Below are 461,373 nucleotides of genomic sequence, written 5' to 3' on the forward strand. Positions count from 1 at the left end.
GAATATTTTTTACTTAAATATTCATAATAATCATCCTCAGAATTTTGCTCTGATTGTGTAGGAATAACCCCAGTTAAACTTTCAACTAAAGGACTTATTTCAATTTTCCTTTTTTCTTTAGTAATTAATGAATTCAGATAATTTTCTATAAGTTTTGATAAACTTACCTTATTATCTTTTGCATAATCTTTAGCACTTTCAATAATGCTTTTATTTAGATTTAATGTGAGTTTGGTATTCATATAAAAATATTTACGTGTAAAATTAAATATTATTTACGTGAAATCAAAATTAAATTTGTTGTTGGGTGGTCAAACGTGGTGTCGCATAACGAAAAAGTATTGGCGAAGTGCGGGCTTAATTTGAACGAATGTTCAAGTTCAGACCAAACGAAGCCGATGCTTTTTCAGATAAGCTAATTTAGTGAAAAAGATTATATGAAAAGCAGCGGCGGATAAATATTTCCACTTTTTCTATTTTATATTTAACCCCGCATTTTGCCAATACTATGTTATGGGCAGTACATTTTTATTGATAATTAAGTTGAAATTATTTTTTTCGATAGCTTAATATCTCGAATTCATAATTCTTGAAAATCCAACTATTTGCTAAATCTACAGCAACCTGTTCGCTTATTCTTACTGGAGGTTTTATTTCTTCAATCGCATCAATAGTATGTGCATTAACTCTTAAAGGTTTAGTTTTGTTTTTTATATAGGACGATATTTTTTGGTATAAAGGATATGAGTTTGGTGAATGTAATTGTATATCTTCATATATGAAAAATTTACCTTTATCGTCTTCCTTATCTACACTAACACCTTTTTGTAGTGTTAATTGTATGGCCCAAAAATGAATTCGTACAGCTTCTCTGTAATATGGCCAATGAACCATATTGGCTGGATTTATCATAAAACCAATATTGTTTTCGTAGTTCAAACTACAAACAAAACTGTTTATGTTGATGTAAGAAATGTTACCTTGTGTAGTATAATTTTTAGGAATGTTTTCTGAAATAAGCGAATTATAAAACTTTTGATATTCCTCATAAATATTTTCATTTTTTTGAAGAACAAATTTGATTTTTAATTCTTCGCAGTATTTTACAAAGCTACTAAATTCAATAGGACTTAGAATAAATCCCAATTTCCAAAAACCGTTTTTAATTGTCCCCATATTTTATACTAATTTTTGTGCGGTATTTTGGTTGTATTGCCCATAACGGAAAAAGTATTGGCGAAGTGCGGGCTAAAAATGAACTTTAGTTCAATTTTCGACCAAACGGAGCCGATATTTTTTCCATGAAACGAACTTACAAAAAATTAGTGAAATGGAAAAATAGAGGCGGCTAAAGATGCGGAATTTTTCAATTCATACCTTAACCCCGCATTTTGCCAATACAATGTTAACTGCAGTAAGAATTTTTTCTAATCGTAATGAAACCTACATTTTGCAATTAAAATTTCATTTTCTTGATATTTATAAATTAATCTGTGCTCATCGTCAATTCTACGAGACCAAAATCCAGAATATTTATGTTTTAATGGTTCAGGTTTTCCAATTCCTTCAAATGGATTTCTTGAAATATCTTTTAGAAGATCATTGATTCGTTTCAATTTCTTTTTATCCGTTTTCTGCCAATACAAATAATCTTCCCAAGATTCGTCAACAAAAGTATATTTCATATTACTCTTCAATTAAATCCTTTGAAAATGATTTTCCGTTTTTCAATTTTTCAATTGCTGAATCCAAACGCATTTCGTTTTTTCTCGATGATAATTCATAATTAGTTGCCATCAAAGAATTATATTCCTCTAAAGACATGACAACAATTCCCGAATCTTTTCCGCGATTGATAATTAGAGTTTCAAAATTCTTTGCAACTCTATCTAAATATGATTTTATGTCTTTTCTAAAATCAGAAACACTTGCAATTAGCATAATTTTGTATTTTTATTTGTACAAATATATGTACAAATTTTCTAAATTACAAATTGTGCGAAATTTTGGAATCTTATTGCAGTTAACGGAAAAAGTATTGGCGAAGTGCGGGCTTAATTTGAACGAATGTTCAAGTTCAGACCAAACGGAGCCGATGCTTTTTCAGATTGTCTAAATTAAGAAAAAAAAACAATATGAAAAGCAGCGGCGTGTAAATATTACAAATCTTTCTATTATACATTTAACCCCGCATTTTGCCAATACAATGTTAGCTGCAGTCTTTATTTTAAGCTTCTTTCTAATAAGGAAATCACAATTTTTTCAGTCATTTCATTTTTCTTATCAAGTATTTCAATGTTTTCTGCTAGATTTATCGCTAACATAGTATCTTGAACTTTAATTAATTGAGCAAAAAAGAAATTTACTTGTTCTAGACTTTTCTTATATACAAAAAAATATGCTCCACCAATAAATTCAAGCAATAGTCCAGAAATGCCTGTTAAGAACGATAATTCAATACTAGAAATTTCAAAATAATAAAACCAAATTCCAGTTACTATTGTTACAAAGCCAATAATAATAGAAATTAAACTAATACGAAAACTACTTTTAGCTTGATTTTTATTAATTGTATAATACTCATTTAACTGATTTAGGCTTAATTGAATTGTATTGAAAATGTCATAATCATTGTCTTTTTCTATTTTGTCTGTAATTTCCTTCCTTTCAGATCTTAAATCACTAATTTCTTCTTCATATTTTGCATTGTAAATTTCTTGCATATAAAGCATGTAAAGAAACCCAATTGTTGCTAATGGAATTACAATAAATGGCAGGAAATTCTCGAAAATATATTTTCTCTCATTTTCATCTTTAACAAAAAGAAGAGAATAAAATATTAAACCTATAAGTGCTACCATAAGTACTGAAAATAGTACTGTCATAAAGATTCTTGAAATTTTATTTTCAAAAACAACTTTACTAAGAAATGTGTAAGGTTTAGTTCCGTGCCCAATTAACTTGGCTAAATTTTCAATCATTTGGATTGTGCGATTTTTTTTAAGATTGCAGCTAACGGAAAAAGTATTGGCGAAGTGCGGGCTTTCGAAGAACTAAAAGTTCAAGAACGACCAAACGGAGCCAATATTTTTTCAATGGAACTAAATTAAACAAAAATGTGGAATTGAAAAATATTGGCGGCTAAATATTTCAAATTTTTCAATTATACATTTAATCCCGCATTTTGCCAATACAATGTTAGCCGCAGTTTTTATTTTTCGACTGCTACATCTACGTTTATTGATGGCTCTCCAGCTGAAAATTTTTCCCAACTTCCAAAATAATTTCTATAGTAGGTATTTTTTGAAAAAGCAAAAATATTTCCGCCAATCATTAATCTTCCATTAAATCCCTCACCAACTCGAACGGTAACAAAAAAATCTTCATTTGTCCAGATGTTTTTATCACTAACATCAATTGATACTTTGTTGTTTATGACGTCTTCCTTGTTTATAGTTAGCTTTATTGTTTCATTTGTTAATGATTTTGAATCATCAGGAAAACCATTTGTCGAATTCTGAATATCAAAGATTAGATCAGCTGGAGAATTTAGATTGATACTTACTAAATTTAGATTGATTTTTTTGACTTTTAAACGTTTTTTGTTTTCAATTCTAATAGCATATTCTCTATACACTTTATCTTTTCTTTCAGAATCGTATCCGCAATATGCTCTTTTTGAATTTGAGGTTCCAAAATTTCTCTTAGCGAATTTTTTTTGATCAATCTTTACTTCTTCAATTTTTGTTATCTTTTCTTTTAAAATAATTTCGTGATTTGAATTAATGAAGCTTTTAATATTTGTTTCAAAAGGTAAAAACTCACTAACTAAAACCTTTATTTTTTTTGAGGAGTCAATGTTTGTTAAATCTATTTTGAAATTTCCATTTACATCTGTCAAATCTCCAACAGATTCATTTTCAATTCCAATTCTTGCATTTTCAACAGGTTTATTTTCAGTGTCTACAATTTTTCCTTTAATTTCTTGTGAATAACTAACTATTGAAATAAAAAATAGAAATAGTGTTGTCTTTTTTATCATTTGTGTACTGATTTTGTAAAATTGTGGCTAACGGAAAAAGTATTGGCGAAGTGCGGGCTTGAGTTGAACGAATGTTCAAGTTCAGACCAAGCGGAGCCGATGCTTTTTCAGATTGTCTAAATTAAGGAAAAAAACAATATGAAAAGCAGCGGCGGATAAATATTTCTGCTTTTTCTACTTTACATTTAACCCCGCATTTTGCCAATACAATGTTAGCTGCAGGTCTTTTTAGTTCATTTAATATTCAAATTTTTGTTTGTAAAACGTCGCTTTTTCTTCATTTCCAACTTCCTTGAATAGATTTGAAAGTTCTAAAAAAATATATTCAGAACTCGGCCCTAATTTTTCGCTAATTAAAAAATAATTAATTGCTTCCAAATATTCTCCTTCGTCTCTTAAAATATAACCGAGATCTTCTGTTATTGCTAAAGTTGGATAATTTTCGAATGCTTTTTTCAAAATATTAATTCCAAAAATAGGATTCTGCTTCGAATAGTAAAGCTCATACAATCCTAAACATTCAGAGCCAACAATTGGAATTATTTCAGCATTCAAATCATGAATTAAATTAAAAGAAACTTTTTTATCATTACTTAATACTACATTTTCACTTATTCTTTCAGGTGTAATAATTTCAAGATAACATTCTTCATAATTTTTTTCTGAAATTAGAATTGATGGAACATAAAAAGTACCTTCTAAATCAGGAATTACTTTAAATTTTGTTTCTTCAATTTCCCATTCAAGTTCATCGTCAAAATCATCATTAATAACTTGAAATATATTTGAATTATTTGCTTTGAAAATTTCTTTTAGTTTCATGCGTAATTTTTGCGAAGACTTGCAGCTAACGGAAAAAGTATTGGCGAAGTGCGGGCTTTCGAAGAACTAAAAGTTCAAGAACGACCAAACGGAGCCGATATTTTTTCCATGAAACGAACTTACAAAAAAATAGTGGAATGGAAAAATAGCGGCGGATAAAAATGAGGGATTTTTCAATTCACACTTAACCCCGCATTTTGCCAATACAATGTTAGGCGATGTAATTACTATTCATCAAGATTGGAAAATGGAAATTGAGTAGTATTATTGAAATCCACTAATCCAGTTCCATAAAAAATATTAATATCTTCATTTATAATGTTATTTTGTCGGAACTCTTGAAACTTTTCATTTCCATTATTAGTTTTATTAAATGCTGCGAAAATTCCATATACTTTTTCCTCTCCACTTGTTTGCCTTTCAATTATTTCTTTTATTCTTATCATTTTATTTATGTCATTTTGATAAGAAATTATATCAGTATCATTTATTCCGATTTTGTCTCTACAAAATTTCAATTCTATTAATATCGCTCCACCGGCAATTGTGAAATTTTTCGAAGGATTACTTCTATATTGAGGTATCCCTTTCTTAAATACATATTCGGTTGAATGATAAATACTAATATTTTCTGTGTTTACAATAATTATGTCTGGTACCAAAGTAAGTTTTCCATCTTCATCAAAAAATTTAACTTCAGAATGAACAGCACAACCTGTAATCTCTTCTGAAAAAGTACTATTATCGATAGGAAACAATTCATAAATCAATCTAAATAATTGACATTTTAAATCGCTCTCAGTTAGTATAAGTGCTTTATTAGACTGATAATTTGTTTGAAGTTGATGAAGTTTTTCAATTATAACCTCTACAGATCTCAAATTTATATACATGGGATTGGTTTATTATATCGCCTAACGGAAAAAGTATTGGCGAAGTGCGGGCTTAATTTGAACGAATGTTCAAGTTCAGACCAAACGGAGCCGATGCTTTTTCAGATTGTCTAAATTAAAGAAAAAAACAATATGAAAAGCAGCGGCGTGTAAATATTACAAAATCGTTCTATTATACATTTAACCCCGCATTTTGCCAATACAATGTTGTACGACGTAGCGATTACATTATTTTGTTTCCAAAAATTGAGCAATTGTTACAATATTAGTTTGTTCAAATTTTTCTAAAACTAATAGATCTTTATCTCCAGTAATCAAAAAGTTTGCATTAGAATCTTTGGATAAAGAAAGTAAGAAGTTATCTTTTTCATCTCTACAAACTTCTACTTTACTTGTAACAGTAATAAATTCTGCATATTCTTCAATTGTTTCGATAAGGTTTTCTGTGTCTTCTTGAGAGAAAAAACGTCTTAACTTTGGTCTTTTGATGACTTCCAAAAATTCATTTAAAAGTTCTTCACTAAAAATTAATATACATTTTCTTTCAAAAATGATTTCATCAAGTTGAGAATAATTTTTTGAAATCAAAAAGCTAATCCAAAGATTTGTATCAAGTATAATTCTTTGGTTTTTACTTTTCATATCTTTTTGCTCGAACTTTTGCTACTTCAGTTGTTATTTCATCAAGACTCGGAGCCGACTTCGCATTTGAACGAAGTTTTTTAAGAACATCTGCAAAACCTTTCTTAGATTCTTCTTTAATTGAAATCAAATCTAAATCAGCTAAACTTTTTAGAAGCTTAACGGCTTTCGGGTTTAATATGTCAATTCTAATACTTGTATTCATTGTTTCAAATTTATATCAAATATATGAAAAATTATTGTGTGGGATATTGCTTTTGCTATGTCGTACAACGGAAAAAGTATTGGCGAAGTGCGGGCTTTCGAAGAACTTTAGTTCAAGAACGACCAAACGGAGCCGATGCTTTTTCAGATTGTCTAAATTATGAAAAAAAACAATATGAAAAGCAGCGGCGTGTAAAAAAGTAGAGTAGTTCAATTATACCTAATCCCCGCATTTTGCCAATACAATGTTATGCGACGTTTTTTTTATTCTCAGATTTAAGAAATTGTATTAAAAAACAAATTATTGAAGTATAAATTAATGATAAGAAAAGAATGGAAGTTAAATATAACTCTAATTCAGATTTAATGGGGTTAATTTTGAAAATAAGTTTTAATGGTTCAATAATAAATAGAAAAAAATTCAAAAATTTATTTTCAAAATCAGAATTTTCGTCAAATATTAACAAATACCAAAATTCAATTATAAGTATTATGAAAACAAAAAAATTAATGATAAAAAATTGCGAAACTTCATATTTTTTTCTTTTTTGGAAGTGAAAACAGTAAAATACTTAAAGTAATTAAAACAAAAATAATCCAATTTTTAGCAATTGCATTTTCAGATTTTGCTTCTCTATTTTTTTTCTGAAAATTAATTTCATTAATGGCAATTTTCTTAATTTCTTCAATATTTTTAGAGTTTTCTATTAATTCAATTTTCTCTCTCAAATTTGAATCATTTTTAGTTTTTGCAAAATCAATTTCATTTAAGTTAGATGAAATTAACCAACCAAATAAAAATATCGAAATTATTAAAATGATTGTTCTTAAATAATTCATTTTCAAATTGTAATCTGATTTTTTATAAAATGTCGCATAACGGAAAAAGTATTGGCGAAGTGCGGGCTTAATTTGAACGACTGTTCAAGTTCAGACCAAACGGAGCCAATATTTTTTCAATGGAACTAAATTAATAAAAAATGTGGAATTGAAAAATATTGGCGTATAAATATTTCAAATTTTTCAATTATACATTTAATCCCGCATTTTGCCAATACTATGTTAGCAGAAGTAGTTTTTATTTTTCTAGTTTATCTAATCTGCTTTTAAGTCTATTAATTTTTGTATTAAAATTTATTCGAAAACCATGTACTGGCTCAATAAACGTCAAATCATTATTATAACAATTCCTTATTTCTTTTTCTAAAATTGGATTTTTTGATATTAAAAAAGTCATTCGGTTATATTCTTTGTTTTGTTCTTCTTCTATCAAAAATTTTAATATTCTTATTTCTTCCTTCTTATTTTTCATTTTTCGATATAAGATTATTAGTCGATCTAGAACATCACGATGAAGGTTTACATTAATAATTGATTCATATAATCTAATTGCTTTATTTATATCAATAAGTTCTAAATTCTTAGCTTCTTGATAAATCTTTTGACCATCTTGTTCTCTATTTTTTTCCTTATCAATAACCTTTTTTCTATTCTTGAGTTTTTCAAGAATAGTTAACTCAATGAAGACTTCATTATTGCTGTTCGTATTATTTATGAAATGAATAAATTCGTTGGGTTCTAAGCATACTGAGAATTCTTTTAAAAATTCATCAATATTAAAATTAATCATATTTTCACTCATATCCGCATTTTTGGATACTATTTCTGCTAACGGAAAAAGTATTGGCGAAGTGCGGGCTTAATTTGAACGAATGTTCAAGTTCAGACCAAGCGAAGCCGATGCTTTTTCAGATAAGCTAATTTAGTAAAAAAGATTATATGAAAAGCAGCGGCGGATAAATATTTCCACTTTTTCTATTTTATATTTAACCCCGCATTTTGCCAATACAATGTTATCTGCAGTTATAATTTTTGCGTTCGGAGTTTGTAAATTTCTACCATATTTACTTTAGTTTTCTGAACTTTATTTATATTTTTTCCTTCTTTTGTCCATAAATAAGGATAAAACATAAATGCTTCATTTGTATTCAATGCTTTGAAATCATTTTCCCAATTTTTCCAGCGTAAATCTTTATAAAAATTCTCAATATTTCCATTAAAGCAAAAATCAATGAAATCTGTATAACTTAAATCTAAAGCTTCAGGTTCTAAATTATCGGGTGATAAATAATAAATTTTACCTAAATCATTTCCTAAATCTCCGCCATTTAATAAGAAAAATCCGCCAACTGCATCATCCGCAATAATTAAATGATTTGGTTTTTCTCCATAATTTTGAAAAGTTTTTCCTTTGTTCCATTCAGGTAAATTACGGTTCAGTTTTTCATTTCCAGAACCATAAATTCTAATCCAACCATTATTGATTAAAATTCCACCTGTATGGAAAATTATTGCTCCCATTGGTGAACGTGTTGAAACTTGGGAATTGAACAATGCTTCTTTAGATTTTAACGAATCATTTTCAAGAATTTGAATTTTATTTTTCGCATTATTTTTCCATTCATGTATTAGACTTATTGCATCTTCATTTTTATTTATCAATTCATTTAATTCTCTCATTTTTATTTGTGCAAATGATAAATTAGTAATTAAAAATAGAATTAATATATTGATTTTCAATTTCATACGGTGTTTTGAGATAATTGCAGATAACTATTGTATACATGCAAGATAACATAAAATTTTTAATATTTAGTCATCACTAGAAAAACACTATAACAACCAGATTTATAGAACATTAGTAACAATTAATTGATTACGCATTCTATATATAATTTACTTAATATTAAAAATTTAACTATTAACATATAAAAAATACACATTACCCAAAATAAATAGTTGCTCCTACTCTATTCAATTAATGTAACTGATTAAATTAAAGTATGTCACCTAGCTTTTAAACACAGAATATCAAACTATCATTTAATTCCCAACAATCTCAAAAGCTCTTCTTTTTTGTTGGGCGCAATGCTAATTTGTGTTCCTGTGGTCAGTTCAACAAGGTTGCCGTGGATACTTCGTACCGCTTCAAGATTGATGATAAATGACCTTTGAACTCTAAAAAAAGATTGGAAAACCAAAGTTTCTTCAATCGATTTTAAAGTCGCTTGAGTAGAGTAACTTTGATCTTTTAAAACAAATTTAAGATAATCGCCTTGCGCTTCGATATAGACAATTTCGTGTAACAAAATTTTCACCAATTTACCTTCTGTTTTGATGAAAATTCGATCATCATTAACTTGTTGAATTTCGGAATGTGATTTCAAACCAATGAATTCTTTGGCTTTATTTACAGCTTTTAGAAAACGATCCATGCGAACAGGTTTCACCAAATAATCAAAAACGCCAACTTCAAAACTATCGATTGCAAAATCTCGATACGCCGTAATCATAATAAAAATAGGCGACTTTTCTAAAAATTTGACAATTTCTAAACCATTAATCTGCGGCATTTCGATGTCGCAAAAGACCAAATCGACTTCATTGTTTTGCAGAAACAAAATCGCGTCCAAAGGATGTTGAAAACTCCCAATAATTTCCAAAAAAGGAATTTGTGAAGCAAGATTTTCAATCACTTCAATTGCTAAAGGCTCATCATCAATAATGATCGTTTTTATCGTCTTCATAGGTTATAGCTTGATGTCAAGTTGTACGTTAAACGTGTTTTTATTCTTCGTCACCAAGAGAGTATGTTCCTCTGGATAAATCAATTGAAGTCTCTTTTTAAGGTTTTCTAAACCGATGCCTCCAAAGTTTTTAAGTTCAGTTTTGGGAAGAAAATCATTTTCTAAATTAAATGAAAACTGATGATCTTTAACTTCAATTTTTAAATTAAGAAATGCGTTTTCTTTATTTTTTAAACCATATTTAAAAGCGTTTTCAATAAGTGAAAATGTGAGTAAAGGCGCAATTGTTTTTCCTTTGGTTTCGTTCTCGTTGGGCAAAATTATCGAAATACTTTTCTCTTCACCATGACGCATTTTTTCTAGTTCGACATAGTTTTTAATAAACTCAATTTCCTTTGTTAATGGTACTCTTTCTGCATTCGATTCGTAAAGTGTGTAACTCATCGTGTCAGATAAATTGAGAATCATATCGGACATTTTATCATCTTTTTTAAGACTTAAACTGTATAAATTATTTAAGGTGTTAAATAAGAAATGGGGATTAAGTTGAGATTTTAAAAAGTCTTTTTCAATATTGATATTTTGGATTTGAAGTTGAGAATTTTGTTTCGCCATTTTCAAAGATTTTGAATATAATTTTGAAATTTCAAACAAAATTTTAACAAAGAAAAAAGGCGACAACAGCGAAATAATGATGATAGTTTGCGATATAATTCTAGATACCGAAACCGCTCCCCAAAATGTTTGTTGCGCACTTGCAGTTATCGCTCCTTTTAATTCTCCAAAACCAATTTCGTAGCCCAAATAATGGTATAAAACCGAAAAACCCAAAGTAATCCATAACCAAATGGCTGTCAATAAAGGCAATGTGACACTAAGAATTATCATGGCAATTCCCAATTTTTGATTAAATAATTTGGGAGCAATTACATAAAAAAACAAATAAAATATCGTCATATTACTAACTGCCATTCGGATGGTTAAAATAACACTATTGAATGTTGTTAAATCATAAGCTAATCGGTAACTCAAAAATAAAAGGATTGCAAAACTTAGCCACATAGTGGTGTGAAGTAAGATTCGAGTCTTCCAAGTTATTTCTTTTTCAAAATCGAAATCGGCAATTTTTTCGGACAGTTTACTGGATAAAAAAGATGAATTTTCCATAAAATTTAGTAGAAAACTTTATCGAAAAGAAGCTTTCAATAAAGTTTTCGAAGGTAAAAATATTACAAAATTCTTATAAGAGCATTCATGAGATTAATACAATTGTGCCCAATAATTGGAAAAATGAGATTTCCACTGAATTTTCTGAGTAAACCAACGCTAAATGATGAGATTAAAATGAGATAAATAATGGTTACAAAATCAAATTTCACTTGATAATCTGTCGTTAAAATGGCTCCATGAAGTACACCAAAGAGTATTGTGATGATGACAAATCCCCAACCAAATTGGATTCCTTTGTAATTCCATTTTGGTGGAAAAGCTTTATCTAAAAGCCAAAATCCAATTCCACGAAATGCAAGTTCTTCTGTTAAACCTGGCATTGACGCTTGAAACAAAAAAGTTTCTAAATCGAAAGTCCCTCCTTTTGGGAACAAAATCATTTTGAAAATAAAATCGAATAACAAAAATCCTAGAAACACAAAAACTCCGAATTTTACTTGTCTTTTAGAATTGGTTTTAAAACTGAATCCAGCAGCTTCGCGGTTTTGTTTGTTTAAAGAAAATATAATTCCTAACGAAAGCACTAAACTTAAAATTTTTCCTCCCCAAGCAAAATTTAGTTCTAAAGATTTGAAGTGAAAATAATCTTTTGCCAAACCTTGTATACTGCAATCGACCAAAAAATATAAAAGAAAATAGAGTAGATATTTTAAGTTTGGTTTGTTAGTTTTTACAATTGCTAAAATGATGAATGGAAGCATAATTGCGATCCAAAGAAGTGGTGTTAGTAGTGACATAATGTTTATTTTTTGTCAAAACTAAATCCAACAAACGTTAATTAAAATCTTTACCGATAGAACATAGATTTTTACCGATGAAAATATTTCTTTTGTCATCGTAACAACTAGTCGATGCGAGAATTCATTAACGAATAAGAAAAATACTTATTGAAAAAAGTGTATTTTCGATTCAACAAAAATCTAATAAATTAAATGAAAATATTAACTTTTTTTTTCTCATTACTATCCATATTTGTATGTTCTCAAAATCAAAGATTTGTTTACGAATACAGCTTCAGAATGGATTCTTTAAATCGTGATAACGTAGAAAAAGAACTGATGAATCTTGATGTTAGCAAAGAAGGATCTTACTTTTATAGTGCATTACTTATTGCGCGCGATTCACTTTTTAAAGCTGAATTTGAAAAAGCTAATGCGGCTAAATCTATGGTTTTGGACATGCGAAAAATAAAAAAATCAAAAGTTAATTTCCGAATTTCAAAAACCTATCCAAGCTTTGAGACAGTATATCATTCCATGCTTAATGCAACAAATTTGGCGATCAAAGAAGTGGAAAAAATAAAATGGACAGTTTTATCCGAGACAAAAACAATTGAGAAATTCAAAGCTCAAAAAGCGACGACAACTTTCGGAGGCCGCAACTGGATTGCTTGGTTCACTAATGACATCCAAATCCAAGATGGGCCTTATAAATTTTGTGGTTTACCGGGATTAATCTTAACGATCGAAGATGACAAAGGAGATCATCAATTCAGATTTGTGGGTAATCAAAAAATTAAGCACGAGCAAGGTCTTATGGATTCTAAAATGAAAGACATCTTTGTTACCAAAGAAAAATTTAATTTTTTATGGAATGAATACAAAAAAGATCCCGCAAAAAACATCAAATTAATCCACAGCTCGTCCCAAATGTCGGAGACTTTATTTTACAATGCAAACAATGGAAGTCCTATGTCAAAACAGGATTTAATAAAAGGAAAAGAAGAACGTGCTGCCGAAAGTTTTAAGAAAAATAATAACTTTATCGAAGTTGCGCTTTATAAATAATTATTCTTAAACATAAATCAAAAAACTGATAAAAACCTATATCCATGAGATGTATTTTGTATTTCTTAATAATTTCTAATCTTAGCTTTTCCCAAAAATTAAGTTTTATTTATGAAACAAAATTCAGATATAATTCCGATAAACCAAATGACTATTATGAAAAAAATATGCTTTTGGAAATTGACGACAATAAATCCATTTTTAGAGATATAGATGACAAAAAAATCGATTCGATACGACTTAATAACGGCAGAGGAATGACAAAAATGGGCGTCGAAAATAACTACTATGTTAAAAAAGACTTTCAATCTGATAGCGTCGATAAGATAATCACTTATCTAGGCGTTAATTATCTATTACCAATTGATGAAAAGCTAAATTGGATTATAAAACCTGAAAAAACCAAACTCGGGAAATATACTGTTCAAAAAGCTGAAATTAATTATGGCGGTCGCGATTGGTCGGCTTGGTTTACAACCGATTTGGCATTTAACGATGGTCCTTACATTTTTCATGGTTTACCAGGCTTGATAGTCTCTATCCAAGATTCTAAAAACGATTTTTCGTTCAATTTGATCCAAGTAAAAAAGTATGAAAATCTTTTTGATGCTAGAACCAAAACTGTTACAATTGACTGGAAAAAATATGAATCGCTTGCCAAGTCTTATTATAATGATCCGTATGATTTACTATCTAAAGCGGGACGCAAAGTTACAATGACTGGACCTAACGGCAATGTCATGGATATAAATGAAGTCGCTAAAGAAGTCCAAAACGAAATTCTGCAAGACAATAACCCTATCGAACTTAACCATAAAATCAATTACAAATAAAAGACGTCAAATACTGAATTACCAAAGAATAAACATCCCTTGTTAAAAAATATTATTTCTATAAAAAGTTTAAACATAATTCATTATTATTATTTTGAATTAAGGAATAGATATCAAACATATTATCTCATTTTTAATTTCAATAATGAAATAAACTTTGCGAATGCAGTAGAAAAATACTTTTACAAGAACATAAAAAGGTAAATTAGAAATTATATTCTGAGACTTAAGTTGCTTTTTTAAAGTAAATTTCTTGCATATTCTTTTTACAAACTTAACTTAAGCTAATAATTCCTTATTTTTGCATTAATTATAATTATACTTAATGTCAAACAAAAAACTGATTACGGCGGCGTTGCCTTATGCAAACGGACCGGTTCATATAGGGCATTTGGCGGGAGTTTACATTCCTGCGGATGTTTACGCAAGATTTCAAAGAAGATTAGGACAAGATGTTGCGTTTATTTGCGGATCCGATGAACACGGAATCCCAATCACGATTCGTGCAAAAAAAGAAGGCGTTACACCTCAAGATATCGTTGATAAATACCATGAAATCATTAAAAAATCGTTCTCAGATTTGGGAATTTCTTTTGATGAATATTCAAGAACAACGGACAAAAAGCATTATGAAGTTAGTCAGGATTTCTTCAAAACTTTGTACGAAAACGGAAAGTTTACAGAAGAAGTTTCAGAACAATATTTTGATGAACAAGCGAATGAATTTTTAGCAGACCGTTACATCGTTGGAACTTGCCCGAATTGTGGTAACGACAATGCTTACGGAGATCAATGCGAGAAATGTGGATCGACACTTTCGCCATCAGAATTAATTAATCCAAAATCGATGTTGAGTGGAAATATTCCAGTTTTAAAACCAACAAAAAACTGGTATCTTCCTCTAAATGAATACGAAAATTTTTTGAACGAATGGATTATCGAAGGTCATAAAAACGATTGGAAACCTAATGTTTACGGACAAGTAAAATCTTGGTTAAATGACGGTCTTAAACCTCGTGCGATGACCAGAGATTTGAATTGGGGCGTTCCTGTTCCGCTTCCAGATGCTGATGGAAAGGTACTTTATGTTTGGTTTGATGCGCCAATTGGTTACATTTCGTTCACGCAACAATGGGCGGAGAAAAACGGAAAAAACTGGAAAGATTATTGGCAAAACCCAGAATCAGATTTAATTCACTTTATCGGAAAGGATAATATTGTATTCCATTGTATTATTTTCCCTGCAATGATGAAGGCTCACGGAAATTACGTGATGCCAACAAACGTTCCTGCTTTTGAATTTTTAAATCTTGAAAACGATAAAATTTCAACTTCAAGAAATTGGGCGGTTTGGGCAAATGAATATGTTGAGGAATTCCCAGGTCAGCAAGATGTTTTGCGTTATGCATTACTTTCTTCGGCTCCCGAAACGAAAGATAATAACTTCACTTGGAAGGATTTCCAAACCAAAAACAATTCAGAATTGGTCGGGATTTTCGGGAACTTTATCAATAGAGTTGCGGTTTTAATTCATAAATATTACGATGGCGTTGTTCCAAACGGTAATGTAAACGCTCCTGAATTAAATGAAGTTTCGAAATCTGCGAAAGAAATTCACGAATTTTTAGAAAAATTTGAGTTTAGAAATGCTTTGACAGCTTTAATGAATTTGGCGCGTTTCGGGAACCAATATCTTCAAACCGAAGAGCCTTGGAAAACCATTAAAGATAATCCAGAAAAAGCAGCTCAATCTCTATTTGTGGGCGCTCAAATTGCAGTTGGTTTAGCGCAATTGTGTGAACCGTTTATGCCTTTCAGTTCAGAAAAATTATTGAATATGTTTAATGTTCAAAAAATGAATTGGAACGATGTTGAAAACTCAAAAGTTCTTATCGAAAGCGGTCACAAAATCAACGAAGCTTCTCTTCTTTTCTCAAAAATTGAAGATGATGTCATTGAAGCACAAATCCAAAAATTAGAGAATACAAAACAAAATAATAAAAAAACAAATCCTAACGCAAAACCTATGAAAGAGGAGATTTCTTTTGATGATTTCGGTAAAATAGATTTAAGAATCGGAACTATTTTAGAAGCTGAAAAAGTAGAAAAAGCCGATAAACTTTTAAAATTCAAAGTAGATACGGGAATCGATGTAAGAACTGTGGTTTCAGGGATTGCAGAAAGTTTTTCACCTGAAGAATTAATCGGGAAACAAGTAATGGTTTTGGTGAATTTAGCGCCAAGAAAAATCCGTGGAATTGAATCTCAAGGAATGTTATTATTGACTTCAAAACCTGATGGAAAACTTTCTTTCGTTACGCCAGATGATTCCGTAGAAAACGGGATTGATGTTGGGTAGGATTTAGATACAAAATTCTAGAACCAAGATTTTAGATTATCTTCTTATTAAATATATAAAAGTTCTCAAGACAATTTGTTTTGAGAACTTTTTTTTGCGTTGTTTTCAGAAAATCAAAAAAATTAAAAAAAAATTAAAAAAGCTCAACTGAATAAAATTCACAAATAAAACTATTGCGTAACTTAAAATTATAATTAATTTTACAAACAATTAAAAAAATTCTTATATATGAAAAAAGTTTTACTTTTTAGTTCAATCGCATTAGGTTTAACTGCAAATGCTCAAGTTACTTACTGTGAAGGTGGGGCAGACTCTCCTGAATTTGAAAAAATCAATAACGTTAAATTTTCAAATATTGACAATGCATCAACGGACACTCCAAATTATAGTGACTTCACTTCTAAGATCGCTAATGTTCAACAAAACAAATCATACACCTTAACCGTAAAAGCTAATGATGAGAATTATGGTGGTGATGTACTTTTAGTTTGGATTGACTTTGACCAGAATGGTGTATTCGATGCTGGAGAAAATGTTTTCACAAAAACTGGAACAGGACCATACACAAAAGAGATCTTAATCCCAGCCGATGCAAAGGTTGGACAAACAAGAATGAGAGTAAAGTTATATGATAAATATAACAACCCAGAAAGTACAGGTCCTTGCGGAACTTTTGATTTTGGTGAAGTAGAAGATTACACTGTTGATATTGCAGCAGCAACGATGCAAGTGTCTGATACTAATAAAAATAATATCTCTGTTTATCCAAATCCTTTTGTAGACGTTCTAAAAATATCTGACGTTAAAGGTGTTAAATCTATCATTGTTAATGATGCAACTGGAAGATTAGTAGCAACACTTGCTCCAAGTTCAGAAATTAATCTTTCTAAACTTCAAAAAGGTTTTTATGTGATTAATCTTAAAATGGAAGATGGTAGCGTAAAAACTATTAAGACTATTAAAAAATAATTATTACTTATTTATATTTGACAAAGAAGAGACTGCCTTGGTAGTCTCTTTTTTTGCATTTTAAAATCTAAAAAGTATTACAATATTTTAGTAATTTTATTTATAGAAAAGTGATAACATGAGAACAATCGATCAACTCTTTGCAGAATATGGTGAAAGTCATCAAAACCACACGAACAAAACGATACATTGGATTTGTGTTCCGTTGATATTTTGGAGTATTTTAGGTTTTATTTCTTTAATACCTACGCCACATTTTTGTTTTGCATTTTTTGGATGTATTAGCATCGCAAGCTTTATTGCACTTATTTTGGTGTCGATATTCTATATGAGATTGTCGTGGGTTGTTGCAGTGATAATGTTAATTGTCATGTTGATTATGGAGCATCTTTGCTATGCTGTTAATGTCTATTTTGAATCTAAGTCATGGATTGTTTTTGTTGCTGTTTTTGTGTTATCATGGATTGGGCAATTCTATGGTCATAAAATTGAAGGCAAAAAACCGAGCTTTCTAAAAGATTTACAATTTCTACTGGTTGGTCCAGCTTGGCTTCTGAGTTTTATTCTTAAAAAATTGAATATTCCTTATTAAATTCTTGCCTAATTATTTTTAGCCCCGATAGAAGCGGCATCCTTTGGGGCGGCGTGAGGCGACGGAGCGGCGCACAAAAGATAGAGCGGATAGCGGGAAAAGCTCCTAAAAATAATAGATGTAGTCAAAAAGCTTTCAACAAAAAGTCCTACTACAAAAATTAGATCCAGTTAATTCCAAATAAAAAAGCCCGAGAAGATTCTCAGGCTTTATATCGAGTCTAAAAATCGGTTAAGATTTGAAGGCTTTAAGTTTTTCTACCAAGGCAGGAACGATTTGGAACGCGTCTCCAACTACACCATAATCTGCAGATTTGAAGAACGGCGCCTCTGGATCGTTGTTGATAACTACAATAGTTTTTGAAGAGTTAACACCCGCCAAATGCTGGATAGCTCCAGAAATACCTACTGCGATATATAAGTTAGGCGAAATTGCCTTACCTGTCTGACCAACGTGCTCAGCGTGTGGTCTCCAACCGATGTCAGCAACTGGCTTAGACGATGCTGTTGCAGCGCCAAGGACGTTTGCTAGATCTTCGATCATTCCCCAGTTTTCTGGACCTTTAAGACCACGACCTGCAGAAACAACGATTTCAGCTTCTTTAAGGTCTAACTTACCTGATGATTGCTCGTGGCTAACCACTTTTGTATCTTCGTTAACGATACTAAGATCTTTAACTTCTTCTGAACCTGAAACTGCATTTTCTTTAGCACCGAAAGCATTTTGAGATACTGTCGCGATAACGTTAGCAGCGTCAGCTTTTGCATGCATAAATCCTTTACCTGAGAAAGCTTTTCTTTTCACTTGGAATGGTGAAAGGCTTTCTGGCGCAGCGATAACATTAGTTAACAATGATGCATTCTTTTGGATTGCTAACATTGGTGCGATAGACGACGCGTCTGTCGTGTGAGGGAAAACAACGATGTTGCCATCCGCAACTTGTCCTACTGCATCTGCATAAGCTTTTGCGCTGAAGTTTTTAAGTCCTTCGTCTTTAACGTTAATTACTTTTGATGCTCCATACTTATATAATAAATCTGAAGAATCTGTTGGGTTGATAGAGATAGCTGTTACAGTATCACCAGCTTGGTCTGCAATAGCTTTGGCGTAAGCAACTGCTTCGAAAGCTGCTTTTTTGTAAACACCATTTATATTTTCTGCATATACGAATATTGCCATTTTCTTGAATTTAAAAATTAAAAGATTTAATGATTAAAAGATGTTATTCGAGTAATCTTGTGTCTCGAATCTTGTATCTTTTAGTCTCTAATATTAGATAACTTTAGCTTCTTCGTGAAGTAATCTTACCAATTCGTCTAAGTTGTCAGGAGAAACCAATTTAACAGCTGCTCTTGGCGGAACCGCATCAAAAGAAATAGCGTCAACTTTAACTTCTGTATTGCTAGGTTCTACAACTTGTAAAGGCTTCGTTCTTGCAGACATAATTCCTCTCATGTTCGGGATGATAAGATCTTTTTCTTCAACAATACCTTTTTGACCAGCGATAACTGCAGGTAGTTTAACAGAAATAGTTTCTTTACCTCCTTCAATCTCTCTAACAGCCGTTGCTTCAGCACCGTTGATATCTAGACCAACACAAGCGTTAACGAAAGGTTGGTTAAGCAATGCTGCAACCATACCTGGTACTGCTCCACCGTTATAATCGATAGATTCTTTACCAGCTAATACAACATCGTATCCACCGTCTTGAGCGATTTTAGCAATCTCTTTAGCTACCGAATAACTATCTTTAGCTTCTGAGTTAACTCTAACTGCATCGTTAGCACCAATTGCTAATGCTTTACGGATAACAGCTTCGGTCCCAGCATCACCAACGTTAACCACAGTAACTGTAGCACCTTGGCTTTCTTGTAATTTTATAGCTTTTGTTAAAGCAAATTCGTCCAAAGGATTAATTACCCATTGGATTCCGTTTTTGTCGAAAGCAGATTTGTCTGCTGTAAAGTTAATTTTACTTGTCGTATCAGGCACACTGCTGATGCAAACTAATATTTTCATTTGGATAATTTTTTTTGAAATTAAGCTTTGTAAATATACTAAATAATACTATGCACGCATAATATTTTGTTATTTTATGAATAAGAATCCGTCAACATTTGATTAAAAGGAATATGGCAAGAATCTGCAAAAAGTTTTGAATTAAATTTTAAAACAAATACAAAGTTTTGACAAGAATCATAATTCCCAAAAATCATTTCTAAATCCGAAATCTTATTTCCTTTAATTATTTTTTGATTTGAGAAGCTCTTAATTCAATTTTTGCTGGTAAAACACGAGGATCCATTTTCATCATATTTAAAACCAAATCGCCGACATCTCTCGGTTGTATTTTCCACGATTCTTCTTCTGATGGTTCCGAATTATTAAAATAGGTATTGATCGATCCTGGTAAAATCACAGAACATTTAATATTGTATTTTCTAAGATCCAACATGGCTGCTTGGGTAAATCCAACGACACCAAACTTAGAAGCATTGTAGCCACTTCCCTTTTCGAAAAAATATTCACCAGCCAAACTCGCGATCGAAATAAAGTAACCTTCAGTTTTCTTTAAAGCTTCAATACTCGATTTTAAAGTATAAAAAACACCCGTCAAATTGGTATCAATCATATCTTGCCAATCCTCGATACTCAAATCTTCAATCGGTGCAAAATGTCCCAAACCAGCATTGGCAATCACCAAATCTAATCTCCCGAATTTCTCTACAACTTTAGAAATCGCTTCTTGCTCATCATCAAAACTTTTAACATCGGAAACAATTCCTAATACATTTTCGCCAGAAGCATCCAATTGTTTTGATGCTTTTTCTACATCTTCTGCTTTTCGCCCTGAGAAAGCAATTTTAAAACCATTTTCCAACAGAACCTCTGCAATCCCAAAACCGACACCTTTTGTTCCGCCCGTTATATAAGCAACTTTAATTTGTGACATATTGATTGTTTAGTTTTACAAAAATAAAAAAAACGCCCCTTTCGGAGCGTTTGTAGTATTGTTAAAAATATTATAAACTATTGGATTAGTCTTTAATAATTTTTTGGATATATACTTTACCATCGTTTGCTTTAACTTTCAAGATATAAGCACCTTTTGCAAAACCAGAAACGTTGATGTCATTTGATTTGCTAGACGTTGACTTAACAACTTTACCAGCCATATCATAGATCTCAACACCTTCGGCAGCAACATTATTTCCAAACTTGAATCTAAGAATATCTTTAACTGGATTTCCTAAAATTTGAAGATCTTTAGAGTTAATAATTTCAGTAACACCTAAGTTATTAACACCTGTAATAGTCATTACCCATTTAGCTGAAGCAAAACCTGCCAAAGCACCAGTACCAGTTGCAATTGGCGTACTAAGTCCACATCCCTCTGACATTAAGTAAGATGGCCCTGTTTGTCCTCCTGCATTTGTTCCAAAATAAAATTGCTCTGTGTTAGCTTGTCCATCATGTAATACCTCTAATACAAAAGTAGAACCTGCTGGAATAACTTGTGTATAGCTAGTTCCTGAGTCTGCCATTCCTCCCACTTTACTTGGACTAATCTCAATCATTCCACCACTTAGGTAGCTTGAAGTTCCATTAGGGAAAGTTCCTGTGTAAGTTGACAAACTAAATTCTACAGGATAAGTTTTGTTAGCTGTTTGCACACCGATCGCTACGTTTGTAACTTTATAATCATAGTTGATACCGTAGTCAGCAAGTTTAAACACTCTGTAGTAAGAGTTATCTGATGTATAACCACCAGCCTGACTACCACAAGCAACAGAACCAGTTGCTGATACTGTATTAGGTGTTGCGTTTTGAGTGATTACTTGTGCGTTTGCAGTAATTGCTGTAATAGCAATTGCTAAAGATGTAAAAATTTTATTCATAAAATACTTTTTTAATTCGAAAGCAATTTACAACTTTTTAAAAAATAAAGCAATACTTTTTAAAAAAATATTGCTTTATAATAACTATGTGTAGTAATCTTAACCTTTTGTATAATACTCGAAGAAATATGGGATACTCTCAATTCCCTTGTAATAGTTATACAATCCGTAATGTTCGTTAGGAGAATGTATCGCATCAGAATCTAGACCAAAGCCCATTAACACTGATTTTGCGCCCAATACTTTTTCGAACAAAGAGGTAATCGGAATACTTCCGCCACTTCTATAAGGAAGGACTTCTCTACCGAAAGCTTGTTCCATTGCTTTTTTCGCCGCTTGGAATTCTTTAGTATCGCTTTCCAAAACATAAGGCATTCCGCCGTGGTGCGGCGTCACTTTAACCTTAACACTTTTAGGAGCAATCTTCTCAAAATATTTTGTGAACTTCTCTGTAATTTCTTCAGGTGTTTGATTCGGAACCAAACGCATAGAGATTTTAGCAAAAGCTTTAGAAGCAATAACAGTTTTCGCACCTTCACCCGTGTAACCTCCCCAAATACCATTAACATCCAATGTTGGACGGATAGAAGCTCTTTCTAAAGTTGTGTAGCCTTCTTCGCCTTGAATATCATTTAATCCAATAGACTTTTTGTAAGTTTCTGGATCATCTTTCAGTTTGTTCATTTCTTTACGATCTTCGTCAGAAACAACCAAAACATTATCGTAGAAACCATCGATTGTAATGTGGCCTTTGTCATCGATAAGATCACCAATCATTTTAGCTAAAACATTAATTGGATTAGGAACTGCGCCTCCGTAAAGTCCAGAATGTAAATCTCTGTTAGGACCTTCCACTTCCACTTCTACATAACTAAGACCTCTAAGTCCTGTTGTAACCGTTGGTTGCTCAACCGAATAAATATGTGTATCCGAAATCAAGATAACATCACATTTTAGTTTTTCTTTATTTTCTTCTAAAAAATCAGCTAAACTTGCAGAACCAACTTCTTCTTCTCCTTCGATGATAAATTTAACATTACAAGGTAAAGAATTCGTTTTCATCATGGCTTCAAAAGCTTTAACGTGCATAAAGAATTGACCTTTATCATCCGCAGAACCACGTGCGAAAATTGCACCATCTGGATGTAATTCTGTTTTCTTAACCACTGGCTCGAAAGGATCGCTCGTCCATAATTCTAACGGATCAGCTGGTTGAACATCGTAATGTCCATACACCAAAACCGTTGGCAAAGCTGGATCAATCATCTTTTCGCCATAAGCTACGGGATAACCTTTAGTTTTTAATACTTCTACATTGTCAGCGCCCGCTTTTTTTAAGTGGTCAGCCACCGTATCAGCACATTTCAGAACTTCGTCTTTGTAAGCTGGATCAGCACTAATTGACGCAATTCTTAACACATCAAACAACTCGTCTAAAAAACGTTGTTTGTTTTCCTGAATATAATTTTGAGTTTCGTTCATATCTAAAACTATTTGGAATTAATTGATATAAAAAATGTCTCACGCGAGTAAGACATTATATATTGTGAGAATCTATTATTACTTAACTTTAACAGTATCAACTTTTGCAGCTTCTGTTGGCGTCGCAACCGCAGTCTGTACTGGAGCAGCTTTCGTAGTGTCAACTTTAGCTTCGTAAGTTCCGTGTGGTGCGTTAGGATCGTCATATCTAACAACATCGTCAGTTTTTTTAAGACGACCTTTGTTACCTCCTTCTGGTAAACTACAAGATACTACAAATAAAGCTGAAGCCAATAATAAAAGAGATTTTTTCATTCTTAAAATTTTAAAGTTCAAAATTACTAAAACTCGTTCGTACAACAAAATAATTATCAGAAATTTATTCCGATTCTTGATAATTCTAGTTAATCCAAACTTCGGAGGACCAATTTGGCTTTTTGACTTTGTGTAAAAACTAAATAATCTTGTCCACCGTCTTTTATTTTGTACTTCTTTTTAATCTCGTCTGGCGTCAATGGATGATTTTTAGAAATGATATTAAACTTTTCGTTTTTAATTAACTTCTTAGGATCGATATTTTTAACTTTTAAAATTCTTCCGGCAAAATTATTTAACAATTGCGAAGATGTGTAAAGATGTGTATTGGGATGTAATTTTTTAAGATTAAACAATTTTGAAATACTATTAAATCCACCCGATTTTAGAACCGAATTATTGGGAATATAAAGATAATTTTCAATGTCGCCAAAGTCAGCTTTTATTGATTTTTCATCTTCAAAATAAAACTCAAAAATAGAATCTTGACTTTCCAAATTAATACAAGAAATCAATGGATTACCCGAAATAAAATTCTTTTCTAAAGTTAAAACCAATTCTTTAACGTCATTTCGCCAAGCAATAATTTCGATCTTTGAAAGATGCTTAACCTCCGACACCAAATAACTAATGTCGATTAACGGAGACAATTTAATAATTACTTTATCACCGATTTCTAGTAATTGATCTTGAATTTCTAAAATATTGGGTGATAAATCTTCCAATAAAAATTTCTTCTTTAGATTTTGGTCACGACGCGCTGGATCGAGATATATGACATCGAAATGCTTTTTGTTTTGACTTAAAAAATCTTCTAAATCAAGATTGTGGAAATTAGCTTTTCTGCCATGGATGTTCCAATTATGTTCAACAATTTTAATTAGATCTGGATTTTGCTCAACCAAATCAATTTCATCAAAATTCTTTGAAAGAAAATAAGCATCAATCCCAAAACCACAAGTCAAATCGAGGAAGTTTTTGCCTTTTAAAAATTCAGATTTATAAGCCGCTGTAACTTCGGACGAAGCTTGTTCTAGATTGAGATTTGGCGGAAATATTATGTTGTCTTTTTTCAAAAATGGAAACTTCTTTTCGGCAACTTTTCGACCTTTAATTTGTTGCACAATTTCCTGCATGGAAACGCCATCAAAAGGCGATTTCTTCAATAACAAAGAATGCAAATCTGCGTCGAGATTTGCATTAATATAATTTTGAATTTCTTTATTAAGAAGTTTTTCCATTTTTAAAACATCTGAAAACTACTCAAACATTTCTGCCCAACGAACAGCTTTTATTTCGTTGTCGTTGTAAAGATCAGAAACTTGTTTTGTAACCTCCAATTTTGGATAAAGATTAACACCAATCAATTTGATTTTGCCCTCTTCTACCCAAGTTTGTTCTTTGGTCGCTTGCTCAAAAATCATTTTTTGAATTGCTCCATTTTTAATATTTTCCGCAAATCCTCCTTTATTTTCAAAATCTAAAAATAAAGTCCAAGCTTGCTCTGACAACTGACGCGTCACATCTTCGATCACATAACTTCCTGATGTCGCATCTTCAAAAACATTGATGATACTTTCGTACGCCAAAACAATCATCTGTTTAAAAGACAATTCTTCGGAAAGTTTGGTTTGATTTTTAATTTTGAAATCGTTGGCAAAAACCGCATCAGCGCCACCAATCATCGCTGCAGACAACTCTAAAGTCGAACGAATCAAATTATTCTCTTCGTCGTTGTTGGCTTTATTTCTAAAACTTGTTTCGGCAAAAATATAAGGAAATATATTCAATCCGTATTCTTTAGAAAGCTGATTGAATAAATATTTAAAAGCTCTAATTTTAGCAATTTCTAAAAAATATTGATGTCCAATTGCGAATTTGAAACTTAGTTTTTCTAAAATTTCAGATCCAAATTTCTCCACCAAATCTTTAGTTTTTGCTAAAGCAATCGCCAATTGTTGTACTAAAGAAGCACCAGCATTTTGATAAACCGAAGCATCTACACCAATATTTCTTTTGAAGTTATTCTTAAGTAAAGACTGCACCAAAGCTTCATCAATACTAGCATCTTTAGAAAAAACATCCACCAAACTAACATATTGATTGGTCTCAGCCGTTGTAAGATTCGCTAATTCTAGATTAGAAAAAAACAAAGTTTTCTCCGCAACTTTAACATCTTTATCGATTAAAAAAGCGTAGGCATCTTCCTCCAAAAAGTCGTTGTATTTAGCAACAAGATGTGTACTTTCTTCGATACGTGGAAGCTTTTCAGCTTTCGGTGTACTATTGTCGTAATAAGCTTTTACAACAATATTTTCAAGATTTTCTTTAATTAAAATTGAATCAATATCATCGGTTTTCAATTGTTTTTTCACCAATTGTTCCCAATCTTGAAGACTAACTTTTGGAAATTCCATTTTTACTTTTTATCAATTTTTGTACTATCGGCAACGAGAATAAAGATTTCTTCATTTGGCTTTTTCATGAAGTAATTTTCGCGAGCATATTTTTCTTTCTCGTCTTTATTATTCATTAGCTTTTTGTAGAAAGCATCATTTTTCTCGTATTCGGATTTGTAATAAGCCAACTGATGTTCGTACTTTGTAATGTCACCATTTAACTCATTAACAACTAGAAAAGAGGTGTTATCAAAGAATATCATCCACGCAAAAAACGCCACCAAAGTAATGGTATATTTATTAAGAATGTAGCTGGTAATAAATTTATAACCGCTAGATTTTTTCTTGATATCTTTGATTAGCTCTTTCATTATTTTTTCAATGAATTGTTAATAACTGTGGTCAGAAAATCAATAGCAACGGTATTGTTTTTCATGTTCGGCACGATAAGATCGGCTTCGTTTTTTGATGGTTCGATAAACTCTTGGTGCATCGGTTTAAGCGTCGTTTGGTAACGATGAAGCACTTCTTGCAAATCTCTTCCACGCTCTTGCGTGTCACGACGGATTCTTCGGATTAATCTTTCGTCAGAATCTGTATGTACAAAGACTTTAAGATCATATTCTTTAAGCAATTCTTTGTTTGTTAAAACTAGAATTCCTTCAACTATTAATACATTTTTCGGCTCCACCAAAACATGATCACCCGTTCTCGAATGCGTTACAAACGAATAAACTGGTTGCTCGATCGATTGGTTGTTTTTAAGCGCTTTAACGTGTTGCGTCAACAATTCGAAATCGATAGATTTTGGGTGGTCGTAGTTAAGAGCTTCGCGCTCCGCCAAAGTTAAATTTGGATTATCATGGTAATAATTGTCCTGAGAAAGAACGTTAACACCCTCAACATTAAGTTGTTGGAGAATTTTGTTAACAACAGTGGTTTTTCCTGATCCCGTTCCTCCGGCAATCCCAATTACAAGCATACTTTGATTTTTTACAAATTTAATTTAAAAATAACATTCGGTACAAAAGAATTGATAAGAAATAATGAGATTTGGATATTGTTTTTAAGGATATTAGTTTTTAAAGTTTAAAACAAATCTTATTTAAAAAAAGGATTAATTTTCTTTAGGTGAAATTCCTAAAACATAATAGAACACTGCCAAAACTCTTGCGAAAAATTCGCGCGTATGGTTGCGATAATAACTTTCGTTTTTGGTGACATCTTGTGCATCGAATCCCAACGCATTCATATTATTATTACGAGCAAAAAATAGCGCTCTCAGATTATGAAAACCTTGCGAAACAATGATAACATTGCTCTGTTTATAGACATCTTTGCAACGCAAAATACTTTTGTGCGTGTTAAAACCCTTCGGATCTTCGATGATAATCTCTGGCGGAACACCTTCTGTATAAACCAAAAACTTCTTCATCGCTGCTGGCTCATCATAATTTTTTGATTTTTCGCCACTCACGATTATTTTTTTAATTTTCCCATGATGATATAAAGTCCCTACAGCAGCCATTCTAGAAGTAAAATAAGGATTTGCAAAACCAGATTTCATCTTAGGTGACGTTCCCAAAACCAAGGCGCATTCTCGTGGCGGAACTTTGCTGATTTTGGTGTAAGTCCTCCCACTCGTCAAGGCAAAAACCCAGAAGTTAGCAAGCAGCATCAACAAAAAAATCAATTCAAGGCTGACAAAGATGGTCTTGAAAAAAGATTTTATAAACTTCAACATACAAACAGGTTCGCTTAACTTAATTTTTGAGAGAGTGAATTTAACTATAATTTTTGAAAAAGACGAAAAAATAATTAATCGATTACATCAAAATCTAAAAATAATTCTTGACTCATTGCGATAGCAGAACATGGCAAAATCTTCGATTGTTCCATTTCTTTTTCTGTTAAATATTCGTTTTCTTCCATTTCTACTTCACCTTTTTTAAGTTTACAAATACAGCTTCCGCATACGCCAGATTTGCATGAATAGGGCACATTAATCCCCATTCCTAAAAGTTGTTGCAGGATTTTTCCTTTGTTATTTTTAAGAATGATATCATCGGTCGTTAGATGATTGTATTTAATTTTAAGTTTAATATTTTCGATTAACGGAAAAGCTTTTTCTTGCGGATAAATATCATCATTAAAAGATTCAAACAATTCAAAATGAATATCGCGCTTCGGAATACCGTTGTTGTAACACGCATTGGCAACGGATTTTATCATATCTCCCGGGCCACAAATCAGAACTTTATCCGTCGCATCCCAAATCGTAGATTCTTCGTCTTCTTCATCCAAATGCAAAATCTGATTAATGATCAAATTAACACGTTTCTCATCCAAACGTCCTTCGAAAAGTAAATTATTAATTTTCTGTCTGGAGAAAAAATAATACACAAAAAATCGATCAGAATGTTCCTGTTGAAGCGCGTCTAACTCAGATTCAAAAATGACGTCATCTTTAGTTTTATTACTGTAAAACAAGAAAATTCGGGTTCGTGGTTCTTGGAAAAGAAGATTTTTAATTTGACTAAAAATCGGCGTAATCCCAATACCTGCCGCAAAAGCAAGAATACTGCGCTTCTCATGAGGTTTTATCACCAAACTAAAACGTCCTTGTGGCGCACTGACAGAGACTTCGTCACCAATATTATAATTATCGTAAAGTGCTTTTGCAGAACTTTCTGGAGAACTAATTTTAATAGCAATTTCGAAATTAAATTCATTAGGAGAAGTCGTTATCGAATAATCATTAATTTTTTCTTGTTCATTTTTAATAAACTTTACACTAACATACTGCCCTGATTGATAGCTAAATACAGATTTTAATTCAACTGGAATTTCAAAACCCAATAAGAAACTATCTTTGGTCAAGTCTATTTTTTTAACTAATTTTAACCGATAAAACTGAGGCTGATTACCAACTGATAAAACTTGTTCTGTCATAGCTTCAAAATTAATCAAAAATTATCAAAGTATAATTTCAAGTAAATCAATAATAATCTTAAAAATTCAACTTAAAATAAATGAAAAAATTAGTCTTAAGCCTTGTTTTGGGAGTTTCTTTAATCGCATGTAAAAACGATAAAGAACTAAAATTTGAAGATAAAAATAAAGACGCTGACTCTACGCAAATCGCAACTAATGTTGAAGAAGATTCGCTAAAATCGCATAAAGAATTGTTAGAAGTTAAAGCAGAACAAATGCCTAATTTATTGACTGCAAAGACGAATGACACGCTTTATGTAACCAACTTTTTTGCGACTTGGTGCCAACCTTGTATGGTCGAGATTCCTCATTTTAAAGAAAAAATGGAATCGTTAAAAGGTCAACCTGTAAAATTCACGTTTGTTAGTCTTGACAACAAATCAGATTGGAAAACGGCTGTTAACGATTTCGCTGATGAATACGGACTTCGCAACAATATTGTACTTCTTGATGGGACTACTTTGACACCAGAATTCTTTAGTCAAAATTTTGACACTTGGAATGGTGAAGCTATTCCGTTCACATTAATGCGTCGCGGAAATATGGTCGACGAGTATATGGGATCGATGAAAAAAGAGGAAATTAACAGCAAAATTGACAAAATGATGGCGGCTAATTTTGCGCCGAGCATCGACCAACAAAAAGAAAAAAGTAAGATTACTGGCAAAAAATAATCGAAAAGACATCCAATCGGATGTCTTTTTCTTTATGAATAATTTGTAATTTTGGCGCACAAATAAGACTATGGCTAAAAGCTTCGGAATCCTTGGTATTGTCTTAGGCATCGGTATTCTCATCGCTGTTGCTATCAACCTGAACATAGGTTTTATCCAACTACAATTTCAAGATTTTTATAATGAAAATTCTGTAAATGCTGCGATTGCTGACATTAGAGTCAATCGTGTTCTGGCGATGTTTTTGGCAGGAATTTCGATTCCCAGTAGTGGATTTTTATTACAAGAATATTTTAAAAATCCTTTAGCGGGACCAGATGTTTTGGGAATAACCTCAATCTCGAGTTTGGCGGTTGCTTGTTTTATTTTCTTTTCGCAATCGTGGATTTTGCCCGACTTTTTACAAAATAGTTTTATTAGTTTTTCAGCTATTGGTGGAAGTTTAGCTTTAATGATTGTTTTGATTTTGTTTTCAAAACGCTTTCAAAATTCGTCGTTCATTATTATTTTCGGTTTTTTAATTTCTGCTTTGGCGGGTGCTGTTGTTAGCATTTTGCAATTTTATGTCGAAAGTCAAAGCCTCAAAAATTATATTCTTTGGTCATTTGGCGCAAATAATAATGTAAGTCGAGAGCAACTTTTGATTTTGTTTTTGTTTGTAATTGCAGGACTTTTTTTTAGTTTTAAATCAATAAAACCTTTAATGGGAAGCGCGTTCGGAACTTCTTATGCGCGAAGTATCGGTGTTAATCTTGATACTTTAAAATATTTCGTGATCATCGCAACATCTCTCCTATCAGCTTCTGTCACGGCTTTTTTAGGTCCTATTTTATTCGTCGGAATTGTCGTACCACATTTTTGTCGTTTGTTATTTAATCCTTCCAAACTTTGGCATCAATGGATTCTTAATATGATTTTAGGAATTTTCATTATGTTAAGTTTTTCGATTTTATCAGAGTTAACGCAGTTCCCGATTAATATTATTACGTCAGTTATTGGTATTCCTGTTATACTTTTAATGCTTCTCAAACAATCTAAAAATATATAATTATGAGTACATTTTTAGAATTGAAAAACTTAAGCATTGGCTATAAAAAAACTTTGGTTTCTGAGATTAATACCGAAGCTAGTTTGGGCGAAATTATCCTATTAATGGGAAATAATGGCGTTGGTAAAACAACTTTGATTAAAACTCTTTTAAAACAAAATCAAATTTTAAATGGAGAGGTTTTAATTAGTCAGAAATCATTAAAAACTATTTCGCAGAAAGATATTGCTGAGGATATTGCCATTGTATTTTCTAAAGCAGAAATCCCTACCAATTATACTGTTGAAGAACTTATCAATTTTGGAAAATATATTCATTATCCTTATTATTTTAAAATTGATGAAAAAGATAAAGCTGAGATTTCTGAAATTATTTCTAAATTAAATCTAGAACAATATCGTCACACACAACTCCAACATTTATCTGATGGAAATCTTCAAAAAGCTTTTATTGGTCGAGCCTTAGCACAGAATTCTCCAATCATTATTTTGGACGAACCAACAACACATTTGGATGAAGATAATAAATTAATTATTCTAAACTTACTTCGTTCTCTTGCTAAAACTCAAAACAAATTAATTTTATTTTCGTCACATGATTGGCGTCTCGCTCGTGAATTTGCTGATAAAATTTGGTGGATTCGTGACCAAAAGTTAAATTCAGGAATTACAGAAGAAATTCTGCTAGAACACAAAAACTTCCTCGATCCTCATATTTTTGACATTAATTCTAATTTTGTTTCGCCTAAAATTTTCGCACCACAACTCGAAAAAGAATTGTTATTTTCATTTCTTCAAAAGAATTTCAATGAAGATTTATCCTTGTTTTCAATAACTTACAATGACAATTTGTGGACAATTAGCGAAAATTCTTCAACAAGCTATCACAAAAACCTCTCTGAAATCAAAAATTCGCTACAAACTCGCTTAAAATCTACATTTTAAATAATTTTACTTTCAATTTATTGCGAATAGCATAGCAATTAACCCTCTGATTTTCAATATTTAACATTTATTTAACTTAGATATACTATGCATGCATAATATATTTTCCTACTTTTGAGTAATCACTTTAAAGGTTATTATGGAAAAGAAAAATTCAGATAAAGTTGAAAGTGTAGATTTATTACTTAAATCTGCGTGGTTAGCCGTATCCAAAATGTATTCCGACAAAGCGTCGTTATACAATTCAACAGCGGTACAGGCATTGACATTGCTAAAAATTGACCCCAAAGAAGGCACTCGAAGCACGAATCTTGGTCCTAAAATGGCCATTGAACCAACATCCTTGACTCGAATCATCAAACTTTTAGAAGACAATGGTTATATCTATAAGGAAAAAACGACGACCGACAAACGCGAAGTTATTATTAAACTAACCGATAAAGGCATCGAATCGCGTAACCTATCTAAAAAAGTTGTCCTTGATTTTAATACCAAAGTTGTCGAAACTATTCCTCAAGAAAAGTTTGAAGTTTTTAAGGAAGTGATGACTCAAATTCTAAAAATCGCAAACGATCTTAATAACAAAAAATAACATAATGTTTTTAAAAAGAACATTTTTCAAATAAAATTAAATACAAAATCATAATGAAAAGACGAATCAAACACGTTACAGTATTAGGTTCCGGAATCATGGGAAGCGGTATTGCTGCGCACTTTGCAAACATTGGCGTGGAAGTATTGCTTTTAGACATCGTTCCTTTCGAACTTACTGAGGCTGAACAAAAAAAAGGTTTGACTAAAGAAGACAAAGCGGTTCGTAACAGAATTGCAACCGAAAATTTAGGAAAACTTCAGAAAGCAAGTCCTGCGCTACTCTATTCGCCGAGTTTTGCGAGCAGAATTAAGGTAGGAAACTTCGACGACGATATGAAGAAAATCGCAAATACCGATTGGATTATCGAAGTTGTGGTGGAAAGATTGGACATCAAAAAATCCGTTTACGAAAAAATCGAACAATTCCGCAAGCCTGGAACTTTGGTTTCATCGAACACTTCGGGGATTCCGATTCATCTTTTGACAGAAGGCAGAAGCGATGATTTCAAAGATTATTTCGCAGGAACGCACTTCTTCAACCCTGTTCGTTATTTGCCATTGTTGGAGATTATCCCAACGCCACACACACTTCCAGAAGTAGTAGATTTCTACATGTCTTACGGAGCGAAATTCCTTGGAAAAACGACTGTTTTGGCGAAAGATACGCCGGCGTTTATCGCAAACAGAATAGGCGTTTTCGGAATTATGAACATCTTTAATACGATTCAGAAATTAGGTTTAAATATTTCTGATGTTGATAAATTGACTGGTCCAGTTATCGGTCGTCCAAAATCAGCGACTTTCCGTACGGCGGATGTTGTTGGATTGGATACCTTGGTTCACGTGGCAAACGGCGTTCGCGAAAGCGGTGTTGAGCAAGATATGTTCAAAGATCAGTTCGCAATGCCAAGTTACATCGATTTCTTAACGACGAATAATTTCTTAGGTTCAAAATCGGGTCAAGGTTTCTTCAAAAAGGTGAAAAACGCTGAAGGAAATTCAGAAATTCTAAGATTAAATCTTGATACTTTAGAATACGAAGCGCAAGGAAAAGTAAGTTTCCCAACTTTAGAATTAACGAAAACCATTGAAAAACCTTTGGATCGTTTCAAAGTGTTAATCGGCGGTAAAGATAAAGCGGGTGAATTCTACAGATTGACTTTAGGATCGATGTTTGCGTACGTTTCGCACAAAGTTCCTGAAATTTCTGATGACATCTACAAAATCGACGACGCGATGAAAGCTGGTTTCGGTTGGGAAAATGGACCATTCGAAATTTGGGATGCAGTTGGTGTTCAAAAAGGTGTAGAATTGGCTAAAGAAGCAGGTTACGAAGTTTCGGATTGGGCTAAAGAATTGGCCTCAAAAAATGAAACTTTCTATAAAGTTAATGATGAAGGTCAAAGTATTTTCTATGATAAAAATACGGGTAACTACGATCAAATCCCTGGTCAGGAAGCTTTTATCATCCTTGATAATATAAGAAAAAACAAAACACTTTGGAGCAATTCAGGTGCTTCGATTGAAGATCTAGGCGACGGAATCATCAATTTTGAAATTCATTCAAAAATGAATTCTTTGGGTGGTGAAGTTTTAGACGGATTGAACCGAGCAATTGATCTAGCCGAAAAAGAATACGATGGATTGGTAATTGGTAACCAAGGAGCAAATTTCTCTGTAGGTGCTAATTTAGCAATGATTATGATGATGGCGGTAGATCAAGATTGGGACGATTTGAATATGGCAATTGCGTATTTCCAAAACTCAATGATGAGAATTCGTTATTCATCTATTCCTGTTGTAGTTGCGCCTCACACCATGACTTTAGGTGGTGGTTGCGAAATGACGCTTCACGCCGATAGAGTTGTTGCAGCAGCAGAAACGTATATCGGTTTGGTTGAATTAGGAGTTGGTGTAATTCCTGGTGGTGGTGGAACCAAAGAATTGACATTGAGAACTTGTAAAGATTTCATGAAAGACGATGTTAAAACCAACAGACTTCGTGATGCTTTCATGAATATTGCGATGGCAAAAGTAGCAACTTCTGCTTATGAAGCTTACGATATGGGAATTCTAGAGCATGGAAAAGACATCGTTGTTGTTGATAAAAAACGTCAAATTGCCGAAGCTAAAAAAGTTGCAAAACTATTAGCAGAACAAGGTTACACACAACCAATTGAACAAAAAGTTACCGTTCTTGGAAAAGATGCTTTAGGAATGTTCTACGTAGGAACAGACCAAATGCTTGCAGGAAATTTCATTTCCGAATACGACAAGAAAATTGCAGACAAACTAGCAAACGTAATGGTAGGTGGAAATCTCTCCGAACCAACTGCCGTTTCCGAAAGATATTTATTGAATCTTGAAAGAGAAACCTTCCTTTCCCTTTGTGGAGAAAGAAAAACCCTTGAAAGAATTCAGCATATGTTACAAACTGGGAAACCATTGCGTAATTAGAAGTTAGATGTTAGATATTAGAATTTAGATGAAAGCGCACAGATTACAAGACTTAATGATTTGGAAAAAGTCAATGACTTTGGTAAAAGAGATTTATCTTATCACCGAAGAATTGCCTTCTCAAGAAAAGTTTGGTCTTATTTCTCAATTGAGAAGATATGCAATTTCAATTCCTTCTAATATCGCAGAAGGTGCTGGTAGAAATAATCCGAAAGAATTTTATCAATTTTTAGGAATTGCTTCAGGCTCAACATATGAATTGGAAACACAATTAATTCTTTTAATTGAATTACAATTTATTGAAGAACAAAAAATTACACCTCTGCTAAATGATCTAACTGAAATTCAGAAAATGATTTACAAGTTTAAAACCAATTTAATTAACGGTTAGTCGTCTAACTTCTAACCTCTAAATTCTAACTTCTAAAATGAAAACAGCATACATCATAAAAGGTTACCGTACAGCCGTAGGAAAAGCTCCTAAAGGATCTCTACGCTTTACAAGACCAGACGAATTAGCGGCTACAGTTATTGAAAAATTAATGGCTGAAGTTCCGCAACTAGATAAAGACAGAATCGACGATCTTATCGTTGGAAACGCAATGCCAGAAGCAGAACAAGGTTTAAACGTGGCAAGATTAATCTCTTTAATGGGATTGAATACAGATAAAGTTCCAGGTGTTACCATTAACAGATATTGTGCATCAGGATCTGAAGCTATTGCGATTGCAACTGCAAAAATCCAGTCAGGAATGGCAGATTGTATTATTGCAGGTGGTACAGAATCTATGAGTTATATTCCAATGGGTGGTTACAAACCAGTTCCAGACCCAATTTTAGCAAAATCTAACCCAGATTATTATTGGGGAATGGGCTACACAGCGGAAGCAGTGGCAAAAGAATATAATATTTCCCGTGAAGCTCAAGATCAGTTTGCTTTCAACTCTCATCAAAAAGCATTAAAAGCTATTGCTGAAGGGAGATTCAAAGATCAAATTGTTCCAATTCCAGTTGAATACACTTTCGTGGACGATAAGCAAAAATTACAATCTAAAAAGTTTGATTTTGCAATGGATGAAGGTCCAAGAGCAGACACTTCTTTGGAAGGTTTAGCTAAACTAAGACCTGTTTTCGCACAAGGAGGAAGCGTAACGGCAGGTAACTCTTCTCAAATGTCAGACGGAGCAGCTTTCGTTATCGTAATGTCAGAGGATATGGTGAAAGAATTAGGTCTTGAACCAGAAGCAAGATTGGTTTCTTACGCCGCTGCAGGTCTAGAACCAAGAATCATGGGAATGGGGCCAGTTTATGCGGTGCCAAAAGCTTTAAAACAAGCTGGACTTCAATTAAACGACATTGACTTAATCGAACTTAATGAAGCATTTGCTTCTCAATCGGTTGCCGTAATAAACGAATTAGGAATCAATCCAGAAATCACGAACGTAAACGGAGGTGCAATAGCGCTTGGTCACCCACTTGGATGTACAGGAGCAAAATTGGCGGTTCAGTTATTCGACGAAATGAAAAAACGTGGCAACAAATACGGAATGGTTACCATGTGTGTTGGAACTGGACAAGGAGCTGCGGCGATCTACGAACTTTTATAAAATTATAGATTTTAAATTATAAATTTTAGATGAAATGAGTTTCAAAGAAGATAATTTGATTCAGAAAAAATCTTTTGAATTTGCACTTGAAATAATCAAACTTTATTCAATTTGTAAATCTCAAAACGAATACGTTCTGTCTAAACAAATTCTCCGCTCTGGAACTTCGATTGGTGCAAATGTAGAAGAAGCTATTGCCGCACAATCAAGACGTGATTTTATATCCAAACTTTCAATAGCAAATAAAGAGGCTCGTGAAACCAAATATTGGTTAAAGTTATATCAATCTTCAAATTTAATTCAATTTGATGTAACTCAATATCTCATTGAAATTGAAAGCATTATTAACATTTTAACTAAAATCATAAAAACTTCATCTGAAAATTTATAACCAAGTCTCAATAATTTAAAATCTATAATCCAAAATTTAAAATTAAAAAAATATAATATGGCAAATTTAACTGGCGGCGAGTTCCTAATCAAGGAAATCCCAGCAAACGAAATCTTCTCTTTGGAGGAGCTAAATGAAGAACAAAAAATGCTTCGCGACTCTGCAAAAGAGTTTATCGACAGAGAAGTTGTTCCGAATAGAGAAAAATTCGAACATAATGATTACGCATTCACGGAAGAATGTATGAAAAAATTAGGCGAAATGGGAATGTTGGGAATCACTGTTCCTGAGCAATACGGCGGTATGGGAATGGGCTTCATCAACACGATGTTGGCTTGCGATTACCTTTCTGGTGCTACGGGCTCGTTGGCTACGGCTTTCGGTGCGCACACGGGAATCGGGACGCTTCCTACCCTTTTGTACGGTTCTGAAGCTTTAAAAGCGAAATATCTTCCAGACTTAGCAGCAGGAACAAAATTCGGGGCTTACTGTTTGACAGAGCCGGATGCAGGTTCGGATGCGAATTCTGGGAAAACAAAAGCGGTTCTTTCGGCTGATGGAAAACATTACATCATTAACGGACAAAAAATGTGGATCTCTAACGCAGGTTTTGCAGATACTTTCACGCTTTTCGCAAAAATTGATGATGATAAAAACATCACTGGTTTCGTTATCAATCGTTCTGAATTGGAAGATCCAAATTCTCTAACTTTAGGTGAAGAAGAGCACAAATTAGGAATCCGAGCGTCTTCGACAAGACAAGTTTTCTTCAACGACATGAAAGTTCCAGTGGAAAATATGTTGGGGGAAAGAAATAACGGTTTCAAAATCGCCTTAAATGCATTAAATGTTGGTCGTATCAAGTTAGCAGCGGCTTGTTTGGATGCTCAAAGAAGAATTTTAAATCATTCAATTCAATATTCAAACGAAAGAAAACAGTTTGGCGTTTCGATTTCAACTTTTGGAGCAATCAGAAAGAAATTAGCTGAAATGGCTACAGGAACTTTCGTTTCTGAATCAGGTTCGTACCGTGCTGCAAAAGATGTTCAGGATAAAATCGACGAATTGGTTGCTGGTGGAATGAATCACCAAGAAGCAGAATTGAAAGGTGTTGAAGAATTTGCCGTTGAATGTTCAATTCTAAAAGTTTTCGTTTCAGATTTAGCACAACATACAGCTGATGAAGGTATCCAAATCTACGGTGGAATGGGCTTCTCAGAAGATACACCAATGGAAGCAGCTTGGAGAGATTCAAGAATTTCAAGAATTTATGAAGGAACCAACGAAATTAACAGACTTCTTGCAGTTGGAATGCTAATTAAGCGCGCTATGAAGGGACAATTAGACCTTTTAACTCCTGCAATGGCGATTTCTAAAGAGTTGATGGGAATTCCATCTTTCGAAATTCCAGATTATTCGGCTTACATGAGCGAAGAAAAAGCGATCATCGCAAACTTGAAAAAAGTATTCTTGATGGTTTCAGGCGCAGCGCTTCAAAAATACATGATGGATATCGAAAAGCAACAACATTTATTGCTAAATGCGTCTGAGATTTTGAACCAAATTTACATGGCAGAATCTGCAATCCTAAGAGCTGAAAAACATTTCTCACCAGATTCAGTGGAAGCAGCAATGGCTCAATTGAATCTTTACAAAGCAATCGAGAAAATCATCACAGCGGCTAAGGAAGGTATCGTTTCTTTCGCAGAAGGTGACGAGCAAAGAATGATGTTATCTGGTCTTAGAAGATTCACGAAATACACCAACACTCCAAATGTTGTAGCACTTACAGAGAAAATTGCTGCACATTACGTGGAGAAAGGACATTATTAGACAATAGATTTTGAGAGTGGAGATTTGAGATTTAAATTTTAAATTCAAAAAACCTTAAAACTCAAAACAATAAAAAAACCTCGCGATTGCGAGGTTTTTTGTTTAATTCAAATTCCTAAATTCGTTCGGGCTTATGCCAACTTTTTGCTTGAATAACCTCGTAAAATGCTGCGGATATTTGAAACCTAAATCGTAAGCGACTTCAGAAATCGACTTTTCCAAATCAAAAATCCTTTCCTTACCTATCGAAATTACTTTGTTCTGTATAAATTCTTGAGCCGTTTTTCCTGTTTCTTTTTTAATTAAATCTCCAAAATAATTGGGTGACAAATGCAACTGCTCTGCACAATAAGAAACGGACACCAAGCCCAATTTCATCGGTTTTTCAGATGAATAATAATCGTTCAGTAAATCCTCAAATTTTTCTAGAATACCTCTATTAATATGATCTCGAGTGATAAATTGACGATCATAATATCTAGTACAATAGCCCAACAACAATTCAATATTCGAGCTGATTAAAGTTTTCGAATGTTTATCGATATTTTGGTGCAATTCCGCCTCTATTTTTGAGAAAATTTCGATAATCATCGATTTCTCTTTCTCTGACAAATGTAAAGCTTCGGACGTATTATAGGAAAAAAATCCATAGTCATGAATTTTCTTCGCCAAACTTGTTCCAAATAAAAAATCGGGATGAAAAACCAATGCCATTCCACTCGGTTGATACACATCTTCCACGTTGGATGTTTCCACAATCTGTTCTGGCGCAAAGAAAACCAAAGTCCCTTCCTGATAATCGTAGGTATTGTTTCCATATTTTAGGTCGCCACATTTTGTCTTTTTCAGGATGACACAATACAAATCAAAATGCATCCGATGTTCCTTTCTTGGAGCCGCTTTTGATAAATCAACAATGCCTACCAAAGGATGCAAAGTTGGATTATTATTGAAGTCGTTGTAATCTTTAACGCTTTTAAAATGAATACTTTCAGCCATTTCATCTCGGTTTTGTCACACAAAATTACACAATCTTTAAACTCAAAAACAATGAAGAAACCCCAATCTGTAAAAATGGTAAATAATAAAGTAATTTATCTACAAAAGACTTATCAAAATCTTCGGAATTTTGTCATGTAAAAGAAGAAAATATTAAAAACTTAAAAAATAGAAAACAATGGAAAAAATAATTTTAGGAAAAAATGGACTTGAAGTTTCCGAACTTGGTTTCGGGTGTATGGGATTAACTTTTGGATATGGAAATGCTGTCGAAGAAAATAAAGCCATCGAAATCATCCAAACTGCTTATGAAAAAGGTGTTACTTTCTTTGATACTGCAGAAGCCTACAGTCAAGGTTTGAACGAAAAATATTTAGGAAAAGCCGTAAAATCATTCCGTGACAAGGTTGTTTTGGCAACTAAATTTGGTTTTAAAGAAGGTGGTTCTTCAGTTGGATTAGACAGCCGTCCAGAGCGCATTCGTATTGTTATTGAGAATTCTCTACGTTATTTGCAAACCGATTATATCGACCTTTTCTATCAACACCGCCAAGACCCAGAAGTTCCTGTTGAAGAAGTCGCTGGAACGATGCGCGATTTGGTTAATGAAGGTAAAATATTGCATTGGGGGCTTTCCGAAGCAAGTGCACAAACCATTCGTAGAGCGCATAAGGAATTTCCTGTAACTGCTTTACAAAGTGAATACTCTCTATTTTGGCGCGAACCCGAAAAAGAAATCATTCCCACTTTAGAAGAATTGGAAATTGGTTTTGTGCCTTTCAGCCCTTTAGGAAAAGGCTTTTTGACAGGAGCCATCAATTCGGACACCAAATTCGAAGCCAACGATTTCCGAAATACTGTTCCGAGATTTAATGAAGAAAATAGAAAAAACAATCAAGCTTTGGTGGATATGTTAACCAATTTGGCGGCACAAAAAAATGCAACTCCAGCTCAAATTGCCTTAGCGTGGTTGCTTGCACAAAAACCATGGATTGCTCCAATTCCAGGAACCACAAAAATCCACAGATTAGAAGAAAATATTGGTTCGACAAAAGTAAAACTTACCATAGAAGAACTTCAAAAAATTGAAGAACTATCATCCAAAATAGAACTTGTTGGCGAGCGTTATGCGCCTGCACAACAGAAAATGATAGATAAATAGGATTGGAATTTGATATTCTAACTTTAAACTCGAAAACATAAAACTTGAAACAACAGAAAACCTCGCGATTGCGAGGTTTTTTTGCTTTATATTTCATCTACAGAAGATATGTAATTTTCAAAAGTTTCTTGAAATTGATCTAAACTTTCTGTTCGCGAGTTTATGATTTTCGCAGATTTACAAACATCATATTTTACACTATGTAGACTGTTAGCATTGCTTTGCTATTTTTTACGCCAAACTTTAGTAAAGAGTTTTTATCGTCAATGTTTCTTTCGACAACTTTTTTGCTTGTTTTTTTTTAACTAAATGATTGACAGCATTCATTACGTTAATTGAGACCAGCTACTGTCTAGTTTGTTACTATTATAATTTTTATAAATTTTCCTACTTTCCATATGATTTTTTTACTCATTAAAGGTGTCTTATTTTAAAAGCAATGTTATAAAAATTAATAATAACATTGATAACCAATACTATATTTTACTTTTTTATATTAATAGTAGTTATTTTTTGTAGATTTAACAAAACAAAAAAAAGTCAGCAACTATCAAAATTATTCTTCAGATAAATATGAAAAAATTTTTACTCATTTTACCATATTTTTTTTCAATATTAATATACTCCCAATGTAACACCTTTTCGGATTGTAATCCTAATAGTGGCTTATATTCTGGCAATGATCCTAGCCTAATAGAATATGATAATTTTACAGTTGCTTTTCATACCTCAGTGGTTAAAGATGCTTTTGGTCAATGGAAAATTTGGGGCGCAAATGGAAAATCGGATGGCACCACACCAGCGAGTGTTCCCCAAATAATAAATCAAGAAAACTATCCAAAATTACGTGGTGATATTTTAAAAGTTGCACTAGGCTCCTTTTATGGTAATGGTCAATTAATTGTATTAACAACAGAAGGTTTATTTGCTGGAGGTGCTTCTGGGGCAGTAATCCCGTTAAGTATCAAACCGACTGACGAATTTGATAAAGTGACTGTGGATTCTAAGTCAGATGGTTTGCCAGCTGGGATAACACCACAAGATGTCAAAATGCTTTTCGCTTCCACTTATACATTAATCTTGACAACATGTACCGGCGAGGTATATGTCCTAAGCGAAAACCCAGTAGCTTGGGCTAATGGAAAGCAAGGAAGTGATAATGTGTGGCATCAAGTTATGGAAAATCCTACTACGTCACTTAAAGATGTCATCGTCTGTCGTGGGCAAAGTGCAAAAGGATATGCGTTAAAAAAAGATGGTTCGCTATGGACTTGGGGCGAAAAAGTACAACTAGGAGCCAATCAAATATCACAGACTGTTTCTCTTGATTATGCAACTAAAATGCTTGTGCCAACTGGTATTTCGAAAATAAAAATGATACAGATGGGAACTGGACAATTAGATACTGCATCTTATTTTGTCTTAGATGATCTAGGACAACTTTTTGTACTCGGCCATAATGAATATGGACAGTTAGGAACAGTTCCATACATAAAAAAGATACAAAAGACATGGGCTATTTCAAGATATACAGATGGCAGCCCTGTTAATGACATTGTTTGGGTTTCTTCTGGCGAACATCAAAGTTGGGGAGAGAATACCGGAATAATTACAAAAGATGGAAAATACTACACCGCTGGTAATAATGGATATTACATGATTGGTAGAGAAAAACAAGGAACTTATAATTATTGGGGAGCATCGAATGGCATTTTATCATCAGACATTATAACATTTTGTGAAATAGGTAGCCATTGTAGTGCAGTCATTAAAAAAGGTAGTTCGCATTATGGTTATGCAGGACATCATATTGCTGGCTCCATGGGCGACGGAACAGTAAGTGATGGCGTAGAAATGGCTTACAACTTTGTCATAACACCAGAAGTTTCGGTATGCGGGGTTACTTGTAATGACCCAAGCATTGTAAATAACAGCCCGGTTTGTGATGAAGAAGCCGAAGCTATTTTCACGATACGAAGTACCCCAAATGATAAAGTGGAATATTCGTTAAACAATGGATCAACACAAACAATCACCATTGATAGTACTGGTCGATTTGAAATTAAAATCCCCAATATTACTACCGAACAAGAATTAAAAGTAACTCGCTTTACAAATAATATTTGTGATAAAACCGTTTCTATCGTTTCTAAAATTAAACTAAAACCAAGAACAGATCCTGAATTTTCGAGCTTGAATAAAATCTGTTTTAAGCAAACTAATCCTCCATTGCCAACAACTTCTGACAATGGCATCAAAGGAACTTGGTCACCCGAAATTGACAACCAAAAAGAAATTAAATATACCTTCACACCAGATAAAGGACAATGTGCTAAAATCTTTAGTATCACTATTCCGTTAATTAATAACTCAAACATCAATATTGAAGAATTGGCAAATAATTCTATTAATGTTAATGTAACTGCTGGGACGCCTACGTACGAATATCAACTTCTTGACAGTGAAGAAAACATCATAATACCTTGGCAACCAAACAGTTCTTTCATCAATTTAAAACCAGATTTTTATATTGTGCAAGTAAGAACTTTTGGGACGGACTGTCTATCGCAAGCCGAATATTTGTTTTTAAATATACCTAATGTCATTACACCTAACAACGACGGAAAAAATGATAAATTAAACCTAAAGTATTTAGAAAAGGCGCCAGAAGCTAAACTAACTATTATAGATCGTTTCGGGAAAATAATGGCCGTTTTTAACTCAACCTCAACACATCAGGAATATATAAATTTTAAATCGGGGACCTATTGGTACATCTTCGAAGATGGCAAAGGCAAAACAAAAAATGGTTGGATTTTAGTGAAAAACAATTAGCAGACTCTAATATATTTTAGCAAGTCAAATTTCTCCTTAACTTCGCAACATGTTACAAATTGTATTAGTTGGGATTTTGGTAGTTGCCTGTAATGTATTTATTCAGGCATTGTCGACTCTTTATTTCCTTAAAATATTTATTCCACAATTCAAACGTTGGCGCACAAAAAATGAATTGCTAACTGCATTCGCAATGTTGGTATTTCTCATCATGTTTTTCACACTTTTACACGGTGGGCAATGCACTTTGTGGGCAGCAGTCTATTATTTGAATCCACAAATTTCAAGTTTATCAAGCTTTTCCGAATCTATTTATTTTTCGTTAATTACCTTTACTACCATTGGTTATGGCGATGTCGTCATCGATTCCGAATGGCGGATTCTTGCAGGATTGGAAGCCATTAACGGCATTATGCTTGTTGGATGGTCAACAGCCATGGTTTTTGCATTTTTGCAAGTAATTTATAAAAACGGAAATCATCCTCATTTACATTTTGGCGACGATAAATAATCTTCAAAGCAATGTAAGATTTTGACCATGATTAAGAAAGATTCTCTGGCGCAAAAAAGATTGATTATTTATTTTAAAAGTACTGATGCTACATAACCTCGTGTCATGGCATAGTAATTGAAAAAACTTAACTATTAAATCTAAAATTATGAAATCAAGCCTTAAATTTTTATCAGCTGCTGTATTTTTCATCTCATCTGTGCAATGTAGTGTACAGACGTCGGATAATACAAGTATTAAGACACTTTTTGTAAGTGCAGAACAGAAAGATTGTTCGAACGGAGCTGGGACGCAAAAATGTATGTTAGTCCGAGAGAAACCAACGGACCAGTGGACTTACTTTTATAATCAAATTGATGGATTTACGTATCAACCTGGTTACGACTATGTGTTGACAGTTTCTACAACCAAAATCGCTAATCCACCCGCAGATGCTAGTTCGATTAAATACACATTAATTAAACAAATCTCTAAAAACAAACGTGAACAGTTTTAAAAATTAAAAAATAATCATTTATAAAAGTAAAAGCCGAATCTCGTATTTGGCTTTTGTTGTCTATTTTTTTTAGAAAACAGCAAAATAATTTAGCGCCTTTTTAAGGCTTAAAAACATTTATTGTCCATTTTAAAACAAATTAAAAATCTAATAATCAACATATTACCATTTGCAAAATTCATAAAACACCTATATTTATTATAGAGAATATAAAGTATTTTGCGCAAAAATTAATACTAAAACTTTGCAAATATTTAAACCAAATAACACTCCAGTTCTTTAAATATATTTTTTTAAATATTTGACAGCTCAAGAGTTTAATAAAATAAAAAATGGTCGAAAATACATTCGACCATCTTTATTTTTAAATTATTGATTTTATTATTTCACAAAACGAATAGCAGTTTTTCTATCTGCTTCTCTTTCTTTGTCTGAAGCATCAGCTGGAACTTTTGCAAATTCTGAACCATAACCCTCTGCTTCTTTAACTTGAGCAGAACCTAAAGCAGTTTTAACAGCTGTAGCTCTTTCTTTAGATAATTTTAGGTTAGTTGCAGCATCACCTTTTTTGTCTGTGTAAGCACCAATTTTGATGTTAGCAGCTGGGAACTCAGCAAGAATAGCTTTCAAATTATCTAACTGAACTTGAGATTCTGGTGTTAATTTAGTTGAATTAAACTCGAAATTTAAATTATCAAAATTAAACCATCTGTCTTTAAGTTGTGCTTCTGTTGAGTTCTTATACTCGTCAGATTTTAAGAATGTAACGATTTGATCTTCGATACCTCCTTTGTAAGCATTAATAGTTTTACCACTAGGTAAAGTAACTACCATACTTTCTCTTTGCACCGTTGTACCATTAGCAGTAGAATCTACAGTTGTACTCGATGCAACAGTGTCTGTTACAATTGCAGTACTATCTGTGGTACCAGCAGGTACAGTATCACCTTTTTTGCCACATTGTTTCCATAAGAACCAACCAGCCAATAAAAGAAGTAACAATGGAAGTAACCACTTCAGGATAGAACCTCCTCCTCCATTGTCATTTGGTGGTGGCGTGTGTACATTTCCGCTTTTTGTAACATGAGCGCCAGAGTCAACATACTCTGTCTCTTTGTTAACAACAGGCTTCGGAACTTCCACTGTCGGAGTCGCTGCAGCTGCGGCTCCACCAAGACCTAAACCTGCAAGACTAAGACCCGCTGGTAATAAGCCCGAAACAATGCCTTTTTGATCATTTAACAAATTAGTGAATTGGTTTTGATCTAGATTGTTATCAGTAATATACTTACCTAAAAATCCAAAACTGCTCCCTCCTACTAGATCTAATAATTGGTGACCAGAAGCTGGACTAACACCAGCAAAATTAGATACCGTGTTAACCAAAGTATCTGCCTTTCCTCCAAAAATTAAAGAAATTATTGACTTGATAGTTCCAGCAACGCTGTCAGAACCACTCGTCATCTGAGAAACAAAATCGGAAGACGCAAGACTTTTCAGAGTAGAGAAAAGTGTTGAGTCCCCCGAATTATTTGCCATTCCACCAATAATAGCTGGTAAGAATGCACTAACTGCATTTGACACATTGGAGTTACTTTCTCCTAAATGTGTTGATACTTGTGATACAATTTCTGGACTAAGTTGTCCTTTGATAAGGTCGATTAAGTTAATTGCCATAAGTGTTTATTTTTTTTGATAATACTAAGATAATCAAAAACTACACCATGTGTTAACTTTTTATCAAATAAAACTAAATTTTAATATGCTTTCGCAAATAAAACACGTTGTTTTGATGGTTTTCCTGTAATAAGAGATACGCCTTCTTCCATTTCGTTATCTAAAGGAATACATCTAATTGTGGCTTTTGTTTCATTTTTGATTTGCTCTTCCTCTTCATCTGTACCGTCCCAATGCGCCGAAATAAAACCTCCTTTTTCTTCTAAAACTTTTTTGAACTCCTCATAAGTGTCAACCTTAGTTACGTGAGTATCTCTGTAAGTTTTAGCTTTATTAAATACATCTTGCTGAATTGTTTTTAATAATTCTTCAATATAAGTATCAACATTATCAATTGGTTGCACTTCTTTAGTCAAATTATCTCTTCTCGCGATTTCGACAGTTCCGTTTTCTAAATCTTTAGGACCAATTGCCATTCTTACTGGCACACCTTTTAGTTCGTATTCAGCAAACTTCCAACCCGGTTTGTTCTGTGTATCGTTATCAAATTTAACAGAAATACCTTTCGCTTTTAATTTTGCTTGAATATCCAAAGCTACTTTGCTGATTTGTTCTAATTGTTCTTCTCCTTTAAAAATAGGAACAATAACAACCTGAATTGGAGCCAAACTTGGTGGCAATACCAAACCATGATCATCTGAATGCGTCATAATTAAAGCACCCATTAGTCTAGTTGACGTTCCCCAAGACGTTGCCCAAGCATATTCTATTTTACCTTCTTTATTAGTGAATTTAACATCGAAAGCCTTCGCAAAATTTTGTCCTAAAAAGTGAGAAGTTCCGGCTTGTAAAGCTTTACCGTCTTGCATAAGAGCTTCTATACAATAAGTTTCGTCCGCACCAGCAAATCTCTCAGATGGTGTTTTAATACCTCTAACAACAGGAATTGCCATAAAGTTTTCTGCAAAATCTGCATAAACATCTAACATTTGTTCAGATTCTTCAATCGCTTCTTGACGCGTTGCATGCGCTGTGTGTCCTTCTTGCCAAAGGAATTCGGCTGTTCTAAGGAATAGACGCGTTCTCATCTCCCAACGTACAACATTTGCCCATTGGTTAATCAAGATTGGTAAATCTCTATAAGATTGAATCCAGTTTTTATAAGTACTCCAAATGATCGCCTCAGAAGTTGGACGAACAATAAGTTCTTCCTCTAATTTTGCATTAGGATCAACAATTAATTTTCCTGGATTGTCTGGATCATTTTTAAGACGATAATGCGTAACTACCGCACATTCTTTAGCAAAACCTTCCGCATTCTTCTCTTCCGCTTCGAACAAGCTTTTCGGGACAAACAAGGGGAAATAAGCATTAACGTGTCCTGTTTCTTTGAATTTGCGATCCATCTCGTCACGCATTTTTTCCCAAATTGCATAACCGTAAGGTTTAATCACCATACAACCACGCACACCAGAGTTTTCTGCTAAGTCAGCTTTTACAACCAATTCGTTGTACCATTTGCTGTAATCTTCTGCCCTTGTTGTTAACTTTGCCATAAATTTTTTTGATATTTCTTTTTAACTTTTCTTTATAAAGCCAATCTAAAATAAAAGCAGTAATTTTACCTGCCTATTTATCGTACTTTTTGGTACAAATTTGGTATAAAGAAATGCAAATATAATAAACTTAATACTCTGTTGAAAATGAAAACTTTTAACAATTATAACATTTTTAATCTTGTTAAGTCAAAAGCCTTAATAATGATTTCCAGCAGCTTCCTATTAACGTCTTGTATTGTCTATACAGGAGGTTATTCTGAGACTGATGGTGTATACTATGATCCTAATAGAGATAGCCTTCCAGAAGGTTATTCAGGGAATTATGGTAATCAGGTAGACCAATATTATGACTATGGCGATGTTGGTATCGTTGAACAATCTGTGAAAAACCAACAACTTAGTAACAACCGTTACGGAAGTTATGAGTCTGATTGGGGAAATTATACAGGAACAGAAACTTATTACACCAATAATAATTGGGGTTGGGGATCTGGATATTATGGATACGGTATGCCATATTATGGTTCTCGTTGGGGCTATGGTTGGAATATCGGAATGAATTGGGGTTGGGGAAGCCCTTGGTATTACAACAGTTTCTATGATCCATTCTGGGGTTATGGCTATGGAGGTGGATATTGGGGAAGCTACTATTCGCCATATTACTCACCGTATTATTACGGATATGGTGGCGGATATTATCCTTACTATGGTAACAACTCATACTATATTCCGAGAGGAACAAGAAATACAAACGGAAATAGACTTTCTGGAATGTTAAGAGAAACTAGTGTAAGAAATATTACTACTAATAATTCTGGCGGAAGAAATTCTAATGGTAGCATTCGTAACCAAGGTATGATTAATAACGGAAATAATGGGAATGTAAGAAATCCTAATAATATGGGTGGTTACAGAAATCCTCAATCTTTCCCTAATCAAAATGATAACGGATTTATCCGCCAAAATGGAGGTATGAGAAATGATGGTGGTACTCGTAGTAATAACGGCGGCATTAGAAGTAACGACGGTGGTTTCAGAAATACAACACCAATGCAAAATTCTGGAGGATATCGTAATAGCGGATCTAGCAGCGGAGGATTCAACTCTAGTGGAGGTACAAGATCTGGCGGAAGTATGGGTGGTAGCACCGGTGGTGGCATGCGTTCTGGAGGCGGAGGCGGAATGAGATCTGGCGGACGTTAATCCCATTTAAAAAAATAATTATAAACTTATAAAACAGTCTTTATTTAAGAACTTTAATATGTTAAAAAGAACATTACTGATACTTACTTTACCAGCAGCTTTTTATTTACAAGCTCAGGATATATCAGAAATTAAGAATACAACCGATGTCTATAACAACAATAGCATTAATGGGACCGCAAAATATGTAGGTATGGCGGGGTCAATGGGAGCTTTAGGTGGCGATATCTCTAGCGTTAATGTTAACCCTGCAGGTTTGGGAGTTAATATTGCAAGTGACCTTAGTCTTAGTTTATCAACCTATTCTAACAAGAATACAAGTACATTAGGTAGCGCTTCTGCTTCTAATAAAGTTAATAAAACTGATTTAGGCAACGCCTCTGCAATTATTGCATTTGACTTAAGTAATCTTAATTCTAAATGGAAATTTGTAAACATTGGTGTTAGCTACAATTCAACGTTCTTAAATGATCAAGTTGGAACTCCTGGAAATAGCAATATCAAAATCCAAAAGGATTTAATAGATGAAAATAATAATCCACTTGTTGGTAATTTAAGTTATCAAGGACATGTCTATAGCAGAGATGGCCGTTCCGATAAAACTAACTTTACGATTGGTGCCAATTATGATAACAGAATCTATTTAGGAGCAGGTATTAACATGAGTAGCATTAGTTATACACAGGATGATTATTCATTTTTTCATCTAGATGCAAATAATGTTACCGATTCTTACGAAAAGCAATACACGCCATATTTAGAAGATTCGAGAGGATTCTCAGCTAACTTTGGTATTATTGGTAAAATCAACAATCAATTCCGTTTAGGAGCAGCTATTGAAACGCCAACTTGGTGGAATGTAGACCGAGTGTATAGAGATTATGCAATTGCGAATGATGGTTATACAGATACTGCCGAATTTTCGGAATCTAGAAATCTAAGAACACCTTTCAAAGCAACGGTGAGTGCCGCTTTTGTTCCGAATAAAAATTTCGCTTTTAACGTCGATTATATCCAAGGATTAAGTAAGCCTAAATATACAACGACTTCAGCTGTGAATTCAGATCTTAATGCTTTCTATAATGAGAATTATAAAAACTCATCAGAAGTGAGACTTGGTGCTGAATATCGTTACGAAGGTCTTCGTGTGAGAGCTGGTTATGCATTTGCTAATAATCCATTCAATAACATTATGTTGTCTAGCTACAATAATGATGGATCTATACATGATGTTAACTACTCTAATCTAATGCTTTCTAAAAGAAATACTTTGGGCGTAGGTCTTGGCTATGACTTTAAAGCTTTCTACATCGATGCATCATATCAAAACGTGTCATCAGAATATGACAATCCGTTCTTGTATGGTTCGGCAAATAACGGAACTGGTTATTACAGCAACAATTTTGATATCAACTCTCCTGCTTATGCCGTATCAAAAGTTAAAAATCAAATGAACAATTTAGTATTTACGCTTGGTTGGAAATTCTAAACCAAACTAAAACATAACAAAAAAGCTATTCAGATTTCGAATAGCTTTTTTTATTTTTAAGACTGTTGCAACTCTTTATCAGTTGGCTGTGTTTTCTTTTGAGTAACTTTCTTAACCACATAATCGATAACGATAGGCGCTAAGATTGTCAAAAGTGTTTTAAATAATCTCGATCTCATAATTTGAATATTTAAAAGATTATAAACAAGATTTAAGCCACAATCATTAGCTTGATTATTTTTCTACTAAAGCTTCACCATCGAATTTTACGTCATCCCAACCATACTTCATAAAGTTGCGGATATTTTGATGATCGTCTCCTTCGGGATCTTGCAATACCTCTTTTTTGTAATAATCTCCGAACAAATCTAAAGTCTGCTCTTTACTGAGGTTATTCATTTTAGCAAAATAAAAAATCTTGCAAGAGCCGTTGTTCTGATTGGCAACGTTAATTTGATCACCGTTGGTAAATTTGGTTGGAAAAAAGTCATAATGTTTGTCAATATCAGCGATAACATTATTAAAATCAAAATTAGTTTCTCCGTTTTTTATCTGTTCTAAAATTGTCATTGTTTTAAATTTAAAAATCTTAGTTTCAAAAATACAATAAAAAAACTCCGAAATCAATCGAGTTCGGAGTTTTGTAATATTTAAAGTTTAATAAAATTAATGCGAAATATTGGCTGTATCTTCTGGATTGTGTTTGTGTTTAAAAATGATAGCAAACAATATAGTTACTACCAATGCATAACCAGCAAAAATATACCAAGATGTCTTCCAACCAGCTAATTGATCAACAAGATCAGTTTGACTAAATACAAAATGATTAACAACCTCTTGAGCACCTAACATCCCAATTGTTGCACCAAAACCATTGGTCATCATCATAAATACGCCTTGCGCAGAAGAGCGAATTTCTTTACTTGTCTCATTATCAACATATAGCGAACCCGATACATTGAAAAAGTCAAACGCAATACCATAAACGATCATTGAAATGATAAACATCCATACACCAGATCCCGGATTTCCTAGTCCAAATAATCCAAATCTCAATACCCAAGCAGTCATTGCCATGAGCATTACGGTTTTGATACCAAATCTTTTTAAGAAAAAAGGAATTAAAAGAATACAAAGCGTTTCTGAAACTTGTGATAACGAAATTAAAGCATTTGCATTATGAGCACCCCATGTATTTGCATACTCAGGAATATCTTTAAAAGTCGTAATAAATGGATTTGCATAACCATTTGTAATTTGCAATGAAACCCCAAGTAACATCGAGAAAATAAAGAAAATCGCCATCTTTCTATCTTTAAATAAAGCAAAGGCTTTTAATCCTAGAGCATCGCTCATAGACTTCTTTTCCGTAGACTCATCAACAGGGCAATTAGGTAATGAAAAACTATATAAAAACAATAATATCCCTAAAATTCCTGAAATGTAGAATTGATTATAATCCGACTGAAAACTCTTAAAACTAGCATCTCCGCTGAAGTTAAATCCATAACTTCCATTCTCTATTCCAAAGAAATTAACAAATAACATCGCAACTATAAAGCCAACCGTCCCGAAAGTTCTTATAGGAGGAAAGGCTTTTATTGTGTTGAGATTGTTTTGTTTTAGAATGGTATAAGCCGTCGAGTTCGATAAAGCTATGGTAGGCATAAAGAATGCAACACTTAAAGAATACAATGTAAAAATGGTTGTAAAGTCAACATTAGAGCCAGCAGTCTGTCCGTAATAACCAGCACCAATTATAAAAATTGCAGCTAAAAGATGATTAATACCTAAAAGCTTCTGGACAGGAATCCATCGGTCTGCAATAATCCCCATAATGGCTGGCATAAAGATTGAAACAATCCCTTGCATAGCGTAAAAAAGTCCAATTTTAGGACCCAAACCAACTGACCCCAGATAGTTTCCCATTGAAGTCAAGTAAGCCCCCCATACTGCGAACTCTAAAAAGTTCATGATGGTTAAACGTAATTTTATGTTCATAATTATGAAATGTAAATAGAAATATTATTCAATCTTTCTGTTGCGCTTTTTGATCTCTTCTTGTACCTGTAAAGCGGTGTCAAAATCTTCTTCTTTAACTGCGTCTTCTAAAAGTTGCGCTAATTCTTGTGATGATAAATTGCTAAGGCTGGTTTCTTCTAGTCCTACTATTGGTTGACTTCCTTCAACATCCGCCGACATCTCTTCAGGTTCGTTGATTTCTAAAAGAATTCCGGCTTCGCTAAGGACTTGCTCAGTCGTAAAAATTGGTGCATCAAATCGAACTGCCATTGCAACAGCATCCGACGTGCGTGCATCCAAAATTAATTCTTCATCCGAAATATTGTTTGTAAAAACGAGATTGGAGAAAAATACGCCATCTAAAATTTGATAAATAACAACCGAACTCAATCGGTATTGGGTTGCCTTTACAAAGCTTGAAAAAAGATCGTGCGTCAATGGTCTCGGTGGTTGTATATCCTTTTCGAGGCCGAGTGATATGGATTGTGCTTCGAAATTACCTATAACAACAGGTAGTTTGACACCTGTCTCTTCGTGTTCTAATAATAATGCATAGGCACCAGATTGTGTCTGGCTATAGGAAATTCCTCTTATGATAAGTCTTTTATAATCCATCTAGCAAATATAAAGTTTTTTAGGAATTTGGAGGTCAGTTTTTAAACCAAGTATAATTAATTGATTTGTAAAAGACTATCAGTAAAATATCCTAAATTTTGGATTTTTAAAAATTGCTAATTATCCCTTCTCCGCGCCCCGACTTGAGTGGAACTCTTTTTGTTTGAGTAATAACTTCGACAAAAAAGTAAAAATGAGCCAAACAACAATTATTAAAAAAAATAATATTGTATTGTCACAGTGGTCCAACTTATTTAGTGGTTGAAGTTTTACTAAAACTTTCATAGATTCTTAACAAAATCGAAAGGCTCACAATAATACAACATTTCAATGGATTTTCGTCATGTCAAATCACTAACAATCTAAGGCTTAGTATCTTTCAATTGAAAATTAAATATTCGAGATCTTCCTTATTAAATTCTTGCCTAATTATTTTTAGCCCCGATAGAAGCGGCATCCTTTGGGGCGACGTGAGGCGACGGAGCGTAGCGGAGTCGTCCGAGCGGCGCACAAAAGATAGAGCGGATAGCGGGAAAAGCTCCTAAAAAAAGAAGCCCCAAAATCCAATGGACTTCGGAGCTTCCAAGAAAAACAAGGAATTTTATATATTACTAACACCTCCTACGTCTTTAATAGGATTGATGGTTTCTTTCAGTAATTGTTGTTCTCTTCTTCGGCGTCTTGCGATGTAAGATTTACCTTTCAAAACTCGAATTAAACGAACTTCGGTATGTTTTATTCTTCCAAAATGATGGAAATAAATATAAATAAGAATGAAAAATCCAGCGATACTTACCAAGCCAAGAAGCTTTTTGTTAGCAACAAGAATGGCATTTAACTGGATGGCTTTCAAATTAGCCATTGCTGCTTGCGGATTTAAAATCATGCTGTCCATATGAACCGCCAAATCGCCAACCGCCTGAACCTGAAATTGATATTGAATCCACGAAAACGCTGCTGAAAACAAGCCAATCGTGATAAACGAACGCCAACATAAAACGAATCCGAATGCGGGCAAAAGGTCATTAACATCCAACTTATCCATCGCGTAATACCAAACCCCAATGAAAAGACTACACATACCGTAACCTTTTAAAAACATCGGCAGATACCAACGTTCAAAATTCATTTCAGGAACCATGGAAAAATACAGAATGATGCTAAACATCAGCATCGCGCCAAAGCCTGAAAAAATGTACATTCTAAGATTAAATTCTTTTTTGAACCAATACAAAGCCACAATTGCAGCCGCAATAAGTCCCGGAATCATCAAAAGATTCAATTTCGCATTCGTCATTTGATCGTATTGAAGAACACCCAACGCAAAGGTATTTTGCATCGATCCAAGCGCCATATACATCCCTAAACAAAATAACATGAAAAGCCCGTGCTGAACGTTATTCTTTTTAAAAATATTAAATGATAAAAATGGACGTTTTAGATGGGATTGACGGGCAATTAGCAAAACCAAACTCACGACAAAACCAATGGTATTCCATACGATATACGGCGAATTAAACCAATCTTGTTGTTTCCCGAATGACAGTACATAAGCCAACATAAAAAATGTCGCCACAAACATCAACATACTCATCCAATCGATGTAATACAGCGGCATTTTGAGTGCGAATCTTTTATCATGCATGAAAATCCAACTCATCAGCGCCAAAATCAAACATGTAACCGCCGTTAGGATGTAAAAATATTCCCAATTGTAGAGGATGGAAAATTCTACCACGTAATAATTCGCCAATTGCGATAGTACGAGTACAAAACCGTATAACATGCTGTAAAATGCGCCTCGACTTGGTACCATCATCATAAGTGGTAACATAAATTCCATAACAACAGCCATCTTTAAAAACCCGATTAAAAGGGAATTAATGACGATAATCCACGGATTTTCGGTTGTCCCACTGATGAATAATAAAGCAGCTAAAGCAATTAAAATAAAAGTGACTTTATCTCGAATTTTGAAACGCATTTTTAGTCGAATAGCAATTGGCATCACCGCGCCCATCCCAATGGATGAAACAAAATTCGCCATCATATAATATTCGGTCATGGATCCCGAATCACTCGCCATAAAAGCGATGTTTCCCGAGTAAATCCCGCCCATTGGCATCAGGATACCTGCGAAAAGTATCACCAATAAAAGCTGGACAGGTTTCGGAACCCAATCATTAAATAATCCTTTATTGTACATTTTTGTTTTTTTAGATATTAGATGCTAGACTCAAGATTTCAGATTTATAATTTTTCATATATTTCTTTACGCTTTGTTTCTTTTCTGATGTCTGAAATCTAGCGTCTTAATTCTTCTCTCTACTTTTCCAGCTTCAAAACCATATTCATCCCTGCGCGTAATTGTTTTACTTTCGCAGCATCATTTTTATCTGTAAACTCTATTCGAACCGGAATACGTTGCTGAACTTTTACAAAGTTCCCTGTTGAATTATCCGTTGGTACCGCTGAATATTTAGAACCTGTTGCCGCTGAAATTGCTGTAACAACTCCTTCAAATTTTTCGCCACCCAAAGCGTCAGCCGACATCACGATTTTACTTCCGATCTTGATATTCGGCATTTGACGTTCCAAAAAGTTCGCCGTCACCCATTTGCTTCCTTCCAAAACGATGGTCGCAACTTGTTGACCTGGCTGCATTAGTTGTCCTTCAGAAATCGTTCTTCTTCCCATAATTCCGTCGTAAGGCGCTGTAATAACCGTATACGAACGATTTAATCGCGCCATATCCAAAGCAGATTTGGTTCTTTTAATCTCCGCATCGTTGATTCCGATTTTAGATTTCACTTCTGTAATCGAAAGATTCGCCGATTGTTTTTGATTAATCAAAGTTTCGTAAGACGCTTTCAAGGCATCATATTCCGTTTTCACGGCGTCGTATTGTTGCTTTGTAACTGCTTCCGCAGCCAAAAGATTTTTATATCGATTTAAATTTTGTTCTGCATTCCAAAGTCTTGCTTTAGCGCCAGCAATGTTCGATTCCATCACGTTAACGTTGTTCGAAACCGTATTCACCGAAGATCCTGTTGCATTTTTTTGAGCCAAAGCATTTTGATAAGCCGCTTCCGCTTGTCCAAGTTGCGTTTCGATTTCGCGCTCATCCAAAACAACCAACGTATCGCCTTTTTTCACGGTTTGATGTTCGTTGAATTTTATTTCTTTAATATATCCAGAAACTCTTGTATTAATCGGATTGATGAATTCTTCAACCTGCGCGGCTTCGGTATAATTTTTATCTCCGATGTGGAAATATTGCGTGATCAACCAATAAATTCCAAATCCGATAATCGCTAAAACCAAGACGTTTGAAATCATCGATTTTGCTTTGTTTTTCTTATTCTGTTTTACTTTTTCAGCTGTTGTAGGTCGCGAAACGTGTTGCGTTTTTGGTTCGTTTTCCTGATGCTGAGTTGTATTTTCTTGTTGTGTATCCTTGTTTTCCATTTGTAATTGTCCGTTATTAAAGAGTTCCTGTCGTTTTTAGTAAGTTGTAATATTGATATAGAACGTTGATTTCAGCATTGGCAAAATCCAATTCTGCTTGTAGTTTTTGATTCTGCGCATCAATCATTTCGGCTTGTACCGCTAATTGATTTAGATATTTAGCCTCGGTAATTTTGTAGTTTTCTTCCGCTAGTTTTTTCGAATCGTTGAACAAATCTGCTTGCTGAATCGCTTCCACATATTTCACATAAGCCGCATTAACGCCAACTTCCAACTGTTCTTTGATGAGTGAAGTCGCCTCGTTAGCTTGCTCTTTTTGCAATTGTCCCAACTTCACTTTTTCTTTGGTTTTATATAAATTATCGATATTATAACTCAAAGAAATTCCGCTTTGCCACGAATTCGTGTACATATCCATTGCGGGAACACTCGATGTTATTGGTCTTTGCATATTATAACCGCCGAAAGCCGCAATGGTCGGCATTTTATCGGTGTTGATAATTTCAATATTTTTATCTGCAACTTCCACGTTTTTATAAGCCGACTTCATTGCTGGATGATTTTCGAATGCTAAATTTTGATAGTAATCTCTATCCAAACCTTTTTCCTGAATATCGATACCTTCCGTCGGATTAATTTGCGTATCTGGATTTAGTCCCAAAGCAACGTTTAACTGATAGGTCACAATTTTTCGGTTGTTCTCTAAAATCAAAAGTCCTTGATCCAAATTCTTAATCGCCAACTCCGCACGAATCACTTCATTTCGTGTAATCATGCCTTGCTGATAGAATTTTTGAATGTTTTTTAAACGTTCTTGAGCTAATTTTTTATTGTTCTGATAAACTTCCGTTTGATTGATCAATTTGTAGATGTCCAAATAATTGGAAGTCACCAAAAATTTTACATTCTGTTGATCTTTTTCGACATCTAGCTCTGCTAATTGTTCGCGCAAATCATACATTTCAATCGACTTATTTACCAATCCACCTTTGAAAATAAGTTGCTGCGCTTGTACAGAATATGTGCTTCCGTAATGCGGCATTTCCACTTTGGTCGAATTGGAAAAATCTTTGTCAATAATGAGTGCGTTTCCTAGAAAGAACTGACTTGTAGATGCTGTAATAGAAGGCAACTTCTGAAGTTTTGCAACTTCGGTTTGTTGTTTTGCAATGTCGATATTTTTTGCTGAAACTTTTAGTTGCTGATGGTTTTGTAAAGCCAAATCCATCACTTGATCTACAGATAGATCGCGAGATTCTTGAGCATAAGACAGTCCAAATGTTAGCATACTGAGTGCTAACATCGTTTGTTGTACCTTGTTTTTCATTGTTTTCCTTGTTGTTATTTTGAAGTTTTTTCTACTTCAATTTTCACAGGACAAAGGTAGCGTGCTAAACAAGCGTTTAAAATGATTCAGTTTACGTGTTTTGATGTTCAAAAGTAAGATTGAAATCTAAAATTGATTTCGATATTGAGATGGACTCAAATTTTCATGTTTTTTAAAGAAATGACTGAATGAATATTGATCACTGAATTTCAGTTCATTAGAAATCTCATTAATCGGTTTTAAACTAGAACTAAGTTGTGCCTTGGCTTCGTTCAATACAAATTCGTTAAGAATCTGAATGGCACTTTTCCCAAAAACTTCTTTTAAAACCACCGTTAAATGCCGACTTGAAATCATCAAGCGTTGCGCATAATATTCTACATTCCGTTCAATTTTAAAATTGCCTGTAACCAGTTTTATAAAATCGAACGCAATCTCCTGAGAGCGCGACATTTTTTGTTTGGAAATTTTCCGTTGATGTGCGACAATATTGGCCAATTGATAAACCAAAGCCGCAAATAAAGATTCAATAATTTCGATTTGATACTCCTGCTGATCAATGTTTTCGATATAATATTGGATATTGAGAACATTTTGCCACAAGACAGGAAACTCAGATTCGCTTGCTTGATAACCTTTCTTAAATTCGGCTCTGATACTTCGAAAAGCGTGAAGCCTATTGAGTTTTAAATTAAGTGTATCAAAGAAATTTCGGTTATAAGCAACGATAAGAATATCGATATCTTCACTGTATTCTAGGATTTCGTAAACGGAAGTGCTATCAATAAGAATCACACCGTTTTTATGAAGCGTGTAAACATTAATCTGCTCACGAAGCTTGATAAAACCTTCTTTCAAAAACAAAAAAGCAGGTCTTGCGGGATGATACGGATGACCGACAACCAAATGTTCTTGTAGGTTTCCGTTGCTAAAGACTTTGGCTTCCTCGAAAATCATATTCTTACAATTTGTTCAAAAGTAAGAAAATTAAAATTTATCATGAATCTGGATTTTATACTATAGTAATCTTATTATTATACTAGCCCCGATAGAAGCGGCATCCTTTGAGGCGCCGTGAGGCGGCGGAGCTTCGCGGAGCCGTCCGAGCGGCGCATTAAAGATATAGCGGATAGCGGGAATTGCTCCTAAAAGCAATCGACGTAGTCAAAAAGCTACCAAAAGAAAATAACAAAGAGCTTTTCGATGAAATCAATTGGTCCTATAAGAAACATTTATTTGAATTTAAAAGAATTGCTTCACTAAATCACCTTCTTTAGTAGGAAATTAAAACATCACACACTAAATGCATTTTTACTGAAAATAATACACCAAAATCAATGTTCTGATAAAAAATATAAATTAAACTGATGCAAATTTCATCTTTATAAAAAACACACTTGTTAAAATAGATTTTTCTTTAAGAAATAAACTAAATTTGCGTTTGACTTTATTAAAAACACAATAACAAAGAGCAAATTGTTCTTTACACGAAAAAAATATGACTGCAAGTAAAAAACGTATTTTAGTTCTTGATGGGCTAAGAGGTTTGGCAATTCTGCTGGTACTATTATTCCATGGTTACTCGGTGTGGGACGCATACTATCCTTATAAAAGGCAATTTTCGGAGATTATCTTGTTCAAATATGGAAGTCTCGGCGTTCAATTATTTTTTTTGATATCCGGATTTGTGATTTTGATGTCCGTTGAAAAGACACCAAATTACTGGAAGTTTTTGAAAAATAGATGGATTAGACTTTTTCCGAGTATGTTAATTTGCAGTTTACTCGTGTATTTAACCGCAAGTTTTTTCTATGAAAGGCCTTTCGGAATTCCAGAGTTAAAATCGCTTTTGCCTGGGATTACATTTATTAATAATGGTATTTTGGAAATGATTTTTAAAACAGATTTTCCTGTTTTAGAATTGTCATTTTGGTCGCTATATGTCGAAGTTAAATTCTACATCATTTTTGGTGCGTTATACTTTATGTTTAACAGAAATATAGCGTTATTAGGCATCTTTCTTTTGTATTTGTCAGCTTGCATTTTGCAAATTTTTATCTTCCACAATCTTATCCACGAATCTGGATTATTGAAAACTTATATTGGATCTTTTATACATTTTGGGTGGTTCGTCGCGGGTGCATTAACTTATATGTATTATCAAAAACCTGATAAAAAGACGCTTTTGGCTATCATCTTTACAGTAGTATGTTCGTTATTTTATGCTTATAAATTCCAAGATTTGATATTATTAATCTATTTAATTGCGGTTAATCTGGTGTTTTTTGCAGCATTGTTTTGGGAGAAGTTTGGGGCTATATTTTGTACAAGACTTTTTACATTTATTGGCTTTATAAGTTATCCGTTATATTTGTTGCACGAGAATATGCTAATTGCATCTATCATTAAAATTCATAATTATTTCCCACAAATACCATATTTTTTATTGCCTATTTTGTCGTCAATATTTATTATAATCCTAGCTTATATCGTTGCAAAATATCTCGAACCAGTAGTCCAAAAGCAGTTAAAAAAAATAATTTAACTCAAGCTTCTATTAATTAAATATTAAACGCAATTTATAAAAGGGAACATATAGGATAGTTTTAATTAATTAATAATTCATTTTCTATTAAAATATTTAGAATCTATTAACTTCATTTTTGCAAGAATCTAAATAAAAGTAAAAAATGAAAAAACATTACGTTCTTGCAAAGTTATTAATGACTGCTGTAACGCTTCCCATGATTGGAAAAGCTCAAAATCTTGTTCATTATTGGAATTTTAACAACAACTCAACAGAAGCCACAATAAAAACGCCGACTTATACGGTTGGCGGCGCAACTTTAACCAATGTTAATACAGCCAATAGTTTGATTGATTTTGCTGGGGGAACTGGACAAAATTTCAATACTGAAAATCTAAACGCTAGAAATAACGATCCTTCGGGAACGCATCTTCGTTTTAACAACCCAATTGGTGGTAGTCTGGTATTTGCCTTGCCAACAATTAATTATAAAAACAATGTTGTAAAATTCACGACACGTCGTTCTGGTTCTGGCGCTGGTACGCAAACTTGGTTCTACTCTACTGACGGAACCAATTACACGCAATTCTCGACAGTTGCGCCACAAGATGGAAATCCGCAATTGATTACTTTAGACTTCTCAAACATCCAAGAAGTTAACAACAACCCCAATTTTAAATTAAAAGTTGAATTCGCAAAAGGTCCAGGTGGCGAGGTTGGTAACAACAGATTCGATAACTTTACGTTAGATGCAATAACGATGGGCGGCGCGGACACAACTGCTCCGACAGTTAGTATTCTTCCCGCAAATAATGCGACGAATATTTCTACAAATTTCCAACCTGTAATTTCGTTTAACGAAAATGTTAGAAACATTGACAATTCTCCCATCACTGCTGCTTCCGCTCAAAACCTTGTTGAACTAAAAGAAACGGACGCTTCGGGTGCCGCGATTCCTTTTACGACGACATTCGTTGATAATAAAATAAGCATCATACCAACATCTGCGCTTAAAACAAATCAAAAATATTATGTTGCATTAAAAGCAAATGTAATCGAAGATGAAAGTGACAACGCAGTAACTTCTATTTCGACAACAAGCTTTACAACGGGTTCTAGCAGTATTTCGTTTGATAAAAATTTCCAAAAAGTAAAAGAAGATGAAGGGCAAGTTTCTATTAAATTAAAAGTTACGAATCCTACCACTTCTAGTATTGATTTGGTTTTAAAACCAAACTCATTTAATACAGCTAATCAAAATGATTTCACGTTCCAAAGTCAGCGAGTAGATATCACGCCGAATCAAACCGATTATATCATTAATATTCCGATTATTGACGATAACGAAAAAGAACAAGAAGCAGAATATTTTGTACTCGGACTCGAAAACGCCAATGGCATACAAATAACTGGTGAAGCAACAAATACAGTGTACATCATTGATAACGATAATCCAATTGCACAACCTAACAAACAGATTGAACTTAATTATCTTTTAAGTTTTGATCCTTCGGGAACTAACAATAGTTCGACAGAAATTGTTGTTCATGATAAAGCGACACAACGTTTGTTCACAATTAGCGCATTGTCTGATGTTTTTGATATTATTGATTTTAGTAATCCAACGACGCCAAACGTCATCAAAACAGTTGATATGAAATCCTACGGTGGAATTACCAGTATTGCTGTTAAAAACGGAATATTAGCCGTTGCTTCACCAAACGCAAATCCTCAATTAAACGGAAGTGTCGTATTTTTTGACATCAACGGGAATTTCTTAAAACAAGTTGAAGTTGGCGCTTTACCAGATATGGTGACCTTTACGCATGATGGAACTAAAATCTTGACAGCAAATGAAGGCGAACCGAATAACGACTATAGCGTAGATCCAGAAGGTTCTATAAGTATTATCGACATATCGAACGGTATTGCAAATCTTACTCAAAATCAGGTTAAAACTTTAGGTTTTACACAATATAATAGTCAAGAAACACAACTGTTAGCATCAGGAATTAGAAAAGTAAAATCTACAAGCACACTATCGCAAGATTTTGAACCTGAATATATTAGTATTTCAGAAGATTCTAAAAAAGCTTTTGTTTCACTTCAAGAGAATAATGCCATTGTAGAAGTAGATTTATCAACACTAGAAATTTCGAAACTGTGGCCTCTTGGCAAAAAAGATATGAGTCTTCCAGGAAATGGTTTTGATGCTTCGGACAATAACGGCGAAATACTTATCGCAAATTGGCCTGTGAAAAGTTACTACACGCCAGACGCTATCCAAACTTACAACATCAACGGAACCAATTATATTGTAACAGCTAATGAAGGTGATGAGAGAGATTTATCAGGTTTTAGCGAAAGAACGACGGTTGGCGCAAACAATTATGCTTTGGATACCGATATTTTCCCGAATGCTTCTGTCCTGAAATTATCGCACAACTTAGGTAGATTCCGTACAACCAGCGTTAACGGAAACCTAGATAGCGACGCTGCTTATGAAGAAATCAATTCTATGGGAGCAAGATCTTTCTCAATCTTCAATGCAGATACGCAAAGTTTGGTATTTGACAGTGGCGACCATTTCGAACGTTATACAGCGCAGTACAAACCAGAACTTTTCAATTCTGATAATGAAAGTAACTCGCCAAAGTCGAGAAGTCGCGCAAAAGGTCCAGAACCTGAAGGCGTAACTTTGGCTAAAATTGGAAACGAAACATTTGCATTCATTACTTTAGAAAGAACAGGTGGCGTTATGGTCTATAACATTTCTAATCCTCAAGCGCCACAATTCGTAGATTATAAAAATCCACGTTCTAGTTCTGCTTTCGCAGGTGATAACGGTCCAGAAGGCATCACTTTTATCCCAGCTGAAAATACAACAACTGGAAAAGCTTATGTGATTGTTGCAAACGAAATCAGCGGAACTTTGTCTATCTACGAAGTTCTAAATACTGCAACTTTGGATAACAATGAGATTTCAAAATCGAAAACATTTGTCGCTTTCCCAAATCCCGTAACTAAAGGTCAAACGATGTATTTCAACAGAAAAGCAGATTTCAAAATTTATAATATGTCTGGACAACTTGTTAAAGAAGGACAATCTGCATTAACCGTAGATACAACAAATTTTGCAACTGGCGTTTATGTTTTGAAAACTAACGAAGGCGATGTTACACGTTTTATCGTAAAATAATATTATAAAATTTTAAATAATCAAAGCCCGCCTTTTGGTGGGCTTTTCGTTTTTAAATATGAATATCAAGCGATATCCTTACATCTTAAAGAATAATATTTTTAAGTCAAAAAAATATTAAAGAATATTTTAAAACGATTAATTAAAAAAAGATTTCAAATCATTAATCCATGGATATTTTTGACTTCGGCCATCACAAAAGTACTGTGTGTGCTGCCAATCGAATCCACCGAACCCAGCTTATTAAAAACAAAATCTTGGTAATGCTTCATATCTCTGACTTGGACTTTTAGCAAGAAATCGTAATCACCAGAAATATTATAACATTCGGCGACTTCATCGATTTCTCGTATTTCGTTGACAAAGTCATTTCCGACAGATTTATCATGGATTTTTAGTTTCACTTGACAGAAAACAGTGAAACCTCGATTGAGTTTTTCGGCATCCAAAACCGCTGCATATCGGTTGATAAATCCCTCCTGCTCCAACCTTTTTACTCTTTCGAATACGGGTGAAGCCGAAAGGTTAACTTCCTTAGCAAGCTCTTTTATGGTAAGTTTTGCATCATTTTGTAACAGTCGCAAGATGTTAAAATCCTTGTCATCCAGTTGATCCATAGAATAATATTCTTTTGGTTAATAATTTTAAACAAATATAAAGGATATTAAACTTTAAAAACACACAATAAAAGTTTTATTTTCTTATTTATTATATTTAATGTAATATAAAATTCTGTTTATCTATTTTTACAAAGACTTAAATACTGTTAATAAAAATTGATCAATTTTATCAACCGCATCTAAACAATATCGGTTTTACGTAAAGTAAATTAATAGGGAATCGTGTGCAAATCACGAGCTGTCGCGCAACTGTAAGTAATGCGAACGTTTTGTTAAATAAATCCACTGTTTCTTCAACGAAATGGGAAGGAAAATAAAACGGTTACAAGCCAGGAGACCTGCCTTTATTGCAATGTCAATGCTTTCGCGATTAGAAGCTTTTGATCCTTTAAGATGCAATCTCTCTTGGTTTCTCTACAGAAATCGAATGTTTGATTGTGTTTTGCAATTCAATAGACTCTTCGTGTAGCGTTATTTAAAATTTAAAAATAAATAATTAAAGTTAAATACAATGCAAACACACATCCTTGGCTATCCGCGTATTGGTAGCAAACGTGAACTAAAAAAAGCTTGCGAACAATATTGGTCCGGCAAGATTATTCTTCAGGAACTTCTTAATGTTGGTCGAAAAATATGCAACGACAATTGGAAAATCCAACAGGAAGCAGGCATAGACCTTATTCCATGTAATGATTTTTCGTATTACGATCAAGTTTTGGACATGACTTTGACGCTTGGTGCAGTCCCAAAACGTTATCAAAAAATATTATTAAATAAATCCAATACAGAATTGGATCTTTATTTTGCAATGGCGCGAGGTTACCAAAAAGACGACCTCGACATCACCGCAATGGAAATGACAAAATGGTTTGATACTAACTACCATTATATCGTTCCAGAATTTCATGAAAATCAAAAATTCCAGTTATTTTCTAACAAAATCATAAATGAATTTGCTGGTGCAAAACAAGCTGGAATTAATGCAAAACCTGTAATTATCGGATTGGTCTCTTATCTTTTGTTGGGTAAAGAAAAAGAAGTAGGTTTTGACAAATTGGATTTAGTCCAAAATTTACTTCCTATTTATACAGAAATTTTGTCAAAACTTCAGGAGCAAGGCGCGGAATACATTCAGTTTGATGAAGCTTTCTTGGCTTTGGATTTATCAGAAAAGGCAAAAGCCGCTTTCCAATTGGTTTATGCTGAACTTCGCAAAAAATTCCCAAAACTTAAATTGATTGTCGCTACATATTTTGATGGTTTGAAAGACAATCTTTTGTTGGCTACTTCCCTACCAATCGACGTTTTGCATATTGACCTTGTACGAAACCCCGAGCAATTGGAAGATGTTTTGGAAGTTATTCCAGATTCGCTTCAGCTTTCGTTGGGAATTATCGATGGACGAAATATTTGGAAAAATAATTATGAAACTTCGTTAAGATTGATTGACAAAGCGGTCCAAAAAATCGGTAGCGAAAGAATCTTTTTAGCACCATCTTGCTCATTATTGCATTCGCCATGCGATTTGGATTTTGAAACCGAGTTAAATCCTGAAATCAAAAACTGGATGGCTTTTGCCAAACAAAAGGTTAATGAACTTGCAAGCCTAAAAGCTTTGGCTATTGGAAGTGATGACGAAAAATTGCTTTTAGAATTTAATGAAAATAAAAAAGCAGCCGAACTAAAACGCAGTTCTCGTTTGATTCATGACGAATCAGTAAAACATCGCGTCGGAAATTACACTAAGCAAGATGCCGAAAGAAAAAACAATTTTGACGTTCGTAAACGTGCGCAACAAGACCTTCTAAAGCTTCCGTTATTTCCCACAACAACAATTGGATCGTTTCCGCAAACGACAGAGGTTAGAAATTGGCGTTCGAAATTCAAGAAAAAAGAAATTAGCGAGCAGGAATATGATACTTTATTAAAGGAAGAAACAAAACGTACAATCGAATGGCAAGAAAAAATTGGCATCGATGTTCTTGTTCATGGTGAATACGAAAGAAATGACATGGTCGAATATTTTGGCGAACAATTGAATGGTTTTACGTTTACAAAAAACGCTTGGGTACAAAGCTACGGAAGCCGTTGTGTGAAACCTCCGATTATTTTTGGCGATGTTTCGCGACCGACGCCAATGACGGTTTATTGGTCAAAATATGCACAATCGCAAACCTCAAAATGGGTGAAAGGAATGTTGACAGGTCCGGTAACCATTTTGCAGTGGTCATTTGTACGTGACGACCAACCGAGATCCGAAACTTGCAAGCAAATTGCCTTTGCGATTCGCGATGAAGTTCAGGATTTGGAAGAAGCTGGAATTAAAATTATTCAAATCGACGAACCTGCCATTAGAGAAGGATTACCACTTCGAAAAGAAGATTGGAACCAATATCTGAAGTGGGCAATTGAATGTTTCCGAATTTCGGCAAGTGGCGTTGAAGATTCGACGCAGATTCATACACATATGTGTTATTCCGAGTTTAATGATATTATCCAAAACATTGCTGATATGGACGCAGATGTTATCACCATCGAATGTTCGCGCTCGCAGATGGATTTGCTTGGTGCTTTTGCAGACTTCAAATATCCAAACGAAATTGGTCCTGGTGTTTACGATATCCACTCGCCAAGAGTTCCTTCAAAAGAGGAAATGTTACATTTATTAAAGAAAGCCGAAGCGGTGATTCCGGCAAAGCAATTATGGGTAAATCCCGATTGTGGACTAAAAACCAGACATTGGCCAGAAACAGAAAAAGCTTTGATAGCGATGGTAGAAGCAGCAAAAGAATGTGCTGCAAGTTTCGAAACTGTTAATTAAAAAAATTCCAATATAAAGTCCGTCATTTGGCGGACTTTTTTGTTTTCAAATTTAAACTTCAAACAATATCTTTGCGCTTCGTAAAAATAGAATGGTCAATCGCAAAGTTTTAGAAAAATTATCGAATCAGGAGCTTAACAACTATTTGAAACCAGAAAGTCGTTATGTGGCCGAAGCCATTGAAATGGCTTTCGAAATTCTAAAACAACGCAATGCTACTTTTGACATTTCTGAAACTGAGCGTGTAAAATCTTTAATCAAAAATCGTCGCGAAGAAGAGATTAAAATCCAGGAAGAGAAAGCGCTAGAACACAAAGATTACATCACAGAAAATCCTGATGCTTTTCCGTTGCAAAGCCGTTATTTAGTAACAATGTTTGCTTTGGTATTTGGTGCTTTTTCTGGAAGTATTTTATTAGCTTATAACTGTTTCAAACTCAAGAAAACATCGAGTGTTATTGGCGTTTTAATATTTGGATTGACTTTTAACATCTTGCAAATTTTAGCTTTTCCATATCTAAAACCAATGTCAGATCACAACAATTTTTCCTTACGAAAAAGTCCCGAAATGTTGTTTGCTGCAATTGGTTTCCTTATGTTATTATTTGCTTGGAGCGAAGTTATTCCAAAGAAATTCGAGTACCGCCAAGCCTCGTTTTTAGTTCCATTTTTAGTTGCAGCAATAATGCTTTCACTTATTTTATGGAATTATAACAATTGGTTTTCAAGCTTTTTAATTCATCGATTGTTGCAAGGTTTATTTTAAAACAAATTATACAGATTAGGCTTTTTTTGAGTATTTTTAAATTCACAATTAATTGAATGAAAAAAATACTTCTTAGTCTTGGTGGCATTTTTATTATAGCCATTATTGGATTAATTTATCTTTCGGGTTACAAAATTCCCAATACTAACAAACATCCTGAAATTCCGTATTTTCCAAAAACAACCAACTCAGATCAATTTGTTAACCAACAAGTTGATAGTCTTTATATTAACAACTATTATTTAATTCCGAAGACCGATTATATTTTAATTAATTATAAAAAAAGCGACAACAATAATGACGAAACCAGAATCGCTGTAATTAAAAAAAATCTAAAGCCTATCTACGATTTTTATTCTAAAGGCAGTGTATCTTATGGTTACGACGCACAAAAAAATTGGGTTTATTTTAGTTCTGCATCAAGCGAAAATAAAGATTTGAAGCCTTTCGTCTTAGATATTAATACATTAAAAACTCATGATATATCAGAAACTAAATTTAAAAACAAAAAATTAAGTTTTGACGGAAATCTCATCGCAATAAAAATGGCTGGTGATAATGGCATCAATGTGCATAATATTCAACTTTTTGATAAAGCAGTTACTGGTAACAGTCTTGGTCGAATAAGCTACGGGACACCATCTTCTGGTGTTGAAGGGCGCGGAAAAGTTTACGAAAAAGACAGAGGCATTTTCACACAAAGTCGAGATTATTTCTTTAAAATGAAATTAAAAAATGAAGAAGTCGAGTTCAAAACCAATTTGTTTTACAATTCGGATAATTATTTTGATGAGTTAAATTCACCAAAAACTGACCAAGACACGTTACTATATTATTCGGATAAAAGATTCTATCAATTTTATAAAAAGAAATAGCGTGATGAGTTTTAATTCAATTTATATAACTATCATCATTTTTACGTTATTGGGTTGCAAATCTCCTAACGAAAAAAAGAAGATTGAAAAAGTAGAAGCTTCGAGAACGGAAAATATAAACAACTATAAAAAACAATAGACAGCATCAACCAAAGTTTAGCTTGGACTAAAACCAGTTTTGGACTTTATAAATCTAAAAATGGGGATTTGGCTTTAAAAACCAACGAAGGCACCGAAGAAGGTATTATCATCGAAAAATATATTACTGAAATGGCTGATGGTCAACCACTAAAATCCGTAATCGATTCTGCAACTTTTTCCTATATTGGAAGTTCGTTCTATAAAGACAAAAACCATGTCTACACGCATTATGTGATGGTGGATGGTGGTAATTTTTGGATTGTTGACAATGCTGATGTCAAAACTTTTCAGGTTTTGGGAAATTGCTACGCAAAAGACAAAAACAAAATCTTTACAGAACGAAATATGGACACAGATACTATTTTCGATTATCGAAGCTTCCGAACTTGTGATGATTGCGGTTGTTTTGCAAAAGATAAAAATGGATACTACTTTTGGGATGAAAAAATTGACATCAAAACTATCGATAATAAAGAAACAGAAAGCATTATCAATAGATTAAAAAAATTGTAAATACACCTAATAAAACACAATATGAAACTGACTTGGAAAAAAAATATTGCTAGTGACTATTCAATTTTTAATGATGCGCAAAAAATTGGAAGCTTACGCAAGGAAGATCTATTTACCGATAAAATCATTGGAAAGATAGATACAGAAGAATTTTTATTCTATAAAAAGAGCATTTTTGATAGTTCTGTAAGTTTTAAAAATACGGAGGATTCTAGCCAAATAGGAAACATTAATTTCAATATTTGGAACAACAAAGCGAACATAGAATTTGGAGGTAAACGTTACACTTGGCGATACAACAATTTTCTCAACAATAAATGGATTATTGAAAGTACGACAGGTAACAAAGCCGAGTATACATCGAGATTTAGCAATGGAGAAATCAACATTAAAGAAGATGATCAACTGATGATTCTTTTAGGATTATATGTTAAAAAATATTATCAACGGAATACTTTCATCATATTTTTCGTTCTTTTTTTACCAATAATTTTACGAAGCATTCTTAATAATTAAAAGTAATTTCTGACACAAAAACACAACAATGAAATTAAAAATTACAGCTATTCTTTTACTAATTTTTGTCTCACACAAAAGCTTTGGTCAAGCTTCTGACGAGCAATATCGCAACATTGTATATGACATAAAAGGTGATCTTAACAAAGATGGACTTGCTGACAAAGTTGTAGTTAGAGAAAATGCTGAAGATTCAAAACATCCTTATTTGTTGGAAATCTTTTTTAAAAATGTTGATGGTTCTTATAAAAAAGTTTTGAGATCTACGAAAGCTGTTACGCCAAAATTTCCAGCTGGAGGAGAAATTTCTGATGTTAATTTAGAAAATTTGGAAATAAAAAACGGACTTTTAATTTTCACCAATCAACTTATCAGAGGAAATTACGTACATAAATTTCGGTTTCAGAACGGAAATTTTGAGTTGATCGGCTTTACAGAAAATAATGCTTCTGCGGGTTATATAGAATATGTGGATTACAATCTCTCAACAGGCGTTAAAATCAACAAACACATTGATTATCAAACAGATAAAGTATTAATGTATAAAAAATCGATTGACAAAATGAAGTCACTCCCAAAACTTCAAGATTTCGAAGCTTTAGAATACGTTTATTAAAAAAAATATGTTGAAAAATATTCTACTTTTATTATCGGTAACATTTACGCTTTTCTCTTGCGGGAAAAGCTATCATGTTGAAAAAGATAAATACCCCAACATTCCAAAATTTCCAAAATTTGAAAACAATCAACTAAAGCTCACCAAAATCGATGAAGTTATTTTTGATCTTGAACCCAATCATATGGGAGCATATTTTCAGAAAAGATTTATCATTAAAGATTCCATGCTTGCTGTTGTTATTTTTATTACAGATCAAGGCAACACTCGAGATCCCCAAAAGAATGATCCTTATCTTATCAACCTTAGCGTGATAAATGGTGACAAAATTATAAGTACGCAACGAAGTGATTATGATTTTCGATTAAATTTTAAAATCGATTCTTTAACCAACGACATCATCATCGGAAAAACAAAGTATTTTACGAAATCAAATTATCTAAAAAACGATTCTATTCCGAATCTTAAAAGTGATGATTTCTTCGATCCTTATGGCAAATTTGAGTATGATGACACTGTATTTTACAAAGCTGAACTTCTTGATAAAATCGTCTATGATACCGAAACAAAAATTGATGGCGTACAAAACAGCCCGATTTTTGGTTTAAAAAATGTGCCTTCTTTTCTTTATTATTACAAAATTAAAACGAAAGGCAAGGAAGGTTTAACAAAAATGGACAACAAGCTTTTGCCAGAAATTGTTACGGTTAAAGATAACTTATATTATGTCGAAGATCCCGTTAAACTATCTGACAATCAATATAAAATCAACATTTATAAAATCGAATAACACCAAATTTTTCTAAATATGCGCAATTTATATATTCTATTTGCTCTCATTTTTCTTCTATCTTGTGGACAAAACTCGCACGAAATAACGAGTGCTAATGCTTCCTTGATGGAGGTTATGCCAGAAGCCAAAGCTGTCGATTTCGCGAATAGCAACACATCAACACCTACAGATTCTGTCGCAGTTAGTATTGATAAAAAAATCATCAAAAGTGCAAATCTCGATATCGAAGTTTCGAATCTAGAAAAAGCCAAACAAAACATACAAGAAGGTCTAAAAAAGAACAAAGGCTACATCCAAAACGAAACTTTTAGTTCACAACCTGACCGAGATGTTGTTTCGTTTTTCATAAAAGTTCCGAATGAAAATTTTGATGCGTTGATTAATTCGTTTTCGACAGGTTTGGGAGATTTGATTTCTAAAAATGTAAAATCCGATGACGTCACCGAAGAATATACGGATGTTTCAATTCGATTAAATAATAAATTAGCTTTCCTCGACAAGTATCGTGATCTTCTAAAACAAACCAATTCTACAAAAGATATTCTCGAAATTCAGGAGAAAATAAGAGCTTTGGAAGAGGAAATTGACTCAGCGAAAGGCCGACTAAAATTCATTGATGATCGTGTTAAATACAGTACAATCGACATGACAATTGCGAAAATAAAACCTCAAAACTCGGTAACTTCCAAAATAGGATTCGGAACTAAATTCGTGGATTCTATATCTCAAGGTTGGAATAATTTTGTTGATTTCGTTTTAGGATTGGTTTCATTCTGGCCATTTTTATTGATTATTCCTGTATTAATATTTCTTTGGAAAAAATGGAAAGCAAGGAGAAAGAAATAACAATGATCAAGTTATAATTGTCAAGTTTTTAAAAGTAAACTGAACGAATTAACCACAAAAGGAAAACCTGAAATAAAAGGAAATCCTTTTGCTATTTTGTCGTTCAATAATTCAAAATGTCCTTTTTATGGCTTGATTAACGAAGGTGAATTTAGAATAACTAGAAACTCAAACTATTTTTCTATTCCATTTTTAATTGAGGGAAACTTTTCTGAGAACAAATACAATACAGATGTTAATTATCAAGTAAAACCGATAGCTTTCGGATATTATTGGCTGAGAATTTTTCCAGCTTTAATCAACTTTGTTTTAATTATTTCATTCATTATCAATGACAAACAACTTGAAATAGATTCATTTAACCCGTATAAAATAATAGTTGCCATTTTATTGTTTGAAATTTTCATCTTCGCCCCATTATTTTTTTCTGAATTAGGAAAAAGAAGATTTGAAACGAAATTTTTAGAGGAATTAAAAATCTTAAATAAAAACAACTAGTAGTCACTAGCCCCGATAGGAACGGCATCCTTTTGTGGTGGCGTGAGGCGACGGAGCGTAGCGGAGTCGTCCGAGCGACACTACAAAAGATATAGTGGATAGCGGGAAAAAGCTTCAAAAAAAAATCCTAACTAAAATTTTAGTTAGGATTTTTATTATGTTTTTTAAAATTCTAAAATTGTCCGCCACCAAGTGCACGATAGAATTCGGTCATGGCTTGCAATTGTTGCAACTTGTCATTAACTGCAGATAATTGTGCCTGTAACAAGGCTTGTTCTGCCGTCAAAACATTAACGTAATTAACTTTGGATGAGTAAGTTAACAACTCATTACTAAAATCAACCGTCTTTTGTAAAGATTCGATTTGTAGTTGACGCGTTGTCTCTTTGGATTTTGCTTTTTCGTAAGTTACCAAAGCATCCGAAACCTCTGCACCAGCTGTTAACAAAGTCTTTTCAAAATTGAGATAAGCTTGTTCTTTACGAGCTTCCGTTATTTTGACTTGCGCCTTGCGATTGCCTTGTTGGAAGATATTTTGGGTTAAAGTTCCGCCAACGGTATAGAATAATGACTCTTTGAAAAAGTCTTTAATATTCTTCGACGAAAGACCTAATGCTGCCGTAATATTAAGTGATGGATAAACCTGCGCCAAAGCTACATTTTTGTTTTCGAAAGCTTGACGAAATGCCATCTCAGCCGACAAAACATCTGGACGATTCTGCAACAACGATGCTGGAAGTCCAGTTCTGAAATCTGACGAAACAACTTGCGAGTCAATGCTATTTCTTTCAATATCTTTTGGTGCTTCACCCATTAAAAGATTAAGTGCATTTTCGGTTTGTTGAATTTGAATTTCCAAATCTGGAATCATCAACTGCGCCGAATATAAATTGGCTTTACTTTGCTCAACATCCGCACCCGTCAAATAGGCTGCATCCATCAACAACTGCACAGCTTCAACATTTTTGGTACGAAGATCGACCGTTTGCTTTGTAATTGCTAACTGTTTGTCCAAAGACAACAACTGATAATACAAACTTGCAGCTTGCGCCACCAATTGTGTTTGTACCGCTCTTCTAGCCGCTTCAGTTTGTAAAAAGCCAGCGTAAGCAGAACGCTTCATTGCAGCCATTTTTCCCCAGATATCAACTTCCCAACCTGCAGAAACGCCCAATTGGAAGTTCATGATGTCTGGCATTCTAAAATTACTACCTTGCGCCGCCGCACTATTTTTGGTGTCTTTTATAGAAGCAATTCCGTCAAGAGTTGGCAAATTGTTGAGTTGCGATTGTTTGAAAACCGCATCCGCTTCATTAATTCTCGTTACAGCGATTTTTAAATCATAATTATTCTCAATCGTTTTTTTGATAACACTTTGTAGTTTGTCATCCGCAAAAATTTGATTCCAAGCGACTTTCGCCATAGACAACGAATCGGCGTTGGTTTGCTTTCTAAACAACGACTTATCCCAATCGGCTTTTACACTTGGTTTTTGATAGGTTTCCGTGACTTTACAAGACTGCATTAATCCCGCTAAAGCTATTGTGGAAACTATATGTGAAGTTTTAATTTTCATTGTAATAGATTTTCTTGTGAGATTATTCGCTAAGTCTGTTTCCATAATCTTCTTCGAAAACTTTCTTGTTAGACACACGTTCTTGTAAATATTGGAAGATTGCAAACAATGCTGGAATAAATAATACCCCAAATATTGTCCCAACCAACATACCGCCAATCGCACCAATACCAATCGATTGGTTACCAATCGCACCAGCGCCACTTGCAGACGCTAACGGAATTAATCCAAATATAAATGCAAACGAGGTCATCAAAATCGGACGAATCCTTTGTTTAGCTCCAGAAATAGCAGCTCTACCAATACTGTAACCCATTTTACGCGCATCCAAAGCAAATTCAACAATAAGAATTGCATTTTTTGCCAAGAGTCCAATCAACATAATCAAGGAAATCTGCGTGTAAATATTGTTTGACTTACCAATCCAGCTTGAGAACATCATCGCTCCAGCCAAACCAACTGGCAATGACAACATTACAGCAAATGGAAGTAAATAACTTTCGTATTGCGCTGCCAACAAGAAATAAACGAATACACAACAAAGCATAAAGATAAATACGGTCTGACTTCCAGAGTTAACCTCTTCTCTTGTTAAACCAGAAAATTCGTACCCATAACCTGTTGGAAGTGTTTCTGCCGCAACTTGTTTTACAACTTCAATCGCGTCACCAGAACTGTAACCCGCATTTGGCGTACCATTAACTGACACAGAAGTAAAGAGATTAAAACGTCCAATTGCTTGCGGACCATATACCTTTTTAGTGGTTACAAAACGGCTAACTGGTGCCATAACCCCAGCACTATTTCTCACCATCATCGAGTTCAGATTTTCTAAACTTTGACGTTGATCTGCTGGTGCTTGGTAGATGACACGATATTGTTTTCCAAACAAATTAACATTGGAAGAATATACTCCACCAAAATAACCTTGCATCACCGATAAGATATCATTAACTGTAAAACCAGCAGCTTTAGCCGTCGGCACATCAATATCAATCATATATTGCGGATAGTTTGGATTAAATGACGTAAATGCATTTTGTACTTCTGGACGCTCTTTCAATGCGTTTATAAAGTCGTTACTTACCTTCGTTAAATCTTCAATACTCCCACCTTTTTGATCCTGAACTTGAAATTCGAAACCAGCCGCATTACCAAAACCTTGAAGCGTTGGTCGACCAAAGAATACCAATTTTGCATCTTTAATACCTGCAGTTTTTTGGTATAACCTTGCTAAAAGTGCTTGTGTACTTTCTTCTTTACTTTTACGTTCAGACCAAGGTTTTAATTTCAGAATTAACATACCATTGTTACTTCCCGATCCCGACATCATACCACGACCAGACACTTTAAGAATGTGCGCCACTTCTGGCTCTTGTTTAACAATAGCTTCTACTTCATCAAGAACAGCCTGTGTTCTAACTTCATTTGCACCCAACGGCAACGAAATATCAGCCATTACACCACCCATATCTTCTGACGGAACAAAAGACTTAGGCGTTGTATTCATCAACCAAATAAATATTCCTGTAAAAGCAACAAGTCCTAAACCTGCAACCCATTTTTTTCTTAATAAAAATAATACCCAAGTTGAATAACGTTTAACAAATGCATCAAAAATGGTATTAAAATACATGAAAAATCGTTGCATCACATTCATTTTCTTAGCTTCATGCGAATGTGGTTTTAGGAAAATCGCACACAAAGCCGGACTCAATGTCAAAGCGTTAACCGCCGAAAGTGCAATCGAAATTGCTAAAGTTAAACCAAATTGCTTATAAAATACACCCGCCGAACCTGTAATAAAACTTACGGGTACGAATACAGCGGACATAACTAACGTAATACTGATAATCGCTCCACTAATCTCGCCCATCGCATTAACCGATGCACGAAGTGGCGATTTTTCACCTTGTTCCAATTTACTATGGACCGCTTCAACAACAACAATAGCGTCATCCACAACAATACCAACTGCGAGAATCAAAGCGAAAAGCGTTAGTAAGTTGATTGTAAATCCGAAAATATTTAGGAAAAAGAATGTACCAATAATCGCAACAGGAACCGCAATTGCAGGAATTAATGTTGAACGCCAATCTTGTAAGAACAAAAATACCACCAAGAAAACCAAGATAAATGCCTCAATCAAAGTATGCACAACCTTCTCAATAGAAGCATCTAGGAAGTCATTCGCGTTAACGAGTGTTGTCCATTTAATACCATTTGGGAAACCTTTTTCGGCATTGGTTAATACTGCTAAAGTTTGATCAATAACATCTTGCGCGTTAGATCCAGCCGTTTGCGAAATCGCAATACCAATACTCGGATTACCATCTGTAAAACTCTTCCCAGTGTAATCTTGCGCACCTAATTCTATTTTAGCAACATCTTTCAGACGAAGAATTTGTCCGTTTTCAGTTCCTTTCAAAACGATTTCTTCGAACTGAGGAATCTCTGTTAAACGACCTTTGTATTTTAAAGTATATCTAAAACTTGTATTAGCCTCGTCACCAACACTTCCTGGCGCAGCTTCAATATTTTGTTCTGCTAAAACGGCATTAATATCCGAAGGAACTAAGCCATAAGCCGCCATCTTTTGCGGATCCAACCAAATCCTAACCGAATAATCTTTAGTACCGAAAACCGTGGCATCACCAACACCTGCTACCCTTTTAATCTGTGGAATAATGTTGATGTTCGCGTAGTTTTGGATAAAAGTTTGATCAAATTGCGGGTTTTCACTATACAATGAAAATATTAAAACATTGGAACTCTGACGTTTAACAACCGTAACCCCAGCTTGTGTCACCTCACGAGGTAACAAACTGTTGGCTCTAGAAACTCTGTTCTGTACGTTAACCGCTGCAATATCAGGATTTATCCCTTGTTTGAAATAGACTGTAACCGATCCAGATCCATCATTGGTTGCTGATGATGTCATGTACGTCATACCTTCCACCCCGTTGATTTGCTCTTCCAGAGGGACAATGACACTTTTTAAGATAACATCAGCATTGGCTCCCATATAGTTGGCATTAACTACAACTGTCGGTGGCGCAATATCTGGATACTGCGCTACGGGAAGCGTAAAGATGCCCAAGACTCCCAAAATGACGATAATGATGGAAATTACCGTCGAAAGTACTGGACGTTCTATAAATTTTTTAAACATAAATCTTATTTAAAATTCAGAAAATTCTCAAATAATTAGTTCTTCAAAGTTGCTTGAAGAGTGGTTTCTTTAGGTACAATTTCGGTGTCATCTTTTAGTAAACCAACACCTTGCACGACAATTTTATCACCAGCTTTTAGACCAGAATCTACGGCGTAAGTTATACCATCTGGAAGCTCTGTGATTTTGATTTCTTGAGATTTTACTTTATTGTTAGCTCCTACAACATATACAAAAACCTTCCCTTGAAGTTCGTAAGTTGCTTTTTGTGGAATAACAATGATATTTTCTAAATTGTTCGGTAGTAAAATCGTTGCGCTATAACCACTTCTCAACAAGCCTTGAGGATTAGTAAATGCTGCACGCATACTAAAAGATCCTGTACTTGGATCTACCAAACCACTTATAGATTCTAGCTTTCCTTTTTCGTTATACATTGTTCCGTCAGAAAGACGAAGACTTATCAAAGGTGTATTTTTAATTTTTTCTTGAATTGAAGCGCCAGGAGAATGTTTCAAAAAGTTAAGCTGATCTTTTTCATTAATAGAAAAATATGCAAATATTTTTGAGATATTTGAAACTGTTGTCAAAGCCTGTGAAGTACTGGCACTCACATAACTACCAGCCTTTAACGGAAGTGTTCCTACAACTCCAGACACAGGACTTGTAATTACCGTGTACCCTTGGTTAACTTTCGCATTAGTCAATTGCGCTTGTTGTTCAGCGAGGCTTGCTTGTGCCGCTTTTAGATTAAGTTGTGCTGCTTGCAATTCGTAAGCAGAAATAATCTTGCGATCAACCAAAGGTTTGGTTTTAGTTACTTGCATTTGCGCTGTTGCAACCGCAGCTTGTGCACTGTTAACAGAAGCTTGTGCCACACGAACCATTTGTTCATATTGAGGATTACGAATTCGGAACATAGACTGTCCTCTGCTTACCATTTGTCCCTCATCCACATAAAGATTCTCGATAAAGCCATCAATCTTCGGTCGTATTTCTACATTTTCCACACCTTCTAATCTTGCTGGATATTCGGTATGATTATCTGCTGCTCCGGCTTTCGCAACGATATATTCATAAGGTTGCGGTTTGGCATCCTTCTGCGCATCAGGCTTCTTATCTTGTGAACAAGAGACTGCAATAAGCGCTGAAGCCGCCATCAGTATCGATATTCTTCTCATAAATATTAAAAAAATTAAATGATTTGCTAAAATAAAGTTTTAAAATCAAACAATCGATTGATTTACATCAATAAAAACGATTAAAGATAATAGATAATATGTATCGAAGAGCATTGTCACACTATGTTTAACGTTTACTTAACAAAAAAATCCGAAAGCTATAACTTTCGGATTATCGGTAATATTTCATTTTTTTGAAGAGCAAAACGTTTTTGATCGTTTTCTGAAAAATTTTGTGAATAATAATTAATATCAACCTCAAAACCAACACTTTTTAATCGATCAAAATAATCCATCCCATACCATCTCACATGGTCGTACTGTCCAAAATGCTTCTGCCTCTCTTTAGGATCAGTAATGCTAAAATCTTCATAAGTCTCGGCTAAACTATTTTTCATTGGGACTTGCACAATTCCCCATCCGTCTTTTCTCATCACACGATACAATTCAGACATGGCTTTTCTATCATCCACAATATGTTCTAAAACATGATTACAAATAATAACATCAAAACTTGCATCCTCAAACGGCAAATCCAAAATATCGGCTTTAACATCAACAATCGGCGAATACAAATCCGCAGAAGTATAGTCAAGATTTTTCATCTTTTTGAAACGACGAAGAAACTCTTGTTCGGGCGCAATATGAAGTACTTTAATATTCTTTGAAAAAAAATCTGTTTCATTCTTAAGATACAACCACATTTGACGGTGTCTCTCCAAAGATAAAGTTCCTGGTGACAATGCATTTTCGCGTTGTTTACCATAACCATACGGAAGAAATTTCCTATAAGATTTACCATCAATAGGATCCGTAAATCGGTCACCCTTAAAGATTTGATAAATCACAGGACGCGCCAAAATACTTAATTGGATAAGCATTGGTCTTGACACTTTATTAAGAAGAAATTTTGCTATTTTTTTCAAATGAAATAAATTATATTCTACTTTAAATAAAATTTACAACAATTTAAATATTAAAAGGTTATAAACTTTAATTAAAGTTATTTTTACAAAATTAAAAATCTAACTGAAATGCTTTTTCTTCATCCGAAACAATTCCTAAAGCATCATAAATATATTGGTAAGTTGATAGTAAAACCGGCTTACCTTTGATGATACAAACATCATGTTCAAAGTGTGCAGAAGGAAGCATGTCCAAAGTTGTAACCGTCCAACCATCATTATGGAATTTCACTTTTTCTGTTCCCATATTTGTCATTGGTTCGATGGCTAAAGCAATACCATCTTTTAAGACCTTACCACTTCCTTTTTTACCATAATTGGGCACTTGCGGATCTTCATGCATTTTGCGTCCCAAACCATGCCCTACAAGCTCTCTAACAACGCCATAACCTTCCTTCTCACAATGTACTTGGATTGCATTTGCAATATCTCCAACACGTTTACCACGAATACATTGTTCAATACCTTTATAAAGCGATTCTTTGGTCACACGAAGCAGTTTTTTAACTTCTGGCGTCACTTCTCCAACTTCAAAAGTATAGGCGTGATCACCATAAAAGTCGTTCATATAAACGCCACAATCTACGGACAAAATATCACCTTCCTTCAAAGGTTCATCATTCGGAATCCCATGCACAACTTGCTCGTTGGGAGAAATACAAAGATTTTTCGGGAAATCGTACATTCCTAAAAATGCTGGATAACCGCCATGATCACGAATAAATTCGCCACCCAATTTATCTAAATAGTTAGTTGTAACACCAGGTTTAATTTCCTTCGCAAGCATACCCAAAGTTTTAGAAACCAATTGAGCGCTTTCTTTCATCAAGCGAAGTTCTTCTATTGTTTTTAACTGTATCATTGTATTAAAAAATTAAAATGCTGATTAAAAAACCAGCATTAAAAATGTTTGTCTAAATATTTTACCAAAAAAGACCTCTCTTTTTTTCCTTTTTCATTTTTGAATAAGCGTGTACTTCTCCTCCAGCAACCTGAAACTCGATACGCTCTTTTACGATTTGATAAACTTCGCCCCAACCTGGGAAACCTCCTAGATTACGATCGTCAATGAATAGATCGGCATCAATTTTACGACTTTGCGTTTCATTATCAAAAACTTCACCTTCAAAACTTGAATTAACAGCGTAAAATTCTAACCCATTTTTGCGACAAAACTCAACAGCATCGTTAAGTTCTTTACCATGACGGTATGTCCATAAAATTAGTCTGTAACCTTCTGACTGTAACTTCTTTAAGGTATCAAAAGCGAAAATTTTAGCCTTTCCAATTCCTGGGTAAGCATCATCTACAATTGTACCATCAAAATCAATAGCCAATTTTTTGTTGTTGATCATCATTATTTTAAAGCTTAAAAAGTATGCAAATATACGAAAAATAAAAGACTCGATAGTTTAATCCAAAAACAAAATCCAACACGTTATCATGCTGGATTTGTAATATTTAAACGTTATGAATTAAAATCTAACTTTTAACCCATTTGAAGTTGTATTCTCTATCTGGCGTCGCTAGACGATCTGTAATACGCTGTAATCTAGAAGGTAATTTCATTAGATAATCTCTAGCTTTTTCTGCAGACTCGTTAAGTCCACCGATGTTATCAATCTTCCAATCTACCAAAAGATCTTTTAAGATATCAATATAATCTTGCGCTGTATACACCATGCAACGTTGTGCAGCATCTGAGAAATGTTCCCAAAGTTCGCCCGCCTTTTGACCAGATTCTCTCATCAAATGCGCTGGCATAACGATTTTTTTACGCATCATATCTTCGAAAGCCAACATCATTTCGCTTGGATCCAATTCGAAAATCTTTTCCACGAAATGCTTGTAAGCCTTAGCATGTCTCGCTTCATCCGCAGCAATAACACCACACATTTTAGCCAATTTGGTATTCCCCGTTTGTTTAGCTAAAGTCCCAACACGACGGTGCGAAATATTAGTCGCTGTCTCTTGGAAACTCGTATATACGAAGTTTTTATAAGGATCCATACTTGTTTGCAAATCAAAACCATCATTAATTAAATAATGGGTTGTAATTTCCATTTCGCGCATGTTAACACGTCCGCATAGATAAAGATATTTACCCAACAAATCGCCATGACGGTTTTCTTCAGCTGTCCAAGCTCTCACCCATTCTGCCCAACCAACTCGTTCTTCTTGGTTGATGCCATCGATCCCCATGATCCACGATTCGTAGCTAGGAAGTGCTTCTTCTGTAATACAATCGCCAATTAAAGTTACAAAAAGATCATAAGGCATCTCGTGCGCAAATGTCTGTAACTCATCCAATTGATCTTTAAAATCGGCACTAGATGTATCTGGCAAAAAGTCCGAGGGTTGCCATATCTTTTCAATAGGTGTGAGAAACTTCGATATGAAACTTGACATTTCAGTTTCTAAATTTTTCATCACCTCCTTCCTTACCAGTTTGTTATACATCAATATTTAATTTTAAGTTTTTGCAAAGTTAATAATATTATGCGTAGGATAGCATCTAATTTTGTATTTTATAACGAAATTAAGTTAAAGATACTAAACTCTCACCAGTCATAATTTCTGGTTTAGCAACGTTCATCACACTTAATATTGTTGGTGCAACATCTCCCAATTTACCAGGCTTTAATGTCCAAGTATGATCTTTGTCCATTACAATAAACGGAACTAAGTTGGTTGTATGTTGCGTATTAGGCGATCCGTCTTCGTTTTTCATAATATCAGAATTACCATGATCCGCCAAAATAAATACAGCATAGCCATGTTCGTAAGCCATTGTAGCAACTTTTTCGATGCAAGAATCCACAACTTCCGCAGCTTTAACTGCTGCATCAAAAACACCTGTGTGCCCCACCATATCTGTGTTAGCAAAATTTAAACATACAAAATCTGCAGTCTCAAGCTCCAGCTCTGGAAGTATCGCATTAGTAATATCATAAGCCGACATTTCTGGTTTTAAATCATAAGTTGCCACATCTTTTGGACTTGGACAAAGCAAACGTTTTTCACCATTAAATTCCGCTTCGCGACCACCAGAAAAGAAGAATGTAACGTGTGGATATTTCTCTGTTTCTGCAATTCTAATTTGGGATTTTCCGTTTCTTTCTAAAACTTCGCCCATTGTATTTTCTAGAACATTTTCGTCAAAAACAACCTCAACATTTTGGAAAGTTTTATCATAATTGGTCAACGTGATATATTTAAGATTCAACTTATGCATATCGTAATCTGGGAAATCTTGTTGAGAAAGAACCTCTGTAATTTCGCGACCTCTATCTGTCCTGAAATTAAAACAAATCACAACATCTTCTTCCTCTATAATAGCGATTGGCAGACCATTTTGGATACAAACAATCGGTTTGATAAACTCATCCGAAACATCATTTTGATATGATTTTTCAATAGCTTCCAAAGGATTTTTGGTTTCTTGTCCCTTTCCTTTCACCAATAGATCGTAAGCTAATTTGACACGTTCCCAACGCTTGTCACGATCCATCGCGTAATAACGACCAATAATGGAAGCCAAACGTCCTGTCGACTGCTTCATATGATCCAAAAGTTCTTCAATAAAGCCTAATCCAGAGTGTGGATCGCAATCGCGTCCATCGGTAAAAGCATGTACAAATACATTTTTTTCTAAACCAAAATCGTGCGCAGCAGTTAACAAAGCTTTAAGGTGATTGATATGCGAATGCACGCCTCCGTTAGAAACTAGACCAATAAAATGAACTTTTTTATGGTTTAATTTTGCATATTCGAAGGCATCTTGAATTTCTTTTTGACTTCCCAAAGTGCCATTTTCGGCTGCCATATTTAGTTTAACAAGGTTTTGATACACCACACGTCCCGCACCAAGATTCATATGTCCGACTTCTGAATTCCCCATCTGTCCCGCAGGCAAACCAACAGCTAAACCACTAGCTTCCAATGTTGTATTAGGAAAATTTTTGAGACAACTATCTATAAAAGGTGTATTGGCTTTTGCAAGTGCAGAAACTTCTGGATTAGTACCCAAACCCCAACCATCTAAGATGGCTAGTATCGCTTTTTTTGACATGATTTTGGAAATTTTTCTTCTACAAATTTAAAAAATAAGGCTTAAGAATTCTAGTAAAATTAATGTTTTTAGTTTCGATATTTTATTTATCTTTAAATTCTTTTTCAAAACATAAAAAATACAATGGACTTAAGAGACCAATTGAAAAACCTTTTCCCCGATCATGAAGAGCAAGATTTTGAAATGCCCGAGGAAAAGTTTCAACAAAAAGAAGCGCTCGTGTGCAAATTCGAAAAGAAAGGTCGCAACGGAAAACCCGTTACTTTAATAGAAGGTTTCGAAGGTAGCGAAGATGAGCTAAAAGCGATTTCTAAAAAGATAAAAACAACGCTAGGCATCGGTGGATCCGAGAAAGATGGCGTTATCGTCATCCAAGGTGACAACCGTGATAAGATTATGACTATTCTGAAAGATATGGGTTATAAAACCAAACGTGTCGGCGGATAATTAAAAATATATTTGTGTTTGAGGCATTGAAGATTTAAGATTTTCAATGCTTTTTTTATCAATTGGATTTCCTGTTAGGATTAAAGTTTTTAAATTTTTAAGCGAACTAATCTCTGCAGGAATCAGACTTAACTTATTGTTAGCCAAATTGATACTTTCAACATTTTCTAGTTGACGTATGTAAGATGGTAAGCTTTCGATATTGTTGTTACTAAGATTAAGAAATTCTAATTTTTTTAGCTTTAATAAGCTTTTAGGAAGGTTGATAATGGTGTTTTCTTGAAGTTCTACATATTTCAGTTTCTTAGGAAAGTTGACGTTTTCTAAATCATTAATCTGATTCATGGATAAATTCAAGTATTTCAACTCTTTTATTTTGTCAAGATTTTCAGGAATAAAACTAATCTGGTTGCCTTGCAAATTGATTTCCTTCAGATTTTTAATCTCGATTAAAGCTTCTGGAAAAACCGACAAATTGTTAGCATCGAGATGTATAACTTCCAAGTTTTGAAGTTTTGAAAGATTAGGATTAACTTCTGTTAAAGCATTTAGGTTCATAAAAAACTCCTTCAACTGTGTCAATTCTGCAATATTATCGGGTATATATTTAATTCCATTTTTATTCAAATAAAGATACTCGAGTTTTTTAAGACTGAATATTTTTTCATCCATTTTCTCTAAATTATTTCCCATAAAATTTAGAAAAAACACCTCTTGAAAATTAGTGATTTCAGGCGGAACATTAAAGAGTCCTTTTTCGCGAAAACTTAAACTAAATATTTTTTCTTTCGCCTTTTTTGCATCTTCAACAGATGTGTAAGTCGGAAATTTGATAGGATCTATCTGCGCATTAAAAGCATGAAAACTTAAAACAAAAAGGAAAAGTTGAATCTTTTTCATAAAAAATAAAAGCTCCTGATAACAAAGTATCAGGAGCTAAATTGCATTAATAATTATTTTTTCAAAAGTTTAACCGTTTTTTGGAAAGCTTCAGCTTCGATGTTAAGAATTAAAGATTTTGAAGCATCTAAAGCTTTTGTTAAATCTAATTCTACATTCTTCTGTACACCCGAAATTTGTTTTGTGTAAACAATTTTTCCGTCGATGCTATAAGCAGTTAAGTTGATATCTTTAAGACCTTTATCCGAGGTAATCTTCACCAAACCTGACGTAGGATTTGGAGAAACTGTAATGTTATTATCAACATTTTGAGTTCCTAAACTTCCTGACGATCCCAAATTATCTTTAAGCGCAATAACGATTGTTGCAGATTTCCCTCTATAGTCAATTGTATTACCAGTCGCATCAACATCTGTAGAAATTGATGAATCTGGATGCTGAATCGAGAAGAAGCCAAACTTGTGATCTGGTGTAAAAGTAAGTCCTGTAGGCTCCGATCCTGAAGGCATCGACGCAAACAATCTTACTTTCGGGTTAGCTTGTGTATGATCTGGTGCAATTACCCAAATGTAATTTTTACCACCATCTTGTAATACCCAAAGATTTCCTAACTCATCAAATGTTAAATTATCGTTACCATCTCCCCATTTTTCTGACATTGTCCCGTTTGCAGTTTCGAAAGAGTACATCGTGTTAAGACCTCCAACAAAAGTTTCTAGCTCAGAAGCTGTTGTACCATCATCTTTGAAACGATAGACTTTGTTAAGTCCTTTTGCTGTAAAATAGATTTTACCATCCAATGGATTAATTTCTGCATCTTCGATCCCGTTGAATGCTGTACCACCTAGCGATTTTGCAAGATTCTGTGTATTATTTTGATCTGCTTTCGTTTTGTTAGGCACTTGGATCCATTGCGCAGTTGTAACCACCGGATCGCCATTGCTAAGACCTTGATCAGCTTTTAAAACAAATAAATCTCCAGAAGACAGGTCATTAGGTGTATCCATCACAAACTTATAGAATAGATTAGTTCCACCATCTTCACCGTAATAAGCTATTGTCCCAGCATTATTAATTACCACATTTTCGTGATTCATAATACCCATTTGCCAAAGCTTACCTTGAGAACCATCTTGGTTTTTAGAAATAACTTGTGCTGTTGCAGGATCAATCTCTACTAACCAACCATAATCTTTGTAACCATCACCATTGGTATCATTAGATGTTACAGATTCTTCAGCCGTTACTATTGTTCCCCATGGTGTAACACCACCAGAACAGTTTCGGATTGTTTGTACTAGACTTGGAGTAGAAAAATTAACACCTCTAGATTTTGTAAGCTCCCACAACTTCTTTGTCGCATTGTAGTTAATCTCAGCCATTGTAACTCCTCCTGGATTAGTCTCATGGTTAACTGAAAGATAACCATCAACGCTACTTCCATTTTTTGCAACATAACCTGTAAAGTCGTTTTGACCACCAACTTTACCACCACCTTCGGTATAGTTATCACCTTCTTTAAGGATGAGCTGATACTTGTGTTCTGCTGGGATAATAAGTTTTCCAGTTTGTGAAGTTGGCGCGATGGACTTAAAGCAACTAATGTGCGTTCCTGTGCAAGAAGACTGGGCATTCGCCAATTGAGACATCATCAATGCTAAAGCAGCAACTGATAGTAATTTTGTTTTCATTTTTAACTTTTATTTTATTTCGAAACAAAATTATTTCTTCTGCTAAAGCTTTCTGTTACGAGGATTTTAAGAATCTGAAACTAAATTTTACTAAATCTAAAACTCAATGTTAACGTATGAATTTAACATTAATTCTTGTTTTTACTAATATCCGTAAGACTTTTCAGGAAAATGACAAGTTGCTTTTTTTCAGCATCATTTAGGTTTAATTTATCAGAAGGAAGCGTTTGATTATTAACCTTAAGACCAAGTCCTTCGCCTCCACCTTCGTTATAAAAATCGACAACTTCTTCCAAAGTATTGAAAGCACCATTATGAAAATAAGGTTTTGTCAATTCGATATTACGAACTGTAGTTGTCTTAAAAGAGTTTTCGTAGATCCAAGAACTTTCTTTTTTAACAATACTATTTGCTCTTCCCTTGTCTGTATCCAGTTCTAATGGTTTTTTATTAATAGGAGCTTTTGTAACACCTAAAATTTCGGATTCATTTTCATTAAAAAATGGTGGAACTAATCCTGAAAAATGTGGCACAAAATGGCAAGTCGCACAATTGGCTTTCCCCATAAAAAGATTAAAGCCTTTTTTAGCATCATCAGAAATGTCTTTTTCATTCCTCATAAAACGGTCAAAATCGCTATCGAAAGAGTAAAGTGATGCCACATAAGAACTCAAAGCTTTAGAAAAATTCATCTTATCAACTTTCCCATTTTTAAAAGCCTTTCTAAAAGCTTGTTTGTATTTAGAATCGGATTTCAGTTTCTTCAAAATACTTTCGTAGCTTGTATTAAATTCTTGTTCGTTATAAATAACATGCTCTACTTGTTGCTCCAAATAAAAAGCTCGCATGTCATAGAAAAATCGTTTTGCAAAAACAGCATTATAAAGTGACGGCGAATTCCTCAAAACCGTTTTGCCTTCTACATTACTTGGCGACTTGGCTTTAAGATCTGTGAATGCATTCTCGGGAAGATGACAAGTAGCGCAACTCATTCTTCCGTTGTCGCTAAGATTTTGATCATAGAAAATAGCTTTCCCAAGACTTCGCAAATCCTTATTATCTTCAGATTCTTTTAATAATGTAAAAAAATACGGGTTAAGAAAATCGCTACTAAAAAAGTTTTTGTTACCAACATTCCAACCAGAAAATTCTTTTAGATCGTCAGGATTTCCATCCCAACCTTCCAATTCTTCATACAAAGGCTGAACTATTTTTTTATAAAATTCGATTCGGTCAAAGCTTTCAAAATCGGTATTTTTAGAAAGATAAACATCAGCCAAATCAAAAAATTCATTGGCTTTTTTAACATCAAAATTTTTGAAATAAGCATCATCATTCACGTATTTTTTCATTCCTAAAAAAGCATGACGCGCTTCTTCTGCTATATTCAAAGAGCCTGGCGTATCAAATCCTGTAACACCAAGACTGTAGATTCTTATCAGTTCTATCCTCAAAGGTAAGGTTTTGTTAGCGCCTTTGCTGATGCCATTAGTAGTGGCACTTAGATAAAAATTATTGTACTTATTAAACAACAAACCTGTTATTTCTTTGATTTGCTCTTTATTGTCTCTAATTTCATCTGAAAAAATAAGCTCATCCAAAACCTGCAATCCTTCTGGTGGCAATGTATAAGACGTTGTACCAGCGCCTTCTAGACGATACAATGGCGCACTATTAATATTGGTTTTTACAAATTCGGGATAATGGTATGCGATATAGAATTCAATTTCTTTAAAACTATTTCTTGTGTTTTTTAAAGATTGTTGAAGTGCTTCAGTAGAGATTTTATCTTCACCAAATAACTGAACATCTGTTTTTAATTTCTCTAAAGCTTTTTTAAAATTGGAAAGTCCAATATTAATTGAGTTATTTTCTGCTTTTTTGCCATTATAACTCTTATCAAACGACATTGCAGAAAATCCAATAACAATCACCAAAACATAGATAAAATACTTCATGAAAAATTTTTCCTACAAAACTATTGTTACCATATTATCTAGAGCTTAATCTTATGTTATGATATGTTTACGTTTTTTTGATTAAATCAAGAAATTCTAAATATGACAAACGCAAGATTAATATATTAGTGAATATGTGAGAATATTTACTAAATTAGCACCTCTAAAAATTTTTAGACTTAAAAATTACCGAACGAATGCTGACTTCAATCCGTTCCAAAAGCTTCTAAAACAGAGGTTTTTCATTAATTAAAAAAACAATAAAATATGCTTAATAAACTTGCAGCTTCGGAGCTGGTTCTTAACGACGACGGAAGTGTTTATCACCTTAACCTTTTACCAGAAGATATTGCTGACAAAATCTTGTTAGTTGGCGATCCTGACCGTGTACCACGTGTTTCAAAATATTTTGACACCGTAGAAATAAAGAAAAACAAACGCGAATTCTATACGCATACTGGGACACTTCGTGGCGAAAGAATTACTGTGATGTCAACAGGTATCGGTACCGAAAATATCGATATCGTAATGAACGAATTGGATGCGTTGGTGAACATCGATCTTAAGAATAAAGAGTTCAAAACAGAACATAAGTCTTTGGATCTTTTCCGTATGGGGACTTGTGGCAGCGTTAATCCTGACATCCAAGTTGACAATCTTTTGGTGAGCGAAAATGTTGTTGGTCTTGACGGACTAATGCATTTCTATAGCGATTATAAATTTGAAAACGAATTCAGTAAGTCATTTTTAGACAACTTCCCTTACGCTAACATTAAGCCAATGTTGTACTTTTCGGATTGTGCGCCAGAATTGCTAGATCTTTACAAGGATGCAAAATACCACGGTAATACGGCGACCTTCCCTGGATTCTATGCGCCGCAAGGACGTCAATTGAGACTAAAAGCTTTGGATGATCAATTCTTAGAAAAACTAAATGATTTAGGGATTTCAAACTTCGAAATGGAAACTTCGGCAATCTATGGACTTTCAAAATTATTAGGACACAAAGCTATTACTGTTAACTGCGTTATCGCGAACAGAAGACGTGGCGAATTTGCTGCAGATCACCATGCTTCAGAAAAAATGATGATCGAATGGGTGCTAGAACGTGTTATTAAATAAGTTCGAAACTCTCATTTAATCCAAATAAAAAAGCCTAGATTTATGTCTAGGCTTTCTTTTTTTTCGGTTTTAAAATAAAAACTATCTCGCATGACAATCCAAAATATGGTCATTAACCATACCTGTCGCTTGCATGTGCGCATAGACAACCGTCGATCCAAGAAATTTAAATCCTCTTTTTTTCAAATCTTTTGCTAAAGCATCAGAAATATCAGTGGTTGCAGGTACGTCTTTCAGAGTTGAAGGTTGATTAATAATGGGTTGATTATCGACAAATCCCCAAATATATTTTGAAAAACTTCCAAATTCTTTTTGGACTTCCATAAAGCGTTTAGCATTATTTATCGTTGCTAAAACTTTTAATCGATTTCTAACAATACCAGTATCAGCCATCAACTCTTCCACTTTCGCATCATTATATTCAGCTATAATTTTATAATTAAAATTGTCAAAAGCTTTTCTAAAATTTTCTCTTTTTCTTAAAATCGTAATCCAACTAAGTCCAGCTTGGAAGCTTTCTAAAACCAAAAACTCAAAAAGTATCTCGTCATCATAGACTGGTTTTCCCCATTCGTTATCGTGATAGTCCATGTAAAGCTCGTCTTTACCACACCAACCACATCTTATTTTTTCCATTTTTGTCAAATTTTAGTTAAGAAAAGTTTGTGAAAAAATAAGAAATATTTTAACATCCATTATAACTATGATGGAATATATTTTGAAAATACTATTAACATCAAACATTAAATATTTAAAACAATGGACAATCAAGATTATAACAAAGCAAAAGAAGTTGTTAACGATGCAAAAGAATCTCTTAATAGCTTTGCAAACAACTCTCAAGAGAAAATTACAGAATTAGCGAATAAAGCTAAAAACTATATTGACGAGCAAAAGAGAAATAACCAAGAACCTAGCAAAGAAGGCTTTTTTGATCAAATAAAAAACTCGGTTGCTAATGCTTGGGACGATACCAAAGATTTCGCAGAAGAAGCTTGGCAAACGACAAAAAATACAACATCAGAACTTTACGAAAAAGCGGCTGATAAAACTGAAGAAATTAAAGATAATATCGCTGACAAGCTAGATTCTAATAAAGAAGAATAAGCTAAAAGCGCTTTCATATTAACGCACTATCATTTACTTAAGAGGAATTTATAATTCCTCTTTTTTATGTTTAAGAATAAAATTATCTTTGGAAACCTAAACTTTTAAAATGACACTAAAATCTTCTTTGTTAATCGCTGCCACTTTTATAACCAATTTGTACTTTAGTCAAACTGCAAATCCTTATTATGCGTCGATTAGTAATCAAGTGACACAAAGTAATATTACAACCAATCTTCAAGAATTTGAAAATATTGGTATCAAAACTACTGGAAGTACAAAATTGACAGAAGCATTAACTTGGCTTAAAACTAAATACACAGGCTTTGGTTACAGTGCTTCAGAAATGCAAGAACATAGTTTTAATTACCAAGGTACAACCTCCAAAAATTTAATCATAACAAAAACTGGGACTAAATATCCTGATACTTTTGTGATTATCTGCGGGCATTATGACACGATTAACGGTCCTGGGACTAATGACAACGGAAGTGGTGTTTCTGTGATTTTGGAAGTAGCTCGACTTTTAAAAAATATCGAAACCGAATATTCTATCAAATTCATCAATTTTGCAGGTGAAGAACAAGGTCTTATCGGAAGTTCGGCTTATGTCAATAATGTTGTTAATGGCACAAATCCAAAAATGAATATTAAACTGGTTTTTAATATTGATGAAGTTGGCGGCGTAGCTGGTAAAGTCAACAACCAAATCATGTGTGAGCGTGATGAGAGTAACTATGTTAGTTCTAACAATGCAGCATCCAATACGGTTACGCAGCAGTTGATGTCTTATGTAAGTCTATATTCGCCATTGCAACCAAAGTTGTCTCACGCTTACAATTCCGATTATATGCCGTTTGAAAATAATGGTGAAGTGATTACTGGTTTCTACGAAGCTAATGAAAGCGATCAACCGCACTCTTCTGGCGATACATTCGCAAAGTTAGATCCTGTATATATTTTTAATGTTGCTAAAGCTGCAACTGGCGCAATGATGCACTTTGCTGGTGCAAAAAACCAAACGATGGCAGTTTGTACACCCGAAGATCAAGTCAAAAGTCTAAAGATTTCTCCAAATCCCGCTAACGATTATATTACTTTAGAATTTTTAAATAAAAAACTTAAAGAATATAATTTTAGTATCGTTGATGCTTTGGGAAAAACAGTTTTAAATATTAAAAATGAAGACCGCATTAACATTCAATCCTTAAGAAAAGGAGTCTATTTTGGGACTTTATCGATAGACGGAATTTCTCACACCAAAAAAATATTGGTAGATTAAGAGAACATTTCATAATTAAATGATTAATTAATAATTAGTACAATTTTTGTTACCTTTGCCCTATGCAAAAAATTCTTATTGTAGAAGACGAAAAAGCCATTTCAGGCGTTCTTCATAGTATTTTATCAGAAGAGCTTACAGATTACGAATTCGAAATCGCTAACGACGGGCTCGAAGCCTTAAAAATTCTTGAAAAAGAAGATTTCTCGTTGGTTATTTCTGATATCAAAATGCCAAAACTTTCTGGTACCGAATTACTAAAAGAAACCATGCAAATAAAACCAGAAACTACTTTTGTAATGATTTCTGGTCATGCCGATATCGACACAGCTGTTAATTGTCTTAAAGATGGCGCTTATGATTTCATATCAAAACCTATCGACATTAACAGATTGATTACCAGCGTTAAAAATGCTTTAGACAAAGGTAATCTACAGAAAGATAATAAAAGTTTAAAATCAGAAAACAACCAACTTAAAAAGAAAGTCAACAAAAAATATCAAATGATTGGTAATTCTCCAGCTTTGAAGATGATCCAAGATATGATAGAAAAAGTGGCAGCTTCTGACGCTAGAGTTTTGATTACAGGTCCTAACGGTGCTGGTAAAGAATTGGTTGCGCACGCGATCCACGCACAAAGTGAAAGATCGAAAGGTCCAATGGTTGAAGTTAACTGTGCGGCAATCCCGTCAGAACTTATTGAAAGTGAATTATTTGGACACGTTAAAGGTTCTTTCACAGGAGCTATTAAAGATAAATCTGGAAAATTTGAACAAGCTAATGGCGGAACAATTTTCTTGGATGAAATAGGTGATATGAGTTTGGTAGCACAAGCTAAAGTGCTTCGTGCTTTACAAGAAAGCAAAGTATCTCCTGTTGGTAGCGATAAAGAAATAAAAGTTGACGTTAGAGTTGTAGCAGCGACTAACAAAGATTTGCATAAAGAAATTGCGGACGGAAAATTCCGTGAAGACTTGTTCCACAGACTTTCTGTTATCGAAATCCATGTTCCGGCTTTGGATGATCGTAAAGATGACATTCCTCTTTTGGTGGAGCATTTTGCAAAAAACATCGCTGATGAGCAAGGAAATGCTGCGAAAAAATTTGATGATAAAGCCATTGCGGCTCTTAAACAATTCAGTTGGACTGGTAACATCCGTGAGCTTAGAAACGTTGTAGAACGTTTGGTTATTTTGGGTGCAAATCCTGTTTCGGCGGAAGATGTTGCTAATTTTGTGAGAAAGTAAACGATTTTAATATTCTATGGAAACCGCAGAACTTTAAAATCTGCGGTTTTTTGTTTTAAAAATTTAATAATATATGAAGTTTCTTGACTTAAAATATACTCGCGAATCTCTAACCTTAGCATTGCCAGTAATGTTGACGCAAGTTGGACAAGTTTCCGTTAACTTGTTCGACAACATTATTGTCGGCAAGTTGCTTGGCTCGCAAGCTCTAGCTTCGGTGTCATTGGGAAATGCAGTGTTCTTTTCGATTTTTGTTTTAGCATTAGGATTTTCTTTTGCAATTCCGCCTTTGGTTTCGGAAGCGAAAACTCAAGAAAAACATTCGATTATTAATAATGTTTTTCGTCACGGTTTCGTCATTAATATGACCGTTGGGATTATACTGATGTTAGCTTTAATGTTAGCACTTCCACTACTCTATCATATGGATCAACCAAAGGAAATTATCCCCGATACCATTGACTTTTTGCACATTATGGCGATTAGTATGATACCTTTTATGATGTTCCAAACTTTGCGCGAGGTTTCGGAAGGTCTTAGCTATACAATTGGTGTAACAAAAGCAACAATTCTTGCCAATATCATTAATGTAGTTCTCAATTATATTTTCATAAAAGGTATGTTTGGACTTCCAGCAATGGGCGTACAAGGATCGGCTTTAGCCACTTTAATTGCGAGAATTTTCATGGTAGTTTTCCTTTATTTTGTGATGGTTAAGGAGCCAAAAACAAAACGTTATATTAAAGAATTTAGTCTTAAAATATCGGAGTTTAGCAAGTCAATGTTTAATAAAATGATTAAACTTGGGCTTCCAACAGCTTTACAGATGTTTTTTGAAGTAACGGCTTTTGCTGGTGCGGCTTTTATTTGCGGATTAATAAGTGCAAAAGACATTGCATCACACCAAATCGCTTTGTCCATGGCATCGTTTACTTTTAATCTTTGTATTGGTTTTAGCGTTGCATCAACAGTTATGATTGGTAATCGACTCGGAAATCATGATTTTATAGGTTTAAGAAAAGTCGGAATCAACAATCTTAAAATGGCATTTCTATTTATGATATTTTGTGGTTTAATCTTTATTACATTTAGAGATATTTTACCACATTTCTTCACGAAAGAAAGCGATGTTGAAGTCATTACTTTAGCATCAAAATTATTGATAATCGCAGCACTTTTCCAATTGTCAGATGGCATACAAGTAGCAGCATTAGGCGCATTGAGAGGCATACAAGATGTTAAAATCCCAAGTATTATTACCTTTATTGCGTACTGGATTTTCACAATTCCACTGGGTTATTATTTATGTTATATTCAGAAAATGGGCGCACTCGGTATGTGGATTGCATTAGGAATTGGACTGACGATCTCAGCTGTACTTTTGGTGACAAGATTTTTAAAACTTTCGTCAAGATTAATTCATTCAAAATCAAACATTTAAAAACACAATATGCAAGTAGATATTAGAAAACTTTCGATAGACGATTACGACGAACTGGCAACAGCCATGCAAAATGCTTATCCCGATATTGAAGATAATGTTTGGGCAAAACGAAATATTCAAAAATTAACTTCTATTTTTCCTGAAGGTCAGTTGTGTATTACAGTTGACGGAAAATTGGTTGCTGCAGCACTTTCGATCGTTGTACAGTACGAAATATTTGGAGATCAACATACTTACGACGAAATTACAGGACAAGAGAGCTTTAACACGCACAGTAATATCGGTAATACACTTTATGGCATCGAGGTTTTTGTCGATCCAGAATATCGTACGTTAAGACTGGGACGAAGATTATACGATGCGCGTAAAGAATTATGCGAAATTAAAAATCTAAAATCCATCATCATAGGTGGAAGAATCCCAAATTATCACCTGTATAGCAATGAGTTAACTCCTCGAGAATACATCAAAAAAGTTAGATTAAAAGAAATCTACGATCCAGTTCTTAGTTTCCAATTATCGAATAACTTTTCTCCTCTAAAAATATTAAAAGGTTATCTAAAAGGCGATGTGGAATCCGAAGAATACGCAGTTCTTCTACAATGGAATAACATCTACTATACCTCCAAAAAGAATACGATGCAAGACAGCGTCATCAGACTTGGTTTGGTACAATGGCAAATGCGTCACTTCAAAGATATTGACGCTTTTTATCAACAAGTTGAATTCTTTGTTGATGTTTTAGGAAGTTATGAATCCGATTTCTGTGTATTCCCAGAATTGTTTAACACGCCTTTGTTGGCGCAGTTTAATCACATGCACGAGCGCGAAGCGATGGAAAAGCTTGCCGAAATGACGGAAAAAATTCGAAATAAAATTTCGGAATATGCTGTTAGCTACAACGTGAATATTATTTCGGGCAGTATGCCGATCATGGAAGATGGCAAAATGTTTAATGCTAGTTATCTTTGCCACCGCGATGGGAAAATCGACGAATATCGAAAAATCCATATTACACCTAACGAAAGACGTTATTACGGGATGCAAGGTGGTAACGACATCAAAGTTATTGACACCGATTGCGGAAAAATTGGTATTGTAATTTGTTATGATGTCGAGTTCCCAGAATTACCTAGAATCTTAGCAGATCAAGGCATGAAGATTTTGTTTGTTCCTTACTTGACGGACACACAAAACGCATACACAAGAGTTAGAAATTGTGCAGCTGCGCGCGCCATCGAAAACGAATGTTATGTTGCTATAACGGGTTGCGTTGGTAACTTGCCAGGTGTTAGCAATATGGATATACAGTTTGGACAAGCGGCAGTTTTCACGCCGTCAGACTTTGCGTTTCCGTCCAATGCTACAAAAGGTGAAGCGACGCCAAATACCGAAATGACTTTAATCGTCGATGTAGATCTTAATCTTTTAAAAGAATTACATTACAATGGCGCAGTACAAGTCATGAACGATCGTCGAAAAGACCTTTATGAAACCGTTAATCTATTAAATAAGTAAATAGGTTTTAGGTTTTAGGTTTTAGCAAAATTAATTCATAATTCATAACTCATAACTCATAACTCATAATTCATAATTAACAATTAAGAAAAATGTCTATTAAAGAACAATATCAACATATTAAATCTCAACTTCCAGAGGATGTAACTTTGGTTGCAGTTTCTAAAAATCACCCGATTGAAAAAATTCAAGAAGTTTATAATTTCGGACAACGCATTTTTGGAGAAAATAAAGTCCAAGAAATGATGGAGAAACAACCCAATCTTCCGTCGGATATCGAGTGGCATTTGATTGGGCATTTACAAACCAACAAGGTGAAATATATTGCACCTTTCGTAGCGATGATACAAAGTGTTGACAGCGAAAAATTACTTAGTGAAATCAACAAACAAGCTGAGAAAAACGAACGCACAATAAAAGTTCTTCTTCAAGTTAAAATCGCTGAAGAAGACACCAAAACAGGTCTTGAAGTTTCAGAAGCTAAAGAATTATTTCTAAAATATCTTCAAGGTGAATTTCCAAATATTGAAATTGTAGGCTTGATGGGAATGGCAAGTTTTGTCGATGATAAAGTACAAGTCAAAAGAGAATTTTCGTTCTTGAAAAGATTGTTTGACCAATTGTCGATGCAGAAAAAATTAGACGTTTTGTCAATGGGAATGAGTGATGACTTCCATCTCGCCATCGAATGTGGCGCCAATTCTGTTCGTGTTGGTTCTGCGATATTTGGACAACGGGTTTATTAGAATTTTGTAAAATATAAAAACGCTTTGGCATTACAAGATACTAAGCCGTTTTTTTTATTTTAGTTTTAAAAAAAACGCATTTATTACAAATTCCAGTAATTATAAATTTTATTAAAACTCATTTTTAAATCCTCAAAATTTTCTCCATTTATAATGTATAAATCCGAATAATAATATTTTGGAACATCTTTTTCTGTTTCAATTTTAAGGCTCAAAATGTAGACAAAGTCCTTTGTCTTCCATAGAAAATATTCTTTCTCAGCAAAATTATCAGAATCTATTTTTTGAGGATTTCCAAACTTCTTGACTAGAATATTTTTTAGATGTTCATAATTCTTCTTATTATCTTTATAAGAAAATGATACAGCTCGTAAAGACTGAAACTCATTTTTTTGATTGCTAATCATTTCAAGTTTTTGAAACTTCACATTTCCAAAAAAAGCCAAAGTATCTTTTGTATTAATGCTTTTCATCTCATATAACAGCAACTTTTTGGTATCAGAAACGTCAATTGTTTTAATGCCTTCAACAAATTTATATTGTTTCAAAAGCTTGTCATAAGCAGGTGTGTCCATTTTGTCTTGTTCAAGAAGTTCAGTCGTTTTTTTATTTAATTCTAACTGTTTTTTGTAAAAACTATTGACATCAAAAGGCATTTTGAAGTTTTCCAAGTTTATCTTATCCTTTCCCAATTCCAAATGCTGGGCAGAAAACATCACCGAAGCAAAAACTACAATAATCCGAATTATGTTTTTCATAACATTATTATTTATAAGAAAATATTATTCTTCAGCATATTCCGGATTTAGAAATGTTAAATTTTGAGGCACTTTTATTTCAACAAATTTTTCTACATCAAAATCGATTTTCCAAATTTTGTAAATCCTTGTAATACTTTCTTTTCCGCTATCCTCATACTCTGCCAAATACACTTTTTCGGAACCGTCTAATGTCAAGTGAACAGCATTAAAATAAGTTTTGGGATGATTAGTTATTACATTTAGTTCATCAACAATTTTAAAATTAGCTTTACCATTATCATAGTAATTCATAAATTTTTCGAAAAGAATTTTGTTCTTTCCTTTGAAGCAATCGTCTACAACATTTGAATATTTTGCTATTGCAAATTTTTGTTCATTATCTTCAAGCAACATCCCAAAACATTCATGAATATTTAATTTATTGATTTCGATAGTTGTTTTCCCAATAAAAGAGGTATCCAAAATATCATGAGGATCTTGAGGTATTTCTTTTAATTCTATTGGTTGAGCCAATGTATCTTTTACAATATTTTTTGAAATTGTTGTTGAATCTGAATTCTGAAGATTCGAAACCGACTCTTCTTTTTTACAAGAAGTAAAAGCTAACAGAATAGAGAGAATTATAATATTTTTTGTCATTTTGCTTAAGAACTTAGATTGAAAGTAAAATTTCATTTCTTTAAAACTAAAATACGGAAATTATTAATTTTAAAAACAAAAGCAGCCAAAATTGACTGCTTTTTTGTATATCTAAAAATAGTTTATTTTGTTCTTACCTCACCAAAATCAAATGCTTTAGTAAATATTAAATCTTTAGTCTCTGGTAGATATATTGTAAGGTCTATACCTGGAGGACAAGTGGCATCGTCCAATATAATATCATTAGGACGATATTCCCAGGATAACTGATTAGCATTAAGCTTTTTTAGTATTACAACACCCCAACCAACTGAACAGTTAGTGCCAGAGTACAATAATGTTACCTCATTTTGAGCAGCTCGGGTAGCTATACTATAGAGTTGATTATTATTACTTGTAATATTTTTTGTATCCTGAAGAACGCTATCTGATGCATTTTTAACAACATACTTAACGACAAGTGCATCCATAAAATAAGTCTTATTAATACTTTTTTCAATTTTATTTTCTTGCTTTGTAAGATATAATGTTATCTTTTTATTCTCAAAGCTTGCTTCATAGACACCTGTATAAGCTTTTAACTCATTATCTAAATCTTTAACATACGCATTATTAGGAATATCGTCTAAGTAAGTATTAAGAGGAAGTGTTTGTGCTGTACATGATACAGAAGCTATAAATAAGCTAAATAAAACTGCAGTTTTCTTCATTATAAATATTGTCATATGATCCAAAAGCAGCCAAAATTGACTGCTTTTTTGTATATCTAAAAATAGTTTATTTTGTTCTTACCTCACCAAAATCAAATGCTTTAGTAAATATTAAATCTTTAGTTTTGGGAAGATATACTTTAATATCTGTACCTGGAGGACAAGTTTTATCTGTTAATATCGTAACCCCTGATACATACTCCCATGATAGTTGTGTTGCATTAAGCTTCGTTAGATTGACTATCCCGTTGCCAACGCCACAATTAGTCCCACCATAGGTTGCGAATAGCTTTTGTCCATTATCATCTACCCAATGACTAATAATAAAGTCTTTAGTAAGATTTGAGTTGAAAGTAATACTCCTACTATCTATTAATATATTCCCATTATAATCTTTTATCAAATAATTTACAATTAAGATATCTTTATAAAAAAGATTTATTCTATCAAGTAGCTTTTTATTATGTTTTGTAATAAATAATGTAATGCTTTTACCTTCATAATTAGCAGTATAAGTCCCTGTAAAACCAGAAAGCTCATTATTAGTATCTTTTAGATACACATAGTTGGGTAATTCTGTATAGAGCGTTTTAAGCGGATATACATCTTGTGCTTTACATGATATTGCAAAAATTACAATAAATAATAATAGTATTTTTTTCATATTGTCATAATATAAAAACAGCCAAAATTGGCTGTTTCATTTATTTTACTTAACAAGGATAATCTCTTTGTGCGACTTTTCTCTTTCGGAATATCGTTCGCCATAAAGTTTAATAAAATTATTGACAGCTCCTTCGTTAATCTGTTGATTGACAATGAAATTATTCTTAACAATCGTTTGGGCAATGGATTTTTTTAAATTAAGCCAAGTAGCATCCATCTCTGCAGCTTTGTCCAAATCCGAAAAAACAAATCGTAAATAAAGTTCTATTGAAGGTTTTCCATCTGCATCTTTTTTCAAAGGATTAACACTTTCTAAAAGAGCGATTGACATCAATGGCTTATCATCCAAACTGCTTATATGATACACGCAATTACTTGAAAACACACCGCAACCTTCTGCTTCTACTTTTGCTATTTCTTTTTTTCCATTATATAACATGTTATTTTTCATACTCTGCGATATCGCAAAACTAGAAAACAAAACACAAAAACCTATAAAATATTTTTTTTTCATATTATGTTGAATAAATTTGTTCATACACACGAATCAAATTTTGTGCTATCAACTTATCATTAAATTTTAATTGAGCAAACTCGTAAGATTTTTCGGCGCGGCGTTGTCTTTCGGATTCGTTGTCCCAAAGGAAACTTATTTTAGCCTTAACATCCTTAACATTAAGTGGATTAACATAGACCGCATCTTTTCCGCCAGCCTCGGGCAGACAACTTAGGTTACTGGTGATAACAGCAGTTTTAGAAAAATGAGCTTCGATAACGGGAATCCCAAAACCTTCGAACAAGCTTGGATACACAAAAATATCTGCCATTTGATAGATACAGGCCAATTCCTCCATCGATACGCCTTCCAAAAACTGAACTTGCGCTTCCAATTTTTCTTTTTTAATAAAGCTTAAAATCTGATCGGCGTATTTGGTTTTTCGACCAACCACAACCAACGGAATATCAGTATTTTGCAAAGCTTTAATCACCGTAAAAAGATTTTTGCGCTCTTCTATTGTACCAACATTTAACACAAATCGTTCTGGTAAATTATATTTTGATTTGACTGTATTAAGCTCTTCTTGTGACTTTTCGGTTTTGAAAGCCGCATGACAACCTTGGTACACAACAACCACTTTTTCGGCTGGGACTTTTAGCATTTCGATGACATCCTTTTTTGTTTGTTCCGAAATGGCGATAATTTTGTCAGCAGAATGTGCTGCTTTCTTAAATTTCCAAAAGTGAATTTTACGATCAAAAAATGAATAGAATTTAGGATAATGAACAAAAATCAAATCATGAATGGTTACAATTTTTTTGATTGTTTTTTTATTCCATTTTAAAGGTAATTCGCCCGATAATCCATGAAAAATATCCGCATCGAGATTCTGCGCATCCTTCCCCATTTTGAATTGTCGCGCCATATTTCCTTTCGAAATTGGACTAAAACTTACCGATGGATTTTCAAGAATCGTTTTACCACGTTCGTTTTCACGTTTTGCAAGAAGCATGTATTTGTTTTCAGGAAAAAACTCTGACAACATCCTCACAAGATCGCGCGAGTAATTGCCCAATCCCGAAGTGTTATTAAAAAAACGTTTGGCGTCGTATGCGATTTTCAAAATCTGATTAATTTATAATATCAACAAAATCCTTTATTGTACAGTATTTTCGCTTGTTTTTGTCAAGCCAAGTGAGAAAAGAATCAAACTTTTCGATCATTGCTTTTCCTGTATCTTTTGTCGTAAAGTTAGGCAATTTAAATTCAGGATTCTTGATATCCGCAAATTCCCAAGGATGAAAATAAATATTGAGATAGCCATTATCCTTCCAACTTCTCTTAGCTAAATAACGGTAGATAAACTCTGGAAAATTATGAAAACTCAACCAAAACAAAGGCACTCGAAAATTGGGAGACACCGAAGCAGGCAGTTGTACAACACCTTTTTTAGTAAAATAACGTTTGCTAATGCCAAGATTATTGTAACGTCCTGGCAAATAGGTCGGATTAATCGACGAGTTGTAAGTATAACCCGCCGCACGCACTTCCTCTTCGTCAACTGGACTCATGCGTGGCATACGAAGACCAACAACCTCGGTATTGAAAAGCTCTAACAGTCGTTCTCGAGAACTTTTAAGATGTTCATTTTTATAATCGGAATGGTACCAAGTGTGGCTCGCCAACTCGTGTCCCTCATCCAAAAGTCGTTTGATAAGATCTTGATTATTCTCTGCAAAAACAACCGTCGAGAAAAAGGTTGCTTTGGCATTATGTTTTTTTAATAGATCCAAAATGGCGATAGTACCACCTCTGGAAATTTGAATTTGTTGTTCGAATGAAATTTCACCTTTATACTCTAAAGGCATGTCGAACTCTTCAATATCGAAACTAAGTAAAACCATGGTTAAAAGTTTTTTGACCGAATAATATAGGTCGGTCTATGTTTTAGTTGTTTGAACATCTTACCGAGATAGCTCCCGATGATGCCAAGGATAATAAGCTGTACACCACCGAAAAACACGATGGTCATAATGAGCGATGCCCAACCAGAGATTTCGGTTTTTGCAATAAAAGCATAAATGACATACGGAATATAAAGCAAAGAAATTCCTGAGAAGAAAAATCCAAGATAAGCCGCCATGTATAAAGGTTTTACACTAAAAGATGTTATCCCTGTAAATGCAAATTTTAGCATTTTATTAAGGTCGTACTTACTGCTACCAGAAAAGCGTTGATCCGCCTCGAAGTGGATAGCATATTGTCGAAAGCCCATCCATTTGACCATCCCACGAAGAAAAACATCGGATTCGCTCATGGTTTTCATATTGTCAACCACTTTGCGGTCCATCAATCGAAAATCCGAACTTCCTTTTTCTAGTTCGACGTCCGATAAAGAGCTTAAAATTTTATAGAAAAAATTAGAAGTTTTCTTTTTAAAAAATGAAATTTCTTTGGGATATTTTCTAATTGTATACACCAAGTCATAACCTTCTTCCCATTTTTTAATCATTTCAGGAATGAGTCTTGGCGGATGTTGTAGGTCAGCATCCATAGAAATCACCAATTGTCCTTCGGCTTCATCTAGTCCAGCTTTAACAGCAAACTGATGTCCAAAATTTCGAGAAAATTCGATGTATTTGACCTCAGCATGTTTGGATGCTAAATCTTCTAAAACGGCTTGCGTATTATCACGACTTCCGTCATTTACAAAGACAATTTCGAAGTTATAATCTTCTAAGTTGTTAAAAACCAAATCAATTTCATGGAAAATCTTTTCGAGATTTCCTTCTTCATTATAGGCGGGTATTACGATGCTAACCTGCTTCATGATGTTACTTTATAATCGGTTTCAAAATTTTTGGTCATCAACTCGTAAATAATTCTCAGCCAAACAACGGTACACGGTAAAGCCTTTAAAGAATATTTAAAAATATAATTCTCTTTTATAAACTTTGGAAACAAATCTGAATTTGAAAAACACGTCAATAACAAAACAAAAACGAGCAATGCAATATCAATCGGCTTTTTCTCTTTCTGAATTAAAAACCAAATCATAACACCTGGAACTGCAATAATGTAAGTCGGCGACTCTGATCCCGAACTAAATAACACCGTAAACAAAAGTGTTGAAGCTAAAATTAAAAGTTTAAAAGCAAGATGCTGATATTGTTTAATTCTGATATAAGGCAGCGCAAACAACGGCAAACCTACCGCCATAAATGTTAGGTTAGAGATGCTAGCATCTTGTAAAAGTCTGCGCACCAATCCCATAACAGAAATATCTTGATAACTGTCAAGGACTTGGTTATGACCATTTTTAAGTTTAAGCTCTGTAAACCAATCTATGTAAGCTTGCACCCCAAAATGTGGTGACGAATATACCATCGGAATCAGAAAAAATAAAATACAAAACACCGCCAAAGCGACAATGAATTTCACTTTGTTTTTAATAAAGAAAAAAGCGGAAAGTCCCACAATACCATATATTTTAACAAAGATACCAAGCGCAATTGCTAAAGCAGATTTCACTTCTTTTTCTTTATAAATATAGGTTGCAGAAAGTATCAAAAGTCCTGTCAATGCAACATTAAACTGCAAACTAACCGAAGCTGTAATAAATTCTTGTAAACAAAGCCACAGAAAAAAAGCTTTATTTTTTGAAGCAAATGGTAAGCTTTTGACAGCAAAAAGAAAGACCAAAGTATTGGCGACATTCCACAAGGTGATGCCCATCCAATCTGGCATAATTGCAAAAGGCGCAATCAACGCACTAAAAATAATCCCATAATGATTGCAATCAAAATACAAGTCGGGATAATGGGCATAAAGATTTCGCTCTTTTAACGTATTGAAAAACACGTTTTTAAAAATCAAATAGTTATTGTAAGCGCCAGGTCCTCTTTTGTATTTTGACAAAGCAGACGCAGCACTTACAATAATATAGATAATCCCAATATACTTAGGATTTGAGATAAAATTTAGGAATTTGGTTTTCAAGATTTGGTTATTAGTTTTTCAAAAAAATCAAATTCTAAACAGCGACATTGTTCTCACGCAATGCATCGTTAAGAGACGTCTTCTTATCTGTCGACTCTTTTCTTTGACCGATGATTAATGCGCAAGGCACTTGATATTCTCCTGCTGGATATTGCTTTGTATAACTTCCAGGAATCACCACCGAACGTGCAGGCACACGACCTTTTATTTCGATTGGTTCTGGACCAGTCACATCAATAATTTTAGTAGAAGCCGTTAATACAACATTTGCTCCCAAAACCGCTTCCTTCTCCACATGTACACCTTCTACTACAATACATCTAGAACCGATAAAACAATCGTCCTCGATGATAACTGGTGCAGCTTGCAAAGGTTCTAGAACGCCACCAATACCAACACCACCAGAAAGGTGAACATTCTTACCAATTTGCGCACAACTACCAACTGTAGCCCAAGTGTCCACCATCGTTCCGCTATCTACATAAGCGCCGATGTTAACGTAAGACGGCATCATAATAACGCCACTCGCCACAAAACTTCCGTGTCTTGCAATCGCGTGAGGTACTACTCTAACACCTTTTTCAGCGTAATTTTTCTTTAAAGGGATTTTATCATGGAATTCGAATGGTCCAACCTCGATGGTTTCCATCGTTTGGATTGGGAAATAAAGCACCACTGCTTTTTTCACCCATTCGTTAACTTGCCATCCGTTGTCAGTCGGTTCTGCAACACGAAGCTCGCCTAAGTCTAGTTTTTCAACAACATTTCTAATCGCATCGGTGTATTGAGACTCTTTTAGAAGTTCTCTATTTTCCCATACTTTTTCAATCGTTTCTTTTAATTCCTGTAAAGACATAGTTTTATATTTACTTTATTTAATACAATTTTGGGCGTGCCCCTATGTTTTTGCCAACAGCAAATGCAATCGCCAAAAAACAAGCGGGTCGGTCTACGCACAGTCGCTTTTCTTGTGCTAGCTTCGGCTTCGCTCAGCCACCACAAGAAAGAGCTCCGACAATGTGCTTCGCCCTCACGCTAAGATAATCGCAAAAATAGTAAATTTAAAGTACGCTACGCGCAAAAAGAAAAGCTTTATTCCAATAAGCTTCATTAAGGGACGAAATTATCACACCTTTACTTGTAGAAGCATGAATAAACTTAATTTCGCCACTGTTTTCGATATTATTGACAATCCCAACATGCGAAACATTTCTGCCACCTGCGGTTGCAAAAAACAGCAAATCTCCAGGTTTAACTTCCTCCACACGAATCGAAGATCCAGTGTCAGCTTGGTCAGAAGAACGACGTGGTAATTTGTAACTATTATCTTCAAAAACTTTAGTTACAAGTCCAGAACAATCGAAACCAGTTTTGGTATTACCGCCATATTTATAAGGCACTCCAAGATATTGTTGTGCATCTTTAACAACATCATTACGGTCACCAGAGACTTTAGAAGTATTGTTAGAGGTATATTTTTTTAGATTAACATTAGACTTGGAAGAAGCAGACGATTTGTATTTGGATCGACTTACATTTTTCGAAGTCGAACAAGAATACAAAGTCACAGAAGCAATAAAAATATAGACTAACCTTTTCATTAAAAATCTTTTACACATCCCAAATATAACGAAAAAAGCTTATGTTTAGTTTGTTGAGCCCACTTTTTTATGTTAATCTTGTGAAAAATTCGACGTTAATTTAAATTTACATTTAAGCATTATGCAATTCAAAAAAATTACACCAATATTAATTATATTTTTAATTATTTCTTGTCAAAGTAAAAAAGTAGTAATTAATGAAGATAATAGAATTAAAACTGGACATCTGAAAAATAATCTAAAACAAGGAAAATGGAAAATCTATAAAGACAAGCATCTATTGGCAGTAGGAAAATTTTCAGATAATAAAATGACTGGTATTTGGAAACATTATCATGCAAATGGAAAACTTCATCAGATTGGAGAATTTAAAGATGATAAACAAAATGGTGTTTGGAAATTTTATTATGATACAGGAGAATTTATGGGAACTGGAGCTTTGGAAAATGATAAAATGATTGGATTATGGAAATGGTATCATAAAAATGCTAGTCTCTATACCGAGAGATTATATGAAAATGGAAAACTAATGAATATACAATCATGTTTTGACAAAAATAATTTACCACAAAATTGTGGCGAAATAATAAAAGGTAATGGCTATTTATTAAATCATGATTTGTATAACGAAACTGATAAAGTAGAAAAACACGAGTACAAAGAGGGTTTATTTATAAAAGCCATTCAGTAAAATTGAACTGGAAATCGTTCAGCTGTATATTAATCAAAAATTGCTTACTTTAGCGTCCAATATTTTCAACTTGGGGGATTGGCGCAGTTGGCTAGCGCGTTTGACTGGCAGTCAAAAGGTCACGGGTTCGAATCCCGTATTCTCCACAAAAAAATCCCTAAACATTTTAGTTTAGGGATTTTTATTTAAGGTTTAATAATTCACTATTCGCTATGTTTTACCATTATCCAACCTTTCAATTCGTTACCATCGGGTAATTTCATAATGAACCAATAGGTTGTTGACGGCACAGGTCTACCATTGGTGCGGCCATCCCAGATTAAGGTATCAGTACTAGATTTCTCAAAAACAATTTTATTAAATCTATCAAATATCTGGACAGTAGTTGGTTTTCCTTCGTAAAAATCTAAGTCTGTAACTTTCCAAACATCGTTAACGCCATCACCATTCGGAGTAATTACATTGCTAATACTTAGGATATAAGCTTCCTTAGGTGTCGATGTACAACCATTTTCTACACCATTATCTGCATATCTAACGACAAAACTTCTGACGCCTTTTGGTACATTAAAGAAAACATTACTTGCTTGCCAAGATCCCAAACCATCATAACTATATTCAATAGGACGATTTGGACTTTTAGAAATGGTGTTAATCATTACTCTATCGCTTTCCACGATGATGCTCGTTATTTGTGGCACATCGAACTGTCTCAAGACAACTGGTGCTGCTGTGTAAGAACATGCGTTATCCGCCGTTATTGTTACTGTATACTCTCCTGGAATGTTAGTCGTATAAATAGTTTTCCCTGCATAAGCTCCAGTTTCTACAAAGGCATTTGGTCCTTTTATAGTATAAGAAACAGGTTTCAAGCCTAAGCTAATAATGTTGGAAGGATCAATATTAATATCAACTTTTTGTGAAATTTCACAAAAGTCAATAAGATTAGTTTCCATTGTAAATTCAGGAACGAGCTTAGGATGTAGACTAATTATGCCTTTTCTAGGACATGCTGTTCCTGGGAAAATAATTTTTACGTAAACTTCTGTTAAGGCGCCTGCATCGAATTGCGTTTCGTTGGTTATTTGTCCCGAACCGGCGATTAAGTCCGCATCACTTCTGTAGAACTTTAGTTCTGTGGCACCAGCAATTCTCGGATCAGATTTTATTTGCGTTAAATCCACCGTTTCGTTAGCACAAAAATCGCCAATGTTGAAATTTAGAACTGATATATCTCCAAAATCAAAAGTCAACTTCATAATAGCATTACAATCTCCTCCAGCAGATGCTTTGATCCATACAAAATTCTGAGACACTGGATCGGGATGAAAATTCTTTTCTTCTTGGCTTGTTAAGTCAGTGCCTCCGGAACTTAATTGAAAACTGTAATCTGCACCAAGTGTATTTTCGTAATCATTTAAGAAACTACTTCCTGGTACACTACTATCTATTTTTGCATTAACCCAAGCACGAAGATCAAAGGTGTATTTACCATCCAAATTGTCATCACAAATGATTATTGGAGGTTCTGGTTGATTAGTAAATTTGATATCCGCTGGATTAATAACCTTAATCGTGAAGACTTCTATAGATTTGCAACCTGTTTTCGACTCAAAACGCACCCAAATTTGCTTTCTACTTTCTGTTACAGGAATGGAATAGTTATCTGGATTAGGGATTCTATTTTTATCATTTTTAGCATCAACTTCATCTACATAAAAATAGACATTATCAACTAAGCTTGAATACTCAGGATTAGATGGATCATAAATTCTAGAGATAATGTCATTAAGATTAAAAATTGCACTTTGTCCAACAATATTACATCTTAACAAAAAACGATTTGATCTTAGTTTTATCGGCGTATTTGTTATGTTAACATTAATAATAATCTTAGCCATTGCGGTACAAGTTGATCCTGTCTGGCTAAATCTTATATAGATGATTTGTTGTCCAGATGAAACAGTCTCAAAATTTTCAAGCTCTGCAGCTGGTATTGGGTTTGTAAAAGAACCATTTGCTGGATTGTAATTTCTATAATATTGTTTTATCAAACTTGGATCAGAAGCAAACTCTGTTTCGTATTTTTTTAGATTAACATATATCTTACCATCCGCGTCATCATCACAAGTAATATTAAGTGTGACCTCATTTTTTAGAAGTTCTATGCCTTTTAGCACAAATTTATACTCAATCAAATCTGATATACAGCTAGGATTATAGCCTGAGGTTATTCTAACATAGACAGATTTGCTAGGTGTTGTGGCATCCAAGTCCAAAGTTGTTATTTCTGTAGTGCCACCTGGGTCGAGATAAAACTTAACCTCTGGTTTTGGATTTTGTGATTGCATACCCGCAAGAATCCTATTTATATAATCTGACAATTTAATCGTGATCAATTGATTGTTAGGACTACAAACTTGGAAAGGTGCTGCATTGCTCAAGACTTGGAAGTTCTCTACATTATAAACAAACTGCTTGATAACATAGCAATGATTAGCATTAGGTGTCGGATCTACTCCAAGACTGTATTTAACAAAATAAGTTTTTATTTTGTCTGTTGACAATAATACCTCATGGGGTAATGACGACTCTAGAATTGGTATTGCCAATGAGTCAGTAGCATCTTTCAATGTTCTGTAAAAATATCGATAAATCCCTGCTCCAGCTGTTGGTTTCGTAATCTGTACAAAGCTATTAAAATCTGTTCCTGGATCTATCGTACGGTCAACTGTTGATTTACAAAGATAGAGGTTGACATCTTCCACATCAAATACTTCTGGATCATCAGGTTTTGCATCTTTATCTGCGTCATCAACATTAATAATAATTTTACTAAATTCTACTCTTACTGTAATTTCTGTTGACGAGGAACATTCGTTCTTACATAGAGTAGGATCAACTGTACTAGGCGTTACACGGACACCAAGAGTATAAGTATAGTCCTTACTTGGCAACGGTGACCCTTCGTCGATATAGTTCATTGCATTTTTGCCATCAGCTGCTAATTCTTTAGTTGGATGTACTGTGATAATAGCATCAGGATCATTGCTAAAAACAATACCATTCTTTTTAAAATACTTCTGCCAGTCAAAATCTGTTTCTTTCAGCGGTGGATTTTTCCCTGGTATAACAATATCGCAAAGGTTAATATTAATAGGATTAGGTACTGGTAAAAGTGGTGCACCAGTTGTTATATTAATCGTAATAGGTCCATAAATAATCTCCCCGCACGAAGTCGTCGCATATACATAGATTTTGGAAGCTGCTGTAAGATTAGCTGTTGTCACAAATGGACCACTTGTATTATCAATTTTATATTTAATGCTTGTAGGTTTGAAGCTTGCGTCAAAAAGTTGACATCTCAATTTACTAAGTGTAATACCAACCAAATTATCACTACATATATCAACAACATTGGCAAGCAAGACATTATTAACATCTTCAATTTTAAAAGCAATAACTGTAAAACAAGTAGTAGGATTACTTTTGTTTTCAACCCTTACATAGTAGATTTTATTATTTTGCAATGCTAGTGCAGGATCAATAGGGGCAGTGGCTCCTGATTGCGCAAGCGGCCTTGTATCATAAAATTTAAAATTAAAATTAGAGACCGATCTAGGTCCATAAGGATTACTTGGCGTTGTTGGACTAAGTATTTTACTATAATAATTACTTTGATAATAGACTCCAGTTGAGCCACTACAAATGATATCAGTCACATCTGTTGCAATCGGAAAATCACCAGAAAAAAAATAATTAATCTCTTTTTCAGCTTTGATCACATCACCATTGGCTAATGTATATACAGCAATCGCTTTATACTGCTCGACATCTAGTTTGGGACATACATTAATCCTTAACTTATTATTATAAGCTGCCGCCATCCTAACGCCATTGTTATACCATTGGATTTCTCTAGTCATATTCGGACCATTTGGAGAAAAATGCCAGCCTTCATTACTAGCTGACCAAATACCAGTATTTCTTGTAGCTGGCGCAACGCCATCGCCCGTATTATCGCTAACACCAATTACCGACGACTTTCTTCTAGCCGAGTTATCAGGCAAAGGTTTATCTTTAACATAAACATAGATATCACCAGTCAGCTCTTCTAATACAATTTGTGAAGTTGTGTATTGATTAGTACCAACAATTCTAGCTCTATAAAAATTAACCACAAGTTTTCTACAAGGATAAGCACCTTCAACTTTTATAGAAATTGTACTTTCTCCTTTCACAAATTCTACATCTTGATAGACACCAAAAACTGACAATGTTGGTACCATTGTAGTGGGAATTGTCTGACCACCAAAATCACTAGAACTGAAATCGCCTTCTGCAATATCACTTCTAAAGCTAATAAATCCGTTACTACTTATAATAAACGAATCATACTTTTTTCCGTAAAATGAAAACTCAAAACTTTTTGAACTAAAAAAACTCGGGTTATTAAAACTAATCCTTTTAAGATAGTCTTCATCTCTAACCGGCTCAACAGGATATATATCGAGCTGTGTCCCGTCATTATAATCGCCGTAAGGCGTGTACGGCGTGGAAGATACAGCATAACTATCAGTACTTGCTAAAGTAGGAAAGCTTGCTATTAGGTCTATACAATTAGTCCCACTCAGATAGCCACAATCTACCTTCACATTGCCTTCACCATTTTTCTGATCTACAAGACTTGGGCAGACTTGGGCATACATGAGGCATTGTATACCAAAAATGGTATAAATTAAAAAGCTGTAAAAATTTCTCACCTTGTTGTATTTTTAACAAATTTAAGAAATATTAATAAATCAATTCTCGCTTTTAGTATTAATATAAACAGTCACTTTTTTTTCAAAAAATGATTATACAGTTATTTGTTTAATTTTCTTGGCATTAGACTTACGACAATCAAGATTACAATTTGCATAACAATCACAAACATAGCGAAAACTTGCTTTTCAAAAGTGTGTGCTGCAACTTCTCTTCTTAAAGCTCTGCCAGCATCTATTTGGTTTATTAAAACAGTTTTTTCACACTTATCAATATCTGTTCGTTCATTAATTTCCCATTTTTGTTGTGCGGCATACTGATCATTTTTATTCGATGGAATGTCCAAAGATCCCATTTGGTTAACTACAAACCAACCTGAGATAATAATTGTTATCAAACAAAAAATAATAGCAATCCATTTTTTCATAACAGAAATTTTTAATTATATTATGAATTTGACTAAATTTACAAATCTTTTTATAAAAATTCTCATGAAAATTAATTTTTCCATATTATCGCTTTTGTTTTGTTTTTTTATCAGTTTTAATAACATTAAAGCACAAACTGGTGATGCAATACCTCAACATGATAGCTTGCGAATCAATTCAAAAATCCTTAACGAAAGTCGTCGCATCAACGTTTGGATTCCTGAAGAGTATCGCAATTCAACTAAAGCACTTCCTGTACTTTATATGCCCGATGGTGGTCTTAAAGAAGATTTTCCACATATCGCAAATACACTATCTAAACTTATTTCTGATAAAAAAGTTCCTGCATATATATTAGTTGGGATAGAAAACACGCAACGTCGACGAGATTTGACACCTCCTACGCAAGTGAAATCGGATATGAAAATCGCATCTATTGTTGGTGGTGCCGAAAATTTTCAGAAATTTATTAATGATGAATTATTTTCTGTTATCAATAAAAAATATCCAACGACAAGCTACAAAGCCATTATTGGAGAATCTGCTGCCGGACTTTTTATTGTTGAAACTTTAATGAAAAAGCCTGACATGTTTGATGCTTATATTGCCATTGATCCGTCGATATGGTGGAATAACCAATCTTTAACCAAGAATACTCCTGAATTTTTAAAAAATATAAAAACCTCTAAAAAGCTTTGGATGGCTAGTTCTTCGGATACTTTGAAAGAAGTTAATAAACTCGATAAACAAATAAAATCTGCCAATCAAACACTGCTAAAATATTTCTATAATGAGCAACCGAAAGAACAACATAATACAATCTATCGTGCTGTTAAAGAAGATGCTATGATCTGGGCATTGAATTAAAGAATTATATTTTAGAAACAAAAAAAAACTTCCCAATCCGAGGAAGTTTTTTTATTTAAAAATTAATCAAAAAAAATCGAGACCCATAAAGGACCTCGATTTCTGTAAAACGTAAAATTTAAAATATGAAATTATTTTTGGTTCTCTTGTAAATAAGCATCAATTATTTCGAAAGCTTTGGGTTCTTCTCTCAGATCCACTTTCAACATCATATTGGTTGCAGTTGGTGTACTCATAAAAGACAAATAACTGTTATCAACCTCACTCTCTATACCAGCAGCTTCTAGTTTGGATTTTATTAGCTGTATCTCCTGCTGATTACTACTTTCGAATACCGACACTTTTGTTATAACATTCATAAAATGTAATTTTTATTCAACTTCATTTAATTTTCTGTTCTTAAAATTACAAAATTAGAGACAAAACAACAAATATTTTACAATTATTTTTTTGTTAAAATTTTCTCAATTTTATCTAAAACAATTTGTAACTCCTCTACTTTAACGTTAAGATGCGGTCTAAAGCGCAAAGATTGATCGCCACAAGTTAAGATAATTACACCTTCATCATAAAGTTTTGACTGTAACCAACTTCTCGTTTCACCATCTTTAAGATCGAATGCACACATTAATCCTTTACCTCTTGCTGCAAAAACGTCTTCTGGGAATTTTTGTTCCAAAGCTTTAAGGCCATTTAATAAATAATCTCCAGCTTTCTTAGAATACTCGATCAAATTTTCTTGCTCAATAACTTCCAAAACCAATTGGAAACGTAGCATATCAATAAAGTTACCGCCAAAAGTTGAATTAATACGGGAGCTTTCTGTAAAAACATTGTGCTCTACCATATTCATTTTGTCCTTATTAGCAAGGATTCCGCAAACTTGCGTTTTCTTCCCGAACGTGATAATATCTGGATTGATGCTAGATTGTTGGAAAGCCCACATTGTCCCCGTCATTCCGATACCAGTTTGCACTTCATCAAAAATTAAAAGAATGTCATTATCATCACAGATTCTTCTTAATTCAATAAAGAACTCATCACGGAAATGGTTGTCGCCGCCTTCCGCTTGGATTGGTTCAATAATGATACAAGCCACTTTATCAGGATTTGTTAAAATCGCTTCTTCAATATTTAACAATGCTAAACTTTCGTTTCTCATTGTCTCCTCCATGCCTTCGTCAGTTATCGGATAATTGATTTTCGGATTGATTATTCTTGGCCACTCAAACTTCGGGAAATATTGATATTTACGTGGATCCGACGTATTTGTCAAACATAACGTATAACCACTTCTACCGTGAAAAGCTTGTTTGAAATGGATTGCAATACTTCCTTCTGTCTTAATATCTTTTTGCCAGTTACGTCTCGTTTTCCAGTCAAAAGCCGCTTTAAGGGCATTTTCAACAGCCAAAGCGCCACCTTCGATGAAGAAACAATATTCTAACTCTTTCGGAATGGCAACACGCTCAAAAACCTCCATAAAGTCAGCATATTCTTGCAAATACACGTCACTAAGTGTTGGTTTGTAAACAGCCATTTTTCCCAACCATTCTGCTCTTTGCAAAACATAAGGATGGTTGTATCCGATAGACGCCGAAGCAAACATCGAAAACATATCGAGATACTCTTTTCCTGTCAAACGGTCAACAATCCAAGAGCCATGAGATTTTTCGTAATCCATTACAAAATCGAAGCCGTCAGCCAAAATATGCCTTCCCAAAACTTCTTTCACTTCGTTAGCTGTAATTGTACTCATATTAATTTTTGTATTTTGATTTGGTAATATTTTTAAGTTTAGGTGTGGTGTTTTTACAAGTCGAATTTAATGCCTTGCGCTAATGGAAGACCTGTAGAATAGTTGATGGTATTCGTTTGGCGTCTCATATAATACTTCCAAGCGTCAGAACCACTTTCGCGTCCGCCACCAGTTTCTTTTTCGCCACCGAAAGCACCACCGATTTCTGCTCCAGAAGTTCCGATATTAACGTTTGCAATACCACAGTCAGATCCCGCTTGTGACAAGAATAATTCGGACTCACGAAGACTTTGCGTCATAATCGCAGAACTCAATCCTTGCGGAACATCATTTTGAAGTGCAATCGCTTCTTCTAAAGTTTTGTATTTAATTAAATAAAGAATCGGCGCAAAAGTCTCATGCTGAACGATTTTATAAGAATTTTGAACCTCAGCAATACAAGGTTTCACATAACAACCACTTTCATAGTCCGCTCCTTCTAATACGCCACCTTCAACAACAAAGTTGCCGCCTTCAGCTTTACATTTTTCAATCGATTCTAAATATTGATTAACCGCATGCTTGTCAATAAGTGGTCCAACGTGATTATGTTGATCCAATGGATTTCCGATTTTTAATTGTCCATAAGCTTTTACCAATCTGTCTTTAACCGCATCATAAACATCTTCGTGAATAATCAAACGACGTGTCGATGTACAACGTTGTCCAGCGGTACCAACAGCACCAAATACAGCACCAATAATGCTCATATCCAAATCAGCTTTATCCGAAATGATAATTGCGTTATTTCCCCCTAGTTCTAAAATGCTTTTTCCGAAACGCGCCGCAACATTTTTGTTAACTTCACGACCAACTCTCGTCGAACCTGTGAAAGAAATAAGCGCCACTTTTTTATCATTTACCATTTTGTCCCCGATAACGTGATCCGCAACTAAAAGGTTAGAAATACCTTCTGGTAAATTATTTTCTTTGATAACTTCTGCAATAATATTTTGACAAGCAATTGCACACAAAGGTGTCTTCTCAGACGGTTTCCAAATACAAACATTACCAGCAATCCATGCTAGTGTTACATTCCAGCTCCAAACGGCTACTGGAAAATTAAAAGCTGAGATAACACCAACAATTCCTAATGGATGATATTGCTCGTACATACGATGACCAGGTCTTTCTGAGTGCATCGTAAAACCATGAAGTTGTCTCGAAAGTCCTACTGCAAAGTCGCAGATGTCAATCATCTCTTGTACTTCGCCCAAACCTTCTTGTAAAGATTTACCCATTTCGTAAGAAACAAGTTTTCCTAAATCGTCTTTGTAATGTCTTAGTTTTTCTCCAAATTGACGAACAATCTCGCCTCTTTTAGGAGCAGGAATCATTCTAAATTCTAAAAATGCCTTCTCTGCTTTTTCGATAACTTTATTATAATCTGCTTCAGAACTTGTTGTGATACTCGCAATCTCTTGACCATCTGTCGGCGATTGACTTTTAATAACTTCTCCTGTTGCAAAAAAATCAACACCTGTAGAACTTCCTAAGTTAGTAGCATTGATTCCTAAATTTTCCAATGATTTCTGAATTGAAAATTGGTCTCTTGTATTCATTATATATTTTGATTTGTCTGATGCTAAAGATAGACAATAATTTTCAAATCCTAACAAATATCATGTTTGGAAAGACTGAAATTAAATTTAAAAATGTTCAAAAACTCAATAATGATGGGATTAAACCTAAACTAACAAGCGTTTGTTAAATTATTTATAATAAATCTAAATAATATTGTTTAAATGAAAATCATCTTATAAATTTGCAGAAATTAATGTGATGGAAAACGAGAACAAAAATTCTAAACTAAAACTTTGGTTCAAAAGAGTTGGTATTGGTGGTTTGATATTTTTTACAGCGAAAGGTCTCGTTTGGCTAGCCGTTTTCTATTATGGCGCCGATGCTGTTTTTGGAAGTTGTGCCCAAAAATAAAAAATTCGTTACCTGATTAGTAACGAATTTCTTTTTTTGTAAATAATTCATCTATTGAGAACTTGCCTGGTCCTATGAGAAGGATGACAAGAAACATAACCAAATAAAGTACCGCCATTTCTTTAACAGCGTACGGATCGGCACCATGTGCCACAAAGATTGCAACTAGCATTGTAACTATTAATATAAGACTAGCAGCTCTTGTTAAAAGCCCCAGAATTAGCAAAACAGAACATATAACTTCTGCAAATACTACTAGCACCAAAGTTATGATTGGACCAAGTCCCAAAAAATCCATAAACTGAATGTCAGCATTAGACATCAGTTTTTCTAATTTTGGATAACCATGCGACAACATCGAAGCTCCTGCAAAAACACGCAAAATTAATGCTGCTATATTTATTAAGCTTGGATTATTTTCGGAAGAAATCAGTTTCATTAGTATGTGTTTAGTTCAAATCTACAAAATAAGTTTCAAAAAGCCTATCTATAACCGAAATTTTTGAGATCGCGTTCGTTTTTGCGCCAATCTTTTTTAACTTTTACAAAAAGATTAAGATGGATTTTTTTACCGAAAAACTTCTCCAAATCAACACGTGCTTCTGTCCCAACTTTCTTTATTGCATCACCTTTGTGACCAATGATAATACCTTTTTGAGAATCACGCTCAACATAGATTATTGAATCGATCAAGATAACACCTTCTTTTTCTTTAAAAATCTCAGTCACCACTTCCACAGAATATGGAATTTCTTTATCGTAGTTCAAAAGGATTTTTTCACGGATACATTCATTAACGAAAAAACGCTCCGATTTATCTGTAAATTGATCTTTATAGTAATACGGTGGATTTTCTGGTAAAAGCGATTTTAATTTAGGAAGAATATATTCCGTATTATAAGCTTTAAGCGCTGACACTGGCAAAATCTCCGCTTTCGGGATTTTATTATGCCAATATTCTACTTTTGCTTCCAATTCGGCTTGGTTACTAAGGTCAACTTTATTTAACAATAATAAAACAGGAACCGGAATTTTATTTAATTTATCAATCAAAAATTCTGATGGTTCTTCTTTATCCATCGCATCTACAATGAAAAGGAAAACATCGGCATCTTGAAGACTTTCTTTTACAAAATCCATCATCTTCTCCTGAAGCCCATATTTAGGATCAAGAACACCTGGCGTGTCCGAGAAAACGATTTGCAAATCGTCTTCATTATAAATTCCGAAAATTCTATGTCTGGTGGTTTGCGCCTTTTGCGTTACAATCGCCAACTTCTCTCCCATCAATTGATTAAGAAGTGTAGATTTACCAGCATTTGGCTTACCAACTATATTTACAAAACCTGCTCTATGCATTTATTTAATTCTTTAAAGATTTGCAAAGTTAAGGATATTAAAATGTAAATTCTAATTTTAAATTCTAAACCAATCTGACTTCTGACATCCCATCAAATTTCCTTACATTTGAGCCTTCAAAAAAATAGAATTTTAAAACATGTTTAGTCCTCAAGAACTTTCTGAAATCACAAAACTATTAACACCAGACCACAACATCGTTATCACGACGCATCATAATCCTGACGGCGACGCGGTGGGTTCTAGCCTTGGACTTTATCATTTTTTAAAAACTAAAGGTATCGAAGCAACGGTTCTTACACCCAACGATTTTCCAAAATTCCTAAAATGGATGCCCGACGCAAAGAAAATTGTTATCAGCGAGTATAAGCGAAAAATAGCTGGAGAAGCTCTGTACAACGCAGATGTTGTATTTTGTCTTGATTATAATGCTACTGCGCGAGCTGGCGTTATTGGAGAATGGGTAAGAAAATCACACGCTAAAAAAATCCTTATCGATCATCATCAAATGCCAGAGAATTTTGATTATGTATATTCTGATACTAGCGTCCCTGCAACTTGCCAGATGGTTTATCATTTCATCGAAGCTTTAGGAGAAGAAAATGCCGTTAATCAAGATATCGCGGAATGTCTTTACACAGGAATTATGACAGACACTGGCGGTTTTAGATTCCGATCTACAAGTGCTACGACACACCGAATTGTTGCCAACCTCATCGAAAAAGGTGCAGATCCTGCAAAAATTACGAGTAACACTTGGGACAACAATACCATTTCGAGGCTTAATCTTTTGTCTCTAGTTTTGGGACGCATCGAAGTTGTAAAAGATGGCAAAGTTGCAATACTTTGGCTAAAACGCGAAGAGTTAAAATCTCTAGGTTTCGAAAAAGGCGATACAGAAGGTTTCGTTAATTATGGTTTAAGCATCGCTGGAACCAAAATGGCGGCTTTCTTTATGGAAGATTTGTATGAAGATTTTATTAAAATTTCGTTCCGTTCTAAAGATGATGTTGACACCAATCAGTTTGCTAGAAAGTATTTTAATGGTGGTGGTCACATTAACGCATCAGGCGGCAAGTATCTCAAAAATATTGAAGACACAATCGAAGATTTTAAAAACATAATAGAAAAAGAGGATTTTTAGTCCTCTTTTTTATTGCCTAGTTTTAAAAAAAAATTCAATAACGAAATGCTGTAAAAAATTCGATAAAAAGTCAATCTAATTTTTAAAACATTTAATTTTATAAAAAATATTAAAGATGGAAAACCAGATTAAAACCACGACTTTAAATTTTCTTTCAAAGCTTGAAATCAATAACAACCGCGATTGGTTTAATGAAAATAAAAATTTGTACGTTGAAGCGCAACAGAATTTCATTACAGTTGTTGATGATATTATTCAAGGGATTTCAAATTTTGACAGTAGCGTTCAAAAATTGGAAGCTAAAAGTTGTGTTTTCAGAATATACAAAGACACGCGATTTTCGAAAGATAAAACACCTTACAAAACCAATATGGGCGCTTCTTTAGCAGAAAAAGGAACTAAAACGCTGAGTCACGCTGGTTATTATATCCATCTACAACCTGGTCAATCTTTTTTAGCTGGCGGCGTTTACATGACCGAAACGGCTAATCTTAAATTACTTAGACAAAAAATAAGTGGCGAATCCGAGGAATTTTTGAATATTTTAAATAACAAAAGCTTTAAGAAAAATCTAGAACTTCGTGGTGATCGATTGGTTAAGGCTCCACAAGGATTTGACAAAGAAGATCCGATGGCGGATTATCTTAAATACAAGCAGTTCACGGTTTTTCATCAATTGACGGATGAAGAAGTTTTAGATAAAAATTTTGTTGGGAAAGCTGTTAAGATTTTTAAAGAAATTTATCCATTTAATCAGTTTTTGAATGAGGCTTTGGCTTAAAATTAAACTTCATTTTCCTCTTCCATATTTTCCCAATATTTAGGATTTGAAAGGATAAAACTAATAATATCGCCGACAACTTTCATTACCAAAATATAACCAGACAACATTGCGAACAACGGAATATAAAACTTAAAAAACGGTATTGCAATAAGATCTGAAGCGCTTGCATTAGAATATGTTAAGCGTTTTTTGTTGTTTTGATAATACAAAATTCCGTTTGCGATTGCCCAAAATGAAGACAATAAATCGGACCATTGAAAAACAAACTCCCCTTCATTTTTCCAAAGATTAAATGCATAAAAAATGGCTAACATGAAAACACTGACAAAGCATCCCATTATTAAAAAAATTGCAGCAAAAATCGAATCTCCCGTTTCGTCTTTGTCGATGTAAGATCCAAATTCTTTTCTGTTCTTGTCAGTTTTCTTACGGGTTCTGTTGAGTCTGTATTTCTTTTTGAGATACTTAATCGGTGTATTTCGGATTAAAAAATAATGCGCAACAATCAAACAAAAAGTTTGGATAATCTGAATAACAACAAGATTGTACAGAAACTCAATATTACTTCCATAACGAAAAACGACGAAAAGATTCAATAGTAAAATGCTCCAAAATAGTGGATCTTTTAGGAGCTTATCAAGTGAAAAATTTCGTTTTAGCATTTATTACAATAATTGATTTTAAAGATAATATTTAATCATAAAAAAACAGCAGCAAAACTAAATTTGCTGCTGTTAATATCTAAATTTTTCGTTGAGAAAAATTAATTACATATAAGCTTCGATTGGCTCACAAGTACAAACTAAATTTCTGTCTCCGTAAGCTTCATCAATTCTAGAAACTGTTGCGAAGAATTTGTGATCGCGTACCCAATCTAATGGATAAGCTGCTTTTTCTCTTCCGTAAGGTTTGTCCCAAGCGTCAGAAATAATCACTTGCTCTGTGTGAGGCGCATTTTTCAACACGTTATTTTCTTTATCAGCTTCACCATTTGCAATCTCGTCAATCTCTTGTTTAATAGAGATTAAAGCTTCGGCAAATCTGTCAATTTCCGACTTAGATTCAGATTCTGTTGGTTCGATCATCAAAGTTCCAGCAACTGGGAAACTCACTGTTGGCGCGTGGAATCCGTAATCCATCAATCGTTTTGCAACATCTGCCACTTCAATTCCTAAAGCTTTGAACTGACGGAAATCTACGATACACTCATGCGCTACTCTTCCGTGCTCATTTGAATATAAAATTGGGAAGTGATCTGCAAGAATTTCTTTAAGATAATTAGCGTTAAGAATCGCGTGTTCAGTCGCTTTCATAAGCCCTGAAGTTCCTAACAATTTGATGTAAGCATACGAAATGTTTAGGATTAAACCTGATCCGTAAGGTGCTGCAGAAATTGCGTCAATAGCCTCTTTACCACCAGTTTGGATGTTCGCATTGCTTGGCAAGAATCGTACTAAATGCTCAGCAACACAGATTGGACCAACACCAGGACCACCACCACCGTGAGGAATAGCGAAAGTCTTGTGCAAGTTAAGGTGGCAAACGTCAGCACCAATATTACCTGGACTTGTGTAGCCAACTTGCGCATTCATGTTTGCACCATCCATATAGACTTGTCCACCGTGTTGGTGAATAAGATCTGTAATTTCTTTTACGTTTTTATCAAAGAAACCATAAGTCGATGGATACGTAATCATAATCGCAGAAAGGTTTTCTGAATGTTGCTCTACTTTAGCTTTTAGATCTTCGAAATCGATTTCTCCGTTTTCTAAATTTTTAACAACAACGATTTTCATTCCTGCCATTGCAGCCGATGCTGGGTTAGTACCGTGTGCAGATTGAGGGATAACCACAACATTTCTGTGAAGTTCACCTCTAGATTTATGATATTCGCGAATTACCATTAATCCTGCATATTCACCTTGCGCACCAGAGTTTGGTTGAAGAGAAGTTCCTGCAAAACCTGTAATTTCTGCTAAATCTTTTTCTAATTCTTTAATTAATTTTTGATAACCTCCAGCTTGCTCTCTTGGTACAAATGGATGAACACTTCCCCATTCTCCCCAAGATAAAGGAATCATTTGCGTCGCTGCATTTAACTTCATTGTACAAGAACCTAAAGAAATCATCGAATGCGTCAATGATAAATCTTTACGCTCTAGACGCTTAATGTAACGCATCAATTCTGTCTCTGTATGATATTTATTGAAAACCTCTTCTTTAAGGATTTCATCATTTCTAAGCATATCAGCAGGAATCGTGATTTCCTCTTTTAATTCTAATTGGTAAGCTTGTTTACCTTTAAAACTAGCAAAAGCTTCTACCAATTTTTGAAGTTTATCAATTGTAGAAGTTTCGTTGATTGAAATACTGATGAAACCTTGTGTAAAGTAGTTAAGGTTAATTTTTTGATCAAGCATTAACATCTTTAAAGATGCTTTCTCTTCCTCATGAATTCTAAATTTAACCGTATCAAATACTGGTTCAGCAACAACATCATAACCTAAAACTTTAAGCGCATCGCGAAGAGCATTTGCTTTGTAATGAATTTGATTTGCGATAAAATCTAAACCTTTTGGACCATGATACACAGCGTACATACCAGCCATAACCGCTAGCAATACTTGTGCTGTACAAATGTTAGATGTTGCTTTTTCTCTTTTAATATGTTGCTCTCTCGTTTGTAAAGCCATACGAAGCGCACGTCTTCCGTACATATCTTGAGAAACCCCAATAATACGTCCAGGAATATCTCTTTTATAATCTTCTTTACAAGCAAAGAAAGCGGCGTGTGGACCACCATAACCCATCGGAATTCCGAAACGTTGTGTCGTACCAACCGCACAATCTGCGCCCATAGAAGCAGGAGATTTTAGTTTCACCAAAGCCATTGGATCACAAGCAACAACCACTTGAAGATCTAAGTTTTTGTATTCAGCAATTTTTTCTGTGTAATCGATAACAACTCCATTTTTTCCTGGATATTGTAAAAGCACACCGTAATAAGAGTCGTTAAGTTGGTGCTCTTCAAAATTACCAACGATAAGCTCAATTTCTAAACCTTCTGCTTTAGTTTTAAGAACCGAGATCGTTTGTGGTAACACCAAATCCGAAACAAAAAACTTGTTAGCATTGGCTTTCTTTTGATCTTTAGTTCTGTTGTTATAGAACATGTGCATCGCTTCAGCAGCGGCAGTTGACTCATCCAATAATGATGCATTTGCCAATTGGAACCCTGTTAAATCGCAAACAACCGTTTGGAAATTAAGCAAAGCTTCTAGACGTCCTTGTGCGATCTCAGCTTGGTATGGCGTGTAAGCTGTGTACCAAGACGGATTTTCCAAAATGTTTCTTTGGATAGCCGATGGCAAAATTGTATTAAAATATCCAAATCCAATGTAATTGTCAAACATTGTATTTTGAGATGCCAAATCTTTAGAATGCAATAACATTTCGTACTCCGAAAGTGGCGCCGAAATATCAAGGTCTTTTTCTAGTCTAATAGCATCTGGAATGGTTTGCGAAATAAGTTGTTCTACAGAATCAACGCCTATTCTTTTTAACATTGCCGCTTTATCAGCGTCGTTCAGGCTTATGTGACGGTTCACAAACTGCTGTGTATTCATTTATACTTTTTATTAGGAATTATCAAATATTAATGAGCGTAAATTTACGATAAATAACAGAAATTACAAAGCCTATTATTCATGACATATTAGCAATCGCAACAATTGATAAAACTTATAAAATATTCAAATCCGAAAGACTAATTTAGAATTATTAAAAATATTGTTTGTAATTATTCTAAATTAATTTATATTTGCAGTATGAATCAGCCAATTATTGCTTTTAAAATTCCAGCTTTGACGCCAGCATTTTCTAACAATACCGAATTGTATTGCGAAAAAAAGAATTGTTGCAAAAAATTTAAAAAAGGGAAACGTTGCAAAAAATGCCCTGGTAGAGCCAAAATGGCTTAGAACAAAGCAAAAACTTTTTTTAGTACCAACAGAATAAAAGCAATTAACAGAACAATTGTTACAACTTTAATTCTATAAGCTAAAAACCGCTTATCTCTTCTAAATAACGGAGAACTCGTTGGTCTAGGATGATGTTCTTCTCTCCTATTATTAAGACGTTCTTTAACCTGAGGTTCTTCATCAAGCTCTCCAACTTCTAATTGTGTAATAGTAATGGCTTGCACAACAGTTTTATGAATCGCCGTATTGGTCGCATGTAACAACAACTGGAACTTTCCTTGGCTATCAAATTGTGTAATCTTAAAACGTCTTTCTCCATTAACTTTTTCTAGTCCAAATGGAATAATCTTCACCAAGTCAGCATCGTAAGTCTGCCAATATAATCTAATCTCATCACCAACACGCGCACGAATTTTATCTGAATGAAACTTCTGAATCTTCGGAGGTAGCGTCGACTTTATATTTCTTTGAACTGAATTAAATTGGTTGTCGTAAGATTTGCGTCTATCCACATCAATCAAAACTTCGTAAGCTTCCTGAACTTCGCGAAAACGCAATTCAAAAAACTCATCATTATCATTTTTATCAGGATGATACTTCATCGACAATTTTCGATAAGCCTTTTTAATGTCCTCTGCGGAAGCATCTTCGCTAACACCTAAAAAATAATAATAGTTCTTCATTTTAATTCTAGTACAAAAATAAAAAAACGAAGAGAGATTTCCCTTCGTTTCTAGATATTTTTAATTTTTGTAATGTTACTTCAAAGAATGAAGTCCCACCATATTTCCTTCTGTATCGGTAATCAAAGACATAAATCCGAATTCACCGATTCCCATTTTTGGTTTAAAAACTTTTCCTCCTGCAGCTTCTACTCTACTTTCTTCCATACTGCAATCTTAACAAGTAAAATATACAATTGTGCTATTTCCGCCGCTTGGCACGCCTTGCATTTGGACTAAAGCGCCAGAACAACCAGGAAGCAACTCATCGTTATCGCCTTCCATTGGGAAGCCAACCATATTCATACTTTCGTCTGTAGGATCTGTCATTTGCATCATTTTCTTTTGCAAAATTTCCTCATAAAATTTTTGAGCTCTGCTCATATCTTGAACATAAATCTCGAACCAGCATACTGGATTTGTTTTTATAATTTCCATATTAAAATTTATTTTAGGTTTTCGTCATTATAATTTATCATCCAACCGATTCCGAATTTATCTTGGAAACATCCAAAATAATCGCCCCAGAATTGGTCTTCCAATGGCATTTCTATTGTTCCGCCAGCTGAAAGTCCTTTGAAAAGGCGATCTGCATCTTCTCGAGAATCTGGGAAAATAGAAATATAATTGTTATTTCCCTTCGCTAACGTTTGTCCGAATTCTGGAATAATATCCGAACCCATCAAAAGGTCGCCACCAATCGGCAACGCAATGTGCATCACACGTTTTTTAGAATCTTCTGATAAATTTTCTGTTCCTGGAGCGTTTCCCATTCTGTGAATTTCACCTGCGAACTCTCCTCCGAAAACTGATTTATAAAAATTGAATGCTTCTTCAGCTTGACCATCAAAATTGAGGTATGAATTTAATTTTGGCATAATTGATTTTGTTTTTGGTGTTTTGTTTTTTTGTTTCTTTTGTTTTTTGTTGAAAGTTTGAGGTTTAAAGTTAAAATCTTGGTTCTTTCTCCTTTTTACTTGTCTCTTTTTTCTTTTTCCTTGGTTCTTGATTCTTGGCTCTCGAATCTAACTTCTAATTTCTAACTTCTAATACCTAATATTTTCATCAACATCGTACTTCATTCCTTCGTAGCCAAGAAGTTTTCGCATTAATCCCATTTGTCCGCAGAGATAATCTTCTCTACCGATGCACATTCCGATGAAATTGAGTTTGTTTTCTGTGATGAACGGTATTTTCATTCCGATTTCAAAAATTTCGTCTAATTCTTCGTCTGAAGCCTCTAGCAATTTATTGTACAACAAAGGCGAAATATGATGGAAATTCTTTTTTAATTCTTCTAATGTTGGGTATTTTGCTTCTGGATTCAAAGCTTTTCCTTGAAAAAACAAATCGCTGTTCGGATCTTCTTCTCTAATTCCAAGAACCCAAGCGGTGCTGTATCTCATGTTTACGAAATTACCTGCCATCCAAATAAAATGGTTTGTTTTATCATCGATTCTCTTCAAAGCATCTTCTTCAGAAATTCCGTCTAGAAGATTCAAAAAACTTTGAGAATGCATTCTGTAAGCAGGAATAATGATATCTAATTTTCTTGATTTTGGTGTATCCATAATTTTATTTTTCTGATAGTTCTTTTACTTTATTTAAGCCTTTTTCAAAACCTTGATTCATAAAATCTACATAATCTTCACTGGTTTGGGTTTCAACATTTAGTTGAGTTTTACCGTTATTTTCAATCAACTCATATCGCTCTGTAATTCCTGCCCAATCTTTAACTTCATCAGATTTAGTATCAATAATTCCGTCCTTTATCATTCCAAGATGAACGAAATTCACCAATTCATTTTCTTGTAATTCTTTGATAGAGCTATACATTCCGTTACCGCTATTCATATCAACAAATCTTGTTTCGCCACCAACTTTCCAATCTGTTTTAAACGACGACGTTGGCGAGAAGAAAGTTGTCCATTGGTTGTAGGTTTCGGGATTCCAAAGGACATCCCAAACTTTTTCTTTTGGCGCATCAATCGTGATACTGTATTTTAAATCTTCCATAATTTTTTGTTTTAAAAATTAACTTAAAAGATATTTTATCTTTTCTTTATTATCAATTAAAATCCAAATTTCTATCAAGAAAAGAATCCCAGAAATCACCAAACCTTCAGGCATGAATGTAGCGTTGTGTGCGAGAATGCCGATTAAAACAGGAAAAATCATCAATGCGCCCAAAGTTCTTGTTCTTGGAAATAAGATGAGAATTCCCGAAATCAATTCAATAAAACCTGTTAGTGGAATAATCCATTTTACAGTACCTATTGCCTCTCCTACTTTTTGTAATTCTGCGCTCATTGGCGGAATTGGCATGTAATGCAAAAATTTATCAAGTCCCGCATTTATAAACATTAATGCAAACAGGACGAATACAATTGTTTTAAAGATTTTCATTATTCTATTTTTTTATTTTATTGCGCCCTCCTTCCCTAATAATCGGCGTAAAGTTCCTATTTGTCCGCTATGATAAATTTCGTGAAGCATTAATCCAGCAAGATCTTGGATACTTGCATGATTGCTATTTTCAGGTTTTGCCACAACTCGTTGCAACTCATTTTGAGAATCTTTATAATAGGAACGTAAAGTTTCAAAACCAATGAATTTATCTTTATGTTCTAATGGCTTCTCTCCTCTGTTATAAAAGAAAAAATCTTTGTCTTCCCATACGGCATTACCTCCCAAAACTTTAATCAAAGAATTTCTAATAAAAATAAGATGACCAAGAACCCAATTCGCGCAGTTCACATTTCCGTTGGGAAAAATTAAAGCTTCTTCATTACTGACTTCCTCAAGATTTTTATTTAGAACATTATCATTAAAAGCAAGTTGAATTTTTAAAAATTCTAGTGCTGTATTTTCCATGTTTAATCTTTTGAATAAAATTATGTCTTCTCAAATCAAAATCACTTTTCCTATGACAAGATTTTTAGCGTTAAAAAAAAATATTACTGCGGAAACTTTGATGGATCTGAAAAAACTACATTCCAACCATGTCCGTTGATATCCCAAAACGAGTTTTGATACATCCAACCATGATCCTGAGCTTCTTCATGTTGATGCGCGCCGTTAGCAAGTGCGGCATTTACGACTTTATCCACTTCTTCGCGACTGTTAAGACTAATTGCGACCAAAACTTGGGTTGTATCACCCTTGGGAACTGGTCTTTCGGAAAATGTTTCGAAAAACTCTTCGGTTAAAAACATAACATTAATAAGTTCTTCTTTAAGAATCACACAAACCGCCTTTTCATCAGTTACGTGAGGATTAATTTCAAAGCCTAAAGCTTTCCAAAAAGCCTTTGTTTTCTCAACATCTTTTATTGGGAGATTGATGTAAATTTCGTTGATATTCATAATGTGATATTGTGATTAGTGATTAGTGGTTAGTGGTTAGTGGTTAGTGGTTAGTGAAAATAATTCATAATTCATAATTCATAATTCATAATTCATAATTCAAAAATATTTTCAAGAATTATAAGCTGTTTCCAAATCAGCAACGATAATCTTCTTCATCTTTAGCATCGCTTCAACTACTTTTTGCGCTTTTTCATGATTAGGATCGCTCATCAATTCAATCAATCGATGTGGCACAATTTGCCAGCTTACACCATATTTATCTTTCAACCAACCGCATTGACTTTCTTGACCACCATTTTCTGTAAAAGCATTCCAATATTTATCGGTTTCTGTTTGGTCATTCGTCATAACGACCATAGAAACGCCTTCGGTGAAATTGAAGTCATGCGTCGTGCCACCATCCATCGCATACAAAGCATAATTGTCGATTGTAAATTGCGCATGTGCCACCATTCCTGCTAAATCTCCAGAATTTTGAGGATGTTCCATTATTCCATTGATTTCAGAATTTGGAAAATTTGATACATAAAAATTCATTGCTTCGCGACATTTCCCATTATTTTGTTGAATAAACATAAAGGTTGGGATATACTTTTGTTCCATTTTATCACCTTTGTAGAACTGCCAACTTACACCGAATTTATCGTTAATCCACGCATATTTTTCACTCCACGGATAAGAATTTAATTCCATTAAAACCTTACCATCAGACGATAATTTATTGTAGTAATTCTCGACTTCTTCGTCCGTTTCGCACATCACCATAATCGAAATACTAGGATTTGGCTGAAACATCGGTCCACCATTTAATAACATTAATTTTTGACCATTTAAATCAACATTAACAACCATTGGCGAATCTACACTAACATGCGAATTTGGAAAAACTTCTGCATATATTTTTGCTGCTTCACTTGCATTGCCGTTGAACCAAAAACAAGGAAAAATATTTGGATTAGTCATAAGTTTAGATTTTAGATTTAGTTATAGTTTTGTCTCTGCATAATTTTTAAAACTGTTAAGAATCGCCTGCCAGCCTTGCAATTGCATATCTTCTGGATTTTGAGTTTCTGGATCAAATTTCACCAAGATTTCTGTTTTATTAAGACTCAAAGCTTTAAAATTTGTTTCCACTTCGCGACCGTCTTCCATGTGGTATTTTATTAATTCTAAAGGTCTAACATCGTCATAGACGCCTTCAAAATCAAATCCAAAACTTCCATCTTTGGCTTCCATTCTGTTTTTGAATTTTCCACCAACTTTTAAATCGTTTTCGGAACTTGGACAAGACCAAGATTCGTGTGCAAAATTCCAATTCACGATATCTTTTGGATCGTTATAAGCTTCCCAAACTTGGTCAACCGGCTTATTGATTTCTGCTGATATTGTTAGTTTTCCCATTTTTAAAAGTTTAATTATTATTTGAAATTATTAAATCAAATTTAGTCTTTTAGAATATTCGATGCACTTGTCATAAGACAATTTAATCATCTTTTAACAAAATTTATTAGTGTTAAAAATGAAAAATGATTTGTAACTTTATCCTGTCTTTGGGACAATTTATTTTTTAAAACTATGAAGAAAGTCACGCTATTATTAAGTTTTGTATCGTTAAGTCTTACTGCTCAAACTTTTACAAAACAAGATACCTTAAAAGGTTCTGATACCGAATTCCGAAATTTTTGGGACGTAAAAAAATATGACATTAATCTAGAAGCAAATTTTGAAAATAGAAGTATCGCAGGAACTAACAAAATCTCTTTTGAAATTACAAAAGATGTAGTTAATCCAACCTTCCAAATCGATTTGCAAAAGCCAATGAAAGTCGCAAAACTTGTTGCTAGCTTCGACAAAAAAGCAAAATATCAACAAGAAGACGATTTCATTTTTATTAAAACGAATAGAAAATTTAAGAAAGGTGAAAAGCTAAATTTCGTTGTCACTTTTGAAGGAAATCCTGTTGTTGCCAAAAAAGCACCTTGGGATGGCGGTTGGGTTTTTGAAAAAGATAAAAACGGAAATCCTTGGATGACTGCTGCCGATGAAGGTATTGGTGCAAGTATCTGGTTGCCATGTAAGGACATCTGGAGCGACGAACCTGACAATGGTATTAGTTTTAAAATCACTACACCGAAAGATTTAGTTGGCGTTGCCAACGGCCGATTAGTTGAGACTAAAACACTTGGTAACAAAAAGTCTTATCTGTGGGAAGTCAAAAATCCGATTAACGCTTATTCTATCATTCCGTCGATTGGAAAATACGTCAATTTTAAAGAAACTTTTGATGGCGAAAAGGGAAAATTAGACCTTGATTATTGGGTTTTGGATTACAATCTTGACAAAGCTAAAAAGCAATTTGCACAAGTTAAACCGATGATGAAGTCCTTTGAATATTGGTTTGGCGCTTATCCTTTCTACGAAGATTCTTACAAATTGGTTGAATCGCCGCATCTTGGGATGGAACATCAAAGTAACGTCGCTTATGGTAATAAATTTGAAAACGGTTATCTAGGTCGCGATCTTTCGGGCTCTGGTGTTGGACTTAAGTGGGATTTTATCATCATTCACGAAACTGGACACGAATGGTTCGCAAACAATATTACGGCAAAAGATCAAGCGGATATGTGGATTCATGAGGCTTTTACAAGTTACTCAGAAACCTTGTACACAGAAAGCCTTTTTGGAAAAGAAGATGCCAATAAATATGTGACTGGAACTCGAAAAAATATCCATAATGACACTCCTATTATTGGAACTTATGGCGTTAGAAATGAAGGCAGCGGCGATATGTATTATAAAGGTGCAAACATGTTACATACGATTCGTCAAGTGATAAATAATGATGAAAAATTTCGTCAAATTTTGAGAGGACTTAACAAAGATTTTTATCATCAAACAGTTACAGGAAAGCAAGTTGAAGATTATTTTAGTCAAAAATCAGGGATGGATTTATCAACGATTTTTGACCAATATTTAAGAACAACTTATATCCCAACTTTGGAATATAAACAAGAAAATAATAAATTAAGTTACCGTTGGACACATACGGTTAAAGATTTTAAAATGCCTCTAAGATTAGCTTCTGGCGAAATAATTACACCAACGTACAAATGGCAAACCACAGATTTGAAATCGAATAATACCGGGGAATTTAATAACAATTATTACATTCTTTATAGTAAGCAATAAATTTTAGGTTTGGTCAAAATCAAACTTTTTAGAAAAAATTAAGCTATCAGAAATGATGGCTTTTTTTGTTGATAAATTTTCGAAAAAAATCTTTGTCGCGACATTCATTTTTTTAAATTTACTTTTTAAAACCGAACGTGATGAAAACGATTCTAACTTTTATATTTATAGGAATAGGCGTAACAATTGCTGCACAAGAAACACCAAAAAAAGATTCTGTAAAGATTTTGGAAGCGAAACCTTTTACTAAATCTCCGAAATTGTCCAATAGTAATCCTTTTTATAAAAACATAGATTCTGCAAAAGCATCGCAATACAAAATGTTAAATAAGAAACCTAAATCTGAAAATTATTCAAGTTTAAAAAAACAAAAACAAATCGAGTTAACAACTCCCAACTTGAACATAAAAGATTTAAAAGAAAAATCCGACAAATAGTCAAAAATCCCAAATGGCAGATATTCAATTATTATATAAAGCGATTAAAATCGCACAAAAAGCGCACAAAAAACAAACCGACAAATACGATGCGCCTTATCTAGGACACGTTTTCCGCGTTATGGAAGCAGGAAAAACTATCGACGAAAAAATTGTTGGCGCATTACACGACGTTGTGGAAGATCATCCAGAATTTTCGTTCGAATATCTTTTGGAACAAGGATTTCCACAATATATTATCGATGCCGTAGAATGCCTTACCAAGCGCGAATCCGAAGATCCAGAACTTAATGAACCTTATGAAGATTTTGTTAAAAGAATAGAGCAAAATCCACTTGCGGTTAAAGTAAAAATCAATGATCTTAAAGATAATATGGATTTGAGACGTTTCACTCGTCCTATCGAAGCGAAAGATCTAAAACGTCTTAACAAATATTTGAAAGCTTATCAATATTTAACAAGTACCTATTAATCGGCCATTGGGATATGGATGTCTTTTTCGTCATCCGATGGATCGATGGTAAAGTTGAGTGCAAAATATAAGAAATGTAGGTTGGTGTTTCCTTTAGAAGCAAATTCTCTCTGGAACATATAACCTGCGGTAGCATTCATATTATCATTAAACTGATAACCAATTCCGCCGAAAGTACGACTACGCTTGAAGAATTTATCTTCGGGACCGACAAAAACTTCTTCGAAAGCGTTGGCAAAAACGGTTCCTGACTGTACTTTAGTATTATTTAATGGTAAAGTCCCACTTAGACGATAACGAAAACGTTGCGTATTGGTGTTGACATCTGTAATCGAATTATGAAAAAAACGTTGCTCAGCTCTTAATCTGTGATCAAGTTTTAAACTTTTGATACGATTAGTTAGTGTATATTGTAACCAAACGCGATGCTCTTCTTGAGAAATTTTGTGATTTTTGTAAGTTCCGTATCGACCAACGCCTATGAAAGCTTGGTTATTTTTATTAATATTATAGCCAACTCCTCCTTTAGCTTCGTAGTAATCGATATAAGTGTAATCTTCTATTGATCGCGTTTGAAATTCAGCGTAAGCCATCCATTCTGGTGCAAACTTATAAGTGAAAGACACCATGTTAAAACCAGAAAGATTCTCTTTGTCTTGCGCTTTTCCAAAAACACTGATTAATACAACTAATGGGAGCAGGAATTTTTTCATTTTGCAAAGATATTCTTTTTCTAAAATCTAAAAAAAAATCCTCCCGAAATTCAGGAGGATTTATATCATAAAGATTTAGAAATCTACATTTTAACCTAATAAAAGAGAAAGTGGATTTTCTAAATACAATCTTAAAGTTTGTAAGAACTCAGCACCAGTTGCACCGTCCACTACTCTGTGGTCACATGCAAGCGATAACTTCATCGTGTTACCAACAACGATTTGTCCGTCTTTAACAATTGGTTTTTCGATAATCGCACCAACAGAAAGAATAGCTGAATTTGGTTGGTTAATAATTGACGTAAATGTCTCAATACCAAACATTCCAAGGTTAGAAACTGAGAAAGTAGAACCTTCCATTTCGTTAGCTTTAAGACCTTTACTTTTCGCTCTAGAAGCCATATCTTTAACCGAAGCAGAGATTTGATTATAATTCATATAATCTGCATTCTTAAGAACCGGAACAACCAATCCGTCAGGAATTGCAACCGCAACACCAACGTTGATATTACCGTGGTGGATAATCTTATCACCAGCCCAAGATGAGTTAACTTGCGGATGCTTTCTAAGTGCCATCGCAGTCGCTTTGATAATCATATCATTGAAAGATACTTTCGTATCTGGAATGCTGTTGATTTCTTTACGCGCTTGGATCGCTTTATCCATATTAATCTCAACCATTAGATAATAATGCGGCGCCGTGAATTTACTTTCAGCAAGGCGTTTTGCAATAATATTTCTAACTTGAGAATTTACAGTTTCTGTATCTTCACCTGGAGTGAAATTAAGCGCTGGTGCAGCAACAACTTTCGGAGCATCTGCAGTGGTAGCAGCTTGCGCCGGTGCTTGATAGTTTTCAATATCTTTCTTAACAATACGACCACCTTCACCAGAACCTTGTACTGATTGAAGATCTATACCTTTATCCTCAGCCATTTTTTTAGCTAAAGGCGAGATATGAACACGCTCTCCATTAGCAGCAGCTTGTACTGGAGCAACTTCTGTTGATGTTGTTGAAGCTGGAGTTGTTGAAGCTTGTGCTTGCGTCGTTTGCGCTGGCGCAGCAGCAGGCTTTCCACCTCCTGCAACAACTGCAGAAACATCAGTTCCCACAGGTCCGATAATTGCTAAAATCTTATCAACTTCCGCAGCGTCACCTTCGGCAACACCTTGGTATAATAAAGTTCCGTTGAACTCAGATTCAAAATCTTGAACCGCTTTATCTGTTTCGATTTCTGCAAGGATATCACCTTCTTTAACAGCATCACCAACAGCTTTTTGCCATTTAGCAACTTTACCTTCTGTCATTGTATCAGAAAGTCTTGGCATTGTGATAACTTCTACACCTTCTGGCATTGCAGCCTCAACAACTGGTGCATTCTCAACTGGTGTTGACTCATTTTGAGTTTTACTTTCTTCCTCAACTTTAACTTCTGCAGCCACCGCTGATGATCCACCACCAATAAGACTAGAAATATCTTCTCCTTGGTTACCGATAATTGCTAAAACATTGTCAACTGGCGCTTGTGCACCTTCTTCAACACCGATATATAATAAAGTTCCGTTAAATTCAGATTCAAAATCCTGAACGGCTTTATCAGTTTCAATTTCTGCTAAGATATCGCCTTCTTTAACTGCGTCTCCAACTTTCTTGTGCCATTTGGAAACTTTTCCTTCTGTCATCGTATCCGACAGACGAGGCATTGTGATTACTTCAGCCATATATTTTTATTGATTTGAGATTCGAGATTCGAGATTTGAAATTCATGGAAAGTCAAACATCAAATCCCAAATTAATAATTTTAGTTATTTTCTAATTTATCTAAGAATGGATAATCCGGCGTCGCATATACGAAATCGTAAACTTGTGACAAATCTGGATACGGAGAATTCTCCATGAACTCAACACATTCATCAACAAAAGCTCTAGATTTTTCGTCAATAGTTTCCAACTCTGCTTCTGTAGCCCAATTGTTTTCTAAAAGTCTGTGTTTTACAATCTCGATTGGATCATCTTTTTTGTGTTCTGCAACTTCGTCTTTACTTCTGTAAGGCTCAGCATCAGACATAGAGTGACCTCTGTAACGGTAAGTTCTAGCTTCGATAAAAGTTGGTCCATCGCCACGTCTTGCTCTTTCAATCGCTTCAAAAGCAGCTTCTGCAACTTTCTCAGGATCCATCGCATCAATCGGCAAACAAGGCATTTCGTAACCTAAACCTAATTTGTAAATATCTTCGTGGTTAGCTGTTCTTTTAACAGACGTACCCATTGCGTATTGGTTGTTTTCACAAACGAAAACTACAGGAAGTTTCCAGTTCATTGCCATATTGAAAGTCTCATGCAAAGCACCTTGACGTACTGCACCATCTCCCATAAAACAAATGTTAACAGCTTTTCTGTCAAAATATTTATCTGCAAAAGCGATACCTGCTCCCAAAGGAATTTGTCCACCTACAATACCGTGACCTCCATAAAAACGATGTTCTTTGCTGAAAATATGCATCGATCCACCCATACCTTTTGACGTACCAGTAGCTTTACCACAAAGTTCGGCAAGGATTCTTTTAGGATCAACGCCCATTGCCATTGGATGAATATGACAACGATAAGCTGTTATCATACTATCTTTTGATAAATCCATAGCATGAGTAAAACCTGCAGGAATTGCCTCTTGTCCGTTATATAAATGTAAAAAACCTCTGATTTTTTGTTTTAAGTAAAGAGAACGGCATTTGTCTTCAAACCTTCTCCACATCGTCATATCCTCGTACCATTTAAGGTAAATCTCTTTGGAAAATTCTTTCATATGATTTCGAAATATTTAGCAAAAATAAGAAAATATCTTTAGTTATTAATAGTGTTATGCTTAAATTAATATCTAGCCGCTATCGATAAAATTTATTAACTAAAAGATGATTTATTTTAAATTTCTAAAATGTAAATTGCAACATAATCTTTATTTTAAAAAATGACAGACAACCCAACTTCGGATTCGCTTTTAATAAAAATTTCAAAAGTTATATCGAATTTTTTCAATCCGATTGTATCGTTAATCATCTATTATATTGTTCTCACCTATACGCCACATGCGAGTAATCTCGACGTCACCAATTTCTTCCCTATTCTTTTTATCCTCGTTATACCAGTTGTAATTTGGATAGTTTGGAACGTCAAAAAAGGACATTACACCAACATGGATGTATCTAACAGAAAGCAGCGAAACAGCCTGTACATCGTCATTGTCATCCTTTGCGCGATTTATCTAGCCTACGAATTTTTTAGAAACGGAAACAAAGACACGACTGTTTTTTTTCTTTTGATATTGTTGATTTTGATGCAGATTAGCAACTTCTTTATTAAAAGCTCAATGCACACTTCTCTGAATCTTTTTGTTGCATTTTTATTTTTAAAATTCAGCTTGCCTTGGGGAATATTTTGGATAATTTTATCAATTATCATCGGCATTACAAGAATTATATTAAAAAGACATACCTTAGCAGAAGTCATTTCTGGAGCGGTATTGGGAAGCTTGGTAGGATTGGCTTATTATTTTGTAATCTAAAAATAGAAATATGAAAATTCTTAGTTTGACAAGTTCGGAAGAACAACTCATGTTAGTGATTTGGAATTTAGAAGCAGCCTTTATGAAAGACATTATGACGGCTTATCCAGAACCGAAACCGCATCAAAATACAGTTTCGACATTTTTGAAAATTTTAGTTGAAAAAAATTATTTAAAAATTGAAAAGAAAGGTCGCATTTTTAAATATATTCCTAAAATAAACTTTGAGGATTATCGAAAATTCCAGTTAGAAAATTTATTAGAAATATTTTATCATAATGATGTTGATCTTCTTCTTAAAGACTTAAAAGTCCCTGAAAAAGCAACAGAAATTGAAGAAAAAAGCATCGCAAAAATCATCGAAGAAACGACGCAATCCAATGATGAAGCTTTACAAAAAGACATCGAAATATTAGATGCACAAGTCCTTACACTAGACACGCCATCCGAAAAATCTGGTAAAAAGAAGAAAGACAAAAAGGACAAGGAGAAAAAAGAAAAGAAGAAAAACAAGCATAAAAAAAGCGATTCCTAAGAATCGCTTTTTTATCTTTTAATGATATTTTACCAACGGTTACCACCACGGTTTCCACCGTTGTTACCATAACCACCACCTCTATTATTATCAAATGATCTTCTTGGTTTTTCTTCTCTTGGTCTAGCTTCGCTAACGTTAAGAGTTTTACCGTTAAAATCTTGTTGGTTAAGCGCTTCAATAGCTTGCTTAGCCTCAGCGTCGTTTGGCATTTCTACGAAACCGAATCCTTTAGATCTTCCAGTTTCACGATCCATAATGATCTTTGCAGAAGTAACTTCTCCTTGATTTTGGAATAATTCTAACAACTGCTCTTCTTTAGTTGCGTAATTGATGTTTGAAACAAAAATGTTCATTGTATAAAAAAATTAAATTGGTATAAAAAATTTGTTGTTATAAGGAGAAAACAACAACTGACTGAACACTTGGATTTCGACTATAAAAACATTGCAATTTACACTTTATTTTCAATTCACCTACTATTTTAAAAAAAATTATTAATTAATTAATTCTTTTATAAATTTGATTTAAAATTTAGTTATGAAAAAGACCTTTACACTTTTCGCTGCAGTAGCCTATTTTGGGCTTAATGCGCAATTTACAAGTCCTAATACTGGGGTAACTTATAATTTAACAAGCTTAGCACAAGCTGCTTCAGGAACTGTTACTAACAATGGTGATCATTTTTTAATCTCTCAAAATGTAACGATTTCTGCCAATGACAAGCTTATAATTGACGAAAATACAACCGTAAAACTTAGTAAAGACGTCATGCTTTTCGTTTTTGGACAATATCAAACCAATGCAACACAACTAATTTATACCACAAATATTGCTGGTGAACCTTATAAAGGTATACGTTTCGAAGACACTTCTAATGTTAGTCTAAAAAATACGACCATCGAAAATGGCGGCGGACTTCGTGTCAACACATCTAACTTTGTAATGGACAATTGTATTGTTAAAAATAACCAAACTGTTACTGGCGGTGCAGCTTCTAGCGCAGCAATACAGTTTGGCGGCACTACTGGAATTTCGATTACAAACTCGCAATTTTTAGAAAATGTTGGATCAGCGATAGGTTCTGGCGCTAACATCAGCGTATCCGGAATTATCGATAACAACTATTTTTACGGAAATAATACGAGTAATCAAAACCGTCCGCAAATTAATATGGGACCTGGTGGAAGTGCTGGAATTATCATCACAAACAACCAAATTATTGGTAACCGAAATCTCCCTATGACAGGCGGAATCTCGGCTTCAGCACTTGTGGGTGGCGCTAACAATGTTAAAATCGAAAACAACACCATTCGTGATAATCGCTACGGAATTACAGTTGCTGGGAACTCTTCATACGGAACCGTTGCTAAAAACATTATCGAAAATAATAATACCCAAAACGACCCAATGCTTGGCGGAAGCGGCATCAACTTTATTGGAAGTGGTACCGCAGTGATGGATGTTAAAGTCAGCGAAAACCAACTTCGTGGAAATCTTTGGGGTGTAACTTTACAAGGAACAGCACAAGCTAACTTTGGAAGCGACATGCCTGGTAAAGAAAATATCGGTAAAAATATTTTTAAAGATAATATTAATAACGGGGTGACTTATGCGCTTTTTAACAATACACCAAATAATTTGGAGGCAAAATTCAATTGTTGGAGAGAAGGCGAATTATCAAATGACACCATGGTTGAAGATGTTGTAACGCATCAGGTTGATGACACCAAATATGGTTTGGTTAATTTTAAACCTTATGACTGCGCTGCAACACAGGCTGTTAATGATGTTAATAAATTAAAACTGCAAGTATATCCGAATCCAAGTCAGGGTGATTTTAGTTTTAAGTCAGAAACTTCTGGAAATATTGTTGTAACGGATCTTTCAGGAAAGTTAATCCATTCTGCAATTGTTGTAAAAGGAGAAAATAAAATTTCTTTAAAAGCTTCAGCTGGGGTTTATATTCTTAATTTCAACAACGGAACTTCGAAAGCCTCAAGTAAAATTGTGATTAAGTAATAAAAAAAGGCTAGTGTAATCTTTACTCTAGCCTTTTTTTATTTATTAAAAATCTAAAAATTTAGAAAAGATTATAGCTTAAAATTAAAGAAAAGCTTTTATAATTTGCTTCCCAAAGTAGATAATCCCCTAGTAAATCCCGATTTGTGAAGAATCTAGCTTCAATCGTATACTTACTTTTATAATTATATCCTGCACCTAGGGCAAAATTAGGTCTTGTTTTGACCGGAATTGAATTATACACACTTCCATCTTCTCTAGTAAGTTCGACTTTAGAATTCATATGTAAATCTAAAACATATTGCGCATTGACAAATATTTTTGACTTGTCATCAATAAACATATAATATCTTATTCCAACTGGAACTTCGATCGATTTGTAATCAACAGATGCTTCAAGTTTTTGCCCAACAACATAGCTTGCAGCAAACTCTTTATTAGATTTGTAACTTTGGTATGTAGGCTCCAAAATTATTGACCATTTATTCTTGTTGAATGGAAGAACATATTCAGCCTCAACACCAAAGCCAAAACTAGTTTTACTTCCCATATTAATACTTTCTTTGGTCGAGTAGTTGGTCACATCAGCCGAAACAAAATTAACTCTTGGGCGTAAATTCAAATTGAATTTCCCTTCATTAGATTGGCGTGTTTTAGTTTCGTAAGAATCATTGCTACAATGATAATATTTAACAAACAAATCTGTGATGTAAGATTCTTTATATTGCAGTTTGTCAATATCCTTTGATGTAATTGACGAACAAACTAAAAGATCTGAAAGTTGAGTTTTGTAGTCTTCATTATATCGTAACTTGATATCCTCTACCTTATATGGTTTGTACACTAAAGGCTCGATTGCATTATTACTTCCAACTTGATAATAAAAATACTTAGTCGCACCATCATAATAACTGTACAAACTAATATCACCTGCCTCCAATTGTTTCAAAAATAGTTCCTCATCTTTATATTCGGGCTCTTTTTTTGTACTAAGCGAACTAAGATCTACACTAGATTGATCAACTTTTACTGTAGAACGTACAAATTTAATTTGATTATAAATCTCGAAAGCCTTTACGTCTTTTATTGTATTTGTTTTTACAACATCATTTTCAGTTACTTTATATTCGAAAGATGTTGGATTACTTTTCCATCCTACATTACGAATTAGACATTCTACCTTAGTATCAGAATTAGTAATAAAATAAGCTTTTTCATATTTAATTTGCGAAAAAGCCATAATGCCTATAAGTGGCATTAAAATAGATAAACTTTTCTTCATATTTTTATTCAATTATTTTACAATATTAACACAATTTTACAGAATATTTACATTCAAAACAGCATTTTTTTATTAAAAAAAACTTTTTTTCTTTAAAAAACTCCAAAAGTATCTAGATTTTGGAAAAAACAACAATAAAATGCTTTCCAAATAGTAATTAATACGCATATAACAACAAAGCCAATTTCTTATATTTACGTATTAAACGAAAAATGTAGATGAAGACACTTAAAGCAAACATTCCATCCATCAAAACTTTTACAGTCAATGAAAACGGAGAAATCTTTAATTATCTTGGCAAAAAATTAAACGGTAAAAAGAATCCATCCTTTCCTTATCTCCGAAGTTTGGATTTCCTAAATCTTGACAAAAAAAGACAAGTCATGACTTTCGGAAAAATCGTTTGGAATACTTTCTATCCAGAAAATATGGCGCAAGCTGACGAAATTGTACAAGTTATCGATCGTGAAGCTGAACATGTTTTCGCTCTTAAAAACCTACGTAAAATAACAAAAACTGAAAAGGTTAAAGAACTTAATGAAATAAGATTTTCAAAATTAAAATCAAAACGAGATAATAAAAATGCTTGATTTTCGACTAAAAGTATTTTCAACAGTTGCAAAACGACTTAGTTTTACAAAAGCTTCACAAGAATTATACATATCGCAACCCGCTGTTACAAAGCACATTCAGGAATTAGAACAACAACTTAGCACCAAACTTTTTACTCGAAATGGTACAAGCATCGAGTTAACCTCAAGCGGAAAAATTCTTTTAGAAAAAGCCAATCAGATTTTTGAAATCTATCGCGAAACCGAATTCGAAATTAATAAACTCAATAACAAACTAAAAGGCAATCTAAAAATCGGCGCTAGCACAACAATTGCTCAATATATTTTGCCAGAAATATTGGTGAAATTTCATTCTTATTACGAAGATATCCATATTGATCTGACTTCTCAAAACACCGAAAAAGTTTCAGATTTATTAAAGAAAAATAAAATAGATATTGGTATTATCGAAGGTCCTTTTCAATCGGCACAATTCGATTATATTCCGTTTATGTTAGACGAAATTGTGTTGGTTGCGCGAGTTGGCCATCCTTTATCTAACAAAACTATTTCTGTTAAAGATCTTGCAGAACTTGATTTTGTTAGCCGCGAAAAAGGATCGGGCACGCAAGATTTTATCGATTCCGAACTTCAGAACAGCAAACTTCTAGCCTCAAAACTTAATGTCATCATGAATCTTGACAGTACAGAAAGCATCAAAAACTATTTGGCGCAATCGGATGCGATGGCTTTTTTGTCAGTTAGTAGCATCACAAACGAGCTGAAATACAACAAATTAAACATCATCGACATCAAACATTTTGAAATTAAAAGACAATTTCAGTTCATTGTTTTAAAAGGCGAACAGTCTGAGTTGGTTCGGCTTTTTATGAAAACTTGTGGCATTATGAAAAAATAAAAAAAATCCGAGCGTTATAACACTCGGATTTTTAAATATTTTAAATTTCGAAATCTTAACCGAAGTTGATGATTTCTTCCATTTTAGCATTTTCTTCGTTTACCAATTCGTCGTCAACAAGGATTTTACCACTGTTTTCGTCGATGATAATTTTCTTTCTTTGAGCAATTTCCATTTGTTTTTGTGGTGGAATTGTAAAGAAAGATCCTTTTGGCGCACCTCTTTCTAGACCAACAACTGCAAGTCCGTTGATAGATCCTTTACGGATTCTTTGGTATGAGCTTAGCAATCTAGAGTCAATTTTTTCTGAGAATTCTTCAGATTTTGCTAACAAGAATTCCTCTTCTTTTTGAGTTTCTGCAATTAGCTCATCCAACTCATTCTTCTTGTGTGTTAGGTGATTACGAAGATCTTCAATCTTAGTTGTCAACTCACTTAGCATTTCGTTTTTGTGAGAAATTTTAGAACCAAATTCTTTAATTCTTTTCTCAGCCAACTCAATTTCTAAAGTTTGATATTCAATTTCTTTATCTAAAGATTCGTACTCTTTGTTATTTCTAACATTATCTTGTTGCGACTTATATTTAGAAATAAGTGTTTGAGCTTGTGCAATCAACTCTTTTTTAGCGTTAATCTCAGCATTTTGCTCTTTTATTTCAGCATCGAATTTGCTAGCTCTTTTATCTAAGCCTTCGATTTCGATTTCTAAATCTTCAACTTCGATAGGCAACTCTCCTCTCGTATTGCGAATTTCGTCTAATCTAGAGTCAATGATTTGTAGGTCGTAAAGTGCTCTTAGTTTCTCTTCAACCGAGATATCGTTTGCTTTTTTAGCCATATCTTAAATAAAATAATTTACAGGGTTGTTTTTTTTGCTCGTTTTAGCGATTGCAAAGTTAGTAAAATTTTCGGACAATATTTCATATAATTGTTGAGTAACAAATTGTTCGCTCTCAAAATGTCCAATATCTGCAATTAATAATTTGTTTTCTCCCGAAAAGAAGTCGTGGTATTTGACATCGCCCGTTAGATAAGCGTCGCAACCAACCGCCATTGCAGACTTTATACCGCTAGCACCACTTCCGCCAAGCACGCCTACTCTTTTTATCGTTTTTTTGTTCGTATTACTGTATCTAATTATTTCTAAATTAAAACTATTCTTTACAAATTTTAAAAATTCATCCAAAGGCATTTCTGTTTCCAAATCGCCATAACGTCCAAGTCCAGCATACTGATTATCATTTTCGAGACCAATAATATTGTAGGCAACTTCTTCGTATGGATGCGCAGCGAACATTGATTTTAAAATATCATTTTGTCTAAAATTTTCAAAAATAAAAGACAATAGATTTTCTTTTACAACTTCACGTTCATTAATCTTTCCTAAAAAAGGATTCGCGCCTTCTTTCGCTCGAAAACTTCCAGTCCCTTCAACCGCAAAGCTACATTCGTCATAGAAGCCAATACTTCCCGCTCCTGCTTCCAAAATTGCATTTTTAACTTGTTCAGCATGATCATTGGGAACAAAGACTTCAAGCTTTTTGAAATTCTTCGATTTCGGCATTAAGATTTTTTGATTTTTTAAACCTAAAACCTCACAAATTTTATAATTAACGCCAAAATAATCATTATCAAATGCTGTGTGCATCGCATAGATTGCAATTTTGTTTTCGATGGCTTTCAGAACTGCTTTCTCAACATAATTTTTTCCTGTCAAGGATTTTAAACCCGAAAAAATAATAGGATGAAAAGCAACAATCATGTTAAATCCTCTTTCAATGGCTTCTTCCACAACATCTTCTAAGGCATCGTGTGTCACCAAAATCCCCGTTACTTCGCGATCAGGATTTCCGCATAACAAACCAACATTGTCAAAATCTTCGGCTTGTCGAATTTTAAAAATTTTATCTAACTGACTACAAACTTCTTTTAGTGTTTTTGCGCTCATATTTTTACAGGAACTTTTTCTCATTTAAAAACTAAGTGTAAATTTACATTTATTTTAAAAAATATGAGACGAATAATAAAACCTGAGTTCGACTTGATACCCGCAGATGGATGGCTCAGAAAAGTTTATAACGTTATCTACCTTGACAACACACGTCAAGGGAAAATTTTTGATGTTAGTCTTCTTATATTAATATTGATAAGTGTGGGCTTACTAATGGTGGAAACAATCCCATTGGTTAATCTTAAATATCATAATCTTTTTTACACTGCGGAGTTCATTATTACAATGATTTTCACAGTGGAATATATTCTGAGAATTGCTTGTATCAAGGATAAAAAAGAATATATTTTTAGTCCAATCGGTATTATAGATTTCTTGTCTATTATCCCTTTTTATCTAAGTTTATTCTTCCCAATTATCCATTACATCGGTATTTTGAGAATGTTGCGAATGCTAAGAATTTTTAGAATTTTCAACCTTGCCGATTATATGCACGATGGTCGATATATTGTAACTGCTCTTAACCATAGTTCTAGAAAAATTTATATTTTCCTTTTGTTTATGGTGATTTTTATTGTGATTATTGGCTCGATGATGTATCTGATAGAAGGTGGAAAAAATGGTTTTACGAGTATTCCTCAAAGTATATATTGGGCAGTTGTGACCATTACAACTGTTGGTTATGGTGACATCTCGCCAGCAACACCGGTCGGGAAATTCTTGTCTATTATTGTAATGCTTTGCGGTTATAGCATCATTGCAGTACCAACTGGGATTGTAACTTCTGAGTTCAGAAAAGGAAAACGTTATCACTTTATGTGTGGTCGTTGCGGTAATGATGACAACGACAACGATGCTAGATATTGTAAACAATGCGGTGAAAAATTCGCTTAAATCAAATTTAAAACAATCAATGAAAAAACTCTTCTTCTCCATAGCTATTTCAGCAAGTTTTTTTGCTTTTTCGCAGACTAAACAAGATTCGATTCAGTTTAGATCAATTTCAAATTTAATTATGAAAGATGGTCAAGCCTACGATCAACTTTATGATTTAACGAAAAATATCGGTCATCGATTAAGCGGATCTGAAGCTAATGCGAAAGCTGTAAAATGGGCTGAGCAAAAACTAAAAGAAGCTGGCGCAGATAAAGTTTGGTTAGAAGAAGTAATGGTTCCCAATTGGTATCGCGGTCAAGAATCTTTGAACATTAAAACCGCTAACGGATCTTGGAAGAAAATAAAAATGCTTTCTCTTGGTAATTCTGAAGGAACAAAAGGAAAAGATTTGGTTGGCGACTTGCTTGTTTTTAACAGTTTAGAAGATTTTAATAAAGTACCAGCGGAAGAAATTAAAGGGAAAATTGTCCTTTTTAATAATGAATTTCCTCAAGAATTTATTAAAACAATGCATGCGTATGGAAAAGCAGGTACCGTGAGACGTGTTGCAGCTGCAGAAGTTGCAAAAAAAGGAGGCAAAGCGGTTATTATTCGGTCGATAAGTTCAGCTTATGATGATGTTCCGCACACAGGCGCGATGAAGTATGAGGATGGCGTTGAGAAAATTCCAGCTATTGCCATCGGTCCAAAATCGGCTATAGACTTAGCGAATCTTGCTAAAACAAATAAACTTTCGGCGAAGATTAATTCTAATTGCACGATGAAAGCTGATGTTAAATCTTACAATGTCATCGGCGAAATCACAGGTAAGGAATCCAAAAACGTGATTGTTGTTGGTGGACATCTCGACTCTTGGGATGTTGGTGAAGGTGCACACGATGATGGCGCCGGAATTGTACAATCTATCGAGGCTTTGAGAACTTTTAAAAAATTAAATTTACCTAATAAAAATACGATCCGAGTAGTTTGCTTTGCTAACGAAGAAAATGGTGTTAAAGGTGGAATCACCTACGCAAAAGCCATCGCGAGCAAAGGTGAAAAAAATATTTTCGGAATCGAAAGTGACAGCGGCGGTTTTTCACCAAGAGGTTTTGGACTCGATATGTCTGAGGACAAGCGTAATATTATTAAATCTTGGAAAGATCTATTCCTTCCGTATGGCATCTACGACTTTACGGAAACCTACGCTGGGACGGATATTGGTCCTATGAAAGCCACAGGAACTGATCTTGCAGGTCTTGTACCAGATTCGCAACGTTATTTTGACATTCACCATACCGAAGAAGATACTTTTGAAAAAGTTAACCGCCGCGAGCTTCTTTTAGGCGCAACAGTTATGACGCAGTTAATCTACATGGTCGATCAATATTGGAAGTAAGCAGAATAAAATTTAAAAAAAATGAAAAAGCTAATCGTATTATCATTACTTGGACTTGGCGCATTGACTATTTCATGTGAAAACCATCCAAAAAATCTAGCTAGTATATCTCAAAATAATTTTAATTTTAAAAGTATCAGCTTTCCTTCAAAAGACGGGAAAATAAGAGTTTATGCAGATTATTACGATGCAAATTCTAAAAACGCACCACTTATTTTAGCTTTTCATCAAGCAGGTTCTAGTCGTGGTGTTTATCGCGATATTGCGCCAAGATTGGTAGCTTTAGGTTTTAATGTTTTGGCTGTAGATCTACGTTCTGGTTACAAATTTGGAAATGTGCTTAATGAAAGTTTTTCGGAAGCAAATTCTAAAAATCTGCCAACGCAATTCGAAAATAGTGTTCCTGATATTGAAGCGGCATACGACTATGCAAAAAAGAATCTAAATGCTAAAAAAGTCATCTATTTTGGGAGTTCCTACTCTGCTTCTTTAGGCTTTTATAGTGTTAGCAAGCATCCTCAAGATTATGCAGCTTTGGTGACTTTTTCGCCTGGAGAATATTTTAAAATAGAAAACAAAACAATTTCTGATTTTGCAAAAGACGTTAACATCCCAACTTTTGTGTCATCTGCAAAAGATGAAAAGTCGCACTGGATTGAAATTTACAACAATGTAAAATCGACTAAAAAACAAGATTTTTTACCAACAAATTGGGAAGGTTATCACGGCGAAGTTACGTTAAGTAGCAACTTTCCTGATGCCGAAGAATATTGGAAGCCTTTGACTAAGTTTTTAAAAACAGTGAAGTAAAATCTTCTTCCTGATCGTAAAAACTTTTTTTGGCACTTTCGTAACCGATGTCAAAAATCTCTTCAAGTCGAGAAGGTTTACGCTCAAAAGTGCCGTACTGTGCTAGCTTTTTTGAAGTTATAAACCAGTCGCAATACGCAAATTTGTGGATTTCTGTTCGGTGAGAAAGCAGATCATAAGCTCTTGTCGTAATAGCTCGGATCGAGTTAAGATCGCTCATTTTGACATCCTGAATTGGCGTTACATAGATACCAATCATATTTTTGCATTCGCTAAGGATAATATCTGCAGGAAAATTATTGAGAACACCACCATCGCTATACATGGCATCACCAACTATATAAGGTGTGGCGATGCCAGGAATAGACGAGGATGCAATAATCGCATCAACTACTTTTGTTTCTTTATCAAAAATCTTTTGTTCGCCGCTGATAAGGTCAGTAGCAATAATTCGGATTTCTTTTTTGAGGTCGCCAATTTTGGAATCTCCAAAAATCGGATCGAGATAATGCGTGAACAATTGTGATGATACAAAACCCGGTTTGTTAAAGGTAAAATGTTTCCAATTGAAAAAATATACCGACTTAAAAAAATCTAAAATCTCATCAGGATTTCGTCCAGCTGCATACAAACTTCCAACTATAGAACCTGCGCTACAGCACGCCAAAATATCAACATCAATTCCAATTTCGTTTAGAAACTTTATAGCTCCTGCGTGTGCAAGACCTCTTGTTCCGCCACCTGAAAGCACCAAACCCGTTTTGTATTTCGACATATTTTCTACCGCATTATTTTAATTAAAACCTAAAATTAATCCGCACTGTCATAAGCTGCCTCAGCAGTTGCACTTGCATATTCTTCTTGGTAGTAAGTTCTGTATTTTTGGTTATTTTTATCGTACAAAATTACCAATTTAGCATTTTCACTATTTAGCAAAACCCCATCAATAGGCGAAGGAGTAAGGTTGTCAGTATTCATATAAATTAATGCTTTCTTTTTGAAAGAGCTTAATCTCATCTTATCAGAATAATTTTCCGCGTAAGCCAAATATGGTTCTTTAGAATTCTGGTTAGTACAGATAATCAATAATCTTGAGCTTTGCTTCTCGTTATTGTCCAAGATAACCGCAACATCTGCTTGTCCATCACCATCGAAATCACCGTACGAAACAGTATTCTTCGCACGATCAGCATTCTGAGTTACGCTGTATGTTGTCCCATCATTGTATTTATTATCCAAAATAAGTCGCTTAACACGAGCTTCTAACTCTGAAAACTTTCCTAAAGAAAATGCTTGTTTGAAATCATCAAAATTATAATATTCAACCACATTAGATTTCAACATATAATAAGGTTGAGATACTACATTTTTAACAGGTTTTTCCATATAAACTTTGGCGAAGCTTGGGTTTTCGTATTGATTGTCAACAAAAAGTTTTTGTCCAAATTTTAGATTACCAGCAATATTTGAGGTTTGTGCATTAGGTGCATCACGAAGATTAGCATCTTTTGCAATCACGTAATTCTCAGTATATGGCTCATACTCGCCTTCTTCACCTTCGTAACCTTCTGGTGAGCCAGCCGTAGTTCTCGCAGAATCTACTTTAGCACTATCCGCAGGCATTTTGACACCAGCGTTAACAACTTCAGGTTTTTTAGAATCTTTTTTACTTACAAAAAAGTAAACTAATCCAGCAAGTAAAAGAACTGCAAGACCTCCAATAATGTAGTAAAGTTGTTTGTTCTTCTTTTGCAAATCTTCTTGTTGATTTGGCGGATTAGAAGGTGTTTGTGGTTGTACTGGTTGAGATGGTTGGTTAGTTTCGTTAGAGTTTTGTGTGTTTTGTTCTTCCATTAATTTTTATTTATAGTTTTGTGTGTCATTTAATTCGTTTAGCAAAATGTAGGCCTTATCTTTATCTTTTATCAATTTTACAAATTCTAAAAAATAATCTTTATAAGCCGAATTCTTTTTAATTGCTCTAATCATCTCATAACTAGAATGTAACGGAAAGTTAGAATCAAATTCATAACCTGTATTATTTGCTAACTCTTCGAAAAGTTCTTTTAGTAAAGCATTTTCTTTCGGTTGAGAAGTTGCTGCTTCGTCTGCTAATTTTCCCATCAAAGCAAAAAAGTAGGATCTTTTTTCTGATAAAACATTGAATGTCATTTTATCATTATCATCAAAATTTTTAAAAAAAATTTCGAAATGCTTAATGCTATTTTCGTAATCATTTTTTTTGGAATAAACTCTGGCGTACAAATCTTCCATAGAATTTGTTCTAAATTCTCCTGCATTATCCAAAATAGAAAGCGCTTCGTCAAGTCTTTCGACATTATTAGCATTGGATGCTGCATTAAAAACTGTTAATGCAGACTTCCCATAACGCAAAGCTTTGACTGAGGTTTCGTATGCCTTTTCGTTTTCGTTGAGATTGTTATAAGCCGCACTTAGATTAGACCAAATTGTTGCATCTTTCTCAGAAAACAAAGTTGCCATTGCAAAATTTTGTTTTGCCTTTGCGTAATTTCCTAATCGAAAATAGGCTAATCCTCTCCCATTAAGATAACTTGCATTATTCTCATCATCTTTTAAAAGGATATTATAATTAGTTAAAGATTTTTGATATTCGCCGTCGTCAAATTGTTGTCGCGCCAAGTTTTCACGATCATCTTTTGACATTTTTTCTTGAGCAGACACATTCTGAATACAGAATAAGCCAATTGCTGAAATCAATAGAATTTTTTTCATCAGTACTAAAATAAAAAAATGCTGCATCTTATACAAGATACAGCATCAATATTTCTAAATCTTAAGATTAAATATGAATAACCTCGCCGTAAGCAGCAGCTACAGCTTCCATTACCGCTTCCGATAATGTTGGGTGTGGGTGGATAGATTTAAGAACCTCATGACCTGTCGTCTCAAGATTACGAGCAACAACTGCCTCAGCAATCATTTCTGTAACACCTGTACCAATCATGTGGCAACCTAACCATTCGCCATATTTAGCATCAAAAATTACTTTTACAAATCCGTCTGTATCGCCATTAGCAGTCGCTTTTCCACTTGCTGAGAACGGGAATTTACCAACCTTAAGTTCGTAACCTTTTTCTTTAGCTTGTTTTTCTGTCAAACCAACAGAAGCAATTTCTGGTAAACAATATGTACATCCAGGGATGTTGCCATAGTTGATTTTCTCAACGTGAAGACCTTTAATTTTTTCAACACAAGTAATACCTTCCGCAGAAGCAACGTGCGCCAAAGCCTGAGTTGGGATAATATCACCAATTGCGTAATATCCAGGCACTGAAGTTTGGTACCATTCGTTAACCAAAACTCTACCTTTATCTGTTTGGATACCAACTTCTTCTAGACCGATATTCTCGATGTTTGCAGCAATACCAACAGCAGAAAGAAGAACGTCAGCTTCTAATGTAATATTTCCGTTTGCCGTTTTTACGTTAGCTTTAACACCAGCGCCAGAAGTATCAACAGATTCAACAGAAGCGTTTGTCATCACTTCGATACCAGCTTTCTTCAAAGATTTTTCTAAATGTTTAGAAACTTCTTCGTCTTCAACAGGAACGATGTTTGGCATAAATTCTACAACCGTAACTTTAGTACCCATTGTTGCATAGAAGTAAGCGAACTCTACTCCAATAGCACCAGATCCAACAACAATCATAGATTTTGGTTGTTCTGGAAGCGCCAAAGCTTGTCTGTAACCGATCACTTTAACGCCATCTTGTGGAAGATTAGGAAGTTCTCTAGATCTTGCACCAGTCGCTAGGATAATGTTATCAGCGCTATATTCTGTAACTTTTCCGTCTTTATCTGTAACGTCGATTTTGCGATCTTTCTTCACTTTAGCAGCGCCCATGATCACATCGATTTTATTTTTACGCATCAAGAACTCGATACCTTTGCTCATTTTTTCAGCAACACCACGACTTCTTTTTACTACGTTCGGGAATTCGAAAGTAGCATCAACTTTATTAAGTCCGTACTCTTCTGCATGGTTGATATATTTGAAAACTTGTGCAGATTTCAACAATGCTTTTGTTGGGATACATCCCCAGTTAAGGCAGATACCTCCAAGATTTTCTTTCTCAACAATTGCTGTTTTGAAACCTAATTGTGCAGCTCTAATCGCTGTAACATATCCTCCAGGTCCACTACCGATGACAATAATATCGTATTTCATTAGATCTAAAAATTTTTATCAAAAATAAGGATTTTTTTCTTTTTGTGTTCAAATTAATTTTAATGTACTTTTTTTATTAATTTTTCACTGATATCATAATTTAATAAAACTCAACAAAAGTCTTTATTAAAAGCACTTTAGCTTAAAAACCTAAAAATTTAAGCTTTAACTGAATTGCAAAATTTTCACTGAATTTGTTGGTTGAATAATGTCCAACTCTGTAAAATAAACCTAAATTAAATCCTGTACTCAAAAAATTATTATACTCCAATCCAACTTCTTGGTATAAATGATCTAGTTTATTATAATTAAATTGATGCTGTCCCATATTCTTCATATCGCCGATCGTCCCTTTGTACACCAAATCAAAACTCGACGTATTTCTTCCAAAGCTTTTAAAATACCAAGGAATACGATGTGTAAAGTAATATCCCATGAATTTATCATTAAAATATTTGCCCGCTTCCATCGTTGCAAACCCCAAATAAGTTGTCAAATTGAAATGCGAGAAAAAGCTATCGTTGTTAGAAGAATCCAAACCTCCCATTTGGAAATGATGCCAAATCGGAGCATCGCCCGTCATCAATCCGCCGTATAATCTAACGCCAGTTCGACCCAATTTAGTAGAGAATTGATGCGTCAACAGGACATCCACACGAGAATAGTTAAATTCGCCGCCCAAAGTTTTCATACCTTGTTCAAAATTAAAATATATCTCAGGGAACTTTTGATCATAAGTCAACTTACCCGACGGCGTCATGATATTTTGAGAATTTGGTGAATATTTTAAAGTTAACATCGTTGAAAAATTCTTGAACAAACGATTTTCATTATTGTAGAAATAATCAAATTTCGCTTCTTCATTTTGACGTTTTGCAGAAAGTCGCATCGTCAACGCATTATTAAGATCGACTTCGTAACTAAGTTTTCCACCTTGGAAACGATAGAATTTATCATTTTGTAAATCCACGCCAGAATTCATAAACTGCATTTTAAAACTCCAAAGATTCTGACTAAAACGCCCCGAAGATTCTACATCATCATAATATTCTGCACGGAAAAATGAATTGTAATCCAATGTCGTTTTAACATCGACACCAACACCATATTTAAATTTTGAATCTTTGAAACCATAAGCAACATAAGCATCTGGCGAAATGTATTTGTTAAAATTTTCGTTTAACTTACCGCGAATAGCCAGTCTAATACCTTCGTAACGGTTATAATTGCTACCAAAAGGATCGACATCGACCATCCCAAGACGAATTCTGCCACGCATAAGGTTACTAACAAGACTTGCTTTTTTGTCAACATTGTACTTTTGTCCAAGACTGTCAACTTTAACATAAGTCAGCTTTTCACGCATTGTTAAACTATCTGTACGATACTTATCAAGAAGACTTCCATCTGTATTTTTCACCGTCATTGTATAACCTTTGAAATCTTTAGCTGTGAAATCTACAGGCGTTTCGAAATCGAAATAATCAACTTTCATATAGACATAATTTCCGAAACGTGTCATCAGCTTTCGTCTTTCTGCACGCTTTTCTTCCGCCGTCATGTCGTCTTTAATGTCAGGCTTTTTATCCGTATTATCGAATGACTGACTTCCCGCTCTTAACTTTAGATTTTCCTTTTGTAGAAACCATTTGTTATTAATAGGAGTCCAAACAGACGTTACGCTGCCATCGTTTCTATTTTTACTATTACTTTCGATTTTTTTGACCGCAAAACTTTGTTGATCAATATAGAGATAACCATTGTATTTTCGGCGGTTAGGTTGCGTTTTGGTGCCAACTTCTCGGAAGCGAATCACGTAATTCTCACGTCCATCAATTTCGATTGAATCCGTCAAATAATATCTGTAAAGATTTCGATTTTCAGGAAGAATTTCTTTTGGGATTTTATTTCGGTTAGATCGCATGACTAAAAGCTGATAAATAGGCTCTTTAAGTCCAGAAATACGATTGTCCAAAACATTGATTTTCTCCCCGAATTTTTCAGAATATAAGTATTGATTAGCTCGTTCCCAAAGGAAAAGTTTGCTGTCAATCATCACATTTTCAAAATCTTTATCCATTAAAGAATCCTTCTTTTCCTTTTTGGTTTGTTTCAATTCTTTAACAGGAAGGGCGTTCAACGAATCTTTTCGTTTAGCCATATAATTTTGGTAGATTTTAACGGAATCTTCATCAAAATCAAAAGACATTTTTTCGTAAGATTTAAACTCGTAGGATTCTAAACTCTTCGGTGAATTATTTTTAAAATTGCTATTGACTTTATCCAAAATTGCAAGTGCTCTAGCATCGCTTTTATCGTTAACAACAACACCCTCTATCTTGTTGACATTAGATTCTTCTTTCTCTAGTGAGACTTCCATAATTTTGTCAACAACCACATCAGCATCTTCGTAATCTTGATGTTTAACAGTGACTTTATCACATTTAGTTTTAAAATTTAAACTTCCGTGTATATCAGTAATTCCCAACAATTTGTTATTACAATAGACCGAAGCTTGTGCTAACGGAGCGGTTTTGCCAGCGGTAGTCACCTTAATTGTCGATTGCGAAAATGCGAATACTGCAAAGCAAATAAGGAATAAAGCGTATATTTTTTTAATCATATTCTTGCGTTAAGCTGTTGCGAAAATAAATATATATATCGAAATCTACACTACTTCTTTAGTTAATGAAGTTATAAAGTCAAGTTTTTAACAATGTTCAAAATTCTAAATGCTTAAATTTGTAAAAATTTATAAAATGGGAATTGCTGATTTATTATCAAAAAAGAAAAAAGCTTTAGCAGAAAAAAACCTAAAAGAAGGTAAAGCTTTCCAAGAAGAATTCGGGAAAGAAGAAGGTGTTATCACTTTAGAAAGTGGCTTGCAATACCAAATTATGACCGAATCTGAAGGTAGAAGTCCTGAAGCTCGCGATACGGTTATTTGCCATTATCATGGCACAACAATAACTGGCGAAGTATTTGACAGTTCTGTACAAAGAAATAAACCTGCAAGTTTTCCGCTTAACCGCGTGATTTCTGGTTGGACAGAAGGTCTACAATTAATGTCGACTGGTAGCAAATGGAAATTCGTTATTCCACCGCATTTAGCTTACGGCGATCAACAAATTTCAAAAGAAATTGGACCAAACTCAACCTTAATTTTCGAAGTTGAATTAATTGGGATTAAATAAATTAATCTTCATACAAATAAAAAAGCCTGCAGTTGCAGGCTTTTTCTATTTAAGCGAGTAAGAAACAAGTCTATCTTCAAAATTGTAAGTTCCGGATTCCGAATGACAATAAGTATTAACTAATCCGATCCCGAATGCATAATTGTTTTTCACAATTTTGTCAGGATCAGCCGTTGTCGAGCCATCTTTATAGTATCTACCATTGTACGGATTAACTTCATAAGATTTGCCATCGACTACCACATTCTCTTTAGGCGCTAGCTTGTAGACCATTTTACTGTTTGGAGGAAAAGGCAATTCAACTTGAAAATTTGCATCAGTATTTGGATGTTTTACACTCTCAAAAGCCTCACCATATTTACCGTTATCAAAGTAGTAACTGTTCAAAGATACCAAATAACCTTTATCATTAATTCTTTGATAACTAAAAGATGTACGATGAGAATTCTGCTTAAGATTCCATGATGTCTGTTTCACTTTTGCATACTTGTAACCGCCAGCTTCTACAAGACTTTCAACTTTAATAGTATCAATATTGTTAGTGTATTTAAAATCGGAGGTGTAATCGAATCTTTCATAATTCTTATACACCCAAAAACTTCCAGGATTAAGGTTAAATTTAGCTTCGACAATAGGATCTGTTACAACCAATTCGTCATCTGACTTGTTAGAGCAAGATGTTAGCGCAATTGCAGATATTGCAAAAACTGCAAGTTTAATGATTCTCATATAGTTTAATTTTTCTAAAATAACGCTAGTATTTACAAAATAGTATTCTGTTTTATAAAAATAATAAAAAAAACCTGAACAAAGGTTCAGGTTTTATATTGATAACAAAAATGATTAATTATTTTACTTGATCTACAACAGCTTTGAAAGCTTCTGGATAATTCATTGCTAAGTCAGCAAGAACTTTTCTGTTAAGCTCGATGTTGTTTTTCTTAAGAGCTCCCATAAACTGAGAGTAAGACATCCCGTGCTCTCTAGCACCCGCGTTGATACGAGTAATCCAAAGTGCTCTGAAGTTTCTTTTCTTCTCTTTTCTACCGCGGTAAGCATATTGCATTGCTTTTTCCACGGCGTTTTTAGCTACAGTCCAAACATTTTTTCTTCTACCGAAAAAACCTTTAGCCTGCTTCATTACTTTTTTTCTGCGCGCTCTAGACGCTACAGCGTTAACTGATCTTGGCATAATGTAAATTGTTTTTTTGAAAAGGGCGGCAATGTTATTGCTCTTATGTGCACCGTTTCAGGGTTAAATTTTTTGAATTTGTTGAATTCTTAAAAACCGAATATTGGTTAATAAAAACTACTTAATAGCTAATTGACGTAAAACACTCTTAGTGTCCACAGCTGCAACGTAAGAAGTTTGCGTAAGATTTCTCTTTTGCTTAGTTTCTTTCTTTGTTAAGATGTGGCTTTTGAAAGCATTTTTTCTTTTGATCTTACCAGTACCAGTAAGAGCAAAACGCTTTTTAGCACCTGATTTAGTTTTTAATTTTGGCATTGTTCTGCTTTTTATATTTTGTTATCAATATCATTTCAAGTTTGCAAATATACAAAAAACATATGAGTTATAAAGGATAGTGGGAGAAGTTTTTTGTAAAGAATAATACAAAATTACACTCCTATTTTTTCAAGATTTTTTCCCTTCTATAGAATCCGTCTTCGCTCCATTTTATAATATACAAACCTGACGGCAACATCGAAAGATTGACTTTATTATCATAAGATTCTACTTTTGTTTTCTGCCCCGAAACCGAAATAATTTCTACATCTTCAATATTTTTATTTGTTCTAAAAGTGAGGAAATCTTGTACAGGATTAGGGTAAACTAAAGTTTTTTCAAGTTGGGCATCATTTAAAGACAATTTTCTTAGGCAAGGTTCCGAGGAAGTAACTACACTATATCCACTTGGAGTATTACTTTCAATAATTATTTTCCCCGAATTCACCAGGCTATTAAACTGCTCTACATCATCTACTATAAATTTAGAAATTTTACTTTCTGAAAAGGTAAATTGCTCAATACTATTTGATATACTTTGTACGTTCCGCAGATCGACTTCAGTAATATTACTTTTTGCAACATCCATCCAAGCTAGCTTTGGATTTTGACAAAGATTTAATTTTCCTTCAAGATTTCCTGTGGTATTATAAGCATCAAAAGAAAGCATTTCCAAATCAGGATTGTTCATGAAGCGATTAGTAATATCACCCGCTAAGGTATGCATTGACCAAAACTGTTGTAGATTAGGCCAATTTGTAAAATATCCTTCCGGAAGTAGAAGTTTTGTATTATTTACGGATCCGGAAATACCAAAATCTACTACTTTCAAAGTATGTATATTACCTAAAGAAACAGGTAATGCAGTAACATTTCCATCATTATATACCTGTAAACGTTCAAGTTTTTGTAAATTTCCGACGTTTTCCGAAACATTCTGATTGGTATGAAGTAAAAGTAGTTTTAAATTTGGAATCGTATATATCACTTCGGAAATTGGAGCTTTGGAAGAGTAGACATATAGTTCCTTTAAATTTGTTAATTGTGATATTTCATTAGGAAAATAAATAGGATAAGGCATAGTAGTACTTACAGACAATACTTTTAATTGTTGAAGTTGTGCAATAGAACTACTTATTATATTATTAGTAGTTGAAGATTTTAGATAAAGCTTTTCTAAATTAACTAAACTTCCAATAACGGATCGATTAAGATTAAGACCCTCAACCGACAATGTTTTAAGCTTATTAGAATAGTTACCAATATTATCAGACAAAGAATATGAATTTGAAGTAAGATATAAAGATTCTAAGTTCGGAATATTATAAAACCCATCCGGCAAACTTCCGAATTTTCCGTTCAACGTTAGTGATTTTAGTTGATTCAAATTACTAATTGCATTTGCAGATTCCTGAACGTAATAAATATTATTTTTAATTGTAAGATTTTCTAGTAATGAAAGTTGAAAAATTTCAGGAGTATAGGTATCATCCAATATATTATCATAGTACAAAATTTTCAATTTTGCTAAAGCGGAAATTGAACTAGGAATTTTAAAATTCGCATCTTGAAACTTTATTATCAATTTTTCCAAGTTCGTTAATTGCGAAATTTTATCCACATTTAATAGTTTATCCTTTGGATTATGATCATCAAAAGTCGTCGATAGATTAAAAGTTTTAAGCCGGCTCAACTCAATTAAATGATTAAAATCAAAATTGAAAGTAATATTAGATGAGGAAGGAAAGTTATACCTAATGCTTGCATCCTCCAAGTACAAAAGATTATGAATTTGGTTAGAGAAATTAATATCGTAATTACTCCCATTTGCATTAATTGGTAAAAACAAACCTGTAACGTGGTCATTACCATTAATTTTATTAATTGTTATACCTGCCCACTGTTCAATAGGAGTTTGTTCATTCCAATTATAACTATAGTGGATGCTTTCCGCAATCGCATATAAAGCTTGTTTTTCCGATTGCGGAACTTCCGCAAAAGAAAAAATCCAAGATAATATCAAAACTAAAGAGAGTAATTTTTTTTTCATAATTGTGTTCAGTTTAATTGCTTTCAAATGTATAAAAATCCTAACAATAAAAAAGAGATTTTCAAAAGGTAAATTCTACTATTAAAATCTTAAGATTTTATCCTTATTAAACAAAAAAATAATTTTTTAGATGATGTAGTGTACTTAATATTTATTATAAAATAAGGCTAGATTATTAAAATCCAGCCTTACAATTTAGCTCAAAAATATATAAGAAATTATCTGTATTCTCTTTTTACATCTTTATATTGGTTAACAATTTCTACTTGAGTATTATCTTTAATACGTCTTACTGTGTAAGAAATTGGTGCCGAAGAAGAAATTAAAGAGTTAGCAGAGTTTTCCAATTTTAGATAATTCATAAAACTATCGTAATCCGTAATAATGGTATTGGCACTACCTCCAAGAATCGACACTTTAATCTTATTAGATGTGAAAAGATTTTTAAATTCTGTATTATAAGAAGTGTTTGCACTACCTCCAATTTTTCCAATTCCAAATTCTATGGAAGCTTTTACCATCTTGGTCACTTCGTCACTTTGCTTTTCTGTTTCTATTAGGATATAAGCCATACGACCATAATCAACACTACTTATGTATAACGGCTCATATTTACCAACTTGACTCGCTTGGATATCGCCGTCAATCCAATCTGCCTGATATTTTGGATCGATACCAGCAGAATAGACATTTTGCGAAAGCTTTACCATTACAAATTTCTTATTGTTAACGGTTGTTTGGCTATTGGTATAATCAAATGAGGCAGAAACAATTTTAGCAAAATTCGCCTTTGCGTGTACCTCTGTTGCTTTTGTAAAACTTTCTTCGTTGTTAATCTCTGTACTTTCGAATGTATAATTTGCTGGTACATATTCTAATGGAAAATAACTTGCATTTCCGATTCTTAAATCTGATAGTGCTTGGAAGATTGTACTACCTTTTGGCATTACAGATTTTACCGCAACATTACTTGATCCCTTGATTGTTAAAAAAAGATCAACTGGTTTGAAGGGATTACTAAGTACTAATGGATCATAACCACCAGTCATAAAACTTTCTCCCTGAAGGATACTTCCTGGATAAAGCATGGTAGTCTCAATTGGAGATTCACGGATCAAAGCTGGCTTCATAACAGCATCTGATTTCTCTGTGGTAACGAGGTATTCTTTCTTTGGCACACCATTTATGACTGCTGTATTCCCTGTAAGCTCAGCAGAAATTTCATTATCTGGTTTTGTCGAAAACTTTACCGATTGTACATTATTTAAGTTTCCATTGCTACCACCAGCATCGTCGCGATTACAAGAAATTAGTCCTATTGCAATAACCGCCACCGAAATTGGCATTCTAAAAAAATTCGCATTCATCATTTTTCTACTTTATTTTTATATGTTTATTAATATTCTACCAATTATTTTTACCTTCATCGCCCCACGCATCTTGTTGCCCTTGATACACTACAGGAATGTTATTATATTCCACAGTAACCATTTGATTATTTATTTGTTTCTTAAAAGTTAGTTTGTCAATTTGGTCTGGTTTAACAGATGCACTGCTACCTCCTTTATAATGTTGTACATCATAAAAGTCAAGACTTTGTTTTTGTTTAAGTCCTTGAAAAGCATTCTCTACGAAACTAAACTTAGCAGAAAAAGGAACATTATTTAGGTAATTATCATTCTCTTGATTCCCAGTATCAATGTATAATTTATTATAATAATTCCATTCAGAATGATGAAATGTACCATCATCTCTTGTCTTTCTTGTGTAACTATAAGCATTAATTTTAACAGCATTGAACAATATTTCACCATCATTGGTTCCAACAACATCAATCGTATTATCTTTAATACTTTTTATAGAAAACTTATTTTGAAAGTTACCAGGTCTCTTGATATACATTTTGAATTCGCCCTCCTGTTTTGGAGTTGTTATCTCAGAATATTTTGTTTTTTCAAAATACAATTCGAAATCATCATTAATTCTTTGGTGCTTGGCTGCATCTGAGGTCTGTGGTGTGATGTAATAATAGGGCGCTGTAAAATTAGAAGCAATCTTATACTTAATAAGGTATCGCCAACTTGTACATTGGTCAAATCCGAAGCTGTTGAACTGCCAACAAAATCAATTTTGATGCTGAGATCATTTTTTTGATTGTTAGGAGATGTAGAGTCATCATTATTGTTACTACTACACGACATTGTTAAAAGCAACAATGTTGCTGAAACAAAAATATTTTTTCTATTCATTATTTATTTTTAGCAAAAAAATAAATCCAAAAAGTGTTCTATTTAAGAAAATAACTTCTAAATAAAGCACTAAACAAGAATGTTATTCTCTCAATTAAAACAAATAACGAATACTTTTACTTTTTATTATTCAACACATATTAAAATTCAATAACAGAGACTGATAACATAAAAATAAACTACTGCAAATCAATAAACAAGAAAAAAAATCTATAAAAAATAATTTATGATGATAAGTATTATACAAAGATCCGATCTATTTTGCTTTATAAATAATCCGTGTAATTATATAATACCTAGTTTTATCATATAAATAAAACATGATTAAAACAAAAAATCCAACTATACAGTTGGATTTATAATATATTTATAACTTACTAAACTAAAAATTGCTTAGCTATTATATTAATTGAAATCGATACATGATAAATCGATTTCAGAACTTTTGACAGAAAATTACTTAGCTGGCTTTTTAGGGCTCATCATCATAATCATTCTTTTACCTTCTAACTTAGGTAATTGATCTACTTTACCAACGTGCTCTAATTCTTGAGCCAATTTTAAAAGTAAAATCTCACCTTGGTCTTTAAAAATAATTGAACGTCCTTTGAAGAACACATAAGTTTTCAATTTAGAACCTTCTTCTAAGAATTTTTCAGCGTGTTTTTTCTTGAATTCGTAATCGTGCTCATCGGTTTGAGGACCAAAACGAATTTCTTTAACAACAACTTTAACTTGCTTAGCTTTAAGTTCTTTTTGTTTTTTCTTTTGTTCGTAAAGGAATTTTTTATACTCCAGAACTCTTGCAATATAAGGTTCTGACTTGTCTGAGATTACAACAAGATCTAATTCTTGATCGTCTGCAATCTGTTGGGCTTTAGCTAAAGGATATACGCCGGGCTCCACATTATCGCCAACTAGACGAACTTCTTTTGCTCGGATTTTACCATTAATCTGATGCAAGTCCTCCTGTACTGGACGACGCATCGGGCCTCTACTGTTGTTTCTTCTTAGTGCTATTGTCTTAAAATTTTATGTTAATATTATTTATTTTTTAATCTTTTGAATTTTTAAAATTAATCAAAAGACTTAATACCTTTTTGGCTTTCAGTTTTAAAATAACTGATAAAATCATCAATCTTCATTTCGCCAAGGTCGCCCTCGCCTCTTCTTCTCACCGAAACTGTGTTATTTCCAGCTTCGTTTTCACCAACGACAAGCATGAAAGGAATCTTGTTTAATTCGGCATCACGAATCTTTTTACCAGTCTTTTCGTTTCTTTCGTCAATTAGACCGCTAATATCGTGATTTTCTAACAATTGTGAAACTTTTTTAGCATAGTCTACATATTTTTCACTAATTGGAAGAATGATGAATTGATCTGGCGCCAACCACAATGGGAAATCTCCAGCCGTATTCTCCAACAAAATTGCGATAAAACGTTCCATAGAACCAAATGGCGCTCTGTGGATCATCACAGGTCTGTGTTTTTCGTTATCGCTACCTGTATACCAAAGATCGAATCTTTCTGGAAGGTTATAATCTACTTGAATTGTACCTAACTGCCAGCTTCTACCCAAAGCATCTTTCACCATAAAATCAAGCTTCGGACCATAGAAAGCCGCTTCACCATATTCAGTTACAGTTTTAAGACCTTTAGCTTTAGCTGCATTGATAATGGCGCTTTCAGCTTTGTCCCAATTCTCATCACTACCGATATATTTTTGCTTGTTCTCTGGATCTCTTAATGAAATCTGAGCTGTAAAATCTTCAAATCCTAAAGAACCGAAAACATACAATACTAAATCGATTACTTTCTCGAATTCCTCATTCAATTGGTCGGGCATACAGAACAAATGCGCATCATCTTGAGTAAATCCACGAACCCTCGTCAAGCCATGAAGCTCACCAGATTGCTCGTAACGATATACCGTACCAAACTCTGCGTAACGCTTCGGAAGATCTCTATAAGACCATTGTTGCGCTTTGTAAATCTCACAATGGTGAGGGCAGTTCATTGGTTTTAATAAAAACTCTTCACCTTCGTTTGGTGTTTTGATTGGTTGGAAACTGTCTGCACCATACTTTTCGTAATGTCCAGAAGTTACATATAAATCTTTGTGTCCAATATGTGGCGAAATTACAAATTCGTAACCTTGTTTTTTCTGTGCAACTGATAAGAAATGTTCTAATTTCTTCCTAAGCATCGCTCCTTTTGGTAACCAAAGTGGAAGACCTGCTCCAACTTTTTCTGAGAATGTAAAAATCCCCATTTCTTTACCCAATTTTCTGTGGTCACGACGTTTTGCTTCTTCTAATCTTTCTAGATATTCTGTAAGCTCTTTTTGCTTCGGAAACGAAATCCCATAGACTCTTGTCAACTGCTTGTTCTTCTCATCACCTCTCCAGTATGCACCAGCAGCATTAAGAATTTTTACAGCTTTTACAATTCCTGTTGACGGAATGTGTCCACCACGACAAAGGTCTGTAAAGTTATCATGCGTCACAAAAGTGATTTCGCCATCTTGTAAGTTTTCAATCAACTCAGTTTTGAAAGGATTGTCCGCATATTCTTTAAGCGCATCTGCTTTTGAAACTTCTCTTAAATTAAAAGTCGAATTCTTTTTAGCGTTTTCTAAAATCTTTTTTTCAAGTCTTTCGAAATCTTTTTCAGAAAGTGGATGATCACCGAAATCTACGTCATAATAGAATCCGTTAGCAATCGCAGGACCAATTGTCAGCTTTGCATCTGGATAATATTCCATAATCGCTTGTGCCAAAAGGTGCGCTGATGAATGCCAAAAAGCTTTCTTTCCCATATCATCATTCCACGTCAACAATTGCACGGTAGAATCCTCGGTTATAGGCGTGTCGACTTCTGTCTGTTTGCCATTAACGACCGCAGAGATGGTATTTCTAGCTAACCCATCACTGATACTTTGTGCAACTTGAAGTGGAGATACTGCTCCTTCAAATTCTCTGATGCTGCCATCAGGAAGCGTAATTTTAAGCATAATGATATAAAAAATTAAAGTACAAATTTAGTGTTTTTTTCAGTTATTTAACAAGGGAATTGCCAAGTAGATTGAGATTTAACGCAAAGTTTTTAAAATTGAATAAAAATAAAAACGTCTAATAAATTCAGAATTCATCGAAATCGATTAGACGGGTTATGATTAAATTATTTAAAATTAGTATAAAAAAAACGACAATCTGCGTAGATTTTGGAAAAATCATGTTAAGAAATTTTAATTCTTGACTTATCAATATACTTCACTATGCTCGGTTACTCGAAGCTAGGCTTTGAAAGAAAAACCATCAATCTGCCCAAAGACTTCCATCAAAAATAATAGCAAAAAAAAGCTTCCCAATTTCTTGGAAAGCTTTTTTAATATCTTTAAAAATTATTCTTATTCTGCTAAGATAATTCCTTTATCGTTATTGAATTCTAGAACACCACTTCTAATTGCGAACGAGTATGCAGATTTCGCTTCGTTCTCCTTAGTGAAATATTTAGAATATTTTTCTGGAACACTGTCAGTGTAGATTTTAACTTGACCATTAACTAAAGCCGAAACAATAGCCGCGTGGTTTTTGAAAATCTGAAACTCACCTTGTTTACCTGGTAATAAAATTGAGTCAACTTGACCTTCAAATACTACATATTCTGGAGTTATAATTTTAATTGTCATTTTTAATTTAGATTTAAAGATTTCAGATTTCAGATTACAGACAAACTAAGTCTTGTGTCTTGTATCTGAGATCTTGTGTCTAATTATTTATTCTCAGCTAACATTTTCTCACCAGCTTCGATAGCCTCTTCGATAGAACCTTTAAGGTTGAAAGCCGCTTCTGGTAGGTGATCTAACTCACCATCGATAATCATGTTAAATCCTTTGATTGTATTTTTGATATCTACTAATACACCTGGGATACCTGTAAACTGCTCTGCAACGTGGAAAGGCTGAGATAAGAATCTTTGCACTTTTCTAGCACGGTATACTGATAGTTTATCTTCTTCAGAAAGTTCTTCCATACCAAGAATCGCGATGATATCTTGTAATGCTTTATATCTTTGTAAGATTTCTTTTACTCTTTGTGCACAGTTGTAATGCTCGTCACCAATAATTTCTGGCGCCAAGATTCTTGAAGTAGAAGCCAATGGATCTACCGCTGGGTAAATACCTAATGAAGCAATTTTTCTATCTAGTACTGTTGTTGCATCTAAGTGAGCGAAGGTTGTAGCCGGAGCCGGGTCAGTTAAGTCATCCGCAGGTACGTAAACCGCCTGTACAGATGTAATAGATCCGTTTTTAGTTGAAGTAATTCTCTCCTGCATCGCACCCATTTCAGATGCCAAAGTTGGTTGATAACCTACCGCAGATGGCATACGACCAAGAAGTGCAGACACCTCTGAACCAGCCTGTGTAAAACGGAAGATATTATCTACGAAGAACAATACATCTCTACCTTGTCCTGTTTCTCCACCATCTCTATAATATTCTGCTAATGTAAGACCAGAAAGTGCTACTCTAGCTCTTGCTCCTGGCGGCTCGTTCATCTGTCCAAATACGAAAGCAGCTTTAGAATCTTTCATTAATTCTGTATCTACTTTTGACAAATCCCATCCTCCATTTTCCATAGAATGCATGAACTCGTCACCATATTTAATAATACCAGACTCAAGCATCTCACGTACAAGGTCATTACCTTCTCTTGTTCTCTCTCCTACTCCTGCGAATACAGAAAGACCACCGTGTCCTTTAGCGATATTGTTAATTAATTCCTGAATCAATACAGTTTTACCTACACCAGCACCACCGAATAATCCAATTTTACCTCCTTTTGCATAAGGCTCGATAAGGTCGATTACTTTGATACCTGTAAATAAAACTTCTGATGAAGTTGATAATTGATCAAACTTCGGAGCTTCTCTGTGAATTGGCAATCCACCATCTTTAGAAAGATTAGAAAGACCATCGATAGCATCTCCTACTACGTTGAATACTCTACCGTTAACTGCATCACCAATTGGCATAGTGATTTGTTTTCCTGTACCTACTACATCTTGTCCTCTTTGTAGACCATCTGTTGCGTCCATCGCAATACATCTTACAGTATCTTCTCCGATGTGTTGCTCAACTTCGAGTACTAGGTTAGGTCCATCAGTTTTAACAACTTCTAGAGCGTCATATATTCTTGGTAATTCTTCAGCATCATTAAAAACCACGTCGATAACTGGTCCAATAATTTGTGAAATCTTTCCTTTAATTTGGTTTGCCATTACTAAATTTTTTCTTGCGCACAAAGATAATAAAACTTTGTATATCTGCATTGTCACAAATAAAGATTTTTATCATATTTGCAAAAAATAAGATTGACTTCTTAAAATTCTATTTTTGAAAGTCCAAAAAATTAACTTCGTCGAAGTTTTAATTAAAAGTCTTATCCAAAATTTTTTAGTTTTGAAAATCAACCAAGATTTAGATCATTATAATAGTAATACACCTCTAGCACTATCGTTAGGAATGTTCGATGGTGTGCATCGTGGGCATTTTTCTATCATCGAAAAACTTAATAAAATTGCTTCTGAAAAAAATCTAGAATCAGGAATTCTTACTTTTTGGCCGCATCCTCGCAAAGTGATCAATCCGCAAGATGAAGTGTTATTATTAAATACTTTGGATGAAAAGATTGAACTTCTAAATCAAGCAGGCATTCAAAATTTGTTTTTAAAAACTTTTGATGAAGATTTCCGAAATCTGACAGGCGAAGATTTCTGTCGAGAAATTTTAATTAAAAAACTAAACGTCAAGCACTTAATCATTGGTTACGATCATACGTTTGGTAAAAATAAAAGCGGAAATTTTGATTTATTAAAACAACTTTCCACCGAACTAGATTTTGAAGTTGAACAACTTGGGCCAGTTGATTTTCACCACCAACATATTAGTTCCACCAAAATAAGAACGGCTTTAGCAGAAGCCAACATTATAGAAGCTAACGAAATGCTTGGCTATCCTTATATGTTATCTGGAAAAGTGATTCACGGTAAAAAAATTGGTAGAACAATTGGTTATCCAACCGCAAATATTGAAGTTGCGGAAGGTAAACTTCTTCCTAAAAAAGGCGCTTACATCGTTGAAGTCTATGTTGACGGACAATTCTTTAAAGGAATGTTAAGTATCGGTACAAATCCCACTGTTAATGGTGATAAACTGAGTACCGAAGTTTACATTCTCGATTTTGATAAATATATTTACGACGAAATAATTACAGTTAAATTCCGTGATTTTTTACACGACGAAATTAAATTCGAAGGTTTAGAAAAATTAATCGAAAAGCTTGATTTGGATAAAAAACTGACGCAGGAGTTTCAGTTTTAAATTTTAATAAAGCCATTTAATTTCAAATGTTTTTATTTGTAATAAAAAACATGAAAATCAATAAAATCTTTTTTCTTTTAATTATAATTTTTGCTGGAAGTTTTTGCAAAGCGCAAGGTTTCGCCCTTAACGTCGGTTACAATTATATTGGTAAAAATGCAGGATTTGCAGGCGTCGACTACAGAATTTCTGACACGCAAAAACCCGCAATTAATGTTGGTGCAGGGACTTATTTAACTTCTGTTAATCACAAATTTGGAGTTGTTCCCGAAATTCATTTTAACCAAGTTTTAGGTAGAGATTCAGCGTTCATGTATCAAGTTTCTGTTAGTTCAAAAAACTTAAGACCGAGTCTTGGCATCAATATTCTAAATATTTTACACTTGGATTTGGGATATAGTTTTGGGTTTAATAAAAGTAAAGACTTTCAAGGTTTTGCGCTGGGACTTAATATTCTTTTGGGACAAGATGATTTTTATGATCCTTTCAAAGGTTTTTAAAGTAAAATTTCTTCGCGTACTTTTTTAGTTAAAGACGCAAATATCAAATCATAAGAATGGTCAATTAATTTTTTGATTAAATCTGACTTTAGACCGTCAACATTTACCGTATTCCAATGGACTTTGTTCATGTGATAACCTGGAACAATTTGCGAATATTCCTCACGAAGCTCAAGACTCCAATCAGGATCGGCCTTTAGGTTAACGCTTGTCGGCTGACGTTCCAAAGACATAAGCGCAAACATTTTATTTCCAACCTTAAAAACCAAAGTCTCTTTGTCAAAAGGGAAACTTTCTTCAACGCCTTTCTTTAATAAACAATAATCTCTTACTTCTTCGGAATTCATAATTTTAAATTTTCGTTTTCAAAAATCTAAATTAATAAAAAGCCCTCAATATTTTACTTCCTAATTTCCCCTCATCCGTTATCAACAAATAGTGATATTCAGGGAATTTTCGGACTAAATTCAATCCTTCTTTTTCACCCAAAACCATAATGGAAGTGCTTAGCGCATTGCAAAATTCAGATGAAGGACCATAAATTGTCACACTCGTAAGTCCCGTTGCGGGAAATCCCGTTTTTGGATTGATGATATGGGAATAACGTACACCATCGATTTCGGCGTATTTTTCATAGCTTCCAGAAGTGGCTACGGCGGAGTTTTTAAGTTTTAAAATTTTAGCAACTTTTTGACGTTTAAAAGGATTTCGAATACCGATTGCCCAAGGTTTCCCGTTCAGCTGTGTTCCCCAAGTCGCAATATCGCCAGAAGCGTTGACAATTCCTGCTTTGATGCCTTTCTTTTGCATTAATTCTCGACCTTTGTCCGCAGCATAACCCTTTCCTATCGAGCCAAAACCGATTTTCATTCCTTTATTTTTTAGGAAAATAGTTGAGTTTATGGAATCCAAAATAATATTGCGATAATCAACATTTGAAATTGATTTTTTGATAGATTCCTGACTTGGCATTTCGGTCATAGAACCATCAAAACGCCAAATTTTATCCATCGAAACTGCTGAAATATCAAATGCGCCATTCGACATTTTAGAATAATCGATAGCACGCTTTGTAAGATCAAAAACCTCTTTATCTACTTTCACTGGCTGTATTCCTGCATTTTGATTGACTTGTGAAATCTGCGTATGCGGTTGCCATTCCGAAATTAAATTTTCGATTCGAGAAATTTCTTCAATGGTTAAATCGATGTTTTTATTCGCACTTATAGAATCTTTATCAACCAACGTAATATTGAAAACCGAACCCATCAAAGTGACTTGACGTTCGACTACAACAGGTTTTTGAGCGAAAACAAAGCTGCATGAAAAAACCAAAAACAGAAACGTAAAAACGATTCTGTTGTGGCACATATTATATTTTTGATTTAATAACAATCTGTTAGAATTTGATTTTCATACGAGCTTAGCGGCTGTTGATGGTATTTTAAAGTGATTTCTTCTAAAGCTTTTTCAACGTCGCGTTGCATTTTTAACGCACCACAAATCATGATTATTCCGCCATTTTTTAATAAATCTGCGAAATAAACTTCATCATTTTTGATTAAATCCATCACATATTGCTTATTTTCTTCACGAGAAAAAGCCAAGTGTAAACTTTCTAAATGACCTTTCGATTGCTGTTCTTGACCGAATTTTTGATATTCTTTGGCTTGAGAATTATCAAATCTAAAACCAGAATACAAGCGAATATTTTTCTTGCTCGAATTTTCGTCGATCATTCCTAAAAATGGAGCGATTCCCGTTCCATTCGCAATCATTGCTACATTTTGAGCATCATTCGGTAAATGGAATTTTGCATTTTCCATGATTCGTCCATTAATTTTGGAACCGATTTTTAATTGATTCAAATATTCGGAACCTAAACCACCAGGAAATAATTTAACCAACAATTGAATGTTTTGTCCCACTTTTCCAACCGAATAAAAACGCTCTTTATTATTGTTTTCAGGATAAATCGCAAGCAAATCTCCCGATTCAAAAATTTGTTTATTGGTTGGTTTTAAAATGATTTTAAAAGTTGAATTCTCTTCCGTTGGAATTGATTTCTCAACAACTTCAAATTCTTTGAGATTTGGAATTTTAGATTCGTAAACTGTTGGCGCTGTTGCCAAAGCCAACAAACTTTTCTCGCTCCAAAGTTGCGCCCAATGCACAAATTCCTGTGTTGAACGATCGTTTACAGTACATAAATTCACCAATTCGGTTGCCCAAGATTGTTCATTTAAAATTTGATTCACCGAAACTGCAAATTCACAATAATCAGCGTAAGATTTAGATCCAAAACCAACCACCGAAAACGAAATAGGATGATCTTGAGGTGTTTTTTTAACCAAATTTTCAAAACGATTGGCATTAGTTGGCGCTTCTCCAAGTCCGTAGGTTGACGTAAAAATCACCAATTGTTGCGCATTTGGATAAGCTTCATATTGATTCATTTGAGCCAAAAAGGACTTCTTCCCTTGTCCCAACAATTGTTTATGAATATTATCGGCAAAAGTTAAGGTTGTTCCGTTCTCAGAGCCGACCAACAAAACGATTTCGGCATCTTTGCTTTTGTATTGATTTTTAATTTTAGTTCGAGTTCTGCGGAACATAATCACGAAACCTGTGTAAATAAAAAATACAATATTCAACGAAGCTAAACCTAAGATAAACGCCCAAACACGGCTTGTTTTCCCTGTATGAAGATCGAGGTTTATCTTTTCTAAAACTGCGGAATACGGATATTTGGTTTCGGAAATAATTTCGCCTGTAACTTGATTTACCGATACCGAACGATCTTTTAAATGAACGATAAACGGTTCGGCTTCATCATCGGGAACGAAAGGAAATTCGATTCGCTCAACATCGTCCAAAGTGGTATTTTTAAAGAAAGGAATATCTTTTAAATCCTTGGCTTCACCCGCTTTCGCGGTATGTTTTATTTCTTGACTTTCACCTTTAAAAAAATCCAATCGAACCATGAAAATAATGGTTCCCGTTAAGGCAACAATCAAAATCGGAATCAACAATAATCGTCCCGAAACCACATGAAAATATTGCGAGAAAAAGTCTTTCCGAATTCGTGTAAAGAAATGTTTAATCCCTTGCTGACGCTTTAAAATAAGGACAAAACCACTAATGGAAATCAAAAATAAAATGAAGGAAACCACGCCAACAATCGCTCTTCCGGTTTCTTTTAAAAACAGAGAACGGTGCAATGCAGTCGTCCAATTAATGAAGTCGCTTTTGGGTTTTATGTCACCAATTTTCTTTCCAGAATTGGGATCAATATAGGATTTTACTGGATTTCCGTTTTCGTCCAAAGCGTCGATGGTCACGAAATCGTTGTGATCCACCTTCACTTCTATCACTTCAAAATACGAGTCTCGAAGTGTGGGCAAAACCTGTCCCAGATTGAGTTCTTGAAAATTTTCTACACGGTACGCCGGAGCTTTTTCATCTATCGCATCGTACGCCAAAATAACGCCCGTAACCGACAGAATCAAAAGGAAAGCGGACGAAATAATCGCCAACGCCAAATGAGCATACCGCCAAATAGATACGGTCATTTTTTACTGAACTTTTAAAAATCGAATCGCTTTGATGTAACCGCCGCCAGTAACGCTCGCTTTATTGTCTAAAACCGCCGATGATAAAGCAACTTCCGCATCTTTTGCGTAGTATTTTTGAGTTTCAACGGCAGATTCGAAACGGATTTTGTAACCTTTATCCAATTTTGTCGTGTCAAATTCAATTAAACGTGTTGCTCTCGCACCACCAGCAACCGAAGCTCCTGTGATTCCGTTTAATTTTTGCTTTTTAACTTTTTGAAATTTGTCCCATTCTTTCAGCGTGTTGTACCACTCGTTATCGGTTCCTAAAACGCCCAAAGTCTGCTCGTACTGCCCTTTCGGATTGATTAGCGAAATCACCACATAGGCTTCTTTCCCCGAATAAGCATTCATCTGAATCATCGTTTTGTACTTCGTTGTTTGAGCGAAAACTGAATTGGACAAAACCAATGCAAACATGCTCAAAACCATAACTTTCCAGTTCTTTTTCATAATCTTTTATTTCAAAAAGTCGATTGACACTTTATTTTTTGTTAAGAATTCGTTTTCCTTAGCCAAATCGTATGCCGTTTCTTCGAATTCTGTTTTTAAATCTTTTTTAACGCCTAAATCCACCAAAGTTTTTAGCATTTTATCGTCTTTAGAAACCAAAGCCGCCTTGTGTAAAGCTGAGTTTCCATCGGCATCTTGAGCATTGACATCAACTCCTAATTCCGCTGCTTTTTTTACTAAATCGATTTCGCCTTTGTCAACCGCCAATAGCAATAACGAATTTCCGTTTTTTGGAGTCGATTTAAAATCAACACCTGCTGTTTGCAATAAAGCTTGTTTCGCCGTGAAATCCGCGATTGCTTCTGGATTTGATTTATACGAATTGAACCAATAATAGGCTAAAGAATTTCCAGCTTTATCAGTTGCTTTTGCGTTGGCTCCGTTTTTAATTAATACAGTTGCAACATCAGCAGAGCCGCTTTCAATAGCCTTCATTAAAGCAGTTTCGCCTTTTGCATTGGCTGCGTTTACGTTTTTAGATTTTTCTAAAAGTGTTTCAATAACTTTCGCATCTTTTCCTTGCGCAGCAACCATTAACGCCGTATTTCCTTCTTTGTCCGCAACACTTGCATCAACACCTTTATTTAAAAAATATTGAATAATTTCAAGATTTGGTCTTCTCATCAAAGAATTTAAAATTGTTGCTCCACCAGGATTTAAAGTCTTTGGATTCAACTTATATTTTTCTACTAAAGTTTGGAAAACGTCCAATCCATTCGCTTTTGCACGCGAACCTTGCGTCGCAAAAAACAAAGCTTGATCGGTTGGTTTTACACCTTTCGCAACTAATTGATCTAAAATTTTGAAATTCCCCAACTTCATCGCATAATCTGCAACCGTTCTTCCCGCGGCATCTTTATCTTGAAGCGACAAACCTTTAGAAACGAAATAATTCGCCAACTTCAAATCATCATCATTCGCAATGCTCATCATGATTAATGTTGAACCATCTTCATGCTTCAATTTTGGATTGGCTCCAGCTTTAATTAAAGCATCAAAAACTGCTGTATTTTGATTTCCAGCTTCGGCTGCATACTCGATCACCGACGAACCGTGGCTGTCCTTATAATGTACATCTGAACCTTTCGCCAAAAGATAATTTACCAATTCTAGATTTCCAGAAGCCGCTGCCCACTGCAAATACGTTCTAGAATGGTGTGTTTTTTTATCAATCGAATTCCCTTCTTGCTCCACCATAAATTGGATAACAGGCGTTGAAACCTTATTGTTAATCGCCATTACAACGGGATCAAAGAATCCTCCATTCTGTTGCGACGGACTATTTCCTTTTGCGATTTCTGCTTTTACAGTCTCTAAAGTTGGGTTATTCTTCCAAAAAGCACCATCTAATAAAGTGTTTTTCTGAGCTTTCCCGAAAGCAACAGCTACTAAAAAAACAGCAGCAAAAAAGATCTTTTTCATAAGGTATATGGTATGATTGATTCGTTAATTTTATTTATAATAATTATAAATAACAAAATTAAGAATAAAAATAATACCTCCAAAAGAAATATTAAAAAAGTGATAAAATGCAGGTTTAAGTATTCTGTGACAGATTATTACTTATCTATTTTAAAACTCAAACATGACAAATTTTAAAAATGACATACTCAACTCTTTGCAATCGAGAATCTATTACTATTTAAAATTTGACAAAGAAACGTTTTATTTGACTTTTTTCCACCACTGTTGAAAAGTTTGATTAGTACTGTTAAGAATCACTTTTTCACCAATTATAGGCGTCGCTAGTCGATAAGGTTTAGCTTTTGAAAATTTAGTAATTTCTTCCAGAGGTTCATCCCAAGGGTGTTTTCCTAAGGTAAATTTAGAATGGTGAACAGGAATCATATTCGTGGCGCGTAATTCGGTTGTAGCCAAAGCGACCTCCTCCGGAAGCTCATGCACCGACTGCCAAGCCTTATCGTATTGTCCACATTCCATAATTGCCCAGTCAATTTTAGGATATTTTTTAGCAATATTTTTGAAACGTTCATCATAACCACCGTCGCCACTATAATAAACATTTATCTCTGGTGATTCTATAAAAAAAGAAAGCCAAAGACTTTGTGCACTTGTGAATCCCCTACCAGACTCATGATGCGTTGATTCGGTTGAAATTTTGAAACCGTTTTTGACCTCAAAACTTTCACCCCAATCTTTTTCAATAATCTGTTCTTTCTGGTATCCCCATTTTTCATAATGGGCACCTGCACCGAGACCACAAACCACATACTTAACTTTTGATTGCAATTGACTGACTGTTTGGTAATCTAAATGATCATAATGGTCATGTGATAACAACATATAATCTATCTTTGGCATATCTTTTACCGAGTAAATGTCTGTGCCTTTATAAGCTTTTACACTATTTGGAAGGGGCGATGCATTGCCAGAAAAAACAGGATCTACAAGAATTTTGACACCATCAATTTGCAGAAAAAAGACGAATGCCCAAACCAAATCATTACATTTTCTTTGGGATGCAAAGTTTTAAGATCGGTTTTAATAGAGGGAATAATTCCTACCGGTTCCTTCATAGGAATATTTTTAAACATGGTATTCCAGATTTCTTCCAACATGGAATAGCCATCAGAAATAGTTGGTTTTTCTATTAAATTTCTGAACTTTCCGTCTTTATAGTTTGGAGACTTTTTTATCAATTCTAATCTTTTCCCTGTAGGTAGAGCGCCAAACTGAGGCTGCTTCATGTAAAAATAGATTGTAACTCCTGTAATAAAAATTAGAATTAAAAAAATATACATGACAATTTTTAAGACTTTTTTCAAATTCTTCATTTAGCTAAAAGTCGAATGTCATTAATTTCTAAAATATTTTTAACATTATCTCTCTGGACAGCATGTATCATTGCTTTTCCAACTTCTGAAAGATGCAATATTCTAGATGGAATAATATATTTTAAAATACCTACAATAATAATGTAAGATTTTTTTGCATAGCGTTGATTTTTGACAGCTAACATACCTCCTGGACGAAAATTAACTTCTCTTTTAAAACCTAATTTAGCCAAATCATTCTCAGTTTTTCCTTTAACACGCGCCCACATGACACGCCCTTTTTCAGTAGAATCTGTACTTGCCCCACTTACATAGATAAAAGTCATATTGCTATTGACCTCTAGTAAGGCTTTTGCAAAAGCTAAGGTCGTATCGTAAGTAATCTGTGTAAATTTTTCTTCCGACATCCCAACAGAGCTTATCCCTGCACAGAAAAAACAAGCATCATAACCTGAAATTTCTGCTTTAAAATTTGATAATTTTGTAAAATCAGGAACTAAAAGCTCCTTTAGTTTTGGATTAGAAATTCCGCAAGGTTTTCTAGAAATACTTAGAATTTCTGTAACATCATTACTTTTGAGACACTCCAGTAGGACACCTTCGCCAACCATACCAGTTGCACCAGTTACAATAATTTTCATCAAGTTGTTTTTAAAATACAAAATTAATCAAAATCTTATTTCGGCAACGGAATTTGTAAGCCTGTCTTTACTGTATGCATATTAACAAAGGTTTTAAATCTGCGAATATTAGAATTACTAAAAAACAATTTTCGTGTCAAAGACTCATATTCTTGCATACTTTTAACGACCATAACTAGTATAAAATCGACTTCACCTGTCACATAATAACATTGTTGGATTTGTGGAACTTTATTAAAAGTAGATTTTATTTCATCGATAAATTCAATTTTATCAGTATCTAATTCAATTTCAACAAAAAGTAAAATTTGAGAAACTACTTCTTCTGGATCTATTACAGAAATGTCAGCCAAAATCACTTTTTCCTCGCGCATTTTTTTTATACGCCGTTGTACAGCTGCGGCAGAAAGTCCGATTTTTTCACCGATATCACGTTGAGAAGTCAAATTATCTTTCTGTAAAATATCGAGTATTTCTATGTCAAATTTATCCAAATTCATAAAAAACCATCTTGAGATGAAACAAAATTGCAAAATAGCGCATAAAAATAAAGATTTTAACCTTTGTATTTCATTTATTTTTGCGTTTTAATTAAGTATTAAAGGCATTTACTAATGAAAAACGAAACTTTTAAAGGTTTTTTGTTTGCAATTATTGCAGCATCACTTTGGGGAATCTCTGGCACATTTGGACAATTTTTGTTTCAACAACGTGGCATCAATGTAGAATGGATGATCACTGTAAGAATGTTGATTTCGGGCTTTCTCTTGCTAATCTATGCAGCAAGTCAAAAAGAAAATAAGATTTTTGAAATCTGTAACAACAAAAAGGATTTCAATAGACTTTTACTTTTTTCAATAACAGGAATGTTGATGGTACAATATACCTACTTTGCAGCAATAAAACATTCCAATGCGGCTACAGCAACCATTTTGCAGTATGCTGGACCAGTACTTATCACTATTTATCTCGCTTTTAAGAATAAAAAAATCCCGCGTTTCATTGATTTTATTGCTATTTCATTTGCGGTTTTGGGTACATTTTTATTGGTAACACATGGCAAATTAGATTCGCTTAATATCTCAACAACAGCATTGTTTCTTGGCTTAGGATCAGCTGTTGCATTAGCAATCTACACGTTGCAACCCATAGCCTTGTTACAAAAATATAACTCTGCAACCGTTATTGGCTGGGGAATGCTGATCGGTGGCTTGGCATTTTCTTTCATTAAGGCGCCTTGGTCTATTGAGGGACTTTGGGATGATACAACCTATTTGTACACTGCATTTATTGTTGTATTTGGTACTTTAATTCCATTTTACTTATACCTAACAGCGGTGCAAATTATCGGAGGTCAAAAAAGCAGTCTACTCGCTTCCGCAGAGCCTTTTTCGGCAACAATTATTGCTATACTTTGGCTGAATGTATCTTTCGGAATGATAGATTGGATTGGTAGTTTACTAATTATTTCTACTATTTTCTTATTAAGCTATGAGAAGAAACCAAAACCAGAAAATGTGGAATCATAGATCTATAAGACTTCCTTTAACCTAGATTAATATTCGTTTCGCTTAAAATATTATTTTTTTGAAAATAACTTTGTAAGTTTTTAAGCCCAAAATCAAATGAAAAATTCTTTTTAGATTATTGACTTAGCTATTTTTTGTAGATATATTTCCTATTTTCTTTTCAAAAAAATTATGGTCGCAAATTTAATTTATTAAAACGCAGAACCGTATTTACAGAAGTGATTATTTCTTTTTATCCGTATTATTAAAAGGCATCTCTCCTGCTCCAAAACTGCCTTCAATAACAGCTTTTTCCAAATCTAAAATTCCTTTTAAAGAAGTAAAATCAATCTTATCTGGATCATCGGTTGGCGTATGATAGTCTGGATGCCCATTGGTATGGAAGAATAGTACAGGAACATCTTTTTCATAAAATGATGTTTGGTCAGAGCCTCCTCTTCCCTCATAATTGGTATAAAATTTTACAAAATTATCACGATCAATCTTATTAAAAATAGTTTCAAAAGCAGGCGAAGTACCGTAGCCAATAATGGAAACGCCTGTTTCTTTGTTCAGTCGGCCAATCATATCCATATTCAGCATCCACAGGACTTTTGACAAATCATAAGTTGGATTCTTAACAAAATATCTAGAACCAACCAGTCCCAACTCTTCTGCACCAAAAGCAATAAATAAAAAATTAACAGGCTCTATAATTTTATTTTGAGAATAAATGCGCGCCAATTCTAATAAGCCTGCAACACCAGAAGCATTGTCATCTGCTCCATTATGAATAATCCCATAACTATCTTTTGCTAAAGAACTCCCCTGTTTCCCTTCTCCAATATGGTCATAATGAGCCCCGATAACCACCGTTTTATCAGCGTTATTATCCAAAAAAGCAATGACATTTTTTGCTCTTCGAATACTGTCACGAACTTTTACCTTTTTAATTTTCGCTTCAAAATTTTGATAAAACCCATCTGTTCCTAAGGCTTGCAAATCATATTTTTTAAATTGTTTCTGTATATATTTTGCCGCTCTCAGATTTTCTTTACTACCCGTTCCGCGTCCTTTCATCTTGTCTGAAGCCAAATAATAGACATGCTTTTCCAAATTTTTAATTTCAATTTCTTGCGAAAAAGTAAACATACTAAAGCTTAAAAACATCATTATAAAAAACAATCTCATATACTTCTTAGATTTAAGCAAAAGTAATTAAATTCTTTCAGTGAAATTGACACCACATTTCGAAAACTTTAATAAACTTCTAAACCTTCTTTTAATAATTAAAATTTATCCACAACAAGAGATAAAGCTTTATGACCTGATATTTCAAATTTAAAAAGCCGTAAATTTGCAGCATGAATCAGGATACTATCTGTGCATTGGCAACAGCAAACGGCGTTGGTGCGATTGGAATTATTAGAGTTTCGGGCGAAAAATCTTTTGAAATTGTGAATAAAGTTTTTGAAGGGAAAAACCTTGAGAAAACAAAATCGCATACGGTGCATTATGGGTTTATTGTGGATGGGAAGACGCGAGATGTGAGACCTGAGACTGAGAGAAAAGAGGAAAGAGAAAAGAAACAAGCGTTAAGTGAGGATGCTTCGACTCCGCTCAGCATGACAGCTGACAACCGACAACTAGCAACCGATACCAAAGAAATTATTGACGAGGTGATGGTTTCGGTGTTTCATGCGCCTAAGACCTTTACGACAGAGAATTCGGTGGAGATTTCGTTTCACGGTTCGCCACATATTGGTGCTAAGATTCTCGAAGTTTTAATTAAGAACGGTGCTCGAATGGCGAAAGCGGGGGAATTTACGATGCGTGCTTTTATGAATGGACGTATTGATCTTTCGCAAGCCGAATCTATTGCCGACCTGATTGCTGCCGAAAATGAAGCTTCCCGAAAAGTAGCTTTGAACCAACTGAAAGGTGGTATCTCGCAAGAGATTTCGGTGTTGCGAGGTGATTTATTGAATTTTACTTCACTCATTGAATTGGAATTGGATTTTGCTGAGGAGGATGTGGAGTTTGCTGATAGAACTGCTTTAGTAGCCCTAATTAAGCGCATTCAAACAAAATTAAAATCATTAATCGACAGTTTCCAGTATGGGAATGCCATTAAGAACGGCACTGCTGTGGCGATTATTGGGAAACCCAACGCCGGGAAATCGACTTTACTGAATACGTTACTGAAAGAAGAGCGCGCGATTGTGAGTAATATCGCAGGAACGACGCGTGATACGATCGAAGAAATCCTTCATATTAAAGGCCATGCCTTTCGTTTGATAGATACTGCAGGATTGCGCGATACAGAAGATGAAATTGAAGCGATAGGTGTTCAAAAAGCGCGCGAAAAGGTTAGTCAGGCTGAGATTTTGGTGTATTTAGCTGCCGCTAATTCAGGCGATTTTACAGAAGATATTCGCATGATTCAGTCGTTGGTTCGAGAGGATTTGGAATTGATAATCTGCTTAACAAAGATCGATGAAGTCGTTCCAACCACCTTTGATGTTATCGAAAATCAGTTCCGTGATGCTTTGGATACACCGTTTGATTTTATTAAGATTTCGGCTATAGAGAATCGTAATATTCAGGAATTAAAGAACGAGCTTTCTTCGTACGTTGAAAACTTAAAAGCTCAAGAAGGTGGCGTGGTGATTACCAACCAAAGACATTATGAGGCTTTGCAGAAGTCGTTATATTCGGTAACACAGGTTGAAGAGGCGGTTTCGCATAACATCACCACGGAACTTTTAGCTTATGAACTTCGAAATGCTTTGGAACATCTTGGGGAGATATCTGGGGAGTTCACGAACGACGAGGTTTTGGGGAATATCTTCTCGAAATTTTGCATTGGCAAATAATTTGGGTTTCTTTTAGTTTCTTTTTTGTTCTTTTGTTTGATTATCAGTATTTTATATAATTTATTTTTTCTGATGTTAACCTTTTTTTTCTATATTTGTACCAGCGTAGTACTACATGAAATCAAAACGTAGTACATTCGTACTACATTATGAAAATCTCACTATATAAAAGAAATATACAAGGTGGTAAAGTTAGTTTGTTTGTAGAGTACTATAAAGGTTCAGAAACTTCTGCGGACGGAAAAAGAAGACATATAAGGGATTTCGAGAATCTTAAGATTTATATTTACAAGAGCCCCAAAACTGCAGAAGAAAAAAGGCATAACAAAGAAACCCTCGCATTGGCAGAAAGCATTCTAGCAATTAGACAATCGGAATATGTGCAAGGTAGATTTGATATTAAGAATAAATCTAAATCTAAAAGAACATTTTTAAATTACTTTGGTGAAATGACTGAAGAGAAAATGAAAGCAGACAGTTCCAATAATTATGGAAACTGGTTTTCTGCTTTTCAACATCTAAAAAAGTTTGTTTCTCCTAATCTAACTTTTGACGATATAGATGAAGATTTTGTAAAGCGTGTCAAAAACTATTTTGAAAATGAAGCGAAAACTAAAAGCAATTTGGATCTCTCACAAAATTCAAAATATTCCTATTTTAATAAAGTAAAAGCAGCTCTCAGAAGTGCTTTTGATGAAGGGTATATTTCCATTAATTACGGAAGCAAAGTAAAATCGTTTGATCAAGCAGAAAGTCAGCGAGAATACTTAACTTTTAGTGAAGTAGAAAGCCTTGCAAAAGCATATTGCAAATATGATGTGTTAAAAAGGGCATTTTTATTTTCATGCTTAAGTGGATTACGATGGAGTGATATCAATACATTAACTTGGTCTGAAGTGAGAGATGAAGAAGACGGTTTTAAAGTTAATTTTAGACAGGAAAAAACGGACGGTGTTGAGTATTTATATATTTCAGAACAAGCAAGAGAATTACTCGGTAAACGTGGAGAACCAAAAGAAAGAGTTTTTATTGGATTGAAGTATGGAGCAGTATTTAACCACGAAATTGTAAGATGGAGCGTTCGTGCAGGTTTAACCAAACACATCACTTTTCACAGTGCTCGTCATACCAATGCGGTTCTGTTGCTTGAAAATGGGGCGGATATTTATACCGTTTCAAAACGGTTAGGACATAGAGAAATCAGAACTACGGCAATTTATGCTAAGATTGTAGATAAGAAAAATAAAGAAGCTGCGGAACTCATTCCAAAATTGAAACTTGAAATATAGTGTAGTTTTTTGTTTGTCATTTCAATCAAAATATTGAATTTATCTTAATCCATTTGCTTCGTTTTGTACTATTTTGGTCTTAATCATCTAAACTAATCTAAATTATTCTTATTTAGACTTTTCACATTCCAAACTCATCTAATTTATTCTTTTTTAGCCCACAACCCATTGACTGTATTGTAATTATAGTTTTCTATATAGACCTTTGCTTCATAAAATTAAACAAAATATAAGCAATGGAAAACGAAATTATTTTACAAAAACTCAGTCGGATAGAAAAGCACATTTTCGGTTTAAAACCAATTCTTAATGTCGAGGAATTGTCAGATTATACTGGATTCAAAAAATCGTATATCTATAAACTCGTACACAGCAATCTTATCCCATTTTCAAAACCGAATGGTAAAGTTCTATTTTTTGAACGCCAAAAGATAGACGAATGGTTATTGTCTAATAGCGAAAAATCCACTGATGAAATCCAAGCTGAAGCAATAGAATTTGCTTTCAAAAAGAAGAAAGCATAACCCGCCAGTTATGCCCTCAATTTTTGTTTCACCTTGAAACTGATGCAAATATACTAAAATATTTGCTCGGTTTCAGTATATCCTAAACTTTATGGAGACCGAAAAACAGTTGTATCAAGTGGATACAGCTACCAATACGATATTCGATCGTATCAGAAAATACCTTGCAAAGAACTATCAACTCCGCTTCAACGAAATCGCCTTGGAATTCGAGATAAAAACAGAAAACGGCGATTGGACTGAGTTGAACTTAAACTCTCTGTACATCGAACTCACTCAGGCGGGAATCAACATCGCATTCAACAAACTTGAAATACTGATGCGAAGCCATTTGATTACGGTATTCAATCCATTTCAGAACTATTTTCAAAACCTTGAAAAATGGGATGGTGAAAACCATATCCAAAGATTGACAAGTTTTGTCAAGACCACTGATGCAGAACCTTTCCAAATCCATTTTGAAAAATGGTTGACAAGATCTGTCTTGTGTGCATTGAAAAAAGGATACATCAACAAACAATGCTTCGTGTTCTACAATACCAAGCAAAACAGTGGAAAAACAAGTTTTTTAAGATTCCTGATTCCGCCAAGTTTGGAGAAATATTACACCGAAGATATTGGTGTGGATAAAGACGGACTCATTGCGCTCTGCAAAAACTTCATCATCAATATCGATGAACTTTCGGTGATGTCCAAAACGGACGTCAATATTTTGAAGGCATTTATTTCCAAAAACACGGTAAATGCAAGATTGCCTTACGACAGAAAATCGTCATTGATGTACAGAACCTCGTCATTCTGTGGTTCTACAAACCGCTCCGATTTCTTGACCGATGAAACAGGAAGCGTGAGATGGATCATTTTTGAGGTATTGGAAATTGATTTTGGATACTCAAAGAAAATCAACATCAACCAAGTTTGGGCTCAAGCGTATCACAATGCTTTTGAAAGGAAAAATTACAATCCCGAACTCACTGCAGAAGACCTTGTCGAAAATGAAAAACGAAACGAGAAATTCAAGCAAATCACACTTGAGCAGGAAATCCTCATTTCCCATTTTGAAAAATCGGAAAACAAAAACGACTTTCTCACCGCAACGGAGATTATGCTCGCAATGAGTAATGCTTTGGGAGTGAGAATGAACAATGTGAAAATTGGGAAAGCATTAACCGCCTTAAACTTTGAAAGGATAAAGCATTCCAAAAAGCAGGTTTATGGCTATTTAATCAAAAGAAAAATTGAGGACGAAAAAAATGAATAAAAAATAATTAAAAATCCTCCTACCTAATTACCTGCTTACCAAAAATCCCTTGAAACCATTATGAATAGACATTTTTATAAGAGGTAAGAATAGATGTTTAGACTTACCTAAAGTTACCTATTAATAGAATTTAGAAATAAAAAATACAGGTAGAAAGGTAAGTCAAGGTAAGTCAACCAAATCACTCTTAACACTTTCTGCAAAAGGCTTAGGTAAGAAGGTCGGTAAAAACACCAAAAAACTTTATAAAACAAAACACAAAACGCACAACACAAAAACCCAAAATTATGAATTGTAAACAGGCAAACGAAAATATCAGCATCAGGGAAATCTTGGAGAGCTTTTCTCTTTTCCCGAGCAAAGACAACCGAAGAACCGCTTTTTATCTTGCCTTTGACCGAGAAGAAAAAACGCCAAGTCTTTCGGTGAATTATGAAAAGAACACTGCTTTCGATTTTGGGACAGGAATGAAATACGATAATGTTTCCTTGGTTCAAGGAATTAAGAAATGCTCAGTTTCCGAAGCATTGGAATATCTGAAAAGATTTGATTATTCAATTCCGAATAAGCAGATAATTGAAACTGATAATTTCAAACCAAAATCAGTTTACGAGATTTTAGAAATCAAGGAAGTAGAACATCCAAGTTTGATTGAATATCTAAAATCCCGAAAACTCAATTCCCTGAAATCCGAACTCAAAGAAATTCATTACGAACTCAACGGAAAAAAGTATTTCGGTTTGGGATTCAAAAATGATTCTGACGGATATGAAATCAGGAATCCATACATCAAACTTTGTTTGGGTAAAAAAGACCTCACTTCGATAAAAAATCACTCCAAAATTTTAAGAATTTTTGAAGGATTTGCAGATTATATATCGTTCAAAATTTTGGAAAAATCACTCGAAAAAGAACCTTCGGATTACATCATTTTAAATTCGGTTTCGATGATTTCAAAAGTCAAGAATCAACTTGAAAATTATCAAAGTGTTGAACTGTTTTTGGACAATGACAGGACAGGAGATTCTGTCACCAAAATTCTCAAAAAGCAAAACTCCAATGTTTTAGATGAGCGGATTTTATTCAAAAACCACAAAGACTTAAATGAGTTTTTAATCAATGGGAACCTGCGTAAAACAGATACAGGTACCATGCTCAATATCGATACAGGTATAAAAGAAACAGACCTGCGTAAAATAGATACAGATATCGAAAGTGAAGACCTGGGTAAAATAACTCCACGCAAAATCGGCAGATAGTTAGTGCAAAAAGTACCCAATGTTTACAATAAGCGCATCCGCTCATCGTAAAATTGGAACATTTTGGTTTTCTCCTATCGTCGAAAACTATAAAACAGAACGCTGATTTAGGAAAAAAAATCAGACAAAATTCAGAGAAAAATTCAGAGGAAAATGCAGTAAATATTTAAAGAAAATGCATCTAAAATCCGAAGAAAATTTCTGTCGAAAATCAAACAGAGTTCAAAAAATATTAATGGCAAAAAATGGAAATTTTTGCTTCAGAAAAGAAAAAAAAATTCAAATGGAAAATAATCAATTAAGACAATTTGCGGAACAAATTTTCAACGAACAGGAAAAGAAAATTGCACAAGAAAAACGAAGAAATTACTTCAAAGAAATCGGCAGAAAAGGAGGTTTAAAAAAGAAGACTTCCAATCAATTTACGAAAGTGATTTCTACGAGATTGACGCAGAAAGAATTTGATGAGGCTTCACAACAAGCGAAACGGTACAATATCAAATTTTCAAAATTTACCCGATTAAAAATTACAGATGGAGAACTCAGAATTAATGAATTTAAAGAACATGAAACTTTGCTCGAATATGGAAATAACTTCATCAGAATAAAAAATATGTTTCGGCGCAGTGAGTTTTCACAATTGGATCACACCAAAGTGATTCTAAGAGAAGTTGAAATTGTTACGAAACTGATTTACGATTATCTCTACAATAAAATGAACGCAAGAACGGAAGCGGAATTTCAAGAAGATGAATAACAGTGCAACCACAAGACGAATTTCCAAAATCGCTGTGGAATACAACGGAAACGACAAAGGAACTGCGGAGATGGTTTACGGCAATAATCTTTTGAGCGAGGATCCCGAAATACAATTCAAGGAAATGAAAGCAGTCGCCAACAGAAATAAAAATGTAAAAAATTGGGCATTAACAGGATATATCTCTCCGGAGAAATCTATTGGCGATAAGCTGACAAATGAAGAACTGACTGATTTAGCCTTGAGAGCATTAAAAAAAGTCGGAGTTACGGATGATAATCAAATTCGTTTGGATATTCATTCTTCCACGAAGCAAAAGCACATTCACTTCATTGTAAACCGAGTGAACACTTTTGGCGAGAACACGATTACCGCACACAAAATCGGAGAAAACTTTGGTAAAGCAGTCCGAGAAGTTTGTCAGAAACTGAATCTGAAAACAGATATCGAGATTGGAAAAGAGAAGAAACAGATGATGTATTATGCTTTGACAAACTCTTTGAAATACGCTAAAAACTTCGATGATCTTGTAATGAAAATGCATCTAAAAGGTTATCGAGTAACTCTTTCACAAAATGTGAAAGACGGAATTTCGGGAATGCGGATTGTGCGATATGAAGACATCAACCATCAAACTGAGCGACAATATAAATCGGGCTATAAACTTTCAGAAATTACCAACAAACTGAAAATTGCAGATATCAAGACAACTTTGAATTCCAACTTCGAGAGGGCTGAACATATTCAAACCTTGCTTGAGCAAATGCGAGAAAATGAAGAAACGGAAATTTCAAGAACCAATATCTCCAAAGAGATTGGAAAAACGGTTGATGAGTTTTTAAAACCAACGTACACCGCTCCCGACGATGAATTATTAAAACGAAAAAAACGAAAATTTAGATAAAATGGAACATCAAAACACAGCACCAAACGAACCACAAAACGATATTTATGAACTGCTGAGAAAGGTGGTTGAAACGAATGAAGAAAACATAAAATCCACGAAACAAACTGAATCCGTTCATTTAGAAGCACGTAATTTTTATCAATCTGCACAGAATGCGATTATTGGTTCGACCAATATGATGCAAAAAGCGATGCAGCTTGTTAGAACAGAACTTGAATCTATCATAGGTTTCAAATCCTCAATTCCTGAAAGCATTCCTGCGCATTTGTCGGAAACCACGCTCAGCTTTTTTGAAAAAATTGAAAAACACATCAAATTTATTTTTCCAGGAAGCATCGGTATTTTGTCTTTGGCAGCGATAATCTTGTTCGGGACTGGACATTTTGCTTTCAAATGGTACTCCGAAAGCATCCGCGCCAAAAGTGAAATTCGGCAAGATATTTTGGATGAAATCAAGAGAGATGGAAAAGCGATTTTCGAAATTAAAGACTACGACCAATTGAAGTACAATACAGATTTAATGAACAAATGGATGAAGAAGAATCCGAAAGATGGCGAACGGTTTATGAAATTTAAGGAGGGGTTTGAAAGTAAGTAACTTCGCCAAAGTTTTACTATCTTTACAAAACATTGAGGCGCTGGTAATCTGGCTAAGGATATTGAATGAGGACAAAAGTTCTCATTCTTTTTTATTTTTAACACAAATATTTAATATTCATGCTTCTTTTTTAAATATCTTTACACAAAATGTATATTTCTATGCAGGAAATTCCAATTAATAGACTTAAAGCAGTACTTGCTGAAAAACAAAAAACAGGTAAATGGCTTGCTGATCAATTAAATAAATCAGAAACAACTGTTTCCAGATGGTGTCGAAATGAAATACAACCTTCTATGGAAACCTTGCTTGAAATAGCAAAATTGTTAGATATTGATATTAAAAACCTTTTGAATTCAAGCAAATAATATGAGTTCTAAATTTTTTACAAATAAAGAAAGCAATAGTCTTTTCGAGAAATTCAAAGGTATTTTTGAATATCAAAATGTATCTTGTTTTGATGCTTTGGTAGGTTATTTTAGAGCTTCAGGGTATTTTAAACTAAGACCATTTTTGGAAAAAGTTCCAGAAATTAGAATCTTGGTTGGAATTAATGCAGACTCATTAATAGCTGAAGCAAAGAGAAAAGGACAATTATATTTAGAAAATCCTGAAAAGACTAAAGAAGAATACCTCAATTTTGTTGCGAAAGATATTGAGAGCGCATCTTATGATTCTGAAACTGAAAAAAGCATATTGCAATTCATTGGCGATATCATTTCTGGTAAAGTTCAAATTAGAGCTTACGGACAAAAAAATCTACACGCAAAAATTTACATTTTCAGACCAAAACCATTTAATCAACACACTTTAGCTAGCGTAATTACTGGCTCGTCTAACTTGACTGATTCAGGATTGGGAACTTATGATAATGCCAATTATGAATTTAATGTTCAATTAAATGATTTCCAAGATGTCAAGTTTGCAACCGATGAATTTGAAGATTTGTGGAAAGATGCCACTGATTTAATTCCGGCAGATATTTCAAAACTTAAATCAAAAACTTATTTAGGAGATGAGAAAATAACTCCGCACGATTTATTTTTAAAAATGCTAGTTGAGTACTTTGGCGATTCAGCTATTCGGGATAAAGTTGGTAGCATTTCTTTACCAGATGGTTATACAAATTTGCAATATCAAGCCGATGCAGTAACAGAAGGTTTTCACAAATTATTGAAGCATAACGGCTTTATTCTGGCAGATGTTGTTGGACTAGGAAAAACAATCATTGCTACCAGAATTATCAAAAAATATATTGATAAGAACGGTTACAATACAAAAGTATTGGTTGTTTATCCAAATGCTTTAGAAACAAACTGGAAAACTACAGTTCGTGATTTTGGAATTTCTAATTATGTAGATTTTGTTTCTAATGGAAGTTTGCACAAAATAATTGAAGGTAACAGTATTAATTATCAAAAGCCTGAAGATTATGACTTGATTATTGTCGACGAAGCACATAAATTTAGAACATCAAGTACTACAATGTATGGATTGTTGGAATTAATTTGTAAAACTCCGAGAGCAACTGTTGGTAATGATGTGGATAGAAAAAAGAAAGTTATTCTAATTACTGCAACACCTTTAAATAATAAACCGGAAGACATTGCAAATCAAATTTATTTATTTCAAGATTCGCGTAAATCAACTTTAGAAGGAGTTCCAAACCTGCAAAGCTTTTTCGCGGATAAAATTGAAAAATACAAGAAACTCTATTTGATAAAGGATCACGCAGAACTTGTTAGCAAAGTGCGTGAAATTTATGAACCGATTCGAGAAAAAATATTTTCTGAATTGGTGATTAGGAGAACTAGAGCTGACATTAGAAAAATCGCTCGTTATTATGAAGATGTTATTTCGCAAGGAATGACATTCCCAGATGTTGTTGGACCCAATAAAATTGAATATCAATTTTCCCCTGAACAGGAATTGACATTTTATGACACAATTAATGCAGTTATCGATCAATTAGGTTATTATCGCTATCGTGCTATTGAATTTTTGAATCCAGAACACGCAGAAATTTATGATAATGCACAACTAATTTCATTGCAACTTTCAACCATTATGAAAACCCAATTGGTTAAAAGGTTGGAAAGTAGTTTCAGGGCGTTCAAGAAATCTTTGTATCGATTCTATATTTCAAATCAAAGAATGATTGAAATGTTTGAAAATGATAAAGTTTTTATCGCGCCTGATATTGATGTAAATAAATTTTTGGATGAGGGAAGAGAAGATGAATTGGAAGCAAAGATTGAAGAACTTAATGCTGAATCTCCTAATAATCAAATTTTTAAGGCATCAGATTTCTCTGAAGAATATATTAAGGGTTTATTGAAAGATCAAGAGGTTTTGCTTGAAATTTATGAGCGTTGGGAAAATATTGGAGAAGACCCTAAAACCAAAAAATTTATTGCCGAAATCAAAAAATCTTTTTTTGATAAAAAGAATATCGAAAAGAAATTGGTGATATTTTCTGAAAGTAAAGAAACCGTAGAATACATAGCTGAAGAACTCAAAAACATTGGTAGAGAAGATGTTTTGGCAATTAGTGCATCCAATAGCAAACAAAGATTCGCCACAATCAGAAAAAACTTCGACGCCAATTATCCGGAGAAGCAGGAAGATCAATATAACATCATCATTACAACCGAAGTTTTGGCAGAAGGGATTAACTTACATCGATCTAACATTATTTTGAACTACGATATTCCTTGGAATGCTACCAAACTAATGCAAAGAATTGGTCGTGTAAACAGAATCGGAACCAAAGCCGACAAAATTTATGTGTACAACTTTTTTCCGACTTCTCAATCTAATGATTTGATTAAATTGAATGAAAAAGCATTAAAGAAACTACAAGGTTTCCATTCTGCATTCAGTGAGGATAGTAAAGTTTATAGTGAAGAAGAGCAATTGATTGAAAACACTTTAGGCAATTTACAACCGCAGGAAGAAGTTGATGAAAGATTACAATATCTTGAAATTGTTCGCGAACTTTTTGAAAAAGATTTCCAACAATATCAACGAATTAAGAAATTACCACTCAAAAGCAGGGTTGGTCGATTTGCCAAAATTAAAAGTGATGTAGCCAAAGAAATTATAAGTCAATCACTAGAAAATACTGTGCTTTGCTATTTACGAAACAAGATAAAAGAAGGATTTTATGTCGCCAATGATAAAAACTGCGTTGAAGTTACTTTTTATCAGGCAGTAAAACTTTTTGAAGCCACCAAAATAGAAAAATCAACTGCTGTCTTTGAAAATCATTTTGATGCAGTAAACAATGCTGTGAACCAATTCAAAAAAGTTTACAATACCATTTATACTGTAGAAGATTATGATACTTCCAATCTTTCAGTGTCGGAAAGAAATGCAGTTTTATTTTTAAACAGTTTAAAAGATTTGAAGCGATCTTTCCCTGCTGAATTGTCAGATGAGTTTATTGAAATGATTGATGCATCGCTTCGCATCATTTATATGGGAGTTTTTCGAAAATTCCGAAATGAAATTTCAAATTTAGCTTCAAAACAAAAAAAGAAAAAAATGCCTTTGGAAAAAGTTATTTCAGAAGTCAATCAGATAATGAATCGTTATCCAATTGCTAATATTGCGAGATTAGATGCGTTGAGAGCGGAAGAAGAAAATCAGCCAAAAGTATTTGAAGAACCAAAAATTGTAATCACTGAAACCTTTGCTTAAAAAATGAATAGAGCAGAACTTAAAAATATATTGCAGGAACATTACGATAGAGTTAGATGGAACAAAACCTTGCACTTTCTTTCCGGAAACAGAAATCTATTGCAGTTGTCTTTAGAACCAAAACTTATTGAAATTAATACGACGGAAGCGGATAGAATTGTGAAAACATTTTATCAAGTAGGAACACTAAAAACTTCAGATGGTGTTACACTTCCTGTTTTCGAGATTATTTTGGAAGATAATATCCGTATTGAATATAACAAAGCCGGAGTTAATGATTTTATCAAGAAATACATTATTAAAGATGCAGTAAAAGGAGCATTGGCAACTTTTGCGTATGAAACCGACGAAAGAAAAGAATGGCGTTTTTCATTTATAAGCAAAAATTCTGCGAGTGACTTCTTTGCGGAAGCAGAAGCAGAAGAAACCAACCCTAAAAAATACACCTATATTTTTGGGACACAGGACGAACACAGAACTGCAATTGAAAGACTGTACAATCTGGAACAATCGCGTTTCAGATTGGAAGATTTTTTTGAAGCATTTAATGTTGAACCTGTTTCAAAGAAATTCTTCGATGAGTACAAAAAACTTTATCAGGATTTTTCAGATTATTTGTTAGATGAAAATCGTGGATACATATCCATTTTTGAAAACCAAAAAGATCCGGAGCATAAAACCGAAAAAGAAGCAAGAAACTTTGTTTCCAGATTAATGGGGCGTATTGTTTTTTTATACTTTTTGCAAAAGAAACATTGGTTAGGAGCTTCAAATACAGAATACAAAGACGGAAATCCACATTTTATAAGTGACTTGTTTTTCAATGATGTTGCTAATCAAAATGATTTTTATGAAAAATATCTGTGTCCAATTTTCTTTAATGCTTTAAACACACCCGACAGAAAAAACGATGAGTTTAAATTGGAGAACGGACAGACTGTAAGCATTCCTTTTTTGAATGGTGGTTTGTTTGAAGAAGAACAAGAACCAAATGGACATCGGAATATTCAGTTCAGAAAAGACCTTTTCGAATCCCTTTTTAATTTCTTTAATGGATATAATTTCACGATTTACGAAAACAGTCCAGAAGAACATACGGTTGCGGTAGATCCTGAAATGCTTGGACATATTTTCGAAAACTTAATTGATTATAACAAGGACACAGGAACATTCTATACGCCAAAGGAGATTGTTCAGTATATGACGCAGGAAAGTCTTATCGAGTATCTGAACACGCACTTGGAAAACGAAAGAAAAGAAATTGAAAACTTAGTAAAAAACCAAAGCAGACCATCATTCTCCGATAAGGAATTAGAAAAAATTGAAAATTTGTTGGATGCTGTTAAGATTTGTGATCCCGCAGTTGGTTCTGGTGCTTTTCCGATGGGAATGTTACAGGAAATTTTTAATCTAAAAGCTTTAATCGCTTATGAATTAAAAAAAGAATGGAATCCTGCTGAAGTAAAACAAGAGATTATACAAAGCTCAATTTATGGTGTTGATTTGGATGAAGGTGCAGTAGAAATCGCGCGATTGCGTTTTTGGTTATCATTGGTGGTAGATGAAGGAAAACCCAAACCCTTGCCTAATTTATCCTATAAGATTTTAGTTGGAAATAGTATTGTCGATAAATTTGAACAATTAGCTATAGAAATTGATTGGAGTCTTGATAGTACAAAGAAAGGCCTATTTGCACAAGATATTATAGAAGAAAAAATTAGTTTGCTAAAAGAAATCTCAACAAAACAAAAAGAGTATTTTTTTTCAACAGGAAAAACTAAACATGAAATTCATCAACAAATTTCAGATTTAAAGTTGGAAATTCTTTCAAAGGAATTACAAATAATGATTACTTCGAAAGGAACTGAATATAAGTCGCTGACAAGAAACTCAAAGAAGCAAAATGAATTGTTTGAACAAACTTTAAGATGGAAAGCGGTGTTAGAAAAAATAAATATTTTAAAAAATAATAAAGAAAGTGATTTCTTTCATTTTGATTGGTGTTTAGATTTTCCTGAAGTTTTGAATCCTATACTGGTAGATGAGAGCAAAAGGGGATTTGATATTGTGATTGGAAATCCACCATATATAGAGTTTAAAAATCTTGATAAGAAAATTAAGGCTGAAATTGAAAATAAAGAAATTGGGAAATATGTTACACTTAAAGGAAAGTATGATATCTATATTGCTTTTTACGAATTAGCTTATCGATTAATAAAGAAAAATGCACTATTAACTTATATAACTCCAACCAGATTCTTGAATCGCGATTATGGTAGGGAACTAAGAAATTTCCTACGTCAAAATATGAAGTTTATCGAAATTACAGATTTTGGAGATAAACAAAATTTTGAATCAGCAATTACTTACACTGGTATTTTTATATTAAAAAAGACAGAAGAAAAAGAATATGTTTTCTCGGTACAAAACAGTTTAGATTCAAGTAAAAAATTAAAATTTGATAATGAATATTTGAATGGAAATTCTTGGTATTTCAATGATGAAAAAGTATCAGATATTTTAGATTTAATAAGGAAAGATACTATTCCATTAAAAACATTACTTGATGGTATCTTTCAGGGTGTTGCAACCGGAAAAGATAATGTTTTCATTCTAAACAAGTCTTTCGTAGAAGAACACAAAATAGAGACAGATTATTTAGTTAAATTTCTGAAAGGTAAAGATATATCGCCTTACAAAATTGAATGGAAAGATAATTATTGCATTTACCCTTATGACGATGATGGAAAAGTAATTAGTGAAACTGATTTATCTAAAAATTCTCCAAATCTATACGAATATTTAGTTGAATCTAAGAATCTGTTAAAAGGACGCGGTTATTTTGATAAATCAAATAAATTATGGTTTGAACTGTGGAATCAAAGAAATAAGAAAAAATTTCAGACTTGCAAAATCATTACTTTAGATAATGCTTCGAGAAACTCATTTGCATTCGACGATAAAGGTTTTATGGGAACAACAACAACTTATTCATTAGTTCCCATTATCAATAACACAAAAATAATTCAAGTTCTTCTGGCGATACTAAACTCAAAAGTTCTAGATTATTATCATAAAAAAAATACTATTCCGCAAGCTGGCGGATTTTATAGATATCAAGCTAGTTTTATTGAAAGTTTGCCAATTATTATTGGATTGGAAAAGTATAAGTATATAGGTTATATGGCAGAAATAATCACCGCCTTAAAATCATATTTAAACAATATAAAAATAGGTGAAAATTATAATAATAATCAAATCAGTGACTTTTTCCAAGATGTAATTGACGGATGTGTATTTGACATTTATTTTGACCAAGAAACAACTTCAAATAATATTAGAATTACAGATGCTGTAAATGCCTCAATTGAAAAATATAATATTCATGGAAACTTCAACGATTTAGATGAGATCCAAAAGAAAAATATTATCGTAAAACTATATGAAGAATGGTCAACTGGAATTGTCCAAATAAAGATGGCTGATTACATTACAAAAAGTCCTGATATCCTAAAACCAATCTTACAAAGTTGAAATGGCTAATATCGATAAAATAAGACTTCATAATTTCAAAGCTTTTTACACAGGAAGTGAACCTCAAGAAATATCTTTAAAGGGTAAGAACTTGTTATTGTATGGAGAAAACGGAAGTGGTAAATCTTCTATTTATTGGGCTTTGTACACCCTTTTCCAATCAGAGACCAAAACGCAAGCCGAAATTAGTAAATATTTTTCGCCGATACACGAAGAACAGCTAATTAATTATCATTACTTAAACTCAAGACCAGATTTTACTGTTGATGAAAATGGAAATATTACAAACCCTAATGATATAGGGAAAAATGCTGAAGTAACAGTTGAACTTGAAGATGGTGTCGAAGTAAGGATAGATAAAGATGGCAATTCTGAATCAGTTGCGAATAAAATACAAGATTTACATCGACATAGTGATTTTATAACGCATCGTTTGCTCGTCAATTTTTACAATTTTAGAAACTCAAAGGGGATAAATCTTTGGGAAGTTTTTGTGCGAGATTTTTTTCCATTCCTTATTGAAGATAGAGGGCGTGGACAGAAAACACTATGGCAAAATCTAAAATCTATTGAAGAAAATTTACCATTTAATTTAGATACAGCATCCAAAACTTTTAAAAGATCACGAAGTAAAGTTTGGCAGAGAAATTTTAACGATACAATTCGAAAATTTAATAGTGATGTTGAACATTATATTACAAGGATTAATCTATTATCAAATGATGTTTATAAAGATGTTTTAAAGAATAATGATAATATTGAAATTTTTTTGAAGTATAATCAGCCTTTAAAATATGATCATTATGCAGATAATGTGTACACCAAAGATGGTGTTGATTATACACAAGGTACAGGATATGCAAAACTTAATAATCCTTTCATAAGTTTAGTTATTCGAAGAGTCAATGATGATGGATCATTTTCGGTTGTACATCGTCCTCAAGCTTATTTGAATGAGGCAAAAATTACAATGATTGCATTGTCAATAAGATTCAGTTTACTTCACGATTCAATAAAGCCACCTTATGCAGGACAATTTCTTGCACTTGATGATTTGTTGATAAGTTTGGATATGAGCAATCGTGAAAAGGTTTTGGAAGCAATATTGAATGTTTATGCAAAAAAATATAAAATTTATTTATTTACACACGAAAGAAGTTTCTTTAATCTTGTTAAGAGAAGAATAGATTATGGTGGAAACATTTCGGAATGGGAAATAAGAGAAATTTATCAAATAACAAAAGATGATGGAATTCCCTCGCCAGAAGATTATCCATCCAAAGGTTTTTTTTCTCTCGCATTGCAGCACAAAAATAATAGACCTCCAGATTATCCTGCTTCTATGAACTATCTTAGGAAAGAGCTAGAAGAAATTTTGGTGACTAATCTACCAAAGGAAATTTTTAAAAATGATGATGGAACCAATAAGGATAAATTAAATGATAAGATTATTGCAACAAAAAAGCTTTTTGAAAAATTAAACATAGATCAAAAAGTTGTTAATGAGATTGATGATTTTATTTTTCTCCTTCTTAATCCAATGTCACACAGTGATTTGGAAAGCGAAATATATAAGACAGATATTGAGAAGGTTTTAACTTTAGTTGCTAATTTTAGAAAAGAATGCGAGACTTTAAAGCCACTAATAAAAAGAATTTTGCCCAGAAGCAATAAAATAATAATGGTTATAAACAAGGATATAAATACTGTCAATGAATATGTGGTTACTGTTTCAGAAGATGTTTTTGTTTATCTGAATCCTGATGGTTCAAGAGTATCCTCTCATTCGGAACTAGAGAAAGACTTGATATGTTATGAAGTCAAAAATTCAATTAAAGGAAAAGAGAATAAAATTAGTATAAATGCTAAACAAAAAGAAAATTTGCAAAAGTTTTATGAATATTGCTGTAATAAAGAAAGCGTTGCAATTGATCCAGACTTTCTAAATTTTTATTTTTTGTCAGATAAATCTAAAAATATTAGTCAAATAATAGCCGATTTATAATAATTAAAATAAGTAACTATGGCATACGAAGCACCAATTACCATAAAAAAAGCAATAGAAAATATTCGGAAAAAGCATTATGTTTTGCCGTCAATTCAGCGTGAGTTTGTTTGGGATTCAGAACAAATAGAGCGTCTTTTCGATTCTTTGATGCGGGATTATCCAATAAGCACTTTTCTTTTTTGGAAGGTGGATAAAAACAAAATAAAAGATTTTCAATTCTATGAATTTCTTAAAAATTATCACGAAAAAGATAATAAACACAACCAGAAAGCAGATTTGGTAGGCGATGAAGATGTAATTTCTATTTTGGATGGACAACAAAGAATGACCTCGCTTTATTTAGCACTAAATGGTTCTTATGCGAAGAAAATTCCATATTACAGATGGGACAGTCCACACGCTTTTCCGAAAAAGAAACTTTATCTGAATATTCTGAAGAAATCAGACGATATAGAATTGGAATATGATTTCAGATTTTTAAGCGACAATGAAGCAAAAAATGATGAAAATAATTTTTGGTTTCCTGTATCAAAAGTAATGGATTTTACAGATTCGCCTCAAGTAATGAATTATGTTATTGAGAATGAATTGATGAACACCTCAAAATATACTTCAGAGCAATCATACTTTGCAACAAGCTCTCTAAGTAAACTTCAAAATGCGATTCACCAAAAAGGAAACATCAGTTTTTTCCTTGAAGAAGGCGAAGAATTGGATAAAGTTCTGCAAATTTTTATCAGGATTAATAGTGGCGGAACCAAGCTTAGTTATTCAGATTTATTGCTTTCAATTGCAACTGCACAATGGAAAGAAAAAGATGCAAGAGAAGTGATACACGAATTTGTGGATGAAATAAATGCAATCGGTGAAGGTTTCGCCTTTAATAAAGACTTTGTGCTGAAATCTTGTTTGGTTTTGGCAGATTTCAACGATATCAAATTTAAGGTAGACAATTTCACTAAAGAAAATATGGTTGCCATTGAAAAAAATTGGGACAACATTTCTGAATCTGTGAAAAAGGCAATTGAACTTCTTGCAAAATATGGCTATAACCGAGATAACTTAATCTCATTGAATGCGGTAATACCAATTGCATATTTTATACAGAAGAATAATTTCAACGATTCAATACTTCATTCTTCAGCAAGGGAAAATGACCGAAGAGCAATAAAAGAATGGTTGGCAAGAGTATTATTAAAAGGAACTTTTGGTGGAACTCCTGATGCAATTTATCCTGTAATGAGAAATCTCGTTAATGAGAATTTAGGGAGATTTCCGATCAAAGAAGTTATTGATTATTATCGTGGCAAAAGAAAGTCAATCAGTTTCACGAATGACGATATCGAAAATATTCTCAATTACGATTATGGTTCGGCAAGAACTTACTGTGCATTAACTCTATTATATCCTGCGTTGAACTATTCCTTTAAATATCATCAAGACCATATTCATCCAAAATCTTTCTTTAGTAAAAGGAATCTACAAAATCGAGGAATAGTGGATCCAGATTTATTTATTTTGAAATACAATAAACTTCCGAATCTGCAACTATTACAAACAAATCTGAATCTTGAGAAAAACAGCAAGGAATTTAAAGATTGGCTAAGTTCGGTTTATCCAAACTCTACAGATCAATCGACATATCTATTGCAGAATCATATCGATACCGAAGTTTCTTTGGACTTTGTTGATTTCCATGATTTTTTCGAAAAAAGGAAAACCAAGTTAAAATCGTTACTGAAAGGGGTTTTGAATGTGACGAATGAGGAAGTGGAAGCAATTTCAGAAGAGTGATTTTATCAGCGAATGGATTTTCGAAAAAGATTTAGTCATATAAGAGAAGCACACAAGAGAAGATATAAACAAAATTAAATAAAATGAAAGCAATTTTGTTGATAAGTTTTAGGGTAAAATTATCAACAATTAATATTGGGGTATTGTGAGAATAAAAAATATCACATATTTTTGTAAATATTAATTTGAATGACAATGAAATTCAGGGTTATAAAACCAAAAGACCCACCTGCAATTGCAAAGATAACAGTGCAACGTACGGGAAAAATTGGGTTTTCTAAAGGCGCAATGGATTTGTTGGATTTAGAAACAAACAAATTTGCAAAATTTGCTTTTGACGATAGTGATGATTTTTACATCCTAATGTTTGAGGAATCCGATGAGGAAACTTTTAATGTAGCAAAAGCTGGGGAGTATAACTATATTAATGCAAAATCTTTATTAGAGGATTTGGATATAGATTATACATCTGAAGACACAACGATTTTTGATATCAGAAAAACTGATGACAAGAATGTTTATAAATTAAACAAGAGAGTAATTAAGAAATAAAAAAAGAAGTCCGAAACTTTACGAGGGTTGCCGAGACTTCTTTAGTTAGCCAAAGAGATAATCAGGTATCTTGAAGATATAGCTGTTATCCTGCTTTGTTCTGCAAAGATATTAAAAAATGTTAAAGAGTAAATTTTAAAAGACATTTTAACATTTCCATTTTTCTATTTTTCTTGCAAAGTATGTCACAAATCTTCACTGTTTATAAGGCTTACAGTACTAAAGCCTTGTAATTAAAAATGTATTACAGTGACTAAAAAAGCAACATCACCCAAAGTTGCTAAAATTGCTTCTAAAATTCTAAGAGACGGAAGAACTTCTAAGGCGTCTAAATCAGTCGCCGGAAGTGCCCTGGGTCAAAGAGAAAAAGGTAAGAAGTAATTTTAGAAAAAGGTTTTAAGTGCTTCCTTATAAAAAGCACTTTTTATTTAGTATTAATTTAAAAATAGAAAAATGGAAATTTTTGAAAAAGAATTTGTTCAGGTTACTGTTCCGCCATTTGAAAAACAGAATTCACAAAATGCAATTAAGGCTACAAAGCTGTTGGATTTAATTATTGATGATGGATTTAGAGAAAGAATCATTAAGCATTATGGCTTAGAATCTTTAGACTTTTATATTTCAATTGGGAATGTAGATTTGGCATTTCAATATGTCAATTTTATTACGAAAAAGTATGAATATATTAACCTTTGGAGTTCTAATAATAATGTGGTCACTAAAGTTGAGAGCACCGAAGAAAACACCGAAAAAACAGATTTGTATTTTGATTTTGCATTCCTCAATGATGATGATGGAGTGATTATTAGTGGATTAAAGGCAAAATCAATTTATGATTCTTCTTCAATGTTTTATAACGATCGAGAATTGTCAAAATATATTAATTTTCTGAAATCTAAAAACACAAAAGTTTTAGCAAAACTTTCAGATCGAAATAAGTTAATCGCAGATGTAAATGATTCTTGGAAATTACAATATGAAAGAAATCCAAGTTCAATACAACAAAGAAAATTTCGTTTTTTGAAGGACAAGAAAGAAAGGTACTATCTAAGAAGCATAACTTCTGAAAGATATGAGGAATATGGAGTAGCTTTTAGTTTTGTAATTTCGATCTTATCATTGCATAAAATCATGCAGTCAGATAAGGGCTTGAATTTGAAAATTAATTCATTATCAATAAATGAATCAAAAATCGACATGGTAGTTTCAACTGGAAACCCTGTATATGTGGAAGAAATTGATAGATTCATTTCATCATCGATTCTCATAAAAAATAATGATTTGGGTGACAGGTCGCTTTCTTTTACACATACCTTGAAACTGAATCCGAAACAGGACGAAGAACGAAAAATTTATTTATTTCCAAAATTAAAGGAGCAAGAAATAAATTATAAAATGTCTATTAGCCATACTGCAGGTATAGAAAAGGTATTGAGTACATTTGACAATTTAGGTTCCGTAATTTATTCCATGGATGAATACATAAAAGATTTTAAAGGTATTGCCAATACAAATACACCTGATGAACTTCGTGCTAAAATTGAAGAAAAAATTATTTCAAACAACAGTCCATTCAAAGAAGTAAAGGAATTGAAGAGTCTTTTTACAAGAAGCACTTCACAACATATTGATAATTTAGCTAAATTGCTTGAAGTTTGTCAGAAAGCCGAAATGATAAATATGGATTATGACATAAAATTCAAATTGAGGTATTTGATTTCGAATGTCTTACTTTACGGGAAGAATAGTTATTAATGTTTCTGACTACCAACAAAATTTTGTGATTAATTCGAATTTTATTTAATAAATTTATCAAATGACTGAAACTACATTTTTTAATACTCAAACTATTTCCTCGCGTGTAAAGGCGGGAATAGTTTCGGAGTATTTTCCAAGCTACAGTAAAATTATTATCAAAAAATTTATCCCTAAAGCGGTAAGATTTATTGATTTGTTTTCAGGTCCAGGAAAATATGAAGATGGAAATGAGTCAACACCATTACTGCTTGCACGTAAGTGTCACGGAGATCCAATTTTGAAAGATTTGGTAAAGTTTATTTTTAATGATAATGTATTTTCATCTGAATTAGAGAAGAATTTTTTAAATGAATTTCCGGATAATTCTTTCAAATATAAACCTCACTTTGGAAAAGGTACCGTTGGTGAAAATGTGGCAATTGACACATTTTTAAAAACATCAACACATATGGACAAAAGGAATCAATATCCTTCAGTCTTATTTATTGATCCATTTGGTTATAAAGGTATAAAAACTGAAGTTCTTGCAAAATTTTTAGAAAACTGGGGGAATGAAGTTTTTATATTTGTAAATACAAAAAGGATACAAGCAGCACTAGAGAATGATAAATTTGAAGGTTTAATGAGAGATTTATTTCCAAAGAGTTTTGAAAAAGTGAGAGTAGATCGAAGATTTAGGACTAGTGTTTCCGAAAGATTGGCATTTATTATTGATTCTCTTGCTGCTGAGTTCAAGATTTTATTGAATGGCACTGTTTACCATACTGCTTTCAAATTTCAAGAAGAGGATGTTGAAACTACAAGCCATTACATTTTACATATTACAAAGGGCGTAAAAGGTTTTGAATTGATAAAAACGGTTTATAATGATTTTGCAAATGTTGGAACTATCTTTGACGGTATAAATACATATACCTTTGATCCTAAAAGACTTGACTCTAAGGAATCGGAACTTTTCGATATTTCGTCCCTAAACATAGATAATCTTAAGCAGCTTCTAAAGCAGCAGTATAAGGGTATTACAATTTCTTCACAAAAATTGTATGAAAATCACCATCCAAATACAACTTATGCAAGATCTCACTATACGGAGGCTCTTTGTGGATTAGTAGACGATGGTGTCCTGAATGCTAAATTTAATGATAATATTAATCATAAAAAGAATGTTATTATTACAGATAAATGTATATTGAAATTTAAAAATGAGTAAATCCTCAATTGAATGGACTGAGATGACGTGGAATCCAACAACAGGATGCACAAAAATTTCAGCAGGTTGCAAAAATTGTTATGCGGAAATTATGACTCGTCGTTTAAAAGCAATGGGTCAAGAAAAATATAAAGATGGATTTAAGGTTGTCAAAGTTCATCCAGACTCATTAAAGGTTCCATATACATGGAAAAGTCCAAAAGTCGTTTTTGTAAATTCGATGAGTGACTTATTTCATGAAAAAATCCCAGTCGAATTTATTAAGGATGTTTTTAAAGTGATGAATGACAATCCGCAACATATTTTTCAATTATTAACAAAAAGAGCAGAACGCCTTTTAGAATTATCAAGTGAATTTTATTGGTCGGAAAATATTTGGATGGGGGTTTCTGTTGAAAATGCGAAAGTGATTGATAGAATAGATTTTTTAAGAAAGACGGAGTCTAAAATAAAGTTTCTTTCATTAGAACCACTTATAGGCCCATTAACTAATTTAGATTTAGAAAACATAGATTGGGTGATTGTAGGTGGTGAGAGCGGACACAAAGCAAGACCAATGAAAGAGAAGTGGGTTTTTGAAATAAGAGAAAATTGCATCAGGAATAACGTTCCATTTTTCTTTAAGCAGTGGGGAGGTAAGAACAAGAAAAAAGCGGGAAGAATATTAGATGGTAAGACTTATGACGAAATGCCTGTAAAAGAATCGAGTTTATAGTTTTGTTTTTTCTCGAAAATGCTCTTAAACAAATTATTAAATATTCAAGCTTGTATTAAATTTTTCGTATATTTGTAATACAATAGTAATAGTTACTATTAATTATTGCAAATAAGTATTCTTATAATGTTATTTAAATCCCTTTCAAAAGCCCAAAAAACCTTAGTTCAAAATGTTCGTGAAAGAAGATTGCAAATGGATCTTACCCAAGAAGGTTTAGCGGAAAGATCCGGCGTTGCATTATCAACTTTGAGAAAGTTTGAGCAGACCGGAATGATTTCTTTAGAATCTTTCTTAAAAATTCTTTCTATTGTTGGAGGATTAGAAGAGATGATTGAAGGATTAAAGCCAAATACACCTGCTTTTAAATCGATTGACGAAGTCATAAAGATTGACGAAAAAGCCATTAAAAAAAGAGGAAGTAAAAAATGAGAACATCAATCAAAGAATTAAAAGTAGGATTGAATTTTGGATCAGAAATTCAACCGGTAGGACGATTAGCGATTCGTGATGGAATCATTTATTTTGAATATGACAATGCTTTTCTTGAAACTAATTTAGAAATTTCGCCATTAAAATTTCCACTACAACGTGGAGTAATAGAACTTCCTAGAACACCTTTTGAAGGATTGGCAGGAGTTTTCAATGACAGTTTGCCCGACGGTTGGGGAAGATTACTTTTTGACAGGATGTTGAGAGCTGAAGGGATTTTACCGAATGAAGTTACAGCTTTAGATCGCTTAGCGTACGTTGGATTAAATGGAATGGGAGCGTTGGTGTATGAACCAGATGAAAGTCCTAAACATTATGATGAAAAAATTAACCTTGATGTTTTGGCTTCGCAAACTGAACAGGTTTTGGAAGGCGAATCTGGAGAAGTCATCAATGAACTTTTGGCATTGAACGGATCTTCTGCCGGAGCGAGACCAAAAGCAATGATTGGTCTTGATTCTCAAAGAAAGAACATTTCTCACGGTACAGGTGATTTGAAAGATGGATTTGAACATTGGATTGTGAAATTTCCAAATACGCAAGATGGTAACGATTCAGGAGCTATTGAATATATTTACTCGATAATGGCAGAAAATGCAGGTTTAGAAATGCCTGCAACACACTTATTTCCTTCACAAAAAGGGAGTGGATATTTTGCCGTAAAAAGATTTGACAGAGATAAAAATAAGCGCTTCCACATGCACACTGTAAGCGGATTGATCCATAGTAATTACAGGTTTCCATCTCATGATTATGAAGATTTATTGGCTTTAACTAGTGCGATTACCAAAGATATTCGAGAGGTTGAAAAAATGTTTCGATTGGCTGTTTTCAATGTAATGGCACACAATCGTGACGATCACGCTAAAAACTTCAGCTTCCTAATGAATGAGTTTGGCGAGTGGAATTTGTCGCCAGGCTATGATCTCACATTTTCTAATGGACCTGGCGGAGAACAAAGCACAATGGTGATGGGAGAAGGACGAAATATTTCAAGAAAGCACCTAGTAAAGCTAGGTTTAGAAGCAAAACTGTCAAAAGCATTTATAGTGGAAGTTATTCGCCAGACGAGCTTGGCATTGGAGAATTGGAAAAACTTGGCGAAGGAATATGATGTTAACAAAGAAAACATAGAAATGATTGAGAAACGTATTTCGAAGTTTTAAGGATTTCATAATCTTTAAAGAGGAAAAATTGCTAATTTTGGAACTAATTCGTCGGGAAGTATTAATTTCAAAAAGCCCGTCGGGAAGTATTATCTGATTGACTATTAATGAAATACATTGTTTTCTCGGTACAAAAGTAGTACAAAAGCGTTAAAATTTTCAATTATTTCACTACTTCAAAAATGAAAAAACCTTTGTTAATGGTGCTTTGCAAAGACGAAAATGTTGACGGTATCTACACCCAAAAGATGTTGCAGCACCTTGGAACTGTACTACTTTAGTACTACATGATTTAACGTAAAAGCTTATTAATAAAGGAAAGTTAAGATTCTGTATCGGCAAATAGAGATTAGAAGTAAGATTTAGAGAATCGAGACAACTCTTTAAAACCAACAACCAAGATTTCATATACTTAAAGTTCGAACAGGTTTTCTTGGCCACATTGCGAATGTATAAACTATTTTTTGCAACTAAAATACGCTGAAATACTTATTTTTTTGATAATCGTTTAGCCATTTTTAGCCAAAAACAATCGTTATATTTGTATAAGCACATTCCGAAAAATGCTACAAGATCAATTTGGACGTGAGATAAATTATCTAAGACTGGCCGTTGTCGACCGGTGCAATCTCCGTTGTACCTATTGCATGCCCGAAAATGGTTTGCAGTGGATCAAACAAAACGACTTGATGACGGACGAAGAAATGATTAGGATCTGTAGTATTTTCACAGATTTAGGCGTTTCCAAAATCCGAATTACAGGAGGTGAGCCTTTTGTACGAAAGAATTGTATTCAGCTGATGGAAAGTATTTCCAAGCTTTTAGGTTTGCTAGATTTGACTTTGACCACCAATGGTTTGCTTACGACCGACTATATTCCGCGGTTAAAGGCGATGGGCGTCAAGTCTGTCAATCTTAGTCTCGATACTTTGGATTCCGAACGTTTCTATAAAATTACACGCCGCAAAAGTTTTGACAAAGTAATGAAGACTTTAGAGTCTTTGTTGAAGCATGATCTAAAGGTTAAAATAAACGCGGTGGTGATGGAAGACGAAAATATCGAGGATATTATTCCGTTGGTGAAACTTGCTAAAGAAAATCCTATCGATGTTCGTTTTATAGAGGAAATGCCTTTTAATGGTGGGAATACTCCCGTTTCGTTAAAGTGGAATTATGAACGGATATTAGAGCATATTCAATCCGAGTTTCCGATTTTGGAAAAGATGGAAGATCCTAAAAGTTCTACAGCTTATAATTACAAGATTCCAGGTTTTAAAGGTGATATCGGGATTATTGCAGCCTATACACGCTCTTTTTGCGGCGATTGCAACCGAATCAGGATAACACCGAATGGTGAGCTCAGAACTTGCTTGTATGAGGAACACGGCATTAATCTAAAAGATGAATTACGACTTGGGAAAACCGATGATGAACTGAAATCAATAATTATCAATACTATAAAACATAAACCAAAAGATGGTTGGGATGCGGAGAAGCAAAATGCTAGCTCAGCGGAGTCTCATCAATCAATGGCAACAATTGGCGGCTAAAATGGAAATGATCAGCGTACAACAAGCGGAAGAATTGATTCTATCTCAAATACAAGATTTTGGGACGGAAGAAGTGCGTTATACAGATGCTTTGGGACGAGTATTAGCCGAAGATATTCTTGCTGATCGGGATTTGCCACCATTTGAGCGACCAACCGTGGACGGAATTGCGATTCGATTTTCGGGTTATGAAAAAGGACTTCATACTTTTAAAATTTCTGGAGTTCAATCGGCGGGAGAAGCTTCTATCGAAGTAAATTCTGATCATGATTGTATCGAAATTATGACGGGCGCTGCTTTGCACAACTCTTTGAATTGTGTTATTCGGTACGAAGATATTTCTATTGAAAACGGCGTTGCAACTATAAACATCAATCCTAAAAAAGGACAGAATATTCACTTAAAAGGAAAAGATAAAAAAGCAGATGATGTTTTGGTTACAGCCAATCAAGTGATAACGCCAGCGATTATAGGCATTGCAGCGTCGGTTGGTAAGACGAATCTTTTGGTGAAAAAACTTCCAAAAATTATTGTGATTTCAACTGGTGATGAAATGGTAAGTCCTGATGTTATTCCTTCGGACTTTCAGTTGAGACAATCCAATGGAATTACGATAAAATCGGTTTTGCAGAAGTATCAAATCAAAGCTGATTTGTTGCATTTAAAAGACGACTACGATTTGATTAAAAAAGAATTGACGCGTTGTCTTTCGCAATACGATGTGCTTTTGATGAGTGGCGGCGTATCTATGGGAAAATTTGATTTTCTTCCTCAAGTTTGTGAAGAACTCGGTGTTGAAAAGCTTTTTCATAAAATCAAACAAAGACCTGGGAAACCTTTCTGGTTCGGTAAAAACGAAGCACAGAAACTAGTTTTTGCATTTCCCGGAAATCCAGTTTCTGTGTTTATGTGCCTGCATCGCTATTTTGTTCCGTGGTTGAAAAATTGTTTAGGTTTTGAATCGAATACGCCATTAAATGCGGTTTTGGATAGTGATCTCAACTTCGAACCTCCATTGCAATATTTTGCTCAGGTCAAACTGCAAGTGAATTCTTCGGGACAATTGTTAGCAAAAGTTATTGATACCAATGGTTCTGGAGATTTTTCGCATCTTGCAGAAACCAACGCATTTATCGAATTACCTTTAGAAAAAACACATTTTGCAAAAGGTGAAGTGTATAAAGTTTGGCCTTATAATTTATAAATAAAATGACAGATTTTTCACATCTCAATAAAGATTTAGAACCCAGTATTGTTAATATTGGTCCGAAAAAAATAACACACAGAAGGGCTGTTGCACGCGCAATTGTTAGTTTGCCGGATCATGTTTTGAAAAAACTAAAAGAAGGTGATTTCAAAACACCAAAAGGTTCGGTTTTTCAAACCGCGATCATTGCAGGGATTATGGCGGCAAAAAAAACGGGCGAGTTGATTCCGCTTTGTCATCCAATCGGGATGGAAAACTGTGAATTGAAAATTGATTTGACAGATGCCGATGAAATAGAGATTTACTGCACCGCAGAAGTCGAAGCCAAAACAGGCATCGAAATGGAAGCGCTGACTGGTGCATCTATCGCGGCACTTACGATATACGATATGTGCAAAGCTTTGAGCCATGATATTTGCATCAAGGAAATTAAATTAATGGAAAAAACGGGTGGAAAAAATGATTTCAAAAGAGCAAAATAACATTCCAAAAATCAACGGTTTGGTCTTGGCGGGCGGAAAAAGCGTCCGAATGGGAACGCCAAAAGACGCCTTGCAATGGCATGGAAAAGAGCAACGTTATTTTGCCGCGGATTTGTTGAAAGCCTTTTGTGATGAGGTTTTTATCTCGTGTCGTCAAGATCAGTTGACCGATTTCGATTCCAATTATCAAGCGCTTACCGATACTTTTTTGCAGATGGGACCTTTTGGCGGAATTCTATCGGCGTTGCGTACGCAAAGAGACAAGGCTTGGTTGGTAGTCGCTTGCGATCTTCCTTTGTTGGACAACGATTCGCTGCAGTTTTTGATTGAATCTCGTGATCCTGAGAAAGCTGCGACAACTTATGAAAGTCCTTTCGATGGATTGCCAGAGCCGTTAATTACGATTTGGGAACCCAAAAGTTATCTACTTTTACTTCATTTTTTAGGGCTTGGAAATACGTGTCCGCGCAAAGTATTGATCAACAGTGATACTTTGATACTAAAACCTCAAAATCCCGATGCTTTGATGAATGTCAATACACCAGAAGATGCTCAAAAAGCACAAAATTTTTTGAATCGTAAAAAGTCCTAAGATGGAAGAGCAGTTCAGTCGTTATCAATGTCAGATGGCTTTACCAGGTTTTGGAATCGAAGCGCAGAAGCGTTTACAAAATGCCAAAGTACTCGTCGTAGGAATCGGTGGTTTAGGTTGTCCATCTTCGCAATATTTGGCGGCTTCTGGGATCGGAACTCTTGCGATTGTTGATGATGACGTCGTTTCTTTATCCAATCTTCATCGTCAAATTTTGTACACGCCAGAAGACGTTGGTAAACCCAAAGTTGAAGTTGCCGCGAAGCGTCTTCAAGCCCAAAATCCTTCCATCACGATAATTCCGATTAATCAGCGAGTGACTTCGGATAATGTCATGGATTTGATTGCCGATTATGATTTGGTAATCGAAGGAACGGATAATTTCGAAACGAAATACTTATTAAATGACGCTTGTGTTTTGGCTGGAAAAGCTTTGGTTTACGGAGCGATTTATCAATACGAAGGGCAAGTTAGCATTTGGAATGTTCAGCAAGCTGATGGAAGTTTTTCGGCTAATTATCGCGATGTTTTCCCTGATGTGGAAGCAGTGCAAGTTCCAAATTGTGCAGAAGGTGGCGTGATTCCAAGTCTTGCAGGGATTGTCGGTTGCATGCAGGCTAACGAAGCGATTAAATATTTAACCCAATCAAAAGATCTATTGGCAGATAAACTTTGGATGGTTAATATGTTAATGGGCAAAACGCAAATTATCAAATTACGAAAGTCTAATGCTATCGAAATTAAAGCTTTGGTAGAAACCATTCCTATCATGAGTTTCAACGAGTTTAATACAAAGAAAGATCAATTAGAAATCATCGATGTCCGCGAAATTTCGGAACACGAAGCTTCCAATCTTGGTGGAAAAAATATTCCGTTATCCGAACTTGAAAATCGTCTATCAGAAATTACTCCCGACAAAACAATTCTTTGTTATTGTGCGTCGGGTAAACGAAGTACAGTCGCAGTAGGCATACTCAAAAAACATTTTCCAAATATTTCTATTTTTTCTTTAAAGAATGGGATGAGTGCTTATTAGTATTTACTCTTTAGCAGAAGTAACAACTAATTCTGTCACCTGAAAACTACTACGTGCAGGTCTTTTCTCACCTTCAACAACTAATCGCAAAGGACCTTTTTTAGCATCCAAAGCTTTTCCATCCATTTTATCCGCCAAGATGATTTTCTTGTCATTCAGGCTGCTGTCGATTTCTGCTAAAGAAAACACGACTTCATAGTTGTCAGCCGACTTTACCAAAAGATATTTTAGCAGATTTTCGCCATGTATTTCCTTTCCTGCGGGAGCGTCTGCTTTTGCGAGCAATTCGCTTAGTTGTACACCGCTGTACGTGTGTACTTTTCCATCTTTGTCATTCAATACAGCCGTTGCTTGTGGCATTTTGGCTAAATCTGCTAACGTTATAGAATAAGGTGTTTTGACTTCGCCCTTTATTTTTAATTCAAATTTGTTTTGCGCTGAAACAAAAATGATGGAGCACAAAAACAGGAATAGAAAAATGGATTTTTTCATATATTTTTCAGTGTTAAATTCTAAGCGTGATCTGCTCGATAAGCCACCACTAAAGTTTGGTCTACTTTTTTGAAGATTTCAGGCGTATGTTTTTTAATTTTTATCCTAACATATTTTGAAGCCGGCATATTGGCGCCTTTTACCACATTGTTCACAGAAACTAATACGTTGGTTTCAGGGAAATAAGTCATCGTACTTTTCTCGGGAATCGGATAGGCAACGATAATAAAAAGCGGTGCAATACGTTCGATACCGTCATCATAGTTGAATAGATCGACTTTGTCACCCGCCTTGAATCCCGCTTTGTCAATATCATTCTGATTCATCATAATGACACGTCTCTCATTGAAGATGCCTCGATAACGGTCGTTAAGTCCGTATACTACAGTGTTAAACTGGTCATGGGTTCTGGTTGTTCCCATCAAAAACTCATCATCTGCCAAGCGATTATCGGTCATCGGTGTGATGAAAAATGTTGCTTTATTGGGGTCATTTTCACTGCTGAAATGACCATCACGAGGTCCGTTTGGCAAGTAGAAACCTCCTTTTTGTACCACTCTTTTATTATAGTCATCAAAACCTGGAATGCATTGCTCGATATCATCTCGCACAGCATCATAACTATTGATGTACTTGTCCCAATCTACGACCGAACGATTGCCTAATACGGCTTTTGCCATACGACAAGCGACGTGAGTTTCGTTAATTAAATGTTCACTCAACGGATCCAAAACACCTCTGGACCATTCAATAACACCCATGGAATTTTCGGTACTGACATGTTGAAGTTCGCCATTGACGATATCTTTTTCACTTCGTGAAATAACTGGTAAAATCAAGGCTTCTTGGCCGTGGATAAGGTGTCCGCGATTTGGCTTAATAGAAACCGAAACTGACATTTCTAAATTGCGTAATGCATTAGCGGTGTAGGTGGTGTCGGGTGCTGCCGAAAGAAAATTGCCACCCATGCAAAACATGAATTTTACTTTCTTCTCATGCATCGCATGAATAGCGCTAACAACATCCAAACCGTGATCTCTTGGAGGATTGAAGCCATAATGTTCCTGCAATTTGTCCAATTGCTCTTTGGTAGGGTGGTGGTTAATCAGTAGCGTACGATTACCTTGCACATTACTGTGCCCACGAACAGGGCAAACTCCGCCGCCTTGAACTCCGATACTTCCGCGCATTAAAAGTAGACTTACAATATCGTGAATCATCTCCACGCCGTTGTGTTGCTGCGTGATTCCCATTCCCCAACAAACAATGATTCGCTTGTTAGTGGCAATCATGTGCGCCGCTTCTTGCAACTGTTGAAGGCTGATGCCCGATTCAGCAGCGAGAGCATTGATATCATATTGTTTTAGGTCTTCGACAAGTTCATCGAAGCCTGTAGTTTTTTCCTCAATAAATTTTCGGTCAATTACTTTTCCTGGATTTTTTGTTTCTTCTTCCAAAACAAGCTTCATCAAAGCTTTTAGCAAAGAAATATCGCCATTGATTTTTACGGGAAGATAAAGATCACAAAGTTTGAAAGGTTCGCCGAAAAGTGCACGCACTTGTTGTGGATTGCGGAAACCCATTAAACCAGCTTCTGGAAGTGGATTGATCGCCATGATTTTGGCGCCATTTCGTTTTCCTTTTTCCAATGCAGAGAGCATTCTTGGGGAATTAGTTCCAGGATTTTGTCCCATGATAATGATCAAATCAGTATCATAAAAATCTTCCAATTTTACAGTTCCTTTTCCGATGCCTATCGAACGTAAAAGCGCATAACCAGAAGTCTCATGACACATATTGGAGCAATCGGGGAAATTGTTAGTCCCAAATTCTCTTGCGAAAAGTTGATAGACCCAGGTGGCTTCATTGCTGGTACGACCAGAAGTGTAGAAAATAGCTTCGTTAGGCGAATCCAAAGAATTCAGTTTCTCAGCGATTTTCTTGAAGGCTTCATCCCAACTAATAGGTTGATAATGTGTACCACCTTTTGGGATATACATTGGCTCGGTAATTCGACCAAACTGACTTATTTCGTAATCCGAAAGTTTGGACAATTCATAGACAGAATTTTTACTAAAAAACTCAGCGTCCACTTTTCTCGAAGTCGCTTCTTCCGCCAAAGCTTTTGCTCCATTTTCGCAATATTCGCCCAAACGAGAACGCTCGTCATCCGGATCTGGCCAAGCGCAACTTGGACAGTCAAAACCATCAAATTGATTCATCGAAAATAATGCCCTACCACCACGAAGCACCGATGCATTGAGCACCAATTGGTCTAAAGAGTGCATCACCGCAGGAACTCCAGCTGCCCAATGTTTAGGCGGCTTTTGTTCCAGCTTCAATAATTTGTAAGGTGGAATAGCAGAAGGAAGTTTGCTTAAAATTTCTTCCGCATTTTTGTCAATATTATTTTCCATGACGAAGCATTTTTTGAGGTTAAAAGTCCAATTTAACAAGTCATATTGGGGTTCGGAAAATTGTCGCTTTGATCTTCTACACTATTGTCTAAGCAAACAAAATCCTTTTCTATTAATAATTTTACAACGCCAGCCTCACCATCAAAACCGACGCGATCGGTATTTACAAGTTCCTGTACCATTTTTTCGGGCATTTGCATGACGATTTTATTTTCTACAAAGCTTGCGGTAAGTGTTTCGCCATTTGTTTTTTCAACAATATAGATAAATGGTCGATCCGTAAACTCGGTAAAACTGGTGATAATCCCATGTCCCCCAAGATCTCGAACTTCCGATTGTGTAAGACGAAACCTAACCGAATTATCTTTAATTCTTATTTTCATACTGCATTTTCAATTTTAAAATTTTCACCTAAATGGTAAATGTTAAAGCGGTTTTCTCGTAAAAAACCTAATAAAGTGATATCAAATTCTTTTGCTAAATCCACTGCTAAGCTGGAAGGTGCACCAATTGCAACGACAAAAGAAATCCCTGCCATAGCTGCTTTTTGTATCAGTTCGAAACTTGCACGGCCGCTAAGCAGCAATATTTTATCCTGAAGCGGAAGTTGATCTGTGAACAAAGCGTGCCCAATCAGTTTGTCTAACGCGTTGTGTCTGCCGACATCTTCTCGAAGTGCAAGCAAATCACCTTCAAGACTAAACAAACCCGACGCGTGAATTCCGCCTGTTGAAGAAAAATTACTTTGGAAAGACCTTAGTTTTTCGGGTAAAGAATAGAGTGTTTCCACTGAAATATTCTGTTGCGTTCTTGTAATATTTTGGAACGGACTAACCGTTCTGATAGATTCTATCGAGCCTTTACCACAAACGCCACAACTGGAAGTCGTGTAGAAGTTGCGATCGGTATTAGCAAGTTTTGGAATAAAATCTTCAATTAAATCCGCAATAATAATGTTCTCCTGATTGCGAGAACATTCGGCTTGCTGATGACCGACATTCTGAATTTGATTGTTACTGGAAATAATTCCTTCGGTAAAAAGAAAACCTGCAGCAAGCTCCGCATCATTGCCAGGCGTCCGCATCGTTACCGAAATATTTTTTGTGTTTTTGTCGCCGTTTGTATGGTACGAAACCCTAATCTCTAAAGGTTCTTCTACGGCAATATCATCTGTAAAGTTAAAAGCCGACTGCCCTTTAACCTTGATAATTTCGATTTTTTGTACGGAATTGTTTTCCAAAATCGGAGTTTTCATATCTCACAGAATTTATAGAATAAATATACAATTTTTGATCCGAAAATGTATCAAGGATGTGCAGAAATCCACTCTTCGCCATCCTCGAAAACTTCTTTTTTCCAAATTGGAACGGTTTGTTTGATGGTGTCAATTACATATTTGCACGCCTCGAATACGGCATCGCGATGACCATCCGAAACCACAATAATAATGGCTTCATCGCCTGGAAACAAAGTACCAATACGGTGATGAACAACAATATTTCGAACCGAAAATTGAGCAATTGCTTGATCAATTATTTTACGGATTTCCTTTATTGCCATAGGTTCATAACATTCGTATTCTAAACGAATAACCGATTTGCCTTTGGTTTGGTTTCGGACAGTTCCTAAAAAGGTCGCAATTCCGCCGCTTCCCAAATCCTGAGCAATTTCTAAACATTGATTAATATCTAGTTTCTGATCTGTAATTTTAATATCTATCATCGTTTTATCCGCCACTTACGGGTGGGATTATTGCAATTTCGTTGTTGGGATGTAGTTGTAAATCATCTTCTGCATATTCCTCATTCACTGCGATAAAATAAGATTTTAAGCGCTTCAAAGCTTCGTATTTTTCTTCGAGTTCGTTTTTTAAATCTTTGACATTTGCGGTTTCTGGCATTTGTAGTTCGATTTCAGAATTACCGAAAATATCTTTAACAATACCAAATGCCAATATTTTGAGTTTCATTATTACCAGTATTTAATTAAAACATTGATTCCTGCTACAAAAATAAGAATTGCAGTTATTCTTTTTATCACGATTGGATTCCATTTTAAGGACATTCGAGAACCAATTTGACCACCAATAAAAACCGATAAACAAAGGATTCCGATTCGCGTATAATCGATGTGTTCAGGCATTTTGGTAAGTTGTCCAAAAATTCCTGAAATAGAATTAAATAAAATGAAAATACTGGATGTTGCAGCAATGCGTCGCGCGGTATCCCATTTCATTAGGTTGAGTAAAGGTGAAAGAAATATTCCGCCGCCGATGCCTACCATTCCTGATAAAAATCCAATTCCGCCGCCAAGAAAACTATTTTTTAACAGGGCTTTTTTGTTATTGTCAAATGAATCTTCTGTAACTGTATTTTCCGTTTTTATCCATAATAAAATAGCCGCGACAATTAACGTGATCCCCAAAATCAGAAAGAACGTCTCTTGACTAATCTTTGCAATGGCGCCTAAATACGCCATGGGAACACTGACCAACGTAATGGGGAGGATCTTGCGCCAATTGACTTGTTTGTTTTTGATGTAGAGGTAAACGCCGCCTGTGACTACAATAATGTTGCAAATTAACGCCGTTAAACGCATTTCTTGAAACGGTAAGTTATACATCGCCAAAACCGCCAAGTAACTGGATCCGCCGCCAAATCCTACCGATGAATAAACAAATGCAATGATTAAAAAGAGTAAAACGATTTGCCAATAATCCATAAATGCCTCTATTTTCTGTAAAACAATATTAGTGAATTATTGGTGAAAATGGGACGCGCTTTTCCTTTCATTCAATAACAACTAAAATTTTTAAAGAATTAAAGCGCAAAAAATATTTCAGAAAATTGAAGCTATTGCCTTGTCAGTGGAAAGTCTAAGATACTTAAAACGCTTAAAATTTAATCAAATGATTAAATAAATTGTTTAAAAAATGTTTTTTATGTACCTTTGCCCACGAAATCTACTTTTTCATCTACTATGGCTAAAAAAGAAATTAAAAATAGAGACGTTTCTACGGAAGAAAAAATTAAGGATGCTGCAAAGTTGGTATTTCACAAAAAAGGCTATGCCGCAACGCGTACCCGAGATATTGCCGAAGAAGCGGGCATCAATTTAGCGCTCTTGAACTACTATTTCCGAAGTAAGGAAAAACTATTTCAGCTGATTATGGCAGAAACACTTTCGGGGTTTATTTTGCAGCTGAGTTCGGTTTTGAACAATAAAAAAACTTCTTTAGAAGAAAAAGTAGAGCAAATTGCAAATAATTACATCACTTTTTTGTCCAAGGAACCTGAAATTCCGATTTTTATCTTGAGTGAAGTTCGTAATAATTCAAAGGTATTTATGGATAAAATTCCTTTGAGGGAAGTTGTCCTAAATTCGGAATTCATCCACCAATACGAAGAAGTAGTTCACAAAGGAAATGTTTCCGAACCAAACCCTTTGCATTTTCTTATGAATGTTTTAGGGCTAGTTGTTTTTCCATTTATCGCACAACCTATGTTGACGCAGCTCGGAAAATTAGATCAACAGCAATTTAATCAATTAATGGAGGAGCGAAAAAAGCGTATTCCTTCTTGGATAAAAATGATGCTAAAGGCGTAGTATATTTTTTTGACCTAATATTAATCAAATGATTAAAACTAAAAATTAAATGTAATGATTAAAAAAGTAATTGTAACAATCGGCGTACTGCTTCTAAGTTTTGGCGTTACCAAAGCGCAATCTTATACTTTAGAAGATTGCTACGTTTTAGCTAAGGAGAATTATCCTGCAATTCGTAAGCTCGATTTGGTTGCGAAGTCAGCAGATTATACCATTAAAAATGCGAATAAAAGATTTTTACCTCAGTTTAATGTAACGGGACAAGCAACTTATCAATCTCAGGTGGTGGATTATGGTGCTCTGCTTGGTGACAAAGCGTCGGCAATGGGCTTCACTCCGCCAGAATTCAGCAAAGATCAATACCGGATTTCGGGTGAGATAGAGCAGTTGATTTTCGATGGTGGAAATACAAAATATCAAAATGACATTACGAAAGCCAGCAGCCAACTTCAAGCCCAAAATGTAGAAGTTGAATTATACAGCATTAAAGACCGCATTAACACGATTTTTTTCTCTGTTTTCTTGTTGGATGCTCAAGAAGACCTCAACAATATAAAAATCGCTAATCTGAATACGCAGTTATCAAAAGCAGAAGCCGCTTATAAATACGGAACTGCCTATGCAAGCGATGTTAACGAGTTGAAGGCAGAAATAGAAACCGCGAAGACAGTTAACATAGATTACGACCGAAATCGTGCTGCTTTTCTGAAAATGCTTTCCATTTTTACAGGAAAAGAAATTACTTCTTCTTTTGAACTAGTAAAGCCAGAACCAGTGCTTATTTCAACTGAAATTAAAAGACCCGAACTTCAATTATTTGACTATCAAAAAAATATTTATGAAGCGCAAACAAAACAATTGAAATCCAGCTATATGCCTACCTTCAAAGCTTTTTTTCAAGGGGCTTATGGACGACCAACACTTAACCCAATTTCAAATGATTTTGGAGCATGGTACATTACGGGAATCCGTCTCAATTGGTCTTTAGGGAATTTGTACACCTTAAAAAATCAGCAAGAAATATATAGCATAAATAGTCAAACTGCCGATGCAGAAAAGGAAACTTTTTTGAGAAATGTAGAAATGGATCTCGCTCAACAAAAGGAAAATGTGCAAAAATATTCTGAAATGATTGATCAAGATTATAAAACGATTACGTTGCGCGAACAAGTTACAAAATCAGCTTCTGCACAGCTTGCCAATGGTGTAATAACCACGCACGAATACATCCAAAAGATGAATAACGAAAATGCAGCCAAGCAAAATTTAATCCTACATCAAACGCAGTTATTGCAAGCTCAGTATAATTTAAAATTCAAATCAGGCAATTAATAATCAACGAAGAAAATGAAAAAAATTATAACACTAATTTCCACGGCATTATTTCTAAATGCTTGTACCGAAAAAATGGATTATGACGCTTCTGGAAATTTCGAAGCCGATGAAGTGATCGTCTCTGCCCAGCAAAACGGAATTTTGTTGACCTATAAAATTAAGGAAGGCGAACAACTGAAAACAGGCGACCAAGTTGGGCAAATTGATGTAAAATTAGTAGAGTTACAAAAACAGCAAGCCGAAGCCAGCATAGAAGCGTTAAGCCAAAAAACAGTTACTTCTACAGATCAAACAGAATTGGTTCGCAGACAGTTAGAAGTTCAGAAATCGCAATTGGCGCAGCAATTAAGAGAGAGAAAACGTACTGAAAACTTAGTGAAAGCCGACGCTGCAACCCGCAAACAATTGGATGATATTAACGCATCCATCGATCAAATACGGAAGCAAATAGCCGTAACAGAGCAGCAAGTTAAACTCAACACTTACAATACCAACAATCAAAATCGAAACATTTTGAGCGAAAAAGCACCCATGGAAAAAGTTGCCGCGCAATTTCAGGAACAAATAAATAAAGGGCAAATCATTAACCCAATCAACGGAACGGTGTTGACCAATTTTGCTTTGCAAGGCGAAATGCAGGTGGTGGGAAAACCGCTTTATAAAATTGCAAATACCAATACACTTAACTTGAAGGCCTATGTTACGGGAACGCAATTGCCACAGATAAAACTTGGACAACAAGTGAAAGTTCGCATTGACGACGGAAAAGAAGGTTATAAAGAATATCCGGGAACAATTAATTGGATTTCGTCAAAATCTGAATTCACGCCCAAAACCATTCAAACCAAAGATGAAAGAGCCAATTTAGTTTACGCTATTAAAATAAATGTAAAGAACGACGGCTTTTTGAAGATTGGGATGTACGGCGAAGTGCTTTTTAAATAGTTGAATCCCACAAAATTGAGACGGGAGATTAAACTTTCTGTTTCTCATCAACTTTAATGCAATAAAATATGATTTCTGTCGAAGTAAAAAATATAGTTAAAACCTACAACAAAGGCGAAGTAAAAGCAGTTAACGATGTTTCTTTTGATGTAAACAAAGGAGAAATATTTGGCTTAATTGGACCCGATGGTGCTGGGAAAACTTCCCTTTTTCGCATTCTTACCACTTTGTTGCTTGCCGATAGAGGAATGGCTACCGTTGAAAATTTTGATGTGGTAAAAAACTACAAAGAAATACGAAATATTGTGGGTTATATGCCTGGGAAATTTTCTTTGTATCAGGATCTTACGGTTGAAGAAAATCTTACTTTTTTTGCAACGGTTTTTGGAACCACGATTGAAGAAAATTATGATTTAATCAAGGATATTTACGAGCAAATAAAACCATTTAGTGATCGACGAGCGGGTAAATTATCTGGTGGAATGAAACAGAAATTGGCGCTTTGTTGCGCATTAATCCACAAACCAACTGTTTTATTTTTGGACGAACCTACAACGGGCGTTGATGTGGTTTCTCGAAAAGAATTTTGGGATATGCTCGGTAAACTAAAAAAGCTCGGAATTACCATTGTGGTTTCTACGCCGTATATGGACGAAGCCACGCTTTGCGACCGCATCGCTTTGATGCAGAACGGCAGCATCATGTCTATCGACACGCCAGACAATATTATCAAGCATTTTCCTAAAACTTTATTTGCCTTAAAAGCTAAGAATATTTATAAACTTTTACAGGATTTAAGAACGAATGATGAGGTTGAAAACTGTTATGCATCGGGAGAATTCATGCGCTTAACCATGAAAAATAATGATGCAACACTAGAAGCTGTAACCCGAATTGCAGAAGAAACCCATGCAGAAGATTTAGAAATTAAAGTGGTAAAACCAAGCATTGAAGACAGTTTTATCCGGTTGATGAATGAAAATTATAGCGAAACAAACTCAACAAAAAATGATGGAAAATAAAGCAATAGTATGCAAAGATCTTACAAAGCAATTTGGAGATTTTAAGGCGGTAGATTCTATTTCTTTTGATGTAGAACAAGGCGAAATTTTCGGATTTCTTGGTGCTAATGGTGCAGGGAAAACAACCGCTATGCGCATTCTTTGTGGTTTGTCTTTTCCAACATCGGGAAGTGCGACGGTTGCCGGTTTTGATGTTTACAAACAACAAGAAAGCATTAAAAAAAATATTGGCTATATGAGTCAAAAATTTTCGTTGTATGACAATCTCACGATTTTAGAAAATATTGAGTTTTATGGAGGTGTTTATGGCGTTTCTAAACCTGAAATTAAAACCAGAAGCAGCCAACTTATCAGCACTTTGGGTTTAGAAAATGAAGCTAAAAAATTGGTAGGAGAACTTCCTTTGGGTTGGAAACAAAAGCTCGCATTTTCGGTTGCTATTTTTCATAATCCAAAAATTGTTTTTCTGGATGAACCAACTGGAGGTGTAGATCCCGTTACCAGAAGACAGTTTTGGGACATGATTTACGATGCTTCTGCAAAAGGAATTACCGTTTTTGTAACCACCCATTATATGGATGAAGCCGAATATTGTAACCGCATTAGCGTTATGGTGGACGGTAGAATTGAGGCTTTGGATACGCCAACGAATCTGAAAAATAAATTCAACACAGATACCATGGATGATGTTTTCTTCCAATTGGCAAGAACAGCAAAAAGAAAATCTGATTAAAAATGAAACAACTTTTAGCTTTTATACGTAAGGAATTTTACCATGTATTCCGAGATAAACGTACATTGTTAATCCTTTTTGGTTTACCCATTGTGCAAATTACTTTGTTTGGTTTTGCATTGAGCAGCGAGGTTAAAAATATAGGAATCTCTGTGCTGGACAATGCTCGCGACGTGCAATCTCAACAAATTGTAAATAAAATACAGTCGAGTTCTTATTTTCATGTAAAAAAAGCCGCGCTTAACTACGATGAAATAGAGCAAAAATTCAGAACGGGCGAAATAAAATGCGCCATATTATTTCCTGCCAATTTTGGTTCGGATATTTTCCGTCCCGAAGGTGCTAAAATACAAGTGATTGCCGATGCTTCTGATCCAAATACGGCAACCATAGTTACCAATTATATTAATGCGATTGTCACAAATTATCAAAAAGAATTAAATCCTAATCTAAAATTATCGTATCAGATTATACCTGAAATGCGTCAACTCTACAACGAAGAGCAAAACGGCTCTCTAAACTTTATTCCAGGAGTTATCGCCTTAATTTTTATGATTGTAAGTACGGCATTAACCTCGGTAGCGGTGGTGCGAGAAAAGGAATTAGGCACGATGGAAATCTTATTGGTTTCGCCTTTTAAACCCATCATGGTTTTGGTTGCGAAAGCCGTTCCTTACCTTGTTTTATCGCTCATCGACTTTATTATTATTTTATTGCTTTCGGTATTTTTCTTAGATGTCGAAATTAAAGGAAGTTTGGTGCTGATTTTTGCTGAAAGTATTTTGTTCATCATCACTTGTCTTTCTCTTGGATTGCTTATTTCTAACGTGACAGACTCTCAGCAAACCGCCATGCTCATTTCGATGATGGGAATGATGATGCCTACCATGTTGCTAACAGGTTTTATGTTTCCTATTGAGAATATGCCGCTTGTTTTTCAGTGGATCTCGCATATTTTGCCGTCGCGCTATTATTACAGTATCATTAAAGCCGTTATGTTGAAAGGTTTGGGTTTCAGTTATGTTTGGAAAGAAACTTTAATATTATTTTTAATGGCTTCAGGATTATTATTTGTTGCATTAAAGAATTTTAAAACAAGGTTATCATGAAGGTTTTAGCATTTATTTTACAGAAAGAGTTTCGACAAATTTTGCGTGACAAAACCATACTATCGATGATGTTTTTTGCACCAATTATGCAGCTTATCATTTTACCATTGGCGGCAAATTTCGAAGTTAAAAACGTAAATGTAGCTTATGTAGATAACGACCACAGCAGCTATTCGCGGCAGTTGGGCAATAAAATTGCGTCTTCGGGATACTTTAAAATGGTGGGCAATCCAAAATCCTTTAAAGAAGGTTTGGAAATGATAGAATATGGTACTGCAGATTTAATTCTGGAAATCCCAACCGGTTTTGAAAAAAATATCGTGCGCGAAGGCAGTCAGAAAGTCAATTTATCGGCAGATGCCATCAATGGGACAAAAGCGTCATTGGGGGCAGCTTATCTTGTGCAGGTTTTAGCAGATTTCAATAGTAATTTGGATATTAACATCAAAGCGCCAAACGGTTCTGTAATGGCGCATATAGCAAAAATAAGCCTAGAAAATACCAATTGGTACAACCCAAGAGCAGAGTATAAATATTATATGGTTCCTGGTATTCTTGTTTTGCTTTTAACGATGATTGGTGGCTTTATTACCGCACTTAATATTGTTAAAGAAAAAGAAGTGGGTACCATTGAGCAAATTAATGTAACCCCAATTAAAAAATGGCAATTTATCCTCGGAAAGTTGATTCCGTTTTGGATTATTGGCTTACTTGTTTTTACACTCGGTTTGGTGGTGATGTACCTATTTTATGGTATTTTCCCGAAAGGTAGTTTGCTGGTGCTCTATCTTTTTGCAGCGGTATATTTAGTTGCTTTATTGGGGTTTGGATTGTTGATTTCAACCTTTGCAGATACACAGTTGCAAGCCATGTTTATCGCATTTTTCTTTATGATGATTTTTATGTTGATGAGTGGTTTTTTCACGAGTATCGACAGTATGCCCGATTGGGCGATTACGGTATCTAATTTCACGCCTGTAACTCATTTTATAAAAGTGGTGCGACTTATTGTGCTAAAAGGATCGGGACTTTCCGATGTTGCGATGGAACTTTTCTACATCTCTTTATTCGCGGTAGGACTGAATGCATTTGCAATTTGGAACTACAAAAAAACTTCGTAAACATTAAATTTGATACTGATTAAGGTCTGTAATAATCTTTTCGAGTTCAGAAAATTTTCTCCAATAAAATTATTATTTTTTTAACATTAATTTTTAAAATCAGGTTCAAAATTTCTTGTAACTTGCTATTAAATAAGGTCATGAATTGCTGTGTTTAGCATTCATTTTCATGCTTTTAGCGCGCAATTTTCGCCTTCATTTTCATAATTTTCTAAACAGAATTTGTCTAACTAAAAAAATTAAATGATGAGCTTATTTGAAAATCTTAAACTAACAGCCGAACTTATTAAAGCTAATTTTTCCGAAGGTATTGATGATGGTTACGACCACTCAACCACTTCAGCAGGTAAGAAAGGACTTCGTTCTGGAAGAGTTTCCGAACTTACCGCACTTGCCAATCTAAAACCTGGCGGCGGAGAAAATCTTAAAAAAATCATGGAAATCGCCAACGGAAATCTAAAAGGTGCCACCAAAGTAGGTACTTTGCACGATTTGCGTATTGTTTTACTAGAGAACGATACCAAAATTCTTTTCTGTACAGCCTACGATGGCGATTGGGATGCCTATATTGATGATTTCGCTACTAAAATTCCACAATTAATGGACATTATTTTTGGAAATGTAGAAGGTTGGCCGGGCATCAAAGATCCTAGTGTAAAACAATTTATTCTCGATCATCAAGTTACCGCAACGGGTTGGTACGTGGGTGTTCCGCACCTTACAGTTAACGACATTCGTAGGAATGACAAAATTATTACGGGTCTAAATAAAGCCATAGACGAAGCCAATCAAATAGAAAAATAATCCATTAAAAAAGTACATTATGGCATTAGAATTTCTAAAAAGAATTTTCAATCCCGATAAAGTTAGTATAGAACTAGAGGAAATCCAAGCTTTGGTTTTACGAAGCAGACCCATCCCTTACTACGGTACAGTCGCGCTTTTAGAAATAAAAGATGCAACGCAAGCCAAGCAGATGCTTAAAGATTTACTTCCATTAATCAATTCTGCGAAAGACTGGCATCAAAACGATGGATCGTCCGTTTTTATCACTTTTACTTATAATGGTTTAGAAAAAATTGGCGTTCCGCAAGATTCTTTGGATTCTTTTCCAGAATCTTTCAAGGAAGGAATGGCAAAAAGAGCCACTTTTCTAAACGATGTTGGCGTGAATGATCCTAAGAACTGGGAAAAAGATTTTAAAAATAAAAACATTCATATTGCAGCGGCTGTCATTGCCAATTCGGTGGAAGATTGGAAGAAAAAATTGGAAGAATTTAGAACCAAATTAGACCAAAATAAAGGTGTCGAATTATTAATCAGTCAAGATTTTGGAGCAACAGAAGAGGTGAAAAATGTCTTTGGTTACCGTGATGGCATCAGCAATCCAGAAATTGAAGGTAGTGGAATTGATGTTCCAGAAGGTTTTGATAGTCCTTTGAAAGCTGGCGAATTTGTTTTGGGTTATCCTGGCGAAGGAGATATTACAAAGCCGTATCCACAACCAGAAATTCTTGGTAAGAATGGCTCTTTTATGATTTTCAGGAAATACCAAAGTCAGGTTGCCGATTTTAATAAATATCTAAAAGACAATACCAATTCTCCTGAAGAAGCCGAATTGTTAGGCGCTAAAATGGTTGGCCGTTGGAAGAGTGGCGCACCATTAATTCTTGCTCCCGAAAAAGATGATGAAAAGATTGGTGGCGACGCCGATAAAAATAACGCTTTTTCCTTTAAAGATGACGAATTTGGGAAGAAATGACCGTTCAGTTCTCATATTCGCAGGATGAATCCGCGCGATTCTAAAACCTTTGTTTTGGAGGATGAACGATTGCATCGCATTATCCGAAGAAGTGTAACTTTTGGCGACATTGTTCCTTCGGACGTGACCAAAGACGATGGGAAAGAACGCGGACAATACTTCATGGGCATCAGTGCAAATGCAATGGGCACTTTGGAGTTTTTGTTGAAACAATGGGCTAATGACGGCAATTCTCAGAATTTAGGTACAGAAAAAGATCCCTTAATTGGAGTTCAGGACAAAGACGGTCTGTTTACAATGCCTGCCGATCCTTTGGTGAAACGCTACCGTGGTCTTTCTACTTTTAATATTGTAAAAGGTGGCGAATATTGCTTTATACCAAGTTTGTCTGCACTACAATGGATTAGCGATTTGTAAAATTAAAATCAGAAAAACATGAACGAATACATTAAATATAGCTACGATTTGGAAGAAATTCCAGAACATTTTGACGACTATATCGCAAAAATAAATAAGGATATTGTAGATTACATCCGCAATACACCAGAATTAAGCAATATAAAATACCATACCCGAGATGCCCATGCCAACGGTTATGCGGCTCTAAAAGCTGAAGTAGAAATTCTGGATAATTTACCTCCCGAACTTGCACAAGGTATCTATGCAAAACCTGGAAAATATGAAGCTGTTGTGCGTTTTTCTAACGGTTCGTCGCGAGTTTTACCCGATAAATTGAGCGGAAATGCACAAGGATTTGCATTAAAAATTTTTAGTATCGATGGCAAAAAGTTGGCTCCCGGAGAAGAAGATTCGACCAATGTAGATTATAATATGATCAACAATCCTGTATTTTTCTGTAATACGGCTGAGCATTATGTTTTTATTTCAAAATTGTTTCTTAAACTAACGGATTTCTTCGAAAAAGGAGCTTTAGGAAAATTGGAATTTGCCGCTTTGTGGGTAACTGAAAACAAAAAAGCATTCCCAAATTTTGAAGCTTTAAAAGAATTGGGTGCTTTAAAAACCTTTGAAAAAATCCCTTCCATCAATAGTTTTCTGTACGAATTTTATAGCATGGGCGCAGTACGACATGGCGATTATGTAGCAAAAGTACGTATTGCACCCACCGACCCAACTAAAAATGCCATCACCGATAAAGAAATTGATATCGAAAGTGCAGATTGGCCATATAGAAAAGGGATTATCAAGGAAATTGCAAAAAACGATTTAACTTTTGAATTGCAAGTTCAGCTTTGTAAAGATTTAAAGAAAATGCCGATTAACGACCTTACCGAAGAATGGCCTCAAGAATTATCTCCGTTCCAAACTGTTGCAAAAATTACGATTCCAAAGCAAGAAGTTCCTGACGATGGTAATTTTGAGATTATGGAAAATCTTTCTTTCACGCCGTTCCGCACGTTGGAAGAAAATTCACCCATAGGAAATCTTCAAAGAGCAAGACAATCGGCTTATGTAACTTCATCAACAACTCGACACGACCTAAATCATAAAAAAAGAAAGGAACCTAGCAATCTAAAAGAAGCTTTTGATCCTCAGTTTTACAAATTATAAAGAATTAAAAAAATGAATGCAATAAAAAAAGTAACCGTTGCTGGAAGTGGTGTGTTGGGTTTTCAGATTGCCTTCCAAACTGCATTTCACGGTTTTGATGTTACGATTTACGATATTAAAGACGAATTTTTGGAAAAAGCAAAAGACAAATTTGATGCACTTGCCGAAAATTATAAAAAAGATCTGAAAGCAACCGATGACCAAATTACATCTACAAAGGAAAAATTGCAGTACACTTCCCATCTTGAAGAAGCGTTAAAGGACGCTGATCTTTTGATAGAAGCCATTCCCGAAGATATCGCGATAAAGACAGATTTCTATCAACAAGCTGCAAAATTAGCACCTGAGAAAACTATTTTCGTAAGCAATTCTTCAACGTTGTTGCCGAGCAAATTTGCTGCTGCAACAGGCCGTCCAGAGCAATTTTTGAATTTGCATTTTGCCAATCAAATTTGGATTAGAAATACGGCGGAAATCATGCCACATCCCAATACAGATCCCAAGGTGAAGGAAGAAATTATAGATTTTGCCAAAAATATTGGCATGGTTCCCATTGTTTTGAACAAAGAAGTCCCGGGTTATGTTCTCAATTCTTTGCTAAATCCTTTCCTAAACGCTGCAATGCAGCTGTGGGTTGGTGATTTTGCTAGTCCACAAACCATTGATCAGACGTGGATGCTTGGCACAGGTTCGCCTTATGGCCCCATGGCACTTTATGATATTGTAGGACTTACAACTCCTTATAATATTTATAAAATCCAAGTTGCAAACGGTAAAAAAGAAGATCAGGTGATTTTGGATAAGTTAAAAACCGAATTTATAGACCAAAATAAATTAGGGGTTTCCACTGGAGAAGGATTTTATAAATATCCGAATCCTGCATGGCAAAGTCCAGATTTTTTAAAAGCTCCGAAAGCAGATTTAGACAAGGTTAAAATTAAAAATGTTGTCGTTGCAGGAAGCGGTGTCCTTGGCTATCAAATTGCTGTTCAGGCTGCTTTTTTCGGTTTTAAAACCACAGTCTATGATATTAATGATGAAGCTTTAGAAAAGGCAAAATCAAGACTGGGCACTTTGACAGAAGAATACAAACAGAATCTAAAAGCCACTGATCATCAAATTGAAAATATGAAGGCAAATCTTTCGTATTCCCCCGATTTGAATGAAGCTTTAAAAGATGCCGATCTCTTAATAGAAGCAGTTCCCGAAAGTTTAGATATCAAAAAAGAATTCTGGGAAAAGGCCGATAAAGCCGCTGGAAAAGAGATGATATTCGCCAGCAATTCCTCTACTTTACTTCCTAGTCAGCTGAACCAATTTGTGAGTGATCCTAGGCGATTTTTGAATTTGCATTTTGCGAATCATATTATGGTGCGCAATACCGCTGAGATTATGGGTTCGGAAGATACCAAACCTGCCATTTTTTCTGAAATTGTGGAATTTGCAAAAGCGATTGGAATGCTTCCGATTGAACTTAAAAAAGAGCGTTCTGGCTATGTTTTAGATAGTTTGTTGATTCCACTTTTAATATCAGGTCTTGCACTGTGGGCGAACGATATTGCCGATCCTGCAACCATCGACAAGACGTGGATGATTGCCACAGGAGCGCCTTTTGGTCCCATGGCGATTTTGGATATCAACGGGATGAACACCAATTATAATGTAGTAAAAAATATACCAGGCGATCTAACGCAAAATATCGCAAAAAAAATGAAATCTGAATTAATAGATCAAGGCAAATTAGGACAGCAATCAGGCGAAGGATTTTATAAATATCCTAATCCAGAATGGCAAAATCCAAATTTTTTAAAACAGTCATAAAAACCGTACTGAAGTAATGTTGGGTAGATTATTCTTCATCCAGCAACTCAGCATTAATTATTTCGGCACAAATACTTGGTTTTTCCCATTGTCCATTGTGTCCGCAATCAAGCAAATAAGCTTTAATGTTATCACGTTCTGGCAGTTCGGTAATGGTTTTAACAGCGTTAACAGCATTATCGAATCTGCCTTCTATTAAAAGGATTGTTCCATCAAACTTGTCTAAAACCGACTTTCTGTTTGGGCGATCTTTCATACCTTTTTGTGAAGACAAAACGCCATCAACATTGGCAGTGTAAGCAATTTCCTTAGCTAATTGTATTTTATTTTTTAAAGTGCGACGTGCTTCGGGACCAAAGAAGTTTGGTATTCCTGCATTGGCGTAAGCTTTGTAATTTTCTTCTATTAGTCGTAAGCTTTTTTCGCGGATATTTTTCTTCTCATCATCATCTTCAAAATAAGTCGAAAAAAACAAAGTAAAACTCTTCAAAAGCTCAGGATATTTTTCAGCAAAAGCCAAACTAATGTAACCTCCCATCGAATGTCCTAACAAATGAAATTTATTTATTTCTAAATGGTCTGTCAAATTTTTAATTTCATCAGCAAACAATTCCATAGTTTGGATTTCTGCAATTGGAGCCGATTTTCCAAAGCCAGCAAGATCAACTTTCACCAACTGAAAATCATCTGATAAATGTGGAATCATATCATCCCAAATCTCAAGATTCTCCATAAAACCGTGCAACAAGACCAACGTCTCTCTTCCCTTTCCTGAAATTTCGTAATGTAACATATTTTGTTTTTTCCAAATTTAAACATAATCTCCTAAACAAAAAACCTTGAGAAATTCTCAAGGCTATTTTAATTTGTCATCATAGATTTTGGTTTCCCAATCTCGCATATCTGCAATACCGTAATGTTGACTTTTCGTAAGCGCCATCTCATCCAGCGCATCCACAAAGTTTTTATAATTAGCATCGTCGGTTGGCTTAATAATCACTGTAAAAATACTTGGATTTTTAGCAGCTTTTTTTGCACGTTCAATAAGGTTTGTAAGTCCAAATTTATCAAAAGACACTTCTTTTAATAGATCTGAAGTTAATGATTTTTGATCCAATTGATGATAAAAAACGCGATTATTTTCGCCTAAAATAAGGGTAATCGAATTACTAAGATCAATTTCGTTGCCTAGTGATTCTGTCGTTGCCGGAAGACTTAGGTCGACAACATTGGGTTTATTAAAATTAGTCGTAAACATAAAAAAGGAAATCAATAGAAAACCCAAATCGACCATGGGTGTCATATCCATTTTCACTAGATTTTTTCGACTTCTAACTTTAGAATCCGTCTTTACATTGGGTTGAAAATCTGCCATAGCTGTAATTTTTAAGATTAAACGATAATTTGATTGAGTCTTGACAAAGGATTTTGTCTTGAAAATCAAAATACAAATTTCGTACCCAATATTAAAATTCGTTAATCACTACATAATAAATTAATATTTAATTCAATTTATTAACAGTTTTAAAACAAATAATAAAAATACTTAAATTTTTAAAAATCGACGATCTTGTCGAAGCGGAAATACACCAAGAATTTGATTATTAGAATCTACTAAAACACGAACAGCAGAACGTTCTACAACATTTAGTTTTTCGTCTTTTATAAATTTCGACACTTTCTTTTTACCATTAAAATCTTTTGGTAAGAAAATATCGCCAGTTTCCATTTGTCGCAATTGCAAAGGAAGTTTTATCAAATTAGCATCAAATTCCCATTCTGAAAACTTAGAAGTTTCAGGCATTTTTAGAATAACAGAATCAGCTGTTTTAATAATATTTAATTCAAATTCTTCGGATTTTATTTCTTTTTCTAAACTTTGAATTAAAAGCTCTTCTCGACCAATTTTAATATGATGAGAATTGGTTGTAAAAAACTTTCCATTTTCGGCTTCAAAGATTTTCTCAATTTCAGTTCTATTATTAAATCCAAATCGGCTCAAAATCTCATATTTAACAAAATCAGATTGAGCAGCTAATTTAATTTTATCTAAAATTAAAAAGTCAGAATTCTCTTTTACTAAATTATTAAAAATAAAATCGATTTGCGAATCTATAAAGTCTTTTGACTCTTTAATAATAGAAATTGATGTTTTAAAATTTTCTAGAAAATCTTTGTTAATCTCATTTAACAAAGGCGTTATTTGATTTCTAATTTTATTTCTGACAAAAATATTCTCAGCATTGGTATAATCTTCGCGATATTCTACATGATTTTGCTTAGCATAAACTTCAATCTCATCGCGTGAAAATTCTAGCAAAGGGCGGATGATGATTTCTGTCTTTTCAGGAATTCCTTTTAAACCTTTAAGACCAGCAGCTTTAGAAAGATTGATCACAAAAGTCTCCAATTGGTCATTGAGATGATGCGCTGTAACTAAAAAATCGAGATTGTTTTTTATTAAAATTTCCTTAAAAAATTTATATCTAATTTCGCGCGCCCAATTCTCAATAGAGTTTTCGGGTTGCTGATCTTTTTCAGAAACATCATAAAGGTGAAATTTTATTTTATTTTTTTCACACCAAGATTCGACCAAAGTTTGATCCAAGTTAGAATCCTCATTTCTAAGATGATAGTTAACATGAGCGACTTCAAAATCAAGTTGCCATTGGTGGCACAAATCCAGCAAAACCATAGAGTCAACTCCTCCGCTAACTGCTAAAAGGAATGTTTTTTGATGCGCTTGTGGAAGTAACTTCTCTAGAGAGGCGCCAAAAGTAAAGGAACTAAGCAAATTTATTACTAAGTTTTACGTTATAATTATAGCAAAGATAAGCCTTTATTTAAAAGCATTTTGTAAATTTGAAAAAATCTAAAATCATACAGTATGAGATTAATTAAAATTCTAGGTATCGCTGCAATGGCAATTACAGCAACCTCGTGTGTTAGTAAAAAACAATTCGACGCACTGAATCTTAACTATCAGCAATGTATCAACGACGCAGCCGACAGACAAAGACAAATCCAAGATTTGAATAGCAAAAACTCTGGTCTTCAAAGTCAAAATGACTTGCTAATGGGACAAAACAATGCGCTGAAAAGCTCTTTGGATGCTTGTCTTAGCAACTCTGGAAAAAGCTCGACTAACATTGATAAATTGGTTGGCGAGATTAACGCTTCTAACAAATACATTAAGCAATTAATTTCGACAAACTCTAAAAACGATAGTTTGAACTTGGCTTTATCTAACAAGCTAAAACGATCTTTAGACAATATCGCAGATCAAGATGTTGATGTTAAAGTACTTAAAGGTGTGGTAATGATTTCGTTATCAGACAAAATGCTTTACCAAACTGGTAAATTCGAAGTTCTTCCTGCAGCTCAAGAAGTTCTAGGAAAAGTAGCAAAAGTTATCAACGATTACGATACTTACAGCGTTCTTATCGAAGGTAACACAGATAACGCAACACTTAACAGCACATCTGTACCGAGAGACAACTGGGATCTATCAGCACTTCGTGGTACTGCGGTTGCAAAAGTTCTTCAGACGCAATTCGGCGTTAATCCTAACAGAATCACAGCTGGTGGACGTTCGGAGTACAATCCTAAAACAACTAACGCTTCTGTATCTGGACGTGCTGAGAACCGTAGAACGGAAATCATCATTATGCCTAAGCTAGACGAGTTTATGAAACTTATGGACATCGCACCGAAGAAATAAGCTTACTACAAAGCAATACTAACAAAATCCTACAGAATTTCTGTAGGATTTTTATTTTCCGTAATTTTGAATAAGAATCTAGAAGAATGAGCTATTTCGAAGAGTTAGACTTACCAATGGATCGCTATCTAGAAGCCAATGCTTCCAGCGAACCCGAAATCCTAAAAAAACTACGCAAAGAGACTTACCAAAAAACAACGCAACCGCACATGATTTCTGGTTACTTGCAAGGTCGTTTGTTAAGTATTATTTCTAAAATGATGTCACCCAACAATATCTTAGAAATCGGAACTTTTACGGGATATGCGACTTTATGTTTGGCGGAAGGACTTCCTAAAGATGGCAAAATCTATACTTTAGACAAAAACGAAGATCTCGCTTACATTCCTAAAAAGTATTTTGCGGAAAGCGAATTTTCTAATCAAATAGAATTTATTCTTGGTGATGCTCGACATGAGATTAAAAACCTAGACGTTACTTGGGATTTGGTGTTTATCGATGCAGATAAAGAAAGTTATCTCGAATATCTCGACTTGATAAAACCAAAACTAAGATCTGGCGGTGTCATCTTAATAGACAATGTCCTTTGGTATGGCAAGGTTTTGGAAGAAAATCCTAGCAACAAAGCCACACAGCAGATAAAATTAGTTAATAAAATTGTCGCAGAAGACCCAGATTTCGAAAACCTAATCTTACCTTTGCGAGACGGTATTCATTTAATCCGAAAAAAATAATGGAACAAGGAGTTTGTAACGTATCAATAGCACCAATAAGAGCCGAAAATAGTGACCGAAGCGAAATGGTCACGCAGATGCTTTTTGGCGAATCTGCCGACATTTTGGAAGTCAGAAATAACTTCACCAAAATCAAAATGCACTACGATGGCTACGAAGGTTGGATGGATACCAAACAAATTACGCCCGTTTCGCCTGAGTTTATCAACAATCGCAAAACTAATTACATCAAAGAAACTTTCGATGCTGCGGCGACCGAAAGTGGCAATATTCTTTTGTCGCTAGGTTCGGAGGTCACCTACAAAACGCCCGAAGTTGTGCGTAGTCACGACAAGCGTGAAAGCATCGTTATTTGCGCTAAAGAATTCTTGAATGTGCCGTATTTGTGGGGCGGAAAAAGTTTTTTTGGTTTAGATTGTAGTGGATTCACGCAGATGATTTACAAAATCCACGGTATCAAAATCCTTCGTGACGCCTCTCAACAAGCCGAAAGTGGCGAGCCTCTAACCTTTCTGGAAGAAGCTCAGCCAGGCGATCTTGCGTTTTTCGACAACTCGGAAGGGAAAGTTGTCCACGTTGGTATCATTCTCGAAAATCAAAAAATCATCCATGCACACGGCAAAGTCAGAATCGACGATCTGGACTCGATGGGGATTTTCAATAAAGATCAAAACAAGCACACGCACAAACTACGTTTTATAAAATCTTATTTTTAAAATTATTTGGGCGCGCCCCTCACCTCGCCTTTCCCAATGCTCTGGTCAGGCTATTCGCTGCAATCTTTTTGTTCCGAACATTTTCCCTAGCTTACAAAAAGGATTTCCGCTGCTATCCTTCGCGCAACTTGGTTGTTAGTTGATGGTTCTTGATTCTTGATTCTTGATTCTTGATTCTTGATTCTTGATTCTCGATTCTCGATTCGTAATTCTTGGCTCTTGGTTCTCGACTCTTGTCTCTTGTCTCTTGTCTTTTAGTCTCTTGTCTCTTAGTCTCTTGTCTCTTGTCTCTTGTCTCTTGTCTCTTAGTCTCTTGTCTCTTAGTCTCTTGTCTCTTGTCTCTTGTCTCTTGTCTCTTGTCTCTTGTCTCTTGTTTCTTGTCTTTTAGTCAAAACTAATTCATAATTCATAATTCATAATTCATAATTCATAATTCATAATTCATAATTCATAAATAAAAGTGCGTGAGCGGTAGAAAGGGCGCGCTTGCAAAGCGCGGTGCACAGCACCGAAACGAAGTGGAGTCCTGCATGACGCGACCTTTTGCCGATACGGATTTAACAATATTTAACCTCGTCTTCTGGCAAAAGGGCACGCCCAAAAGAATATAATTCCGTAAATTTATAGCACTAAAAAATAATATTTACGATGTTAAATTTCGAGTTTAAAAATCCTACAAAAATTATATTTGGAAAGGGGAAAATTGAAAAATTATCTCGCGAAATTCCTAAAGACGCTAACATTTTGATGATTTACGGTGGTGGAAGCATCAAGAAAAATGGCGTATACGAACAAGTTATCGCTGCGCTTGATGGCTATAAATTAACTGAATTTGGTGGTGTTCCTGCCAATCCAGAATACGAAGTTTTGCTAGAAGCTTTACAAGTTATTAAAGACAAAAACATCGATTATTTGCTTGCTGTTGGTGGCGGATCGGTTATTGACGGCGTTAAATTTCTTTCGGCGGCAGCTAATTATGATGGCGAACCTTGGGAAATCCTTTCAAATCGTGTTGTAACCAAAGAAGGAAAAGGCATGCCTTTCGCAACAGTTTTGACCTTGCCAGCAACCGCTTCGGAAATGAACTCTGGCGCTGTAATCTCTCGCCGCGGAACTGGCGAAAAGTTAGCAATGGGAGGACCAGGATTGTTTCCTCAGTTTTCAATTTTGGATCCTGAAGTGATTAAATCGATTCCGAAAAACCAAATCGCCAACGGTATTACAGACGCTTATACGCACGTTCTTGAACAATATATGACTTATCCAACTGGTGCGAGTTTGCAAGATCGTTTTGCAGAAAGCATTTTACTGAGTTTACAAGAAGTTGCGCCAAAAGTGATGGCAGAAGCTTTCGATTACGACGCTGCCGCTAACTTTATGTGGAGTTGTACGATGGCACTTAACGGTCTTATCGGGAAAGGTGTTCCGCAAGATTGGGCTGTCCACAGCATGGGACACGAATTGACAGCGCAATATGGCATCGACCACGCAAGAACTTTAGCAATTGTAGCACCACAACATTATCACTATTATTTTGATAAAAAGAAAGATAAATTGGCACAATATGCAGAACGTGTTTGGAACATTACTGAAGGTGCGGTAGACGAAAAAGCTAAAAAAGGAATCGAAGCGATGGAGCAATTTTTCCATTCTTTAGATATCAAAACAAAGCTTTCGGAATATACAGATTCTTATAACGGAACGGCTGAAAAAGTACAAGCGGCTTTTGAATCAAGAGGTTGGCTTCTTGGTGAAAACCAAATGGTAACGCCTGAAGACGCTAAGAAAATCGTTGAAATGACGTACTAATTTTTAGTTTAGAATAACATAAACGCCCGAAAATTTCGGGCGTTTTATTTTATTTTTTCTTGCGAGATTTTTGCTTTTGTTGACCGCGATTGGCAGGTTTAGTTTTTGGTGGTTTACGCTTAGTTGGTCCACCCCAATTGACTTTTTTGTTTTTGTCTTTTTTCTCATGGAAAGCACCTCCGCCTTCATTAAGTTTCACCACCACAGGGTTTTTCATCACGACAACCTCTTTCTCTGCTTCGATTTTTACATCAGAAATTTTGACTTCGCTAGAGAAAGCTTCTTTACGGATTTCTTTATCCATCAAAACTTCGATATCTAAAATCGCAGCTTCTTCCTTCGGTGTATAAAAACTAATCGCAATACCATTTTTGTCCGCACGACCTGTACGACCAATTCTATGGATATATTGTTCTGGAATTTCTGGAATTTCGAAATTGAAAACATGCGACACATCCGGAATATCGAGACCTCTAGCCATAATATCCGTTGTGATAATCCCACGAAGTTCATTATTGCTAAATTCCTCCATCACACGCAGACGGAAATTCTGAGATTTGTTAGAGTGGATTACACCAAATTGCTCAGGAAATTCTTCATCAATTTTATTAAAAATTAAATCCGCATGTTTTTTATTATTGGCAAAAATTAAGATCTTTTCAAAATCATTTTCAGTTTTTAAAAGATGAATTAAAAGATTTAATTTCGTATTAAAATTAACAACAGGAATCACCGACTGATCAATCTTTTCCAAAGGTGTCCCCGATCTTGCCAACGAAATTTCTAATGGATTTTTGAAATATTCATTCAACATCGCATCAACCTGATCTGTCATCGTTGCAGAAAACAAAATGTTTTGGCGCTTCTCACTCATCATCGTGAAAATATTCGTCAACTGTGCTTTGAAACCCAAACTTAACATTTCATCAAACTCATCAACAACAAGTTTCTTTAGATCTTTGAATTGGATAACATTATCAATACCCAAATCCATAACACGACCTGGTGTACCAACCAAAATATCTACGCCATTTTCATAAATGTTTTTTCTTTGTGTATTGATGTTTACACCACCATAAACGCCCATTACACGAACATTGATAAACTCTGTCAATTGCATAAGAACTTCTGTAACCTGCACCACCAACTCTCTCGTAGGCACCAAAATTAAAATTTTTGGTTGGTGAGTTTTAGAATATTTATACTCTTTAAGAATCGGTAAAAGATAGGCTAAAGTCTTACCAGTACCCGTTTGGGCAATTCCCATAATATCGCGACCGGACATTATCGGAGAAAAACTTTTATATTGAATAGGCGTTGGCTCAGAGATGTTAAGTTTCTCCAAAGCTTCATTGAGTGCTTTAGGCAACTCAAATTCTGCAAAACTTGGTTTCATGCTGCGAAGATACGGATTTTGAAAAAACTCAAACTTGCAATTTAAAAATTCGCAAATATTTATTTATTTTTTATGAAATTTAAATTTTAGGAACACAATTTGAATAAGTATGAAAAAAAATACGTTATGATAAACAAAAATACAATTAAGAATTTAGGCTTTTCTGCATTTGCAATAGCAATGTTAAGTCTTTCATCATGTTCGACAACTCCTAAATCTAGCTTACCAGATGGTCATACAGCAAAAACTTCGCTAGATTATCCTGGCGTATATCTTGGTGTTTTGCCATGTGCGGATTGTAGTGGTATAAAGACAAGAATCTACCTAAACAAAGACAATACCTATATTTTGCAACAAGATTATCTTGGTAAAAATGGCACAAGCATTCTAGAAAATGGTACATATTCTTTTGACGAATCAGGGAATGTTGTTAATCTAAAACCAAAAACCAAAAATGGCCAAAGTTTAAAATTATTTGTTGGAGAAGATAATATAAGTATGCTAAATCAAGACGGAACAAAAATTACCACTTCTCTAAAAGATCACTATGTTTTAACAAAAGACTACAATGAGCTTTTGAATAAAAAATGGTATCTGAAAGAAATGTATGGTAAAGCATTTGATGCTCAAAAAACAAGTAAAAAAGAAGGCTACCTTAGTCTTGATGAAAAGACATCTAGATATAGTAGCAATGCTGGTTGCAACCAAATGAATGGTGCTTTTACAATAGAACCAGGCAACAAAATTAACTTCAACCAGGGTATGTCAACAATGATGGCTTGTCAAGATATGGAAGCCGAAACTACTTTTGGAAAAGTTTTGAAAGAAACCAAATATTTTGATGTACAATTGGATAAATTGTTATTATTAAATAGCAAGCATGAAACAATTGCTACTTTCAAAGTGCCAGTGAGTAAATTGTAACCTCATCGTATAAATGAAAAATCAAATTCCACAAAGCTACGCTTTGTGGAATTTTTATATTTTGGCGAGCGCAATAATTTTTGTAAGATAAACCACAGCCTCTACACAACATCTATCATTCTTAATTCATAAACACTTAATCTTAAAAACCTTCAATATAAAACTGAATTTAAACAAATTCAGAAGTAAAAAATTGTGCTTAATTCCTATATAAAATTACAAGTGCATAAGGTTCAGCTATTTTTATTTGACTGCTTTGCATTTCAAAATAAATCCTTAAAAAAAAAGTCATAAGTTTTTAATTATTATATGAAAGCCTCGATTTTCGAGGCTTTTTTTATTATTTTCGAGGATTAAATTTTTTAAAATATGTTTAAAAGGAATTTTAGCTTATTCAAACTATGTTCTTTATTGGTTTTAGCGATAATGTTGGTGTACAGTTGCGGCTCTCAACCCAAAAAGACTGTACCTCCCAAAAAACCAGTACCAACCAAACCTACAACACCAAAACCAACAACGCCTGTTAAAAGTACGGATTACAAAGTTGATCTTCCAGCTTTAAATCGGGAGTTTCGTGGTGCTTGGATTGCGTCGGTTGCTAATATCAATTGGCCTTCAAAAAATAATTTATCGACAGATCAACAAAAAGCTGATGCTATCGAATTACTGGAGATGTTGAAAAACAATAATTTCAATGCGGTAATTTTGCAGGTTAGACCTTCTGGTGATGCTTTATACGAAAGTCCGCATGAACCTTGGTCATATTTTTTAACTGGAGAAACGGGCAAAAAGCCAAATCCATATTACGATCCTTTAACTTTTTGGGTAGAAGAAGCTCACAAAAGAGGCATGGAGCTTCATGTTTGGCTAAATCCTTATCGAGCGCATCATTCTAATGGTGGAAAAGTAAACGGAAGTTCTCTCGTTAACAAATTTTCAGAATATACGTATCGTTTAAGAAATGGAATGTATTGGTTTGATCCTGCAAGTAAAGATATTCAGGATCATGTTTCTAATGTGGTGAAAGATTTAGTAAAACGTTACGAAATAGATGGTGTTCATTTCGATGATTATTTCTATCCTTATGCAACTTACAATGGTGGCGTAGATTTTCCAGATTCTAAAACATGGAATGCTTATCAAGCTTCTGGCGGAAATTTGTCAAGAGCAGATTGGAGAAGAGATAACGTGAACAAATTTGTAGAACGTGTTTACAAAGAAATAAAATCAGAAAAAAACTATGTTAAATTTGGGATCAGTCCATTCGGGATTTGGAAGCCTGGTTATCCTGCAGGTATCAAAGGTTCTTCGCAATATGATGAGCTTTATGCTGACGCCAAATTATGGTTAAATAAAGGTTGGGTCGATTATTTTGCGCCACAATTGTATTGGCCGATTAATTCTTCTGGGCAAAGCTTTCCAAAACTTTTAGAATGGTGGGAAAGTGAAAATATCATGAAAAGACATCTTTGGCCTGGACTTAACACTGTTGAAGTTAAAGCGTCTGACAAGCCAACAGAAATTGTTAACCAAGTAGAAGTGAGTCGTAATATTCTTAAAAATAGTCCTGGAGAAATCCATTGGAGTATAGCTGGTTTAACAAAAAGTTGGGCGATGCAAAATGCTTTAAAAACTAAAGTTTATCAAGAGAAAGCTTTAATTCCGCAAAGTCCTTGGTTAAAAATTAATCCAATTTCTAAACCGACTTTAGGATACAAACAAGATAACGGAAATACAAGTGTTTTTTGGTCTGTTGAAGATAAAATGAATGTCTTCCAATGGGTTCTTTACGCAAAATATGGAGATACTTGGAAAACCGAAATCCTAACTTCAGATATTACGTCTTTGGTTATTCCGACTGCTAATAATGGTAAATCTCTAAATACTGTTGCGATCCAAGCGATTGATAAGCTAAGCAATCCGAGTGAGTATAAGGCACTGAAAGTCAATTAAATTTCGACTTAAATATAATTGCATACATTTCCTTCCTAATGAAAATGGGAAGGAAATGCTTCTTTAGGACTTTGGCGTAGAATATTTAGTTTGATCCAAGATTTTAAAAAACCATAGCCGTAAGAGAACATTTGGACATAAGTCGCAATAATCGCCATCGCTGCAATATTGACGTTTTTTGTCACGATTAAAGCATGAAAAAAGACAATAAAGGTATACAAGCCATACAAGGCTAAAAGATGTCCGTAACCCCATACAAAATAATGGAAAACGCCCATAACATAACCTAAGAGGAATAAACTTGGGAACCAAAATGTCGGCTTCACATAGTTTGGATGTCTTTGGTTAAGAATTGGTCGTGCACAACCAAATTGATACACTTGTTTTGAAAACTTTCCAAGGTCAGTTCTTCGTTTGTGATAAACACCAATGTTATCAAAGAAAGCTGTCGTGTAACCATTTTCCCAAAGTGTCATCGACAAGTCTGGATCTTCCCCAATTCGCATTTCAGAAAAGCCGCCGACTTTCAAAAAAACTTCTTTGTTGACGCCCATATTAAAACTTCTAGGCTGGAATTTACTCACCGCTTTTTTATTTCCTCTAATACCACCTGTTGTAAAAACCGACGTCATCGAATAGGAAATTGCTTTCTGCATAATGTTAAAACCTTTGTGCGCTTTGTCTGCACCTCCGAAAGCATCACATGGGATTTCGATTAAATCTTTCTTGATGTTTTCGATGTAGTTTTCTTCAACAATAACGTCTGAATCAACAAAGACTAACCAATCGTTTTTAGCACGTTTTGCACCATAATTCCTTGTAAGTCCTGGACCTGAATTAGTTTTTTGATCAAAGTGTATATCTAACTGATTTTCAAAAAGTTTTATAGTTGGACTTAAATCTATTTTTGAACCATCGTCAACGACAATAATTTCAAAATCTTTATCTGTTTGGCGGAGTAAAGAATTCAATAATTCGAAGAGTTCGTCGCGGCGATTGTATATGGCTATGATGATGGAAATAGAATTCAAAGTTTTGATCTTTTATTGAAATTAAATTTTAGTTTTGGTTGTCAAATTTTGCTTTTTTCGTGCCTTCATACATTTCGTATTGTAAGAAACGCGTCTCCAATTTACCATTAAAAAGCTTGACTCTTCGAGATGGTCTTAAGCCAATTTTTTTGTTAGCTTCGAGATCGGACGTAATCAACCAAGCTAAAGTATTTGGATAATTTTGTTTGAAAGTGTCACCGATTTTTTTGTAAAAATCTTCAACTTCAATAGAGATTCTTTCGTTGTAAGGCGGGTTAAACACAACTAAGAGCGGGAATAATTCTTTCTTAGATTCGAAGAAGTTTTGTTTTTTAACTTCAATAACGTCTTCTAATTCCGCAGCTTCTATGTTAGTTCTTGCGACATTAAGTGCTTTTAAATCAATATCGTAACCAACTATTTTACCAGTAAATTCTTTTACACGATTGATTCTGAATTCCTTAATCGTTGTGAACAATTCTGCATCGTAATTTTTCCAGTTTTGAAAAGCGAATTTCTTTCTGAAAATCTGCGCTGGCAAATCCATTGCAATCATCGCAGCTTCGACTAGCAGAGTTCCACTTCCGCACATTGGATCTAGAAAATTACCTTTGCCATCCCAACCTGCAATTTGCAAAAGCCCGGAAGCCAAGACTTCGTTAATCGGTGCTTCAGTTTGCATTTGACGATAACCTCTTTTGAAAAGTGGGTCGCCCGAGCTGTCAAGACTTATGCTAACTAATTCTCTATCAATGTGTAAATGGAATTTGATGTCTGGGTTTTTGCTGTCAACATTTGGTCTGTCTCGGTATTTCATTTTGAAGAAATCAACAATTGCGTCTTTCATTTTCAAAGTCATGAATTGCGAATGACTAAAACGTTCAGAATTTATCGTGGCATCAATGGCAAAACTTTGGTCAATCGACATATATTCATCCCATTGAACATCAAATAATCTGTCATAAAAACGATCGGCATCAAAGGCTTTAAAACTTTTAATTGGCACTAAAATTTTAAGCGCAGTACGGCAAGAATAATTGATTTTGTATAAAAAACCAAGATCGCCTTCGCAATTAACTGCTCTGTTTTTGATTTCAACTTTACGGCCTCCTAGCTTCTTAACTTCCTCTGCTAGAATCTCTTCCAGTCCAAAAAAAGTCTTTATTTGTATTTGCAGATTATCTGTATTCATGTTGCAAAATTAAGCATATTATGTTTAGGAATTGAATGCAATGTTATCTCTGTTTTAATAATAGATGTTTTGTATCGAATTTTAAACAATTATTAAGATTCACTATCGTATAAATGTCGTATTTTTGCACCTATGCAATGGTTTGAATCTTGGTTTAATACACCATATTATCATATTCTCTACAAGGATAGAGATTACAACGAAGCGGAACATTTTATCAATCTTTTAGTTAAGGATTTAGAATTGCCTCCACATGCAAGAATCGTAGATTTGGCTTGTGGCAAAGGACGTCATTCTTTGTTTCTTAATCAGTTAGGTTACAATGTTTTAGGGCTTGATTTGTCGGAGCAAAGTATCCAACACAATAAGCAATTTGAGAACCCAAGTTTGCATTTTGCGATTCATGACATGCGCGATCCAATGCATGTTGCAGAGCCTGTTGATGCGGTTTTCAATCTTTTTACAAGTTTTGGTTATTTCGAAAATGCTGACGATGATCTTAAAGTTTTTCAATCGGTTTATGATTCGATGAAGTCGGGCGCATATTTCGTTTTAGATTTTTTGAATGAAACTTATGTTAGAAATACTTTGGTTCCGGAAGCTTTGGTTGAAAAGGAAGGAATTAAGTTTAATATTTCTAAAAGAATAGAAAACAATTTTGTTGTAAAAGATATTCAGTTTCATGATGAGGGCACAGATTTTCATTTTTTTGAAAAAGTGAAATTGTCAACACCTGCTCAAATTGAAACTTATGCAAAACAAGTTGGTTTTGAACGTGTTAAGGTTTGGGGAAATTACGAATTGAGCGATTTCGATCCTGAAACATCACCGCGTTGCATTAATTTATTTATTAAAAAATAATTTCCAAATGATTGTTATTGCTCTGATATTAAGCGTTTTAGTAGGCGTTTTTCTAGGTAAGTATTTCGGTGGTCAACAGAAGTTCGCAAAGAATCTTTTGGTGATGAGCGCTGGATTTTTAATAACAATCTGTATTAACGAAGTTTTTCCCGAAATCTACGGAAGTGGCGAGCATAACGTTGGCATTTTTGTCATTGCTGGCGTTTTGCTACAAATGCTTTTGGAAAGTTTAACCAAAGGATTTGAACACGGCCATTTTCATCATCATGCTGAAGACGAGCATATTCTACCACTTGCTTTAATTGTTGGTTTATTTGTCCACGCTTTTATAGAAGGGATTCCGTTAGCTCAGGAGAAAGAAGTTTTTTCACCTTATTTAACAGGAATTTTGTTTCATAATCTGCCGATTTCATTTGTATTGGGCAGTTTCTTGGCAAGAAGTAAAACCTTCTCTCCCAAATTTTGGTTGGTGGTTTTAATATTCGCTTTGGCTTCTCCACTAGGCATGTGGATTGGGCATTATTTTAACCCTGAACACAAAATTTATTTCTTAGCGGTGGTTGCTGGGATTTTCCTACATATTTCGTCTGTTATCATTTTTGAAAGCAACAAAAATCACAAAATGGATTGGTCAAAAATTATTTTTGTGGTTTTAGGTATTGCTTTGGCGATGTTAGGGCACTTAACCCACGATCACCACCATTAATTCTCTATTTTATTCTTGTAAAATTCTTGTAAATTAAGATTTAATAATTGATAATCAGTCGGTTGTCATTACAATTGTTTTGCTGAAGATTTACAATTTATTTCTTTTAAAAGACCTTAGTTTTATCTCATAAATTTTTTGAATATGAAAAAAATTATTGTTGGCATTATCCTGCTTAATACATTAGTGATGTGTCAAAAATCAGAAGTAAAACAACTACAAGATCATATAAAATCGGCGGATAGTCTTATCAGCAACGTTAATGACAATCTCAAAAATATTGACTCGCTTTCTATTAACTTAGATTCTGTGAGCGTTCCACAAATCATAAAAGAGAAAGAAAAACTGGAAAAAGTTTTTAATGATTCTAAAAAGTCAATTGACTCTCTCGGTTCTAGCATTGATAATTTTAAGAAAACTGTAGATTCTAAGGAAATCCAGAAGAAAATCGACTCTGTCAGTTCTAAAATTAAAAGTCTTGATGATCTTAAAAAATTAAAAGAACAAGTTAAAGTTGTTTATAAAGATCGTCCTCAACAACAACAACAACAACAACAACAACAACAACAACAACAACAACAACCAAAGTTGGATATTTTGACAAAATCTGCCAAGATTGAGCTTGGTGTTGATAATTTGACGATGGCTCGTCAGCAATTAAGTCAAGATTTGACAAGATTCGGTGGAAAAATAGAAACTGAAAATGTTGTGAGTAACAATGAGCTGCAAACGATGTATTTGTCTGCGACAATTCCGTTATCGCAATTTGATTATTTTGTAGAATCTGTGAGCAACAATCTTGGAAGTATAAAGTCTAAAAACATTGAAGTTAAAGGACGAGATTATACCGAAAATCAAATGTGCAATATTGAATTAACATTGTTAGAAAATCAAAATCTAGCCAAAAAAGAAAATAACGAAAACCAAACTTTCTCTCAAAAAGCTGGCGATGCTTTCGGAAGTGGTGGAAAAGTTTTGGGTGATATCATTTTGTTTTTATTACCGTTTTGGCCACTTTTTTTAATCGTTCTTATAGGGATATTTATTTATACAAAGAAATTTGGCAAGAAGAAAGATGATAGAGAAACAAATGAAAAAACTTCTAGAAATTAAGATGAAACCAATTGATAAATTTTAATAATATCATTAATAGAAGTCAACATCGTGATAATATGCAATAAAAAAAACGAAAGTAACTACATTAAAAACTCTTTTTCTTGCTGAATTTCAGCACCCAAAAATAACTGAAATATGTGATTGCATGGTTAATGAAATTCGCATTAAATTTAGGTTGCAAATAAAAATTTTGTAATTGAAAGAGTTATTTAGGTGTTTTCGTTGTAAGTTAATAAGATTTTACCCAATAAGTAAAAAGCCTACAATTAACACACGGTTTCCCATGATGTAGTTTTATTTGGTTTTTAGTGTTTACATATGAGACTGATTTGGTTATTGTCAGTCTCATTTATTTTTCTACGTCTTTTGCGTTTCAACCAAAACTTAGATTTGATTAATACTTACAAATCCTATATTAACTTACCCTGAATTTCATAATTTTTGATTTAAATTTTGTTGGAATTGTATTGTTTAGTTGTGACAGAATTACAATCGTATTACGTTATTTTGCTTTCAAAAGCATAACTTTATTTATTGAAAATTTCCAATTATGTGGTGGATTTATGCTTTACTATCAGCTTTGTTTGCAGCACTGACAGCCATTTTTGCTAAGATAGGTGTCGAAAATGTTAATTCTAATTTGGCGACGGCAATTAGGACAATTGTGGTTTTAATAATGATTTGGCTCATCGTAATTGTTAAAAATGAAGTACGAGGAATTACAGAACTTGGCACGCGCAATTGGGTTTTCCTAATTATTTCTGGACTAGCAACGGGTATTTCGTGGATTTTTTATTTTAAGGCTTTGCAAATGGGAGAAGTCTCTAAAGTTGCTGGGATTGATAAATTGAGTCTAGCTTTAACCATCATTTTTGCAATTATTTTCTTGAATGAAGAATTAACTTGGAAAACCGCTGTCGGCGCAAGTTTAATAATCGCGGGTACTTTATTTCTAATTTGGAAATGACTGTTTTTTTTAACGAAATAATAATTTAGTGACTTGTTTTCCTCTCCTTTTTTGGAGCTAAAATTTTCATGACAATCGGAATGGTGAACAGCAACATACGTCCATATAATGGAGTTATAATTGTTAAAGCTAGCGATGCTAAAAAGATTGCAGGTATTGCTAATGCTCGATATAATGCTGATTTTTGATTTTCTCTAGAAGGTAGTTCTGTAGCAACTGCGTTTTTAGGATCATAAATATATTTTAACAACAAAAACTGCATAATACCTGTAAAGCTAATATTAGCGGCATATAACGCATAAGGTCCTATCAGATGAATATGTTCCTCCGTCGAATAATCGCTATATACCGAGGTCGTAAAAGGCATCAATACAATAGAGAATAAAAAAAATAGGTTTAACCAAATTAATTTAGAGGTGTAGTTAATGACGTAACCAAACATTTTGTGATGCAAAAACCAATACAAACCGATTATAAAAAAACTTACAATAAAACCACAAACTTTTGGCAACTCAAGCATTAGCGCATTTGCGAAGTCTTCTTCCGTTCCGTTTTTAGAAATAATTGGGACTTTTATATCAATAACCAAAAGCGTTATCGCAATAGCAAATACTGCATCAGTAAACAAAATCATTCTATCTATCTGAAAATTTTTGCGCTCGGGATGATGATGGTTTTCCATTTTTTTAAAGTCTAATTTAGAATTTTTTAAACAAAAAAGAGGCTCATATAAAACGAACCTCTTTAATTTTTATTTTTCTAATTTCCAATTTTTTGAGTAAAGCATAATCACCAAACCAGCAATCATAAAAGGAATACTTAAAACTTGTCCCGTATTCAAACCAGCGAATTGGATAAACTCATCGCCTTGTGGTTCTTTCAAGAATTCTACAAAGAATCTGATTGCCCAAAGAATGATGAAGAACAATCCGAAAAGCCAACCTTGTTGATATTTTTTATCTGTTTTTCTGTATAAAAACCAAAGCAGAATAAATAATAATACATAACCAACAGCTTCGAAAAGTTGTGTCGGATAACGTGGGATTGTCACACCATATTCTGAGCTTTGTTGCGGAAATAACAAAGCAAAAGGTGATTTTGGATCAACTGGTTTTCCGATAATTTCAGAATTAAAAAAGTTACCCATTCTAACAAAAGCGCCACCAAGAGCAACTACAATTCCTAGTCTATCATATACCCAAAACGGATTTTTCTTAATTATTTTAAAGCTATAATAAAGTGTTGTAAAGATTAAAGCAATGGTTGCGCCATGACTTGCAAGCCCCGAAAATCCTGTGAAATGTAATCCTCCTTTTGTCGAAATCGGTAAGAAAACACTTAAGAAATCTTCTTTGAAAAGTTCTGGTTGATAAAAAATAACGTGCCCCAAACGCGCACCCAAAATGGTCCCAACTAAAGTCCATGTGAATAATGGATCCAAAAACTTTTCGTCAACATTATCGATTTTGAAGATTTTTTTCATTAAAATATAACCGAATCCAAACGCGAAAACGAACATCAAACTATAAAAATGTAGCGTACCAAAACCTAAGTTGATTCCATTGGCTGGATCCCAAATTTTAAAATCTGTTTTTAAGGATACTGTATCATTAGATTTAATCATATCACCTTGATTAACTGGATGATACATGTATTTTACATTTTGAATGTCATTAATATTAACCGCATTATCTATCAATTTGAAATCCTTAGTTAAAAATTGATAATTGTGATTTTTATAATTAGCAAATGTAGAAAGTATGAATGCTTCGTAATCAGCATTTATCGGCTCTTTATTATCTTTATTAACAATAATTAAAGAATTTTTCGCTGGTGTTTCGTTCGAATAGGCACTGAAAGTATTACCATTAACGGTTGCAAAAATCTCAACAGGAACATTTTTCCCTTGGATGTCAAGTTGTGCAGAGGTGGTTTTGATGTCAGAAGTTTGAGCTATTAATAATTGGAAAAAACCAACTACTAAAGTGAAGTACAAGCTAAATAATTTTTGTTGCATTTAGTATATTTTAATGTTCATGTTTTGGCGGTACAGGATCATAACCTTCGCCGCCCCAAGGATGGCAAGACAAGATTCGCTTTATCGACAACCAACTACCTTTGAAGATCCCGTGGACTTGCAAAGCTTCGACAGTATAGTGCGAACAAGTTGGCTCGTAACGACAATTTTTACCCAACCAAGGCGATATTGCAAGTTGATAAAACTTGATCAACGCTACCAACGGAAAAGTAATAATCTTGTTAAACATCCTTTTGTTAAAGCTACAAAAATAAAGGATTTTTATTTTAAAATAGATTTTTTGCTGTTAAAGATTAGCTAACATATGATTGCCACAACTAAAGACATTACAAAAACTTAATTTTTCGGGTTGAAGCTATTAAATGCTGAAATAGAAAAATCAGCTTGCTTTATTTTAAGAAAAATTATTCAACCACAAAAGTGGGGAAATTTTAAAAGACAAATTAGTAATGAAAAAAGACCAAAAAAGCAGGCGTCATCTTTTGTGTACTTTTTTAGTATTAGTTATTGTAGTAATTTTATTTTGTGGTTAATTTATAGGAGATTATCCGTTTTTTGCTGTTAAAGATTAGCTAACATAACTTCTAAAAGTTAAGTTAACTCGTGGCGCAAATATTTTTTTGGTCGGTGGAAGACGATGTAGCCAATGTTGTTGGGTTTCATCTTTCATAATGAGAAGACTTCCAGATTCTAAAGTTAAAGAAACAACCTCGCCAGAAGCCTTATGTTTAAAAGAAAATTTTCGTTCTGCTCCAAAACTTATCGATGCAATCGCACCATTTTTTTTCAAAGCTTTTTCAGAGTCGCTGTGCCAAGCCATGCCTTCGTTGCCATCATGATAAAGATTGAGAAGGCAAGAATTAAAATTTTCGGAGGTCAAATTTTCAATTTTCTTTTTGATATCTAAAAGTTCTGGCGTCCAAGATTTAGCAATTTTTGTCCTTTTAGAATAGGTGTAAGCGTAGTCGCCGTCACCGTACCAAGCTACTTTCCGTTTGGTGGTGATGAGTTTTCCGTAGATTAAAGCCTCATCATTTTGCCAGTCGATGTTATTAAATAAATTTGAATAATAAAATTCAGTTTCTTCGTTGCTAAACACTTTTCCAAAATAAAGCACCGTTCCGTCAAAAGGCAAAAGATTTTTAGTGGAATCAAATTCGTCAGGGAAAAGTGATAACATGTTTTAGAATTTAGTTTAAAAACGAAAAAAATAAGAAATTTAGTTTTAAAAAATTAATGTTTCTCGTAATCTTCAATAACTTTTAACGCAGTATTTTCGTTCTGGATAATATCGTTAAGTATCATTTTAAAAGTGATTTTTGTATTCTTCTCTGTTGAATTAATATTGTTGTATGCATAACTCATGAGAAAATCATTTTTTTCTTTTAGAATGTCCTTGATTTCTTCAATTTTCGAAAGCGAATTAATCTTCTTGTAGTCCACCAAATCAATTTTGGTGGTTGATGCTGTTTTCCAAGCATTGGTTTTAAGTTGCGGTGAATAAAAACCGCCTGCTTTTATCACGATATTAAGGATGTTGACATCTTTACGATCGGCGTAATATTGTAAAGTATCCATTAATTTCTGCTGCCTAGGAATGGTTGTTATAATATTGTCTTTAGAATCTTTAAGTTCTTTATTAACCGTCACGAAAACCTGATCAATATAGGCTTTGTCTTTACGTTCAGAATTCCAATTTTCAATAAAAAGCGCAATTAAAATACCTGCAATAACAGGAATAATTTCTTTAATAAATTGAATGCTATACTTTTTAAAATTTTCCTTCATTGGGTTAAGATTTAGCAAGATTTTAAGTCAAAATAAAAAATTAAAATTTAATCAAACACCAAATTATTTTGGATGGCTAAAGATTTTAATTCCGTTTCTGTCCATTCTTTTTTAGGATCGCTTTTCTCTGTAATCCCGCCGCCAACGTACAAAATAGCATAACTTTTAAAAAATTCTGCGCATCTCAAATTCACGAAATAATAGATTTCTTCCTCGGTTTCAACTTTAATAAAACCAGAATAAAACTCACGACTATTAAACTCAATTATTTTGATGCCTTGCATGCAAACATCTTTTGGAAAGCCACAAACGGCGGGCGTTGGATGTAATTCTTTTATTAAATTTTCTAAATCTTGAGGATAAACTGTCGCTTTGAAATCCGTTCTCAAATGCTTGATATTCCCAGAAATATGATCCTGAACTTTGGAAACGCTGATGTCGACTGCAAAACGTTTTAACACCGAATGAACATAGTCTGTAACAGGTTTTTGCTCCTCAATTTCTTTGTCTGTCCAAGCTTCGTCGAGAGGAAGCGTTGCTGCAAGACTCATGGTTTCGAATGCGTTGGTCTTCTTATTATATTTGCCCAAAACCTCCGAAAAACCACCCATCCAACATTGTCCATCTTTCTCAAAAAGATAACAAAAAGCCGTTGGATAGTTGTCGCAAAATTGTAGAAAACTCTTTCCTAAAGCCAGTTTTTTGTCATGCGAAATATCTGTGTACATCAAGATTTTTCCACGAGAGATCACTAACTTTTTTAGTTGATTGGCTTTGATGTAGTCAATCGCTTGTAGAACTTTGCGAGAGTAGGTGTCTTCGGTATCTTTATAAAGTTCGATACGCTCTTTTTTTGACTTCGGGACATAATCTTCTTCGGCTATTTCTTCTGCAGAAATTTCGATAAGATTTCCTTTAAAATCAATTTCTTTTTTTCGGTCAAAACTTACAAAATTGACATTGACTTCCGATGCATCATCATCGGTTGTATAAAACTTTTCTCCCTCAGGAAATCGAAAGTACAACATAATTATTTGCGGATTACGATGTTAGTCATCGTGGTATGGTTAAGAAGTTCACCTTTTTCGTTACGGATTTCGATTTCGGAATAATGCAAAGTTGCACCTTTTCTGATGAATCTTGCAGTACCCGTTACGATGCCTTTTGTAGCACTTTTTAGGTGGTTAGAGTTGATGCTAGTCCCAACAGCATAATATTTGTCCAAATCCAAAGCCGTAACAGAAAGCGTCGAACCTAGACTTTCTGCCAATACACAACTTGCGCCGCCGTGCATAAGTCCCATCGGTTGATGTACCTTCCAAGTTACTGGCATTGTTGCAGTAAGACTGTCTTCAGTAATATCAATAAATTTAATGTCTAGAACTTCTAATATTGTATGTTTGCACCATTCGTTAAGATGCTTCAGTTTTGCTTCTTTCGTCGCTTGATCCATTTTAATAAAACTTAAATTAATAGATTTGAGGATTCCAATTTTCTGGAACTTTTGGTGTAACTTTTTTAAGGTAGTTTTGGATTTCCTCCATCACATCTTCATAAGAACGTGACACCAAATCTTCGTAACTAATCTTGTAACCCAAATACATGGTATTGTTTGCAAAATCTCCTGCAGCCATCACCAATGGTACTTTGGCTTCTAATGCCATATGATAAAAACCTTTGCGCCATTTTTCAACACGAGATCTTGTGCCTTCTGGCGTAATCACCAAACTGAAATTCTCTTTTTTGAATTGGTCAGCAACAAATTGCACCAAATTATTTTTTTGTGATCTATCGATACCTATACCGCCGAGCCATTTTACAACGAAACCATACCAAGCTTTGGTATGCGCATCTTTGATGATAATTTTAAGAGGTTTTTGTAATTTCCAATATGCTAGATTCCCAAGAATAAATTCCATATTATGGGTATGAGGCGCAACCACTAAAATACAACGGTCGAGATTGTCAACGTCGCCGTCTAATACAATTTTCCAACCCATTAATTTTAGCATCAAGCTTCCTATCAGTTTTTTCATAAGTAATTATTTATGACAAAAAAAAGCATAACCAATATGGCTATACTTTACAAAGCTACATAAAAATTAGCGTTATATTTTGATAAAATATTTATTTTATTTCCGTATATTCTTGATGAGAATATTTACGGAATGACCTTCTGTTTCTGCTATTTTTTAGAATAAGTTAGATACGAAATCTACAACTTTGATAGCGAATTCTATGACGATCTGGATCATGAGATTTGGTTTTTATAGTTAACAAAATTAGTGTTTATTTTTCATATTAATATTTCTTTTTAGTTAAAATATTTTAAAGTTATAACTAAAAAGTAGATTTCATTATTTAGTTGCTTTTATTGTCACTTCTTTTTTGCCATCTTTAATATTAATGTCAAGATCGTTAAGTTCTGTTTTATCAATATTAAGTTTGTCTAAAACTGCGTCAGCACTGTCGATATGGTATCTTTTTCCGTTGATTCTTACATGGTCGTCATCATTAGAATTGTACTCAATCGTGTTTCCGTTAATTTTGATTTTATTCTTCTCAATGCTAATTCCGTTATTGTTATTATTCCCGTTTGAGTAGTTGTCGTAATCAAAATCTTGGCTGTCGCTGCTGTCTGGATTGTTGTCATCATCAATGTCTCCGCGGAAACTAACGTCGTTACCATGCTCTTTGATGATTTTCATACTTTTAGGAACAACCAATTCGTAATCCACTCTATAACTTCTGAATCTGTAATCATACGGATAAGAGAAATAATTAGGTAACAAAATTCTATTGCCAACAACTTCTACCGGAACTGACATCCTAAGCGGCGTGTTATAACCTTCACCATCTTTTTTAATGATAAGATATGGCGTTGTTACGTTGTCTTTTCTAATAACTTCAACACTTGGATAATCTTGCTTGTAGATAACTTTTTTGTCAGAGTAGATTCTTCCCCAATAACCTTTGAATTGTTGTGGAATTGTCACATTTTTACTTCCTACAAAAAGACTGTCAGATTTTGAATTAATCGATACATTCTCAGTCTCTTCATTATGACCTTCAAATTGATTTTCTACAGAAATTGCACTGTATGCAAAAACTCCAACTACACCTAACCAAATAAGTCCTAAAATCGCCATGAAAGTCCCAACATAATTGAATTTTGATTTCGGAGAAAAAATCTTAATCGCCAATAACAAAAAGCAAATACCACACATTAAAACTGGGATCCCAGCCAAAGCCAACATTAGGTAAGACATATTGTTTTCTTGTAGATAGAAAGACAAGTTATCACCAACGTTAAAACTTCCAGTATTAAAAGCTGCGAAAATCGCAAACAATCCAATGAAAGATCCAGCCGTACAAAGTATTGCGAAAACGCCTACAACATATTTAAGAACATTCCAGATGCTGCTTCCAGCATTGTTAATGCTTTGTTTGTTGTTGTCGTAGATTTCGCCAACGCGTTGTGTTGACTCGTTCGCGAACTGTACAATCTTACCAGACTCTTCTTTTAAGTTGTCAAAATTAAGTGGTTTCCCTTTTAGCTTTAGATAATCTGAAGCCGATTCTGCTTTTGGAAGCACCATCCAAAGGATTCCGTATAATAATACAACCAAAAGAGAAGATCCTGGCGCTACCCAAAGTAGGATAAAAGCACCAACCCAGATTAGTCGCATCCATGTAACGTCTAGTCCAAAATATTCTGCTAAACCAGCACAAACACCAGCTATTTTTTGTTGACCTGGATCACGGAAAAGCTGTCTTTGTCCGTTAACATTTCTACTAAAGTTAGATCTAGATTTTTGATTATTTTGTTTACTTTCAGAAAAGTAAGCTTCTTCTTGCTCGTCGATTTGTTCTGGTGTGCCGATTTGGGCAATCACTTTTTCAACATCGATATCGTTAATAACTTCTCTTTTGCCAAGGCTTTCTTTGAAGATTTCGACCATACGGATCTCGATGTCATGCATCACTTCGTCCGCTTCGGTTGCATCTAGAGAACTACGCAACGCATTAAGATAGTCGCTAAGTTTTATATAAGCATGCTCATCAATGATGAAGGAAAATCCTGCGAGTGCTATTGATAATGTCTTGTTCATAGTTTTAGTGTTATTGTGGTTTTGTAATTTGGTTAACCGACTCTGTCAGTTCGTTCCAAGTATTTTGTAATTCTTTCAAGAAAAGACTACCTTTTTCGGTAATTTGATAATACTTTCTTGGTGGTCCGCTTGTAGATTCTTCCCAACGGTAGTTAAGGAATTCTCCATTTTTCAATCTGGTTAGTAACGGGTAGAGCGTGCCTTCTACCACATCCAGTTTTCCTTTTTTGAGTTCGTCAATCAGATCCGAGACATACATTTCTCGACTCTGAATAAGGCTCAAAATACAGAACTCCAGAATGCCTTTACGCATTTGCGCTTTTGTATTTTCTGTATTCATAGTGTTTTATGATTATTAATGATCGTTATTCTCGAAAAGCGACTTAGCTTTTCTACGCAGTTTAAGTAATATTACATAGCAAAGATATGTATTAAGTTTGGTATTATGCAATACAAAGTAGTAAAATATTTTTAGCAGCATATTTAACTCCTTGATTTTCAGCATTAAAATTTTTAGAAGCCGAGAACCTGCTTTCGCTACTCGCTGTTACAAAGCCAAGTTTTTGGCCATATTTTTTGTAACGAGCTCACACATGCCGCTCAATCAGGGCTAGGGATTTGTGGGTTTTGTTTTGGACTTTGGATTTATAATTTGAGAATTAGGATTTGTTCTTATGTAGCTATTACCTTATTGTGGATAGATTTCAATTTAACTAAATCTACCTCCTTAAGCCCTTCAAACTTCCCAAATTTTGAATGTCTTTTTAAAACAATCTTATCAACTATGTTTAATACAAGGAAGGATTTCTTTTAAGATTAGCTAACGGAAGAACTTAGCTAAAATAAATAACACGAATTTCATTAAGCCTTTCAGGGTTTGAAACCCTGAAAGGCTTTCTTGTCTAAATATTTTATGAATTATAAATTCATAATTCATAATTCATAATTCATTACTTAAATTTTAAAAATTATCCGTTGTCCGCGTCCCAGATGGAACGGCATGTTGGAGCTCGCGCCGCAGGTATGGGCAAGAGTTTTGGCGCGACGCAGCGACTAGTGACAGCTGGTTAAGACGCCCTTAGAGCCTGTTTAAAAATTTTGCCGAAAGATTTTTTTTAAATATTCACACCTTCTTTACTAAATTTTGATGCCACTTTGAACCTATTTTTCACTTCATACTTTTGATTTATCCCGATAAAGCTTCAAATATGAAGCAAAAAATCCGTCCCAAATTATCTATAAAAATTTTAGTAATAAAATTTAAACAGGCTCTTAAAAAATAATAATTAATAGTTAAAGTAAATTGTTTGTAACCTTTTGGCAAACTTCTTCGTATAATATAATAGAACTCTACATTGAGTGATTTTATAATGAGACAGTTAAAAATTACAAAACAGGTTACCAACAGGGAAACCGCTTCGCTAGACAAATATCTACAGGAAATTGGTAAAGTAGAATTGATCACGGCTGACGAAGAAGTAGATTTGGCACAACGTATCCGCGCCGGCGATAGAGCTGCATTGGAAAAACTTATTAAAGCCAACCTTCGTTTCGTAGTATCCGTATCTAAGCAATACCAAAACCAAGGTCTTTCTCTTCCGGATCTTATCAATGAGGGCAACTTGGGCTTAATGAAAGCTGCTAAACGTTATGACGAAACTAGAGGTTTCAAATTTATCTCTTATGCGGTATGGTGGATTAGACAATCTATCTTGCAAGCTTTGGCTGAGCAATCGAGAATTGTAAGACTTCCGTTGAACAAAATCGGTTCTATCAACAAAATTAACAAAGCCTACGCGCACCTAGAGCAAGAGAACGAAAGACCACCTTCTCCTGAAGAATTGGCTGAAGTGCTTGACATGAGCGAGGACGATATTAAAGAGTCTATGAAGAACTCTGGTCGTCACCTATCGATGGATGCTCCGCTTGTTGAGGGTGAAGACTCTAACCTATACGACGTTTTGCGTTCTGGAGAATCTCCTAGTCCTGATAAAGACCTAATGCTAGAATCTTTGCAGATTGAGATCGAAAGAGCTCTTAATACTTTGACGCCTAGAGAAGCTGATTTGGTGAGATTGTATTTTGGACTGGGTGGTAAGCATCCTATGACTTTGGAAGAAATCGGGGAAACATTCGATCTTACAAGAGAGCGTGTTCGTCAGATTAAAGAAAAAGCCATCAAGCGTCTGAAACATAATTCGCGAAGCAAAATCCTAAAATCATATTTGGGTAAATAATTTTAACGATTTTAATATCTAAGCCTCAACTTTGTTGAGGCTTTTTTTGTAATTAGCATTTTTCTTCGTGTAGCTCAATACCACTTAATGTTTTTTCCAAAGACAACTTTTGAGCCTTAGATAGCTGACCGATTTTGTACTGAAGCTTCTTCTTACCATGAGAGGTTGATAACGTTATCGACAAATAATTGGATAATAAAAAAGAGCTCAAATCGTATGATGAAACATTAGCGAAAGGAACATCCAAAACAGGAAAATTCGGTCCTTTTTTAAGTGGATGTCGATATTTAACAGTCAGCACAAAAGTGCTGACTTCCACGATGAGATATTTCAGTTTGATAAGTTTCAACAAGTTTATAAAAAATAATCCGAAAGCGATACAAACTACAAAAATGCTCTTCTCAAAAAAGTAAGCAAAACATGTAATCAAGAATAATACACTTGTGATAATTGCGACTATGTAGAATGTTAAGGATACTTGTTTATAATTAGTAAATTTCGTTTTCATAACTCTTAATAAAAAAATTTGAGGCTTTCGCTAATTCAAGTCAAAACGGAAAGCAGATAAATATTGGAGAAACTTTGTGTATTAAAAATTCCGCCTCAGAGTTCTTAGACTTTTAACATAAAGATGTTTGATCAAACAAAAAGACATTTAGCAAAATATTTAAAATTCAATAATTGAAGTAAATAAGTATTCATTATTATAAATTATATAATCATAAACATTTATTACAAACTATAAATCAAAATTAAACATATTTAATGTCAAAATAAAAACAAATAAGCCAAAACTGAGATGTATCATTTTAACAAAAAGTCAAAATGAAAATATTGAAATTTCAAATATGAAAGCCATAAGTCAACTGCCACAACAATCGTCAAATTATACTAACTTTCTATCCTGAAAATTCATAAATAATAATTTACTTTTAATGAAATAACAATATTTTAAAAATGGAAATCTGGTATCAGCAGTGCATATATTTTGAGTAAATAATTTAACATATTTTACAATCTTAATAAAACTATGCTAAAATACGAATTAAAACAAGAAAATAAACCTTTAAACGAGATATTAATACTAAATTTATTAACCTAATCTCAAAAGAAAAATCAAATGCTAATAAAAGCAAACTATGTCATCATTTTCTACATCATTAATATTCTAGTTGGTGTATTTGGTATTCTATTACATTACGAAGATCATCCGATTTTTGGAATTATCTTTTCCCTGCTTCAAATGTTATTTCTTGCATTTGGAGGTTTTCTCAATGCAAAAAAGCAGAAAAAAATATTATCCATCTTTTGGATTGGTATTTTTAATTTGATTCTCGGTTTGGCGAGCATTTTTGCCATTGAAGTTTTAGGAGCACGTTTTAGTATTTTCGGCGGAAGTACGGATTCGGTTTTGGTTGTTTTATTCCAATATACAATCAATTCCTACCTCTACCCTTTTCTAACTCGTATCGAAGCTATCAACGAATCACTTGCAATCATATTTATTATTTTTTGCTCGTTTATTATTCCATTCGTAGGTTTTGTTATTGGAAGAAAAATGTATTCGAACAAAGTTGAACAACATTAATTATGAAAATAAGTACAACAAGAAAATTAAAACTTTTCCGAATTTTTAAAACGCACATCTATAAAAATTTTAATCCTAAAGCTTCCTGATAGGTCTTTGCTTGTTATAAAAATCTATTCTGAAAATATAGCTTTTCTTGGTTTCTTCATTAATGATTTCAATCCAGTCTGATCCTTCCATGAAGTAAACATTTATATTATATTTACCTTTTATACTAAAACTTTCTGACGACGAAATGCTTGTAATTATCGTAACATCATCTTTTGATTCTGTTGAAAATTCACGCGGTACAACCATAGTTGCCATATTGCTCTCAGCCTTCATCTCGACAAAATTTGGTGCTATAACTTCCTTAACTTTAGATTCATTATTTACTTTTTTCGGATAAGTTTTTAGAAGATTAAATTTTGAATCATACACAAGTATCTTATCAAGACCATAAAAAGCGCTTACTTCTTCGGTCTTTTTTATGGCTTTATTCAACATTTTTGAAGTCAAAACATTTGTTGCCGCAATATTTTTCAGTTTTGGTGTTTGGAAATCAGGATTGATATAAACATCAAAATGATTAGAATCTCCAAGTATCACAGCATCTTCAACGCCAATCGCACTTGTGTACTTTTTTTTAAAAACCAATTTCTTAGATGTATCGAGTGGAATTAAAACAGTTTTTCCTTCTTTTTCAAAAGCTTGGTAATAAATTTTGTTACAGTACAAAGCATTATTTAAGTCAACATAATCTTCTGTTGCGCCTGTTTTCTTATCAACAAACTTATACTTATTGTCATTGAATAAAACCAAATCCGAAAAAACCTTTATCATACTTTTTTCATAAGTTGGCGCAATATATTCGGAGAAATTACTCGTATCCACAACGCCGTATCCGATTGAAATTTTAAACGATTTCGAAAATTTTAATTTTCAAGTTAAAGATTTCAAATTTACTGGATTCGACTTGGATGCGTTTGAATTGGAGAATGCAGAAAGTTTCATGGACGAAGATTTATCCAATTTTGACATTGTAAAACGACAAGATTATTTTGAGTTAACTAATTATCAACTTGACTTAAAGATTCAGCAACGACTTATTGACATGCTCTCCAAGGAAGAAATCGAAGTCGATTTGGATTTTCATTTTGAATTGAGCGAAAAGCATGAAGAAGCCAAAATTGGATTTAAAATAAATGACAATTACTTCGAAGCTAAAAACGGATTCATGGAATTAATTTTTGACAACTTACAAAAACAATTTGACGGAAAATACCGTTTCAAAAATTGCTATGGATGTTTGTACGGTGATTATTCGGTTTATGGACAAGGTTTTATGGGGCCAGTTTTATGCTTTAAAAATCAAAAAGAAGCCTATCTTAGAGTTCAAAACAAAGGTGAATATATGGATTTAGATCCTCAAGAATCCACACAACAAGAGATATTTTGCTGTGACGAATACGAAATCCGTGATAAATCGGTTGGTTATAGAGGAACTGTGATTTAAGTTTGATATTCATTAACGGACTTCGACTAAATCTACATAACAAATATTACATGAAAAAAATTTTATATCTAACATTAATCCTTAGCGCATTTACGACTCACGCCCAAGATAAAATCCAAAGAATTTTGCCCAAGCAACCCATTTACATCGATCTTTTGGATGATTTAGGAAATCCATTGAAGGGCGATCCAGTCTTAGTTCTCAATTACTTTGCAGAAAAAGAAGGAAGCTATTTATTTTATTTTAATGAAGCTAAATCTAAAGGCGAATCTTATTTAACAGAAAATCCAAAAGATCTGTATGCAGGACTTTACATTGAAGATCACGGCGGAATTTTGGAGCTTATCACTTTTAAAGATTTTGCAGGTCCACTTTCAGAACCTTCTTATTTACTGGATTATTGCGTTGCTGAAGATGTAGACAAAAACAAAAGTCCTGAGTTTTATTTAACCTATTTCGAAACTTCGGATGGATTGGACGCCAAACCTTTAAAAATTATCGTTTATTCAAAAAATGATAAAAATTTTGTAAAATCAAAAATCACAGCTTGGATTCCATATCAACCAGAAGACAAATATAAAGTTGAGAAAGATGAGAACTATAAAAAGTTACCAAAAAGCATTCAAGCAAAAGCAGAAAATATATTAAAAAAAGCGCAACTATCATTACAACAAGAGAAAAAAAGCTTAATGAATAAAGAAAAGAATTCTGCAATTCAGAATCGAGCTGCGACAGCTTACTCTAAATACCAAAAAATATCTTTAAAGTCGGCTAAAAATCTTCTCGTCTCTGGTTGGTAATTTTAAAAAAAACACTTAAAAACTAAATGAAAAAAATTAATCTATTTTCGCTAATCTTTGCATTAATCTTTTCGTTACAATCTTGTGCGCAAGAGTCCAAAACCTATTGGAAAATTAAAGACATATACAGGGAAGACAAACAGGAATTCCTTGGTCTAAATGGAATCTACATGAAAGAAATTCTCAAACAAAATTTCCATTTTATCAGAGAAAACAATACTCTATCATTTGACCTTCCATCAAAATTTGAACTCGATTTAAAAAACTTTAAAAATTTAAACCAAATCAAAATTACGGATCAAGAATATTATGAAATGTATGATCAAAAATTTAGTGGAAATACATTTCTTGTCAAATTTAAGGATGAAATGACGACGTCCGATTCTAAAAACACAATCATCGAATTTGAAAAAAGAAGCAAGGAAGATTACGATAAAGACCTTGCAAAAGCCGCTGCTGAACGAAAAGAAATTGCACAAAAAATGACTACTCTTAAAGAAGAACTAAAGAAAAATCCACCTATACATCTAGAACCAACCAAAAAATTTCCGCAAAAAGAAGTTTCAATTCTTATCGACAAATCAGAAAAAATTGAACTTCTTATTCCTGATCAAATCGAATTGCGAGAAAGCGGCGACATAAAAAATGAAAAATTCAATGATATCAAAATTGGGACTTTCAGAAAAGATTCTAAAATCTATGACATCGAGCATTCTGGAGAAGATTATGGACTAGATCAACTTACGATTTGGGTGTCTACAGATCCCGCGAATTTTGACATTGAAAAATACATCAAAGACAATCCCAATATGTTTTTAGTAAAACAAGAAAACAATAATATTTTGGGCTATATTCTGCGATATGACGACGAAAACAAAGAAGCCGTTATCCAATCTTTTTTCAGTCTAAAATATCTTAAAATAGGAAAATCTCAAATTTTTATTTACTCAGATGTTAACCGTTCTCAAATTAAAAACTATCCAAATTCTGAAAAAATGAACAAAATTATAAATTTCAATTACTCAATTTCTGAGAATATTAGTTTAGTAAAAAAATAAGCTTGCACAATATTTTAATTAAATATATTTTAGCAAGAATCAAAAATCATAAATATTTTTACATGAAAAAAATTTCTCTTCTTGCTTTAGGCTTGTTCGCAAGTCTTAACTACGCACAAAGTCAGTTTTCGGTTGGAGCGCATATTGGGATTCCAATGATGGATGTTTCTGATGTGTCATCTTTAAACCTAGGTGCTAATATCTCGTATTTACACACACTATCTCCTAGTTTCAAAATCGGAGCAGCGTCTGGATATAGCCATTTTTTCGTAAAGAAATTTGGGACTGATGCTGGTTATATTCCGATTGCAGCAAAAGGACAATATATCATCCCGAAATCCAAATTCTTTATTGATCTCGATCTTGGATATGCTATTTCGATAAGAAATGAAGGCAAAGGAGGTTTTTACACTTATCCAAAAGTGGGTTATCAATTAGGTTCAGGAGAATTGTATTTAGGTTTACAAACTTTCTCTAATAAAGCCAATTATTATTACACCGACCATAACGGAAACGAAGCTATATCAAAACAAAACTTTACTGCAGGATCTATTAACTTAGGCTATAATTTTATTTTTAAATAAACTCTTTTTTAAATAGATATAGAATAGCAAAACGCACTAACTTTTCTTTTGGTGCGTTTTGTTTTGTATACATTACTAGCTTTACGACAAATCAATCTTACCTTAGCTAAAATAAAACATCATTATGTTATCATCTGCAAACATAGACATCGAAGGTGCGTTAATCCTATTAGCCTTACTAATCTTCTTTTGCTCGGGATTTATCGCCCTTATCATAGTTTTTATCATCAACAAAGTTCAAAAGAAAACTAAAAGTGGACTTTATTATTTTCTTAGCTTTGTTCTTTCTGGCATTGCTGTTCTTACATTAGCAACGATAATATTTTTTGCAATTTTCTTTTCAAATATGTGATGACTACAAATCCATTTATCAACGACAAAAACTTTATTTTTAAAAGTTTTCTATGAATAACGAACTTGTTGAAAAAATTAAACTAGCTTTTGCCGATGTAAAACTCGAAGATGGCATTGGATTATGGGAAGCGCAAGGCATCGACAATTATGCAGACGAAAAACAAATTTTGGATCTTCGTAATAAAGATGAACGCGAAAATTGGCATCAGATTCCGTATCGAGACATTGCATTAGCCGGCACTTCTTTGTCCTTTGTAGATGCAAAAGGAATGCGATTTTTACTAGCGCAATTTCTAATTTTTGATGTGTTGGAAAAGGACATTTGCAAAGAAGAATTATTTGATGCTCCTGATGTTGTATTTATATTAACTAACGATCTACAAAGTGAGTATAAAGAAATTCAATTTCAACTTTTAAATAGTCTCCAAATAAAAACGATTATCGATTTTTTAAGTTATAAACTTGAGCAAAACCTTAATGATTACGAAGTTTCAGAAATAAAAAAAGCCCTCAAACACTGGCAACAAAAAGTTTAGAATAGATTAAATAAATATTTAGTGTGAAAACTTAGAACATTTCTACCATTTATTTGTCATATTTTCAAATATAGAAAATAAAATCACAAAGAGTATAAAAACAATAAAAACCGCCATAGTAGCGGTTTTATAAGCAGAAGAGAAGGGATTCGAACCCTCGATAGAGTTACCCCTATACCAACTTTCCAGGCTGGCTCCTTCAACCACTCGGACACCCTTCTGTAATAGTTTGCAAATATAGTTAAATATTTGATTTCACCTAATATTAGTGGAAATCTTTCGTGACTTCGCCACAAATATCCTCATCAAATAATTCTGCAAAATTAGTTTTGTATCGAGGATTATTTAGCAAGTGCATGGACTTTGTAATCGCAGCTTCAGCGGTCATATCTTTTCCATTAATTGCGCCAACTTGGCTAAAAATATTGCTATTGCTATACTTCCCAAAACTAATCCCGCCCGACACGCATTGGCTGATGACAATAATCTCAACTTTACGTTGACGAAGCTCTCTTAAAACACGTTCTGTTTTTTCGTTATTAAAAATAGTTCCTGACCCAAAAACTTGAAGAATAATAACCTTAACGGAAGTTACTTCTAACAAAAAATCGAAGTTCATTCCTGGGAAAATTCTCCAAAACAAAACATTTTCATCAAGATGTAGATCGATTTCAAAATTGGTAGATTTTGGTTTGAGAAGACTATCTTTATCAATATTTAGATGAACACCAGATTGCCCAAGAATAGAATAATTTGGACTTTGATAAGCATCAAAATATTCTGCCGAGAATTTTAAACTTCGATTGCCACGCAACAATTTGTATTCAAAATACAAAGTCACTTCTTGTATCACCGCTTCGTCGTTTTCGTAAAGACTCGCGTAGTAAAGACTTGTCAAAAGGTTTTCTTTAGCATCTGTCCTTAGATCACCAATTGGTAATTGAGAACCCGTTAGCACAACAGGTTTCCCAAGATTTTTAAGCATAAAACTAAGTGCAGAAGCCGTATACGACATCGTATCTGTCCCATGAAGAATCACAAATCCATCAAAAGCTTCATAATTTTCTTGAACAATTTTTGCGATGCCTTGCCATTGTTTTGGTCCCATATCCGAAGAGTCTACAGGGTAGTCAAAAGACTTTACCGAAACCTCACATTCCATAAGGTTCATTTCGGGCATACGTTTAAAAATATTTGAAAAATCAAAAGGAACAAGACTTCCCGTCGCATAATCTTTCTCCATCCCAATCGTTCCACCTGTGTAGATGATTAAAACCTTTCTTTTCATGCCTCAAAAATAAGGAATTATCCCATTCTGCAAAAAGAAAAACTCAGCCGAAATAACTGAGTTTTCATAATGTTATTTAGCATGAAAAATACTATCTATTTGTTCTGCGAGGCTTGTCCCTATCCTATCCTGCGCTTCCTCTGTAGATGCGCCAGTATGCGGCGTTAGCGATATTTTTGGATGTTGCAAAACTTTTTCTGAAGGCGTTGGTTCATTTTCAAAAACGTCAAGTCCAGCAAAAGATAACTTCCCTGCGTCTAATGCTTCCAACAAAGCTTCCTCATCAACAACGCCACCACGAGCACAATTAACAATTGCAGCATCTGTTTTCATCATATCGATTTCACGCTTGCCAATAATAGCGCCATCTTGCGCTGGGACGTGCAGTGTGATAAAATCAGCGTGAGAAATTAATTGATCCAATGGTTCGGTTTCGATCTCGACATTTATAAATTGTTTGTTGTAAAAATCAACACGAACGCTTGCTTTTCCGATTCTAGTATCCGACGCAATAACCTTCATACCAAGACCAAGCGCAATTCTCGCTACCTCTTGCCCAATACGTCCAATCCCGACAATACCAATGGTTTTACCGCGAAGTTCAACACCTTTTTCGTAGGCTTTTTTCAACGCATTAAAATTCGTTTGACCTTCCGTTGGCATCGCACGATTCGAAACTTGCAAAAATCGACATCCTGCAAAAAGATGTGCAAACACCAATTCGGCAACAGACTCAGACGAAGCCGCAGGCGTATTAATCACATGTACACCTTTCTCGCGTGCATATTCGACATCGATATTATCCATACCAACGCCACCACGACCTATAATTTCCAAATTGGGACAAGCGTCAATCAAATCTTTTCGAACCTTTGTTGCGCTACGCACCAAAAGCACTTTCACGTTTTCACGATTGATAAAATCCGCCAAATCCTCTTGATTCACTTTTGTTGTAATCACTTCATAAGACTTCGCTGTCAGCGCGTCAATCCCACTTTGTGTCAAACCATCGTTTGCTAATACTTTCATTTATTTTTATTGATTTATTATTTAAAATTGATAATTATTTTTAGGAGCTAATCCCGCTCTCAGCTCTATCTTTAGTGCGAGTCTCGGACGGCTCCGCTACGCTCCGCCGCCTCACCTCGCCCCAAAGGATGCCGCTTCCATCGGGGCTAGAGATACTACTTCGTTGATTATTTAAGTTTAATCTTTAAAAACCTGAATGCTCACATTTTTCTCTACAAGATCTGTAAATTTCCCTTTGTAGCGCGTTGCTTTCACAAGATGATTATCAATCCAGTGGTAATTTCCACCACGCGGTTTCCCGCACAGAATACTGTGATATTTAAAACCATGACGATTAAGCCATTCTTCTGTTATCGCTTTCAGATCTTCCGTTCTGGACGTGAAAAAGCAAATTTGGTGACCTTCGTCGTACCATTTGTTGATGGTTTCCAAAGCGTCAAGGAAAGGCAAACAAGTTGACATTCTTTCGGGTTCCTCGTTTGGGATATCATCTGTTATCGTTCCGTCGATATCGATTAAATAATTTTTAATGCCATCTTTCAGGATGGGACTTTCGTGGTTTTTGTATTCTAACTCCATGATTATTGTCTTATCTCCCTCAAATTTAGGATTTATCGTTCAGTAGAACATTACGAAATCTTTAAAATATTGAACACTTCTACAAAATTCATTATTAACAACATAAGATATTTTCGCTTATAAAAAAGATAAACTTTCTATTAGTTCATTAGTTTTTATGTAGACTTTTATATATTTGATTCAAATAAAACTATGGAAAAGAAACTAAAACTTTGGGACGCCACCATGATTGTCATGGGATCTATGATCGGGAGCGGCATCTTCATTGTAAGCTCCGATATCATGCGGAATCTCGGTTCGGGTTATTGGCTAATTGTCGTTTGGTTGTTGACCGCCCTTATGACAATTGCTGCAGCAATCAGCTACGGCGAATTGTCAGCCATGTTTCCGAAAGCTGGAGGACAATACACTTACATCACCGAGATTTTCGGAAAAATGATGGGTTTTCTTTATGGTTGGGGATTGTTTACAGTTATCCAAACCGGAACAATCGCCGCTGTTGCTGTCGCTTTTGGAAAATTCACAGCCTATCTCATCCCAAGTCTTAATGATGCCACACCACTTTTCCAAAGCGGAAGTTTCAAAATTACGTGGATACAAATTCTTGCAATCGCAATTATACTTTTACTAAGTTTTATCAATACTAGAGGCGTACAAAGCGGAAAAATGCTTCAAAATATTTTCACGTCTTCCAAAATTATTGCGCTTTTAGGATTGATTGCTTTAGGATTTATTTTGGTTGAACATTCTCAATTGATGAGTAACTTTCAATTTGGGTGGGAAGCTTTTCAAAATTTCGGAACTGAAATTAATGGTCACAAAGAATCAGCTAGCTGGCTTCCAATCTCTGGAACCACAGTTCTTGGCGGCATTGCAGCGGCAATGGTAGGATCTGTATTTAGTTCTGTCGCTTGGGAAAACGTAACTTTTGTCTCTGGTGAAATAGAAAATCCGCGCAAAAATGTTGTTCGTGCCATGATTATTGGGACGACATCTGTTATGATTTTGTATCTTTTAGTCAATCTCGTTTATCTCAACACATTAACCCGTGACGAAATCGCTTTTGCAGCCAACGATCGTGTTGCTGTCGCTTCAGCAGAAAAAATCTTCGGAAATGCAGGGACAATTATTATGGCTGTTTTGGTGATGATTTCGACTTTTGGATGTGTTAACGGAATTATCCTCGCTGGTGCGCGTGTTTTCCAAACCATGGCAAAAGATGGTTTATTTTTAAAAGCAGCTATCAAAAATAATCGTTTTAATGTTCCCGCCAATTCGCTATGGATGCAAGGTATTTGGGCAAGTTTGCTTTGTCTTAGCGGTCAATACGGCGATTTGCTAGATATGATTTCGTTTGTAATTGTTTTATTTTACATGCTAACCGTTTTTGGTGTTATCTATCTCAGAATTAAAAAACCGAATCTAGAACGCGGCTACAAAACTTGGCTCTACCCTATTACACCGGCCATTTATTTAATAATCGGCATTTCGTTTTGTGTACTTTTGTTTATTTATAAACCGCAATACACTTGGCCTGGATTAGGTTTGATATTGATAGGATTACCCGTATATTTACTCATCAATAAAAAGTCTTCTTAAAAATTTGACCAATTGAGTAACATCAAATCCTTATTATCAGATATTCAACATCGTCCATATCCTTTGCCACAAGGGGAATTTCAGTATTATCAAGAATGGAATCGCGCAGTTTTTCTGCATTGGAAAGTCGATTATGAAAGCTTGAGAAAATTGGTACCAGAGGTTTTTAATTTAGACCAAATTGATGGTGATTATTACATTTCTATTGTTGCTTTCACCATGGAAAAAATCCGTCCAAGATTGTTGCCATCGCTTTCTTTTTTATCAAATTTTGATGAAGTTAATACTCGAACTTATATCGAAAACGATGGCAAAAAAGGCGTTTTCTTCATTAATATCGAAGGGCAAAAACTATTGTCTTGTTTGGTAGCGAAAGAACTTTCGGGGCTTCCCTATCAAAAAGCAAATATGAGAAGAAGTTATGGACAATATGATTCTCAACTCGATTCAAAAAATCTAAAACTCCACATCGACTACGAAATAGGAAATCCTTTAAAACAAAAAACGAATCTCGATCTTTGGCTTACAGAGCGATATTGTCTGTATTTGCAACATAAAGGACAAAATATCCGTTACGACATTCATCATAAAGAATGGGAAATTAATGATGTCAAAATTGAAAATTTAGAAACAAAATATAAATTTGGAACCATTGACTTTACCAACCGACAACCAGATTTGACTCACTATTCAAAAGGTGTAGAAGTCATTTCTTGGAAGAAAGTCATTTTATAAACAAAAAAAATCCGTAGCAAAAAACTACGGATTTCTTATTTTTTATGTTTTAAAAATTAATCTTTCGAGAATAAAGCGCCGAAAACTGCTGTTACAATCGACAATAGAATACTGAAGATAAACGCCCAGCCAAAGCCATCAACCGTCATACTGTCCATAAAATGGTCACAAAGCAAAATCATAACGGCATTGATAACCAACGAGAAAAGTCCTAAAGTTAAGATCGTAATTGGTAACGACAAAATCGCTAAAATTGGACGAACCAACATATTAAGAATCCCTAAAACTACAGCAAAAATAATCGTCGATGTGAAATCCTGAAAATGTACGCCCGACAAAATTTTGCTTAACAAAAACGCTGATACAGCGGTAATAAGTAAATTGATAATTAATCGCATAGTTTATAATATTTTAAGTTAAAAAATCTTTTTTAGGACGTTGCAAATTTCGTGCAGTTTCGATTATAATGGCAATCTTTTGAAAGCGTCAACTTTAATAATATTAGAATCTGTCTCGTTTTTGCTCTTGTCTTGAATTAAAATTCCTGATAAATGATCGATCTCGTGTTGGAAAATAACCGCTGTGAAGCCTTCGACAATTTCGGTGGTTTTCTTACCCGACAAATCCCAATATTCTAACTGAATGACTTGGCTTCTATAAAACATATCTCTAAAATCCGGAATCGACAAATCGCCTTCTGGACCGAAGTTAAGAATAGCAGATTTCCAAAGAATCTTAGGATTCAGAAAATACTCTAGTGGATTTCCTTCTTTATCAAAACGTTGCACCCAAATCACATTTCGGTTAACACCAACTTGTGGCGCAGCAATCCCAACACCGCCGTCTGTCGCCAATAACGCCAACTTCATACGATTGACCAAAGTCGCCGTATGCGGATCTTTTGGATTAACATGTTTTGACATCGATAATAAAACCGAATGTTGATGTTCATCGGTTGTTTGATAAATTGGAAGCGCCGAATTTTTATCGTTGGAATTGATTAATTTAATTTCGGACGCTGTGTATTTTTGTCCAAAAACCCAACAATTAAGAGAAACCGCAACAAGTAGTAAAAGTGTTTTCATAGTTTTTTGAAGATAAATTTAATAAGTTTTTGTCATATCGGATGGCAAAATCAAATTAAATTCTGTCGGGACAACATCTTTTTTAGGAAAACTTAAATCTTTGGATTCGCTTTCGACAACGCTTATAACCGCAACTTTAAGACTCGGATTTGCTTTCTTCAAATACCAAAAAATTCCGCCATATTCTTTACTATGATAATTTCCGTTGTAATGCAGAAAAAGCTTTCCAGACGTCCAAGATTTAAGAATAGATTCTGCCATTGTTGCGTCTTTCACCGCTTGTGCAGCTACAAAATTCATGACTTTCATTTCATCAGCGTGATCGCCCATCATGGCTTTCATTTCGGGATAACCCGGCGTGTCCAAAGTCACATTAATAGGAAGTTTTGCAATGTTAATTTTGTCAGAATCTGGAAGTTGATTTAGAGATTCCAAACCTTGTTTTGAAACCTGAGAAGCAAATTTTCGAGGAATATTTGTAGCGATAAATTCTAGCTTTTTTGATTTAGCAAAATCTAAAAGCGGTTGATAATCGGTGGTGAAATTATTCCAAAGTCGAACAGAATCTTTCAACTTTTTTGAATCTAATTTCCCTGCCAAATATTGATTAAGTCCCGATTGATTATCGCGCTCAAACATCTCTGCACCGAGAATTAAATTTTTATTTTTTTCAAACAAAGCTTCTGTCAAACGCAATTGCAACCAATGATTAATGGAATTATTATGAAACTCTCCAAACAAAATGATATCGTAATCCAAAAGGGATTTTATCATTTTTTCAGTTTTAATTTCTTTTCCTGATTTATCATAAAACTGAAAAGCTTTAAAATCCTGAGCTTTAAAACCAATCGCCAAAAACGTTACAAAAACTAAAACTATTTTTCTCATGTTATAAAAATACAAATTAAAAAGACCGTTTTGAAATTAGAAAAAACAAAACGGTCTAACGTCAATAAAAGTAATATTAAAAAGTAAAATCAGATAAAATCTAATTTAAGTTATTCGCAAGATTGCGCCATTCTTCCAACTCAGGAATACCTGGTTTTCTTTTTCCAAAAAATTGAACAATAAAATCACCATCTTCGTTGAAAACTTCGATAGCATGCACCAATCCGTCTTCTGTCGGTTTTTTAACCAACCAAACATCAGCAATTTTGGAGGTGTCAAGATGTAAGTTAAAATCTGGATCCATCACATTAATCCAGCTTCCTTGCCAAAAAATCTTATTAACTTCTCCCGTATGGATTTGGATAATTCCGCGATTTCCCACAAAAACCATAATTGGTAATTTTTCGTCTGAAGCTTTATTTAATAGAGTTTCAACAGCCGAAGTTTCAAGTTTTGTTACAAATTCTGGTGAAGCCAAACGCAAAGCTTGCGTTCTCGAAACGCCAAATTTTCTCGTCATTGAGAAGAAGTCATGCGTGTCTTTCAGCTCTGACCAAGCTTTTTGGAAAGCCTCAACATCGATTTCGGAATCTGGCTTTTCATCAGCTTTTGCAGGAATCGCTTCAAAAAGAATCGTTGAAGTTTGATCTTCTGCTTTGTATTTTTCTACCAAAGCATCAAAAGCAGCATCGTTACTGTCTTTTGTTAAATAAATCTTGTGAAGCGCCAAACCATCTTTCCCAAAAAATTGCAAACTTTTTTTGTCGCCATCAACTACCGCAAACGCGTGCTTCCAAGAGTTAAGGAAAATCCTTAGATCGATATCTTCACCAACAAACAACTGTGCATGCGGACTCGAAAAATCTCCATTTTTGTAAATTCCTTTTCTTTCGTGGACGCATTCTTCATTTCGTGTCAAAGCCATCACTTTTCCTAGAACCTCAACATCTGTCAAAATCCCCGCAAAATCTGGTGTCAAAAGAGTTACCGTTTCGCCCAAATCTGTCATCAACAATTCGGCTTCGCTAACGCCCAATTCTTCGGCAGCATTTCTTATTCTTAGTCTTGGATTTTCAGTTTTTAACTGATTCCATTTTTCTTTTAAAGTTTGATTAATTGTACTCATTTTTAAAAAGTATTAAATGTTAAAAAAAATTAAGTTCCGAAAATGATCATCGGATTTTTATTAATCGGATTTTCGCAAATCTGACAAGGGAAACTATAAGTTTCAGAAATTTTTTCAGGAGTAAAAACATCGTTCGGTTTTCCCGAAGCCACAACCTTCCCGGCTTTCATCAACAAAATTTTATCTGCAAATTGCGCTGCCAAATTAAGATCGTGCAAAACGACAATCGCAGAATTTGCCTTTGCAGTAAAGTTTTTAATTAATTGTAATGTTTTGTACTGATGTTTAATATCCAAATTGTTAAGCGGTTCATCCAAAAAAATCAATTTGTGAGCGACATCATTCTGAAGTTGTGCCAAGACTCTTGATAAATGGACGCGCTGTTTTTCGCCACCAGAAAGCGAATTGTAATCTCGATTTTGAAGATGCAAAATATCAGTTTCAATCATCACAAAATTAACCGCTTCGTAATCTTCATTTTTAGCTTCATTATCAAAATATGGATAACGTCCCATCATCACAACATCCTTTACCAGCAACGGAATATCGTTACTATGATGTTGAGAAAATTTTGCTTTATGATGTGACAAATCAATGATTTTCCAATCTTTTATTTTTTTGTTTTTAAATAAAATTTGTTGGTCGGTATTTTCTTTAATTTCATTGGCTAAGATGCTCAACAAACTTGATTTACCAGCACCATTCGGACCGACAATTGCGAGAAATTCACCATATTCCACAGACACATCAACCGCATCTAGGATATGAAAATTTTTATGTTTATAATTGATTTGATGCGCCTCTATCATCGGATTGATTTTTTCTGTTTTAATAAAATAATAATGAAGATTGGTCCGCCCAACAAGGCTGTCAAAATCCCAATTGGTAACTCGGTTGGCGCAACAATACTGCGACTAATTGTATCCGCAATTAATAATAAAACTGCACCAAAAATAGCCGACAATGGTAGAATCATGACATAATTTGATTTAAAAATCAGTCTTAAAATATAAGGAACGATAAGTCCTACAAAACCAATTGTCCCTGAAAATGCCACGCAAGTCCCCACCATTAAAGCTGTGATCACGACGATTTGTTTTTTGAGTTTTTCTACATTGATTCCTAAATGTTCTGCATCTTTCTCTCCCAACATCATCGCATTAAGTGCTTTTCCTTTTGGTAATAAAAAACTGTAACTGATAATTAATACTACAAAAAGCACCAAATTTTTAGTCCAAGTTGCAGCTGCCAAACTTCCCATATTCCAAAATGTTAAATCACGAAGCTGGTCGTCTTTAGCCAAATAAATTAAAAATCCTGTTATCGAAAAACCGATGGCTGTAATCGCAACGCCCGTCAATAACATGATGACAACATTGGTTTTGCCTTGGCTTGTTGAGATTTTATAAACTAAAATCATCGCCAAGAGCGCACCAACAAATGCGGAAAGTCCAACCAAAGGAAGCTGCAAAAAGTCGGGTAAATATTCTCTAAAATGTCCGCCCAACACAATACTAATTGCTGCTAATAAAGTTGCGCCAGCTGTTAAACCAATTAAATCGCTGGTTGCTAAAGGATTTTTGAATAGACCTTGCAACGCCGTCCCAGAAACCGCCAACATACTTCCGATAAGAATCGCCATAACAATTCGCGCTAACCTGACGTCCCAAATCACATATTTGTCACTTAATAACAAGGCCGAATCTCCACTTGCAACTTGCCACAAAACAAAGAATGGCGATTTTCCATTAAAGTCGAAAACTCCAATATTAAGGGAAGTTGCTGCCAGCAGAACCAGCAACAAACCTCCCACTAACATGAATAGAAAAAGTTTATTTTGTGTTTTCAATTAGAAGTTTGTTAAGATCCAAAGCTGCTTCACCAAGTCGAGGTCCAAAGCTCGACACCAATCCACCATCCATTGCTATCACTTTTTTGTTCTTCCCAGCGTTAGTTTGTCCAACACCAGCCATTTTAAGAACAGCGTCGGTACCGCCGGCACCTTGTAATCCGCTATTGAACAAGAAAAGAATATCAGGATTAGCTTTAATCACCGCTTCTGGCGTTAATGGTTTGAAATCTTCGAAATCGTTGAAAGCATTTTCTCCGCCAGCCAATTCGATAAGCTTAGACATTGCTGTATTTTTTCCAGAAACCATCAAGTTGTTACCACGCGCATAGATGAAAAGCACTTTTGGCTTTTTCGCAAGTGGCTGAATTTGTTTGATATCATAATCAATTTTGTCATTTAATTTTTGATAATCGGTGTTACCAACAGCTTTTGCAACTTCTTCAATTAATTTTTTAGTTCCATCAACAGAAAATTCTTGTTTGAATAATTCTGTTTTGATGCCCGAAGATTTCATTTTTGCTAAAAGATCAGGATTGATGTCTTTTTCAGATGCCATAATCAAAGTTGGACTAATTGCCATAATAGGCTCAATCGTCATACTTCTAACGTGTCCCAAATCTTTAGCTGTAGCTTTTAGACTTTCAGGAAAAGTGCTCGTCACGTCTGTCCCAACAATCTCAGACTCGTGACCAAGTGCACTTAGGATTTCTGTAATTCCGCCTGATAAACTAACGATTTTGTTTGCAGATTTTGGCGCTTCCGAAGATTGTTGCGTTTCTGTTGTGTTTTTAGAATCGTCTTTTTTGCAAGAGTAAAGTGCAAGCGCAAATGTCGCTGCTAATAATACTTTCTTCATAGATATTGTTATTTAGAATTTTGATTAAATTTTATAATGGATCGTACTCAAAAGTTGTGTGTCCACGTTCGCCTTTGTCATTGGTCATCCTGTTAAATCTTAATTTAAAATAGAAACCGTCAGCACTTTTAATAATGAAGAAGCGGTTAGAATAGACTTGTGCACCGTTGCTACCAGTGGTAATTCGCCACTTGTCACCAATGGCTCGTTGATCGTTAAAAATAAATTTGGAAGCGTCGATATCTTTCAGTTTGAAAGCATTGTAGGCAGCGTCCAATGTCTGTCCAGTTGCAACATTAACCTGATATGCGCCAACACCATCAACAAGATTTGATACTACAAAATCTGCAAAAACATAGCTTCCAGCCGCTTGACCTTCGGCGGTGTAGACTTCATTGGTGAAAACGGTGAAGCCTAAATCCCACATTTTTTTCTTAGGGTGAATGACAACTTCACGTTTTTGATTTAGGTTTAAAAATTTAAAATTATAGTCAGAATCTTTACTCACGACATATTCTTGATGTGAACTCTCTTCTAGCTTAGCATATTTTATTTTGTAAGCAGTAGCGGTTTTTAAAATTTGAATCTTCATCCAACCACGATGTTCTCCACCTGTAATCACAGAGCCAGTCGTAATTGTACCATCATAAATGTCGCGTCCCATGTTAAGGAGATAAATTGAGTTATCGGAATCTGTATCTTTAATTTCTCCTATTCCGCTGGTTTGGTTTCGAAAATCACCATTTGGGTTATCAATATATTTAAGATTGTTGGCATCGAAAGTTCCGATTTGAATTTGATCCTGAAGTGCTTCAACATCTTTTGCAGTGATTTTATCGATATCTGTCGCATTGGGAATTTTACCAACCGCCGAAATAATTGAAGAATTAATCAACACTCGAAATTGTTCTCCCGTATAGAAAGCCAAATCCCAATCCGTTCTTTTATTAGTCGTCATTTCGCCAGTCGAAAGATGCACCCAAACTTGATTAGGTTGTGCGGCTCCACCAATATTTGGAGTAAGATTTTTTCCAGAAATTGGCGCTAACTTCACTGGATCTTCGTCAGCAGACAAACAAGATTGTGCAAGTATTGTCAACACAGAAAAGCCTAATATTTTTAATAATTTCATTTTTTAAAAGAGTTTAAAATTGATAAGATAATCTTGCGAAATAACTTCTTCCATAGAACAAATTGAGATTCCCCGAAGATTCGTTATGACCACTAGCAGCAACCGTTGTATTTTTAATAGTTGTAACATCAAAAAGGTTTTTAACACCTGCAGAAACTTCAAATCTATTCTTCCAAAAAGATTGATTCACCATAAAATCTAACATCGAAAATGCGCCAATTTCGCCCAGCTCGTATTTAGAATTTCGGTACACATAACGCTGTTCTCTACCATTGTATTTATAAAAAGCAGAAATTGAAGTTCCTAATTTTTCGAATTTATAAGTTGCCGAAGCACCCAATTGTAATTGATAATTGTAGTCATCTGGCGCGGTAACATTCGCTTCTTCCAAACCTCGTTTAATGGCATTAACAGAAGCTTTGAATCCAAATAAAAATTGATCTTTTTTGACATCAAAATTTCCTGAATACAAAATCGAACTAAAATTATTAATATTTAAAAATTTGTAAGTTGACGGCTCTTTAATCATCACCATTTCGATTTTATCTTTTAAATCAAGGTATAAAAAGTTGAGTCCGTAATTGATTCGCCAATCATTTTGAGTTTTAAAATTTTGATCCCAAAATGCACCAATCGAATATCCAACTTCAGGATTTAAATCTGGATTACCTTGCAAATCATGATTGGTGTTGACAAAATAAGTGAACAATTCATCGTAGGTCGGCAACTTGTTCGCACTACCTAAAACAGCACGCAGGTATGAATTTTCGGAAGTTTTTAGCTTGGCTGACAATGAATAATTGAATTGATTTTTGAACTGATTACTAACAGTCAATCTCGCGCCTGGACGAATTGAAAACTTGTCGCTAACATTCCATTCGGCGGATAAAAAATTGGCGTAAGTAAAGATTTTTCTTGAAACATTGTCGCCAAAAAAGTCACCAGCAATTAATGCGGCGTAACCATCTGTGTGATCCAACTCGTAACCTAATTGAAAATCGAAAACTTTACTATTTAAGAAATTACTTAAAATCGCTCTCGAATAAAAAACATCAGTTTTGAAGTAGGATTTACTAGCTTCAGTTGATTTGACTTCTCTATTTGGGATGTCATAAAGTTTATCCTGATATTCTCGATTTTGAGATTGGTAAGAAACATCCGCATCAAATTTAACATGACCAAACTGGCTTTGTACATTCAGTTGATGAATCCATCGTTTTGTATTGTAATCGCGATCTATCGCTGTGTAAGTTATGCCACCAAGCCCATCGTTAAGAGATTCTCTCGACACCAACGGATTGTAATAATTGAATTTTTCTCTAAGAAATGACGCCTTATAAAAAATACTCATGTTTTTATTCTGATATTTCAAAACAGCATTGGCATCGTATTGATCTTTTGGATTCCAGTCGTAGCCTCGTAGATTATCTTGTTCAAAATACTTGTAACCCTGCAAATTCCCTTTGAAACCCATAAACTGATTATGATTAACCGAAACACTTGCAAACCAATTCTTGTCAATATTATAATTTAGGTTTACATTTTGAATGTGTCTTCCGTTACCTTTTTTGCGAATATCATAATTATCTCGTACAGTTTCTTCTTGTAAAGTCAAACGTCCAGACAGGGTTTTACTACTCGATTTTTTTGTAATAATGTTAATAACACCAGATAAGGCGCCATTGCCGTACTCTACACCCATGCTACCTTTCACTACTTCGATTCGCTCAATATTGTTAACACTCAACTTCGTCAAATCAATATTGCTACCAAGTCCAGTATCACCAACAACAGGAATATTATCAATTAAAATTTTAACATAATCGCCACCCAATCCCAAAATATTTGCAGTAGAATTTCCAGATTTAGAATCCGATAAGACTAACATATTCAGGCTCTGGTTAAGGACTTCTGACACATTGTTAGCAGCCATCGCTCGAATTTGAGTTTCATTAATAACCTCAACTTTATAGATTGATTTGTCGATAGTTTGAGCTTTGTATTGTGCAGTCATCACAACAACTTCATCAATCTTTTTGGTTTGGATTGAATCTAATTTTTGTGCTTTAACTGCAATTGAAAGTCCTAGAACTACGATTGGCATTAGCTTCCTTTTCATGAACTAAAAAATTTTGACAAATATATAATTTTATTTAGAACAATTAAAAATAATTATATAGTTTTGTAGAATAATTCTAAATAACAATTTTAAACTTTACATTTTTCTCTATGAAAACAAAATTATTTTTAGCGTCAATGTTAGCCTTAATGGTTCAGACTCAAGTTGTAGCACAGACAGACGAATTAGGCTACAAGACGGTAAATCTCTCAATGGGACCATCTTATCAGAATCAAGTATTCTTCAACTTGACTAATGAAAACACAAAATCGCAATTGGCGAATCAATGGGATATTGCGTTTTATCGAAATTCTAACATGGATATGGGGATTAAGGTTAACGATGCTAAAGACATCAAAGTCTATCAAGTTTCGGCGACGCCATCAGCTTATGACGCTGTAGATTTATCGCAAAAATCAACTTGGGGCGAATCTCTTTATAACCCAGATTTAACAAATAGAATTCAAGAAGGTGCCTTTGACAAAGCCACTTTATTACCACAAGGGCAGTTCAATTTTGGTTGGGGTTCATACGACATGGTAACTCATAAGATTACAGGAAAAGTCACTTTTGTGTTGGAATATGGTGATGGATCGTATTACAAATTCTTCATTAATGAATTTTATGGCGGCTATACTTTCAAATATGCAAAATGGAACGGGTCGTCTTGGGAAGCTACACAAACTAAAACTGTTGCAAACGGTTCTGATGATGCATTTTTTAACTATTTTTCATTTGATAGTGGTGAAAAAGTTAACAATATCGAACCAACAAAAAATGATTGGAATTTTATGCTAACAAGATATTATACATTTTACAATAATATCATGATGTATCGTATGTCAGGAATTGTCCAAAATCCAAACATTAAAGTAGCGAAAAAACAGCCCGAAACACAAGCTAGTTCGACCTATTCAACGCCAGAACAATCCGATTATTCGGATATCATTACAAGTATTGGTCATAGTTGGAAACCTACAAGTGGTGTACATCCAGATGTTGTATATTACGTAAAAGACGCTAGCAATTATTACAGATTATATTTTACAGAAAATGGTGGCACAACGACTGGGAATGTAAGTTTTAAATACAAAAACATCACCTCAGAACTTGGTGTTACTGACCTTGGCAAAAAAGCAAGTTTCGGTGTTTATCCTAATCCTATTTCGAATAAAAAAGCAACCATTCTTTTCGATGTTAAAGAAAATTCTAGCAACAACGGAAGTGCAGAAATCTACGATTTTTCTGGTAAAAAAGTTTTTGAAACTAAGCTTAGTAAGCAAAACGGTCTTCAACAACAAGACCTGAATCTTTCTAATTTAAATACAGGAACTTATCTTTTAAAAATCACTTACGGAGGTATTTCTGAAACTAAAAAAATTATTATTAAATAAGAAATCCATATCAATTTCAGATCATCTTTTATTAGATGGAAAGCTCATCAAATTTGGTGGGCTTTTTCATTTTAATATCGACAAAAATAAATGTAAATTTGTGTGAATAATTTTTCTACAATTATGAATCATAAACTAAATAAAATAGTAAAATTTGAAGATCTTGGGACTCGCGATTATATGCCGACTTGGGATTATCAAGAAGCTTTGATGAAAGAAAACCTAGACATCAAAGTAAAAAATCGCGATACTGAGCCAGAGGAACAAGAAATAACGAATAATCATTTGTTATTTGTGGAGCATCCACATGTTTATACTTTAGGAAAAAGCGGACACGAGGATAATATGCTCGCCAATGCTGATAAACTAAAGGAAATCGAAGCAACTTATGTTAAAGTAAATCGCGGTGGCGACATTACTTATCACGGATTTGGGCAGATTGTTGGCTATCCGATTTTGGATTTGGAAAACTTCTACACGGACATCCACCGTTATATGCGCGATTTGGAAGAAGTTATCATCCGTACCATTGCAGAATATGGTCTAAAAGGTGAACGTTCTCCAGGCGAAACTGGCGTTTGGTTAGACGTTGGAAAACCTTATGCTAGAAAAATTTGTGCAATGGGCGTTAAGGCTTCTCGTTGGGTAACCATCCACGGTTTTGCATTAAATGTGAATACCAATATGAAGTATTTTGATTACATTGTACCTTGCGGAATTACCGATAAACAGGTAGCTTCTCTTAAAAATGAACTAGAACACGAAGTTGATGTTGAAGAAGTAAAACAAAAAATAAAGAAACATTTCGTGGACGTTTTTGAGTGCGAATTGGTTTAAAACAAAAAAGCGATTTCAAAATTGAAATCGCTTTTTTATGTTTTTAAACCGTCATTCCGATTTCGATACCTTTTATTTTTCTATAAAGATCGGTCGCATAATTGTCCGTCATACCAGAAACAAAATCCAAAACGCCCAAAACTTTGTCATAGACACTTCCCTCTTCATAAACAAACTGTTTTGGGATAAGCTTTAGAGCCATTTTATCATAATTTTTTCGCTCCGATTTTTCTAAAATAATGGATGGAATAAAATGATCTAGCAATTCGTACATAACATTGTAGCCAGCATTTTCGATTTCGATGACTGCTTTATGATTGTAGATTTTCTCAATAGAAAAACGTTCGATTTCCGTTAACGACGAGCTTTCTTGTTTAAAAATATCCAACAAAGCTTTATCCATTGTACCATCAATAATTTTATCAAAATTAGCTTGATATGTCGAAATCGATTTATTAATCAACGAGTTAATAACTTTCGCTCGCAAATAAGAAATTCGCTCATTAGGATTTTTAATAATATTGAGTTTATCATTAACACGTTTGATGTCATCAGGATTCACAGATTTAATTAAATCAATAAACAAATCTTCGCAATCTCGAGAATTAACAATGCCCAAACGGTGCGCGTCTTCCATATCGATGATGCTGTAACAGATATCGTCCGCCGCCTCTACCAACCAAACAAAAGGATGTCTTTTATGGATAATTGGTTCGTCGCTTTCACGCTGCATGCCTGTTGCATTAGCAATTTCTAAAAATGTAGATTTCGAATTCTGAAAAAAACCAAACTTCTTGCGATGGATAATACCTTTTTGCTTTGCAATCGCTTCACAAGGATATTTCGCGATACTCGCCAAAGTCGAAAACGTTAGTTGTGTTCCACCTTCGTCTTTACCTTGTTGCTGATGCGTCAACACTCGAATCGCATTAGCATTTCCTTCAAAATTAACAAGATCCGCCCATTCTTTCTCGTTAAAAAGAGGTTTAAGATCTTTTTCATTTTGTTCAAAATAACTAGCAATCGCGTCTTCGCCAGAATGTCCAAAAGCTGGATTTCCGATGTCATGACAAAGACAAGCTGCTGCAATCACATCACTTAACTGATATTGGTAAAAATTATTAGAAGTTTCGTTAAGATCGTTTTTATAATTTTTTGAAACAAAATCTCCGATTAAACTTCCCAAACTACGACCAACAGACGCAACTTCTAGAGAATGCGTCAAACGATTGTGTACGAAAACACTTCCCGGCAAAGGAAAAACTTGTGTTTTATTTTGCAATCTTCGAAAAGCCGACGAAAAAATAATTCGGTCAAAATCTCTCTGAAAATCTGTTCTAGACACAAAAGTTGGTTGATGATTTCCGGTGCGTTGGTTGGTAAAAAGCTCGTTAAGATTCATAACACAAAAATACAGAATCCGATTTCAAAAGCCTAACAAAGACTTGGATTTTCATCTATTAAAAAATAAATCAGTATTATTGTAGCCCTAAAAAAAATTTATGAAGAAGTTTTATGTATTAGCAGCACTTTCTGTTGCTAGTTTAGCATTTTCGCAAAATGCAATTTCATTCGAAGCCTCAGAAGGTTTTACACTTGGTGACATCAATGGTCAAAACGGTTGGGAAGTAACTGAAAGTAGCGACGGACCTTTAACTAACCAGATTATCACAAACGAAAAAGCAAGCAATGGAAATTTTTCTTTTAAAAATGCACACGTTGATGAGTACCAAGACCAATGGTTCCCGATAATGGGTGTAGAAAAAACCTTTGCAACGCCTTTAGATTTTAATGACACAACTATTTCTTACGATTTTAATGGTTCTACAAAAGGAGGTTCAGATTTTGAATTTGCAGTCTATGCAATAAATGAAGCAACTGAAGAGTTTGACACTTTATTGGCTACAGGTTTTGAAAATCGCGGTATGATATATATTTGGAACGAAAATTTTTCAGAAATTGGATACGCAAATAAAACGTGGGAACCGAATAAGTGGTACAATATGAAAGTCCACATTACGGCTGAAAAAATCACATATTATCTAGATGATGTTCAAATTTTTGAAAATCCTAATAATTCAAAAGTAAATATATTAGGAATGAATTTTTTACATAATAACTATGGCGGAAATGCATATTATGACAACATCAAAATAAATAATGTTGACCTTGCAACTTACGAAGCGCAACATTCCACAGGCTTAAAAATCTATCCAAATCCAGCAAAAGATATCGTAAAAGTCGATAGCAAAGATACGGTTGAAACCTACAACATCTTTAATATGGCGGGACAAAAAGTGCTTTCTGGAAGCAATGCTAAAGAAATTAACATTCAATCTTTAGCAAAAGGAAATTATATCCTTCAAGTTAAAACTAAAGACAACAAAACGCAATCAACTAAGTTGGTTAAGAACTAAAATTGAATCCTGCTTCGGCAGGATTTTTTTTTGATTAAAAGTCAATAAATTTTCTAATTTTATTAAATGAAAAACTTTCTAATTCTTTTTCTTATGATGCTGTTTGGATTCACTGAGGCGCAAATTACAATTTTGGTGGAGAAATTACCCACCAATACAAGTCCTGAAACTCGTCTGTATTTGGCATCTTCACTTAATAATTGGAATCCAAAAGATGTAAATTTTGAATTAAAAAAGAATGCAGAAAATCAGTTTCAAATACAAATAAATGCAGATAAAGATTTTGATTTTAAGATCACACAAGGCAGTTGGGATTCCTCTGAAGCTAATAAGGATGGAAGTCCAATTGACAATCATAAAGTCAATATAAATACTGTTTCTTCTTTAAAAATCAATATCAAAAATTGGACTAGGCCACAAGAAAAACAACATAGTACAACTTCGAATGTTAAAATTTTGAGTGAAAATTTCAATATACCTCAACTTAAAACGACTCGTAGAATCTGGATTTATTTGCCTCCCAATTATGATTCGACATCAAAAAAATATCCTGTTATCTATATGCACGACGGACAAAATCTATTTGATAATGCCACAAGCTTTTCTGGAGAATGGGGCGTTGACGAAACAATGAATCAAATTTCTGAAAACCATCAACTCGACGCAATTATTATCGGGATCGATAATGGTGGCGACGCACGCTTAGACGAATATTCGCCTTGGAAAAACACCAAATACCAAAAAGGTGGTGAAGGAAATCAATACATCGATTTTATTACACAAACGCTAAAACCTTATATTGATAAACGTTATAGAACACTGCCGCAACCTAAAAATACAGCATTAATTGGAAGTTCGATGGGCGGATTAATTTCGCTTTATGGCGGCGTAAAATATCCAAAAATCTTTGGACGAATTGGGATTTTCAGCCCAGCTTTTTGGTTTGTAAGTAAAGATTTAAATTATTTTGTCAACAAAAATCGAAACAATTTGCGCCAATCAAAATTTTATTTTATTGCAGGACAAAATGAAGACGCGGGAATGCCTCAAGAAATCGAAAATATCAAAGATTTATTACTTCAAAAGAAAGTACCAGAACGAAACATTTCTGTAAAAATTGATGCCGACGGTACACATTCCGAAACCTATTGGCGCCGCGAATTTGGGAACGCCGTATTGTGGTTGTTGCGAAGATAAAATTCAAAAGCACAAACAACTCAATTACAACAACTTACAATTTAATTTAAAAATAATTACCTTTTTGATGTAACAGAAAATCCTTCTGCTTTGTTATACCTATAAAATTAGTGTTATGAAAAAAGCAAGTTTCTTGTTAATCAATTTATTCGGTATTTTAACTTTTGGACAAAAAATAGAAGGCAAAATAACTGATACCAATAATACCAATCTTTCGTACGTTGAAATTGTGGCAACACAAAAGGATAAAAAATACTCGAGCATAAGTACTGAAAATGGAAATTTTGTACTTCAACTTCCCGAAAACGGAACTTACAAACTAGAAATTTTTAAAGACCAAAAAAGTATTTTTAATGAAGAAATCCAAGTGCAAGGGACACTTCTTAAAAATATACAAACAACATCGCAACCCACAGCAGAAAAGCAAATCGAAGGCGTAACTGTTGTTGCATCTAGCAAAAAATTGGTAGAGCGAAAAGTTGATCGCTTGGTTTTTAATGTTGAAAATTCTGTAGCGTCGCAAGGTGTTGACGCTGTCGAAGCTTTGTCCAAAACGCCAATGTTGCGCACAACCGACGACGCCATAAGCATTGCGGGAAAAAGCAGCGTTGCAATTATGGTCAACGACCGCCTTCTGAATTTGTCAGGTGAAGAATTGATCAATTATCTTAAAAATCTACGTTCTGATGACATTGCAAAAATCGAAGTGATAACAACGCCACCTGCAAAATATGCTGCGGAAGGCAAAAGTGGACTCATCAATATTATTCTGAAAAAGAATACAAACATCGGCTGGAATGCCTCTTTGCAAACTTCTGGTAACGTGAGTTCTGTCACAAGTTGGCGCGATGGTGCAACTTTTAATTATCAAGGAAAAAAACTTTCGGTGTCAACGTCTGGAAGTATGGGCGAAAATATTTGGAAGCAAAAAAACTATAATTATAGCATTGGTGAAGATCAATATTGGAATTCCGATGGAACCTATTGGGGAAATTATCGCTACAAAAATGCCAACATAAAAACGGAATACAAACTTAATGACAAAAATTTAATTGGTTTTAATTATAACTATTCATTTTCAAATCCTTACAACATTAGCAGAAATAATGTCAGAACTTTACAAAATGGAATTTCGACAGAATTTGCATCGCAAAATGTCAATCACAATCACAACAATAATCATTACGCAACAGCTTTCTACGACATCAAATTGGACAGCTTAGGTAGTAAATTAAGTTTTTCTGGAAATTTAATTTCTAATAAATTAGCGTTGATTAACAATGTTTCAACCTTTCAAAACACAGAAAAAGAAGGAGTTAACTACAACGATAACTTGTACAATGTTTACTCGGGACAAGTCGATCTCGAAAAGAATTTTTCAAAAATAAAAACCGAGTCAGGTCTTAAATATACCATGTTTAAAAATGAATCTACTGCTCAATTTTTTGATATTGAAAATGATGAAACTCTGTTAAATCCACAGCGAAGCAACGCCTTTATTTATCATGAAAAAAATTATGCAGCTTATATGTCATCAAGTTTTAAAATCGCTGAAAAATGGGATGCAAAATTAGGACTTAGATACGAATATACAGAGTTAGATGGCACTGCAAAATCTGACGGCGCAATGGTTAAATCGTCTTATGGAAAATTCTTCCCAACGGTTTATTTTAGCTACAAAGCGGACGATAACAACACGATGTCGCTTAACTATTCACGCAGAATTCGTCGTCCGTATTTTGGAAATCTTAATCCTTCAAAAGTCTACACTTCGGACTATGAATATTATGTAGGAAATCAGTTTTTGAAACCTTCTTTTTCGGATAATGTAGAATTGAGTTATGTTTTTAAAAACAACTTTACGACAACACTTTACTTTACGCATACATCCGATTCTTGGGATAGAATTCAGAAGATTGAAAACGGAAACAAATTCACGACCACAGAGAATTTCTTCACCGAAAATCAAACTGGGATGAGCCTTAACTACAGCTATAATCAATTACGATGGTTGGAGTCAAATATATTCTTAACGGGCTTCTACAACCAATCTACGAGTACCAGATCCGATGTCAATATTTTCCCAGCAAGTTTTGGCGCCAACCTTAATATCAACAATAGTTTTTATTTAAGAAAGGATAAAAACCTTGCATTTACGCTTGGTTATTGGATGGATTTGCCGAGTAAACAAGGCAATTCGGATATTGACTTTAGTAACAATTTATATGCAGGTTTAAAACTAAATTTACTACAAAAGAATCTTATGATCAACTTGAGTGTTAATGATATTTTTAACACACAAGCTTACAAAGGCCGCGAAACGTACTCGAATTTCACATCGAATTTTAAATACAAAGGTCTTTCTCAAAGCGCCAACCTTTCGGTGACTTACAAGTTCGGAAATAACAACATAAAAGGCGCAACCAAACAAACCAAATTTGAGGAACAAAGTCGCGTTGGCGGTTAAGAATTCATTTAATATTTACTCAAAAAAAATCGGCAGTGTTATTAGGAACTGTCGATTTTTGATTTTTTTAAATTTTGATAATTCTAACCTTTTTAACGGTATAATCTTATTTTATTTAACTCATTAGAACAATTTTTATTTACTTCTACATAAAACATTGTATCTTTTTTCAATACGAACCTTGTATCGATAAAAGCTTTGTACAAATTAGAAATAGTTTGTGGTTCGCAATCATCAAAAGTTGTATTGATTTTATCTTCAATTACAATATCAGCATGTTCGCAATATGTTCCAAAATTGACAACATACAAACATTCCTTGGGAGTTATCGAATTTAAAACCAAAGTATCTTTTACGACTTTCCATTTTCCTATCGAGAAAGACTCATTAAGATGACTTACTCCTTTATAATAAAACGTATTATCACCATTAATTTCTAAATACTCTTTGTTATATTCATTATTTTTAATCTTCCAATTTCCGATTATTTTATCTTGAATAATTGAATCAATTTCTTTTTTCTTACAACTATTAAAGGCAAAGATTAGCAAAAAACAATATGTTAGAGTTTTGTTTGACACGTATTATTTAATTGATTTGTTATTTACAACTCACTCATTTTAATTTTACGTCTTCTTCATCTTTTTTACGATTGTTTGAATTAAAGTAATTACCACAACCATCGCAGTTCCGACGATAATACCAAGTCCAGCTTCATTTATAATATCCGGAATATGTGGAAGATAATCGTGAAGATGATCTATATTATGCATAAAAATACCGCCCGAAACCAACAACAATGCAATCGTACCAACAACGCCCAAAACTTTAATAACAATCGGAAGAAGTTTCACCAAGAAATGTCCAATTTTTGAGAAAATTCCGCGGTCGTTAGATTTATCAATCAATCTAAAACCAGCGTCATCCATCCTAACAATTAGCGCAACAATCCCATAAACACCAACAGTTGCTAAAACTGATACTATACAAACTGTGATAATTTGGATATTAAGTGGTTGTTTAAGAACCGTACCCAAAGCAATAATCACAATCTCAATGGACAAAATAAAATCCGTTGTAATAGCAGCTTTTACTTTTGCTTTTTCCTGTTGTTCAGGAAGTTGATGCTCAAGAACTTCAGTAATATTATTACCCGTTTGTTCAATTTCTTTTTTATGAAACAAAAAATGGAAAATCTTTTCCATGCCTTCGAAGGCTAAATAACAACCGCCAGCAATCAAAACATATTTAATAACAACTGGGAAAAACGCGTTTAGCAAAAGTGCAACTGGCACAATCATTAATTTATTAAGAAAAGAACCTTTCGTAATCGCCCACAAAACTGGAATCTCGCGCGAAGACTGAAATCCTGTTGCTTTTTCGGCATTTACCGCAAGGTCGTCGCCCAAAATACCAGCGGTTTTTTGAGTTGCGACTTTACTCGCCACTGCGACATCGTCCATTAACGCTGCCAAATCATCTAAAATTGCAAAAATGCCTGAAGCCATAAATTGTTGTAAATTTTGTTGAACAAAAATATCAAAAGCTTAGAAAATATTAAACTTTGATTTGTATTTTTTTCTAAAAATTAATTCAAATTGTGGATGGCTGCAACAAATTCTTCAACTGCTTCGTCCGTCGTTGCCCATGAACAAATCAAACGTATCGCTGCGAAGTCCGAATCTATTTCTTTCCAAACATAAAAATCAAATTGGGTTTGTAAAACCTCAATATGTTCTTTTTTAAGAATCGGAAACATCTGATTACTAACTGAATCGGTCAAAAATCTAGTATTAATTTCGTCAAAAGCATTTTTAAGTTTTTGAGTTTGACGATTGGCGTGTTCTCCCAATTTCAAGTACAAATCGTCTTTCAATAATTCTAAAAACTGAATTCCCAACAATCGTCCCTTTGCCAACATCGCGCCTTTTTGTTTGATGAAATAAGGAAAATCTTCGCACAATTTTTCATTATTAAAAATAATAGCTTCACCGATTAAAGCACCGTTTTTTGTTCCACCAAAATAAAAAACATCACAATTTTTAGCAATAACTTCTAAACTTAAATCCGCTTCTGGAATCGCAATAGCTTGTGACAATCTTGCACCATCAATGAAAAACAAGAGATTTTTTGACTGACAAAATTGATACAAGTCTTCCAATTCAGATTTAGAATAATGTGTCCCAACTTCTGTCGTATTCGAGATATAAACCAATTTTGGTCTGACTTGATGCGGAATATTGAGATGCGTGTCTAATATTTTTTGAATGCCTTCTGTCGTTATTTTCCCATTGTCGGTCGGTATCAAATTAATCTTGTGACCAACCGCTTCGATAGCGCCAGTTTCGTTAGATTCGATGTGTCCAGTTTGCGCCGCGATAACGCTTTCAAAAGGTTTTAACAAAGAAGAAATCACCAACAAATTGGCTTGGGTACCGCCACTTACAAAGAAAATGCCTGCTTTTTCATTTTTAATTTTTGATCTTAAAATATCTTCAGCTTGCTTGCAATAATCGTCATGTCCGTAACCCAATTGCTGCACCGAATTGGTATCCACCAAAGCTTGCAAAATATTAGGATGACAAGCTTCGGAGTAATCGTTTTTAAAAAAATATTTCATTTAGAATCAATCAATTATAATTTATTTCGAGACCATTCGCTCCAAGAACCAACATACAAATTCGGAATTTCATAACCAGCTTCGCTCATCGCCAACAAAGTGTGACAAGCCGTTACACCAGAACCGCAATGCACAATAATTTGATTTTTAGAATGTTGATTAAAAATTTCTTCGTATTTTTTGTGAAGATCTTCCGACGTTTTGAAGTTTCCGTTATCGTCAAGATTCTCAGCAAACGGAATATTAATCGCATTCGGGATATGGCCAGCAACCAAATCGATTGGTTCTGTAATGCCCGAATATCTTTGGTTTTCGCGAACATCAATAATCACAAAATCTTTGTTTTGCGTTGCCTTTTCAACTTCATCAATTTTCATTGTTGGCAAAATCCAATCAGAACTTGGATAATCTGCTTTTTCATATTTAAAATCACCAGATTCCATTTCAATATTGTTGGCTTTTGCAGATTGAAGTCCGCCATCCAAAACTTGTACTTTCTCGTGACCAAGCGCTTTTAACATCCACCAAAATCTCGCCGCAGCATTGCCTCCGTTTTTATCATCATAAATCACAATATGCGAATTGAGATTTATTCCTAGATTCCCTAAAGTTTCGGCAAACTTTTCAGCACTTGGCAATGGATGTCTGCCACCAATTTTGAAATCGCCAATCTCCGCCAAATCATTATCCAAACTTACATAAGCGGCATTTTTCAGATGTTCATTTTTATAATTTTCAACCGCATTTGGCCCAGTTCTTACATCATAAATTCGGGTTTCGGGATTATCTTTTATTTTAATAAAATCTTGAAGTCTTAGGATAGGTTTCATTTCTTAAATTTTAATGAAACTAAGGTACTTAATAATTCTTGGGAATCGAAAATTTATCATCATAAAATCGTGGATAATTTCGATTAAAAATTTCGGTGAGCAGTTATTTTTTTTTAGTTTTGTATAACATAAAAAGTAATTATGAGTAGCCCTACAGAACGCATTCTTGTGACTGGTGCTTTGGGACAAATCGGCACCGAATTAACATTAAAATTAGTAGAACTTTACGGTAAAGAAAATGTGTTTGCATCTGGCCTTGACAAGTGGAAAGAAGGCATTACAGAAGCTGGACATTACGAAAGATTGGACGTTAGCAATTTTGATGCAATGACCAATTTTATCAAAGAACATAATATAACAACTGTTTATCATTTGGCTTCCCTACTTTCTGGGACGTCGGAAAAGCAACCTCTTTTCGCTTGGAAACTTAATCTAGAACCTCTTCTTCATCTTTGTGAGTTGGCAAAACAAGGCGTAATTAGCAAAATATTTTGGCCAAGTTCTATCGCTGTTTTTGGGAAAGGACTTCCTAAAGAAAATGTTGGGCAAGAAGTTGTGCTTAACCCGTCAACAGTCTATGGAATCTCAAAAATGGCTGGTGAAAAATGGTGCGAATATTATTTTGATAAATATGGTGTGGATGTGAGAAGTATCCGTTATCCCGGTCTTATCTCTTGGAAAGCGCCTGCTGGTGGAGGAACAACCGATTACGCGGTAGAAATTTTTTATGAAGCTGTAGAAAACGGAAACTACACAAGCTTCATCAAAGAAGATACAAAAATGCCAATGTTGTACATGGATGACGCCATTAATGCAACGATTAAATTGATGACTGCTCCAAAAGAAGATGTGAAAGTGAGAACGTCTTACAATCTTGGAGGCATGAGTTTTAATCCTAAAGAATTGGCTGAAGAAATCACAAAAATCATCCCAGATTTCACGATTAAATATGAGCCAGATTTCCGTCAAGCGATTGCGGACTCTTGGCCAGCAAGCATCGACGATTCTGTTGCAAAACAAGATTGGGGACTTAGCTACGATTTTGATATCAAAAAAATGTCGGAAGACATGATCAAAAATTTAAAAGTAAAATTGGCTAAATAGTCATAAAAATATGTTCTGAAGATGCTATTATTGAGTTTCAATCTTACAATTCCTTTTGGAGAAGATCGCGCCAATCCAAATTTGGACGACGAAACTTTGATAGCATCTTTGGAACAAAACCTTGAGATTATTCTTCAAAATCTTGAGATCTACTCCACTTTAGTGACTTTTTTTGTTGAAGTTAAAATTGCGGAACGACTTTCTAAAACTTTAAAAAAGCTAGCTTCTGCTGGACACGAAGTCGCCTTGTATAACATTTCGTCGTCAGTTGCAGATATCGAAATTGTCAAAAATAATCTCGAAGATCAGCTTCAAAAAAGTGTCCGTGGCCTTCGTCAAAAAATATTACGACTTCCAAATAAAGATATTAAAAACCTAGGTTTTTCGTACGTTTCGGATATTGAGCATTCTAATATTGGTTTCGTTTTTCGTCGTTTAAAAAAGGAAAAAACGCAGCTTTATTACGATGATAATCTTGTGATTGTCCCAGAAAGTTTGTCGCCTTATTCGCAATTGCCTTTCAACGATTATGTTTTCCAGATGACGCCTTTGCAGTTTTATGAAAATATGATTTTGGAAACGCTTCAAAACGAAGATTACGTCCAAATTTACATGAATGCTTGGCAGTTTTATGAAAAGGAAGATTTGCCTTACAAGTTTCCGTTTTATAAAAAATATAATCTTGGAAAAAAATTTGAGGACAAACTTATCGCTTTCTTAGAATTTGTCAACGAAAAAGAAATCGCAACGTCGAGAATGAAGGATTATTTGTTTTAAAATTTTGATTAATTAGAATAAAAAAGCCTTTCAGAGTTTGAAACTCTGAAAGGCTTCTATATATTTTAATAAGTTTTAACTCAACTCAAATAAGGTAATTTCTGGTAAAATCCCTACTCTTCCCGAATAGCCAATTACGCCAAAACCTCGATTAACATAGAGATATCGATCGTTGCTTTCATAAAGATCCATCCATTTTTTGTACTTATATTCGACTGGCGACCATTTAACATTTTTGAGATCAACACCGAATTGCATCCCATGCGTATGTCCTGACAATGTCAAATGCACAAAATTAGGATGATTTTTAACCGCATAATCAAAATGCGTTGGATCGTGCGACATCAAAATTTTAACAGAATCTTCTGGCACATTTTGCAAAGCTTTATCCAGATCTCCGTACTGTGGAAAAGGTTTTTCTCCCCAGTTTTCGACACCGAGAAGATAGATTTTTTCACCATTTTTATCGATGCTAAGATTTTCGTTTCGCAACATTCTAAAGCCAGCTTCTTTTTGAAATTTAATTAGATTCGGTACATTTTGACGCTCTTCTTCTTTAGAATTAAATTTTCCGTACATGCCGTAATCATGATTCCCAAGCACCGAAAACTTACCATCTTTAGCCTGAATAGATTTAAACAAATTAATAAACGGCTGAAATTCTTCCGCATAATTATTCACCATATCGCCCGTAAACAGGACTAAATCTGGTTTTTGCTGATTAATTAAATCAATCGCATGTTGCAATTTTGCAGGCTCTTGGAAAGTTCCGCTGTGGACATCTGAGATTTGTACAATTTTGTAACCTTTGAAGCTTTCGGGAAGACCTTTCAATTTTAATTTCACTTTACGAACGCGATGACGGTATTTTCCGAAAATCATCCCATCCAAAAATGCATAAGACATCAATCCTGCAGCGCCCAAACCTACCAAACTTACAAACTTCCTCCTGCTCGGCATTTGTGCAGAACTTGTCGAAGAAAGCGCCTGAAATCCATACCTTGACAATCTAACGATATCTTCTATTAATAAGAAAACAAAGGTTAAAAGTTTAGGCATAACAAACACCAAAATGAGTCCCATAATAATGTTGACTTGCATTGGGTTGCGATCTGTACGATCAAACTGGGTAACCAAATATATCAAAATTGCGTAGATAGCAACGGTGATAACCCAATATGCGCCACGCGCCCAAGGCTGACTAACGACAGTGCGAACAGCTTGGTAAATATAAAATTCGATGAGAATAAAGAAAACTATTATTCCCAAAATATTTTTCATCATTTAAAAACAATTTAAAAAAATGTGCAAAAAGAAAAAGCACAAAGTAAACCAAATTGTTACTTTGTGCCTTTTTGACTTATTTTTATTTAAATAAACTAAATTTTATCAGCTGGAAAACGATATACCACGCAATTGATGTTCATACCAGCGCCAACAGAAGTAAAAATAATATGACTTCCAGGCTTAAAGCTTTGTCCTTCCATTTTGCCTTTTCTGATTAAATCAAACATTGTCGGAACTGTTGCTACAGAAGAATTTCCGAACTTCTGAATCGTCATCGGCGAAATCGCATGATCATAATCTTTAATCCCATAAAGCTTGAACAATCTCGAAATCATTGCATAATCCATTTTAGCATTCGCTTGGTGAATTAAGATTTTATCAATGTCCGAAATATCTAAGTTAGCTTTATCGATTGTTTCTTTTATCGCATCAGGAACATTTTTAAGAGCATATTCGTAAATTTTACGACCACGCATTCTGATGTATAAGCGAGGCTCTTTATCTTCTAAATTTAATGATGGTCCATTTTCTAGATAGCATAATTCTTCGCCATTATCACAAATTGTAGAATCTGCGATGATACCAACATTTTCTTCGTCTGTTGTTGTTACTACGACTGCACCAGCGCCATCTGCAAAGATTAATTTGTTTCGGTCATAGTTATCTGTAACGCGGCTCAAAGTTTCGCCACCAACAACAAGTATATTTTTTGCACGACCAGATTTTAGTAAAACATCAGCCAAAATCAAAGCTTCTACCCAACCTGGACAACCGAAAATCATATCATAATTGATACATTTTCTGTTTTTGATGCCCAATTTATTTTTTAATCTAGCTGCTAAAGAAGGCATAAAATTCGGGATTCCTCTTTCGTCAACTTCACCAAAATTAGTTGCGTAGATAATGTAATCAATTTCTTCTTTATCAATACCCGCATCATCAATCGCTTGTAAAGAAGCGCGAAGTCCCAAATCCGAGTTATAATCACCTGCACTGATGTAACGTCTTTCTTCAATTTCTGTAATTTCTACAAATTTTTGAATGATTTCATCATTTGGTTTATCAATTTTTTCGTTGTTTTCGTCAAAAAAAACTGAGTCCATGAAGTGAGAACCGGTGATAACATTCTCTGGGATATAACATCCAGAGCCTATAATAACTGTATTTGGCATTGAAGATTTTTGAATAATTAAAAGAACAAAATTACATATTTTTTTGAATAAGAAGTCGAGATTTGTTAGAAAAGCTATGCACAATCACAGAGAAGTATCTACAACTATAAGTAATACGAAATTTATCATCTAAATTTCTTACAAATTATTACTAAATTTGCGCATTGTCTTTTTGAAAACTAATCAACAAGATAAATCTTAAAATGTTAAAGAACAACCCATCGCTAAAGGGGCTTTTGTTTGCTATTTTGGCAACAATTGCAGCTTTTGCAATTTATTTTATATTTCTAGCAAAACCAAATTATTATTTGGTGGACAATCCAACGCCCGACACATACTTCTTTAGTGTTAATAATGGAGAACAAAAGATTTTGTCATCTGGACAATACTTAAAAGTTGACCTTAATAAAGGGAAAAATAGCATTAAAGTTTTTGACCAAAACAAAAAAATGCTGTATGATTCTGCTTTTGATGTAAAGAACCAACGAGGATTAATCAATATTGCGCATAAGGATTATTATGTTTTCAAGCAGTTTTATGGTTACTTCCGCGACAAAGATTCTTTAATTATGGCGCAAGGAAGCATGAATATTGACGGTAAACCTTTTCTTGGTAACATCAAGAAAGAGAACAAATTGTATAGCGAAGATTTCTATTTTAATATCGATGAAGATTATAACAAAGTCATCAAAAATATTGACAAGGTAGAAAGCCGCACCAAAATCTTTAGAAAACAAGATTTTATTAATTATTACAACGAAAACTATAAGTTTTAATCAAATTTCACGTTTAATTATATATTTTTATTTTGGATCATAATAAAGTAACACCATATAACAGCGATAACAGCAAAAAAAGTCAAGTCGAAGACATGTTCGACAACATTGCACCAAAATATGACCTTCTTAATCATGTTTTATCAATGAAGATTGATGTGCTTTGGAGAAATACTTTGGTTAAATGGTTAAATAAAGACCAACCAAAAAGTGTTTTGGATGTTGCAACAGGAACGGGAGATCTTGCCATTGCAGTACAAAAAGGTACACAAGCGCAAGTGACAGGACTTGACCTTTCTCAACAAATGTTGAATGTTGGTATCGAAAAGGTGAAAAAGCAAAACCTGTCAGACAAAATAACGATGATAAAAGGCGATGCAGAACATCTACCTTTTGAGGACAATCATTTTGATGCGGTGACAGTAGCTTTTGGTGTTCGTAATTTTGAAAATCTTGAAAAAGGTTTAGCCCAATTAAAAAGAGTTGTGAAAAATAACAAAAGTGTTTATATATTAGAGTTTTCAAAAGTTGAAGGACTTATGGGACCACTTTATATGTTTTATTTTAAAAACATTTTGCCAGCCATTGGGAAGTTGGTGTCCAAAGATAACAGAGCTTACACCTATTTGCCAGACTCGGTTAATGCCTTCCCTTTTGGTGAAAAAATGAAAAATATATTGTTGCAAACAGGCTTTTCTAATGTAGAATATAAAAAACTAAGCTTAGGTATTGCAACTATTTATAAAGCCACAAAATAGTAAGATGATAAAACTGAAACTTAAACATCTTGTAGCCTTCGGACTCTTGTGCAGCTTCTCAGCTAATGCACAATTGACGGACATTTTCAGGAAAAAAGATAGATTAGATAACCTAGAAGATTTTGACACACAAAAATTCAGTTGGGGATTTTATCTTGCCGCGAATAATTTTGATTCAAAACTAGTTTTGGATCCGCATTACGGGATGAATGGTCAGCAAAGTCTTATCACCTCAAAACCTGGCTATAGCTTTGGTGCAGGACTTATTGGGAAGATGCGTCTTAACGAATATTTAGATCTTCGTATGGAACCTGGACTTCATTTTACTGAGAGAGAATATACTTTTAACACGCAAAGTAATGATCAATATTCAGGTGGCACAACACAATTTCCAGCTTTTACGCCAATCGGTCTAACAGATGTTGACAAGGTAAAAAGAGTAAAATCGACCTACCTTGACATTCCTATTATGTTAGAAATCCACGGTGACAGATGGTACAATACGCGTCCTTACGCTGCTGGAGGTGTCAATTATTTAATGAATTTACAATCCAACGAAACCAGTACAGAAGACAACTCTCGAAATATTTTCCGTTCTACAACGCATAATTTTGGTTGGACTGCGGAGATTGGGATGCAGATCTATTTCAGTCGTTTCAAACTGACGCCAGCTATACGTGGTACTTTCTTTATGAACAACGAAATTGTCGCAGATAATCCAGAAACGCCACCATATTGGGCGGCTGGCATTTCGACCATGCAAACACATGCTTTTATGTTTGTTCTTAAATTTGAATAAAAAATTTCTTAAAAACTATTGTTTTATTAAAAAACATTTTTACATTTGCCTTATGAATTTATCATTAAACAAAAACTGGTGGTGGTCTTCAAAATCTTGGTCAAGGTCTTGAAGCCATTCGGCTTTTTGTATAGTGTAGAAATAAAATATTAAATCACAAAGACTTTGACGAATCCGTTAAAGTCTTTTTTTGTGGGATTTTGCGGCTTGGTCAAATTAAAAACAATATCAAAAATGAACATCAAACGCAATATCCAAATCAAAACATCGGTTAAATCTCAACTAGCTGATTTGTTTACGCCAATCGGAATTTATCTAAGACTTCGAGATCAATTTCGTGATACTATTCTATTAGAAAGTGCTGGCAATCAAAACAATGACAAAAACTATTCTTTCATTTGCATTAATGCTATCGCTGGTATAGAAATCCGAAATTATAATGAAGCGGAACTAAAATTCCCTTTGGAAAATCCTTTCAAAGTACAGCTAACAAATGAAAAACTAACTAAAATACTTCAAGACTTTTCTCAAAGTTTTAACTGTGAAAAGCCAAATTTAGAAATTGGAACACAAGCCCAAGGACTTTTCGGATATACAAGTTATGATGCGATTCCGTTCTTTGAAAATATTAAGTTTAAAGAAAAAAGTGACGAAACTAAAATCCCACTTCTTCGTTACAGATTGTACCAATATGTCATCGCAATCAACCACCACAACGACGAAATGTACGTCATCGAAAATAAAATCGACGGTTTAAAATCCGAAATTTCTTTAGTCGAAAATATCATCAATCAGAAAAATGCACCAATTTTTCCTTTCGAAAAAATAGGTAAAGAAACTTCAAATCTTATCGATCAAGATTATCTAGACTTGGTGGAACTTGCTAAAAAACACTGTTTCCGTGGCGATGTTTTTCAATTGGTGTTAAGCAGAAGATTCGAGCAGCAATTTCGCGGTGACGAATTCAATGTTTATCGAGCTTTGCGGAATATTAATCCGTCGCCTTACTTATTTTTCTTCGACTATGGCGATTACAAATTAATGGGATCAAGCCCAGAAAGTCAATTGATCATCAAAGATGGAAAAGCCATTATTCATCCTATTGCTGGGACTTTCAAGCGAACAGGAAATGTAGAAACAGATCTACAATCGGCGGAAGAACTCAAAAAAGACCCGAAAGAAAATGCAGAACACACGATGTTGGTAGATTTGGCGCGCAATGATTTGAGTATTCATGGGAAAAACACAACAGTTTCAAAACTTAAAGAAATTCACTTCTTTTCGCATGTTATTCACATGGTTTCGGAAGTTGTTGCTGATGTTACAGAAAATCAAAATCCTTACGAAATGATTGCAACAACCTTTCCACAAGGCACTTTGAGTGGCGCACCCAAATATCGCGCGATGCAGTTGATTGACGATTACGAAAAAACCTCGCGTAGTTTTTATGCAGGTTGCATTGGTTTTGTTGGCTTCGACGGTAGTTGCAATCAAGCGATTATGATTCGTACTTTTTTGAGCAAAGACAACCGACTGTATTATCAAGCTGGCGCTGGTTTGGTGGCAAAATCAGTTCCAGAAAATGAACTCCAAGAAGTCAATAATAAACTAGGAGCACTCAAAAAAGCGATTTCAAAAGCAGAAAAAATGCATTAATTTTTGGGCAGCATTTCCGCCTTCCGCTCCCACTCTTTTTGCCAAAGCTTTTGCAATTCAAAAAAGGAGTTCCGCTCAAGTCGGGCTGCAATTCATGGATAATAATAAATCATCAAAATCGATATGTAGCAAATCGTAAAGCGAGGATTTGACAAAAACCAAAAGTCCCAACGGGACGACTTAACAAAGAATAGGATGAAATCCTATTTATAAAGAAAAGGATTATAAACAAAATAGAACAAAAACCAATTAAATTGGACATAAAATAAAAAAAGTCCCAAAGGGACGGCATAACAAAGAATAGGATGCAATCCTATTAAAATTAATTGAATTGAAAATTCAAAAAAGTAAAAACATGAAAAACAAAATATTAGTCTTCGACAACTACGACAGTTTTACATACAACCTTGTGCAGATCATTGAGCAAATCACAGGTCACGAAGTAGACGTTTTTAGAAACGATGAAATTACTATTGAAGAAATTCAGAAGTATGATAAAATCATCCTCTCTCCTGGCCCTGGAATTCCATCTGAGGCAGGCATACTTCTAGAAGTCATCAAAACCTATGCGCCCACAAAATCCATTTTCGGCGTTTGTCTCGGTCAGCAAGCGATTGCAGAAGCTTTTGGAGGAAGTTTAATCAACCTTTCCGAGATTTATCATGGTGTTGCAACCACGGCAAATCAAACTAAAGAACATTCGATTTTCAAGAATTTACCAGAAAATTTAGAAGTAGGAAGATACCATTCTTGGGCAGTTAATCCTCAAGATTTTCCAGAAGAATTGGAGATCACTTCGGTTGATGAAAAAGGTATGATTATGAGTCTTAAACACAAAACTTATAACGTCCATGCCGTACAATATCATCCCGAAAGTATTTTAACACCGCACGGAAAACAAATCCTCGAAAATTTTTTAAATTTTTAGTTTTTAAAACCCAAGAACCGCAAACTGACAACCGACAACCGACAACTAAAAACCAAACCAGATTATGAAACAAATATTAGAATATCTTTTCAATCATCAGACGCTTTCAAAATCCGAAGCCAAAGCTATTTTGACAGAAATTTCGATGAACAAATTCAATGACAGCGAAGTCACAGCTTTCATCACGGTTTTCATGATGCGAAGCATTACGCTGGACGAATTTGATGGTTTCCGAGAAGCTTTGTTGCAATTGGCAAACAAAATTGATTTGGGAACTGACGATGTTGTTGACATTGTCGGAACAGGCGGCGACGGAAAAGACACATTTAATATTTCGACTTTAGCAAGTTTTGTAGTCGCAGGAACTGGTCAAAAAGTAGCTAAACATGGCAATTATGCGGCATCTTCAGTGAGTGGTTCTTCCACGGTTTTAGAGGAATTGGGTTATCGTTTTAAAGCAAATCAAGACGATCTCAGACAAGAATTAGAAACAGCAAATATTTGCTTTTTGCACGCGCCTTTGTTTCATCCCGCTTTAAAGACCGTTGCGCCACTTCGCAAACAATTAGGTCTAAAAACCTTCTTTAATATTATGGGACCTTTGGTGAATCCTGCGCAACCAAAATATTCGATGATTGGTGTCGCAAATCTGGAGATTGCAAGGATTTATCAATATTTACTTCAAAAAGAAAATAAAAATTTCATGTTAGTTAATGCGTTGGACGGCTATGATGAAATCTCACTAACTGCTGATTCCAAGATATTTACACAACAAGGCGAAAAGATTTTTTCGGCACAAGATTTAGGTTTCGAAAATCTAAAACCAAGAGAAATTTTCGGTGGAAAAACTAAAGCTGAAGCAGCCAAAATCTTCATGTCAGTTTTACAAGGCGAAGCGACGGAAGCTCAAAATAAAGTCGTTTGCGTCAATGCTGCTATGGCTTTGTTGAACACCGAAAAGTATGGTAATTATTCGGATTGTTTGGCTTTAGCAAGCGAAAGTTTAACCTCAAAAAAGGCGCTTAAAGCCTTTCAAAATTTAATTTAATATTTGGGCGTCTTTTCCGCCTTCCGTTCCCACTCTTTTTTGCCAAAGCTTTTGCCATGCAAAAAAAGGAGTTCCACTTAAGTCGGGACGCAGATTCTACAACAATAGAAAATTAAGTAACAAAATGACAATTTTAGATAAAATCATAGAACGTAAAAAGCAAGAACTGGAAGTTTCAAAAACGAAAGTCAGCCTTCAACAATTAAAAGACTCCGAGTTTTTTAACAGAGAAACTATTTCCTTAAAAAACACTTTAAAATCCAAATCTGGCATCATTGCTGAGTTCAAAAGACAATCACCAAGCAAAGGCATTATCAACAATCAATTTTCGTCTTTGGAAGTTGTTACAGCTTATGAAAAATTTGGAGCGAGCGCGGTTTCCATTTTGACAGATTCTGATTTTTTCGGCGGAAATTTTGAGGATATTACATCAGTTCGAAATCATATTAACATTCCGATTTTGCGCAAGGATTTTATGATAGATACTTATCAGTTTTGTGAAGCCAAATCAATGGGAGCTGATGTCGTTTTGTTGATTGCAGCTTGCCTTTCTCCAACTCAAGTTTCAGAATTTACAGATTTAGCGCACCAACTTAATCTTGAAGTTTTATTAGAAATTCATTCAGAAAAAGAACTAAAACACATTAACAACAACATCGACTTTGTAGGCATCAACAACCGAAATCTCAAAGATTTCAAAGTCGATTTACAACATTCGGTTAATCTCAAAAATCAATTACCGAAAGATATTTTATCCATTGCAGAAAGCGGAATTTACAATGAAGAAGATTTTAGATTTTTAAAAGAAAAGGGCTTTGATGGATTTTTGATGGGCGAATATTTTATGAAATCTGACAATCCGGGAAACAAATTTGAAGAATTTGTAACTAATGTATCAAAATAGAAATTTACCTTTCAAAAATGCAATCTAAAATCTCAAATCTCGAATCTCAAATCCAATTGAAAGTTTGCGGATTGATAAAGCTTAACCAAATCCAAGAATTAGTTGCGATGGATGTTGATTTTTTGGGATTTATCTTTTACGAAAAATCGCCAAGATTTGTGTTAAATCATTTAGCTTTAGAACAAATTGCAGAAGTCAATCATCAAGGAAAAGTCGGTGTATTTGTAAACGAAACAATAGAAGATATTATAAAAATAACTGGAAACGCAAAACTTAATTATATTCAATTGCATGGTGACGAAGACGAAAATTTTATTTCTGAATTAAAACAAAAACTTCCAGACCTTGTAAAAATCATCAAAGTAATTCGAGTTGGAAATGACATTTCGGAAGTCAAAAAAAAGTTAGCCGAAATCTCAAACCTCGAATATCAAATTTCAAATTTATTATTTGATACCGATTCCAAAGCTTTTGGCGGGACAGGAAAATCATTTGATTGGTCAATGTTGAACGAATTAGAAATTCCTTTGCCTTATTTTTTGAGTGGCGGCATTTCAGAAGATAATTTCCAACAATTAACAAGTTTAAAACAAAAACCTATTGCCTTGGACATCAATTCAAAATTCGAAATCGAAGCTGGCAATAAAGATTTAGAAAAAATAAAAAACTTTATAACGCAAATAAAAAGTCCCTAAGGGACGACTTAAATCAGAATCAGATAAAATCCGATTTATAGAATTCAATTTTTCGAAAAAAATAAAACACAAATCATGTCACAGTCATTAGTCAAAAATTATGTTCACATCATTTTTAGCACAAAGAATCGTGTGGATTTTATTGACGAAACAATAGAAAATGAATTGTTTTCGTATATAGCCAGCCTTTGCAAAGATTTCGAAAGTCAGGCCTTACAAATTGGTGGCACAGACAATCATATTCATATTTTATGTTTATTATCAAGAAAAATTGCATTGATGAAGCTTGTTCAAGAAGTAAAAGCGCATTCATCTAAATGGATAAAAACGAAAGCCGAAAAATATGAAAACTTCTTTTGGCAAGATGGTTACGCCGCATTTTCAGTAAGTCCAACTAATGTAAATACAGTCATCAATTATATTAAAAACCAACGAGAGCATCATAAAGAATTTGGATTCAAAACCGAAATCCTAAATTATTATAAAAAATATCAAATCGAATACGACGAAAAATACCTTTGGGATTAAACATTAATAGGAATATCTTCCTATCCTTTGTTAAATCGTTCCTTCGGAACTCTTTTAAATAAAAAAAATTATAAAATGAACTACAAAAACCCAGATAACAACGGCTATTACGGCGAATTCGGAGGTGCGTTTATCCCGGAAATGTTGTACCCGAATGTCAAAGAATTGCAAGAACAATATTTAGAAATCATAGAATCCGAAGATTTCCAAAACGAATATCAGGAGCTTCTTAAAAATTATGTTGGACGTGCGACACCGCTTTATTTTTCGAGAAATTTAAGCGAGAAATATCAGACCAACATTTATCTAAAACGCGAAGATCTCAACCATACTGGTGCGCATAAAATCAACAATGCACTTGGCCAAGCTTTGCTAGCAAAAAAGCTAGGTAAGCACCGCATTATTGCAGAAACTGGTGCAGGTCAACATGGCGTGGCAACCGCGACTGCTTGCGCGCTTCTTGGCCTCGAATGCATCGTGTACATGGGCGAAATCGACATCCAACGTCAAGCGCCCAACGTTGCCAGAATGAAAATGCTCGGTGCAAAAGTTGTGCCCGCAACTTCGGGTTCCAAAACTCTTAAAGACGCTGTCAATGAGGCTTTGCGAGATTGGATCAACCATCCAACAACCACGCATTACATCATTGGCAGCGTTGTCGGACCGCATCCTTTTCCCGATTTGGTAGCGCGATTCCAAAGTGTGATTTCAAAAGAAATTAAAGAGCAACTTCACGAACAAATCGGTCGCAAAAATCCAGATTATGTTATCGCTTGCGTCGGCGGCGGAAGCAATGCAGCAGGGACTTTTTATCATTTTGTAAATGAACCCGAAGTCAAAATTATCGCAGCCGAAGCTGGCGGTTTGGGCGTCGATTCGGGTAAGTCGGCGGCGACCACTTTTCTTGGGACTTTGGGCGTTTTACATGGTAGCCAAAGTTTGGTGATGCAGACTGAAGATGGCCAAGTTATCGAGCCACACTCGATTTCAGCGGGTTTGGATTATCCCGGAATTGGACCGATGCACGCCAATCTTTTCAAAGAAAAACGTGCAGAATTTTTCAGTATCAATGATGATGAAGCTCTGAAATCAGCTTTCGATTTGACCAAGCTCGACGGCATTATTCCAGCGCTCGAAAGTGCCCATGCTTTGGCGGTTTTGGATAAGAAAAAGTTCGAAAAAGATGATGTAGTCGTGATCTGTTTGTCGGGACGTGGTGATAAAGACATGGAAACCTACCTTTCTGTACTAAGTACGATGTAAAATGTACATAATATTAAACTAAAAAAATGATACAATTTACTTTGTACTTTGTACTTTTTACAGATAAAATATGAAACAACTCAAAATAACAAAAGAAGAAATCCTCAACATCTTCGAATGGATTTCAGTAATTATTGTAGCGATTTACATGATTGGTTATGGCGTTGGAAAACCTTTACAATTTGGTGACATTTCTAGTTATACAAAACCAGTTAATAAGCTAGATCCTATGACGTTGATGTGGGCTTTTTATTCCTATTCAAAACCTTATGTTATAATAATTGGCTTCTTCGAAATTTTGGGTGCGCTTCTTTTAGTAATCCCAAGAACACGACTAATTGGTGGTTTTTTGTTGACAGCTATTTTGACAAACATCATTTTGCAAGATTACTTTTTCGGAGTTCTCCAAGGCGCTTTAGCCAACGCTATTTTTTATCAATTGGTTATTTTATTTGTTTTTTATAGACATAGACACAAAATTATTAAAGCTTACATAGCCTTGGAAGGCAGATTCACTTTCAAATTTAGATGGATTTATATTCCTGTTGCGGTCGTTGTCGCACTGAGTAACGAAGTCATTATGTACGCAATTAATCAACTATTAACACTTATTTTATAATGAAAAAATTAAACATATACTTTACAGCAGGCGTTCCTAATCTTAATGATACTGGAAAAGTTGCTCAACTTATCCAAGATTCTGGAGCAGACATGATGGAAATCGGTATTCCTTATTCCGATCCTGTTGCTGATGGATCGGTTATCCAAGATGCTCACATTTTGGCTTTAAAAAACGGAATGACCATCGCAAAATTGTTCGAACAACTTTTAGAAATAAAAGATTCTGTCACGATTCCAAAAGTTTTGATGGGCTACATTAATCCAGTTTTGCAATTTGGTTTTGAAAATTTTTGCAAAAAATGTCAGGAAGTTGGCGTTTCGGGCTTGATAATTCCAGATTTGCCAGCTTTCGAATTTGAGAAACAATACGGCGAAATTTTAAAAAAGTACAATATTAATTTTAGCTTTTTGGTGACACCCGAAACTTCAGAAGAGCGCATTAAATATTTGGATTCGTTGAGTTCTGGATTTTTGTACGCTGTAAGTTCGTCTTCGACAACGGGAAATGCCAATGCAACTTTAAAGAATGATGATTATCTGAGTCGACTTGCTTCGCTTAATCTTAAAAATCCTGTATATGTAGGATTCGGAATTAAAAACAAACAGGATTTTGATTCGGTGACAGAAAAATTGCAAGGTGGCATCATCGGAACTGCTTTTGTGAAAATCCTCCTCGAAAATAAAAATTGGGAATCTGAAGCTTCCAACTTTGTGAAGTCTGTCATAGCCTGAGTTTAAGATTAGAAAATTAACCTCAGTTAGAATAGATAAAAAAATCGTATTGAGATCTTTAGTCAAAAACGCTGCGCTACTCGAACCGACGCCTTGTTAAAGAAAATATACTATCCTGAAACGATGTTACAATAGAACGACAAATCCCCTAGCCCTGATTGACACGGCATCCTTTTGGGTTGGCGTGAGGCGGCGGAGCGGAGCGGAGCCGTCCGAGCACCAACACAAAAGATATAGTGGAAAGCAGGTTCTCGGCTCCTAAGAATTATCAACGCTTTTATTAGGCGTGGGAGAAAGCAATTGCTTAACTTTGCAAATTAAATTTTAACCGAATGAATGCATTTATTGAAGAACTAAAATGGCGCGGGCTTTTTGCCGACATGACGCCTGGGATTGAGGAGCAACTTGAAAAAGAGATGACCACAGCCTATATTGGTTTTGACCCAACTGCAGATTCGTTACACATCGGAAGTTTGATTCCAATTAAAATTTTGGCTCATTTTCAACGTCATGGACACAAACCAGTTGCTCTGGTTGGTGGTGCGACGGGGATGATTGGTGACCCATCTGGAAAATCCGCAGAACGAAATCTGTTAGATGAGGCTACCCTTTTGTATTACGTTGATTGTCTTAAAGGTCAATTGTCACGATTCCTAAACTTTGATGGTAACGAACCTAACAAAGCAGAATTGGTGAACAACTATGACTGGATGAAGGATATTTCGTTTTTGGATTTTGCTAAAAATATCGGAAAGCACATCACCGTTAATTATATGATGGCGAAAGATTCTGTTAAAAAACGTTTCTCTGGCGAAGATGGCGCGGATGGAATGAGCTTTACAGAATTCACTTACCAATTGATGCAAGGTTATGATTACCTACACCTATACCAAACTATGGGTATGAAGTTGCAAATGGGTGGATCTGACCAATGGGGAAACATCACGACTGGGACTGAACTAATCCGTCGTAAAGCCCAAGGTGAAGCTTTTGCATTGACGACTAAATTGATTACTAAAGCGGATGGTTCAAAATTCGGAAAGTCTGAAAGTGGTGAAAACTACTGGTTGGATGCGAAAAGAACGTCGCCTTACCAATTCTACCAATTTTGGTTAAATGCGACAGACGACGATGCTGAGCGCTTTATTAAATATTATACTTTTATCGACAAGCCAGAAATTGAAGCTTTGATCGAGGAACACAAAACGGCGCCACACGAGCGTAAACTCCAAAAGCGTCTAGCGGAAGAAGTAACGATTTGGGTCCATGGAAAAGAAGAGTTCGAAAAAGCTTTGAAAGCTTCGGAAATTCTTTTTGGACGTTCGACTGCGGAAGATTTGCAAAGTCTTGATGAGGATTTGTTTTTACAAATTTTTGATGGCGTTCCGCAAAAGGAAATCGCAAAATCGGAAGTTATCGGTGCCAACATCGTGGATTTGGTTTCGGAGAAATCTGGTTTCTTAAAATCTAAATCTGAGGCTACGCGCGAACTAAAAGGGAATTCAATTTCTGTAAATAAAGACAAAGTTGATGATACTTTTACGGCTTCGGAAAGTGACCTTATCGATGGTAAGTTTTTACTTCTACAAAAAGGTAAAAAGTCTTACTTTATCGTAAAAGCTGTTTAAGTTTTTATTTAAAACAAGATAAACTAAGCTTCCTCAAATTGGGGAAGCTTTTTTTGTTTCAAAAATATTTATATTCGTTGGACAAACACAATTATGCATCCATTTTCGGTTTCTTTTGAAGTTATTGACAATATTTTCATACAGATTCTTACAATCCTCGCGGCTTTATTTATTGCTTGGACTTGGTTTTATTATCAAAATCATCGACCAATGTTTCAATGTATTGGTGGGGCTATAATTGGTGGGATTATTTCATATTTTGTTGCTTTGTTGTTCTTCGGAATTATAGGAAGTTTTTATACCATAATTAAAGACGAACTAAATCCTAATAAACAAACCGCAACTATTGTTAATTACGACACTTTTACAAGTACTTCGCAAGACTCAAATCGAAGAACGATTAGCAGAAGAACGCGAACTAATACTTACTACAAACCGACTTTAGAATATCGCGATAAAAACGGAAATATTAGACAAGTCAAAGGAGATGTTTCTTTCAGTAAAAGTAATCAGAAACCAGTCGGGAGCGTCGTAAAAGTTATTGTTGAAGATAATAAAGTTAGGATGCAAGAAACACCTATCAAAACATTTGCTTTTGTCATGAACATTATAGTTTTGGCCTTCATGTTTATGTTTTACTTTATCTTTTACACTTTTGCAAAAACTGGAGGTTTTGAAGATTCTTCCAATATATTGCTTTTAATTTTCGCTTACGTTGTTTTTCCTATTGCATTTTTTGTTTTAATCTATCTATTCCTAAATATTGGTTACGATTATTTTATCCTCAGCGAAAGGTACACGAGCTTTGGCGGTGCTATAATTTGCACAGGTTTAGGATTTTTTCTCGTGCTATGTATTTACGGTTTTATTAAATATAAAATAGAATATGCTGCGAAAAAAAAGAAAAAAGCTTTGAAAAAACTCGAAAAGAAAGCGAAAAAAGAAAGAGAGAAAGCCAATGCTATTCAACATTAATTATTTATAAGACAATTCGTCATTTAGGATTTTGCTTCTTTAAAAACTAAAAAAGTATCTTTGCTTTATGGATTTAAAATACCTCCTTAGAGAACCCGAAAATATTACTTCTTCTACGCCACTTTTAGTTTTAATACATGGCTATGGAAGCAACGAAGAAGATCTTTTTAGCTTTGTACCAACGCTTCCCAAAGATTGGTTAGTTGTAAGCTTTCGAGCGCCAAAAGACACGCCTTATGGTGGTTACGCTTGGTATGATATCGATTTGACAAATCCTGAAAAATATGTGGATGTAGAACAAGCGGAAGCTGCAATTTCTGGAATAATGGAAGCTATCATGAAGATCAGCAACCAATACGGCTTGGTCGATAACCCGACGCATCTTTGTGGCTTCAGTCAAGGCGGAATTTTGAGTTACGCGATGGCATTACGTTTTCCTCAATTATTTAATAAAATTGCGTGTCTTAGCAGTTATCCAGAAGAAAAGCTTTTAACAAACATTGTAAAAGACAAGAAAAAACTAGAGCAATTAAGATTTTTTGTTTCTCATGGGACAGATGACGCTGTTATTCCAATGGATTGGGGACGAAAAGCTGCAGAATTGTTATACGATTTAAGTTGCTACTTCAGTTTTAGAGAATATATGAGTGGACATGGTGTTAATCAAAAAAATTATATGGATTTGATGACATTCTTCGAATCTTAATAAATTTCAATTTATTTGTGTGGCATAGCATTTGCAAGCTTTTCTACGAACACAAATAATGGAGAACAATAAAATAAAAAAGCTATTCATAACAGAATAGCTTTTTGTTTATAATCGATTATTATTGAATTATTTGTAATTCACTTTTCCGCCGATAACTTTTTTCTCGTTTCGATTTTCTGGATTACCATAAACATTGATAATTCCCCCTGCACGAGTCGTTGTCGTAACATCTTGACTTGCAAAAACATTAGCTTCACCTCCAGCATTAACAGTCACCGAAGTATTTTCGGACTTCAATTCTGCACCTTCATATTTTCCGCCAGCGTTAACAACAACATCTTGTGTAGTCGTTTCACCAGCAATTTTTATTAAACCTCCAGTGTTCACTTTAGAAGAAATAGCTGTCGAGTTCGCAACAACATCAATCACCGAACCTTCATTTGATATTAAACTTAGATTAGAAGACGTAATTGGAGAAGTCGATGAAATAATAGAGCCTTGGCTCGCTTGGATGCTTCCAAGGTTTTTGTAATACAAAATAATTTTTGTGGCATCACCTTGCATCACTTTAGAAGTCACCATTCTAACTTTTAACTCATTGCCGCTATTTACAAACTCGACATTTCCAGCATTTTTTCCAGAAATATCGGCTTTATACTCGTCTCCAGGGATTAGTTCTACATTAATCTGATCAAAAACTTTAAGTTTTGTAAAGCTTCCTACATTTTTCATTTGTGCAAACGCAAGTGTCGTACCTGCTGCAATCATCATTGTGGTCAAAATTTGTTTAATCATAATTTTGGTTCTTATTTAGCTTTTTTAGTCATGACAAAATCAATACCATAATAGGTTGGCAAGATAATTTAATTTTAATTAATTATCATTCATAAATAGTTTTTAAAAACTTTTCAATAAAAACATTACATTTGATTTCGGAAAGATTTATATTCGATGGCAAGACTTTATTTATTCGTTTTTTGTTTTTTAATAATAGATTGTCAATCTGTTAAAAAAGCTAATGCCGAATTCGAAAAAAAAATTCCTATCCAGCAACTACAAGACGATATTGACCAAACCTATATTTCTCTTAAACGATTTCACCCCGAACTTTATTGGTACATTTCTGAAAAAGAGTTAGAAAAGAAATTTGACAGTCTCAAAAGCACGATTTCGGAACCGTTAAACAAGCAAGAATTTTATTTTAAACTCGCGCCAGTTATCGCCCAAATCCGAGAAGGTCATCTCCGACTTCGCATTCCACAAAAACAATATACAAAGGCAGAAACAAAAGTGTTTGATAAAAAAACGCCACTTTTCGGACAATATACCTATCGCATTTCGGATGAAAAAATGATCGTTTATAAACCAACGGTTGATTCTGAAAAGAAGCTTCTTCCTGGCACCGAAATTTTAGAAATAAATGGTGTAAAAGTTATTGATTTAATCAAAAAATATCGAAGTGTTATGACTTCGGACGCTTACAACCAAACCTATTACAAATATGCGTTGAGCGAGGCTTTTTTTAATTATTACACTGCAGAATTTGGTCTTTTGAGTGAAGCTAATTTAAAGATAAAATTCAAAAATCAGATTAGCGATTTTGTCTTAAAAAGAGTTGATAAAGAGGAAATTAAAAAACAAAAATATACGCCTAGTAAAGAGATAAAAAAAATCTATGATTTTGATGCGAGAACCAATTCTTTCAACCGAAGTATGCGTTTTGCAGTCGCAGATAGCTCTGTCGCTTACATGAAAATAAAAACTTTCTCGGATACAGGTTCTTCCAAATTTTATAAAAAAACCTTTAAAAAAATCAAAGAAGCCAAATCAAAATACTTAATTCTTGACATTAGAAATAATCTTGGTGGCTCTTTGGACGAAATCAACAATCTGTATTCTTACCTTACAACTGAGAATTATACTTTGGTAAAAATGCCAGAGATGACTTTTGAAAATGCTGCGATACATCGTAATTTTTTTTACAATTTACCAACAACCAGCAAAATAATTTCAGCGCCCGCTTATCCGTTTTTTATCGCTGGCAATCGTTTTTTATCAGGAAAAAATAAAGAAGGTAAAGCTATTTTTAAAGAATCTGCTGCTAAGGAAAGTAAGTCCAAAAAAGATGCTTTCCAAGGGAAAATTTATGTCTTAGTAAATGGTTCAAGCTTTTCTGCATCTTCTGTTATTTCAGCAAAATTAAAACACGACAAACGCGCCATTATCGTTGGCGAAGAGACTGGCGGCGCTAATGATGGTACAGTCGCAGGTTTTAATAATACGATTGAACTAACCAATTCTAAACTTAATCTACCAATTGGTTTACTTTTCATCCAACCTAACATCGAACCTCTTGGGCAAAAACGTGGTGTAATGCCCGATGTGGAAGTTGATGCCGATTTCTATAATGTCAGCCAAGGCAAAGATCTTCAACTCGAATGGATTCTTAACGATATCAAAAAAAAATCGGACTAAATGTCTAAAATTCCGTTTTGGCAGTTTCTTTGTGTAATCTGACAAAGAAATACATAACATTATGGAAGATAACAAAGATATACACGAGGAAAACGAACATTTAACGACTGACGAACAAACCAACACAGAAGAAAACACGACTGACAATGTGACAGCAGAAAAGACTTCTGAGGAATTATTGGCAGAAGAAAAAGACCGTTACCTTCGTCTTTATGCAGAATTTGAAAATTACAAAAGAAGAACTGCAAAAGAAAAGAACGAATTCTTTATGTATGCTAACCAAGACATTATGATCTCGATGTTAGCAATCCTTGACGACTTCGAAAGAGCACTTAAAGAAATTGCTAAAACTGGCAACGAAGACGATATTAAAGGCGTAGAATTGATTTATCAAAAATTCAAAGGAAAATTAATGGAAAAAGGTCTTAAACCAATTGAAGTTAATCCTGGCGACGACTTTAACGTAGATTTTCATGAAGCAATTACGCAAATCCCAGCACCAACACCTGAATTAAAAGGAAAAATTGTTGACGTCATCGAGAAAGGTTACCAACTTCATGACAAAGTTATTCGTTTCACAAAAGTGGTAACAGGAGCTTAAAATCGCTTAATACATAAAGCATTTTAGAATTTAAGACAATGGCAAAAAGAGACTATTACGAGATATTAGAAGTTACGAAAACTGCAACTTCCGAAGAAATTAAGAAAGCTTATCGTAAACAAGCGATCAAATATCACCCTGATAAAAACCCTGGCAACGCAGAAGCTGAGGAGAAATTCAAAGAAGCTGCGGAAGCTTATGAAGTGTTGAGCGATGACAACAAGCGTGCACGTTATGACCAATATGGTCACGCAGGTCTTGGTGGCGCTGCTGGAGGCGGATTTGGCGGTGGCTTCGGTGGCGGTATGAACATGGAAGATATTTTCAGCCAATTTGGAGATATTTTTGGTGGGCATTTCGGCGGTGGCTTCGGTGGCGGGCGTCAACAACAATCGAGAGGAACTAACCTTAGAATCCGTATCAAACTTAACCTAGAAGAAATGGTGAATGGTACGCAGAAGACGGTTAAGGTTAAAAAAATGAAGTTGGCAGAAGGTGTAACTTCTAAAACTTGTCCTACTTGTCAAGGTTCTGGTGTGCAGATTAAAGTGATGAACACGATGTTCGGACAAATGCAAACGCAAGCTAATTGTGGAACTTGTAATGGTATCGGAAAAGTTGCTGACAAAATTCCTGCTGGTGCTAATGCACAAGGTTTGGTTAAAACTGAGGAAGAAATCACAATCAACATCCCAGCTGGAGCTAGAGACGGCATTCAACTTAATGTAAGAGGAAAAGGTAACGACGCGCCTTTTGGTGGTGCAGCGGGCGACCTGTATGTTGTGGTTGAGGAAGAAGTTGACAAATTGATCAAACGCGAAGGCGACAATCTTCACCAAGAATTGTTTATTTCTTTTGCTGAAGCGGCTTTAGGAACTTCTAAAGAAATCAATGTCGTTGGTGGAAAAGTAAAAATCAAAGTTGAAGAAGGCACACAGTCTGGAAAAATTTTGAGACTTGCTGGTAAAGGTCTTCCAAATATCGAAGGCTACGGTGGCAAAGGCGATATGTTTGTACACATCAATGTATGGACGCCTCAAAAGCTTACTAAAGAACAAAAAGCATTTTTCCAAAGTCAAATCGATAATAACGAAATGGCTGCAGAACCAACTGGAAAAGAAAAATCTTTCTTTGAAAAAGTTAAAGATTTATTTGATTAAATAGTTGCAAAATATATCTAAAACCTACTTTCTGAGTAGGTTTTTTTATTTAAAAATATCAGCAACGTTTTTCACAATGGCATAATGAATCGTCGTAGCAATAAGATTTTCATCTGTTGAAAAAGCAAAATCCATAATGTTGTACACATCGGTATCTTCAAGGTCAAAATTGGAATTTTCTGTAATTTTTTCAAAACCTTTTCCCCAAATTTTTTGAACACCAAAAACCATGGCATAAGGAAGATATTTTTCGAAAATTTCGGGTGTTTTTTTAGGAGCGTTTAAGAATTGTAATTGCTTTTCTTCGGCTGCACTTAGATACATTTTAAAACCTTCGATCTCGTTTAATAATGATTGATATTCTTTCGACACTTTATTAAAAACATCTTGAATAAAGAATAACACTAAAAAATTAATCAACAAAAAGCATCTCACACGCAAGAAGTTGACAATATCTGGATTAAGATAATACAACTTCAAAAATTGAAATGCGATTAAACAACCGACCACAATTAGAAGAATTGTTTTTAAACGTTTGGAAGATCGTCGATTCGGTCTTAAAAGCAAAAATACAACAAGCCAAAATATAAAAAAACCAATATTATGAACCAGGTCAAGAACTTCCCAATAACTGCCTTTGACGTAAGAGTAAATCGTCAATCCGAAATACAAAAAGCTAATAATCGACGCGCTAAACATCAAAAATAATCGTCCACGAAAACCTCTTCGAATGGTCTTTCGATACTGACTTCGTAGAGAATTTGATAGATTATCACAAGCCGAATTGATGTTTTCATTTTTATCACCATTAATGATAATCTTAGAATCTTCAGCAAATAAATTTCTCATAAGTTGAGCTTCGTCAAGAGACAAATTATTGTCAGGTTCTTTCAAAACTTCTAATTGATATGTGATATTAACTTTTGATTTTCGAATTTTAATATATTTTTTAACCGCCAAATTAATGATCAAAGTTGACAACATTCCGGTTCTGAAATCGCCATAAATTAAAAAAGCCATTTCAGCAGGCGACATATTTTTAGGCGGAGAAAACTGTGGAATGATGATATCTTTTTTCCATTTTCTAGTTATTAAAAAACAGAATAAAAAATAGACGATCATAATAGCAAAAGCTATCATCACCCAATGTGTATTGTCGTACACAACTCTTTCTACATAAATAACATTGGGCTCGTTTTGCATTTTTAGGAATATTTTTTTTGATTATTTCGATTTTAAAATACAAATTTTAATCAAAAAAACCAATTTTAATTAAAAGACAAAAGTATTAGACAAAAAAAGCCTTTTAAAATTTAAAAGGCTTATCATTATTTATTTTACTAAAAGTTTTTCGCAAACCAACTTACTAAAAACCTCCTGTTTACCATCAATTTCGATGAGCATCGATTGGTCAAAATTTTCGATACTTATAACTTTCATTTCGGTTCCTAATTGGATATTTCTCTTGTTAAGATAACTAAGAAAATCGTCGGAAGATGTTGTAACAGAAGCAAAAACAACATTTTCATTCTCTTTGCATTGACTTAATTTTTTAAGCTCTGGTTGTACGACAACACCATCTTTATCAGGAATTGGTTCGCCATGTGGATCAACTTTTGGGTGATTTAGGATTTCATCCATTTTATCAAAAAAAGCATCAGAATGTATATGTTCTAGTTGCTCCGCAATTTCGTGGACGTTTTCCCAACCAAATCCCATTTTCTCCACCAAAAACATTTCTGTTAGACGATGCTTTCTCACGATGAGTGCAGCCTCTTTCCTACCCGATTCGGTGACACGGATTGGTTTGTAAGATTCGTAAATCACCCAATTTTTCTCTGCAAATTTTTTAATCATACTGTTCACAGATGGCATTTTAATTTGCAGACGTTTGCTAAGATCATTTACAGAAACCTCGTGTTCATCATTCATTAGATGATATAAGGCTTTTAAATAATTTTCTTCTGTTAAGGAATTCATACATCAAAGATACAAAATGTTAGATTAACTTAATTTTAAAACTAACTTTTAATAATTTCGCCATTTTTATTGAATTAAAAACGATTAAAACCATATTATTATTTGTAATTTTGAAAGGAATTTTAAATTTAATACCGAAAATAAAAATAGAACATGACTACAAAATACGACAGAATTCCTAATACCTTGTTCATCAAAAATCGTAAAAAATTTGTCTCTCAAATGAAGCCAAATTCGATAGCGATTTTTAATTCTAACGACATTTATCCTATCAGCGCAGACTCTACACTAGCTTTTCAGCAACACCGCGACATTTTTTATCTTTCGGGTGTTGACCAAGAAGAAAGCATTTTGTTAATTTTCCCGAATGCTTACAAAGAAGAGTATCGCGAAATTCTATTTGTTAGAGAAACCAACGATCATATTGCCGTTTGGGAAGGTGAAAAATTGAGCAAAGAAGATGCAACGGAAGTTTCTGGAATTAAAACCGTGATGTGGTTGTCAGAATTCGAAAAAGTATTTTACGATTTGATGGCGGAAGCAGAAAATATTTATTTAAATAAAAACGAACATTATCGCGCGGCTGTTGAGACACAAACGCGTGAAGATCGCTTCATCGAATTTGTAAAAAAACAATATCCGCTTCATACAATTTTGCGCAGCAATCCTATTTTGCAACGTTTAAGAAGTATCAAAGAACCTGAGGAAATTGCTTTGATTCAACATGCTTGTGACATTACAGAAAAAGGAATTCGCAGACTTCTTGGCTTTGTAAAACCTGGCATTTGGGAATATGAAATCGAAGCTGAATTGGCGCACGAATTTATAAAAAATAGAAGTCGTGGATTTGCCTACACACCAATTATCGCAAGCGGAAACAATGCGAATGTTTTGCATTATATTTCTAACAATATGCAACTGAAAGACGGTGATCTTATTCTATTAGATGTCGGCGCAGAATACGCGAACTATTCATCGGATTTAACGCGTACAATTCCCGCAAATGGAAAATATACGCCTCGCCAAAAACAAATCTACAATGCCGTTCTTAATTGTAAAAAAGAGGCTGAAGATCGCTTGATTGCTGGAAATAATTGGCATAAATTCCATAAAGAAATGGGCGAAGTCTATACTTCTGCTTTGTTAGATTTGGGATTAATTGATAAAGCGGATGTCCAAAATGAGGATCCAAAATGGCCAGTTTACAAAAAATACATGATGCACGGGACATCGCACCACATGGGACTTGACACGCACGACTATGGACTTTTGTCAGATGATTTCGTGGCAGGAATGGTCTTTACCAACGAACCTGGATTCTATATTCCAGAGGAAGATTTTGGTGTGCGACTTGAAGACGATTACGAGATCCAAGCTTCAGGAAATCCGAAAAATTTTATGAAAAACATTCCTATCGAAGCCGACGAAATCGAGTCTTTGATGAATTCTTAGATTAAAAAACAACAAAAAAGGCTCTCAAATTTGAGAGCCTTTTTATTATTTCTATTTTGAATTATCTTCTATAACATAAGCCAAAGCACCAGAAGGGCAAGCATTAATTTGTGCAATTAATTCTTCCTTTGTCGCATTTTCTGGTTTAATCCAAGGTTTGGCTTTGGGATCATAAACTTGGGGAAGTGACTTTACACAAACTCCTGCATGTTTACATTTACTTGGCGTCCATAACACCGTAATATCTTTGTTGTTAGTATATCTTTTAGTTTCCATATCAATTTTATTTATTATTTAAAGTTATGCAAATTTGAGATAACCGAACTTTTTTAAAATTACTTTTTTTAAACCTAAATTACTTCTACTTCAAAAGATCTTTCAGAGCATCTTCTAATTTTGGAAACTTAAATTGAAATCTTTGTTTTAAAATCTTTTCCGATGAAACGCGACTTCCTTTTAAGATTAAATTCGCCATTTCGCCAAACATTATTTTTAATCCAAAAGCTGGCACATTCGGGAACCAAAGTTTCTTTTTAAGTTGTTTCGCAACAGCTTTCGTTAAATCTTTATTGGTGATATGCTCAGGCGTCGCCGCATTGTAAGCGCCAGACATTGTATTATCCTCGATCGCTTGCAAATACATCTCACACATATCATCGATATGAATCCATGGTACATATTGTTTTCCACTTCCTAAAGGCGACCCCGAATTCTTTGCAATCGGTTCTTTTAATTCCGCCAAAAGTCCACCTTTATCGGACAAAACGCCAGAAGTTCGCAACATGACCACTCTATCTGCAACATTCTTAAAATCCTGAGCTTTTTTCTCCCAAGCCTGACAAACTTTACCTAGAAAATCATCGGCAGGCGAATCTGTTTCAACAAAGATTTTATCAGAGGTTATTGCACCATAATAGCCAACCGCCGAAGCAGAAATAAAAGCTTTAAGTCTAATATTTTGCTTTTCTATTTCAGCTTGGATAATGTCCGCAGAAATTACACGACTATCTATAACTAATTTTTTGTAAAACTTTGTCCAACGCATCGCAATAGGTGCACCCGCAAGATGTACAACATACTCAACGCCATCCAAAGCACCATCTTCGATAGAATTATTATCGTAATCTAACTTAAAAGCTTTGTAAGGACTTTGTTGTTTTTCGTCATCGAATCTTACCAAAACATGAACGTCATAGCCTTTAGAAACGAGCAATTCGCACAATGCAGAACCTATTAAACCTGTTGCACCAGTGACAAGAACTTTAGATTTCATCATCAATTATAGTAATCGGATTTTATCATCTTCGATTTCGATTATTTTGTCTTTATAAAGACCGCCAATCGCCTTCTTGAAATTCTTTTTACTCATCTGCAATTCGTCTTTTATCTCTTCTGGAGAAGATTTATCCGACAAATAAATCAAACCGTAATTGTCATTTAGTTTATCAATAATTTTTTGTTTGAACTCATCAATATTTTCAAAACCTTCCGGTTGTAAAGACACATCAATCTTACCATCTTCACGAATCGCTTTAATATAACCTTGCTCCGTAGAAAGTGGATATAACTTTTTATAAACGTCAGAAGCGTAGATTAATGCAATATATTTTTTATCGATGATAACATTCCAACCCAATTCGGATTCACCAATCATTAATAAATCGACTTTATCACCTTTTTTAAATGGTAAATCTGTGTATTGCGGATTACGTTTAAACTTGGTTGTACCCGTAATTCTACCACTTTCTTCATCGATATAGACGTAAACGATATAACGTTTGCTTTCAAGAATTTTCCCTTTCTGTTGTTTGTAAGGCACGAACAAATCTTTGATAATTCCCCAGTCCATAAAAGCACCACTTGGCAAACTCTGCACACAAGTCATCACGGCAAATTCGTCCACTTCGCATAAAGGCGTTTCGGTTGTCGCTTTTAGTTTGTCATCATCTTGATACACAAAAACGTCAACATCTTGATCAACTTCTAAAGTCGAATTAACTAGAATCTTAGATAAAAAAGCTTTCTCACCTAATTCATCTATCAAAATGTAACCTGAATTATTAACTTCTGAAACCTTTAGCGTCTGGAATTTTCCTACTTGCATTGTAAATATTTGTTGCAAAATTAAGTAAAATAAAAACATCCGCCTTAATGACGGATGTTGTGTTTCTAAAACTTATTTTTAAACGTAAATCCTAGCATAAACCAACGACCTGGCATTGGCACAAGGCTCGTTTCGGAATATTCAGCATTCGTAATATTGTTGACTAAAAGATAAATATTAAGCTTATCAGTCTGATAATTTAACTTCGCATCTAGAAGATTATAACTTCCCAAAGCGATTCTCTCATTGTAACGATAGACAACTTCTGTCCCGAATCGCCAATATTTTGCTTGTAATTTTGCATTGAATTGATGACGAAGATTATCTAAAACATATTTGGAAAAGGCTTGATCTTCACGATTAATTTTGTTATCCAAATACGTATAACCAACTGATACATTGTTAACAATCCAATTAAATTTTTGAGCAACTTCGGTTTCAAAACCTAGTGTTTTTACATTGCTAATATTTTCGGCGCGCCAAATAGCAGCCAACGAATCCTTCGTCCAGTCAATGGCGTTATCCGTATTTCTACCGAAACCGCTTACTTTCAATAGAGAATTTGCACGTTGATATTGATAGCCAATTTCATAATTCCATGCATTTTCTGGTTTCAAGTTAGGATTACCAGTTTCGGTTTTACTAACATAATAAAGATCTGTGTAAGTAGGGATACGATTGGTTTTAGCTACATTTCCGTAGATTTTGTTGTGGTCATCAAGATTATATCCAACATCTAAACCTGGATAAAAAAAGTTACCAGTCCCTGGATAATTCGCCCAACTTACACCTGGGATAATGTTAAGTTTTTGATTTAACAAACTAATGTGATGTTCAAAAAAAACTTGCGTGATAAAACGCTCTCTTTCGCCTAGATTATTACTGCGAAGCGCTTCGTTACGGAACTCGACGCCCAAACCAGATTTCCCCAAACTTGACACGTAAGACGTATTCAACTCACCACCAATATTGTTACCAATATGCATGTTACGATAGATTTCGGGCTTAACACGGTTAAACAAATACATATCTTGTCCTCTTCTCCAATACACATTGGCGTTGACTCCAAAATTTCCAAAAGACTGATCGTAAGACGCACTCACCAAAGATGTTTGTGTCTCTTCGTATTGATCCTTGGCTAATGGTGACGAATAAAATCCATTTGCACCAAATTTTTTCTCTGTAAAACCAGCTTGCATTTTGAAGTTTGCATCTTTAATTTTAAACTGATTTTGATACCAAACATTTTGTACATCGGAATCTGTGTTAACACGATAACCTGCAGATTCTGCTTTACCAACTTGAATAAAATTTCCGAAATTTTCGTTTCCAAAATCGGCAGAAGCGCCAAGAGACCAAGTTTTGAAATCGCCACCTGCAGCATTTATTTGATAAGCATTGTCTTTACCAACATTGGTGATAATATTAATGACACCTCCGTAAGCATTTTGTCCAAAACGTCGTGCTGCAGGACCTTTTATAATCTCAACACGATCGATACTCGCCATATCAAAAGGAAGATTAAACGTGTTATGTCCAGTTTGCGCATCATTCATTTTGATACCATTTATCAGAACCAAAACCTGCTCGAAAGAGCTACCACGAATACTAAGATCTGTTTGTACATCATTCATCCCACGGCGACGCATATCCATCCCAGTGAAATATTGTAGCAAATCAGCAACGCTTCGTGCTGGTGATTCTTGAATTTGTTTTTTAGAAATAACCGTAATATTTTCCGCAACTTTAGTAATTGGAGTTGAAAAAAATTTTCCTTTTACGACGACTTCTTCTATGTCTTGCTGTTGTGCCGAAAAAAATGCACAAGACAACGCAAAACCCGATAACAAAAGCTTTTTCATAGTTTTTTACAATTTTACGGAGGCAAAGCTATGCAATAAATAAAAAAATCAGCAACAAAAAATAATTTATTTTAAAATTAAGTTAAATTTTTCCTTTAAAACACTATTTTAAATAAAAAAAATATTACTTTTACATTTCAAAACAAAACAATATTAACACACAACATTATCCTTTGTTAATATGTTAACAGAAAAACGAAACAATTTTCTTCATAAGAAATTGCTATATTTTAAGTTATCACTTGAGCAGTAATTTATTTTACTGCTCTTTTTACTTTAATAAGCTGTTTATAAATTAAGGCTAAAATTTTCAAACGATTTCTAAATAAACATTAACAAAATATCTAGCTGAAAAAAACGCATTTTTTCGTAATTTTGTGGGTCTTAATTTTGATATGGCTACAACTGCAGAAATCGATATAAAAAAACAACTTTTTGTTAAAAACGCACATCTTAACAATCTGAAACACATTGATGTTTTAATACCAAAAAACAAACTCATTGTGATAACAGGTGTTTCGGGAAGCGGAAAATCTTCGCTAGCTTTCGACACGATCTACGCGGAAGGTCAACGCCGTTATGTTGAAAGTTTGAGTTCTTATGCGCGACAATTTTTAGGAAAATTAGAAAAACCAAAAGTTGACGATATTAAAGGTCTTGCGCCATCTATCGCGATTCAGCAGAAAGTTATTTCGTCAAATCCGCGTTCTACAGTTGGTACATCGACGGAAATCTATGATTATCTAAAGTTGTTGTACGCCAGAATTGGCCATACTTTTTCACCAATTTCTGGTGAAGAGGTCAAAAAAGATTCTGTTACCGATGTTATCGATTTTATTAAGGCTTCAAAAAAAGACACAAGTTTTATCTTGATGGCGCCTTTGCAATATGAAGTTGACAACTTTACCGAACAATTAAAAACTTTGAAAGTTTCTGGTTTTACACGTTTGGAAGTTGGCGGAAACCTTGCCAGTATTGAAGATTTAGAAAGTTTTGGTTTTGTACCAGAAGCGGATACGGAGATATTTTTGGTCATCGACCGTTTCAGTTACGAAGAGGACGAAAACTTCTTGCAACGTTTGGCGGATTCTATCCAAATGGCGTTCTATGAAGGTCACGGACGTTGTCTCTTGAAAAATACAGAGAATAACGAAGTTCGAGATTTCTCTAATAAATTTGAGCTAGATGGCATCGATTTTAACGAACCGAATGTTCATTATTTTAGCTTTAACAATCCTTATGGCGCTTGTCCAACTTGCGAAGGTTACGGTAAAATAATTGGCATTGACGAAGATCTTGTCATTCCAAATAAAAATCTTTCGGTTTTCGAAGATGCTGTTGCGCCTTGGAAGGGCGAAACGATGAGCGAATGGAAACGTTCTTTCATTAAAAAAGCAAAAGACTTCCCTATTCATAAGCCTTATCATCAACTCACAAAAGAGCAAAAACAATATTTGTGGCGTGGTGACAAGTCTGCAAGTTTCCCGAGTATTGATAACTTCTTCAAAATGTTGGAGGAGAATCTTTATAAAATCCAATACCGTGTGATGTTGTCGCGTTATCGTGGTAAAACGACTTGTCCGACTTGCGAAGGTCTTAGATTGCGTGAAGAAACGTCTTGGGTAAAAATCGATGGACACAATATTCAGTCTTTGATAGAATTGCCTTTGGATGAGCTTTCACCAATTATTGAAAGTTTTAAATTATCAAAATATGACGCCGAAGTCGCAAAACGTCTTCTATATGAAATAAAATCTCGAATCGGATTTTTATTAAAAGTTGGTTTGGGTTATCTTAACCTTAACAGAACGTCCAACACGCTTTCTGGTGGCGAAAGTCAACGTATTAATTTGGCGACAAGTTTGGGAAGTTCGTTGGTTGGATCCATTTATATTTTGGATGAACCGAGTATCGGTCTTCACTCTCGTGACACCGAAAATCTCATTGAAGTTCTAAAAAATCTTCGCGATATTGGCAACACGGTTATCGTTGTAGAGCACGATGAAGACGTAATGCACGCTGCGGATTACATTATCGACATTGGTCCAGAAGCTGGTTATCTTGGTGGCGATTTGGTATTTGCTGGAAATTATAAAGATTTGAAAAAAGCTGATACTTTAACGTCTAAATACCTTAATCACGAACTAAATATTGAAGTCCCGAAAAAGCGTCGTGTTCCAAAAGAGTTTATCAAAATAAAAGGTGCGCGTCAAAACAATCTTAAAAATATTGATGTTGATGTTCCGTTAGAAGTTTTAACCGTTGTAACGGGCGTTTCCGGAAGTGGAAAATCAACTTTGATGAAGGAAATCCTAACCAACGCTGTGCAAATTCAGTTGGGAATGGGCGGCAAAAAAGCCGATTACGACAGCGTTGAGTTTCCAAAAAAGTTGATTAAAAACATTGAGTTAATCGACCAAAATCCGATCGGAAAGTCTTCACGTTCTAATCCCGTAACTTATCTAAAAGCTTATGACGACATTCGTGATTTATTTTCGAAACAAAAATCGGCGTCGTTAATGGGATTAAAACCTAAGCATTTCTCCTTTAATGTGGATGGCGGACGTTGCGACGAATGTAAAGGCGAAGGTGTGATTACAGTGTCCATGCAATTTATGGCGGACATCGAATTGGAGTGCGAACATTGTCACGGCACACGTTTTAAAAGTGAAATTCTTGAAGTTAAAGTTGACGAGAAAAGTATTTCGGATATTTTAAAAATGACGGTTGACGAAGCTATTAACTTCTTCACAGAATTGCAAGAATCTAAAATTGTACAAAAGCTAAAACCATTACAAGAAGTTGGACTTGGTTATTTGCAACTGGGACAGTCCTCTTCTACCCTTTCTGGTGGTGAAGCGCAACGTGTAAAACTTGCGTCTTTCCTAGTAAAAGGTGTTACGACGGACAAAACTTTATTTGTTTTTGACGAACCGTCGACGGGATTACATTTCCATGATATTAATAAATTGATGAAATCTCTGCAAGCTTTGATCGAGCTTGGACATTCGGTGATTGTGATTGAACATCAACCAGACATTATAAAATGTGCTGATTATATTATCGACATCGGTCCAAATGCTGGAAAACACGGTGGCGAAGTAGTTTTCACCGGAACGCCTGAAGATTTAACCAAGAATAAAATATCGGCAACCGCAAAGTACATCGCTGAAAAACTTTAAGTTTTCATGAAGTTTTAAAAATAATAAAGGCTTTCAGAGTTTTGAACTCTGAAAGCCTTTTTATTGATAAATAGTCTTATTTTTACGCTAAAACGTCTTGCAATTCTGTATGTTTCTTGAACATTGCACTTGCAAAAGGACAAAGCGGAATCACTTTTTTGTTTTCTTTTCTTGCGAAATCTACGACTGCATTTAGAAGATTCATCCCGACACCTAGACCGTTGTAAGCTTCTTCTACACCTGTATGATCGATGATAAATTTATCTTCTCCTGCCCAAGTGTAAGTCATTTCGCCCGCATGTTTGCCATCGATAAAAGCTTCGAACATTCCGTTTTTTTCGTTGTTTTGTTGTTTGATTTCCATTTTTATATTTTTTATTTGAATTCTGAATTTATTGTAATTGAACCTTCCAAAATCTTGTGAACTGGACAAGCATTCGCAATATGCTGAAAACGCTTCATCTGATCTTCCGGAATATCAGTTTTCGAAAATCGAATACTTCTATTAAGTGTCGTTTTCGTTTTGTCATCGCTATCAACTAAAGTCACATCAACAAAAATTTCGCCAACGTCCCAAGTTTTTCTCTCAGCATACATTTTCAGCGTAATGGCTGTGCAACTCGCCAAAGACGCTGCAAGAAGTTCTGTTGGTTTTGGTGCTAAATCTTTTCCTCCTTTGTCAATTGGCTCATCAACGATAATCTCATGATTTCCCGTTGTGACTTTGGTTAAATAAAGTTCGGTTCCTATTGTTGCAGTTACATTAACATCCATGTTGTTTTATTTTTTACAATATTAAGATTATGATTCCACATCCCAATTGATGTGAGATAAGAATTAGCTTTTCCGTTCCAAAACAAAAGCGAGACTATTTTTAAAGTTTACTCTTTGCAAAAAATATTGAAAGTCTATATTTAAAACAAAAAACAGTTATCGAAAATCTCGATAACTGTTTCTGTATTTTAAAAAAGATAATTTTACAAAGCCTTTTTGTAAGCTTCCCAACCTGCCATTTTGTATTTAACAGCTTCTTGTTCTGGATTTTCAGCTTTATAAATACCACGTCCAACGATGATAAAATCCGTATGGTAATTATTAATCACTTTTTCTGGTGTGTTATATTGTTGGCCTTTGCTATCGCCAGCATCAGAAAGATTAACGCCTGGCGTCATCAAAATCAAATCGTCTGGGATTTCGTTTTGTGCAACACAAGCCATAACATTGGATTGATTTTCGATAATCTTCATCGCTTCTTCACGATAATGCGCATCTGTCAAAGTACCTTTAGAAGACATCCCCAAAATCGCTACGACGCCAACATTATGGAAGCCATCGAGACTTGCACTTCCACCAATTACTTGCGCCGTAACAAGATCTGCCCAGTTAGAAATCTTGTACATTCCGTATGAAAATTGCAATTCTTGCGTGTTACCAATATCCGCAAATTTGCGATCTTCCATTATTAAGAAATTATGTTTTTGCGCTAAATCTTTTAATGGTAAAATCGTAGAATCTGCATCAAAATCTGTCAAAATATCGATATGCGTTTTAAGCGCAACAATGTGCGGACCAACCATATCAGCAAAATCTAATAATTCGCGTGTTGACAAAATATCAGCCGAAGCGATAAGGTTAGAATTCTTTTCGATAGCGATTTCCAAAAGGCGTTTCGCCATTGGATGCTCTACTTTTTCTAATTTATTCTCGTAAGAAATTTTCTTTTTTTCTTGAAACTGAACTTGGTTTCCGTTTAAGAAATCATTGATTCTAGCGACTTCCTCATCAGTAAGACATTCAATTTCCTTCAAAATCTTTACAACTTCCGAAATCGTAAACAGCGTATGAACTTTGTAACCTTTGGCTTCTAATTTCTCTTTTCCACCTTGTTCTCTGTCTAATACTACAACAATATCGGCAACTTTTAAACCTTCATTTTCAACTTCTTCGATAGTTTCGACAAGCGATTTTCCTGATGTAATCACATCTTCCACCAAAAGACAGTTATCACCTTTTTTGTAAATTCCTTCAAGAAGTTTTTTAGTCCCGTAAGTTTTAGCTTCTTTTCTTTTGATAATCAACGGAATGTAACTTTCCAAAGACATCGCTGTCGCCATCGGAAGCGCTGCGTAAGGCACACCGCAAATCACATCAAAATTATCTAATGGCAACATATCCAAAAGATAGTTGGCAAGATTTTTTAAGATTTTTGGTTCCGATGCCAAAGGACGTAAGTCAACATAAAAAGGGCTTTCGATACCGCTTTTTAATGTAAATCTTCCGAATTTGATAATGCCTAATTTGTAGCATTCTAAAAAGAATTCTCTTTTACTTTCCATTTTTACTTTTCACTTTCTACAAAGTTAAAATTTAATTTTCAATATTGTAATTTTGCACGGTCAGAAATTGAATTTTTAAACATAAAATTTCTCACAAGGCTTTCAGAGTTTAAAACTCTGAAAGCCTTAATAAAAGCAATATCTCATAGTACAGTCTCTGACAAAAAATTTAATATAAATTAAAAAATGCTTCAACAAGACATCATCGATCTTCTTAACGAAAAAGCTGACTTTTATAATAATACATCATTCATTGAGAATGATCCCATCCAAATCCCACATCGTTTTGACAACAAGCAAGACATAGAAATTGCTGGTTTTCTTTCGGCAAGTATTGCTTGGGGAAATAGAAAAGCGATTATCAAAAATGCAGATTTGATGATGGAACTTACGGAAAATTCACCGTATGATTTTGTTTTAAATTTTAAAAATTCAGATTTAGAGAAGTTTCCAGACAAAGCGGCGCATCGTACTTTTCACATGGAAGATTTTAAATATTTCCTGAAACAATTCCAAAGAATTTATCGAGAACACGAAAGTTTGGAAGATTTATTTCTTTTAAAAAATGATGAAACCAACTTCTATCACAGCATTGAACGTTTTAGGAAAGAATTTTTAAAAGAAGAACATCGTGCTCACAAACATGTAAGTTCGCCTTACAAAAACTCTGCATCAAAAAGGATTATGATGTTTTTGCGTTGGATGGTTCGCGAAGATAATCGTGGTGTCGATTTCGGAATTTGGAAGAATATTGACCAAGCTTATCTTTCGATTCCGTTGGATGTTCACACCGCTAACATTTCGAGAAAACTAAATCTTGTCACGCGAAAACAAAACGACTGGAAAACTTTAGAAGAATTGGATTTGGTTTTGAGACAACTTAATGCAAAAGACCCAGCAATTTATGACTACGCTTTATTCGGACTTGGCATCAGCAAAGAGTTTGAATAAAAAAAGAAGTGATTCTTTAGAAACCACTTCAATAGAAAGACATCTCATTTTGTTTTAGTTAGTACCTATAAAAAAAAGAGACGGCTACCCAGCCATCTCAAAATGTATCAAATTAAGTTTAGTAATATCGAAAATATGTCTTGCCAAACGTATCATTTCCATTATTTCTAGACTAAAGATATAAAATAATTCAATAAACAAGATGAATTAAATGTTAAAAAATAAAAAAACTCAGTTCACACTGAGTTTTTTATGTTATTTAGCGATTTTTCTTTCCAAAACCTCATCGACCATTCCGAAGCCTTTAGCTTCTTCCGACGTCATCCAATAGTCTCTGTCAGAGGCTTTTTCTACCCAATCGTAAGTTTGACCAGAGTGTTGAGAAATAATATCGTAAAGTTCTTTCTTCAACTTCAACATCTCTCTAAGGTTAATCTCCATATCCGAAGCTACACCTTGTGCACCGCCACTCGGTTGGTGAATCATCACGCGAGAATGCTTAAGTGCAGAACGTTTTCCTTTTTCACCTGCAACTAATAATACTGCACCCATCGATGCCGCAATACCTGTACAGATTGTAGCAACATCTGGCTTGATAATTTGCATCGTGTCGTAGATTCCTAAACCTGCATAAACACTACCTCCTGGCGAGTTGATGTAAATCTGAATATCCTTAGATGGGTCAGAACTTTCTAAGAATAACAACTGAGCCGTCACAATATTCGCAACTTGGTCGTCAATTCCTGTTCCCAAAAAGATGATTCTGTCCATCATTAATCTTGAGAAAACGTCCATCTGTGCCACATTCATACGACGCTCTTCCATAATGTACGGTGTCAAATTAGTAGGATTGAACATTCCCATATATTGGTCGGTTGCAAGGCCATTGATACCTTGATGCTTCACCGCATAATCTCTAAATTCTTTTTTTAAGTCCATATAAATTGGTATTTTTTTCGAGTTTGTATTTGCAATTTCTGTTCCTTTGCTAAAGTACGCCATTCTGTCATAAAATCCTATACAACATGGCGTCTAAGTGGTTGCGAAGTTGAGAAAGTTTCACGATTTTAAAATAAATTTCTTCCTTTTCGTCTTCAGTTTCTAAAGCTTTTTTAAGATCCTCAATAATCTTCATGACATATTCTCGTTTGTAACGCAAAATTGTGTCACTAACCATTTTGGGAACAACTTCTTCTTCGCTGCTAAAATAAATATTAAACTTCGCCCAGTTGCTAGTTTCGTAAGGATTAATCAGCGTATCCGCCATTTTACCAGAAATATCTTCGTCCATTAATTTAAAGAAAAACGAACTCGATCGTAATTCATCTTCTTGAAGTCCAGCTTTTATTTCGTCAACGATTTTTTGATTGATTTCGGTTTGCAATTGACAATCATCTTCTTCTAAATGTTGAATAATCTCTTCAATCACCGATATTTTGTAAGTTTCGCCTTCTGCATCTTTTCGTTCGATAACAACATCCCCAAACTTCATCATCAACTCAATTAGTTTTTCTTCTAAAACAAAAAGCGGACTGATTTTGCTATCAATATTAGCAACAATCTCTAACTTTTGTTCAGGTTGCGCAATTTGAGGTCGTGGACGATGTTCCTTATCTTTATAATCTTTTTGAAGTTGTAATTCGTTAAACAAATTCTGTTCGCTTAACTTAAATTTGTTCGCAACTTCTTTTAAATAAATTTCTTGTTTAAGACCATTAGTCACAAAAGCTACAGATTTTACAATCTCACGAATTGCTTCTGCTTTTTTAATTGGGTCGTTATCGGTATTTTGGAAAAGTATTTCTGCTTTAAAATCGATAAAATCCTGTGCATGTTTGTGAATAAAATCTTCAACATAATCTTGTGGATGTTTTCTCGAAAAACTGTCTGGATCATCACCATCAGGGAATAACAAAACGCGAATATTCATCCCTTCCGACAACAACATATCAATACTTCGAAAACTCGCTTTAATCCCCGCAGCATCACCATCAAACAAAATCGTCACATTCTCCGTAAGACGTTTAATTAACTTGATTTGCTCGACTGTTAACGCCGTTCCACTACTTGCAACAACATGCTCAATTCCGGCTTGATGAAGCGCAATAACGTCCATATAGCCTTCCACCAAAAGACAAAGATTCTGCTTAGAAATCGCTTGCTTGGATTGGAAAAGTCCGTAAAGAACATTGGATTTATGGTAAATTTCGGTTTCTGGCGAGTTGAGATACTTTGCTGTTTTGATGGTATTGTTAAGAATTCTACCTCCAAATCCTAAAACTCTTCCCGAAAAACTATGAATCGGAAACATCACACGTTCACGAAAACGATCAACACCTTTTGGTGCGTTTTCAGGAAAAACTGAAAGCCCTGATTTTTCGAGAATATCTTTGTCATAACCTTTGGCTAAAGCATATTCTGTAAAGGCATCTTTCTTCTCTGGCGAATAACCAAGCTGAAATTTTTTAATGATATCCTGACGAAGTTCGCGCTCTCTAAAGTACGAAAGTCCAATCTGTTGACCTTCTTCGGCATCCCAAAGTTGCTCAATAAAAAAGTCATTGGCAACTTCATGAATTTTATAGATTAAATCTTTTTGATCGCGTTGTTGCTTTTGCTCAGGCGACATTTCGACAATATCTTCCTCAACAGGAATGCCATATTTTTTCGCTAAATGTCGTAAAGCTTCGGGATAAGAAAAACCTTCTAATTCTTTTAGAAATGTGATAACACCACCACCTTTTCCCGACGAAAAATCCTTGAAAATTTGCTTACTTGGTGATACGATAAAACTTGGCGACTTCTCATCAACAAAGGGACTCAGACCTTTTAGGTTAGAGCCAGCGCGTTTTAGTTGTACATATTCGCCGATGATTTCTTCAATGCGGGCCGCAGAGAAAATTTTATCTATAGTTTCTTTAGTAATCAAATCCTATGAGTCATATTTATATAGATTAATCTATACGTTTAAGATGCAAATTTACGCTTTGAATTGAGATAAAAGTAAAGGATTTAAAATAAATGCATTTTTAAGCTTCCATAAAATCTATATAATTTTTTATATATAAAAAGTAGGTGTAATTTTACAAAAATTTTTGAAAGATGGAATTCAAGATTCGAAGTATCGAAGAATGGCAAGAAGTTGTTGATTATGTAAAATCCAAATTGGACAGACCAATCCTTTTATTAAAGGGAAATTTGGGTGCTGGTAAGACAACTTTCTCGCAACAATTGGTTTATGCTTTAGGCAGTGACGACGAAGTAAGCTCGCCGACCTACTCTATTGTTAACGAATATAATTCTCCGAACGGAAAAATATTTCATTTTGATCTTTATCGATTAAAAAACATTGAAGAAGCTTATGATTTTGGCATCGAAGAATATCTTGATAACGCTTATCTCTGCATTATTGAGTGGCCAGAAATCTACGAAAGCGAGCTTCTACCTGAAGAATTCCACGAAATGCAAATTACCAACACGGACGAAGAAAGGATTATTAATTTCAATTAATGATATAATAAGCAAGTTGATTATATTTGTATCTTTAATCTAATAAAAATTGCAGACTGCATGAGTCACACTTCTACCATATTTACGCCCTTTAAAGAGGAAGAACTTATCCCAAAAGAGGAAAAGCTTGAGGTTGTACGCAAAGGAAAAATGCATAGCATTGGTATCCCAAAAGAAATTAGCCTTTCCGAAAAGAGATTATGTTTAATCCCTGATGCAGTGCAAGTCCTTGTGCAAGCGGGACACAAAGTTGTCATCGAAAAAGGTGCTGGCGAAGGTGCGCATTACACAGATTTGCAATATGCAGAAGCAGGTGCTTTAATAGTTGATAATCCGCAAGAGGCTTTTATACAAGATATTATTCTTAAAATAAATCCTCCAACATGCCAGGAAATTGATTATCTAAAACCGAATACTTATCTTATTTCGGCTTTGCAGCTTAATCTTCGAGACAAAGATTATTTTGTAAAATTATCTGAGAAAAAAATAAATGCTATCGCTTTCGAATTTATCACCGACGAATATGAGCAACTATCGCTTGTTAGACTAATTGGTGAGATTGCAGGAAGCGTTTCTATTTTATATGCGTCAGAACTTTTGGCTCTGTCAAGTGGTTTGATGTTAGGCGGAATCACAGGCGTTCGTCCAACCGAAGTTGTCATTATCGGTGCTGGTATCGTTGGCGAATTTGCGACTAAAGCTGCAATCGGATTAGGCGCTAATGTTCGAGTTTTTGATAATTCTTTATCGAAACTTAGACGACTACATTCTATTGTTGATCATCGTGTACCAACTTCTATTATTGATCCTCGCGAATTAACAAAAGCGGTACGTCGTGCTGATGTTGTGATTGGCGCGTTACCAAGACTTAACCTTCCACCAGTTGTGACAGAAGATATGGTTTTAAAAATGAAAAAAGGTAGCGTGATCATCGATATTACTGTGGACAACGGAAAAGCCATTGAAACTTCTGAATTGACGAGTCTTGAAAATCCTTTCATTATAAAACATGACGTTGTACATTGCGGACTTCCGAATCTAACAGCGAGAATGCCAAGAAGTACGACCAAAGCAATTAGCAACTTCTTCCTAAGTTACATCCTTGGTTACGACGAAGACGGCGGTTACGAGAATATGCTACTTAGCAAAAAAGAGGTTAAACAAAGCCTTTACATGTACAAAGGTCGCCACACAAAATTGGTGATTTGCAAAAAATTCGATTTACCATATCACGACATTAACTTGTTGATTTTCTAAAAATAAATAATGCTCAAAAAACTTAAATTCTATCTTATTGGATTTCTTCCAGGACTTATTATTGTCTTTTTCATTTTAAATAAAAAAGGGGCGAGTTGCTCTTACTTCCCTAACGACAGGGTTATTGGAGAAAGTATGACCAAAGAAGTATCCATCCCAACTGCTTTGAAAGCGCAACTTGCGTCACAAAATATCGATACTAAATATCTGAAAGATTCCATTATTGCAAAAGGAACAATTGACTTTGACAAAAGCCAAGCGCAAAAGCAACCTTTCCCAGAATATTATATGACGTCGCCCGAAAAGAATCCAAAATACGAATTGACTTACGAAAAGACAAAAGATTCTGTGGTGATAAAAACTTTTAAAAAATTAAACTAAAATTTGAAAGTCTTTTCATAGCTTTGCAACAATGTTTAACCAAGCAACATATTATTACGAATTAACAACCTAGCCTAGGATGGAGATTTCGTATGCAATATAATAACCTCGTCCTAGGACGGGGTTTTTTGTTTTTAAAATTAAAATTATGACAATAGGACTTATTGGTGTCGGACTTATCGGCGGATCAATGGCTTTAAAATTAAAAGAAAAAAACTTTGCACAAAAAATCATAGGCTTTGATAAAAGTGAAGTCCATCTTTTGATGGCGAAAGACCTTAATATTATTGATGAAATCACGACTTTTGAAAATCTTGTTCAGGATTCGGATTTAATAATCATCGCTTTACCCGTTGAAGCTACAAAAGTTGTTCTGCCAGAAGTTTTGGATAGGATTTCGGATAAAACCGTCGTGATGGACGTTGGATCTACGAAACAAGAAATAACTAACATCGTCGAACAACATCCGAATCGTAAAAACTTTGTGGCAAGTCATCCCATGTGGGGAACCGAAAACAGCGGTCCAAAAGCAGCAACTTCCGAAGCTTTTAGCAATCGTGCCGCTGTTATTTGTAATCATGAAGATTCTTACGATTTCGCGGTGGAATTGGTGAAGCAAGTTTATGAAAATTTAGAAATGAACATCCTTTACATGGACGCTGACAAACACGATGTTCACACCGCATACATTTCGCACATTTCGCATATTACGTCTTATGCTTTAGCAAATACCGTTTTGGAAAAAGAACGTGAAGAAGATACTATTTTCCAGTTGGCAAGTTCTGGATTTTCGAGCACGGTTCGTCTTGCAAAATCGCATCCAGAAATGTGGGTTCCGATTTTTAAACAAAACAAAGAAAATGTTTTGGATGTTCTTAATGAGCATATTTCCCAATTAAAAAAATTCAAATCCGCTTTAGAAAAAGAGAACTTCGACTTTTTGGAAGAACTTATTGTTAATGCTAATAGAATACGAGGCATTTTGGATAAATAAAAAAACCGCAAATTCGATTTTATAAACATTAATCAAATTTGCGGCTTCTGTATTTTTTATTTTAACATTCTGGCACGTTAACTGCGACCGCTAAACCACCTTCAGAGGTTTCTTTGTATTTAGAATTCATGTCCAAAGCTGTTTCCCACATCGATTTGATCACGTGATCTAACGAAACTCTGGCTTTGCTAGGATCACCTTCCAAAGCCAAATTAGAAGCGGTAATGGCTTTAATAGCGCCCATCGAATTACGTTCAATACAAGGAATTTGCACGAGACCGCCAATCGGATCACAAGTCAAACCAAGATGATGTTCCATGGCAATTTCTGCAGCCATCAAAACTTGTCCCGGCGTACCACCAGAAATTTCTGTTAAAGCCGCAGCAGCCATCGCAGACGACACGCCAACTTCTGCCTGACAACCGCCCATCGCAGCAGAAATGGTTGCGTTCTTTTTAAATAAAGTTCCGATTTCGCCAGCCGTTAAAATAAATCTGATAATATCTTCTTCTTTATTAAATTCTGTAAAGGTCTGTGCATACATCAAAACTGCAGGAATAACACCACTTGCACCATTGGTTGGTGCGGTGATAATTCTACCAAAAGCAGCATTTTCTTCGTTAACAGCTAATGCGAAACAACTAATCCATTTGGTTATCGAATTGAAAGTCTTCTCCTCCTCGCAAACCATCTGGAACCATTGGTCCATATTTTTATAGATTTTGGAACCGAGAAGTTTTTCATTCATTTCGGAAGCGCGACGCGTTACATTAAGACCACCAGGAAGAATTCCTTTTTTGTTAACGCCTTTGTAGACGCACTCTTTAATATTCTTCCAAATTTCTAAAGCTTGTTGATTGGTCTCTTCACGACTTCTCCAAGATTCTTCATTTAGATAAATTAAATCTGAAACTCTAGTTAAATTTAGTTGCTCAATATATTTAAGAATATCACTTCCGTGATGGCAAGGATACAACGTACGAACACACATTTCGCTGTAAGTGTTGTCTTCTTTAGTCCCAACAAAACCGCCACCAAGCGAATAATAATCCTGACTTAACTCTTCTCCATCGTTGAAAACCACTTTGAAAATCATTCCGTTTGGATGAAAGTCAAGCGTTTTTTCTTTATTTAAAATTAAATGATGTCCGTAGATAAAGGTTAATGGATGTTCGCCACCAAGATTAAGAATTTGCGTTTCCTTAATATGCGCAATTTTTTCATCAATTTTTGTTGTATCGATGGTTTTAAAATCTTCACCAGAAAGTCCCAACATCCCAGCAATGTCTGTTCCGTGGCCAATTCCCGTTTTTGCAAGCGAACCAAAGAATTCTACAAAAACTTCTTTAACATCAGAAAGTTTTCTGTCTTTTTTAATAAGGTTCAAAAACATCTCTGCCGCGTTCCAAGGTCCCATTGTATGCGAGCTTGACGGGCCAATTCCAACTTTTATAATTTCAAAAACACTGATCGATTCCATTCAATAAAATTAGGGCTCTAAAGATACTATCAATTTACAAATTAAAAAGTCAATATTCAAATTTTGTTAAGATTTGAAGACTTCCAGCAAAATTGCTGATACTTCTTTTGGTTTTGTCGCTGGGAATAAATGGGTTGCATTTTTAATAACGAAATCGGGTTTCGAATTTTTAATCGGAAAAACAATGTCTTTATCTGCCATGACTTGGATAATGTTGGGTATTTTTTGGAATTTCCACTCCGAAATTTTCTCGATTGACCATTTGAGATAATAAGGATGTCGCACTCGGAAATAGTTATTAATACGAGGATTTTTGGGATCGAATAACTTTCTTAAAAAAGAATAAACCACCGCCGAGTTTTCATTAAAAAAACGTTCGGGCACCAATCTTGGGATTTTAGTAAAACCTCCCAATTTTATAAGTGGTGACTTTTCTTCATCGCTGCGAATACTTCCGAGAATTACAACTTTTTTGGCAGGTTTAAGATGATGAATTTCTTGTACCATAATCCCACCAAAAGAATATCCCAAAAGATAAAAATCTTCTGCATCGTCGATTCTGTCCGCCATTCTTTTAACATAATGCGAAAACTCTTCTTGATTTTCGGGAATTAACCAATCTAGAAATTCGACTTCGATATCGTGGTCAAAAGTCAATTTTTCTAAAACGGTAAAATCGGCACCAAGGCCACTCACAACATATAACTTCATAATCAAAACTACTATCAAAAGTAGGAAACAAAAAAAGAACAGACAAGCTGTTCTTTTTTAAATATTCTTAAAGTTTTAGCAAATTATTTTGCAGTTACTTTAACTTTCATGTCGATATCGTCTTTAACCAAAACGTCAGCCATAGATGATTTGTAAGCTACATCAAATTTTTGACGATCAAAGCTAAATTTATCAGTAACGATAGATGCTACACCTTTGCTAACACCAACTTTTGCTGGGAAGCTGATGGCGTTAGTTTTTCCTTTTACAGTTAAGTTACCAGTGATTGTAGAATTCCAAAGTTTATCAGAATTTGGTTTAACCGCAGTAATTGTAAATTCAGCTGTTGGGAATTTTTCTACCTCGAAGAAGTCACCATTCTTAAGGTGGCCATCCAACTTAGCTTTTGTTTCTGCATCTTTAACATCTGTCGCGCTAATGGTCGTCATATCTAATACGAAAGTACCACCAACAACTTTATTATCTTTAACAACGATGTTACCAGATTTCACATTAACCGTCCCATCATGAGATGATGCTTGAGATTTTGCGATTTTGTAACCCCACCAATGTACATCAGATGCTACTACTTTTTTAGTTTGTCCAAATGCTAAACCTCCAATCATTAAAGCAACTAAAGCTAATTTTTTCATTTTTTTAATTATTTAAAATTTTATAGTGCAAACTTAGCCATAATCATTCTAAATAAAAATTGATTTATGGTAAGAAAAACACAATTACAAGAAAAAGCCCATCCGAAGACAGGCTTAATAAGATTATAATAGATTGATTAGTTCCCTAACGGAATATTGTACGATACACCTACACCTACAGAACCAGCATTAAATTTTTGATCTGCAACTTGTCCTTTATCACCTGTAAATACTTTTGTATAATGTGCAAAGAAGTTCCAGTCTTTGTTATGGTAACCGATTTCTGGTTTTAAATAAAATCCACCATCAGGTCTTTTTGCATTGTACGCAGCATTGTCAGTAACATTATCATCGCCAACAATGAAACCGTAACCTAAGTCAGCACCTAGATAAAATCCATATTGCTGAGGATAAATTCTAAATAATGCTGCTACAGGAACTACCCCGAAGTCATTATTATCAACTTTAACATTGTTAATAGTCGCAGACTTTCCGAAGAAGTGGTTATAACCTGTCGCGATACCCAAACCAAATCCTGGCGTTACTAAATTTTGATAAGAAACATCTAATCCTACATTAGCGGACGTGTTACCTCCAGTAGAAACACCACCGTTAACACCGACTTTAAGCATGTTATTCATATCTGAATTTTGTGCGAATGTCATACCTCCTGCTAATACACCTATTGCTAATATTGCTTGTTTTAAAGATTTCATAATTCAAATTTTTTCGTTTTACGAGAAACAGACTTGAAAAATCTATGCCAAAATAATTTTAAAGCTCGCAAACACCCATCAAATATAAGATTTTCAATACTTTACAAAAACAAAAAAAGCACCCGAAAAGACGCTTTTTTATTGATATTTTTAAAATTTTAGTATTCGAAAAGGACACTTCCCCACGTAAATCCGCTTCCGAAAGCTGACATACATACCAAATCGCCACGCTTCATACGACCTTCTTGGATCGCCTCACTCAACGCAATTGGGATAGAAGCTGCCGTTGTATTACCGTATTTTTGAATATTGATAAACACCTTCTCGTCTGGCAAATGCAATAATTGTTGAACATATTGTGCAATACGAATATTCGCTTGATGTGGAATTAAAAGATCAAGATCTTCAATCGTTTTACCAGCTTTAGTTAAAGCTTCCATAATACTTTCTGGGAAACGCGTCACCGCATGTTTGAACACGAAATTACCATTCATAACAGGATAAATATCTTCTGGCGTTATCGCTTCTGGCTCTGTTAACAGACGATCTGCCCAACCAAATTTTGATCCTGGGAATTTCACTGCAAGCTCTTCCGCATATTTACCTTCAGAATGCATATTAACAGATAAAATACCCTTCGTATTTTCGTCTTCTGTCGCTGACAAAACTACCGCACCAGCACCGTCTCCGAAGATAACAGAAACACCACGACCTCTGTCGGTAAAGTCCAATCCAAAAGAATGAATCTCTGCACCAACCACCAAAATATTTTTATAAGTCCCAGAAACAATCAGCGCATTCGCAATACTCATCGCATATACAAATCCAGAACATTGGTTTCTAACATCTAGCGCACCAATTGTATCGCAACCAAGCATCTCTTGTAGCAAAACACCGTTACCAGGGAAGAAATAATCTGGCGACAACGTTGCAAACACAATATAATCGATATCTTTACCCGTAAGATTTGCATTTTTAAGCGCCATTTCCGAAGCTTTAAAGCCTAAGAAAGCACTTGTCTCTTCGCTGTCATTTCTGTCTTTACGATGACGTCTTTCTTTAATACCTGTTCTTTCGGTAATCCATTCGTCATTGGTATTCATCAATTTTGACAAGTCATCGTTTGTCACTATATTTTCAGGAACGTAATGTCCTACACCTGTAATTTTACTTTTATACATTTTCTAAATTTGTAAATCGCTTTGCAAAAATAATATTTTATTCATTACATAGAACTTTATTTAAGATATTATAACATTATTTCGAAAACATTAATAAATAAAGCGTTTTTAAATTAATTTAATATTAAAAACAAAAGTGATTAAAGCTTTTATTAAACTATTACAAAGTCATATTTTTAGCATAAAATACAAATAATTCCAAAAAATATTTAGCTTTGCGCTATGGCAATTGAAAGCATATTAAAAAACGAACATTGCGAGTGGTTAGACGTCGAAATGGCGACAGAAGATGACCTTGCTTTTTTACATAATCGTTATCATATTAACAACCTCCTTTTGGAAGATACTATTGACCCCAACCACTTACCGAAATATGAAGAAGTGGACGAGGTCAAATTTTTTCTGATGCGAGAAAACACTGATCTGGAGCGCCAAACACTTAACACGATAAGTGATGTTAGTACAAAATTGAGTCTTTTTGTATTGCCAAACCTCATCATTACAATTCATCGGATGAAAAGTAAAAGCATCCGCGAAGTGAATGAAGACATTGAAAAGCAACCTCAACTAAAAGAGATATTATCATCTGATCAATTAGCCTTAAAACTTGCGCTTCAAGTGATGAAAACTTATGACAATGAAAGTCAGCATCTAATGGAAGTTTTGGATAATATGGAGAACGAAATTTTCTTAAAAAACACCAACCAAACTAACCAAATCAGACGTCTTTATAAACTGAAACGAAAATCTGGACTTAACACCAGAATCCTAAATATCTCGTCGGATTGGATTAATAAATTCCATACTTTAAAGTTGGAAGATGTTGAAGTCATGGATTTAATCGACAAACAAAAAGACGTTATCGCGGATTTTGATCACCTTAATGCGCAAACAACCAACTTAATATCGATGTTTCTGGCTTTATCCGATCAAAAGGCTAATCAAGTTATGAAGCTTTTAGCGATGTTTTCGGTTTATTTTTTACCGCTAACCTTTATTGCAGGAGTTTACGGTATGAATTTCGACAACATGCCCGAACTAAAATATCCATATGGCTACTACGGAACACTAAGTTTTATGGCGCTTATCGTCATTGTGACCTTTATTTATTTCAGAAGAAAAAAATGGTAGTCATCAATAATTATCTATTTTAAATTAAAAAAATAAAATTATAATTCATTTTTCTAGAATTAATGCAGACTTGATAAAGAATTTCGAAAGTTTTTTTGCTAAATTTGAGTATTGCAAATATTTGATGAAGAAATTATTTTTTGGTAGCTTGTTTTTGATGCAGGGGATTTGGTGTTTTGGACAACAAGATAGCATTCGGATTTCGGCAAAATTGTCTGCTGATGCGCAAAACTTAATCGTTGAGCAGCAGATTGTATATCATAATCCTCATGAGGTTTCGATTGATAAAATCAAACTTCTCAATTGGGTTGCAGCTTACCAAAATCGAAATACGCCACTTCTTAAACGCAAACTTAAAGACCGAAAAAAGGATTTGTATTTTGCAAAACCGACAGAACTTGGCGCACTCAACAATCTTCATGTCGAATTTGATGGAAAAACAAAAGACATTGAGAAACTTCAAGAAGAATTTTTGTATTTAGATTTAGATCAAAAACTAGAACCACAATCTTCAAAAACCATCAAATTACGTTACGAAGTCAAACTGCCAAATGCAAAATTTACTGGTTATGGTATCGATAAAACCGACATTAATCTCAAATATTTTTTCATAGTTCCTGATAGTTTTGAAAATCAAGATCAATATCCCAAACATTTTTTAGATACCGAACAAAACTTAAATAGCGCTTCATATTGGGATGTTAATTTTGATATTCACGAGGCTTTTAAAGTTGAATCTAATCTTCATCATACTGGGATTTTAAAAAATGAATTTGCTGGTGTTTCTATCAACGATCCAGAGTTTTTTATTTCATTAAATAATATTGATAAAATCTCTGTCAATGTTGATGAACAAAAGATTGATGTTGTTTTTGGTTATCCGATTACACAAGACGATCGGGCGAGTCTAGAGTTTTATTTGCCGTTACATCTTAAGTTTTTAAAAAAGCGTTTAGGTCACCTTCCTGACAAAATATTTATTAGTGAAAAATTCCGTTCGGCGGAGAAGTTTGTGGGAATTGACGACATCAAGTTTTGGAAATTTCATTACAAATTGTTTGCAGATCCAGAGAAAATAGATTTGCATTATTTTGGGATTGTGTCCAAGCAAGTCATTAATAATCTTTTTGTTAACGAAAAAAATATTGATCATTGGTTAAAAAATGGATTACAGACTTATTGCGAATTTCAATATTTAAAAGAGTTTTATCCAGAACATAAGCTTTTGGGAGATCTTCCTAATCAAGCAAAAATTCTTGGGATGAAACCTTTGAAGATTTTCCATGCGTCGGATCTTAAGTTGACAGAACGTTATCCATTGGCGTATCAATATATTTTGACACAAAACCTCGATCAAAAAATCGACGAAAATTATGAAGATCTAAGTAAGTTTAACGCTTTTGCAATCAGCCATTTTGAAACGGGAATTCTGTTTTATTTTGTTGCTGATCAAATGGGTTTTGCAAAATTTAATTCATTTTTAAATTCGTATTTCTCAGATCATTTTCAGAAACCAGTTGTTGCAAGTGATTTTTTGTCAAAACTTGAGTGGGAAAGTGGCGGAAATTCTCGTTTTTTATCATCTTTAATTGAAGAAAAAAATCGTGTCAATTTTAATCTTAAAAAATTTGTACGAAAAGATGAGGCTTTCGATGTTAAAATAAATAAACTCGGGAAGTATAATCTACCATTTAAACTGCAAGCGGAAACCGAATCTGGACAAAAAGAAACGCAATGGCAGTACGCAGATTCTGAATCTAAAGTCTATCAAGTAAAAGCCAACGATGCAGAAAAGATTATTGTGAATGACGATTTTTCTTTTCCTGAAACCAATTTCAGAGACAATTATTTGTATACCAAAGGTCTTTTTTCGAATATGAAAAGACTTAAATTAAAACTGATAAAAGATATTCCAAATCCTGAATTTAATGAGCTTTACATTTCGCCGCGACTAAGTTTTAATGCTTATGATAAAGTGATGTTAGGTTTTAATCTTGTTAATAAAGGCGTTTTTGATCAAAAATTTGTCTATTCTGTTTCGCCCTATTACAGTACCGGAACTGGACAATTGACTGGTAAAGCTGGCGTTTCTTACAACATTATGCCAGCGGACAGCTTTTTTAGAAGTTGGCAAATTGGTGGTTCGGCGTCGTATTTCCATTACGATTATGATTTGGCTTATCAGACTTACAGCTTTTTTACTAATTTTTCATTTAATAAAAATCCTAGAAGTGCGATTGGTAGAAACTTATATTTCAGTTATGGACATTTCCAAAAAGATTTGGACGCGAAACGTATTTTAGCAAAAGAATATGGGAAATATAACTTATGGAATGTTGGTTACTCATATAGCGACAATGCTTTAATCCACGAAAAATACATTAATGCAGGTTTCCAATGGATGGAAGATTTTCAGAAATTATCGACTGAGGCTTTTTACCGTTGGGAATATATGAAGGATCGAAAAATAAGTTTTAGATTTTTTGGAGGTGTTTTCATCAATAACAATACGCAAAATAATACGTTCGATTACGGGATTTCTAAAGTGTCAAACTATGCTTTTTCTTACGGTTTGTTAGGACAAAGTGCAACAACGGGAATTTTGTCTCAGCAATATATTTTGGCGGAAGGCGGTTTCAAATCTGATTTTAAAACCAAAGCTAACCAATGGATTACAAGTGTTAATGTCGATTCTCACGTTTGGAAGATGTTTAACTTGTATGCAGATTTTGGACTTTACAAAAGCAAAGGACAAGGCGCAGACTTTATTTGGGATTCTGGTGTTAAACTAAAAATTATTCCAGACTTTTTAGAAGTTTATTTCCCAGTACAATCTTCTCTTGGTTTCGAACCTGCGATGAAGGATTATGGTTACAGAATACGATACACGCTTATCCTTAATCTTGGCTCGCTGTTGAGTAATCTTCGCCGAGGCGTTTATTAAGATATTTTTTAAAACAAAAAAAAGACCGCTCATAAGAACGGTCTTCATTATTTATTGAAGATTAATTCAATTATTTTTTGATAACTTTTTGAGAAACCGCTTGACCATTAACAGTCGCAGTTACAACATAAGTACCTTTTGCTAAGTTAGAAACATCCAATTTAGTGTTTTCTTTAACTTCAGCAGTTTTAACAACTTGACCAGCCATGTTGATTACAGATACGTTAGCAGCTTGACCGAAGATTAATTCGTTAGCAACTACTGTATTTTTTACTAAGTTAACTTTAGAAGCGTTAACATCACCAACAGCTAAGTTATCAGTATAAGTAATGTTAATTGACTTAATTCTGATTTGAGCAGATGTTCCTGTTTGACCATTCTTGATTACAACTGTAGAAGCAGGAGTAGATGGTGTAACTAAATAAGTTGCATTAGTAGTATCAGCTGGGTCATATACTGTAGGTACAACAACGCCATCAACTGTTACAACTGCTGTAGATGGTGCATAGTTGTCAGAACCAACAGTACCAGAAGTTACGATTTTCACTACATTTAATTTAATACCTGTTGCAGCTTTTACTGCGTAAGAGTTACCGTCTCCTGTTGCATTAGAAGAGTAAAGTCTAACAGTTCCTCCACCTGCAGTGTAGAAAGATGGTGCATTGCTAGCTCCGTTTTTTTGTGCATCGTAAGTAATTTTTCCTGCTACGATATCACCAGTAGAAAGAGCTTGAGCGTTAGAAAATCCTTGATTGTTTAGAATATAATCAAAAGTTGATTGAGCTGACACTAAAGATACTGCAGCAACAGCTAAAATTGTAAAGATTTTTTTCATAATATAAAAAATTTAAGTTTTGTTAAAAATTGGACTGCTAATTTACAAATTATTTGAATTTAAAAACAAATGAATTAAAATTTAACAATTTTTTAATGTTGAAATTTAAATTGTCATTTTAATATTAGCCTTTTATTCAACCAAAATATCCTAGCAGCAGAAATAGTTTAGCAATTATTTCTTGTACAAAATTACGTCTTATTCCTTTTATAAAAACATGATTCATATTATGTTTTTATTAATAAAAAAGCCTCCAAAATTGGAGGCTCAACTATTTATTTAAAATAATAATTATTTTTTGATAACTTTTTGAGAAACCGCTTTACCATTAACTGTAGCAGTTACAATATAAGTTCCTTTTGCTAAGTTAGAAACATCTAATCTAGAGTTATCTTTAACCTCAGCAGTTTTTACAACTTGACCAGCCATGTTAATAACTGATACCTGTGCCTCTTGGCCGAAGATGATTTCGTTTGCAACAACTGTGTTTTTTACTAAGTTAACTTTAGTTGCATTAGTATCGGTAACAGCTTGTGTAGGAACAGTTACTCTAATGTCATCGATGAAAAATCTAGAATTAGAAGCTTTTTGTCCTTCGAATTTAATCTTAACTGCCTTATTAGCACCAGTTATATTAACTGTATAGGTCGTAAAACTACCTTTTACTAAAGTAACAGTAGCTTGATCCAAAGTCGCACCTGTTGCAGAAATTTTTAAAGTTGTACTTTCATTAGTACTATCCCAAGCTCCTGCTCTGAAAGTTAAAGTTGCTACGCCTTCAGCTACGATTGTGGGAGTAGTAATCGAACCTAAGTTTGATCCTGATCCTAATTTAACAGCATTATTTCCGCTATATGCATTTGCCAATGTCCATGAACCTCCTGTCTCATAGCTTGATAATGAATTGTTTGCAATTTGTCCACTCCATTTTCCATCATTACCACCAGTACCTGTAATGTCGTCAAATGTCGCTTCGAAAACAGTTTGTTGTGCACTAACAGTCATTGAGATAGCAGCAACTGCTAATAAAGAATAAAATTTTTTCATAATGATAAAATATTTAAGTTAAGTTTATTTTTCTGGTGCAAATTTACTTTTGTAAATTCCCTTTCAAAAGTTTTATGGGTTAAATAATCTTTAATAAAAATTAATCTAAAAAAAACTAACGAAAGGGCATCAAAGATAAACTTTTATTTTAAATACAAAATTTTTGTTAAAGATTCTCGTTAATCACTTGTAAATCTTTTATTCATCTGTATTATTCGTAGATTTACGGCTGGAAAAATTTTGAAATTGTATCGACAGATTTTTACTATTTTGTTGTTTTGTTTGGCTTGTTTTACAACACAGGCTCAAATTTTCACGTGGAAAAATCCAAATCTCCCCAATGACTCTATCAAAAAAGATAGCCTAATTTCGGCGAAACTTAGCAAGGATTTCTTTGTTAAAGATACATTAGACTTTATTAAAAAATCGCCGCAGCTTGTTTATGATGAAGAGGTTTTAGTAAAAAACACAAAATCTCGTATTCTCGGCGATCTTAATACAAAAGGTTCCATTGTAAGAGGGATAACATTCGGTAACAACCAAGGTTCTTCGGTGCAAAGCTCGATGGATATGCAGATTTCGGGGAAGTTGAGCGACGATGTTTCGGTATTGGCATCTATTTCGGATCACAATTTACCAATTCAGGCTGATGGTTATACACAGACTTTACAAGAGTTTGATAAGATTTATGTTCAATTAAATATTAAAAAACATAGCATTATCCGAGCGGGACATCTCGATTTAGATGATAATCAAACTTTTTTTGGACGTTACCAACGCCGAAGTATGGGCTTACAATTCCAAACCAATTGGGAGCAAAATGGCAATAAAACTTTTCTAGATATTTCGGGAGGTATTGCGAGAAGTGAGTTCAACCGAATGCGCTTTCAAGGTATCGAAGGCAACCAAGGTCCTTATCGACTTTTAGGGAAAAACGGCGAGCAATTTATCACCATTATTTCGGGTTCGGAACAAGTCTACATCGATGGCGTTTTGATGAAGCGTGGCGAAAACCTCGATTATATTATTAATTACAATACGGGCGAAATCACATTTACGAGTTTTAGACCAATTTATAAACAGAATTTCATTACCATAACTTACAATTATACGAACCGAAATTACACCCGATTTTTAGTAACAGGAAATCTCCAACATCAGCGAGAACGTCTCAAAGTTGGGCTTTCTTGGTTTATGGAAAATGATAATAAAAATGCGCCACTTGCGCTTAATCTTAGTGACGAAGACAAACAATATCTTATTAATGCTGGTAATAATGGCGACATGATGTATGCGCCTTCTGGTGTTAAAACCGAATACGACGTTAACAAAATTCTCTACAAAAAAATCTTTGACGGCTCGGCTTATCATTACGAATTCTCAACCAACAAAGATGATGAGTTGTATCAAGTAAGCTTTACGTTTTTTGGAACGGCTAAAGGTGATTACAGAATACAACAAACGACTAACAATGGTCGCGTTTTCGAATTTGTAGGACAAGGTTTGGGCGATTATCAGGCGGTTCGACGATTGCCAGCTCCTGAAAAGACGCAAGTATTTTCAACCAATGCAGAATATGCTTTAGAAAATGGTGTAATTGGCGTTGATGCTTCGATTAGTAATAACGATCTTAACCTTTTTTCATCAAAAGATAATAATGAAAATATTGGTTATGCCGCTCGCGTCTATGCTAACAAAAGTTTTATTAAAAACAATTGGAAAGGCACGCCGATGTTTGAGTATCAATACATTCAAAAGAATTTTAAAGTCTTGGACAGAATTAACAATGTTGATTTTTGGCGAGATTTTAATTTAACGGAAGAATTTAGTCACATTACTCAAAACAGATTTGTGTTTGGTTTTGACAACCTTTGGAATAATGCTACTTTTTTAAATTATAAATTCAATTATCTTGACGAAAAAGCAACTTACAAAGGCATTAAAAACGATTTAGGTTTCGGTTGGAAAAACGATAAATGGATAACCCAAGCCAGCGCGTCTTATTTGGATACCAAATCCACTTTGGTTAACTCGCAGTTTATCCGAGCCAATGCTACTGCCGAATTACTAGGTACAAAAGGAAGTTGGTCTGTTGGTGGCGCGATGGAGCATAACCTTAAAAAATATAACGACACACAACTTTACGATGTCACGAGTTTTAGCTGGAAAGAAATTTTCTTGCAAAAGAAAATCGCCGATAGCACACGTACAAAATTTTTGATGAAAGTCTATCTTAGAGATAACGACTCTATTCGAGATAATCGTTTACAAAAGATGAACAACATTCTTGGGATTATGGCGGAAAGTCAAATCATTAAAACCGAAAAAACACAGTTGTCAGCTTTGCTGCATTATCGTAAGTTTTTCTATAAAGATCAAACTTTAGCCAATGATCAAAACCAAGATTTTGTGGTTGGTAACTTAATGTACAACCAACAACTTTTCCGAAATGGTATGCGTTTGCAAGCTTTTTATGAATTGGGAAATGGCCAAGAAGCGCAAAGAGAGTTTCAATATATTAAAGTGACCGATGGGCAAGGCGTTTACAAATGGACGGATTATAATGGCGATGGTATTCAGCAATTGGACGAGTTCGAGGTTGCAGAATATATGGATCAGGCGCAATACATTCGCGTCTACACCAATACGGTCAAGTATTTAGCATCCAACAAAAACAAATTGCAATTGGCTTTGTTTGTAAATCCAGCAGTTATTTTTAGTTCCGAAAATGCTTTTCTAAAAAGATGGAATTTCAATGTGTCGTTGTTGTCGCAAAACGCTTTTATGAAAGGCGATCGCGTCGTTGTTCTCAATCCTTTTGCTAAAGAAAGTGATCAAATTATGAAAACCCAAAACATCTTATTTTCGGCTCTGTTTAATTCTACAGATAAATCTAAATGGAATGCCAATTATCGCTTCACTGCAAACGATAATTTACTCAACGCCAATTACAGTGTGGAAGAGCGTTCCCAAGATTCGCACTTCTTTAATTTGGGATATTGGTTTAACAAAAACTTCCGCACCGATTGGGAGAATCAACTTCAGAATGTCACCAATCATTCGCAGATGTTTAGCACCCGCAATTATCTTCTTCAAAACTGGGAAACCAAGCCCAAAGCCACTTATCGTTTAACAGAAAGTCTTCAAGCTGAACTCTTCGGAGCGCTTCGTCAAAAGAAAAGAACCGACGGCGACGAAAAACTAAAAGCTTACGAATTGTCAGGAACTTTGCAATGGGATCACAAGAAAACCTCCGTCAGAGCCAATTTCTCATTTATCAACAACGATTTTACAGGTAACAGTTTTAGCATTGTCGGTAACCAAATGTTGGAAGGTCTCAAAGCTGGAAAAAACCAAGTCTGGAGTGTCTATTGGCAACAAAGCCTCAACTCGTTTTTACAACTTAACATCAACTACGAAGGTCGTAATTCTGGCGAACGTACGATCCACACGGGCAGTATGCAGATTCGTGCGAGTTTTTAATGACTTAGAAATGAGTTTCGTCGAGATACTCTTTGCCCATTAAAAGTCTATGCATTTCAGCTTGCAAAAAAAACGGAAAGCCTAAATAAAGCTTTCCGATATACTATAGAAAATGAATATTAGTACTATTTCACTTTTTTTAAATCTAAATCTCCAAAGTCAAAACTGAAATCCGTAACATCAGAAATCGGTTTCATAGTTGCAGATTTCGCTTTCGCATTTTCATCAAAATCGACAACAAAAAATGCGTCTGCATCATAACTTCTGTCATCCCATTTAACAACAAAAGTATTGTTGTTATAAGGTAAAAGATCACCTTTTAATCTTGGTGAAGTTTTGCAATACAATCTATACTTTTTTCCTTCTTGTTTAATTTCAACATCACCAAACCAAGCATCATTATAAGTTCCTACAAATTGTTCAGGCTTTAGACTAAATGTTTTTTCAGCAGTTTTAACTTGGTCATAGACATCTTTCTTTTGTTTGTTAAAACGCTCTTCGTTTTTAGTCATTCTTTCCGAATAAGTTTTTAACCAATTGCGATCTTCAATGCCCAAATAACTATCTTTAATGGCGTTAGTCACCGTTGTGAAAGCTGCACCAGATTGTTGATTCGTCAAAGCTACAATCCCTAATTTCAACTCAGGAATCATTGTAAACAAAGTCACTGTTCCGATTAATCCTCCACTATGTTGAACTTGTAATTTCCCTTTAATATCGGTCAAAAACCAACCTAAACCATATCCATAAAAATGAGAATCATAAGGGTTTTTTGGCGCCACTTTATCTGAAATTTGTAACGACCAAAGCTCGTGTGCATTCTTTTCAGAAACCAAACGCTTGCCTTCTTTATTAACGAAATTATTCATTAAGAAAGTTGCCCAAGTCGTCATGTCTTCAACATTACTCATAATTCCGCCGGCAGCGTTCGCTGTCTCGTTCCAATCATGAGGAACAGCAATCGCTTTTCCATCAACAGGTGCATGTGCATCGATAATATTTGATGAAGATTTAGCACGGTTATAAGAACCAAAACTTGCCGTCATACCAACAGGTTTTAGGATTCTTTGCTCGATAAAATCAGCCCACGACAATCCACTAATTCTTGTAATAACTTCACCTGCAACGATGAACATAATGTTGTTGTATTCCAACTTTGTACGGAACGAATGATCAGGCTTTAGATAACGAACATTATGTACAATATCTTTAATCGTTTGCGTTCCACCTTCTGGGAAAAACATCAAATCACCTTGTCCCAAACCAAGTCCAGCACGATGCGTAATCAAATCACGAACCGTCACTTCTTTAGAAACATAAGGATCGTACATTTGGAATTCTGGGATAAATTTTGACACTTTATCGTCCCAATTTAACTTACCGTCATCCACCAACATCGCCAAAGCTGTTGCCGTAAAACCTTTAGAATTGGAAGCAATCCCGACTAAAGTTTTGCTGTCCATTGGAAGATTATTCTTCAATGATCGAACACCGAATCCTTTAGAATAAACCATTTGACCATCTTTAACAATACCTACTGACATCCCTGGTACGTCAAAAGTTTTGATGGTATTTTTGATGAGTTCGTCTAGCTTCGCTTCTGGCATTTGCGCCCAAAAAGTCGAAGTTGCTAAGACCAACGTCAACATTAATCTTTTCTTCATAGTTAACTTATTATGAAGCCAAAGATATTGAATAAATAAGGGAAAACTAAATAATTATCTTTTTAAAATACCGAATTTCTAAAGCTTAATACATTCTAAAGCCTTTGGTAGATAAGAATTTGGGAATGTTTGTCTCGCTTCGTTGGTCATCACTGTCAAATCATCATAACGATTAGAGAAATGCCCCATGATCAATTTACCAACTTCAGCTTTCTTTGCAATAGTTGCAGCTTCTTGCGCTGTCGTGTGCCCTGTATAATCCGCCATTTCTTTCAGTTCGTGTAAAAAAGTCGACTCGTGATACAATACGTCTACATTTTTTATTAAAGGAATAATATCTTCTTTGTAACGTGTGTCACTACAAAAAGCATAAGAAACCGAAGGTTTTGGATCTGTTGTTAATTCCGCATTTGGGATTGTTGTTCCGTCTTCACAAACGAAATCTTTTCCATTTCTAAGATTTTGATAATCGCAAATTTCGATTTCAGGATATTCAGAAATTGCCGCCATATTAAGATGACGCTCTTTCGGTTTTTCTTTAAATAAATAACCGTTGCAATATATCCTATGATCCAAAGGAATTGTAAAGACTTCTAGCCTTTTGTCCTCATAGATTTTTTCCGAAACTTTTTTATCCAACTCGTGATACACGATTTCGAAACCACGATGTGTTTCAGTAATTGTAAAAATTGTTTCAAGCATTTTCTTAATACCTTTCGGACCGTAGACATGCAAAGGTGTCGTCCTACCCAAAAGTCTGAAAGATGCGATTAAACCAGGCAATCCAAAACAATGATCGCCATGAAGATGCGAAATAAAAATATGATTAAGTTTAGAAAACCTCGCTTTTGCTTTCCGTAACTGAACTTGAGTTCCTTCGCCACAATCGATCAAAAACATACGTTCTTCCATCTCCAAAAGCTGTGCTGTTGGCGACGAATTAATAGTCGGAATTGCGGAATTAAAACCTAATATGGTCAGATATGTACTCACAAATTTATTTTACAAAGGATTTACTGAAAGATAGTCTAAAAATGTTTTAAGTGCTTTACTTCTGTGCGAAATTTTATTTTTTTCTGAAACTGGCATTTCTGCAAAAGTTGTATTATGATCGTCTGGCATAAAAATCGGATCGTAACCGAAACCGCCTTCACCAAAGACTTCTTTAGTTAAATTACCATAAACACGTCCTTCAAAATAATGTTCTCCAGAAGCATCAACCAAACATAAAACTGTGATAAAATAAGCACGACGATTGGTCTCGTCTTTCATTTCGTCAAGAACTTTTTCGATATTCTTTTTGAAATCGTGATCGCCAGCATAACGTGCAGAATAAATGCCTGGACGACCATCCAAAGCTTCTACAACCAATCCGCTATCATCACCAAGACTTGGTTTTCCTGTTTTTTCGAAACAATATTTAGCCTTTATTAAAGCATTTTCTGCGAAAGAATGTCCATCTTCAACAATTTCTTCGTTTAAGTCATAATCTGTTAAACTTAAAACAAAATAATCGGAACCTAAAATCTGTTGAATTTCTTCTTTTTTGTGAAGATTGTGTGTCGCAACCAATATTTCCATCGAGCATAATTTATCCTTCAAAGATACTAGCTTTTCTTCGAAAATAGAAAGTAAACGCCAACATAAATATGTTAAAAATCCCTACACCAATCAAAAAACTGTAGATTGGCTCAATCGGAAGAATACCTTGTGTTGTATCTGGACCATACTTCATCATGATTAAAGCCGAAATCAAATTATTGAAAGCGTGTAAAAGTATTGGTAACACGAGAGATTTTGTCTTTTCGTAAACGATTCCTAAAACTATACCCAACAAAAAAGCCCCAACAAACTGCCATGGATAGACGTGAAAAGCTCCAAAAATAAAAGCGGAAATAAGAATGCTTATTTTAGGATTTAATCCTGTTTTAATAATCGATTTTTGAATTAATCCTCGGAATAAAAACTCTTCTAAAAGTGGCGCCAAAATTACTGTCAACAAAATCATTGTCACATTATCCACCGCTAAGGCTGACATTTGATTGGTGAAACTTTTGTACAAATTACCGAAGAAATAACCACTGGTTGGGACCAAAGTCACCAAATATTCGGCAATCAACATCATCCCAAACATCAACGGAAACGCTAATATATAAGTGACGAATGTATTTTTTTTAAAATCAAATTTTAAATCGAGACCTTTGGGTTTTAAAACAAAAAATTGATAAAAAATAAGTGGCAAAACCATACTTAACATATAGCCAATCAGCATAAACCACGATGACGACGCATAATCGATATGAAAAACGTAAATGCATAAAGCGGCCGCAAATGCAATAATTGTTTGCCCAGCCATAAGACCGAGAAACAGCATAACTGCCGAGAAAAAATTAAGCGGTTGAACTGTAGATTTCATCATTATTTCAATTCTTTAAGATAATAAAGATTCTCTTTCGGAAATAATTCTGGATGGAAAATTTTAATATAATCTTTCAAAACCAAATCCGCACGTACAGCACCACTTTGGAAATAATCGTTTGCCATCCCAACTTCGCGGTTGTTAATCATATACAATTTTCCATTTTGGAAAACCTTCATTTTCGAATAATTAGGATTGATGTTTAACATCGCTTGTCTGGTTTGATAAGCACCGATATTCACCCAATATTTTGCATTTTCAGATTTTTTGTAAACTTCTTCAAAACTAAGTGGAATTGCATTAATTTCCGCATTTTCTGCTAAAATATAGTTTGCATTAGCATCTCGAAAATAATTAGCTGCTGCAGATTTTCCGCCTGGTAAAAACCATTGACTTCCGTACATTTCGTTACACAGAACTACAGGTTTTTCGGCACTTTTTGATGCTAACTGTTTCAGATATTGATATCCTGTTTCAATAGATTTGTATTTCTGTTCCGCCAAATCTTTAACACCGAATAATTCACCAAACAACAACAAATATTTTGACTTGTTAAGTGGCGTCGTCTCTAAATATTCGTCAAGGAAAATAATTTGAATATTGGCTTTTCTAAGAATCTCATAAGTATTTTCGAAGCTCGGAACATAGTTTGTAAAAATCGCATCTGGTTTTAAAGAAAGAATTCTTTCGACATCATATTTTTGTTCGTTACCGATATTTGCGATTTTGTTAGAAGCAACTGCTTTTCTAATATTTTCGTCAAAAACATACTCTGGACTAGAAAGTCCAACAATTCTGTCCACCAAATTAAGCTCTGTAAAGAAGCCTAACAACGAAGAATTGAGCAAAACCACTTTTTTGAAGCCTAATTTTGAGGAATTAAAAGAATTTTCGAATTTCCCTGACTTCAGGACAAACTGCTTTCCGTCATTTTTATAACTTAAACGTTCTGAAATAATTACAGCGTTTTCGGCAGTCGGAATTTCTTTTTTCTTACATGATGTTAAACAGAAAAATGAAAATAAAATAAAAAAAAGTGCTTTCATATTTCAAAGAAAAGAAAAAAGTGTTATATTTGCAAACCCTTACGAAACAAGGTAACAACGGCCTCGTGGCGCAACTGAATAGCGCATCTGATTACGGCTCAGAAGGTTATAGGTTTGAATCCTATCGAGGTCACAAGACCGACATTTGTAGATTTTTTTCTCTTATGTCGGTTTTTTTTATTTCCTAATCCGTTGTTATACTGATAGATACATTGAGCGACAATATTCATTTTAGGTGTTTGAAAACTTTTTCCGTCAAATTCGACTTTTTGAGGAAATATCAAACACCCTATCGTTCTTTTTGTCTGTAAATCGCCCTGTTGATAGAGGTTTGCAAGGTTTTCCATTGAGTCGAGAGCATTTTCTATTTTGGTTTTTATATCAAGTTCTTTACTCTCTGAAACAATATGCTGGATCTCTTGTTCCAAGTGTTCAATTTGTTCTTTTGTTATTTTTTTTACCTCTTTGTAATCTACTTCATCTAATTTATCTGCAAGATATTTATCTCTTGCTTTAGCAACCTTCTCATTAAGCTCATTAATCTCTTTTGATATGGACTTCCTTTTTGCATCTATATCAAAGGTGAACTGTTTGTAGTTATCTAAAAGTATATCTCTCATCAAATCTTTGATGATAGGATTGTATTCCAATTTCGAAATTTCCAATTCGAATAATTCATTTAATCGATCTGAATCAAAACGAAATCCGCATTTATAATGGCAATGATAATAGTAATACGTTTTAGACTTTCCTTTAGCCCCACTTGCCGTAAGATTTTTGCCACATCTAGGACAACGTAAAAGTCCACGTAATGGAAAACGTTCATTACCTAATACTCTTCCGCCAGGCCCTTCGACCTTCCTTTTTTTGTCCATAATCTGCTGCACCTGATTAAACAGTCTTTCGCTGATCAGTGGCTCATGTTTTCCATCAATGTAATAGGCCTCTTCCTGTTTATATTCCTCAATATATATTTTACCACAGTAAACCGGATTTCTCATAGCTTTTGCAAATGCACTTCTTGACATTGAAGCACCCTCTCTTTTGTTCATCTGCAATCGAACATGATCTGCGGGAATATGTCCTTTTGCAACCTCGTTAAATGCCCAGGCTATATTAGATCCTTCTGGCTCTTTGATGGCAATATACTTTTTGCCATCTTCATGGCTTCTATTGATATATCCATATGGAGCAATTCCCATCAATCTACCTTCTTTTTTTGCTCTCCGCATACCGTGAAAAGTGTTGAGTGCCCTTCTGTCATTTTCTACCTCGGGTGTGGATAGATAAATCGCAAGCATAAGCTTGTTTTCGGGAACAGACATATCCAATGGCTGTTCAATAGATTGAGGAATAATGTGATTTTTATGAAGTAAACTTATCATTTGATAAGCATCTGCAGTATTACGACTGAATCTGTCCCACTTGGTAAATAGGACTAGATTGCTTTTGTGACTTTTCTTTCTTATTTCAAGAAGATATTTTTTCCACTCAGGGCGATTAAAGCTTTTTGCTGAATGATCTTCAAATATCACTCTATTAATAGCTATATTGTTATTAGCACAATATTTTCTTAACCTTTCTTCCTGATCTCTTTGTGAATAACCTTTTTCAGCCTGTTCATCGGTAGATACTCTTATATACAGATCTGCAATAACCATTCTTGTAGTATTTCGTTAAAATTTAGTTTTAGATTCGCATCAAAGAAAATGATGCAGTAGAAATTCATCTTTCCGATATACCGCTAAGGTACAAATTATCAATCAGATGTAAAAAATTCTTTTAAAGTAAGTTTTACTATAATGTATAGAAATTCCATAATCTCTTCTGACTGTTCTTCGTTTACATCATGACCTGCTTTCCTTAATATCTGTAGCGCCGTTTCGGGAGGAATTTTTTTTAAAGGTATTGTTGGAATATATTTTTTAATTTCGGGTTGCTGGGATTCATTTTTTGATTTTGCTTTCTTCATAACAGTATGATTGAAGATTTGTTCTCAAACATTGTAATTTAATTAGGTAGGATATTATTGACCAAGCTACTGTCGTAAAAGTCCTTTTTTGGCTGTTGGTTGCAAGCTAAATTTTAACTAAAAAATTTCTTACCTTCCCGTTATGAATATAACTGGTGACTAAAGCGGTGGGTATCCGCATAGTACCTATGAACATTCATCTGCACAAATCAATTGCGGGTTTATCAGTATTTGAGATAATAATTTCCCGCAAATTAAAATAAAATATATTCTAAGCTTAATCCGGTAACTGAACGACACCATTGGCTGTAAGACTCATATGGCCTCTACTAACATCTATAATATTTTCTAAATTTTTCCAGCTTCTTGTTCTGATAGCACAGAATATCTTAATCTCTTTGTCCGGATAAATCTTTTAAAGCTCAAGAGCAACAGCCATAGATGTTCGACCTAATGTCAGAATATCATCAACCACAATAATCGTTGGTTCGGTTATAATAATAGGTTTTATGATTAAGCTATCTTGATGAGTTTGAACTGTATTTCTTGTGTCTGCATAAAACTGCCCGCTTGATTTAGGAATGGCATATGCACGATCAACACAAACAGTAACACTTTCACCTAATCCTTTTTTGACCTGTGTTTCACAAATTACTTGTGCTCGAAAAACAGCTCCGTCCATAAGTGGAGTACTTCTTGGGACAGGGATTAAAGATGAGTTTGCAAATTATTCTGATAAATCTGCTTCTTCTATTCTTTGGCTTAATCTTGTACTGAAAGTAACATCTCCATTTTTGCAAGAACCGGCAACCGTCCGTGAATTAATTTCAATATCAGTCTTACCTCTCGGAGAATAGGCCAGAAAGGTAAGAAACTCAAAAGACATACTCCTTTTTTGTGGTTAAAAAAGGAATGCTCTCAATTAGAAATTCAAAGTTGTCGTTGGTCAATACCTGTGCACCATAAATTAGCATTTCTTCTGCCCATGCAACTTTTTGATTGAGAACATTTTCCATAGTAAGAAGCTGCCTTTCCAATCTTAGAGCTTCCCATCCCTGATGTTTTGTACCGTTTTTTTCACTGGCCTCCTCAATGATTGTAGCATCACTTATCAATGCCATGGTTCTATTTCTGATCGGAAAGCTTTTCGGAGTTACTGGATAATTTTCAGGAAACTGAGAAATCAGCAAATGATTTTCAGCAATAAAATCCTGCAATTGCTTGTTCTCAGCCAGAAAATTTTTATCAATAGGAGTTCCTATAACACCAATCGTTTGACCTTAGGATTCAATTGCCGTTTTATGAGCTATTGTAGCAATACCTTCAGCTAAACCGCTTACTACTGTTATATCATTTTGCACTAATAATTGAGCAATCTTTCTAGCTCTTCTAACACCAAGATCTGAAACCTTACGAGAACCAACAACTGCTACTCTCCTACCATTTTCCAACAAAGAAAAGTCCCCCTTATAAAATATTTCTTTGGGACTGTTTTTTTTCTCAATAGTGGTCAGCTTATCATAGTAATCGTTAAAAGAACCGATCTGCATAAGCATTAAGGTTTAAATGAACATTGTAAATGTAGTGTATTTACAGTGTATTTTCAAAGTAATAGTAGTAAATAATATAGATTAATTTACGGTTGGTTTATTAAAAATTTTCCATAACAAACCGGTAAAAAGGCAGCTAAGGTATTGTTGTCAGCCGAAGGCTTTTCCCACCAAAAGACTACGGCATAAACGGTTTCCTCCCTAAAGGTCCCCTCCAATTATTCCGTTTCCTTTTGGCTTTTTCTCTTTGTCAACAATTCATATCTGCTTTCTTTTTTCCGGTTTTTCTTTTGAAAAATATTCAGCGAAGCCAACAAGGCTTTGTAAGAAAGGACGGAGAAGAGATTGAAAACAAATCAAAATGTACAATCTTAAAACAAACAGTTATGAACATTATCGGAAGACTGACAAGAGATGCGCAAGTACGCACCCTGTCAAATGAAAAACAAGTAGTTAATTTCTCAATTGCTACCAATGACAATTATCGCAACAAACAAGGCGAAAAAATCGAACAAACTACCTATTTCGACTGCTCATATTGGATTTCTCCGAAAGTGGCTGAAATTCTTACTAAGGGGGCATTAGTCGAATTAAATGGCAGAGCCTATACTTCTGCATGGATAGGCAAAGATGGAGAAGCGCACGCAGGACTGAATTTCCTTACATCACAGATTAAACTCCACAGTAGCAGTAAAAAGGATAGTAATAGTACAACATCTAAAAACAAAGGAGAAAATGCAAAATCAAAATCAGCAGAAAACGACAAAGACGACGATTTACCATTTTAAAATCAATCACAATTATTAACATTTAAAATCATTATCATGGCACATAATTTAAATTTCAACAACAGAACAGGGAAATACTCATTTTTTACTGTTAAAGAAAAAGCATGGCACAACTTAGGACAGCTTGTGCAGGAACACCCAACGAGTGAGGAAGCAATTAAGTTTGCAGGACTTGACTATGATGTAGAGAAATCTCCCTTATTTACCAAAGGTTCAGGAATTATTGACAATGACAACGGAATTGAAATGATTGATTCTGAATTTGAAGTTCCTAACTACTACGCCAATATTCGTACAGATAATAATACCGTTTTAGGGGTAGTGGGAAAAGATTACCATATCGTACAAAACCGTGAAGCCTTTTCTTTTTTTGATTCTATCGTAGGCGGTGGAAACGGTATTTTATACGAAACCGCAGGAGCTTTAGGAAATGGCGAAAGAATTTTTATCACGGCTAAACTCCCCGACTATATCCGTGTAGGAAATGGTGACGACATAACAGAAAAATATATTTTCCTCACCACCTCGCATGATGGAAGCGGAAGTATTACCGCTGCATTTACACCCATCCGTATCGTTTGCCAAAATACTTTAAACGCATCTCTCAAAAACATGAGCAATGTTATACGCATAAGACATACCGCAGGAGCAAAACAACGATTGGAGGATGCTCATAAAGTAATGGGATTAGCAAATAAATTGAGCAATGAATTGGAAAACACCTTTAATCATTGGTCAAAAATAACAGTCGGAGACGCTGAAATGAAAAAGTTAATTCAATTAGCACTATGTCCAAACAAAGAAACTCTAAGTCATTTGCAAAAGGAAAATTTTGACGAACTGTCAAGTGTCTTTAAAAATACTGTAGATGATGCTTTTGCTTACGCTATGATGAGCGATGCGCAACAGATGGAGACCACTAAAGGGACTCTATTCGGTGCTTACAATGCTGTTACTGGTTTTTACCAAAATGTCAAGACCTACAAAGATGATGAAGCCAAATTACAATCTATTGTTATGGGCGGAACTGCACAAATCAAGTCACAAAAAGCATTTGAATTATGTGAGATATTTGCCAAAAGTGGCGCAGATTCTTTACTGATGAACTAATTATCCCTGTTAATTTTCTACGCACGGTAAATCCAAGTCTCCACCGTGCAGGAGCACTAATATGAATTACAGAATTGTGAACGAAATAAAAATAACATACACCCGAAAAGGCAACAGTGAAAAGAAGATCACCAACTCAAACGATGCGGTAAGTGTTTTCCGTCAGCATTTCGACAGTGAGGAAATCGATTACAGAGAATCTTTCTATGCCCTTTATCTGAATCAGGCCAACAACGTTTTGGGAATAAAGAAAATTTCTGAATGTGGCATTTCCTCAACGATGGTTGATGTAAGAATTATTATGCAGGCTGCTCTGCTCTGCAATGCTACTGCAATCATTATAGCACACAACCACCCCTCCGGAAACCTGAAACCTTCAGGAGAAGACCTCAAGATAACACAAAATATAAAGAAAGCATCAGAATTTCTCAACATCAGATTATTGGATCACTGTATCTTAACAGCAAGTCACCACTGCTCATTTGCAGATGAGGGTTATTTATCCATTTAAATTCTTGAAAAAAACAAAACGGCAATTAAATTTGCCGTTTTTTAAAATTTGGGCGAAAAGGACAATTCCTTCCGATGGTCGGAAATGTCTTTTCGCCGTCTTAATGGAAATCAACTCATTTGAAGTGCCTTGCTTAATCCTTAACATTTCAAAACAGTTGATCGATTGAAAGTCATTTAGTGCTATCAAATTCAAAATCTATTCGTTTCTCATTACCAAAACTATCCTTAATCCAAATACTGAATTGGTGAGATTCTGATGACTGAGAAGTGTAATAAAGTCTAAATTGTTTCTCGGGCAATATATATTCATCATTAGGAAGATACGGTTCATCGCTATAACGTTGAAGTTTTCCATTTCCCTCAAATTGAAAATAGCGTATGCTATATTTTGTCTCGCTAAAATTACCTGCCGTTTCCAATATTATTCTAATCTCGACGATTTCACCTTCTTTGATCTTACTTGGAATAGGCATAACCTTAATATCGAACGGAAAGTTTTGCTTCATTTCCAAATCATTGTCCTGACATGAATTAAAAATTATACCCAATAAAACCAGAATAAATGAATACTTTAAAAGATTTATTATTTTATAATTAGTTGCATTTTTCATATTAGATATTTTAAAAATTATACCGTAGTCCTACTCCCATCAAAGAATGTAAAGTTCCACGCTGACTGTTTTGTAAAACGCTTAACTGGCCATCAACGATAAAAACTATGTGTTCAGTCAGATAACTTTCTAAAGATAACTTACCAGAAACTCCGTATACAAAGCTTTCTGTAGTGTTCAATAAGGAACCGTCGTAAAGTATTGGTTCATTTCTGTTAACCACTTCATAGCCAGCAAGAGCACCGAGTCCAAAATTCAAATTTACATTTCTCATGGAATCACCTATCAAATAGAAACTGTAACCAGCATGTAATAGAAAGGTATCAATCGGTATGTCGTAATTTCTGTATTCATAAAATTTCCTGCTGTATTCAGCCCTTCCAAAAAAATATCTACCGTTCTTAGCATAAGAAATAAGACCAGCCGCAAATACATAATTCTGCTTTTCGGGAGATTTAGGAAATACTGAATAGGATATTTCAAATCCTTTTTGCTTTGGAATCATCTGCTGTGCAAATGATTGTACATTCAGTGTGAAAATGAAAAGCATTGTTATCAATAATTTTTTCATATCAATTGGTTTTGAAATTTAAACTATTGATCAGTTTCGCATTGATCAGCTCGGTATTCTCAAGCTGAACTTTTTGATGTCGTCCACCATTCTTTTCTAGAATCTCGATTTCTAAGACCTGGTCCTTTAATAAGGTAAATTGCTCCAATAAGTAAACACCCTTTATATTAGAATGGTGCATAGCGGTCATCACCGGAAAATAAACTCTAATCGGCTCTAACTGCTTATCCTGAACAACTGTTCTTTTTAAATTCTTCTTATCTACAATTTTAAAGTTGATCAGTTCAATGTCATAAGCGACATTGCTACTGTTATCAACTTCGATGGTAAAATAGAATTTATTTTCATTGACGTGCAATGCTCTGACTGAAAACTGAATACCGAAGCTTTTGGATGCGATATGCTTTACGGTCTTGCGACTTTTTCTGTACAGATTTTCCATAATCAATTCTGTCAGAGATGAAGAACTTCCTTTGAGATCTTCAAAAAGTACATCGTTTGAATATTGCCATTCATTGCTTCTCTGCATTTTTAACAGATCGTAGCTGAGCACATCAGGATAAGCGCTGTAAAAAACATCAAAACTGTAAAACTTACCATCTTCCGTAATCACCGAAAAATTGGTTTCTTCCTCGAAATCTCTGACTGCGGATTTTATCCTAAGAACGTTGCCTATCGGCTCTGCTTTGCTAGCAACCAACAATTCACTACCGAGATCTACATAACGTATCGGTGAAGGAAATATCAAATGACTGGTTTTGCTGTAAGTGACCTGCATCCTGAAAGGATTCAGCTTCGCTTCTTCCAAGGAAACATGGGTTCTAAGGGAATCATAATCCTGAGCAAAAGCCCTTCCTGCAAAGAGCAGGAGTAGAATTATTATATTGCTGTAAATCTTATGTACATTCATTTTTTAAAATTTTAATTAATTATTTTTAGGTACCAGTATGACCTGTTGCCCTGCCTTCACTGTAACTTTCAATTGTCTTACCCTCTTTTGAAAATAGCCTGACAAACCCTGCACGACTCCTCTGCTTAAATCTGCGGCAACCTGCTGTCCTGCAGACTGGGTCATCATAATATTGGTTCCCGAAGTCTGACCGATATTAGCTACAATATCGCTTACGGCAGTTTGTTCTGGTGAGTAAGGAACATATAAACCGGATTGACCGTCATTGTCGTGAACATTGATTTCTACAGGATAAACATTCCCTTGGTATTGAATGGAAGCAATCTTTAACTGAAGCCTTCCGCCCTGAAATTTACATATAGCAGTCAGTAAACTTCCCGAAGGAATTTCTATACGCCCCAGCTTCATTCCTTCTGAAAGTCTGATGGATAATGTGCTTTCATTAATTACGGTTTTGGTTTCATAAACCACACCTTTTAGTGCATTTTTAGATTGAACTGGATAATTTGAATTATTTTGTATCTCGTAAAATCTGTTCTGATTTAAACTTGCAATAAAACCACTGTCAGAGGTCTTTCTGTATAATGAAGAAACAATATTCGAATGGGATGGTTTTGCCGGTGTCAGCTTAATCTTCTTTTCTGTTGGCTTTTCATCTTCTTCTTTTGGTGCCGGTTCTTCCTGCTTAGTAGTGGTTGGAAGATATTTAGCTGCCATCTGATAGGACTTTTCCATAAGTTCTAGCTGGTCGTTCATTCCAAGTCCTGCAGGAGCAGCATTATTCTGCATCGCTTCATTCTTTAATCTTGAAATTTCTTTCCTTAGATTATTAACTTCCTGATCATCCCGACCATAAAATGAGCTCAAAGTCTGCTGTGCATTACGATAGCTGTTCACAGCATACTGATCGGACTGTTGAAGTTCAATACCACCAGTTGCACTTGATGAATTAGTATTAGAATTTAAATTGCTTTGGTCATTCCAATAGTCCGATAATGTAGTGACTGCATTCCTTTTTTCTTCATTTTTTTGCTCCAGCAACTGCTGCTCATAAGCCTTTTGCTTATCTGATTGTAACTGACCTTCCTTTGCCTGCGGGATAGCTGCATTAAAACCAGCCTCTTCAACCAGAGTATTATTAGCTTTTGGCTTAAAGATGAGGTAAAAACAAGATGCGCACACGACAGCCATCAAAAAATAGATGATAGGCTTTTTAAGTTTTTCCCATTGAGCCTTTGGATCTTCATTCACTCCGTTAGAACTTTGAGGGAGATCATTTTCTGTCAATTTAATTTTCTCTGAATCTTTCATATGCTATTTTTTAATGGGTGATTCTATAAGATCGTTCTGTTCAGAAGCTTTTTCAACCGACTTTTTAGAAACACCGTCAATATGATCAATAGATATGGTGTTGCTTCTTTGACCCGTTGAAACAATAACATGGATCAGGACGATAACCGTCAGCAAACAATAGCCACCAAAGAAAACCTTAGTCAGTAACCTTTGTTTAGCTACAGAAAGACTTTTCCAATGATTCTCTGTCGTCAAAACAAAATGTTCAATTTTATCTCTTAACCTTTTCATTTCATTCGATTTAACGTTCAACGGTTTCAACATCTCTATTTTCAATCACATTGAATTTTTCAATCGTAAATCCCTGCGGATTACTGTCAGACCTTACTGAATTAACCAGGGAACAGTCTGTTACTAAATTCCTGATGGTAAGATTACTGGATCGGATAATAAATTGTCTAGCATAAGTCTTTACGCCATAGGGATAGCTGTTGAAATTAGCCACAACACTGTCGACCTCTATCCTCTGTTGAATATTACCGGAGATAATTCGGTTGTAGTAGCCTTTTTCCTGAAGGTCTTTATAGTAATTGAATGCTGATTGATCTGCCAGATTAAAGGCTCTTTTCACATTACTCTCGATGGCATTTTTATCAGGTGCTACTGTGAAGAACAATTCATGAAATCGTCTCACATGCTCTCTTGCTTCAACGGGTCTGTTGATCGACATATCCTGCGATAAAGCCACCATTAAAGATTTGCCGTTGTCCAAGACATATATTTTTTGACGCTGTTCTTCCGCAAACTGATAGGATTTGAATACAACTATGCCCACGACTCCAAAACACAACACCGCAAAAACAAATGTAAACAAGCGGATCTGTTTAAAGCTACTCTCGATATTTCTTAAAGTTTTAAATTCCATAGAACTGTATTTTTTATTTTAATAATCTTCCCGAAATATTTCCTGTTGCTGAACCAACCGCAGCTCCTGCAACATTGCCCGACTTAGTAGCAGTCTGGTTCACATTGCGCATGAAATTGCCTGCGCCTCCTGCCTGAATGACCCAGCCTGTAACCGTCGGTACTGTAAAGTAGCCGATGATGCCAATCACCATATAAATGATATAAACCGTATTGGAAGTATCAGGAATAAAAGTCGGATCAGCGAGCATTTCGATATCCCGTTCTAAGATTAAAGTCTGTATTTTAGCAAGAATGGCACTGAAAATATCTGCAACTGGCAGCCATAAATAGACACTGATGTATCTTGTTAACCACTGACTCAACGTGGTCTGAAAACCATCCCATACTGAAATGGCAAATGCAATCGGTCCTAAAATGGAAAGCACAATCAGAAAAAAAGTTCTGATGGTATCAATTACCAAAGCTGCGGATTGAAAGAGGATTTCAAGAAATTCACGGAAACCGTCCCTAATATCTTTCTTAATTGCAAACATCTCTCTTTCGATATACATACCTGACATCGTGACCAGATCTGAAGGTGACCAACCTAATTCTTCCAGCTTTTTGTCAAATTCCTCATTTGAGATAAGGTAAGCCATCTCCGGATTTCTAAGCATCGCTTCACGCTCCAAAAGATCTTTTTTTTGTTGCAGTTCATTCATATCCAAAACCTGATCTTCGAGCATTGAGTGACTCCCTTGAACGATCGGGCTCATCACGCCATTCAGACTGCCCAAAACCAATGTCGAGAAAAACATAATGCAGATACCAATGGCAAAGGGTCTCAACATTGGAAACAGATCAATCGGTTCAGCACGGCTCAGTGATTGCCAGACTTTCAACGCCACATAGAACAATGCTCCCAAACCGGCAACGCCCTTTGCTACAGCCGCCATATCAGCGCACATCGGCATCATTTCTTCGTAAACGGAACGCAGGACTTCATGTAAGTTGTTCGCTTCCATCTTACCAATATTTTTGATTGGCGGTTCCGTAAAGATTCAGCACTCTTTGTGTGTTATTCTTTTTCTTGGCTCTCAGATAACTGACCGAAATATTTTTGTTGGTATAGTATCTTACCAGATTGTGATAAGCTTTTACCTCTTTATACACTCGGTCAACCACATCCATCCTTTCTTTGTCATTGAGAGAAAGACCATTAGATGTAATAATCTCTTTCAGTTCTTTCAAGAGTTCTGTACTCTCGATAAGAAGCGCAGAATAACCATTGGCAATTGATGCCAATTCCTGCGCATTGAAGTTGGGGTCATTCAGCATCTTGCCAAAATTGCTCACATACATTTCAGAAACATCACCCACCAAAAGAACCGTCTGCTGTACTTTTCTGGCATCTTTGACCAGATTGTTGACCGCTTTAAGTTTATCGTAATATTCCTTACCCTGTTCATAGACTTTCTTAACTTCATTGAAGTTCTTAATAACGTTTGATACTGTCGATGAGGTCTGTACAATTTCATTGGCAGAGTTGAGTATCCCCGATGCCAGGTTCGCGGGGTCTGTTACGACAAATTGTGCTTTGGCAAATGTTACGGTAGCGAAGAATGCCACCATCATTGTTTTCTGGATTAAATTTTTCATTGTTTTAAAATTTTAGATGATTTAATGGTCTTTTGTATTCGATTTGATTCTCTTAAGAGAAATCCGCTTGATGGCATGTTCTACATTACCGTCAAGTTCAGATGCAAGATTCATCACTTCCATCTTTTCTGTTTCTTCAGTGGTATAGGCCAAATATTCTTCAGTAGAAACTTCAGTGGCGTAGACTGCTGAATGCGTTCCGCCCAGTCCAATCCATACTTCTTTATACAGTCTTCTTGGATCGTTGTTCATATTAATTGAAAGCACCTGAGATTTTTCCTTGTCGGTCAATCCCAGCATCGCCTGAATATCATCGAACTTGTTCATATATTTTCGCTGGTCAAGAAGAATTTTACAGTCTGAATTATTAATAATACTTTCCTTCACAATCGGTGATTGGATAATGTCATCTACTTCCTGAGTTACCACAATGGCTTCTCCGAAGAATTTTCTTACCGTCTTAAAAAGATATTTGATGTACTCTGCCATACCCTCTTTAGCTATGGCTTTCCAGGCTTCTTCAATGAGGATAAGCTTTCTGATTCCTTTAAGTCTTCGCATCTTATTGATGAAGACTTCCATAATGATTATAGTCACTATGGGAAATAGAATCTTATGATCTTTAATGGCATCAATCTCGAAAACGATAAAGCGTTTGGATAACAAGTCCAGCTGCTTTTCTGAATTGAGCAGATAGTCATATTCACCTCCTCTGTAGTAAGGTTCCAGCACGTTAAGAAAGTTGGCAATATCAAAGTCTTTTTCTCTGACTTTCTTCTGCTCCAAGACTTTCTGATAATCATCTTTCACATAATCATAAAAGCCATTGAAAGAAGGATGCTGGGCATTGGATTTTATTTTTTCAATGTATCCGCTGACGGCATTGGACAATGCTACTTCCTCGGAACGGGTTGGTGGTTCGTCATCTCTTTTCCAAAGGGTTAGAATCAAGGTTTTGATACTCTCCCTTTTTTCAATGTCAAAGACTCCATCATCGGTGTAGAATGGATTGAAAGCAATAGGATTGTCTTCGGTATAGGTAAAAGAAACCCCATCCTCCCCTTTTGTCTTTCCTTTAATCAGTTCACACAATCCCTGATAGGAATTTCCGGTATCAACCAAAAGTACGTGAGCGCCCTGTTCATAATACTGCCGTACCATATGATTGGTGAAGAAGGATTTACCGCTTCCTGAAGGTCCGAGGATAAACTTATTTCTGTTGGTGATAATCCCCTGTTTCATCGGCAGGTCGGAGATATCCAGATGAATTGGTTTTCCAGTGAGACGGTCAGCCATCTTGATCCCAAATGGTGACGGTGAATCCTGATAGTTGGTTTCTTCCGTAAAAAAACACAATGCCGGTTCTATGAATGTGTAGAAGCTTTCTTCACTTGGAAAATCACCGGCATTACCCGGAATTCCTGCCCAGTATAAGGTGGCTGTATCCGTCGTATTATGACGGGGTTTACATTCCATTAAGGCTAAAGCACTACCTGTATCATTCTTTAACTGCTTCAATTCAGCAGGATTATCAGACCAGGACATCACATTGAAATGCGCACGAATGGATTGTAACCCGAAAGAATGAGCTTCATTCAGATACTTTTCAATCCACTCCTTATTGATCTGATTGGCTCTGCTGTATCTCGCCAGTGAATGCATATTCCTTGCAGATTTTTCAAACTGTCGAAGGTTTTCATCACTGTTATCAATAAACAGATACTGATTGTAAATATGGTTACAGCTGAGCAAAAGCCCCACAGGAGAAGCAAATGACAAAAGACAGTCGCTCCGGTCTGTGCTTAACTTTTCATAACGGCTGTGCGATGAGACGGTACCCGGCAAATCCTCCGTATCCGAGATCGTATACAATAAAATCACCTTTATCATTCAGAAATTTGTAAACCGGAAGTTGAATCCCCACATCCGGTACATATTCCCACTGCTTTTCCTTAACATTGTAGATGCCCAAATATCGATTTAAACTCTTATTCATGCTGTTTTTATCAGAGTATGTGATCTTTAACTCTGAATCTACCTTATCAGTGACATTGCTTTTTAAGTACATTGGAAGCAGGAAATGCTCATCTTCTCTTATCTCAAAAAAACCACCTAAGGTCGGTACAAATTCAAAACCTTCCGGACTTTTGATGAGCCTTTGAGTCAGTTTATTGAATGACCTATCCACACGGTAAAGCGTTATCACTGATCTTTGGATATCTGCACAGTGAATATCATTCCCTTTACTCGATATCCACTGAACGTCGTTATCGAGTCTAATAGATCTCAACTTCTGATCTTTTAGATCTATGATGCCCAATTGATGATCCGAGATATAGATCAATTGACCGGATTGATCATTCAACTGATATTTGCTGATACCCTCTTCCTTCCATAATATTTTTGCGTCTTTAGAAATGGTCATCAGGATTTTCGAATCCCTGTCATATAACACCACTTTTTGATAAGGCTTAGAGACAGTTGCAATAAAATGACCGTTTACATCTTTATACTGACCGGTCTTAACATTTAAAAAGCGACACTGATCCTTATTTTTCATGAAAAGTATATTATTATCAAGAAATTGATAGAGATCGTGCCTCTTCAATGGTGTAATCTTATTGCTTTTTAGATCAATGAGTTCATCTTTATCTTTACCATACGTATTGTGATGGTTTAAAACGACATAGCGTCCATCGGAACTGGCTTTCAAAAGCTTGGTCTCGTAATACGTCCTGTACACATTCTGCAGGCTGTCAATATTCTGAGAAAATAGATGCACACTGAGCAGCAAAAATCCTGCAATATAAATTTTAATAGCCTTCATTTTGTGGATTTAAATTGGGATTGAGAAGCAATTCTTTTTCAGGTAACGGCAGTAGTCTGAAATACGGTTTCCAGTTTGTCTTTTTTGTGATCATTACCTGATCTAATACATTATGCTGGCGCAGGTCATAAAAGCGGTGTCCAAATTCAGTAAAGAGTTCGGATCTGCGTTCTTTTATGACAGCATTGTTCAGAAAGCTTTGATCCGTAGTGTTCGCTAACGGTGGCAAACCGGCTCTGCTTCTTATTTTGTTAAGGTCATTGACTGCTAAATCATTTTGATTCTTTTGAATGTACGCTTCTGCCCTGATCAGATAGAGCTCCTCTACTCTGAGCACTACAGAATATTCCGTTGAACTGGTACTTGTCGTGTATTGTTTGTATTTGTAGGGATAGTAATAAATTTTGCCTTGCGAATCGCTTTTTTGGCCAATCCATGCCGCCTTACGTCCGTCCCCGGTCTCAAATTCACCCATAAAATCTTGGCGCAGGGCTACGTTGGTCGGTGGTGCGGTAGTCAAGATAAAAGCATTTCCCTGAGAAGTACTTGAAGTTGAATTGAAGGGTAAAAGCTGAAGGATGCTTCCAGTGCCGTCTTTTAAAAATACTTTATTTAAATCCGTTTCCATTTTGTATAATGTATTGCCAATGACCATTGAGGAATACTGGACGGCATCTTCCCAATTTTTTTCATAGTATGCAATACGCGCCAATACCGTGTACGCAGCCATCTTCGTCGGATAGATCCTGTTGCCCGCAGATAATGTAGCAGGCAGCAGGTTGAGCGCTGCCTGCAAATCTGCCTTGCACAGGCTATAAACCGAACTGATACTGCTTTTACTAATGCTTTGATTGACTTCGTAGCTGGTGGTATTCACATAGGGAACAGACCCATAGCTCTGAACCAGGTACAGATGCAGGAGGGCGCGCATGAAAAGAGCTTCTCCTTTTAAACGGTTTTTTACCTCCATGCTTAGATTTTCAGAATTTTCCACCCCTTCGATAATTGAATTGATATTGTAAAGCTGACTGTACGTGGTTGTCCACAAACTGTTGATTTTAGTGGTATTGGCCAGATGACTTAACTGATAAAAAATGGTGGCATCGCTGGTTGCACTGGCATAGGATTGCAACTCATCTGCATAGGTACCAAAGAGTATTTGCGCTCCCGATGGTCCGCCCGCTATAAATCCTGTTTCGTAAACTGATCGGTAAACAGCCGCCATAGCTGATTTTGCCAGCTCATCGTCTTTAAACACCAGATCTCTCGTGATCTGGCTCTTTGGTAAGCCAACATCCGTAAAGCGGTCACAGCTAATCAACATCAGAAACGTCGACATAATGATGTTTACCAAAATGGTATTTTTTTTATACTTAATTTGCATGATAATATTTCTTAATAGGTTAATGAAAATCCGAAACTGATAACGCGCAACGGGCTGCTGTAGCCGGCTACCGTAAATTCGGGATTACCCTCCTTATAGTCGGAGAATACAAACAGATTCTGTCCGCTCATAAATACTTTGGCTCTCATCCGCGTTTTTTCATTGGCAGGAATGGAATAAGTCAATGTTGCATTTTTTACTCGTACCGTCAACATATCAGAAACCGTTGCATCACTGCTGTTAAATAGTGAACTCGCTGTAGCAGCAGCCGGATTGAATCCGGCGCTTGGCGTTTGAAATTGCGCATCAGGGTTGTCAGGGGTCCAGTAATCGGTAAATACCGCAGGCATATTCGACATATAGCCAATATTACCGTAGACTGAGTTGATATTGTACTGACTCTGCTTGACAAATTGAAGAAGAAGGTCAAGACCCCAGTTTTTATACTGGATGCTGTTCTGCAAGCCTCCATACCAATATTCCCTGATTTCTTTACTGATGATACGGTCTGCACTGTTGAATATACCGTCACCGTTGACATCAGAGAAAGTGTATAATCCTGTTACCGGATTGATGCCTGTATACTGGTAGAGTTTGACCATAGAAGTCGACTTGCCTATTGCGAACCGGCTGGCATAGGTGGATTTTTCAAGATTCGGAAACTCAAGCAGCTTATTTTCGGGGACTGTGATATTGAAGTTTGTGCCCCATTTCCACTCCTTGTTTTGAATATTGACCGTTTGTATGGATACTTCAAGCCCCCTGTTTCTTACCGTAGCATCCAGATTGGCCTGGATCGTAGTAAATCCGACTGTTCCCGGCATCGGAATCCCGATAAGTTGGTTGGAACTGATATTGTGGTAATACCCCACATTTAAATTCAGCCGCTCCTTAAACAGCCCCAACTCCAATGCCGCTTCAAACTTTCTGGTAAGCTCCCAGCCAAAATTTCTGTTGTAAAGACGCTGGGGTACGATGCCTGAAGAACCGCCGTAAGAACCGCCGGTGGACTGGTAGGTATCATAATACTGATAGTCACCGATCTGGTCATTCCCGGCAACCCCATAACTGGTTCTAAGTTTTCCGAAACTTAGCCATGATCTGTTTTTTAAGAAACGTTCTTCGGAGAATAGCCATGCGGCACCAACCGCTCCAAAGTTGGCATATCTTCTGTCGGAGCCGAACCGGCTTGAGCCGTCTCGCCTTCCGGTCAGGTTCACAAAGTACTTTTTGTTGTAGCCATAATTAAACCGGGCATAAATCGCCTGATAACGGTATAATGATTCACTGGTGCTTGGAATTGTTATGGTAGCGGCCGCACCGATATTGGTCAGCATATCGTCGGAAGGAAAACCTCTTCCTAGTAATACTAGGTTATCAGATTTCTGCTCCTGTAATGACGCCCCCAGCAATGCTGAAAACTGATGTTTTTCCAATTTTTTTTCGTAGTTCAGCTGAGGTTCCAGTATCCAGCTCTGATTCAGTCGCTGACCTTTTCTTATGGAAGAGTTGCTGCTGCCGATATTGCTGGATGGATTATAGGTCGTCTTGGGAAAAATCTTCTGGTCATTGGTATTATATGTACTGTACCCACTATTTACGTTGACGGTAAACCCTCTTCCAATATTATAGCTCGTATTAATATTCGCATTTAAAGTTTTTGTGCTGACCGAATAGGTCTGCGTAGCGGGACCCATCGGATTGGTAAAGGTGTTGTTTTCCCAGTTGATCATCCCATTTGAAAGGTATAAATCAGGAGCATTGGGCGCCAGGGCAGCATAGACCAGGTTAAAATCCGTAGGCGGCAGGATATTGCTTTGCAATGAACCTGTGCCGTTGAAAGCAATCTGGAATTTACGGTCTGCACTGGTGTGATTAAGACTTACCGCCAGATTGTTCCTTTTGTAGCGGTAACTGCCGGGGAACACAGTCGTCTCTTCATTGTGACCGCCGGTCACGGAAAACTGTGTACTGCCGCTTCCACCCGATACGCCGACCTGTACGTCTGAATACTCAGCCCGGTTTCCGACAAAGTATTTCTGCCAGTCTGTATATTGACTGGGATTCCATACGCCATTAATATCGTAGGCATTGGCAGGAACGGCTACGCCATCGTTTTTGAAAGCAAGTTTCCGCATGGTGGTATATTCGTCAAGATTCATCATCTTAGGCAAGTTGGTCATTTCGCCAATTCCATAACTGGTTCTGAGATTGACTTCCGTTCTTTCTCTTTTGCCTTTTTTGGTGGTGATCAGGATCACGCCGTTGGCTCCTTTGCTGCCGTAGATGGCCGTGGCATCGGCATCTTTCAAAACCTCCAACGATTCTATGTCATCGGGATTGATGGAATTTAAAGGACTGGTTTCACTGAATGGGAGTATGGTGCTTGACATCCCTGTATTAAAATCATTGATTTGGGGCAAGGGCACACCATCGACAATATACAAGGGCTTGTTGCCGTCAGTGCCCGTGGTGGCATAACTTCTTAAACTGTTTCTTCCCCTGATCTGCACATCAAAGCCTCCTCCGGGAACGCTTGAATTTTGAGTAATGCTAACCCCGGGCATTCTGCCTTGTAGAGCTGAAAGGACATTGTTGACAGGCTGATTTTCGATGTCTTTTGCTGAAACTTTGGCGATACTACCGGTTCTTTCTCTGTCTTTAACCTTGTAGTAGCCTGCGTTGAGAATAACTTCTTCGATTCCCTTTACTTTTTGTTCTAAGCTGATATTAACGACGGTCTGATTAGTGAGTGTGACTTTTTCTTCTGCATAATCAGGGTGTCTGAACAATAGGATGGGATTTTCTGCTGAAACCTTTAGGGTGTAGGTTCCGTTATTAGCGGTCATGGTTACCTGATCACTGCCCTCTTGCGAGATGATGACTCCGGACAATGGTTTATTAGATGAGGTAACAGTACCGGAAATGGTGCGTGATTGGGCTTTTGATTGAGTGCTGACAGCGGTCAGCATAAGGCCCAAGAAAATACCTCCTATATGGTAATAGGAATTTTTCATAGATTTGTAAAGGTTTTTAATTTTCTAAATGATTAATTACTGAACTACGCTCTTTCCCGTTGGTCTGCAAACTTTATGGGAAAGGGCTTTTTACATTCTTCTGTTTTTAAGTTGAGTAGTTTTTTTGATTCTTTTTTAATAAAACTTTCCTGATGCCCCTTGGTATGAAAAAGGACTGGTGAGGTTCTGTAAGCAGTGACCGCAAGGCACCGGAAAGAATTTAATATGAATGAATCTGTGTCCCGTGAAAGCTATTTAAAGCCGCAATAGGTTGTACCCTCCTATTGTATCGTGTCTGATACTATTTTTAGGAAGCGGGCTTAGATTGTAATGTAGAGATAAAGCGAACTGCATTGGAAAAAAACGGCGTGGTACTCTACAATATCGGATTGGGGCACTGGTATACCTGACAACGATAAGAGAGCCCACGCCTAGGTCGTGAGCTTACTGCTTATCATCTCGTTGTCTAAAAATTACCAGTTTTCAATCCGAGAATCTAAGCGAAGCTTCTATATTTCTTTGAAGTATCGCAAAGTTACTTTTATTATAACTTATTTTACAAATATAATAATATTTTTTCATAACGCAATATAATTATTCATGAAAAACATTTTTAATCCCAATTTTTACTAAATGTTTAAATGGGATTTTGAAGAGTTAAAGGTTCAAATTGGACTATATATTAGGAAATACCGCTTAGTAAGTTCCTTATCTCAGTTTCAATTAGCTATTGAGATAGGACTTTCTAAAGATTATATTGGTTTGATTGAACGAGGAAAGACAAATCCAACTCTTGAAATTCTTGTCGATATAAGTAATTATATTAATTTAGATCTCAGTTTTGCAATTTTAAAGAAGAGTGAGTCAGAACTTAACTCTCTTAAAATTGAAATTAAAGAACTAGAAAAAAAGTTCAAAAATCAAAATAAAAGAAAATCTTGACAGCGTCACGATTTTTTTGTTTCGCATTTTGTATAGATTAGAAATATAATTAGTAGTTTGTAAATGTTTACAAACGTTTAAAAATGATATAATGTTTTGATATATAGTGTTTTATAATAATATTAAATCTTATTGAGATTAGGAGATAATTGCGTATATTTGAGAGTTATCTGCAATTATTCACAAAATTTACGTTTACATCAAATGATAGAGAAAATTTGGAAAGATCCTGTTTGGAGCAAAGTTATTTCGGTAATTATTGTTGCAATTGGAGGTTTAATTTTGGCAAAAGCAAAAAGTTATTATGACTCTCAAACTTTTAAAGAAGCATTTAATGATATAATAAACTATCAATTGAAAATAATTTATATTTTTTTTGGCATTATAATTTTTTGGATATTAAGATGGATTTACAAAATTAGTTTAGGCTCAAATAGAAATAAGACAAATTCAAAATTTGAAAAGAATAAAACTTTGCTGAGAAAAGTTGACAAGATTATTGATAAAAAAGAAGGAGTAATGATGAAATGGAATGTCCATTTCTCCACAGCTAATAAACCTTTTGTTTCAGATGTAAATTGTTTTTGTTTACTTCATGGAGATTTACCAATTAAATTTCTGTGGAACAGATGTCCTCACCAAGATTGCAAAAATTCCCAAAAACAAATAGATGATTATTCGCTAGAGAATTTAGCTGAATCAATAGTTTTAGATGAATGGGACAAAATAAATGGAAATAAAATAATATAACTGCAGATAACATTGTATTGGCAAAATGCGGGGTTAAAGTCTAAGTTGAACTACTTGTAATATTTAGCCGCCAATATTTTCCAATTCCACATTTTTGTTTAACTTAGTTCCATTGAAAAAATATTGGCTACGATTGGTCTGAACTTGAACTTAAGTTCAAATTAAGCCCGCACTTCGCCAATACTTTTTCCGTTAGGCGACATTTTACCAAAACTCACCCAAAAACAAAGATTTGAAAAAAAACGATTTAAAAAGACATCTTAGTATATATTCAATTTTCAAAAAAAGAAATACTACTATCAATCATGCCTTTGCTTCTGCAATTTCTTATTATGATGATTATGATGAATCATTGATAAACAAAGCTTTAAAGTTTTTAAATCAAAATCCTAATAATGATTTGAAATGTGTTTATTGTAATAAAAAAGGTGAAACCTGGGATCATTTAGAAGCATTAGTTAACTCAGGTACATTTACTGGGTTTGGACACGAATTAGGAAACTTAGTGCCCTGTTGTAAGAAATGTAATTCGAGTAAAGGACGAAAAAATTATGTAAACTACATAACTGGTTTAAAAATTGAAGAGTCCGAAAAAGAGAATTTAATTTCTAAACTAACTGATTACAAAAATACTTTCATCGCTAATAAAATTGACATCAATTCAAAAGAGTACAATAAATTAACTCAAAAATATTACGCTATAAAAAATGAAATTTTTGAATTAATGAAACAAGCTGATATTGAAGCGGAAATCATTAGAAATAAATTGAAAAAATAAAAACGTCGCCTAACATTGTATTGGCAAAATGCGGGATTAAATGTATAATAGAAAGATTTGTAATATTTATCCGCCGCTGCTTTTCATATTGTTTTTTTTCTTAATTTAGACAATCTGAAAAAGCATCGGCTACGCTTGGTCTAAAATTGAACATTCGTTCAAATTAAGCCCGCACTTCGCCAATACTTTTTCCGTTATCTGTCATTCTTAAAAAAACCGTCATAATAAATTTACTATATTTGAATTCTAATTACCATAATAGAATTATGACCGAAGAGAAAAGAATAGAAATTTTAAATAACGCCAAAGAATTTTTCCGAAAAGAAATAGTAGGTAGCCATATAGAAGGTTCTTGTAAAAGAGCAAGTAAATTGTCAGAATATAATGTAAATCCATTTTTATTTAAATATTTAGCAAATTTCTTAACTGGAAATGACAACGCTGAAAGTATTGCTAAAGCATTAGTATATCCAAGAATTCTTGGCTCATCAATTAACACTTCTTTTGGAATGAAGGTACAAAAATTGATTGGTGAATTATTTCAAGGATTTGGCTCAACAACTTCAGGTATTGATATAGAATTTATTGACGCAATTGATGGCAGAAGAAAATATTGTCAACTAAAAGCTGGACCAAATACTATTAATCGTGATGACGTCACAACAGTTATTAACCACTTTAATGGAGTAAGAAACTTGGCTCGAACTAATAATTTAAATGTCGGAATTAATGATATGATTGTAGGTGTAGTTTACGGCGAAGATTCGGAATTAAGCTCACACTATAAAAAAATATCTGAGTCTTTTCCTGTAATAATTGGTAAAGAATTTTGGTATCGCTTAACAGGAAAAGAAGATTTTTATTACGAATTAATAGATGCCGTGGGTGAAGTAGCCTTAGAAGTTGATGGAAGTCAAATTGTTGAAGATACAATCTCCAAACTTGCAATTGAAATTCAACAAAAATATATAGATTAAGAAAGAAACTTAATGTTTCTTTCTTAATCTATAAAAATTATTCAAAAATTTAATAATCGAATATCCAACTTCACGTCCTAAATTTACAGGGACTGCATTACCAATTTGTTTATATTGTTGAGCCATTGGCCCAGCAAATTCCCAATCATCTGGAAACGTTTGTATTCTTGCATATTCTCGAACTGTAAATGGACGAGTTTCATCAGGATGACATCTTTCTGTCTGTTTTTGAGCTGGACTACAAGTTAAAGTTAAACAAGGTTCATCCCAACCAATTCGTCTCGCCATACCAGTTTTTCCACCGCCTAAATAAAAACTCGCTCCCATAAATTCTTTTTGAATTTCAATAGGCAAGTCTCTCCAATAACCTTTAGGCGGAACTAAATCCAATACATTTTTTTTACTTTCTGGGTATTTTGCTCCAGGAGATTTAGGAACATTAGTTTCAAATAATTCTCCTTTCTTTAAAGCATCTTTAAGATTATAAATCTTCTTGTAAGGCATTGGATATTCATATTTCAAATCAATATCCTTTCTAATTCCTACCAAAATTAATCTTTCTCTCTTTTGAGGAACTTTATAATTGATAGCTTTTAAAACTTCAACAGGAACAACATTATAACCAATTTCATCTAAAATTGAAATCATCCCTTTTATTGTATTTCCATTATCGTGACTTAAAAGACCTTTAACATTTTCTCCAATACAAATCGGAGGATTTACTTCTTTCACAACTCGAGCAAATTCGTAGAACAAAGTACCTCTTGCATCTTCAAAACCTAAACGTTTTCCAGCATAACTAAATGCTTGACAAGGAAATCCACCAGTTACAACATCAACCTTATTATAATATTCTGAAAAATCAAAATTCTTAATATCACCTTCTAAAACATTCCAATTTGGACGATTTTTGCGTAAAGTTTCACAAGCGTGTTTATCAATTTCATTTAAAGCAACACATTTTAATCCTGCTTTTTCCATTCCAACAGCTAAACCTCCTGCTCCAGCAAACAATTCTAAAACTTTGTACTCATTTTCAGGTTCTACATAATTTGAAACTTCATCTTGATTATTAATATTTAAAAAATCAGCAAACAGTGTTTCAACTTCTGATTTTTTATAAACTCTATAGTTGCTTATCGGTTCACGAACTGCCGACAACTTTCCTTCTTCATCCCAACGACGTAGCGTTTTAGTACTTTTATTAAGTAATTTCGCTGTTTCTGAAATAGTTAAATATTCACTCATAACCAAATTATACAACATTAGACATTGGTTACAAATTTAATGGAAAAATTTCTTTCCTACCAAATAAAAATTAAAAAAAGAACGACAGATAACATTGTATTGGCAAAATGCGGGGTTAAATGTATAATAGAAAAAGTGGAAATATTTAGCCGCCGCTACTTTTCATATTGTTTTTTTCTTTAATTTAGACAATCTGAAAAAGCATCGGCTCCGTTTGGTCTGAACTTGAACATTCGTTCAAATTAAGCCCGCACTTCGCCAATACTTTTTCCGTTACCTGCAATTTCATCAAAAAAGCGTCTATGAAAGAAATTTTCAGAATTTTAATAACATCATTTTTTTTAATTTCTTGTGCTTCAAGTTGTAAAGTTGAGAATGGAAACTACACGGAAAAAATTGACAACTTAAATATCAATTATACAGTAAGAGGAAAAGGTCCAATTATGCTTATTGGACATCCAAGTTCGGGAAAAATCGGTTACGAAATGACTTTAAAACCACTTGAAGAAAAATTCACAATGGTTTATTATGATTCTCGTGGAACAGGAAAATCTGAAACACCAAAAAAAATTGAAGATTACACTCCTGCAAATTCCGTAAAAGAAATTGAATTGTTAAGAGAAAAACTTGGTGCAAAAAAGATTTGGTTATTTGGACATTCAGACCAAAGTGCAATTGCTTTGCAATACACAGTAGAATACCCCAATAATATTTCGGGAATTATTTTATCAGGAACAAGTTATACAGGAAGTCAAAACGAATCAATTGAAAGAAGAAGAGTTTCTGAAAACAAAAGAATAAAAGAATCTACATGGTTTGCCAAAGTTATTGAGGATTGGGATTACATGAATGCAAACAATACAACTTTTGACAAAAATGGGAATGATATTTCTACTGCAAGAACAAAATGGTGGACTTATAATGAAGAAAGCGCTCAAAAAGTTATTCCAATTGTGAAAGAAATTACAAAAGCAGGACGAAGAAAACCAATCGGAAATAATTATTATCAAGAAACACCCGAAGAACGCCAAAAATATTTGGAATTTCAGAAAAAATTTAAGGATTTAAAAACAAAAATATTGATAGTTAACGGAAAATATGACACAAACAATTTGCCTGAATTTGCAACAGAATTGCACTTCAGTTTACCAAACTCAAAATTGGTTATTATTGACAAAGCAGGTCATTTTCCTTGGATTGAACAAAGCGAACAAACTTTTAACGAAATAAATAAATGGCTTCGTGAATAAAGAAACTGCAGGTAACATTGTATTGGCAAAATGCGGGGGAAAGTGCAAAATTGAAAAGCAGAAAAAATAATCCGCTCATGCTTTTCAATTCTGCATTTTTTTGTAAGTTAGCAGTATTGAAAAAGCATTCGCTACGTTTTGGATTTCTTGAACTTTTAGTTCTTCGAAAACCCGCACTTCGCCAATACTTTTTCCGTTAGCCGTAATTATTTTTGGAACATAATCATAAATATTATTATTTTGTTAAAAATTGTACTTATGAATTTTTTTACAAAATTGTTTGGCCTACATCAAGGTGAAGAAAAACCAGAAAAAGTAAGAGAAAGTATAATATCTAATATTTCATTTCGAGGTGCAAATCTTTGGATTTTGGCATGTGCAATTTTAGTTGCATCGGTTGGTCTTAATGTTAATTCAACTGCTGTAATCATTGGTGCCATGCTTATTTCTCCACTTATGGGACCTATTGTTGGAAGCGGATTTGCATTGGCCACTTATGATTTCGATTTACTGAAAAGATCAATTAAGAATCTTTTTATTGCAACTCTGGTTGGTTTTATTGTATCTGCAACATACTTTTATCTAAGTCCTTTTAAAGAGGCTCAATCGGAATTATTAGCGAGAACTTCACCCACTATTTACGATGTTTTAATTGCTTTTTTTGGAGGAATTGTAGGTGCAATTTCCATAACACGTATCGACAAAGGAAATCCAATTCCTGGTGTTGCAATTGCCACGGCTCTTATGCCGCCACTCTGTACAGCCGGTTTTGGATTAGCGACTTTAAATTTTAAATATATTGCAGGAGCATTATATTTATATTCGATCAACTGTTTTTTTATAGGAATTTCTACTTTCCTCATAATTAAATATTTAAAATACGAACCAATAAAAACAGAAAATAAAAACTTCGACAAAAAAGTTAAAACAACAATTTATCTTTTAATGGCTCTAATGATCATTCCAAGTTTCTATCTTGCATATACTTTGTTACAAGAAAAAAAATATTCCCAAAGCACAGAAAATTTTATAAATAATGAGTTTTATAACAAAGGATATACAATCATTTATAAAAATATAGATTATAACTCTAATCCTAAAAAAATACAATTAGCTTTATTAAGTAAAAAATTCGATAGCACAGAAATAATAATTCTTAATCAAAAATTATTGAATTATAATTTAACAAATACTAAGTTAGAAATTAAACAAAACACTTCTGATCTAAGAAAAGATATATTGGCGGAAATAAAGAAGAATACAAATAACATCTCTGAGAAAGATTTACAAATCAACAATTTATCTAATGAAATAAATTCTTACAAAGTAGGAAATAACGAAATTAACAAGGAAGTTAAAATACTTTTTCCTGAAATTAATGAAATATATTTTGGAAAAATACATAATTATAAAAAGCCTGATTCGATAACTACAAGAACTGCAATTATCTATAAAAGTGAAAAAAATATAGACGAATCAAAATTTAAAAGCTGGCTCATCACAAGGTTTAATGACAAAAAAATAATGGTTATTAATGAAAAATAATATAACTACGGCTAACATGGTATTGGCAAAATGCGGGGTTAAATGTAAAATTGAAAAATTTGAAATATTTAGCCGCCAATATTTTTCAATTCCACATTTTTGTTTAATTTAGTTCCATTGAAAAAATATTGGCTCCGTTTGGTCGAAAATTGAACTAAAGTTCATTTTTAGCCCGCACTTCGCCAATACTTTTTCCGTTAGCTGACAGGCTATGAAAAAACAGAACTCTACAAATTCTATTAATGAAGAAATCTTACAAAGTTTTTGTAAAACTCACACGATATTATCCCAAATAACAGGAAGATGGAAAGTTTCAATTATTTTTTCACTCAAAGAAAACACAAAAAATTATTCTGAACTGAGACTAGAAATACCTAATCTGACAGATAGAGTTTTAGCCAAACAGCTAAAAGAGCTTTTGTCAGATGAAATAGTTGAAAATAAAAAAACTAAAACAAAATCCGAATATAATTTATCCAAGAAAGGACAAAAAATCTTACAACTCCTTGAATATGTAAAGAAATTGGAGTTATGATAACTTAAAATTTCACCTCCTCCAAAAATTCAATAACCTCACCATTTGGACTATAAACAAGACTATTGCGCACTTTTACTGACCTATTTTCGTTACTTAATTCTAGCTCTAAAACATCTTCACTTAAATCAAAAGCCCCATTTTCAATAGCTTTTTTTCTAGCTAAATCAGCATCTTTAACAACAAAACAAATGTGTAAAATTGCATTTTCAACATACTCATCCTCTATTTTCCTTATTCTTCCTTGCGTTGGAATAGCTGCATCTCTATCGAAAAGTTCGATATAACAATTTATTCTTTGATTAAATATCATCATTCCTTTTTTCAATTGAAAAGAAGGCAAAGACCACGAATGTACTTCTTCAAAACCTAATGACTCATAGAACTTAAGAGTTTTTTCAAAATCATTAACTTTTAGAGAATAATGATGAAATCCAATAATATTTTCAGACAAATCCATATCAAAATTTTGGTGCAAAATTATTGTGATAAACTTCTGTGAACAAGAACTTACAAAATTGTTAGTTAAAAAGCCCGATCAGCTAACATCGCATTGGCAAAATGGCGGGTGAACTGCAAAATTGAAAGTTTCTGCATATTTAGCCGCCGAATGTGTTCCACATTCAGCTTTTTTTAATAATTTAGCTTCTGTGGAAACACATAGGGGCATGATATCATAAAGTACAATACATCATAAACAAAAAAAGCCCAAAAAAGCCCTATTAATAGGGTGTACAAGAAAAAAAAGCCAAAAACTGGGGGTCAACAAAAAGTGCAAAAAACTACCATTTACTACTGTTTATCTACCATAGATTGATCCATTAAATACCAACGTTTAAGACTTATTTACCATTATAACGTATAAAACGCCAAAAACTACTACTACAGCGGTTTTTGGCGTTTTTTTTGGTATTTAAAAGACTGTTTAAAGACCATTTTAGAGCTATAAAACACTATTGGAAGCAATATCTACGAAAAAGCCGTTTTGGTGGTTAGCGGTTACGTTAGGGGTTACATTAGGGGTTACAAAAAAGCGAAAAAAAGAGCGTGAGTTTTACAATATTTACACGTAATTACAACGTAAAGGCACTAAAAAGCTTCGAGTTATGGGGGGTGTGATAGTTAAAAACAACAGAGTTTTAAAATTAAAATACTGAAAATCAATCTATTGCAACAATAACGCAAAAAAAAGACTATTCTAATCGTATTACACCTACAACTAAGGCTATTCCTGTTATATCTTCTTTAGGAACCTCAAACGCATCATAGTCTTTGTTATCAGAGATCATACAGAGTTTATCTTCAATGCTTCCTTTTTTTATTCTTTTAATGATGATACCTTGTTCTTTTGTGGCGATCACGTGGGTTTTGTTCCATTGGATAAAAGAATTTTCATTAATTACGGTGCAGGCAACCACATCGCCACTGTTATATTTTGGGTACATAGAAGATCCTTCTACTTCTATCATAAAATCTACCTTCTTATGTTTGAATTTTGGAATGATATAATAGTCTTTAACGTCTCTTTCTTCGATTGCAAATGAATTGTTACCAAATCCACCAACAGCAGTAACAGAAACCAATGGAATAGGCTTTAAATTTCCATAATTGGCCTTGCTTTCTTTTACAATGACTGCTTGGTCTTTTTTTAGCATTTCGCCCTGGCCAGTTATTAACCAATTTGGATTTACATCAGGAATTAGCGACAATATATTTTCTATCGCAGTTGAATTCAAAGGCGTTTCTTTGGCTTTTCCTCTAAAACTAGCGGAAGTCATTCCAATTTTTATATAAAATTCTTCTTTCGGAAGCTTCTTATTTTCAATTAATTGTATAATTCTTTCCTTTATCATTGTAAATTTATTTGCGTTTTATTTGTTTTATCGAAAATATATTTTCTATATTTGCTTCAAGATTGAAACAAAAAAGACAATGGACAAACCTACAAAAAAAAGACAAAGCTACAATACAGCAGTAGTAAATATAATTTCGGAAGAGTTTGGAGTATCAACTCAATTTGTTCGACAATGCATTAGAAAAGAAAAGCACAGTTTAACAGCTGAAACAATTAGGAATAAATATCACGAGTTAGCAAATCCCTCTATAAAAGCTATTGAAAACTTTAAAAATCAACCAATATGAAAAAATTAATCCACAAAATTTTAAAATTCAAACGATACACTTCGTTTGTGTTTGCCGACAAGAAGATCAAAGAGGAATGGACGCTTTTCAGCACATTCAAATTTTCAATTTATAAAACTGCTTAAAATGAAATTCGAAAATATTATTCCACCTATTGTTTTTACACTCCTCAGTATAATGGCAATTGTATCATTTATGATGTTAATAATCTCTCAGTATTATAGTCTGAAAACGCAAAGCGTTCAACTAAAAAATGAGCAATTGGAAACTAAAACTATTGAACTTGAATATCAAGCTGTAAAACTTAAGTATAAAGAATACTTAAACAATAACTAATCCCAAACGGTTCTTCAGAGGTTCGATTCCTCTGTTGGGAACAATTAAAACCATTTAAACCCCGTTTAAATAATGTTTGAATACTATAATAACACGCTTTGCGTTAAAGGAAATTCATTGGCTGAACTTGGAGTTGTAACTCTTAGCAGTTTGAAAGTTCTTACGCATCGAGGCAAAATAAAAAAAGCACGTTCGGCACGAGGTCTCGGCAGTTGCGCTTTGTATGTTTACGCTTCTCTTCCAGATCGTTTTAAGAATATTATCGAGCATGAGCTTGGTATTAATCCTTACGAGGAATCTAGCGTAATAAAATTTTCTGATTATCTGAAAGCAGATGAAACCGCTCTAGCTTATTTCTCTAATTATGAACTTGAGGATGGACGTTATCTTTCAGAAGCCAATTCAGAAGCTGTTGAAGAATATACAGCCAATGCTTGCGTATTAAATGCAATTCATAGCGTAATTGAGAAAATATTCAAAGCTAATCCAAGAATAAACAAAGCAGAATTGTGGGAGAAACTTGCAAAGTCTGTTGAAAATATTGATGCAGATTTAAGAAGCTACTACCCTTTTAATCTTCCAACCAATCCAAGAGCATTAAGAGCAAAATATGAAGCTTGTATTTTGGAAGTTCCCAACGAAAGATATAAAAGACCTGGTCTCGAAGGATTAATCCACGACAATTGGTGTAATAAGCACTCACAAGTGATCACAGAAACAATTGGTAAGTGGTTAATTGTACAGTATGGCATGCCTGTTAAGAGAAGTATTCCAGAAATACACCAAATTTATGAGAATAGCAGGTCGTTAACTGGCTTTCCTCGTCTTTCGGAGAGTTCTATCTATAATTTCCTAATGAAGCCCGAAAATGAGCGTATTTGGAAGGAGCAGCGTGAAGGTAAAGATGAATACGAAAAACGATTCGGTCATACTATTAAGAAAAATAAAGATGTTTTATTCCCCAATGCTCATTGGGCGATTGACGGAACTAAACTAGATGCGGTTTACCAAGATGAAAACGGTAAAATGGTTGCAGATAGAAATATAGATGTTGTTTGGGATGTACACAGCGAAACTATTTTAGGATTCTCATTTTCTGATACCGAAAACCATACAGATCACTTTGTTGCTCTTCGTATGGCAGTGAATAAAGCTTGTGCAAAACCTTACTTATTTACTTATGATGCGCAGTCTGGCCATAGAACCAAAAAAATGCAAGAATTATACAGTAATATAGTAGCAACTGGAGGGACTCATTATCATCATAAAGTTGGTAGAAAGTCAAATCCTGCTGAAGGTTTATTTCACAGGTTACAGCAATTTGCTAGAAGTCGCTTTTGGTTCTTTGATGGTCAAAGTATTAAATCTAAGCAAGATTTGTCTAAAGCAAACTTTGACTTTATCAAGAAATATAAAAAAGCACTTCCAACCAGAGAAGAACTTTACAAACATTGGTTGGTGTTGGTAAATGAATGGAATAACGCCAAACATTCCCGATACAACAAGACAAGGAGTGAAGTTTACAATACAAAATCAGAGTTCACACAGGAGCTTGATCCTTTAGAACAGATTTCTATGTTTTGGCTTAATGAAACAAAACCTAAGAAATATTATCCTCATGGAATGCCTCTTACTGTTGGAGGAATTGATTATGATTTTGAGGTTTTGGATGGTTCTGGAAATATTGATTTAGAGTTTAGAAGAAAATATGTTAACACCAAGTTGATAGTTTCGTATGATCCAGAATACTTAGATCAGTACATAAAACTATACGAGCTTAACGAAAAAGGACAAAAGGTTTTCGTTGCTTATGCTGAGAAGAAGCGAGAACATATTCAAATTCCAAAACTATTAACCGAAATAGGTAGCGAAAAAATGCGACAGGATTTATTGGTTAAGGAAGAGGAAAGACTTCGAGATAATAATACATATCAAGAATTTGCAAAAGAGTTAGGATTATCTGTAGAAGATTTAATTGATGAACAAAATGAAAGAATCAGTGACAACAACTGGGAACTCAAAGCAAAACTAGTTGCCTACGGCACCAAAGAAGAACAAATTCAAACAAACAGAAAAGTAAAAATAATGTAATATGAATCAGAAAGAGAAAATAGCAATCGTAAATCTACTCCGTGCTTTTGTAGATAACAAAGGAAGCCAGAACAAAGCGGCGGCCGCATTAAAAGGAGCTTCCACCGCCGTAGTTTCGCATTTATTGAGTGGAAACTGGGAGCCTTACTCAGATGATATGTTTAGAAATATTGGAGCACAGGTAGGCTACAATAATCGTGAGTGGCAATTTGCCGAAACAAGCAACTCAACTAAGCTACTGGAAGATTTATTGGATGCAAAACAAAACGCAAAAGTTTTATCAATCGTAGCTCCTGCTGGAAGTGGAAAATCTGAAACCACCAAGAAATTTGCAGCAGAAAATAAAAACGTCTTCCGTATTGAATGCGGACAATATTGGACGCCCGATTTTTTCCTTTCAGAAATTATACAAAAAATAGGGATTCAAAGCAATAGTACTAGAGTGCCTTACATGATGAGAGATATTGTTTCCGACCTGCTAAAAAGACAATCTCCAATGATCATCATTGATGAAGTGGACAAAGTGGATGACAAGGTTCTTGCCTTTCTTATCACTTTTTACAATGAACTTGTTCCACACTGTTCTATCATTATTTCAGCAACTCATTATTTAATCAAGAGAATTAATGACGGCGTAAGACTTCAAAAGAAAAGCTACAACGAAATAAAATCACGTTACGGTAGATATTACGAGTTCGAGCCCACTTCTGGCAAAGATGTAAAGATTCTTTGTGAAGCTCAAGGGATTACAGACTCTCAGATTATAAACTCCATTTCTAGAGATTGCAAAGGAGATTTGAGGATTGCAAGGGATTTAATAATGGATGAGTTAAGAGCGAATAATAAAAAAATCACAGCCTAATGCAATACAGATATCACCCAGAAATTGAAGGTTTGAAAACAAATGAAGATGGGTCCAGTGTTTTTCTAAATGATGCTCCTGTTGTTATCAAAGTGCGAAAAAGCGGAAACCATCCATTCAGATACATCTATTTAAAAGGCAATGTTATTGGAATTGCAAGACTAGTACTGGAGTGTTGGGATGGAATGCCGCCAATACCAAGATTAACAGCAAAGCACGTGGACGGAGATTATACCAATTACCACTACTCCAATCTTGAATGGGGAAATGTTGGCGGAAATCCAACGGTTAATAAATTAAAAAAATCCCAAGTAGAAGAAATATTGCAAAAACACCAAGAAGGTATTGGTGTGTGTGAACTAGGAAGGCAATACAAGGTAAGGCATTCTACAATTCAAAATGTAATTAAGAATCACAAAAAAGAATAATTAATAATGGCGAAAACGCTGAATGTAAAGACATTTTTAACAAAGAAATTTGATTTAATGCCTTTTGATGGTATTTGGAAAAACTCCTTCGGAAGACCAAGCAAGCAAGATAGCATGATGATTTATGGAAGCTCTGGAAGCGGCAAAACGGAACTAGCAATGCAATACGGCAGATATCTAACCAATTTTGGTAAAGTCTTTTACAACTCAATTGAGCAAAGGGATAGTTTTACGTTACAGCAGTCATTAGAAAGAAATCAGATGGATTTGGTTGCAGATAAATTTCAAGTGGTTACAGGCGCTCAACTTCCAGAACTCGCAGAAAGATTAAGGAAACAACGCTCCGCAGATTTTGTCATTATAGACTCCATACAATATCTAGAAGCCAACAAAGCCGAATATTTTGAATTCAAAGAAGAGTTTTATAAAAAGAAAGGTCTCATCTGGATTAGTCAAGTCAACGGAAAACCAAAACTTGAAAATATAGACGACAAAATCAAAGGAGCTTTAGCCAATACCATTTGGTACGATGTAGATATTCAAGTCCCCGTGGTAGGCTTCCAAGGATTTCCACAAAAAAGACTCAACGGCGGTGAGGAAGCATTCATAATAAACCACGAACGAGCAACCAAATATTGGGCAAAAATTAAATAAAAAATATGAAAATAACAGCATTACACTTATTACATACACTAGCATTGGATAGTATAATTGGCTTTCTTTCTTGGTATGAAAGAACTAGCATTCATTTGTTTTTGAATAATAAAATTTCGCCAGATGAACTTTCAGAAAACATTACTGAATTAGCCACTATCATTATGCTTCACAATATCACGGCTCCAAATATGAAGTACGGACACGATAGACTTCTCTACTATGAAGAAAACAATAATTGGATGCCAATTGAAAATTACTTCGCAAATAATCCAGAAATACTACACAAACTAAAAGAATTAACAATAAAAAACGAAACATTATGAGTATAGACATCACACAGCTTACTTCCGAGCAAAAAAAAGCGTTAAAGGCTGAATTAAAAGAACAAGAAAAAGCCGAAAAACAAAAAAGGACAGACGATTTACAAAGCTTCAAAAAACTTTCTGAAGAATATGTAAATAAAAATATTGATCCTTTGGTTCATCATCATGAAATAACAGAATGTTTAATTGAGAAACTTTGGAAAGATTACGAAACAATAAGACAGTTGAAAGCTGAAATCTATGGAACAAAAACCAACGACCAAGATAGCCATACTTCTACCTTAGAAAATGGTTCTGCAAGTATAACAGTTGGTTGGAATGTAACCATTGGATTTGATGGCACTGAATCCGCAGGAGTTGAAAAAATTAAAGATTTTATTAACTCGCTTTCCTCTGATGAGGAAAATGTGAAAAAACTTTCCGCAGCGGTTAATACCTTCTTAAAACCAAATGCTAAAACAGGTATGCTAAACCCATCGAAGATTATTGAGCTATCAAAATTGAAATCAGAATTTAATGATGAACGTTTTGATGAAGGTCTTGAAATTATTTTTGAAGCTCAACAACGCCGCCAGAATTCAATGTATGTAAGCGGTTGGAAATTTGTGGAAATAGACGGTAAACCAAAGAAATTAGAATTCAGATTCACAGTGTAAACAAATCCTAATTAAAACATCAAACAAATGGCAACAACAAAAAAATTGATGACCTTACTTTCAAAACAAGGTCTAACGAATCAAAGAGCGGATATTATCGCAAACTTTACCAATGGCAGAACTACAAGCGTGAGAGCTTTGCATCCTTTTGAAATAGACAAGCTTTGCAACTTCTTTGAAGCGGAACAAAAAAAGATTGACCGAGATCTAGACAAAAAAAGAAAACGTGTTATCGCTGTACTATTTGGAATTCACGAGAAACTTAACAAAAAAGTATCTATGCAGTATGTGAAAGGCATCGCCTGCAAAGCTGCAAAAGTGGAAGATTTTAACAAAATACCTTCTCACAGATTAGATACTCTATATGCCGCCTTTCTTAAACAAGAAAAAGACCTAGACTTTTCCAATAGATATGTAAGCGGATTAATTAACGAAGCGGTTTGTTACAACTAATGCTCAAGAAAAGAAAATCAAAACTGACTGATTTATTTCCTGAAAGAGAATCACTCAGAAATCAGCCACTAAAAGTTAAAATCAAAACAAATACAATTAAACAAAATGGACACATTACAAATTACAAAAGAAGCAGCGCAAAAAGCGCATGAAAATGCTAAAAACAGCGGAAAAGAACTACTAGAAAATCTTTTCGGAAAGAAAGTTTTCCAAAAGAACATCATGGATAGAATCAAAAGTATTGATGACGTAATTAAAGGCCTCGGAAACAATGATTCTGATGTATTGGATTATTTGGAGCTTCAAAAATTAGACATTGCAGATCATATTTTAGCCAATCAACAATTAGTAATTATCACTAAAGCTCTAAATGAAGGTTGGACGCCCGATTGGGATAATGGACAATGGGATAAGTGGTTCAACTGGTTCTATGGTGGTTCGTCCTCGTCTGGTCGGTTCTCGTTCTCCTTCTCCGATTATCAGTACTCGTTTTCGCTTTGCGGCTCTCGCCTTTGCTTTAAATCCAAAGAACTTGCACAGTACGCAGCGAAACAATTTTTAGATACTTACAAAAGAGCGTTCACAATTTAATATATAGAAACAATGGAAAAGTCTTTTGAAGAATGGTATGATGCGTTTGTCGAATTTGTTCGAGGATTAGGATATCATGGATTTATTGACAAGGATGCATTTTTAGAAGATTATGAAATAGGAGCTGAACCTATGGAAGCAGCAGAAATTTTTGTGAAAGAAATTAACAATTAAAAAAAATAGAAACAATGGCAAACATTAAAGAAAAAGTAAAAAGTTTTGAAGACGCTTGTAGCGTTTTAGGTATTCAACCAACTACACCTGATTTTTCATTCTTAGAAGAAAAGGAGCAAAAAGCGCATGAAGCGCATTTCAAATTAGTAATTATTGCTAAAGCTCTTAATGAAGGATGGACTCCAAACTGGACAAATGGAAAATCGGATAAGTGGTTTCTATGGTTTGATTTTAATACGGATAATGAGAAAGGTTCGTCCTCGTCTGGTCGGTTCTCGTTCGACGGCTCCGTTCTTCAGCGCTCGTATTCGGATTGCGGCTCTCGCCTTTGCTTCAAATCGTCAGAATTAGCAGATTATGCCGCAGAACAGTTCTTTGATTTGTACAGAGATTACTATGTAATTGAGGATTAATATGGAAGTTCTTCTCTTCTTCATCATTTTTATATTGGTCACAGGCCTATTTGATGATAAAAAATAAAAAATAGGTTGTGTGATGTTTGGGTTTTAGTTCGTCCTCGTCTGGTCGGTTCTCGTTCAACAACTCCGATAATCAGAACTCGAATTCGAATTGCAGCTCTCACCTATGCAAAAAAAAATAAAACATCACAAACCTTAGCTCTCGCTAAAAAACAACAAACTTTCCAAAAGGCGTTAGTAGGATTTCCGAAAACGACTTTTTTAAAAGCAAAGGAAATTGATATGAAAAGAATTAACAATATATTTCAACGCATAATAAGTATTGAAAACTTGATGATTGCGGATGAAAAAGCACAAAAAGGCAAGGCAAAACAATACGGTGTGGTTCTTCATAACAAAAACAAAGAAGAAAACATCTTGAAGCTTCACAATATGCTGATTTCAAAAACTTACAAAACATCGGAATACGATATTTTTAAAGTTCATGAACCCAAAGAACGTGAAGTTTTCCGACTTCCATACTTTCCCGATAGAATTTGCCATCATGCGATAATGAACGTTTTAGAACCTATTTTCGTGGCGGTTTTTACGGCGGATTCTTATTCTTGCATCAAAGGGCGTGGAATTCACAAAGCATCTTTCAATCTTAGAAAAGCATTGAAAAACGTTGAAGAAACTACTTACTGCCTAAAGCTTGACATCAAGAAATTTTATCCGAACATCGACCATGACATTTTAAAAACGTTACTACGAAGAAAGTTTAAAGATAACGACCTGTTATGGCTACTTGATGATATTATTGATTCTGCACCTGGTCTCCCAATTGGAAATTATTTGTCTCAATATTTAGCCAACTTTTATCTAACATATTTTGACCACTGGATAAAAGAACAATTGAGAGTAAAGTATTACTTCAGATATGCCGACGATATCGTGATTTTACACAAAGATAAAGACTATTTGCACAGGGTTTTAAATGTTATTAAAGACTATTTCGATTTGAATTTACTTCTTGAAGTTAAAGACAATTGGCAAGTCTTTCCAGTTGAAGCTCGTGGAATTGATTTCGTTGGATATGTTCACTTCCACACTCACGTACGACTACGGAAAAGTATTAAAAAACGTTTTGCGAGAATGCTTAAAAGAAAACCTCGCAAAGAGTCAATCGCATCGTACACAGGCTGGACAAAGCACTGTGATTCAAAAAACTTAATGAAAAAACTAATACCCGAATGTTCAACTTTAGCGACTTTAAAATAAAGCCAAAGGAAAACACATTTATAGGCAAGAAAATGGACGTTGACGATGTCTTGAATATTGAAATAGCAGTTCTTGGTTTTGAAATCAAAGATTCAACAAAGAAAGCAGGAACAAAGTATCTCACTTTACAAATTGAAGTCAACGAAAACAAACGAGTGGTTTTTACAGGATCAAAAACATTAATGGACTTAATAAGTCAAGTTCCTAAAGATGGTTTCCCTTTCAAAACCACAATTAAAAAGAATGACAAACGATTAGAATTTACGTGATATGAAAACAATTAGTAAAAGAGTCCTTAGAAAAAACCAAAACTATACATCTGGTTTTGATATTTCTTCCAAAGAATTTGAAATCTTGAAACAGCAAGAGTTTGAATGTTGTAGATGTTCTGCTAACTTAATTAAAAGTTATGATTTTCCAGCATTTGAAGAAAAAGAAGCCTATTGTGAAGAATGTTACATAGAGTATTTCTACACTGTTTGTGAAGTCTGTGAGAATAACTTTCCGAATATAGATTATCCAAATGAGGAAGAACATATCTATATTAATAAGGGACTATCAAAGATTACAGGTTATGAAACTGGGATATATAAAGTTTTAAGTAAGCCTTATTTCTACGGAAGTATCGTGACGGGGTTTGATGCCTTTTTTGACAACTCATTACAGTTGATAAAATCTATTGATTTAGACATATACTACAATTTTCTATATCGAGGAAAGTATGAAATTAAAAGCGGTTGCATTTGCCCCGATTGCGTAGAGAAATTTACCAATAAAGGATATGTAAAACCTCAGTATAATTATAATCTGATGACAGATAGTTTTAAAATAAATCCTCATAAATCAATTAATATAAGAGCTTTAATTAAAGGAGCAAAAATATGAATACAGAAACCATCACTCCCGAAATAGAAATCTTAAACCTTCTTAATGAATTGGCAGGTAAAAGATTTAAGCCGATAAAGAGCAACATCACACCAATATCGGCAAGACTGAAAGACGGTTATACAATTCAAGAACTCAAAGAAATTGTACAGGTAAAAACACTAGACTGGAAGAATAACGAGGTAATGAACCAGCATCTTTGTCCCACTACTCTCTTTCGACCCAGTAACACCGAGAAATATTTGAATTTCATTTTAGCAATCAAAGAAAACCCAAAGCAATATGCAAAATACTTCGCAAAGCTTAATAAAACAAGAACCTCAGCAAACAACACTGATGACCTTACAGCAATGTACGGAGATTAAACAGGTTTTCAATACGCTTGTAAAATTGGAACAAAATCTAACGGTTACTGATAGTATTAAGAAAAGTCCGCTTATTGTAACTCAAGGAAGTAAAGTAGATGTAATAAAACAGATTATACGAGTGATTGAGTTTTTCCTTGAAGTTACAGGCAAGGAACTGGAAGGCTACCAAATTCAAATCCTTGCAGGTGATCTTTATGAGAAGTTTAAAACTGATTCTTTAGATGATCTTGTATTAATGTTCAAAATGGCAAGACAGGGCGAATTTGGTAAGGTATATAAGTTTGATACTTTTTCGATAATGGAATGGGCAGATAAATACCTTGATTATAAGTCAGCTACTCGTGAGAAACTAATTACTCAAAGAAGAAAGGTTAAAAAACCTGAAACGACCAATGGGAAATACTTTCACGAGCTTCCGCAAGAACTGCAAGAAAAGTTTAATGCGATTGGGAAATCTGCGTTTGTTCCAAGAAAAGCAAGAGAGCTATTATCTACAGAAAAAATGCACAGAGACCTACAGAAAGAAATTGACAAAAAAGAAAAGAAAAAGAAGAAATGATTCACCTCACCGAAATAAAACCAGACCTCATCAAAATGGAAATAAAAATGCACTTGCCACAAATGGACGTTATCAACTTTCTACAGAAGAAAGGTTATGAAGTGAAAGCTTTTTTCTTTGTAGTTCCAGCTAGTGAAGAATTTTTAATCTCAGAACCTGCATTTTCAGTAAGCAGCTTTACAGCGACAAAAGATGGAGAACTGCAAAGCGAGGAAACCATGTATCTGAATGTTTTTGAAAAGGAAATTAAAAGCTTTTTAAGTCTAACAAAATAATTCTTTGACTACTTTTATAAACGCCTGCCGAAAGGCAGGTTTTTTATTATCTTTAAACCTTTAAAATTTATATTATGAAAAAAATATTATTCTTTTTACTTATCTCAAATTTTGCTTTCGCACAATTGTCACAAGATAGTATACAAAATATGGCCAAATCTTATTTTGAAACTAAATTTGTGCAAGAAACTTTCAAAGACCCTTATAGCTATGAATTAAAAAAAATATGGTCTGAACCGATTACAAGAAATTCAGATTTAATAAATAAAATCACCCAATTGGAAGTTATTTTAAACAGTCCTGCCTTTTCAAAAAAAGAAAAAAAACAATTTGGTGAAACTTTAGTAAAACGCCGAGAAGAGCTTTCAAAACTATCATCTAAAGAAAGTGAAATCATTGTTGCGTATTCTGTTTATTTTGACACTTATGGAGCGAATAGTCTAGGAAACAAAGTACTTGGAAAATACACAATGACTGTAGATAGTAACGGAAGTATTTTAGGAAAAATTGTTAAACTAAATTAGAATATTACCAATAAGTTTTACCACAAAAAGCCCACTTAATTGTGGGCTTTTTTATAATAATCTTCCACTATTCTTAAGTTTTCTTCTGAAAATGGAATAGCAAAAAAATCGTTAACATCAATTTTAAAGTATTTTCCGACATTATTTTGAAATTTCTTTTCAATCCGAGGAATAATAAAATCATTGGATTGACGTAAGCTTCGCGTTTTTCTTACACATGTTCTATCGTTGAAATTGTTTGGTGGGAATAAATAATTAAGAAGGTCATCATCAATATTTAATACTAAATCTTTTAATTTGATTTCGTCTGCAGTCGTTAAACTATCTATTATAATATCAAATTGAATTTTTGGGAAAATATCTTTAGTCAATATAATATCTTCCCATTTCTCGCACATTTGCAACACATTAAAAGCGGTTTCATATTCTTTTTCTAATTGTTTTCTATCAAATTCAATATTTAGAAGTCTCATAAAATCATGAAACGTCCCATGATTGTATCTGTTTTTTATATACGCTTTATTAACTAATTCAAAATCAATAAAAGTTTTACAGCAATCAAATTTATAATAAAATCTATCATAATACTTTGATAATGAATCACTGTTATAATCTATATGAATTTCCATACTTCAAAAATAACAAAAAACGCCAACTTGCTTTAAGTCAGGCGTTTTTTTATTTTTGTGCTTATGCAGCAATCAACCGTTTTAAAAGGACGTTCTTCTCTTCATATCAACCGCCGAAATCATCGATTGTCGGCACGGTTTTATTGGTATAGTTGTATTGTTGGTTTGAAATTCTCAAAGTGCTTAGAACTGCTTGATCAAGAGTTCGATATTACAGAATCTACCATTTGCGATTTGCTTTCAGAAAACTCTGATATTGTCTCCAACCTGGAGCGCAACAATATCACCGAAAAACAACTCTCACAACGCTATCCTTTTATGAACTGGAAGTATCTTCACGCCAGCTCGTCTCAAAAGTCATTACAGCTGTCTTTAGACCTTTTCTCAGCGTAACATCTCGGATGCTATTTCGGGTAAAACTATCAAAACCATTAGCTTCAAAACCTTGTAATTTTTTATAGATTTTTTCGGATAAATCCAAATACCTTAAGGCAAATTCTTGTGTTTCCTTTGGGGCATTTCCGTTGCTTTCTCCAGCCATTTTATAGACAACAGTTAATTCCATTTGTCCAGATAAGATTTGAAAGACATCTTGTACATCATCAATCGTTTGCGAACTTAGATTAATGAGAACGGCGGGATAAGATAGTGGTGGTTTTTCTTCTTGAAGTTGTCCGTAGTTGAGATCAATATATTTTATTTCGGTGATTTCTGAAAACAGTTCTAGCAACTGCAAGTATAGTTTTTTCATGGTATTAATTTTAAATAGTTTTCATTCGATTTCTTATGTGTGCTAAAGTTTCACGTCTTATTTTGGCTCGTAAATACGGCGATTCAGATTCATGTCCGATAAATTTTCGTTTGGGAATATTTTGTTGAATGCTTCGTTCAAATTCAGAAACCCCAACGGTTTTTCCATCTTTCATTTTTCGCGTGTGCGCCTTTACTTTTTGTTCCACTTTTCCACGGAAACCTTCATTATGAACTTTAGCGTATGGAACATCCTCGCCACCAGCGTGAACGTAGACAGCATTTTCAACAATGCGCGATATACGAATACTTCGCTTTAACTTGGAGGTCTTCACTAGCAACGCACGTCCTGTGTCATCGGCTTTTCCCCATTTGGTTGGGTTTTTTCTTTTTTGCCAATTCTCCGTATTGTCTCCTAGCCACGCCTGACGTTCGAAATTATCAATTGTGAAATTTACCGCCGCTTCTCCAATAATAGGTGGAAGTTCTCGTAATGTTGTGGCCATCTTATCTTGAAACTTTCGCATGGCTTCTTCTGCTGATTTAAACATGATTTAATTGATATTTAAAAAGTTTTGTATATTTGTATGGGATTTAGCTAAAGCGATTTAGTTGTATCCCCCGAAAGTTCAGTTTTTAATAGCTGAACTTTTTTATTTCTTTATCCAGTATTACCCAAACCTCTTTTATTTTAATTTCCTTATTCCTTGACATTAAAAGTTTTTTGGATGATTTGAAATCTTCTTCTAAATCTACTTTTTCAAATAAATGGACAGATTCTTTAGGAAACTGAAGAATGACTATTTCACAACCTTGACTGTTCCCTTGCTTTATCTTGTCAATAATGGAGTTTTTGCCAATAGTGCCCTTATTTCCCAATACTGTTTTAATGTCAGCAACTTTTTCATTCAATAAACCGTCAGGGGTTTTAACTCCTTCAGGTGCTTTTTCTGATAGCATGATAATTTCATTACCTTCATTGAAAAGAATATCTCTAGCTTCTTTTTCGTACTTTCCAGTGTCGCTATTAAAAGTATGTTCTTTATGTGTTGCCTTCAAACCAGAATTATCACCAAATTCTACATCATAATAATTAGAATCATCTTTTAATCGCTGATACTTTTCAAATCGTCTGGAAAGTTCGTCCGCATCTTTCAAAACATCATTAGGTGTATTTTCTATGTACTTATTCTTATCGGTAAAAATCTTACCTGTAACACCTACATTGTTTTGAAAAGCTTCAGGGATTTTTGGTAACGTAAAATTATCGCTTGGTTTTCCGTAGCGTAGTTTCTTGGCTCCAGTTCTACAGTTGAAATGATTGGGCGGAAAATAAAATGCCAGTACAGGATCATCTACTTCAAAAATAAGATTGTGTAATGGCGAACATATTTCGCTGGTGTGGTCATCCTGTACAACAATCAACTGAACATACGGAAAGATGTGTTTATCTCGCTGAATCTCCATCCAAAGCCTTGACATTTGCGCACCAGCAACAATGGTGTCGTACTCGGTTTTTAGATAACGATTCGATTCTCCAACAACAAATAATGCTTCCCTTTTAAACTCACTCCAAGGGCGTAGACTTCCATCTGGACGCAATAAAAGATTATTTAACCGTGCATTATCATTGTGATTCTTTGCCACTGAAAACTGCCAAACGTTATGCTTCAACACTTCACGCATCACATAATCTGGACTATTGTAATCTATTCCAACTCCAAACTCTTCATCAATAGGTTTGATGAGCTCACGCCCTATTTTGGTTATTATAGGCTTGCTTGGCGTACCGTCATAAGCTTTGTTTTGATAAACAGATTCAATTTTTTTGATCCATTCAGCCGCTAACAAATCTGCCCAATCTGGCTGTTTTCCGTGCGAAAGAAAATGACCATGTTCACAAATATTTTTGTACTCGTTATCGAGTTGCAGCCAATCCAGCTCCGCATATAGATAAAAATCTACTGCGGAGCGTGGTCGAAAAAATTCATCATCTTTTCAAAAAGTGATAATTCTTTTGCTTTGACCTTTGTTTTGGCTGGCTTCTTTTTTTCTTTTGGGTCAGGTTCTGGCGTGTCATCGTCATCTTCTTCTTGCTCAGTCTCTTCAGATGGATTGTTTTTTTTCTTTTTCGAGCGTGGAAGTCCTGATGCTTCAAACCACCAATCTTCGTCTACGCCGTCTTCTGTATTTGCATCTACTTTTTCGGCGATATCCATTTTTTCTTTCAGCGATAAATCGTCTTTTTGTGGATATAGGAACCAACCATTTCCAACGGGAAAACCTCTCTTTTCCAATCTTGGTAAAAGTTGATGATTCAAAACCTCGATAACATATTCTCGATCATCTTCAAAAATATCGGATACAGTGTCGGCGTGGACTTCGCCTTGGGCTCTACTGGAACCTTCCTTAGTTGTCATGGTTTGACCTGCTAATCCAATTAATATTTGTTCGTCCAACCACTCTAAAAACTCTTTATGTACTGCGCCATTGGCTGTGGAAGAAATAGAATTAATTTCTGAATTTTTACTAGCAACAACAGAACCGCCTGCACCTCTTTTCTCCATGGTTGCTTCCATTTCTTCCCTTCCATTTTCGTCTTCAGGATCGTATAATGCTGATAAAATAGGAATGCCCCAAAGCTCACAGAATTCAGCGTAATCCGAACCGCCATTTCGTTTGAAAATAGCAAATGGTGCTGCTTCCATTAATAATCCCAAATCGTCATCTTCACCTACATTGAGAAGAAAGTCATCGTTTTCATAACTCCATCCTGTCTCATCTGACAGCTCTTTTAAAATAATTTTCTTCGCTGTATCAAGATTTTTACGAGCGATTTTGTCAACGGTAAAACCGTCAACAAATCCAAGTTCAAGAACCGTTTTTCCAAAAAAACGAGTCAGCAATATTTCACGAAGCATAATTCGAAATGCAGGCGACTTGATGAAGTCTGTCATCTCGTCAACTTCCTTATTGTCGTTGGCAAACTGCAAACCGCCATTGGTTACTTGACGAATTCTTTTACGTACTGCTTCACCGATTACAGGGTCTTTTATAATGTTTTCAAAAACATCATATAATTTCGCACGTTTTCCTTTATCGGCAGATTTAATCCCCGAAACAACGCCGCTAATATCCATTGCATCACGCTTTGGCGGTTGGACGATCATGACTTGCGAAATTTTTGCGCCTTGTGAATCTTGTTTTTTTAATGATGCGGTTCGGAATCCTATTTGTCTTTTTGTCTTCATGGCTAGTATCGGTTTTCTCTTTTGGGATTAGACTTAAAGCTGAACGAAGTACTTTTGTTTGGTTCCAGCTCTTTTTTTGGTAAATTGGCAGGCATTCCTTTGTAGACGGATTTCAACCATGAATTCGCCATGTTGAAACGCTTCTCTTTATCTTCATAGTCAATGGATGGATTTGCTAATCCAATTAGCTTCCACATCGCAATATCTTTGATAAACTCCACCAATAGTGTACTGCGTTGGTCTCCAACTTTGGCGAAAATTGTTTCTGTATCGTAAATTTTTGCTAGGAAAGATTCTGCATATTCTATTGCCATATCAATGGCCGCAATAGCGATGGTTTCATCACTTCTTATAATTGCTTCTATCTCTTCGTCGTAGGCGTGCGTTTTCAGCTCCGCAACGGTAATGTATTGGCTCATGGTTAATATCGGTTTTTAGTTTTTTTAAGGTTAAATACTTTGGGAGGTGCGCTTTGCTGAAATAGGTGTTGTTTATGATTGATAATCCATACTCCACCTTCAACTGCATCAGGAGCATCGTCATGTGCTCGACTTTTTGGAGAAAGAGCTTTGAACTGAAATTCTATTTCTTTCATTTGTGGAGTTCCTTCCAACTCTTCATTAAAAATCAAATGACCATTTCTGTTGAGTGGTTCAAGATTAGATTCTATTCTGTAGAATTTATCAGGTTTATCTCTTTCATCAGCTTTCAAACTCAACACACGATTGTGCTTTTTGTTTTTTTTCTTTAATGATCTTTTCAAAGGTTCGTCAATGCTCGGATATTCTATGTACAGATACACGGCTGCTTTGTCGTTGACAAATTTTAAAATATCGTATTGCCATTCTACCATTTCATCTGTAGAAGTCTGTGCGCACCTTGCCCAAATGATATGATATTGATCTTTCCATTTTCCAATGAGCATCGTTGCTTTAAAGTCATTTTTTTTACCCCCTTTATATGAAGGATCGGTATAAGCCACTAAGTACTTGTACTTGTTAAGCGGTTGCATTTTTCCGAAGTAAATTTCTTTAAAGACCTTACCAAGAACTATCGGATTGTTAAAGTATTCGCCTTGGATGGATGCCATTGAAATTTTAGAAAGAACCCTATCAATAAGTTCTTCGGTATTTTTATTCGGCCAAGTAGACTTTCCGTTTTCATCTCGAATGTTAACGATCTCGTAGAAATCAGCCATCTCCATGGCTTTCTTTATACAGCAGTTTTCTGCGATAATGTTTCCGTTAAACAAAACCAACAGCGGACTAGAAATAGACCTAGTAGCGTATAACGCCTTTTCAAACCAACTCCAATTTTTTTCTACTGTCTCTTCATTTCGACATGCTTCATCGGTGTCGAAGTCATCCATTAAAATAGCATCGGGTCTTACTTCTTCATTTCTTGCACCACGTGGAGCATTACCAGCTCCAACAGCAATAAACATGGCGCCTCTTCTGATGGTGAACTGATCTTCTCGCCAATGCCCATAGTTCTGTTGAGTTCCATAGTCATTGATGATCCTTTGGTTTTTCTCAAAAGCCAATTTGAAAGGCTTTAAAAGTTTAACTGCGGATTCGTTGGTCGCTGATCCTAGAATAATAAATTTCTTCTTCCCTGTTAATGCTAGGTAGATAAATTCCATCATTGCCCGACCCGATTTCGACAACTCTCTTGACCATGGTCTTACCTCATAAAATTCAGGATTATTGAGAACTCTTTTGGTAGATCGTTTATGAAAAGGCATCGGCTCATGCGTACAATACTTATGAAAATAGTATTTAAACCATTCCTCTGGGTCGGCTTCTAATTTTGCAATCCGTTGATGTTTCAAGTCTTCATCCTCAAACTTATCTACCAAATCAGTATTACTGAGGTTTTTGTAATACTCATCCCAGAAATCTAAAGCCAGTTTGTCGTCCTTTGTTTGTTGTTTTACAAAAGCCATTTTATCTGAGTTTAGATTTAATGAAAGAATCAACGTACTTGGAAATCATTTGCGCGTCAGAAAGATCATTTCTACGAACAAAATCCAAGAACTGAGTTAATGCGCTGATGATCTCAGGCAGCAAGGCTTTTGTTTCTAAATCTTTGATATCCCGAATAAGAAAACGTCTCACATTGGCTTCTTTTGAATCCGCAAAACGTTCGCCTTCCTTTTTATTCTTAATTGCGGTGTTGAGTTCCTCCAGCTCATCCAATAGATTTGCAAGCTGTTCTTCTCTCGTTAGAACAAAGTTTCGCTTTAGCTTTTCCCAACCTAAATCTTTGATCCATTCGCCAATTGTCTTTTCCGTAACGCCGACACGTTCTGCAAGTTCCTTCTGTATGGTGATATTATCACGAGTGTATAACAGTTTGGCGTGCTCCTGTAATCGTTCTTTTTCGTCCTTCGTTAATCGTCCTTTTTTTGCCATTTTTTGGTTATTAGTTTTGACAAAATTGCTTCTATAAAGGGGCTTAACGAAGTCGGCAATCTATGACACTCCGTTTTTCAGGGTATCATACCCCCGAATCTAGGGTATGATACTTTGCCAACTTTTTCACCGTGGTTTTTTAGAGAAAATTTGCAGCAACAAAAGCAAACAAAAAGCGATAATAACCATGTCAAAAGCACCATTATTTCTAACCAACGACCAGAACGAAAAGAACTCCTATGGATTTCATGTAGATACTACAGGTATCGATTTGAAAACGAGATTTGAAGGCAATCCTATTTGCTTGAATAATCACTCTAATGATACTAAAGATGTTCTAGGAACTTGGATTGATATCGAAGTAAAGGAGGGCAAACTATTTATGCGACCAAGCTTTGATACCGAAGACACCGCAGGAAAAGAAGTGGTGAGAAAAGTTCTTGCTGGAACTCTCAAAGGTTGCTCACTAGGAATTATGTTCGACCCTAAAGACATGGTGAACGAAAACGGCAAAATCGTACTTAAAAAATGCATCCTGTTCGAAGTATCCATCGTGGCGGTTCCAAGTAACGGAAATGCTATTGCGCTCTTCAATATGAATCAGGAGCCTATCACAGAACAGGAAATCAAATCGCTTTGCCTTTCGCTAAAAACTGCAAAACCATTCAATAACGATAAAACAATGAAACTAATTACCACACACCTTCAACTTGCTGAAGGTTCTACAGAGGAAGCTGTCCTATTGGCAATTAAAGCCGTTGAAAAACAGCTTTCCGATTCTAAAACAGAATATGCCACACTCAAAACAAAGTTTGATGCTTTGGAGACCGCCAACAAAGACAGAAATACGGCCGAATTAACTGCCGAACTGGAAGCGGCTGTAAAAGATGGACGTATTGATGATGCTGGTAAGACTCCAATCTTAGAGCTGTCGCACGAAAGTGCAATGAAGCTTCTAAAATCTTTGCCAAAACGAAAAAGTTTAAAAGATCAATTACAAGACGAAGAAGAAGCCTCGGCAGAATCTAAGTACGGAAAACTTAGTTGGGCAGAGCTTGACAAAGGCAATCATTTAGCAAAATTGAAAGCTGACTTCCCAGATTATTACGCCGAGCGTTTTGAGCTACAATATGGTAGAAAGCCAAACAACTAAGAATTAATAACCATAAAAACTCATTCATAAAATGGCTTTAGAAATTGAAGTATGGCATGATACCATACAAGAAAAACTATTAAAAGACAATGCGTTTTTAACGCAAGTCTCAGATGTATCCGAGGATTATATCATCAATGGTACGATTGTTCACATTCCACAAGCTGGAGAACCATCTGCTGTAGTAAAAAATAGAAGCGTTTTCCCTGCTCCAATTGCAAGAAGAACAGATTCGGAAATTTTATATAAAATTGATGAATATACTACCAACCCTATTTGGATTCATGATGCCGAGAAAAAGGAGCTTTCTTATGACAAACGTATGAGCGTTTTGAGTCAAGATGTTAGCAATCTTTCTCAAAATGTTGCTGAAGGAATGTTAACCAATTTTGTTGTTTCTCCTGTTGGGACTAACAACACACTTCCAGCGGCTAAAATTCTGGAGACTACTGGAGCTGATGTTGTGACAGCCTTAGCAGGGACGGGCTCAACTGGTAATAGAAAGGCTTATTCTCTTAAAGATTTGCAAGTGCTTAAAACAGCACACATCAAAGAAAATTCGTGGGAAGAAGGCAATATGAACGTATTACTTACTGCCGATGCGTCTACTCAAATGTTTCCTGTAGAATCTGCTATTACCGCTACTTATATGGCTTCCGTATCTGAAGCTGAAAGAAGATTGGGTGTTATGTTCAAAGCACAGGGCTTTAATATTTTCGTGAGATCAAGTGCTTATACAGTAGCTGGTGATAACACCATTAAAGCATTTGGAGCTGTGAATGTAGCTACCGATTCTGAAGCAATTATCAGCTGGAACAAAAACATGCTTGAAAAAGCTATTGGTAGAACACAAGCCTTCGAAGATTTAGGTAATCCAGTGTATTACGGCGATATCTATTCATTCTTAGCGAGAATGGGAGGACGTGCAAAACGTAAAGGTTTCGAGGGTGTGTTCCTTTTGAAACAAGCGGCATCTGCTTAATTTTTTCATATCAATTATACCAAATTGAATCTCCTTCGAGGAGGAGATTCAATTCTTTAAAAACTAATAACCGTGAAACTCACTAAAAATTTTAACTCAGAAGAATTTGCTTGCAAGGACGGTAATGAGGTTCCAGAAAAGCTAATCCCAAACGTCCAAAAATTGGCTAATAACCTACAAGCTTTAAGGGATAACGTTGGGAAGCCTATAGTTGTTAATAGCGGCTACAGAACTGCAAAACATAATAAAAGTGTTGGTGGTGCTTCATCTTCTCAACATTTAACCGCCTCAGCTGGAGACATCAGAATCGCAGGTATGACATCAAAACAAGTGTATGACGCAATTCTGAACTTAATCAAAGAAGGCAAGATGCATAATGGCGGTGTTGGTCTTTACAACACGTTTGTTCATTATGACATTCGTCAATCTCCATCCCGTTGGGATTTAAGAACATAATCAAAAGTATGCCGCAACAACTACCGCAACCTTTCGAACAAGAAGATATAAGAAAAGACCCCAAATCGACAGCTATTGCAGATGGGATGACTACTTCTGCGGAAAAATTGGATGTTGATTTAAAATTCAGTCAATATAAAGATGCACTAACATTATTAACTTCAAAATTTCAAAATGCAATCACAGCGATTGAAAATAAAAAAATTGAAAATATCCAAGTTGGCGCTCGTAATTTACTTTTAAATACAGATTTTAAAGAAAACATAAATCATTGGAATGCCTTAGGTTTAGGTGAGCTTTTGAATTGGAATAGTTCAGAAAAAGCAATCGAAATTGATAATGGCGCAAATAATAATGGCGGAACTTTTCAAACGTTAAATCAATTAGAAAAAGGCGAATATACGATCAGTTTTGACGTGAAACCTTTGTTTCAGTCGGGTGCTAATTACGCGATTTCATCCATAATTGGAGGGGATTCAAAAACTGTAAATATCCATACCAATAACGTATGGAAAAGATATTCTTTGACAATAAGTACACAAGCAAGTAATAATTATGTGATTATTCAGCTTCTCAATGCACGACAAAGGCTTCTGCTTAAAAATATCAAGCTCGAAAAAGGTAACAAGGCAACCGATTGGACGCCTGCGCCAGAAGATGTGCAAGCGCAAATTGACACAAATACGGCAAATACTGCAACAGCATTAGCGCAAGCGCAAAACGCTATAAATACAGCCAATAACGTAGCTAATTTAACAAGTTTTCTTCAAACATCAGTACAAGGTAATGTAGTTGGCACAGGAACGCTTTTAGTGGGTGATGTTTTAGGAGCAAATGCAATGATATGTGGTGTTACAGATCGACCAAATGGCGAAAGCATTCGTTTTGCCGCTGGTAAGCCTTATTCTCAAAAATACCTATCTCCTTTCCAAGTGTTAGACAATGGCATGATAAGATTCGTCAATCCTCTTACAGGACAAAAAACTTTTGAATTAGGGTTTAACCAAAACACAAGTAAGGTAACGTTCGACATATATAATGATAATGGAATTAAAGTAGCGAGTATAGGCTCACAAGGTATTATGTTTACAGGCTACGTGCCTGAATCTTACACCAAGAGAAAATTCAGAAAATTAAACACGACATCTTTTATAGAGTCGAATATTTTGGCAGAGTTAGTTGCAAGCATTATGCAAAAATATCATACTGGTAATTATCCTCCGACAGGTCCAGCTACTGATACTACACAATTTTTATATGATATTGGATTAAATGTAGATACGGTAGTGTATGAATATTACGAAGGGCGAAATTTCGAAAGCGCAGATAATTCACAGTATGCAGGGTTTTACACATCAGCGAATAAATTTGGTAATCATATAGACGATGGTATATACTTAAAACAATCTATCGTAGGAGGATTTACACAGATGTCAACTAATAGTTATAATGTTAATTATTTTTGTGAAGCTTATCTATTTCAAAATGGTAGAGTTATTTCTACTATTGAAATTTTTAAAACAATTAACATTTCTAATATACCAAGTCGAAGTACACCTTTCCCATCAGAAGATTATGAATAATTAAAATTAGAAATAATGAATTTAGAAATCACCAGCACTTCAATTACAGTGCAAGCAAGAGAAATCGTAAATGATAATACAGTCAATTACGCATGGAATTTTATAGAAGGACAATTGCCACAAGCAATTAATTTTAACGTCCAAAGAGGCGTTTCTGGAGGAGATAATCCTTTCACAGGTAACAATGTAATCTCAGGAGCATATTATCCTGATACTGGCAAGTATGACGTTAATAATAACTATTTCACAGAAGGTGATTTTACTTTGTATCAAAGTATTTTAACGACTTGTAAAGGTATTGTAACTGATGTACAGAATAGAGGATAAAAACATCCTCCGCTTTTAAAAAGAATCTCACCCCTTTAAAAAATGAACCCGCAGGCTACGGAGGACTTATGTCTTCTGGAGCTTGCGGGTTTTTCATTTTGTGGGGTGAGAGAGGCAAAGATAATAATAAACAATTTTAAAAACTAATATTTATGAAACAGTACACACAGGCGCCTCTACCATTTCAGGGGCAAAAAAGAAATTTTTTAAAACATTTCAAAACAGCATTAAACGAGTTTTCGCCAACGGCAACTTATGTTGATCTTTTCGGAGGTTCTGGGTTACTCAGTCACACGGTCAAAAACTATTATCCCGATGCAAAAGTCGTTTATAATGATTTCGACAATTATTCGGAGCGTATTGCTAATGTCGGTAAAACAAACGCCTTATTAGCTGATTTACGCCCAATTTGCGCCAAAAATCCCAATCGAAAAGAAAGATTAAACGATGATCTTCACGCTGAAATTATCGCCCGAATATCCAAAGAAAAAGGCTTTATCGATTGGGTAACAATTTCATCCAATTTACTTTTCTCAATGAACTATGCAACCAATTTTGAAGCATTTAAAAAGGAAAAATTTTATAATAAAATAAGACTTTCAGATTATAATGCTGATGGATATTTGGATGGTGTAGATAGAATAACAAAGGACTATAGAAACTTATTTGAGGAATATAAGAATCATCCAAATGTGGTTTTTTTAGTTGACCCACCCTACTTGTCTACTGATTGCTCTACATATAGCCGTCCCGATTATTGGAAGCTATCGGACTATCTTAATGTTTTGAAAACTATTGAGGATCAGTCGTATTTCTATTTTACATCAAATAAATCACAAATCATAGAACTCTGCGACTGGATGGAGAATCACTCCTATGCTCGCAATCCATTCGCAGATGCAACGATTAAGACTGTTGGCAATCAATTGACTTATAATGCTAGATATGAAGATATAATGATTTATCGGAATAATGATTAAACGTTGTTTAAACTAAATTTAAAAGCGTCCTATTTGGACGCTTTATTTTTTATAATTTTCAGAAAAATTGTACGTTTTGCTTTAAATTATTGTACTTTTTGATTTGGCGTTTATACACATCGGCTATGTTACTGCTAAATTGAACTTTTCGTCCAATTTATCCGCCACTTCGCCAATGCGTTTTCCGTTATCGGCAACTGCAAAAAAAAGTTCCCAATAAGAAACATCTATGAAATATAAAATTAAGCAAACATCCCCTTTTTTATACATTGTCACATTTATGTTAACATTTTTGATTGGCTTAATAATTTTAATTTCAATCACAAAACATGAAATAATTCCTAAAGGACAACCATTAATTTTCATGCTATGTTTTGCTCCTATAATGATTTTGGCATTCTACTTACCTAAATTTACCTCCACTGTAGAAATTGAAATTGAAATTGATGAGAATGGAATTAGTAGAAAATGGATAAAGCAATTTATTTTTCAAAACAAAATTGATAATAAAATAAAATGGAACGAAATTGAAAATTATGTTTTTCAACCAGATAGGCAATTTGATAAATTCAAACTAAATTTGAAATCGAATAGAAAGTTTGTGTTTTATCACAATAATGATCATGATACCAAGGATGATTTTATTGCTTTTGTTTCAGATTTTGCAGTGAAAGTAAACGAAATAAATTCTGAAGAAAACAAAAGTAAAGAAGAAAAAATAAAACTTGGTAAAACAATTTATGAAACTACAGGTGGATTAATTCTCGCAATTCTTGGAGTAATATTAATTGTTGGGTTACCAATTTTATTTATTTTATCACCCCACAAAGGTAGCGTTAAAACTAGCAATTATGCAATGTTGGGAGCATCATATTTGGGTACAATTTACTATTTAGTTCAGGTTTATACTCATCGTAAAAAGAGAAAAGAATATGAAGAAAATTTATGAACACGATGACAAGGATCGTCGATAAAGTAAAATGCAGCTGCCGATAACATTGTATTGGCAAAATGCGGGGTGAAATGTATAATAGAAAATTTTGAAATATTTATACGCCGCTGCTTTTCATATTGTTTTTTTTCATAATTTAGACAATCTGAAAAAGCATCAGCTTCGTTTGGTCGTTCTTGAACTTTCAGTTCTTCGAAAGCCCGCACTTCGCCAATACTTTTTCCGTTAGCTGTAATTATATAACAATTCTATGTCTAATAATACAATTAGTTTAAAAAAAATTAACGATTTCAACGATTACAAAATTGATATTTCTAATAATTTAGTTATTGTTGGTGCAAATGGAAGTGGAAAGTCAAAATTAGGATATCAATTAAGTCATTCAATTCCAAATTGTAAAAGAATTTCTGCAAATAGAATAATGTCTATTCATTATACTGTTCCAACAGGTAATTATGAAGAATCATTACAAAAACACATAGAAGAATGGAAATACAAACCAATTGATGAACCATTTTCCGACTTTATAACTTTACTTTCTACACTTTTTATGCAATCAACTATACGTGATAGAGATTATGTCGATTTATGTAAAAATAATGTAGGTCAAGTACAGCCACAAATACCCTTATCGGCAATTGACAAATTAAGTAATATATGGAAGGAACTTTTTCCGCACAGACAAATAAAATTTATTGATAATACTATAAAATGCTTTGATGAAAATTTAAATGAATTTTCTGCAAATTTTCTTAGCGATGGTGAAAAGGTTGGATTATATTTAATTTCACAATGTTTAATAGTTCCAAAAGATTTTCATATCATAATAGATGAACCTGAGCTACATTTACACAAAGCTTTGATGAGTAAATTATGGAATTTAATTGAAAGGGAAAGACCAGATTGTAAATTTATATATATAACTCATGATTTAGATTTTGCAGCATCTAGAATTTACGCAGAAAAAATTTGGATAAAAGAATTCAAAAATCATGAATGGGATTGGGATTTAATATCTAAAAATGAAAGTTTTTCTGAGGACATTATTTTTCAAATTTTAGGTAGTAGAATGCCAATTATATTTTGTGAAGGAAACAAATCAAGTTGGGATTATTCCATTTATCAATCTGTATATAAAAACTTTACTGTAATTCCTATTGGTGGCTGTGATAAAGTAATAGAATCTACAAAAGCAATAAATAATAATATACATCTTCATCATAGGAAAGCTTTTGGCATCATTGATAAAGATTATAGATCAATGGAAGAAATTAATGCATTAGAAAAAGATGATATTTATTGCATAAAAGTAGCTGAAGTTGAAAATTTATTTTTAGTTCCAGAAGTAACGGAAGAAGTTGCAAATCATCTGCACTTAGATTCGGCGAAGTTAAATTCTGAAATTTCAAATTATGTTATTTCAGAATTGTCAAATAACTTAGAAAAAGAAATATCTCATTCAACAAATTTAGAAATAAACTATAATTTGAATGCGTTTAATATCAAACAAATAGGAAAAGAAAACATCTTAAAAGAGTTGGAAATTCATACGAAATCCATAGATGTAACTTCAATCTATGATAAATATGTAAAAATATATAATGATATTATACATTCAAAAGATGTAAAAGTAGCACTTTACAATTATACAAATAAGGGTCTTCTACCAAATGTGAGTAACCTTTTCAATTTTAAAAAAAATGCTTTTGCAAATTTAGTTATAAAGCTAAATAATTCCCAAACATCTTCTATAAATGAACTAATGAAAAAATACTTACCCACTTTAGAAATATAACTACAGCTAACATTGTATTGGCAAAATGCGGGGTTAAATGTATAATAGAAAGATTTGTAATATTTATCCGCCGTTGCTTTTCATATTGTTTTTTTTCTTAATTTAGAAAATCTGAAAAAGCATCGGCTCCGTTTGGTCTGAACTTGAACATTCGTTCAAATTAAGCCCGCACTTCGCCAATACTTTTTCCGTTGGCGGTAATTTTACCAAACAGAATGTTAAACATAAAAAAATATAATCCGATGAAGCTATAAGTAACTGTCCAAAATAAATAAACTCAAACTTTTCATTGCTTTTAAAAGGTAATGGAGTTTTCTATTATTAATTTTTAAAAATTAGAAAAATGACACAGTTACAAATGATTGACAAAACAAAATTATTAGCTCAACAAGACGAAAATATTTCCGCCGTTTTTATGTATGGTTCATTTACAAAAAACGAAGGAGACAAATATTCTGATATCGAATTTTACATCTTCTTGAAAAATAAAGAAAATTTCTCGGCAGAAAAATGGGTAAATCAAATTCATCCTGTGGCTTTATATTTTACAAACGAATATGGAAGCGAAGTTGCTATTTTCGAGAATATGGTCAGAGGCGAATTCCATTTTTTAACAACGGAAGAAATTGAAATTATTAAATCGTGGGAAGGTATGGTTGCTTTTAGCGACTTTGACCAAATGAATTTAGTGGATAAAGACGGACTTTTAGCAGAAACGCTCAATCAGATTAAAATAAAATCACCTGAACGAACTACAAATCAAAATGCTTTGTGGCTAAGTGAATCGCTTTTGAATGTTTTGCTAACAACAAGTAACTTGATTAAACGTGGCGAATTTGCTCACGCTCATCAAAGTTTGTCTAATGTTCAGAAATATTTACTTTGGCTCATAAGAATAACAACCGACAAAACGCAACATTGGGAAAGTCCGACCAAAAGTCTTGAAAAAGATATTGACTCAACTTGGTATTCAGCCTATGAGACAGTAACATCTGACTTGCAACCTGAAAACATACGCTCATCTTTTGACAATTCTTTGAAATTAACCGAAAAGCTATTTGAACAACTGAATATTGAACCAAAATTGAAAGAAATCCTGAGCAGAATAAGATAAAAACTACCGCCAACAAGGTATTGCCAAAAGCGGGGCTAAAGTACTAAATTCAAAGTTTGTACTTCTATCCCCGCCAAAAACGAATTTTATTCGTTTTTTATTTATAAATTTATCTCATAAAAATTCGTTTTGGCTCGCTTCGGCGCAAAATCGAACTTTTCAGCTTCGATTTCCCCGCCTTCGGCAATACCCAAAACGTTAGCTGTAATTTTTAAAGAATGTCGCTATTGAACCAAATTTCCATTCAAAATATTAGTAGTAATAACTTTTTAAAGACAATAAACTGTCCTTTTTACCAAATTTTAATATTCAATGGTTCTGCAAAGTTTGAAATAAATTTTATCCAATATGAATGTTCTGATAGTACTATATTATTTTTAACACCATATCAGCAATTTAAATGGTTAGACACTAATGAATCAGCATTACATTTGATTCAATTTCATGGTGATTATTATTGTATTGAATATCACAAAAATATGATTTCATGTAACGGGATTTTATTCAATAATATCTACGAAAAACCATTTTTCAATATCAATGAATCATATTATGATGAAATTGTAAATACAATTGAAAAAATGGAAAACGAAATAAAAAATGAGATAGTCAATCCATTTACCGATTCGATTGTTAAATCCTATTTACAATTAATCCTATCCATTTCTAGTAAAGAAAAATCTAAATATCTAACTGATTTAAAGCCAAATGAATTACCAAATAAAGACTTGGTTTACTTTCAAGACTTGATAGAAAATTATTACAAAACAGAAAGGAGTATGACTTTTTATGCTGCTAAATTTTCACTATCAACAGATGCTTTTAGTAAAAAAGTGAAAAAACAGTTTTCAAAGTCACCCTCACAGCTGATTAATGAACGTATAATTTTAGAGGCTAAAAAATTACTTCATCTCACTTATAAATCAATTAAAGAAATTTCACAAGAACTAAATTTTGAAGATGAATTTTATTTCAGTCGATATTTCAAAAAAAATGTTGGTGTTTCACCTAGCTTATATAGAAAAAATGTAGGTATTTCTATAGTGGCAAAATAGTCTAGGTTTTTGACTTATTTGTCTATTCTTATTCAAAATGGAATGTTTTAATTTTGCTAACATTATAAATAATATACAAAATGAAAAGTTTAGCATTATTTTTAGCATCACAGCAATCCAATTTTATTAATTTAATTCGGATTTCGATTTTTGTTGTTATGGTTTGGATTGGTGGTTTAAAAGTGTATCAATATGAAGCTGATGGAATCGTTCCATTTGTTACAAATAGTCCTTTTATGAGTTTTTTCTACAATAATTCAAGTAAAACTGCATTAAATGAAAAAGGTGAAAATGTTGCCGAATATACCTTGTATAAAAATCCTGAAGGAAAAACAGTCCAGAAAAATATAGATTGGCATAAAGAAAACGGAACTTATTTATTTTCATATGGTTTGGGTACTGTTATTTGTATTATTGGCTTATTCGTTCTTTTAGGAATTTGGTTTCCTAAACTTGGAATGATTGGCGGTTTGTTAACTTTTGGAATGTCACTTGTAACATTATCGTTTCTTATAACAACACCAGAAGTTTATGTTCCCAATTTAGGAGGCGATTTTCCAACGCCACAGTTTGGTTTTCCTTACCTTTCAGGAGCAGGACGGCTAGTTTTAAAAGATATAATTATGTTAGCCGGAGGTTTAATTATTGCATCAGATAGTGCAAGAAAGTTAATAAAAAACAACAGCTAACATTGTATTATTAAAAGCCTTATTATAACACATTGATTTTAAGCACGATTACTTACTTCAAAATCAACCAAGTACAACATAAGTACAACTTTTGAACAGGTAATTCAACACATAGAAAAGCAAGGATTTTGATATAAAAAATCCTTGCTTTTTTGTTTTGTTACGACTGTCATTTTTCCCCCTGTTCTACTCTTCCGATTGCTGTTCTGACCTTTACTTTTTATGGTTTTCGGTGCGTTAGCACTTTATCGCACTGTATTACAACACGTTGTGTATTGCATGTAAAATGAGATAGATAGAACTTTGTAAATGCTGCAGCACAGTATTTATTAACTCTTAAAATTTCAAAAAATGGCAAGACAAAAAGGACTTATGAAGTATATAGGCACCATCGGCGATGTGCGACACTTCAAAATAAAAGGTCAGGAAGGATTTTTCGCCGGAATGGTTGGCGGACCAACCGCAGAACAGGTAAACACCGCACCGGAATTTGAACGTACCCGTGAAAATATGAACGAGTTCGGTGGATGTGCAAGAGCGGGTAAATCGGTTCGTACCGCTTTATCCGCTTTGATGTCTAAAATGGCAGATAGTCAGGTTACAGGTCGTTTGACTTCCGTAATGAAGAAAATCAACTTGGAAGACGGAACGGAAGCTAGAGGCTACCGAAAAGTGGAAATTTCCACACAAAGAAATTATTTGTTAGGCTTTGAGTTTGACAAAAAACTCTCACTTAGCGGTGTTTTCAATGCTCCTTATGACGTAACACATACCCCAGGTAGGGAAAGTGCAGATTTTACGATTGCTGCTTTTAATCCAACCGATTTAATTACGGCACCTTCTGGATCTACGCATTTCCGATTGATTAACGCTTTGGCGGTGGTTGCGGATTTTGTGTACAATGCGACAACAGGAACTTACGAACCTGACGATATGGTAAACAACGAATTAAGCATTGTAGAATATTCACCTTACATTCCTTTGAATGTGGCTTATGCCGGCTCTACTCTAACGGCTGAACTTCCTGGAACACCAACTTTAGGAACGAATGTTACCGTTATTCAGTGTATCGGAATTGAGTTTTTCCAAGAGGTCAATAGTAATTATTATGCGTTCAACTCAGGTAACTGTTTGCGAATTGAAGATGCTTTTTAAGCTAACAAAATCAAAAGCCTTCTTCAAAAAAGAGGGCTTTTTTATTTCATCTTTAAAATTTAAAATCAATGAAAACAAAAATTATAAGAGTTGCAGAGGGCAAACAAAGTACACTCAGCCAATTATATATCAATGATATTTTCCAATGCTATTTGTTGGAGGATAAAATCAGAACGGTAAAAATCCAAAATCAAACCGCTATTCCTGCAGGTATTTATAGTTTAAGGCTCAACACCTGGGGCGGTAAAAATGCCGAATATCGGCAGAAGTTCCCCAAAATCCATAAAGGAATGATTGAAATAAACGGATTACCCAATTTCAGTTTTGTGTACATCCACATTGGCAACACTTACAGACAAACTGCAGGTTGTCCGCTTTGCGGTTTCGGATTTGATGTAGCGGATGGAGATTATCAGATTGTACATAGCAAAGAAGCTTATGAAATGATTTATCCAAAGCTTTTGGCTATTGCTGAAAGCAATGATAAAAGCATCAGCATCGAAAACAATTTCCAATTTTAAAAAGCCTCATACGACTTTCAGCCACCTTCCCCAAATGGGGAAGAAAATAGGAACAAAAATTTTATTTATGGAAAATACATTCACTTTAAACGTTGTTTTTGGTTCTGTGATGAGTATGCTGTTGACCATTGTTGCTTATTTTATAAAGCAACTTCATTCCGATTTCAAGAAGATGGAAAAGGATTTAACCGAGGTCAAAACAATGGCTTTACTCATCAAAACAGAGTTCAAGAACAGTTATGCTCTACTCAATCAAAAAGTTGATTATCTGGAGCATCGTGTCAATATTATCGAACAAAACAATTTAAAACATTCAAACAATGAAAAATAACAGTTTAAATTTAATCGAAAGAGTTTCGGCTCCTACTCCGAAATGGTTTAAAATCATTCGGACCATTGGTATTACATTGACCGCTGTTGGAGGTGCCATCTTAGCCGCTCCGGTGGCTATTCCCGCCACTATTGTAACCGTAGCCGGTTACGTGATGTTGGGTGGAACGATTGCAACAGCCATCGCACAAACTGCGATGCAGACCGATGACGATAAAGAAAAGGAAGTTAAAGAAACTAACTCCGTTTCTGAAAACCCATAATTTGTAATTGGTTTAACCTCATCAGTATTACTACATCCTGTCCATTGGGCAGGATTTTTAATTTTTACACCTCATTGCATCAAATTTATAGAACGGTGCATTTATATGGGCTTTATATGGCTGAAAAAGTGCCAATATCGGTTAATTAGTGGAATTGGTTTCGGCAAAAGAAGGTAGCTGAAACGGCTACCTTTTCAAATGCCTTGCAATATAGATGCGTTTGAGTTCTGAAATCAAAAGTAGTTGTTCGTACATTGCTCTCTCCTTTTGTTCTAAAGCTTTAAAATGCTGAACATCTTTCTTAAATTCTTTTTCTTTGGTTTTCAAATGTTCGATTTGTTCAAAAACAAAGCTTTTAAAATCTCTGATGCGGATAAACGGAATGACCGAACCGACTAAAAATGATTGAAAGGCTTTTGCTTTCCACAAACCAAACAATAAACTGCGATAATGGTCTAATTCTGCTGTATTACGGCAGGAAATAACGAAACAATTCGGGCAAGGCGTGTCTAAAGGTTTTCCGCTGTTCAAACCTTTGGAAAGGGCATAAAATTCAAAATCAGATTTTTGATTTTTCGAACTGTAGGTGTAAATTTTTGGTAAGTGCATAATCCCGGTTTTAAAATTTTGCTCCGCCGAGATATTTTTAAAAGAAGAAAGAAAAAAAGGGAAAAAAAAGAAAAAAGAAAGCCGTTTGAAAGGCGGCGTGGCTAAAAAAGCAAAAGGAAACGGAATAAGTCCCGAAGGGTGAAAAAGGAAAAATTATTTTAATTTCTAATTAATTTTTCTTTTTTCATTATGCCGTAGTCTTTTGTCTTTTTTTCGAGCGTGGGCATCAGCAAGCCGCCTACCTTTGCTGTCTTTTTTTTATTTATTGACCGGGTACGGATAACCTATTCTTCTTTTATTAATAAGAAATCGTTCAACTATTCATCACTTCAATTTCAATAAAAAATCAAGTCAGAATAGTTCAATGGGAAACGAAAATTTGCTTTTGAGTGTGGGTAATGGGGCAAACAATCCGCAGGGATAAAAAGGCATACCAAAATAAGAAGCGGAGGCGAAAAGCAAGGGTATGCGGAACGCAATACGCTTGCTGTGCGGTGCTGAGGCGGGTGCAAATCAAGCGAAGTGCAATGTAATGGAACAACGCTGTTTGCACCTGCCACAAGCACATTGGCAGACCACTCCTGATGCCTTTTTTATCCCTGCTCCGCTGAAATGGGTGGTGGGGAGCGTGGCAAGAAGCGTGGGCAGGGCGTTGGAAAGAAAAAATACGGCTTCCGCTTCCCGAAAAATATCAGTGTTGGCATTGAGCGTTGGGATATTTTTTCGGGGAGCGGACTATGGCATTGGCTATTTTACATAATGTTATTATAGGACATTTTTGCGTTGGCATAGCCGTCTATAAGCGTGGAGAAAATGTACTATAATGCCACATTATGTAACTTAGCTTCCGCCGATTTGCATACTGGCATAAACGGAACGGTGGTGGTGGTTGGAGTGAAGTGTCTTTTTGCTTTGTTTTTTCGGTGTTGGTACAGCTCTTTGCAACCGCAGGAACGAGGATTGCAATGTGCTGTTGAGTGTTGGCAAAAAACAACGCAAAAAGTATGACAGTTGCAAACGGCGGCAATGCCATAGAAGACAGACGAAGTATTGGCTTTGTGCGACTGCCGTCTGGCTAAAGCCGTATTTTTTCTGTGCGTGGGCTGAGCGTGGGCAAGAATAGTTTATCTTACTTCCAAAGCTTTAATCTCTTTTCAATCTCTGCGACTAAGGGCTTATTATTCTGAAAAATAAAATTAGTTGCTACAAGTTCTTCAAGTTTTATAGCAGCTTGCTTCTTTGTAAGAACATTTGCTTCTACAAGCTTATCAAATATCCAAATCATACCGTGATATTCAATGTCCTTATTTTTAGCACAATTCCTAACGGTCTTATCACTACTCAACACACAGGCGTTTAGCTTATTGGCAACGTGTAAAACGGATTTATCGGTTTCCGATAAAGATTTCGGATAGGGTTCTGATTGGATTTGAAGAAAATCTTCTTCTTTGAGATTATGAACAATAAGCCTATCAACGGATTGATAGGCTTTTAAAATTTGTTGCTGTTCAGAATATAATTCAAAATAAACTGAAGTTGTAGTATGTATGTCTATTTCAAGTTGAAAAAATGCATTAACAAGACCTAAATCATAAAGGTCTATAAAAATACAAGCATCTGTTACAGCTATTCTTAGTTTCATTCTCGTGACAGGTATTTGGCATTTTGGGAATTAAAATTAAAACATCGGTTGATGCTGTTTTTTAAATTCAGCCAAAGATTGATTAGACAATGAAGCTGCTTTTGACATTGAAATCTGGTCTTCAATCAAAGCTCTAAATAATAATTGTTCAAAGCGGTTGCTTTCTTCAATTCCTTGATATTCTACAGGTTCATCAACTTTCCAATTTTGCTGTCTAATTAAAAAGAAGAACTGTTTAGTGTAGTTATCATTGATAATACCACAAACTTTTGCTCTCATTACAATTGCTTGCATTGAAATACCATACTGCTTTTTGATATTACCCAATTCTAAAGTTGAAAGCTTAGTACGATGTTTTCCTAATTCTGCTATAATGGTTTCTTCAGGAAGTAACATTGCACCTGCAAACTGATGACATAAAGTTTCTTTTTGCTTTTCAGTCACATCACCCAATACTAAAAGTAAATGAGCCAACTCGTGAAGCAAGGTAAAACGTATTCTATCTGGCTTATTGGCTTTTCTTTCATTGTAAGCTACAACAGGTATAATTTTATTAACAAAAGTCTGTAAACCATCAAAATCTTCGTCCACATTCAGCTTTACAACTTTGATATTCTTATCTTCTAAAAGTTCTACGATGTTGAATATTGGCCCATTACCTAATGACCATTTTTCTCTTAAAAGTTTTGCTGCTTTATTAACCTGTTCGTAAGTAGTAATTTCTCCAAAGTTTTTTAATGGGTTATCAAAACTATGAGGAAGACCAATAATTTCTTCTAATTCTAAATAGCGTGAAAGATACTCTTTGGTAGTTTCATTAATGATTGCTACATCTTTTTGTGGCATTCGGCTTAGCTTTCGGTATTCAATATCGCTAAACTCTACTTTAGTAGTTCTGAAAAAATAATCAGGGCTAATATTAAGAGCTTTGCTAAGCATATTGATTTTTTCTGCATCTGGAATCACTTCTCCTTTTTCGTAACGATGCAACGCCTGACGTGATAAAGTTCCGCCTAAGGCATCAGCCAAATCCTGCAATGAGAAACCATTCATAAGACGGGCTGACTTAAATCTTTCCGCAAATATTGCTTTTGTTTCCATTGTATAATTAATTTTATACTGCAAAGGTAATTATTTTAGTTGACAAATACAATAGTATAATGACATTTTGTAACACGAACTTGTAACTATGACAAAAATTCATATAAGCTCAATTCATTAAAACAAGACATTATGTCACAAATAGTGCAAAAACTGACTGGTTTACATATTTGGTTGACAAATTTGTTTTTTGGAATACATTTTGTAACTTTGTATTTAAGTGCAAATAGGTGCATTCATAACTTTTTAAATATTGTAAAAATGGGCAAGTACCAAATTAAAAGAACCAGTAATGGTCAATTTCGCTGGACATTGAAAGCGACAAATGGAGAAATACTTATAACAAGTGAAACCTATGTAAGCAAACAAGGTTGCCTTGACGGTGTGGCAAGTAGTAAGGTTTGTGTAGCAGACAAAAACTTTGATAAGAAAACTTCGACTGCAGGACAACCTTACTTTAATCAGGTGGCTAATAACTATCAGGTTTTGGGCACAAGTGAAATGTATTCCTCTATCGCTGCAAGGGATAACGGTATTGATAGCGTAAAACGTAACGCTCCTACTGCAACAATCGAAGATTTAACATAAGCACTTATGGCAGAAATATACAATTTAAAGAACCTACAGCCTGGGGACAGGCTGGTTCTGCCTAAAAGCAATTTAGGATTTGTTCAGCACCACGCTATTTACATCGGTAATGATGCTTATGGAAACAGGCAGTATGTCGAAAATTATATTGGAAAGGGAGTTCAAATGGTAAATGAAAGCTACTTATTCAGAGATGGTTATCATTTAACAAGAGTTGAACCTTTTACAGGTAATGGTTTTCAACGCAGATTAGCAGTAAATCGAGCAGTTGCATTAATTGGAACACAATACGATTTGGTCAATTTCAACTGTGAGCATTATGCCAATACTGTTCAATATAATAAACCGTTTAGCAATCAGGTTGGAAATGGAATACTCGCAACCTTATTGTTGGCAGTAATTGGTATCGGATTTAGTAAATAAAAATTAATAAAATGGATAAAAACAAACATTTAGATTCAGTTATTTCGACACATCAGATAACTAAAGAAGAAACACTTTTTGACAAATACGTTAAAAAGAAAAATGAGGTTAAAGAAGCCTTGGAAGAAATCTACGGAAGCAATATCTATTCTCCGTTCAATTCGGGTTCGTATGCTAAGAATACCGCTATCAACACAAAATTTGATTTTGATTTGGTATCCCCATTCAAACGTAATGCTTTTGGCTCGAACGGAACATTAAAAGAAATGTATGAAGATGTCTACGATTTTCTTTACGAGAAATATAAAGATGTTGCAGAGGTTAAAAAGCAAAAAGTTTCAATTGGTTTGGAGTTTTACGCTGACAGTGATGGAGACGTAATTAAAATTGATGTTGTTCCTGGTCGTGAGTTGTCCCAAGACCAATACAAGGAAGATGAAAATTTGAACTTGTATGTCTATTACAAATATGGAAATATTGATGCAGGCAGTGAGCGAATTAAAACCAATGTCAAAGCTCAAATCAATAATATTAAAGACAGAGCTACGGCTGAAAAAGATTCGATAAGAAAAATTATACGTCTTTTAAAAGTTTGGAAAAACACCAAGTATAATTATCCTACCAAATCTTTCTTTTTGGAACTGATTACCATCAAAGCATTTGATAACAAAACCATAACTGGCGGCATATGGGATAAGCTTGAGACGGTCTTAGAATATATTAGGGATAATGTAACCAAGGAAAACTTTACATTAAAAGATCCGGGCAATAGTTCGAATGATTTAGCTGATACTTTAACTTCAACCGAAAAACAACAATTGTCGGATGATATGAAAAATATGCTTGATAGAATTGAGGATAATGATGAGAATCTGAAAACGTATTTTCCTGAAAATTCTAAGTTTAAAAAAGAAGATACCAACAATAATCAATACGGAAAGAACAGTGGTATGCCGATTCCTCCACCGAAACTAAATTTTGGATAATTATAATGAGCCAAAGAGTAAATGAAATCAACACAGTAGTAGAAAGCATTCCCGATGTAAAAATTGTAAAGCCATTTGAGCAGAGCAAAATTGACATCGAGGGATGTATTACTGTTTTTGTTGAAGGATTAGAGCAACCATTAGAATTCAACGTTACTATCCATCCTCAATATCCGTTTAAAAGTCACGAAACAGAGACTATTAAGTTTTCTAATGACGATTTGATAGAGCATAAACACATTATGCAAAATGGAGCCATCTGTATTCATACAGCACATACTCCTGTTTTGTCCGAAAAACTAATTTATGATATTGAATCTGTAAAGGCTTGGATTAAGAAATATTACATCAACAAAGATTCGGATACTCATTATGAACATTTGATTGTACCACAAAAAGCATTTAATGAAAACCATTTTGCTTACTTCTTCAATGAAGTAGATTATACTTTTAATAAAAACCAATTTGGCTTTGTTGACTATTCAATAATGAACAATGGAGTTTTTTACAAAAAAAATATTCAGAGCAGTATTTTTCAGTCTTTCTTAAATAAGGATAGAAAAAAAATAATAGATGTTAGTTGGAATTTTCAACTTAAAAACCTGCCTCAAAATACAGGATTATATATCTTCTTAAAAGATGCACCAAGTAAAAATCAACGTTGGGTTTTTAATGATTGGAAAGATTTTGAAGCTATATTACCACAAGATTTTTTGAAATTTCTTCACAATGTTGAAGAAAGACTGTTAAAAGAGGAAGGGAAAACGCTTCCTTTATTTGTAGGATATAATATTTCTGAAACAGAAATTCATTGGCAAGCGATTATATTGGAAATTGGTAATTTTCCTATTTACGGCGAAAAGATAAACAAACAATGGTTTACAAAGATTAAAGAAGATAAGCCCATCGATTGGGCGATGACAAGAAATTGCTCTTACAAGTACTTTTTTGGCAGAGGAAAACTAAGTGACCGAATAACAGAAAGTAAAATATTGATTATTGGTATCGGAGCTATAGGGAGCATAGTAGCTAAAACATTGGTAAGATGTGGCTGTAGAAAGTTAGATTTTATAGAATATGACATAAAAGAACCAGAAAATGTTTGTAGATCTGAATATTCTTTCTTTACAGGAATTACTAACAAAACAAATGATTTATTAAATGAGTTGTGTTTAATATCGCCCTATTATGAAATACCAAAAGGTGGATACGAGTTTTCTGAAATGTTTGATATTGTCATAAAATCTTATTTAAATGATCGACAAACAAAAAATGAAATTGAAAAAATAATAAATGAATATGATATAATTTTTGATTGCTCTGCAGATAATGATTTGCTTTACGTATTAAGTCAGTTAAATATAAATTCAACACTTTTAAATCTCTCAATATCAAACCACGCAAAACATTTGGTCTGTGCTACGGAACATAATCGGTATGACTTTATAACATCCCAATTTGGCGGAAATATTCTCAAATTTGATATTGACGACTTACATAATCCAACAGGCTGTTGGAGTCCAACATTTAAAGCTTCTTACAATGATATAAATGTTCTTGTACAGACAGCGTTAAAGCAGATAAATTTGAAATTAGAGCAAGAAAAAACACTAAGGAATTTTGTTGTTGAAACAGATGACACAAATTGTTTCAACATTAATATAAAGGAATTTTGATTTTAAAAATAGAAAAAATAGGATTAAGTCTTAAAATTGAGGACAAATTGCTAAATAAACTTCTGGAAATAGGCAAAACTCATTATCCTAAAGAATTTGGTGGATTTTTGATTGGGTATTACTCCGAAGACAATAAGCATTTGCATATTACAGATACAATACTTCCGAAAAAGTATCAAGCATCAAAATATTCTTTTGAACGAAGTACAAAAGGAATAGAAAATGAACTTGCAGAATTTTACGCAGAGAATCCGAGAAAGATTTATATCGGGGAATGGCATACTCATCCAGATAATAGTCCTATACCTAGTGCAACAGATATTTCCGCAATAAATACAATTATAAGCCGCAAAAATACTTCCATCGTAAATCCAGTTTTATTGATAATAGGATATTCCAAGACAACGGTAGATTTTGGATTTTACGTTTGGTTTGAAAATAAATTATATAAATATGAAAAATAAGTTACTTAAAGCTAAATTCTTTGGAATTCTTTTATTCCTATCTACTAATACATATAGCCAATCAGATAGTGTTAGATTAAAAACATTAGAAACAAAGGTTCAGTTAATTGAAGATTATAAATCAAATATTGACCAATACGCAAAAATTGAATTAGAAAAACATAAAGCAGAACTTAAAGCAGATATTGATAAGGATTATGAAAATGTCAGAAATCTTTTCGCTTTAATTCTACTCATAGGTGTTCCCACTACGCTATATGGATTGTATGAAATGTTTTGGGGAACTAAGAAAAAAATAAAAAAAGCAATTGAGGAAAAGATAGAGAAAATTGTTGAATTGAAGAGAGAGGATATAATAAAGCTTATCAATAATCAAGCCTACGATAGACAAATTAAAGCGAGTAAGAAAATTTTAATTCTAAGTGTGACTGAAGAGGCTCAAGAAGATATTAAAAATACCACCGCTAATATGGGTTTTAAAAATTTAATATTTAGACTTACCAATTCTACAACAGACTTACCGGAAAACGATTTGATTATAATTAACAACATTGATGGAGAATTTTCCCAAGAAAAAATCAGTGAAATTATTGAAGAAAATAGTGATGAGGATACATTTTTTGTTGCCTATACTTCTAAACAAATCGATAGAAATCCGAGAATGAATTTTGCTAATTCGAAATTTACATTGTATCATTCAATTTTAACAACACTTGCATTTACTACTTCTATTAGAGATATTGACTAACATATTGTATTTCTAAAGTTACTTTTTAGTTACATTAACGTTGAAGATAAGTAGGATAACTAATTTCCCACAAAACTATTTTTTTGTATTTCGTAGAAATATAAAAACCGATTTATCCGATTAAAATAATGCAAAACAATAAACCGCAGGTTTCCGTTTGCATTGGATGGATTTGTTTTGGCTCGTTTTTTAACGAAGCTAAAAAGTGAAAAATGTTTCTGCTCAAAAATGCTTATCCTACTTATCCACTCCAACCAATGTAAAAGAGTGCATTCTAACCCTTTAGGAATTTCCAAATCTAAAAGTTGTTTGTTCGGGTGGTTTGGGTTGTTCCGGTGGCGGTTCTTTTTCCCTGTTTTTATTATCCACTTCATCCCACGTTAATTCACGTACTGCATATACATAGCCTGTCTTTTTGGACAATCGCAAATAAGCGTGTTTCTTTAATGCTTTGCCTAATTTCATTACTGTACCGTCTGTAATATTCAATTTGGCTTTATCGTCTAACTTGGCTGCTATTTGTGAGGTATTTATAAAAGCGTTTGCAGTTTCTTTGTCTGCAACTTCAAACCACGTCAATAATAATTCTTCTTCAGGACTTCGGATTTGGTATTGCTCGTTGTTCTGGTTAATCTCTTTGATTTCTTCCTGGTTGAACCAATACCTAAATCCGTCTTTATACAATTGCTTTGCCTGTGCATAAGCCAAATTTATATCAATGCTGTGGGTATATTCGATATGCTCTACTTCAAAGCATAAGAAACGGCGTGAGCCGGTTGTATCGTTGAGGAATTGGGCAGTGTTTACACTGCCCGCAAATGATGCCCTGCGTGGCAGGGTTTCATTATTGTGTCCGTATGCTTTACGCATACGGATATGCGTTTTTGTTATTAATTCTTTCAGCGTACCGATTTCGGTACGGTTCAAATTCTCTAATTCATCCAAATTGATTAGCATACATTCCGCCAAGTGGATTAAAGTATCTTTATTGTTGGGGTTGATTGTTCCCGAAAACATATAATCTTTCAAAGATTTTGGTATCAATTTTTCTATCCACGTTGTTTTTCCTACGCCTTGTTTTCCGCTAAATACAATTACGGTCTGATTAATCGCTTTTTCATTGGTAACACAAGCTACCATTGCCACGAACCATTTTTTAAAACACACCCGCCATAAATCTTGCTTTGTGGTGGTTATGGTATTGGCAAGCTCTGTGATATAATCCCTTTCATCTTCATTATTGGGAAGTATGGAAAAATAGTCGTTAAACGGGTCGTATTGTTCGCAAAAATCGGAACGTAACAAATTGCGTAGTGTATTGATATTGCATTTTACTTTGGCTTTCATAATCTCACGCAGGATTGAGTTTTCAACGAAATCCGTTACAGGTTTCCAAAGCGTAGCTTTGGATGCCTTGTACTCTAATTTTCCGGTAACTACGTTATAGCGAAAGCTATAACGATAGTTTAAGAAGTTTTCCAACTTGTCTATAAAACTTGGTCTTTCTTCTTCTTCGTTTGTTTCGTCTTCAGATGATTTATTGCCCGAAGATTGCTTGGAAATTTCGCCATTTGGCGAAATGGATAAATTGCTTTTATTGTGTTCTACAACGTTTTTATAAGCACTGTTTACCGTTGTCGTTACCTCTTGTGCATCATAATTGTAATCAGACAAAATATAGCCCATTGCCGCAGGCAAGGGCACTCCTTTACGGTTGAGATTGCAAGCCAACAAATGCACAAAATTGTTTCTATTGCCGTTGATATAGCTTTCTTTTTTCTCTGTAAACCTCACGCAATGCTCGTAAACAGGTAAGTAATCATTGCTAAATTTTTCGGTAGAAAAACCATTGCTTGCAATGGTTGTAGGCTCGTTGATAGTTTTGGAATTAGACCCTTCGACAAGTTCAGGATGACAGCTCTCAATAACAGGGAAAATGCTTGCATTTTCATTCAAATACAAATCGGTGTCGTAAGACACAAAACAAAGGCGTGTTTTGGATGGCTTGAGCATTGTAGCAATACTGTCGGGACTTAAATCCCGTCCGTCCTTATCCGTAAAGCTGTTTACAATAACCGCAATAATGTCATTCACATTGCCATCAATAATGGGTTTGCCATCGGCAAACAATTCTCTGTGCAACTGGTAAAATATATCCACCAATTGATTTATTTTGCAGTTGATTTTCAGTTTGTTGAATGGAATACCTTCCGCATTTTCCCTCATTTGTTCTTTAGAAAATTCATCGGTTAAACGGATTAAATGCTGAATTTGGTCAATTTCTTTCTGACATTGATCAGAATAATCGGGTAATTTTGGATTAATAAAATCTATGCTGGCTTGTTCGTAATCGAACTTTTCATTAGTCAAAAACATAATTTTCTCTGTGTAGTCTTTCATTGCATTCACTTTACTTTTTACTTCCCTGAATGAAAAATATCTTTCCTCACATTCCGCATTGATGTATTGCATTGGCGGCTTGATATGTGTATGACGGTTTCTTAAAATCTCTAATTCTTTTCGCTTGCTTTCTATGATGGTGTAGCATTTCATCATGCGCCCACGACTACTTGTACTTACAAATAATTCTTCATTTTCAGAGATTAGTTTTTCAAATTTATTGAGCCATTTAACCGGGTTTTCTACATAATCACAGTGATGTGAAAAAAAGTCAGGCAATTTTGCATATGGAAGCTTAATAATTTTATTAATCAATTCTTTACAATAAGCTTCGTTATCCATTACACTTTCTTGTAAAACATCAAATAAAGTATTGTTTAATTGCTCCTTAGATACAGAAGTTACCTCAGTAAATTGAACGAAGTTTTTTAATTTTGTAAACATTATTCATTTATTTTTTAATCCAAATTAACCCCAAATACATGTCCAACAATTGCCGTTACCAACATCGCTACAGTTCCCCAAAAGCAAATTCTCGCCATTGCAATTCCGATATTGGAACCCCCTGTTTTAGCAGATATTGCTCCTAATATCATCAGGAAAACAATGGAAAAACCATATTGATAATATACCATTTCACTTTCCGGTGCAAAAATCGCCAGAATCATCGGCAATGCCGCTCCCGACAGGAAAGACAGGAAAGAAGCTACAGCAGCCTGAAGTGGTTTTGCAACTGTGATCTCATTGATGCCCAACTCATCTTTGGCATGAGCTTCCAGGGCATTATGAGCAGTAAGTTCCTTGGCTACTTGTAGTGCTGTAGTGCCCGAAACGCCTCTCCTTTCATAAATTTTGGCCAGTTCGTGCAGTTCGACTTCCGGCATTGCTTCCAGCTCGCGCTTTTCTCTTTCAAGGTCAGCTTTTTCGGTATCGGATTGTGAACTGACGGACACATATTCTCCTGCGGCCATCGACATGGCTCCGGCAATGGTTCCGGCAATAGCTGCCAAAAGTATCGAATGCCGGCTCGGATCAGCCGCTGCTACGCCGATAACAATACTTGTTGTGGAAAGCAAGCCGTCATTGGCTCCAAGCACCGCCGCACGAAGCCAGCCCACACGGTTTACATAATGTTTTTCTAAAGTATGATGCATTTTTCTTCTTTTTAAAATTGTAAATTTAATCCTAATCCAAACAACTGATCCTGATAAAACGGGTACATCAGCACCAGGTGCTCTGTTTTTTTGTTCACCAGCAAACTGCTGACCTTCGGAAAAAGCCAATAGGCAGCTTCCGTGGACAGAATACCGATACCGGCTCCTGCCACCACATCGCCTACCCAATGTTTGTCATTCAGCGTGCGGTAAATTCCGGTGAAAACGGCAAATGGATATCCTGTCAGGCTCAGCCAGAAATTATCGTCCTGATATTCCTGAAACATAAACTGCGCAGTTGCAAAGGCAAAAGCGGTATGCCCGGAAGGAAAGGAAAGATTGTTAGAACCATCCGGCCGTTCTTCTTTTACCAGATGTTTGGTGGGGAGTACAACCGCACTGGAGATCAGAAGCGAGGTTCCCAGAATGATGCTCCGGTCTTTCAGGTTATGCTTCCACTATGATTCCGAAAAGTTCATAAAAAATTTCTGTGGATTTACCTTTGTGATCTCCGTGACTATTTACTGAATTGGTACTCAGTCCAAATTGTTGACACACAAATTGAAGCCAATTTGTCCTTTGAATCTTATTTTCGATTTTCTTGGAGAGATTCTTCATGGGAAAAGCAAAAACAGTTTTCTTAATGATGGAACCCAAAATTTTTTGTTTAGGTTCTATCCTATTCAAAGTCAGATAAAAATTCTCAAATGAAAGATTCTCTTTTTTGAAAATATTGTTCTCCTCGCAGATCATATTTATCAAAAATTAAGTCCTGTCCTTCAAAGCACGCAACGCTGAAGTGATGGAAATCACGTCTACCACTTCCTGAAGCCCTGCACCTAACAAAGCAGGCAATAAGCCGAAAGCAGCAATAAGCATCAATACGGTGCAAACTGCAATACCAATAAAAACAGACTGGCGGGCAATCTTCATTGTTTCTCTGGAAATCATGACAGTGTCACTTACTTTTTCCAGATTGTCTTTCAAAATCACCACATCTGCAGAATCACTTGCTGCGCTGGATCCTTTGGCTCCCATTGCAATTCCCACATCGGCAACAGTTAAAGATGGTGCGTCATTCACACCATCTCCCACCATTACAATTGGACGAAAATCATCACTTACGCTTTTCAGGATTTTCAGTTTGTCTTCCGGCAAACATCCCGCATACACTTCCGAAATGCCTATTTCTTTAGCTATCGTTTCAGAAATACTTTGTTTATCACCGGAAATCATCATGATTTTCCGAATACCCATTTTCAGTAACTGGGCAATGGTTTGTCTGGCTTCCGGACGGACTTCATCGGAAAACGTAATTTCTCCTACATATTGGTCATTAACCGAAACAAACAGAGAAGTTTTTTCTGATTTTATCTGAATGGACTGATTGGTAACAAAATTCAGTTTTCCTACTTTTATCAATTTTCCATTTACTTTTCCCTCAACTCCTTTTCCTTCAATTTCTTTTAAATCTGTTGCTAGAGGGATATTTTTGGAGCCAATATTTTTCATTATCGAAATTGCCAGAACGTGCGAGGATTGCTGTTCCACGCTGGCTACCAAATCTATCAGTTCTTCTTTGGAAAAAAGATTTTCAGGCAGTATTTCATCCATCGCGAGATCTCCTTTGGTTAAAGTACCTGTTTTATCAAACGCAATGGCTTTCATTTTGTCCAGCTTTTCAATAACGGTTCCGGATTTAATCACCACACCATTCCTACTGGAGCGACTCATTCCCGAAATCAGTGCGATAGGTGCGGCGAGAATGAGCGGACAAGGCGAAGCAACCACTAAAACTTCGGCAATACGATTGGGGTCTCTGGTAATCAAATAGGAAATTCCGGCTATAAGAAAGGCTACAATGGTAAAAGGCAGAGCATAGCGGTCTGCCATTCTTACAAAGTGTGCAGGCTCTTTTTCAGAATTATGAACCAACTGAACGAGCTGCTGATACTGGCTGTCTTTGGCGAGTTTAGATACCTGAATGGTAATGGCTCCCGAGCCGTTCAACGAACCCGACCACAAACTGTTGCCTCTCAGTTTACTGACAGGTTTTGATTCTCCCGTAAGTGAAGATTCGTCCAGCAGCACCTCATCACTCAAAAGAATTCCATCAACAGGAACAGTTTCTTTTGGTTTTACGATGATGATGTCTCCGATTTGTATGTCATCAACAGGAACGTCGTTAAGGTCATTACCTATTTTTTTATGGGCAATCTTCGGTGTGTTATCAAGCAGTGATTTTAAATCTTTCCGGGCTTTTTTCTGGGCATAATCTTCCAGAGAATCACCTCCTGTAATCATAATGAGAATGATGAGTGATGCCCAGTAATTTCCCACAGCCAATGTTGCGGCAATAGCAGAAATCGCCAAAATATCCACTCCGAAATTCCCGGAGCGAAGAACATCGATCATCCCTTTCAAAAGAATGACCGACATTATAATTCCGGTAACAGTTATTAAAATTTTAGCATAATAAGGCTCTTTCAGGATAAATTCCAGAAGTAGTGCCACTACTGCAATACTGAGTACTGTAATGAATTTATTTATGTTTTTCATTGATTTTAAATTTAAAAATTAAAAGACATTCCCAATCCTATTGTTTTACTTTGATAAAAAGGATAGACAAAAGCCGTATTTTGGGAATTAGCTTTTGAGAATATTTTACTTATTTTTGGAAACAGCCAATAGGCCGCTTCGGTGGAGAGTATACCTATGCCGGCTCCTGCCACCACGTCACCTACCCAATGTTTGTCGTTCAAAGTTCGGTAAATTCCAGTAAAAACTGCAAATGGATACCCTGCCAAACTCAACCAAAAATGATCCTCTTGATATTCCCGAAACATAAACTGCGCAGTTGCAAAAGCAAAAGCGGTATGCCCGGAAGGAAAGGAAAGATTGTTAGAACCATCCGGCCGATCTTCTTTTACTAGATGTTTGGTGGGGAGTACAACAGCACTGGAGATCAGAAGCGAGGTTCCCAGAATGATGCTCCGGTCTTTCAGGTTATGCTTCCCCTTGATTCCGGAAAAATTAAGTCCGTAAACCAAAACAGCCGGCACAAACTGGGTATAATTGTCCAGTTTTATATGGTCGGGTTTATGCTCACTGATCTCATACTGTGTCGATTTATTCAATTGCTTCAAATCATCAGAAGTTAAGCTTAAAATTCCGTAACCGATAAAAATCGAAGGAACAATCAGTTTTTTATATCCAAATTGATAGACCGATAATGAATCTGCAATGGGCTTCTTATCCTCCTGAAAAACGGATTTTTGTGCTTCACTCCATTGAAAAAAGCTAAGCATTGTCAATAAAATGATTCTTTTCATCGTACCAAAATTTCTTTATTGATCTGACCTTTCATCGATTTGACCCAGCTTTGGATTAAAGACTTTTGTTCTGCAGACAATTTCGCCTGGGTGTGAATGACGGTATAACTGCTTAACGGCATTTCATCAGCATTTACCGTTTCTGCAACTTCATCTAATTTCTGCAGTTTTTTATCTTTCGGATAAGTACCAAATTTATCAAAATTCAAATGCCTTTTCCCGTCATTGATATGATTTGCCAGCCACCATTTTACCGGCTGAACCTTGCTGTACCAAGGATAAACGGTATTGTTGGAATGGCAGTCATAGCAACTGGTTTTTAAAATCTGCTGCACATTTTGAGGTACAGAATAATGCTTTTCAATAGCATTTTTAGATGTTTCAGCTACATAATTAGGCATCACATCAAAAAATTGTATCGCAATAAATAGTATCAATATAATTGCTATGCTTATTTTTTTAATTCTAGATTTCATTTTTTATCTTATTTGTTTTATTCATCCTCCTCACTGGTATTTTTCAGCTTCATCAGAAGCGTGTACGCATGTTTGGTCACGATTTTCTTCCCTTTGAAATCCTGAAAATTCAGAATCTGTATAAAGCCGTTTTCGGATTCGTTGGTGGTAACCGGAACCATTTTGTAGGTTTGTTTTTTTTCTTCAACAAAAACATAGCTTTTACCTTCAAAATCTACCACACTTTCCTCTGGGACAGCATTCGAAAAAGAGGTTTCGGTCTCGACTTCCGCATTCATATACATTCCCGGAATCAGTTCGGGATGGTATTTTTCAAAATGACAATGGACATCGGCAATTCCGTTTCCGTCCAGATCTTTGCCTGTGAGGAGAATTTCGCCATCATATTTTTTGTCCGGATTGATATTGCTGTAAGCCACAATCCGCTGTCCTGTTTTCAGCATCGCAAGGTCTTTTTCATAGACTTTGAGATTGAGATGAATATCCGCAGGATTGATGAGTTCGAACAAAACATCGGAAGGATTGAAGTATTTCCCAATATTCACATTCACTTTGCTTACAAAACCATTGATACTGCTGTAAACAGGAACACTTTTACGGATATTTCCGGCAGTTACGCTTCCTGCGTTGATGTTCACCAGCTGCAGTTGCTGTGCAATGGCATTCATAATAATTTGCTGGCTGTTCATTTCCGATTGTGCCATCTGCATCACCTTATCGCTGCTTGCCTGGCTTTGGTTGAGCTTTTTTTGGCGGTTATAATCCAGCTGTGCAAAATGATATTTGGATTTTGCCATCAGGTAATCCTGCTGCAGCTGTACAAACTGAGGGTTTTCAATCACGGCAATCACTTGTCCCTTGGAAACTTTCATTCCCGGGAGTAGTCCGGTACTTTTCAGGTAACCGCCCAAAGGTGTACTTACGGAAACCAAATTCTGTGGCGGAACGTCAATTTTTCCGTTTAATTTAAGAACGGTCGAGATGGATTGCATCGAAAGTTCTGTGGTTTCTATCGGCGCATTCCGGAGTTGGGCATCTGTTAAGCTAACGGTATTTTCGTCTTTCGGTGTTCCGGTTTTTGTAGTTGTTTCCTCTTTCTGCTGGCATTGGATTGCCGAAAACACCCACAACACAACAACAATCCATATATAATTAATTTTTACTGTCTTCATTTTTATTGATTTAAAGTGAGGTATTGAAGCTCGATTGCACTTTCGTTCAGTTTCAAAAGGGCATCTGTGTAATTGCTTTTGAGGGCAATCGTTTGGTTGATGAGCATAACAAATTCCAGATAATTGATTTCTCCATTCGAGAATTGTTTCTGAGCGGTTTCGGTAATGATTTCTGCATTTTTCAGCTCCGAAGACTCGTAACGGTTTACAATTTCTAGGTTGGTTTGATAAATTTGCCTGAGTTGCGTTGCTTTTTTATTCAAAGAAAATTCGGTATTTATCCTATCATTTTCGGCAATATTTTCCGCCATTTTAGAAGCTTCAATTCTGGCTTTTTGCCCGCCCGAGAAAATCGGAACAGAAATACCTAACATAACCGAATGAAATTGTGGCGTTCCATTGTAGATTTTATCATCTGCTCCGGTTCCTTTGAATGAATTAAGATTGTACGCCAATTGAAGCCCGGGAAGCAATCTGGACTTTTCGACTTCCGTTTGTTTTTCAGCAACCGTTTTCTGCTGTTCCAACATTTTCAGTAAAGGATGTGAAGAAACTTCTGGATTTGAAAGATTAGTTTTGGATGTTTCCAAAGGAAGATATTCTACCTCAGAATTCAGCAACCACTGGAACTGCAATTGAAGCGTTTTGACTTCCTGCTGAATTTGTTTTAACTGAATATCAATCGCCGATTTCTGGTTGGACGCTGTTGCTTTTTCCAGGACGTTGCTTTCTCCGGCTTTTAAACGAAGGCTTGCCTTCTCCAAAAAATTAGAATATAATTGTAAGGCTTCATTCAGCAATTTTTCCTTTTCTTTCCAATACAGCAATTGAAAATAAGTCTGGCTTACCAATTTTTTCAATTCAAATTCTTTCAGAGAAACGTTTAACTGGCTTTTTTTCCATTCTTCGGTGTACAGGTTTTTCTGTTTTTTATAGACCGTCGGAAAAGCAATGCTTTGCGAAACCCCGAATTTCATATCCTTATAGGCACTGTTGATTTGTCCGTAATCCGCGCTAACCGAGGTCTGCGGAATGTCAGCAGTGGATGTTTTTATCAGTGCTTTGGCAAAATCGGAACGCAGCTTTTCGTTTTTCAAGTTCCGGTTATTCTGAACGGCAAGATTCATGGCTTCATCCAGAGAAATCGTAGTTTGCGCATTGAGTTTCACGCTTCCAATCATTAGGATGAATATTAAAATCGGCGTGATAGTTTTAATTTTTGGTTTTTTCATCTTAAATCCATTTTCGATATTGATGTACAAAAGCGGCAAAACAAACAGTGTGAGAAAGGTTGCGAGGATCAGTCCGCCAATGACTACCGTTGCCAAAGGTCTTTGTACTTCTGCTCCTGCCCCGTTGCTGACTGCCATCGGGATAAAGCCAAGCGATGCCACACAAGCCGTCATCAGAACCGGGCGCAAACGGCTTTCGCCACCATCTACCACAATTCTTACGATATTTCTGATTCCTGATTTGTGAAGCCGGTTAAATTCTGAAATCAGGACAATCCCATTGAGAACCGCAACACCGAACAGGGCGATAAATCCGACTGCTGCACTGATACTGAAAGGCATTCCTCTCGCATTCAGCAGAAAAACGCCGCCAATAATGGAAAGCGGAATAGCGGTATAAATCAGCAGGCTTTCTTTGATGGATTTAAAAGCCAAAAACAGCAGTACAAAAATCAATGCTAAAGCCAGCGGAACTGCGACCATCAGTCGTTGTTTGGCATTGTTGAGGTTTTCAAACGAACCACCATAGGTCATAGAATAACCTGCAGGTAATTTAATTTGTTTGTCCACTTTTTGTTGCAATTCTTCCACAATGCTTTGCACATCCCTATTTTTGATATTAAAACCGACCACAATTCTGCGTTGTGCGTTTTCCCGTTGAATCTGGTTCGGACCTTGTACAATATCAACCTTGGCAAGCTGGTTCAAAGGAATCTGATTGCCTGCGGGCGTTGGGACAAGAAGATTTCTAATATCATTGATATTTTTCCGGTCATTGGAATTAAGCCGAACCACCATATCAAAACGTTTTTCACCTTCAAAAACCAAACCTGTGCTTTGTCCTGCAAAAGCCGTATTGATGATACGATTGACATCCGCCACAGAAAGATGATACTGGGCAATGGCAGGGCGATTGTATTCCACCACCACTTGTGGAAGCCCGGAAACCGGCTCTATATAAAGGTTTTGCGTTCCTTTCACCGTTTCGATGATTTTACCCAGTTTATTGGCATTTTGCACCAAAGAATCCAGGTTATCACCGAAAATTTTGATGACCACATCCTGCCTTGCTCCGGTCATCAGTTCGTTGAAACGCATCGCTACCGGATACTGAAATCCTACGGTAATTCCGGGGACATCTTCCAGTGCTTTGCTCATTTTATCTGAAAGTTCCGGAAAGGTTTTGGCAGAAGTCCATTCTTTTTTGTCTTTCAGAATGACCATCATATCCGAAGCATCCATCGGCATCGGGTCGGTAGGGACTTCGCCACTTCCGATTTTGGTCACCACTTTTTCCACTTCCGGAAAACGTGTTTTCAGGATATGAGCGGCTTTTTGGGTGCTTTCAATCGTAGTCGTCAGATTACTTCCTGGTAAAACCCTTGTATCTACGGCAAAATCGCCTTCTTCCAGGGACGGGATAAATTCGCCTCCCATTCTGCTCATTAAAATAATGGCCGCAATGAAAAGAACAGAGATAACGGCAAAAATCGTTTTCGGAATTTTGATGACTTTCAGCAATGTTTTTACATAAACCCCTTCAATTTTTTTCATCATCCTGTCCGAAAAGGAAGGTTTTAAGCTTCGTTTTTTCAATAAAACCGAACTCATCATCGGAATATAAGTAAGCGAAAGCAAGAAAGCTCCGAGCAAAGCAAAAGCGACGGTTTCTGCCATCGGACGGAACATTTTCCCTTCGATTCCCTGCAATGTGAGAATAGGAATGTACACGATAAAAATGATAATTTGCCCGAAAACGGCACTGTTCATCATTCTTCCGGCAGATTCTGTAACCATACCATCCATTTCTTCTGTGGGAATTTTTGCCAGATTCCTGAATTTTTTATTGAGCATCAACTGGTGTAAAACCGATTCTACAATAATGACCGCTCCATCGATAATCAACCCAAAATCCAATGCGCCCAAGCTCATCAGATTTCCGCTTACGCCGAAAAGATTCATCATACAAATGGCAAAAAGCATCGCCAACGGAATGACGGATGCCACTAAAAGCCCGGCTCGGAAATTCCCAAGAAATAAAACCAGCACAAAAACAACAATTAAAGCGCCTTCCAAAAGATTCCTTTCTACGGTGCTGATGGCGTTGTTTACCATTTTGGTGCGGTCTAGGAATGGCTCAAGAACGACACCTTCGGGAAGTGTTTTCTGAATTTGAGCCACTTTGGCTTTGACATCTTTGATAACCTGGCTGCTGTTAGCACCTTTCAGCATCATCACCACCGCTCCGGAAACTTCGCCATTATCGTTATAGGTCATCGCACCGTAACGGGTGGCATAACCTGTTTTTACATCTGCGACATCCCGTATAAAAAGCGGAACATCATTATTTTTATTGGTAATGGAAATATTTTGAATGTCTTCTATATTTCCCACCAAACCTTCACTTCGGATATACAAAACTGTTGGGCCTTTTTCGATATAAGCGCCGCCTGTATTTTGATTGTTGGCATTGAGCGCATCAAAAACATCGTTGATGGTAATGCCGTAAGCATTGAGTTTATCAGGGTTTACAGCAATTTCGTATTGTTTGAGCTTTCCTCCGAAACTGCTGACTTCGGCTACGCCTTTTACCTGAAGCAATTGCCGGCGGACAATCCAGTCCTGAATGGTTCTGAGTTCTGTAATGTTATATTTCTGTTCGAAGCCTTTTTTCGGACGGACAACGTATTGGTAAATTTCACCCAAACCTGTGGAAATAGGTCCCAATTGTGGATTCCCTATTCCTTGCGGAATTTCTGACTGTACCTGCTGCAATCGTTCTGCAACCTGTTGCCTTGCCCAATAGACATCTACGCCATCGTCAAAAACAATGGTCACCAAAGACAATCCGAATCGGGAAAAACTACGAATTTCTTTCAGTCCGGCAATATTGGAATTGGCCTGCTCGATGGGAAAAGTAACCAACCGTTCTATATCTGTTGCGCCAAAAGAGGGCGCAATGGTAATAACCTGCACCTGATTGTTGGTAATATCCGGCACGGCATCTATCGGCAACTTTGTCACCTGGTAAGAGCCTACACCAATCAAACCAAGAATCAGTAATGCGATAATGAGTTTGTTCTTTACAGAAAACTCAATGATTTTTGTAAGCATATTTAATTCTGTTAATCGTAAAAAATAATTGAATGTGATTTTATAACCGCCAATGAATTATTGACAGAAAACCCGACACCTAAAAAAATGTATAGATGCTGCTTTCCGAATTTTTTCAAAAACAGTAATATCAGATGAATGAACTCACCTGAAAAAATCAAAAAAGATTAACAGAATTTCGGAGGCTGCCAGATGGCATTGATGATTTCCCCACTCAAATATGCATCATTGTATGAAGCAATTTTCCGTTTAACGACGGGTAAATTATGATTTTCAATTTCAAACCATACCGCAGAACCCGGGGTAAAAACAATGGTTAAAAAATCATGATGGCTAATAAAAGGCAATTTCTGATCCTGTTCGTAGTCATCATCATGCGGATGATTTTGCAAATGATTCCCTGCATAATGAAGCGCCAGAAAATCCAAAACAGATATATTGGAATTTTTAGCTTTATGTTCAAAAAAGTGTTCTACCAAAACGGGAAATTTCAGCAACTGGTACAGCTCTGTTGTAGCACAGAGGTAAATGGAAAGTAATATGACTGCCAAATACTTTTTCACTTTACAAAGGTATTAATAATCAGGTATTTTTTATTAAGTTTTTCTATTTTATAATATTTCTAAAGAAGTTAATACTATTATGAATTAGCAAATTCTTTAATAGTAGTATTTTTTCTTTAACCACAAACTTGCCCTTACCAATAGTATCAGTACAGGAACTTCTACCAATGGTCCTATAACGCCTACAAATGCCTGTGGGGAATGAATACCAAATACTGCTATTGCTACGGCTATTGCCAATTCAAAATTGTTTCCTGTGGCTGTAAATGCGATGGATGCGTTTTTATCGTAGGGAACTTTTAGAGATTTATTGATAAAGAAACTAACGAAAAACATCAGTACAAAATAGATGATTAACGGTATGGCTACTTTTACCACATCGATTGGCAACTCTACTATTTTATCGCCTTTTAAACTGAACATCAATACGATTGTAAACAATAAAGCATATAATGTAATATGCGATATTCTGGGTACAAATTTTCTATTATACCATTCTATACCTTTTGATTTTACCAATGTGTAACGGCTTATAAAACCTGCTAAAAATGGAATGCCTAAGTATATCAATACACTTTCTGTAACATCTTTCATTGATACAGTTACATTGAAATTTGCCAATCCTAATTTGCTTGGTAATACGTTGATGAATAACCACACTAAGAAGCTGTAAGAAAGGACTTGAAAAACGCTATTTAATGCGACTAACATTGCTGTATATTCTCTGTTTGCTTTGGCTAAATCACTCCAAACGATTACCATTGCGATACATCTTGCCAAACCTATCAATATCAATCCTGTCATATAATCGGGTTCATCTCGTAAAAACAAAACGGCTAATCCGAACATCAGCACTGTACCAATAATCCAATTGAGTAATAATGATATTCCAATTACTTTTTTATCCTTAAACGCTTGGGGCAATACTGAATAATCAACCTTTGCCAATGGCGGGTACATCATCAATATTAAACCTATTGCCAATGGAATATTTGTAGTGCCAACGGATAAAGCATTTGTAATTCTTGAAATGCCTGGAAAGAAATGTCCTAAAACTATACCCACTGCCATTGCAAGGAATATCCATAAGGTTAGGTATCTGTCTAAGAATTTTAGTTTTGGTTGCATTGGTTATCTGCTAATTTTTGAAAAAACATAAAACATTTCTGTTGCTATCTGCAAACTTCTTTCCGCATATACTTGTGATTGTTCTGGTGTATTGTCTGAAATTTTAGGGTCTTCAAATGTGATAGGTATTCTTTTTTCTGCACCTGCAATAAATGGACATCCTCCGTCTGCCTGTGAACAAGTCATAATAGCTGCAAATGCTGATACAGGATTAAAAGGGTTATCATATTTTTTAGAAAAACCAATTATAGGTAAAGCATTATCGCTATACTTAATAGCATATACAGGATTGTTACTTTCTACAATTTTGAAAATATTAAAACCTTGATTTATCAATGTTTCTGCAACTATTGGAAACAATGCAGTTTCTTCTGTGCCACCCGAATAGCAGGTTACATTTGGTATATTAAAATGTGCTGATGCTACTTGTGCCCAAACTTGCGATAAATGGCTTCTGCGTGAATTATGCGTACAAATGAAATTGATATTTATTTCCTGGTTATCATTTACTTTTTGCTGTATAAAATCTATCAACGGCTGCAATACACCTTTACGCTCTTTTCTGATATTCTGTAAATCAATACTATTATTAATGATTTCGATTAGTTTCTGATACATTGTATTTTGGTTTTAGTATTTAACAGCATCCCGAATTAGGTGTACAGCAAGCATTATTCAAGTCTGATAATTTTACTTTCTGTTTTTCGGCAGGAATACCGCAAGCATCTTGAGCTAAACAAGCGGTTTGTTTGTTCTTCAGTATAAAGTGATTTCCGTTAAAATCTAAGTCGTATTTGCCAATCGTTTCACTTTGGTATTCTACTTCTATTTCTGCATCTTCAATACCTAATTTTTCTTCAGATAATTTGATGATGTTTAATAGTTTGGTTGGCTTTAATCTGTGTTCAAAATCGTTCGCATTCCATAATTGGAAATTGACAACTTTTTCATTTCTTATGGTTCCGCCACAATCAATAAAATGTTTTGTGATTACACCTACTTCTGTAACGTGGAAATGTTCCGGTACAAACGTTCCATTCTCTAATTGAAATTCAACATTATCTAATGCTGGTAAGATTTCTTTGATGTTTGATAGTTTCATAAAATTTCTATTTTATTATGATATTCTGTTATGCTTTATTATTCTGTATTTAAGGCTCTATTATTAGAATATGTTACATTGCAATATGACGATATTAAAATGTATAAAAAAATGCTTTTAACAGCATTGATTTACTTTTACTTCCTGCTCAAAGAATTGATTAAAAAGCCCTTGTACTTCTTTCCATTTCTTTTCTTCTATACAATAACAAACTGATTTTCCTTCTATCGTTCCTTGTATGATACCGATGTTTTTTAACTCCTTTAAGTGTTGCGAAATAGTTGCCTGTGCCAAACCTAATTCATCTACCAAATGATTGCAAATACAGGCTTTCTGATTGATAATATATTGAAGTATTGCTACCCTTGCAGGATGCCCCAACACTTTAAACAAAGAAGACAATTTATTTTGTTCATCTGAAAATATATCTGATTTAGTAAGTCCCATAGCTCATATTTTAATATCGCAATATTACGATGTTATTTTTTAACTGCAAAATGTTTTATGAAAAAAAATTGTATTGAGTTTAGTTGATGTATTGTTCAACTGCTTTATCCAACTCTTCACTGATTACTTTGGCATAAATCTGAGTAATACCAATATCTGAATGGTCTAACAGTTTTGAAACATATTCTATCCGCATACCATTATTTAAAGCATTGGTAGCAAATGTATGACGGCTTAAATGGAAAGATAAACCAAAAGGCAATTCCATATCCTTACCAATTCTTCGTAACTTCTGACCACACAAAATATTTTTGGCATTGATGATATGGGCTTGGTATTCCTCATTACTATCGAACAATTCTACATCTTCAATAATTGGGAAAACAAAATCCGTAGGTTGTGAAAATTCGGTTTTGTATTGGTTCAAAATATCAATCGCAATCTGACCGATTTTAAAATTATGGGTTCTTTTGGTTTTGCGAATATCCTTTGTAATGCGTTGTTCTTTCTCATTGTAATCTTTCCATTTCAAACTCACTACATCACTAAAACGTAATCCACCTGCATACACCGCAAAAATGAACATATCTCTAAATATTTCGTCCTTTCCGGTATATTCAATTTTTAGGGTTCTTAGCTTTTCAATCTGCTCTTTGTTTAGATATAAACGTTTGCCTTTATCTCTTTTTACTTTCACTTTTGAAAATGGATAAATAGCTTCCAAAATAATATCTTCCCTTTGTGCATCCCGAAACATTACCGATAAAATCAACAAAGAATAGTGAACCGTTGTAGCTCCATTTTTCAACGTATTGGAAAGATAGTTTACGTAGTCTTTCAACATTGTAACTGTAATATCATCGAAATACACATCTCTATGCCCTACAAATTTTTCAAACTTAGCAACATACTGTTTATAATTTTTGTAAGTGGCAACCGATACAGTTCCTTTTATACGCTCACAACGATTGTAAGCATATTCAAAGAAGTTTGCCATATCCTTACCCTTAATGGCTTCTTTTAGTTTTCTTGCTGATACAGATTTACGTTTGCGTTCGTGGTCGGCTACTGTTCCTTCAGCATCGGCAATTTTTTGAGAAAGAAAAGCATTCATTCTTGCACTATTCGGGTGGTTCTTTTTGATTTTCTGCTTTTCATCATCCCACTCATTTTGCTTCAGCTTTACTCCGGTAGCTACAAACTTGGCTTTTCTATCCTTTATAACCCTTATGAACAACGGACTATGACCTGTTTTATCTTCTTGATTTGTTCTAAGAACTAATTTTATTGATGCCATAAAAAAAAGTATTAAGTTTGTTGTACTAAATAAATGAAACGAGTGCAATTTGATGAAACCCTTTATTTATCAGATATTTCAAAGCGGTGCAACCTAATACAAAGATACAACATTTGGTACAACAATACTATCTTTTCATTGCTTTTTTATGCGTTATTTTATTCCTATCGTTTTTATAACTTATTGATAAATAGGTATTTTAGTGCAAAATGCGACATACGATTTAATACTTTTAATAACACGGTATTGGCAAAATGGCGGGTTAAGGGAGAAATTGAAAGTTTCTCCTTTTTTTGTAGCAACAGCCATTTATATTTCCTTTTTTCATAAATTTAAAAAATAGTAAAAGGCTGTTGCTTAGCTTAGTGCAAGATTGAAAGTTTAGGCTTTCTAATCCGCCACTATCGCCAATACGCGGCCCGTTATCTGCAATGATATATGATGCATCGTCCTAAAATAGGTTGACCAAAAATTAAGCACTTTTATTAAACAATGGACTTAACAAATGGACAAGCCTGCCGAATTCTAGCGAATGCGCAGAATCGTGAGAACCTTGAAATAAACAACAAATCTCGAACAAAAAGAAACGGCAAAAAAACCTCTTTCGAATTCAAAATTTTCGTCATTTCGCAAATCAATAATGGGCAAATTTCCACTAACTTTGCTTCAAAGAAGTATGATATTTCCAGAAGTACAATGGATTATTGGCGAAAAAAATTAAGTAATTACACCTCAAAAAGTAAAGCCATGAGCAAAGAATTAGAGATTAAAAAATTAAAAGAAAAGCTCCAAGAACTGGAGTGGATAAAGGATTTTCAACAAGATGTTATCGTAGAATTTGAAAAAGTTACAGGCAAGGAACTTTCAAAGGAATTATTGCCCAAACATTTAGCAAACGAGATTCAGAAGAGAAAGAACAAGCTAAAATAAAGCTTCTGTATCAAGTTTTTGGGATTTCAAAACAAGCTTATTATCAACGTCAAAAATCTTTTCAGAGACAAATGTCTATCAATGAAAAAGTTATTGAAATAGTTCAAAAAATACGAAAAAGACAACGTAAAATGGGAACTAGAAAACTCTACGATAAAATGAAATCTGAACTTTTAAAAAACAACATCAAAATGGGAAGAGATGCTTTATTCACGCTACTTCGCAACCACGGAATGCTCATCAAAAAGAACAAATGTTATCACATAACAACCGATTCAAAACATTTTTATTACACATCTCCTAATCTGCTGAAAGAGACTGAATTAACACACGCTGAACAAGCTGTTGTTTGTGATATCACTTACATTAAAACCGATCAAGGACACGCTTATTTATCGCTTGTTACGGATCCATATTCCAAGCAAATCATGGGTTATGCTCTGGAAGACAACATGAAAGTAGAAATGGTGAAAAAAGCCCTAAAAATGGCGCATAACAAGCTGCAATTTGGATTAGAAAACATCATTCATCACTCTGACCGAGGATTGCAATATTGCTGTCCAGATTACACGGAATTTGCCAGGAAATTAGGATTTAAAATGAGTACCACTCAGAAATACGATCCTTACGAAAACGCTGTAGCAGAAAGGATTAACGGGATTCTTAAATACGAATTTGGATTTAAAAATGTTATTAAAGATTTAAAAACCGCTCAAAAAATGATTAAGGAAGCTGTGGACATCTACAACAACGAAAGAACGCATTGGAGCCTAGGTTTGAAGACGCCTGCGCAAGCTCATAACGAGTTCAATAAACACATTTATAAATCTTATTCAAAAAAATCTGCATGATGTTGTTGGTGAAAAAAATCGGTAAAAAAATGTGGGAAAATCAACTGGACAAAGCGAAGGAAATTTTTCCAAATTTTATTCCGACATTAAAAACAAAAATTCCTATTTTTAAATCGTGAAACAAATCCTAAATATTAACCAAAAAGAGTCAACCTATTTCAGGACATGACACAAGTCCCTGCAAATAATGAATACAAAGAAATTTAAACACACATTAAGTTCAATTCTTTTTGCTTCAACTTCACTGCTCTATTTTCTTCTTGCGTATATTGGATATGGAAAACAAAATCTAGACTTGTCAGAATATTCACAATATCAAAATACTATAATTAACAAAGGAATTGGAATTCATTATGAAAGTAAAGGAAGAAAATCTCAAGTGTTTTATATTGCTTTAAATAATTTGGATGAAAAACTTGGAATTTATCGAATGTCTAAAAATTATGATGATTTACTTGATAAAATAAAAATTGGAGATTCAATAAAAGTGTATTATCGACCAAACTCTAATGAAAAAGAGAATATCAATATTGATTTAGTTCAAGTTGAAAAAAATGGTAAAATTCTAATTAGCAAAAATGAATATGAAAATAAAGAAAGTGCTCTAATTTACATTGGACTGATTGCTGGAATTGGAACTTTATTTTTGGCATTTCGACATTACAAATATGGTTATATTTTTTAGCCACAAAAAAACTTCCGCTAACATTGTATTGGCAAAATGCGGGGTCAAATTTAAAATAGAAAATTTTGTAATATTTTGCCGTTGAGATTTTCAATTAAATTTGTGGTGTAAATGATTTTTCGTATTTCGAGAGAAAATTCAAAGAATACGGTCAACTCATCCCAATTGTTTCGCCAGGATTGGATAGCATAAGAATATTTACTTTCCCATTTGTCTGCAAAATCACCCAGAGCTGCTTGAGCCGCTTGTTTTGTTGGAGCGGAGTAAATATGCTTCATATCGGCAGAAAATTCTTTTCTGTCCTTCCAAACCACATATTTGCAGGCTTTTCTTATTTGATGGACAACGCAAATTTGGGTTTGAGATTCAGGAAAGACGGAACGGATGGTTTGGGTAAATCCGTTTAAGTTATCGGTAGCGGTGATGAGAATATCCTCCACACCACGGGCTTTTAAATCCGTGAGAACACTCATCCAGAAGGCTGAGCTTTCATTTTTTCCAAGCCACATTCCCAAGACCTCCTTTCTCCCGTCATGGTATAATCCCACAGCCAGATAAACGGTTTTATTAATGACTTTGGAATTTTCTCTTACCTTGAAAACAATCCCATCCATCCAGACAATGAGATACAAATCTTCAAGCGGGCGGTTCTGCCAGCTCACAACTTCACGGGCAACCGCATTGGTGATTCGTGAGATGGTAGAGGTAGAAACCTCAAAATTATACATCTCTTTAATTTGTTCTTCAATATCACTTATACTAATTCCCTATGCATAAAATGAGATGATGATATTCTCCAAACCATCGAAAATATTATGTCTCTTTGGAACCAATGCTGGTTCAAAACTACCTTCTCTATCTCTGGGAACTTTAATTTCAGATTCGCCAAATGAGGATTTTATCTTTTTGGTCCCATATCCGTTTCTGTAATTTCCAGTGATGGATTTCTGATGCTTTTCATTATCCAGATGGGTGTCCAATTCTGCATCAAGCATATGTTGTACAGCTCGTTTATGCATTTCTTTGAAGAAAGAGGTTAAATCTTCCCCATTTTTAAAGGACTTATAGAAATCCTTGTTGTTTAATAAGTCTTCTTTGTCTATCATAACTATGTAATGGTTAAAAATAATAAAAAGTTATTTCCGTAAAATTTTTTGAGCTATAAGGGCTCAAAATTTTCCAGAATAACTTTTTTACTTACACAGTTAGTGAGATACTACCTTGATAATTCAGGACAAGATTTCAGGTTAATTTCAAAAGTGTACAATGGTAATAATATATCTTTAGAAATTGAACCTGAAAAACTGCCAAATTGGTTTTTAGAATATGTATTGAAATATTATTTGTAATCAATATTTTGTATATTGATATCATAAAATACCATTTCGACTTAAATACATATCTTCGAATCTAACACTTCCAAAATAGTATCATAAATCATTTGTAATTCAAATGGCGAAATACAATAAGGAGGAACGAGATACATCACATTCCCTAAAGGCCGCATGATAATTCCTCGCTCTAAAAATTCTTGATATAGCAATTTTCCGATATCATTAAAATAAGAAGTTTGTTCGTCATTTTTAATTTCCCACGCTAAAATTGTTCCGGTCTGTCTTACATTCTCAACCTTGGGATGTCGTTGTAATATTTTAGAAAAATTTAAATGTGCTTCAGTAAGTGAATAAATATTATTCAAGGTTTCTTCATTTAGCAACAGTTCCATACTTGCTAAGGCCGCGGTGCAGGCTAAAGGATTTGCCGTAAAAGAATGACCATGAAATAAGGTTTTGTATTTATCATCTGACAAAAATGATTCGAAAATTTCATTCGAAGAAGTTGTAATTCCCATCGGCATTGTTCCGCCTGTCAAGCCTTTTGAGAAACACATAATATCTGGTTTTTGAGATAAATAATTCGCAGCAAAAAGCTTTCCTGTTCTTCCAAATCCTGTAAAGACTTCATCTTGTATCATCAAAATTCCCTTCTCTCTGCAAAATTTCATTAATTCAGATAAATCCTCCGCTTTGTGCATCAACATTCCCGCAGCACCCTGAACTAAGGGTTCGTAGATAAAACAGGCAACTTCATCTGCGAAATTTTCAATTTGATTTTTTAAACTTTCCAGATTTTCTGAAGTCGGTGTATCAATAAAAATAACTTCAAAAAGCATCTCTCCAAAAGGCTTTGTCCAGACACTTCTTGCGCTCACGGACATTGCCCCGAAAGTATCACCGTGATACGCATTTCTAAAAGCCAGAATCTTCTTTTTTTCCTTCCCTTGATTATGCGAATATTGAATACACATCTTCAAAGCCACTTCCACCGCCGTCGAGCCATTATCTGAATAAAAAATTTTTTCTTGATTTTCAGGCAAAAGGTTTAATAAATTCTCCGAAAGCTTAATGGCTGGCTCATGGGTAAATCCAGCGAAAATAACCTGTTCCAATGTATTCAGTTGCTCCGAAACCCTTTGTGCAATGTACGGATGTGCATGACCGTGAAGCGTTACCCACCACGAAGAAACTGCATCAATATATTGTTTCCCCTGCTCATCAAAAAGATAAATCCCTTTTCCTTTTACAATGGGAATTGCATCATCAGCCGTTTTCATTTGAGTATAAGGGTGCCAGTTGACGGCTCTGTCACGTTCTTGTAAAGTCATATTTTTATCAACTATAAGTTAGCATTCCAGGTTTCAAACTGTTCGGTAGCTTTTTCTGATTGTCCTTTCATTGGTTTCAATCCTAAATTTTGTAACATCTGCATATCTTCCGAAACTCCCGGATTTGGCGTCACCAAAAGAGTTTCTCTTTCTCCAGTAAAGATGGAATTGGCTCCTGCCATAAAACACCAACCTTGTTCAAATTCAGTCATTTCAATTCTTCCTGCACTTAGACGAACCATTGATGATGGCATGATAATTCTCGCTGTTGCGATCATTCTCACCATTTCCCAGGTATTGGTTTTTTCATTATCCTGCAACGGAGTTCCTTCGACTCTGGCCAATGCATTGATTGGAACAGATTCCGGATGTTTTGGCATATTTGATAATGTTAAAAGCATTGAAATTCTGTCTCCGTGAGTTTCTCCAAGACCGATAATTCCTCCTGAACAAACGGTAATTCCTGCTTTTCTCACATTATTGATAGTATTAATTCTATTATCAAAAGTTCTGGTCGAAATAATCTCTTCATAATATTGCTCCGAAGTATCCAAATTATGATTATAGGCGTACAAACCTGCTTCCTGAAGACGAATTGCCTGTTCTTCCGTCAACATTCCCAATGTACAGCAAACTTCCATTCCAAGTTCATTTACGCCTTTCACCATATCGATTACCCTGTCGAAATCACGATTGTTACGCACTTCACGCCACGCTGCAGCCATACAAAAACGCGACGAGCCATTGTCTTTTGCTTTTTGAGCATGTGCAATTACCTGTTCCGTCGGAAGCAAAGCCTGAACTTTGATATTCGTTTGATAACGAGCTGCTTGCCCGCAATACGAACAATCTTCGGGGCAACCTCCGGTCTTTATGGACAGCAAAGTGGACATCTGGACTTCCTCAGCATTGTGCCATTCGCGGTGAACAGTTGCTGCCTTATAAATTAATTCAAGAAGCGGAAGATTGTAGATTTCTTCGATTTCTTGTTTTGTCCAATCATTTCTCAATTTTGTTTTATCTCTCATCTATTTTCTAATTGTTTTGTAATATTTTCTATATTTTCTTTTGTTATGTTCTCGATGTCTGGAATTCTTATAATTTTTGTTTCTAATTGAATATTTTTACAAATAATTCTTTTAGTGTCTGATGGAAAATTTCCATTAAGGATTAAATATTGTAGTTTAATTTTTCTTTGATTTAAAGCTATTATCGACAGTAAAGTATGATTGATGCAGCCTAAATAATTTCTTACAACCAATCCCACCGGGATATTCAATTTTTCAATTAAATCAATAATATATTCCTTATCATTTAAAGGAACCATCAATCCTCCTGCTCCTTCAATAATTAAATTATTTTGAGTTTCAGGAATTTTAAATTCATTTAAATCAATTATAACACCTTCTTCTTTCGCCGATTGATGTGGGGACGCAGCTAATTGGAAACGGTAAGTTTCAGGATGACAAATAGTATTTTCTCCAACCCAATTTTTGATTTTCATACTATCAGAAAAATCTAAATCTCCAGATTGTACCGGTTTCCAATAGTCTGCATTAAAATATTTTATTAAAACTGCCGAACAAACGGTTTTTCCTACTTCGGTCCCGATGCCTGTGACGAAGAGTTTTTTTTGTTTCTTATCTTTCGTATTCATAATTTTATATAACTATCTGTCATTTCGACAAAGGAGAAATCTATCCCTTATTAATAGATTCTTCACTCCGCTTCGCTATGTTCTGAATGACAGTCATTCTTTAAATAAATGTTTTAACAATCTTTGTTAATTCCAAAATTTCCTCTTCTTTATTAAAACTATGCAGACAAATTCTCAACCTCTCTGTTCCTTCTTTGACAGTCGGACTAAAAACGGCATATGTCAAAAATCCATTCTCCAATAAAGCTTCTTTTAAACTTCTCAATCGATGGTTGTTTGGAATTATAATTGCCTGAATCGGGCTGTTTTCGGATGATGGAGTTTCTAAATTTTGTTGACGAAAAATTTTAATATTTTTCTGTAAATCAATTGACAATTGATTGTCTGATTTTATAAACTCATGTCCTTTCAAAATGCTCATCCAAAGAAAATCATGCGCCGAAGTGGTATAGATAAAGGGTGATGCAAAGTTGATGAGATAAGATTTAATTAAGTCATTTGTTAAAATCGCTGCTCCATGGGTTCCAAGTGATTTTCCATAAGTAATAACCGTTGCCAAAACTTTATTTTGCAATTGAAATTTATTAATCAACCCATATCCGAAAATGCCAAAAGCATGGGCTTCGTCAACAATCAAATTGGCATTGTATTTTTCTGTGATTTCAACAATTTTCTGAATCGGAGCAAGATCTCCATCCATCGAATACAAACTTTCGATCGCTACATAACAAATTCTGTTTTGTCTTTTTAAAATTTCTTCTAAATGTTCAGGATCATTATGTTTAAACTTCAGCTTTTTTGCATTAGACATTTTGCACGCATCATGAACTGAGCGATGGATTTGTTCATCCACAATAATCGTATCATGACGGGTCGGAAGCGTTGAAAATATGGCAAGATTAGCATTATAACCCGAAGGGAAAAGCAACGCAGATTTATATTGATGTTCTTTAGCAATAAATTCTTCAGCTTCTGTAACAATAGAACTATTTCCGCTTACTAATCTCGAACCTGTGCTTCCGGAAAGCAATTTTGGATTTTCAAAGACTATTTTTAATAACAAATCCTGAAATTCTTGATTTCTCGCCATTCCCAAATAATCATTTGAATAAAAATCTATTCCTTCCGATTTTTGATTTAAAACCCTCAGCGTACCCTTCTCTTTTCTTTTTTCTAAAGCTTCCTCGAAATGATGAAATTGATTAAGCATAATTCAATTCTAAAATCTCTTTAGAAATCGCCTGAATCCATTGTTCATGGAGTTCTTTTTCAATATTTAAAATGACTTCAGCATGAGCTTTCCAATCTTCAGAAAATTCATCTAATTGATTTATCATTTCTTCCAAATGCCCCTCTTCTTCCAAAATAATTGATTTAATCATGATTTTTGAAGCAGTTTTTGTAAGAATTTCCTGATAGACCGGATACAATTTATCCGCACGAACTTCGATTGCATAAGTCACAAAAAGATAAGCGGCAAATTTTAGTTCTTCTTTATTAAGTTTAAAATTTTGCTGAAGATGTTTACAGGCTTTAATATCAAGAGAATGAAGATATTGTCTCGTCGCGATAGAAGCTAAAAGTTCATTATTTTCATACGTTTTGCATAATGCAGAGTCAATTTTTCCGATTTGTTTTTTCAGATAAAAAGCATGGCGATGCTCTTCCGTCGCATGTTTTAATTGAATCAAACTAACTTTCGTTGGATGCTCACAAGCAGAAATTTTTCTAGCTCCTGCATTTTCCATGAATGAAAGCGTGTTCAGCCATTTTGCATGAGTTTCATTGTGCTGAACAATTTTGTCTAAAAGATTGTAAAATTCCATTCTTTTTTGTTTTGGTTTCAAAAGTAGTATATTGCGGGATGGTTGAATGGTGCCAGTTTTAAGATTATGGATAGTCCGGTTGAAATTCCTTATCAAAGTTTCATTAAAATCAATAGAGATTCTGAGGTCTCTCTATATATGCAAATCTCAAATCAGTTGATTAACGCAATACAACGTGGTTTTTTGCCCTTTGGAACAAAACTTCCGGGAACGAGAGCTTTAAGCCAGATTTTGGAGGTTCATAGAAATACAATTGTTTCAGTTTACGACGAATTATTTGCTCAAGGTTGGGTGGAAAGCCTTCCCAATAAAGGAACTTTCATTATTGGAAAAGATCAGGATAAATCTGTAGAATTTAGAAACTTTGAAAAAACACATCTTGAAAATTATCCTAAAACGACAGGCTTTACATTCAAAACATCGAATATTTTAGATAACCCCTTTGAACATTCCAATTGTGAATATAATTTCAATGACGGAGTTCCGGATATTCGTTTAACCCAAATCAATCAGCATTCCAGAATTTACAGCTCTATTTTAAAAAGAAAAGCCCATAAAATAGGACAATACAATCAGGATGGGAGCGAATTTTTCAAGAAAAATCTTTCAAAATATCTGAATCTATCAAGAGGATTACCTATTTCAGATAATAATCTTCTGATAACGAGAAGCACCGAAATGAGTATTTATATTGCTTCGGAAATTCTTTTATCAAAAGGCGATACTGTTTTAGTTGGAGAATTAAGTTATTTCTCGGTCAATATGATTTTTCAGAAAGCTGGTGTAAAAATTCAATCCGTATCGATTGATGGTGAAGGGGTCAATGTTGAAGAAGTTCGGAAAATCTGTGAGAAAGAGAAAATCAGAATGATTTATCTTACACCACATCATCATTACCCTACTACAGTTACATTAAGTGCTCACAGAAGAATAGAACTTTTAAATCTTGCTAACGAATTTAATTTCATAATTTTAGAAGACGATTACGATTATGATTTTCATTACGATAAAAGTCCAATTCTTCCTCTTGCAAGTGCTGATACCAGAGGAATGGTAGTCTATACTGGTTCTTTTGGAAAGTCTCTTGCGCCTGGCTTCCGTACAGGGTTTATAGTTGCTCCTGAAAACCTAATGATAGAAATGCGAAAATATCTCGGAATAATTGATAGGCAGGGTGATGTTTTGATGGAACATGTTTTGGGAGAAATGATTGCTGATGGAGAAATTAACAGATATTTAAAAAAATCATTGAAAATCTATAAGGAAAGAAGAGACCTTTTTTGTCTGTCTTTAGAAAATTCTTTGGGAAAATTTATTAATTTCAATAAGCCCTCCGGAGGACTTGCTGTGTGGATTGAGTGGAAAAAACCATTAAATTTAATACATTTAAGTAACGAATGTATCAAAAACAATGTCTTTATTCCGAGAACACTACTATATCAAAACAAAAACTTGACCGCAACTCGCCTTGGTTTTGGAAATTTAAATGTAGATGAAATTAATGAGTGTATAACTACAATAGCAAGTTGTGTAAAACGTATATGTTAAGATTTAAAATTGCTTTTTGAAAGGTCGTTGAGGTTTTATTTGTAAAAATCTTTTTTTTTGGAAAAAAGACACTATCCCGTAAAGTGTGTAAGTTAAAAAGTTATGGCTTAGATGAACTTGCAACTATTTTTGAGACAAAATTTATATACTCTTTATGCTACATTTTTAGATTGATTAGACATTAAATTTTGATACTCTTTTATGGTTAAGTTTCCTAAAGCTGAAATCGAAGATTCGACGGAGTCAATGCCTTCTCTGAGTGTTGTAAAATGTTTCTATATATTCAAACACAGAGTTTTTGGCATCATCTCTAGTTTCATATTTATTTTGATAAACAAGTTCTGTTTTCAGAGTTTTGAAAAAGCTCTCCGCTACAGCATTATCATAGCAGTTCCCTTTTCCACTCATTCGGATAATGTTTTTTCCGACCATTGACGTAAATTCTGTGCACGCATACTGTATTCCCCTATCTGAAATCGGAGATTCGACGTAGTCAATGGCAAATTAAACTGTCATGATCCTGTAAAGGACGATGGAGTCGTGCCATTTTCAAGGCGGCAATACTGGTATCCTGAGCCTTCATCATCTCACTCAGCGACCAGCCGATAACCTTGCTGTCAAATAGATCAATGACTGTAGTAAGATACAACCAACCCTGACCTGTGCGGATATAGGTAATATCAGAAACCCATGCTTTATTTTTTTCTTTCACTTGAAAATTCTGATTTAACAAGTTGGCTACCACGGGATATTTGTGGGAAGAGTTTGTAGTTTTCTTGAATTTTCTTTTCACAATACTTCGTAGATTAAGCTCACGCATCAGCTTTGCTACAAAAGGACGAGAAGCATTCATTCCCTTTGATTCAAGTTCTCTGGCGATTCGAGGACTGCCATATCTGCCACGGCTCCAATGATAAATATGGAAGATCTCTGCAGATAAAACAGATCTTCTTTCTGATCGCCCACTCGGTTTTCTTTTCTTCCAATGATAGAAACTGCTCCTGCTAACCTTTAATACTTCACACATCTTCCCGACAGGAAACACAGTAGTGTGTTCTTTGATAAATTTATATCTTACCCGTCTCTCTTGGAAATTGAAGATTCGTGAATTCCTTTAAAAACAAAATAAAAATAATGAACAAAAGATGCCTACCGCCTTTTTTAAGATGTCACGTTCTAGCTTTGTTTCTTCAAGTTCTTTTCGAAGCCTCAAAAGCTCTTCCCTTACGGGATCGAAGGAAATTTGTTTTTCCTTGGTAAGCTTGCCTTCTTTGTGATGCTTTCTCCAATTGACTAGACTTTCTTTGCAGATCCCCAATTCTTGAGCTACTGAAGATATGTTGCCTCGCTGCTCACTTAAAGATACTGCTTGGATCTTAAACTCTAAACTGTAATTTTTTCTGATCTTTTTCATACTCTTAAAGATAAAGAGTATAAGAATTGTGTCCTAACAAAGGTAGCAACTCCAGTTGGCAGTTGCGGTAACGAAGTGGACGCAATCTCCGTAGCGGCTGCGTATGAGTATAATGTCTATTATGTTATTTGCTGGGGGAAGGCGTGGAATTTAGTTCACTACTCTATTATCGCAATATTGTCTAAATTTAGTTCCATCAATGTCGCCATAATCTAATTTGTTATCAAGAATATATTTAATAAAATCATCAATGCTTGCATAACTTACCTGTAATTCTTTATTGATTGAATAGTGTTGTTCATAGTGCCACCACATATGTTTATTCAATTTAATATCTTCTTCATCTGTGAATGGATTCTCAGATTCATTTTGAAAATATTTATAATCAATTTTCATATTCTATTCTAAAATTTTAAACCACTTTAGCAACTAATTTTGGATTATAATGAGGGAATGAAAAATCTTGTATTTTTCTATCATCTAACCATGCTTCTTGAATTGTTTTATCAAGTACCATTGGCATACGATGTTTGGTATTGTGAATTTCTGCCATTAACTCATTAGCTTCTGTTGTAACAATTGAAAATGAAGTAAGTTGTTCTCCTGTTTCTTTATCTGTCCAAACGTTATAAATACCTCCCAAAGCAAAAGGTTTATCATCATTATCTAATTGAATATAGAATTTTTCTTTCTCTTTACCTTTAGCATCAAGCCATTTCCATTCATAAAAACCATTAACCAATACAAGACAACGCTTATTAACAGATGCTTTAAAACTTGCTTTTTCGCCAATAGTTTCTATTCTTGCGTTAAGTGTCATTTTTTGACCATCACGATTTTTAGCCCATGGTGGGATAATACCCCAATTACCTAGAATAGCTTCATCGGGATTATCATCCAAAATTATAGGGATATTTGGATGAGCAAAGCCATTAACAAAGCTTGAACCTTCATAGTCGGGTCCATTATAACCAACGCCAAAAGCGTCTTTGATTTGCTTTTTAGCCAATTTAGCATCTACGTAATAGCACATAACTACCTATTTTATTGATTATTAATTAAAGGTAGGAATTTTAAAGAAATATAATGTAAAAAATGAGCCGATTAAGTAATTTAATCAGCTCATTTTCGATTTCTTATTTTATTCTCGCAATCGTCATAAATAATAGATCATATAAAAGATAAATACTATCGTCACTATGAAAACAAAAAAGCATTTTTTTATATCAAGTCTTTAATGCCTTATCCTAGGCTTTTAGAAATTTAAATATATACTGTTTTTATTGGTTAATTCTAGTTCTTTATCTATTTTCTTATTTGTAACAAAATTATCTTTCAACCAATTTTGAATATCGTGAGAATCTTTTAATTCTAAATTAAACTCTTTTCCTTCCAGCCACTTGCTATCCTCCGTAAAAAAAGTATTAGTCACCAACATACCTGCATTAAAATAGTCCACTAACTTCATTGCACCTAGGAAATCACGAACCTCACCTGTTGTTACTTTTTTATCGGTATTTATTTTGTATTTTATTTGTACGGCGATAATGATGTTAACGATGTCCTTTTTGTATGCGATTACGTCAATACCACCATCAGCTTGATTCGTTCTTCCTGATTTTTCTACACTATAACCCTTTTTTATAAGTAGAGTAATTATTAAATTTTCAAAGTTATCTGGGGTTATTCGATCTAAATTTTTAATATCCTCCCTAATCCATTCTAAAATGTCATAAGTAGGATCCGATAGGAAAATAGGATTCTCATCAAATTCCTTTTCGAATAATACTCTCATCGCTTCTTCGCTTAACATTACATTGGGATTATACTCAACGCTAATGTTATTACGAGATAATATTTCAATGATCCTAGGCATTGACATATTTAATTCTTTACCCGCTCTATTTAACCTTACTTTTCTAGGAACATTGGTTACTGTGTTTCGGGATGCAATTTTTTTCAAATGCTTTAAATGCTTTCTTTTTGCTTTTTCCTTTTTAATAAATTTCTTTCTCACTTGCGCCTTTGTATTATTATGAAGATCATTAAACCAAAGTATTAACCCTTACCTATTCTTCTTAAAATTTTCCGCTTGTTCTAGTACATTTTTATAGACTTCTTCCTGCGTAATTGGAGGGTATCCAAATTCATGAAGCTTCACAATAATATCCATTTTAAGTTGTGCTTTTATATCATCTCTGTCGCTCCAATCGGGATATTTGGCCGTATTTTCAACTATTATTTTTATTTCCCGAGCCAATTCTAACATTTTGTCCTTATCGAATTCAAAACCATATTGTTGACAGATCATATCCAAGATGTCGTAAAATGCTTTTTCTTCGTAATCGATTCCTAAATCCGCAAATGAATCCATTTCGACACGCAGCTTGATGATGAGATTCAGCATCTGTTCTGCAGTATCGAACTGAATGCCTTCGTAGTCTAAAATATCCCCTTCGCTTCGTTCGTTATATCGGTTTATAATGGACTGCAAACGCTCAGAAAAATCTTGACCTTTTACTTTATTAACCTTTTTGAAATCGTTAATGGTTTGTTTTAGTAATCGCTCTAAAATTTTAATCTTCGTATTGGGTAATTCCAAATTGGAAATTTTCTCAATGAATTTATCGTTGAATAAATCAATCGCATTGGCTTTGTTATCGTCCAGTTTAAAGATTTCTTCTACCCCTTCCGAAACAATCGCTTCTTCCATTAAACGAGCCACCTTCTCGTTCATTTGAGCTGTATCTGGTGCTTCTCCTTTTGTTAATTTAACGACAATGGATTTAATCGCGAAATAGAAATGAATTTCATCAACTTCTTTTGGTGTAAACAGTTCGGAACCACTCACTAAATTGTACGCCGACTTTAACTTTTTAGTCACATTTACAAATAGTTTTTCCGATTCTTCTGTTTTTAAAACCAATTCAGAAGCTCTGTTTAAGCAATTTAATCGTTCAATTGATAATTCTTCAAAATAATCTTTGGTATCGAACTTATTGAAAAACTGACGTAATAATTCTAATTGATCTCTTACCAAAATTTCTGCTTGCGCTGTATCTTCAAAATCATCATCCGCCGTTTGGTTATTGAACATTCCCAAGCCTTTATTCAGATTTTTCTTAATGCCGATGTAATCAACCACCAGACCTCTATCTTTCCCTTCGTATTTACGATTCACACGAGAAATGGTCTGAATCAAATTATGCGTTTGCAAGGGTTTATCAATGTAAATGGTATCTAAGAATGGAACATCAAAACCTGTTAACCACATATCTACTACAATAGCGATTTTGAAGTTGGATTTGATTTGTTTGAACTGACGATCCAATTCTTTACGGTCGTCTTTATTTCCTAATAAGTCCCATAACTCCTTTTCATCGTCTTTGTTGCGTGTCATAATCATTTTAATACGCTCGATGGGTTTAATGTCCTTCTGTTCTTTCTCCGATAAGCCTACAGGAAGCATGATTTCGTTCCATTCCGGACGTAGTGCTAAAATTTCTTGAAACAATTTGTAGGCAATCCCACGAGAAGCACATACAAACATTGCTTTGCCCGCAACGGTTGCTTTTTCTTCTAATCGATTTTCATAATGCTCGATAAAATCTTGTGCAATGGCTTTGATACGGTCTGTATCCCCTAACACCACTTCCATATTGGCAATGGCTTTTTGACTGGCTTCTACATGGTATTCTGAAGCACCTTCAGCTACTGCATTTTCATAATAGGATTCAATTTCTTGAACTTTTTTGTAATCTAAATTAACTTTAGCTGCACGACCTTCGTACACCAATCGCACGGTGATTTCATCATTTACCGACTCGAACATCGTGTATTGATCGACCACCTCACCAAACACTTCTAAAGTCTTGTCTATTGGTGTCCCTGTAAAACCAACATAAGTTGCATTGGGTAAGGAATCGTGTAAATATTTGGCAAAGCCATAGGATTTGGTGACCGTGTTTTTGTCGTGGTCTATCTTTACTTTCAAATCCAAATTCACTTGCGAACGGTGGGCTTCATCGGAAATGCAAATGATGTTGGTACGATTGGATAAAATCTCATCATCTTCTGCAAATTTTTGAACCGTCGTTAAATAAACACCACCACTTTCAATACCTCGCAAACGCTCTCTTAAATCGGCTCTGGAATTTATGTTTATAATGTTTTCATCACCAATGAATTTCTTAGCGTTGGTAAAATCTTTGGATAATTGATCGTCTAAATCGGTACGGTCTGAAATAATGATAATCGTAGGACTGGCAAAATCTGTTGAACGCATTAATAAGCGCGACAAATATAACATCGTGTAACTTTTTCCACAACCTGTTGCCCCAAAATAGGTTCCCCCTTTACCATCACCCTCGGGCTTACGGTGTTTTAAAATACTATCGTACAGTTTGTTGGCTGCATAATATTGTGGATAGCGTGTTAAAATTTTAAGTTCGTGTTTTGAATTATCAGGAAATAAAATAAAATGATGCAGTATATCCACCAAACGCTTTTGATTCAACATACCATGCACGATTGAGGTTGTGGTTTCGATCCCCGATAAGGCTTTCTTTTCCTCCCCTGTAATCTTGTTCCAACCGTAATAAAATTCATAGGAAGAAAAGAGTGTTCCCGCTTTGTTATTAACGCCATCCGAAATCACACAAAATGCATTGTATTTCATCAGTTCTGGAATATCTCTTCGGTAACGATTGGTTAATTGTTTGTAGGCATCGTGAATGGTAATTTCTTCCTCGATAGCCGTTTTGAACTCAAAAACCACAACTGGAATTCCGTTGATGTATAAAATCAAATCAGGAATGCGAAGTTCAGAACCTTGAATTTCTAATTGGTTTACAATTTTGAATGTGTTTGAATTAACATCCTCCTTATCAATGTATTGAATGTGTAGGTCTTTTTTCGCAGGATTGTTGCGTTTGAATATTAAGCCATCCGCCAATAATTTGCAGATGTATTTGTTGGAATCGTACAAGTTGGACGCAGACTGAAAAGCAATTTCGTTGATGATGCTCTCTAGCTCCATAGGTTCCAAATCGGGATAATGCTGAAGCAAGAAGCTTTGCAAATCTTCTTTGATTAATACGTCCTGATTGGAAGCACGATCCAACTGTTTTCCGTTGATATAGTGATAGCCTTCTGTTTTCAAAAGGCTGATGAAAGCTTGTTCTAGTTGAGATTCGGTGTATTTCATGCTAGTGTTTTTCAAGTATAGTTTTTTTGTTTCCAATTAATGGATCGTATCCATTATTTGGTTTTCTTTTCTAAGGTAATTTCTCCAATATTATAAGCGTAGACTGATGCTGGAACAAAAGTAAAACTGATCTCGCTCTCAAGCTTTGTATCTTGCTTGTCAATCGTGGTTACTAATGCCTTTTCAAATTGGTTGGCTTTACAAAATTTTATTAAACTCTTTAAATCTTGAGGCATTTCGAAAAAGCGATTACTCCATTTTATTTCTACACCCCAAACAGGTTTAAATTTTTTATCGTCTACTAAAACCAGATCTACTTCGCCTTCAGAACGTCCATCTTTCCATCTTGCATAGGTTAAATCCAAATTTTCACGGTGCATCCATTGGGAGAGAATGGCAGTTTCTACCATATTTCCCATTTCACTATCCATGCCTTTTACGGGTGAAAATAAAGCGGTACGAAGGGAGGGATTGGTTAAATACACTTTGAAGCTGGTTACTCTTTTTAGTCTTTTAGCATTGATGTCCACTTTGTTTAGCACTTTTATTAAAAAAGCAGCTTCTAGATATTCTAAGTATTTTTTCAGTGTTTCTTTTTGAATTCCAGAATCTTTGGACATGGTTTCGTAGGAAAATTCGTTTCCTGTATTATAGGCGATGTAAGTAAAAAAACGATTGAGTTCTTGCACATCTTTGATGCCGTATAAGCTTGGTAAATCTCTTAATAATACTTTATCTACAATGTCGTTTTTCACATACCTTCCCATATCCTTTTGGATTTTTTCGGATAATACTACTTCGGGGTAACCACCAAAATTGAGGTATTGGATAAACTCATCGTTCAACTCATCAATATTTACGGGTAAGCAATACGAAATCTGTTGATTACCATATTGTATGGTACTTTTCTGGATGAGATGATCTCTGTTTTTTAGATGGATGAATTCCTGAAAAGTAAGAGGAGGCAACATAAAATCTGTAAATCTTCCCGCACCACTTTCTGTACTATGCCACTTTAGAGCCGCAGCAGCAGAACCCGACACAATAAATTTGGTCTTGGGATAGGTATCTACCAATACTTTTAAGTGACGTTCCCAATCTTTGAGATACTGTATTTCGTCAAAAAATACAAAGCAGTTTTCTAAATTTTCCACCTTTACAGAATCTTTGCATAAATCTAAAATCTCCTGTAAGCTTAAATTAACATAGATGGGATTATCAATACCAATAAAGAAAATACGTTGTGGATTTATATTTTCATTAATTAACTCGTCTATGGTGTGAAACATCATAACGGTTTTACCCACACGTCTAGGCCCCATTAAAACTACCGCTCTGCGAATGTCTGTCTCGGTAACAAAGGGATAAAACAAATCAAAATACAGACGTTTGGACATTTCTTTATAGAGCGAAGGAATCTCTTTGGTTGCCCACCACGGATTTTCGTACTGCAGCCGTTCTATAATTTTCTCTGTCGGAATAAGTCTTGAGTTGCTCATTTTTTTTCTTATTTACACAAATATAGTGAAAATAAACAATTTTAAATGTGTTTATTTTTACACTATTGTCTGTGTAGTTTGTTTTACGACCTTCTTAATTATTTATTTTCACCAGTCACAATAAGGATTATTCTGTTGTGGTTTTTGTTTTTAAAAAAGCTTGTACTAATTGCGATTCGGTGTATTTCATGATTTAAAATGGTATATCGTCATCTTTAACAGTTCCAGATTCTTCGTATTCCTGAAAATTAATAACTTCAATATTTCCCCAAAAATCTGTTAATTTAATAGTTTGGCTATTAGGTTGAAACTCCTTTTTCAAAGGATTCATTTTAACGACAACGGGCAATTTGGCTGCTAAACCTGCAACAATGCAAGTTCCTGTAGGTAATATAGGTAAGGACTCAAAAGAAACTTTATCTAAATAGGAAACTGTTTTTTCAACTGCTTCAATATCTTTGTTATTGATCAGGCGATGTAAAAAATAATTATGTAATTGAGAAATTATTGTTGCTGAAATATCTGAAGGTCTCTGGCTTGCTAATGTTAAAAAAGTCCCAAATTTTCTACCTTCTTTTATTATTTCTTCAAAAGTTTCTAAACGATAATCTTTCCACGTTTCACTTTCTCTTACTGAATTTGTAGAAAGAATATTATGTGCTTCATCAATGATTATATTTAAATATTCTTCTTTTCTATTGTTTTTCTTTTTCTCTCTATAGACCTGATGACATATTAATAAAGGAATTAATTTTCGCATTTGAACATTAACATTTTTTAATGAGATTATAGATAATGTTCTATCAAATAAAGGCTCAGGATCGATCTTAACTAATTTATTTAAATCTTTTAATCTATTATCTAAACGCCCTATAATATGACCAATATGCTCTTTATGATAATAACCTTTCTGTATTACATAATAGTAATGAAAATTAAAAATCAATTTAATTTTTGATAATTCATTAGCTTCGAATTCTTTGAATTTTATTTTTAAATATTCATCAACTTTATTGCTAATAACATTTTCATAAAAACCATCATCTTTATTACTGTTGTAAGTTTGACCATCTATTATGCAATAATATCTTCTATCTTCTTTTGCTGCAAAAAAATTAAGATTCTCTGAGTAATATGATTTTAATGTGTCTATTCCGGTTATAATCAAATCCAAACCAAATTTTTGTAACTCATCTAAAAATGTCTCTACTAAATTTTTTTCTTGATTAGGAGTTATACTTGTGGTAATTAACTTTAGTGTGGATTTAATGGAATCCTTTAATCCTTCTTCTGATTTTAATTTATCTTTCAAATAAAAACTTGATAAAGCACTTTGAATAAAAGGCATTTGGGTTTTCTCAGTAGCTTGAAGTAAAATACTCCAAAATGTATGATCATTAATTGTTTCACTTGAAATTGGCAATTTATTTAAAGTGTCTTCAGAATCAGTTGATAAATTAAATCTTGCTTTATTAATATTAAAAATTGTAATATCTTCTTCATCAGAATTAATATCTTCATTTATATACTCACCATTAAAATCAATCAATAAAAATTTAGCATTTTTTTTAAATTCTGAGTTGTTTTGATATTTTTTAAAAAGTGAATGATATAAACTTGCCAACGAATACGATTTTCCACTTCCTGTATTTCCAAAAATTCCAATATGACTAGCAAATAAACTATTAACTCCTAGTGAAATCTCTTTAGATTTTTCAGATGCCAAAGTTCCAATAGTAATTGGTGTGTCACCGTTTTTAATGAATGCATGAACTTGATCATATTCTTTTTTAGTTAAAATATAGCAAACATTATCAATTAATGGTAACTCCTTTACACCTTGTTCAAAGCTATTATTTTCTAAATAACCTATAATTTTAACTTGTAATACTCGTTGAATCTTTTCTTTTTCCTGATTGTAATTATTTTCTATTTCAAATAATTTATCTTCTTTAATTGTCTCAGATTCTATTATTCCTATAATTCGTTCGAATCCCTTATTAATTTTGATATAACTACCAACAGAAACATTTCTTATTAATTCTCCATCAAATAATAACTGAGGAACATTTTTAGTTTTATCAACAAGAATTTCAACTGATCTACCTCTAACACTAAATACGATACCAACCCTTAAAACATCTATATAACATACTGAATTATCTTCCATATTTTTTTTATTTAGGTAATAGTTTAAGTACTTCTTGTAGTTGTTGAGTAAAATCTTTTAATGTATAATAGTTATTTGGTGATGTTAAAACTTTGATATTATTAAAACCAACGAATTTATCTCTAAAGCCATCGACAGCATTTTTAGATGATAATATGTAAATTAAAAGGGATGGATTTTCTTTAGCTACACGTTGAGTTATTTTATGAATATGTTCATCTGCAAACGAAAAACCTAATACAAATAATAATGAGTTTGCACGCTCCAAATGATTTGAATAAATACGAAGCATTTCATAATAATGAACATTAGTTGTTGTATCTCTGAACTTCTGCTTAGTAGGATTAATCATTACAATTTTATTATACAAATCTTGAAAACCTTGACAGAAAGAATTATCTACTTTGAATTTTTTTAATGCTTCTATATCTGGTTTTTCACAAGCATCATCTATCGATTTATAATCAATAAATTTTGATTCATTATTTTGACAATATTTATAGATTTCTTTTAAGTTCTCCAATTTATAATCTGCACTAATGCAATATTCAGATTCAGAAATTACTTTATCTTTATTCCAATTAATTGCGCCATGAATTTTAAATAAATTAATATGTGGTTGTTCTGATTTAAATTCATAATGTGAACTAATTTTGTATGGAACATTATGAAAGTTATGTGTATTAAACAGGACTTCTTTTTTTCCACTAAAACCATCATTGTAACTTAAGTTTAATTCTTCTAAACTATAGTCTAAAAACATGTCAACATTAGTGGTAAATATATTTATTTGTTTACTTAGTAATTGGATATCACGCAAAGAAATAATCTCCATAATAGTTCTTATAAAAGAAAGATAATCATCTTTTACAGAAATAAAGTTATCTGCAACACCTTTATTAGCAGATTGACAATATTGTTTATAATCACTAATTTTTTCTTCAAAAAAAAATAAATTACCAAAAATACATTTTTCTAAGTATTGTTTATAAATAGAACATTTTAATGTATTTGCTAATGCTGGTGAATCTTGTAAATTATTGTCTATAAAAGCTATATTTTTCTCAATATTTCCAAGTGTAGATAAGAATGGCATAGATGTGCCAGAACCTATGAGAAAATTTATGTGGCAATTTTCAATAACTTTTTTAAAATGTTCTGTGATTTTATTTTGCTCATAATCCATAGCGTTTCCTTTAGTTAATAGTAGTTTAGTTTTTTACCCCTCCAACGTTGCCAAACGGGACAACATCAAACTTTGGAGTTGTGTGAGTTTTTTAAGCTTTATTGAATTAGATTGTAATAATTCATAAATATTAGAAATTAAAAATGAAAATGAATTCACACAATTTTCATTTAATATTATCTGGTAATCTTTTAAAATTTCTGTTTTTAAATTTTTGAAAACACTACCATTCCCTTCAGATAAAATACCTTGTTTATTAAATTTTAAATATTCAATTAAAAAGTATTTATCAATTTTTTTGTAATCATTAAAAATTAACCATCCGTCATGAACACAAGCCTTAATATTCATTATTTTAGGTAAACCAGGACTTGCAGAATTTGATAGTATTAAATCTCCTATTTCAACTACTCTTGATTTTCTCACACCATACTTATCAATAAATAGTTTTGTATCCAAAAGAAAATCAGTTTTTTGAGCAGTAGCATCAGATATTTTAACCCAAGGCATATCATCATCATTATTAGTAATGAAATTTTCGATTGGTCTCGGTGAAGCACCTCGGTTTATCTTTACATAATCTTCCAACTTTCCAACCTCCCAACCCTCAGGGATTTCTTTTTCCAATTCTTCGTTAAAGACCATAGCACCGCCTGAAAATTTATAAGGTTGTCCTTCATCGTTTGGGAATTCAAAATCGACAAACCATTGTTTGTACAAGGCTTGTGCAGTGGCTTCTAATTTCTCGCAAATGGCTTCGTTTACTTTTATTTTGTTGGCTACCGCTCCGTATTGGGCTACCATTTCACGTTGCTTTTCGATGGATGGAATGGGTAATTCTACTTCGCACATATCTGTCCAATCAAAAGATTCTCTTGTACTTCCGTGAGAATGATAACGTGCATAACGATCAAACTCTGGACGAGAAAACCACATCATCAAATATTCAGGCAATAAAACAGAAGTATCAATCACTTCAAATACAATATAAATCTGAGAAACCAAAGCTTTCTCAAATTCATCCAATAAAGCGATTGAGATTTTATCTCCGTTTCTTGAAGTAATAGTTCCATAAGCAAATTGTCCACGTTCTATAATTTTGTACGCTGACATATCTGTTCCAACCGTATTGGCTATAGATGGAATTAATTTTTTGGTGATACTTACACCCAATAAAGTTTCAACTTCTAAATCTCTGTTACGATTATTTACTTGTTGAATGTATTCGCCCAACTTTTTATAACTCATAACCCAAGGCTTTAAATACGTTTGCTACTTGGTCTTTCAATTCGGCTTCTTCGGCAAACAATTCTTTCAAATCGCTCTGTAAAGCTTGCATTTGCGTATCGTAATCCAAGGATTCATCACGGTTGACGAATTCGATGTACTTACTTGGAACCAAAGAATAATCTTTTTTACGAATTTCTTCTATACTAGCTGAATAGCAATATTCCGCTTCGTTAGCATAAGTCGTTTCCCATTCTTTCTGTTGCCAGTTGTGGTATGTTTCAGCAATTTGTTCAATATCATTTTCAGAAAACTGAATGAATTTCTTTTCAAAAGGTTCCCCTTTTTGGCGCAGATCCATAAATAATACTTCACCTTTTCGATTACGGTAATTTTTGATTCCATCGTTTACTTCAAAAACTCTTTCCGTTTTATTTCTATTCAAAATCCAAAGTGTCACTGAAATGTCCGTTGAATAAAACATTGCACGAGGTAAAATCACAATCGCTTCTACCATATCGTTTTCAATGATTTGTTTACGTATTTTGTATTCTTCTCCACCACCCGAAAGCGCACCATTTGCCAAGATAAATCCAGCGACTCCGTTTTGAGATAGTTTGGAAATCATATTCAATATCCACGCATAGTTGGCATTCGATTTTGGAGGTACTTCGTAGCCTGCCCAACGCGGATCGTCGGTTAATTCGTTTTCGGCACGCCAATCTTTTAAGTTAAACGGTGGATTCGCCATGATGTAATCGGATTTCAATTCCTTGTGCTGATCGTCTGCAAACGTATCAGCCGCTTTGTTTCCTAAATTGGCAGAAATCCCACGAATCGCCAAGTTCATCTTCGCCAGTTTAAACGTGGTATTGGTTAACTCTTGTCCGTAAATAGAGATGTCTTTTTTGTTCCCTTGATGCTTTTCAATAAACTTCAACGATTGCACAAACATACCGCCCGAACCACAAGACGGGTCATAGATTTTCCCTTTGTAAGGTTCTATCATTTCGGCAATTAAGTTTACAATCGACTTCGGCGTATAGAATTCTCCTTTTCCCTTTCCTTCGGCAATGGCAAACTTGCTCAAAAAGTATTCGTACACACGCCCCACAATATCCTGCGCTTCGTCTTTTAGCGTATCAATATTGTTGATGGTATCCAATAAAGCCGAGAATTTGGATTGATCCAATCCCAAACGTGAGAAATAATTATCAGGCAAAGCCCCTTCTAATGATTTGTTGGTTCGTTCAATGGTTTTAAGAGCGGTATCTACTTTTAGGGTAATGTCTTCTTGTTTGGCATTCTCCATAATGAACGTCCAACGTGATTCTTCTGGAAGATAGAATACGTTTTCTGCTTGGTAGAATTCAGGAATTTCTAGAAAAGCTTCTTTACCTTCAGCGATCAATTCTTCTCTACGCTTGATGAATTTATCCGAAGCGAACTTTAAGAAAATTAAACTTAGTACGACGTGTTTGTATTCAGAAGGTTCGATAGAACCACGTAATTTATTAGCTGCATCCCACAGGATTTCTTCGGTTGATTTGGTTTGTAGTTTTTTTGCCATACCTATGTAATAGTCCTAAAAAAGTATTTTGTTTTTATAAAAAAATTAATTCATAAAGATACAAAATGCAATTAAAAGTAAAATAAGGTAAACCGTAAAAAGTAAGTAAAGTAAGTAAGGTTTGGGAAAAAACTTTTTTATAAAAGTACATTATAAAAAAAACTATTTCAAACGAGGTATTAAACGCAAAAGAATGAAGGCTACTTAGTGGTTTGCTTTGTTCTACTCTATTTCAGCATTTTTTTTCTTAAGAAAAAAATAAAAAAATGTTTTGCCTTTTTAAGCTTATTTTACTTACTTTCTAAAACCAAAGAAAAAGAGTGCATTTTGCACTCTTTTTTATTTGGGGAAACGGAACAGAATTTCTTCTTGGGTTTCTTTAGGTTTTGGAGGTTCACCATTTTGTTTATTATTCTTATCCACTTCCTCATGTTCCAACAAATTAACTGCATAAACATAGGAGTTGTTTTTCATAATTCTCGTGAAATTGTATTTCCGCAATGCTTTACCCAATTTTAGAACGGAAGCATCTGTAATATTTACATTAGCACGACTTGCTAATATTTGAAGTATCTGCGTTGTATTCAAAAAGTATTTTGCAGTAGTTTTAATAGCCGGTTCAAACCATGTTAGTAGTAATTCTTCTTCTGGACTTTTTAGTTGGTATTGTTCGTTATTGGCATTTATTTCTTTGATTTCTTCTTGGTTGAACCAATGGCGGAAGCCATTGGAAAACAACGAAAATGCTTGTGCATAAACTTTGTTGATGTAGATTTCGTGAGCATATTCGATATGTTCCACTTCGAAGCAAAGAAAACGACGTGAGCCTGTTGTATCGTTTAGAAACTGGGAAGTGTTTACACTTCCTGCAAAACTAGCTCTGCGCGGCATATTTTCATTGTTATGACCATAAGCTTTACGCATTCTTATATGGGTTTTGGTGATGATTTCTTTTAAACTGCCAATTTCTGAACGATTGAGGTTTTCTAATTCGTCTAAATTAATCAACATACATTCTGCTAAATGGATTAAAGTATCTTTATTGCTCGGATTTATGGTTCCTGAAAAGATGTATTCTTTGAGTTGTTTCGGCATTAGTTTTTCGATCCAGGTGGTTTCCTAAACCTTGTTTTCCCGAAAAGACAATAACCGTCTGATTGACTTGTTTTTCATCTAGTACACAAGCTACCATCGCTACAAACCATTTTTTAAAACAGATTCTCCAAAGCTCTTGTTTTGTAGTTGTTATTGTATCGGCTAATTGCTCTATATATTCTGTTTCTTCTTCAAATTTTGGGAGGTTTTGAAAGTACACGTCGAACGGATCAAACATTTCGCAATAGTCGGAATGAAGCAAATTTCTAAGTGAATTGATACTGCATTTCACTTTAGCTTTTAGGATTTCACGAAGGATTGAGTTTTCGGCAAAATCAGTCATCGGTTTATATTTTACGGCTTTAATTGTTTTAAACTCTAACTTTCCTAATACCCTGTTGTAACGAAAGTTATAACGATTATTCAAAAACATTTCTAGCTTGTCTATGAAACTGGGTTTGTCTTCATTATTTTCGAATTCGGGATCGGTATTTAGATTGGTTTTCTTACGGTCATTTGTTGCAGAATTGTTTTTTGGTTTGTATTCGTCTGAGCCAAAATCCGAAGTATTGGAATAAGCACTTTGAACAGCTTTAGTGACTTCAATATCATTAAAATTATAATCGGCTAAAATGTAACCTAGTGCCATTGCTTCGGGAACGCCTTTCCTATTGAGGTTGTTTGCCAATTGGTAAATCAAAGTCTAGTAATATCTTTTCCTGACTTATCGATTTCTACCTCCAATAATTCTTCAAAATATCGTTGCAATTTTAAAAAGGTTTCTTTGTGGTTTTCTTTTGTTGAATCGGTTTTTACAAATAGTTTTAAACCATTTCCAGAAGGACTTATGAAAGCTGCATAAACATATTGGTATTGAATGGCTTTCGCCTTTGAATCGGCTAATTTTTGTTTTTCTAGTTTATCAATATCTAATACCACTAAACTGTTGTACTCTTGCAGGAATTCCATTTTTCTACCACCTTTAAATGTTGCACTTGGCGTAAATGCAGGAAGTGATTTTTTGATTCGTTCAGCAGCTTCTTTTTTATCATCTGCTATTGATTTTCTAAGATAAACGATTAGGTTTCTATAGGTTCCGTTTTGGATATTTTCTAATATTTTAGAAATGGGTTGCGTGTCTGTAACTTCGTTGAAGTTTTGAAATATTGAAGTTTTCATTTTGTGAGATGTTTGAGATTAGACGTTTGATTTTAGATAAAAACCCTCTGGAAAATAGAGGGTTTTAGGTTTTCAGCATTCGAAACAAAAGCATTCACTTTTTCGCAAAAGATTTGTTGTAGTATTCCTGCATAGTACGTTCGATGTCCGAAAGTTTGTAGTAGATTTTGTTACCGACTTGGGAAAATGAAATTTTGCCTTCATCACGCCACGTTTGAGCCGTTCTTGGAGAAATTTTAAGCATTTCCATAAACTGTTTGTTGTCTAAATAGGTTTCTTGTACCGCGCCTCGTTTAGTGTTTACTTTGCTTGCGATACAAAATATGCCAAATAAATCACTTGATGATCAATTGATATTTAGATGACAGAATCTGAAGCCCGTATCAGGAGCAGCGCCTTTACATCCAGAGTTATTTGAACTTTTAGGAAATAAAAGAATATAACTTCAGATAATAGCGGAAAAGATAATAAAATAATGGAAGTACTAAAAACTGCTGAAAAATAAATATTAGTCATTGCTTAAAATCTGTTCTGTAAATATAAATTAAACCCACTATGCATTCTGGAAGTGGGTTTGCTTATTTAATATGGCATTTATTGATCTTAAGGAAATTGAAATGCTGTAGTATAATCATCTTTTAAAATGATGAAAGCTTCAAACTTTTTACCGTTTTTACTTTGAATATTTTTGATAAGTGGTGTTTTTCCTTTTATTAATAGGGAAGTGATATGATCAATGCTGAGCTGTACGCCGCATATTATTCGGAATAAGATCCATTGGCATTGTTCATCGGGGCATTTGACAATTTTGTCTTTAATGATGAGATTATGTTGCTGGCATTTGGGACATTTGAGTTCTGGAATGTTTTCTTGTGGAATGTTGAGTAATAAGAGTTCTTGGGTGATTTCTGCTGTGTAGTTTTTGATGCCAGTGATGAACAGTTTTGAATCGAGTTCTTTTGTTTCAATTCGGTGGAGTGTCATCTCCCACTCTGCCGTCATCTGGACATTGGCAATCTTTTGGTCTTTGATGAGATCATAGACCTTTTCGCCTTTTTCCGTTGGGATCAGTGATTTGCTTTTTCTGATGATGTAGTTTCTTGCGATCAAGGTTTCAATAATGGAGGCTCTGGTAGCAGGTGTACCAATACCGATGTTGGCTAAAGCTTTTTGCTGTTCTTGATCGTCGATCTGTCTGCCTGCATTTTCCATAGCTGATAAAAGGTCGGCTTCGGTGTAGAGTTTTGGAGGGCTGGTCAGTTTTTCTGGGAGGTTGGCTGATGAGATTTTAAGCTCATTGCCTTTTTTGAATTCTGGGAGTTCAATGATATTGGATTCTTGCGAACTGTTATTGTAGCTTTTGCTAGTACTGCTTTTGTCATTGCTGTTGCTATCTTGGTTTGTACTGGCTTCATCAGACAATAGACCTTTGATGGCTCGCCATCCTTTGTGGAGTATCTTGGAACCTTTGATACTGAATTCATAATGATGGACTTTGATGGTGATGTGTGTAAGTTGTTTAGAGCAGTGTTCTGAAAGAGATTCAAGCAGGCGGTAAACGATCATGTCGTAAATCGCTTTTTCACTGGCGGTTAAAGCGGATGGTATTTTGGTAGTGGGCAATAATCCGTGATGGTCTGTGACCTTCAGATCATTGACAATGCGTTTATTGAAATTGCCGAACTTGAGTGTTAATATCGCTGGTTTGAAAGAATTGGTTTGATTGAGTATTCTTATGAGTTCGGGGATTTCTGGCCAAAGGTCTTCAGGAATATACTTGCTACCGGTTCGGGGATAGGTAATGAATTTCTTTTCATACAGGCTTTGTGCAGTTTGTAAAATTTCATCTGCTGATAAACCCAGCTTTC

Annotated in this window: 453 protein-coding genes, 3 tRNA genes, 3 pseudogenes and 1 riboswitch (1 of these 460 only partly in view); of the genes and pseudogenes, 206 read left to right on the forward strand and 253 right to left on the reverse strand. The window is 34.5% G+C overall.

Annotated features, from left to right (window positions below):
* The 7 genes from B5X62_RS00005 to B5X62_RS00035 all read right to left on the reverse strand — a co-directional run.
* A partial coding sequence (locus B5X62_RS00005; RefSeq protein ID WP_079665343.1) for a DUF6364 family protein occupies positions 1-242 on the reverse strand: 242 nt, incomplete at its 3' end.
* Positions 243-549: 307 nt separating this feature from the next.
* On the reverse strand, positions 550-1,176 hold the full coding sequence (locus B5X62_RS00010) for a hypothetical protein (protein WP_079665344.1): 627 nt from the start codon (positions 1,174-1,176) through the stop codon (positions 550-552).
* 251 nt (positions 1,177-1,427) lie between these two features.
* Positions 1,428-1,685: a Txe/YoeB family addiction module toxin gene (locus B5X62_RS00015; RefSeq protein WP_079665345.1), complete on the reverse strand. Its 258-nt coding sequence runs from the start codon at positions 1,683-1,685 to the stop codon at positions 1,428-1,430.
* A 1-nt stretch (position 1,686) separates the two neighbouring features.
* Complete coding sequence (locus tag B5X62_RS00020; RefSeq protein ID WP_079665346.1) at positions 1,687-1,941, reverse strand: type II toxin-antitoxin system Phd/YefM family antitoxin; 255 nt, start codon at positions 1,939-1,941, stop codon at positions 1,687-1,689.
* 281 nt (positions 1,942-2,222) lie between these two features.
* Positions 2,223-2,981, reverse strand: a complete 759-nt coding sequence (locus tag B5X62_RS00025; RefSeq protein ID WP_079665347.1) for a TRADD-N-associated membrane domain-containing protein — start codon at positions 2,979-2,981, stop codon at positions 2,223-2,225.
* A gap of 230 nt (positions 2,982-3,211) precedes the next feature.
* Positions 3,212-4,042, reverse strand: a complete 831-nt coding sequence (locus tag B5X62_RS00030) for a carboxypeptidase-like regulatory domain-containing protein (protein ID WP_079665348.1) — start codon at positions 4,040-4,042, stop codon at positions 3,212-3,214.
* Positions 4,043-4,279: 237 nt separating this feature from the next.
* Positions 4,280-4,864, reverse strand: coding sequence for a tetratricopeptide repeat protein (locus B5X62_RS00035; RefSeq protein ID WP_079665349.1), 585 nt, complete (start codon positions 4,862-4,864; stop codon positions 4,280-4,282).
* 9 nt (positions 4,865-4,873) lie between these two features.
* Between B5X62_RS00035 and B5X62_RS15500 the strand changes: the two genes are divergently transcribed.
* Complete coding sequence (locus B5X62_RS15500; protein WP_159447616.1) at positions 4,874-5,023, forward strand: hypothetical protein; 150 nt, start codon at positions 4,874-4,876, stop codon at positions 5,021-5,023.
* Between the two features lie 68 nt (positions 5,024-5,091).
* Here B5X62_RS15500 and B5X62_RS00040 read toward each other — a convergent pair whose 3' ends face one another.
* The 9 genes from B5X62_RS00040 to B5X62_RS00085 form a co-directional block, all read right to left on the reverse strand.
* Positions 5,092-5,745 (reverse strand): hypothetical protein, encoded by a 654-nt coding sequence (locus B5X62_RS00040; RefSeq protein ID WP_144038254.1) that lies wholly within the window; start codon positions 5,743-5,745, stop codon positions 5,092-5,094.
* A 240-nt stretch (positions 5,746-5,985) separates the two neighbouring features.
* Entirely contained in the window at positions 5,986-6,399 is a 414-nt protein-coding gene (locus B5X62_RS00045) for a putative toxin-antitoxin system toxin component, PIN family (protein ID WP_079665351.1), read from the reverse strand.
* A complete protein-coding gene (locus tag B5X62_RS00050) occupies positions 6,389-6,604 on the reverse strand; it encodes a hypothetical protein (RefSeq protein ID WP_079665352.1) in 216 nt (71 codons plus the stop codon). Before B5X62_RS00050 ends, B5X62_RS00045 begins: the two co-directional genes overlap by 11 nt.
* Positions 6,605-7,134: 530 nt before the next feature.
* Positions 7,135-7,443 (reverse strand): hypothetical protein, encoded by a 309-nt coding sequence (locus tag B5X62_RS00060; protein ID WP_079665354.1) that lies wholly within the window; start codon positions 7,441-7,443, stop codon positions 7,135-7,137.
* A 238-nt stretch (positions 7,444-7,681) separates the two neighbouring features.
* Positions 7,682-8,245 carry an acetate and sugar kinases/Hsc70/actin family protein gene (locus B5X62_RS00065; protein ID WP_079665355.1) on the reverse strand — a complete coding sequence of 188 codons (564 nt, stop codon included), beginning with the start codon at positions 8,243-8,245 and terminating at the stop codon, positions 7,682-7,684.
* A 221-nt stretch (positions 8,246-8,466) separates the two neighbouring features.
* Positions 8,467-9,189, reverse strand: a complete 723-nt coding sequence (locus tag B5X62_RS00070; protein WP_079665356.1) for a DUF2625 domain-containing protein — start codon at positions 9,187-9,189, stop codon at positions 8,467-8,469.
* Positions 9,190-9,482: 293 nt separating this feature from the next.
* Positions 9,483-10,190, reverse strand: a complete 708-nt coding sequence (locus tag B5X62_RS00075) for a LytR/AlgR family response regulator transcription factor (protein ID WP_079665357.1) — start codon at positions 10,188-10,190, stop codon at positions 9,483-9,485.
* A gap of 3 nt (positions 10,191-10,193) precedes the next feature.
* The gene (locus B5X62_RS00080; RefSeq protein WP_079665358.1) at positions 10,194-11,357 is read right to left on the reverse strand and encodes a sensor histidine kinase; all 1,164 of its coding nucleotides are present in this window, start codon (positions 11,355-11,357) and stop codon (positions 10,194-10,196) included.
* 62 nt (positions 11,358-11,419) lie between these two features.
* On the reverse strand, positions 11,420-12,157 hold the full coding sequence (locus B5X62_RS00085) for a CPBP family glutamic-type intramembrane protease (protein WP_079665359.1): 738 nt from the start codon (positions 12,155-12,157) through the stop codon (positions 11,420-11,422).
* 195 nt (positions 12,158-12,352) lie between these two features.
* On the opposite strand from B5X62_RS00085, the gene B5X62_RS00090 reads away from it, so the two are divergent.
* The 5 genes from B5X62_RS00090 (at position 12,353) to B5X62_RS00110 (ending at position 17,960) form a co-directional block, all read left to right on the forward strand.
* Complete coding sequence (locus B5X62_RS00090) at positions 12,353-13,207, forward strand: GLPGLI family protein (RefSeq protein WP_079665360.1); 855 nt, start codon at positions 12,353-12,355, stop codon at positions 13,205-13,207.
* Positions 13,208-13,251: 44 nt separating this feature from the next.
* Positions 13,252-14,040, forward strand: coding sequence for a GLPGLI family protein (locus B5X62_RS00095; protein ID WP_079665361.1), 789 nt, complete (start codon positions 13,252-13,254; stop codon positions 14,038-14,040).
* Between the two features lie 325 nt (positions 14,041-14,365).
* On the forward strand, positions 14,366-16,399 hold the full coding sequence (gene metG / locus B5X62_RS00100) for a methionine--tRNA ligase (protein ID WP_079665362.1): 2,034 nt from the start codon (positions 14,366-14,368) through the stop codon (positions 16,397-16,399).
* Between the two features lie 228 nt (positions 16,400-16,627).
* Positions 16,628-17,368: a GEVED domain-containing protein gene (locus B5X62_RS00105; RefSeq protein WP_079665363.1), complete on the forward strand. Its 741-nt coding sequence runs from the start codon at positions 16,628-16,630 to the stop codon at positions 17,366-17,368.
* Between the two features lie 118 nt (positions 17,369-17,486).
* Entirely contained in the window at positions 17,487-17,960 is a 474-nt protein-coding gene (locus B5X62_RS00110; protein ID WP_079665364.1) for an Mpo1 family 2-hydroxy fatty acid dioxygenase, read from the forward strand.
* A gap of 231 nt (positions 17,961-18,191) precedes the next feature.
* Here the strand turns inward: B5X62_RS00110 and B5X62_RS00115 are convergent, their stop codons facing one another.
* From B5X62_RS00115 to B5X62_RS00170, 12 genes are all read right to left on the reverse strand, one after another.
* On the reverse strand, positions 18,192-19,139 hold the full coding sequence (locus B5X62_RS00115; protein WP_079665365.1) for an electron transfer flavoprotein subunit alpha/FixB family protein: 948 nt from the start codon (positions 19,137-19,139) through the stop codon (positions 18,192-18,194).
* A 93-nt stretch (positions 19,140-19,232) separates the two neighbouring features.
* Entirely contained in the window at positions 19,233-19,979 is a 747-nt protein-coding gene (locus tag B5X62_RS00120; RefSeq protein WP_079665366.1) for an electron transfer flavoprotein subunit beta/FixA family protein, read from the reverse strand.
* A gap of 226 nt (positions 19,980-20,205) precedes the next feature.
* Positions 20,206-20,913, reverse strand: coding sequence for an SDR family oxidoreductase (locus B5X62_RS00125; RefSeq protein ID WP_079665367.1), 708 nt, complete (start codon positions 20,911-20,913; stop codon positions 20,206-20,208).
* A gap of 85 nt (positions 20,914-20,998) precedes the next feature.
* Positions 20,999-21,859, reverse strand: coding sequence for a T9SS type A sorting domain-containing protein (locus B5X62_RS00130; RefSeq protein ID WP_079665368.1), 861 nt, complete (start codon positions 21,857-21,859; stop codon positions 20,999-21,001).
* Positions 21,860-21,958: 99 nt separating this feature from the next.
* Positions 21,959-23,341, reverse strand: coding sequence for a dipeptidase (locus B5X62_RS00135; protein ID WP_079665369.1), 1,383 nt, complete (start codon positions 23,339-23,341; stop codon positions 21,959-21,961).
* A gap of 78 nt (positions 23,342-23,419) precedes the next feature.
* Positions 23,420-23,656: a hypothetical protein gene (locus tag B5X62_RS00140; RefSeq protein WP_079665370.1), complete on the reverse strand. Its 237-nt coding sequence runs from the start codon at positions 23,654-23,656 to the stop codon at positions 23,420-23,422.
* An 89-nt stretch (positions 23,657-23,745) separates the two neighbouring features.
* Positions 23,746-24,897, reverse strand: coding sequence for a class I SAM-dependent methyltransferase (locus B5X62_RS00145; protein WP_079665371.1), 1,152 nt, complete (start codon positions 24,895-24,897; stop codon positions 23,746-23,748).
* Between the two features lie 18 nt (positions 24,898-24,915).
* Positions 24,916-26,073, reverse strand: a complete 1,158-nt coding sequence (locus B5X62_RS00150) for a methylmalonyl-CoA mutase family protein (protein ID WP_079665372.1) — start codon at positions 26,071-26,073, stop codon at positions 24,916-24,918.
* Positions 26,074-26,075: 2 nt separating this feature from the next.
* Positions 26,076-26,426, reverse strand: a complete 351-nt coding sequence (locus B5X62_RS00155; protein ID WP_079665373.1) for an FtsB family cell division protein — start codon at positions 26,424-26,426, stop codon at positions 26,076-26,078.
* Entirely contained in the window at positions 26,426-27,037 is a 612-nt protein-coding gene (udk, locus tag B5X62_RS00160; protein WP_079665374.1) for a uridine kinase, read from the reverse strand. Before udk ends, B5X62_RS00155 begins: the two co-directional genes overlap by 1 nt.
* Before the next feature lie 135 nt (positions 27,038-27,172).
* The gene (locus tag B5X62_RS00165; RefSeq protein WP_185116707.1) at positions 27,173-27,733 is read right to left on the reverse strand and encodes a SanA/YdcF family protein; all 561 of its coding nucleotides are present in this window, start codon (positions 27,731-27,733) and stop codon (positions 27,173-27,175) included.
* Positions 27,734-27,873: 140 nt separating this feature from the next.
* Positions 27,874-29,007 carry a ferredoxin--NADP reductase gene (locus tag B5X62_RS00170; RefSeq protein WP_079665376.1) on the reverse strand — a complete coding sequence of 378 codons (1,134 nt, stop codon included), beginning with the start codon at positions 29,005-29,007 and terminating at the stop codon, positions 27,874-27,876.
* Positions 29,008-29,087: 80 nt separating this feature from the next.
* Between B5X62_RS00170 and B5X62_RS00175 the strand changes: the two genes are divergently transcribed.
* The 9 genes from B5X62_RS00175 (at position 29,088) to B5X62_RS00215 (ending at position 38,597) form a co-directional block, all read left to right on the forward strand.
* Positions 29,088-29,723, forward strand: a complete 636-nt coding sequence (locus B5X62_RS00175; protein ID WP_079665377.1) for a TlpA family protein disulfide reductase — start codon at positions 29,088-29,090, stop codon at positions 29,721-29,723.
* Between the two features lie 70 nt (positions 29,724-29,793).
* On the forward strand, positions 29,794-30,771 hold the full coding sequence (locus tag B5X62_RS00180; RefSeq protein WP_079665378.1) for a FecCD family ABC transporter permease: 978 nt from the start codon (positions 29,794-29,796) through the stop codon (positions 30,769-30,771).
* A 2-nt stretch (positions 30,772-30,773) separates the two neighbouring features.
* Positions 30,774-31,715, forward strand: coding sequence for an ABC transporter ATP-binding protein (locus B5X62_RS00185; protein WP_079665379.1), 942 nt, complete (start codon positions 30,774-30,776; stop codon positions 31,713-31,715).
* A 139-nt stretch (positions 31,716-31,854) separates the two neighbouring features.
* Positions 31,855-32,307 carry a MarR family winged helix-turn-helix transcriptional regulator gene (locus B5X62_RS00190; RefSeq protein ID WP_079665380.1) on the forward strand — a complete coding sequence of 151 codons (453 nt, stop codon included), beginning with the start codon at positions 31,855-31,857 and terminating at the stop codon, positions 32,305-32,307.
* 53 nt (positions 32,308-32,360) lie between these two features.
* Positions 32,361-34,766 carry a 3-hydroxyacyl-CoA dehydrogenase/enoyl-CoA hydratase family protein gene (locus B5X62_RS00195; RefSeq protein ID WP_079665381.1) on the forward strand — a complete coding sequence of 802 codons (2,406 nt, stop codon included), beginning with the start codon at positions 32,361-32,363 and terminating at the stop codon, positions 34,764-34,766.
* Positions 34,767-34,794: 28 nt separating this feature from the next.
* Positions 34,795-35,157 (forward strand): four helix bundle protein, encoded by a 363-nt coding sequence (locus B5X62_RS00200; protein WP_079665382.1) that lies wholly within the window; start codon positions 34,795-34,797, stop codon positions 35,155-35,157.
* Positions 35,158-35,194: 37 nt separating this feature from the next.
* A complete protein-coding gene (locus B5X62_RS00205) occupies positions 35,195-36,373 on the forward strand; it encodes a thiolase family protein (protein ID WP_079665383.1) in 1,179 nt (392 codons plus the stop codon).
* A gap of 34 nt (positions 36,374-36,407) precedes the next feature.
* Positions 36,408-36,764: a four helix bundle protein gene (locus B5X62_RS00210; protein WP_079665384.1), complete on the forward strand. Its 357-nt coding sequence runs from the start codon at positions 36,408-36,410 to the stop codon at positions 36,762-36,764.
* Between the two features lie 57 nt (positions 36,765-36,821).
* Complete coding sequence (locus tag B5X62_RS00215; protein ID WP_079665385.1) at positions 36,822-38,597, forward strand: acyl-CoA dehydrogenase family protein; 1,776 nt, start codon at positions 36,822-36,824, stop codon at positions 38,595-38,597.
* Between the two features lie 102 nt (positions 38,598-38,699).
* Here the strand turns inward: B5X62_RS00215 and B5X62_RS00220 are convergent, their stop codons facing one another.
* Positions 38,700-39,596 (reverse strand): helix-turn-helix domain-containing protein, encoded by an 897-nt coding sequence (locus tag B5X62_RS00220; protein ID WP_079665386.1) that lies wholly within the window; start codon positions 39,594-39,596, stop codon positions 38,700-38,702.
* Between the two features lie 178 nt (positions 39,597-39,774).
* Here B5X62_RS00220 and B5X62_RS00225 point away from each other — a divergent pair, with 178 nt between their 5' ends.
* The 4 genes from B5X62_RS00225 (at position 39,775) to B5X62_RS00240 (ending at position 44,600) form a co-directional block, all read left to right on the forward strand.
* Positions 39,775-40,758, forward strand: a complete 984-nt coding sequence (locus B5X62_RS00225; protein WP_079665387.1) for an aldo/keto reductase — start codon at positions 39,775-39,777, stop codon at positions 40,756-40,758.
* Between the two features lie 573 nt (positions 40,759-41,331).
* Positions 41,332-43,593 (forward strand): T9SS type B sorting domain-containing protein, encoded by a 2,262-nt coding sequence (locus tag B5X62_RS00230; RefSeq protein ID WP_079665388.1) that lies wholly within the window; start codon positions 41,332-41,334, stop codon positions 43,591-43,593.
* 49 nt (positions 43,594-43,642) lie between these two features.
* Positions 43,643-44,104, forward strand: coding sequence for a potassium channel family protein (locus tag B5X62_RS00235; RefSeq protein WP_079665389.1), 462 nt, complete (start codon positions 43,643-43,645; stop codon positions 44,102-44,104).
* 148 nt (positions 44,105-44,252) lie between these two features.
* Positions 44,253-44,600, forward strand: coding sequence for a DUF4377 domain-containing protein (locus tag B5X62_RS00240; RefSeq protein WP_079665390.1), 348 nt, complete (start codon positions 44,253-44,255; stop codon positions 44,598-44,600).
* A 381-nt stretch (positions 44,601-44,981) separates the two neighbouring features.
* On the opposite strand, the gene B5X62_RS00245 is transcribed toward B5X62_RS00240, so the two are convergent.
* Together B5X62_RS00245 and proS are read right to left on the reverse strand one after the other, a co-directional pair.
* Positions 44,982-46,277, reverse strand: a complete 1,296-nt coding sequence (locus tag B5X62_RS00245) for an OmpA family protein (protein ID WP_079665391.1) — start codon at positions 46,275-46,277, stop codon at positions 44,982-44,984.
* 80 nt (positions 46,278-46,357) lie between these two features.
* The gene (proS, locus tag B5X62_RS00250) at positions 46,358-47,833 is read right to left on the reverse strand and encodes a proline--tRNA ligase (RefSeq protein ID WP_079665392.1); all 1,476 of its coding nucleotides are present in this window, start codon (positions 47,831-47,833) and stop codon (positions 46,358-46,360) included.
* Between the two features lie 147 nt (positions 47,834-47,980).
* On the opposite strand from proS, the gene B5X62_RS00255 reads away from it, so the two are divergent.
* Positions 47,981-49,039, forward strand: a complete 1,059-nt coding sequence (locus B5X62_RS00255) for a hypothetical protein (protein ID WP_079665393.1) — start codon at positions 47,981-47,983, stop codon at positions 49,037-49,039.
* Between the two features lie 58 nt (positions 49,040-49,097).
* Complete coding sequence (locus B5X62_RS00260; protein WP_079665394.1) at positions 49,098-50,528, forward strand: OmpP1/FadL family transporter; 1,431 nt, start codon at positions 49,098-49,100, stop codon at positions 50,526-50,528.
* A 56-nt stretch (positions 50,529-50,584) separates the two neighbouring features.
* Here B5X62_RS00260 and B5X62_RS15705 read toward each other — a convergent pair whose 3' ends face one another.
* The 8 genes from B5X62_RS15705 to B5X62_RS00295 all read right to left on the reverse strand — a co-directional run bounded on the left by B5X62_RS15705 (position 50,585) and on the right by B5X62_RS00295 (position 58,917).
* On the reverse strand, positions 50,585-50,707 hold the full coding sequence (locus tag B5X62_RS15705) for a hypothetical protein (protein WP_262507642.1): 123 nt from the start codon (positions 50,705-50,707) through the stop codon (positions 50,585-50,587).
* Between the two features lie 55 nt (positions 50,708-50,762).
* A complete protein-coding gene (locus tag B5X62_RS00265; protein ID WP_079665395.1) occupies positions 50,763-51,098 on the reverse strand; it encodes a HopJ type III effector protein in 336 nt (111 codons plus the stop codon).
* Positions 51,099-51,194: 96 nt separating this feature from the next.
* Entirely contained in the window at positions 51,195-52,529 is a 1,335-nt protein-coding gene (locus tag B5X62_RS00270) for an MFS transporter (protein ID WP_079665396.1), read from the reverse strand.
* A gap of 24 nt (positions 52,530-52,553) precedes the next feature.
* Positions 52,554-53,165, reverse strand: a complete 612-nt coding sequence (locus tag B5X62_RS00275) for a bifunctional nuclease family protein (protein ID WP_079665397.1) — start codon at positions 53,163-53,165, stop codon at positions 52,554-52,556.
* Between the two features lie 601 nt (positions 53,166-53,766).
* The gene (locus B5X62_RS00280; RefSeq protein WP_079665398.1) at positions 53,767-55,371 is read right to left on the reverse strand and encodes an efflux MFS transporter permease; all 1,605 of its coding nucleotides are present in this window, start codon (positions 55,369-55,371) and stop codon (positions 53,767-53,769) included.
* Between the two features lie 119 nt (positions 55,372-55,490).
* Complete coding sequence (locus B5X62_RS00285; RefSeq protein ID WP_079665399.1) at positions 55,491-56,633, reverse strand: HlyD family secretion protein; 1,143 nt, start codon at positions 56,631-56,633, stop codon at positions 55,491-55,493.
* 16 nt (positions 56,634-56,649) lie between these two features.
* On the reverse strand, positions 56,650-57,960 hold the full coding sequence (locus B5X62_RS00290; protein ID WP_079665400.1) for a TolC family protein: 1,311 nt from the start codon (positions 57,958-57,960) through the stop codon (positions 56,650-56,652).
* A gap of 126 nt (positions 57,961-58,086) precedes the next feature.
* Positions 58,087-58,917: a helix-turn-helix domain-containing protein gene (locus B5X62_RS00295; protein ID WP_079665401.1), complete on the reverse strand. Its 831-nt coding sequence runs from the start codon at positions 58,915-58,917 to the stop codon at positions 58,087-58,089.
* A 541-nt stretch (positions 58,918-59,458) separates the two neighbouring features.
* Between B5X62_RS00295 and B5X62_RS00300 the strand changes: the two genes are divergently transcribed.
* On the forward strand, positions 59,459-60,505 hold the full coding sequence (locus B5X62_RS00300) for an acyltransferase family protein (protein WP_079665402.1): 1,047 nt from the start codon (positions 59,459-59,461) through the stop codon (positions 60,503-60,505).
* Positions 60,506-60,650: 145 nt separating this feature from the next.
* On the forward strand, positions 60,651-63,686 hold the full coding sequence (locus B5X62_RS00305; RefSeq protein WP_079665403.1) for a choice-of-anchor I family protein: 3,036 nt from the start codon (positions 60,651-60,653) through the stop codon (positions 63,684-63,686).
* 155 nt (positions 63,687-63,841) lie between these two features.
* Here B5X62_RS00305 and B5X62_RS00310 read toward each other — a convergent pair whose 3' ends face one another.
* Entirely contained in the window at positions 63,842-64,303 is a 462-nt protein-coding gene (locus B5X62_RS00310) for an Lrp/AsnC family transcriptional regulator (protein ID WP_079665404.1), read from the reverse strand.
* A gap of 176 nt (positions 64,304-64,479) precedes the next feature.
* Positions 64,480-64,666: riboswitch (cobalamin riboswitch) on the forward strand.
* Positions 64,667-64,817: 151 nt separating this feature from the next.
* Here B5X62_RS00310 and metE point away from each other — a divergent pair.
* The 9 genes from metE (at position 64,818) to B5X62_RS00355 (ending at position 72,691) form a co-directional block, all read left to right on the forward strand.
* Positions 64,818-67,127 (forward strand): 5-methyltetrahydropteroyltriglutamate--homocysteine S-methyltransferase, encoded by a 2,310-nt coding sequence (gene metE / locus B5X62_RS00315; RefSeq protein WP_079665405.1) that lies wholly within the window; start codon positions 64,818-64,820, stop codon positions 67,125-67,127.
* A 91-nt stretch (positions 67,128-67,218) separates the two neighbouring features.
* Complete coding sequence (locus B5X62_RS00320; protein ID WP_079665406.1) at positions 67,219-67,893, forward strand: hypothetical protein; 675 nt, start codon at positions 67,219-67,221, stop codon at positions 67,891-67,893.
* A 56-nt stretch (positions 67,894-67,949) separates the two neighbouring features.
* Positions 67,950-68,768, forward strand: a complete 819-nt coding sequence (locus B5X62_RS00325; protein ID WP_079665407.1) for a hypothetical protein — start codon at positions 67,950-67,952, stop codon at positions 68,766-68,768.
* 207 nt (positions 68,769-68,975) lie between these two features.
* A complete protein-coding gene (locus B5X62_RS00330; protein WP_079665408.1) occupies positions 68,976-69,422 on the forward strand; it encodes a DKNYY domain-containing protein in 447 nt (148 codons plus the stop codon).
* A gap of 21 nt (positions 69,423-69,443) precedes the next feature.
* Entirely contained in the window at positions 69,444-69,938 is a 495-nt protein-coding gene (locus B5X62_RS00335; protein ID WP_079665409.1) for a hypothetical protein, read from the forward strand.
* A gap of 28 nt (positions 69,939-69,966) precedes the next feature.
* On the forward strand, positions 69,967-70,554 hold the full coding sequence (locus tag B5X62_RS00340) for a hypothetical protein (protein WP_079665410.1): 588 nt from the start codon (positions 69,967-69,969) through the stop codon (positions 70,552-70,554).
* Between the two features lie 7 nt (positions 70,555-70,561).
* Positions 70,562-71,344: a hypothetical protein gene (locus B5X62_RS00345; protein ID WP_079665411.1), complete on the forward strand. Its 783-nt coding sequence runs from the start codon at positions 70,562-70,564 to the stop codon at positions 71,342-71,344.
* Between the two features lie 18 nt (positions 71,345-71,362).
* Positions 71,363-72,193, forward strand: a complete 831-nt coding sequence (locus B5X62_RS00350) for a DUF4349 domain-containing protein (protein WP_079665412.1) — start codon at positions 71,363-71,365, stop codon at positions 72,191-72,193.
* A gap of 132 nt (positions 72,194-72,325) precedes the next feature.
* Positions 72,326-72,691 (forward strand): hypothetical protein, encoded by a 366-nt coding sequence (locus B5X62_RS00355; protein ID WP_144038256.1) that lies wholly within the window; start codon positions 72,326-72,328, stop codon positions 72,689-72,691.
* Positions 72,692-72,863: 172 nt separating this feature from the next.
* On the opposite strand, the gene B5X62_RS00360 is transcribed toward B5X62_RS00355, so the two are convergent.
* The 8 genes from B5X62_RS00360 to gpmI all read right to left on the reverse strand — a co-directional run bounded on the left by B5X62_RS00360 (position 72,864) and on the right by gpmI (position 83,657).
* Positions 72,864-74,312, reverse strand: coding sequence for a TolC family protein (locus B5X62_RS00360; protein ID WP_245797096.1), 1,449 nt, complete (start codon positions 74,310-74,312; stop codon positions 72,864-72,866).
* Positions 74,290-77,439 carry an efflux RND transporter permease subunit gene (locus B5X62_RS00365; protein ID WP_079665414.1) on the reverse strand — a complete coding sequence of 1,050 codons (3,150 nt, stop codon included), beginning with the start codon at positions 77,437-77,439 and terminating at the stop codon, positions 74,290-74,292. Before B5X62_RS00365 ends, B5X62_RS00360 begins: the two co-directional genes overlap by 23 nt.
* A 35-nt stretch (positions 77,440-77,474) precedes the next feature.
* Positions 77,475-78,620: an efflux RND transporter periplasmic adaptor subunit gene (locus tag B5X62_RS00370; protein ID WP_185116700.1), complete on the reverse strand. Its 1,146-nt coding sequence runs from the start codon at positions 78,618-78,620 to the stop codon at positions 77,475-77,477.
* 158 nt (positions 78,621-78,778) lie between these two features.
* Entirely contained in the window at positions 78,779-79,546 is a 768-nt protein-coding gene (locus tag B5X62_RS00375) for a class I SAM-dependent methyltransferase (RefSeq protein WP_079665416.1), read from the reverse strand.
* A 91-nt stretch (positions 79,547-79,637) separates the two neighbouring features.
* A complete protein-coding gene (map, locus tag B5X62_RS00380) occupies positions 79,638-80,447 on the reverse strand; it encodes a type I methionyl aminopeptidase (RefSeq protein WP_079665417.1) in 810 nt (269 codons plus the stop codon).
* Between the two features lie 61 nt (positions 80,448-80,508).
* Positions 80,509-80,940 (reverse strand): BT0820 family HAD-type phosphatase, encoded by a 432-nt coding sequence (locus B5X62_RS00385; RefSeq protein WP_079665924.1) that lies wholly within the window; start codon positions 80,938-80,940, stop codon positions 80,509-80,511.
* A 127-nt stretch (positions 80,941-81,067) separates the two neighbouring features.
* Entirely contained in the window at positions 81,068-82,045 is a 978-nt protein-coding gene (locus B5X62_RS00390; RefSeq protein ID WP_079665418.1) for an acyl-ACP desaturase, read from the reverse strand.
* Between the two features lie 79 nt (positions 82,046-82,124).
* On the reverse strand, positions 82,125-83,657 hold the full coding sequence (gene gpmI, locus B5X62_RS00395) for a 2,3-bisphosphoglycerate-independent phosphoglycerate mutase (RefSeq protein ID WP_079665419.1): 1,533 nt from the start codon (positions 83,655-83,657) through the stop codon (positions 82,125-82,127).
* 123 nt (positions 83,658-83,780) lie between these two features.
* Here gpmI and B5X62_RS00400 point away from each other — a divergent pair, with 123 nt between their 5' ends.
* A complete protein-coding gene (locus B5X62_RS00400; RefSeq protein ID WP_079665420.1) occupies positions 83,781-84,104 on the forward strand; it encodes a translation initiation factor in 324 nt (107 codons plus the stop codon).
* On the opposite strand, the gene B5X62_RS00405 is transcribed toward B5X62_RS00400, so the two are convergent.
* The 3 genes from B5X62_RS00405 to B5X62_RS00415 all read right to left on the reverse strand — a co-directional run bounded on the left by B5X62_RS00405 (position 84,105) and on the right by B5X62_RS00415 (position 88,653).
* On the reverse strand, positions 84,105-85,004 hold the full coding sequence (locus tag B5X62_RS00405; RefSeq protein ID WP_079665421.1) for a leucine-rich repeat domain-containing protein: 900 nt from the start codon (positions 85,002-85,004) through the stop codon (positions 84,105-84,107).
* Positions 85,005-85,057: 53 nt separating this feature from the next.
* Complete coding sequence (locus tag B5X62_RS00410) at positions 85,058-86,695, reverse strand: alkaline phosphatase PhoX (RefSeq protein ID WP_245797097.1); 1,638 nt, start codon at positions 86,693-86,695, stop codon at positions 85,058-85,060.
* A gap of 128 nt (positions 86,696-86,823) precedes the next feature.
* Positions 86,824-88,653: a cytochrome-c peroxidase gene (locus B5X62_RS00415; protein ID WP_079665422.1), complete on the reverse strand. Its 1,830-nt coding sequence runs from the start codon at positions 88,651-88,653 to the stop codon at positions 86,824-86,826.
* Between the two features lie 267 nt (positions 88,654-88,920).
* Here B5X62_RS00415 and B5X62_RS00420 point away from each other — a divergent pair, with 267 nt between their 5' ends.
* On the forward strand, positions 88,921-89,775 hold the full coding sequence (locus B5X62_RS00420; protein ID WP_079665423.1) for a nucleoside phosphorylase: 855 nt from the start codon (positions 88,921-88,923) through the stop codon (positions 89,773-89,775).
* Positions 89,776-89,856: 81 nt separating this feature from the next.
* On the opposite strand, the gene B5X62_RS00425 is transcribed toward B5X62_RS00420, so the two are convergent.
* A complete protein-coding gene (locus tag B5X62_RS00425; RefSeq protein ID WP_079665424.1) occupies positions 89,857-90,411 on the reverse strand; it encodes a DNA-3-methyladenine glycosylase I in 555 nt (184 codons plus the stop codon).
* 123 nt (positions 90,412-90,534) lie between these two features.
* Here B5X62_RS00425 and B5X62_RS00430 point away from each other — a divergent pair, with 123 nt between their 5' ends.
* From B5X62_RS00430 to B5X62_RS00455, 6 genes are all read left to right on the forward strand, one after another.
* Complete coding sequence (locus B5X62_RS00430) at positions 90,535-90,882, forward strand: hypothetical protein (RefSeq protein ID WP_079665425.1); 348 nt, start codon at positions 90,535-90,537, stop codon at positions 90,880-90,882.
* Positions 90,883-90,991: 109 nt separating this feature from the next.
* A complete protein-coding gene (locus B5X62_RS00435; RefSeq protein WP_079665426.1) occupies positions 90,992-92,164 on the forward strand; it encodes a M28 family peptidase in 1,173 nt (390 codons plus the stop codon).
* A 62-nt stretch (positions 92,165-92,226) separates the two neighbouring features.
* Positions 92,227-93,411, forward strand: a complete 1,185-nt coding sequence (locus B5X62_RS00440) for a sigma-54-dependent transcriptional regulator (protein WP_079665427.1) — start codon at positions 92,227-92,229, stop codon at positions 93,409-93,411.
* A 73-nt stretch (positions 93,412-93,484) separates the two neighbouring features.
* Positions 93,485-94,852 (forward strand): MATE family efflux transporter, encoded by a 1,368-nt coding sequence (locus B5X62_RS00445; RefSeq protein WP_079665428.1) that lies wholly within the window; start codon positions 93,485-93,487, stop codon positions 94,850-94,852.
* Positions 94,853-94,861: 9 nt separating this feature from the next.
* Positions 94,862-96,373, forward strand: a complete 1,512-nt coding sequence (locus tag B5X62_RS00450) for a carbon-nitrogen hydrolase family protein (protein WP_079665429.1) — start codon at positions 94,862-94,864, stop codon at positions 96,371-96,373.
* A 92-nt stretch (positions 96,374-96,465) separates the two neighbouring features.
* Positions 96,466-97,119: a YggS family pyridoxal phosphate-dependent enzyme gene (locus tag B5X62_RS00455; RefSeq protein ID WP_079665430.1), complete on the forward strand. Its 654-nt coding sequence runs from the start codon at positions 96,466-96,468 to the stop codon at positions 97,117-97,119.
* An 83-nt stretch (positions 97,120-97,202) separates the two neighbouring features.
* Here B5X62_RS00455 and B5X62_RS00460 read toward each other — a convergent pair whose 3' ends face one another.
* The 11 genes from B5X62_RS00460 to B5X62_RS00510 form a co-directional block, all read right to left on the reverse strand.
* On the reverse strand, positions 97,203-97,877 hold the full coding sequence (locus B5X62_RS00460; RefSeq protein ID WP_079665431.1) for a hypothetical protein: 675 nt from the start codon (positions 97,875-97,877) through the stop codon (positions 97,203-97,205).
* Positions 97,878-97,901: 24 nt separating this feature from the next.
* Positions 97,902-98,519, reverse strand: a complete 618-nt coding sequence (locus tag B5X62_RS00465; RefSeq protein ID WP_144038257.1) for a hypothetical protein — start codon at positions 98,517-98,519, stop codon at positions 97,902-97,904.
* 122 nt (positions 98,520-98,641) lie between these two features.
* Positions 98,642-99,229 (reverse strand): DUF6705 family protein, encoded by a 588-nt coding sequence (locus B5X62_RS00470; protein WP_079665433.1) that lies wholly within the window; start codon positions 99,227-99,229, stop codon positions 98,642-98,644.
* A gap of 67 nt (positions 99,230-99,296) precedes the next feature.
* On the reverse strand, positions 99,297-99,893 hold the full coding sequence (locus B5X62_RS00475; RefSeq protein WP_079665434.1) for a DUF6705 family protein: 597 nt from the start codon (positions 99,891-99,893) through the stop codon (positions 99,297-99,299).
* 45 nt (positions 99,894-99,938) lie between these two features.
* Positions 99,939-100,346, reverse strand: coding sequence for a hypothetical protein (locus B5X62_RS00480; RefSeq protein WP_144038258.1), 408 nt, complete (start codon positions 100,344-100,346; stop codon positions 99,939-99,941).
* 64 nt (positions 100,347-100,410) lie between these two features.
* Complete coding sequence (locus B5X62_RS00485) at positions 100,411-101,517, reverse strand: glycosyltransferase family 4 protein (RefSeq protein WP_079665436.1); 1,107 nt, start codon at positions 101,515-101,517, stop codon at positions 100,411-100,413.
* A 7-nt stretch (positions 101,518-101,524) separates the two neighbouring features.
* Positions 101,525-102,298: a polysaccharide deacetylase family protein gene (locus B5X62_RS00490; protein ID WP_079665437.1), complete on the reverse strand. Its 774-nt coding sequence runs from the start codon at positions 102,296-102,298 to the stop codon at positions 101,525-101,527.
* A gap of 2 nt (positions 102,299-102,300) precedes the next feature.
* Entirely contained in the window at positions 102,301-103,224 is a 924-nt protein-coding gene (locus B5X62_RS00495) for a glycosyltransferase family 2 protein (RefSeq protein ID WP_079665438.1), read from the reverse strand.
* Complete coding sequence (locus B5X62_RS00500; protein WP_079665439.1) at positions 103,221-104,393, reverse strand: glycosyltransferase family 87 protein; 1,173 nt, start codon at positions 104,391-104,393, stop codon at positions 103,221-103,223. The genes B5X62_RS00495 and B5X62_RS00500 overlap by 4 nt, the downstream gene beginning before the upstream one ends.
* 34 nt (positions 104,394-104,427) lie before the next feature.
* Positions 104,428-105,249 (reverse strand): 2,3,4,5-tetrahydropyridine-2,6-dicarboxylate N-succinyltransferase, encoded by an 822-nt coding sequence (locus B5X62_RS00505; protein ID WP_079665440.1) that lies wholly within the window; start codon positions 105,247-105,249, stop codon positions 104,428-104,430.
* Between the two features lie 205 nt (positions 105,250-105,454).
* Entirely contained in the window at positions 105,455-105,994 is a 540-nt protein-coding gene (locus B5X62_RS00510) for a C40 family peptidase (protein ID WP_079665441.1), read from the reverse strand.
* A gap of 121 nt (positions 105,995-106,115) precedes the next feature.
* Here B5X62_RS00510 and B5X62_RS00515 point away from each other — a divergent pair, with 121 nt between their 5' ends.
* Together B5X62_RS00515 and B5X62_RS00520 are read left to right on the forward strand one after the other, a co-directional pair.
* Complete coding sequence (locus B5X62_RS00515) at positions 106,116-106,685, forward strand: toxin-antitoxin system YwqK family antitoxin (protein WP_079665442.1); 570 nt, start codon at positions 106,116-106,118, stop codon at positions 106,683-106,685.
* Between the two features lie 72 nt (positions 106,686-106,757).
* Positions 106,758-106,831, forward strand: a tRNA-Ala gene (locus B5X62_RS00520).
* Positions 106,832-106,888: 57 nt separating this feature from the next.
* Here B5X62_RS00520 and B5X62_RS00525 read toward each other — a convergent pair.
* Entirely contained in the window at positions 106,889-111,448 is a 4,560-nt protein-coding gene (locus B5X62_RS00525) for a T9SS type B sorting domain-containing protein (RefSeq protein ID WP_144038259.1), read from the reverse strand.
* Between the two features lie 101 nt (positions 111,449-111,549).
* Positions 111,550-111,876, reverse strand: a complete 327-nt coding sequence (locus tag B5X62_RS00530) for a hypothetical protein (protein ID WP_079665444.1) — start codon at positions 111,874-111,876, stop codon at positions 111,550-111,552.
* Between the two features lie 64 nt (positions 111,877-111,940).
* On the opposite strand from B5X62_RS00530, the gene B5X62_RS00535 reads away from it, so the two are divergent.
* Positions 111,941-112,744, forward strand: a complete 804-nt coding sequence (locus tag B5X62_RS00535) for an alpha/beta hydrolase (RefSeq protein WP_079665925.1) — start codon at positions 111,941-111,943, stop codon at positions 112,742-112,744.
* Positions 112,745-112,875: 131 nt separating this feature from the next.
* Here B5X62_RS00535 and B5X62_RS00540 read toward each other — a convergent pair whose 3' ends face one another.
* From B5X62_RS00540 to amaB, 3 genes are all read right to left on the reverse strand, one after another.
* A complete protein-coding gene (locus tag B5X62_RS00540) occupies positions 112,876-113,103 on the reverse strand; it encodes a DUF2007 domain-containing protein (RefSeq protein ID WP_079665445.1) in 228 nt (75 codons plus the stop codon).
* Between the two features lie 83 nt (positions 113,104-113,186).
* Entirely contained in the window at positions 113,187-114,503 is a 1,317-nt protein-coding gene (lat, locus tag B5X62_RS00545) for an L-lysine 6-transaminase (RefSeq protein ID WP_079665446.1), read from the reverse strand.
* A 53-nt stretch (positions 114,504-114,556) separates the two neighbouring features.
* Positions 114,557-116,104 (reverse strand): L-piperidine-6-carboxylate dehydrogenase, encoded by a 1,548-nt coding sequence (amaB, locus tag B5X62_RS00550; RefSeq protein WP_079665447.1) that lies wholly within the window; start codon positions 116,102-116,104, stop codon positions 114,557-114,559.
* A 220-nt stretch (positions 116,105-116,324) separates the two neighbouring features.
* Here amaB and B5X62_RS15550 point away from each other — a divergent pair, with 220 nt between their 5' ends.
* A complete protein-coding gene (locus B5X62_RS15550; RefSeq protein ID WP_185116701.1) occupies positions 116,325-116,477 on the forward strand; it encodes a hypothetical protein in 153 nt (50 codons plus the stop codon).
* A gap of 16 nt (positions 116,478-116,493) precedes the next feature.
* Here B5X62_RS15550 and B5X62_RS00555 read toward each other — a convergent pair whose 3' ends face one another.
* Together B5X62_RS00555 and era are read right to left on the reverse strand one after the other, a co-directional pair.
* Positions 116,494-116,916 carry a DoxX family protein gene (locus B5X62_RS00555; protein WP_079665448.1) on the reverse strand — a complete coding sequence of 141 codons (423 nt, stop codon included), beginning with the start codon at positions 116,914-116,916 and terminating at the stop codon, positions 116,494-116,496.
* Between the two features lie 44 nt (positions 116,917-116,960).
* Complete coding sequence (era, locus tag B5X62_RS00560) at positions 116,961-117,836, reverse strand: GTPase Era (RefSeq protein WP_079665449.1); 876 nt, start codon at positions 117,834-117,836, stop codon at positions 116,961-116,963.
* 139 nt (positions 117,837-117,975) lie between these two features.
* Between era and B5X62_RS00565 the strand changes: the two genes are divergently transcribed.
* Together B5X62_RS00565 and B5X62_RS00570 are read left to right on the forward strand one after the other, a co-directional pair.
* On the forward strand, positions 117,976-118,980 hold the full coding sequence (locus B5X62_RS00565) for a DHH family phosphoesterase (RefSeq protein WP_079665450.1): 1,005 nt from the start codon (positions 117,976-117,978) through the stop codon (positions 118,978-118,980).
* Positions 118,981-119,095: 115 nt separating this feature from the next.
* Positions 119,096-119,761, forward strand: a complete 666-nt coding sequence (locus tag B5X62_RS00570; RefSeq protein WP_079665451.1) for a DUF2461 domain-containing protein — start codon at positions 119,096-119,098, stop codon at positions 119,759-119,761.
* A gap of 2 nt (positions 119,762-119,763) precedes the next feature.
* Here B5X62_RS00570 and B5X62_RS00575 read toward each other — a convergent pair whose 3' ends face one another.
* The 13 genes from B5X62_RS00575 to B5X62_RS00630 form a co-directional block, all read right to left on the reverse strand.
* Entirely contained in the window at positions 119,764-120,426 is a 663-nt protein-coding gene (locus tag B5X62_RS00575) for a hypothetical protein (protein ID WP_079665452.1), read from the reverse strand.
* A 105-nt stretch (positions 120,427-120,531) separates the two neighbouring features.
* Positions 120,532-123,390 carry an aminomethyl-transferring glycine dehydrogenase gene (gcvP, locus tag B5X62_RS00580; protein ID WP_079665453.1) on the reverse strand — a complete coding sequence of 953 codons (2,859 nt, stop codon included), beginning with the start codon at positions 123,388-123,390 and terminating at the stop codon, positions 120,532-120,534.
* A 350-nt stretch (positions 123,391-123,740) separates the two neighbouring features.
* The gene (locus tag B5X62_RS00585; RefSeq protein ID WP_079665454.1) at positions 123,741-124,427 is read right to left on the reverse strand and encodes a J domain-containing protein; all 687 of its coding nucleotides are present in this window, start codon (positions 124,425-124,427) and stop codon (positions 123,741-123,743) included.
* A 75-nt stretch (positions 124,428-124,502) separates the two neighbouring features.
* Positions 124,503-124,634 carry a VOC family protein gene (locus tag B5X62_RS15710; RefSeq protein WP_262507643.1) on the reverse strand — a complete coding sequence of 44 codons (132 nt, stop codon included), beginning with the start codon at positions 124,632-124,634 and terminating at the stop codon, positions 124,503-124,505.
* A gap of 9 nt (positions 124,635-124,643) precedes the next feature.
* Complete coding sequence (locus B5X62_RS15640) at positions 124,644-124,904, reverse strand: VOC family protein (protein WP_245797099.1); 261 nt, start codon at positions 124,902-124,904, stop codon at positions 124,644-124,646.
* Between the two features lie 8 nt (positions 124,905-124,912).
* Entirely contained in the window at positions 124,913-125,344 is a 432-nt protein-coding gene (locus tag B5X62_RS00595; protein WP_079665455.1) for a VOC family protein, read from the reverse strand.
* A 168-nt stretch (positions 125,345-125,512) separates the two neighbouring features.
* Positions 125,513-126,037 (reverse strand): hypothetical protein, encoded by a 525-nt coding sequence (locus B5X62_RS00600; RefSeq protein WP_079665456.1) that lies wholly within the window; start codon positions 126,035-126,037, stop codon positions 125,513-125,515.
* A gap of 4 nt (positions 126,038-126,041) precedes the next feature.
* A complete protein-coding gene (locus B5X62_RS00605; RefSeq protein ID WP_079665457.1) occupies positions 126,042-126,482 on the reverse strand; it encodes an SRPBCC family protein in 441 nt (146 codons plus the stop codon).
* A gap of 18 nt (positions 126,483-126,500) precedes the next feature.
* The gene (locus B5X62_RS00610; protein WP_079665458.1) at positions 126,501-126,872 is read right to left on the reverse strand and encodes a MauE/DoxX family redox-associated membrane protein; all 372 of its coding nucleotides are present in this window, start codon (positions 126,870-126,872) and stop codon (positions 126,501-126,503) included.
* Positions 126,873-126,884: 12 nt separating this feature from the next.
* The gene (locus B5X62_RS00615; protein ID WP_079665459.1) at positions 126,885-127,340 is read right to left on the reverse strand and encodes a DinB family protein; all 456 of its coding nucleotides are present in this window, start codon (positions 127,338-127,340) and stop codon (positions 126,885-126,887) included.
* 83 nt (positions 127,341-127,423) lie between these two features.
* Positions 127,424-127,831 (reverse strand): VOC family protein, encoded by a 408-nt coding sequence (locus B5X62_RS00620; RefSeq protein WP_079665460.1) that lies wholly within the window; start codon positions 127,829-127,831, stop codon positions 127,424-127,426.
* A gap of 111 nt (positions 127,832-127,942) precedes the next feature.
* On the reverse strand, positions 127,943-128,797 hold the full coding sequence (locus B5X62_RS00625) for a VOC family protein (protein WP_079665461.1): 855 nt from the start codon (positions 128,795-128,797) through the stop codon (positions 127,943-127,945).
* A 21-nt stretch (positions 128,798-128,818) separates the two neighbouring features.
* Positions 128,819-129,235: an SRPBCC family protein gene (locus B5X62_RS00630; RefSeq protein ID WP_079665462.1), complete on the reverse strand. Its 417-nt coding sequence runs from the start codon at positions 129,233-129,235 to the stop codon at positions 128,819-128,821.
* Positions 129,236-129,409: 174 nt separating this feature from the next.
* On the opposite strand from B5X62_RS00630, the gene B5X62_RS00635 reads away from it, so the two are divergent.
* From B5X62_RS00635 to B5X62_RS00645, 3 genes are all read left to right on the forward strand, one after another.
* Positions 129,410-131,023, forward strand: coding sequence for a M1 family metallopeptidase (locus B5X62_RS00635; RefSeq protein WP_079665463.1), 1,614 nt, complete (start codon positions 129,410-129,412; stop codon positions 131,021-131,023).
* Between the two features lie 140 nt (positions 131,024-131,163).
* Positions 131,164-131,460 carry a hypothetical protein gene (locus tag B5X62_RS00640; RefSeq protein WP_079665464.1) on the forward strand — a complete coding sequence of 99 codons (297 nt, stop codon included), beginning with the start codon at positions 131,164-131,166 and terminating at the stop codon, positions 131,458-131,460.
* 13 nt (positions 131,461-131,473) lie between these two features.
* On the forward strand, positions 131,474-131,932 hold the full coding sequence (locus B5X62_RS00645) for a phosphohydrolase (protein ID WP_079665465.1): 459 nt from the start codon (positions 131,474-131,476) through the stop codon (positions 131,930-131,932).
* On the opposite strand, the gene B5X62_RS00650 is transcribed toward B5X62_RS00645, so the two are convergent.
* The 3 genes from B5X62_RS00650 to pdhA form a co-directional block, all read right to left on the reverse strand.
* Positions 131,929-132,645: a DUF2490 domain-containing protein gene (locus tag B5X62_RS00650; protein WP_079665466.1), complete on the reverse strand. Its 717-nt coding sequence runs from the start codon at positions 132,643-132,645 to the stop codon at positions 131,929-131,931. The two genes, B5X62_RS00645 and B5X62_RS00650, sit on opposite strands and share 4 nt — an antisense overlap.
* Positions 132,646-132,735: 90 nt before the next feature.
* Complete coding sequence (locus B5X62_RS00655) at positions 132,736-134,367, reverse strand: pyruvate dehydrogenase complex dihydrolipoamide acetyltransferase (protein WP_079665467.1); 1,632 nt, start codon at positions 134,365-134,367, stop codon at positions 132,736-132,738.
* 80 nt (positions 134,368-134,447) lie between these two features.
* Complete coding sequence (gene pdhA, locus B5X62_RS00660; protein ID WP_079665468.1) at positions 134,448-135,452, reverse strand: pyruvate dehydrogenase (acetyl-transferring) E1 component subunit alpha; 1,005 nt, start codon at positions 135,450-135,452, stop codon at positions 134,448-134,450.
* Positions 135,453-135,614: 162 nt separating this feature from the next.
* Between pdhA and B5X62_RS00665 the strand changes: the two genes are divergently transcribed.
* Together B5X62_RS00665 and B5X62_RS00670 are read left to right on the forward strand one after the other, a co-directional pair.
* Complete coding sequence (locus B5X62_RS00665) at positions 135,615-136,208, forward strand: ABC transporter permease (protein WP_079665469.1); 594 nt, start codon at positions 135,615-135,617, stop codon at positions 136,206-136,208.
* Positions 136,209-136,218: 10 nt separating this feature from the next.
* Positions 136,219-136,743: a BlaI/MecI/CopY family transcriptional regulator gene (locus tag B5X62_RS00670; protein ID WP_079665470.1), complete on the forward strand. Its 525-nt coding sequence runs from the start codon at positions 136,219-136,221 to the stop codon at positions 136,741-136,743.
* Positions 136,744-136,772: 29 nt separating this feature from the next.
* On the opposite strand, the gene B5X62_RS00675 is transcribed toward B5X62_RS00670, so the two are convergent.
* Positions 136,773-137,099 (reverse strand): RNA recognition motif domain-containing protein, encoded by a 327-nt coding sequence (locus tag B5X62_RS00675; protein WP_079665471.1) that lies wholly within the window; start codon positions 137,097-137,099, stop codon positions 136,773-136,775.
* Positions 137,100-137,283: 184 nt separating this feature from the next.
* Between B5X62_RS00675 and B5X62_RS00680 the strand changes: the two genes are divergently transcribed.
* Positions 137,284-138,765: a T9SS type A sorting domain-containing protein gene (locus B5X62_RS00680; protein ID WP_079665472.1), complete on the forward strand. Its 1,482-nt coding sequence runs from the start codon at positions 137,284-137,286 to the stop codon at positions 138,763-138,765.
* A gap of 61 nt (positions 138,766-138,826) precedes the next feature.
* Here B5X62_RS00680 and B5X62_RS00685 read toward each other — a convergent pair whose 3' ends face one another.
* A complete protein-coding gene (locus tag B5X62_RS00685; protein WP_079665473.1) occupies positions 138,827-140,047 on the reverse strand; it encodes a porin family protein in 1,221 nt (406 codons plus the stop codon).
* A 218-nt stretch (positions 140,048-140,265) separates the two neighbouring features.
* Between B5X62_RS00685 and B5X62_RS00690 the strand changes: the two genes are divergently transcribed.
* A complete protein-coding gene (locus tag B5X62_RS00690) occupies positions 140,266-140,637 on the forward strand; it encodes a hypothetical protein (protein ID WP_079665474.1) in 372 nt (123 codons plus the stop codon).
* Positions 140,630-141,517: a LysR family transcriptional regulator gene (locus B5X62_RS00695; protein ID WP_079665475.1), complete on the forward strand. Its 888-nt coding sequence runs from the start codon at positions 140,630-140,632 to the stop codon at positions 141,515-141,517. Before B5X62_RS00690 ends, B5X62_RS00695 begins: the two co-directional genes overlap by 8 nt.
* A 55-nt stretch (positions 141,518-141,572) precedes the next feature.
* Here B5X62_RS00695 and B5X62_RS00700 read toward each other — a convergent pair whose 3' ends face one another.
* Together B5X62_RS00700 and B5X62_RS00705 are read right to left on the reverse strand one after the other, a co-directional pair.
* On the reverse strand, positions 141,573-142,355 hold the full coding sequence (locus tag B5X62_RS00700) for a zinc ribbon domain-containing protein (protein ID WP_079665476.1): 783 nt from the start codon (positions 142,353-142,355) through the stop codon (positions 141,573-141,575).
* A 3-nt stretch (positions 142,356-142,358) separates the two neighbouring features.
* The gene (locus tag B5X62_RS00705) at positions 142,359-143,465 is read right to left on the reverse strand and encodes a Nif3-like dinuclear metal center hexameric protein (RefSeq protein ID WP_079665477.1); all 1,107 of its coding nucleotides are present in this window, start codon (positions 143,463-143,465) and stop codon (positions 142,359-142,361) included.
* A gap of 63 nt (positions 143,466-143,528) precedes the next feature.
* Here B5X62_RS00705 and B5X62_RS00710 point away from each other — a divergent pair, with 63 nt between their 5' ends.
* The 3 genes from B5X62_RS00710 to B5X62_RS00720 are packed head-to-tail and all read left to right on the forward strand — an operon-like array spanning position 143,529 to position 146,553.
* Positions 143,529-144,362, forward strand: coding sequence for an ion transporter (locus B5X62_RS00710; protein ID WP_079665478.1), 834 nt, complete (start codon positions 143,529-143,531; stop codon positions 144,360-144,362).
* 19 nt (positions 144,363-144,381) lie between these two features.
* The gene (locus B5X62_RS00715) at positions 144,382-145,743 is read left to right on the forward strand and encodes a M28 family peptidase (RefSeq protein ID WP_079665926.1); all 1,362 of its coding nucleotides are present in this window, start codon (positions 144,382-144,384) and stop codon (positions 145,741-145,743) included.
* A gap of 21 nt (positions 145,744-145,764) precedes the next feature.
* Positions 145,765-146,553, forward strand: a complete 789-nt coding sequence (locus tag B5X62_RS00720; protein WP_079665479.1) for an alpha/beta hydrolase family protein — start codon at positions 145,765-145,767, stop codon at positions 146,551-146,553.
* Here B5X62_RS00720 and B5X62_RS00725 read toward each other — a convergent pair.
* The 5 genes from B5X62_RS00725 to B5X62_RS00745 all read right to left on the reverse strand — a co-directional run bounded on the left by B5X62_RS00725 (position 146,528) and on the right by B5X62_RS00745 (position 153,386).
* A complete protein-coding gene (locus B5X62_RS00725) occupies positions 146,528-147,328 on the reverse strand; it encodes a patatin-like phospholipase family protein (RefSeq protein WP_079665480.1) in 801 nt (266 codons plus the stop codon). The two genes, B5X62_RS00720 and B5X62_RS00725, sit on opposite strands and share 26 nt — an antisense overlap.
* Before the next feature lie 35 nt (positions 147,329-147,363).
* On the reverse strand, positions 147,364-148,407 hold the full coding sequence (locus B5X62_RS00730; RefSeq protein ID WP_079665481.1) for a hypothetical protein: 1,044 nt from the start codon (positions 148,405-148,407) through the stop codon (positions 147,364-147,366).
* A gap of 6 nt (positions 148,408-148,413) precedes the next feature.
* Positions 148,414-149,307: a tetratricopeptide repeat protein gene (locus tag B5X62_RS00735; RefSeq protein WP_079665482.1), complete on the reverse strand. Its 894-nt coding sequence runs from the start codon at positions 149,305-149,307 to the stop codon at positions 148,414-148,416.
* 67 nt (positions 149,308-149,374) lie between these two features.
* Positions 149,375-150,763, reverse strand: coding sequence for a dihydrolipoyl dehydrogenase (lpdA, locus tag B5X62_RS00740; RefSeq protein WP_079665483.1), 1,389 nt, complete (start codon positions 150,761-150,763; stop codon positions 149,375-149,377).
* Positions 150,764-150,905: 142 nt separating this feature from the next.
* Positions 150,906-153,386 (reverse strand): hypothetical protein, encoded by a 2,481-nt coding sequence (locus B5X62_RS00745; protein WP_144038261.1) that lies wholly within the window; start codon positions 153,384-153,386, stop codon positions 150,906-150,908.
* A 109-nt stretch (positions 153,387-153,495) separates the two neighbouring features.
* Between B5X62_RS00745 and B5X62_RS00750 the strand changes: the two genes are divergently transcribed.
* Complete coding sequence (locus B5X62_RS00750) at positions 153,496-153,957, forward strand: FKBP-type peptidyl-prolyl cis-trans isomerase (RefSeq protein WP_245797101.1); 462 nt, start codon at positions 153,496-153,498, stop codon at positions 153,955-153,957.
* Positions 153,958-154,002: 45 nt separating this feature from the next.
* Here B5X62_RS00750 and B5X62_RS00755 read toward each other — a convergent pair whose 3' ends face one another.
* From B5X62_RS00755 to atpD, 11 genes are all read right to left on the reverse strand, one after another.
* Positions 154,003-154,686, reverse strand: coding sequence for a hypothetical protein (locus B5X62_RS00755; protein ID WP_079665484.1), 684 nt, complete (start codon positions 154,684-154,686; stop codon positions 154,003-154,005).
* A gap of 118 nt (positions 154,687-154,804) precedes the next feature.
* Positions 154,805-155,149: a 50S ribosomal protein L20 gene (gene rplT, locus B5X62_RS00760; RefSeq protein WP_079665485.1), complete on the reverse strand. Its 345-nt coding sequence runs from the start codon at positions 155,147-155,149 to the stop codon at positions 154,805-154,807.
* Between the two features lie 117 nt (positions 155,150-155,266).
* The gene (gene rpmI / locus B5X62_RS00765) at positions 155,267-155,464 is read right to left on the reverse strand and encodes a 50S ribosomal protein L35 (protein WP_027384637.1); all 198 of its coding nucleotides are present in this window, start codon (positions 155,462-155,464) and stop codon (positions 155,267-155,269) included.
* 121 nt (positions 155,465-155,585) lie between these two features.
* Positions 155,586-157,514, reverse strand: coding sequence for a T9SS type A sorting domain-containing protein (locus B5X62_RS00770; RefSeq protein ID WP_079665486.1), 1,929 nt, complete (start codon positions 157,512-157,514; stop codon positions 155,586-155,588).
* A gap of 218 nt (positions 157,515-157,732) precedes the next feature.
* Complete coding sequence (locus B5X62_RS00775; protein WP_079665487.1) at positions 157,733-158,884, reverse strand: thiol-activated cytolysin family protein; 1,152 nt, start codon at positions 158,882-158,884, stop codon at positions 157,733-157,735.
* 34 nt (positions 158,885-158,918) lie between these two features.
* Positions 158,919-159,416 carry a hypothetical protein gene (locus tag B5X62_RS00780; RefSeq protein ID WP_144038262.1) on the reverse strand — a complete coding sequence of 166 codons (498 nt, stop codon included), beginning with the start codon at positions 159,414-159,416 and terminating at the stop codon, positions 158,919-158,921.
* Between the two features lie 29 nt (positions 159,417-159,445).
* On the reverse strand, positions 159,446-159,763 hold the full coding sequence (locus B5X62_RS00785) for a hypothetical protein (protein WP_079665489.1): 318 nt from the start codon (positions 159,761-159,763) through the stop codon (positions 159,446-159,448).
* A 456-nt stretch (positions 159,764-160,219) separates the two neighbouring features.
* Positions 160,220-160,750, reverse strand: a complete 531-nt coding sequence (gene infC / locus B5X62_RS00790) for a translation initiation factor IF-3 (protein ID WP_079665490.1) — start codon at positions 160,748-160,750, stop codon at positions 160,220-160,222.
* Between the two features lie 89 nt (positions 160,751-160,839).
* Positions 160,840-162,777, reverse strand: a complete 1,938-nt coding sequence (thrS, locus tag B5X62_RS00795; RefSeq protein WP_079665491.1) for a threonine--tRNA ligase — start codon at positions 162,775-162,777, stop codon at positions 160,840-160,842.
* Between the two features lie 396 nt (positions 162,778-163,173).
* On the reverse strand, positions 163,174-163,455 hold the full coding sequence (locus B5X62_RS00800; protein WP_079665492.1) for a F0F1 ATP synthase subunit epsilon: 282 nt from the start codon (positions 163,453-163,455) through the stop codon (positions 163,174-163,176).
* Between the two features lie 83 nt (positions 163,456-163,538).
* The gene (gene atpD, locus B5X62_RS00805; RefSeq protein WP_079665928.1) at positions 163,539-165,047 is read right to left on the reverse strand and encodes a F0F1 ATP synthase subunit beta; all 1,509 of its coding nucleotides are present in this window, start codon (positions 165,045-165,047) and stop codon (positions 163,539-163,541) included.
* Positions 165,048-165,228: 181 nt separating this feature from the next.
* On the opposite strand from atpD, the gene B5X62_RS00810 reads away from it, so the two are divergent.
* Both B5X62_RS00810 and B5X62_RS00815 read left to right on the forward strand, forming a co-directional pair.
* On the forward strand, positions 165,229-166,149 hold the full coding sequence (locus tag B5X62_RS00810; protein WP_079665929.1) for a bifunctional riboflavin kinase/FAD synthetase: 921 nt from the start codon (positions 165,229-165,231) through the stop codon (positions 166,147-166,149).
* A 50-nt stretch (positions 166,150-166,199) separates the two neighbouring features.
* The gene (locus B5X62_RS00815; protein WP_079665493.1) at positions 166,200-166,649 is read left to right on the forward strand and encodes a hypothetical protein; all 450 of its coding nucleotides are present in this window, start codon (positions 166,200-166,202) and stop codon (positions 166,647-166,649) included.
* Here B5X62_RS00815 and B5X62_RS00820 read toward each other — a convergent pair.
* From B5X62_RS00820 to B5X62_RS00855, 9 genes are all read right to left on the reverse strand, one after another.
* Positions 166,646-166,996, reverse strand: a complete 351-nt coding sequence (locus B5X62_RS00820; RefSeq protein ID WP_079665494.1) for an MmcQ/YjbR family DNA-binding protein — start codon at positions 166,994-166,996, stop codon at positions 166,646-166,648. The two genes, B5X62_RS00815 and B5X62_RS00820, sit on opposite strands and share 4 nt — an antisense overlap.
* A gap of 31 nt (positions 166,997-167,027) precedes the next feature.
* Positions 167,028-168,020: an FAD:protein FMN transferase gene (locus B5X62_RS00825; RefSeq protein WP_079665930.1), complete on the reverse strand. Its 993-nt coding sequence runs from the start codon at positions 168,018-168,020 to the stop codon at positions 167,028-167,030.
* Positions 168,021-168,034: 14 nt separating this feature from the next.
* Positions 168,035-170,221, reverse strand: coding sequence for a PepSY domain-containing protein (locus tag B5X62_RS00830; protein ID WP_079665495.1), 2,187 nt, complete (start codon positions 170,219-170,221; stop codon positions 168,035-168,037).
* Positions 170,222-170,224: 3 nt separating this feature from the next.
* A complete protein-coding gene (locus B5X62_RS00835; RefSeq protein ID WP_079665496.1) occupies positions 170,225-170,716 on the reverse strand; it encodes a DUF2271 domain-containing protein in 492 nt (163 codons plus the stop codon).
* A gap of 6 nt (positions 170,717-170,722) precedes the next feature.
* A complete protein-coding gene (locus B5X62_RS00840; RefSeq protein ID WP_079665497.1) occupies positions 170,723-172,198 on the reverse strand; it encodes an ankyrin repeat domain-containing protein in 1,476 nt (491 codons plus the stop codon).
* 243 nt (positions 172,199-172,441) lie between these two features.
* Positions 172,442-173,236 (reverse strand): MBL fold metallo-hydrolase, encoded by a 795-nt coding sequence (locus B5X62_RS00845; protein WP_221405191.1) that lies wholly within the window; start codon positions 173,234-173,236, stop codon positions 172,442-172,444.
* Positions 173,182-173,484 carry a hypothetical protein gene (locus B5X62_RS15585; RefSeq protein WP_221405192.1) on the reverse strand — a complete coding sequence of 101 codons (303 nt, stop codon included), beginning with the start codon at positions 173,482-173,484 and terminating at the stop codon, positions 173,182-173,184. The genes B5X62_RS00845 and B5X62_RS15585 overlap by 55 nt, the downstream gene beginning before the upstream one ends.
* An 83-nt stretch (positions 173,485-173,567) precedes the next feature.
* Entirely contained in the window at positions 173,568-174,212 is a 645-nt protein-coding gene (locus tag B5X62_RS00850; RefSeq protein ID WP_079665498.1) for an NAD-dependent epimerase/dehydratase family protein, read from the reverse strand.
* Between the two features lie 35 nt (positions 174,213-174,247).
* Positions 174,248-174,712: an Lrp/AsnC family transcriptional regulator gene (locus tag B5X62_RS00855; RefSeq protein ID WP_079665499.1), complete on the reverse strand. Its 465-nt coding sequence runs from the start codon at positions 174,710-174,712 to the stop codon at positions 174,248-174,250.
* A gap of 114 nt (positions 174,713-174,826) precedes the next feature.
* Between B5X62_RS00855 and B5X62_RS00860 the strand changes: the two genes are divergently transcribed.
* Complete coding sequence (locus B5X62_RS00860) at positions 174,827-175,741, forward strand: DMT family transporter (RefSeq protein ID WP_079665500.1); 915 nt, start codon at positions 174,827-174,829, stop codon at positions 175,739-175,741.
* A 222-nt stretch (positions 175,742-175,963) separates the two neighbouring features.
* On the opposite strand, the gene B5X62_RS00865 is transcribed toward B5X62_RS00860, so the two are convergent.
* On the reverse strand, positions 175,964-176,872 hold the full coding sequence (locus B5X62_RS00865; RefSeq protein ID WP_245797103.1) for a M20/M25/M40 family metallo-hydrolase: 909 nt from the start codon (positions 176,870-176,872) through the stop codon (positions 175,964-175,966).
* A gap of 212 nt (positions 176,873-177,084) precedes the next feature.
* Here B5X62_RS00865 and mnmE point away from each other — a divergent pair, with 212 nt between their 5' ends.
* From mnmE to B5X62_RS00985, 24 genes are all read left to right on the forward strand, one after another.
* The gene (gene mnmE, locus B5X62_RS00870; protein WP_079665502.1) at positions 177,085-178,596 is read left to right on the forward strand and encodes a tRNA uridine-5-carboxymethylaminomethyl(34) synthesis GTPase MnmE; all 1,512 of its coding nucleotides are present in this window, start codon (positions 177,085-177,087) and stop codon (positions 178,594-178,596) included.
* A 149-nt stretch (positions 178,597-178,745) separates the two neighbouring features.
* Positions 178,746-179,885: a tyrosine-type recombinase/integrase gene (locus tag B5X62_RS00875; RefSeq protein ID WP_079665503.1), complete on the forward strand. Its 1,140-nt coding sequence runs from the start codon at positions 178,746-178,748 to the stop codon at positions 179,883-179,885.
* A gap of 236 nt (positions 179,886-180,121) precedes the next feature.
* A complete protein-coding gene (locus tag B5X62_RS00880) occupies positions 180,122-180,409 on the forward strand; it encodes a helix-turn-helix transcriptional regulator (RefSeq protein WP_079665504.1) in 288 nt (95 codons plus the stop codon).
* A 91-nt stretch (positions 180,410-180,500) separates the two neighbouring features.
* Entirely contained in the window at positions 180,501-181,670 is a 1,170-nt protein-coding gene (locus B5X62_RS00885; RefSeq protein WP_079665505.1) for a VapE domain-containing protein, read from the forward strand.
* 287 nt (positions 181,671-181,957) lie between these two features.
* Positions 181,958-182,929, forward strand: a complete 972-nt coding sequence (locus B5X62_RS00890; protein WP_079665506.1) for a toprim domain-containing protein — start codon at positions 181,958-181,960, stop codon at positions 182,927-182,929.
* 283 nt (positions 182,930-183,212) lie between these two features.
* Positions 183,213-183,686, forward strand: coding sequence for a special sigma factor (locus B5X62_RS00895; protein ID WP_079665931.1), 474 nt, complete (start codon positions 183,213-183,215; stop codon positions 183,684-183,686).
* The gene (locus B5X62_RS00900; RefSeq protein WP_079665507.1) at positions 183,679-184,590 is read left to right on the forward strand and encodes a relaxase/mobilization nuclease domain-containing protein; all 912 of its coding nucleotides are present in this window, start codon (positions 183,679-183,681) and stop codon (positions 184,588-184,590) included. The genes B5X62_RS00895 and B5X62_RS00900 overlap by 8 nt, the downstream gene beginning before the upstream one ends.
* 1 nt (position 184,591) lies before the next feature.
* Entirely contained in the window at positions 184,592-185,191 is a 600-nt protein-coding gene (locus tag B5X62_RS00905) for a hypothetical protein (RefSeq protein WP_079665508.1), read from the forward strand.
* Between the two features lie 161 nt (positions 185,192-185,352).
* A complete protein-coding gene (locus B5X62_RS00910) occupies positions 185,353-185,559 on the forward strand; it encodes a helix-turn-helix transcriptional regulator (RefSeq protein WP_212648984.1) in 207 nt (68 codons plus the stop codon).
* Between the two features lies 1 nt (position 185,560).
* Positions 185,561-188,893 carry a helicase-related protein gene (locus B5X62_RS00915; protein ID WP_079665509.1) on the forward strand — a complete coding sequence of 1,111 codons (3,333 nt, stop codon included), beginning with the start codon at positions 185,561-185,563 and terminating at the stop codon, positions 188,891-188,893.
* A gap of 3 nt (positions 188,894-188,896) precedes the next feature.
* Positions 188,897-192,427, forward strand: a complete 3,531-nt coding sequence (locus B5X62_RS00920; RefSeq protein WP_079665510.1) for an Eco57I restriction-modification methylase domain-containing protein — start codon at positions 188,897-188,899, stop codon at positions 192,425-192,427.
* Position 192,428: 1 nt separating this feature from the next.
* Positions 192,429-194,432, forward strand: coding sequence for an ATP-binding protein (locus B5X62_RS00925; RefSeq protein ID WP_079665511.1), 2,004 nt, complete (start codon positions 192,429-192,431; stop codon positions 194,430-194,432).
* 18 nt (positions 194,433-194,450) lie between these two features.
* Complete coding sequence (locus tag B5X62_RS00930) at positions 194,451-196,229, forward strand: DUF262 domain-containing protein (protein ID WP_079665512.1); 1,779 nt, start codon at positions 194,451-194,453, stop codon at positions 196,227-196,229.
* 195 nt (positions 196,230-196,424) lie between these two features.
* Complete coding sequence (locus tag B5X62_RS00935; protein ID WP_079665513.1) at positions 196,425-196,781, forward strand: hypothetical protein; 357 nt, start codon at positions 196,425-196,427, stop codon at positions 196,779-196,781.
* A gap of 453 nt (positions 196,782-197,234) precedes the next feature.
* Positions 197,235-198,536 carry a hypothetical protein gene (locus tag B5X62_RS00940; RefSeq protein ID WP_079665514.1) on the forward strand — a complete coding sequence of 434 codons (1,302 nt, stop codon included), beginning with the start codon at positions 197,235-197,237 and terminating at the stop codon, positions 198,534-198,536.
* 61 nt (positions 198,537-198,597) lie between these two features.
* Complete coding sequence (tcmP, locus tag B5X62_RS00945; protein WP_079665515.1) at positions 198,598-199,749, forward strand: three-Cys-motif partner protein TcmP; 1,152 nt, start codon at positions 198,598-198,600, stop codon at positions 199,747-199,749.
* Positions 199,742-200,464 carry a DUF5131 family protein gene (locus B5X62_RS00950; protein WP_079665516.1) on the forward strand — a complete coding sequence of 241 codons (723 nt, stop codon included), beginning with the start codon at positions 199,742-199,744 and terminating at the stop codon, positions 200,462-200,464. The genes tcmP and B5X62_RS00950 overlap by 8 nt, the downstream gene beginning before the upstream one ends.
* 126 nt (positions 200,465-200,590) lie before the next feature.
* Positions 200,591-200,896, forward strand: a complete 306-nt coding sequence (locus B5X62_RS00955) for a helix-turn-helix domain-containing protein (RefSeq protein WP_079665517.1) — start codon at positions 200,591-200,593, stop codon at positions 200,894-200,896.
* Positions 200,893-202,122 (forward strand): type II toxin-antitoxin system HipA family toxin, encoded by a 1,230-nt coding sequence (locus tag B5X62_RS00960; protein ID WP_079665518.1) that lies wholly within the window; start codon positions 200,893-200,895, stop codon positions 202,120-202,122. Before B5X62_RS00955 ends, B5X62_RS00960 begins: the two co-directional genes overlap by 4 nt.
* Before the next feature lie 563 nt (positions 202,123-202,685).
* The gene (moaA, locus tag B5X62_RS00965; protein WP_079665519.1) at positions 202,686-203,672 is read left to right on the forward strand and encodes a GTP 3',8-cyclase MoaA; all 987 of its coding nucleotides are present in this window, start codon (positions 202,686-202,688) and stop codon (positions 203,670-203,672) included.
* Positions 203,623-204,876, forward strand: a complete 1,254-nt coding sequence (locus B5X62_RS00970; protein ID WP_245797104.1) for a molybdopterin molybdotransferase MoeA — start codon at positions 203,623-203,625, stop codon at positions 204,874-204,876. Before moaA ends, B5X62_RS00970 begins: the two co-directional genes overlap by 50 nt.
* Positions 204,877-204,881: 5 nt before the next feature.
* On the forward strand, positions 204,882-205,361 hold the full coding sequence (gene moaC / locus B5X62_RS00975; protein WP_079665521.1) for a cyclic pyranopterin monophosphate synthase MoaC: 480 nt from the start codon (positions 204,882-204,884) through the stop codon (positions 205,359-205,361).
* Positions 205,339-205,953, forward strand: a complete 615-nt coding sequence (locus tag B5X62_RS00980) for an NTP transferase domain-containing protein (protein WP_079665933.1) — start codon at positions 205,339-205,341, stop codon at positions 205,951-205,953. Before moaC ends, B5X62_RS00980 begins: the two co-directional genes overlap by 23 nt.
* A gap of 1 nt (position 205,954) precedes the next feature.
* On the forward strand, positions 205,955-206,989 hold the full coding sequence (locus B5X62_RS00985; protein WP_079665522.1) for a HesA/MoeB/ThiF family protein: 1,035 nt from the start codon (positions 205,955-205,957) through the stop codon (positions 206,987-206,989).
* A 3-nt stretch (positions 206,990-206,992) separates the two neighbouring features.
* Here B5X62_RS00985 and B5X62_RS00990 read toward each other — a convergent pair whose 3' ends face one another.
* From B5X62_RS00990 to B5X62_RS01020, 7 genes are read right to left on the reverse strand one after another with little or no spacing between them, the layout of a single operon-like run.
* Complete coding sequence (locus tag B5X62_RS00990) at positions 206,993-207,481, reverse strand: molybdopterin-dependent oxidoreductase (protein ID WP_079665523.1); 489 nt, start codon at positions 207,479-207,481, stop codon at positions 206,993-206,995.
* Between the two features lie 20 nt (positions 207,482-207,501).
* Positions 207,502-209,898: an FdhF/YdeP family oxidoreductase gene (locus B5X62_RS00995; RefSeq protein ID WP_079665524.1), complete on the reverse strand. Its 2,397-nt coding sequence runs from the start codon at positions 209,896-209,898 to the stop codon at positions 207,502-207,504.
* A 32-nt stretch (positions 209,899-209,930) separates the two neighbouring features.
* Complete coding sequence (locus B5X62_RS01000; RefSeq protein WP_079665525.1) at positions 209,931-210,281, reverse strand: DUF7009 family protein; 351 nt, start codon at positions 210,279-210,281, stop codon at positions 209,931-209,933.
* Positions 210,278-211,153, reverse strand: coding sequence for a formate dehydrogenase accessory sulfurtransferase FdhD (fdhD, locus tag B5X62_RS01005; protein WP_079665526.1), 876 nt, complete (start codon positions 211,151-211,153; stop codon positions 210,278-210,280). The genes B5X62_RS01000 and fdhD overlap by 4 nt, the downstream gene beginning before the upstream one ends.
* A 50-nt stretch (positions 211,154-211,203) precedes the next feature.
* The gene (locus B5X62_RS01010) at positions 211,204-211,620 is read right to left on the reverse strand and encodes a molybdenum cofactor biosynthesis protein MoaE (protein WP_079665934.1); all 417 of its coding nucleotides are present in this window, start codon (positions 211,618-211,620) and stop codon (positions 211,204-211,206) included.
* A gap of 4 nt (positions 211,621-211,624) precedes the next feature.
* Positions 211,625-211,867: a MoaD/ThiS family protein gene (locus B5X62_RS01015; protein WP_079665527.1), complete on the reverse strand. Its 243-nt coding sequence runs from the start codon at positions 211,865-211,867 to the stop codon at positions 211,625-211,627.
* Positions 211,868-211,869: 2 nt separating this feature from the next.
* A complete protein-coding gene (locus B5X62_RS01020; RefSeq protein ID WP_079665528.1) occupies positions 211,870-212,619 on the reverse strand; it encodes a sulfite exporter TauE/SafE family protein in 750 nt (249 codons plus the stop codon).
* Between the two features lie 258 nt (positions 212,620-212,877).
* On the opposite strand from B5X62_RS01020, the gene B5X62_RS01025 reads away from it, so the two are divergent.
* The 12 genes from B5X62_RS01025 (at position 212,878) to B5X62_RS01075 (ending at position 224,924) form a co-directional block, all read left to right on the forward strand.
* Complete coding sequence (locus B5X62_RS01025) at positions 212,878-213,504, forward strand: TetR/AcrR family transcriptional regulator (protein WP_079665529.1); 627 nt, start codon at positions 212,878-212,880, stop codon at positions 213,502-213,504.
* A gap of 54 nt (positions 213,505-213,558) precedes the next feature.
* Positions 213,559-214,836, forward strand: a complete 1,278-nt coding sequence (locus B5X62_RS01030; protein ID WP_079665530.1) for a TolC family protein — start codon at positions 213,559-213,561, stop codon at positions 214,834-214,836.
* 15 nt (positions 214,837-214,851) lie between these two features.
* Positions 214,852-215,784: an HlyD family secretion protein gene (locus B5X62_RS01035; protein ID WP_079665531.1), complete on the forward strand. Its 933-nt coding sequence runs from the start codon at positions 214,852-214,854 to the stop codon at positions 215,782-215,784.
* A gap of 68 nt (positions 215,785-215,852) precedes the next feature.
* Positions 215,853-216,806: an ABC transporter ATP-binding protein gene (locus B5X62_RS01040; RefSeq protein WP_079665532.1), complete on the forward strand. Its 954-nt coding sequence runs from the start codon at positions 215,853-215,855 to the stop codon at positions 216,804-216,806.
* On the forward strand, positions 216,793-217,539 hold the full coding sequence (locus B5X62_RS01045) for an ABC transporter ATP-binding protein (protein WP_079665935.1): 747 nt from the start codon (positions 216,793-216,795) through the stop codon (positions 217,537-217,539). The genes B5X62_RS01040 and B5X62_RS01045 overlap by 14 nt, the downstream gene beginning before the upstream one ends.
* A 2-nt stretch (positions 217,540-217,541) precedes the next feature.
* Complete coding sequence (locus B5X62_RS01050; protein WP_079665533.1) at positions 217,542-218,648, forward strand: ABC transporter permease; 1,107 nt, start codon at positions 217,542-217,544, stop codon at positions 218,646-218,648.
* A complete protein-coding gene (locus B5X62_RS01055) occupies positions 218,645-219,769 on the forward strand; it encodes an ABC transporter permease (RefSeq protein WP_079665534.1) in 1,125 nt (374 codons plus the stop codon). The genes B5X62_RS01050 and B5X62_RS01055 overlap by 4 nt, the downstream gene beginning before the upstream one ends.
* Positions 219,770-220,012: 243 nt before the next feature.
* Entirely contained in the window at positions 220,013-220,573 is a 561-nt protein-coding gene (locus B5X62_RS01060; protein ID WP_245797105.1) for a hypothetical protein, read from the forward strand.
* A 19-nt stretch (positions 220,574-220,592) separates the two neighbouring features.
* A complete protein-coding gene (locus B5X62_RS01065) occupies positions 220,593-221,531 on the forward strand; it encodes a Dyp-type peroxidase (RefSeq protein ID WP_221405193.1) in 939 nt (312 codons plus the stop codon).
* A 24-nt stretch (positions 221,532-221,555) separates the two neighbouring features.
* Entirely contained in the window at positions 221,556-221,948 is a 393-nt protein-coding gene (locus B5X62_RS15590) for a hypothetical protein (RefSeq protein WP_221405194.1), read from the forward strand.
* 18 nt (positions 221,949-221,966) lie between these two features.
* The gene (locus B5X62_RS01070; RefSeq protein WP_079665535.1) at positions 221,967-223,103 is read left to right on the forward strand and encodes a catalase family protein; all 1,137 of its coding nucleotides are present in this window, start codon (positions 221,967-221,969) and stop codon (positions 223,101-223,103) included.
* A gap of 12 nt (positions 223,104-223,115) precedes the next feature.
* A complete protein-coding gene (locus B5X62_RS01075; protein ID WP_079665536.1) occupies positions 223,116-224,924 on the forward strand; it encodes a 3-hydroxyacyl-CoA dehydrogenase in 1,809 nt (602 codons plus the stop codon).
* 28 nt (positions 224,925-224,952) lie between these two features.
* Here the strand turns inward: B5X62_RS01075 and B5X62_RS01080 are convergent, their stop codons facing one another.
* The 3 genes from B5X62_RS01080 to tilS all read right to left on the reverse strand — a co-directional run bounded on the left by B5X62_RS01080 (position 224,953) and on the right by tilS (position 227,718).
* Positions 224,953-225,717 (reverse strand): alpha/beta fold hydrolase, encoded by a 765-nt coding sequence (locus tag B5X62_RS01080; protein WP_079665537.1) that lies wholly within the window; start codon positions 225,715-225,717, stop codon positions 224,953-224,955.
* Between the two features lie 63 nt (positions 225,718-225,780).
* Positions 225,781-226,299 carry an ExbD/TolR family protein gene (locus B5X62_RS01085; protein ID WP_079665937.1) on the reverse strand — a complete coding sequence of 173 codons (519 nt, stop codon included), beginning with the start codon at positions 226,297-226,299 and terminating at the stop codon, positions 225,781-225,783.
* Between the two features lie 171 nt (positions 226,300-226,470).
* Positions 226,471-227,718 carry a tRNA lysidine(34) synthetase TilS gene (gene tilS / locus B5X62_RS01090; protein WP_079665538.1) on the reverse strand — a complete coding sequence of 416 codons (1,248 nt, stop codon included), beginning with the start codon at positions 227,716-227,718 and terminating at the stop codon, positions 226,471-226,473.
* Between the two features lie 93 nt (positions 227,719-227,811).
* Between tilS and B5X62_RS01095 the strand changes: the two genes are divergently transcribed.
* From B5X62_RS01095 to B5X62_RS01110, 4 genes are all read left to right on the forward strand, one after another.
* Positions 227,812-228,645 (forward strand): OmpA/MotB family protein, encoded by an 834-nt coding sequence (locus B5X62_RS01095; RefSeq protein WP_079665539.1) that lies wholly within the window; start codon positions 227,812-227,814, stop codon positions 228,643-228,645.
* Positions 228,646-228,731: 86 nt separating this feature from the next.
* Entirely contained in the window at positions 228,732-229,379 is a 648-nt protein-coding gene (locus tag B5X62_RS01100) for an O-methyltransferase (RefSeq protein ID WP_079665540.1), read from the forward strand.
* Entirely contained in the window at positions 229,379-230,095 is a 717-nt protein-coding gene (locus tag B5X62_RS01105) for a C40 family peptidase (protein WP_079665541.1), read from the forward strand. The genes B5X62_RS01100 and B5X62_RS01105 overlap by 1 nt, the downstream gene beginning before the upstream one ends.
* Positions 230,096-230,743: 648 nt before the next feature.
* Positions 230,744-231,904 carry an iron-containing alcohol dehydrogenase gene (locus B5X62_RS01110; protein ID WP_079665542.1) on the forward strand — a complete coding sequence of 387 codons (1,161 nt, stop codon included), beginning with the start codon at positions 230,744-230,746 and terminating at the stop codon, positions 231,902-231,904.
* A gap of 49 nt (positions 231,905-231,953) precedes the next feature.
* On the opposite strand, the gene B5X62_RS01115 is transcribed toward B5X62_RS01110, so the two are convergent.
* The gene (locus B5X62_RS01115; RefSeq protein ID WP_079665543.1) at positions 231,954-233,300 is read right to left on the reverse strand and encodes a DEAD/DEAH box helicase; all 1,347 of its coding nucleotides are present in this window, start codon (positions 233,298-233,300) and stop codon (positions 231,954-231,956) included.
* A 126-nt stretch (positions 233,301-233,426) separates the two neighbouring features.
* Here B5X62_RS01115 and B5X62_RS01120 point away from each other — a divergent pair, with 126 nt between their 5' ends.
* A complete protein-coding gene (locus tag B5X62_RS01120) occupies positions 233,427-234,224 on the forward strand; it encodes a copper resistance protein NlpE N-terminal domain-containing protein (RefSeq protein ID WP_079665544.1) in 798 nt (265 codons plus the stop codon).
* Between the two features lie 369 nt (positions 234,225-234,593).
* The gene (locus B5X62_RS01125; RefSeq protein WP_079665545.1) at positions 234,594-236,177 is read left to right on the forward strand and encodes a glycoside hydrolase family 10 protein; all 1,584 of its coding nucleotides are present in this window, start codon (positions 234,594-234,596) and stop codon (positions 236,175-236,177) included.
* A gap of 35 nt (positions 236,178-236,212) precedes the next feature.
* Here the strand turns inward: B5X62_RS01125 and B5X62_RS01130 are convergent, their stop codons facing one another.
* The gene (locus B5X62_RS01130; RefSeq protein ID WP_079665546.1) at positions 236,213-237,208 is read right to left on the reverse strand and encodes a glycosyltransferase family 2 protein; all 996 of its coding nucleotides are present in this window, start codon (positions 237,206-237,208) and stop codon (positions 236,213-236,215) included.
* Positions 237,209-237,236: 28 nt separating this feature from the next.
* Positions 237,237-238,400 carry a THUMP domain-containing class I SAM-dependent RNA methyltransferase gene (locus B5X62_RS01135; protein ID WP_079665547.1) on the reverse strand — a complete coding sequence of 388 codons (1,164 nt, stop codon included), beginning with the start codon at positions 238,398-238,400 and terminating at the stop codon, positions 237,237-237,239.
* 132 nt (positions 238,401-238,532) lie between these two features.
* Here B5X62_RS01135 and B5X62_RS01140 point away from each other — a divergent pair, with 132 nt between their 5' ends.
* From B5X62_RS01140 to B5X62_RS01155, 4 genes are all read left to right on the forward strand, one after another.
* Positions 238,533-239,261: a class I SAM-dependent DNA methyltransferase gene (locus tag B5X62_RS01140; protein ID WP_079665548.1), complete on the forward strand. Its 729-nt coding sequence runs from the start codon at positions 238,533-238,535 to the stop codon at positions 239,259-239,261.
* 7 nt (positions 239,262-239,268) lie between these two features.
* Positions 239,269-239,967 carry a ZIP family metal transporter gene (locus B5X62_RS01145; protein WP_079665549.1) on the forward strand — a complete coding sequence of 233 codons (699 nt, stop codon included), beginning with the start codon at positions 239,269-239,271 and terminating at the stop codon, positions 239,965-239,967.
* A gap of 144 nt (positions 239,968-240,111) precedes the next feature.
* Positions 240,112-241,080, forward strand: coding sequence for a DUF4349 domain-containing protein (locus B5X62_RS01150; protein WP_079665550.1), 969 nt, complete (start codon positions 240,112-240,114; stop codon positions 241,078-241,080).
* 553 nt (positions 241,081-241,633) lie between these two features.
* Positions 241,634-242,050 carry an EamA family transporter gene (locus B5X62_RS01155; protein ID WP_079665551.1) on the forward strand — a complete coding sequence of 139 codons (417 nt, stop codon included), beginning with the start codon at positions 241,634-241,636 and terminating at the stop codon, positions 242,048-242,050.
* 25 nt (positions 242,051-242,075) lie between these two features.
* Here the strand turns inward: B5X62_RS01155 and B5X62_RS01160 are convergent, their stop codons facing one another.
* From B5X62_RS01160 to B5X62_RS01205, 10 genes are all read right to left on the reverse strand, one after another.
* Positions 242,076-242,732: a TMEM175 family protein gene (locus B5X62_RS01160; protein WP_079665552.1), complete on the reverse strand. Its 657-nt coding sequence runs from the start codon at positions 242,730-242,732 to the stop codon at positions 242,076-242,078.
* A gap of 69 nt (positions 242,733-242,801) precedes the next feature.
* The gene (gene lgt / locus B5X62_RS01165) at positions 242,802-243,674 is read right to left on the reverse strand and encodes a prolipoprotein diacylglyceryl transferase (protein WP_079665938.1); all 873 of its coding nucleotides are present in this window, start codon (positions 243,672-243,674) and stop codon (positions 242,802-242,804) included.
* Positions 243,675-244,077: 403 nt separating this feature from the next.
* Positions 244,078-244,317, reverse strand: a complete 240-nt coding sequence (yidD, locus tag B5X62_RS01170; RefSeq protein WP_079665553.1) for a membrane protein insertion efficiency factor YidD — start codon at positions 244,315-244,317, stop codon at positions 244,078-244,080.
* Between the two features lie 339 nt (positions 244,318-244,656).
* A complete protein-coding gene (locus tag B5X62_RS01175; protein ID WP_079665554.1) occupies positions 244,657-245,268 on the reverse strand; it encodes an alpha-ketoglutarate-dependent dioxygenase AlkB family protein in 612 nt (203 codons plus the stop codon).
* Positions 245,269-245,321: 53 nt separating this feature from the next.
* Complete coding sequence (locus tag B5X62_RS01180) at positions 245,322-245,876, reverse strand: hypothetical protein (RefSeq protein WP_079665555.1); 555 nt, start codon at positions 245,874-245,876, stop codon at positions 245,322-245,324.
* A gap of 47 nt (positions 245,877-245,923) precedes the next feature.
* On the reverse strand, positions 245,924-246,904 hold the full coding sequence (locus B5X62_RS01185) for a chorismate-binding protein (protein ID WP_079665556.1): 981 nt from the start codon (positions 246,902-246,904) through the stop codon (positions 245,924-245,926).
* 2 nt (positions 246,905-246,906) lie between these two features.
* On the reverse strand, positions 246,907-247,329 hold the full coding sequence (locus tag B5X62_RS01190; RefSeq protein ID WP_079665557.1) for a PaaI family thioesterase: 423 nt from the start codon (positions 247,327-247,329) through the stop codon (positions 246,907-246,909).
* Between the two features lie 16 nt (positions 247,330-247,345).
* On the reverse strand, positions 247,346-247,912 hold the full coding sequence (locus B5X62_RS01195) for a 1-acyl-sn-glycerol-3-phosphate acyltransferase (protein WP_079665558.1): 567 nt from the start codon (positions 247,910-247,912) through the stop codon (positions 247,346-247,348).
* Between the two features lie 321 nt (positions 247,913-248,233).
* Entirely contained in the window at positions 248,234-249,988 is a 1,755-nt protein-coding gene (locus B5X62_RS01200) for a PspC domain-containing protein (RefSeq protein ID WP_079665559.1), read from the reverse strand.
* Between the two features lie 10 nt (positions 249,989-249,998).
* Positions 249,999-250,328: a PadR family transcriptional regulator gene (locus B5X62_RS01205; protein WP_079665560.1), complete on the reverse strand. Its 330-nt coding sequence runs from the start codon at positions 250,326-250,328 to the stop codon at positions 249,999-250,001.
* A gap of 1,030 nt (positions 250,329-251,358) precedes the next feature.
* On the opposite strand from B5X62_RS01205, the gene B5X62_RS01210 reads away from it, so the two are divergent.
* Positions 251,359-252,225 (forward strand): sigma-70 family RNA polymerase sigma factor, encoded by an 867-nt coding sequence (locus B5X62_RS01210; protein ID WP_079665561.1) that lies wholly within the window; start codon positions 251,359-251,361, stop codon positions 252,223-252,225.
* 52 nt (positions 252,226-252,277) lie between these two features.
* Here the strand turns inward: B5X62_RS01210 and B5X62_RS01215 are convergent, their stop codons facing one another.
* Entirely contained in the window at positions 252,278-252,733 is a 456-nt protein-coding gene (locus B5X62_RS01215; protein WP_079665562.1) for a hypothetical protein, read from the reverse strand.
* Positions 252,734-253,345: 612 nt separating this feature from the next.
* Between B5X62_RS01215 and B5X62_RS01220 the strand changes: the two genes are divergently transcribed.
* Positions 253,346-253,813, forward strand: coding sequence for a hypothetical protein (locus tag B5X62_RS01220; protein ID WP_079665563.1), 468 nt, complete (start codon positions 253,346-253,348; stop codon positions 253,811-253,813).
* Positions 253,814-253,888: 75 nt separating this feature from the next.
* Here the strand turns inward: B5X62_RS01220 and B5X62_RS01225 are convergent, their stop codons facing one another.
* The gene (locus tag B5X62_RS01225; protein ID WP_079665564.1) at positions 253,889-254,686 is read right to left on the reverse strand and encodes a hypothetical protein; all 798 of its coding nucleotides are present in this window, start codon (positions 254,684-254,686) and stop codon (positions 253,889-253,891) included.
* A gap of 19 nt (positions 254,687-254,705) precedes the next feature.
* Between B5X62_RS01225 and B5X62_RS01230 the strand changes: the two genes are divergently transcribed.
* The 6 genes from B5X62_RS01230 (at position 254,706) to B5X62_RS01255 (ending at position 258,640) form a co-directional block, all read left to right on the forward strand.
* The gene (locus B5X62_RS01230; protein WP_245797130.1) at positions 254,706-255,308 is read left to right on the forward strand and encodes a DUF6304 family protein; all 603 of its coding nucleotides are present in this window, start codon (positions 254,706-254,708) and stop codon (positions 255,306-255,308) included.
* A 50-nt stretch (positions 255,309-255,358) separates the two neighbouring features.
* Positions 255,359-256,108, forward strand: coding sequence for a hypothetical protein (locus B5X62_RS01235; protein ID WP_185116702.1), 750 nt, complete (start codon positions 255,359-255,361; stop codon positions 256,106-256,108).
* 26 nt (positions 256,109-256,134) lie between these two features.
* Positions 256,135-257,166 carry a hypothetical protein gene (locus B5X62_RS01240; RefSeq protein WP_079665566.1) on the forward strand — a complete coding sequence of 344 codons (1,032 nt, stop codon included), beginning with the start codon at positions 256,135-256,137 and terminating at the stop codon, positions 257,164-257,166.
* 62 nt (positions 257,167-257,228) lie between these two features.
* Positions 257,229-257,750, forward strand: a complete 522-nt coding sequence (locus B5X62_RS01245) for a hypothetical protein (protein ID WP_079665567.1) — start codon at positions 257,229-257,231, stop codon at positions 257,748-257,750.
* A 124-nt stretch (positions 257,751-257,874) separates the two neighbouring features.
* The gene (locus B5X62_RS01250) at positions 257,875-258,102 is read left to right on the forward strand and encodes a hypothetical protein (RefSeq protein WP_079665568.1); all 228 of its coding nucleotides are present in this window, start codon (positions 257,875-257,877) and stop codon (positions 258,100-258,102) included.
* Between the two features lie 52 nt (positions 258,103-258,154).
* A complete protein-coding gene (locus tag B5X62_RS01255; protein ID WP_079665569.1) occupies positions 258,155-258,640 on the forward strand; it encodes a DUF6714 family protein in 486 nt (161 codons plus the stop codon).
* A gap of 134 nt (positions 258,641-258,774) precedes the next feature.
* Here B5X62_RS01255 and B5X62_RS01260 read toward each other — a convergent pair.
* The 4 genes from B5X62_RS01260 to B5X62_RS01275 form a co-directional block, all read right to left on the reverse strand.
* A tRNA-Ser gene (locus B5X62_RS01260) sits at positions 258,775-258,861 on the reverse strand.
* Between the two features lie 44 nt (positions 258,862-258,905).
* A complete protein-coding gene (locus B5X62_RS01265; protein ID WP_079665570.1) occupies positions 258,906-259,928 on the reverse strand; it encodes an asparaginase in 1,023 nt (340 codons plus the stop codon).
* A 72-nt stretch (positions 259,929-260,000) separates the two neighbouring features.
* Positions 260,001-260,957, reverse strand: a complete 957-nt coding sequence (locus tag B5X62_RS01270; RefSeq protein ID WP_079665571.1) for a D-2-hydroxyacid dehydrogenase — start codon at positions 260,955-260,957, stop codon at positions 260,001-260,003.
* Between the two features lie 177 nt (positions 260,958-261,134).
* Positions 261,135-261,536: an LNS2 domain-containing protein gene (locus B5X62_RS01275; protein WP_079665572.1), complete on the reverse strand. Its 402-nt coding sequence runs from the start codon at positions 261,534-261,536 to the stop codon at positions 261,135-261,137.
* Between the two features lie 192 nt (positions 261,537-261,728).
* On the opposite strand from B5X62_RS01275, the gene B5X62_RS01280 reads away from it, so the two are divergent.
* On the forward strand, positions 261,729-263,135 hold the full coding sequence (locus B5X62_RS01280; RefSeq protein WP_079665573.1) for an APC family permease: 1,407 nt from the start codon (positions 261,729-261,731) through the stop codon (positions 263,133-263,135).
* A gap of 12 nt (positions 263,136-263,147) precedes the next feature.
* On the forward strand, positions 263,148-263,870 hold the full coding sequence (locus B5X62_RS01285; protein WP_079665574.1) for a YqjF family protein: 723 nt from the start codon (positions 263,148-263,150) through the stop codon (positions 263,868-263,870).
* A gap of 56 nt (positions 263,871-263,926) precedes the next feature.
* Here the strand turns inward: B5X62_RS01285 and B5X62_RS01290 are convergent, their stop codons facing one another.
* The 9 genes from B5X62_RS01290 to B5X62_RS01330 form a co-directional block, all read right to left on the reverse strand.
* Positions 263,927-264,268, reverse strand: a complete 342-nt coding sequence (locus B5X62_RS01290) for a phage holin family protein (protein ID WP_079665575.1) — start codon at positions 264,266-264,268, stop codon at positions 263,927-263,929.
* Between the two features lie 63 nt (positions 264,269-264,331).
* Complete coding sequence (locus tag B5X62_RS01295) at positions 264,332-264,955, reverse strand: peptide deformylase (RefSeq protein ID WP_079665576.1); 624 nt, start codon at positions 264,953-264,955, stop codon at positions 264,332-264,334.
* Positions 264,956-264,973: 18 nt separating this feature from the next.
* Positions 264,974-265,843, reverse strand: coding sequence for a ChaN family lipoprotein (locus B5X62_RS01300; protein WP_079665577.1), 870 nt, complete (start codon positions 265,841-265,843; stop codon positions 264,974-264,976).
* Positions 265,844-265,943: 100 nt separating this feature from the next.
* Positions 265,944-266,969 carry a hemin-degrading factor gene (locus B5X62_RS01305; protein WP_079665578.1) on the reverse strand — a complete coding sequence of 342 codons (1,026 nt, stop codon included), beginning with the start codon at positions 266,967-266,969 and terminating at the stop codon, positions 265,944-265,946.
* Positions 266,970-266,998: 29 nt separating this feature from the next.
* Complete coding sequence (locus tag B5X62_RS01310) at positions 266,999-267,778, reverse strand: heme ABC transporter ATP-binding protein (protein WP_079665579.1); 780 nt, start codon at positions 267,776-267,778, stop codon at positions 266,999-267,001.
* The gene (locus tag B5X62_RS01315) at positions 267,775-268,818 is read right to left on the reverse strand and encodes a FecCD family ABC transporter permease (RefSeq protein WP_079665580.1); all 1,044 of its coding nucleotides are present in this window, start codon (positions 268,816-268,818) and stop codon (positions 267,775-267,777) included. The genes B5X62_RS01310 and B5X62_RS01315 overlap by 4 nt, the downstream gene beginning before the upstream one ends.
* The gene (locus B5X62_RS01320) at positions 268,802-269,677 is read right to left on the reverse strand and encodes a heme/hemin ABC transporter substrate-binding protein (RefSeq protein WP_079665581.1); all 876 of its coding nucleotides are present in this window, start codon (positions 269,675-269,677) and stop codon (positions 268,802-268,804) included. The genes B5X62_RS01315 and B5X62_RS01320 overlap by 17 nt, the downstream gene beginning before the upstream one ends.
* A gap of 31 nt (positions 269,678-269,708) precedes the next feature.
* Positions 269,709-270,809 (reverse strand): HmuY family protein, encoded by a 1,101-nt coding sequence (locus B5X62_RS01325; RefSeq protein WP_079665582.1) that lies wholly within the window; start codon positions 270,807-270,809, stop codon positions 269,709-269,711.
* A gap of 13 nt (positions 270,810-270,822) precedes the next feature.
* Entirely contained in the window at positions 270,823-272,928 is a 2,106-nt protein-coding gene (locus tag B5X62_RS01330; protein ID WP_079665583.1) for a TonB-dependent receptor plug domain-containing protein, read from the reverse strand.
* 110 nt (positions 272,929-273,038) lie between these two features.
* Here B5X62_RS01330 and B5X62_RS01335 point away from each other — a divergent pair, with 110 nt between their 5' ends.
* Entirely contained in the window at positions 273,039-274,322 is a 1,284-nt protein-coding gene (locus B5X62_RS01335; protein WP_079665584.1) for a T9SS type A sorting domain-containing protein, read from the forward strand.
* A gap of 123 nt (positions 274,323-274,445) precedes the next feature.
* On the forward strand, positions 274,446-275,159 hold the full coding sequence (gene lipB, locus B5X62_RS01340; RefSeq protein ID WP_079665585.1) for a lipoyl(octanoyl) transferase LipB: 714 nt from the start codon (positions 274,446-274,448) through the stop codon (positions 275,157-275,159).
* Positions 275,160-275,202: 43 nt separating this feature from the next.
* On the opposite strand, the gene dgt is transcribed toward lipB, so the two are convergent.
* Positions 275,203-276,561, reverse strand: a complete 1,359-nt coding sequence (gene dgt / locus B5X62_RS01345) for a dGTP triphosphohydrolase (protein WP_079665586.1) — start codon at positions 276,559-276,561, stop codon at positions 275,203-275,205.
* Between the two features lie 100 nt (positions 276,562-276,661).
* Here dgt and B5X62_RS01350 point away from each other — a divergent pair, with 100 nt between their 5' ends.
* The 3 genes from B5X62_RS01350 (at position 276,662) to B5X62_RS01360 (ending at position 281,240) form a co-directional block, all read left to right on the forward strand.
* Entirely contained in the window at positions 276,662-277,576 is a 915-nt protein-coding gene (locus B5X62_RS01350; RefSeq protein WP_079665587.1) for a T9SS type A sorting domain-containing protein, read from the forward strand.
* A 66-nt stretch (positions 277,577-277,642) separates the two neighbouring features.
* Positions 277,643-278,773, forward strand: coding sequence for an alpha/beta hydrolase (locus tag B5X62_RS01355; protein WP_079665588.1), 1,131 nt, complete (start codon positions 277,643-277,645; stop codon positions 278,771-278,773).
* 115 nt (positions 278,774-278,888) lie between these two features.
* Entirely contained in the window at positions 278,889-281,240 is a 2,352-nt protein-coding gene (locus tag B5X62_RS01360; RefSeq protein ID WP_079665589.1) for a TonB-dependent receptor domain-containing protein, read from the forward strand.
* Between the two features lie 92 nt (positions 281,241-281,332).
* On the opposite strand, the gene B5X62_RS01365 is transcribed toward B5X62_RS01360, so the two are convergent.
* The 4 genes from B5X62_RS01365 to B5X62_RS01380 all read right to left on the reverse strand — a co-directional run bounded on the left by B5X62_RS01365 (position 281,333) and on the right by B5X62_RS01380 (position 284,690).
* On the reverse strand, positions 281,333-281,791 hold the full coding sequence (locus B5X62_RS01365) for a hypothetical protein (protein WP_079665590.1): 459 nt from the start codon (positions 281,789-281,791) through the stop codon (positions 281,333-281,335).
* 75 nt (positions 281,792-281,866) lie between these two features.
* Positions 281,867-282,748 carry a DUF808 domain-containing protein gene (locus B5X62_RS01370; RefSeq protein ID WP_079665591.1) on the reverse strand — a complete coding sequence of 294 codons (882 nt, stop codon included), beginning with the start codon at positions 282,746-282,748 and terminating at the stop codon, positions 281,867-281,869.
* Between the two features lie 80 nt (positions 282,749-282,828).
* Positions 282,829-283,860: a threonine aldolase family protein gene (locus B5X62_RS01375; RefSeq protein ID WP_079665592.1), complete on the reverse strand. Its 1,032-nt coding sequence runs from the start codon at positions 283,858-283,860 to the stop codon at positions 282,829-282,831.
* A 14-nt stretch (positions 283,861-283,874) separates the two neighbouring features.
* Complete coding sequence (locus tag B5X62_RS01380; RefSeq protein WP_079665593.1) at positions 283,875-284,690, reverse strand: sulfurtransferase; 816 nt, start codon at positions 284,688-284,690, stop codon at positions 283,875-283,877.
* A 141-nt stretch (positions 284,691-284,831) separates the two neighbouring features.
* Between B5X62_RS01380 and B5X62_RS01385 the strand changes: the two genes are divergently transcribed.
* Together B5X62_RS01385 and B5X62_RS01390 are read left to right on the forward strand one after the other, a co-directional pair.
* Entirely contained in the window at positions 284,832-285,794 is a 963-nt protein-coding gene (locus tag B5X62_RS01385) for an NAD-dependent epimerase/dehydratase family protein (protein ID WP_079665594.1), read from the forward strand.
* 21 nt (positions 285,795-285,815) lie between these two features.
* A complete protein-coding gene (locus tag B5X62_RS01390) occupies positions 285,816-286,571 on the forward strand; it encodes a polysaccharide deacetylase family protein (protein WP_079665595.1) in 756 nt (251 codons plus the stop codon).
* Positions 286,572-286,646: 75 nt separating this feature from the next.
* Here B5X62_RS01390 and B5X62_RS01395 read toward each other — a convergent pair whose 3' ends face one another.
* Together B5X62_RS01395 and B5X62_RS01400 are read right to left on the reverse strand one after the other, a co-directional pair.
* Positions 286,647-287,855: a metallophosphoesterase gene (locus B5X62_RS01395; protein ID WP_079665596.1), complete on the reverse strand. Its 1,209-nt coding sequence runs from the start codon at positions 287,853-287,855 to the stop codon at positions 286,647-286,649.
* Positions 287,856-287,950: 95 nt separating this feature from the next.
* On the reverse strand, positions 287,951-289,030 hold the full coding sequence (locus tag B5X62_RS01400) for a 3-oxoacyl-ACP synthase III family protein (RefSeq protein WP_079665597.1): 1,080 nt from the start codon (positions 289,028-289,030) through the stop codon (positions 287,951-287,953).
* 203 nt (positions 289,031-289,233) lie between these two features.
* On the opposite strand from B5X62_RS01400, the gene B5X62_RS01405 reads away from it, so the two are divergent.
* From B5X62_RS01405 to B5X62_RS01475, 15 genes are all read left to right on the forward strand, one after another.
* A complete protein-coding gene (locus tag B5X62_RS01405; RefSeq protein ID WP_079665598.1) occupies positions 289,234-289,806 on the forward strand; it encodes a hypothetical protein in 573 nt (190 codons plus the stop codon).
* A gap of 32 nt (positions 289,807-289,838) precedes the next feature.
* The gene (gene ubiE / locus B5X62_RS01410) at positions 289,839-290,564 is read left to right on the forward strand and encodes a bifunctional demethylmenaquinone methyltransferase/2-methoxy-6-polyprenyl-1,4-benzoquinol methylase UbiE (protein ID WP_079665599.1); all 726 of its coding nucleotides are present in this window, start codon (positions 289,839-289,841) and stop codon (positions 290,562-290,564) included.
* Positions 290,565-290,568: 4 nt separating this feature from the next.
* On the forward strand, positions 290,569-291,363 hold the full coding sequence (gene porT, locus B5X62_RS01415; RefSeq protein WP_079665600.1) for a type IX secretion/gliding motility protein PorT/SprT: 795 nt from the start codon (positions 290,569-290,571) through the stop codon (positions 291,361-291,363).
* A gap of 234 nt (positions 291,364-291,597) precedes the next feature.
* Positions 291,598-293,019 carry an anthranilate synthase component I family protein gene (locus B5X62_RS01420; RefSeq protein WP_079665601.1) on the forward strand — a complete coding sequence of 474 codons (1,422 nt, stop codon included), beginning with the start codon at positions 291,598-291,600 and terminating at the stop codon, positions 293,017-293,019.
* 355 nt (positions 293,020-293,374) lie between these two features.
* Positions 293,375-293,947, forward strand: a complete 573-nt coding sequence (locus B5X62_RS01425) for an anthranilate synthase component II (RefSeq protein WP_079665602.1) — start codon at positions 293,375-293,377, stop codon at positions 293,945-293,947.
* Between the two features lie 64 nt (positions 293,948-294,011).
* Positions 294,012-294,995, forward strand: a complete 984-nt coding sequence (trpD, locus tag B5X62_RS01430) for an anthranilate phosphoribosyltransferase (RefSeq protein WP_079665603.1) — start codon at positions 294,012-294,014, stop codon at positions 294,993-294,995.
* A 124-nt stretch (positions 294,996-295,119) separates the two neighbouring features.
* Complete coding sequence (trpC, locus tag B5X62_RS01435) at positions 295,120-295,899, forward strand: indole-3-glycerol phosphate synthase TrpC (RefSeq protein WP_079665604.1); 780 nt, start codon at positions 295,120-295,122, stop codon at positions 295,897-295,899.
* A gap of 17 nt (positions 295,900-295,916) precedes the next feature.
* Positions 295,917-296,594 carry a phosphoribosylanthranilate isomerase gene (locus B5X62_RS01440; RefSeq protein ID WP_079665605.1) on the forward strand — a complete coding sequence of 226 codons (678 nt, stop codon included), beginning with the start codon at positions 295,917-295,919 and terminating at the stop codon, positions 296,592-296,594.
* Between the two features lie 75 nt (positions 296,595-296,669).
* Positions 296,670-297,122, forward strand: coding sequence for an IS200/IS605 family transposase (gene tnpA / locus B5X62_RS01445; RefSeq protein WP_079665606.1), 453 nt, complete (start codon positions 296,670-296,672; stop codon positions 297,120-297,122).
* Positions 297,123-297,197: 75 nt separating this feature from the next.
* The gene (trpB, locus tag B5X62_RS01450; protein WP_079665607.1) at positions 297,198-298,385 is read left to right on the forward strand and encodes a tryptophan synthase subunit beta; all 1,188 of its coding nucleotides are present in this window, start codon (positions 297,198-297,200) and stop codon (positions 298,383-298,385) included.
* Positions 298,386-298,455: 70 nt separating this feature from the next.
* The gene (locus tag B5X62_RS01455) at positions 298,456-299,004 is read left to right on the forward strand and encodes a DoxX family protein (protein ID WP_079665608.1); all 549 of its coding nucleotides are present in this window, start codon (positions 298,456-298,458) and stop codon (positions 299,002-299,004) included.
* A complete protein-coding gene (gene trpA, locus B5X62_RS01460; RefSeq protein WP_079665609.1) occupies positions 299,004-299,738 on the forward strand; it encodes a tryptophan synthase subunit alpha in 735 nt (244 codons plus the stop codon). The genes B5X62_RS01455 and trpA overlap by 1 nt, the downstream gene beginning before the upstream one ends.
* Positions 299,739-300,070: 332 nt before the next feature.
* Positions 300,071-301,366 carry a tyrosine--tRNA ligase gene (gene tyrS, locus B5X62_RS01465; RefSeq protein WP_079665610.1) on the forward strand — a complete coding sequence of 432 codons (1,296 nt, stop codon included), beginning with the start codon at positions 300,071-300,073 and terminating at the stop codon, positions 301,364-301,366.
* A gap of 93 nt (positions 301,367-301,459) precedes the next feature.
* Positions 301,460-302,341, forward strand: coding sequence for a hypothetical protein (locus B5X62_RS01470; RefSeq protein WP_079665611.1), 882 nt, complete (start codon positions 301,460-301,462; stop codon positions 302,339-302,341).
* 67 nt (positions 302,342-302,408) lie between these two features.
* Positions 302,409-303,047, forward strand: coding sequence for an alpha/beta hydrolase (locus tag B5X62_RS01475; protein ID WP_079665612.1), 639 nt, complete (start codon positions 302,409-302,411; stop codon positions 303,045-303,047).
* Positions 303,048-303,176: 129 nt separating this feature from the next.
* On the opposite strand, the gene B5X62_RS01480 is transcribed toward B5X62_RS01475, so the two are convergent.
* Complete coding sequence (locus tag B5X62_RS01480) at positions 303,177-303,845, reverse strand: head GIN domain-containing protein (RefSeq protein WP_079665613.1); 669 nt, start codon at positions 303,843-303,845, stop codon at positions 303,177-303,179.
* Positions 303,846-304,001: 156 nt separating this feature from the next.
* Between B5X62_RS01480 and B5X62_RS01485 the strand changes: the two genes are divergently transcribed.
* The 3 genes from B5X62_RS01485 to dnaJ all read left to right on the forward strand — a co-directional run bounded on the left by B5X62_RS01485 (position 304,002) and on the right by dnaJ (position 307,286).
* Positions 304,002-305,525: a S41 family peptidase gene (locus B5X62_RS01485; protein WP_079665614.1), complete on the forward strand. Its 1,524-nt coding sequence runs from the start codon at positions 304,002-304,004 to the stop codon at positions 305,523-305,525.
* A 61-nt stretch (positions 305,526-305,586) separates the two neighbouring features.
* On the forward strand, positions 305,587-306,126 hold the full coding sequence (locus B5X62_RS01490) for a nucleotide exchange factor GrpE (RefSeq protein ID WP_079665615.1): 540 nt from the start codon (positions 305,587-305,589) through the stop codon (positions 306,124-306,126).
* A gap of 38 nt (positions 306,127-306,164) precedes the next feature.
* Positions 306,165-307,286, forward strand: coding sequence for a molecular chaperone DnaJ (gene dnaJ, locus B5X62_RS01495; RefSeq protein WP_079665616.1), 1,122 nt, complete (start codon positions 306,165-306,167; stop codon positions 307,284-307,286).
* A gap of 45 nt (positions 307,287-307,331) precedes the next feature.
* Here the strand turns inward: dnaJ and B5X62_RS01500 are convergent, their stop codons facing one another.
* Positions 307,332-308,489 (reverse strand): DUF2207 domain-containing protein, encoded by a 1,158-nt coding sequence (locus B5X62_RS01500; RefSeq protein WP_079665617.1) that lies wholly within the window; start codon positions 308,487-308,489, stop codon positions 307,332-307,334.
* A gap of 129 nt (positions 308,490-308,618) precedes the next feature.
* Positions 308,619-309,266: a metal-dependent transcriptional regulator gene (locus tag B5X62_RS01505; protein ID WP_079665618.1), complete on the reverse strand. Its 648-nt coding sequence runs from the start codon at positions 309,264-309,266 to the stop codon at positions 308,619-308,621.
* A 153-nt stretch (positions 309,267-309,419) separates the two neighbouring features.
* Here B5X62_RS01505 and B5X62_RS01510 point away from each other — a divergent pair, with 153 nt between their 5' ends.
* The gene (locus B5X62_RS01510) at positions 309,420-310,718 is read left to right on the forward strand and encodes an aminopeptidase P family protein (protein WP_079665619.1); all 1,299 of its coding nucleotides are present in this window, start codon (positions 309,420-309,422) and stop codon (positions 310,716-310,718) included.
* A 51-nt stretch (positions 310,719-310,769) separates the two neighbouring features.
* Here B5X62_RS01510 and B5X62_RS01515 read toward each other — a convergent pair whose 3' ends face one another.
* The 4 genes from B5X62_RS01515 to B5X62_RS01530 all read right to left on the reverse strand — a co-directional run bounded on the left by B5X62_RS01515 (position 310,770) and on the right by B5X62_RS01530 (position 314,684).
* Positions 310,770-310,994: a (4Fe-4S)-binding protein gene (locus B5X62_RS01515; RefSeq protein ID WP_079665620.1), complete on the reverse strand. Its 225-nt coding sequence runs from the start codon at positions 310,992-310,994 to the stop codon at positions 310,770-310,772.
* 85 nt (positions 310,995-311,079) lie between these two features.
* Complete coding sequence (locus B5X62_RS01520; RefSeq protein WP_245797107.1) at positions 311,080-311,994, reverse strand: TIGR01777 family oxidoreductase; 915 nt, start codon at positions 311,992-311,994, stop codon at positions 311,080-311,082.
* Between the two features lie 3 nt (positions 311,995-311,997).
* Complete coding sequence (locus tag B5X62_RS01525; protein ID WP_079665622.1) at positions 311,998-312,822, reverse strand: CvfB family protein; 825 nt, start codon at positions 312,820-312,822, stop codon at positions 311,998-312,000.
* 65 nt (positions 312,823-312,887) lie between these two features.
* The gene (locus B5X62_RS01530) at positions 312,888-314,684 is read right to left on the reverse strand and encodes a TonB-dependent receptor plug domain-containing protein (RefSeq protein ID WP_079665623.1); all 1,797 of its coding nucleotides are present in this window, start codon (positions 314,682-314,684) and stop codon (positions 312,888-312,890) included.
* A 395-nt stretch (positions 314,685-315,079) separates the two neighbouring features.
* Between B5X62_RS01530 and uvrA the strand changes: the two genes are divergently transcribed.
* Positions 315,080-317,866 (forward strand): excinuclease ABC subunit UvrA, encoded by a 2,787-nt coding sequence (gene uvrA, locus B5X62_RS01535; RefSeq protein WP_079665624.1) that lies wholly within the window; start codon positions 315,080-315,082, stop codon positions 317,864-317,866.
* Between the two features lie 82 nt (positions 317,867-317,948).
* On the opposite strand, the gene B5X62_RS01540 is transcribed toward uvrA, so the two are convergent.
* The 3 genes from B5X62_RS01540 to pyrF all read right to left on the reverse strand — a co-directional run bounded on the left by B5X62_RS01540 (position 317,949) and on the right by pyrF (position 320,202).
* A complete protein-coding gene (locus B5X62_RS01540) occupies positions 317,949-318,230 on the reverse strand; it encodes a GNAT family N-acetyltransferase (protein WP_079665625.1) in 282 nt (93 codons plus the stop codon).
* 11 nt (positions 318,231-318,241) lie between these two features.
* Complete coding sequence (locus B5X62_RS01545; RefSeq protein ID WP_079665626.1) at positions 318,242-318,640, reverse strand: OsmC family protein; 399 nt, start codon at positions 318,638-318,640, stop codon at positions 318,242-318,244.
* Between the two features lie 203 nt (positions 318,641-318,843).
* A complete protein-coding gene (gene pyrF / locus B5X62_RS01550) occupies positions 318,844-320,202 on the reverse strand; it encodes an orotidine-5'-phosphate decarboxylase (protein ID WP_079665627.1) in 1,359 nt (452 codons plus the stop codon).
* A 186-nt stretch (positions 320,203-320,388) separates the two neighbouring features.
* Between pyrF and B5X62_RS01555 the strand changes: the two genes are divergently transcribed.
* Complete coding sequence (locus B5X62_RS01555; RefSeq protein ID WP_079665628.1) at positions 320,389-321,153, forward strand: TIGR02757 family protein; 765 nt, start codon at positions 320,389-320,391, stop codon at positions 321,151-321,153.
* A gap of 255 nt (positions 321,154-321,408) precedes the next feature.
* Here B5X62_RS01555 and clpP read toward each other — a convergent pair whose 3' ends face one another.
* Together clpP and dnaG are read right to left on the reverse strand one after the other, a co-directional pair.
* Positions 321,409-322,092, reverse strand: a complete 684-nt coding sequence (gene clpP / locus B5X62_RS01560) for an ATP-dependent Clp endopeptidase proteolytic subunit ClpP (protein WP_079665939.1) — start codon at positions 322,090-322,092, stop codon at positions 321,409-321,411.
* 67 nt (positions 322,093-322,159) lie between these two features.
* The gene (gene dnaG, locus B5X62_RS01565; protein WP_079665629.1) at positions 322,160-324,082 is read right to left on the reverse strand and encodes a DNA primase; all 1,923 of its coding nucleotides are present in this window, start codon (positions 324,080-324,082) and stop codon (positions 322,160-322,162) included.
* Between the two features lie 173 nt (positions 324,083-324,255).
* On the opposite strand from dnaG, the gene tsaE reads away from it, so the two are divergent.
* The 4 genes from tsaE to B5X62_RS01585 all read left to right on the forward strand — a co-directional run bounded on the left by tsaE (position 324,256) and on the right by B5X62_RS01585 (position 327,295).
* Positions 324,256-324,663, forward strand: a complete 408-nt coding sequence (tsaE, locus tag B5X62_RS01570) for a tRNA (adenosine(37)-N6)-threonylcarbamoyltransferase complex ATPase subunit type 1 TsaE (protein WP_079665630.1) — start codon at positions 324,256-324,258, stop codon at positions 324,661-324,663.
* Between the two features lie 60 nt (positions 324,664-324,723).
* Positions 324,724-325,920: an alanine dehydrogenase gene (locus tag B5X62_RS01575; protein ID WP_079665631.1), complete on the forward strand. Its 1,197-nt coding sequence runs from the start codon at positions 324,724-324,726 to the stop codon at positions 325,918-325,920.
* A 9-nt stretch (positions 325,921-325,929) separates the two neighbouring features.
* Entirely contained in the window at positions 325,930-326,301 is a 372-nt protein-coding gene (locus B5X62_RS01580) for a hypothetical protein (RefSeq protein WP_079665632.1), read from the forward strand.
* A gap of 145 nt (positions 326,302-326,446) precedes the next feature.
* Positions 326,447-327,295, forward strand: a complete 849-nt coding sequence (locus B5X62_RS01585; RefSeq protein WP_221405204.1) for a prephenate dehydrogenase — start codon at positions 326,447-326,449, stop codon at positions 327,293-327,295.
* 61 nt (positions 327,296-327,356) lie between these two features.
* On the opposite strand, the gene B5X62_RS01590 is transcribed toward B5X62_RS01585, so the two are convergent.
* The 5 genes from B5X62_RS01590 to B5X62_RS01610 form a co-directional block, all read right to left on the reverse strand.
* Positions 327,357-328,775 carry an L-serine ammonia-lyase gene (locus B5X62_RS01590; protein ID WP_079665634.1) on the reverse strand — a complete coding sequence of 473 codons (1,419 nt, stop codon included), beginning with the start codon at positions 328,773-328,775 and terminating at the stop codon, positions 327,357-327,359.
* A 66-nt stretch (positions 328,776-328,841) separates the two neighbouring features.
* The gene (locus tag B5X62_RS01595) at positions 328,842-329,486 is read right to left on the reverse strand and encodes an alpha/beta hydrolase (RefSeq protein WP_079665635.1); all 645 of its coding nucleotides are present in this window, start codon (positions 329,484-329,486) and stop codon (positions 328,842-328,844) included.
* An 83-nt stretch (positions 329,487-329,569) separates the two neighbouring features.
* Positions 329,570-330,139: a YceI family protein gene (locus tag B5X62_RS01600; RefSeq protein WP_079665636.1), complete on the reverse strand. Its 570-nt coding sequence runs from the start codon at positions 330,137-330,139 to the stop codon at positions 329,570-329,572.
* 137 nt (positions 330,140-330,276) lie between these two features.
* Positions 330,277-330,855 (reverse strand): hypothetical protein, encoded by a 579-nt coding sequence (locus B5X62_RS01605; protein WP_079665637.1) that lies wholly within the window; start codon positions 330,853-330,855, stop codon positions 330,277-330,279.
* A gap of 158 nt (positions 330,856-331,013) precedes the next feature.
* Entirely contained in the window at positions 331,014-332,036 is a 1,023-nt protein-coding gene (locus B5X62_RS01610) for a 3-oxoacyl-ACP synthase III family protein (protein WP_079665638.1), read from the reverse strand.
* A gap of 222 nt (positions 332,037-332,258) precedes the next feature.
* On the opposite strand from B5X62_RS01610, the gene B5X62_RS01615 reads away from it, so the two are divergent.
* Together B5X62_RS01615 and B5X62_RS01620 are read left to right on the forward strand one after the other, a co-directional pair.
* Positions 332,259-333,167: a magnesium transporter CorA family protein gene (locus B5X62_RS01615; protein ID WP_079665639.1), complete on the forward strand. Its 909-nt coding sequence runs from the start codon at positions 332,259-332,261 to the stop codon at positions 333,165-333,167.
* A gap of 124 nt (positions 333,168-333,291) precedes the next feature.
* Entirely contained in the window at positions 333,292-336,111 is a 2,820-nt protein-coding gene (locus B5X62_RS01620; RefSeq protein ID WP_245797109.1) for an aminopeptidase, read from the forward strand.
* 70 nt (positions 336,112-336,181) lie between these two features.
* On the opposite strand, the gene B5X62_RS01625 is transcribed toward B5X62_RS01620, so the two are convergent.
* Entirely contained in the window at positions 336,182-336,946 is a 765-nt protein-coding gene (locus B5X62_RS01625; protein ID WP_079665640.1) for a T9SS type A sorting domain-containing protein, read from the reverse strand.
* Between the two features lie 291 nt (positions 336,947-337,237).
* Positions 337,238-337,993 (reverse strand): T9SS-dependent surface endonuclease, AS87_RS02955 family, encoded by a 756-nt coding sequence (locus tag B5X62_RS01630; protein ID WP_079665641.1) that lies wholly within the window; start codon positions 337,991-337,993, stop codon positions 337,238-337,240.
* Positions 337,994-338,239: 246 nt separating this feature from the next.
* Between B5X62_RS01630 and B5X62_RS01635 the strand changes: the two genes are divergently transcribed.
* Positions 338,240-341,476, forward strand: coding sequence for a hypothetical protein (locus B5X62_RS01635; protein ID WP_245797131.1), 3,237 nt, complete (start codon positions 338,240-338,242; stop codon positions 341,474-341,476).
* A 125-nt stretch (positions 341,477-341,601) separates the two neighbouring features.
* Here B5X62_RS01635 and B5X62_RS01640 read toward each other — a convergent pair whose 3' ends face one another.
* The 5 genes from B5X62_RS01640 to B5X62_RS01660 form a co-directional block, all read right to left on the reverse strand.
* Positions 341,602-343,140: a serine hydrolase gene (locus tag B5X62_RS01640; RefSeq protein WP_079665643.1), complete on the reverse strand. Its 1,539-nt coding sequence runs from the start codon at positions 343,138-343,140 to the stop codon at positions 341,602-341,604.
* A gap of 78 nt (positions 343,141-343,218) precedes the next feature.
* The gene (locus B5X62_RS01645; protein ID WP_079665644.1) at positions 343,219-344,133 is read right to left on the reverse strand and encodes a ribonuclease Z; all 915 of its coding nucleotides are present in this window, start codon (positions 344,131-344,133) and stop codon (positions 343,219-343,221) included.
* Positions 344,134-344,142: 9 nt separating this feature from the next.
* Complete coding sequence (rdgB, locus tag B5X62_RS01650; protein ID WP_079665645.1) at positions 344,143-344,721, reverse strand: RdgB/HAM1 family non-canonical purine NTP pyrophosphatase; 579 nt, start codon at positions 344,719-344,721, stop codon at positions 344,143-344,145.
* Between the two features lie 10 nt (positions 344,722-344,731).
* Complete coding sequence (locus B5X62_RS01655; protein WP_079665646.1) at positions 344,732-345,559, reverse strand: CPBP family intramembrane glutamic endopeptidase; 828 nt, start codon at positions 345,557-345,559, stop codon at positions 344,732-344,734.
* Positions 345,559-346,605: an ABC transporter substrate-binding protein gene (locus B5X62_RS01660; protein ID WP_079665647.1), complete on the reverse strand. Its 1,047-nt coding sequence runs from the start codon at positions 346,603-346,605 to the stop codon at positions 345,559-345,561. The genes B5X62_RS01655 and B5X62_RS01660 overlap by 1 nt, the downstream gene beginning before the upstream one ends.
* Positions 346,606-346,664: 59 nt before the next feature.
* Between B5X62_RS01660 and B5X62_RS01665 the strand changes: the two genes are divergently transcribed.
* Positions 346,665-346,738, forward strand: a tRNA-Arg gene (locus tag B5X62_RS01665).
* Here the strand turns inward: B5X62_RS01665 and B5X62_RS01670 are convergent.
* From B5X62_RS01670 to B5X62_RS15645, 4 genes and pseudogenes are all read right to left on the reverse strand, one after another.
* On the reverse strand, positions 346,704-348,266 hold the full coding sequence (locus B5X62_RS01670) for a recombinase family protein (protein ID WP_079665648.1): 1,563 nt from the start codon (positions 348,264-348,266) through the stop codon (positions 346,704-346,706). The two genes, B5X62_RS01665 and B5X62_RS01670, sit on opposite strands and share 35 nt — an antisense overlap.
* 98 nt (positions 348,267-348,364) lie before the next feature.
* Positions 348,365-348,577 carry a hypothetical protein gene (locus B5X62_RS01675; RefSeq protein ID WP_079665649.1) on the reverse strand — a complete coding sequence of 71 codons (213 nt, stop codon included), beginning with the start codon at positions 348,575-348,577 and terminating at the stop codon, positions 348,365-348,367.
* 415 nt (positions 348,578-348,992) lie between these two features.
* Positions 348,993-349,259, reverse strand: a complete 267-nt coding sequence (locus B5X62_RS01680) for a hypothetical protein (protein WP_079665650.1) — start codon at positions 349,257-349,259, stop codon at positions 348,993-348,995.
* Positions 349,260-349,452: 193 nt separating this feature from the next.
* Positions 349,453-350,133 (reverse strand): annotated as a pseudogene (locus tag B5X62_RS15645) (DNA-processing protein DprA).
* A gap of 380 nt (positions 350,134-350,513) precedes the next feature.
* Between B5X62_RS15645 and B5X62_RS01690 the strand changes: the two are divergent.
* The 3 genes from B5X62_RS01690 to B5X62_RS01700 all read left to right on the forward strand — a co-directional run bounded on the left by B5X62_RS01690 (position 350,514) and on the right by B5X62_RS01700 (position 352,536).
* The gene (locus tag B5X62_RS01690; RefSeq protein ID WP_079665941.1) at positions 350,514-350,915 is read left to right on the forward strand and encodes a single-stranded DNA-binding protein; all 402 of its coding nucleotides are present in this window, start codon (positions 350,514-350,516) and stop codon (positions 350,913-350,915) included.
* Between the two features lie 36 nt (positions 350,916-350,951).
* On the forward strand, positions 350,952-352,025 hold the full coding sequence (locus B5X62_RS01695) for a DUF932 domain-containing protein (protein ID WP_079665651.1): 1,074 nt from the start codon (positions 350,952-350,954) through the stop codon (positions 352,023-352,025).
* Between the two features lie 61 nt (positions 352,026-352,086).
* Entirely contained in the window at positions 352,087-352,536 is a 450-nt protein-coding gene (locus B5X62_RS01700; protein WP_079665652.1) for a JAB domain-containing protein, read from the forward strand.
* A gap of 172 nt (positions 352,537-352,708) precedes the next feature.
* Here the strand turns inward: B5X62_RS01700 and B5X62_RS01705 are convergent, their stop codons facing one another.
* From B5X62_RS01705 to B5X62_RS01760, 12 genes and pseudogenes are all read right to left on the reverse strand, one after another.
* Positions 352,709-353,149 carry a TraQ conjugal transfer family protein gene (locus B5X62_RS01705; RefSeq protein WP_079665653.1) on the reverse strand — a complete coding sequence of 147 codons (441 nt, stop codon included), beginning with the start codon at positions 353,147-353,149 and terminating at the stop codon, positions 352,709-352,711.
* A 10-nt stretch (positions 353,150-353,159) separates the two neighbouring features.
* Positions 353,160-353,720, reverse strand: coding sequence for a conjugal transfer protein TraO (locus tag B5X62_RS01710; protein WP_079665654.1), 561 nt, complete (start codon positions 353,718-353,720; stop codon positions 353,160-353,162).
* A gap of 1 nt (position 353,721) precedes the next feature.
* Positions 353,722-354,630 (reverse strand): conjugative transposon protein TraN, encoded by a 909-nt coding sequence (traN, locus tag B5X62_RS01715; protein ID WP_079665655.1) that lies wholly within the window; start codon positions 354,628-354,630, stop codon positions 353,722-353,724.
* A 15-nt stretch (positions 354,631-354,645) separates the two neighbouring features.
* Entirely contained in the window at positions 354,646-355,941 is a 1,296-nt protein-coding gene (gene traM, locus B5X62_RS01720) for a conjugative transposon protein TraM (protein ID WP_079665656.1), read from the reverse strand.
* Between the two features lie 3 nt (positions 355,942-355,944).
* Positions 355,945-356,214 carry a hypothetical protein gene (locus B5X62_RS01725; RefSeq protein ID WP_245797111.1) on the reverse strand — a complete coding sequence of 90 codons (270 nt, stop codon included), beginning with the start codon at positions 356,212-356,214 and terminating at the stop codon, positions 355,945-355,947.
* 10 nt (positions 356,215-356,224) lie between these two features.
* Positions 356,225-356,848: a conjugative transposon protein TraK gene (traK, locus tag B5X62_RS01730; RefSeq protein ID WP_079665658.1), complete on the reverse strand. Its 624-nt coding sequence runs from the start codon at positions 356,846-356,848 to the stop codon at positions 356,225-356,227.
* Between the two features lie 13 nt (positions 356,849-356,861).
* The gene (gene traJ, locus B5X62_RS01735; RefSeq protein ID WP_079665659.1) at positions 356,862-357,854 is read right to left on the reverse strand and encodes a conjugative transposon protein TraJ; all 993 of its coding nucleotides are present in this window, start codon (positions 357,852-357,854) and stop codon (positions 356,862-356,864) included.
* Position 357,855: 1 nt separating this feature from the next.
* A complete protein-coding gene (locus tag B5X62_RS01740; protein WP_079665660.1) occupies positions 357,856-358,488 on the reverse strand; it encodes a DUF4141 domain-containing protein in 633 nt (210 codons plus the stop codon).
* A gap of 21 nt (positions 358,489-358,509) precedes the next feature.
* Positions 358,510-360,360 (reverse strand): annotated as a pseudogene (locus B5X62_RS01745) (TraG family conjugative transposon ATPase); the annotation flags it as partial.
* Entirely contained in the window at positions 360,299-361,315 is a 1,017-nt protein-coding gene (locus tag B5X62_RS01750; RefSeq protein WP_079665661.1) for a hypothetical protein, read from the reverse strand. The gene B5X62_RS01750 and the pseudogene B5X62_RS01745, both read right to left, overlap by 62 nt.
* Positions 361,302-362,699 carry a RagB/SusD family nutrient uptake outer membrane protein gene (locus B5X62_RS01755; protein ID WP_079665662.1) on the reverse strand — a complete coding sequence of 466 codons (1,398 nt, stop codon included), beginning with the start codon at positions 362,697-362,699 and terminating at the stop codon, positions 361,302-361,304. The genes B5X62_RS01750 and B5X62_RS01755 overlap by 14 nt, the downstream gene beginning before the upstream one ends.
* A gap of 11 nt (positions 362,700-362,710) precedes the next feature.
* Positions 362,711-365,716, reverse strand: coding sequence for a SusC/RagA family TonB-linked outer membrane protein (locus B5X62_RS01760; protein WP_079665663.1), 3,006 nt, complete (start codon positions 365,714-365,716; stop codon positions 362,711-362,713).
* A 633-nt stretch (positions 365,717-366,349) separates the two neighbouring features.
* Between B5X62_RS01760 and B5X62_RS01765 the strand changes: the two genes are divergently transcribed.
* The 4 genes from B5X62_RS01765 (at position 366,350) to B5X62_RS01780 (ending at position 369,163) form a co-directional block, all read left to right on the forward strand.
* Complete coding sequence (locus tag B5X62_RS01765) at positions 366,350-366,658, forward strand: helix-turn-helix domain-containing protein (protein WP_079665664.1); 309 nt, start codon at positions 366,350-366,352, stop codon at positions 366,656-366,658.
* A 204-nt stretch (positions 366,659-366,862) separates the two neighbouring features.
* Positions 366,863-367,408 (forward strand): hypothetical protein, encoded by a 546-nt coding sequence (locus B5X62_RS01770; protein WP_079665665.1) that lies wholly within the window; start codon positions 366,863-366,865, stop codon positions 367,406-367,408.
* Positions 367,409-367,640: 232 nt separating this feature from the next.
* Positions 367,641-368,186 (forward strand): HNH endonuclease, encoded by a 546-nt coding sequence (locus tag B5X62_RS01775; RefSeq protein WP_079665666.1) that lies wholly within the window; start codon positions 367,641-367,643, stop codon positions 368,184-368,186.
* Between the two features lie 266 nt (positions 368,187-368,452).
* A complete protein-coding gene (locus B5X62_RS01780; RefSeq protein ID WP_079665667.1) occupies positions 368,453-369,163 on the forward strand; it encodes a PmeII family type II restriction endonuclease in 711 nt (236 codons plus the stop codon).
* A 9-nt stretch (positions 369,164-369,172) separates the two neighbouring features.
* Here B5X62_RS01780 and dcm read toward each other — a convergent pair whose 3' ends face one another.
* Complete coding sequence (dcm, locus tag B5X62_RS01785) at positions 369,173-370,411, reverse strand: DNA (cytosine-5-)-methyltransferase (RefSeq protein ID WP_079665942.1); 1,239 nt, start codon at positions 370,409-370,411, stop codon at positions 369,173-369,175.
* A gap of 302 nt (positions 370,412-370,713) precedes the next feature.
* Between dcm and B5X62_RS01790 the strand changes: the two genes are divergently transcribed.
* From B5X62_RS01790 to B5X62_RS01805, 3 genes are all read left to right on the forward strand, one after another.
* Entirely contained in the window at positions 370,714-371,661 is a 948-nt protein-coding gene (locus B5X62_RS01790; protein ID WP_079665668.1) for an alpha/beta fold hydrolase, read from the forward strand.
* A gap of 258 nt (positions 371,662-371,919) precedes the next feature.
* Positions 371,920-373,206: a DUF389 domain-containing protein gene (locus tag B5X62_RS01800; protein WP_079665670.1), complete on the forward strand. Its 1,287-nt coding sequence runs from the start codon at positions 371,920-371,922 to the stop codon at positions 373,204-373,206.
* Between the two features lie 211 nt (positions 373,207-373,417).
* Positions 373,418-373,741, forward strand: coding sequence for a winged helix-turn-helix transcriptional regulator (locus B5X62_RS01805; protein WP_032132837.1), 324 nt, complete (start codon positions 373,418-373,420; stop codon positions 373,739-373,741).
* Positions 373,742-373,745: 4 nt separating this feature from the next.
* Here B5X62_RS01805 and B5X62_RS01810 read toward each other — a convergent pair whose 3' ends face one another.
* Positions 373,746-374,201 (reverse strand): VOC family protein, encoded by a 456-nt coding sequence (locus B5X62_RS01810; RefSeq protein ID WP_032132838.1) that lies wholly within the window; start codon positions 374,199-374,201, stop codon positions 373,746-373,748.
* Between the two features lie 733 nt (positions 374,202-374,934).
* On the reverse strand, positions 374,935-375,594 hold the full coding sequence (locus B5X62_RS01815; protein WP_079665671.1) for a S24 family peptidase: 660 nt from the start codon (positions 375,592-375,594) through the stop codon (positions 374,935-374,937).
* 79 nt (positions 375,595-375,673) lie between these two features.
* Here B5X62_RS01815 and B5X62_RS01820 point away from each other — a divergent pair, with 79 nt between their 5' ends.
* From B5X62_RS01820 to B5X62_RS01905, 18 genes are all read left to right on the forward strand, one after another.
* A complete protein-coding gene (locus B5X62_RS01820) occupies positions 375,674-375,883 on the forward strand; it encodes a hypothetical protein (protein ID WP_079665672.1) in 210 nt (69 codons plus the stop codon).
* Between the two features lie 408 nt (positions 375,884-376,291).
* Positions 376,292-378,310 carry a hypothetical protein gene (locus B5X62_RS01830; RefSeq protein ID WP_079665674.1) on the forward strand — a complete coding sequence of 673 codons (2,019 nt, stop codon included), beginning with the start codon at positions 376,292-376,294 and terminating at the stop codon, positions 378,308-378,310.
* Position 378,311: 1 nt separating this feature from the next.
* Positions 378,312-379,172 carry an AAA family ATPase gene (locus B5X62_RS01835; protein ID WP_079665675.1) on the forward strand — a complete coding sequence of 287 codons (861 nt, stop codon included), beginning with the start codon at positions 378,312-378,314 and terminating at the stop codon, positions 379,170-379,172.
* Positions 379,172-379,600, forward strand: a complete 429-nt coding sequence (locus tag B5X62_RS01840) for a helix-turn-helix domain-containing protein (protein ID WP_079665676.1) — start codon at positions 379,172-379,174, stop codon at positions 379,598-379,600. The genes B5X62_RS01835 and B5X62_RS01840 overlap by 1 nt, the downstream gene beginning before the upstream one ends.
* A gap of 6 nt (positions 379,601-379,606) precedes the next feature.
* Complete coding sequence (locus tag B5X62_RS01845; RefSeq protein ID WP_144038266.1) at positions 379,607-380,254, forward strand: ATP-binding protein; 648 nt, start codon at positions 379,607-379,609, stop codon at positions 380,252-380,254.
* A gap of 44 nt (positions 380,255-380,298) precedes the next feature.
* Entirely contained in the window at positions 380,299-380,580 is a 282-nt protein-coding gene (locus B5X62_RS01850; RefSeq protein WP_144038267.1) for a hypothetical protein, read from the forward strand.
* Entirely contained in the window at positions 380,577-381,236 is a 660-nt protein-coding gene (locus B5X62_RS01855) for a DUF3164 family protein (protein WP_079665679.1), read from the forward strand. Before B5X62_RS01850 ends, B5X62_RS01855 begins: the two co-directional genes overlap by 4 nt.
* Positions 381,237-381,263: 27 nt before the next feature.
* Positions 381,264-381,689: a hypothetical protein gene (locus B5X62_RS01860; protein ID WP_079665680.1), complete on the forward strand. Its 426-nt coding sequence runs from the start codon at positions 381,264-381,266 to the stop codon at positions 381,687-381,689.
* Positions 381,690-381,794: 105 nt separating this feature from the next.
* Positions 381,795-382,280, forward strand: a complete 486-nt coding sequence (locus tag B5X62_RS01865; RefSeq protein WP_079665681.1) for a hypothetical protein — start codon at positions 381,795-381,797, stop codon at positions 382,278-382,280.
* A gap of 12 nt (positions 382,281-382,292) precedes the next feature.
* A complete protein-coding gene (locus tag B5X62_RS15505) occupies positions 382,293-382,454 on the forward strand; it encodes a hypothetical protein (RefSeq protein WP_159447618.1) in 162 nt (53 codons plus the stop codon).
* 14 nt (positions 382,455-382,468) lie between these two features.
* On the forward strand, positions 382,469-382,867 hold the full coding sequence (locus B5X62_RS01870; RefSeq protein WP_079665682.1) for a hypothetical protein: 399 nt from the start codon (positions 382,469-382,471) through the stop codon (positions 382,865-382,867).
* Positions 382,868-383,155: 288 nt separating this feature from the next.
* A complete protein-coding gene (locus B5X62_RS01875) occupies positions 383,156-384,133 on the forward strand; it encodes an RNA-directed DNA polymerase (RefSeq protein WP_079665943.1) in 978 nt (325 codons plus the stop codon).
* A 32-nt stretch (positions 384,134-384,165) separates the two neighbouring features.
* Positions 384,166-384,402, forward strand: a complete 237-nt coding sequence (locus tag B5X62_RS01880; protein WP_221405199.1) for a hypothetical protein — start codon at positions 384,166-384,168, stop codon at positions 384,400-384,402.
* Position 384,403: 1 nt separating this feature from the next.
* The gene (locus B5X62_RS01885) at positions 384,404-385,018 is read left to right on the forward strand and encodes a hypothetical protein (RefSeq protein ID WP_079665684.1); all 615 of its coding nucleotides are present in this window, start codon (positions 384,404-384,406) and stop codon (positions 385,016-385,018) included.
* A complete protein-coding gene (locus B5X62_RS01890) occupies positions 385,015-385,383 on the forward strand; it encodes a conserved phage C-terminal domain-containing protein (RefSeq protein ID WP_079665685.1) in 369 nt (122 codons plus the stop codon). Before B5X62_RS01885 ends, B5X62_RS01890 begins: the two co-directional genes overlap by 4 nt.
* A complete protein-coding gene (locus B5X62_RS01895; protein ID WP_144038268.1) occupies positions 385,355-385,945 on the forward strand; it encodes a hypothetical protein in 591 nt (196 codons plus the stop codon). Before B5X62_RS01890 ends, B5X62_RS01895 begins: the two co-directional genes overlap by 29 nt.
* Positions 385,942-386,220 (forward strand): hypothetical protein, encoded by a 279-nt coding sequence (locus B5X62_RS01900; RefSeq protein WP_079665687.1) that lies wholly within the window; start codon positions 385,942-385,944, stop codon positions 386,218-386,220. Before B5X62_RS01895 ends, B5X62_RS01900 begins: the two co-directional genes overlap by 4 nt.
* 74 nt (positions 386,221-386,294) lie before the next feature.
* Positions 386,295-386,744 carry a hypothetical protein gene (locus B5X62_RS01905; RefSeq protein ID WP_079665688.1) on the forward strand — a complete coding sequence of 150 codons (450 nt, stop codon included), beginning with the start codon at positions 386,295-386,297 and terminating at the stop codon, positions 386,742-386,744.
* A 35-nt stretch (positions 386,745-386,779) separates the two neighbouring features.
* Here B5X62_RS01905 and B5X62_RS01910 read toward each other — a convergent pair whose 3' ends face one another.
* The 8 genes from B5X62_RS01910 to B5X62_RS01945 all read right to left on the reverse strand — a co-directional run bounded on the left by B5X62_RS01910 (position 386,780) and on the right by B5X62_RS01945 (position 393,788).
* Positions 386,780-387,373: a hypothetical protein gene (locus B5X62_RS01910; RefSeq protein WP_079665689.1), complete on the reverse strand. Its 594-nt coding sequence runs from the start codon at positions 387,371-387,373 to the stop codon at positions 386,780-386,782.
* 316 nt (positions 387,374-387,689) lie between these two features.
* Positions 387,690-388,124: a hypothetical protein gene (locus B5X62_RS01915; protein ID WP_079665690.1), complete on the reverse strand. Its 435-nt coding sequence runs from the start codon at positions 388,122-388,124 to the stop codon at positions 387,690-387,692.
* Between the two features lie 10 nt (positions 388,125-388,134).
* On the reverse strand, positions 388,135-388,674 hold the full coding sequence (locus B5X62_RS01920) for a phage virion morphogenesis family protein (RefSeq protein ID WP_079665691.1): 540 nt from the start codon (positions 388,672-388,674) through the stop codon (positions 388,135-388,137).
* Between the two features lie 85 nt (positions 388,675-388,759).
* Positions 388,760-389,974: a minor capsid protein gene (locus B5X62_RS01925; RefSeq protein ID WP_079665692.1), complete on the reverse strand. Its 1,215-nt coding sequence runs from the start codon at positions 389,972-389,974 to the stop codon at positions 388,760-388,762.
* 110 nt (positions 389,975-390,084) lie between these two features.
* Positions 390,085-391,374: a phage portal protein family protein gene (locus B5X62_RS01930; protein WP_079665693.1), complete on the reverse strand. Its 1,290-nt coding sequence runs from the start codon at positions 391,372-391,374 to the stop codon at positions 390,085-390,087.
* Between the two features lie 2 nt (positions 391,375-391,376).
* Positions 391,377-391,793: a DUF1320 family protein gene (locus B5X62_RS01935; RefSeq protein ID WP_079665694.1), complete on the reverse strand. Its 417-nt coding sequence runs from the start codon at positions 391,791-391,793 to the stop codon at positions 391,377-391,379.
* A gap of 2 nt (positions 391,794-391,795) precedes the next feature.
* On the reverse strand, positions 391,796-393,319 hold the full coding sequence (locus B5X62_RS01940) for a hypothetical protein (RefSeq protein ID WP_079665695.1): 1,524 nt from the start codon (positions 393,317-393,319) through the stop codon (positions 391,796-391,798).
* 1 nt (position 393,320) lies between these two features.
* Positions 393,321-393,788, reverse strand: a complete 468-nt coding sequence (locus tag B5X62_RS01945; protein WP_079665696.1) for a transcriptional regulator — start codon at positions 393,786-393,788, stop codon at positions 393,321-393,323.
* Positions 393,789-393,975: 187 nt separating this feature from the next.
* Between B5X62_RS01945 and B5X62_RS01950 the strand changes: the two genes are divergently transcribed.
* The 6 genes from B5X62_RS01950 to B5X62_RS01975 all read left to right on the forward strand — a co-directional run bounded on the left by B5X62_RS01950 (position 393,976) and on the right by B5X62_RS01975 (position 399,269).
* Positions 393,976-394,941, forward strand: a complete 966-nt coding sequence (locus B5X62_RS01950; RefSeq protein WP_079665697.1) for an HK97 family phage prohead protease — start codon at positions 393,976-393,978, stop codon at positions 394,939-394,941.
* Between the two features lie 31 nt (positions 394,942-394,972).
* A complete protein-coding gene (locus B5X62_RS01955; RefSeq protein WP_079665698.1) occupies positions 394,973-395,923 on the forward strand; it encodes a hypothetical protein in 951 nt (316 codons plus the stop codon).
* 72 nt (positions 395,924-395,995) lie between these two features.
* Positions 395,996-396,379 (forward strand): YcbK family protein, encoded by a 384-nt coding sequence (locus B5X62_RS01960; RefSeq protein WP_079665699.1) that lies wholly within the window; start codon positions 395,996-395,998, stop codon positions 396,377-396,379.
* Positions 396,380-396,387: 8 nt separating this feature from the next.
* Positions 396,388-397,962 (forward strand): hypothetical protein, encoded by a 1,575-nt coding sequence (locus B5X62_RS01965; protein WP_144038269.1) that lies wholly within the window; start codon positions 396,388-396,390, stop codon positions 397,960-397,962.
* 15 nt (positions 397,963-397,977) lie between these two features.
* On the forward strand, positions 397,978-398,289 hold the full coding sequence (locus tag B5X62_RS01970; RefSeq protein ID WP_079665701.1) for a hypothetical protein: 312 nt from the start codon (positions 397,978-397,980) through the stop codon (positions 398,287-398,289).
* Between the two features lie 152 nt (positions 398,290-398,441).
* Positions 398,442-399,269 (forward strand): DNA adenine methylase, encoded by an 828-nt coding sequence (locus B5X62_RS01975; RefSeq protein ID WP_079665702.1) that lies wholly within the window; start codon positions 398,442-398,444, stop codon positions 399,267-399,269.
* 123 nt (positions 399,270-399,392) lie between these two features.
* Here the strand turns inward: B5X62_RS01975 and B5X62_RS15510 are convergent, their stop codons facing one another.
* A complete protein-coding gene (locus B5X62_RS15510; protein ID WP_079665703.1) occupies positions 399,393-399,635 on the reverse strand; it encodes a hypothetical protein in 243 nt (80 codons plus the stop codon).
* Between the two features lie 19 nt (positions 399,636-399,654).
* Here B5X62_RS15510 and B5X62_RS01985 point away from each other — a divergent pair, with 19 nt between their 5' ends.
* From B5X62_RS01985 to B5X62_RS02025, 9 genes are all read left to right on the forward strand, one after another.
* Positions 399,655-400,218 (forward strand): hypothetical protein, encoded by a 564-nt coding sequence (locus B5X62_RS01985; RefSeq protein WP_079665704.1) that lies wholly within the window; start codon positions 399,655-399,657, stop codon positions 400,216-400,218.
* 253 nt (positions 400,219-400,471) lie between these two features.
* Positions 400,472-402,016: a DUF4435 domain-containing protein gene (locus B5X62_RS01990; protein WP_079665705.1), complete on the forward strand. Its 1,545-nt coding sequence runs from the start codon at positions 400,472-400,474 to the stop codon at positions 402,014-402,016.
* 343 nt (positions 402,017-402,359) lie between these two features.
* Positions 402,360-403,130: an aminoglycoside 6-adenylyltransferase gene (locus B5X62_RS01995; RefSeq protein WP_079665706.1), complete on the forward strand. Its 771-nt coding sequence runs from the start codon at positions 402,360-402,362 to the stop codon at positions 403,128-403,130.
* 218 nt (positions 403,131-403,348) lie between these two features.
* Positions 403,349-404,185 (forward strand): AraC family transcriptional regulator, encoded by an 837-nt coding sequence (locus B5X62_RS02000; protein WP_245797113.1) that lies wholly within the window; start codon positions 403,349-403,351, stop codon positions 404,183-404,185.
* 80 nt (positions 404,186-404,265) lie between these two features.
* Complete coding sequence (locus B5X62_RS02005; RefSeq protein ID WP_079665707.1) at positions 404,266-404,874, forward strand: DUF417 family protein; 609 nt, start codon at positions 404,266-404,268, stop codon at positions 404,872-404,874.
* 351 nt (positions 404,875-405,225) lie between these two features.
* Positions 405,226-406,029: a hypothetical protein gene (locus B5X62_RS02010; RefSeq protein WP_079665708.1), complete on the forward strand. Its 804-nt coding sequence runs from the start codon at positions 405,226-405,228 to the stop codon at positions 406,027-406,029.
* Between the two features lie 68 nt (positions 406,030-406,097).
* A complete protein-coding gene (locus B5X62_RS02015) occupies positions 406,098-406,550 on the forward strand; it encodes a DUF5675 family protein (RefSeq protein ID WP_079665709.1) in 453 nt (150 codons plus the stop codon).
* Between the two features lie 67 nt (positions 406,551-406,617).
* On the forward strand, positions 406,618-406,881 hold the full coding sequence (locus B5X62_RS02020) for a hypothetical protein (RefSeq protein WP_079665945.1): 264 nt from the start codon (positions 406,618-406,620) through the stop codon (positions 406,879-406,881).
* Positions 406,871-407,143 carry a hypothetical protein gene (locus tag B5X62_RS02025; protein ID WP_079665710.1) on the forward strand — a complete coding sequence of 91 codons (273 nt, stop codon included), beginning with the start codon at positions 406,871-406,873 and terminating at the stop codon, positions 407,141-407,143. The genes B5X62_RS02020 and B5X62_RS02025 overlap by 11 nt, the downstream gene beginning before the upstream one ends.
* A gap of 186 nt (positions 407,144-407,329) precedes the next feature.
* On the opposite strand, the gene B5X62_RS02030 is transcribed toward B5X62_RS02025, so the two are convergent.
* From B5X62_RS02030 to B5X62_RS02040, 3 genes are all read right to left on the reverse strand, one after another.
* Positions 407,330-407,752, reverse strand: coding sequence for a DUF6943 family protein (locus B5X62_RS02030; RefSeq protein WP_079665711.1), 423 nt, complete (start codon positions 407,750-407,752; stop codon positions 407,330-407,332).
* Between the two features lie 1,129 nt (positions 407,753-408,881).
* Positions 408,882-409,394, reverse strand: a complete 513-nt coding sequence (locus B5X62_RS02035; RefSeq protein ID WP_079665712.1) for a PIN domain-containing protein — start codon at positions 409,392-409,394, stop codon at positions 408,882-408,884.
* Between the two features lie 36 nt (positions 409,395-409,430).
* Positions 409,431-410,495: a helix-turn-helix domain-containing protein gene (locus tag B5X62_RS02040; protein ID WP_079665713.1), complete on the reverse strand. Its 1,065-nt coding sequence runs from the start codon at positions 410,493-410,495 to the stop codon at positions 409,431-409,433.
* 132 nt (positions 410,496-410,627) lie between these two features.
* Here B5X62_RS02040 and B5X62_RS02045 point away from each other — a divergent pair, with 132 nt between their 5' ends.
* The 6 genes from B5X62_RS02045 to B5X62_RS02070 are packed head-to-tail and all read left to right on the forward strand — an operon-like array spanning position 410,628 to position 415,380.
* Positions 410,628-411,083 carry a YegP family protein gene (locus B5X62_RS02045; RefSeq protein WP_317041881.1) on the forward strand — a complete coding sequence of 152 codons (456 nt, stop codon included), beginning with the start codon at positions 410,628-410,630 and terminating at the stop codon, positions 411,081-411,083.
* A gap of 6 nt (positions 411,084-411,089) precedes the next feature.
* Positions 411,090-411,506, forward strand: coding sequence for a lecithin retinol acyltransferase family protein (locus B5X62_RS02050; RefSeq protein ID WP_079665715.1), 417 nt, complete (start codon positions 411,090-411,092; stop codon positions 411,504-411,506).
* An 11-nt stretch (positions 411,507-411,517) separates the two neighbouring features.
* Positions 411,518-412,492, forward strand: a complete 975-nt coding sequence (locus B5X62_RS02055; protein WP_079665716.1) for a nucleotidyltransferase family protein — start codon at positions 411,518-411,520, stop codon at positions 412,490-412,492.
* Between the two features lie 5 nt (positions 412,493-412,497).
* The gene (locus B5X62_RS02060; protein ID WP_079665717.1) at positions 412,498-414,168 is read left to right on the forward strand and encodes a ThiF family adenylyltransferase; all 1,671 of its coding nucleotides are present in this window, start codon (positions 412,498-412,500) and stop codon (positions 414,166-414,168) included.
* Entirely contained in the window at positions 414,165-414,632 is a 468-nt protein-coding gene (locus tag B5X62_RS02065; protein ID WP_079665718.1) for a Mov34/MPN/PAD-1 family protein, read from the forward strand. The genes B5X62_RS02060 and B5X62_RS02065 overlap by 4 nt, the downstream gene beginning before the upstream one ends.
* On the forward strand, positions 414,622-415,380 hold the full coding sequence (locus tag B5X62_RS02070) for an NARF domain-containing protein (RefSeq protein ID WP_079665719.1): 759 nt from the start codon (positions 414,622-414,624) through the stop codon (positions 415,378-415,380). The genes B5X62_RS02065 and B5X62_RS02070 overlap by 11 nt, the downstream gene beginning before the upstream one ends.
* Positions 415,381-415,662: 282 nt before the next feature.
* Here the strand turns inward: B5X62_RS02070 and B5X62_RS02075 are convergent, their stop codons facing one another.
* The 14 genes from B5X62_RS02075 to B5X62_RS02145 all read right to left on the reverse strand — a co-directional run bounded on the left by B5X62_RS02075 (position 415,663) and on the right by B5X62_RS02145 (position 432,797).
* Positions 415,663-418,224, reverse strand: a complete 2,562-nt coding sequence (locus B5X62_RS02075) for a virulence-associated E family protein (RefSeq protein WP_079665720.1) — start codon at positions 418,222-418,224, stop codon at positions 415,663-415,665.
* Between the two features lie 14 nt (positions 418,225-418,238).
* Positions 418,239-418,934, reverse strand: coding sequence for a VIT1/CCC1 transporter family protein (locus tag B5X62_RS02080; RefSeq protein ID WP_079665721.1), 696 nt, complete (start codon positions 418,932-418,934; stop codon positions 418,239-418,241).
* A gap of 11 nt (positions 418,935-418,945) precedes the next feature.
* Complete coding sequence (locus B5X62_RS15650; protein WP_144038272.1) at positions 418,946-419,380, reverse strand: phosphatase PAP2 family protein; 435 nt, start codon at positions 419,378-419,380, stop codon at positions 418,946-418,948.
* Positions 419,381-419,699: 319 nt separating this feature from the next.
* Positions 419,700-421,493, reverse strand: a complete 1,794-nt coding sequence (locus tag B5X62_RS02095) for a heavy metal translocating P-type ATPase (RefSeq protein WP_079665723.1) — start codon at positions 421,491-421,493, stop codon at positions 419,700-419,702.
* Between the two features lie 11 nt (positions 421,494-421,504).
* A complete protein-coding gene (locus B5X62_RS02100; protein WP_079665724.1) occupies positions 421,505-422,266 on the reverse strand; it encodes a phosphatase PAP2 family protein in 762 nt (253 codons plus the stop codon).
* A complete protein-coding gene (locus tag B5X62_RS02105; protein ID WP_079665725.1) occupies positions 422,263-422,742 on the reverse strand; it encodes a heme-binding domain-containing protein in 480 nt (159 codons plus the stop codon). Before B5X62_RS02105 ends, B5X62_RS02100 begins: the two co-directional genes overlap by 4 nt.
* 17 nt (positions 422,743-422,759) lie before the next feature.
* Positions 422,760-423,914, reverse strand: a complete 1,155-nt coding sequence (locus tag B5X62_RS02110) for an efflux RND transporter periplasmic adaptor subunit (RefSeq protein WP_079665726.1) — start codon at positions 423,912-423,914, stop codon at positions 422,760-422,762.
* A 2-nt stretch (positions 423,915-423,916) separates the two neighbouring features.
* A complete protein-coding gene (locus B5X62_RS02115) occupies positions 423,917-428,260 on the reverse strand; it encodes a CusA/CzcA family heavy metal efflux RND transporter (protein ID WP_079665727.1) in 4,344 nt (1,447 codons plus the stop codon).
* Positions 428,261-428,427: 167 nt separating this feature from the next.
* Positions 428,428-428,823, reverse strand: coding sequence for a hypothetical protein (locus tag B5X62_RS02120; protein WP_079665728.1), 396 nt, complete (start codon positions 428,821-428,823; stop codon positions 428,428-428,430).
* Between the two features lie 96 nt (positions 428,824-428,919).
* Positions 428,920-429,951, reverse strand: a complete 1,032-nt coding sequence (arsB, locus tag B5X62_RS02125; RefSeq protein ID WP_079665729.1) for an ACR3 family arsenite efflux transporter — start codon at positions 429,949-429,951, stop codon at positions 428,920-428,922.
* Between the two features lie 3 nt (positions 429,952-429,954).
* Positions 429,955-430,569 (reverse strand): low molecular weight phosphatase family protein, encoded by a 615-nt coding sequence (locus B5X62_RS02130; RefSeq protein ID WP_079665730.1) that lies wholly within the window; start codon positions 430,567-430,569, stop codon positions 429,955-429,957.
* A gap of 19 nt (positions 430,570-430,588) precedes the next feature.
* Entirely contained in the window at positions 430,589-431,053 is a 465-nt protein-coding gene (locus tag B5X62_RS02135; protein WP_079665731.1) for a DUF6428 family protein, read from the reverse strand.
* A gap of 117 nt (positions 431,054-431,170) precedes the next feature.
* Positions 431,171-431,500 (reverse strand): ArsR/SmtB family transcription factor, encoded by a 330-nt coding sequence (locus B5X62_RS02140; protein ID WP_079665732.1) that lies wholly within the window; start codon positions 431,498-431,500, stop codon positions 431,171-431,173.
* Positions 431,501-431,579: 79 nt separating this feature from the next.
* Positions 431,580-432,797, reverse strand: a complete 1,218-nt coding sequence (locus tag B5X62_RS02145; protein WP_079665733.1) for a site-specific integrase — start codon at positions 432,795-432,797, stop codon at positions 431,580-431,582.
* A gap of 492 nt (positions 432,798-433,289) precedes the next feature.
* Here B5X62_RS02145 and B5X62_RS02150 point away from each other — a divergent pair, with 492 nt between their 5' ends.
* The 3 genes from B5X62_RS02150 to B5X62_RS02160 all read left to right on the forward strand — a co-directional run bounded on the left by B5X62_RS02150 (position 433,290) and on the right by B5X62_RS02160 (position 435,263).
* The gene (locus B5X62_RS02150; protein WP_079665734.1) at positions 433,290-433,727 is read left to right on the forward strand and encodes a helix-turn-helix domain-containing protein; all 438 of its coding nucleotides are present in this window, start codon (positions 433,290-433,292) and stop codon (positions 433,725-433,727) included.
* A gap of 23 nt (positions 433,728-433,750) precedes the next feature.
* Complete coding sequence (locus B5X62_RS02155; protein WP_245797132.1) at positions 433,751-434,578, forward strand: IS3 family transposase; 828 nt, start codon at positions 433,751-433,753, stop codon at positions 434,576-434,578.
* Positions 434,579-434,765: 187 nt separating this feature from the next.
* Entirely contained in the window at positions 434,766-435,263 is a 498-nt protein-coding gene (locus tag B5X62_RS02160) for a hypothetical protein (protein WP_079665736.1), read from the forward strand.
* Positions 435,264-435,334: 71 nt separating this feature from the next.
* Here the strand turns inward: B5X62_RS02160 and B5X62_RS02165 are convergent.
* The 6 genes and pseudogenes from B5X62_RS02165 to B5X62_RS02190 form a co-directional block, all read right to left on the reverse strand.
* Positions 435,335-436,369: pseudogene (locus tag B5X62_RS02165) on the reverse strand (IS256 family transposase); the annotation flags it as partial.
* 284 nt (positions 436,370-436,653) lie between these two features.
* Positions 436,654-437,928 (reverse strand): adenosylmethionine--8-amino-7-oxononanoate transaminase, encoded by a 1,275-nt coding sequence (bioA, locus tag B5X62_RS02170; protein ID WP_079665737.1) that lies wholly within the window; start codon positions 437,926-437,928, stop codon positions 436,654-436,656.
* A gap of 11 nt (positions 437,929-437,939) precedes the next feature.
* Positions 437,940-438,956 (reverse strand): biotin synthase BioB, encoded by a 1,017-nt coding sequence (bioB, locus tag B5X62_RS02175; RefSeq protein WP_079665738.1) that lies wholly within the window; start codon positions 438,954-438,956, stop codon positions 437,940-437,942.
* Complete coding sequence (bioD, locus tag B5X62_RS02180) at positions 438,953-439,585, reverse strand: dethiobiotin synthase (RefSeq protein WP_079665739.1); 633 nt, start codon at positions 439,583-439,585, stop codon at positions 438,953-438,955. Before bioD ends, bioB begins: the two co-directional genes overlap by 4 nt.
* 100 nt (positions 439,586-439,685) lie before the next feature.
* Entirely contained in the window at positions 439,686-440,795 is a 1,110-nt protein-coding gene (locus B5X62_RS02185) for an aminotransferase class I/II-fold pyridoxal phosphate-dependent enzyme (protein ID WP_079665740.1), read from the reverse strand.
* Positions 440,788-441,411 carry a hypothetical protein gene (locus B5X62_RS02190; RefSeq protein ID WP_079665741.1) on the reverse strand — a complete coding sequence of 208 codons (624 nt, stop codon included), beginning with the start codon at positions 441,409-441,411 and terminating at the stop codon, positions 440,788-440,790. Before B5X62_RS02190 ends, B5X62_RS02185 begins: the two co-directional genes overlap by 8 nt.
* Positions 441,412-441,477: 66 nt before the next feature.
* Here B5X62_RS02190 and B5X62_RS02195 point away from each other — a divergent pair, with 66 nt between their 5' ends.
* On the forward strand, positions 441,478-442,959 hold the full coding sequence (locus B5X62_RS02195; RefSeq protein WP_079665946.1) for an aminotransferase-like domain-containing protein: 1,482 nt from the start codon (positions 441,478-441,480) through the stop codon (positions 442,957-442,959).
* A gap of 243 nt (positions 442,960-443,202) precedes the next feature.
* Here the strand turns inward: B5X62_RS02195 and B5X62_RS15740 are convergent, their stop codons facing one another.
* From B5X62_RS15740 to B5X62_RS02270, 17 genes are all read right to left on the reverse strand, one after another.
* A complete protein-coding gene (locus B5X62_RS15740; RefSeq protein ID WP_079665742.1) occupies positions 443,203-443,391 on the reverse strand; it encodes an IS3 family transposase in 189 nt (62 codons plus the stop codon).
* Positions 443,392-443,452: 61 nt separating this feature from the next.
* Positions 443,453-444,061, reverse strand: a complete 609-nt coding sequence (locus tag B5X62_RS02205) for an IS3 family transposase (protein ID WP_144038274.1) — start codon at positions 444,059-444,061, stop codon at positions 443,453-443,455.
* A gap of 12 nt (positions 444,062-444,073) precedes the next feature.
* Complete coding sequence (locus B5X62_RS02210) at positions 444,074-444,373, reverse strand: transposase (RefSeq protein ID WP_079665744.1); 300 nt, start codon at positions 444,371-444,373, stop codon at positions 444,074-444,076.
* A gap of 150 nt (positions 444,374-444,523) precedes the next feature.
* Positions 444,524-444,769, reverse strand: coding sequence for a hypothetical protein (locus B5X62_RS02215; protein ID WP_079665745.1), 246 nt, complete (start codon positions 444,767-444,769; stop codon positions 444,524-444,526).
* Between the two features lie 16 nt (positions 444,770-444,785).
* Positions 444,786-445,406: an SOS response-associated peptidase gene (locus tag B5X62_RS02220; protein WP_079665746.1), complete on the reverse strand. Its 621-nt coding sequence runs from the start codon at positions 445,404-445,406 to the stop codon at positions 444,786-444,788.
* A gap of 222 nt (positions 445,407-445,628) precedes the next feature.
* Positions 445,629-446,390: a restriction endonuclease gene (locus B5X62_RS02225; RefSeq protein ID WP_079665747.1), complete on the reverse strand. Its 762-nt coding sequence runs from the start codon at positions 446,388-446,390 to the stop codon at positions 445,629-445,631.
* A 48-nt stretch (positions 446,391-446,438) separates the two neighbouring features.
* On the reverse strand, positions 446,439-449,579 hold the full coding sequence (locus B5X62_RS02230; protein WP_079665748.1) for a type I restriction endonuclease subunit R: 3,141 nt from the start codon (positions 449,577-449,579) through the stop codon (positions 446,439-446,441).
* Between the two features lie 53 nt (positions 449,580-449,632).
* Positions 449,633-451,078: an ATP-binding protein gene (locus B5X62_RS02235; RefSeq protein WP_079665749.1), complete on the reverse strand. Its 1,446-nt coding sequence runs from the start codon at positions 451,076-451,078 to the stop codon at positions 449,633-449,635.
* A 193-nt stretch (positions 451,079-451,271) separates the two neighbouring features.
* Positions 451,272-453,248, reverse strand: a complete 1,977-nt coding sequence (locus tag B5X62_RS02240) for an ATP-binding protein (RefSeq protein ID WP_079665750.1) — start codon at positions 453,246-453,248, stop codon at positions 451,272-451,274.
* A 7-nt stretch (positions 453,249-453,255) separates the two neighbouring features.
* Positions 453,256-454,434: an SIR2 family protein gene (locus B5X62_RS02245; RefSeq protein WP_079665751.1), complete on the reverse strand. Its 1,179-nt coding sequence runs from the start codon at positions 454,432-454,434 to the stop codon at positions 453,256-453,258.
* Between the two features lie 33 nt (positions 454,435-454,467).
* Positions 454,468-455,682 (reverse strand): restriction endonuclease subunit S, encoded by a 1,215-nt coding sequence (locus tag B5X62_RS02250; protein ID WP_079665752.1) that lies wholly within the window; start codon positions 455,680-455,682, stop codon positions 454,468-454,470.
* Positions 455,672-457,231: a type I restriction-modification system subunit M gene (locus B5X62_RS02255; protein WP_079665753.1), complete on the reverse strand. Its 1,560-nt coding sequence runs from the start codon at positions 457,229-457,231 to the stop codon at positions 455,672-455,674. The genes B5X62_RS02250 and B5X62_RS02255 overlap by 11 nt, the downstream gene beginning before the upstream one ends.
* Positions 457,232-457,570: 339 nt before the next feature.
* Complete coding sequence (locus tag B5X62_RS15605) at positions 457,571-458,326, reverse strand: virulence-associated E family protein (RefSeq protein WP_221405200.1); 756 nt, start codon at positions 458,324-458,326, stop codon at positions 457,571-457,573.
* Complete coding sequence (locus B5X62_RS15610) at positions 458,271-459,014, reverse strand: virulence-associated E family protein (RefSeq protein WP_221405201.1); 744 nt, start codon at positions 459,012-459,014, stop codon at positions 458,271-458,273. The genes B5X62_RS15605 and B5X62_RS15610 overlap by 56 nt, the downstream gene beginning before the upstream one ends.
* Positions 459,015-459,022: 8 nt before the next feature.
* The gene (locus tag B5X62_RS15615; protein WP_221405202.1) at positions 459,023-459,505 is read right to left on the reverse strand and encodes a BT4734/BF3469 family protein; all 483 of its coding nucleotides are present in this window, start codon (positions 459,503-459,505) and stop codon (positions 459,023-459,025) included.
* Positions 459,506-459,599: 94 nt separating this feature from the next.
* Positions 459,600-459,830: a helix-turn-helix domain-containing protein gene (locus B5X62_RS02265; protein ID WP_317041884.1), complete on the reverse strand. Its 231-nt coding sequence runs from the start codon at positions 459,828-459,830 to the stop codon at positions 459,600-459,602.
* Between the two features lie 278 nt (positions 459,831-460,108).
* Positions 460,109-461,373, reverse strand: partial view of a type IA DNA topoisomerase gene (locus B5X62_RS02270; RefSeq protein WP_079665755.1) — the 3' portion only. The gene runs 874 nt beyond the window's last position; the window shows 1,265 of its 2,139 coding nt (coding positions 875-2,139); its start codon lies off the right edge, out of view; the stop codon is at positions 460,109-460,111.

Origin of the sequence: Soonwooa buanensis (assembly GCF_900167905.1) — a bacterium.
GTDB classification, from domain to species: Bacteria; Bacteroidota; Bacteroidia; order Flavobacteriales; family Weeksellaceae; genus Soonwooa; species Soonwooa buanensis.

What these genes read in the sequence shown, in the direction of transcription:
- B5X62_RS00010 (WP_079665344.1), bottom strand. Translation starts at nt 1,176, where the DNA reads ATGGGGACAATTAAAAACGGTTTTTGGAAATTGGGATTTATTCTAAGT.
- B5X62_RS00015 (WP_079665345.1), bottom strand. Translation starts at nt 1,685, where the DNA reads ATGAAATATACTTTTGTTGACGAATCTTGGGAAGATTATTTGTATTGG.
- B5X62_RS00020 (WP_079665346.1), bottom strand. Translation starts at nt 1,941, where the DNA reads ATGCTAATTGCAAGTGTTTCTGATTTTAGAAAAGACATAAAATCATAT.
- B5X62_RS00025 (WP_079665347.1), bottom strand. Translation starts at nt 2,981, where the DNA reads ATGATTGAAAATTTAGCCAAGTTAATTGGGCACGGAACTAAACCTTAC.
- B5X62_RS00030 (WP_079665348.1), bottom strand. Translation starts at nt 4,042, where the DNA reads ATGATAAAAAAGACAACACTATTTCTATTTTTTATTTCAATAGTTAGT.
- B5X62_RS00035 (WP_079665349.1), bottom strand. Translation starts at nt 4,864, where the DNA reads ATGAAACTAAAAGAAATTTTCAAAGCAAATAATTCAAATATATTTCAA.
- B5X62_RS00045 (WP_079665351.1), bottom strand. Translation starts at nt 6,399, where the DNA reads ATGAAAAGTAAAAACCAAAGAATTATACTTGATACAAATCTTTGGATT.
- B5X62_RS00050 (WP_079665352.1), bottom strand. Translation starts at nt 6,604, where the DNA reads ATGAATACAAGTATTAGAATTGACATATTAAACCCGAAAGCCGTTAAG.
- B5X62_RS00060 (WP_079665354.1), bottom strand. Translation starts at nt 7,443, where the DNA reads ATGAATTATTTAAGAACAATCATTTTAATAATTTCGATATTTTTATTT.
- B5X62_RS00065 (WP_079665355.1), bottom strand. Translation starts at nt 8,245, where the DNA reads ATGAGTGAAAATATGATTAATTTTAATATTGATGAATTTTTAAAAGAA.
- B5X62_RS00070 (WP_079665356.1), bottom strand. Translation starts at nt 9,189, where the DNA reads ATGAAATTGAAAATCAATATATTAATTCTATTTTTAATTACTAATTTA.
- B5X62_RS00075 (WP_079665357.1), bottom strand. Translation starts at nt 10,190, where the DNA reads ATGAAGACGATAAAAACGATCATTATTGATGATGAGCCTTTAGCAATT.
- B5X62_RS00080 (WP_079665358.1), bottom strand. Translation starts at nt 11,357, where the DNA reads ATGGAAAATTCATCTTTTTTATCCAGTAAACTGTCCGAAAAAATTGCC.
- B5X62_RS00085 (WP_079665359.1), bottom strand. Translation starts at nt 12,157, where the DNA reads ATGTCACTACTAACACCACTTCTTTGGATCGCAATTATGCTTCCATTC.
- B5X62_RS00090 (WP_079665360.1), top strand. Translation starts at nt 12,353, where the DNA reads ATGAAAATATTAACTTTTTTTTTCTCATTACTATCCATATTTGTATGT.
- B5X62_RS00095 (WP_079665361.1), top strand. Translation starts at nt 13,252, where the DNA reads ATGAGATGTATTTTGTATTTCTTAATAATTTCTAATCTTAGCTTTTCC.
- metG (WP_079665362.1), top strand. Translation starts at nt 14,366, where the DNA reads ATGTCAAACAAAAAACTGATTACGGCGGCGTTGCCTTATGCAAACGGA.
- B5X62_RS00105 (WP_079665363.1), top strand. Translation starts at nt 16,628, where the DNA reads ATGAAAAAAGTTTTACTTTTTAGTTCAATCGCATTAGGTTTAACTGCA.
- B5X62_RS00110 (WP_079665364.1), top strand. Translation starts at nt 17,487, where the DNA reads ATGAGAACAATCGATCAACTCTTTGCAGAATATGGTGAAAGTCATCAA.
- B5X62_RS00115 (WP_079665365.1), bottom strand. Translation starts at nt 19,139, where the DNA reads ATGGCAATATTCGTATATGCAGAAAATATAAATGGTGTTTACAAAAAA.
- B5X62_RS00120 (WP_079665366.1), bottom strand. Translation starts at nt 19,979, where the DNA reads ATGAAAATATTAGTTTGCATCAGCAGTGTGCCTGATACGACAAGTAAA.
- B5X62_RS00125 (WP_079665367.1), bottom strand. Translation starts at nt 20,913, where the DNA reads ATGTCACAAATTAAAGTTGCTTATATAACGGGCGGAACAAAAGGTGTC.
- B5X62_RS00130 (WP_079665368.1), bottom strand. Translation starts at nt 21,859, where the DNA reads ATGAATAAAATTTTTACATCTTTAGCAATTGCTATTACAGCAATTACT.
- B5X62_RS00135 (WP_079665369.1), bottom strand. Translation starts at nt 23,341, where the DNA reads ATGAACGAAACTCAAAATTATATTCAGGAAAACAAACAACGTTTTTTA.
- B5X62_RS00140 (WP_079665370.1), bottom strand. Translation starts at nt 23,656, where the DNA reads ATGAAAAAATCTCTTTTATTATTGGCTTCAGCTTTATTTGTAGTATCT.
- B5X62_RS00145 (WP_079665371.1), bottom strand. Translation starts at nt 24,897, where the DNA reads ATGGAAAAACTTCTTAATAAAGAAATTCAAAATTATATTAATGCAAAT.
- B5X62_RS00150 (WP_079665372.1), bottom strand. Translation starts at nt 26,073, where the DNA reads ATGGAATTTCCAAAAGTTAGTCTTCAAGATTGGGAACAATTGGTGAAA.
- B5X62_RS00155 (WP_079665373.1), bottom strand. Translation starts at nt 26,426, where the DNA reads ATGAAAGAGCTAATCAAAGATATCAAGAAAAAATCTAGCGGTTATAAA.
- udk (WP_079665374.1), bottom strand. Translation starts at nt 27,037, where the DNA reads ATGCTTGTAATTGGGATTGCCGGAGGAACGGGATCAGGAAAAACCACT.
- B5X62_RS00165 (WP_185116707.1), bottom strand. Translation starts at nt 27,733, where the DNA reads ATGCTGCTTGCTAACTTCTGGGTTTTTGCCTTGACGAGTGGGAGGACT.
- B5X62_RS00170 (WP_079665376.1), bottom strand. Translation starts at nt 29,007, where the DNA reads ATGACAGAACAAGTTTTATCAGTTGGTAATCAGCCTCAGTTTTATCGG.
- B5X62_RS00175 (WP_079665377.1), top strand. Translation starts at nt 29,088, where the DNA reads ATGAAAAAATTAGTCTTAAGCCTTGTTTTGGGAGTTTCTTTAATCGCA.
- B5X62_RS00180 (WP_079665378.1), top strand. Translation starts at nt 29,794, where the DNA reads ATGGCTAAAAGCTTCGGAATCCTTGGTATTGTCTTAGGCATCGGTATT.
- B5X62_RS00185 (WP_079665379.1), top strand. Translation starts at nt 30,774, where the DNA reads ATGAGTACATTTTTAGAATTGAAAAACTTAAGCATTGGCTATAAAAAA.
- B5X62_RS00190 (WP_079665380.1), top strand. Translation starts at nt 31,855, where the DNA reads ATGGAAAAGAAAAATTCAGATAAAGTTGAAAGTGTAGATTTATTACTT.
- B5X62_RS00195 (WP_079665381.1), top strand. Translation starts at nt 32,361, where the DNA reads ATGAAAAGACGAATCAAACACGTTACAGTATTAGGTTCCGGAATCATG.
- B5X62_RS00200 (WP_079665382.1), top strand. Translation starts at nt 34,795, where the DNA reads ATGAAAGCGCACAGATTACAAGACTTAATGATTTGGAAAAAGTCAATG.
- B5X62_RS00205 (WP_079665383.1), top strand. Translation starts at nt 35,195, where the DNA reads ATGAAAACAGCATACATCATAAAAGGTTACCGTACAGCCGTAGGAAAA.
- B5X62_RS00210 (WP_079665384.1), top strand. Translation starts at nt 36,408, where the DNA reads ATGAGTTTCAAAGAAGATAATTTGATTCAGAAAAAATCTTTTGAATTT.
- B5X62_RS00215 (WP_079665385.1), top strand. Translation starts at nt 36,822, where the DNA reads ATGGCAAATTTAACTGGCGGCGAGTTCCTAATCAAGGAAATCCCAGCA.
- B5X62_RS00220 (WP_079665386.1), bottom strand. Translation starts at nt 39,596, where the DNA reads ATGGCTGAAAGTATTCATTTTAAAAGCGTTAAAGATTACAACGACTTC.
- B5X62_RS00225 (WP_079665387.1), top strand. Translation starts at nt 39,775, where the DNA reads ATGGAAAAAATAATTTTAGGAAAAAATGGACTTGAAGTTTCCGAACTT.
- B5X62_RS00230 (WP_079665388.1), top strand. Translation starts at nt 41,332, where the DNA reads ATGAAAAAATTTTTACTCATTTTACCATATTTTTTTTCAATATTAATA.
- B5X62_RS00235 (WP_079665389.1), top strand. Translation starts at nt 43,643, where the DNA reads ATGTTACAAATTGTATTAGTTGGGATTTTGGTAGTTGCCTGTAATGTA.
- B5X62_RS00240 (WP_079665390.1), top strand. Translation starts at nt 44,253, where the DNA reads ATGAAATCAAGCCTTAAATTTTTATCAGCTGCTGTATTTTTCATCTCA.
- B5X62_RS00245 (WP_079665391.1), bottom strand. Translation starts at nt 46,277, where the DNA reads ATGGCAATTAACTTAATCGACCTTATCAAAGGACAACTTAGTCCAGAA.
- proS (WP_079665392.1), bottom strand. Translation starts at nt 47,833, where the DNA reads ATGGCAAAGTTAACAACAAGGGCAGAAGATTACAGCAAATGGTACAAC.
- B5X62_RS00255 (WP_079665393.1), top strand. Translation starts at nt 47,981, where the DNA reads ATGAAAACTTTTAACAATTATAACATTTTTAATCTTGTTAAGTCAAAA.
- B5X62_RS00260 (WP_079665394.1), top strand. Translation starts at nt 49,098, where the DNA reads ATGTTAAAAAGAACATTACTGATACTTACTTTACCAGCAGCTTTTTAT.
- B5X62_RS15705 (WP_262507642.1), bottom strand. Translation starts at nt 50,707, where the DNA reads ATGAGATCGAGATTATTTAAAACACTTTTGACAATCTTAGCGCCTATC.
- B5X62_RS00265 (WP_079665395.1), bottom strand. Translation starts at nt 51,098, where the DNA reads ATGACAATTTTAGAACAGATAAAAAACGGAGAAACTAATTTTGATTTT.
- B5X62_RS00270 (WP_079665396.1), bottom strand. Translation starts at nt 52,529, where the DNA reads ATGAACATAAAATTACGTTTAACCATCATGAACTTTTTAGAGTTCGCA.
- B5X62_RS00275 (WP_079665397.1), bottom strand. Translation starts at nt 53,165, where the DNA reads ATGGATTATAAAAGACTTATCATAAGAGGAATTTCCTATAGCCAGACA.
- B5X62_RS00280 (WP_079665398.1), bottom strand. Translation starts at nt 55,371, where the DNA reads ATGTACAATAAAGGATTATTTAATGATTGGGTTCCGAAACCTGTCCAG.
- B5X62_RS00285 (WP_079665399.1), bottom strand. Translation starts at nt 56,633, where the DNA reads ATGGAAAACAAGGATACACAACAAGAAAATACAACTCAGCATCAGGAA.
- B5X62_RS00290 (WP_079665400.1), bottom strand. Translation starts at nt 57,960, where the DNA reads ATGAAAAACAAGGTACAACAAACGATGTTAGCACTCAGTATGCTAACA.
- B5X62_RS00295 (WP_079665401.1), bottom strand. Translation starts at nt 58,917, where the DNA reads ATGATTTTCGAGGAAGCCAAAGTCTTTAGCAACGGAAACCTACAAGAA.
- B5X62_RS00300 (WP_079665402.1), top strand. Translation starts at nt 59,459, where the DNA reads ATGACTGCAAGTAAAAAACGTATTTTAGTTCTTGATGGGCTAAGAGGT.
- B5X62_RS00305 (WP_079665403.1), top strand. Translation starts at nt 60,651, where the DNA reads ATGAAAAAACATTACGTTCTTGCAAAGTTATTAATGACTGCTGTAACG.
- B5X62_RS00310 (WP_079665404.1), bottom strand. Translation starts at nt 64,303, where the DNA reads ATGGATCAACTGGATGACAAGGATTTTAACATCTTGCGACTGTTACAA.
- metE (WP_079665405.1), top strand. Translation starts at nt 64,818, where the DNA reads ATGCAAACACACATCCTTGGCTATCCGCGTATTGGTAGCAAACGTGAA.
- B5X62_RS00320 (WP_079665406.1), top strand. Translation starts at nt 67,219, where the DNA reads ATGGTCAATCGCAAAGTTTTAGAAAAATTATCGAATCAGGAGCTTAAC.
- B5X62_RS00325 (WP_079665407.1), top strand. Translation starts at nt 67,950, where the DNA reads ATGAAAAAAATACTTCTTAGTCTTGGTGGCATTTTTATTATAGCCATT.
- B5X62_RS00335 (WP_079665409.1), top strand. Translation starts at nt 69,444, where the DNA reads ATGAAACTGACTTGGAAAAAAAATATTGCTAGTGACTATTCAATTTTT.
- B5X62_RS00340 (WP_079665410.1), top strand. Translation starts at nt 69,967, where the DNA reads ATGAAATTAAAAATTACAGCTATTCTTTTACTAATTTTTGTCTCACAC.
- B5X62_RS00345 (WP_079665411.1), top strand. Translation starts at nt 70,562, where the DNA reads ATGTTGAAAAATATTCTACTTTTATTATCGGTAACATTTACGCTTTTC.
- B5X62_RS00350 (WP_079665412.1), top strand. Translation starts at nt 71,363, where the DNA reads ATGCGCAATTTATATATTCTATTTGCTCTCATTTTTCTTCTATCTTGT.
- B5X62_RS00360 (WP_245797096.1), bottom strand. Translation starts at nt 74,312, where the DNA reads ATGGAAACAGACTTAGCGAATAATCTCACAAGAAAATCTATTACAATG.
- B5X62_RS00365 (WP_079665414.1), bottom strand. Translation starts at nt 77,439, where the DNA reads ATGTTTAAAAAATTTATAGAACGTCCAGTACTTTCGACGGTAATTTCC.
- B5X62_RS00370 (WP_185116700.1), bottom strand. Translation starts at nt 78,620, where the DNA reads ATGAGAAGAATATCGATACTGATGGCGGCTTCAGCGCTTATTGCAGTC.
- map (WP_079665417.1), bottom strand. Translation starts at nt 80,447, where the DNA reads ATGATACAGTTAAAAACAATAGAAGAACTTCGCTTGATGAAAGAAAGC.
- B5X62_RS00385 (WP_079665924.1), bottom strand. Translation starts at nt 80,940, where the DNA reads ATGATCAACAACAAAAAATTGGCTATTGATTTTGATGGTACAATTGTA.
- B5X62_RS00390 (WP_079665418.1), bottom strand. Translation starts at nt 82,045, where the DNA reads ATGTATAACAAACTGGTAAGGAAGGAGGTGATGAAAAATTTAGAAACT.
- gpmI (WP_079665419.1), bottom strand. Translation starts at nt 83,657, where the DNA reads ATGTCAAAAAAAGCGATACTAGCCATCTTAGATGGTTGGGGTTTGGGT.
- B5X62_RS00400 (WP_079665420.1), top strand. Translation starts at nt 83,781, where the DNA reads ATGGACTTAAGAGACCAATTGAAAAACCTTTTCCCCGATCATGAAGAG.
- B5X62_RS00405 (WP_079665421.1), bottom strand. Translation starts at nt 85,004, where the DNA reads ATGAAAAAGATTCAACTTTTCCTTTTTGTTTTAAGTTTTCATGCTTTT.
- B5X62_RS00410 (WP_245797097.1), bottom strand. Translation starts at nt 86,695, where the DNA reads ATGAAAACAAAATTACTATCAGTTGCTGCTTTAGCATTGATGATGTCT.
- B5X62_RS00415 (WP_079665422.1), bottom strand. Translation starts at nt 88,653, where the DNA reads ATGAAGTATTTTATCTATGTTTTGGTGATTGTTATTGGATTTTCTGCA.
- B5X62_RS00420 (WP_079665423.1), top strand. Translation starts at nt 88,921, where the DNA reads ATGCTTAATAAACTTGCAGCTTCGGAGCTGGTTCTTAACGACGACGGA.
- B5X62_RS00425 (WP_079665424.1), bottom strand. Translation starts at nt 90,411, where the DNA reads ATGGAAAAAATAAGATGTGGTTGGTGTGGTAAAGACGAGCTTTACATG.
- B5X62_RS00430 (WP_079665425.1), top strand. Translation starts at nt 90,535, where the DNA reads ATGGACAATCAAGATTATAACAAAGCAAAAGAAGTTGTTAACGATGCA.
- B5X62_RS00435 (WP_079665426.1), top strand. Translation starts at nt 90,992, where the DNA reads ATGACACTAAAATCTTCTTTGTTAATCGCTGCCACTTTTATAACCAAT.
- B5X62_RS00440 (WP_079665427.1), top strand. Translation starts at nt 92,227, where the DNA reads ATGCAAAAAATTCTTATTGTAGAAGACGAAAAAGCCATTTCAGGCGTT.
- B5X62_RS00445 (WP_079665428.1), top strand. Translation starts at nt 93,485, where the DNA reads ATGAAGTTTCTTGACTTAAAATATACTCGCGAATCTCTAACCTTAGCA.
- B5X62_RS00450 (WP_079665429.1), top strand. Translation starts at nt 94,862, where the DNA reads ATGCAAGTAGATATTAGAAAACTTTCGATAGACGATTACGACGAACTG.
- B5X62_RS00455 (WP_079665430.1), top strand. Translation starts at nt 96,466, where the DNA reads ATGTCTATTAAAGAACAATATCAACATATTAAATCTCAACTTCCAGAG.
- B5X62_RS00460 (WP_079665431.1), bottom strand. Translation starts at nt 97,877, where the DNA reads ATGAAAAACATAATTCGGATTATTGTAGTTTTTGCTTCGGTGATGTTT.
- B5X62_RS00465 (WP_144038257.1), bottom strand. Translation starts at nt 98,519, where the DNA reads ATGACAAAAAATATTATAATTCTCTCTATTCTGTTAGCTTTTACTTCT.
- B5X62_RS00470 (WP_079665433.1), bottom strand. Translation starts at nt 99,229, where the DNA reads ATGAAGAAAACTGCAGTTTTATTTAGCTTATTTATAGCTTCTGTATCA.
- B5X62_RS00475 (WP_079665434.1), bottom strand. Translation starts at nt 99,893, where the DNA reads ATGAAAAAAATACTATTATTATTTATTGTAATTTTTGCAATATCATGT.
- B5X62_RS00480 (WP_144038258.1), bottom strand. Translation starts at nt 100,346, where the DNA reads ATGAAAAATAACATGTTATATAATGGAAAAAAAGAAATAGCAAAAGTA.
- B5X62_RS00490 (WP_079665437.1), bottom strand. Translation starts at nt 102,298, where the DNA reads ATGGTTTTACTTAGTTTCGATATTGAAGAGTTCGACATGCCTTTAGAG.
- B5X62_RS00495 (WP_079665438.1), bottom strand. Translation starts at nt 103,224, where the DNA reads ATGAAGCAGGTTAGCATCGTAATACCCGCCTATAATGAAGAAGGAAAT.
- B5X62_RS00505 (WP_079665440.1), bottom strand. Translation starts at nt 105,249, where the DNA reads ATGTCTTTACAGGAATTAAAAGAAACGATTGAAAAAGTATGGGAAAAT.
- B5X62_RS00510 (WP_079665441.1), bottom strand. Translation starts at nt 105,994, where the DNA reads ATGAAAAGGTTAGTCTATATTTTTATTGCTTCTGTGACTTTGTATTCT.
- B5X62_RS00515 (WP_079665442.1), top strand. Translation starts at nt 106,116, where the DNA reads ATGCAATTCAAAAAAATTACACCAATATTAATTATATTTTTAATTATT.
- B5X62_RS00530 (WP_079665444.1), bottom strand. Translation starts at nt 111,876, where the DNA reads ATGAAAAAATGGATTGCTATTATTTTTTGTTTGATAACAATTATTATC.
- B5X62_RS00535 (WP_079665925.1), top strand. Translation starts at nt 111,941, where the DNA reads ATGAAAATTAATTTTTCCATATTATCGCTTTTGTTTTGTTTTTTTATC.
- B5X62_RS00540 (WP_079665445.1), bottom strand. Translation starts at nt 113,103, where the DNA reads ATGAATGTTATAACAAAAGTGTCGGTATTCGAAAGTAGTAATCAGCAG.
- lat (WP_079665446.1), bottom strand. Translation starts at nt 114,503, where the DNA reads ATGAGTACAATTACAGCTAACGAAGTGAAAGAAGTTTTGGGAAGGCAT.
- amaB (WP_079665447.1), bottom strand. Translation starts at nt 116,104, where the DNA reads ATGAATACAAGAGACCAATTTTCAATTCAGAAATCATTGGAAAATTTA.
- B5X62_RS15550 (WP_185116701.1), top strand. Translation starts at nt 116,325, where the DNA reads ATGGAAAACGAGAACAAAAATTCTAAACTAAAACTTTGGTTCAAAAGA.
- B5X62_RS00555 (WP_079665448.1), bottom strand. Translation starts at nt 116,916, where the DNA reads ATGAAACTGATTTCTTCCGAAAATAATCCAAGCTTAATAAATATAGCA.
- era (WP_079665449.1), bottom strand. Translation starts at nt 117,836, where the DNA reads ATGCATAGAGCAGGTTTTGTAAATATAGTTGGTAAGCCAAATGCTGGT.
- B5X62_RS00565 (WP_079665450.1), top strand. Translation starts at nt 117,976, where the DNA reads ATGTTTAGTCCTCAAGAACTTTCTGAAATCACAAAACTATTAACACCA.
- B5X62_RS00570 (WP_079665451.1), top strand. Translation starts at nt 119,096, where the DNA reads ATGGAAAACCAGATTAAAACCACGACTTTAAATTTTCTTTCAAAGCTT.
- B5X62_RS00575 (WP_079665452.1), bottom strand. Translation starts at nt 120,426, where the DNA reads ATGCTAAAACGAAATTTTTCACTTGATAAGCTCCTAAAAGATCCACTA.
- gcvP (WP_079665453.1), bottom strand. Translation starts at nt 123,390, where the DNA reads ATGAATACACAGCAGTTTGTGAACCGTCACATAAGCCTGAACGACGCT.
- B5X62_RS00585 (WP_079665454.1), bottom strand. Translation starts at nt 124,427, where the DNA reads ATGAAGAACTATTATTATTTTTTAGGTGTTAGCGAAGATGCTTCCGCA.
- B5X62_RS15710 (WP_262507643.1), bottom strand. Translation starts at nt 124,634, where the DNA reads ATGGAAGAAAGTAGAGTAGAAGCTGCAGGAGGAAAAGTTTTTAAACCA.
- B5X62_RS15640 (WP_245797099.1), bottom strand. Translation starts at nt 124,904, where the DNA reads ATGGAAATTATAAAAACAAATCCAGTATGCTGGTTCGAGATTTATGTT.
- B5X62_RS00595 (WP_079665455.1), bottom strand. Translation starts at nt 125,344, where the DNA reads ATGCCAAAATTAAATTCATACCTCAATTTTGATGGTCAAGCTGAAGAA.
- B5X62_RS00600 (WP_079665456.1), bottom strand. Translation starts at nt 126,037, where the DNA reads ATGGATACACCAAAATCAAGAAAATTAGATATCATTATTCCTGCTTAC.
- B5X62_RS00605 (WP_079665457.1), bottom strand. Translation starts at nt 126,482, where the DNA reads ATGGAAGATTTAAAATACAGTATCACGATTGATGCGCCAAAAGAAAAA.
- B5X62_RS00610 (WP_079665458.1), bottom strand. Translation starts at nt 126,872, where the DNA reads ATGAAAATCTTTAAAACAATTGTATTCGTCCTGTTTGCATTAATGTTT.
- B5X62_RS00615 (WP_079665459.1), bottom strand. Translation starts at nt 127,340, where the DNA reads ATGGAAAATACAGCACTAGAATTTTTAAAAATTCAACTTGCTTTTAAT.
- B5X62_RS00620 (WP_079665460.1), bottom strand. Translation starts at nt 127,831, where the DNA reads ATGAATATCAACGAAATTTACATCAATCTCCCAATAAAAGATGTTGAG.
- B5X62_RS00625 (WP_079665461.1), bottom strand. Translation starts at nt 128,797, where the DNA reads ATGACTAATCCAAATATTTTTCCTTGTTTTTGGTTCAACGGCAATGCA.
- B5X62_RS00630 (WP_079665462.1), bottom strand. Translation starts at nt 129,235, where the DNA reads ATGGGAAAACTAACAATATCAGCAGAAATCAATAAGCCGGTTGACCAA.
- B5X62_RS00635 (WP_079665463.1), top strand. Translation starts at nt 129,410, where the DNA reads ATGAAGAAAGTCACGCTATTATTAAGTTTTGTATCGTTAAGTCTTACT.
- B5X62_RS00640 (WP_079665464.1), top strand. Translation starts at nt 131,164, where the DNA reads ATGAAAACGATTCTAACTTTTATATTTATAGGAATAGGCGTAACAATT.
- B5X62_RS00645 (WP_079665465.1), top strand. Translation starts at nt 131,474, where the DNA reads ATGGCAGATATTCAATTATTATATAAAGCGATTAAAATCGCACAAAAA.
- B5X62_RS00650 (WP_079665466.1), bottom strand. Translation starts at nt 132,645, where the DNA reads ATGAAAAAATTCCTGCTCCCATTAGTTGTATTAATCAGTGTTTTTGGA.
- B5X62_RS00655 (WP_079665467.1), bottom strand. Translation starts at nt 134,367, where the DNA reads ATGGCTGAAGTAATCACAATGCCTCGTCTGTCGGATACGATGACAGAA.
- pdhA (WP_079665468.1), bottom strand. Translation starts at nt 135,452, where the DNA reads ATGAAAGAATTTTCCAAAGAGATTTACCTTAAATGGTACGAGGATATG.
- B5X62_RS00665 (WP_079665469.1), top strand. Translation starts at nt 135,615, where the DNA reads ATGACAGACAACCCAACTTCGGATTCGCTTTTAATAAAAATTTCAAAA.
- B5X62_RS00670 (WP_079665470.1), top strand. Translation starts at nt 136,219, where the DNA reads ATGAAAATTCTTAGTTTGACAAGTTCGGAAGAACAACTCATGTTAGTG.
- B5X62_RS00675 (WP_079665471.1), bottom strand. Translation starts at nt 137,099, where the DNA reads ATGAACATTTTTGTTTCAAACATCAATTACGCAACTAAAGAAGAGCAG.
- B5X62_RS00680 (WP_079665472.1), top strand. Translation starts at nt 137,284, where the DNA reads ATGAAAAAGACCTTTACACTTTTCGCTGCAGTAGCCTATTTTGGGCTT.
- B5X62_RS00685 (WP_079665473.1), bottom strand. Translation starts at nt 140,047, where the DNA reads ATGAAGAAAAGTTTATCTATTTTAATGCCACTTATAGGCATTATGGCT.
- B5X62_RS00690 (WP_079665474.1), top strand. Translation starts at nt 140,266, where the DNA reads ATGAAGACACTTAAAGCAAACATTCCATCCATCAAAACTTTTACAGTC.
- B5X62_RS00695 (WP_079665475.1), top strand. Translation starts at nt 140,630, where the DNA reads ATGCTTGATTTTCGACTAAAAGTATTTTCAACAGTTGCAAAACGACTT.
- B5X62_RS00700 (WP_079665476.1), bottom strand. Translation starts at nt 142,355, where the DNA reads ATGGCTAAAAAAGCAAACGATATCTCGGTTGAAGAGAAACTAAGAGCA.
- B5X62_RS00705 (WP_079665477.1), bottom strand. Translation starts at nt 143,465, where the DNA reads ATGAGCGCAAAAACACTAAAAGAAGTTTGTAGTCAGTTAGATAAAATT.
- B5X62_RS00710 (WP_079665478.1), top strand. Translation starts at nt 143,529, where the DNA reads ATGAGACGAATAATAAAACCTGAGTTCGACTTGATACCCGCAGATGGA.
- B5X62_RS00715 (WP_079665926.1), top strand. Translation starts at nt 144,382, where the DNA reads ATGAAAAAACTCTTCTTCTCCATAGCTATTTCAGCAAGTTTTTTTGCT.
- B5X62_RS00720 (WP_079665479.1), top strand. Translation starts at nt 145,765, where the DNA reads ATGAAAAAGCTAATCGTATTATCATTACTTGGACTTGGCGCATTGACT.
- B5X62_RS00725 (WP_079665480.1), bottom strand. Translation starts at nt 147,328, where the DNA reads ATGTCGAAATACAAAACGGGTTTGGTGCTTTCAGGTGGCGGAACAAGA.
- B5X62_RS00730 (WP_079665481.1), bottom strand. Translation starts at nt 148,407, where the DNA reads ATGGAAGAACAAAACACACAAAACTCTAACGAAACTAACCAACCATCT.
- B5X62_RS00735 (WP_079665482.1), bottom strand. Translation starts at nt 149,307, where the DNA reads ATGAAAAAAATTCTATTGATTTCAGCAATTGGCTTATTCTGTATTCAG.
- lpdA (WP_079665483.1), bottom strand. Translation starts at nt 150,763, where the DNA reads ATGAAATACGATATTATTGTCATCGGTAGTGGACCTGGAGGATATGTT.
- B5X62_RS00745 (WP_144038261.1), bottom strand. Translation starts at nt 153,386, where the DNA reads ATGATTAAAAAAATATACGCTTTATTCCTTATTTGCTTTGCAGTATTC.
- B5X62_RS00750 (WP_245797101.1), top strand. Translation starts at nt 153,496, where the DNA reads ATGCTTAAATTTGTAAAAATTTATAAAATGGGAATTGCTGATTTATTA.
- B5X62_RS00755 (WP_079665484.1), bottom strand. Translation starts at nt 154,686, where the DNA reads ATGAGAATCATTAAACTTGCAGTTTTTGCAATATCTGCAATTGCGCTA.
- rplT (WP_079665485.1), bottom strand. Translation starts at nt 155,149, where the DNA reads ATGCCAAGATCAGTTAACGCTGTAGCGTCTAGAGCGCGCAGAAAAAAA.
- rpmI (WP_027384637.1), bottom strand. Translation starts at nt 155,464, where the DNA reads ATGCCAAAATTAAAAACTAAATCAGGTGCTAAAAAGCGTTTTGCTCTT.
- B5X62_RS00770 (WP_079665486.1), bottom strand. Translation starts at nt 157,514, where the DNA reads ATGAAAAAAAAATTACTCTCTTTAGTTTTGATATTATCTTGGATTTTT.
- B5X62_RS00775 (WP_079665487.1), bottom strand. Translation starts at nt 158,884, where the DNA reads ATGATGAATGCGAATTTTTTTAGAATGCCAATTTCGGTGGCGGTTATT.
- B5X62_RS00780 (WP_144038262.1), bottom strand. Translation starts at nt 159,416, where the DNA reads ATGTATATCAAGAGACCTGGTAACTTTCAAAATAAGTTTTCTATAAAA.
- B5X62_RS00785 (WP_079665489.1), bottom strand. Translation starts at nt 159,763, where the DNA reads ATGAATAGAAAAAATATTTTTGTTTCAGCAACATTGTTGCTTTTAACA.
- infC (WP_079665490.1), bottom strand. Translation starts at nt 160,750, where the DNA reads ATGCGTCGTCCAGTACAGGAGGACTTGCATCAGATTAATGGTAAAATC.
- thrS (WP_079665491.1), bottom strand. Translation starts at nt 162,777, where the DNA reads ATGCTTAAAATTACGCTTCCTGATGGCAGCATCAGAGAATTTGAAGGA.
- B5X62_RS00800 (WP_079665492.1), bottom strand. Translation starts at nt 163,455, where the DNA reads ATGACAATTAAAATTATAACTCCAGAATATGTAGTATTTGAAGGTCAA.
- atpD (WP_079665928.1), bottom strand. Translation starts at nt 165,047, where the DNA reads ATGGCAAACCAAATTAAAGGAAAGATTTCACAAATTATTGGACCAGTT.
- B5X62_RS00815 (WP_079665493.1), top strand. Translation starts at nt 166,200, where the DNA reads ATGAAAATCAATAAAATCTTTTTTCTTTTAATTATAATTTTTGCTGGA.
- B5X62_RS00820 (WP_079665494.1), bottom strand. Translation starts at nt 166,996, where the DNA reads ATGAATTCCGAAGAAGTAAGAGATTATTGTTTATTAAAGAAAGGCGTT.
- B5X62_RS00825 (WP_079665930.1), bottom strand. Translation starts at nt 168,020, where the DNA reads ATGTGCCACAACAGAATCGTTTTTACGTTTCTGTTTTTGGTTTTTTCA.
- B5X62_RS00830 (WP_079665495.1), bottom strand. Translation starts at nt 170,221, where the DNA reads ATGACCGTATCTATTTGGCGGTATGCTCATTTGGCGTTGGCGATTATT.
- B5X62_RS00835 (WP_079665496.1), bottom strand. Translation starts at nt 170,716, where the DNA reads ATGAAAAAGAACTGGAAAGTTATGGTTTTGAGCATGTTTGCATTGGTT.
- B5X62_RS00840 (WP_079665497.1), bottom strand. Translation starts at nt 172,198, where the DNA reads ATGAAAAAGATCTTTTTTGCTGCTGTTTTTTTAGTAGCTGTTGCTTTC.
- B5X62_RS15585 (WP_221405192.1), bottom strand. Translation starts at nt 173,484, where the DNA reads ATGAAGCAGCCTCAGTTTGGCGCTCTACCTACAGGGAAAAGATTAGAA.
- B5X62_RS00850 (WP_079665498.1), bottom strand. Translation starts at nt 174,212, where the DNA reads ATGAAAATTATTGTAACTGGTGCAACTGGTATGGTTGGCGAAGGTGTC.
- B5X62_RS00855 (WP_079665499.1), bottom strand. Translation starts at nt 174,712, where the DNA reads ATGAATTTGGATAAATTTGACATAGAAATACTCGATATTTTACAGAAA.
- B5X62_RS00860 (WP_079665500.1), top strand. Translation starts at nt 174,827, where the DNA reads ATGAAAAACGAAACTTTTAAAGGTTTTTTGTTTGCAATTATTGCAGCA.
- B5X62_RS00865 (WP_245797103.1), bottom strand. Translation starts at nt 176,872, where the DNA reads ATGTTTACTTTTTCGCAAGAAATTGAAATTAAAAATTTGGAAAAGCAT.
- mnmE (WP_079665502.1), top strand. Translation starts at nt 177,085, where the DNA reads ATGAATCAGGATACTATCTGTGCATTGGCAACAGCAAACGGCGTTGGT.
- B5X62_RS00875 (WP_079665503.1), top strand. Translation starts at nt 178,746, where the DNA reads ATGAAAATCTCACTATATAAAAGAAATATACAAGGTGGTAAAGTTAGT.
- B5X62_RS00880 (WP_079665504.1), top strand. Translation starts at nt 180,122, where the DNA reads ATGGAAAACGAAATTATTTTACAAAAACTCAGTCGGATAGAAAAGCAC.
- B5X62_RS00885 (WP_079665505.1), top strand. Translation starts at nt 180,501, where the DNA reads ATGGAGACCGAAAAACAGTTGTATCAAGTGGATACAGCTACCAATACG.
- B5X62_RS00890 (WP_079665506.1), top strand. Translation starts at nt 181,958, where the DNA reads ATGAATTGTAAACAGGCAAACGAAAATATCAGCATCAGGGAAATCTTG.
- B5X62_RS00895 (WP_079665931.1), top strand. Translation starts at nt 183,213, where the DNA reads ATGGAAAATAATCAATTAAGACAATTTGCGGAACAAATTTTCAACGAA.
- B5X62_RS00900 (WP_079665507.1), top strand. Translation starts at nt 183,679, where the DNA reads ATGAATAACAGTGCAACCACAAGACGAATTTCCAAAATCGCTGTGGAA.
- B5X62_RS00905 (WP_079665508.1), top strand. Translation starts at nt 184,592, where the DNA reads ATGGAACATCAAAACACAGCACCAAACGAACCACAAAACGATATTTAT.
- B5X62_RS00910 (WP_212648984.1), top strand. Translation starts at nt 185,353, where the DNA reads ATGCAGGAAATTCCAATTAATAGACTTAAAGCAGTACTTGCTGAAAAA.
- B5X62_RS00915 (WP_079665509.1), top strand. Translation starts at nt 185,561, where the DNA reads ATGAGTTCTAAATTTTTTACAAATAAAGAAAGCAATAGTCTTTTCGAG.
- B5X62_RS00920 (WP_079665510.1), top strand. Translation starts at nt 188,897, where the DNA reads ATGAATAGAGCAGAACTTAAAAATATATTGCAGGAACATTACGATAGA.
- B5X62_RS00925 (WP_079665511.1), top strand. Translation starts at nt 192,429, where the DNA reads ATGGCTAATATCGATAAAATAAGACTTCATAATTTCAAAGCTTTTTAC.
- B5X62_RS00930 (WP_079665512.1), top strand. Translation starts at nt 194,451, where the DNA reads ATGGCATACGAAGCACCAATTACCATAAAAAAAGCAATAGAAAATATT.
- B5X62_RS00935 (WP_079665513.1), top strand. Translation starts at nt 196,425, where the DNA reads ATGAAATTCAGGGTTATAAAACCAAAAGACCCACCTGCAATTGCAAAG.
- B5X62_RS00940 (WP_079665514.1), top strand. Translation starts at nt 197,235, where the DNA reads ATGGAAATTTTTGAAAAAGAATTTGTTCAGGTTACTGTTCCGCCATTT.
- tcmP (WP_079665515.1), top strand. Translation starts at nt 198,598, where the DNA reads ATGACTGAAACTACATTTTTTAATACTCAAACTATTTCCTCGCGTGTA.
- B5X62_RS00950 (WP_079665516.1), top strand. Translation starts at nt 199,742, where the DNA reads ATGAGTAAATCCTCAATTGAATGGACTGAGATGACGTGGAATCCAACA.
- B5X62_RS00955 (WP_079665517.1), top strand. Translation starts at nt 200,591, where the DNA reads ATGTTATTTAAATCCCTTTCAAAAGCCCAAAAAACCTTAGTTCAAAAT.
- B5X62_RS00960 (WP_079665518.1), top strand. Translation starts at nt 200,893, where the DNA reads ATGAGAACATCAATCAAAGAATTAAAAGTAGGATTGAATTTTGGATCA.
- moaA (WP_079665519.1), top strand. Translation starts at nt 202,686, where the DNA reads ATGCTACAAGATCAATTTGGACGTGAGATAAATTATCTAAGACTGGCC.
- B5X62_RS00970 (WP_245797104.1), top strand. Translation starts at nt 203,623, where the DNA reads ATGCTAGCTCAGCGGAGTCTCATCAATCAATGGCAACAATTGGCGGCT.
- moaC (WP_079665521.1), top strand. Translation starts at nt 204,882, where the DNA reads ATGACAGATTTTTCACATCTCAATAAAGATTTAGAACCCAGTATTGTT.
- B5X62_RS00980 (WP_079665933.1), top strand. Translation starts at nt 205,339, where the DNA reads ATGATTTCAAAAGAGCAAAATAACATTCCAAAAATCAACGGTTTGGTC.
- B5X62_RS00985 (WP_079665522.1), top strand. Translation starts at nt 205,955, where the DNA reads ATGGAAGAGCAGTTCAGTCGTTATCAATGTCAGATGGCTTTACCAGGT.
- B5X62_RS00990 (WP_079665523.1), bottom strand. Translation starts at nt 207,481, where the DNA reads ATGAAAAAATCCATTTTTCTATTCCTGTTTTTGTGCTCCATCATTTTT.
- B5X62_RS00995 (WP_079665524.1), bottom strand. Translation starts at nt 209,898, where the DNA reads ATGGAAAATAATATTGACAAAAATGCGGAAGAAATTTTAAGCAAACTT.
- B5X62_RS01000 (WP_079665525.1), bottom strand. Translation starts at nt 210,281, where the DNA reads ATGAAAATAAGAATTAAAGATAATTCGGTTAGGTTTCGTCTTACACAA.
- fdhD (WP_079665526.1), bottom strand. Translation starts at nt 211,153, where the DNA reads ATGAAAACTCCGATTTTGGAAAACAATTCCGTACAAAAAATCGAAATT.
- B5X62_RS01010 (WP_079665934.1), bottom strand. Translation starts at nt 211,620, where the DNA reads ATGATAGATATTAAAATTACAGATCAGAAACTAGATATTAATCAATGT.
- B5X62_RS01015 (WP_079665527.1), bottom strand. Translation starts at nt 211,867, where the DNA reads ATGAAACTCAAAATATTGGCATTTGGTATTGTTAAAGATATTTTCGGT.
- B5X62_RS01020 (WP_079665528.1), bottom strand. Translation starts at nt 212,619, where the DNA reads ATGGATTATTGGCAAATCGTTTTACTCTTTTTAATCATTGCATTTGTT.
- B5X62_RS01025 (WP_079665529.1), top strand. Translation starts at nt 212,878, where the DNA reads ATGGCTAAAAAAGAAATTAAAAATAGAGACGTTTCTACGGAAGAAAAA.
- B5X62_RS01030 (WP_079665530.1), top strand. Translation starts at nt 213,559, where the DNA reads ATGATTAAAAAAGTAATTGTAACAATCGGCGTACTGCTTCTAAGTTTT.
- B5X62_RS01035 (WP_079665531.1), top strand. Translation starts at nt 214,852, where the DNA reads ATGAAAAAAATTATAACACTAATTTCCACGGCATTATTTCTAAATGCT.
- B5X62_RS01040 (WP_079665532.1), top strand. Translation starts at nt 215,853, where the DNA reads ATGATTTCTGTCGAAGTAAAAAATATAGTTAAAACCTACAACAAAGGC.
- B5X62_RS01045 (WP_079665935.1), top strand. Translation starts at nt 216,793, where the DNA reads ATGATGGAAAATAAAGCAATAGTATGCAAAGATCTTACAAAGCAATTT.
- B5X62_RS01050 (WP_079665533.1), top strand. Translation starts at nt 217,542, where the DNA reads ATGAAACAACTTTTAGCTTTTATACGTAAGGAATTTTACCATGTATTC.
- B5X62_RS01055 (WP_079665534.1), top strand. Translation starts at nt 218,645, where the DNA reads ATGAAGGTTTTAGCATTTATTTTACAGAAAGAGTTTCGACAAATTTTG.
- B5X62_RS01060 (WP_245797105.1), top strand. Translation starts at nt 220,013, where the DNA reads ATGATGAGCTTATTTGAAAATCTTAAACTAACAGCCGAACTTATTAAA.
- B5X62_RS01065 (WP_221405193.1), top strand. Translation starts at nt 220,593, where the DNA reads ATGGCATTAGAATTTCTAAAAAGAATTTTCAATCCCGATAAAGTTAGT.
- B5X62_RS15590 (WP_221405194.1), top strand. Translation starts at nt 221,556, where the DNA reads ATGAATCCGCGCGATTCTAAAACCTTTGTTTTGGAGGATGAACGATTG.
- B5X62_RS01070 (WP_079665535.1), top strand. Translation starts at nt 221,967, where the DNA reads ATGAACGAATACATTAAATATAGCTACGATTTGGAAGAAATTCCAGAA.
- B5X62_RS01075 (WP_079665536.1), top strand. Translation starts at nt 223,116, where the DNA reads ATGAATGCAATAAAAAAAGTAACCGTTGCTGGAAGTGGTGTGTTGGGT.
- B5X62_RS01080 (WP_079665537.1), bottom strand. Translation starts at nt 225,717, where the DNA reads ATGTTACATTACGAAATTTCAGGAAAGGGAAGAGAGACGTTGGTCTTG.
- B5X62_RS01085 (WP_079665937.1), bottom strand. Translation starts at nt 226,299, where the DNA reads ATGGCAGATTTTCAACCCAATGTAAAGACGGATTCTAAAGTTAGAAGT.
- B5X62_RS01095 (WP_079665539.1), top strand. Translation starts at nt 227,812, where the DNA reads ATGAGATTAATTAAAATTCTAGGTATCGCTGCAATGGCAATTACAGCA.
- B5X62_RS01100 (WP_079665540.1), top strand. Translation starts at nt 228,732, where the DNA reads ATGAGCTATTTCGAAGAGTTAGACTTACCAATGGATCGCTATCTAGAA.
- B5X62_RS01105 (WP_079665541.1), top strand. Translation starts at nt 229,379, where the DNA reads ATGGAACAAGGAGTTTGTAACGTATCAATAGCACCAATAAGAGCCGAA.
- B5X62_RS01110 (WP_079665542.1), top strand. Translation starts at nt 230,744, where the DNA reads ATGTTAAATTTCGAGTTTAAAAATCCTACAAAAATTATATTTGGAAAG.
- B5X62_RS01115 (WP_079665543.1), bottom strand. Translation starts at nt 233,300, where the DNA reads ATGAAACCAAGTTTTGCAGAATTTGAGTTGCCTAAAGCACTCAATGAA.
- B5X62_RS01120 (WP_079665544.1), top strand. Translation starts at nt 233,427, where the DNA reads ATGATAAACAAAAATACAATTAAGAATTTAGGCTTTTCTGCATTTGCA.
- B5X62_RS01125 (WP_079665545.1), top strand. Translation starts at nt 234,594, where the DNA reads ATGTTTAAAAGGAATTTTAGCTTATTCAAACTATGTTCTTTATTGGTT.
- B5X62_RS01135 (WP_079665547.1), bottom strand. Translation starts at nt 238,400, where the DNA reads ATGAATACAGATAATCTGCAAATACAAATAAAGACTTTTTTTGGACTG.
- B5X62_RS01140 (WP_079665548.1), top strand. Translation starts at nt 238,533, where the DNA reads ATGCAATGGTTTGAATCTTGGTTTAATACACCATATTATCATATTCTC.
- B5X62_RS01145 (WP_079665549.1), top strand. Translation starts at nt 239,269, where the DNA reads ATGATTGTTATTGCTCTGATATTAAGCGTTTTAGTAGGCGTTTTTCTA.
- B5X62_RS01150 (WP_079665550.1), top strand. Translation starts at nt 240,112, where the DNA reads ATGAAAAAAATTATTGTTGGCATTATCCTGCTTAATACATTAGTGATG.
- B5X62_RS01155 (WP_079665551.1), top strand. Translation starts at nt 241,634, where the DNA reads ATGTGGTGGATTTATGCTTTACTATCAGCTTTGTTTGCAGCACTGACA.
- B5X62_RS01160 (WP_079665552.1), bottom strand. Translation starts at nt 242,732, where the DNA reads ATGGAAAACCATCATCATCCCGAGCGCAAAAATTTTCAGATAGATAGA.
- lgt (WP_079665938.1), bottom strand. Translation starts at nt 243,674, where the DNA reads ATGATTAAATCTAATGATACAGTATCCTTAAAAACAGATTTTAAAATT.
- yidD (WP_079665553.1), bottom strand. Translation starts at nt 244,317, where the DNA reads ATGTTTAACAAGATTATTACTTTTCCGTTGGTAGCGTTGATCAAGTTT.
- B5X62_RS01175 (WP_079665554.1), bottom strand. Translation starts at nt 245,268, where the DNA reads ATGTTATCACTTTTCCCTGACGAATTTGATTCCACTAAAAATCTTTTG.
- B5X62_RS01180 (WP_079665555.1), bottom strand. Translation starts at nt 245,876, where the DNA reads ATGAAGGAAAATTTTAAAAAGTATAGCATTCAATTTATTAAAGAAATT.
- B5X62_RS01185 (WP_079665556.1), bottom strand. Translation starts at nt 246,904, where the DNA reads ATGTTGTACTTTCGATTTCCTGAGGGAGAAAAGTTTTATACAACCGAT.
- B5X62_RS01190 (WP_079665557.1), bottom strand. Translation starts at nt 247,329, where the DNA reads ATGGATCAAGCGACGAAAGAAGCAAAACTGAAGCATCTTAACGAATGG.
- B5X62_RS01195 (WP_079665558.1), bottom strand. Translation starts at nt 247,912, where the DNA reads ATGAAAAAACTGATAGGAAGCTTGATGCTAAAATTAATGGGTTGGAAA.
- B5X62_RS01200 (WP_079665559.1), bottom strand. Translation starts at nt 249,988, where the DNA reads ATGAACAAGACATTATCAATAGCACTCGCAGGATTTTCCTTCATCATT.
- B5X62_RS01205 (WP_079665560.1), bottom strand. Translation starts at nt 250,328, where the DNA reads ATGAATACAGAAAATACAAAAGCGCAAATGCGTAAAGGCATTCTGGAG.
- B5X62_RS01210 (WP_079665561.1), top strand. Translation starts at nt 251,359, where the DNA reads ATGAGACAGTTAAAAATTACAAAACAGGTTACCAACAGGGAAACCGCT.
- B5X62_RS01215 (WP_079665562.1), bottom strand. Translation starts at nt 252,733, where the DNA reads ATGAAAACGAAATTTACTAATTATAAACAAGTATCCTTAACATTCTAC.
- B5X62_RS01220 (WP_079665563.1), top strand. Translation starts at nt 253,346, where the DNA reads ATGCTAATAAAAGCAAACTATGTCATCATTTTCTACATCATTAATATT.
- B5X62_RS01235 (WP_185116702.1), top strand. Translation starts at nt 255,359, where the DNA reads ATGAAAAAAATTTTATATCTAACATTAATCCTTAGCGCATTTACGACT.
- B5X62_RS01240 (WP_079665566.1), top strand. Translation starts at nt 256,135, where the DNA reads ATGAAAAAAATTAATCTATTTTCGCTAATCTTTGCATTAATCTTTTCG.
- B5X62_RS01245 (WP_079665567.1), top strand. Translation starts at nt 257,229, where the DNA reads ATGAAAAAAATTTCTCTTCTTGCTTTAGGCTTGTTCGCAAGTCTTAAC.
- B5X62_RS01250 (WP_079665568.1), top strand. Translation starts at nt 257,875, where the DNA reads ATGTTATCATCTGCAAACATAGACATCGAAGGTGCGTTAATCCTATTA.
- B5X62_RS01255 (WP_079665569.1), top strand. Translation starts at nt 258,155, where the DNA reads ATGAATAACGAACTTGTTGAAAAAATTAAACTAGCTTTTGCCGATGTA.
- B5X62_RS01265 (WP_079665570.1), bottom strand. Translation starts at nt 259,928, where the DNA reads ATGAAAAGAAAGGTTTTAATCATCTACACAGGTGGAACGATTGGGATG.
- B5X62_RS01270 (WP_079665571.1), bottom strand. Translation starts at nt 260,957, where the DNA reads ATGAAAGTATTAGCAAACGATGGTTTGACACAAAGTGGGATTGACGCG.
- B5X62_RS01275 (WP_079665572.1), bottom strand. Translation starts at nt 261,536, where the DNA reads ATGGAGTTAGAATACAAAAACCACGAAAGTCCCATCCTGAAAGATGGC.
- B5X62_RS01280 (WP_079665573.1), top strand. Translation starts at nt 261,729, where the DNA reads ATGGAAAAGAAACTAAAACTTTGGGACGCCACCATGATTGTCATGGGA.
- B5X62_RS01290 (WP_079665575.1), bottom strand. Translation starts at nt 264,268, where the DNA reads ATGCGATTAATTATCAATTTACTTATTACCGCTGTATCAGCGTTTTTG.
- B5X62_RS01295 (WP_079665576.1), bottom strand. Translation starts at nt 264,955, where the DNA reads ATGAAAACACTTTTACTACTTGTTGCGGTTTCTCTTAATTGTTGGGTT.
- B5X62_RS01300 (WP_079665577.1), bottom strand. Translation starts at nt 265,843, where the DNA reads ATGAGAAAAATAGTTTTAGTTTTTGTAACGTTTTTGGCGATTGGTTTT.
- B5X62_RS01305 (WP_079665578.1), bottom strand. Translation starts at nt 266,969, where the DNA reads ATGAGTACAATTAATCAAACTTTAAAAGAAAAATGGAATCAGTTAAAA.
- B5X62_RS01310 (WP_079665579.1), bottom strand. Translation starts at nt 267,778, where the DNA reads ATGATAGAGGCGCATCAAATCAATTATAAACATAAAAATTTTCATATC.
- B5X62_RS01320 (WP_079665581.1), bottom strand. Translation starts at nt 269,677, where the DNA reads ATGAAGAAAGTATTATTAGCAGCGACATTTGCGCTTGCACTTTACTCT.
- B5X62_RS01325 (WP_079665582.1), bottom strand. Translation starts at nt 270,809, where the DNA reads ATGAAATTATTAAAAATATTAGGCTTTTCTGTGTTGACAATACTTGCA.
- B5X62_RS01330 (WP_079665583.1), bottom strand. Translation starts at nt 272,928, where the DNA reads ATGAAAAGGAAGCTAATGCCAATCGTAGTTCTAGGACTTTCAATTGCA.
- B5X62_RS01335 (WP_079665584.1), top strand. Translation starts at nt 273,039, where the DNA reads ATGAAAACAAAATTATTTTTAGCGTCAATGTTAGCCTTAATGGTTCAG.
- lipB (WP_079665585.1), top strand. Translation starts at nt 274,446, where the DNA reads ATGAATCATAAACTAAATAAAATAGTAAAATTTGAAGATCTTGGGACT.
- dgt (WP_079665586.1), bottom strand. Translation starts at nt 276,561, where the DNA reads ATGAATCTTAACGAGCTTTTTACCAACCAACGCACCGGAAATCATCAA.
- B5X62_RS01350 (WP_079665587.1), top strand. Translation starts at nt 276,662, where the DNA reads ATGAAGAAGTTTTATGTATTAGCAGCACTTTCTGTTGCTAGTTTAGCA.
- B5X62_RS01355 (WP_079665588.1), top strand. Translation starts at nt 277,643, where the DNA reads ATGAAAAACTTTCTAATTCTTTTTCTTATGATGCTGTTTGGATTCACT.
- B5X62_RS01360 (WP_079665589.1), top strand. Translation starts at nt 278,889, where the DNA reads ATGAAAAAAGCAAGTTTCTTGTTAATCAATTTATTCGGTATTTTAACT.
- B5X62_RS01370 (WP_079665591.1), bottom strand. Translation starts at nt 282,748, where the DNA reads ATGGCTTCAGGCATTTTTGCAATTTTAGATGATTTGGCAGCGTTAATG.
- B5X62_RS01375 (WP_079665592.1), bottom strand. Translation starts at nt 283,860, where the DNA reads ATGAAATATTTTTTTAAAAACGATTACTCCGAAGCTTGTCATCCTAAT.
- B5X62_RS01380 (WP_079665593.1), bottom strand. Translation starts at nt 284,690, where the DNA reads ATGAAACCTATCCTAAGACTTCAAGATTTTATTAAAATAAAAGATAAT.
- B5X62_RS01385 (WP_079665594.1), top strand. Translation starts at nt 284,832, where the DNA reads ATGAGTAGCCCTACAGAACGCATTCTTGTGACTGGTGCTTTGGGACAA.
- B5X62_RS01390 (WP_079665595.1), top strand. Translation starts at nt 285,816, where the DNA reads ATGCTATTATTGAGTTTCAATCTTACAATTCCTTTTGGAGAAGATCGC.
- B5X62_RS01395 (WP_079665596.1), bottom strand. Translation starts at nt 287,855, where the DNA reads ATGATGAAAAATATTTTGGGAATAATAGTTTTCTTTATTCTCATCGAA.
- B5X62_RS01400 (WP_079665597.1), bottom strand. Translation starts at nt 289,030, where the DNA reads ATGCCAAATACAGTTATTATAGGCTCTGGATGTTATATCCCAGAGAAT.
- B5X62_RS01405 (WP_079665598.1), top strand. Translation starts at nt 289,234, where the DNA reads ATGTTAAAGAACAACCCATCGCTAAAGGGGCTTTTGTTTGCTATTTTG.
- porT (WP_079665600.1), top strand. Translation starts at nt 290,569, where the DNA reads ATGATAAAACTGAAACTTAAACATCTTGTAGCCTTCGGACTCTTGTGC.
- B5X62_RS01420 (WP_079665601.1), top strand. Translation starts at nt 291,598, where the DNA reads ATGAACATCAAACGCAATATCCAAATCAAAACATCGGTTAAATCTCAA.
- B5X62_RS01425 (WP_079665602.1), top strand. Translation starts at nt 293,375, where the DNA reads ATGAAAAACAAAATATTAGTCTTCGACAACTACGACAGTTTTACATAC.
- trpD (WP_079665603.1), top strand. Translation starts at nt 294,012, where the DNA reads ATGAAACAAATATTAGAATATCTTTTCAATCATCAGACGCTTTCAAAA.
- trpC (WP_079665604.1), top strand. Translation starts at nt 295,120, where the DNA reads ATGACAATTTTAGATAAAATCATAGAACGTAAAAAGCAAGAACTGGAA.
- B5X62_RS01440 (WP_079665605.1), top strand. Translation starts at nt 295,917, where the DNA reads ATGCAATCTAAAATCTCAAATCTCGAATCTCAAATCCAATTGAAAGTT.
- tnpA (WP_079665606.1), top strand. Translation starts at nt 296,670, where the DNA reads ATGTCACAGTCATTAGTCAAAAATTATGTTCACATCATTTTTAGCACA.
- trpB (WP_079665607.1), top strand. Translation starts at nt 297,198, where the DNA reads ATGAACTACAAAAACCCAGATAACAACGGCTATTACGGCGAATTCGGA.
- B5X62_RS01455 (WP_079665608.1), top strand. Translation starts at nt 298,456, where the DNA reads ATGAAACAACTCAAAATAACAAAAGAAGAAATCCTCAACATCTTCGAA.
- trpA (WP_079665609.1), top strand. Translation starts at nt 299,004, where the DNA reads ATGAAAAAATTAAACATATACTTTACAGCAGGCGTTCCTAATCTTAAT.
- tyrS (WP_079665610.1), top strand. Translation starts at nt 300,071, where the DNA reads ATGAATGCATTTATTGAAGAACTAAAATGGCGCGGGCTTTTTGCCGAC.
- B5X62_RS01470 (WP_079665611.1), top strand. Translation starts at nt 301,460, where the DNA reads ATGCATCCATTTTCGGTTTCTTTTGAAGTTATTGACAATATTTTCATA.
- B5X62_RS01475 (WP_079665612.1), top strand. Translation starts at nt 302,409, where the DNA reads ATGGATTTAAAATACCTCCTTAGAGAACCCGAAAATATTACTTCTTCT.
- B5X62_RS01480 (WP_079665613.1), bottom strand. Translation starts at nt 303,845, where the DNA reads ATGATTAAACAAATTTTGACCACAATGATGATTGCAGCAGGTACGACA.
- B5X62_RS01485 (WP_079665614.1), top strand. Translation starts at nt 304,002, where the DNA reads ATGGCAAGACTTTATTTATTCGTTTTTTGTTTTTTAATAATAGATTGT.
- B5X62_RS01490 (WP_079665615.1), top strand. Translation starts at nt 305,587, where the DNA reads ATGGAAGATAACAAAGATATACACGAGGAAAACGAACATTTAACGACT.
- dnaJ (WP_079665616.1), top strand. Translation starts at nt 306,165, where the DNA reads ATGGCAAAAAGAGACTATTACGAGATATTAGAAGTTACGAAAACTGCA.
- B5X62_RS01500 (WP_079665617.1), bottom strand. Translation starts at nt 308,489, where the DNA reads ATGCAAAACGAGCCCAATGTTATTTATGTAGAAAGAGTTGTGTACGAC.
- B5X62_RS01505 (WP_079665618.1), bottom strand. Translation starts at nt 309,266, where the DNA reads ATGAATTCCTTAACAGAAGAAAATTATTTAAAAGCCTTATATCATCTA.
- B5X62_RS01510 (WP_079665619.1), top strand. Translation starts at nt 309,420, where the DNA reads ATGACTACAAAATACGACAGAATTCCTAATACCTTGTTCATCAAAAAT.
- B5X62_RS01515 (WP_079665620.1), bottom strand. Translation starts at nt 310,994, where the DNA reads ATGGAAACTAAAAGATATACTAACAACAAAGATATTACGGTGTTATGG.
- B5X62_RS01520 (WP_245797107.1), bottom strand. Translation starts at nt 311,994, where the DNA reads ATGATGAAATCTAAAGTTCTTGTCACTGGTGCAACAGGTTTAATAGGT.
- B5X62_RS01525 (WP_079665622.1), bottom strand. Translation starts at nt 312,822, where the DNA reads ATGCAAGTAGGAAAATTCCAGACGCTAAAGGTTTCAGAAGTTAATAAT.
- B5X62_RS01530 (WP_079665623.1), bottom strand. Translation starts at nt 314,684, where the DNA reads ATGAAAAAGCTTTTGTTATCGGGTTTTGCGTTGTCTTGTGCATTTTTT.
- uvrA (WP_079665624.1), top strand. Translation starts at nt 315,080, where the DNA reads ATGGCTACAACTGCAGAAATCGATATAAAAAAACAACTTTTTGTTAAA.
- B5X62_RS01540 (WP_079665625.1), bottom strand. Translation starts at nt 318,230, where the DNA reads ATGGAAATCAAACAACAAAACAACGAAAAAAACGGAATGTTCGAAGCT.
- B5X62_RS01545 (WP_079665626.1), bottom strand. Translation starts at nt 318,640, where the DNA reads ATGGATGTTAATGTAACTGCAACAATAGGAACCGAACTTTATTTAACC.
- pyrF (WP_079665627.1), bottom strand. Translation starts at nt 320,202, where the DNA reads ATGGAAAGTAAAAGAGAATTCTTTTTAGAATGCTACAAATTAGGCATT.
- B5X62_RS01555 (WP_079665628.1), top strand. Translation starts at nt 320,389, where the DNA reads ATGCTTCAACAAGACATCATCGATCTTCTTAACGAAAAAGCTGACTTT.
- clpP (WP_079665939.1), bottom strand. Translation starts at nt 322,092, where the DNA reads ATGGACTTAAAAAAAGAATTTAGAGATTATGCGGTGAAGCATCAAGGT.
- tsaE (WP_079665630.1), top strand. Translation starts at nt 324,256, where the DNA reads ATGGAATTCAAGATTCGAAGTATCGAAGAATGGCAAGAAGTTGTTGAT.
- B5X62_RS01575 (WP_079665631.1), top strand. Translation starts at nt 324,724, where the DNA reads ATGAGTCACACTTCTACCATATTTACGCCCTTTAAAGAGGAAGAACTT.
- B5X62_RS01580 (WP_079665632.1), top strand. Translation starts at nt 325,930, where the DNA reads ATGCTCAAAAAACTTAAATTCTATCTTATTGGATTTCTTCCAGGACTT.
- B5X62_RS01590 (WP_079665634.1), bottom strand. Translation starts at nt 328,775, where the DNA reads ATGGAATCGATCAGTGTTTTTGAAATTATAAAAGTTGGAATTGGCCCG.
- B5X62_RS01595 (WP_079665635.1), bottom strand. Translation starts at nt 329,486, where the DNA reads ATGAAGTTATATGTTGTGAGTGGCCTTGGTGCCGATTTTACCGTTTTA.
- B5X62_RS01600 (WP_079665636.1), bottom strand. Translation starts at nt 330,139, where the DNA reads ATGAAAAAATTAGCTTTAGTTGCTTTAATGATTGGAGGTTTAGCATTT.
- B5X62_RS01605 (WP_079665637.1), bottom strand. Translation starts at nt 330,855, where the DNA reads ATGAAATCTTTAAAACAAGCAATATTAGCAATAGGTGTATTAGCAGGA.
- B5X62_RS01610 (WP_079665638.1), bottom strand. Translation starts at nt 332,036, where the DNA reads ATGTATAAAAGTAAAATTACAGGTGTAGGACATTACGTTCCTGAAAAT.
- B5X62_RS01615 (WP_079665639.1), top strand. Translation starts at nt 332,259, where the DNA reads ATGGCAATTGAAAGCATATTAAAAAACGAACATTGCGAGTGGTTAGAC.
- B5X62_RS01620 (WP_245797109.1), top strand. Translation starts at nt 333,292, where the DNA reads ATGAAGAAATTATTTTTTGGTAGCTTGTTTTTGATGCAGGGGATTTGG.
- B5X62_RS01625 (WP_079665640.1), bottom strand. Translation starts at nt 336,946, where the DNA reads ATGAAAAAAATCTTTACAATTTTAGCTGTTGCTGCAGTATCTTTAGTG.
- B5X62_RS01630 (WP_079665641.1), bottom strand. Translation starts at nt 337,993, where the DNA reads ATGAAAAAATTTTATTCTTTATTAGCAGTTGCTGCTATCTCAATGACT.
- B5X62_RS01640 (WP_079665643.1), bottom strand. Translation starts at nt 343,140, where the DNA reads ATGAAGAAAAGATTAATGTTGACGTTGGTCTTAGCAACTTCGACTTTT.
- rdgB (WP_079665645.1), bottom strand. Translation starts at nt 344,721, where the DNA reads ATGGAAATATTGGTTGCGACACACAATCTTCACAAAAAAGAAGAAATT.
- B5X62_RS01655 (WP_079665646.1), bottom strand. Translation starts at nt 345,559, where the DNA reads ATGATGAAATCTACAGTTCAACCGCTTAATTTTTTCTCGGCAGTTATG.
- B5X62_RS01660 (WP_079665647.1), bottom strand. Translation starts at nt 346,605, where the DNA reads ATGAAAGCACTTTTTTTTATTTTATTTTCATTTTTCTGTTTAACATCA.
- B5X62_RS01670 (WP_079665648.1), bottom strand. Translation starts at nt 348,266, where the DNA reads ATGGTTATTGCAGATCTGTATATAAGAGTATCTACCGATGAACAGGCT.
- B5X62_RS01675 (WP_079665649.1), bottom strand. Translation starts at nt 348,577, where the DNA reads ATGAAGAAAGCAAAATCAAAAAATGAATCCCAGCAACCCGAAATTAAA.
- B5X62_RS01680 (WP_079665650.1), bottom strand. Translation starts at nt 349,259, where the DNA reads ATGGACGGAGCTGTTTTTCGAGCACAAGTAATTTGTGAAACACAGGTC.
- B5X62_RS01690 (WP_079665941.1), top strand. Translation starts at nt 350,514, where the DNA reads ATGAACATTATCGGAAGACTGACAAGAGATGCGCAAGTACGCACCCTG.
- B5X62_RS01695 (WP_079665651.1), top strand. Translation starts at nt 350,952, where the DNA reads ATGGCACATAATTTAAATTTCAACAACAGAACAGGGAAATACTCATTT.
- B5X62_RS01700 (WP_079665652.1), top strand. Translation starts at nt 352,087, where the DNA reads ATGAATTACAGAATTGTGAACGAAATAAAAATAACATACACCCGAAAA.
- B5X62_RS01705 (WP_079665653.1), bottom strand. Translation starts at nt 353,149, where the DNA reads ATGAAAAATGCAACTAATTATAAAATAATAAATCTTTTAAAGTATTCA.
- B5X62_RS01710 (WP_079665654.1), bottom strand. Translation starts at nt 353,720, where the DNA reads ATGAAAAAATTATTGATAACAATGCTTTTCATTTTCACACTGAATGTA.
- traN (WP_079665655.1), bottom strand. Translation starts at nt 354,630, where the DNA reads ATGAATGTACATAAGATTTACAGCAATATAATAATTCTACTCCTGCTC.
- traM (WP_079665656.1), bottom strand. Translation starts at nt 355,941, where the DNA reads ATGAAAGATTCAGAGAAAATTAAATTGACAGAAAATGATCTCCCTCAA.
- B5X62_RS01725 (WP_245797111.1), bottom strand. Translation starts at nt 356,214, where the DNA reads ATGAAAAGGTTAAGAGATAAAATTGAACATTTTGTTTTGACGACAGAG.
- traK (WP_079665658.1), bottom strand. Translation starts at nt 356,848, where the DNA reads ATGGAATTTAAAACTTTAAGAAATATCGAGAGTAGCTTTAAACAGATC.
- traJ (WP_079665659.1), bottom strand. Translation starts at nt 357,854, where the DNA reads ATGGAAGCGAACAACTTACATGAAGTCCTGCGTTCCGTTTACGAAGAA.
- B5X62_RS01740 (WP_079665660.1), bottom strand. Translation starts at nt 358,488, where the DNA reads ATGAAAAATTTAATCCAGAAAACAATGATGGTGGCATTCTTCGCTACC.
- B5X62_RS01750 (WP_079665661.1), bottom strand. Translation starts at nt 361,315, where the DNA reads ATGAAGGCTATTAAAATTTATATTGCAGGATTTTTGCTGCTCAGTGTG.
- B5X62_RS01755 (WP_079665662.1), bottom strand. Translation starts at nt 362,699, where the DNA reads ATGCAAATTAAGTATAAAAAAAATACCATTTTGGTAAACATCATTATG.
- B5X62_RS01760 (WP_079665663.1), bottom strand. Translation starts at nt 365,716, where the DNA reads ATGAAAAATTCCTATTACCATATAGGAGGTATTTTCTTGGGCCTTATG.
- B5X62_RS01765 (WP_079665664.1), top strand. Translation starts at nt 366,350, where the DNA reads ATGTTTAAATGGGATTTTGAAGAGTTAAAGGTTCAAATTGGACTATAT.
- B5X62_RS01770 (WP_079665665.1), top strand. Translation starts at nt 366,863, where the DNA reads ATGATAGAGAAAATTTGGAAAGATCCTGTTTGGAGCAAAGTTATTTCG.
- B5X62_RS01780 (WP_079665667.1), top strand. Translation starts at nt 368,453, where the DNA reads ATGACCGAAGAGAAAAGAATAGAAATTTTAAATAACGCCAAAGAATTT.
- dcm (WP_079665942.1), bottom strand. Translation starts at nt 370,411, where the DNA reads ATGAGTGAATATTTAACTATTTCAGAAACAGCGAAATTACTTAATAAA.
- B5X62_RS01790 (WP_079665668.1), top strand. Translation starts at nt 370,714, where the DNA reads ATGAAAGAAATTTTCAGAATTTTAATAACATCATTTTTTTTAATTTCT.
- B5X62_RS01800 (WP_079665670.1), top strand. Translation starts at nt 371,920, where the DNA reads ATGAATTTTTTTACAAAATTGTTTGGCCTACATCAAGGTGAAGAAAAA.
- B5X62_RS01805 (WP_032132837.1), top strand. Translation starts at nt 373,418, where the DNA reads ATGAAAAAACAGAACTCTACAAATTCTATTAATGAAGAAATCTTACAA.
- B5X62_RS01810 (WP_032132838.1), bottom strand. Translation starts at nt 374,201, where the DNA reads ATGGATTTGTCTGAAAATATTATTGGATTTCATCATTATTCTCTAAAA.
- B5X62_RS01815 (WP_079665671.1), bottom strand. Translation starts at nt 375,594, where the DNA reads ATGATAAAGGAAAGAATTATACAATTAATTGAAAATAAGAAGCTTCCG.
- B5X62_RS01820 (WP_079665672.1), top strand. Translation starts at nt 375,674, where the DNA reads ATGGACAAACCTACAAAAAAAAGACAAAGCTACAATACAGCAGTAGTA.
- B5X62_RS01830 (WP_079665674.1), top strand. Translation starts at nt 376,292, where the DNA reads ATGTTTGAATACTATAATAACACGCTTTGCGTTAAAGGAAATTCATTG.
- B5X62_RS01835 (WP_079665675.1), top strand. Translation starts at nt 378,312, where the DNA reads ATGAATCAGAAAGAGAAAATAGCAATCGTAAATCTACTCCGTGCTTTT.
- B5X62_RS01840 (WP_079665676.1), top strand. Translation starts at nt 379,172, where the DNA reads ATGCAATACAGATATCACCCAGAAATTGAAGGTTTGAAAACAAATGAA.
- B5X62_RS01845 (WP_144038266.1), top strand. Translation starts at nt 379,607, where the DNA reads ATGGCGAAAACGCTGAATGTAAAGACATTTTTAACAAAGAAATTTGAT.
- B5X62_RS01855 (WP_079665679.1), top strand. Translation starts at nt 380,577, where the DNA reads ATGAGTATAGACATCACACAGCTTACTTCCGAGCAAAAAAAAGCGTTA.
- B5X62_RS01860 (WP_079665680.1), top strand. Translation starts at nt 381,264, where the DNA reads ATGGCAACAACAAAAAAATTGATGACCTTACTTTCAAAACAAGGTCTA.
- B5X62_RS01865 (WP_079665681.1), top strand. Translation starts at nt 381,795, where the DNA reads ATGGACACATTACAAATTACAAAAGAAGCAGCGCAAAAAGCGCATGAA.
- B5X62_RS15505 (WP_159447618.1), top strand. Translation starts at nt 382,293, where the DNA reads ATGGAAAAGTCTTTTGAAGAATGGTATGATGCGTTTGTCGAATTTGTT.
- B5X62_RS01870 (WP_079665682.1), top strand. Translation starts at nt 382,469, where the DNA reads ATGGCAAACATTAAAGAAAAAGTAAAAAGTTTTGAAGACGCTTGTAGC.
- B5X62_RS01875 (WP_079665943.1), top strand. Translation starts at nt 383,156, where the DNA reads ATGAAAAGAATTAACAATATATTTCAACGCATAATAAGTATTGAAAAC.
- B5X62_RS01880 (WP_221405199.1), top strand. Translation starts at nt 384,166, where the DNA reads ATGGACGTTGACGATGTCTTGAATATTGAAATAGCAGTTCTTGGTTTT.
- B5X62_RS01885 (WP_079665684.1), top strand. Translation starts at nt 384,404, where the DNA reads ATGAAAACAATTAGTAAAAGAGTCCTTAGAAAAAACCAAAACTATACA.
- B5X62_RS01890 (WP_079665685.1), top strand. Translation starts at nt 385,015, where the DNA reads ATGAATACAGAAACCATCACTCCCGAAATAGAAATCTTAAACCTTCTT.
- B5X62_RS01895 (WP_144038268.1), top strand. Translation starts at nt 385,355, where the DNA reads ATGACCTTACAGCAATGTACGGAGATTAAACAGGTTTTCAATACGCTT.
- B5X62_RS01900 (WP_079665687.1), top strand. Translation starts at nt 385,942, where the DNA reads ATGATTCACCTCACCGAAATAAAACCAGACCTCATCAAAATGGAAATA.
- B5X62_RS01905 (WP_079665688.1), top strand. Translation starts at nt 386,295, where the DNA reads ATGAAAAAAATATTATTCTTTTTACTTATCTCAAATTTTGCTTTCGCA.
- B5X62_RS01910 (WP_079665689.1), bottom strand. Translation starts at nt 387,373, where the DNA reads ATGGAAATTCATATAGATTATAACAGTGATTCATTATCAAAGTATTAT.
- B5X62_RS01915 (WP_079665690.1), bottom strand. Translation starts at nt 388,124, where the DNA reads ATGAAAAAACTATACTTGCAGTTGCTAGAACTGTTTTCAGAAATCACC.
- B5X62_RS01920 (WP_079665691.1), bottom strand. Translation starts at nt 388,674, where the DNA reads ATGTTTAAATCAGCAGAAGAAGCCATGCGAAAGTTTCAAGATAAGATG.
- B5X62_RS01930 (WP_079665693.1), bottom strand. Translation starts at nt 391,374, where the DNA reads ATGAAGACAAAAAGACAAATAGGATTCCGAACCGCATCATTAAAAAAA.
- B5X62_RS01935 (WP_079665694.1), bottom strand. Translation starts at nt 391,793, where the DNA reads ATGAGCCAATACATTACCGTTGCGGAGCTGAAAACGCACGCCTACGAC.
- B5X62_RS01940 (WP_079665695.1), bottom strand. Translation starts at nt 393,319, where the DNA reads ATGGCTTTTGTAAAACAACAAACAAAGGACGACAAACTGGCTTTAGAT.
- B5X62_RS01945 (WP_079665696.1), bottom strand. Translation starts at nt 393,788, where the DNA reads ATGGCAAAAAAAGGACGATTAACGAAGGACGAAAAAGAACGATTACAG.
- B5X62_RS01950 (WP_079665697.1), top strand. Translation starts at nt 393,976, where the DNA reads ATGTCAAAAGCACCATTATTTCTAACCAACGACCAGAACGAAAAGAAC.
- B5X62_RS01955 (WP_079665698.1), top strand. Translation starts at nt 394,973, where the DNA reads ATGGCTTTAGAAATTGAAGTATGGCATGATACCATACAAGAAAAACTA.
- B5X62_RS01965 (WP_144038269.1), top strand. Translation starts at nt 396,388, where the DNA reads ATGCCGCAACAACTACCGCAACCTTTCGAACAAGAAGATATAAGAAAA.
- B5X62_RS01970 (WP_079665701.1), top strand. Translation starts at nt 397,978, where the DNA reads ATGAATTTAGAAATCACCAGCACTTCAATTACAGTGCAAGCAAGAGAA.
- B5X62_RS01975 (WP_079665702.1), top strand. Translation starts at nt 398,442, where the DNA reads ATGAAACAGTACACACAGGCGCCTCTACCATTTCAGGGGCAAAAAAGA.
- B5X62_RS15510 (WP_079665703.1), bottom strand. Translation starts at nt 399,635, where the DNA reads ATGAAAATTAATGGTTGTCCTTTAGGAATTATTTCATGTTTTGTGATT.
- B5X62_RS01985 (WP_079665704.1), top strand. Translation starts at nt 399,655, where the DNA reads ATGATTTTGGCATTCTACTTACCTAAATTTACCTCCACTGTAGAAATT.
- B5X62_RS01990 (WP_079665705.1), top strand. Translation starts at nt 400,472, where the DNA reads ATGTCTAATAATACAATTAGTTTAAAAAAAATTAACGATTTCAACGAT.
- B5X62_RS01995 (WP_079665706.1), top strand. Translation starts at nt 402,360, where the DNA reads ATGACACAGTTACAAATGATTGACAAAACAAAATTATTAGCTCAACAA.
- B5X62_RS02000 (WP_245797113.1), top strand. Translation starts at nt 403,349, where the DNA reads ATGTCGCTATTGAACCAAATTTCCATTCAAAATATTAGTAGTAATAAC.
- B5X62_RS02005 (WP_079665707.1), top strand. Translation starts at nt 404,266, where the DNA reads ATGAAAAGTTTAGCATTATTTTTAGCATCACAGCAATCCAATTTTATT.
- B5X62_RS02010 (WP_079665708.1), top strand. Translation starts at nt 405,226, where the DNA reads ATGGCAAGACAAAAAGGACTTATGAAGTATATAGGCACCATCGGCGAT.
- B5X62_RS02015 (WP_079665709.1), top strand. Translation starts at nt 406,098, where the DNA reads ATGAAAACAAAAATTATAAGAGTTGCAGAGGGCAAACAAAGTACACTC.
- B5X62_RS02020 (WP_079665945.1), top strand. Translation starts at nt 406,618, where the DNA reads ATGGAAAATACATTCACTTTAAACGTTGTTTTTGGTTCTGTGATGAGT.
- B5X62_RS02025 (WP_079665710.1), top strand. Translation starts at nt 406,871, where the DNA reads ATGAAAAATAACAGTTTAAATTTAATCGAAAGAGTTTCGGCTCCTACT.
- B5X62_RS02030 (WP_079665711.1), bottom strand. Translation starts at nt 407,752, where the DNA reads ATGCACTTACCAAAAATTTACACCTACAGTTCGAAAAATCAAAAATCT.
- B5X62_RS02035 (WP_079665712.1), bottom strand. Translation starts at nt 409,394, where the DNA reads ATGAAACTAAGAATAGCTGTAACAGATGCTTGTATTTTTATAGACCTT.
- B5X62_RS02040 (WP_079665713.1), bottom strand. Translation starts at nt 410,495, where the DNA reads ATGGAAACAAAAGCAATATTTGCGGAAAGATTTAAGTCAGCCCGTCTT.
- B5X62_RS02045 (WP_317041881.1), top strand. Translation starts at nt 410,628, where the DNA reads ATGTCACAAATAGTGCAAAAACTGACTGGTTTACATATTTGGTTGACA.
- B5X62_RS02050 (WP_079665715.1), top strand. Translation starts at nt 411,090, where the DNA reads ATGGCAGAAATATACAATTTAAAGAACCTACAGCCTGGGGACAGGCTG.
- B5X62_RS02055 (WP_079665716.1), top strand. Translation starts at nt 411,518, where the DNA reads ATGGATAAAAACAAACATTTAGATTCAGTTATTTCGACACATCAGATA.
- B5X62_RS02060 (WP_079665717.1), top strand. Translation starts at nt 412,498, where the DNA reads ATGAGCCAAAGAGTAAATGAAATCAACACAGTAGTAGAAAGCATTCCC.
- B5X62_RS02070 (WP_079665719.1), top strand. Translation starts at nt 414,622, where the DNA reads ATGAAAAATAAGTTACTTAAAGCTAAATTCTTTGGAATTCTTTTATTC.
- B5X62_RS02075 (WP_079665720.1), bottom strand. Translation starts at nt 418,224, where the DNA reads ATGTTTACAAAATTAAAAAACTTCGTTCAATTTACTGAGGTAACTTCT.
- B5X62_RS02080 (WP_079665721.1), bottom strand. Translation starts at nt 418,934, where the DNA reads ATGCATCATACTTTAGAAAAACATTATGTAAACCGTGTGGGCTGGCTT.
- B5X62_RS02095 (WP_079665723.1), bottom strand. Translation starts at nt 421,493, where the DNA reads ATGAAAAACATAAATAAATTCATTACAGTACTCAGTATTGCAGTAGTG.
- B5X62_RS02100 (WP_079665724.1), bottom strand. Translation starts at nt 422,266, where the DNA reads ATGAAAAGAATCATTTTATTGACAATGCTTAGCTTTTTTCAATGGAGT.
- B5X62_RS02105 (WP_079665725.1), bottom strand. Translation starts at nt 422,742, where the DNA reads ATGAAATCTAGAATTAAAAAAATAAGCATAGCAATTATATTGATACTA.
- B5X62_RS02110 (WP_079665726.1), bottom strand. Translation starts at nt 423,914, where the DNA reads ATGAAGACAGTAAAAATTAATTATATATGGATTGTTGTTGTGTTGTGG.
- B5X62_RS02115 (WP_079665727.1), bottom strand. Translation starts at nt 428,260, where the DNA reads ATGCTTACAAAAATCATTGAGTTTTCTGTAAAGAACAAACTCATTATC.
- arsB (WP_079665729.1), bottom strand. Translation starts at nt 429,951, where the DNA reads ATGCAACCAAAACTAAAATTCTTAGACAGATACCTAACCTTATGGATA.
- B5X62_RS02130 (WP_079665730.1), bottom strand. Translation starts at nt 430,569, where the DNA reads ATGTATCAGAAACTAATCGAAATCATTAATAATAGTATTGATTTACAG.
- B5X62_RS02135 (WP_079665731.1), bottom strand. Translation starts at nt 431,053, where the DNA reads ATGAAACTATCAAACATCAAAGAAATCTTACCAGCATTAGATAATGTT.
- B5X62_RS02140 (WP_079665732.1), bottom strand. Translation starts at nt 431,500, where the DNA reads ATGGGACTTACTAAATCAGATATATTTTCAGATGAACAAAATAAATTG.
- B5X62_RS02145 (WP_079665733.1), bottom strand. Translation starts at nt 432,797, where the DNA reads ATGGCATCAATAAAATTAGTTCTTAGAACAAATCAAGAAGATAAAACA.
- B5X62_RS02150 (WP_079665734.1), top strand. Translation starts at nt 433,290, where the DNA reads ATGGACTTAACAAATGGACAAGCCTGCCGAATTCTAGCGAATGCGCAG.
- B5X62_RS02160 (WP_079665736.1), top strand. Translation starts at nt 434,766, where the DNA reads ATGAATACAAAGAAATTTAAACACACATTAAGTTCAATTCTTTTTGCT.
- bioA (WP_079665737.1), bottom strand. Translation starts at nt 437,928, where the DNA reads ATGACTTTACAAGAACGTGACAGAGCCGTCAACTGGCACCCTTATACT.
- bioB (WP_079665738.1), bottom strand. Translation starts at nt 438,956, where the DNA reads ATGAGAGATAAAACAAAATTGAGAAATGATTGGACAAAACAAGAAATC.
- bioD (WP_079665739.1), bottom strand. Translation starts at nt 439,585, where the DNA reads ATGAATACGAAAGATAAGAAACAAAAAAAACTCTTCGTCACAGGCATC.
- B5X62_RS02185 (WP_079665740.1), bottom strand. Translation starts at nt 440,795, where the DNA reads ATGCTTAATCAATTTCATCATTTCGAGGAAGCTTTAGAAAAAAGAAAA.
- B5X62_RS02190 (WP_079665741.1), bottom strand. Translation starts at nt 441,411, where the DNA reads ATGGAATTTTACAATCTTTTAGACAAAATTGTTCAGCACAATGAAACT.
- B5X62_RS02195 (WP_079665946.1), top strand. Translation starts at nt 441,478, where the DNA reads ATGGATAGTCCGGTTGAAATTCCTTATCAAAGTTTCATTAAAATCAAT.
- B5X62_RS15740 (WP_079665742.1), bottom strand. Translation starts at nt 443,391, where the DNA reads ATGGTCGGAAAAAACATTATCCGAATGAGTGGAAAAGGGAACTGCTAT.
- B5X62_RS02210 (WP_079665744.1), bottom strand. Translation starts at nt 444,373, where the DNA reads ATGAAAAAGATCAGAAAAAATTACAGTTTAGAGTTTAAGATCCAAGCA.
- B5X62_RS02215 (WP_079665745.1), bottom strand. Translation starts at nt 444,769, where the DNA reads ATGAAAATTGATTATAAATATTTTCAAAATGAATCTGAGAATCCATTC.
- B5X62_RS02220 (WP_079665746.1), bottom strand. Translation starts at nt 445,406, where the DNA reads ATGTGCTATTACGTAGATGCTAAATTGGCTAAAAAGCAAATCAAAGAC.
- B5X62_RS02230 (WP_079665748.1), bottom strand. Translation starts at nt 449,579, where the DNA reads ATGAAATACACCGAATCTCAACTAGAACAAGCTTTCATCAGCCTTTTG.
- B5X62_RS02235 (WP_079665749.1), bottom strand. Translation starts at nt 451,078, where the DNA reads ATGAGCAACTCAAGACTTATTCCGACAGAGAAAATTATAGAACGGCTG.
- B5X62_RS02240 (WP_079665750.1), bottom strand. Translation starts at nt 453,248, where the DNA reads ATGGAAGATAATTCAGTATGTTATATAGATGTTTTAAGGGTTGGTATC.
- B5X62_RS02245 (WP_079665751.1), bottom strand. Translation starts at nt 454,434, where the DNA reads ATGGATTATGAGCAAAATAAAATCACAGAACATTTTAAAAAAGTTATT.
- B5X62_RS02250 (WP_079665752.1), bottom strand. Translation starts at nt 455,682, where the DNA reads ATGAGTTATAAAAAGTTGGGCGAATACATTCAACAAGTAAATAATCGT.
- B5X62_RS02255 (WP_079665753.1), bottom strand. Translation starts at nt 457,231, where the DNA reads ATGGCAAAAAAACTACAAACCAAATCAACCGAAGAAATCCTGTGGGAT.
- B5X62_RS15605 (WP_221405200.1), bottom strand. Translation starts at nt 458,326, where the DNA reads ATGCCGAAACAACTCAAAGAATACATCTTTTCAGGAACCATAAATCCG.
- B5X62_RS15615 (WP_221405202.1), bottom strand. Translation starts at nt 459,505, where the DNA reads ATGAAAACTTCAATATTTCAAAACTTCAACGAAGTTACAGACACGCAA.